The organism is Herbaspirillum sp. SJZ106, assembly GCF_006715495.1.
In the GTDB taxonomy this organism is placed as follows: domain Bacteria; phylum Pseudomonadota; class Gammaproteobacteria; order Burkholderiales; family Burkholderiaceae_D; genus Herbaspirillum.
Genome location: NZ_VFNI01000001.1, coordinates 517,407 through 978,779, shown reverse-complemented (window position 1 = coordinate 978,779; position 461,373 = coordinate 517,407). Strand labels below are relative to the sequence as shown.

The following is a 461,373-nucleotide window of genomic DNA, read 5'->3' as shown; positions in this document are numbered from 1 at the left end:
ATGACCACGCCCTCCCCCGCCCTGCCCGCCGACCTGCTGGGCCTGATCCAGACCGCCGATCCCTCCTGGCACTCCACGCTGCGCGAAGGGCTGGAGGCGATCGCCCAGGCCGACCCGGCCTACCTCGGCGTACTGGCGCAAGACCGCTACCTGCCCACCGAAGGCCGCATCTTCGCCGCCTTCAGGCAGCCCATGGATAAAGTGAACTATGTGCTGGTAGGCGAAGGCCCCTATCCGCGCGCGGCCAGCGCCACCGGGGTGTGCTTCATGGATGGCGCGGTGGGTTCGCTCTGGTCGGACAAGGGCTTGTCCAAGCAGGTCAACCGCGCCACGTCATTGCGCAATTTCATGAAGATGCTGCTGGTGGCCGACGGCGCGCTGCAGGCCGGCAATACCAGCGGCGACGCGCTGGCCGGCATTGCCGCCCGGGCCCAGGCCGACCCGCAAGGCACGATCCAGACCCTGGCCGACCTGCAATCCAACCTGGAGGCGCAGGGCTTCCTGCTGCTCAACGCCAGCCTGGTGTTTCGCGAACACGTGGCGCCCGCCAAGGATGCCCGCGCCTGGAAACCCTTCTTCGAGACCGTGCTGCGCAGCCTCGCCCAACACGCCGCGGCGCGCGGCACGGCGCTGCCGACGCTGGTGTTGTGGGGCAAGATCGCCGAACAATTGCACAGCCTGCCGCTGGTCCAAGCCTTCCCGCGCGCGGTGGCCGAACATCCCTACAACCTGAGCTTCATCGAACACAGCGGCATGCAACGATTGTTTGGCGACATGCGCCTGCTGGCCCGGCGCGCCTGAGCGCGCTGGCGACCAGCCCGACTCGTTCAGCCCTGCAGCGATGGCGCCGCTGCGCCCGGCTCCGCCCCCGGCGCGGCCCGGAAGAACTGCACCAGTTCCAGCAAGCCATAGGCCTGCTCCCGCATCTGCTGCGCGCTGGCAGACAAGCGGTTCGATGTGTCGGCGTTGTATTGCAGCGAACCGGAAAACTGCTCGACGGCGATATTGATCTGCGCCAGGTCGCGCGCCTGCTGCTGCGATGTGCTGCTGATGCGCGCCACCAGTTCGGCCGTATGGCGGATCGACGGCACCAGCTGGTTCAATAATTCGCCGGCCTGTTCCGCCGTCTGCAGGCTGTTCCCTGTGAGGGCCGACACATCCTGCGCGGCCCCCTGCGAATGTTCGGCCAGCTTGCGCACCTCCGCGGCGATCACCGCGAATCCCTTTCCTTCTACCCCGGCACGCCCGGCCTCGATACCCGCATTCAAGGCCAGCAGATTGGTGCGATAGGCGATATCGTCGATATAGCGCACCGATGCCGCGACGTCGCGCATGGCCGCCACCGTGGACGATACCGCATGGCATCCTTGCTGCGCCTCGGCGCTGGATTTCTCGGCGATCCTGGCGGTTTGCGCCGAATGCTCATTGTTCTGGTAGATCGCCTCGCTGACGGTGCGCATGGCGGTGGAGGTTTCCTCGATGCTGGCCGCCTGTTCCTGGGTGGCATTGGCGATCGCCAGGGAAGCGTCGTGCAATTGCCCGGCAACCGTGCTCAAGGCGCCGGCCCGTGCCTGCAATTGGCCAACGACATGCGACAGCGTGCCGGACATGTGATGCATGGCCGCCAGGATGCTGCTGCAGTCGCCCTTGCGCACGCTGCCGGCCGGCGCCAGTTCCCCGCGCGCCACCCGCTTGGCGATCTCGGCCACCTGGTCGAGGTCGCCGCCGACCCGGCGCAGGATGCGCAGGCTGATAGCCAGCAGCAGCCCCGCCGTCAGCAGCATGGCTCCAAGCGCGCCCGCCGCCAGCATCCACATCGTGCGTTCGGCCTGCCGCAGCAGCGCCCCGGCCTGCGCGCCGATCGCCTCGAGCTGGGCCGCCTGCAGCTGTTGCAGGGCATCGATGTGGCGGCTGGCCACATCGAACCACGCTTGCGCATCGAGGCCATCGAACTGGCCGCGCAATGCGGCCTCCCGCAATTGCTGCAAGCGGCGCGCCGGCGGCGCATCCTGCACCGCCTGGTAGCGGTCGCGCATCTCGGGCGCGGCGAACATCAACAGTTGCCGCGCATCCCTGGCCTGGTTGCTGCCGGCGGCGAGGACCCGGTCGCGCTGGTCATCGGCATAGGCGCCGGCACTGATGGCGCCATTGAGCAGCCCGCGCTCGCGCGCCGCTTCCTCGGTCAGGCTGGTCAAGGCTTGCGATGCCAGCACCATGTCGGTCAGCTCGGGTACCCGCATGCCGCGCATCAGGTTGCCGGCACGCCCCATGACATCCTGGATCAGGCCGCTGTAGCGCTCGAACAGCGCTCCCGCCGCCAACGCGCGCCCATCGATATCGCTTCGCAGTTGCTGCAGCTTTTGCCGCAGCTGCGAGGTTTCGTCCACCCCGGCCTGGTTCAGGACCCGCCCGGTCTGCTGGCGGGCAACAGCCACCGCGCGCTGCGCCTCGTCGGCCGCAGCGCCGCCGTCCTGGGCCGCGCCCAACCAGCCATTGCTGCGGCCGCGTTCGACTTGCAAGACCCCGATCAGGGCATCATACGAACCGATCTGCCGCACCTCGGCCTCGACCACCTGCATATGCCCGACGGTCTTGGCGGCCTCATGCACGGCATGCGCGCACAGCAACAGGAATCCCAGCATCGGCACTGCGGCCAGCGCCAGCAACTGTGTCTGCAGCCTGAGCTTGAACACCATGACTTTCCCCCTCTTATAAAAATCGCCGCCCTCCGGCAATGCCGGCATCAAGCCTGCAAAAGCCGTTCCACCGCCTTCGCCGGGGCGCCAGCTTCAATCATATTGCCCACGAAGAATCCCCGCCAATAAAATGAAACCCGGCGCCAGGCCGGGTTATGTGCTTGCGCCGCCCGGGCGTCAGAATTCTTCCCAGTTGTCGCCTTCGTCCGACTTCGGCTTGGCCGGCGCCGCTGCGGCCCGGGGCGCGGCGGCCTTGGCCGCAGGCAACGCCGCCGCCGTCGCCGGCTTGGCGATGGCCGGCTTCTGCGGCCCCGCCACCGCCACCGCAGCCGGGGTCGGAACCGGACGCGCCGGCGCCGCCGGCCGCGACAACGGGACGGCGGCCTGCAGGTGGCTTTCGTCCAGCTTGAATCCGGCCACCACACCGGCCAGATGCGCCGCCTGCTCCTGCAGCGACTGGGCGGCGGCCGCAGCCTGCTCCACCAGCGCCGCATTCTGCTGGGTGGCCTCGTCCATCTGCGTGACGGCGCGGCCTATCTCGGCGATCCCCGAACTCTGTTCCTGGCTGGCGGCGCTGATCTCGCCGACGATATCGGTCACCCGGCGCACGCTGGCCACCACTTCGGTCATGGTGTTGCCGGCCTGGTGCACCAGGGCGCTGCCGACTTCGACCTTGTGCACGGAATCGTCGATCAGCCCCTTGATTTCCTTGGCGGCGGTGGCGCTGCGCTGGGCCAGCGAACGCACCTCCGACGCCACCACCGCGAAGCCCCTGCCCTGTTCGCCGGCGCGCGCCGCTTCCACCGCGGCATTCAACGCCAGGATATTGGTCTGGAATGCGATGCCGTCGATCACGCTGATAATGTCGACGATCTTGCGCGAAGAATCGTTGATCGAGCTCATGGTGTCGACCACCTTCCCCACCACTTCCCCGCCCTGCACCGCCACTTCCGAGGCCGACACCGCCAGCTGGTTGGCCTGGCGGGCGTTATCGGCGTTCTGCTTGACGGTGGAGGTCAGTTGCTCCATGGCCGAGGCGGTCTCCTCCAGCGAACCGGCCTGCTGTTCGGTGCGCCCGGAGAGATCGAGGTTGCCGGAGGCGATCTCGCCGGACGATGTTTTCACCGATTCGCTGGCGCGGCGGATTTCCAGCAGGGTCGTCGAAATCTTGTCGGCAAAGCGATTGAAGGCGCCCGAGATCTGCGACAGCTCGTCGCGCCCCTGGGTATCCAGGCGGCGCGTCAGGTCGCCCTCGCCGGAGGCGATATCTTCCATCACATCGCGCACCACGCCCAGCCGGCGCAACATGCCGGTGATGGTCAGCGTCAGCAGCGCCGCCGCCGCCGCAATGGCCAGTACCGCCAGCACGAGCGACATGGTCATCAGCGCGCGGATCGACTGGGTGGCCTCGACGTAGTCGAGCGCCACGGCCAGCGACCAGTCGGTCCCCTCGATGGGCCGCACGAACAGCAGGTAGCGGGCGCCGCCGATGCTGGCCTCGCCGCCTTGGCCGGTGGACGCCAGCGATTGCGCGCTCAGGTTCTGGTCGAGCGCGGATACCGGCTTCAGCGCCAGCTCCTTGTTGGGATGGGTGACGATCGTGCCGTCCTTGCCGACGATGAAGGCGAAGCTGCCCGGCGTAGGCTTGATGCCGGCGACGTTGCGCACCACGTTGTCGAGCTGCACATCGGAGCCGACCACTGCCTGCAGGTTGTCCTTGCCGCCCACGGCTTCGGCAAAGGTCACCACCAGCTTGCCGGTGGTCGCATCCACATACGGCGCGGTCAGCACCGGCTTGCCGGCGTTCACCGCCTGCTGGTACCAGGGCCGTGAGGTCGGGTCGTAGCCGGGCGGCATGGGATGCAGCGCCAGCATGCGCTTGTCGGGATAGCCGATGTAGGCGTCGTCGAAGGCGCCCGCTTCCATCGCCGCGGCGACGATGGGCAGCACGTCCTCCTGCTTGAGCGCCTGTTTCATGGAAGCGGTGATGGTGCGCTTGCTGCGCACCCATTCGGCGATGTTGGCGGCGTGACTGTCGGTCAGTTGGGCGGTCTGGGCCTGCAATGCCGCCAGGGTATCGCGCCGCACGGTAAAGATGTTGGCGGCGGAAAGGACGATCATGGCGACCGCCACGATCAGGACACAGATCACGATCAAACGTGCGCGTAACGACGACAGCATGGCTTTCCCCTTGGATGACGATGCAAGACAATGGAACATCTGATGTGTAGTCGACGCCTGCACGCGGTTGCCGCCGCCATGACCGGCGCTCCGCGCGGCAATGTTGCGCGATTCCCCTCGGCAACATCGGCTCGCACGGCGATCCTTCCTGCGAACCAATATAGCAGCGGCTTATTTCAATGTCATTGCGAACCGAGGCTGCATCGCAACAATGGCGATGCAGCAATACGGTCATACGACACGATACGGGAGGGAGAAAACAACAAACCCCGCGTCAGCGGGGTTATGGCGGGATACCGATAGGGGATGCGGCGTCAAGGGCTGCTTGCGCCTGCTGGCATCTGCGGGTTCGGACGGGATATCGATCCGGTTCGTCCGCGGCTCCATCCATCGGAAGATATGGAGCCGGTCTCTTTTCTATAGCGTCGCGGCTGGCGGGTCCGACAGCTTGCAGCATGTGATTTCATGCCTGGCTTGCGGCTTCATGCCTGGCTTGCCGGCCTCGATGGCGCGGCGGCACTCCGGTACATCCGGTCCTGCGGGCTTGCCTCAGATCTGCGATTGCAGCTTCCATACGGCTTGCAGGTGGCCGTTTTCCAGTTGGCGCAGGCGGTTTTCCAGCTCGACATGGTCTTCCACGCCGTCGAAATAGGCTGCGTCGTGCAGTTCGGAGGCATCGTTGCGCACCGGTTGCAGTGCGTGGGCGGCGATGACGCGCTGGACGGCGAACTTGGCCAGTTCGACCAGGGCGCGCAAATTGTTAGAAAAACCGGCATCTTTTACAAATATACTAACGGTAGACATGGCCTTCACTCACTGTTAAACGTTTCGATAGTTGAAGAGTAGGGTCGCTCCCGTCTTTTGCAAAGCAACATTTTCCGACACCAATATAAGTTTTTCTAACATCATGCCTTCCTCCCTGCCCCCGCTGAAAACCCTCAAAGTATTCGAAGCGGCAGTCCGGACGCGGAGCCTGACGCTGGCGGCCCAGGAGCTTTTCATCACCCACAGCGCGGTCAGCCAGCAGATCAAGACCCTGGAGGAATACTTCGGCCAACCGTTGTTTTTGCGCCAGTCGCGTGGCGTGGAGCCAACAGAGGCGGCGCTGGCCTTCTATGGCGAGGTCAAGGCCAGCCTGGATCGCATCGCGCTGGCGGCCGAACAGCTGACGCTGGCCGGCAAGAGCCGCGTGGTACGCCTCATCGCTGCGCCCTCAGTGGCGATGCGCTGGCTGATCCCGCGCCTGTCGCAGTTCCAGATCGACAACCCGCGCATCGAAGTACGCGTGACCACCACCATGTCGGAGCACTTCGAGGATGTGAAGGACCCGTTCGACGTGATCCTGTGGCGCAGCCCGCTGGAGCGCAGCGGCTATGAATGCGTGCGTTTCCTGGACGACGTCTCGGCGCCGCTGGCCTCGCCGCATTTCCTGGAACTGCACCCGGTCAAGACGCCGCGCGACCTGGTGGAAGTGTCGCTGATCCACCTCTCCAGCCGCTCGCTGGCCTGGTCGCAATGGCTGAGCAAGGCCGGCGTGGCGGTCCGCAGGAAAATGCCGGGCACCGTCTACGAACACTTCTTCCTCAGCCTGCAGGCCGCCGCCACCGACCTTGGCGTGGCCATGGGCACGCTGGCCCTGGTCGACGACGACCTGGCGCACGGGCGCCTGGTGCAACTGTTTCCGGAAGTGGTGCTGCATGGGGAGGGGTTCCACATGATGTACCGCAGCGCCGCCGATGCCAACCCGGCGCTCAAGACGTTCATCACATGGCTGATGCAGATGGGACAGGCTAGCGCGTTCGACCCGCTACGCACGCATCCGGCGGATTTCCCCGGCGAGCATTGAGACAAGCCGAGGCCCCGGCCCCGACTTGCGCCAGGGCCGCGGGTGCGGCATCGATCAGTCGGCCGATTTCAGCACATGCACTGCGCGCTCGGCGATCAGGTCCTTGGCCTTGTCACGGTAGTCGAGCATGTGCGGCAACGTAAAGTGCAGGCGCAGCGCGTCTTCGCTGGCCCACTTCTCGATGAAGGCAAAGGTGTCAGGGCCCATCGGCGCCTGGTTGGGGCCGAAGCCATCCACGTCGACCGTCAGGCCGTATTCGATGCAACCGGCTTCGGCGCGCACGGCGGCGAGGTTGGCGCGGGCGATCTTCAGCAGCTCTTCGCGCTTGCCGGGCTTGGCGGTGATGATGGCCACGACGGTGATGATGCTCATGCTTGTCTTCTCCTGATTGGATTCAAATTGGGACGACAAGCATACGCGATTTAGCGCCTGTTAACATTCAGCCGGCGAGACGCCTTGCCCCCGGAAGGGGTGGCGGCAAGGCGCCCGCGCTCAGTTCAGCCGGATCTTGTCCAGCAATTGACCGATGTTGTAACGCATCAGCGCCAGATAATCCGGTGCCGGCCCACCAGGCCTGGACAAGGCATCGGCATACAGCTTGCCGCCGGGCGTGACGCCCGCTTCGCGCGCGATCTGCTGCAGCAGTTTCGGATTGCTCATGTTTTCGAAGAACAAGGCCTTGATCTTCTGGGTGCGGATCTGGCGGATCAGCGCCGCCACTTCCTTCGCGCTGGGCTCGCTGTCGGTGGACACGCCCTGCGCGGCCAGGAAACGCACCTTGTAATGCGCGCCGAAATATTCGAAGGCATCGTGCGAGGTGATCACGCGGCGCTTGGCGTCGGGAATCTGCGCAAACTGCTGGATGGCCCAGCGGTCCAGCTCCTGCAGCTTGCCGACATAGGCCTCGCCGTTCTTGCGGTAAATGTCGGCGCCGGCCGGGTCCAGCCTGGCCAGCGCGGCGGCGATGTTGCGCGTGTAGACGATCACGTTCTGCGGGTCCTGCCAGGCGTGCGGGTCGTCCTTGCCATGGTGGCTATGTGCGTCGTGGTCATGGTGGCCATGCTCATCGTGGTCATCGTCGCCCGCCCGCTCGCGCGCGCTGATGCCGGCCGAGGCGGTAACAATGGCGCCGCGATAATTGGCCGACTGCGCCAGGCGCTCGATCCAGCCCTCGAAGCCCAGGCCATTGACCACCACCAGCCTGGCGCGCGACACCGCCTTGATGTCGTCCGGGGCCGGCTGGAACACGTGGGCGTCCTCATCCGGGCCGACCAGGGTGGTGACGGCGATACGGTCGCCGCCGACATTGGCGACGATATCGCCCAGGATGCTGAAACTGGCCACCACGGGAATACGCTCGGCGGCGCTTGCCGGCAGGCTCGCCGTCAACGCCAGCGCGGCCAGCAACACAGAAAAAGGACGAAGAAAGTTCATGCGGACTCCGGGAACAAGCGAAGGAAAGATTCAGCCCCGCAGGTGCGGGCGCTTCAACAGGCGCGGCAACCAACCGCGCGGCGCAAACAACAGCGAGAGCGCGTACAGGACGCCGGCGCAGACGATGATCACCGGGCCGGACGGCACCGAGGCGTAATACGAAATCAGCAGCCCCGCATAGCCGGCCACGGCGGCCTGCAGCACGCTGTTGCACAGCTGGGCCGGCAAGGTGTCGTGCCACAGCCGCGCCGACACCGCCGGCAGCATCATCAGGCCGACCGCCATCAGCGTGCCCAGGGTCTGGAACGAGGCCACCAGGTTCAACACCACCAGCATCAGGAACGCCTGCTGGTACACCTCGCCGCCGCGGCCGTTGCCGCGCCCGACCGACATGAAGCCGGGGTCGAAACTCTCCAGCAGCAGGCCGCGGTAGAGCGCTGCGATCAGCAGCACGCTGGCGCTGGCGACGCCGGCGATCAGCAGCAGGCCTTCGCTATCCACGCCCAGCACGTTGCCGAACAGGATATGCAGCAGGTCGAGCTGGGTGCCGTGGCGCGAGATCAGGATCACGCCCAGCGCCAGCGCCACCACGTAGATGGCGGCCAGGCTGGCGTCTTCCTTGATCTCGGTATGGCGGCTGATCCAGCCGGCCACCGCCACCACCAGCACGCCGGCGGCGAAACCGCCGATCGACAACGCCGGCAGCGACAGGCCGAAGAAGATGAAACCCACCGCCACGCCCGGCAACACCGCGTGGCTCAGCGCCTCGCCGAACAGGCTCATGCGGCGCAGCGTCAGCAGCACGCCCAGCGGCGCGCTGCCCAGCGCCAGCGCGAATGCCGCCACCAGCGCGCGGCGCATGAAGGAGAATTCCTGGAAAGGCTCGATGGCGAATTGATGGAAAGCCGACCACAACGTCATTGCAGGCCGCCCTTCCCGGCCGCGCCATGCTCATGCTGATGGCCCGGATGGCTGCCGGGCCCATGCACATGCGCGCGCGAAGAGGACAAGGACAGGGCCAGCAGGTCGTCCTCCCTGACTTCGCACACCGGCGCGTGCTCATCCACCGCCTCGGCCATGGCGCGGGCGCGCATCAGGTTGTCGTCGCACAGCACCTCGGCGGTGTCGCCCCAGGCCACCACGTTGCGCGCCAGCAGCAGCGTCTGCGGGAAGGAGCGCCGCACCTGGTCGTAGTCGTGCAGCACCGCGATCACCGTGCGCTGCTCCGCATGCCAGGCGGCAATGATGCGCAGCAAATCGCTGGTGGTGCGGGTGTCGATGGCGTTGAACGGTTCATCCAGCAGGATCACCTCGGCATCCTGCAGCAGGATGCGGGCGAACAGCACACGCTGGAATTGCCCGACCGACAGGCTGGAGACGGCGCGGGAGGCAAAACCGTCCAGCCCCACCGCCGACAGCGCCTGGGTCGCGCGCGCCGCCATGCCGGCGTCGATGCCGCGCCAGTTGCCCCGGCCCGGCCAATAGCCCAGCAACACGCAATCCAGCACCGAAATCGGAAAACTGCGATCGATCTCGGCCTGCTGCGGCAGGTAGGCGATGCGGCGCGTGTCCACATGCGTGACCACCCGGCCGCCGTTGCAACGGACCAGGCCCAGCATGCTTTTGAGCAAGGTGCTCTTGCCGGCGCCGTTGGGGCCCACCACCGCGGTCAGCGAACCGCGCGCGAAAGCGCCGCTGACGTGGTGCAAGGCCGGATGCCGCCGGTAGCTGACGGTCAGGTTTTCAAGGGAAATGACGGCAGACATGTCAACCCTCCCCCAGCGCCCACAGCACGCCCAGCCACAGCAGCAGGCAGATGGGCAGCACCGCCAGCACGCGCTGCCACCAAGGGCTGGCGAGCACGCCTTGCTTCATCAACAAACGAGAAAGAACCGACACGGCAGATAACCTGACTAAGAAGGATGCAAACGGCGGCATCGCCGGAAGACGTGGGAAGCGCGGAAAACGCGACGTCCCGAGCCGAGTTGCAAAGAATGGGAAAGCACGAATTATAATGCAACCCTGTTGCAGAATGTAACAAGACTGAATTTTTCCGCCAGGCGGGCCCAAAATGCTGGGCGCAAGCAACGCCCTGGCGTCCACACCAACGAAAGCCGATCCATGTCCCGACTGCCCCTCACCTTTTCCGCTATCGCAACCGCGCTGATCGCGGCTTCACTGCTGAGCTTGCCGTCCTTCGCGGCCAACAGCGCCAACAGCACCGACAGCGCCGGCCATCATGGCAACCATCCTGCCCACGAGCATGGCGTGGGCAAGCTGGATGTGGCGCTGGAAGGCAATACCTTGACGCTGCACCTGGATACGCCGCTGGTCAACCTGGTCGGCTTCGAACACGCCGCCACCTCCGCCCGCGACAAGGAAACCGTGCAGGCGATGGCCAAGGCGCTGCGCGATGCCGGCCGCATGTTCGCCACCGACGCCGCCGCGCAATGCAAACCGGCCGAGATCCAGCTTCAATCCGCCGTGCTGCCGCCGGCCCTGCTGGGCGAAAAAACGGCATCGGGCGCCGCCCAGGCCGCTGCGCCCAATGACGGCCATGCCGACCTCGATGGCGACTTCACGCTGGTCTGCGCCAGCCCCGGCGCGCTCAACACGGTGGATGCCAGCGGCCTGTTGCGCGCCTTCCCCGGCTTCCAGCGCATCGACGTCCAGCTGGCCACGCCCAAGAAACAGGCCGCTTTCCAGCTGACGCCGGGCAATGCCGCCATTCCCCTCAATTGATCCCGATAATTGATCCCGATACAGGGAGCCAGTCAGGCCGTTGACAGCAGGCGGGGGTATCATCGCCCCAGCCGCCGCGGCCTCCTGCCCCTCATTGCGTCCCGTTTCCCCGATACACCGCTGACATGAACCCGCCGCAACCCGCCCCGCCCGCCATCCATTTGCGCGACCTCAGCTTCACCTGGCCCGGCCAGCCGCATCCCGCGCTGGCTCTGGATGAATTGCGGGTGGAGGCGCGCGAGCACATCTTCGTCAGCGGCCCCAGCGGCAGCGGCAAAAGCACATTGCTGGCCACCATTGGCGGCATCATCGCGCCGCAGGCGGGCAGCGTGGAAGTGCTGGGCCAGGCCTTGCAAGGCCTGGCCGCCGCACGGCGCGACCGTTTCCGGGTGGACCATATCGGCTTCATCTTCCAGCAATTCAACCTGCTGCCTTATCTGTCCGTCACCGACAACGTGCTGCTGCCCTGCCGGTTCTCGATCTACCGCAAGGGCCGCGCCTTGCTGCAAGGCGGCAGCTTGCGGGAAGCGGCGCACTCGCTGCTGGCATCGCTGGACCTGGCGCCCGCCTTGTGGGCGCGCCCGGTCACCCAGTTGTCGATCGGCCAGCAGCAGCGCGTGGCGGCGGCGCGCGCGCTGATCGGCCGGCCCGAGATCATCGTCGCCGACGAACCGACCTCGGCGCTGGACAGCGACCGCCAGCAAGCCTTCCTCGACCTGCTGCAGGGCGAATGCGCCCACGGCGGCGCGGCGCTGGTGTTCGTCAGCCACGACCAGCGCCTGGCCGAACGCTTCCACCGGCGCATCGCGCTGGAGCAGATCAACCGCGCCGCCAGCATCGAGGAGTCGGCATGAAGACGCTGCTGCGCCTGGCCGCGAAGAGCGCGTGGAACCGCCGTTTCACGCTGGGCCTGATGCTGCTGGCCATCGCCCTTTCCACCACCATGCTGCTGGGCATCGAACGCGTGCGCCATGACGTGCGCGCCGGATTCTCGCAATCGGTGTCCGGCACCGATCTGGTGGTCGGCGCGCGCACCAGCCCCATCCAGCTGATGCTGTATGCGATCTTCCGCATCGGCGGCGCCACCAACAACATGGGCTGGGACAGCGCCCAGGCGCTGGCGCGCAACCCGGCCGTGGCCTGGACCATCCCGATTTCGCTGGGCGACTCGCATCGCGGTTTCCCGGTGCTGGCCACCAATGGCGACTACTTCCGGCACTTCCATTACGGCGACGGAAAAGCGCTGCAACTGGCGCAGGGCCGGCCTTTCGCCGACGTGTTCGAGACCGTGCTCGGCGCCGAAGTCGCCGACCGGCTGCATTACAAACCTGGCGACCGCATCGTGCTGGCGCACGGCATCGGCAGCGCCCACCTGGCCCAGCACGCCGACAAACCCTTCGTGGTCACCGGCATCCTGGCGCGCACCGGCACGCCGGTGGACCGTACGGTGCACATCGGCCTGGACGCGATGGAAGCCATCCATCTCGACTGGGAAGGCGGCGCCCCGCTGCCCGGCCTGCACATCGCGCCGGCGCTGGTCAAGAAATTCGACCTCACCCCCAAGAGCATCACCGCCGTGCTGGTCGGCCTGAAAAGCCGTGCGCGCGTGTTCGCCGTGCAGCGCGACATCGCCGACGGCGAAGGCTTCAGGGAACCGCTGATGGCCGTGCTGCCCGGCGTCGCGCTGGACCAGTTGTGGGACGTGGTCGGCATCGGCGAAAACGCGCTGCTGGTGGTGTCGGGTATGGTGGTGGTGGTCGGGCTGGCCGGGCTGGTGGCCGCCATCCTGGCCAGCCTGGGCGAGCGCCGCCGCGAGCTGGCCATCCTGCGTTCGGTCGGCGCGCGTCCCTGGGACGTCTTTATCCTGCTGTCCATCGAAGGCCTGGGCGTGATGCTGGCCGGGGTAGTGGCGGGCGTATTGCTGCTCACCATCCTGCTGCTGGCGCTGGGGCCGACGCTGGCGGCGCAGTTCGGCATCGCGCTGCAGCCTGCATGGCCGTCCGCAGGCGAATTACAATTGCTGCTCTGGACGGTTATCGCCGGTTTCGCGGCCAGCCTGCTGCCGGGCCTGCGCGCCTACAGGCTGAGCCTGTCCGACGGCCTGACGCCCAGAATCTGAACCTGCCATCGACATGAAAACTCTCTATTGGATAGGTGGTATCGCCGCCGCCGGCTTGCTGATCGGCACCGGGGTACGCCTGGCCGCGCATTCCGGCAACGCCTCCCCGGCCCCGCTGGCCGCCGCCACGACAATACCGCCAACCGCAGGCGCGCCGTTGGCCGGCGCGGTACCCGCCGTCACCGCACGCGCCGACGCCGGCAGTACGGTCGCCGGCGTCGGCGCCGCATCCGGTGGCCAGTACCAGGTCGGCGACCACCTCAAGCAAAGCGCCAGCGTCACCGACCAGCCCTACCAGGCTTCCGGCAAGGTGGTCGGAGGCTACCGCGAGATCGCCTGGGAAAGCCTGATCCCCAAGGACTGGGATGCCATGGCGCCGTTCAAGGGCCTCAAGCTGGACCAGCTGGACGACAACGACCCGCGCGCCGCCGCCGCGCTGTGGAAAGCCAAGAAGTACTGGAAGGACGCGCCGGTCGATCCGTCGATGGAAGGCGCGGCGGTGCGCCTGCCGGGCTTCGTCGTCTCGCTCGACCGCGAAGGGGAGGCGCTCAAGGAATTCCTGCTGGTGCCCTACTTCGGCGCCTGCATCCACGTGCCGCCGCCGCCGGCCAACCAGATCATCCACGTCAAGAGCAGCAAGGCCGTCAAGAACGTGCGCACCATGGATGCGGTGTGGATCAGCGGCGTGGTCAAGGTCGAGCGCTCCGACTCGTCCATGGGCGCCGCCGGCTACAGCATGACGGCCGTCAAGGTCGAGCCTTATACCGCGCCCGATAACGGCTGAGCCGGCACTTCCCCGCTCCGCCCTAATGCCGTTCAGTTAAACGCTGAACGGCATTTGTGTTTGTGGAGGTTTGTGGAGTCCAGACGCCGTTCGCCCTGAGTAGCTGCGCAGCAGCGTATCGAAGGGCAGGCGAGGCCGCTGATGCTGGCGCGCTGGCTTCGATACGGCCCTGGCGGGCCTACTCAGCCCGAACGGACTCTGTGAATTGGCCTTAACTGAACGGCATTACCCGCTCCGCCTACCTTTCATTGCCACTTAGCGCCGCTAACAAAACGCCGCTGGCAAGGCGCAACGCAGCCAGCGGTATTTTGTGAGCGGCGCTTATTCACAGATTTTGGGTACAAGCCTGTGGATATGCTTTTGAAAAGCCGCCCAAGTCATTGAAATAAAAGGAAATCCCGGCATCGTCGCATTGTGGAGCATTCATGCACCGCAGCGCTGCCGGACCGATGCGCCGCAGATTGCCTGCATTGGCCGCAATCGCATACCGGGCAAGGGCTGGGACTGGCCGATGGCGGCTGGCGACAATTGCCATCGCCCGCCAAACATCATCGTTGCCACATGACTTATCCCCACTGCCTGAGCGATGCGGGGTGCTTGTGCACAAGCCCCTGCTTATCCACACATTTTGGTGGCAAGCCTGTGGAAAACCCTTGAGCAAGCAGATTAAGCCATTGATTGAAAAGGGATTTCAATTTCCGTAGCAAAGTGCGGCAAAACGGCGGCCATCGCATCCATCCGTGCAAGACCCGGGCAAAATGGTATCCCCCATCCGCTGCAAGGCAAAGATATCCACACTTTTTGGGAGTAAGCCTGTGGAAAAGATTTTGACAAGTAGCCCAAGCCATTGAAAAGAAAAGAGATTCCATTTTCCGCGCAATGTTGGGCAGGAACCGGCAATACGGAACAGGGGAGAAAAAGGGCGGGAGAAATACTGCGGAGCGTCACCCGTTCACGACCCACGACAAGATCGTGAACAGGTGGGGACGCACCCCGCGCCGCGTGACCGGATCAGGCTTTCACCTGCCGGGAAGGGAGGATCGCAGCTTCCAACACGTGTGCGTACTGCCGGGTTACGACGCCACTTCCGGCGTTGGCGTGAAGCTCTGCAGCAAAAATCGGATTCGATGACGGGCGCAAGACCCGTGGAAAAAAATAGCCTGCGATGCGCTCGCATCGCAGGCGAAACATCTGCAACAGGTACAGAGGAGACAGGGAGGATAATAACGACGGCGTATGACACCAGAATGACATCGCGCCACGAAGCAGCGGATCGGATTATTTTTTATCGCCGTGCCGGCATGTCATCCTGCCGTCACACAGCGCGGCTATCCTGCTGGTTCTAGTGCGGTACATGCAACCGATATGCATGATCGCACGGTGTGTTGGACACTCGTCCAGCACACCCTCCCTCCGGAGGCCCTGCCTTCCGTCTTCTGTCTTCAGCACTTCCCTCTCTCCTCCTGCAAGCGCCCCGGGCAATGCCTACCAGACGCCCTCGACCGCCACGGGATTGAGCCGGATGCGCGCAACCTCGCCATCGCCGCCTTGCAGCGCGAGATCGTCCGGCATCGCCTTGGGCGGCTTGCGGTACCAGTCCACGCATACTTGCGACAGGTTGGTCAGCGCTTTCTTGGCCATGAACTGCTGCAGCAACTCGCGCGTCAGCGCCAGATCGGGATGCAGGAAAAAGTCGCCCGGCGCCGCCAACGCCGTGGCCGACGCGCTCATGCGCCCGAGATCCTTCTGGAACATGCGGCGCGGCACCGGTAGCGCATGACCCGCCGCAGCGAGCAGCTCCTGAAATACCGGCGCCATGAAATCGATCGCGTAACCGTCGCATTGGACCCAGGCATGGAATGCGTCATGGTTGCTGGAGACAGACTGCGCATCCTCGCCCAGCACGCCGAAGGAGAGCGCGCCGCCGCTCTCCTGGTTGATCAGGTAGAACGCTGCGCCCGCCACGGGAAACGCATTGCGCTTGTAAAACTTCTTCAGCATCTGCGCCGCGGTGACGCTGAAGAAAAAACTTGCGGCGGGAATGTCCGCCTCGACGCTTTGAAGTACGGAATGCACGACACGGAAAATACGCTGGTAATCGGCCAACGGGATCAATGGGCGCAGGTTCTGCGCAGATGGAGATGAATTTTGCATGCCGCCATTTTCTCATGGAAAAGAACGGGCAAGCCCCGGCGGCTTCCACGGGCCCCGCGGCACAGCGGGAAAACCTGGAAACCGGACGCGCCAAAAGAAAACCCGCCAGGCTTGCGCGTGGCGGGTTCAAACTCAATGTCCAAGTCCAAGAGGTTATTGAGGAGACGGATTCACTATATCGAAACCGCTTCCAATCCGAAACAAAGCATTCGTCATGCGCTTATGCGCCGGCGGCATAAGCGGCGCCGGCGCGGCTTCCCTGCCGTTCAGCCCGGCTGGCCCGCCAGCCAGCGCTCCACCAGCCGGGTCCAATAGGCGGCGCCGACCGGGATGTTCTCGTCGTTGAAGTCATAGTGGGCGTTATGCAGCATCGGCCGGCCCTGGCCGTTCCCTACCCGCAGGAAGCAACCGGGGCGCTGCTGCAGGAAATAGGCGAAATCCTCGCTGCCGGCGATCGGGCCGAACGGCGCGATCACGTTCTCTTCGCCCACCAGTTCCAACGCCACGTTGCGCGCGAACTCGGTCTCGGCATCGCTGTTGACCAGCACCGGATAGCCGCGCAGGTAATCGATCTCGGCGTGCGCGCCGTAGCTGGCGGCATGCGTCTCGACCAGCGCCCGGATGCGCGTTTCCAGCAGCTCGCGCACTTCAGGCTTGAAGGAGCGCACGCTGAGCTCCAGGGTCGCGTACTCCGGGATCACGTTGGACGCATTCCCGGCATGCAGCGAGCCGACGGTGACCACCGCCGTTTCCATCGGGTCGACATTGCGCGAGACCACCGTCTGCAACGCCATCACCAGGCTGGCCGCCGTCACCACCGGATCGACCGACAAGTGCGGGCGCGCGGCGTGGCTCCCTTTCCCGACGAGCTTGATCTTGACCGTATCGCACGCCGCCATGAACGGCCCGCTGCGGAACATGAAGGTGCCGGCCGCCACGCCCGGATGATTGTGGATGCCGAACACGGCGTCGCAGGGGAAACGTTCGAACAGGCGGTCTTCCAGCATCTTCTGGGCGCCGCTGTCGAAACCCGCCTCCTCGGCCGGCTGGAAGATCAGGTGCAGCGTGCCGTCGAAATTGCGCGTGCGCGCCAGCTGGCGCGCCGCCCCCAGCAGCATGGCGGTATGTCCGTCATGGCCGCAGGCATGCATGGCGCCATGGGTGCGGCTGGCATACGCCAGCCCCGTCTGCTCGGTAATGGGCAAGGCATCCATGTCGGCCCGCAAGCCGATGCTGCGCGGGCTGCCGCCGACGCGCAACGTGCCCACCAGGCCGTTGCCGCCGATGTTGCGCGTGACCGCGTACCCCCACTCTTCCAGCCGTGCGGCCACCAGCGCCGCGGTATCCGCCTCCTGGAAGGAAAGCTCGGGATGCTGGTGGATATGGCGGCGGATGCCGACGATGTCTTCCCGGATGTCGTCCAGGTCGTCGATCCGGCAATAGGCCTTGGCGGCCTGGGTGGCATTGGCGTCAGTCAATCTCGTTCTCCGATGGATGCTGGAACTCTGTCATGCAACCGCGCGGCGCGCCATGACTTGCCTGCCTTGCTCTGCCAGGTCCCAGAACAGGCCTGCCATCACCTGCAGCGACTCGCGCGAAACGCTGGCCAGTATATGCTCGTTGGGTGCGTGCTGCGAGCAGGCCGGATACGAGTGCGGCACCCACAGCGTCGGCAGCCCCAGCGTTTCGGAAAACACATCGTTGGGCAGCGAACCGCCCAGGTTGGGCAGCAGCGTGGGCTTCTTGCCGCTGGTCTCCTGCATCGAAGCCAGCCCCCAGCGCACCCATTCGTCGTCCGGATCGAGGCGTGTGGCGGCGAACTGCACGCCCGACAATGTCACCGCCACGTCGTCGTAGCCATGCGCGTCGAGATGGGCGCGAATGTTGGCGATGAAGTTGCGGTCGTCGCTGCCGACCACGAAACGGATCTGGCAATGCGCGCTGGCGCGGCCGGGAATGGCGTTGACCGGCGCTTCCGGATTGCCGGTCTTGAAGGCCAGCACCTCCAGCGTGTTCCAGCCGAATACGCGCTCGGCCGGCGTCATGCCGGGCTCGCCCCATTCGGCATCGACCTCGGGATCGCTAGGGCCGCCGCCGACCTTGACCTCGGCCAGCGCGTTGCGCACGCTCTGCGGCAACGATTCCGGCAGCAGGCTGGGCACGCGGATGCGGCCGCGGCCATCGACCAGGCAAGCGATGGCATTGGCCAGGCGCACGCCCGGATTGCGCAGCAAGCCGCCCCAATTGCCGGAATGGTGGCCGCCGTCGCGCAGGTTGACCGTGAGGTCGAAGTTGCAGCCGCCGCGCGAGCCGAGGAACATGGTCGGCGTAGGCGCGTTCACGCGCGGCCCGTCGGAGGCGATGAAGACATCCGCCTTGAGGCGCCCGGCATATGCCTGGCACACGGCGTTCAGGCCGGGCGAGCCGGTTTCCTCGCCCATCTCCAGGATCACCTTGACGTTGTAGCCCAGCTTGCCGCCGCGCGCCTTGATGACCTCTTCCAGCGCGGCCAGGTTGATCGTGTGCTGCGCCTTGTTGTCGGCGGTGCCGCGACCATACCAGCGGTCGCCGTCGACCACGATTTCCCAGGGCGACAGGCCGGCGCGCCATTGCTGGTCGTAGCCGCGCACGACATCGCCATGGCCGTAGGTCAGCAGCGTGAACGCCGCCGCTTCCTCCAGGCGTTCGGCGATGAGGAACGGGCTGCCGCCAGGCAGCGGGTTCTCCACCACCTCGCAGGTAAAGCCCAGGCCCTGCAGGTAAGGCGCCATCTCCTGGTTGAGATAGTCGTACAGGATGGGACGGCTGGCCGGCTCCTGGCTCTCGGTGCGGATGGCCACGCGCTTTTGCATCGTTTCCATGAAACGGCCGTCATCGAAATACGCCTCCACGCCGGCGATGGCTTGTGCTCTGCTCATGCTGCTTCTCCTCTAAGCTAAGTCTGGTTCTGGGTCTGATTCAATTCATTCATCCGCGGCGGCGGCAGGCGGCCTGCCCGCTTCGGCGTCGTGCATTCCGTTCGGTTGCGATGGCGTCGTTCAGGCCGCCGCGGCCAGCTCGGGGATGCCGCGGCCCGGCTCGGGGGTAAACGCCGACGCCAGCAGCATGCGCGTATAGGGATGCTGGGCATCGCTGAAAATCTTCTCGCGCGTCTGCAGTTCGACGATGCAGCCCTGGTTCATCACCGCCACCCGGTCCACCAGGTGCTCCACCACACCCAGGTCATGGCTGATGAACAGATAGGTGAGCCCGAACTCGGCCTTCAGGTCCAGCAGCAGGTTCAGGATCTGCGCCTGTACCGACACATCCAGCGCCGAGGTCGGCTCGTCGCAGATCAGGATGTCGGGCCGCAGGATCAGCGCGCGCGCGATCGCCACGCGCTGGCGCTGGCCGCCGGACAGCTGGTTCGGATACTGTCCGTAGGTGCGCTCGGGCATGCCCACCAGGTCGAGGATCCGGCGCACCGCCTTCTCCTGCCCGGCGGCGTCGCCGATGCCATGCAGCTTCAGCGGCAGGCCGACGATCTGCGCCACGGTCTTGCGCGGGTTGAGCGACGAATACGGGTCCTGGAAGATCGGCTGGATATGGCGCGCATTGTCGCGGCGCCTGGTCGGGTCTACCTCCTGGCCGTTGACCAGCACATTGCCCGAGGTCGGCTCCAGCAGGCCCAGCAGCATCTTGGCCAGGGTGCTCTTGCCGCAGCCGGACTCGCCCACCAGCCCCAGCGTCTCGCCGCGGTACAGGCGCAGCGACACGTCGTTGACCGCCTTCAACGCCACCGGCGCCTTGAACATGCCGCGCTTCAATTGGTACACCTTCGACAGTGCGCACAATTCCAGCGCGATGTCGCCGCCGGGGGCCGGCGCTTGGTCCGGCAACAGTTTTCCCAGATCGCCCATGTTCATGCCAGCACCTCCATCGGTTCGGTTTGCATCAGCGCATCCGGCTTGTGGCAGCGCGCGGAATGCGGATGGCCGTCGCTGCCGCGCGCCGCCATCGGCGGCTCGGCCTCGCAGCCGGCGTCGGCCAGCGTACAGCGGTTGCGGAAGGCGCAGCCGGTGACGTTGCCGACCAGGCTGGGCACCACGCCGGGAATGGCCTGCAGGCGGCTGCCCGGCAGCGTCTTGCCGCGCACCGGAATGCAATTGAGCAGGCCGCGCGTGTACGGGTGGCGCGGGTTCTCGAACAATTGGCCGACATCGGCAGTCTCCACCACCTGCCCCGCATACATCACCGCCACGCGGTCGGCGATGCGCGAAACCACGCCGAGGTCGTGCGTAATGAAGACCACCGCCGTGCCGAACTCTTGCTGCAGCTCACGGATCATGCGCAGGATCTGCGCCTGGATGGTCACGTCCAGCGCGGTGGTCGGTTCGTCGGCGATGATCAGGTCGGGGCCGCACATGAGCGACATGGCGATCATCACGCGCTGGCGCAGGCCGCCGGACAATTGGTGCGGATACTGGCGCAACCGGTCTTCGGCATTGGCGATGCCGGTGCGATGCAACAGGTAGATCGCCCGCTCGCGCGCCTCGGCGCGGGTGACGCGCGGCTGTTGCAGCATCGCTTCGCACAGCTGGTTGCCCAGCGTATAGGCTGGATTGAGCGAGGTCATCGGCTCCTGGAAGATCATCGCCATGCGCTTGCCGCGCAGCTGCATTCGTTGCTGCTCGGGCATGCCGTTCAAGTCGGCGCCGTCGAACAGGATATGGTCGGCGCTGCACTGCGCGCGGCGCGGCAACAAGCCCATCAGCGCCAGCGAAGTCATCGACTTGCCGCAGCCCGATTCGCCGACCAGGCACAGCATCTCGCCGCGCCGCACCTGGAAGTCGATGCCGCGCACCGCATGCAGCGTGCCGTTTTCGGTGGGCAGGTCGACCTTCAGGTTTTTCACATCCAGCAATATGCTCATGGCTTTCTCCTTGACTGCGATCGGTACGGCTCAGTTGCGGCCATCGGGCGCATTGATGTCGCGGATGCCGTCGCCCACCAGGTTGATGGCCAGCACCAGCACCGCCAGCGCCAGGCCGGGAATGACGATCACCCAGGGCTTGAAGAACATGTAGGACTTGCCTTCCGCGACCATCAGGCCCCACGACGGGGTAGGCGGTTGCACGCCCAGGCCGAGGAAGGAAAGGGTCGCTTCCAGCAGGATCGCGTGGGCCATCTCCAGCGTCGCCACCACGATCAACACGCCCATGATGTTGGGCAGGATTTCGCGCGCCAGGATATAGGGCGTGGAAGCGCCGATGGACTTGGCCGCGGCGATGAATTCGGCGTCGCGGATCTGCTGCGTGGCCGAGCGCGTGACCACCGCGAAACGGTCCCACAGCAACAGGCCCAGCAGGATGATCACCACCTTGAGCGAACCGCCCACCAGCGACGCCATCGCCAGCGCCACCAGCACCACCGGCATGGCCAGGCGGGTGGTGATCAGGTAGCTGATGACGGCGTCGGTGCGGCCGCCGAAGTAACCGGCCAGCACCCCCAGCGTGGTGCCGATCAGGCCCGAGATGAGCGCGGCGGCGATGCCGATCGTCAGCGACACGCGGGCGCCGTAGATCAGCCGCGACAGGTAATCGCGACCCAGCTTGTCGGTGCCGAGGATGTGCTCCCAACTGCCCTGTGCGTTCCACACCGGCGGGATCAGCCGCGCCGAGACATCCTGGTTGAACGGGTCATGCGGCGCCAGGAGCGGTGCGCAGATCGCCGCCAGCACGATCAGGAGCAGCACCACCGCGCCCAGCGTCAGGCCGCGATGGCCGAGGAAGCGGTTGAGCTTGCGGCGCCAGGCCGGCGCCGGTTTCAATGCGCCCTGCAGCAACGCGCCCGGCGCCAGGGTGGAGGATGTGGTCGTCATGTCGGCTCCTTGAGCGGAATCAGCAAGTTCAGCGGGTGCGGATGCGCGGATCGAGCAGCGCATTGATGATGTCGGCCAGGAAGGTCAGGCCGATGTAGAACATGGCGATGATCAGCACCACCGCCTGCACCACCGGATAGTCGTTGCGCGAGATGGCGTCCCAGGCCAGCTGGCCCAGGCCCTGCATCGAGTAGACCGATTCGATCACCACCGAGCCGCCCAGCATGAAGCCCAGTTCCACCGCCGCCAGCGCCACCACCGGGATGACCGCGTTGCGCAGCGCATGCTTGAATACCACCCGGGATTTGGACAGGCCCTTGGCGCGGGCGGTGCGGATGTAGTCCGAGCCCAGCACTTCCAGCATGCCGGAGCGGGTCAGGCGCATCATCGCCGGCATGGCGTAGTAGCCCAATGCCACCGCCGGCAGGATGAAGTGCTGCCAGCTTTCATTGCCCGCCACCGGCAGCCAGTGCAGCGTGACGGCAAACACCAGGATCAGCGTCAGGCCGAACCAGAAACTGGGCATGGCCTGCCCCACCACCGCCACCAGCAGCGCCGCGCGATCCAGCCAGGTGTCGCGGTAGATGGCCGCCAGCACGCCCAGCGGAATGGCCACCAGGATCGCCAGCAGCAAGGCACTGCCGCCCAGCTTGAAGGTGATCGGCAGGCGTTCGGCGATCATCTCCATCACCGGGCCGTTGAAATAGAAGGAGTTGCCGAAGTCCAGCCGCACCGCCTTGGCCAGCCAGTCCACGTACTGCGTGGCCATCGGCCGGTCCAGCCCGAACTGCACGCGGATCTGCTCGACCTGGGCGGCGCTGGATTCGGGCCCGGCAATGGCGGTGGCCAGGTCGCCCGACATGTGCAGCAGCGAGAAACTGACGATGGATACCGTCAGCGCCACGCACAGGGCGATGGCCAGACGGCGCAGGATGAATATCAACATGGCGGCGTTCCCTTCATCAGGAAGATCGTGGCTGCGCGGCAGGCGTCGCGCGCCGGACAGTGCTTGCAAGTTGCGCGCCTGCCCGGCGCTTGCGGCTTGCCCTATGCTTATTTCCAGCTGGCCTCGTAGAACCGTGGCAGTTCATCCGGATAGCCCTGGAACTTCAGTTGCGCGTTGTACGCATAGAACGTCGAATACGAGAACATCGGCGCCACATAGGCTTGCCTGGAAATCAACTCCTGCGCCTTGGTGTAGTTGGCCTTGCGCACCGCCGGGTCGATCGAGGAGTCGGCGACCTGCAGGTATTGCTGCAGTTGCGGGTCCTTGGTGATGTCGTCGGCGCTGCCCTTGAAGTACACGCCGGCGAAGGCCGAGGTGTCGTTCATCGAGAACGAGCCCCAGGAATAGAAGCTCATCGGGGTCTTGCCGCTGCGGTATTCGTTTTGCAGGGCCGCGAACTTCATGTAGTGCAGGCGCGCACGGATGCCGACCTTGTGCAGGTCGCCGATGATGGCTTCGGCCACCTCGCGTTCGCGGTAGGCGTAGATGTCGGTGTCGAAGCCGTTGGGATAGCCGGCTTCGGCCAGCAACTGCTTGGCCTTGGCCGGGTTGTAGTCGAACTTGATGGCGGCGTTGCTATCGCAGCCGAACTGGGTACGGAAACAGGCGGTATAGACCGGCTGGCTGCCGCCGCGCATCAGGTTGTCGGCGTAGCCCTTGCGGTTGACCGCATGGTTGACCGCCTGGCGTACGCGCAAGTCCTTGAACGGCGAATTGGGCGAAGACGAACCGGTGGTATCGAGCGTGATGAAACCGATGCGCATGGTTTCGCCGCTTTGCACCGTCAGCTTGGGATTGGTCTTGAGCGAATCGGCCTGGTCGGGCGGCACGCGCCAGATCCAGTCGATGGCGCCGGTCATCAGTTGCGCCGCGCGGGTTTCCGGATCGGGGATCACCACGAACTTGATGTTGCCGATGCTGGGCTGGCCCTGCGGGCTGTCCTTGAAGTAGTTGGCGTTCTTCACCAGGGTCACGCCCTGCCCCGGCGTCACGCTGGTGACCTTGTAGGGCCCGGTGCCGATCGGCGCCTTGGCGAAACCGTCCAGGCCGACCTTCTTGAAGTAAGCCGCCGGATAGACCGGCAGCGGGCCGGCCAGGTATTCCAGCGCCGCCGGGAACGGCGCCTTCAGGTTGATGCGCACCTTGTAGTCGCCCAGCTTGTCGGCGCTCTTGATCCAGTCGGTGTTCTGGCGCGTGACCGCCTTGGACTCGGGCGACACCACATAGTTGAAGGTAAACACCACGTCGTCGGCGCTGAACTTGTCGCCGTTCTGGAATTGCACGCCCTGGCGCAGGTCCAGCACCAGCGCGGTGGGCGACTCCCATTTCCAGGCGGTGGCCAGCTGCGGCTTGTACTCGTTGGTCTTGGGATCGCGGTAGATCAGGGTGTCCCAGATCAGGTGGGCCAGGATCACGCCTTCGCGCAGGTTGTTGTGGTACTGGCTGATGTTTTCGACTTCGCTGTCGGACGCATACACCAGTGTGTCATTGGCCTTGTTGGCCATCGCGGAAAACGATGCGGCGGCGCCTGCCGCCAGCAATGCACATCGCGACCAGGCCAATAAAGATGTCTTCATTGCGTTCATTTCAACCCCTTCGTGAAAGAGAAATGTTTGAAAAAACAGCGACGTCGAGGGCATACTAGGCCGGTCTTTATCGATGCCGCAATAAGCAAATTTCTATGCCTCCGTTGCCGAAAAGAGATGGATAGGTTTGTGCACCACAATGTATTGGCGCCTCGAAAACCCGTATCGCAGCAGGATCATGGCTTGCCGCGCAGATGCAGCATTTTCGGCGCCGGCGTTCTGTCCGGCGGCGCACCAAAGCCGTGAAGAACGCACCAAATAAACCATGAAAATCTTTTGCGCCTGCCTGGGCGCGCTTCGCCAACCGGCGTGAAAAGAGGTCAACGATGAAATCACAGCACCTGCAAGACACCGCCCTGCGTTATTTCCTGGAAGTCGTGCGTTGCGGCTCGATCAGCGAGGCGTCGCAACGGCTCAATGTGGCCAGCTCGGCCATCAGCCGCCAGATCAGCAGCCTGGAAGATGCCCTCGATACCGTGCTGTTCGAACGCCGGCCGCGCGGCATGGTGCTCTCGGCCGGCGGGGAAATGCTGGCCGCGCACGCGCGCAAGGTGGCGCTGGAGGCCGATCGCGTGGTGGCCGACCTGCAGGCCTTGAAGGGATTGCGCAGCGGCCGCGTGAGGCTGTCGTCGTCGGAGGGTTTCGCCATCGATTTCCTGCCGCGCCTGATCAACGCTTTCCAGAAGAAATATCCCGGCTTCGTGTTCCAGCTCTTCGTCGGCGCCCCGGCCGTGGTCTCGCGCCAGGTGCGCGAGGGCAACGCCGACATCGGCCTGACGTTCGCGCGCCTGCCGGAGCCGGAAATCAAGGTGGTGCACCGCCAGCCGGGGCCGATCTCGCTGGTGATGCGGCACGACCATCCGCTGGCGCGTTTCCGCCAGATTTCGGTGTCGCAGATCCGCGCCTATCCGATGGCCCTGCCCGATCCCACCACCACGCTGCGCCAGTTGTTCGACATCGCCTGCAGCCGCCAGCATGTGGCGATCGAACCGGTGATGACCAGTAACTACATCCAGTCGCTGCACAATTACCTGCTCGACAACGATGCGCTGTCCATCACCGGCGAAGTGACGGTGCGCTACCGCATCGCCAGCGGCGAACTGACCATCCGCCCGATCCGCGACTGCCCCAACGACGGCCGTTTCATCGAAGTACAGACGCTGGCCGGGCGCACCCTGCCGCGTAGCGTGGAAATCTTTCTTGATTATCTGGTGGCGGATCTTGCCAAGGATCTGTAAGGGCTGATGATGCGCTCACCTATGTGAGTGTGCTGATATGTGGGCGTGCTGAGTTGCTTTGTGTTGGTGGGAGGGGGTATTGGTTTGATGTTTTTTTTTGAGGAGGGAGTAGTCTGCTCTTGCTGCGTGCAGATGTACTGGCTTAATGCTTATCTTTCTCCGGTCTAAGCGGAGCGCCGGGGGCGGCCCGGCAGCCGCTCACTTTCTTTGCTTCGCCAAAGAAAGTAAGCAAAGAAAGGCGACCCCTAAGTGCCAGCCCCTTCGGGGTGCCCGTTGGAGCGCCATGAAAAATGGGCAATGCAGAGTCGCTTCGCTCCGACTGCCTCGCTGATCCATTTTGCATGGCACTCCAACAGCTGGCCCACAAGGGGAGGAAACCTGAACGCCTCGCCTACTGCATCGGGCTTGGGAGGGGAGTTGCGCGTTGGCGCCATTCCTTGAACCAAGCCAGTCGCAAGCACCGCGATGCCGAAGGCGAGCCGGACAAGACGTCGCATCTAACCAGCCGGCGGATCGGGCAAAAAAATGGATCAGGAAAGCAGTCGGAGCGAAGCGACTCTGCTTTTCCCATTTTTTTGTCCGATCCGTCGGGGACCCCGAAGGAGCTGGGTAGTTGCCTTGTTGGAGCAGTGCTCCAACCCTTCTTTTGCTTACTTTTCTTGGCGAGACAAGAAAAGTGAGCGGCTGCCGGGCCGCCCCCGGCGCTCGCTTCAACCGAAGAAAGAAAAGACTAAAGCCAGTACATCGACCAGCAGCAAGACCAGACTACCCAAAAAACATCAAGCCAGTACATCTGCACGCAGCAAGACCAAACTACTAAATTACTAACCCCCAACCACCATCACATCCAAAACAAAATCCCCACAATCTCACCGATCCGCAAACGCATCGGTAGCCCGGATCAGCTTATCCAGTATCCCCGGTTCGCTGTAGGCATGGCCTGCGCTGTCAATCATGTGCAGTTGCGCATCCGGCCAGGCCTTGGCCAGGTCCCATGCCGAACGGGCCGGCGTCGCCAGGTCATAGCGTCCCTGCACGATCACGCCCGGAATCCCCTTCAGGCGCGATGCATTGGCCAGCAACTGCCCTTCTTCCATGAAGCCGCGGTTGACGAAGTAATGGTTCTCGATGCGCGCAAAGGCCAGCGCGAACAAGGCGTCGTTGAAGGAATCGATCATCTGCTCGTCGGGCACCAGCGTGATGGTGCTGGCCTCCCAACGGCTCCAGGCGCGCGCCGCCTCCAGCTTGGCGGCCTCGTCGGCGCCGGTCAGGCGCTTGCGGTAGGCGCTCATCAGGTCGCCGCGCTCGGCCTCGGGAATGGGTGCGAGGAACTCATCCCAGCGGTCCGGCGCCATCCATGACGCGCCTTCCTGGTAATACCAGTCCAGCTCCGCCTTGCGCAGCAGGAAAATGCCGCGCAACACCAGCTCCGTGACGCGTTCGGGATGGGTCTGGGAATAGGCCAGCGCCAGCGTGCTGCCCCAGGAGCCGCCGAACACCTGCCACTTCTCGATCTTGAGCATCTCGCGCAGGCGCTCGATATCGGCCACCAGATCCCAGGTGGTATTGGCTTCCAGGTTGGCATGCGGCAGCGAGCGGCCGCAACCGCGCTGGTCGAACAGCACGATGCGGTATTTCTCCGGGTTGAACAGGCGCCGGTGCGACGGGCTGATGCCGCCGCCGGGGCCGCCATGCAGCAACACCACCGGCTTGCCGCGCGGATTGCCGCACACCTCCCAATACACGCGATGGCCGTCGCCCACATCCAGCAAGCCCTGGTCGTAAGGTTCGATGGGCGGGTAGAACGTGCGCAGTTGCGATTCGGATGATGGTGCAGAGGCAGCGGCAGATGTCATTAGTAAAATCCTCGTGAATGGGACACAAAGAAATAGTATAGAGCCTGTCCGCGAATCGTTCACTCGACCACGAGTTCGTAGCTGTTCTTGACTTCGTTGAGCACGAAGAAGGAACGCAACTGGCGCACGCCCGGCAGGCGCAGCAGCGTGTTGGCATGCAGCCGGTTGAAGGCCTGCAGGTCTTTCACGCGCAGCTTGATCCAGTAATCGAATTCGCCGGCCAGCAACAGGCACTCCTGCACGGCCGCGATATCGCGCACCGCCTTCTCGAACTCGGCGAAGCTTTCCGGCGTCGAGCGGTCCAGCACCACGCCCACCGTCACCAATACCGGCAAGCCCAGCTTTTCCGGATCGAGGATGGCGCGCACATCCTTCACGTAACCCTCGTCCATCAGGCGCTTGGTGTGGTTCCAGCAGGCGGTGGCGCTCATGCCGACCTTCTTGGCCAGTTCGGCGTTGGCGATGCGGCCGTCCTTCTGCAGCGCCTTGAGGATGCGCTTGTCCATGCGGTCGAGTGACATGATGAAAATTCCCTGAAAGACGTTTTTTATGGATGTTTATTTCGACATATAAAAATCTGTCGCTTCAACAATCCGAATAATGGCATAAATTCGGAAACACCATTTAAAACCGCAGGCGTAAAGTTGATCCCGTCGATTCAACGTGAATCGCACCGATTTCCCACCGACCTGAACCTGACGGAGCACCCTATGCTGGCACTCGACAAACTGTTCCCGCGCAAGACGCTGGGCTTCTTTCCTTCCCCCATCCACAAACTGGAGCGCCTGTCCGCGATGCTCGGCACCGAGATCTGGGCCAAGCGCGACGATGTCTCCTCCGGCCTGGCCTTCGGCGGCAACAAGATCCGCAAGCTGGAATGGCTGGTGGCCGATGCGCTGGCCAAGGGCTGCGACACGCTGGTCTCGATCGGCAACATCCAGTCCAACCACACGCGCCAGGTGTGCGCAGCCGCGGCCGCGGTCGGCATGAAGTCCTACACCGTGCAGGAAACCTGGCTGGAATGGGACGACCCGGTCTACGACAAGGTCGGCAACATCCTCCTGACCCGCATCATGGGCGGTAACCCGATCATGGGCGGCTACGGTTACTCGACCACCGAAAAAGACACCTGGACCCGCGCACTGGAAGAAGTGCGCGCCAAGGGCGGCAAGCCCTACCCGATCCCGGCCGGCGCTTCGGACCACCCGCTGGGCGGCCTGGGCTACGCCAACTTCGCCGATGAAGTGGCGATGCAGGAACAGCAACTGGGCATCTTCTTCGACAACATCGTGGTGGCGACCTGTACCGGCTCCACCCAAGCCGGCATGGTGGTCGGCTTCGCCGCGCAGGACAAGCGCCGCCGCGTGATCGGCATCGACACCGCCGACGACGAGGCGATGACCCGCCGCGCGGTCACCAAGATCGCCAACGACACCTGCGAACTGATCGCCTCCAAGGGCGGCAAGAAGGTGGTGTTGAAAGACGCCGACATCGAAATCATTCCCGACTACAGCGGCCCGGCCTACGGCCTGCCGAGCGAACAGACCATCGCCGCCATCCGCACCGCCGCCGAAATGGAAGCGATGCTGACCGACCCGGTATATGAAGGCAAATCCATCGACGGCCTGATCGACATGGCCAAGAAGGGCCACTTCAAGGGCCAGCGCGTGCTGTACGCCCACCTGGGCGGCGCCCCGGCGCTCAACGCCTATTACAAGGCCTTCGAAGATCCGGAGAACCTGACCAAGCTGGCGCGCGAAGCGCGTTACAAAGAATAAGCGGCGAACAGTAGTACCGACGAAACAGAAGCGGCCCGCAATCTTGCGGGCCGTTTTTTTTACATTCGCCTGCATACCATCCTGCAGAAAAACACCACATCCATACCGATTCCCCTCACATTTCCAGCAAGTTCGAATTCCTGCCGCTTGATCAGTATCAAAGCCGCTGCCTCGCTTCACGCGTACCTTTCGGGCATCGTCAACCGTCAGGTAAAAGCCCGTGAAAAAACTCGTGACCATCGCCGCCGCAGCCGCGGCCTTCGCTGCCTCCTTCGTCGCTCCCGCCGCCTTTGCGCAGGAAGCGCAAAGCCCCTGGCTGGTGCGCCTGCGCGCCGTCAATATCAGCCCCGACAATAAATCCGATCCGGTCGCCGGCGTGACCACCCAGGCGGACCAGTTGAGCGTGAGCTCCAGGACCATCCCCGAAATCGACATCAGCTACTTCTTCACCCCGCACATCGCGGCCGAGCTGATCCTGACCTATCCGCAGAAGCACGACGTGCGCCTTTCCGGCCAGAACATCGGCAGCTTCAAGCAATTGCCGCCGACCCTGCTGCTGCAATACCACTTCACGCCGGAGTCGCGCTTTTCGCCTTATGTCGGCGCCGGCCTCAACTACACCCGCATTTCCAATGTCAACGTGCTGGGCGGCGCGGCCGAGCTGGACAACCACAGCATCGGCGGCGCCCTGCAGGCCGGCCTGGACATCAAGATCGACCGGCACTGGCTGATCAACTTCGATCTCAAGAAAGTCCAGATCCGCAGCGACGTGAAGGTCGGCGGCGCCAAGGTCAGCACCGTCAGGATCGATCCTTGGCTGTTCGGCGTCGGCGTCGGCTATCGCTTCTGACCCGCTCCGCCGTCCGTCCCTTAAGCAAGAAGAGGTTCCATCACGATGCCGACAACTTCGCATACCACGCCGGTAGCGCCCGGCGCACCGATGCCGCACCGCAAGATCATCCGTTCCTGGGTGATCCCGATCAGCCAGCGCAGCACCGCCATTGCGCTCTGGCTGTCGGCCATCGATTACTGCCTGTTCGGCCTGGGGCTGGCAGCCATCGTCTGGATGCCGTGGCTGATCGGCAAGATCCTGCTGGGCATGGCAACCGGTTTCGTCATCGGCCGCCTGTTCATCCTCGGCCACGATGCCTGCCACCAGAGCTTCACCCCCAACCGCAAACTCAATACCTGGCTGGGCCGCATCCTGTTCATGCCCTCGCTGACGCCTTACAGCCTGTGGGCGATCGGCCACAACGTGGTGCATCACGGCTATACCAACCTGAAGGGTTTCGACTTCGTCTGGCAACCGCGCACCATCGAGGAATTCCGCGCCCTGCCGCGCTGGCGCCGGCAACTGGAGCGCCTCTACCGCAGCGGCTGGGCGCCCGGCCTGTACTACCTGGTGGATATGTGGTGGAAGCGCATGTACTTCCCCTCGAAGAAGCAGATGCCCACCCGCCGCGCCGAGTTCATGTGGGACGGCGTGCTGGTCAGCCTGGCGGCGGCGGCGTGGATCGCCGGACTGGCCTGGGCGGCGCAGGCGACCGGCCAGTCGTTCTGGAGCCTGTTCATTGCCGGCTTCGCCATCCCCATCCTGTTCTGGAAGGCGATGATCGGCTTCGTGGTCTATGTGCACCACACGCATACCTCGGTGGCGTGGTACCAGGACAAGACCACCTGGGCCGCGGCCCAGCCCTTCGTCTCCACCACCGTGCACCTGACCTTCGGCCGCCACTGGGGCGCGCTGCTGCACCACATCATGGAACACACCGCGCATCATGTGGACATGAGCGTGCCGCTGTACCGCCTGAAGCAGGCGCAGAAGAAACTGGAAACCATGCTACCCGGCCGCATCGTGATCCAGAAGTTTTCGTGGCGCTGGTATTTCGACACCGCGCGCCGCTGCAAGCTGTACGACTTCAACCGCCTGTGCTGGACCGATTTCCGCGGCCGTCCCACCAGCAAGCCGCTGCCGCTGCCTGAAATGCCCGTGGCAGTCACTGCGGCAAGCCCGGCCTGAGCAATACCTGCAGCACCTGCAGTTTGACGTTCAACAACAAGACGGTCACATGGAAGGGCAGTCGCGGATCCCCGGTAACTCCGCGATACCGCCCAATCCCCCCATCAAGACCGCCCCTCTCCCTTGCCCTTCTCCCTTGCCCCTAGCCCTTTTATCGCGCGCCGCCTTGCCTACCTGCCGGCAACTTTTCCCGATTACTTGCCGCTTGTTTGATCTGGCGCAAGAAATGCCGCCTGATTCCGCCATGGCGCCGCTTCGCGCCTGTCGCGCAGACTTAAAATGGAGGCCATCGAATATCGCAACATGTCCGCCGGGAACATCGTATGAACCAGTCTTGCCACTCTCCCCTGACCGCCGCGCGCGAAGCCGCCAGCAGCTCGGCCCTGCGCAGCTGCACCGCCTGCGGCATGCACCAGTTGTGCCTGCCGATGGGCCTGGACGAGTCCGACATGAAGCGCCTGGACAAGATCATCGGCCGCCGCAAAGTGGCGCGCGACGACTTCCTGTACCGCATCGGCGACCGCTTCACGTCGCTGTACGCGGTGCGCGTGGGCCATTTCAAGACCTACCAGGAAAACCTCGACGGCGACCGCCAGATCACCGGCTTCCAGATGCCCGGCGAACTGCTGGGCATGGATGCCATCAGCACCGAACGCCACCAGTGCGACGCCGTGGCCCTGCAAGACAGCGAAGTATGCGAGATCCCGTTTGCGCGCCTGGAACAGTTGTTCGGCCAGATCCCGCACCTGCTGCGCCATTTCCACCGCATCATGAGCCATGAAATCACCAGCGAGCAGAACGTCATCATGCTGCTGGGGAACATGCGCGCCGAACAGCGCTTCGCGGCCTTCCTGGTCAACCTGTCTTCACGTTACGCCGCACGCGGCTATTCGCCGACCCGCTTCCAGTTGCGCATGACGCGCCAGGACGTGGGCAACTACCTTGGCCTGACCATCGAAAGCATCAGCCGCCTGATCTCCAGGTTCCGCAAGCAGGGCTTGCTGGCGGTGGAGCAACGCGATGTGGAAGTGGTGGACCTGGCGGCGCTGAAGAAGCTGGCCGCCGGCGTGGACGCCTGCCTGCCGCCCGGCGCGCGCGCGCTGGCCTGAATCTCCCCCGCCTTGCCGCCGATCGTTACGCCGGATGGCGCGGCGGCTCAGAGCGTCTGCGAATAACGCTGCGGCGCGGCTTGCTCGCGGTCCTGCGCCAGGTAGCGGTCGAACACCATGCAGATGTTGCGGATCAGCAGGCGGCCCTTGGGCTCGACCGTGATCCATTCCGGCTCGATCCGGAGCAGGCCGTCCGCCTCCAGCGCCTGCAGCTTTTCCATCTCGGCCGCGAAGTATTCGCGGAAGACGATCGGATAGGCGATCTCCAGCGAGCTGATCGACAGCTCGAAGTTGCACATCAGGCGCTGGATGATCAGGCGCCGCAGCACGTCGTCCATGCCGAGCCGGATGCCGCGGGCAATCGGCAGCGTGGCGCTTTCCAGGCGCGCGTAGTAATCGTCCAGGGTCTTCTCGTTCTGGCTGTAGCTGCCGCCCACGGCGCTGATGGCCGACACGCCGCAAGCCACCAGGTCGCTTTCCGAATGGGTTGAATATCCCTGGAAATTGCGGTGCAGGCGGCCCTGGCGCTGGGCCACCGCAAGATCGTCGGCTGGCTTGGCGAAATGGTCCATGCCGATGTAGACGTAACCGGCCGCGCTCAGCTGGCGGATGCACAACGACAGCATGTCGAGCTTGCTGTCGGCGCCGGGCAGGTCGCCTTCATTGATCTGCCGTTGCGTCTTGAACAACTGCGGCATGTGGGCGTAGTTGTAGACGGCAATGCGGTCGGGGCTGGCCGCGACCACCTTGGCCAGCGTGCGCGACATCGACATCACATTCTGCTTCGGCAAACCGTAGATCAGGTCGATGCTGACCGAGCGGAAGCCGGCCGCGCGCGCGGCGCGGATGATTTCCGGCGTCTGCTCCTCGGACTGCACCCGGTTGACGGCGCGCTGCACCTCGGGATCGAAATCCTGCACGCCCAGGCTGATGCGGTTGAAGCCCTGCGCGCGCAGCGACTGCACGTGTTCGACCGATACGGTGCGCGGGTCGATCTCGATGGAGTATTCGCCCACATTGTCCGGCGCCAGCGTGAAGCTCTTGCGGATGTGCGCCATCAGGTCGCCCATCTGCCCGTCCGACAGGTAGGTCGGCGTGCCGCCGCCGAAATGCAGTTGTTCGACCTGGTTCATGCCGGAGAACAGCGAGCCCTGCATGCTGATCTCTCGCTTGAGGTAACTCAGGTAGAGCGCGGCCTTGGCGCGGTTGCGGGTGACGATCTTGTTGCAGGCGCAGTAGTAGCAGATGGTGTCGCAGAACGGGATGTGCAGATACAGCGACAGCGCGCGCCAGGCCCCCATGCTGCGGCGGTCGGCGACGGCGTGCAGGTAGTCGGCAACGGCGAAGTCGCCGGAGAAGCGGTCGGCGGTCGGATAGGACGTGTAACGCGGGCCGCGCTGGTCCATCTTGCGCAGCACGCTCTTGCTCATGCCTGCCAGGCTGGCGGAATCGGGCGTCAATGACGGATGGGCGACTTGCATGGGATGCTCCTGGCCAGCCGCCCGGGCGCATGGCCGGCAGGATGCGCGACAGGCGCAATGCACCACGAGCCGCTGCGTCGGGCGAACAGGGATTGATTGGAGACTGCAGGATAGGCGCGGCGGCAAATGGGCGCCTTGATATGCATCAACCTGACCGCTGGCCGCACGCTCATTGCGTGAGCGGCAAGAATTTCCGCGCGGCCGGCCGTCCGGCGACACGCAGGTTATCATCACGGCAAAAACCAGGAGACTCCATGACCGTTCCCGTCGCACCCGCCATTGCCGCCCCCGCCGTTTCGCCCTACCTGCATATCGATGCCCGCTTTCGCCGCCTGGTGATCGGCACGGCCCGGCTCGATTGCCTGCATACCGGCAGCCGCTGGACCGAAGGCCCGGTGTGGCTGTCGGCCACGCAGGAGCTGGTGTGGAGCGACATCCCCAACAACCGCCTGCTGCGCTGGTCCGAAGGCGCGGGGGCCGGCGTGTTCCGCCAGCCGTCCGATTTCAACAACGGCAATACGCTGGACCGGGAAGGCCGCATCGTCGGCTGCCTGCATGGCGCGCGCGCAGTGGTGCGCACCGAGCACGACGGCAGCATCACTACGCTGGCTTCGCACTGGCAGGGCAAGCGCCTGAATTCGCCCAATGACGTGGTGGTGAAGTCGGATGGCTCGATCTGGTTCACCGATCCCGACTACGGCATCAACAGCGACTACGAAGGCTACCGGGCGGACACCGAAATCGGCGCCTGCAACGTCTACCGCATTGACGGCGCCAACGGCGAACTCGCCCTCGTCGCCGGCGACATGGAGCGCCCCAACGGGCTGGCCTTCTCGCCGGACGAATCGAAGCTGTACATCGCCGACACCGGCCAGACCCACCGCGAGGATGGCCCGCACCATATCCGCGTGTTCGATGTGACGGATGGCCAACGGCTTACCGGCGGCCGGGTGTTCGCCACCATCGATCCCGGCCTGGCCGATGGCTTCCGCCTGGACGAACGCGGCAATATCTGGACTTCGGCCGGCGATGGCGTGCATTGCTATGCGCCCGACGGCGCCTTGCTGGGCAAGATCCTGGTGCCGGAAGTGGTATCCAACGTGACGTTCGGCGGGCCGCGCGGCAATCGCCTGTTCATCACCGCGACGACCTCGCTGTATGCGGTCTACCTGGCGGTCAATGGCGCCCGCCGCCCGGCATCGCCCGGGTGAGCGCGCCTGCAACGCGTGAGCCTGGGCGCGGTATGGTAAAGTAGCGCCCTTCACATCCCGCGCTGCGCGCGGGATTTTCGTCCATGGGTTCCCTAACCCCATTCATCAAAAAGGTCCATATGACAACTATCGATCTGCGCCGGCACACGGCCGTGCTGGCCTGGCTTTCGCTATTCCACCTGCTAGTGATCATCTCCAGCAATTATCTGGTGCAGTTGCCGGTGTCAATCTTCGGCTTCCATACCACCTGGGGTGCGTTCAGCTTTCCGTTCATCTTCCTGGCGACCGACCTGACGGTGCGCTTCTTCGGCGCGCAACTGGCCCGGCGCATCATCCTGGCGGTGATGTTGCCGGCGTTGTTCGTTTCCTATGTGGTGTCGGCGCTGTTCTACATGGGCCAGTGGCAAGGCTTCGGGGCACTGGCGCATTTCAACCTGTTCGTGGCGCGCATCGCGCTGGCCAGTTTCATGGCTTACGCGCTGGGCCAGATCCTTGACGTGCAGGTGTTCAATCGCCTGCGCGCCAGCCGGCGCTGGTGGCTGGCGCCTTCGGTGTCCATGCTGTTCGGCAACGCCAGCGACACGCTGGCCTTCTTCTCGATCGCCTTCTGGCGCAGCAGCGACGCCTTCATGGCCGCGCATTGGGTGGAAATCGCGGTGGTCGACTACTGCTTCAAGATCGCCATCAGCCTGCTCTTCTTCCTGCCGGCGTATGGCGCGCTGCTGTCCATGCTCAGGAACTGGATGGCGCGGCCGCTGGCGGCCGGTCCGGCCTGACCCCGTTCCTGTTGCCAAATGACGGCAGGCTTGCTTCCCGGCCTGCAATATTTCCTGCCAGACGGTAAACTTGCGGCTTCGCGCGGCGATTCCCGCTGCGCTTTCCTTCCTCCCTGGAATCCGCATGAACTGGCCCTTGTTCGCCCTCGCCATCGCCGCCTTCGGCATCGGCACCACTGAATTCGTCATCATGGGCCTGCTGCCCGACGTCGCGCGCGACCTTGGCGTCTCGGCGCCGGCGGCCGGCATGCTGGTTTCCGGCTATGCGCTGGGGGTGGCCGCCGGCGCCCCGATCCTGGCCATCGTGACGGCCAAGTGGCCGCGCAAGCAGGCGCTGGTCGGACTGATGAGCTTGTTCATCCTTGGCAATATCCTGTGCGCGATCGCGCCCAGCTACGCTTTCCTGATGGTGGCGCGGGTCGTCACGGCGTTCTGCCACGCTGCGTTCTTCGGCATCGGCTCGGTGGTGGCGGCCGAACTGGTCGCGCCCGACAAGCGCGCCCAGGCGGTGGCGCTGATGTTCACCGGGCTGACGGTGGCCAATATCCTCGGCGTTCCCCTGGGCACGGCGTTCGGCCACGCGGCCGGCTGGCGCTCCACCTTCGGCGCGGTGACCGGCATCGGCGTGCTGGCGGCGATCCTGCTATGGACGCTGCTGCCGAAAAAGATCGCCATGCAAGGCGGCAACATCTTCCAGGAATTCCGTTCCATCATGGCCACGCAGGTGCAGCTCTCGCTGCTGACCTCGACGCTGGCCTCGATCAGCATGTTCAGCGTGATCACCTATATCGCCTACATCCTGCTGGACGTGACCGGTTTTACCGCGCAACAGGAAAGCTGGGTGCTGCTGCTGTTCGGCGCCGGCATCACGGTCGGCGGCCTGGTCGGCGGCAAGCTGGCGGACTGGAAACTGATGCCGGTGATGTGCGCGGTCTTCCTGTGCATCGCCATCGTGCTGGGCTTGTTCTCCTGGACCAGCCACTACAAATGGCCGACCCTGGTGACCATGTTCGCCTGGGGCGCATTCGCTTTCGCGGTGGTGCCGGCGGCGCAGGTGCGGGTGCTCGATACCGCGCGCGGCGCCCCCAATCTGGCCTCGACCCTGAACCAGGGCGCGTTCAACCTCGGCAATGCCACCGGCGCCTGGCTGGGCGGCGTGGCGATTTCCATCGGCCTGCCGCTGACCGACTTGCCGCTGATCGGCTCGGCCGTGGCCTTGCTGGGCCTGGCCACCGTGGCGTTGTCGGCCTCGCTGGATAAACGGAAACGTCCCAGGCTGGCCGCCTGACACTGGCCAAGCGGAATGAAAAAGGCGCTTGCCCTTGAGGGGCAAGCGCCTTTGCTTTTGGGGCCTTGATAAAACTCAGGCCGCGTCCAGGTTGGCCGAGGCCAGGTAGTTGTCGAAGAAGCTTTCGCAACGCGCCAACTGCTCCAGCGTGACGAATTCATTGGGCTTGTGGGCCTGGACGATGTCGCCCGGGCCGCAGATCACGGCCGGCATGCCGGCTTCGCCGAACAGGCCGCCTTCGGTGCCGAAGCCGACCTTGCGCGCGCGTTCGCTGCCAAGGATGCGCAGCGCGGCGGCGACGATCGGATCGTCGGCCGCGGTGCTCATGCCGGGATATGCGGTCAGGGTCTCGAACTCGATGCGGCCCTGGGCGCCGTCGATGGCCATCTGCGGCACGATTTCCTTTTGCGCATACGACTTCACTTCCTCGAACACCTGCTGCGGGTCGACACCCGGCAAGAAGCGATGTTCGAACACGAACTCGGCCTTGTCGGGAATGATGTTGGGCGCGTTGCCGCCATTGGACATGGTGGTGACGATGGAGGAATACGGCACATCGAAGTCGTAATCCCGGGCTTCCGAATCGCGCACGCGCATGGCGATCTCGCGGATTTTCAGCTGCATCATCGCGGCGAAATCGATGCTGTTGATGCCCAGGTGCGGGCATGAGGAATGCGCCGCATGGCCATGCACCGAGCAGCGGTAGGAGCGCTTGCCCTTGTGCGCGATCACGGCCTGCATCGAGGTCGGCTCGCCGATGATGACGCCGGTGGGCCGGATGTCGTTGCGCTGCAAGTCGGCCAGCAATTCGCGTACGCCCAGGCAGCCGACTTCCTCATCGTACGAGAACGAGAAATGCAGCGGCGTGTGCAAGCGCCCCTGGTCGAGCGCCGGCAAGCGCGCCAGGCAGACGGCGATGAAGCCCTTCATGTCGCAGGCGCCGCGGCCGAACAGCTTGCCGTCGGCGACGTGGGCGACGAAGGGATCGGTGTCCCAGTTCTGCCCCTTGACCGGCACCACGTCGGTATGGCCGGAAAACACGGTGCCGAATGCGGACTTGCCTTCCGCCGCACCCGTAATGGTTGCAAACAGGTTGGCTTTGCGCCTTTCGGCATCGTAGGTCAGACGCGTCCTGGCGCCGTGGCGTTCGAGGTAATCGCGAACCCATTCGATCAATCCAAGGTTGGATTCGCGGCTGATGGTGTTGAAACCGATGAGGGTCTTGAGGATATCCAGCGTTTGCTTCGTCGGTTCCGACGTTGCCGTTTTGAGATGTGCGTTCATGATGATGTTTGCCTGTTCAATTCCGGAATCTTCGCCGCCTGTGGCGACGACAGATCCCGCCAGCTCAGCAGCAAGCGCCGTGCCACCACACGGCCGGCGCGGCGCCTGGGCTGGCCGGATAGGATTTCCCCGGTGGCCGCTGATCGACGGCCGGGACCTGCGTCGGCCGTTTACGCTATAGGAAGCGCGATCAGCACGCGCGGTATGCACGCTTGACGCAACACAAGCGACATTACACCTCATTTCCCGCGGCCACGCTCCCCCCTTCCGAAAAAAGCCGGGCAGGCAAGCTCGACAATGGCGCCTCCGATCAACCAAAACACACGCCAATTGACGCACTGCGAAATTATGTAAGGATTTCCAGAACGAATCCGGTTGGCTTCCGGTCAATGATCATGGCACGCGCCATCCACCATGCGAGCAGAGAGGAACCGACCGTGAGAAACGCATCCATCGACGTGCTGAAAATATCGCTGGCGCTGATGGTGGTGGCGCTGCACTGCTACATCTTCCGCGAGATCAGCCAGGCCGGCTCCTACTATCTCTACAATGGCTTCCTGCGCGTGGCGGTGCCGATGTTCTTCATCCTCAACGGCTATTTCATGCCCAAGACCGGGGCGTTGAAGGACAACGCGCAGTGGTTCAGGCGCGTGCTCCTGCTCTACCTGTTCTGGATGGCGCTCTATTCGCCGCTCTATGTGCCGCAGGCGGGCGGCTATGCCTTCCCGCTCAACCTGGCCTATCTCGCCGGCGAGATCGTGTTCGGCCACTGGCACCTGTGGTACCTGTCGGCGTTGATCATGGCGGGCGCGATCGTCATCGGCATCCGCGAGCGCGGCAGCCGGTTCGCCCTGGGACTGGCGCTGGCGCTATATGCGACGGGCTGCGCGATCCAGTATGTCGCCCACTATGCATACAACGGCGCCCTATCCTACGCGCTGTACCGCAATGTGCTGTTCTTCGGGCTGCCTTTCGTCATCATCGGCTACCACTACGATGCCATCGCCGGCTACCTGGAGCGCCACGCCAACGCCATCCTGGCGCTGGGCCTGGGCCTGATGTTCATTGAAATTTCGTTGGCCTGGTTCCACGCCGAGAACCGCCGCGGTTTCGACATGTACGCCGGCCTGCTGCTGGTGTGCCCGGCCTTCTTCGCCAAGGTCAGGCAAGCCCGGCCATTCCAGAGCGCGTGGCCGCTCGGCAAGATCTCCTCGGCGCTGTACCTGCTGCATCCGGGTTGCATGGTGATCGGCAGCAAACTGGGCATCCCGGACGGCACGCGCATGTTCATCTTCGCCGTAACGCTGAGCCTGGCGCTGACCTTGCCGTTCCTTTACCTGTCGCGCAGCAAGCGTTTTGGATTTGTCCTGTAGCGGCCATTGCCCGGGCCAAAAACAAAGCCGGGGTTCCGTTGCAAACCGGAACCCCGCCTTCCTGATCCATACCGCCGCGCCGCTGCCTTGGCGCCGGCGGGCACGGACATTCACTTCTCGCGCGAATTGATGTGCAAATCGAATTCCCGCTGCGCCGCTTCCAGATTCTTCAGCGCAGTCTGCCAGGGCTCGTAATCGGCCATGGTCAGCCAAGGCCCGGCTGGATTCTGCTTCCATTGCTCCAGCTTGGCGACCATCTGTTCATACTCGTTGAGCTGGGTTTCCAGCAAAACCTCGATGTGCGCCTTGAGTTCATCGGCGCGTTCAATCCACGGATCCGGTGTTTCCATTGAGCCTCCATAAAGATGCGAGCCATGTTAACACGGCATCGGCATTTCCAAGCCCTGCCGGGCCCCGCCCGCTCTTCGCGATGCAAAGATGCTTGCGCGAAAGATTGTCGATCACATGAAAACGGGAGCCGAAAACGCAAAAGCCGTTGAATGCTTGAACATTCAACGGCTTTTTCGATCTGGTTGCGGGGGCAGGATTTGAACCTACGACCTTCGGGTTATGAGCCCGACGAGCTGCCAGACTGCTCCACCCCGCGTCTGAAGAAAAAGATTATATGACACTTCCAAATGGAATGCAAACATTCTCTGCCATCTTTTTACAGTGATACACTGCTACCCGCACATGCCACTGCCTGCGCGCAACGATGTCAGTGCCGCGGCGCCGGCCGATGGAGTGAGACGCGCATGCATGCCGATAACAACCAAATCAAGCCACGACGATCCTCTTCTATGAAATTCTGCTCCGAATGCGGTCAGCCCGTGTCGCTGCAAATTCCCCAGGACGACACGCGCCAGCGTTTCGTCTGCGGCAGCTGCGGCACGATCCATTACCAGAATCCCAAGATGGTGGTGGGTTCGCTGCCCGTATGGGAACAAGACGGCCAGCTCAAGGTATTGCTCTGCAAGCGCGCCATCGAGCCGCGCCTGGGTTACTGGACGCTGCCAGCGGGCTTCATGGAGAACGACGAGACCACCGAGGATGCGGCCGTGCGCGAAACCGAGGAGGAAGCCGGTGCGCGCATCAGGCTGCATGAGCTGTTCTCGCTGGTCAATGTGCCGCATGTGCACCAGGTGCACCTGTTCTACCGCGCCACCCTGCTCGACCTGGATTACCAGGCCGGCATCGAGAGCCTGGAAGTTGCACTGTATACAGAGGAGCAGATTCCCTGGAAGGATATCGCCTTCCCGACGGTGGAATTCACGCTGCGCGCTTTCTTCGCGGATCTGAAGAAGCTGCGCACCGGTGACGGCGGCTTCACGCTGCACACCGATGACATCCGGCGCCGCATGATCTGATCCGCAGAGAGTTCGCGGATGATCGCCTGGCTCAACATCGACACTCCCTTCCCCGACGTCTCGCGCGCGCTCAAAGATCCCGCCGGACTGCTCGCGGCGGGCGCCGACCTGTCGCCGCCGCGCCTGCTGGAGGCCTACCGCCAGGGCATCTTCCCCTGGTTCTCGGACGGCCAGCCGATTCTCTGGTGGAGCACCGACCCGCGCATGGTCCTGCGCACCTCGCAATTCGTGATTTCGGACAGCCTCAGGAAGACCCTGCGCCGCATTGAACGCAGCCGCCATGGCGATGGCTTGTGGCAAATCACGTTCGATACGGCCTTCGAAGAAGTCATGCGCGGCTGCGCCGAGCCGCGCCGGCATGAGCAAGGCACCTGGATTTCGCCGGAAATCATCGAAGGCTATACCGGCCTGCACCGGGCCGGCTATGCCCATTCGTCGGAAGTGCGGCTCAATGGCGAACTGGTCGGCGGCGCTTATGGCGTGTCGATCGGGAAGATGTTTTACGGCGAATCGATGTTCGCCCGCGTCAACGACGCTTCCAAGGTGGCGCTGGCGCATCTGGTGCTGTTCCTGCGCAACCATGGCGTGGACATGATCGACTGCCAGCAGGAAACCTCGCACCTGGCCTCGCTCGGGGCCCGTCCCATCCCGCGCGACGATTTCCTGCGCCACTTGCGCGCGGCCATCCGCGAACCGCAAATTACCCGCTGGCAGCCGCTGAACCTGCTGGAAACCGGCATTCCGCCCGCAGAGCGTTCCTGAGGCCGCTTCCTGGATCGGCTCCGCGCCACCAAGACATCATCCAAATGGTGTAAATTAACGCCATGGCTCACTGCCCGGCGGCCGTCACTCTCCTGCCGCCGGGTTTCCGCATCACAGGACAGGACGCACATGACGCATCTCAAAGACTTGCCGTTCTCCACGCTGCAGTTCTATGCGACCGCGCCCTATCCGTGCAGCTATCTCGACCACCAGCAAGCCCGTTCGCAAGTGGCCACGCCCTCCCACCTGATCAATGCGGATGTGTATTCCGAGCTGGTCAAGACCGGCTTTCGCCGCAGCGGCATCTTCACCTACCGCCCTTATTGCGACGGCTGCAACGCCTGCACCCCGGTGCGCATCCGCGCCGCAGAGTTCGTGCGCAACCGCAGCCAGCGCCGCGCCTGGGAACGCAACCGGCACCTGGTGGCGCTGGTGACGAACCTGACCTACGCGCATGAGCACTACGAGCTGTACTTGCGTTACCAGTCGGTGCGCCACGCCGGCGGCGGCATGGACCAGGACAGCCGCGACCAGTACGCGCAGTTCCTGCTGCAAAGCAAGGTCAACACGCGCCTGGTCGAGTTCCGCGAGCCCGACGGCGTGCTGCGCATGGTCAGCATCATCGACGTGCTCAACGACGGCCTGTCGTCGGTCTACACCTTCTTCGATCCGGACATGCCGGGCGCCTCCTTCGGCACCTACAACATCCTGTGGCAGATCGAGCAGGCGCGCCAGCTGGACATGCCTTACGTCTATCTCGGCTACTGGATCAAGGAAAGCCCGAAAATGGCCTACAAGACCAACTTCCAGCCGCTGGAGGCGCTGCACAAGGGCGAATGGGCGCCGCTGGAAAGCTGACGGCAATACCACATCCAGCGCCGCCAAATGGCGGAAACCCTGTTCCGGCAAGTTAAAATAGCGGCACTTTTTTCACCGCCATCCGCCATTTCCACATCGTGCCCGACAAATTCCTCTACGCGCTCGCGCGGCCGCTGCTGTTTTCCCTCAAACCCGAGACCGCCCACCACCTGACGCTGCCGGCGCTGCGCTGCGCCGCGCATTACAGCCTGACCGACATCATCGCCAAGCCGGCCCGCGACCCGCGCACCGTGATGGGCATTGAATTCCCCAATCCGGTCGGCATGGCCGCCGGGCTGGACAAGGACGGCGCCTACATCGACGGCCTGGCCGCGCTGGGATTCGGCTTCATCGAGGTCGGCACGGTCACGCCGCGCGCCCAGCCGGGCAACCCGCTGCCGCGCATGTTCCGCCTGCCGGCGGCCGGCGCGGTGATCAACCGCATGGGCTTCAACAACGGCGGCGTCGACGCCTTCGTGGCCAACGTCCAGGCCTCGCGCTTCTACCAGGAAAAACAGGGCGTGCTCGGCCTGAACATCGGCAAGAATGCCGACACCCCGATCGAGCGCGCCGCAGAGGACTACGTGCATTGCCTGGAAAAGGTCTATCCCTACGCCAGTTATGTGACGGTCAACATCTCTTCCCCCAATACGAAGAACCTGCGCCAGTTGCAGGGCGCTTCCGAGCTGGATGCGCTGTTGTCGCAACTGAAGTCGGCCCAGCGCCGCCTGGCCGACCGCCACGGCCGTTATGTGCCGGTAGCCCTGAAGATCGCGCCGGACATGGATGCCGAACAGGTCAAGAACGTAGCCGACGCGCTGCTGCGGCACCGGATCGACGGCGTCATCGGCACCAACACCACCATCACGCGCGATGCCGTCAACGGCATGCCGCACGGCGATGAAGCCGGCGGCCTGTCGGGCAAGCCGGTGTTCGCCTTGTCCAACAATGTGATCCGCGGCCTGAAGGCCGAACTGGGCGACGCCCTGCCGATCATCGGGGTGGGCGGCATTTTCAGTGGCGCCGATGCGCGCGCCAAGATCGATGCCGGCGCCTCGCTGGTACAGTTCTATACCGGCCTGATCTACCGGGGGCCGGCGCTGGTGCGCGAATGCGCCGAGGCGTTGCGCGCGCCGGTTGCCACGGCGGCAGCGCATCACTGAGCCGCTCCCGACTTTTCCGGCACGAAAAAAAACAGCAGGCGCACGCCTGCTGTTTTGCATTCCGGGAGGCGACGATATCAGTCCTTGGACGCCTCGCGCTTGAGATTCAAAATCCGCCGCGCATTCGCGTCGGATTCGGATTTCTTCTCAAAATCGGTTTTCTCGCAACCGGCCAGCACCACACCGACCGCCAGCGTCAACAACATGGCAACGACACGCATGATATTCCCCTGAAAATTCGGATGAAGCACTCTCGAATAGCTGCCGGGAACCACGCAAACTCCGCGCATCGCGCCCCGGCAGGCGCCATTTTATGCTCAAACGGGATGCCGCGACGCCAAGTGCAAGGAAGATTTTGACGCGGCGGCGGACGCCATTGCCATCCGACCGCTCAACTCAACCCTCCAGCCTGGGGCTGGGCGACGTCATCTCGATCGTGCGCCCGTCATCGGCGCCGCGTGCGCCATATCCCAGGCTGCCCTCCAAGCGGAACACGCTCACCAGCGATGCCAGATCCGCAGCCTGGTCCTGCATCGAACGCGCAGCGGCAGCGGCCTGTTCCACCAGGGCGGCATTTTGCTGCGTGCTCTCGTCCATCAGGGTGATGGCACGATTGATCTCTTCAATGCCGCTGCTCTGTTCCTGGCTGGCGGCAGTGATCTCGGCCACCACGTCGGTCACGCGCCTGACGCTTTCGACCACCTCGGCCATGGTTTGCCCCGCCTGTTCCACCAGGCGGCTGCCGGCGCCGACCTTGTCGACCGAGTCGTCGATCAGCGCCTTGATCTCTTTGGCCGCCGCCGCGGAACGCTGCGCCAGCGAACGCACTTCCGACGCCACCACCGCGAAACCGCGGCCCTGCTCGCCGGCACGGGCCGCTTCCACCGCGGCATTCAATGCCAGGATATTGGTCTGGAACGCGATGCCGTCGATCACGCTGATGATGTCGACGATCTTGCGCGAGGAGTCGTTGATCGAGCTCATGGTCTGCACCACCTGCCCCACCACGCTGCCGCCCTGCACCGCCACGGCCGAAGCCGAATTGGCCAGTTGGTTGGCCTGGCGCGCGTTGTCGGCGTTTTGCTTGACGGTGGAGGTCAGCTCCTCCATCGCCGAGGCGGTCTCCTCCAGCGAACCGGCCTGCTGCTCGGTGCGCGCCGACAGGTCGAGGTTGCCGCTGGCGATCTCGCCGGAGGCATTGGCAATGGTGTCGGTGCCGGTGCGTACCTGGCTGACAATATTGCGCAGGCTGTCATTCATGTCTTTCAAGGCCGCCAGCAACTGTCCGGTTTCGTCCCGGCTTTCGGCCTTGAATTGCGCGCTCAGGTCGCCTTGCGCCACCCGGCGCGAGACGTCGACCGCGGTGCGCAACGGCCTGATGATACTGACCGTGAGCCACCACGAGCACAATATGCCGAAGGCCAGGACCAATATTTCCAGCCCCAGCATCAGCATCTTGCTGCGGGCGGCGATGTCATCGATATCCTGCGCCATGCGGTCGATAGCGTCGCGCTGGATCTGCTGCAGCTTCTGCATCGCATCCAGATAGCGGTTGGCGGCCGGCACGAACACCTGGTCCAGCACGCGGTTGCTCTCGGCCAGGTCGCCAGTGTCCTTGACCTTGTTGATCTCATCGCGGCCGGCGAGATACGCCTTGCGCTCCACCGCAATCTGGGCGAAAGCCGCCCGCTCCTCTTCGCTCTCGATCAAGGGTTCGATCTTGCCCTGGGTCTCGGCCGAGTTCTTGGAAGACGTCGCCGCATCCTGCGCGAAGTATTCGGTCAGCGAAGGATCGGCGCTCTTGGCGATGGCCAAGGTGCGGCGGATCCCCCCGTACAGGTTGGCATACCAGTCCGAAATCAGGCGCTCCTTGGCCAGCGGCTGGCGCATCATTTCATGGGTTGCCTCGGACAACGCCTGCAAGCGCCAGAAGCCGATGCTGGTGATGACGATCGATAGCGCAAGGATCAGGCCGAAACCCAATGCCAAGCGTTTGCCTATCGACATATTGCTGATGATTTTCATGTTCTCTTCCTGGATTTCTTGATGTTGTTCGTATGGTCTCGCTTGCGGTCCGCCAGAGGCCGGCCGCATCATTTATTTATTGCCGATCGGAAAATCCTCACGGGCGATATTAAAAGCCAAAATTGATTGGTCTGACCAGTGAAAAAATTACATACTGGAAAATCTGTGTGCGCCCAAGTCACGTCCGGCAAGGGAATGCCATCCTGAAAACGGGAGAAAAAGCTATTTCCCGGCCGGTCCCCGGGGGACTGGACGCGGGCGGCATTGACATGGCGTTGCGCCGATGAAACGCTTGCCGTACCGACAACTCCTTCTCTGGAGATCCAACGCAACGCTATCGCGGTTTTATAATGGATGGCTTGGGACGGCCGCACCGTCCGCCTGCCGCGAAACCATGTCCGCCAACACAATTTCCATCAACCAGCAGATGGCCCACTTCGAAGGTCGCGACAGCGTCTGGCTGTTCGGCTACGGATCCATCATCTTCAAGGCCGATTTCCCCTTCATCGAACGGCGTCCCGCCCACATCCTCGGCTGGGCGCGCCGCTTCTGGCAGGGTTCGCACGACCATCGCGGCACCGCCGAGGCGCCGGGCCGGGTGGTGACGCTGGTGCCGCAAGCCGATGCGGTCTGCTCCGGCATGGCCTACCTGATCACCCCGGGCGTCTTCGCCCATCTCGACCACCGCGAAAAGAACGGCTACCTGCGTCTGGTAACTGACATCCACTTCGGCGACTCGGAAAAAGCCGAAGGCCTGATCTACATCGCCTCGGAAGAAAACGCCGCCTTCGCCGGCCCCGCCAGCGAAAAGGAAATCGCGCGCCAGATCTTCCGCGCAGCCGGCCCCAGCGGGCGCAACAGCGAATACCTGCTGCTGCTGGCGCAGGCGCTGCGCGAGCTGGGCAGCGACGACACGCATGTCTTCGAGATAGAAAAACACCTGCTGCAACTGGAACGGGAAGCGGCGGCGGCGCATCAGTGCGCGGACGGCAACCGGGCCTGACGTGCTATCGTTGCCGGCTCCAGCAGAAACACCATCAAAAACACAAGGATGAGGAACATGATCAAAGTGCTCGCAGCATGTGCAACCGTGATCGCCCTGGCGGGGTGCGCGTCTCCGGTCGAACGGACCGCCAGCGGGGACATTCCGCCGTCGCGCGTCTATATCAAGAGCATGACGCAACAGGAAAGCGGGCTGAACCGGATCGAGTTCACCCGCGACAGCGGCATGCTCAACAATGAAATGATGGAATTGGCCATCAACGACGTGGTGCTGGCGCAGATCACCGGCGGCGAACGACTGGCGATCTGGCTCAAGCCGGGCAGTTACGTCTTCAGCGTCAAACCGGTCCATACCCTCAATTCGCCCGGGTATACCGACCAGCACAAGATCACGCTGGATGTGAAGAACGGCGCCGCCTACAGGATCCGCATCGCTTCCGATCTGCGCGGCCTGAAAATGAGCCTGGCCGGGCAATAATCCCCTGCTGCGCCGCCAACGTTGGCATGTCGCGCGGATGAAACACCGCGCGGCGATGCTTTTCCGCGGCACATCGCTGCACAGGCTCTTTTCCCCTGCAACGACTTGGCTGCAAGCCATTGATATCAAAGGGTTTTCAGATACCCGGGCATGATGCGCACAGGGCTTCGTCCAGTTATTCAAGAAATCGATAACTGATATTGGGATTCAAAATTGGCCGCTTTTCGATGAAACACATATATTGCAACGCAACAGATCAACTTTTTTGCGGAGCTCATTATGAACATCGTTACCGACTTTCTGCCCTACACCCTGCTGATCGGCGCAATGGTCGCCCGCTACCTGATTTCGATCAAGTAATCAGCTTCCCCGGTTGGCCGGCTCTCCTTGTCCCAAGGAGATGGGGAGTAAAAACGGCAACTCTGAAAAAGCGGTAATTGTCGCATTGCAATGCAGACAATCCGCTTTTTTCTTTTTCATCCCGCCACTCCCTTACCTCTCTATCTTGCCTTCTTATCATTGATATTGATAACAAGGTTTCTTTTCCGTCAGGCAATCCAGGCAATCTTGCTTGCCGTGCCGGCAAGACCGGCGTCGACAGGAAATGACAAGATGGCGTGCCGCCAGGCGCGCGCGCCCTCCCCCCCTGCATCTTGCAAAAGCCTGACGGGCCATTACACTCGCAGGTTTGCAAACCGGAACGAAAGAATACGCATGATGCGTCTTGCCTCCACTGTCGCTGCCATCACGCTGCTGCTGGCGCTGGGCGGCTGCGCCTGCGCGCCGGGCTTCGTCGGATTCGACAGCCGTTGCGCCTTCAGCAATGCCCCCAGCGGACAGCCCTGAGGCCGATGCAGGGGCGCGAAAGCGCCCGAAACCCTCTTTACATGGGTAATTTCCGGTTAATTTCCGAACCCGAGTCTTTAGTCGCTTCAGGCATCCGTTGGCAATTGCGCCAGCCATTGGCGCAGATCGTTTCTGGCCAGCTCCCGGATTTCCGGCGCTTCATTGAATATCTCGTGGTAGGCCGTGCCATACCAATGCATGGTCTTGCGGCCGGCCGGCAAGGCATCGAAAAAGTCGCGGCTGCCGCGCGGGGCGACAAACGCATCGTCGCCCGCTACCTGCATCAGCACCGGCTGCTGGAACCGGCCGGCCGCGCACACGGCCTGCTGCATGGCATCCAGCATGAAATTGAGCATGCGCGGCGCGATCTTGCCGTGATTGAGCGGGTCGCGCCGATAGGCCGCGATTTGTTCGGGATCGTGCGAAATGCGGCTGGCCGGCAATGCGGTGGGCAACGAATAGCCCGGCGCCACCCGGCTCGATAGCGCCAGCAACCACTTCTGCCAAGCCTGCATATCCAGCGCCAATGCCGGCGATGACAACGCCAGCGCGCGCACCGGGCTGAATCCGCCGGTGGCGAAACACGCCGCCACCAGGCCGCCCATGCTGTGGCCGAACAGGATCGGCACGCACTGCGTGCGGCGCGCGAAGTCGTCGAAGCTGAGCTTGAGGTCTTGCAACAGATCGTCGGAACGCGTCAGGCTGCCCAGGCGTCCTCCGGAATTGCCGTGGCCGCGATGGTCGCACACGCGCACCGACATGCCGGATTCATTGAACAAGCGCGCCAGTTCCGCATAACGCCCGCCATGCTCCCCCAGCCCATGCACCATTTGCACCGCCGCCGTCGCGCCGGGCAACAGCCAGTCGCGGCAAAACAGACGGGTGCCGTCGGCGGCCTGCAACCAATGTTCCTGAGGCGCCAACGGCGCCGCCTGCGGCATGCTCATGCTTCTCTCCGTTTCCCGGCCCGCCACGGCGCCGTCATGCATCGTCAAAGCTCAGGGTTCGCGCCGCTCGTCGTAACTGCGGCGCGCCCGCCATATTTCCCGAAGCCGCCGGCTCTGGCGCAAGGCCAACTGGAGCGATGTCGTCCATGACAAGGGACGCGGATGCACCACCGCCCGCAGCGCGCGCGAGTAATCCAGCACCAGTCCCGGCGTCCAGGCCATGGTCTGCGCACGCTTGTGGATCTGGCTGGCCACCCAGATCTCCGGCGTGAACATCATCCTGATCGCATTGAACCAGTGCCGGTCGCGCGCACCGATGACGCCTTCCAGCGCGGCCTCCAATGCCTGCGCCACGGTACTGGAACAATTGCGATAGGTCAGGTTGTAGATTTCCTTCTGGCGATAGCGGCGCCAGAAGCGCTCCAGGCGCTGGCGGCTGTAGTCGCGAAACACGATCTTTTCGGTCGACTCGCACCATGCCGCGGCTTCGCTCGGGTAGTCGCTCAGGTAACGTCCCTTGACGTCGTTATCGGCGGTGGCGCGCAACAGACGGGCGAACTGGTCGGGCGAGCGATCGATCTCTTCGGCCGGATACAGGCTGATGTACAGGTCGGGCGACGCTTCCAGCGCGGCATGGCCGGTGGAGATCACGCCATTGGTATCGACCGCGGCAATGTAGCGGTCGATCACCGGCTGGCGCCGCGCCGGCCCCTTGGCGCTGCCGGTGGGCGTCCACACGTGCACCGTCATGGCAGGCTGATCGCCATCTTGCTCTTGCGGCGAATTTTCCCCTGCGCCGCCCTGCCGGCCGGGGCTTGTTTCCGTGGCTGCCGCCGGCGCTTTCCATCCCTTGCCCAGCACGCCGCCATCGGCTTGCATCAGCATCGGCTTCATCGCTTCGTCGCCGCGATACAGGCCGGCATCGAACGGCCGGCTGTCGGCGCTATTGCGCCGCGCCAGCATGTCGACCGAAACGCGCTGCGGCAGCATGCGCGTGCGCAACGCCAGCCAGATCATGCTCCAGCCGCCGAAGATCAGGCCCAGTGCCAGGCAGAACGGCACCGTGCCCTTATAGTGGGTCGGATACGGCTGGACAAAGATGATGGCGAGAACGATCTGCACGCCGCCGCCGGCGACCGCCGCGCGCCAGCGCGGGAAACGCACCACCAGCGCCGACGTAATCTGCAGCCCGCCGCCGATGGCAAAGGCGGCGCCGAACAGCATGGCCAGCAGCATGTTGTTGGCATGGAATGGCGTAATGATCAACAGCGCGATCAGCAGGAAAATCCCGCCCTTGACGTAGCGCAGGGTTTTCTGCGCGCCGATGCCGCTGTTGGCCACCCAGAGCGTCGCCAGGCTTTCCAGCAACAGCAGGTAGCCGAACAGGGACAACGGGAAATTGAGCACCCCATCCAGGGCATCGATCATCAGCGAAACGCCGATGGCGCCCCAGGCCAGGCCGACGATCGCCAGCACATGCCAATTACGGCGGATGAAATCCGCCCCCAGCAACAACAAGACAAGACGTATCACTCTGTTCCCCGGGGCGTCCGCCCTTCCATTTTTAATGACGCGATTCTGCTGTGTTCAGTACGGCAAGGCAACCCGCCGCCCTTTTCTTCTCCGCGGCAATGGTAGATCAAAACAGCGGGATGGCCGACAATGAAATCATTTTCGCTGCCCGACTGCCGCCACCGATGCCTTTTTCCGTCCTGCTTTCCGCCATCGCCAGCGCCCTGCTGCTTCCGCCGGTCAACTCGCTCCTGCTTTGCGCGGCGGGCTTCTTGCTGCGCCGGCGCATGCGCAAAGCCGGCAATCTGCTGATCTTTCTGGGCGTGGCCATGTTGCTGGTGCTGAGCACGCGCCCCGGCGCCATGCTGCTGGTGCGGCCGCTGGAGAACCAGTATCCGCCGCTGGCGGCGGCAGGCGATGCGCAAGCCATCGTCATCCTGGGTGCCGGGCGCTTGGATAACGCGCCGGAATACGGGAATACCGACGAAGCCAGCCTGATCGGCATGAAACGCCTGCAATACGGCGCCTACCTGCACCGGAAGACCGGGCTGCCGATCCTGGTCACCGGCGGCAATCCCGACGGCTCGCCCGAAAGCGAAGCCGCGCTCATGGCGCGCACCCTGCGCCGCGATCTCGGCGCCGAGGCGCGCTGGCAAGAGCAGCGCTCCAACACCACCTACGACAATGCGGCCATGTCGGCCGCGCTGCTCCAGGCCGCCGGCATCGAACGCATCTTGCTGGTCACCGACGCCATCCACATGCCGCGCTCGGTGCGCGCCTTTGCCGGCGCCGGATTCAAGGTCACGCCGGCCCCCACGGTCTTCACCAGCGCGGCAAGGCCGCTGATCACCGATTATTTCCCTTCCGCATCGAACCTGCAGCTGTCCAGCTACGCCATGCGCGAATGGATCGGACAAGCCTGGTACCAGATCCGCCATTGAGCTTGCCCCGTTTTTCCGGATCCGGCCGGATGCCGCGTCTCATTGCGGCGTTGTTTCCCGCCCCCCAAATTCCTTCCTGTGAAAATAAAGTTCCCTGGATACCGTGCCGATAACAGTGTTACGCTCATCCGTGCTCACCCAGCCCGAACAAGTGAAGCGCAATGGAATTTCCACGGTGCAAAGACGCCGACACAACATCATCAAACCAGGGAGACGTCACCATGAGCCAGCTGTCATTCAATAAAAAACTTTGGCTGCCGCTTGTCCTGAGCCTGGCCGCATTGCTTGCCATCTCGATATTCAGTGCGGTGACCATGCGCAATATCCGGCTGGAGGAACGCAAAAACGACCTCACCAACATCGGCCAGAGCGCTCTCTCGCTGGTCAAAAGCTATGGCGCACAAGCCGACAGCGGCGCACTGAGCAAGGAAGAGGCCCAGAAACGCGCCATCGCCGCCGTCAAGAGCATCCGCTACGGCGCCGATGGTTACTTCTCGATCTCGACCTCCAAACAGATCGTCGTGATGCACCCGATCAAACCCGAGCTTGACGGCAAGGACCTGTCCACACTCAAGGATCCGGCCGGAACCTTCCTGTTCGTGGAAATCTCGAAAGCCGGCGCCGCCCCCGAAGGCGGTTTCGTCAACTACCTGTGGCCCAAGGTAGGCGCAGCCGATCCGGTGCCCAAGACCTCCTTCGTCATCGCCTACAAGCCCTGGGACTGGAACATGACCACCGGCGCCTACACCGATGACATCCATGCCGCCTTCATGCGTACGCTGTGGCAGATAGCCGCGCTGTTTGCCCTGGTGGCGTTGCCGCTGGTGGCGCTGGTGGTCTTCATCAACCGCGGCATCATGCGCACCATCGGCGGCGATCCGGCGCGTGCGGCCGATGTCGCCAACCGCATCGCGCAAGGCGACCTCACGCCCGACATCGAGACCAGGCCGGGTGACACCAGCAGCCTGCTGTTCTCGGTGCGCAGCATGCGCGATTCGCTGCTGTCGACCATCTCCAACATCAAGCTCTCGGCGGACACCATCGCCACCGCCTCCGGCGAAATCGCCAGCGGCAACCTCGACCTGTCCTCGCGCACCGAACAGCAGGCCGGCTCGCTGGAAGAGACCGCCTCGGCGATGGAAGAACTGACCTCCACCGTCAAGCAAAACGCCGACAACGCGCGCCAGGCCAATCAACTGGCAGAGTCGGCCTCGGAAGTGGCGATCCAGGGCGGCAGCGTGGTCGGCCAGGTGGTGCAGACCATGGAAGGCATCACCGAGAGTTCGCGCAAGATCGCCGACATCATCGGCGTGATCGACGGCATCGCCTTCCAGACCAACATCCTGGCGTTGAACGCGGCGGTGGAAGCCGCGCGCGCCGGCGAGCAGGGCCGCGGCTTCGCGGTGGTGGCGTCGGAGGTGCGCTCGCTGGCGCAGCGTTCGGCATCGGCGGCCAAGGAGATCAAGGCGCTGATCGACGACTCGGTGGCCAAGGTCGATACCGGCAGCAAACTGGTCGAGCAGGCCGGCGCGACCATGACCGAGGTGGTCGCCAGCGTCAGGCGCGTAACCGACATCGTCGGCGAGATCAGTTCAGCCAGCCAGGAACAAAGCGCCGGTATCGCCGAAGTGGGCAGCGCCATCTCGCAAATGGATGAAAGCACGCAGCAAAATGCCGCGCTGGTCGAACAGGCTGCCGCCGCGGCGCAGTCGCTGCAGGATCAGGCCTCCACGCTGGCAGGGCTGGTCAACAGCTTCCGCATCGATGCCGCGCAAGCGCACGGCGTCCAGGCCGCACCGGCGCCGGCGGCGGCGCCGCGTCCCAAAGCGCCCGCCCCTGCCGCCATCAAAAAGCCCGCGGCGGCAACCCGGCCGGCCCCGGCAAAGCCCATTGCGGCTGCGGCCGCCAAAACGAACACAGCCGCAGCAGCAAAGCCGGCCACCCAACCCGCCGCGAAATCGCCTTCGCGCCTGCCGACCGGCGACAATGAAGGCGATTGGGAAACGTTCTGACCGGCCCCTGTTGCCAGATCGATATCGCCCGATCTGGCCCCGACAACCTCAGGCCCGCCCAGTGCGGGCTTTTTCATGGAGAAAGCGCTGCCGGGGAACCTGGATTTCAGAAGGTTTTTGAGATTTTTCCCATATAAATGGGAGACCCGGATCGGGAGAATGGCTTCATCGCGCAACCCATTGCGCTTACCGACAAGCCGAACCGATGATGAAACGCCTCCTGAACATGCTGACCCTGGTTGCCGCTGCAAGCGCAGCAAGCCTGTCGCATGCGGCGCCGTCGGTGGAGCTGAAGGTCACCGGCGTGATCCGTCCGGCGGCCTGCACTCCTATCCTGGCCGCCGATGGCGTGGTCGACTATGGCAGCATCTCGGCCGGCGCCTTGCGCCACGGCCAAACCACCGCCCTGCCGGCCCGCCAGATCGCCCTGACCGTGAGCTGCAACGCCGCCGCCAAGATCGCCCTGACCGTCATCGACAACCGCGCTTCCTCGCGCGTGGCCGGCATTACCGACAGCATCCAGGCCGGCAACGCGTACAACTTCGGACTGGGCGCCATGGCCGGCAAGAAGGTCGGCGGCTACGTGCTCTCTTTCCAGGATGGCGCCACCGCGGACGGCCGCAGCGTCACCAGCATCGTCTCCACCGACAACGGCAGCAACTGGAATGCCGGCAGCGGCTACATCCAGCACCAAGGCCAGTATTTCTCCTTCACCGGCAACGGCACGCAACCGGTCGCGCAAAAGGTGCTGTCGACCCTGATCACGGTGAACCCGGTGCTCAACAAGGCCGAAGAACTGCCGCTGGACCAGGACGTGCCGCTGGACGGCTCGGCCACCATCGAAGTGAAATACCTGTAAGAACCCGTTCCCGCTACCGCCGGGCTTGCCATGGCACAACGGCAAGTCCGGCTTTCATGGATTGCCGGCTGCGCAAGGCAATGGCGCGCATGATTGCCATATGCCAAACAATTTCCCTTCTTCTTGCATTTTTTCCCGCACCTTTGAGACGCCCAACAGTCCAAGGGATATTCGTCATAGAATAATCGGGAACGTGCAACGCAATCGGTTTGTACCTACTTTGCTGGCGCCGCACTGAATCTCCGGACATGCCAACAGGGGGGATCGCACTCTGAAAAGGACGCAGCCATGGACCAACCGCCGAAGAACATCTCCGCCTTGATGTGTGAACTCAGCGTGGCCCTGGCCGAGCTGTCGGAAAAGATGAGCAACCTGGCCGTCACGCTGGAAAACCATTACCTGGAATCCAACGCCCCCGAGCCCGCCGCCATGATGGAAGCTGCGCGCGAAACCATCGAGAAAGCGCGCAGCAGCTGAACGCCGGTGCTTTATCGACGCTGCTTTATTCCCCTCTTCCCGCTACCCGCCGGCTACGCCGTATCCCTCCAGAAATCCCCGCCGCGCGCAGCCAGGCGGCTGAAAATGAAATCCGCCACCGCCTGCACCCGCACCAGGTCGCGCGCATCGGCATGCGTGAGCAGCCAGTAGGAGCGCGTGAGTCGGATCTCATCGGGCAAGACCCTGACCAGCTCCGGCTCCCGTCGCGCCAGAAAACACGGCAGCACCCCCAGGCCGACGCCCGCGGCCACCGCCTGCACCTGGCTGATCACATTGGAAATCCGGATGTGCGGCGCCAGCGAGGCCGAAATTTCCCCCAGATAATCCAGCTCGGAAGACCACATCAGGTCTTCGATATAGCCGACCCAGCGGTGCTGCGTCAGTTGGCTGCGGCCGGCGACCTCGCCGTGTTCGGCCAGATAGCTGCGCGCGGCATAGATGCCTAGTTCGTAGTCGTTCAGGCGGCGCGCGATCAGCCGGCCCTGTTCCGGCCGCGTCATGCTCACTGCGATGTCGGCCTCCCGCTTGGAAAGGCTGAACATGCGCGGATTGGCCACCAGCTCCACTTCCAGCTCGGGATGCAGGCGCGCCAGTTCCTTCAGTTCAGGCGCCAGGAAATAGGTGCCCCATGCTTCCGGCGTGCCGATGCGCACCGACCCGGTCAGCCCCTGGGCCGCATCGTCCTGGCGCGAACGGATACAGATTGCCAGGTTTTCCATCGCCTCGGCATCCGGCACCAGGCGCTCGCCTTCGGCGGTCAACGCATAACCGGCCGCGCGGCGGTCGAACAGCGTGGCCCCGATCGCCTGCTCCAGCCCGGCAATGCGCCGGCTCAGCGTGGAATGGTCCACCCCCAGCTTGCGCGCGGCCACCGTCAGGCGTCCGGTGCGCACCACCGCGAGGAAGGCTTGCAGGTCATCCCAGTCGAATTTCCTCATCGTTGAGCCCTGTTGGATATGCGATTTATTGCACGACAAATGTGCAAATTTCGACATTTACGCGTGAAAACCCCAATGCTACTCTTTTCGCTACAACGATGGCCGGATAGCGACAAACGGATAACGGCAAACGCACCGGCCCCGCGGGTTTTACACATCAACGCGAGGAGACGGCATGGCAACGATGTTCAATCAACTCAAGGCGCTGGCCGAACAAGGCAAGCCGGTGCGGGTGGGCCTGATCGGGGCCGGCAAGTTCGGATCGATGTTCCTGTCGCAGGTGCCGCGCACGCCGGGCGTGCACCTGCTGGGCATTGCCGACCTGTCGCCGCAGCGCGCGCAGCAATCGCTGCAGCGGGTCGGCTGGAAAGCCGAGCAATATGCCGCGCGTTCGTGGGACGAGGCGCTGCGGCACGGCAGCACCTTCGTACAGGACGACGCCGAGGCGCTGATTGCGCGGCCCGAGCTGGACATCGTGATCGACGCCACCGGCAGCCCGGCCGCCGGCATCCGCCACACGCTGCTGTGCTGCCAGCACAAGAAGCACATCATCATGGTCAACGTCGAGGCCGATGCGCTGGCCGGCCCGCTGCTGGCGCGGCGTGCGGCCGAAGCCGGCATCATCTACTCGATGGCCTACGGCGACCAGCCGGCGCTGATCGCCGAGATGGTGGACTGGGCGCGCACCTCCGGTTTCGAGGTGGTCTGCGCCGGCAAGGGCACCAAGTACCTGCCGGTCTATCACCAGTCCACCCCGGACACGGTATGGGGCCACTACGGCTTCAGCGAAGCACAGGTGGCCGGCGGCGACTTCAACCCGCAGATGTTCAACTCCTTCCTCGACGGCACCAAATCGGCGCTGGAGATGGCCGCCGTCTCCAACGCCTGCGGCCTGCGCCCGGCCGACGCCGGCCTGGCCTTCCCGCCCTGCGGCGTGGACGACCTGCCGACCATCCTGCGTCCGCAAGCGGCCGGCGGCATCCTGCCGCACTCGGGCACGGTGGAAGTGGTGTCCTCGCTGGAACGCGACGGCCGTCCGGTGTTCCGCGACCTGCGCTGGGGCGTCTACGTTACCTTCGAAGCGCCCACCGACTACGTGCGCGACTGTTTCGCCCAATACGGCCTGAAGACCGACGCCAGCGGCCGCTTCGCCTCGATGTACAAACCCTATCATCTGATCGGCCTGGAACTGGGCTACTCGGTCGCCAGCATCGCGGTGCGCGGCCAGCCGACCGGCGACACGCGGGGATTCGCAGGCGACACGGTGGCCGTCGCCAAGCGCGACCTCAAGCCGGGCGAAAAACTCGATGGCGAAGGCGGCTACATGGTCTACGGCAAGCTGATGCCGGCCGCCGCCTCGCTCAACCACGAGGCGCTGCCCATCGGGCTGGCGCATGGCATCGTGCTGCAGCGGCCGGTGGCCGCCGGCCAGACGGTGAGCTGGGCGGACGTGGCCATCGACGCTTCGCGCGAGGCGATCAGGGTGCGGCGCGAGATGGAAGATATCTTCCGCAAGGAAATGGGCTTGCGCGAACCGCGCAAGGAAAAGGCGGCCTGATTCCTCAGCAAACGCCCGATGCGCACAGGATCACAACAACCACAGCCCCGCCAGCACCGGCGCCGCATACGCCAGCCAGCGCGAAAACACCGGAACGCGCGCCGGCGCATACGTCAGCGACAGCACCTGCAGCACACCCGCCATGCTCAGGAAACCGATGCAACCGACCGGCCCGATGGTCCAGCCCAGCATCGCCACCGCCACCGCGCAAGTCAAGGCGATGCCCAGTGCCCCCAACCAGCGCAGGCGCCTGCGCTGCGCGACGCCGGGTTCGGCGCCGCGGCCGTGGATATCCGCGTAATGGCGATCCATCGCCATGGACAAGGCGCTCCAGGCGCAATAACCGAGCGCCATCGCCAGCGCTACACCGAAGGGATTCATGCCGCCTCCTTGAGCTTGCCCGGCTCGGTCCTGGCGCCGGCCGCAGCGGCCTTGTCCTGTTTCTTTTCGCGCTTGCCGAGCGCGCGCACCGCCAGCGCCAGCGCGCTGCCCAGCAGCAGCACAGTGATGTCGAAGCCGGCTACCGGCCACGGGCCGCGCCCCAGCAACAACGTCACGCCCAGATGGGAGTGCGTGGTGAAGACGTTGAGGATGGGGATGCCGATGAACATCGCCGCCGCCACCGACAACTGGAAGCGCCACATGCCCATCGTCGGGCGGATCTGCGCCAGCACGGCAGCGGCGGCCCAGGCCGCGAAGAAGCAGGCGATCTCCATCTGCGGCCGCTGCGGCAAGCCGACCGGCAGCAGGCGGTTGGCCCAGAAATAGGCGGCGAAGGCGATCGGCAAACCGGCGATGGCGCCGATGTTGAGGGCATCGACCAGGCGCAGCCCGAACGTGCGGCGCGCACCCTGCGCCAGGGCCTTGGCCTGCTTCTGGCGCGTCTTGACCGCCCACAGCAGCGCGCCGCTGGCGACCATCACGCAGCCGGCCAAGCCGCACAGGAAGAACAGCACGCGCAGCCACGGGTCGGCGAAATGCCCCATATGCAGTCCGTACAGCGCGCCGCGCGTGACTGCCGCGGCGCTGGGGTCGTCGCCCATGGCCGAGACCTGCGCACCGGAGACGCCGTTGAACAGCATGCCCGGCTGCAGGTAAGACAGGGTGCGCGTTTTCTGGCGGGTGACGACGATGGTGGCGTTGGCGTCGCCCGGATTGTTGACCACGATAGTGGCCGGCGGCGCACCATTCCAATGCCGGCTGGCCTGTTCGAGGATCGGCGCCATCGCTGCCAGCGGCGCCGCCACGCCAGCCGGCTTGGCGCGCCCGGCGCCGACCGGGAAGACCTCTTCGAAGAAAGCGGATTCGCCTCCCTTGTCCCGATAAGCGGCCTGGACACCCCACGGCATGATCATGAACATCAGCGTGACCAGCCCGGTATAGGTGATCATCAGGTGGAACGGCAAGGCCAGCACGGCGGTGGCATTGTGCGCGTCCAGCCAGGAACGTTGTCCCTTGCCCGGACGGAAGGTGAAGAAATCCTTGAAGATGCGCTTGTGCGTGATGACGCCGCTGATGATCGCCACCAGCATGAACATCGCGCAGACGCTGACGATCCAGCGCGCCCAGATGGCAGGCATGTAGTGCAGGTCGAAATGCAGGCGGTAGAGGAACTCGCCGCCACGGGTCTCGCGCACGGCGGCCATCTTCTGGCCGCTGGCGGGATCGAGGAGTTCGCTCCTGAAGCGGCTGCGCGGCGTGTCCTTGGCGCCATTGCCGGACGGCGGACCGATCCAGCCTGCCCGTATGGCGCTGCTGCGTTCGGACGGCAGGCTGATGAACCAGCGCTCGGCGTGCGGCGCCTGTTTCTCCAGATACGCTACCGCATGCTGCAAGGCCACCGCCGGCGCCACCGGATCACGTGCGCCGGCATGCAGTTCCGGCTTCATCCAGAACGTGATCTCGTCCTTGAAATAACTGGCGGCGCCGCCGGCGAACACCAGCAGCAATACCCAGCACACCAACAAGCCGCTCCAGGTATGCAACCATGCCATCGACTGGCGAAAACCTTCCCTCATGACGCGCCCCGGCCCAGCCAGTATGCCGCCGCCAGCGCCAGCGTCGGCCAGCCCAGGCCGATCCAGGCGCGCCAGGCGTCGCGCGCGGCGAACACCCAGATCACGGCGCAGGCATGGATGGAAAATGACAGCATGGTAGCCGTCATCACGGCATCGGCCCGCGCCATCGGCAGCCACGCGGCCAGCAATGCTGTGCACAGGCCGGCCAGCGCATAACCGCCGCCAATGGCGGCGGCTATGCGCGAAAGAACGGCCAGGCGGTACCGCATCGTCGGGCCGGATTGCGTCGTTGATTTCATGATGTTCGCTTGCTTGCTGCGATTGCTTGATTACTTGATTGCCTGATTACTTGTTGGGCTTGGCCGCGGGGCCTGCCGGCAGCGCCTTGATGCCCTTGGGCTGCACCAGCGACAGCGTGGTCACGAAGCTGGCCGTATCGAAGGCCTTGCCGTCGCGCTCGCCGCTCACCTTGTCGGTGTGGTGCACCTCGGCCACGTAGGCGCCTTGCCACGGCATGTCGAAATGCACCAGCCCCTGTTCGTTCGAATAGGCTTCCTTCATCCAGCCCGATTGCACCACCAGGCCGACCTTGGCCTTGGGCAGCGGCGCGTTCTTGTAGGTCACCTTGAATTCGCCCGGCTTGCCGGTGGGCAGCAGGTCCAGCGTCAGGCGCGGCTCCTGCGCCGCATTGGACGTTACCAGGCGCGCCGCCGGGGTCCAGGCAGTGAGGGTCGGCGTGCCGCCGCCATGCTTGTTTTCGAACACCGGGTAATGCGCTTCTTCCGCCACGATGGACTCGCCGCTGCCGGCCTTGGCCGACAAATCGAAGGCATTGGACTGCTTGCTCAACGCCAGCGTACGGTCGCCGTTGGGGCTGATCAGCACGGCGCTCGGGCTCACGAACTTGTCGAGCAGGCCGGGCGAGGCTTCACGCAGGTTTTCGCCGAACTCGCCGAAATAGAGCCGCGCGCCCTTGGCGTCCTGCTGCAGCCAGATCTGGTGCGCGGCGGCCGGCACTGCCAGCACGAGGGTGGAAAACAGGCTCGATACGATTGCCAGACGCTTCATGAACTTATTCCTTTCGAAGTTTTCGATGTTAGTTTTCTGGTCACACGCTGGATGAGGTTCAGCCAGGGAAACGGCACACGCATGCGACGGACATGAATGTCCGTACGTACGGATGCCGTTTCGTTTGGCGCGAATCGGATTGCCCCAGGAGGCGCTTCTGCTGGAAGGGATGTTCTGTGCGGGCCAGGCTGCCGATGCATTGACGGCGGCCATGACTGGCGATGCAGCGAGGGCGGATGGATGCGGCAAGCGCCTTGCATCGGCCTTGAATCGCATCCGGTTGATATGCCGGGCCCTCGCCTGCACGGTTGTCGAACTGCCGACCGTTTCCCGATGGCTGGCGTTCCTGCACCGCTGGCGGCACTCACCGATGGCCGGGCGGAACGCTCTGTTTTTCACTCTATTAATCACTCTCTCATTTTGAGAATGATTATCATTATATTACCTGAGTGCGCTTCGGACAAGGAAAACGGCAAGCACGCTCTGGACGCCCTGCAGCGAGGTTCGCAGCATGAGCTTACGTCCGGTGCCTGCCGAAGGAGAAAAGACCAGGCGTTGATCAGTTTCCGATGCAATTCGACATAGTCAGTGCTGAATTAAGAAATTGGCATATTTCTGTTTGTCAGACGCATAGCAACTACAGGCTTCTGCTTCAAGCCCCTTGCGGTCAAGCACCATCAGATGCCCGCGGCGATACTCGATGAGCCCCTCTCTTTGCATCGTGGCTGCCGCAGTGGTGATGCCGACGCGACGTACCCCCAGCATAAAAGCAAGAAATTCATGGGTGACATGCAAATGGTCCGAACGTACCCGGTCCTGGGTCATGAGCAGCCAACGCGCCAGACGCTGACTTAGCACATGAAAACGCAGGCAGGCGGCCGACACCACCAATTGCGCCATCAGCACATACAGGTAAGCGTGCATGCCGCGGCGCAATGCAGGGCTACGCTCCAGCTCATGCTGGAACAAGACTATCTCTGTACGCCATGCATTGCCGGCGCCTTGCACAAGTGAATACAGCGGGGCAGTATTGATGCCCAGCACTGCCTGCACCCCGAGCATCCCCTCCTGCCCTACCATGCCGACCTCCACGCCCGGGCTGCCATCGATCATGGCCACCAGGGAGATGAACCCATCGGTAGGGAAATAAACATGGCGCGTCGCCCCGCCCGGTTCGCTGAGGATAGCCGACGGCTCCAATGCAATGGAGTCGCTCATCGCCAGAAGATGATGGCGCTCCTTGCGCGGTAGTCTTTCGATCAGATGATTCTCGTGGGGGGACAAGCGGGTTCTCCTTTGCTGTTTTCCATCTGCGCGCCGCCAATAGGAGCCATCAACGGACCGGCCTGTCATGACGCCTGCTTTGAAGGCAATAGTCTCTCATATTCTTTCTTGACGACAGCGTAGCATTCGCACGTACGCTGCTCCAGCCCCGCCCTGTCCAATACCGTAATGTGGCCCCTTGCGTATCGGATCAGCCCGGCGCGCTGCAATTTCAATGCGCCCTCGGTGACGCCTTCACGCCGCACCCCCAGCATGTTCGCAATGAGCTCCTGCGTCATGATCAATTCATTATTATCGAGACGATCCAGGCTCAACAATAGCCAGCGGCATAGCTGCTGGTCCAATGAGTGGTGGCGGTTACATACCGCGGTCTGGGACATCTGGGTAATCAATGCCTGGGTATAGCGCAAAAGCAGGTGCAATACCGGCCCGGAGCGGTCGAACTCTTCCTTCATTACCTGCCCGCGCAGCCTGAAGCCCTTTCCCGCGCTTTGGACCACAGCCCGGCTTAAAGTCGATTCGCCGCCCATGAAAAGCGATATGCCGACAATGCCCTCATTTCCGACCACCGCAATCTCCGCGGAAGAGCCGTCTTCCAGCACATAGAGCAACGACACGATGGAAGAGATCGGGAAGTAAACATAATGCAGGTTATCTCCGGATTCGTGCAGCACCTGCCCTAATGGCATATCCACCAATTCAAGCTGCGTCAGCCATCGCCGTAGTTCTGCCTCCGGCAATGCCGCCAGCAGGCCATTTTTTGCAATGCCGGTGTCAGTGATTGAAATCATCGCGCCATTTCCCCTACAGTCATTGATCTGCCTACTGTTTCCCTATGCATGAGGTAGTTTTTCAGTATAGGACTCCGGAAGAGAAAGTTATGTTCGGTATCGAACATATCGCATCACCCGACATGGCGACTCCTCCTCTGCGTTGCTTGGGTGCTCCAGCGAACAGACCCAGGCGCAGGACTTCTTCATAGTGGAATCCTTGTCACCGGATTGAAAGCTTGAGATGAAAACAGATCTCCAATTACAGCAGGATGTCATGGCCGAACTGCAGTCGGAACCCGCCCTCACCCCTGCGCAAATCGGCGTCGACGTCAAAGATGGCGTCGTTACCCTGACCGGCCAGGTCGATAGTTTTACCGCAAAATGGGGGGCTGAAAGCGCAGCCAAACGCGTCGCCGGAATGATGGCCCTGGCGGTGGAGATGGAGGTCAGGTTGCCTGGCACGATCCAGCGTGCCGACAGGGACATCGCCCGCTCCGTCTGCAATGTCCTTTCATGGATGCCCCACTTCCCGCAGGATGCCATCGGTGTGACCTGCGAAAAGGGCTGGGTCACGCTTTCAGGCGAGGTTCAATGGAAATACCAACGCGAATCGGCCCATGCCGCCGTCAGGCAATTAATGGGAGTGCTCGGCACCAGCAACCAAATCCTGATCAAGCCGGCAAGCGCTGCAAGCTTGGCAAAGGACGAGATCGAAGCGGCGCTGAATGACCAGGCGCACGTCGATGCGAAGGATATTCTGGTCTCGATTCATGGCGCCGAGGTGACCTTGTCCGGCAATGTGCATAGCATTGCGGAACGTTACCAGGCCAAGAACTCCGTCTGGCGCAGCCCCGGCGTCAACAACGTCATTGACCATCTGACGGTTTCCTGACGCCAAATTGGAAAAGACGCTTCCCAATGCAGATCAACTGCAGATCAACAACACGCCGGCGGCATTCAGGCCTTTTGCATCCTCTGCATTGGAGAAGCCTTGCCGCAGGCTCGTGGCAGTGTAGCACGCAGAGCATTCCCTCCTTAACCACCAACATGATGGAACACGGTATGAACACAAAGAAACACTTTCCGGATAATGCCGAAGAAGTCTCCCATGCACAGCATCGCCATCCGCATGATGAGCGCGCCTCCCACGAAAATCCCGGCGATCCCCGCAATGAAGGAAAAGAGGATCGTTATCGCCAGGCGCATGCAAAAGACCATGGCGCGGGAAAGAATCATCAGTCGGAGAAGATGGCGCAGCAGATCCCGGCGAAATACCGCAACCGGGGACGCTGACAAGGAAACCAGCCGTCTCTGCCCGCGCATGGCACCGGCGGCAGAGACGGCCTATGTCTTCCGGTACAGCGTCACCTCCACCGCGTGCTCCAGTCCATCGTCCGTCAGCGTCAAGCCGGTGTCTCCCTGGACGGCTCCATCCAGCATGTATCGGCTGTCGGCATATCCATCCCCCTGCGGCCATTGCTGCCTGATCGTGATGCGATACCGGGTGCCGCGGTAGCGGTAATCCAGGCAATAACTCTCCCAGTCCTGCGGCAAGCAAGGGGTAATCTTCAGCCGGTCTCCCTCGATGCATAGTCCCAGCAGCGACTCCGTCAACAGGCGGTACATCCAGCCTGCCGATCCGGTATACCAGGTCCATCCGCCGCGCCCGGTATGCGGCGCCACGGCATACACGTCGGCCGCCATCACATAGGGTTCGACCTTGTAAATGCCGACCTCCCGCATCGTTCGCGTGTGGTTCAGCGGATTGATCATGCGAAAAAGCTCCCACGCCGATTGGGCGTCGCCCATGCGTGCAAACGCCATCACCGCCCAAATGGCCGCGTGGGTATATTGCCCGCCGTTCTCCCTGACGCCCGGAACATAGCCGCGTATGTAGCCCGGGTTCTGGCCTGCATGGTCAAAGGGCGGATCGAGCAGTTGAATCAGCCCCGCCTCCTCGCGCACCAGATGCTGCTTGACAGCGGCCATTGCCTGCTCGCAACGGCGTGGCTCGCCGGCGCCTGACAACACGGCCCAGCTTTGGGAAATGGAATCGATCCGGCATTCGGCATTGCCGGCGGAGCCGAGCGGACTTCCGTCATCGAAGTAGGCGCGCAAATACCAGTTGCCATCCCATCCGTTTTGATTGATGTTGCGGCCTAGCTGCGCGGCCTGGTCCCGGTAGTTTTCTGCAAACGCCTGGTCTCCCCGCCCGGCCGCTACCTGCGCAAATTGCATGAGCACTTCATGGAGGAAGAAGCTGAGCCAGATGCTCTCTCCCTTGCCTTGATCGCCCACCTTGTCCATACCGTCGTTCCAGTCGCAGGAACCGATCAGCGACAGGCCATGCGCACCGAATCGCAGGCCATGCCGGATGGCCTCGACGCAATGCTGGTACAGCGAAGCGGAGTGCGCCGATCGGGATGGCAGATCGTAATAGGAGTCCTCATCCGGCCCTAGCGGGCGGCCTTCGATAAAAGCCACGCTCTCGTCCAGCACGCCGGTATCGCCGGTCACGCTGACATAGCGCCATACTGCCAGCGGCAACCACAGGTAATCATCCGAACAACGCGTCCTTACGCCGCGCCCCGCAGGAGGGTGCCACCAGTGCTGGACATCGCCTTCGACGAACTGGCGCGAGGCACACAGCAGCAGATGGGATCGGGCCAGTCCCGGTTCGCTATGCACTACCGCCATGGCATCTTGCAACTGGTCGCGGAAACCGAATGCGCCGCCGGACTGGTAAAACCCGCTGCGTCCCCATAGGCGGCATGCCAATGTCTGATAGAGCAGCCAGCCATTGGCCAGTATGTCGATGGCCGGCTCGGGAGTGGCGATGCGCAGGGTGCCCAGCGTCTTTTCCCAATAGCGATGGATGGCATGCAAGGCCTCGTGCGCGGCACTGCCGGAGCGATGGCGCATGATCATCCCCGCCGGCTCGGCCTCGCGGGCATCGGTGACGCCCAGCACAAAAACCAGCTCCCGCTCCTGGCCCGGGCCGAGATCGAAGGCGACTTGCATGGCCGCGCACGGGTCGAACCCGGCGCCGCTCTTTCCGGACAGGCGCCGGCGCTCCATGGCGATCGGGTTGCCCAGCGAGCGGTTGCGGCCGATGAATTCGCGGCGGTCGCTGCTGACGGTTTTGACGGCATCGACATCGAAAAAGGCCACCCGTTGCGGAAACTCCGTGTTGTAGTGATTGCGGGCCAACCATGCTCCCGTGCGCGGTTCAATCTCGCTGGTAATGTGCATGGCGGTCTTGGCGCGCAAATCTCCCAATACCCATTCGACATACCCTGTCGCCGACATCTGGCGTTGCCTGCCCGATTCGTTACGGATACGCAGAACGGAATATTTCACGGCGGCATCCAGGGCGACATAGACCGTCAACTCCGAAACAATCCCATCTTCGCGATGTTCGAACACGCTATAGCCGAAGCCGTGCCGCGTCAGGTAAGTACCGTTGCCGCGGCGCGGCAAGGGCGTCGGCGACCAATACGTTCCGGTTTCCTCATCGCGCAGGTAAAACGCTTCGCCGCTGCCGTCGCTGACCGGGTCGTTTTCCCATGGCGTCAGCCTGAATTCATGCGCATTCTCGCCCCAGCTATAGGATTGCCCGCTCTCGGAGACGACCGTGCCGAACATCGGGTTGGCCAGGACGTTGCACCATGGCGCCGGGGTAAAGCGCTCGCCGCCGGTGATGATCCGGTATTCCCTGCCGTCCGCACTGAAGCCGCCGATGCCATTCTGGAACAACGGAGCCGGCGCATCATCCGCTTCATCATCCGCTGCATGGGCCGGCAGCGGTTCCGCGTCGCCTCGCTCCCGCTCCCGCTCCGTCGCTGGCGCATCGGGCACGAGCAAGGGCATCCTGAGTTCGGGCGGATCGCGGCGGTTGACCTGTTCGGCCAGGGTGCCCTTGCGGTCGCTCAGGATGACGCGCGCCACCGACAGGAACAGGATCCGGTCCTCATCGGAAACCTGGTCGACCAGGCGCACGAAAATGCCGCCGGGCCGGTCAATCGCATGCGCGCCCGTCACCGAGGAAATCAACCCCAGGATCTGGTCTTGCAAGACCTGCCGGTAACCGGCATGGTCTTCATTCCATATCACAAGGTCAACCGCCAGTCCTTTGGAGCGCCAGTAGGCATGTGCCTGTACCATCTGGCGCACCAATTCAAGATGGGCCATGTCGTGGATCTGCACCAATACGATAGGCAAGTCGCCGGAGATCGAGTAGCTCCACAAGGCCGACTGGCCGCGTTCGTTGCGCGCCAAAATACTGCCTTCGGCGCGTAGCAGCGGGTTGGCATAGATCACCGAATTGGCCAGCCGGCCGTACAGCTGCGCATCGGCTTCGCTGGCGTTGAGCTGGCGCAGCACCACCTGATTGTGCGTCCATGCCAGTTCAATGACGCGGCTGGCCAGATGGCGGTCCTGGTACTTGCCGATCAGCCCCAGGCAATGTTCCCGCGTCTGCGCCGCTCCAATGACCATGTCGCAAATGACGGACTGTTCCGGCTCCAGCGTGATGCGATGCCGGATGGCCATGATCGGGTCCAGCACCGAACCGGTGCTGCCGGACAACGCCCCTTGAACCCGCATGGCCTTCGGATGGGAAGGCGTATTGCCGCGCCCGATGAATTCCATGCGATCCGTCTCATACGATGTTGCGCTCGATACCGCGCCGTGCACCGACATCAGATGGAACATCCACGGCACGCTTTCATCGTTCGACCTGGGCCGGCGGGTGCACAGGATCGCGCCGCGCTGCCGGTCGATTTCGGTTTGCACGAATAAATTGCCGAAAGCCTGATGCATCGCATCTGCAACCGCCGGCGCCAGCACCACTTCGGCATAGCTGGTCAGTTCGATCGTACGGGTGCGCTGGGAGCGGTTGACGATTTTGGTGCGACGCAATTCGATATCGTCTTCCGGCGATACGACGATCTCCGTATGCATGTCGAATTCGCGGTCACGGCGACGGAACTCGGCCCGGCCTTCGGAAAAGATGACCTCGTAATGCGATGGTACGGTTTGCGCCGGCTGGTAAGCCGTCGACCAGAATGCGCTGTCCTCCATATCCTGGACATAACAGAATGTTCCCCACTGGTCGCGCGTGCCGTCTTCGCGCCAGCGCGTCAGCGCCAGATCGCCCCAGCGGCTGTAGCTCCCGCCGGCACTGGTCAGCATGACATGGTAGCGGCCGTTGGAAAGCAGCTGCACCTCCGGCACCGGCGGATCGTGCCGGTGGCTGATGCGAACGTGCAGGTTCGGATCGTCCTGGGCCGCACGTGCGTCGGCAAGGTCGGGCGTCATGGAATAGTTGATGCCGGCTTTGGGGACACGCTCATGCAGCAAGGACATGGTGGCCTGGAACAGCGGGACAGAGGCAAAGCGCTTCTGCATCGGCCGATCCAGCAGCAAGTAAGCCAATGACAGCAGGCCCATTCCCTGGTGGTGGGCCATGAACGAGCGCACCACCGCATGGCTTTGTCCGCGCAGCAGGCGGGATGGGGTGTAGTCGATGGCTTCGTAAAGGCCGTATCTTCCCTCCAGAGCGGCCGCGCTCATTTCCTGAAGATTGCGGCAGGCCATTTGCGGCGACACCATCAGCGCCATCATGGCGGCGTAAGGCGCCACCACAAGATCGTCCGACAGCCCGCGCTTGAAGCCAAGCCCCGGGATGCCGAAGGTCCGGTATTGATAGTTCAACCCCGCATCGAATGCGTTGTAGCCGGATTCCGACATGCCCCAGTACACGCCGCGTTGCGCGCCATAGGCAATCTGCCGTTCAACCACGGCGTGGTACGTCTGATTGAGCAAGGTGCCGCGGAAGGTCGGCATGACCAGCAACGGCATCAGGTATTCGAACATCGAGCCGCTCCAGGAAAGCAGTATCGGCTTGCCATCGGCCAGGGTAAGCTGCCGTCCCAGTGCAAACCAGCTTTCTTGCGGCAATTGCCCCTGGGCGATGCCGACAAACGTCGCCAGGCGCGCTTCCGACGCCAGCAAATCGTAGAACCCGGCATCACGGCGGTGTTCACTGACGTTGTAGCCGATTGCCAGAAGGTGGGTCGACGGATCGTATAAAAAACCATATTCCATGCGGGCAAACTCATTGGCCTGCATGGCCAGCGTCCCGATCTGCCGGATACGGTCGGCGGCAAGCGCGCTGGCGGCCTGGATCTGCCGCTGAAGATGGCTGATGTCCGCAGGCCGCTGGCTCGCGCCTTCGCGCAAGGCAGTATCGAAACCGGCATGCGCCAGGGCGCCTAGCTGCGCGATGTGCCCCAGCGTGAGCGGGACGTTCAGCAAGGAAAAAATAGCCGGAAATTCCGTATCCCATCCCGGCGCAGCAACCGTCTGGAGCCACGGCGCTAACGCCTCCAGTTCCGCCAGCGCGTCATGGCACTGGCTTGCCAGCGCATTCGACCATTGGCGGATCAGCGATTGCGCCGCTGCCCCTTCATTCCTTGATGTTGAAGAACCGGAAGCCGGCGCACCGGCTCCGGCGTCATTGCCCGCCAATTGCCATTGCGCATGAAAATCCTGCGCCTGCCGGCTGAGCCGCTGCAGTGCCTGCAACCTGCCGGCGCCATCCGATGGCCCCAGCCCGCATGCGGCATCCAGCGTCATGTTGAACGGCGCCGGCAACGGCAGGGCCGTATCTGCCGTCATCTCTTCCAGGATGCGGCTCGTCTCCCGGATTCCGGAGAACAGCCGTGGATGCAACAGCGGCGCATCGATGAGTTCCACGAGCGCGGGAGCCAGCGTCAGGAGGTGTCCCGACAGGTTCCCGCTGTCCACCGTAGACACATAGGCAGGCGCCAACGGCCGCAGGGATTGGGTGTCATACCAATTGTAGAAATGGCCCTGGTAGCGCTCCAGCCCCCCGAGGGTCTGGAAAGTCTGCCGGGTACGCTCAATGAGCTTTCCTCCCGGGATGTAGCCGAAATCGAAGGCGCTCAGGTTGGCCAGGAGGGACAAGCCGATATTGGTCGGCGAGGTACGCCTGGCCAGCACTTCGGCCGGGTGCTCCTGGAAATTGTCGGGCGGCAGCCAGTTGTCGGCCGGGCCGACATAGGTTTCGAAGAACAGCCATATTTTCCTTGATAAAGCCCCCAGATAGCGCGTTTGCTCATCGCTCAGGGCGGCCTGGCGCCGCGCTATCGGTTGGCTGAGACGAAAAACGATATACGGCGCGGCCCACCATAGCAAAAGGATCGGCGACGCCGCCGCCAAGACGAGCGGATGCATGACGGCCAGATAACCCGCCAGGGCCAGGGCCAGGATCGGCGGCTGCCATATGGTCTGGCAACAGGAACGCAGGTGGTTGCTTGTTTGCAGGCCGATTTCGTTCGAACTGCGCCACTCCAGCATCTTCCGATGCGACAGATGCAACCGCCATTGCGTACGCACGATGGCATCGATGCGGTACCACGCCTCATAGGGAAGCAAGCTGACATCCAGGACGCCATGCAGGAGATGGACCAATGTATCCCGCGCAGACACCGCCGCATGCTGCGATAGCGAAGCATCCTCCGGCACCCTGGCCAGGTTCAGCAACAAAGAGAGTACGGTCGGAATGAACACCATGGCCAGCAAACAAAGTGTCCACAGCCAGCCATCGGCAAGGAACAGCCATCCGATGAGCGGTATCGCGATGAGCGCCGGCAGCGCCAGGCTGCGGCGCAGATTGTCGAATAGCTTCCAGCGCGACAGCGGCGATAAAGGATTCGTCTCCCGCTGCAGGCGCCCCGTCGCGGCATCACGGCGCACCGGTACGGTGGGCATTATCCAGGCGGCGATCTGCCAGTCACCCCGTATCCAGCGATGTTGCCGGCTCGCGTCCACGCTGTAGCGCGATGGATAATGCTCGTTGAGCTGCACATCGCTGAGCAGCCCGCAACGGGCGTAGCATCCCTCCAGAAGATCGTGGCTGAGGATACGGTTCTCCGGTATCCGGTTCCGCATGACCTGTTCGAAAGCATCGACCTCATAGATCCCCTTGCCCGTAAAGGAACCCTCGCCAAACAGGTCCTGATAGATGTCCGAAACGGCGCGCGTATAGGGATCGATGCCGACATCGCCGCCATACAGCAACTCAAATTGCGAAGCATTGGGGCGGGGAGTGCCCACGGCGATGCGGGGCTGGAGAATGCCGTAGCCATCGACGACGATGTTCCTGTTCCGATCGAAAACAGGACGATTCAGCGGATGGGCCATGGTGGCCACGAGTTTGCGCGCCGCGTCGCGGGGCAGCTCGGTGTCGGTGTCGAGGGTAATCACGTAACGGATATTGCCCAGACCTTCGATATTGCCGAGGATGACGGCAAACGCATCCTGGTCGGCATCCTTCAACAAGGCATTGAGCGCGCCGAGTTTCCCCCGTTTGCGCTCATACCCCATCCATACGCCCTCAGTGGCGTTCCATTGGCGGTCGCGATGCAGCAGCAGGAAGTAGTCGCCGCCGTTGCGCGGGTATTTCCGGTTGAGCCTGTCGATATGCCGCCTGGCAGTCTCCACCAGCACCCGATCGCCGGCGGCATGCTCGGTGTGCGCATCGCCATAATCCGTGAGCAGGCAAAACCGCAAGTGCCGGTCCTGGTTGGCCAGGAAACGCACTTCCAATGCATCGATCAGTTCTTCCACGCCCGCTGCCGTATGGAGCAAGGAAGGAACCGCCACCAAGGTGCCGGACTCAGGCGCAATGCCCCCCGACAAATCCATGCGGGGAAGCAGTGACGGCGTGACCCACAATGGAACAAGCCAGTTGACGATCGCTTGCGCCACCTGGCTGGAAGGAAGCAAAACCAGGATCCCGAACAGCATGAACCAGGCCGGATGCCAACGGTGAGCGCCGGCATGCAGCGCCGCCAGCAACACCGGCGACCAAATCAGCAAGGTAGCCAACAACATGCCGCCGAGATACATCGTTAGCGGCCGTTTGGCGCAAGCCCGCCGCAGCCATGTCCCCCAGGATCCTGCGATGCCCGACGCGTCTTCCAGAGACTGGCGGCCTGCCCCGATCAGGTAGTAGCCCACATGTGAACGGCGATCGGCCGCCCCCGCCTGTTCCCATGCCCGCCGGGCCAAATCAACGGCTTTGCCGGCCACATCGTTCTCTTGCAGCCGCCCATGGCGCGCGATCTTCTCGACGGCATGGCGATAGCGGTCCCGCGTGGAAAAATCCATACGGGCGTAAACATCCATGGGATCTTTACGCAAGGTATGTTCGACCGCGCTCATGGTCTCGACAAACTCGCGCCAATCCATGCTGCCCAGAAAACGCAACGAACCGATGCTATTGCTGATGGAAACCTGGTCGGCCGCCTGGCGCTGCCCTTCCCGCTGGATCAGGTCTTCCACGCTATCGCCGGATGCCGCCAAGCGCTGCGACAGCCAGGTCAGCGGCAACGCCAATGTCGGCCCTTGCCCTTGCAGGCGCCGCACCATCTCCGCAACAAAGGAGCTTTCCAGGGCCGGTTCGGAGCGCGCCATGTCAGCCACCAGCAGAATCAGCTCCGTCGGTTTCTTTTCCGCCACCTCCAGCATGGCATCCGCCCAATAGTGGGCCAGGTTGCGATGCTGGCGGGTTATCGCCAGGCGCGCGGCGACGCGGCGCAGGTTTTCAATCAGCGCCAACCGCAACATGATGGGAATGGCCCAGAGTTCCCCCAGATCGAGCGCGGTGACCTGCTGGTATGAGGCGACAAAACGGCTCAGTATCTCGGGATCGACGCGGCCATCGCCATGCGCGATCGTCTCCAGGGCAATATCATAGACGCGCGGATTCCCTTCAGCGCGGCTGTTCTCCAGCCGGGGAAGCGCCTTGCTGTAGTTTTTGGGAAGATGGTGTTTGGCGATGCGGATTTGTTCATCGACCAGATAATAGTTATCCAGCAGCCATTCCGCGGCTGGGGTAACTTGCCGACCAGCCTTGATGGCCTCGGTCAGCAATGCGCAAGTAGAAGCGATCAATTGCTGATTATCGGCCAACCGCGGCAACAGCATGTCGGGGCCGACGGCGATGCTGAGCCGATGCGCCCTGGCAAGGATGCGGCCGTGTTGCTCCATTTGCTGCGCACTGAACAGCTCGGCACGAAGTGGCGGCTCTTCTTCCAACGAAGATATCTCTGGCTTCACGATGTACGTCTTTCATCCTATGCTGCTCGACGACGGAAGCTGAGAGCGGGGATCGCATCAGACCTTGCCAAGAGAAGACCGGGATCAACATCGAAAGTCAGCAGTTCAGCCGCATATGCATGTTCTTATGAGTCGTTCTCTGCATACGGACGATGACAGTACCTGTCGGCGGCAGTTTCTTGCGGCGCCAAAGTGGAAACTCTATCTCCTTCCAACGATTCCCTCTGTTCGCCAGCGCACATAGAGGCAGCCGGCTTATGCCGCCACGACTCCCGATTCTTTCTGCAACTGCTGTATGAATATCTCGCACCAACCTATGCCATGGGCTACTGCAAGCGCTTCTATTGGATAGATGCCGTCGATCTTTTGCATCGGCATGATCGGCTGGCTGAATTTCAGGATCTGGATACCATCCAGCGCCCAGCCTGCGGAACCTTGGGAATACCATAGCTGATAAGTAAAGTTGCTGTCGCTGCCGCTGGTTTCGTAATTTGGCATTGCGTTCTCCCTGTGTATCCATCTCGATCTTGTTTGGCGGGCCAACGCGGAAAATCCGCTTTTTCAGCCATCGTCCCCGCGATACACCTGGCAATGTTCGCCCGCGTTCATTTCAGTACCCAATGGATATCTTCCCGACGTTGCTTGGCCGCATCCCTGAAGTCCTCGACCAGGCGCCGGGCCTTGACCCTTCCGCGCGTGATCGAGGCATACACCTCCGGATGGATCGGCGCCACCGTCATTAAATCTTTTAGTGTGGCAGTATTCTCTTCGTAGGGCTGACGCATCGTTCCTCTTTCTGCTTCCTTGTTACAGGCGGCATAATTCAATTTCATTTCCGACGATCCTTCAACAGATAGTCCTTGCCACCTACTTCGTGAGAAGGCGTTTTTCCACCGGCCATTTCTTGTATCAGCTTTTTGAGTATGTGTAAGTGCAGCAGTGCACATAAGCGACTGTTTTTTTAGAACTCATTTCATAAATAGGAGTGAGTGCGAGCTTCCCCCGTTTGGAATGAAGTGCAAGGCGCGCGACGCGTCGTGTGGCGGTGCCACACGCAAGGAGCGCAACGCGGCCAGCGCCCTTTCTAAGCAGAACGCATCTCACTCCTATTTATGAAATGAGTTCTAGAAATACACGGTATGATCGCTACCCAGCTTGCCCAACTGAACGAGAGTCGCTTGGCGCAAACCACAACCTGCCCATTCTAGACCAAGGAGAGCGCTTCCCCATGCTTCGCCGCAACCCATCCGGCCACCGGCCCCAAGTCCACGAATCCGCCTACGTCGACCAGACCGCCATCCTGTGCGGCAAGGTGATCGTCCATGAGAACGTCTTCATCGGCCCCTATGCCGTGATCCGCGCCGACGAGGTCGACGCCAACGGCGAGATGGAACCCATCGTCATCGGCGCCCACTCCAATATCCAGGACGGCGTGGTGATCCACTCCAAGTCCGGCGCCGCAGTCACCATCGGCGAGCGCACCTCCATCGCCCACCGCGCCATCGTGCACGGCCCCTGCACCGTCGGCGATGAAGCCTTCATCGGTTTCAACAGCGTGCTGTTCAACTGCAGCATCGGCAAGGGCTGCGTGGTGCGCCACAACGCCGTGGTCGACGGCTGCGACCTGCCGCCGGGCTTTTACGTCCCGTCGACCGAACGCATCGGCCCCAAGACCGATCTCTCGACCATCGCCCGCGTCTCGGTGGCGGCCTCCGAATTCTCGGAAGACGTGGCCCGTACCAACAATGAGCTGGTGCAAGGGTACAAGAAACTGCAGAACGAGTTCTGATCCCTGGCGTTGCTCCAAACGAAACGGCCGCTCCCGGATTCCGGAAGCGGCCGTTTTCGTCAGCGCGGCGAAAGTCAGCTGCCGCGATACGTCGAATACGCCCAGGGCGACACCACCAGCGGCACGTGGTAGTTCTGCGCCGGATCGGCAATGCCGAAGGCGATCACCACCTCGTCGACAAACCGCGGCGACGGCACATCCACACCCTGCGCGGCGAAATAATCGCCGGCGGCGAACACCAGTTCGTACTTGCCGGCGCGCACCTCGTCGCCGGCCAGCAGCGGCTCGTCGCAACGGCCATCGCTATTGGTGACGGCATTCTTGAGCAGGCGCTTGTTGCCGCCTTCGACCGCGTACAACGCCAGCTTCACGCCGACGCCCGGCTTGCCTTTGGTGATGTCCAGCACGTGCGTGCTCAGTTTGCCCATGGTGTTTCCTTTCCCTTGTCCGTTTGATGGCGATTGCGCGATTCGCTGCCGATGGCATGCGATGACGGCAAATGATATACCGCCGTCTTTCAAGTCCATATACGAGCCGCCTTATACCACCCATCCATTGGGCGGACATAATGCCTTACCCGTGCCATCCGCCCCAAACAGGTGCACGCGCAATCGCCGCAAATACAGCATAAAACCAAGACGAGGCTGGAGACATGAAAGACCCCAACTATCCCCGCGACCTGGCCGGCTACGGTCGTCACGTGCCGCATGCGCGCTGGCCGGGCGGCGCGCGCATCGCCGTGCAGTTCGTGCTGAACTATGAAGAAGGCGCGGAAAACTGCGTGCTCGACGGTGATGCCGGCTCCGAGACCTTCCTCTCGGAGATCATCGGCGCGCAAAGCTTTGCGGCGCGCCACATGAGCATGGAATCGATCTACGAATACGGTTCGCGCGCGGGGCTATGGCGCCTGCTGCGCCTGTTCGAGGAGCGCCGCCTGCCGCTGACCGTGTTCGGCGTGGCGCGCGCCCTGCAGCGCAACCGCGAGGCCACCGCCGCCTTCCTCGAACTGGGCCATGAGATCGCCTGCCACGGCCTGCGCTGGATCAGCTACCAGCACGTCGACGAATCTACCGAGCGCCGCCATCTCGCCGAAGCGGTGCAGATCATCCGCGAGCTGACCGGCGCGCCGCCGCTGGGCTGGTACACCGGACGCGACTCTCCCAACACGCGCCGCCTGGTGGCCGAGCACGGCGGCTTCGCCTACGACGCCGACAGCTATGCCGACGACCTGCCTTACTGGGAAGACGTCCCCCTTTCCGATGGATCGGGCGCGCCGCAACTGATCGTGCCCTACACGCTGGACACCAACGACATGCGCTTCGCCGCGCCGCAGGGCTTCAACTCCGGCACCCAGTTCTTCGATTACCTGAAGGATGCCTTCGACACGCTGTACCGCGAAGGCGACCCGAACGGGCTGGATCGTCCCAAGATGCTGTCGGTCGGCCTGCATTGCCGGCTGGCCGGGCGCCCGGCGCGCGCCGCATCGCTGGCGCGCTTCCTCGACTACATTGGCGGCCACGAGAAAGTCTGGGTCACGCGTCGCATCGATATCGCCCGACACTGGCGCCAGACCCACCCATACGCCCCTGCCGCTTCCAACCGAAGCCGATGAGCGGGCATTGGCGCCGGCCTACCCCACGCCGGCCATCCACCGCATCCCGCCTGCACCGTTTTTTGTGCCGGTACGGGATACGAGCATTCCTCACATCCGTTTTTTTTTTGCCTGACCGCCGTGGCGGAACCACGGAACTGCGCATTCAAACAATAACGCGCAGCCATCACCAAACAACAATGGAGGAGACACCATGCAACAAACATCCCGGCGTATTCACGGCGCCATTGCCGCCGGCCTGCTGGCGGCATCCGGCGCGGCAGCCGCGGCCGACTGGGCGGATAACTCGATCGGTTACCGCTACGGCACGCGCTTTGCCGAGCCTTACAACACGCAGGACATCACCAAGAACATCGTCAACTTCACCCACGCCAGCGGCTACAAATACGGCACCAACTTCCTCAACGTCGACCTGTTGATGTCCGACAGCAAGGATGACAACGCGCAGGAAGCCTACATCACCTACCGCCATACGCTGGACATCGGCAAGATCGCGGGACGCGACCTGTCCTTCGGCCCGGCGCGCGGCGTCGGCTTCACGCTGGGCTTCGACTGGAACACCAAGAACGACAACAGCTACGCCTCCAAGAAACGCATGTGGGTGGTCGGCCCCACGCTGATGATGGACGTGCCGGGCTTTCTCAACATCAGCATCCTGGCGCTGTTCGAGAGCAACCAGCCCAAGGGCGTCTCCAGCCGCTACAGCTATGACACGCACCCGATGCTGAACCTGGCCTGGGGCATCCCCTTCGGTACGTCGGGCTTCGCCTTCGAAGGCTACATGAACTACATCGCGGCCAAGGGCAAGAACGAATTCGGCGGCCCCACTTCGCCCGAGCTGAACTTCGATGGCCAGATCATGTACGACATCGGCAATACCATCGGCATGGGCAAGAACACCTTCCGCATCGGCCTGGAATACCAGTACTGGCGCAACAAGTTCGGCAACCCGTCCAACGTGCCGGGCTCGCTGGCCAAGACGCCGATGGTGCGCGCCGAATACCACTTCTGAACTGCGCCGCCCCTCGCTGGCAGGCATGCCCCTGAGGGATGCCGTTCCTTCAGAAAAAAGCGCCGCTCCGGATGACTTCGGAGCGGCGCTTTTTGAGTGCTGTGACGGCGCAACAATGGCAGGTCCTGTTGGCAGGCCCGGCGGAAGAGCTGGCGCACTGGCTGCAAGCTGCTGCCGCATTGGAAGACCCGCAAGCGCAAGCCATGCTCGGACAACTGCTGCTGGATGGCCGCGGCATTGCGCTGACACTGGCTGCACCATCCAAATACAAAAATGCCCGGATTGATCCGGGCATTTTTCATCGCAGCGAAATAATCACAGCTAAACAATCACATCTGAATACAGCACCTCACACGAACTGCCCGATGGCCGCCGCCACCGCATCGCGTACCGAGCCGCTGACCACAAAGCCATGCGCGGCCTGGATGTCATTGTGGAACCAGCGATCCCCTTCCAGGCAGGCCGGGATCTGGCGGCGAATCTCGTCGTATGCCGCCTGCGTGCCCTGCCCCAGCGTGAAGCCCTTGAGCAGGTCTTCGGTCATGGTCAGCGCCTGCGCCGCCAGCAGCATTTCCACGCCGACGATGTATTGCGTGTTCTGCACCACCGTCAGCGCCTTGCGCGCGCACCAGGTCGAGTTGGAAACATGATCCTCGCTGTTGCCCTTGGACGGGATGCTGTCCACGCTGCCCGGCATCGACAGCGTGCGGTTTTCCATCACCAGCGAACTGAGCGAGCACTGCACCACCGGATAGCCGGTGTTCACGCCGCGCACGCCGCTCATCAGGTTGCGCGGCAAGCCCCACGACAGCGTCGGGTCGATCAGGCGCGCCACCCGGCGTTCGCAGATGCTGCCCAGGTCGGTAATGGCCATGGCCAGCAAGTCCATCGCCTGCGCCAGGTACTGGCCGTGGAAGTTGCCGCCGGAGATGATCTCGAAGCCTTCGCCATCTTCCTTGCTGAAGATCAGCGGGTTGTCGGTAGCGGAGTTGGTTTCCTTCTCGATGATGGTGTCGATGTAGTCCAGCGCATCGAACACCGGGCCGTACACCTGCGGCGCGCAGCGCAGCGAGTACACGTCCTGGATGCGGGCGGTGTAGGGAATGTCGGTGCGGCGCAATTCGTCCGGCAGTTGCACCGCGCGCGCTTCGTGGGTAGTGCGGGTCGAGCCCTTCAACAGCGTGCGCACCACCTGGGCGGTCTTGATCTGGCCGGCATGCGGGCGCGCCTGCTGGATGCGCGGATCGAAGGCCGCCATCTCGGCGCGCATCGCCTCCAGCGTCAGCCCCAGCGACAGGCAGGCGTCGGTCAGCAGGTGGCGGGCGTCGTGCGCGGCCAGGATCGCTACCGCCAGCGAGGCGGTGCAGCCGTTGATCAGGGCCGAGGCATCCTTGGCCTTGAGGTCGAATTGGACCGGGCCGATGTCGGCCTTGGTGATCGCTTCCGGCGCGCGCATGCGCTGGCCCCGGTACATCACTTCGGCCTCGTCGAAGCCGGCAATGGCCGCGGCCAGGTAGGACAGCGGCGCCAGGTCGCCGGAGGCGCCCACCGAGCCCTTCTGCGGCATGATCGGGTGGATGCCGGCATTGATGAAGGCCAGCAGGCGATCCACCACTTCCACCCGCGGAGCCGAGTAGTTGGAAGCGAAGGCGTTGGCGCGCAGCAGCATGGTGGCGCGGCTGACTTCCTCGGAAAACGGCTCGCCGATGCCGGCGCTGTGGGCGCGGATCAGCTGGGTCTGGAACAGTTCGATGTGCTCGACCTTGATGCGAGTGTCCTTCAGCAGGCCCACGCCGGTGTTGAAGCTGTACATCATCGGTGCCTCGTCGTGCATCCAGGTGCTTTCGATGTAGTCGCGGCTTTGCTTCAAGGCCGCGCGCGACGAGTCCGCCAGCGCTACCTTCAGGTGCGGCGCGCGCGCCACGCGGATGACTTGCTCGGCGCTCAGGGTAAAGCCGTCGATGGTGATGGTGTTCATGGGGTTTCCTTGTTTTCTTGGCTTACTTGGCGCCGGCCTGGAACCAGGCGGCGATTTCGGAGCGTTCCTCGTCGGTCATCTGCGTCATGTTGGCCAGCGGCATGTCCTTGGTCTGCACCGCGCGCTGGAACACCTTGGCAGCGTGCTGGCGGATCAGCTCGGGCGTCTGCAGCATCATGCCGGCCGGCGCAGTGGCAAAACCGGCCTGGGTCGGCTTGTCGGAATGGCAGCTCGCGCAGCGCTGGGTGATGATAGCCTGGATCTTGGCGAAATCGGGCGCTGCCGGCGCCGCTGCCGCCACTGCGGCAACCGATCCATCGGCGGCAGGCACGGCAGACGCAGCGGCTACCGGCACTATCGGCGCCACCGGACGCGGTGCGATCGCCACCGCCACGGCCAGCAGCAGGGCCACGCCGGCAATCGGGTAAGCGATCGATACCCGGCCCTTGTGGCGCAGGTTGAAGAAGTGGCGGATCAGCACGCCGGCCGCCATGATGGCCGCCAGCACCAGCCAGCTATACGCGTGCGTATAGGTCATCGCGTAGTGGTTGCTGATCATGATGAACAGGATCGGCAGCGTGAAGTAGTTGTTGTGCACGCTGCGCTGCTTGCCGCGACGGCCGTGGATCGGGTCGGGCGACTTGCCTTCCTTCATCGCTTCCACCAGCTTGCGCTGGCCGGGGATGATCACCATCAGCACGTTGCCCACCATGATGGTGCCGATCATGGCGCCGACATGGATGTAGGCGGCACGGCCCGACAGCAGGTGCGTGAGCATGTAGGCCACGGCCACGATGAAGACGAACATTACCAGCCCCAGCAAGCCTTCTTTCTTGCCCAGCGGCGACTTGCACAACAGGTCGTAGACGATCCAGCCCGCCACCAGGGTGCCGATGCCCACCCCCACGGCCTCCAGGCCGGTGAGGTTGGCGACCGACTTGTCGACCATCATCGCCGAGGCGTTGAAGTAGTAGACGATGAACAGCATGGCGATGCCGGTGATCCAGGTGGCATATGCCTCCCACTTGAACCAGTGCAGTTCTTGCGGCAGTTCGGCCGGCGCCACCAGGTATTTCTGCGGGTTGTAGAAGCCGCCGCCGTGCACCGCCCACAGTTCGCCGGACACGCCTTTCTTCTCCAGCTCGCTGCCCGGCTTGGGCGGACGGATGGAGTTGTCCAGCCAGACGAAATAAAATGAGGCGCCGATCCAGGCGATGCCGGTGATCAGGTGCAGCCAGCGCACCAGCAGGTTGGCCCATTCGATGCCGTACGATACCAATAATGCTTCCATGTCTTCCCCAACTCAGGATTCCCGTCCGCCACCGCAGGCACTCCGGACAGGCGAGGCATTGCCTCAGTAAAGGGCCGTCATGAAAACCCGTCCGCCCGGCTGCAGGATGGCTGGCGCAACGGCAACAGTGCCGCGCGGCAATGCGATTCTGAGTGGATGAGGAGCTTCCTGCGAGGCGGGAATATCTGGCGCGGCGGCTTGCGGCCCCGTACCGGTCTCCTGCCGTCGCTGCCGCTACGACCCGATGGCTTCATGTCGCGCCATCTGTTCTTGGATTACTTCCCGTCCCCCGCTTCGTACCATCGCGCCCTTGCGGGTCGAGGATTTCCGTGGCATGGGACGGTTGCACAGAAGATAAACGCCGCCAGGCTCTCCAGACATCGCTCGCAACGTATATTTGACATACGCATGTCCATATACAAAAATGACTCGTAAATGTGGGACGCTTGCGGTCGTGCGCAATTTACTTCATTAACCAAACGCTTGCCGCCCTCCCTTCGGCTGGACGGCAGGCAAAAAAGGCCGCAGAGACCGGCCGGCGCATGAAAGCGAATCCAATTGGCCATGGCACGGCGGTTGCTTCCCGTCCGGCGCGTTTCGCACCGCCGCCGCGAACCGGAAACAGCATGTGACGCAATAAACCAGCACGCCCGCGATCCCGATCGCGGGCGTCGACAGAGTGAACGAAAAACCGTCACCTACCCTTTTGCGCGATCACCACGCGCTTGAACGAAGAACCCGGAGACATCCACATGTCCAGGCTGCCAGACCATCTCGACATCCACCTCATCCGCATCCTTTACCTGCTGTTGTGCGAGAAGAACGTTTCACGCGTGGCCCTGAAACTGAACCAGCCGCAGCCGTCGATCTCGGCCTCGCTACGCAAGCTGCGCGAACTGACCGGCGACCCGCTGCTGGTGCGCGGCGCGCGCGGCATGGTGCCGACCCAGCACGGCGAAAGCCTGCTGAAGCCGGCCAAGCGCATCCTGGACGAGACCGAACGCCTGTTCGTGCCCAAGAGCGCCTTCGTGCCGCAGGACGAGGAACGCACCTTCCACATCGCCGCGCCGGACTACATGAACACGCCCTTCTTCACCGAAGTGATCGCGCGGCTGCGGCGCGAGTCGCCCAGGAGCCGCATCGTGATCCACGCGCTCGGCCCCGAGACCGATTACGTGCGCCTGCTGTCGGACGGCGAACTGGACCTGGTGATCGCCAACTGGGACGAGCCGCCGCCGCACCTGCACCTGTCGAAACTGTTCGACGATCCCATCGTCTGCCTGATGCGCGCCGACTGCGCCTACGCCAAGCGCACCGCGCGCGACGCCATGAGCATCGAGGATTACCTCTCGCTGCCGCATGCCGCGCCCTCGCAGATCTTGCCGGGTTACCACGGCACCATCGATACTTTCCTGGAAAAGCAGAATTTGCGCCGCAATGTGGTGGTGGAATCGGCGCATTTCCGTATGCTTCCGTATATGGTGGCGCAAACCGATCTGGTGCTGACCGCCGGCCAGCAGTTCGCCAGCTTCTACGAGAAGCTGCTGTCCCTCAAAAGCTATGCGGTGCCGGTGAAGTTCCCGCCGCTGCGCTTCTATCAGTTGTGGCATGAACGCGTGCACCAGGCCACCGAGCACAAATGGCTGCGCGCCCAGGTCAGCGCCGCGGCCAAGATGATGGGAGGAGCGGCCGATCGCTGAAAGGCGGTCTGCGGCAGGCCGGCTCTGCGTCCATGCCGCATAAATTTCCTGTAATTGCCTGTAATTGCCTATAGCAGCATATATCGAAGGCCTGCCAAGCAGTATGCCGCACCTTATATATCGGGCCTGTGGGATTGCATTAGTATCCGGAGCACCAGGCCTGTATCCGAACACAGAAACGGGACAAGGAACTGACCGCGGAACCGCATTTTTCAACCGACAAGGCACGCCCTGGCAGGCGCGGCCACATGTCAGGTTCCGATACAAAAATCAAACCAGGAGACAGCCATGCAAACCCCTAGCCATCCGGTGGATGAACGCCTACCCGTATTCAAGCTGTTCGCACTGGGCATGCAGCACGTGCTGGTGATGTACGCCGGCGCCATCGCCGTGCCGCTGATCATCGGCGGCGCCTTGAACCTTCCCAAATCCGAAATCGCCTTCCTGATCAGCGCCGACCTGTTCTGCTGCGGGCTGGTCACCATCATCCAGAGCGCCGGCATCTGGAAATTCGGCATCAGGATGCCGGTCATGATGGGCGTGACCTTCGCCGCCGTCGGCCCGATGGTGGCAATGGCCAACAATCCCTCGCTGACCATCCTGCACATCTACGGCGCGGTCATAGCCTCCGGCCTCTTCTGTATCCTGGCTGCGCCCTACATGAGCAAGCTGATGCGCTACTTCCCGCCGGTGGTGACCGGCACCGTGATCACCGTGATCGGCATCTCGCTCATGGGCGTGGGCATCAACTGGGCCGCCGGCGGCCAGCCGGTGATCGGCCAGCTGGTGGACGGCGTGTTCGTGAAGGTCCCCAACCCCGACTACGGCTCGCCGCTGTCGCTGTCGATCGCGGCCATCGTGCTGGTGTCGATCCTGCTGATCACCAAATACACCAAGGGCTTCATTTCCAACATCTCGGTGCTGATGGGCATGGTGATAGGCTTCGCGATCGCCTTCGCGCTGGGCAAGATCAGCTTCGCCGGACTGGACGAAACCGACTGGTTCGCCTTCATCAGGCCCTTCCACTACGGCATGCCGCAGTTCGACATCGCCTCCATCGTCAGCATGTGCCTGGTGATGATCGTGACCATGATCGAATCGACCGGCATGTTCATGGCGCTGGGCGACATCGTCGGCAAGAAGGTCGACGACAAGACGCTGGCGCGCGGCCTGCGCGTGGACGGCCTGGGCACCGTCATCGGCGGCTTGTTCAACACTTTCCCCTACACCTCGTTCTCGCAGAACGTCGGCTTGGTGGGCGTGACCGGCGTGCGCAGCCGCTTCGTCTGCGTAGCCGCCGGCGTGATCCTGATCGCCTTCGGCCTGTTCCCCAAGATGGCCCACGTGGCCGCCTCGATCCCGCAGTTCGTGCTGGGCGGCGCCGGCATCGTGATGTTCGGCATGGTGGCGGCAACCGGCATCAAGATCCTGTCCAAGGTCGATTTCCACGCCAACCGCAACAACCTGTTCATCGTCGCCATCAGCATCGGCGTGGGCATGATCCCCATCGTCGCCCCGACCTTCTTCGACAAGATGCCGCACGTCCTGGGCACCATCTTCCACAGCGGCATCCTGCTGGCCTCGGCCATGGCGGTGCTGCTGAACCTGTTCTTCAACGGCCGCGGCTCGCAGGAAGACGTGGCGCGCTATGCGGTCGCCGCGGCGCAAAGCTCGGACCATTGAGAAAACGCGGATGAAATGGCAATGCCGTTCAGTTAAGTGCTGAACGGCATTCGTGTTTGCGGGGTTCAGGCGCCGTCCGGCGGAAAATGGGAGGTTATATCCGCCGCGTGATAAGCGAAATCGCATACGGCCCAGATGAAACCGTTGATGCCATCCGAGCCAAGATGTTTTAAAGTCTAGGCTACCGCCCAAAACCGCCCGCATGGCGGCTTTGGACGACATACAGGCGCAACAATCGCGGCCGACAATCGCAAAAAACAGATACCGGCGACCGCAACACCGAACAACCGAAGAGACCGGGGCCAATCCGCCCGGCAAACACATGACGACCACACTGGAACAACTCAACAACGCCGAAGCCTCCGCCTTCATCGCCGCCCTGCACGGCATCTACGAGCATTCGCCCTGGATCCCCGAGCGCGCGGCCGCGCAGCGCCCGTTCCGCAACCTCACCGCCCTGAAGCTGGCGCTGCAGAAGGTGGTCGCCGACGCCAGCCGCGCCGAGCAACTGGGCCTGATCCGCGCCCACCCGGAACTGGCCGGCAAAGCCGCCATCGCCGGCGAACTGACCGCCGAATCGACCGGCGAACAAGCCAGGGCCGGCCTCAACATGTGTTCGCCGGAAGAATTCGCCACGCTGCAAAAGCTCAACGCCGACTACAACGCCAGGTTCGGCTTCCCCTTCATCCTGGCGGTCAAGGGCCCGACCGGCGCCGGCCTGACGCGCCAGCAGATCATCGCCACCTTCACCCGCCGCCTGCGCAACCAGCCGGAAGACGAACTGCGCGAGGCGCTGCGCCAGATCGGCCGCATCGCCGAGATGCGCCTCAACGACCTGACCGGCCACAAGCCGGCGCTGGGCGCCACCGTAATGCAATGGGCCGAGGAAATCGGCGCCATGTCGGAAGACGAAGGCGCGCTGACCTGCACCTACCTGACCGACACCCACCGCCGCACCGCCGACCAGATCGCGCACTGGATGCGCGAAGCCGGCATGCACGTACACATCGACGCGGTCGGCAACGTGGTCGGCCGCTACCTCTCCACCGACCCGCAGGCCAAGACCCTGCTGACCGGCTCGCACTACGACACCGTGCGCAACGGCGGCAAGTACGACGGCCGCGAAGGCATCCTGCTGGCCATCGCCGCCGTCAAGCACATGAACGAACGCGGCGAGACCCTGCCCTTCCACTTCGAAGTGATCGGCTTCTCGGAAGAAGAAGGCGTGCGCTTCAAGAGCACCTTCCTCGGCAGCAACGCCGTCACCGGCCAGTTCGACCTGAACCTGCTGGGCCTGCAGGACCGCGACGGCATCACCATGCGCGACGCCATCACCCAGGCCGGCCACGACGTCGCCGCCATCCCCAAGATCGCGCGCGACCCGTCCGACATCCTGGGCTACGTGGAAGTCCACATCGAACAAGGCCCGGTGCTGCTCAACCGCGACCTGCCGGTCGGCATCGTCACCTCCATCGCCGGCAGCTCGCGCTACCTGGTCGACCTCAAGGGCGTGGCCAGCCACGCCGGCACCACCCCGATGAACATGCGCAAGGACGCCGGCGCCGCCGCCGCCGAGATCATCCTCTACGTGGAACAGCGCTGCTCGCAAGACCAGCACGCCTCGCTGGTCGGCACGGTCGGCCAGTTGCAAGTGCCGCGCGGCTCGACCAACGTCATCCCCGGCGCCTGCCAGCTCTCGCTCGACATCCGCGCCGCCCGCGACGACGTGCGCCTGGCCGCGGTCGCCGACATCCTGGCCAAGATCAACGAAATCTGCGAACGCCGCAGCGTCGACGCCAAGATCGAAGAAACCGTCTCCGCCCCCGCCGCCCCCTGCGCGCCGTGGCTGATGCAACAACTCGCCGCCGCCACCGAACGCGCCGGCATCCCACCGTTCGAACTGGCCTCCGGCGCCGGGCACGACGCCATGGCAATCGCCAGGATGACCGATGTCTGCATGCTGTTTACCCGCTGCGGCAACGGCGGCATCAGCCACAACCCGCTGGAAACCATGACGGCGGACGATGCGGAAGTGTCCGGGCAGATCCTGTTGGATTTCTTGCGTAGTTTCAAGGCGAAGGCCTGAGCGGCATTAACGACGCTGGGTCCTGACTTTCGTCAGGACGACGGAGAAAGCAAAATAGCAAGCCACTGCACCGATGCCGCAGGCGAGCAGCGAGCAGCAAGCACCGCGAGGCCGAAGGCGAGCCGGCTACGCATTCCCCTTGTGGGCCAGCCGCCGGAGCGCGGAGAAAAATGGATCAGCAAGGCAGTCGGAGCGTAGCGACTCTGCCTTGCCCATTTTTCTCCGCGCTCCGGCGGGAACCCCGAAGGGGCTGGCACTTAGGGGCCGCCTTTCTTTGCTTACTTTCTTTGGCGGGCCAAAGAAAGTGAGCGGCTGCCGGGCCGCCCCCGGCACTCCCCTCCGATCGAAGAAAGAAAAGCATTAAGCCAGTACATCGACCAGCAGCAAGACCAGACTACCCAACAACAGCAACAGAAACAGAAAAAAAACCCTCCGACGCAGCGTTAATAGGGACAAAAAAGGGACTCCACTGTCACCTGCGCCGACAAAGCACCAACACCAACCCATAAGGAACAAAAAAGGAGTCCCTCCCATGCAACAAGCAAAAGACCAAACCCTGCTGATCAAGAACGCCAAAGTCGTCGTCACCATGAACGACGCCAGGGAAGAAATCAAAGACGGCGCCATCTTCATCCGCAACAACGTCATCGAACAAGTCGGCCCCAGCGCCGAGCTGCCGCAACAAGCCGACGAAATCATCGACGCAAGACACCACGTCGCCATCCCCGGCCTGGTCAACACCCACCACCACATGTACCAGAGCCTCACGCGCGTGATCCCCGCCGCGCAAAACGGCGAACTGTTCAACTGGCTGACCAACCTCTATCCGATCTGGGCCGGCCTCACGCCCGAGATGATCAAGGTCTCCACGCTGACCGCGATGGCCGAACTGATCCTCTCCGGCTGCACCACCAGCAGCGACCACCTCTACATCTACCCCAACCAGACCCGCCTGGATGACAGCCTGGAAGCCGCCGCCGAAATCGGCATGCGCTTCCACGGCGCGCGCGGCGCCATGAGCGTGGGCCAGTCCAAGGGCGGCTTGCCGCCGGACCGCGTGGTGGAAGACGAGGAAGCCATCCTGAAAGACACGCGCCGCCTGATCGAGACCTACCACGATGCAAGCCGCCACGCCATGCAGCGCATCGTGGTGGCGCCCTGTTCGCCGTTCTCGGTCTCGCGCGACCTGATGCGCGAAGCGGCCAACCTAGCGCGCCACTACCAGGTCTCGCTGCATACCCACCTGGCCGAAAACGTCAACGACATCGCCTATAGCCGCGAGAAATTCAACATGACCCCGGCCGAATACGCCGAAGACTGCGGCTGGGTCGGCCACGACGTCTGGCACGCCCACTGCGTGCAGCTGGACGACCACGGCATCGACCTGTTCGCCCGCACCGGCACCGGCGTGGCGCACTGCCCCTGCTCCAACATGCGGCTGGCCTCCGGCATCGCCCCCATCCGCAAGATGGTCGATGCCGGCGTGTCGGTCGGCCTGGGCGTGGACGGCAGCGCCTCCAACGACTGCGCCCACATGATGGGCGAAGTGCGCCAGGCCATGCTGCTGCAGCGTGTCGGCTTCGGCCCGGACGCCATGACCGCGCGCCAGGCGCTGGAAATCGCCACGCTGGGCGGCGCCAAGGTCTTGAACCGCGACGACATCGGCGCATTGAAGCCCGGCATGTCGGCCGACGTGGTGCTGTTCGACACGCGCCAGATCGGCTTCGCCGGCGGCCTGCACGATCCGGTAGCGGCACTGGTGTTCTGTACCCCGGCCAATGCCGCCTGGAGCATCATCAACGGCCGCGTGGTGGTGCGCGAAGGACAGCTCGCCACCATCGACCTCGGCACGGTGATGGAGCGCCACAACGCGCTGTCGCTGGAACTGGCCGAAGCGGCGCGCTGAGGATCGCGCCCCAATCAGTCCTTCCGCCAACCGGGCATCGTCACAGATGCCCCAGGCGTCGCATAGCGGATCGGAACAGCCTTCATCCGGGGCTGTTCCGACGGCGCCGCAACACTACAAGAGCAAGGGCAGCCGACCGGCTTGCCAGCTTGCCGCCGCAGAACAATAAAAAATTCGCCTGATTTTTTGGCACAAGACTTGCAATCAGGGTGACGGGGAATCGTTCGCTGCATCGCTCAACGCTCACAACAGCTTCACCAGTGCATCCGGCCTGACGCCGGTTGCGCGCGTGCGCATGGATGCCTGCGGGAAACGATGTTTCTTCGTTACATCACTTTTTTCCCGAACAACGCTCGCGCCAAAGGTCCACCATGAACATTGCCAACATGAAAATCGGCACCCGCCTCGCCATCGGCTTCGGCGTCGTGATTGCGCTCCTGATCGCCATTGCCGTCCTCGGCAATGCCCAGCTCGCCCGGCTGACGGACGGCATCAACCTGATCGTCAAGGACCGCTATCCCAAGACCGTGATGGCCAACACCATCCAGATCCAGGTCAACAAGATCGCGCTCGACATCCGCGACATCCTGCTGAGCGCCGACGCCGAGCGCATCAAGGCGCTGGCGGCCGATGCGGCGGCGGCGGACAAGAAGATGAACGAAGGCCTGATGAAAATGCGCGCGGTCGCCCGCACCGACGAGGACAAGCACTACATCGAAGCCGCCATCGCCGCGCGCGACGCCTACCTCCCGGCGCGCGACAAACTGATGGCGCTGGCCCAGGCCGGCCAGGTCGACGAAGCCAAGGCCTTCCTGCCCCAGCAATTCATGCCGGTGCAGGTCAAGTACTTCATCGCGCTCGACGCCATGTTCGACTACCAGGGCGGGCTGATGGACGCGGCAGGCGAAGCCGCCGGACACGATTCCTCCAGCGCCCGCACCATCATCAACAGCCTCGCCGTGGCGGCCTTGCTGCTGGCCGCGGTGGTAGCGCTGCTGGTGTCGCGCAGCATCACGCGTCCGCTGCTCAACGCGGTCAATGTTGCCCGGCGCGTGGCCGACGGCGACCTCAGCACGCGCGTCGAAGTGAAGTCAAAGGATGAAACCGGCGAACTGATGGCGGCCCTGAAACTGATGAACGAAAACCTCGGCGCCATCGTCAGCCGCGTGCGCAGCGGCACCGATACCATCAACCATGCCTCCGGTGAAATCGCCAGCGGCAACATGGACTTGTCCTCGCGCACCGAGCAGCAAGCCGGTTCGCTGGAAGAGACCGCCTCGGCCATGGAAGAACTGACCTCCACCGTCAAGCAAAATGCCGACAACGCGCGCCAGGCCAAGCAGTTGGCGAGCTCCGCCTCGGGCGTGGCGGTCGAAGGCGGCGCCGTGGTCAGCCAGGTGGTCGACACCATGGCCTCGATCAACGAATCCTCGAAGAAGATCGTGGACATCATCGGCGTCATCGACGGCATTGCCTTCCAGACCAACATCCTGGCCCTGAACGCCGCCGTCGAAGCCGCCCGCGCCGGCGAGCAAGGCCGCGGCTTTGCGGTGGTGGCCTCAGAAGTGCGCTCCCTGGCCCAGCGCAGCGCCACCGCCGCCAAGGAAATCAAGGCCCTGATCGAGGATTCGGTGACCAAGGTCGACACCGGCAGCAAGCTGGTGGCGCAAGCCGGCTCCACCATGACCGAGGTAGTCTCCAGCGTCAGGCGCGTGACCGACATCGTCGCCGAGATCAGCGCCGCCAGCCAGGAGCAAAGCACCGGCATCGAAGAGATCAACCGCGCCATCACGCTGATGGATGAATCGACACAGCAGAACGCGGCGCTGGTGGAAGAAGCTGCCGCCGCCGCGCAGGCGATGCAGGAACAGGCGGCGCAGTTGATGGAGGCGGTCAGCGTGTTCAAGCTGGAACAAGGCGCGATGCCGGCCACTGCCGCCAGGCCGGCGACGAACGTCAAACAAGCGGCGCCAGCAGTAAAGATGAAGGCACTGCCCCAGAAGCCGGCAGCCGCCGCGAACAAATCGTCCGATGCGCCTGCGGTGGCTTCCGCCAAGGTGGCGGACGGCGACTGGGAACAGTTCTGAACGGATCGGATTTCCCGCACCAAAACGACAAAGGCGCCCGAGGGCGTAATGCCGTTCAGTTAAGGCGAACCCTTAATCACACTCATCACAGACCCCGTTCGGGCTGAGTAGGCCCGCCAGGGCCGTATCGAAGCCAGCGTGTCACCGTTAGCGGTCTTGCCTGCCCCTCGATACGCTGCTGCGCAGCTACTCAGGGCGAACGGAGTCTGGACTGCACAAACGCAAATGCCGTTCAGCGTTTAACTGAACGGCATTACACCTTGAGCACCTTTGTCGTTGGAGCCAGGCTTTCTTCAATACCTCACCCCCACACCTCCGCCAACCGCAACAGATTGGTGCTCCCCGGCTGCCCGAACGGCATACCGGCGGTGATCGCGATCTGGTCGCCCTTCCTGGCGAAGCCTTCCTTCAATGCTGTCTGGCAGGCGGCACTGACCATGTCGCTTTCGTTGTGGATCTGGTCGCTGATGGTGGAATGCACGCCCCATACCAGCGCCAGGCGGCGCGCCGTCGCCAGTTGCGGGGTAATGCTGAGAATCGGCGCCATCGGCCGTTCGCGGGCCGCGCGCAGGCTGGTGTGGCCGGAGCTGGTGTAGGTCACGGTGGCAGTGGCGCCGACGATGCCGGCCACGTCGCGCAGGGCCGAGCAGATGGCGTCCGAGCGGTTGGGCTGCGGCGTCTCGTGCTGGGCGTCGAGCATGTTGCGGTACAGCGGGTCGCGCTCCACTTCGGCGATCACGCGATCCATCATCGAGACCGCCTGCAGCGGGTAAGCGCCGTTGGCCGACTCGGCCGACAGCATCACGGCGTCGGAGCCGTCATAGATGGCGCTGGCCACGTCCGAGACTTCGGCGCGGGTGGGCACCGGGGCGGTGATCATCGATTCCAGCATCTGGGTGGCGATCACGATCGGCTTGCCGTGCTGGCGGCACACGCGCAGGATGCGCTTCTGGGTGCCCGGCACGCGCTCGGGCGGCAGTTCCACGCCGAGGTCGCCGCGCGCCACCATGATGGCGTCCGAGGCGCGCACGATCTCGTCCAGGCGGTCCAGCGCGGCGGGCTTTTCCAGTTTCGACAGCACCGCGGCGCGGCCGCCGATCAGGCTGCGCGCTTCTTCCACATCTTCCGGACGCTGCACGAAGGACAGCGCGATCCAGTCGGCGCCCATGTCCAGCGCGAATGCCAGGTCGCGCCGGTCCTTCTCGGTGAGCGCCGGGATCGGCAGCACGGCATCGGGGACGTTGACGCCCTTGCGGTCGGACAGCGCACCGCCGTTGACCACGCGGGTGCGGATAGTCGCGCCGTCGCTGTATTCCACCTGCAGGCGCAGCTTGCCATCATCCAGCAGCAACGACTGGCCGGCGGCGATGGCTTCGAACAATTCGGGATGCGGCAGGCAGACGCGACTGGCATCGCCGGGTTGCGCATCGCGGTCGAGCGTGAACGCCTGCCCTTGCTGCAATGTCACCTTGCCCTCGGCAAACTGGCCGATGCGCAGCTTGGGGCCTTGCAGGTCGGCCAGCACGGCGATCGGGCGGCCGGCCTCGCGCTCTACCGCGCGCACGATCTGGTAGCGCGCCTGGTGGTCGGCATGGGTGCCGTGGCTGAAGTTGAAACGGAAAACGTCGGCGCCGGCTTCGAACAGCGCCTGGATCATTTCGCGGGAAGCGCTGGCGGGGCCGAGGGTGGCGACGATTTTAGCCTGGCGTTGGCGGCGCATGGTGGGGGGCTCCAGTGGTGGGATTATTTGAGTAGTCTGGTCTTGCTACTTATCGATGTACTGACTTAATGCCTATCTTTCTCCGGACGAAGCGGAGCGCCGGGAGCGGCCCGGCAGCCGCTCACTTTCTTTGGCCCGCCAAAGAAAGTAAGCAAAGAAAAGCGGCCCTAAGTGCCGGCCCTCCTTCGGAGGGCTGGCCCACAAGGGGGAAAGCGTTACCGGCTCGCCTTCGGCATCGCCCGGTTAGTACAAATCAATCGCTTCAGGCCTTGGCGATCTCGTGGTTGGACAGGATCTCCACCGCGCGGCACAGCGCCGAATGGTCCAGGCCGCTCATGCCGTTGGCGGCGCAGGCGTTCATCAGTTCCTGCGCGGCGGCGGTGTTGGGCAGGCTGATGCCGAGTTGCTTGGCGCCTTGCAGGGCCAGGTTCAGGTCCTTCTGGTGCAACTCGATGCGAAAGCCGGGATTGAAGGTGCGCTTGACCATGCGCTCGCCGTGCACTTCCAGGATGCGCGAGGAAGCGAAGCCGCCCATCAGCGCCTGGCGCACGCGCGCCGGATCGGCGCCGGCCTTGGAAGCGAACAGCAGCGCTTCGGCCACGGCCTGGATGTTGAGCGCCACGATGATCTGGTTGGCGACCTTGGTGGTCTGGCCGTCGCCGTTGCCGCCAACCAGGGTGATGTTCTTGCCCATCAGTTCGAACAGCGGCTTCACATCGTTGAAGGCGGACTCCGAACCTCCCACCATGATGGTCAGCGAAGCGGCCTTGGCGCCGACTTCGCCGCCCGAGACCGGGGCGTCCAGGTACTGGCAGCCCAGCGCGTTGACCTTTTGCGCGAAGCCCTTGGTGGCGATCGGCGAGATCGAGCTCATGTCGACCACGATCTTGCCGGCCGACAGGCCTTCGGCCACGCCCTTGTCGCCGAACAGCACGGCTTCCACGTGCGGGGTGTCCGGCACCATGACGATGACGATGTCGGCGCGCTTGGCGACTTCGGCGCCCGAGGTGCAGACGGTGGCGCCGCCTTCCAGCAATGCCGCCGGCGGGTTTTTCTGGTCGTGCAGGTAGAGCTTGTGGCCGCCCTTTTGCAGGTTTTCCGCCATGGGTGCACCCATGATGCCCAGGCCAATGAATCCGACTTTTGCCATGCTGTTTCTCCTTGATGATTGATGTTATGTCGATAAAGCTTAAAGGCCGTGTTCCTTGATCCAGCCCAGTCCCTCTTTCGTTCCGGCCTTGGGCTTGTACTCGCAGCCGATCCAGCCTTGGTAGCCGATCTCGTCGAGGAAGCGGAACAGGTAGCGGTAATTGATCTCGCCGGTGCCGGGTTCGAAGCGGCCGGGATTGTCGGCCAGTTGCACGTGGGCGATCAGCGAGAGGTTGGCCTTGATGGTGTTGGCCAGTTCGCCTTCCATGCGCTGCATGTGGTAGATGTCGTACTGCACGAACAGGTTGTCCGAACCGGTGGACAGGATCAGTTCCAGCGCCTGTTTGGTAGTGTTGAGGAAGAAGCCCGGGATGTCGAAGCTGTTGATCGGCTCGATCAGCAGGCGAATGCCATGCTCCTTCAGCTTGCCGGCGGCGTACTTCAGGTTGCCGACCAGGACTTCGCGCGCGGCTTCGCGCGAGACGCCAGGCGGCAGGATGCCGACCAGGCAGTTCAATTGCTGCACGCCCAACGCGCGGCCGTAGCGGATGGCGTCGTCCACGCCGGCGCGGAATTCGGCCACGCGATCCGGATGGCAGGCGATGCCGCGCTCGCCGCCGTCCCAGTTGCCGGCCGGCAGGTTGTGCAGCACCAGTTGCAGCTTGGCCGCGCGCAGGCGGTCGGCGATCTGCTCGGGATCGAAGGCGTAGGGGAACAGGAATTCGACGGCCTTGAAACCGGCGTCGGCGGCCGCCTGGAAGCGGTCGAGGAAAGGCTGTTCGGTGAACAGCATGGTGAGGTTGGCAGCAAGTTTGGTCATGGGTGCTCCTATCGTTTTTCTATTTCCCCGTTCGGGCTGAGTAGCCGCACAGCGGCGTATCGAAGCATCGCCGTCATCCGCGCCTTCGATACGCACCTTCGGCGCTACTCAGTCCGAACGGATACATATCCTTCCGGCCAAAAGGTGGCGTCGCTCTTGCCGGCGACTTTTGTCTCCTCTTCGGATCGGTGCAATGCAGCGACTCAATTCAGCCGCTCAGTCGAGCATGCTGATGGCAGTCGGCGCGTGTTCCGGCTTGGTGGCCAGTTCCTCGAATTCATTGATGGCGTCGATCTCGGTGCCCATGGCGATGTTGGTGACGCGCTCCAGGATGATTTCCACCACCACCGGCACGCGGAACTCTTCCATCAGGCGCCTGGCTTGCGCGAAGGCGTCCTGGATGCCGTTGGGATCGGTCACGCGAATCGCCTTGCAGCCCAGGCCTTCGACCACGGCCACGTGGTCCACGCCGTAGCCGTTGAGTTCCGGCGCGTTCACGTTCTCGAACGCCAGCTGCACGCAATAATCCATGTCGAAGCCGCGCTGCGCCTGGCGGATCAGGCCGAGATAGGAGTTGTTCACCAGCACGTGCAGGTAAGGCAGGTTGAACTGCGCGCCCACGGCCAGTTCTTCGATCATGAACTGGAAGTCGTAGTCGCCCGAGATCGCCACCACCTTGCGCTTGGGATCGGCGGCGACCACGCCCAGCGCGGCGGGGATGGTCCAGCCCAGCGGGCCGGCCTGCCCGCAGTTGATCCAGTGGCGGTCCTTGTAGACATGCAGGAACTGCGCGGCGGCGATCTGCGACAGGCCGATGGTGGCCACGTAGCAGGTCTCGCGGCCGAAGGCGCGGTTCATCTCTTCATACACGCGCTGCGGCTTGACCGGCGTTTCATTGAAGTTGGTCCGGCGCAGCATGCTCTTCTTGCGCTGCTGGCATTCGGCCAGCCAGGCCGAGCGGTCGGGCAGCTTGCCGGCGGCCTTCATTTCCTTCGCCACGTCGACGAAGAGCTTCAAGGCGGCGCCGGCGTCGCTGACGATGCCGTAGTCGGGGCCGAACACGCGGCCGATCTGGGTCGGTTCGATATCGACATGGACGAACTTGCGGCCCTTGGTGAAGACGTCGATGGAACCGGTGTGGCGGTTGGCCCAGCGGTTGCCGATGCCCAGCACGAAATCCGACGCCAGCATGGTGGCGTTGCCGTAGCGGTGGCTGGTCTGCAGGCCGACCATGCCGGCCATCTGCGGGTGGTCGTCGGGGATCGCGCCCCAGGCCATCAGCGTGGGGATGACCGGCACGCCGGTCAGTTCGGCGAACTCCACCGCCAGCGCGGCAGCATCGGCATTGACCACGCCGCCGCCGATGGTCAGCAGCGGGCGCTCCGATTCGTTGAGCATGGCCAGCGCCTTTTCGATCTGGGCACGGGTGGCCACGGGGCGATAGACCGGCAGCGGCTCGTAGGTATCGGGGTCGAACTCGATCTCGGCCATCTGCACGTCGAACGGCAAGTCGATCAGCACCGGGCCGGGGCGGCCCGAACGCATCAGGTGGAAGGCCTGCTGGAACACGCGCGGCACCAGCGCCGGCTCGCGCACGGTGACGGCCCACTTGGTGACCGGCTTGGCGATGGATTCGATATCGACCGCCTGGAAGTCTTCCTTGTACAAACGGGCGCGCGGCGCCTGGCCGGTAATGCACAGGATGGGGATGGAGTCGGCCTGGGCCGAGTACAGGCCGGTGATCATGTCGGTGCCGGCCGGGCCCGAGGTGCCGATGCACAGGCCGATGTTGCCGGCCTTGGCGCGGGTGTAGCCTTCCGCCATGTGCGAAGCGCCCTCGACGTGGCGCGCCAGCACGTGCTTGATGCCGCCATGGCGCTTCAGCGCCGAGTAAAACGGGTTGATCGCCGCGCCCGGCACGCCGAAGGCTTGCTGGCAGCCTTCCTTTTCCAGCACATAAACCGCCGCGTCGACTGCTCTCATCTTTGCCATGTTGTTCTCCAGGATTGCTGATTGCGATAAGGTGATGGCCGCCCTTGGCGGGCATACCGTTCTCCGATTCATTCTGGAGCCCATCCTAATCGCTACAATTGCGGTTGATAAGAACAATAAAAATCTGTTTATTACTTATCAAAAGTATGGAAACATAGAAAAAGTATTGAATTGGATCGGATAATGGACAAACTCAAACAAATTGAAGCTTTTGTCTTGGTGGTCGATAAAGGCAGCCTGGCGGCGGCCGCGCTGGAAGAAAAAGTGACGCCGGTGATGATGGGACGGCGCATCGACGCCCTGGAAAAACGCCTGGGCACCAAGCTGATGCACCGGACCACGCGCCACCTGACGCTGACCGAACAAGGCAGCGTGTTCCTCGACCATTGCCGCAAGCTGCTGGAGCAGATGGAGACGGCCGAGAAAAGCATCGCCGAAGGCCGCCACAAGGCCACCGGCCACCTGGTGGTTTCCACCCCCGCCGCCTACGGCCGCCTGCACGTGGCGCCGCATGCCCCGGCTTTCCTGGCGGCGCACCCGGAGGTGCAGATCTCGTTCAACCTGACCGACCGCGTGGTCGACCTGGTGCGTGAAGGCTACGACCTGGGCATCCGCATCGGCGGCGCGATCGAGCCCAGTTTCGTGGCCGTGCGCCTGGCCAGCAACCGCCGCGTGGTGTGCGCCTCGCCCGAATACCTGCACAGGAACGGCATGCCCAAGACGCTGGATGACCTGTCCGGCCACAATTGCCTGGCCTTCAATCTGCAGGGCGGCCAGCAGCGCGGCTGGTATTTCCAGCAAAATGGCAAGCCGGTGATCGTCAAGGTGCAGGGCAACCTCGATTGCAACGACGGCGAACTGCTGCACCGCTGGGCCGGCGAAGGCCTGGGCCTGGCCTGGCGCTCGACCTGGGAAATCCAGGCGCAACTGGCCTCGGGGGAACTGGTGACGGTGCTGGACGACTATGCCCTGCCCCACTACGACATCATGGCGGTGTATCCGCAGCAGCGGCACCTGCCGGCCAAGACGCGGTTTTTCATCGATTACCTGAAGGAGATTTATGCGCAGCCGGATTATTGGAACCGGGCGGCGGCGAAGCCATGAACGATATCGGCATCAACGGGATTCCATACCCCTGCATCCGCAATGCGCCGCGCCAGCCCTCTTGCCACCAACCTTTTTTAAGCGCCTCATATACATATAACCATATGTTTATAGTGGCTATTTCCCGCGACTTACGTCCTCACCATGAAATTCAACGACATTACGTACGCTGCAACCAATACGCATACAGCAACGCCCATTTTTTGCCAGCAAGTGAAGCAGGCAAGTTTTCCGGCGTATAAAAAAGGACCAAACGGAGACAACCAATAATGAACGCGCTAGACAACTACTTCAAACTCAGCGAGAACGGCACCACCGTCCGCACCGAACTGCTGGCAGGCCTGACCACCTTCCTGACGATGGCCTACATCATCTTCGTCAACCCTTCCATCCTGGGCGACGCCGGCATGCCCAAGGATTCGGTGTTCGTCGCCACCTGCCTGGCCGCCGCCATCGGCACCCTGATCATGGGCCTGTACGCCAACTACCCCATCGGCCTGGCGCCCGGCATGGGCCTCAACGCCTACTTCGCCTACGCGGTGGTCAAGGGCATGGGCTTCCCCTGGCAAGCTGCGCTGGGCGCGGTGCTGATCTCGGGTTGCCTGTTCCTGGTGGTCAGCCTGCTGCGCGTCCGCGAACTGATCATCAAGAGCATCCCCAAGTCGCTGAGGACGGCCATTCCGGCCGGCATCGGGCTGTTTTTGGCGATCATCTCGCTCAAGAGCGCCGGCATCATCGCTGCCAACCCGGCCACTTTCGTCACCATGGGCGACCTGCACCAGCCGGCGGCGGTGATGGCCATCATCGGCTTCCTGGTGATCGTGGCGCTGGACAAGATGAAAGTGCGCGGCGCGCTGCTGATCGGCATCCTGCTGGTGACGGTGCTGAGCTTCTTGTTCGGCGGCAACCACTTCAGCGGCGTGTTCGCGCCGCCGCCGTCGCTGGCGCCGACCTTCCTGCAGCTGGATGTGAAGGGCGCGCTGTCGATCGGCTTGCTCAACGTGGTGCTGGTGTTCTTCCTGGTCGAGCTGTTCGACGCCACCGGCACGTTGATGGGCGTGGCCCAGCGCGCCGGGCTGATGAAGGAAGGCAAGATGGATCGCCTCAACAAGGCGTTGATGGCTGACAGCACCGCCATCGTCGCCGGCTCCCTGCTTGGCACCTCCAGCACCACTGCCTATATTGAAAGTGCAGCCGGGGTACAGGCAGGCGGCCGCACCGGCCTGACCGCCGTGGCGATTGCCGTGCTGTTCCTGCTGTGCCTGTTCATCGCGCCGCTGGCGGGCGTGGTGCCGGCTTATGCGACTGCGCCGGCGCTGTTCTTCGTGGCTTGCCTGATGGTGCGCGAACTGGTGCACATCGATTGGGACGACACCACCGAATGCGTGCCGGCCGTGATCACCGCGCTGGTCATGCCCTTCACCTACTCGATCGCCAACGGCCTGGCGCTGGGCTTCATCAGCTATGCCGGCCTGAAGCTGCTGACCGGGCGCGTGAAGGACGTGTCGGTGGTAATCTGGATCATTGCCGCGATCTTCCTGTTCAAGCTGATCTACCTCGGCGAATAAGGCAGCGGCAAGCAAAGGCAGTAACCAACAACAGTAACCAACGGCAGTAACCAACGGCAGTAACGGGATGCGCCGCGCAAGGCGGTGCATCCCGGGATTGTCAAACGATGGAATTGGACAATCGTCCTCGACAAAACGGGACGGACAATCAGTTCCATCCTTTGAGAACCCCGGCACGTTTCTTGAATGCATGTCAGCGCAAGAAACGGCAGTGCAGGAAGCAGAAAAAGATCCGCCCATGCGCGGAACAAGCGCTTCCCGCTCGCTCGAACAATAAGAGTGCGCCCCACGATTCGCCCTGGAGCGCGCCGCAAAGCAGCAACTGTTTTGTAGACAATTACATAGAGCCAACACATGTCAGAACCGATTCGCCCCATCCAACGCCCTGTCCAGTTCTATTACCGTGGAGAGATCCGCCAGGCCCAGGGCCTGCCCAATACCCGCACCGTGTTGCAGCACCTGCGTGAGGACCTGCATTGCACCGGCACCAAGGAAGGCTGCGCCGAGGGCGACTGCGGCGCCTGCACGGTGGTGCTCGGCGAGCTGCACGACGGCAGGCTGGAATTGAAGACCGTCAATTCCTGCATCCAGTTTTTACCGACGCTGGACGGCCGCGCGCTGTTCACCGTGGAAGACCTCAAGCAATCCGACGGCTGCCTGCATCCGGTGCAGCAAGCCATGGTGGAATGCCACGGTTCGCAATGCGGCTTCTGCACGCCGGGCTTCGTGATGTCGCTGTGGGGCCTGTACCTCAAGCATGACCAGGACGGCATCGCGCCGAGCAAACGCGAGATCGACGATGCGCTGTCGGGCAACCTGTGCCGCTGCACCGGCTATCGCCCCATCATCGACGCCGCGCGCCGCATGGGCCAGTTGCCGTCGGTAGAGTTCGACCGCGAACAGGTGGCGCAGGCCTTGCGCGGCATCCAGCGCGAAGAACCGCTGGCGGTCACCCACAACGGCCAGACTTTCCATGCCCCGCGCACGCTGGCGCAACTGGCGCAATTGCGCAGCGACCTCCCCCAAGCGCGCATCCTGGCCGGCTCGACCGACGTCGGCCTGTGGGTCACCAAGCACATGCGCGATTTGGGCGACATCATCTACATCGGCCAGGTGGAAGAACTGCGCCGGATGCAAGAGCGGGACGGCTTCCTGGAAATCGGCGCCGGCATTTCGCTGGAGCAGGCCTACGGCGAACTCAACAAGCATTACCCGCAAGAACTCTCCGAGATGTGGCAGCGCTTCGCCTCGATGCCGGTGCGCAATGCCGGCACCCTGGGCGGCAATGTCGCCAACGGCTCGCCCATCGGCGACTCGATGCCGTGGCTGATCGCGCTCGGTGCGCAGATCGTCCTGTTCAGCGTGGACGGCCGGCGCACGATGCCGCTGGAAGACTTCTACATCGCTTACCAGAAGTCGGCGCTGCAGCCCAACGAAATCGTGCAGGCGGTGCGCGTGCCGCTGCCGCGCGCCGGGGTGCAGTTCCGCGTCTACAAGCTGTCCAAGCGTTTCGACCAGGATATCTCGGCCGTGTGCGCCGCCTTCGCCTTCACGCTGGACGGCGGGCGAGTGAAGGAAGCGCGCATGTGCTACGGCGGGATGGCCGCCACGCCCAAGCGCGCGACGCAAGCCGAAGCCGTCCTGAACGGGAAGGACTGGAGCGAAGAACAGGTGCGCGCCGCCATGGCGGCCATGGCGCAGGACTACGCGCCGCTGTCGGACATGCGCGCCACCTCGGCCTACCGCCTGCGCACCGCGCAAAACCTGCTGTACCGCTACTGGCTGGAGACCCGCGCCGAGGCGCCGCTGGCGGCCGACGCGGTACGCGCCTTCGCCGTCGCGGCGGCGTGAGCGTGACAGACAGAATGAGCTGGAGAGAACGATGAACAAGCAAACTGAAGAATTCATGTCCAGGCTGGCGCTGCCGCCCAAGGGCTGGGCCGAGGTCGGCAAGCCGCACCCGCACGAGTCGGCGCAGCTGCACGTGACCGGCGAAGCCACCTATACCGACGACATCGTCGAGCTGCAAGGCACGCTGCATGCGGCGCTGGGCCTGTCGCAAAAGGCCCACGCGAAGATCCGCGACATCGACCTGTCCAAGGTCAAGGCCTCGCCCGGCGTAGTGGCGGTGTTGACCGCGGCCGACATCCCCGGCGAAAACCAGTGCGGCGCCATCATCAAGGACGACCCGGTGCTGGCCGACGGCCTGGTGCAGTACGTGGGCCAGCCGATCTTCATCGTGGTGGCCGACAGCCATGACAACGCACGCCGCGGCGCGCGCTGCGCGGTGATCGACTATGAGGAACTGGAACCCATCCTGACCCCGCGCGCGGCGCATGCGGCGCAGTCCTACGTGCTGCCGCCGATGCACCTGACGCGCGGCGCGCCGGCCGCAGCCCTGGCCCAGGCGCCGCACAAGCTCAAGGGCCAGTTCGACGTCGGCGGCCAGGAGCAGTTTTATCTCGAAGGGCAGATTTCCTACGCTATCCCCAAGGAAGGCCGCGGCATGCATGTGTATTGCTCGACCCAGCACCCCAGCGAGATGCAACACCACATCGCGCACGTGCTGCATGTGGCCTCGCATGACGTGCTGGTGGAATGCCGGCGCATGGGCGGCGGCTTCGGCGGCAAGGAATCGCAGTCGGCGCTGTGGGCCTGCGCGGCCGCGGTGGCGGCGGTGCGCCTGCGCCGTCCGGTCAAGCTGCGCGCCGATCGCGACGACGACATGATCGTCACCGGCAAGCGCCACTGCTTCGCCTACGACTACGAGATCGGCTATGACGACAACGGCCGCATCGTCGCGGCCAGGGTCGACATGGTCTCGCGCGCCGGCTTCTCGGCCGACCTGTCCGGCCCGGTGGCGACCCGCGCGGTGTGCCACTTCGACAATGCCTACTACCTGTCGGACGTGGAGATCCACGCCATGTGCGGCAAGACCAACACCCAGTCCAACACCGCCTTCCGCGGCTTCGGCGGCCCGCAGGGCGCCATCGCGATCGAATACATCATCGACGAGATCGCCCGCAATCTCGGCAAGGATGCACTGGAAGTGCGCCGCGCCAACTTCTACGGCAAGAGCGACGCCGATGGCCCCGATGCCCGCAACACCACCCACTACGGCCAGAAGGTGGAAGACAATGTGATCCACGCGCTGGTTGACGAACTGGAGCGCACCAGCGACTACCAGGCGCGGCGCCAGGCCATCGCCGCGTTCAACGTCGGCAACGAAGTGCTGAAGAAGGGCCTGGCGCTGACGCCGGTGAAGTTCGGCATCTCCTTCAACGTGCCGCACCTGAACCAGGCCGGTTCGCTGGTGCATGTCTACACCGACGGCTCGGTGCTGGTGAACCACGGCGGCACCGAAATGGGCCAGGGCTTGAACACCAAGGTGGCGCAGGTGGTGGCCAACGCGCTGGGCCTGCCGCTGGAGCGCGTGCGCTGCACCGCCACCGATACCAGCAAGATCGCCAATACCTCGGCCACCGCCGCTTCCACCGGCAGCGACCTCAACGGCAAGGCGGCGCAGGACGCGGCGTTGCAAATCCGCGCGCGGCTGGCGCAAGTGGCGGCCAAGCGCTTCAATGTCGAGGTTGCCGACGTGCGCTTCGCCGACGGCCTGGCGATTGCCGGCGAACAGTCGCTGGCCTTCCCCGACCTGGTGATGCTGGCCTATCTGCAGCGCGTGCAACTGTGGTCGGACGGTTTCTACTCGACCCCGCGCGTGCACTGGGATTCCAAGACCATGAACGGCCACCCGTTCTTCTATTACGCCTATGGCGCGGCAGTGGCCGAAGTGGTGATCGACACCCTGACCGGCGAATGGAAACTGCTGCAGGCCGACCTGCTGTACGACGCCGGCGAAAGCCTGAACCCGGCCATCGATATCGGCCAGGTGGAAGGCGGCTTCATCCAGGGCATGGGCTGGCTGACCACCGAGGAACTGTGGTGGAACAAGGACGGCAAGCTGATGACGCACGCGCCCTCGACCTACAAGATCCCGGCGATCTCGGACTGCCCGGCGCAACTGCGCACGGCGCTGTTCAAGAACAGCAACGTGTCCGACACCATCCACCGCTCCAAGGCCACCGGCGAGCCGCCGCTGCTGCTGCCGTTCTCGGTGCTCCTGGCCATCCGCGATGCGGTCTCGGCGGTGGGCGGCCATCGCGTCAACCCGCCGCTGCGCGCGCCGGCCACGTCCGAGGCCATCCTCGACGCGGTGGATGCGGTGCGCGCGGCCGCGGCGACCCAGTAAAGGAGCATTCATGACGACCTGGCTTGCCGCGTTGAGGGAATTGCAGGATGCCGCCACCCCGGCGGTGCTGGTGACAGTGGCCGGGATCCAGGGATCGACGCCGCGCGAAGCCGGTGCGCGCATGGTCTATACCGCCGACCGGCAGTACGACACCATCGGCGGCGGCCACCTGGAATGGCGCGCGGCGCAGATCGCGCGCGCCATGCTGGAAGGCGACCCCGGCCAGTTGCCGGCCCAGCGCCGGCTGGAGCGTATCGCGCTCGGGCCGAGCCTGGGCCAGTGCTGCGGCGGGGTGGTGTTCCTCAGTTTCGAACGGGTCGAGCCGGCCACCGCGGGCGTGTGGAAGGCGTTGCAGGCGCAATGGCGCAATGGCGTCGATATCTGGCGCGCCTTGCCGCTGGACAATGCCGGCCCGCTGCGATTGCTTGAAACCGGCGGCGCGGCCTGCGGCCTCGACGAGCCGGACAACGACGGCTTGCGCGCCATGCTGACTGGCGACGTGCGCCAGACCTGCGTCACGCGCGATGCCCATGGCCGTCGCTGGCTGCTCGACCTGTGCCGCGCGCACCAGCCGCAAGTGGTGCTGTTCGGCGCCGGCCATGTTGGCACGGCCATCGTCAAGGTACTGTCCAACCTGCCCTGCCGCGTACTGTGGGTGGATGAACGCGAAGACATGTTCCCCGCCGGCCTGCCGCCGCAAGTCACGGTGGAAGCCACCGATGTGCCCAATGCCGCAGTCGACATGGCCGAGCCGGGTGCGTATTATCTCGTCATGACCCACAGCCACGCCCTCGACCAGCAACTGACCGAACGCATCCTGAAAAGGGACGACATCGGCTGGTTCGGCCTGATCGGCTCCCATACCAAGCGCAAGCAGTTCGAACACCGCCTGGCCGAGCGCGGCATCACGCAAGAGCAGTTGAACCGCATGACCTGCCCCATCGGCATTCCCGGCATCTACGGCAAGGAACCGGCCAGCATCGCCATCGCGGTGACGGCCCAGCTGATGCAATTGTGGGAGCTGCGCTTTACGCAGGCCCGCAACAAATTCCCTCCGGCATTGGCCACACACGCGCTGGACGGCAGAGGCTGAGGAACACCCTGCCGTCACCCTGAGGCTCCCTCCGGACAAGACGATCGCACCATGCCGGCCCCCTGCCGGAGCCTCGCTACGATTCCGCTTTAACCCATCAGGAAGGCGTTGCTGCGTCTGCGCCATCCAGTATGATGACCATTGAATCGATGCCGCCGGCGCGCTTTCCTTCCCCGCGCGCGGCGGCCAGTATTGAGGACACGCCATGAGCACATCCATGCAAGCCTACCGCGCCAGCCTGCTGCATTTCACCAACGATCCCGCCTTTGACGAACGCGCCACCCAGTGGCATGCCGACGGCCTGCTGCTGGTGGAAGACGGCAAGGTCAAGGCGGCCGGCGACTATGCCCGGCTGATCGCATCGGTCCCCGCCGGCACGCAGGTGCAGGACCACCGCGGCAAGATCATCTGCCCCGGCTTCATCGACACCCACATCCATTATCCGCAGACCGACATCATCGGCTCGCCGGCGCCGGGCCTGCTGCCCTGGCTGGACAATTACACCTTCCCGGCCGAGCGCCGCTTCGAGGACGGCGGGCATGCCGCCGAGGTGGCCGACTTCTTCCTGGCCGAGCTGCTGCGCAACGGCACCACCAGCGCGGCGGTGTATTGCACCGTGCATCCGCAGTCGGTGGACGCCTTCTTCGAAGCCAGCCACGCGCGCAACCTGCGCATGGTGGCCGGCAAGTGCCTGATGGACCGCAACGCGCCCGACTTCCTGCGCGACACCGCGCAAACCGGCGTGCGCGAGAGCGAAGAGCTGATCAAGCGCTGGCACAACAAGGGGCGCCAGCACTACGCCATCACGGTGCGCTTCGCGCCGACCTCGACGCACGAGCAGATGAAACTGGCCGGCGAGCTGGCGGCGCAGTATCCGGATGCCTACATCCAGACCCACGTGGCGGAAAATACCGATGAAGTGAAATGGGTAAAGGAGCTGTATCCCGACGCCCGCAGCTATCTGGACGTGTACGACCAGTACGGCCTGATGCGCCGGCGCGCGCTGTATGCGCATTGCATCTGGCTGGACGACCAGGACCGCGCGCGCATGGCGGCCACGCAATCGGCCGCCACGGTGTGCCCGACTTCCAACCTGTTCCTGGGCAGCGGCCTGTTCGACTTCGTGAATGCAGACAAGGCGCGCGTGCCGCTGTCGCTGGCCACCGATGTGGGCGGCGGCACCAGCTTTTCGATGCTGCAGACCATGAACGAGCTGTACAAGGTCGGCCGCATGGGCGGCACCTACCTGCCGGCGCAGCGCATGTTCTATCTGGCCACGCTGGGCGGCGCCCGCGCACTGCAGTTGGAAGGCACCATCGGCAACTTCGCGCCCGGTTGCGATGCCGATTTCATCCTGCTCGATCCGCGCGCCACGCCTTTGCTGGCGCGCCGCAGCGCCAACACCGACAGCCTGGAGGAACAGCTGTTCGCGCTGGCCATCCTGGGCGACGACCGTGCCATCGCCGCGACCTACTCGGCGGGCCGGCTGGCGCACCAGCGTTAAGTTTGATGCCGCAAAAAGCAAGCCCGGCATCTCGACGATGCCGGGCTTGTTCTGTGATGCCTTGAAGGCATGACCGCTCAGCGCGGCTGGTACAGATACACGAAGGCCTCCACCGCGCGCTCAGCCGAAGCCTGCAACTGGTCGGCCGGCAGCTCGGTCACGACATTGAGCATGCGCACATCCATCCATTCGGACTCCACCAGCGAGCGAAACTGCAGGGCCGCGATCCAGGCATCGCCCTGGTGCAGCTTGCCTTCGTCCATCTTCCGCTTGAGGAATTCCGCAATGCGCGTCCAGCCGCGCTTGGGGCCGCGCTCGTAGAGCATGGGACCGAGGTCGGACTTGCCGGCGTAATACATGGCCAGGCGCTTGACCGCGATCACCTCCGGCTTGAGCACGATATCGAGGTAGTGCCGCGCCAGGCGCAGCAAGCCCTGGCGCACGTCGTCCTCGTCGTTCAAGGCGCTGAAGGCTTGCTCGAACTGGCAGCCGACCTGCTTGAGCATCACCTCGACGAAGATCTCTTCCTTCGAGCTGAAGTAGTTGTACAGCGTGGCCTTGGAGCCGCCGATGCGGGCCGAGATCTCCGCCATCGAGGCGCCCTCGAAACCGATCTCGTTGAACACTTGCGCGGCGACATCGATCATCGCCTGGCGGCGTTCTTCACTTTTCTTGCGCATGCCTTTTCCTGGGTTGCGTAGTTGCCGCCGGCTTGCCCACCTTCTGGCAAGCTTTCAATTCTTTACACTTTTCGTGCCAATCCGGAATTATAGGCGCAGATGAACGACAAAGACGCCGAATTCAACGACAAAAACCGGGCGTAGCAAAAACATCATAGATGCGAGCAATTTTTCGCAATTCCTCTTGACGCATCTGAAATTCAAATACTATACTGAACTGTACAGTTTAAAAACATCGTTGTCATCCACATCCATGAACACTTCAGACACCCCCGCCCTTGGCACGGCGACGCCAGGCTTTGCTGTCGCCGCGCCGGCCGGACGCCGCCTGCACCGCACCGCGCTGGCTTCGGCCGCCGCCCTGCTGGCGCTGACGCTGGCCGGTTGCGCTTCCTTCACCGACCTTGGCCCGCGCGCCGAGCCCAAGGCCATCGACAGTTATCAAAGCGGCCAGATGCTGGCCAGCGCCACGCCGCAGGCGGCGTGGCCGGCCGACCAATGGTGGCGCGCCTATGGCGACGACCAGTTGGATGCGCTGATCGGCGAGGCGCTGCAAGGCGCTCCCTCGATGGCGGTCGCCAAGGCGCGCCTGCTCAAGGCCGAAGGCTCGGCGCAGCAACAAGGCGCGGCCCTGTATCCGGACATCAGCGCCAACGCCTCGCTGGATCACATGAAGCAGTCCTACAACAATGGCGTCCCGCCCGCCTTCGTGCCCAAGGACTACAACAACGAAACCAAAGCCACGCTAGACTTCAGCTACGAGATCGACTTCTGGGGCAAGAACCGCGCCGCGCTGGCGGCCGCCACCTCCGAGCTGGAAGCGGCCCGCGCCGACGCCGCCCAGGCCCGCATCACGCTGGGCACCTCGATCGCCTCGGCCTATGCCGAGCTGGAGCATCTCTATGCCCAGCGCGACACCAACGAAGCGGCCCTGAAGGTGCGCGTCGAATCGCTCGACCTGTTCAACCAGCGCTACGCCAACGGCCTGGAAACGCTGGGCTCGGTCAAGCAGATGGAAGCGCGCCGCGCCATGGCCGAAGCCGACCTCAAGGCCACCGACGAATCGATCGCGCTCCAGCGCAACAAGCTGGCCGCGCTGGCCGGCGCCGGCCCCGACCGCGGCCTGCTGCTGGTGCGCCCGAAGGTGGACCTGAGCAAGCCGTTCCAACTGCCGGACCAGATCCCCCTCAACCTGCTGGGCCGCCGCCCCGACATCGTGGCCGCGCGCCTGCGCGCCGAAGCCGCCGGCAAGCAGATCAAGGTGGCGCGTGCCGCCTTCTACCCCAACGTCAACCTGAAGGCCTACTTCGGCTTCCAGTCGCTGGGCATCGACATGCTGACCAGCCGCGGCTCCGACATCGGCAGCATCGGCCCGGCCATCTCGCTGCCGATCTTCAACGGCGGCCGCCTGCGCGGCCAGTTCCGCTCGGCCAGCGCCAGCTATGACGAAGCCGTGGCCAATTACGACCAGGCCGTCACGCAAGCGCTGCAAGACGTGGCCGATGCCACCGTCAGCGAAAAAGCGCTGGCCGGACGGCTCGAAAAAGTCCAGCTCGCCGCCGATGCCGCCGAACAGGCCTACCGCATCGTCAGCAACCGCTACAACGGCGGCCTGGCCAATTACCTGGATGTGCTCAACGCGCAGGACACGCTGATCACCAACCTGCGCGAACTCTCCAACCTGCGCTCGCGCATGTTCAGCCTCGACGTTGCGCTGGTGCGCGCGCTGGGCGGCGGCTACAGCGGCAGCACCAACAGCGGCGACAGCAGCACATCCCACACGACAGACACGCAAGCGAAAGGTTAATCATCATGTCCCACAGCGACTCCCAGGCAACCCAAACCATGGCGGCCGATGACGCCGCCAAGCAACGCGCCGATGCTGCCGCCACAGCCGCGGCAGCGCAAAAGCGCAAGAAGCTCTTTTCCATCTTCGGCGGCGTGATTGCCATCGCCGGCATCGGTTACGGCGCCTACTGGTACCTGATCGGCTCGCGCTACGTCGAGACCGACAACGCCTACACCGCCACCGAGATCTCGGTGCTCACGCCGGCCATCAACGGCATCGTGGCCGACGTCAAGGTGGTCGACACGCAAACCGTCAAGAAGGGCGATGTGCTGGTCGCCATCGACGACGCCGACGCCAGGCTCGCGCTGGCCCAGGCCGAAGCGGATCTGGACCGCACCGAACGCCGCGTCAAGGGCTTCTTCGCCAACGATGCCGGCCTGGCCGCGCAGGTGCTGGCGCGCGAAGCCGAACAAAAGCGCGCCGCCGCCCAACTGCTGTCGGCGCAGGCCGACATGAAGCGCGCCGAAATCGACCTGCAACGCCGCGAAGCGCTGGCCAAGTCGGGTTCGGTGTCCGGCGAGGAACTCTCCAACGCGCGCACCGCGCTGTTGAACGCCCAGGCCAGCCTGAAGGCGGCCGAAGCCAGTGAAGTGCAGTCGCGCGCCAACACCCGGGCGACCCTCGGCGCGCAACAGGCCAGCACCGTGCTGACCGCCGACACCACCGTCGACAACAACCCCGAAGTGCTGCTGGCGCGCGCCAAGCGCGACCAGGCCCGGCTGGACCTGGAGCGCACCGTATTGCGCGCCCCGGTGGACGGGGTAGTGGCGCGCCGCCAGGTGCAGGTCGGCCAGCGCGTGCAGACCGGCGCCAACCTGCTGTCGGTGGTGCCGCTGCAGCAGATGCACGTGGACGCCAACTTCAAGGAAGGCCAGTTGACCAAGGTCAAGATCGGCCAGCCGGTCACCATGAAGGCGGACATCTACGGCGGCTCGGTCGAATACCACGGCGTGGTGACCGGCCTGTCCGGCGGCACCGGTTCGGCCTTCGCGGTGATCCCGGCGCAGAACGCCACCGGCAACTGGATCAAGGTGGTGCAGCGCCTGCCGGTGCGCATCTCGATCGATCCCAAGGAGCTGGCGCAGCGTCCGCTGTCGGTAGGCCTGTCGATGGTGGTCGAGATCGACACCCGCGGACAGATCCAGGCCGGCGATACCGTCCCCAAGACCGCGCAGAACGCGAACGGCCGGGCCGCCGCGCTGTAAGCGGCGCGTGACAAGACAAGAAGAGGTTTTCCATGTCATCCACTGTTAGCGCAGATGCGGCGTCGCTGCCTGCGCCCAGGCCGACGCCAGTGCCGGGCCTGTTCGAAGCGCCGCTGACCGGCGGCAGGCTGGTCGGCGCCGGCATCCTGCTGGCGGCGGCCAATTTCATCGCGGTGCTCGACACCACCATCGCCAACGTCTCGGTCTCCACCATTTCCGGCGCGCTAGGCGCCTCCACCAGCCAGGGCACCTACGTCATCACCTCGTACGCGGTGGCCGAGGCCATCACGGTGCCCTTGACCGGCTGGCTGGCCAACCGCTTCGGCACGGTGCGCGTCTTCATCCTGTCGATGGTGATGTTCGGCCTGTTCTCGGCGCTGTGCGGCCTGGCCAATTCGCTGGGCATGCTGATCGCCTTCCGCGTGCTGCAAGGCCTGGCCGGCGGCCCGCTGATGCCGCTTTCGCAAACCCTGCTGCTGCGCATCTTCCCCAAGGAAAAGGCGCCCGCCGCCATCGGGCTGTGGGCCATGACCACGCTGGTGGCGCCGATCGCCGGCCCGATCCTGGGCGGCGTGCTGTGCGACCAGTACAGCTGGCCCTACATCTTCTGGATCAACGTGCCGGTGGCGCTGGTATGCGGCTATATCGGCTGGCGCATGCTCAAGCGCTATGAAACCACCACCGCCAAGCTGCCGATCGACCGCATCGGCCTGGTCCTGATGGTGGTGTGGGTCGCCGCGTTGCAGCTGATGCTGGACGAAGGCAAGGAAAAGGACTGGTTCGCCTCCACCGAGATCGTGCTGCTGGCGGTGGTGGCGGTGGTGTTCTTCATCGCCTTCCTGATCTGGGAATTGACCGAAAGGAACCCCATCGTCGACCTGCGGGTATTCCGCCACCGCGGCTTCACCGCCAGCGTGACCACCATCTGCCTGGCCTTCGGCGCCTTCTTCGGCTCGGTGGTGCTCACGCCCCTGTGGCTGCAGGGCTACATGGGCTACACGGCGACCTGGTCGGGCTGCGTCTCGGCGCTGACCGGCATCCTGGCGGTGATGACCGCGCCCCTGGTGGCCAAGATGTCGACCACCGTGGACGCCCGCAAGCTGGTCTGCATCGGCGTGGTATGGCTGGGGCTGATGACCTTCGTGCGGGCCTTCAACACCACCGACATGTCGATGTTCCAGATCGGCTGGCCGCTGTTCCTGCAAGGCATCGGGCTGCCGCTGTTCTTCGTGCCGCTGACCGGCCTGGCGCTGTCCTCGGTCAACCCGGAGGAAACCGCCTCGGCGGCCGGCCTGATGAGCTTCTGCCGCACCATGGCAGGCGCCATCGCCACTTCCATCGTCAATACCAGCTGGGAGAACGACGCCACTTACTTCCACGCCGAGCTGTCCGGCCTGGTGGACCGGATGGGCGATGCCGTCAATACGATGGCCGCCTCCGGCATGTCGGCCGAACAGGCGACCGCCTCGCTGGCGCAGACGGTGCAGAACCAGGCCATCATGCTGGCCACCAACCACATCTTCATGATGGCCGCGATCTCGTTCTCGCTGGCCGCCATGGCGGTCTGGCTGGCGCCCAGGCCGACCCGCGTGGCCGATACCTCGTCGGCGCACTGATTTTTACCGGTCCCCTACAGCCCGGGGTCTCTCCCCTTCTCCGGGCTGGGCAGGCGGTTGCGCAAGCGGCCGCCTGTTTTTTTTGCCTCATTGCCTCGCCGCCTTCACTTACTGGATCGATCAAACTGCGACGATGATGCCGGGAACCTTGGCACGGCGCGCAAGCTGCACCACGATCTCGACACGTTGATCCAACGACACCAGCGCCTGCATCAGCCGCTCCAGTGAAATGTTCTGGAGCTTGTAGCGACGTATCTGCGACACCTTGGGCTGAGTCATGCCAGTGAGCGCCGCCGCCTCCATCTGGCTCAGCCGGCGCTGTTCGATCAACTGATTAAATTTAAGGGCAAGCGCGGCCTTCGCCGACAGTTCTTCGGCATCCTCGAAACCAAGATCCTGCAACACGTTGTCGGTGCCTTTTGGATTGTCTTCATGTGTCATCATGCTCTCCCGCTCGCCCTGTAACGTGCGAGCACTGCCTTCAGCCGTTTTTCGATCAGTTCCACATCCGGCTGCGGCGTAGCAATTCCGGATTTGGATTTCTTCTGGAACGCATGCAACACATGCACTGCGTCTCCTACCCGCACGGTATAGACCGCGCGAAAAGTGTCGCCCCGATAGTCCTCCACCAGTTCGTACACCCCCGAACCCAGCCCCTTCCAAGGCTTGGCCGACTCCGGCGTGCCGCCCGATTGAACGATGAACAAGGCCACACCCATGTCTTTTTGTACATCAATCGGAAATGCCTTGAAATCCTTTTTCGATGCCCCTTCCCAGTATAGGAGTTTGCGTTGTTGCGACATCATAATATATCCGTTCAAGTATATTTTGCAAACTTGAGAATGAGGAAAACATCCTTGTCACCGACTGACAGCAACACTATTTCCCATAGACGACCTCCCGGATTCGAATCCGCCCATTTTTCAAGTCTTTGCAAAATACTTTCGCCTGATGTCGTATCACTACCAGGCATAGCAATGAACTCGGGAAACTCTCCGGATATTCGGAGCAGCCCTACCCATTTGATCCCTTTTCACGTCCTTTCCCCATCAGCGCTGAATTCGCCCCACGCCCGGCTTGGCTACCCCGCCCCATTACGCGTACAATCCCCTCTCATGCATGCGGACCCAGGTCCGCATTTTTGATTTATGGCATGCCCGGCACGAGCCATCCGCCAGCGCCCGGCCAGCCTTTCCTGTCGCCGGCCGTGGACTTTTCCTGCGCCACGGCGCGTGCGGCAGACGCAATCCCTGACACGCAATACCCGAGCTTCGGGTTCTGAACCAATCGCCTGATGACCAAAGACCTCGCCGCCCATACGCCGATGATGCAGCAATACCTGCGCATCAAGGCCGACCATCCGCAGACCCTGCTGTTCTACCGGATGGGCGACTTCTATGAACTGTTTTTCGACGACGCCGAGAAAGCCTCGCGCCTGATGGGCGTGACGCTGACCCAGCGCGGCTCGTCCAACGGCACGCCGATCAAGATGGCCGGCGTGCCCTTCCACTCCGTCGAGCAATACCTGGCGCGCCTGATCAAGCTGGGCGAGTCGGTGGCGATCTGCGAGCAGATCGGCGACCCGGCCACCAGCAAGGGACCGGTCGAGCGCAAGGTGGTGCGGGTAGTCACCCCCGGCACGCTGACCGACTCCGACCTGTTGCCGGAAAAGGCCGAACGCTGCCTGCTGGCGATGCAGATCGCCGCCGGCCGGCCGCGCAAGCAAGTGCAGGTCGGCCTGTCGTGGCTGTCGATGGCCAGCGGCGCATTGAAGCTGATGGAGTTCACGGTCGATGCCAATGTGCTCGAAACCCGCATCAGGCAGGAACTGGAACGCATCTCCCCGGCCGAGATCCTGATTGCCGACAGCCAGCTGGAACAATGCGAACCGCTGTTGCCCAATCGCGCCGTGACGGTGCCCGACTGGCATTTCGACCAGCCCAGCAGCGAGAAGGCCTTGCTGGAGCAATTGTCGGTGGCGACGCTGGACGGCTTCGGCGCGCAAGGCCTGAGCACGGCCATCGGCGCGGCCGGCGCGCTGCTGCGTTACGCACAGTCGACGCAAGGCCGCGGCCTGCAGCATGTGCGCGCGCTCACGGTCGAATCGGAAAACGAATTCATCGGACTGGACGCGGCCACCCGCCGCAACCTCGAACTGACCGAGACCATCCGCGCCCAGGATGCCAATGCGCTGGCGCCGACGCTGTTCTCCACGCTCGACCATTGCCGCACCGCGATGGGTTCGCGCCTGTTGCGCCATTGGCTGCACCATGCGCTGCGCGACCAAGACGTGGCGCGCGCGCGCCACGCCGCCATCAATGCGCTGATGCGCACCGATGCCTGCTCGGGCCTGTCGGCCACGCTGGCGGCGGTGCCCGATATCGAACGCATCACTACCCGCATCGCCCTGCTGTCGGCGCGCCCGCGCGACCTGGCGGGCTTGCGCGCCGGCCTGCAGCAGCTTGGCTCGCTGCGCGCCTATGTCGACATGTGCGCGCGCGACGCCGATGCGCCGCTGCTCAGGCAACTGCATGAAGCGCTGGCCACGCCGGTGGAATGCCTGGATCTGCTGGAACGCGCCATCATGCTGGAACCGGCCGCGCTGGTGCGCGACGGCGGCGTGATCGCGCGCGGCTTTGATGCCGAGCTGGACGAGTTGCGCGGCCTGTCGGAAAACGCCGGCCAGTACCTGCTGGACCTGGAAGCGCGCGAACGCGCGCGCACCGGCATCGCCAACCTGCGCGTGGAATACAACAAGGTGCACGGCTTCTACATCGAAGTCACCAACGGCCAGAGCGACAAGGTGCCGGACGATTACCGCCGCCGCCAGACGCTCAAGAACGCCGAGCGCTACATCATCCCCGAGCTCAAGGCCTTCGAGGACAAGGCGCTGTCGGCGCAGGAACGCTCGCTGTCGCGCGAGAAATTCCTGTACGAAAAATTGCTGAACGACATGGCGCCGCATATCGTCACGCTGCAGGCCATCGCCCACGCGCTGGCCCAGCTCGACACGCTGGTGGCGCTGGCCGACCACGCCGCGCGCAACAACTGGTGCGCGCCGCAACTGGTGGCCGAACCCTGCATCCAGATCGAACAGGGCCGCCATCCGGTGGTGGAAAACCAGATCGAGCGCTTCATCGCCAACGATTGCCAGTTGGCGGCCGAACGCAAGCTGCTCTTGATCACCGGCCCCAACATGGGCGGTAAATCCACCTTCATGCGCCAGGTGGCGCTGATCACGCTGCTGGCCTACGTGGGCAGCTTCGTGCCGGCAACCAGCGCCGCCATCGGCCCGATCGACCGTATCTTCACCCGCATCGGCGCGGCCGACGACCTGGCCGGCGGCCGCTCGACCTTCATGGTGGAAATGACCGAATCGGCCGCCATCCTCAACAACGCCAGCGAGCATTCGCTGGTGCTGATGGATGAAGTCGGGCGCGGCACCTCGACCTTCGACGGCCTGGCGCTGGCCTGGGCCATCGCCAGGCACCTGATCGACGTGACCCGCAGCTTCACGCTGTTCGCCACCCACTATTTCGAGCTGACGCAGTTGCCTGAAATCCACCCGAGCGCCGCCAACGTGCACTTGTCGGCAGTGGAACACAAGGACAGCATCGTGTTCCTGCATGCGGTGCAAAGCGGCCCGGCTTCGCAGAGCTACGGCTTGCAGGTGGCGCAACTGGCCGGCGTGCCGGCGCCGGTGATCCGCGCCGCGCGCAAGCACCTCTCGGCGCTGGAAAGCCAGTCGGTGCAGCCGACGCCGCAATTCGACCTGTTCAGTACCCAGCAATTCATCGAACGCGACGAAGAACCGCTGCATGCTGCCGCGCTGGAGACGGATGGCGCCAGCGCCGAACCAGCGCCGCCCGTCGCAGTCGAACCGGATCCGCAGGCGCAAGCCGTACTCCAGTCGCTGGAGCAAATCGACCCCGATACGCTGACCCCGCGCCAGGCGCTCGATGCGCTATACAAGCTGAAGGAACTGAGCCGGAACAACTGACCTCGTGGCTTGACCGCAGGCCGCAACCGATGCTGACCGATGCCGAACCGACCATGACACGCCTGCTGCTGACCGCCCTGCTCGCCGTTGCCGCCGCCATGCCGGCACGGCCGGTATCGGCGGCGCCGCAAGACTTCGCCTTCGGCATGATCAGCCATGCGTTTGCCGGCGGCGGCGGAGAAGCGGCGCTGCGCCAGGCCATCGCCGAAACCGATGCCGACAACCTGGCGTTCGTCGTGGTCAACGGCATCAAGTCCTCCGCCGAGCCCTGCGACGATGCCCTGTATGGCCAACGACGCGACATTCTTTCGCATGCGCAAAATGGCGTGATCGTGTCGCTGGCCGCCAGCGACTGGATTGCCTGCCGCGACCGTGCGCAACGCTCCGACGCCATCGAGCGCCTGGCGCGCGTGCGCGAGCAGTTCTATTCCGGGGAGTTCTCTTTCGGCGCCAGCAAGCTGCCGCTGCTGCGCCAGTCGCTCACGGCCAAGTTCCGCAGCTATGCCGAGAATTCGCGCTGGGAAGTCGGCAATGTCCTGTTCGCCACCGTCAACCTCCCGGCCGGCAACAACCATTTCCTGCTCGACGGCGGGCGCAACAACGAGTTCGAAGACCGCCTGATCGCCAACCGCAACTGGCTGCAGCACCTGTTCGCCTTCGCGGCCCTGAAAAAATCGGCCGCCATCGTGTTCTTTACCGATGGCAATCCTTTCGGCTCGCCGCCGAAGCGTTCCTTTTTCCGCACCCAGCGCGACGGTTTCGCCGAGATGCGCCGCACTTTCTCCGACCTGGCCGGCAAGTACCGGGGGCGGGTGCTGGTCGTGCATGGCGAAGCCGCCAAGGGCAAGGGGCCGCCGCATATCCTGTGGAGCGGCAACCTGGGCAGCGTAGGCGCGGGCGAGCGCTGGCTGAAGATCGTGGTGGACGACCATCTTCCGCAATTGTTTGCGGTGGCCGATGCCGATGGCGAGCGGCGCTGAATTCGCCTCTTGCCGGCAGGTTGCCGGGCCCTGAAAGCAAAACGCCCGCAGCCGATGCTGCGGGCGTTTCCATTTGAATCCGAAGCAGGCCGGCGGCCGGATCAGTTCAGCGGGTGGCTGCGGAAATGGTCGCCGTCTTCGGCCGCATCGTCGCCGTGATGGTGATGATGGCCGTGCGGTCCGTGCACGTGGCCGTGGGCGATTTCCTCGTCGGAGGCGGCGCGCACTTCGGTCACGGACAGTTCAAAGCGCAGCGCGATGCCGGCCAGCGGATGGTTGCCGTCCAGCACGGCCTTGCCGTCGGCCACTTCGGTGACGGTGAAGATGACCGATTCTTCGCTGTCGTCATCCGGCGAACCTTCGAACTGCATGCCGACTTCGGTCGGTTGCGGCAGGCGCGACAGCGGCTCGATCTTGACCAGGTTGGAGTCGTACTCGCCGAAGGCATCTTCCGGCTCGACCTGGATGGTGGTCTTGAAACCGGCTTCCTTGCCGTCCAGCGCTTCTTCGATCTTGGGCAGCGTGTTCTGGTAGCCGCCGTGCAGGTAAACCATCGGCTCGCGGCTTTCCTCGATCAGGTTGTTTTGCGCGTCCGACAATTTATAGTTCACGGAAACTACGGAGTTCTTTGCGATCTTCATCGTGTGGGGTCCTTTGCTAACGGTATTGGGTGCGGGAGCGGCCTGCCATGCTTTCAATGCCGCTTTCCGCGGCGCTTGCCGTTCATGGCCGGGCACAGTGGGGCCAAAGAGCGTTCCCCCTTGCCATTCCCGCGCGGCAAGGACTCTTCTTTAATCAAAGCGCGATTATACCCGCATCAAACTTCGTCGCCTTGGCGGCGTTTCAACGCGGCGCGCGCGCCTATAATGTCGCGATGAAAAAACTCGCCCTGCTCGGCGGCCTCACGCCCGCCCAATTCCTGCGTGACTACTGGCACAAGAAACCGTTGCTGATCCGCCAGGCCATTCCCGGCTTTGAGGCGCCGCTGCCGCGCGCCGAACTGTTCGACCTGGCCAGGCGCGACGACGTCGAATCGCGCCTGATCACGCACCGCGCCGCAGGCTGGGACATGCAGCACGGCCCCATCGACAAGCTGCCGGCGCTCAAGCAAAAGGCCTGGACGCTGCTGGTGCAAGGCGTCAACCTGCACCATGCGGCGGCCGATGCGCTGCTGCGCCAGTTCCGCTTCATCCCCGACGCGCGCCTGGACGACCTGATGATCAGCTACGCCAGCGACGGCGGCGGCGTCGGCCCGCACTTCGATTCCTACGACGTGTTCCTGTTGCAGGCTCATGGCCGGCGCCGCTGGCGCATCAGCGCGCAGGACGACCTGTCGCTGGAGGACGGGGTGCCGCTGAAAATACTGAGCAACTTCCAGCCGGAAGAAGAGTTCGTGCTGGAACCGGGCGACATGCTTTACCTGCCGCCGCATTACGCGCACGACGGCACGGCCGTCGGCGAATGCATGACATATTCCATCGGCTTTCGCGCGCCGGCCTACCAGGAACTGGGCGAGTCCTTCCTCGACTTCATGATGGACACCATCGACCTGCCCGGCCGCTATGCCGATCCGGATCTCAAGCCCAGCGCCAATCCGGCCGAACTGCCGGCCGACATGCTCGGCCGCATCCGCGACGAATTGAACAAGATCCGTTTCACCGACGACGACATCGCCATCTTCCTCGGCCAGCATTTGTCGGAGCCCAAACCCAGCGTGTTCTTCGATGCGCCGGCCGAGCAATTGTCCTTTGCTCGCTTTTACCAGGGCGCCAAAAAGCGCGGATTGGCATTGCACCGCAAATCGCAGATGCTCTATCGCGGCTCGAACGTGTTCATCAACGGCGAGTCGTTCCAGGTCGGGCGGGCCGACAAAGTCATTCTCGCCAAGCTGGCCAATCATCGCCGGCTGGAAAAATCGGAATTCGAAAACGCCTCGGAAGACCTGCTCGAAGCCTTGCATCAATGGCATGAAAGCGGGTGGCTGGAATTTTCTTGATTTGCTTCAAAATATCCCAAAAACACACGGGCCTGCCATTCGACGATCGGCGGAAAGCGGCCTGGATAAAGGCCTTCCGGCCACATGGATTCAATTGTAAGAACTTACAAATTCTTACGAAAAAGAATGATTTCGGTGTGATATCGAAAAAAAATAGCTATAATGACGGGCTGGAAAGTTTTCGTTGTCCGAGCAAGTTTCGGCAGTAAAAAGAAGCAAGAACCGAAACGAAACCGCGAGGTTTCCAAGTACGGCGAGAGCCTCCTGTAGAGCGATAATTACCGGTAATTATTCATCGCACAATTTTTAAATACTGAAGGAATATTCATGAAAAAGACTCTGTTGATCGCTTCGTTGTTGGCTGTTGCCCTGGCTGCTTGCGGCAAGAAGGAAGAAGCTCCTGCACCAGCACCTGCTGCTGAAGCTCCTGCTGCCGCTCCTGCCGCTGCTGAAGCTCCTGCTGCTGCACCTGCTGCTCCGGCCGCTGACGCTGCTGCTCCTGCTGCTGACGCCGCCAAGCCGGCTGACGCTGCTCCTGCTGCCGACGCTGCCAAGCCAGCTGAAGCCCCGGCAAAATAATCATCAGATTATTTTCAAAAAACCGGTCTCACGACCGGTTTTTTTTCGCCCGCGCCTCTCCCCCGCATCCCCTCTCCAACCTTCCTGCTGTTACGCGCACATCCCCATCGCGAACCGGGCGATATGCGAAAGCCCCCTGCGCCTCAATAGAACGGCCCTGGCGCGTTGACGGTCGGGCGGACACCCTTTTCACCACCGCTCCTGACAAAGCCCTTACAGACGCACCCAGGGCTGCCAATGCCCCTGCATTTTCTGCCGGCGCCAGTCCTTGCCCTTCCCTGGCCCATTTGATTTTTTACCTTCAGTACCTGCATGGACATTCCGGTCTTGCGCGCGGAGATGGAAAAGACATTGGATAGGCCCCGCGCGCAGGCGCAGAGGGCATCGAAATCGCAACAGAATGTTTCAGGGGCATGCCCGGCAAAGCTGACGGGAGGCTGACCTGCTCGCTTTTTCTTTACACGTCGCGCCAGCCGAAACCCTCGTCCTGGCAAGCGATGTCGATACCGCCGAAGCTGCCGCCAAGCACGCTCTCCAAGGCTGCGCGCGCCAGTGCAGGCGTGTTGTTCTGGCGGCTCAAGTGAGCGCCGACCACCTGTTTGAGGCGGCTCTTGTCGAGCAACTGCAGGATCTCGGCGCTGGTTTCATTGGCCAGGTGCCCGTACGCCCCGCCGATGCGGCGCTTGAGGAAAGCCGGGTAAGGGGAATTCTCCAGCATGGCGCGGTCGTGATTGCATTCGAGCAGAAGCGAATCGCAGGCGCCCAATGCCTGGATCATGTGGGACGTGGACTGCCCGGCGTCAGTCAATACGCCCAGGCGCCGGTCGCCGTCGCTTGCGATGTACTGGATCGGTTCGCGGGCGTCGTGCGGTACGGTGTAGGGGGTGAGTTCAAGGTCGCCGATGGCGACCTTCTGGCCATCGGCGCACAATTGGATGTCGACATCGGCGGCGTGATCCGCGATCGCCTGGTAGGTGCCGTAACTGAGCCAGACCGGAATGCGGTAGCGGCGCGCGAACTTGAAGACGCCGCTGACATGGTCGGAATGTTCGTGGGTCACCACGATGGCGGCAACATCCGAGGGATCGATGCCGATGCGCAGCATGCGCCTTTCGGTTTCGCGCAAAGCAAAGCCGCAGTCCAGCATCACGGTCGTCCCCGCATTGGGGCGATGTGAGCCGGCTGCGGCCGAAATCAGCAGCGCATTGCCTTCGCTGCCGCTACCGAGGCTCGCGAACTTCATGCGCGGCCCCGATAACCCATTGCCATTGCAGCGACTTACTTCAGCTGCTCGTTCAGCAGGCCGAGGATCTTGTCGGCAGTATCGGAGACCTCCGGCTTGCCTTCGCCGTTCTGAACCACGATGTTGCTGCTGTCGCCGCTGCCCTTGACCACGATACGGTACTTGGCGGCGGTCTTTTCCTTGTCCTTGGAGCTGGAGAAGATGCGCGAGAAGAAGCCCTGGTCCTTCTTGTCCTTGGCGTCCTGGTTCTGGTCGACATAGCGCACGAAATAGGTGCCCTGGGTGCGGTCGCGGTCTTCCACGGTGAAACCGACGCGGTCCAGCGCCAGGCCCACGCGGCGCCATGCGCGGTCGAAGCTTTCATCGACCTGGACGCTGGAACCGGCGGCGCTCTTCAACAGCCTGGAACGGGCCTGCAGCGACGGAGCATTGGCCACGGCGGCCTTGGCCTTGGTTTCTTCGGCGCCCAGGCGCACCATCAGGCGCGCCAGGAATTCAGCTTCCAGGCCCGGATCGGACGGACGCGCGGTCCATACCGAGGTTTCCTTGGCCGAGCCGGTCAGCACTTCCTCGGCGCCGCGGTGGCTGATGAAGATCTCGGTGGTGCCGTTGGGGCCGCGCTCCAGGCGGGTGCGGAACTTGTCGCGTTCGCCGGTCGAGTACAGCGAGTCGAATACCTTGCCCAGCGTGTTGCGCACGAAATCCTGCGGGATCTTGGCGCGGTTCTCGGCCCAGTCGGTTTCCATCACGCCGGTATCCGGCGATTCGATGTTGATCAGGAAGCCGCTGTCCTGCCAGAAGTCCTTGATCTGCGGCCACAGGACTTCGGGGGACTGCTTGACCACCAGCCAGCGCTGGGTGCCGTCGCGTTCGATGCGGATGTCGCTGCCGTTGGCCTGCGGCGCCACCGAGGCGACTTCAGCCGTTGGCTTGGTCTGTTGCTCCAGGGTATAGCCGGAAGCGGTAGCCACGCCCTTGTTGGCCTCGGGGATCGCATAGCGGTTGTCGCGCTGCAGCTGGGTCAGGTCGGGCGGGATTTCCAGACGCGGGCCGCGGGCCTTTTCCGCGCTCTTGTAATCGATACGATCGCCTTCGAGTATGCTGCCGACCGACGAGCATCCTGCGAGTGCCGCGAGAGCCAGTGCGACGACGATACTGCGTTGGGTAAGAGTGCTGTACGCGGTGCGGACTACAGGACGAACGTTCTTGCGATTAGTCATATCGTTACTATTGAAAGCGGGATCGTTTTTCGGAAGACGGCCAGAAAGGGCAGAAACAGCCAAGTCCGTTATTTTAATACACCCGACTCGCGCAAAGCCGCGCGCACGGTATCGTGGAAGCCGGCGCCCAGCGGCGCCAGCGGCAAGCGCATGCCGGAACCGATCAAACCCATCTCCTGCATGGCCCACTTCAGCGGCACCGGATTGGGTTCGACAAACAGCTTGTTATGCAGCGGCAGCAGCTTGTTGTTCAGTTCGACCGCGCGCGCGACGTTGCCGCCCATGGCGGCAACGCACAGTTCATGCATGTCGCGCGGCGCGATGTTGGCGGTGACCGAGATGTTGCCGGCGCCGCCGTACAGCATGAGCGCGATCGCAGTCGGGTCGTCGCCGGAATAGACGGCGAACGATTTCGGCGCCAGGCGGATCAGGTCGGTGCCGCGCCCGATATTGCCGGTGGCGTCCTTGACGCCGACGATACCCTTCACTTGCGCCAGGCGCAGGATGGTCTCGTTGCTCATATCGGCCACGGTGCGGCCGGGCACGTTGTACAGGATCACCGGCAGGTCGACCGATTCGGCGATCTTCTTGAAGTGAAGATACATGCCTTCCTGGGTCGGACGGTTGTAATAGGGAACGACCTGCAGCGAGGCATCGGCGCCGACCTTCTTGGCGAACTCGGTCAGCTCGATGGCCTCGGCCGTCGAGTTGCCGCCGGTGCCGGCGATGATGGGAATGCGTTTGGCAGTATGCTCCACCGCGACCTTGATCAGTTCGCAGTGTTCTTCCATCGAGACAGTGGGCGATTCGCCGGTAGTGCCGACGATGACGATGCTGTCGGTTCCCTCGGCGATGTGCCAGTCGATCAGTTTGCGCAGGCCGTCGAAATCGAGGCTGCCGTCCGGATGCATGGGAGTGACGATTGCAACAATGCTACCCTTGATCATGATGTGCGTACTTTTGAAGTATGGTCAGAAATAAAAGACCGATTGTAGCGGATAGAGGCCGGAATCGGTCAATTCGCGGGGCTGATAGATGAAAGCGGAAGTAAAAAAGCCTGATTCTCGGCAAGCTTTCCGGCATCCGGACAAAAGCTGCGCAGCCCCTGCCGCCGCGGCCTCAATACCCCAGCCCCATCGACTCGCGCACGTCGCGCATGGTGTCTTGCGCCAGTTTGCGCGCCTTTTCGCAGCCATCGGCCACGATCGCCCGCACCAGGGACGGGTCGTCCAGGTAAGGCTGCGCCCGTTCCAGCATCGGTTGCTGCTCTTGCAAGATGGCATCGATCACCGGCTGCTTGCATTCCAGGCAACCGATCCCGGCTGAACGGCACCCCTTGGCCGCCCATTCCTGCACCTCAGGCGCAGAATACACCATGTGGAATTGCCATACCGGGCATTTGTCCGGATCGCCGGCGTCGCTGCGGCGCACGCGTTGCGGGTCGGTCGGCATGGTGCGCACCTTTTTCGTGACCGATTCCTTGTCTTCGCGCAGGGCGATGGCATTGCCATAGCTCTTGGACATCTTGGCGCCGTCCAGCCCCGGCAGGCGCGACGCTTCCGTCAGCAGCGCCTGCGGCTCGGTCAGGATCAGCTTGCGGCTGCCTTCGAGGTAGCCGAACAGGCGCTCACGGTCGATCATCGACAGGTTCTGGGCATCGTCCAGCATCGCCTTGGCCTGCTCCAGCGCTTCCTCATCGCCCTTTTCCTGGAATTGCGTGCGCAGTTCCAGGTACAGCTTGGAGCGCTTGCCGCCCAGTTTCTTGACGGCTGCGCGAGCCTTCTCTTCGAAGCCCTTTTCCTTGCCGTACAGGTGGTTAAAGCGGCGCGCGATCTCGCGCATGATCTCGATATGCGGCACCTGGTCCTCGCCGACCGGCACCTGGCTGGCGCGGTAGATCAGCACATCGGCGGCCTGCAGCAATGGATAGCCGAGGAAGCCGTAGGTCGCCAGGTCGCGGTCGGACAGCTTTTCCTGCTGGTCCTTGTAGGTCGGCACGCGTTCCAGCCAGCCCAGCGGCGTGGCCATCGACAGCAGCAGGTGCAGCTCGGCATGCTCGGGCACGCGCGACTGGATGAACAGGGTCGACTGCGCGGGATCGACGCCGGCAGCGAGCCAGTCGATCACCATTTCCCAGGTGCTGGTTTCGATGACGGACGGATCGTCGTAGTGGGTGGTCAATGCATGCCAGTCCGCGACGAAGAACAGGCAAGGCAATTCGGATTGCAACCTCACCCAGTTCTTCAGGGCGCCGTGGTAGTGGCCCAGGTGCAGCGCGCCCGTGGGGCGCATGCCGGAGACAACGCGGTCAGGATACATGGCGGTGGCTGTGTTCTTGGCGGTGGCGGTTCAATGGAACAGGAAAGTGATCGGGTACGTGATCAGTTGCAGCAACAGGCTTGCGGCATACATGACCGGCGCCATCCACCAAGTGTAGATCACCTTGAGCAGCACCAGCGCCATCACGATGAAAAAGCCGTAGGGTTCGATCTGCGCGAACTTATACGCATATTTGTTCGGCAACAAGCTGGTCAGCACACGACCGCCGTCCAGCGGCGGGATCGGGAACAGGTTGAAGGCAAACATGACCAGGTTGGTCAGCACCCCGGCCTTGGCCATGAGCATGAAGAACTCTTCCTGCACGCCGCCCAGCGCCAGCCCGTAGATCACCAGCGTCCACAGCAGCGCCATCAGGAAATTGGCGCCCGGCCCGGCCAACGCGACCCATGCCATGTCGCGCTTGGGACGGCGCAAATGGCCGAAATTGATCGGTACCGGTTTGGCGTAGCCGAACAGGAAGGCGCCGCTGGTGGCGAAATACAGCAGTACCGGGATCAGGATGGTGCCGAAGGGGTCGATGTGCTTGAGCGGATTGAGGCTCATGCGCCCCATCGAATAAGCCGTGTTGTCGCCGAAAAACCTTGCCGCGTAGGCGTGCGCTGCCTCGTGCAGTGTAATGGCGAACAAAACGGGAAGCGCATACACCGCGACAGTCTGGATGAGATCGTTCATGGGCGGGGATTTTATCAGAGAGGCAAGAGCGGGCCGGGGAAATTCCAAAACTTCGGAACCCTGCCCTGGCGGAGCATTACAGACAGATGTTCAGGCAGCCTGCAAGCCGAAGATGCCGGCATCGCCCCGGCCCTGGCGCACCAGCACCACTTCGTTGTCGTCGGTCAGGTCGATCACCGTGGTGGGCTCCAGGCTGCAGGCGCCGCTGTCGATCACCAGTTCGATCTGCTTTTCCAGCCGGGCGCGGATGTCGTCGGCGTTGGTCAGCGGCAATTCGTCGTCCGGCAGGTTCAGGGTGGTGCCCAGCAGCGGCTGGCCCAGTTCTTCCAGCAGCATGTGGGCGATGCGGTTCTGCGGCACGCGCAGGCCGATGGTCTTGCGCGAAGGGTGGGACAGGCGGCGCGGCACTTCCTTGGTGGCTTCCAGGATGAAGGTGTAGGCGCCCGGCGTGGCCGCCTTGAGCAGGCGGTACTGGCGGTTGTCGACCTTGGCGTACTGGGAGATTTCAGACAAGTCGCGACACAGGAGCGTCAGGTGGTGCTTGTCGTCCACGCCGCGGATGCGGCGCACGCGTTCGACCGCGTCCTTGTTGTCCAGCTGGCAGACCAGCGCGTAGCAGGAATCGGTCGGCAAGGCGACCAGGCCTCCCTGATGGATGATCTGCGCCGCCTGCTTGATCAGGCGCAGTTGCGGATTGTCGGGATGGATTTCGAAAAACTGACTCATGACATCACTTCCAGTATCACTTCCAATGCATAGGCCATCGGCCATCGTCAAAAAATGCAAAACGGCGGTGTCGCCACCGCCGTTCCTGTCGTTCCGTTATGTTAACGCTGGCCGCGCAGGGCTGCGATACGCTGCTCCAGCGGCGGGTGCGTCGAAAACAGCTCCATGATACCCGGCTTGTCGCTGATGCCCATGGCCGCCATCGATTGCGGCAGGCCGTCGGGCGTGAAACCGCCCAGCCGCGCCAGTGCCTGGATCATCGGCTGCGGGCTGCCCAGGAGGCGCGCCGAGCCGGCATCGGCACGGAATTCGCGGTGGCGCGAAAACCAGGCCACGATGATCGAGGCGCCGATGCCGAACACGACCTGGCACACCATCACGGTCACCATATAGCCGATGCCGGGGCCGGAACTATCATTATTGCGGCGCAGGGCCGAGTCGACAAAATAGCCGACCACGCGCGAGAGGAAGACCACGAAGGTGTTCACCACGCCCTGGATCAGCGTCATGGTCACCATGTCGCCGTTGGCGATGTGGGCGACTTCGTGGCCCAGCACCGCCTCCACTTCATCCTTGGTCATGCCTTGCAAGAGCCCGGTGGACACCGCCACCAATGCCGAGTCGCGGAAGGCGCCGGTGGCAAAGGCATTGGGTTCGCCCTCGTATACCGCTACCTCGGGCATGCCGATGCCGGCGCGCTGGGCCAGCGTGCCAACGGTCTGCACCAGCCACACCTCGGTGCCGTTGGCCGGCGTTTCGATCACGCGCGCGCCGGTCGACCACTTGGCCATGGTCTTGCTCATCAACAGGGAAATGATCGACCCGGTAAAGCCGACCACCAGCGAAAACACCAGCAGCATCGGCAAGTTCAGGCCGGCCTGCGTGAGGAAACGGTCCACGCCCAGCAACGACAAGATGACGCTCATCACAACCAGCACGGCAATGTTGGTCGCAACAAACAGCAAGATTCGTTTCATTGGGAAAACTCCTATCTGGAAAGTGGTTATTAGATAGGATTCTAATACCGGAAATTCAAGAGCTTACAAATCCCAGTCATGCCATACCGGGGTCAACCCCTTGGGCAGCGGCGGCAACGCCCCCAAATCGACCCGCGATTCGCCCGGCCCGTGGAAATCGGAACCCATCGAGGCCAGGAAACCGTAACTGCGCGCTACCTGCGCATATTCCTCGTATTGCTCCGGGGTATGGCTGCCGGTATTGACTTCGATGGCGGCGCCGCCCAACTGCTTGAATTCGTCGAACAGCGCGCAGAATTGCGTCTGCGTGTACTGGTAGCGCCCCGGATGGGCGATCACCGCCACGCCGCCGGCGCCGCGGATCCAGTCCACCGATTCCTTCAGCGTGGCCCAGCGGTGCGGCACGTAGCCAGGCTTGCCTTCGGTGAGGTAATTGGCGAATACCTCCCGGGTATCGCCGCAGTGCCCGGCCTCGACCATGTAGCGCGCGAAGTGCGTGCGCGAGATCAGGTCGGGATTGCCGACGTGCCTGAGCGCGCCTTCGAAGGCGCCGCAAATGCCGACCTTTTCCAGCCCGCTTGCAATCTCGCGCGCACGGCGTTCACGGCCGTTGCGCGTGGCGTACAAGCCCTCGATCAGCGTCCGGTTGGTTTCATCGACCCGCAATCCCACGATATGCACCGTCTGGCCGGCCCAGGTGACCGAGATTTCCACGCCGGGGATGTAGCGCATGCCCAGCGCCTCGGCCGCCGCGCGCGCGCGCGCCACGCCGCCCAGTTCGTCATGGTCGGTCAGCGCCCAGACATCGACGCCGTTGGCTTTGGCGCGCGCCGCCACCTGTTCCGGCGACAGCAGGCCGTCGGAGACGTTGGAATGGCAATGCAGGTCGAACTTGAGTTGGGACATAAGCAATGAAGCGCGCTGAAATCCGGACGGGCCGCTTGTGGCGGCAGCCGGTCAGGCTGGCTGCAAAAACGGGATGTAAACGTTGTCCATTGTACTCCCCATCCGCCTCCCGCGCCGCCGCCGGCTCAGGCCGGCCGGGCCAGGAAGCGCTCGACCAGCGCCGCCAGCAGCTCGGGCTGGTCGTGGTGCAGCATATGGCCGGCGTCGCCGATCATCTCTACCTGCACCTTGGGAATGAAACCGATGCGGCGATCGATCTCGTCGCGCATCAGCGCATGCTGGCCGAAGAAGCGCCAGATATCGCTCTCCTTGGCCTCGACCCACAGCACCGGCGCCGTGATCTGGCTCCAGCAGGCCATCATTTCGTCGACACGGTACAGGATGGGGCTGACCTGCTTATGCGCCGGATCACCCAGGATCTGCCACAGGCCGGCCGCATCCTGCGCCGCCCAATGCGGCGCCAGAAAGGCGGCGCGCTCGTCGGACAGCCGCACATTGTTCTTTTGCAGCCGTGCGGCCACCTCTTGCAGCGAATCGTAGCCGCGCATGAGCGGCCGGTTGCGCACCTCGTCCATCCATTGCGCGAAGCGGCCCGGCGCCTGCTCTGCCCTGGCCGAAGGCAGGCCCAGGCCTTCCAGGTTGATCAGCCGGCGGATGCGTTGCGGCCGCACGCCGGCATACAGGGTGGCGACGTTGCCGCCCATGCTGTGGCCCAGCAGGTCGACGGCCTCTTCGGCCTCTGCGCCGGCATAGTGCGCCAGGATGGCATCGAGATCGGCCAGGTAATCGGGAAACCAGTAGGAGTCGGCATGGGTGCGCTCGGACAGGCCGAAGCCGCGCCAGTCGGGAGCGATCACATGCCAGTCGCCCTGCAGCGCATCGACCATGAACTGGAACGAGGCCGACACATCCATCCAGCCATGCAGCATGAAGAGCTTCGGCGCACCGGGGTCGCCCCAGTGGCGCACGTGGTAGCGCAGGCCGCGCACCTGCAGGAATTCCGATCGGGATGGCTTATCGTGGGCGCCGGGCTGGGTCATGGTCGTCTTTGTCGTGCTGCATGGATGAAGCAGCAGAGTATAGACAAATTAGAACGATCGTGCGCGAAGCATCACAACAATGCCGAAGCGGTTCATTGCAGGAAGCGCCCCAGGTCGAAGGTGGACTCCTTCCCGATACGGGCGAAGTTCTGCTCCAGCCATTCCGACGCCCGCTCGCGCCCCTGCTGGTGCAGGCTGCGGATGAAGCTGGCTTGCGTATTGAGCTTGGAGAGGTTGCTCAACTGCTCCATCAGTTCATTGGCATCGATCATGTGCATGTTGAGCTGGCGCAGGCGCCGCTCCAGCGAACCGAAGGCCACCGCGGAATTCTCGGCCTCGCGCTTGGCCAGCGCCAACCCGCCCAGCTCGGTGAAGAAGGCCGAACTGAAGCTGATCTCCGACAGCCGCTGGCCGATATCGTGGCTGGAGGTTGGCGTTCCCCCGCGCCGGCTGGGATGCAGCAGCACCACCATCACATCGCGCGCGGAACAGGCATGCAGCAGCGGGAAGATCGGCGGATTGGCGGTCAGGCCACCATCCCAGTAGGCCTCGCCGTCGATCTCGATGGGCCGGTGCAATGAAGGCAGGCAGGCCGAGGCCAGCAACACGTCCACCGACAGCTCGCGGTTGCGGAAAATCTTCAGGATGCCGGTGCTGACCTGGGTGGCGGCGATGAACAGCTTGACATCGCGCTGCTCGCGCAGGCGTTCGAAATCGACCTGCTCGGTGAGGATGTCGCGCAGGGGATTGATGTCCAGCGGGTTCAACTGCGCGGGAGAGAAAAAGCGCGTCATCGCCAGCAAGGTCCGCATGCCCGGCATGGGCGCGGGATTGGGCACGGCCGCGGCAAAGTCCGGCTGGATGAAATCGAAGGGTTCGCGCGTGGAGAGGCTGGTCCAGAAGCGTTCCAGCGCGGCGCGCGCGCCTTCGCGTCCATCCTGCACATAGCCTTGCGTCATCACCACCGCGTTCATGGCGCCGGCAGAAGCGCCGCTGATGCCCTCGAACTCAAGCCGGCCATCCTCCAGCAGGCGATCCAGCACGCCCCAGGTAAAGGCGCCGTGCGAACCGCCGCCCTGCAAGGCCAGACTGACGATCTTGTTTTGCATGATGTCCTTTCGAGACCTCCCACCGGATACACCGCCATCCTGCCGCTATGTCATCCTTCTGTCATCGGGCAAGTTTATGCTGCACCGCACTAAGAGCATGGTATAACATGTTCTGAGATTAAATGGAGTGTTTGCTTTCCGGCAAAGAAACACAACAGCCATTTGCCATTGTATTGACGGACATTGCAGAGGACACATGAAATCGATTTGCGTATATTGCGGTTCTTCCCCCGGCGCTACCCCGGCGTATGCCGACGCGGCGCGCAAGCTGGCCCAGGAAATGGTCAAGAACAACATTGCGCTGGTGTATGGCGGCGGCAACGTCGGCCTGATGGGCATCATCGCCACTGAAATCATGAAGCTGGGCGGCGAAGCCACCGGCGTCATCCCCAAGGCGCTGCTGGACAAGGAACTCGGCCACAACGGCCTGACCCGCCTGCACATCGTCAAGGACATGCACGAACGCAAGGCCATGATGGCCGAACTGTCGGACGGCTTCGTCGCCATGCCCGGCGGCATGGGCACGCTGGAAGAGCTGTTCGAGGTGCTGACCTGGGCGCAACTGGGCTTCCACTACAAGCCGATCTGCCTGTACAACGTGGAAGGCTTCTACAACAACCTGATCGCCTTCGTCGACCATCTGGTGTCGCAGCGCTTTGTCAGCGCCGACCAGTCCAAGCTGATGATGCATGAGGCCGATCCGGCGGTGCTGATCGAACGTTTCCAGACCTTCAAGCCCAGCTATATCACCAAGTGGGCCGACCGCGAAGCGGTGGCCAATCTGGTGCCGTAACCGGCAACGTTGCCAAGGCATCGACGCCTGCTCAACATGACTGTCTCCCGGCGTTGGCCGGGACGACGGCAACAAAAATGCCCGCCTCTTTCGAGCGCGGGCATTTTTTATTTCAGCCTCGGCGGCGCTCAGGCATCCAGCGCCTGGCGGAAATCCCCGACCAAGTCGTCGGTGTCTTCCAGTCCCACCGACACGCGGATCAGCGATTCGGCGATTCCCATGCCGGCGCGGCGCTCGGCGCCCATCTCGTAGAAAATGGTATGCGCCACCGGGATCACCAGCGTACGGGTGTCGCCCAGGTTGCTGGACGGCACCGCCAGTTGCAAACGGTTCAGGTAGTCGAAGCAGTCGATGCCGTCCTTCAGTTCGAACGACAGCAGGCTGCCGTAGGAGCGGAACAATTGCTTCGACAGCGCATGCTGGGGATGCGACGCCAGGCCGGGGTAGTACACCGCCGCCACGCGATCGTCGGCGTCCAGCATCTGCGCCAGCGCCAGCGCGTTCTTGCATTCGCGCTCCAGGCGCAGCGCCATGGTTTCGGCGCCGACCGCGATGTGGTGCGCCGCTTCCGGGCCCAGCGACGCGCCGAAGTCGCGCAAGGCCTTGGCGCGGATCTGCGCCATGCCCCACTGCGGCGCCGGGTTCTTCTTGTAGCTGTCGGCGATATGCGGATAACGGGTCCAGTCGTATTCGCCGGTATCGGTCAGCGCGCCGCCCAGCGCATTGCCGTGGCCGGCGATCGACTTGGTCAGCGAGTTGACCACCAGGCCCGCCCCCACCGCCTTGGGCTGGAACAGGTAAGGCGAGGTCATGGTGTTGTCCACCACGTAGAGGATGCCGCGCTGGCGGCACAGCTCGCCGATGCGCTGCAGATCCGCCACCTGGGTGCGCGGGTTGGCGATGGTCTCGACGAACACCAGGCGCGTTTGCGGGGTGATCGCGGCTTCCACGTTCTTCACATCGGTGGCATCCACCATCGACACCTTGGCGCCCTGCGCGTCCACCGTCATCCACAGGCTGTTGGTATTGCCGAACAGGAAGGCCGACGACACCACATGATCGCCCTCGCGCAGCAGGCCCTGGACGATGGCGCCGATGGCGGCCATGCCGGTGGCGAAGCAGATGGTGGACTTGCCGCCTTCCATCTTGTTGATCTTGTCTTCCAGCGCGGCGACCGTCGGGTTGCCCTGGCGGCCGTAGCGGTAGCCGGGCTGCTTGCCCTGGAACACTTCGGCCAGTTGGCGCGCATCCTTGTAGCCGAAGGCCACCGAGGTGTGGATGGGCTTGTGCAGCGAACCGTGCTCGATGTCTTTTTGCCGGTCGCTGTGCAGGATGGTGGTGGTGAAGCCGTAGGTCTTTTTATCGTTCATCGCGGAATCGGGAAATGCAGGGGTTGGGCAGGAGTTGGGCCAGCGGCACGCAACCGGTGACGGGAATCCGAAATGATAAGCCAGTTTGGCGGCATCCGCTCCAATGAAAAACGCCGGCGCCGCGTGAGCGGCAACCGGCGTCGTTTCCTGGCGGCGCGAGGGGTATCGGATCAGTCCACGCGCGCCAGGTTCAGGTTCAGCTGCGAGCGCACCACATCTTCCAGCGCCGGCTTCGGGTTCTTGCGGGCGTACTCGATGCGGTCGAGGTATTCCTGCGTGATGTCGCCGGTGATGTAATTGCCGTCGAAGCAGGAAGCCTCGAAGTTCTTGAGCGCCGGATTGCATTCCGAGATGGCGCGTTTCATCGCTTCCACGTCCTGGTACACCAGCGAGTCGGCGGTGATCTCGCGGCATACTTCTTCCTCGGTGCGGCCGTAGGCGATCAGTTCGTCGCGCGTAGGCATGTCGATGCCGTAGACGTTGGGGAACTTCACCGGCGGCGCGGCCGAAGCGAAGATCACGTTCTTGGCGCCGGACTCGCGCGCCATTTGCACGATCTCGCGGCTGGTGGTGCCGCGCACGATGGAGTCGTCCACCAGCAGCACGTTCTTGCCCTTGAATTCGCTGCCGATGGCGTTCAGTTTCTGGCGCACCGATTTGCGGCGCAGCGCCTGGCCCGGCATGATGAAGGTGCGGCCGATATAGCGATTCTTGATGAACCCTTCGCGGTATTCGATGCCCAGCTTCAGGGCCAGCTCCATAGCGGCCGGACGCGAGGAATCGGGGATCGGCATGACCACGTCGATCTCGCCGTGCTTGAACTCGCGGCGGATCTTGTCGGCCAGGAACTCGCCCATCTTCAGGCGGGTGCCATAGACCGAGGCGCCATCGATGATCGAGTCCGGACGGGCCAGGTAGACGTATTCGAAGGCACAGGGGTTCAGCGTCGGGTTCTCGGCGCATTGCTGGTTGTACAGCTTGCCGTCGTTGTCGATGAAGATCGCCTCGCCCGGCATGACGTCGCGCAGGAAGCGGAAGCCCATGCCTTCCAGCGCCACCGACTCGCTGGCCATCATGTATTCGATGCCCTTGTCGCTCTCGTTGAAGCCCAGGCACATCGGACGGATGCCGTACGGGTCGCGGAAGCCCAGCAAGCCGTGGCCGGCGATCTGCGCCACCACCGCGTAGGAGCCGCGTACGCGCTTGTGCACCATGGCCACCGCCTTGAACAGCGCCGCCGGATCCAGCGAGTAGCCGGTGGTGGCCAGTTGCAGTTCGTGCGCCAGCACGTTCAGCAGGACTTCGGTGTCGGAATCGGTGTTGAGGTGGCGGCGATCGTTCTTGAACATCTCGATCTTCAACTGGTCCGCATTGGTCAGGTTGCCGTTATGCGCCAGGATGATGCCGAACGGCGCGTTGACATAGAACGGCTGCGCCTCTTCTTCGCTGGACGAACCGGCGGTCGGGTAACGCACCTGGCCGATGCCGGTGTTGCCGGGCAGCGAGCGCATGTTGCGGGTGCGGAACACGTCGCGCACAAGGCCGTTGGCCTTGTGCATCGAGAAACCCTGGTGATGGTTGGTGGCGATGCCCGCCGCATCCTGGCCGCGGTGCTGCAGCAGCAGCAGCGCGTCGTACAGCATTTGGTTGACGGGGCTATGAGAGACGATACCGACGATGCCACACATGGTGGACTCCTAACGAAAAACGAAAACGAAAATGAACCGCTACTGCAAACCGCGACCGATGCCGTGGCATCAGACAGGGACGGAAAAACTCACATGCTCGGCAAACTTGCCCGGGAGGAACGGCATCACCGACAGCGCCGCCTCTTCCACCCACGGGCTCAATACCGCATCTTTCCAGAATGGCTGCTGCGGGATCGAGGTGGTGCCGCACAACAACGCCACCGCCACCACGATCAGCACACCGCGCGCCACACCGAAGATGCTGCCAAATCCCCTGTCGACCAGCGTCAGTCCGCTGGCCTTGATCAATTCGCTCAAGGTTCTCGATACCAGCGCCATCAACAGCCGGGTACCGATGAACAAGGCGATGAATGCCACAATCAGTCGTGTCGATTCGCCGGGCACCGCTTCCGGCAGCATGGCCGCCAGCGCTTCGCCATAGGCATTGGCCACCACCAGCGCCACGATCCAGCTCGCCAGCGACAGCACTTCGCGCACCAAGCCTCGCAAGGTGCCGATGATGACCGAACAGGCCATCACCAGCAGCACCAGGTAGTCAAAGATCGTCACGATGACAATATGGCGCTATCGGCGCTCAAATTCAAGCCGGAATGATGGTCGCATTCAGGCCCAGCTTCTTGATGCGGGCGCCCATCTTCTCGGCCTCGTCGCGGCTGGCAAACGGGCCGACGCGGATGCGCGTGCGGTCGCCCGACTGGGTCGCGATCTTCTGCGTGAAGGAATGGATGCCGGCGCCACTGAGCTTGTTGCGCAATTCATTGACCTTGTCCTGGGTCGCCAGCGCGGCGACCTGGATCACGAACTTGCCGCCGGCCGCCGCCGGTTTCTTGTCGGCGCCGGAGGCCGACTTGCCTTCCAGGATCGCCAGTGCGCGCGCATCGTCGCCCTGCTCGGCCGCCTTGGGCTTGGGTGTTTCCTTCTTCGGCGCTTCCTTCTTCGCTTCTTCCTTGCGCTCGGCCGCGGCCGGTTTCTTTTCTTCCGGCTTGGCGGCGGGTTTCTCCGCCGGCCTGGATGGGGCCGCCGGGGCTGCCTGCGCCGCCGCGGCAGGCGCCGGGTTGACGCTGGTCGGCTCGACGATTTCTTCCTTCTGGTCCAGGGCCGACGCCGCCGACGCCAGCTTCTCGCCGCCAGGTTGCGCGCCCTGGTCGGACTGCGCGCCGCCAGCGATGGCATTGGCGGCCGGCTGGTCCTTGGATGGAATCTGGATGGCGATGTCTTCGTTCAGGGACTTCGGCTCGGAATCGAGGATCATCGGCAGCACGATGACTACCGCCAGCGCCAGCGCCACGGCCCCGATCAGGCGGCGGCGGGCGCGTTTCTTTTCCGGCAGCAGCGGGTCGGCTGCGGCTTCCTTGCCGGCCTTGCCGCGTCCGCCCGGGGCACGGCCCGGCGTATTGGATGCGCGGTTGCTGCGGCTGCGCAGAACCGATGTTTCCTCCGCGGAACGCGAACGGAATTCGCCCTGGTCTGAAGCAGATTCCTGCTTGTTTTTACGGAAAAACGAGAACAAGCCCATGCGGAGTCGAATTGAATTGATCTGAATGTCTGAAAAAACTGCCCGGCACATCAGGCCCTGGCGCGGCTGGGAGGGTATTCACCCGTCTGTCTGGCATGCGCGCCTTGCTTGCGGATGCGGCGCGCGTATGCCGGCCTCTGGATCCGTTCCGGAATCAGTGCAAACCGGGACGGCGCACTTGCATCACGCCCGCCACGGTAAGGAAGGATCCGAAAACCACAATTCTATCATTCTCCCCTGCTCTGCTCAGGGCATTTGCGTACGCGGCAGCGGGCGTGTCGAAGGTCTCGATGCTGCGCGCCGCATCGGGCTTGAATTCCGGCTCCACGCCGGCTTCCAGCAGGGCATCCTTGAGTTGTTGCGCCGTAGCAGCGCGCGGCAGCGGCAAATCGGTCACGCACCAGTGATCGATCTTGTCCTTGAGGTGGCCGATGACGCCTTCGATATCCTTGTCCAGCATGGAACCGAACACCGCATAGGTGTAGGGATGAAAGCCCATGTTGTCGAGGTTTTGCGCCAGCGTGGCGGCCGCGTGCGGGTTGTGCGCCACGTCCAGGATCACCAGCGGCTGGCCCGGCAGCACCTGGAAGCGCGCCGGCAGTTCGACCGTGGCCAGGCCCGTGCGCACGTCCTGCGCGCCCACCGGCAATACCTCGCGCAGCGCTTCCAGCGCGGCCAGCGCGGCCGATGCGTTCAATATCTGGTTGGCCCCGCGCAAGCTCGGGTAAGCCAGCGAATTGCGGCGCATGCCGCGTCCGCCGTAGGCCCATTGCTGCTTGTCACCCTGGTAATTGAAGTCGCGCCCCAACAGCCACAGGTCGGCGCCGATCTTCTCGGCATGGGCAATGAGCGACTTGGGTGGCACCGGATCGCCGCAGACGGCGGCCTTGCCGGGACGGAAGATGCCGGCCTTCTCGAAGCCGATCTCCTCGCGCGTGTTGCCCAGGTATTCGGTGTGGTCGATGTCGATGCTGGTGACGATGGACACATCCGCATCCACTACGTTGACCGCATCCAGCCGGCCGCCCAGGCCGACTTCCAGGATCGCCACGTCCAGCCTGGCGTCGGCCAGCAGCTTCATGATGGCCAGCGTGGTGAATTCGAAATAGGTCAGCGAGACGTCGCCGCTTTCAATGCGTCCCGCTTCCACGGCGTTGAAGGCGGCGATCAGTTGGGCGTCGCTGGCCATGTCGCCGTCGATGCGGGCGCGCTCGTTGAAGTGCAGGAAATGCGGCTTGATGTAGAGGCCCACGCGGTAGCCGGCGCGCCTCAGGATCGATTCCAGCATGGCGCAGGTCGAGCCCTTGCCGTTGGTGCCGGCCACCATGATGACCGGGCAGTCGAACCGGATATCGAGCTTCTGCTTGACCTGCATGACGCGATCCAGCCCCATGTCGATCTGCTTGAAGTGGCGCTGCTCCAGCAGGGCCAGCCATTCGTTGAGGCTGCTAGGGGTTGGGGATGCTTGCGATGTCATGGCGCCGCTCGATGGAAAAAACAAATCTGCAAAAAACAAAGCCCGGATTTGCTGTCCAGCAAATCCGGGCCTGAAGTATACCGCGTATCAGGAAATGGTTTCGGCCGCCTGGTTTTGCAGCAGGGCCAGCAAATGGGCGATTTCCTCGCGCATCTGGCGGCGGTCGACGATCATGTCGATGGCGCCCTTGGTCACCAGGAATTCGGCGCGCTGGAAGCCTTCCGGCAGTTTCTCGCGCACCGTGTTCTCGATCACGCGCGGGCCGGCAAAGCCGATCAGCGCACGGGGCTCGGCCATCACCACGTCGCCCATGAAGGCGAACGAGGCCGACACGCCGCCCATGGTGGGGTCGGTCAGCACGCTGATGAACGGCAGTTTCTTTTCCGACAACTTGGTCAGCATGGCAGTGGTCTTGGCCATCTGCATCAGCGACAGCAGGCCTTCCTGCATGCGCGCGCCGCCGGTGGCGGTGATGCAGATGAACGGCACTTTCTGCTCCAGCGCCGCCTGGGCGCCGCGGGTGAAGCGCTCGCCGACCACCGAGCCCATGGAGCCGCCCATGAATTCGAATTCGAAGCACGCCACCACAACCGGCAGGGTCATGATCGCGCCGCCCATGACCACCATGGCATCGGTTTCGCCGGTGGATTCCATGGCGTCCTTGAGACGGTCGGGGTACTTCTTGCTGTCCTTGAACTTGAGGGTGTCGACCGGCAGCGCCTCCTGGCCGATCTCATAGCGGCCGCCTTCGTCGAGCAGGGCATCGAGACGAGCGCGGGCGCGGATGCGCATATGGTGGCTGCACTTGGGGCAGACGTGGAGATTGGACTCCAGGTCGGTACGGTAAAGCACTGCTTCGCAGGAGGGGCACTTGACCCACAGGCCTTCCGGGATAGCCTTGCGGCTGGTGGAGCCGCGTTGAATCTGGGGTGGCAATAACTTCTCGAGCCAGCTCATAGAGTCCTCTTTCAAATTTCCGGTGGCGCATTGTACCAGAGGCCGCCAACGACGCACGTAAAGCCAGGCAAGGCTGGCCGGAGGGCCTTTCCGGGGCATCCGGCCCGGCAGGGTTGCCAAAAAAGAAAGCCTCCGGAGGCAAACCGGAGGCGTTTTTCATGCCGCACGGCAATGCCGGCCGTCTCAGCTGTCCAGCGCCCGGCGGATATCGGCCACGAAGGCCTGCACCGCTTCGCATGCCTTGTTGGGCGGCGTGTTTTCCAGTTCCGAGATGATGCGGCTGCCGATCACCACCGCGTCCGCCGCCGCGCCCACCGCTTTCGCGGTAGCGCCGTCGCGGATGCCAAAGCCCACGCCGATCGGCAGCTTGACGTGCTGGCGGATGGCGGCGATGCGTTCGGCCACTTCGGCCGTGTCGATATGGCCGGCGCCGGTCACGCCCTTGAGCGACACGTAGTATGAAAAGCCGCTGCTGACCTTGGCCACCTGGCGGATGCGCTCCTCGGTCGAGGTCGGCGCCAGCAGGAAGATCGGATCCATGCCGTTGGCCTGCATCTTCTGCGCAAACTCTTCGCACTCTTCCGGCGGATAGTCGACCACGATGGTGCCGTCCACGCCCGCCTCCCTGGCGGCCGCGATGAAGGCATCGATGCCAAAGCGCTCGATCGGGTTGGCGTAGCCCATCAGCACCACCGGGGTATGGCTGTTGGTCTGGCGGAATTGGCGCACATAGCCGAGCACGTCGCGGGTGCTGACGTTGAACTTCAGGGCGCGCTCGCAGGCGCGCTGGATCACCGGGCCCTCGGCCATCGGGTCGGAGAACGGCACGCCCAGTTCGAGGATGTCGACGCCGCCGGCCACCAGCGCGTGCATCAGCGGCACGGTCAGTTCCGGCGCCGGGTCGCCGGCGGTGATGAAGGTAATCAGGGCCTTGCGCTTCTGCTCGGCCAGCTTGGAGAAAGTCGGTTGGATTCTGGACATGGTCTTTGCGTGTTCCGTGGTTGTTCAGGCTGCATGCCCGGACGGCAGGGCCGGCCGGGCCACGTGAGGCATCCGGCCGGGGCTTAGCCCTGGCGCTGCTGCACGGTATGCATATCCTTGTCCCCCCGGCCGGACAGGTTGGCCAACACGATCTTGTCCTTGGGCAGCGTGGCCGCCAGCTTGGCCGCGTAGGCCAGCGCGTGGCTGGACTCCAGCGCCGGAATGATGCCCTCGATGCGGCAGCAGGTGTTGAACGCCTCCAGCGCCTCTTCGTCGGTGATGCATTCGTAGCTGGCGCGGCCGCTGTCCTTCAACCATGCGTGTTCCGGGCCCACGCCCGGATAGTCGAGGCCGGCCGAGACCGAATGGGTCTCGATGATCTGGCCGTTCTCGTCCTGCAGCAGGTAAGTGCGGTTGCCGTGCAGCACGCCCGGCGAGCCCAGCGTTAGCGAGGCCGAATGGCGGCCGGTATCCAGGCCGTCGCCGGCGGCTTCGACGCCCACCAGCTTGACGTCCTGGTAGTCGATGTAAGGGTAGAAGATGCCCATGGCGTTGGAGCCGCCGCCCACCGCCGCCACCACGTAGTCGGGCTGGCGCGCGGCGATCTCGGGCATCTGCACGATGCACTCGTTGCCGATCACCGACTGGAAGTCGCGCACCATCATCGGGTAGGGATGCGGGCCGGCCACGGTGCCGATGATGTAGAAGGTCGACTCGACGTTGGTGACCCAGTCGCGCATGGCTTCGTTCAAGGCATCCTTGAGCGTCTTGGAGCCGGACTCCACCGGCACCACCTTGGCGCCCAGCAGGTTCATGCGGTAGACGTTCTGCAGCTGGCGCTTGACGTCCTCGCTGCCCATGTAGACGATGCACTCCATGCCGAAGCGCGCGCAGATGGTGGCGGTCGCCACGCCATGCTGGCCGGCGCCGGTCTCGGCGATGATGCGCTTCTTGCCCATGCGCTTGGCCAACAGGGCTTGGCCGATCACGTTGTTGATCTTGTGGGCGCCGGTGTGGTTCAGGTCTTCGCGCTTGAAGTAGATCTGCGCGCCGCCGGCCAGTTCGGACCAGCGCCTGGCGTGGTAGATCGGGCTCGGGCGGCCGACGAAGTGCTTCAGCTCGGTGTGGAACTCGGCCAGGAACTGCTCGTCATGCTGGTAGTGGGCGTAGGCTTCGCGCAGCTCGGTCAGGGCCAGCGTCAAGGTCTCGGCCGCGAAGCTGCCGCCGTAGGGGCCGAAGTGGCCGCGCGCGTCGGGCATGTTGTAAGGCGCCGACTGGTGCAAGGCGGCGGGTGCAATGGCTTGGCGCTCGGCGAAGTTGCCGAGCGGATTGAGTTCTTTCATGGAAATCCTCTGTACAGGTTGCGCGCTACGCTTGCGTAGCATCCGCCAGGCGAACCGCTTGTATGAAGGCGGCAATCCTGGCGGCATCCTTGATGCCCTTGGCGGCTTCGACACCGCTGCTGATGTCGACCGCATAGGGACGAACGCCAGCCACCGCCTCAGTGGCGTTGTGCACGCTCAAGCCACCACTTAAAACGGCCCGAGGCGCGAGTTCTTTTGGAATGACTGACCAATCGAAGACCTTTCCGCTGCCGCCATATTGCTCGACCAGGGTGTCGAGCAGCAAGCCGTTGAAGAACGGGCTGGCAGAGCGATATTGAAGCTCGTATTCTAGCAAATCAGCAGGCTGCGTAGCGCTTCCGATGCGCGCGGCGCGCATGAAGGGGCGCACCACGGCGGCGGCGATAGCCGCGCATTGCTGCGGCGTCTCGTCGCCGTGGAATTGCAACAGCGTCAACGGCACCTGCGCCAGCACTGCCCTCACCTCTTCGACGCTCGGGTTGACGAACAGCCCGACCGTGCTGACGAACGGCGGCACGCCGGCGGCCAGTTCGGCGGCCTGCTGCGCGGTCACATAACGCGGACTCTTGGGGTAGAACACGAAACCGACGGCATCGGCCCCGCTGGCCACGGCGGCGGCGACGTCTTCCTTGCGGGTCAGGCCGCAGATCTTGATTCGGGTACGGTGGGTCATGGCAATGGCACCTGCGATAGTTATCGGTTGTTCATGGGCTGGGGTGTCGCCGCTACAACCAGGGCCAGGCGCGCGCTTCCTGCGGCAGGGCCCAGGTGTCGGGATAGTCGACGCGCGCCAGATACAAGCCGTCCGGCATGAAGGTCGGCGCGGCGCGGCTGCGGTCGCGCTGGGCCAGCACCTGGGCGATCCATTCCGGCGGCTGATTGCCGTTGCCCACGAAGATCAGCGAACCGACGATGTTGCGCACCATGTGGTGCAGGAAGGCATTGGCCTTCAAGGTGAATACGATCATATCGCCGTGGCGGCGCACGGTGATGCTTTCCATCTGCCGCACCGGCGACTTGGCCTGGCATTCGACCGCGCGAAAACTGGTGAAGTCGTGCTCGCCGATCAGGTGCTGCGCGGCCCGGTGCATGCGTTCGGCATCCAGCGGACGGAAGGTCCAGCCGGCCTTGCCGGCCAGCAGCGGCGAGCGCACCGGATGGTTGTACAGCACATAGTGATACGTGCGCGCCACCGCGGAAAAGCGTGCGTGGAAACCGAATTGCGCCGGCATGGCGGTGCGGCCGGCGCCGTGCGCCTCTTCCGTCTGCGCGGCCAAGGCGGCAATGGCGGCATCGTCCACATAAGGCAGTTCGCAAGCCCAGCGCACGGCAATGCTCGGCGGCAAGAAGGCATTGGTGCCGCGTACCCATGAGAACAGGTCGCGCGCGATGGCCGTGTCGAAATGCACCACCTGCTCCAGCGCATGCACGCCCGAGTCGGTACGGCCGGCGCAGGTAGTGGCGATGCGCTGCAGGGTGAAACGCTCCAGGGCGGCTTCCAGCTGGTCCTGCACCGTCTGGCGGTGCGGCTGGGTCTGCCAGCCCTGCCATTGCGAGCCGTCGTATTGCACGCCCAGCGCCACGCGGCGCAGGCCTGCGCCCTGTTCTGCCGCCGCGCCCGATTGTCCTGATGTATCTGTCATTGCCTTGGTGTGTATTGCACGTATTACATGTATTGCATGTATTGCACGCATGCGGCCCCGCTATGCGGGACCACAAAAACAAACGGGCACCTCATGCGAGGCGCCCGCGAGATGGAGCTATTGTAATCGCTCGATGCGTTCAGGCCAGTTTCGACAGCATGTCCTTGGCCCGCGCCACCTGGGCGTCGTTGCCGCCGCGCGTGACTTCTTCGAGCAATTCGCGCGCGCCTTCCTTGTCGCCGATCTCCTGGTACGCAGCGGCCAGATCCAGCTTGGTGGTCATTTCCGCCTCGAAAGCCGATTCTTCATCCTCTTCCAGCAGGTTGGCCGACGGCGGCGGCGCCGGGGGCTCGGCCGGCAAATCCAGGTCGAGGTCGGCCAGGCTCATGGCCGGCTTGGCATCATCGCCGCTGTCGAGCAAGGATGAGGCGGAAGTCGATGCGGGCAGGATCGGTTCGTTGTCGTCCGGCTTGGCGCCATTCTCCAAGTCCAGATCGAAATCGATATCCTTGCCCAGGTCGACCGCCGGCATGGCCGCGGATGGCTGGATCTCGGCGCCCTTGAAGTCGCTCAGGTCGAACTCCATGCCCGGCTCTTCCGGCTCGGGCGCTGCCGGCGCTTCGGGCGTGCCGCCGTACAGGGGATTGGTCGGATCGAGCACGATGCCCAGGCTGGCGGCCTTGACCCATGCCTCATTCAGGCCGCCGCTCAGTTGATGCAGGTCGAGGGCGACCTTGTTGAAACTGTCCACGTCCTGGCGCTTGGCGTAGATTTCCAGCAGCTTGGAATGCAGCGCCTGGCGTTCGGGTTGGGTCTGCAAGGCCAGCTTGAGGATATCCTCGGCCTGTTCGTCGCGGCCGTAAGCGATGTACATGTCAGCCTCGGCGATCGGATCGACCGGGCCTTCCTCCTCGGCCGGCGCCGCTTCCGCCGCCGGTTCTTCTGCCGCGGCTGGCGGCACGGGCTCGGCATCGACAGCAGCATCGGCCTCAGCTACGGCCGCAGTTGCCGCCGCCGGGGGGGCAGACGCAGGCTCAGGCTCCGCGGCGTCTTCCGCCGCGGGCTCTTCCGCCTTTTTCTTGCGGCGGCGCAGGCCAACCACGCCCAATGCCGCGACCAGCAGCGCGGCAGCGCCGCCGACACCCGCGAGGATGTACGGGTTCTCCCGCACGCTGTCGATGAAGCCGGACTTGGACTCCGGCTTGGCAGGCGCCGGGACGGCTGGCGTTGCCGGCGCAGGGGCGGCCGGAGCCGGCGCCGCCTCGGGCTCGGCCGGTTTCTCGCCAGGCTTGGCGGCATCCGGTGCCGGCGCGGCCTGGGCGGCATCGGCCGGCTTCTGCTGCTCGCTCAGGTCGGCGATGGCCTTGTTCTTCATTTCCAGCAGCTTCTGGAGATCGCTGACGTTCTTCTCAAGCTCCTTGACGCGGTCATTGGCCTCGGACAGCGCGCGCTCGGCCGCCGCCTTCTCTTCGGCCGAACCGGCATTGCCGGTATTGCCCTTGCCGCCGTTGGCGCGCGACAGTTCCAGCCGGTCTTTGGCGGACGCTGTGCCGGAACGCTCCTCCACCCGGGTAGTGATCTTGCCGCCTGCGCTGCGGCGGTCGGCGCCAGGCTTGCCGGCGGGTGCGTTGGCGACCTGCGCGGCCAGCTTGTTGCGGTAGGCGTTGAAATCCTGCGCTTGCGCCACCACCATGCCATGCGCTTCATCCTGGTCGACTGCCGACGCCGTCGGCTGGTCGGGGAGCGCCAGGATGTGGCCGGCCCGCAGGCGGTTGATGTTATTGCCCATGAATGCGTCAGGGTTGGCGCGGTACAGCGCGATCAGCATCTGATCCAGCGAGACGTTGGCCTGCTTGTTGCGCAAGGCGATGCCGGCCAGGGTGTCGCCCTGCTTGACACGGTACTCCGCTGCCTTGCCCGCCGCAGGCCGCGCCACTTCGCCCGACGCCGCCTGCCCTGCCGCCACCGGCACGGCCCCGGGGCTGGCAGACTCAGGCGTAGCGGCCGGGGATGCTTGCTGGCGACGGATCAATTCTTCGGCCAATGCCGATGGGGCCGGACGCTGGACAATCGTGGTCGCGGGCTCTTCGCCGCTGGCCGGAATCTGCGCGCGCGCCGCTGGCGCCGGCGTTGCCTCGGCAGCCACTGTCGTCGGCGCCGGCCGGGCAGGCACTACCTGCTGCAACGCCGGGGACGGCGCCTCGGATGCAGCCGCTGGCGTCGATTCAGCCTTGGCGGCCGTCGCGCCCGGCGTCAACGGCGCGACCTGGGCATTGCGCGGCGTCTTGCTGTCGGCGGGGTCGAGCAGGAAGGTGTATTCGCGCACCAGTTTCGAATTGCCGGCCGACAGTTCCAGCAACAGGTCGACAAACGGCTCGCTGACCGGCTGCGACGAGCTGATGCGAATGAAATGGCGTCCCTGGCGCTGTTCGACAGCGAAACTCAGCGACGACAGGATGGGGTTGTAATCGACGTTGGCGCGGCTGAATGCCTCGGCCGACGCCAGCTTGGCCGAAAGCTTGTCCGCCTCGTCGGCGCCCACCGAGGTGACTTCGATCTCGGCGCGCAGCGGCTGGCCCAGGGAAGACAGCACGGTCAGCTTGCCCAGGCCGGCGGCATGCGCGCCCAGCGGGATGGCCAGCGCCAATGCCAGCGCGGCGCTGAGTTTCTTGATCTGTGACAGGGGGAGCGTCTTGTTTGTATTCAGAGGCATGTTTTATATGGCGTAGAGAAACGTTCCGCTAAGAACCCGTCACGCTCTTGTTCAATCAAATGGAAGCGGTGATTGGTGCATGTTGACGCCCGGATCCCGGATGTTGCGCCGGTTCCGGCTCTGCTCTGTACCCATCGGCAGCCCCACCGGGGAGCATGCCTCTCGCAGGGGGCGAAGAGTCAGGCTTCAGACCCATTTCATCAACTCCAGCAAATTCAGCCTGTTGGCTTGCCCGCATCAGCAATGGCGCCAGCGATCTTTACTGGGCCATCCCGCCGGCATGCCAGCCACATTTTGTTGGCTTTCATGAAATGAATTTAGATTTTCAACTTATCATCAAGAACTTACACCCGCAAGTGTAACCAAGTTCTCAAGACGAGAAAAACCCGCCAGTCACCACTTGCATGGTCACTGGCGGGCTATTGTTGCAGACTGACAACGATGTAGGCAAGCCCCAGGGCCTGTTACCAGGCCCTAAACGCATCAAACCCGCCTATCCGGCCGACTGCCGGGCAAACCTAGTTCAGGTTGCCCAGGATGATGCGCAACATGCGGCGCAGCGGTTCGGCCGCGCCCCACAGCAGTTGGTCGCCGATCACGAAGGCCGAGATGTATTCCGGCCCCTGGTTGAGCTTGCGCACGCGGCCCACGCCGATTTCCAGGCCGCCGGTGATGGCCGCCGGAGTCAGTTCCTTGACCGTGACCGGACGCTCGTTCGGCACCCATTTCACCCACTGGTTGCCGGCGCGGATGATCGATTCGATTTCCGACAGCGGCAGGTCGCGCTTCAGCTTGATGGTCAGCGCCAGGCTGTGGCAACGCATCGCGCCGATACGCACGCACAGGCCGTCGACCGGGATGATCTTCTCGTTGCCGAGGATCTTGTTGACTTCGGCCTGGCCCTTCCACTCTTCCTTGGACTGGCCGTTTTCCAGCTGCGCGTCGATCCAGGGGATCAGGCCGCCGGCCAGCGGCGCGCCGAAAAACTCGGTCGGCACGTCTTCGCGGATGGTCTTGGCGACCTTGCGGTCGATGTCCAGGATCGCCGACGACGGCGTGGCCAGTTCATCGGCCACTGCCGCGTTGATCACGCCCATGCCCTTCAACAGCTCGCGCATATGGTTGGCACCGCCGCCGGAAGCGGCCTGGTAGGTCATGGAACTGACCCACTCGACCAAACCTTCCTTGAACAGGCCGCCCACGCCCATCAGCAGGATGGAGTTGGTGCAGTTGCCGCCGATGTAATTCTTGACGCCCTTGGCCAGCGCGTCCTTGATCACATTGTTGTTGACCGGATCCAGCACGATCACCGCATCATCCTTCATGCGCAGGGTCGACGCCGCATCGATCCAATAACCGTCCCAGCCGGCCGCGCGCAGCTTGGGGAAGATCTCGGTGGTGTAGTCGCCGCCCTGCGCGGTAATAATGATGTCGCATTTTTTCAGCTCTTCAATGCTGTTGGCGTCTTTCAGCGTCGTTGCCGTTTTGGCGAACGACGGCGCTTTGCCGCCTGCATTCGAGGTCGAGAAAAATACCGGTTCGATGTGATCGAAATCACCCTCGTCCTGCATGCGTTGCATCAGGACCGAACCCACCATTCCACGCCAGCCAACCAAACCAACCAGTTTCATCATCTTTCCCTATTAGTAAATCCTAGAACTTCCATGGTTATCAACGTCGATTGAACACATTTGCCGGACCATCCGGCGAGCAACCCGCCTTGCGGCGGGATTGTCCTTTAGCCAAGCGCCTTGACCACGGCCTCGCCCATCTGCTGGGTATTGACCTTGGTGGTGCCTGCTTCATAAATATCGGCGGTGCGCAGGCCTTGCGCAAGCACTTTCTTCACCGCGTTCTCGATACGGTCGGCCTGTTGGGCCTTGTTCAGCGAGAAACGCAACATCATCGCCGCCGACAGGATGGTCGCCAGCGGATTGGCGATGCCCTTGCCCGCGATGTCCGGCGCCGAACCGTGCGACGGTTCGTACAGGCCCTTGTTGTTGGCGTCCAGCGAGGCCGAGGGCAGCATGCCGATCGAGCCGGTCAGCATGGCCGCGGCGTCGGACAGGATGTCGCCGAACATGTTGCCGGTCACGATCACGTCGAAGTTCTTCGGCGCCTTGACCAGTTGCATCGCGGCATTGTCAACGTACATGTGCGACAGCTCGACCTCCGGATACTCCTTGCCGACCTCGGTCACGATGTCCTTCCAGAACTGGAAGGTTTCCAGCACGTTGGCCTTGTCCACGCTGCACAGGCGCTTGCCGCGCTTGGCCGCAGCCTGGAAAGCGACGTGCGCGATGCGGCGGATTTCCGGTTCGGAATAGCGCATTGTATCGAATCCTTCGCGCGCGCCCTTGAACGGGCCGTCCGGCGCTTCGCGCATGCCGCGCGGCTGGCCGAAATAGATGTCGCCGTTGAGTTCGCGCACGATCAGGATATCGAGGTTCGCCACCAGCTCGGGCTTGAGCGAAGAGGCGCCGGTCAGTTCCGGATAGCAGATCGCCGGACGGAAGTTGGCGAACAGCTGCAGGTGCTTGCGCAGGCCCAGGATGGCCTGCTCCGGGCGCAGCGCGCGCTCGAGCTTGTCGTACTTCCAGTCGCCCACCGCGCCGAACAGGATGGCGTCGGCTTCCTTGGCCAGCTTGAGGGTGCCGTCCGGCAGCGGATGTCCATGCGCCTCGTAGCCGGCGCCGCCGACCGGTGCGGTTTCCATCTCGAACTTTTCGCCCAGCGAATTCAGGACGCGCACGGCCTGGTCGACGATTTCGGGACCGATGCCGTCACCCGGCAGGATTGCAATCTTCATGGCACTCTCTTTTCTCAAGATGGTTCAAAGGTTATGAATGACAAGGGCGGTCATCTGACCGCCCTGCTTTGCTGTACCGCCTACGACCCTCAGATCGTGTTGCTCAGCCAGGGCTGTTCGTGCAGGTGTTTCTCTTCGTAAGCACGAATGATGTCCGATTTGCGTAGGGTCAGGCCGATGTCGTCGAAACCGTTGATCAGGCAGTACTTGCGGAACTCGCTGATCTCGAACGGGAAAGCCTGGCTGCCGTTGGCGGTGGTGACGACCTGCTTTTCCAGGTCGATGACCAGACGATAGCCCGGGAAGGCCTTCACTTCGTTGAACAGGTGGTCGATCTGCTGCTCCGGCAACACGATCGGCAGCAGGCCGTTCTTGAAGCAGTTGTTGAAGAAGATGTCCGCGAAGCTGGGCGCGATCACGGCGCGAAAGCCGTACTGGTCCAGCGCCCACGGCGCATGTTCGCGCGAGGAGCCGCAGCCGAAGTTCTTGCGCGCCAACAGGATCGAGGCGCCCTGGTAGCGCTCCTGGTTGAGCACGAAGTCGGGATTGAGCGGGCGCCTGGAATTGTCCATGCCCGGCTCGCCGTGGTCGAGGTAACGCCATTCGTCGAACAGGTTGGGGCCGAAGCCGCTGCGCTTGATCGACTTCAGGAACTGCTTCGGGATGATCGCATCGGTATCGACGTTGGCGCGATCCAGCGGTGCAACCAGGCCGTCATGGACGATAAATTTATTCATGGCACTGAGTCGGCGCGACATGCACAAACGGCAAGCGCGCCCTTCCTATTTGCTGTTCAACTGTTGGCCGCTCCGCCATGGCGTGCGGAGCGGTCTTTCCTGTTACTTCTTGCTGGCGTCCTGCATCTTTTCGCCGACGGTCTGCACATCCTTGCCGAAACCATCGACGGTATTGCAACCGGCCAGCGAACCGAGCGCGGCAAACAACAGGAACAGGGCGGAGATTTTTCTCATGGTTTTCTCTCTATTACAGGTTACAGGGAACGGACATCCACGAAATGCCCCGCGATTCCTGCGGCAGCAGCCATCGCCGGACTCACAAGGTGGGTGCGGCCGCCGGCGCCCTGGCGGCCTTCGAAGTTGCGGTTCGAGGTCGAGGCGCAACGCTCGCCCGGTTCCAGGCGGTCGGCGTTCATGGCCAGGCACATCGAGCAGCCCGGCTCGCGCCATTCGAAACCCGCATCCTTGAAAATCTTGTCCAGGCCTTCACGCTCGGCCTGTTCCTTGACCAGGCCGGAGCCCGGCACCACCATCGCCAATTTGACGTTGGAAGCGCGGAATTTTCCGCGCACCACCGATGCCGCTTCGCGCAGGTCTTCGATGCGCGAGTTGGTGCAGGAGCCGATGAATACCTTGTCGATGCGGATGTCCTCGATCGGGGTATTGGGCTTCAAGGCCATGTAGGCCAGCGCCTTTTCCATGCCGTCGCGCTTGGTCGGGTCCTTTTCCTTGTCGGGGTCCGGCACGCGCGCATCGACCGACACCACCATCTCGGGCGAGGTGCCCCAGGTGACCTGCGGCTTGATGTCGGCGGCGTTGAGCGTGACCACCATGTCGAACTTGGCGCCCGGATCGGAATGCAGCGAACGCCAGTAGCTGACGGCGCGTTCCCAGTGCGGGCCCGAGGGCGAATACGGACGGCCTTTCAGGTAATGCATCGTGGTGTCGTCGAAGGCCACCATGCCGGCGCGCGCGCCCGCTTCGATGGCCATGTTGCACACCGTCATGCGGCCTTCCATCGACAGCGAGCGGATGGTCGAGCCGGCGAATTCGATCGCGTAGCCGGTGCCGCCGGCGGTGCCGATCTTGCCGATCACGGCCAGCACGATGTCCTTGGCGGTGACGCCGGCCGGCAGCGCGCCGTCGACCTGCACCAGCATGGACTTGGACTTGCGCGCCAAGAGCGTCTGCGTAGCCAGCACGTGCTCGACCTCGGAAGTGCCGATGCCATGCGCCAGCGCGGCGAAGGCGCCGTGGGTGGACGTGTGCGAGTCGCCGCACACCACCGTCATGCCCGGCAGCGTGGCGCCCTGCTCAGGGCCGATCACGTGCACGATGCCCTGGCGCTTGTCGTTCATGCCGAAATACGTCAGGTTGTATTCCTTGGCATTGTCGTCCAGGGTCTCGACCTGCAGGCGGGAGATGGGATCGGCGATGCCGTGCGCCCGGTCGGTGGTGGGGACGTTGTGGTCCGCCACCATCAGGTTGGCCGAATTACGCCAGGGTTGACGTCCGGCCAGCTTCAAGCCTTCGAAGGCTTGCGGGCTGGTCACCTCGTGGAGCAGATGGCGGTCGATATACAGGATGGCGGTACCGTCATCTTCCGTATGAACGACGTGCGACTCCCAGAGTTTGTCGTAAAGCGTCTTGAGCATGTTGCAGTCCTGCAAAGGGCACTGAGCGTTGAAAATAGCATTCGATTATGCCATAAAGCGACAGGTCTTACCCTTCCCGGCGCGTTTTCCGGCGCGCGGCAACAACAGCCAATAATGCTGCGAAGCAGCAATAAAAACGCAGAAGAAGCGGCGCATCGAAAAAGGACGGCATTTCCGGCAATGGATTCGGCTTGAGCGACTAAAGCCTTCGCATCGCTCAGCGCGTCTTGCGGGATTGCCGGTACAAGGGCTCGACGCGTTGCGCATACACCGTGAGGTCGGCGATGCGATCCGCGCTGGAAGGATGGGTCGACAGGAACTTCATCGGCTCCTCGCCGCCCAGCTTCGCCATCTTCTGCCACAGGGTCACCGCCGCCTTGGGATCGTAGCCGGCGCGCGCCGCCAGCTCGACGCCGATGCGGTCGGCCTCGGTTTCATTGGCGCGCGAATTGGGCAGCCCCATCAATCCCATGTAGGCATATTGGGCGCTTTGCTGGCCGACATCGCCGAGGCCCAGCAAGGCCGCGCCGAGGGAAATGGCCGAATTGGCCACCGCCTGCTGCGAAGCGCGCTCGCGCGCATGCTCGCGCAATGCGTGGGCGATCTCATGGCCCATGACCGCGGCCAGTTCGTCATCGCTGATATTGAGCTTGTCGATCAGGCCGCTGTAGACCGCGATCTTCCCGCCGGGCATGCACCAGGCGTTGGCTTCGTCCGAGGCCAGCACGTTGACTTCCCATTTCCATTGCAGCGCATCCTGGCGAAACACCCCGGTCTGCGGGATCAGGCGGTTGGCAACCGCCCTCACGCGCTGCGTCTGCGCGGCGCTGCGGTTCAACTGGCCCTTGTCCCTGGCCTGCGCCAGCACTTGCGCGTATTCCTTGCTGGAAGCCGCCTCCATCTCCTGCGACGACACCAGCATCTGCTGCTTGCGGTCGATGCCGACGGCGCCGCCCTGGGTGGTTTGCACCGTTTCGCAAGCGACCAATCCTGCCAGCGCCACGGCCAGCATGCTGTTTTTCAATATGGGGTTGATGAGCGCCACGCCCGCCTCCGTTAGATTTGATATTTGATGTCGGGAAGGAATGCCTGACAGCGATGATACCGCCTTGGCCGCCATTTCTCACTCCCCGCCTGTCGATTTCAGGCGAGCGATTCGACCATGGCTTGCGCAGACGGTTCGCCAAAAACAAAGCCGGCGATCGTTGGACGACGGCCGGCCTGGTTTCGGGAAAAATCGATCAGCGCAACTGCGGCGTATCGACCTTGACGTCGCCGCATTGCGCGCGATGGCGCAATGCGTGATCCATCAGCACCAGCGCCAGCATAGCCTCGGCGATGGGGGTGGCGCGGATGCCCACGCAGGGATCGTGGCGGCCGAAGGTTTCGACCGCGATCGGGTTGCCGGCCTTGTCGATGGACGGGCGCGGGGTGCGAATGCTGGAAGTCGGCTTGATGGCGATCGAGGCCGTGATGTCCTGCCCGGTGGAAATGCCGCCCAGCACGCCGCCGGCGTTGTTGCCGACGAAGCCTTGCGGCGTGAGCGCGTCGCCATGCTCGGAGCCCTTCTGCGCCACCGAGCGGAAACCGGCGCCGATCTCCACGCCCTTGACCGCGTTGATGCCCATCAGCGCATAGGCGATCTCGGCGTCGAGCTTGTCGTACAGCGGCTCGCCCAGGCCGACCGGCACGTTCTGCGCGACCACGTCGATGCGCGCGCCGATGGAATCGCCCTCCTTGCGCAAGGCATCCATGTACGCTTCCAGCTGCGGCACGATGCCGGCATTGGCGGCGAAGAATGCATTGTTGGACACATGCTCCCAGGATTCGAACGGGATCTCAATCTCGCCCAGCTGGCTCATGCAGCCCTTGAAGGTGGTGCCGTATTTTTCGAACAGCCACTTCTTGGCGATCGCGGCCGCGCCCACCACCGGCGCCGTCAGGCGCGCCGACGAGCGGCCGCCGCCGCGCGGATCGCGGATGCCGTACTTGTGCCAGTAGGCATAGTCGGCATGGCCGGGGCGGAAGGTGTCGAGGATGTTGCCGTAATCCTTGCTGCGCTGGTCCTGGTTGCGGATCAGCAGCGCGATCGGCGTGCCGGTGGTCTTGCCCTCGAATACGCCTGACAGGATCTCGACCGTATCCGGCTCCTGGCGCTGCGTCACATGGCGCGAGGTGCCGGGACGGCGGCGGTCCAGCTCGGGCTGGATATCGCCCTCGGACAGCGCCATTCCCGGCGGACAGCCGTCAATCACGCAGCCGATGGCCGGGCCGTGGGATTCGCCGAAAGTGGTAACCGTGAAGAGGGTGCCAAAGGTATTGCCGGACATGATTCTTGATCGCAGTGGATGCGCAGTGGACGGAGTAAGGGATCGATTCTACCAGCGTCGGGGCCGGGCGGCGAGCGGCTGGCTTGCCGGCGCTGCCCCCACGGCATGCGCCGCTTACTTCCACTGCCCGCGCAATGCCGCCACTTTCTGTTGCAGCAACTCCGGCGTCGCCTGCTCCGGCGGCACCGCCTCCCCCACCACCAGCTCCAGCCGCGAAAACAGCCCGCGCTTGAAGGAGCGTGCGAAGGGATTGCTGCTGTCGCGCGACAGCAGGCTGCCCCACAGGCCGCGCAAGGCCATCGGCAATACCGGCACCGGCGTGCGGGCGAGAATCTTCTGCACGCCGCCGCGGAAAGGATTGATCTCGCCGTCGCGGGTCAGCTTGCCTTCCGGGAAAATGCAAACCAGTTCGCCCTCATGCAATGCCTGGGCGATGTCGACGAAGGCTTTCTCGGTCAGCCACGGGTCTTCCTTGAGCGGCGCAATCGGTATCGCGCGGGCGGTGCGAAACACCCAGGACAAGAGCGGGATCTTGAAGATCTTGTGGTCCATCACGAAACGGATCGGACGCGGGCTGGCCGCCATGATGACGATGGCATCCACATAGCTGACGTGGTTGCACACGATCACACCGGCGCCCTGCTCGGTGATGGCGTGGCCGTTGGCGATGCGCACCCGGTAGAAGGTGTGGATCAGCAGCCAGGCCAGGAAACGCATCAGGAATTCCGGCACCAGCGAGAAGATATAGCTCGCCACCAGCGCATTGAGGATCGCGGTCACCAGGAAGATTTCGGGAATGGTCAGGCCGGCCTTCAACAGCACCATCGCCACCAGTGCCGCCACCACCATGAACAGCGCGTTCATGATGTTCATGCCGGCGATGGTGCGCGAGACGTGGGCCGGGTCGCAGCGCGTCTGGATCAACGCGAACAGCGGCACGATGTAGAGCCCGCCGAACACGCCGATGCCCAGGCAATCGGCCAGGATGCGCCAGCTGCCGCCCTGCGCCAGGAAACCGGCGATATCGACCGCCGCGCCCGGCGTCGCATAGCCGCGGCTGGCCAGGTAGAGTTCCACGCCGAACACCGACAAGCCGATGGAGCCGAACGGCACCAGGCCGATTTCCACCTTGTGGCCGGACAGGCGTTCGCACAGCAGCGAACCGGCGCCGATGCCGACCGAGAACACCGCCAGCAGCAGCACGAACACGCTATGGTCGCCATGCAGGTAATTCTTCGCATAAAGCGGAAACTGCGCCAGCATGATGGCGCCGTAAAACCAGAACCATGAATTGCCCAGCAGCGCCAGGAACACCGGACGGTTGCGGCGCGAAAAGCCGATGTTGCGCACGGTCTCGGTGAACGGGTTCCAGTTGACCTTCAACTCGGGCACGGGCGCCGGCGAGTGCGGGATGCCCAGGCTGGCCAGCCAGCCCAGCACGGCGATGCCCAGCGTCACGCCAGCCACCAGCTCCAGCCCCCAGGGCTTATGCACCACCAGCACCGCGCCCAGGATTTCGCCCAGCAGGATGCCGACGAACGTCCCCATCTCGATCACGCCGTTGCCGCCGATCAGTTCCTCGCGCTTCAGCTGCTGCGGCAGGTAGGCGTATTTCACCGGCCCGAAGATGGTCGAGTGGATGCCCATGCCGACCACCGCCGCCACCAGCAGCCAGAGATGATGGGTCATCCAGCCATACGCGGCCACGGCCATGATGGCGATTTCCAGCAGCTTGACGAAGCGCGCCACGCGCCCCTTCTCCAGCTTGTCGGCCAACTGGCCGGCGGTGGCGGAGAACAAGAAGAACGGCAGGATGAACAGGCCGGGAATGAGGTTGTTGAGCAGCCCGGTATCCAGGTCGGTCCACGACAGCGCGTCGTAGGTCAGGATGGTCAGCAGCGCGGTCTTGAAGACGTTGTCGTTGAGCGCGCCGAGGAACTGGGTCCAGAAGAAAGGGGCGAAACGTCGCTGGGCCAACAAGGCGAACTGGTTATTCTTTTGCATGGAGAAGTCGGTGGCTGTAATCGGGTGGGCGGCAAAACTTCAAACAATAACGAAACGCAACGGACAATAAAAAACCGCTCCCCGGGGAACGGTCTTGATATATGGCCTGACTATATGGCCTGACGAGGCCGGGCCGGCAACATATGCCGGCCGGATTCCGCCGCCTCCATCGTCCCTGCCGCCAGGCCGGCCCAGTATAACGGCGCCGCCATCCAGGCCGGGCTGTGCCGGACCTGGCTCAGGTGTTGTTCTCTTCGTGCTCGGCCGGCCAGTCGCGGATGTAGGCCTTGAGCATCTTGTTCTCGAAGCCTTGCGCATCCAGCACCGCCTTGGCCACGTCGTAGAAGGACATCACGCCCAGTACGGTGCGCGCCTCCATCACCGGCACGTAGCGCGCGTGCTTTTCCAGCATGATGCGGCGCACTTCGTTGAGGTCGGTGTCGGGGGTGACGGTAATGGGCGCATCGTTCATGTGCTTGCGCACGGTCGACGAACCCAGCGCGCCGCCGCTCTTGTGCAGCGTCATCAATACCTCGCGGAAGGTCAACATGCCGACCAGGTCGCCGTACTCCATCACCACCAGGGAACCGATGTCTTTCTCCGCCATCGCGGCGACCGCCTCCTGAATCGGGGTTTCGGGCGTGACGGTGAACAGAATGTTGCCTTTGACCTTGAGGATTTCAGAGACTTTCATGATGTCATCCTAAATTTATATTGTGCTGTTTTGACTGTAGCCGATGGTGCCTGAAAAATCCAATTCACGCAGGCAACATGCGCATGGACATGCGCCCCTTCGGCGCAAGCACCATGGTACGGGCAAGGGCGCGGTTTCGGCAACCGGCAATCACGCTGCTTTGCAACTATTTCATTGAATATCCGACACGCGCTGGCTAAGCTGAAAGCATCAGGACTCTGGGAGATCGATGTGTCCACCGCGCTGCCCGACCGGGAATATGCCAGCTTCAACGACTTCTATCCGACATACCTGAGCGAACACTCGCATCGGGTCAATCGCCAACTGCACTTCCTCGGCTCGACGCTGGCCTTGCTGAGCCTGATGCTGTTGCTGATCACCCACCAATGGTGGTGGCTGCCGGTCGCCGTCGCCTGCGGCTACGGCTTTGCCTGGATCGGCCATTTCATGGTCGAGAAAAACCAGCCGGCCACTTTTCGCCATCCGTTGTACTCGTTCCTCGGCGACTGGACCATGTACTGGCAAATGCTGACCGGACAGGTTTCCTTCTGAGAACCTCTTCTGAGCACCGCGGCGCCGGCCCGGCGCTAGCGTTCCCACATCTTGCGCCGCTCTTCCAGCGGCACCGTGGCATAAGGGGCCGGCGCGGCGCTGGCGACGGCCGTGTCCATGACCTTTTGCTGCGCCGTTTCCGGCGCACTGCAATATTCGTCCAGCGACTGCGCGAGCTCGGCTTCGATCGCCGTTTCCACGCGCGCGGCCAATGCGCCTTCCTCATCCGCCTGGATCAGCACCGAGGCGTCGAATACGAACAGGCGATAGACCTGCGCCAGCGTCAGCGTGCACGGATTGGCGACCAGGGCCCAGCGGTCCATGCCATCGACGATGCGCTTGTTCCATGATGCCTTGCGGGAGGTGTCCGGCCGGATCGAGGCGACCCAGCCGGCTTCCTCCATCTTGCGCAGCAGGTCGTGCAATTCGCCCAGGCCAAGCCTGGTGACGCGCCTGACCTCCCCCATGTCGACCACCGCGGTCTCTTCGCCTGCGCGCGCGGCGTGCAGGAACTTGAGGATCCTGACCGCATCGATGAACTCCGCCCCCGGCGACGACACATGCCACCAGCGTTCGTAGCGCACCACCGGCAACGCCGCCGTCAGCAGCGCGCCCAGCAGCGTGATCATCCACATCATGTAGATCCACAGCAGGAAAATCGGCAGCACGGCCACCGCGCCGTACACCATCGTATAGGTCGGGAACTTGAGGATATAGACCGCGAACAGCCGCTTGGCGATTTCCACCCCGACCGCCGCCAGCAAGCCGCCGGCCAGCGCATCGCGCCAGTCCACGGTCCGGTTGGGCACCGTGCTGTAGAGCAGGGTATACGCTACGGTCGAGAGCATCAGCGACACCAGCGTGTAGAAGCTTGCGCCCAGCCAGGGCAGGCTCTTGACCGCGCCGCCGGTGGCCGTGGACAGAAACGAGGTCACGCTGATCGACACCCCGATCAGCAACGGCCCCAATGTGATGATGGCCCAGTACACCAGCACGCGCTGCACCAGCGGGCGCGATTTCTTGACGCGCCAGATCTGGTTGAACACGCTCTCGATGGTCGACATGGTCATCACCGACGTCAGGATCAGCGCCACCGCGCCCAAGGCCGACAGGCGCGCCGACTTCGAGGCGAACTGGTTGAGGTAGCCCAGGATGGTGTTGGCCACGCCCTTGGGCATCAGGTTCTCGACGAAATACGCCTCCAGCGAAGCGCGGAAGGTGGAGAACAGCGGAAAGGCGGTAAACAGCGCCAATGCGATCGTCAGCATCGGCACCAGCGAGAGGATGGTGGTGAAGGTCAGGCTGCCTGCCACTTGCGGCAAGCGATCCTCGCCCAGCCGGCTCGCGGCGAAGCGGAACAGATCGCGCAACTGCTGACGGGTCAGACCACGCATATGTGACAGGGAAAAACGAAAAGAAGACATCGGATCGGTTCACTTCAAATGCAAGGAGCGCAAGGAGACCTCCGCGCATGCCCACTGGTTCCTCCCGGCCGGAGCGCCATCGATTCTCATCGGCCATGCCTGGCGCCGCATCGGGGACGCCCGAACCGGGCCCGGCGGAACTGAAAACTGGATTATCCCCAATATTTCTTCATTCCCCGCGCTTTTGGAGAAAAGTTTTCACCAAAAGGCTCATCCATCGACCGATCGCCAGCCAAACCATCGGCAATGAGGGTTGCCGCGGACAATCGACGCAAAATAGACGCTCGCGCACCGCAACATCACTCACTCTTTACGGATGGCAAGCGAAAAAAACGGAAATATAATAAGTTGCATGAACACCGCCCATTCCCCTTCCCCCTCCGCCAACGTCAACGCCACCATCCTGGTGCTGTACTACTCGCGCCATGGCGCCACCCGCAAACTGGCCGAACTGATCGCCCAGGGCGTGGAAAGCGTACCGGGCTGCGATGCCCGCCTGCGCACGGTGCCGGCGGTATCGACGGTGGCCGAAGCGGTGGAACCGGATGTGCCCGCCAGCGGCGCCCCTTATGTAGAAGTCGCCGACCTGGAACAATGCGACGGCCTGGCGCTGGGTTCGCCCACGCGCTTTGGCAACATGGCCGCGGCGATGAAATATTTCTGGGACGGCACCGCGCCGCAGTGGCTCTCCGGCGCGCTGTCGGGCAAGCCGGCCGGCGTGTTCACCTCCACCGGCAGCATGCACGGCGGCCAAGAGTCCACCCTGCTGTCGATGATGATTCCCTTGCTGCACCATGGCATGCTGATCGTCGGCCTGCCCTATACGCATCCTGAACTGATGAATACCAACAGCGGCGGCACCCCTTACGGCGCCAGCCACTGGGCGGGCGTCAACGGCAACCAGCCGCTGTCGGACGACTCGCGCGCCCTGGCAATCGCATTGGGCAAACGGCTGGCAGAAACCGCCAAACAATTACGGAGACCATCATGAGCAGCTCTCAGGCACACTACGCACGCTATTTCCATGCTGGCGCCATCGTCAGCCTGATTTCCCTGATCCTGTTGTGCGTGGCGTGGGAGCTGGTGCTGGCGCCGCTGCGTCCGGGCGGCTCCTGGATGGTGCTCAAGGTGATCCCCTTGCTGCTGCCGCTGCGCGGCGTATTGAAACGCGACGTCTACACCATGCAATGGTCGTCGATGCTGATCCTGGCCTACCTGGCCGAAGGCCTGGTGCGCGCCACCAGCGATGCCTCGCACACGTCGGTGCTGCTGGGCTGGGCCGAAGTCGCGCTGTCCTGCGTCTACTTCCTGTGCGCCCTGCTCTACCTGCATCCGTTCAAGAAAGCCGCCCGGGAAATCGCCCGCCAGGCGATCCAGAAGGCTTCGCAATAAGCGCCCTCTTAGCCGCCTCTTCACACCATGCCCGCCAGCGCCAAGCCACGGCGCTGGCGTCATCCATACAGGCGGGCATGCGCCCGCATCGCGCCATGAATGCATTCCTGCAAGCCTGCCGCGCCGCCATCGGCACGGCGCATGTCCTCACCGAACCCCACGACACCGCCGGCTACCTGACCGACCAGCGCGGCCGCTTCACCGGCCGTGCAGTGGCGGTGCTGCGCCCGGCAGACACCGCCGAGGTGGCCGCCATCGTCAAGCTGTGCGACCGGCATCGGGTACCGCTGGTGCCGCAAGGCGGCAACACCGGCCTGGTGCTGGGCAGCGTGCCCGACCGGCAAGGCAACGCCGCCGTGCTCTCGACCAGACGCCTGAACCGCGTGCGCGCCGTCGATCCGGCCAACAACACCATGACGGTCGAAGCCGGCTGCATCCTGCAGCACATCCAGCAGGAAGCGGCCGCCGCCGGACGGCTGTTCCCGCTGTCGCTGGCCGCCGAAGGCAGCTGCACCATCGGCGGCAACCTCTCCACCAATGCCGGCGGCACCGGCGTGCTGCGCTATGGCAATACCCGCGAGCTGTGCCTCGGGCTGGAAGTGGTCACGGCGCAAGGCGAGGTGATGAGCAGCCTGCGCGGCCTGCGCAAGGACAATACCGGCTACGACCTGCGCGACCTGTTCATCGGCGCCGAGGGCACCTTGGGCGTGATCACGGCCGCGGTGCTCAAGCTGTTCCCGCAGCCGCGCGCGCAAGTCACCGCGCTGGCCGCGCTGAAGACGCCGGCGCAGGCGCTGCGATTGCTGGACCTGGCGCAATCGCGTTGCGGCCCGGCGCTGACCGGCTTCGAGCTGATGTCGGACTTTTGCCTGCAGCTGGTGTGCAAGCACTTCCCCGAACAGCGCCTGCCCTTCGCACAGCGCCACGCCCAATACGTGCTGCTGGAATTGTCGGACAGCGAATCGGAAGAACATGCCCGCGCCATGTTCGAGGCAGTCATCGGCGATGCGCTGGAACAGGAATTGATCGACGACGCCGTCATTGCCTCGTCGATCACGCAATCGAAAGCGCTATGGCAACTGCGCGAGAATATTTCGATGGCCCAGGCCCATGAAGGCAAGAACATCAAGCACGACATCTCGGTGCCGATCTCGCGCATCGCCGAGTTCATCGAAGTCACCGACCAGCTGGTGCAGCAGGTCTCGCCCGCTTGCCGCATGGTGACCTTCGGCCATCTCGGCGACGGCAACCTGCACTACAACGTCTCGCCGCCGCCCGGCGTGGCCGATACCGACTTCATCGGCCAGCAGCAGGCCATCAACCTGGCGGTGCATGACAGTGTCGAGCGTTTCGGCGGCTCCATCTCGGCCGAACACGGGCTGGGCGCGCTCAAGCGCGAAGAGATCAGGCGCTACAAGTCGCCGGTCGAACTGAAACTGATGCGCGCCATCAAAACCGCGCTGGATCCGCATCACCTGATGAATCCGGGCAAGGTCATCTGACGGGTTTTATGCCGCCGCGGGCCGGGCACGATGTGCGGCAAGCGCGGAGCAGGCGTTGTTGGCAGATATGATGGAATGCGCCTGGGAGCGCCGTCAGGCCTGGCGCATGCCCGTCTGTTGCGGCTCGATTGCCTGCAGGAACTGTTCCGGCGGCACCGGACGTCCCATCAGGTAGCCCTGCAGCGCATCGCAGCCGACCGAGGCAAGAAACGCCTGCTGCACTTCGGTTTCCACCCCTTCGGCCACGATGCGCAAGTTGAGCGTGCGCCCCAATGCCACGATGGCCGAGACGATGGCCGCATCCTCGGTGCCGGCCGACAGGTCGCGGACGAAACCGCGGTCGATCTTGAGTTCATTGGCCGGCAAGCGCTTGAGGTACAACAGGCTGGAATAGCCGGTGCCGAAATCGTCGATGGAAATATCCACGCCCAGGTCGGCGATCTTCTGCAGCGTCTGCATGCTGGATGCGGTGTCATGCATGGCCGTCGATTCGGTCACTTCGAGCGTGAGGCAATGCGGCGGCAGCCGGTGCTTGTCCAGCATCGCCTGCACCACGTCGAGCAACTGCGGATCGTTGAATTGCAGCGCCGACAGGTTGACCGCGATCTTCCAGTCCCGGTAACCCAGCGTGCGCCATTCGCGCATCTGGCGACAGGCCTCGTCGAGCACCCAGGCGCCGATCGGAATGATCAGGCCGGAGCGTTCGGCCAGCGCGATGAAGTCGTCCGGGCCAACCATGCCATGCACCGGATGCTGCCAGCGCAAGAGCGCCTCGGCGCCGATCACGGGGCCGGCGGGCGACCTGAACTTGGGCTGGTACACCAGGCGGAACTGCTTGCGCTCCAGCGCCACACGCAAGTCCTGCAGCCATTGCAACTGGTTGTGCGCGTTGGCGTTCATCGACGGCTCGAAGAAGTTGTAGCCGTTGCGGCCGCTGCGCTTGGTGTGGTACATGGCGGCATCGGCATTGATCACCAGGTCATGGCGCGTGTCGCCGTCGTCCGGATAGATGGCGATGCCGATACTGGCCGAGACGCGTAGCTCGTGCTTTTCCACGGTAAAGGGCTGGTTGACGACCTCGACCAGCTTCTCCGCGACCGGCATGGCGTCGTCCGGCTGATTCAGTTCCACCAGGATCACGAACTCGTCGCCGCCCAAGCGCGCCACCGTGTCGTGCGCGCGCATGGCGTTGTTCAGGCGCTGCGCCACCTCGACCAGCAAGCGGTCGCCGATATGGTGGCCGAGCGAGTCGTTGATGGTCTTGAAGCCATCCAGGTCCATGAACATCAGCGCAAAGTGGCCCTGGCTGCGCGAAGCCTTGTTGATGGCCTGGGTCAGGCGATCTTCCAGCAGCGTGCGGTTGGGCAACTTGGTCAGGTGGTCGTGCAGCACCATCTGGGTCAGTTCCTCGTTGGCTTCGGCCAGTGAGCTGGCCAGCTTGGCGGTGCGCGACTCAAGGCGGGCATCCAGCACCGACGTCAGCAATGCGATGGTCAACACGGCCAGCGTGACCACGATGATCAGGATCGCCAGCCAGCCGGGGCTGACGCCTTCGCGGGCAGCCATGCAGATCGAACCCTCAGGAAAATTGGCGGCCGCCATGCCGGTGTAATGCATGCCGACGATGGCAATGCCCATCACGACCGAGGCGGCAGCGCGGGCGGCTTTCACATGCGGATTATTGCGGCGCAGGCGAAAGGCGATCCACAACGCTGCGGCCGACGCCGCGATTGCGATAGCCACGGATGCGGCAAACAAGAGCGGGTCGTATTCGATGCCGGGACTCATGCGCATGGCCGCCATGCCGGTGTAATGCATGCCGGCGATGCCGATGCCCATCAACAGCGCGCTGCTGAACAGCCGGCGCCACGGCAGCTGCGGCCGCGTGGCGATCCACAGCGCATAGCCGGACACGGCAATGGCGATCGCCAGCGACAGCATGGTGATCCAGAGATCGTAGCCCAGCAGGATCGGCAAGCGGAAAGCCAGCATGCCGATAAAATGCATCGACCAGATGCCGATGCCCATCGCCACGGCGCCGCCGGCCAGCCACATGCGCGCGGCCATGGCATGCTGGTTGTTGGTGGTATTGATGCGTTCGGCCATATCCAGCGCCGTATAGGAGGCGAGGATGGCAACGAACAACGAAACGGCAACCAAAAGGCTGTCGTAGGATGCGCTTAACATGGCAGTAGGCGATGCGTATCAGAACGTCTGGTTTTCGGGATAACGACGTCACCGCTGGCGGATCTTCCGCAGCAGTTGGCGTTCAGCTTTCCCATCCCGACGGGGAAAAACCGCCTGCATCAAAACAAATCCGGACAAGTACGACGGGGGAGCTTATAAGGCGCGTCATTCTGCCACAATCAGGAAATACCCCTCGTCAAATTGCTATTTTAGCAATTTCCACAATCCGGACCTTGCCAACAAGGCGTTTTTTGTGCAAATGCGACAACTTTATTGTGTATGGTCGATCAGTCGACGACCAACAGGGTCTTTACAAGGATCAAGGATCTCATCGATTCTTCAGCCTCGGCGGGACTCCCGCGAGCTTTCCTCTTTTTTTAACGGCCGGCATCGAGATAAACTTTACCAAGGACAACATGCTTCGTCCCCTTCCGTTCAGACAACCGCCCCGATTCACGCTTCCGTTTTCCTTCGCCTGGCTATTGTGCGCCTGCCCACTGCCGGCTTTTCTTCCCGGCACGGCACACGCCGGCATTGCCATGGTGCAGCCGCCCAAACAGGTGGACGCCAGCAAGCCGCTGGAGTTGACGCTGCTGGTCAGCCAGGACGATGAGGACGAACACACCTATCAGGTGCCGGGAACCATCATGGTGTCGGCCTCGGCGGACATGATTGCACCGATGCAGATCCCGTTGGCACGTGAGGCCGGCAATAACAGTAATGACAGCAGCGCCGGACAGACCAGTCTCACGCTCAAGAAAGGGGAGTTCCGCAAGATCCGTTATCGCGGCATGCTGCCGGAACGTTTGCGGGGCATGGTGCGCATCGAACCCATCGGCATCGATGCCTCGCCGGCGCTGGTCATGGTGATCCGCCCCGCGCCCGGACAGCCCCCGCTGGCGCCCGTCCCGGCGCTGGCCGATGCCGCGCCAATGCCGGGCGCCGATAACCCGGCCGGCGCGCCGGCGGCCCTGGACCTCCTGAACAGTACCCGCCTGTCGTTCAACGAACCGATCTATTTCGTGGCCGGCAACAGCGGCGACAACGCCAGCGCCAAGTTCCAATTGAGCTTCAAGTTCCGCCTGTTCATGCCGGAGGACCCGCGCTCGCGCGGCCTGCTCGACAATCTCTATTTCGGCTACACGCAATTCTCGCTGTGGGATCTGTCCGCGCCGTCGGCGCCATTTCGCGACACCAACTATCGCCCCAGCCTGTTCTACTACCTGCCCGACACCGGCCTTGGCAACGGCTTCGTCAGCCGCGTCGCCCTGGCCACAGGCCTGGAACACGAATCCAACGGCCGCGACGGCGTGGAGTCGCGCAGCGTGAACACCTACTTCATCCAGCCCACCTTCAGCTTCGGGAACCTCAACGACTACCATCTGACGGTTTCCCCCAAGGCCTACGCCAGCCTCGGCCCGACCAGCGACAATCCCGACCTCGGCGACTATCGCGGCCATGTCGACCTGAAGCTGGCCTACGGCAAGCCGGACGGCTGGAAATTCGCCACCACCCTGCGCAAGGGACAGCGCGGCAACCATGGCAGCGCCGATACCCAGATCTCCTATCCCTTGTCGCGCCTGATCCCGGGTACCGCCGGCTTCCTGGTGGCGAGCTATTTCTACGGCTACGGGGAAAGCCTGCTGACCTATAACCAGAAGGAGCATCCGCAATTCCGCATCGGTTACGCGCTATGGCGCTGACGCCCCATAGGCCCTCTGCCTGAACGCTGCAACGAACGACGGGGATGACATCGTCATCCCCGTCGTGCATGGCGCCGCGCAACCGGCTTTATCCAGCGCCTATGCGACCGGCGTACGCATGGTCACGAATTCCTCCGCAGACGTCGGATGAATGCCGATCGTCATGTCGAACTGCGCCTTGGTGGCGCCGCATTGCAAGGCCACGGCAAACCCCTGGACGATCTCGCCGGCTTCGCCGCCGACCATGTGCACGCCCAGTACGCGGTCGCTGCCGGCATCCACCACCAGTTTCATGAAGGTACGTTCGGTATTGCGCGAGAGGGTATGTTTCAGCGGCTTGAACTCGGTCTTGAAGATCTTCACTTCGCCCACTTCCTTGCGCGCCTGTTCCTCGCTCAAGCCGACGGTGCCGATATTGGGATGGCTGAACACCGCGGTCGGGATGTTCTGGTAGGACATCATCCGCTCGCCATTGCCGAACAGACGCGACACCACCGCCATCGCCTCGGCCAGCGCCACCGGCGTCAGCGCCACGCGGTCGATCACGTCGCCCACGGCGAGGATCGAGGGCACGCTGCTTTCAAAATTCCCGTTGACCTTGATGGCGCCATTCTTTTCCAGCGCCACGCCGGCCTTCTCCAGGCCCAGCCTCGATGTGGTGGGCCTGCGGCCGGTGGCGAACAAGACGCACTCGGCCTGCAGCGCCTCGCCATTGGACAGGCGCACGGTCTTGGCCGCATGCTCGCCGGCCTGCGCTGCATCGACCGCCTCCACCGCCTCGATATTGGCCTTGAACACCAGCCGGATGCCCTTCTTGGCCATCTCGTCGGCCAGGAATGCGCCGAGGTCGGCATCCATCGTTCGCAACAGGCGCTCGCCGCGGTAGACCAGCGTAACCTCGCTGCCCAGGCCGTTGAGGATGGAGGCCAACTCCACCGCGATGTAACCGCCGCCCAGCACCACTGCCCGCTTGGGCAAGGCCGTCAGATGGAAGAAATCGTCGGAGGTGATGCCAAGCTCCTTGCCCGGGATATCCGGACGTTCGGGATGGCCGCCGGTGGCCACCAGGATATGCCTGGCGGTGAAACGCCGGCCATCGACGCTGACCGTGTGCGCATCCTCGACGGTGGCGAAGCCGCGGTGCAGCGCCACGTTGGCGCCGTCCAGCAGGCGCTTGTAGATATCGTTCAGGTGCGCGATCTCGCGGTCCTTGTTGGCGATCAGCGTATTCCAGTCGAAGCCGGGCTGCGCATCCAGGCGCCAGCCATAGCCGGCCGCATCGCTGAAATCGCTGTGGTAATGCGCGCTATAGGACATCAGCTTCTTGGGGATGCAGCCGACATTGACGCAGGTGCCGCCCAGGTCGCCGCTCTCGGCCAGGCCTACCCTGGCCCCCGCTTGCCCGGCGAAGCGCGCGGCGCGCACGCCGCCGGAACCGCCGCCGATGGTAAACAGGTCGTAATCGTATTGGCTCATCGTTTCTCCATTCGCATGGCTTGCTAGTTGTATTGGCTGCCTGTGATGATGCGGGCGGCGCGCCACGGGGACTTGTTCAGCGTAGCCTTAAGTGCAAGGGATCAGTTCCGGCGCGCATCCAGCGCGCGCATCACCACCAGCACCGGCACCAGCCCGACCGCCACGATGGACAATGCCGGCAGCGCCGCTTCGCCCAGCCGCTCATCGCGCGCCAGGTTGTGGGCGATGACGGCCAGGGTATCGGTATCGAAAGGCCGCAGCAACAAGGTCGCCGGCAACTCCTTGACCACATCGACGAACACCATCAGCCCCGCCGTCGCCAGCGAGCGCCACAACAGCGGCGCGTGCAGGCGCCAGGCGATGGCGCCGCGGCCGCTGCCCAAGGTGCGCGCCGCCTCATCCACGCTGGCCGGGATGCGCGTGTAGCCGGCTTCCACCGACTGCACCGCGACCGCAGTGAAGCGTACCAGATATGCGTAGATCACACCCAGCGAGGTGGCCGTGAGCAAAACGCCCAGGCCGGCCGCCGGCCACACCACCTGCAACCAGGCCACCGGCAGCAGGATGCCCACCGCGATCACCGAGCCTGGAATCGCATAACCCATCGATGCCAGCCGCGCCACCCCGCGCAACAGCCATCCCGACACGCGCGACAGGCCGCCGGCGCGCAGCGCGAAGCACAGCGACAGCGCCAGCACGATGGCCACCAGCGCCGCCACGCCGCCGAAGCGGAAGCTGTTCCACACCCAGCCGGCATAGCGCGAAAAACTGAACAGCGATGCCGAACCGCCCTCGAAGCCGGTCTGCGCCGTGTGCCCGAGTTCGCCCCACCACAATCGCAGCAGGATCAGCACCGGCAGCACGAACCCGAGCAACACCGGCAAGCCGCACACCAGCCAAGCCAGCAGCGCCCTGCCGCCGCCCAGCACCGGCAAGCGCGCTTCGGCGCCGCCATCATGGCCGCGATGGCCGCGTACGCTCGCAAAACGCATGCGCTGCTGCTCGCGCCGCTCCAGCCACAACAAGATCGCCACGAACAGCAGCAGCGCCGACGCGTACTGGGCGGCGGCGATGCGGTCGTCCAGCACCATCCAGGCCTTGTAGATGCCGGTGGTAAACGTCGTCAGGCCGAAGTAGGCGGAGACGCCGTAATCGGCCAGCGTCTCCATCAGCGCCAGCGCGGCGCCGGCCATCAGCGCCGGGCGCGCCAGCGGCAGCGCCACGCGCACGATGCGTTCGCGCAGCGGCGTGCCCAGCATGCGCGCGGCCTCCATCAGATGCGTGCCGCGTTCGGACAAGGCATTGCGGGCCAGCAGGTAGGCATAGGGATAGAGCGTGAAAACGAACAGGAAAATGGCGCCGGGCAAACCGCGCACATCGAAGCGAAAGCCCGGGAACCAGCCGCGCAGCGTGCTTTGCACCACGCCCGCGTATTGCAGGAAATCGGTATAGGCATAGGCGCAGACATACGCCGGCATGGCCATCGGCAACAGCAGCGCCCAGGAGAAGAAACGCTTGCCGCGGAATTCGAACAGGCTGATCGCCACGGCAGCCGCCCCGCCCACCAGCGCCACGCCCAGCGTCACCGTCAGCGCCAGCCATCCCGAAGTGACCAGGTAGCCGGGCAGCACGGTCTGCAGTTGCCGGCGCAAGCTGTCGACCCCGGCCGCATCCAGGCCGAGCCAGGCGCCGAGGATACCGAGGATGGGCAAAGCGATCAGGACTGCGAGCAAACCGATGATGGGCATGGACTAAAAAGAATCAGAAGGACGACAACAACAAAATGGAAATACCGCAAACGATGCATTGCGGCATGGCGCGGGAGGATTTTGCTCCGGCGCATACGCTACACTGCAACAAATGCGAATTGTAACCATTTAAGCGAGTACCCCATGTTTCTCGAAGTCGATCAGGTCAGCATCCGTTATCCGCGCACCCCGACGCCGGCGGTCGACGCCGTCTCGCTGCAGCTGCAGCCGGGCCAGCTGGGCGTGCTGCTCGGCCCCTCCGGCAGCGGCAAGACCAGCCTGCTGCGCGCCATCGCAGGCCTGGAACAGGCGCAATCGGGCAGCATCCTGCTGGACGGTCGCCTACTCGACGGCCACGGCGCGCGCGTACCGGCCGAGGAGCGCCGCATCGGCATGGTATTCCAGGACTTCGCCCTGTTCCCGCACCTGGACATCGCCGCCAACGTCGGCTTCGGCCTGCGCGGCATGGCGCGCGCGCAGCGCGCCGAGGTCGTCGACCAGATGCTGATGCTGGTCGGCCTGCCGGACGCCCACAGCAAATTCCCGCACCAGCTCTCCGGCGGCCAGCAGCAGCGCATCGCCCTGGCCCGTGCGCTGGCGCCGCAACCGCGCCTGCTGTTGCTGGACGAACCCTTCTCCAGCCTGGATGTGGAATTGCGGGAAAGGCTGGCGCATGACGTGCGCGACATCCTCAAGCGCACGCACACCACCGCCCTGATGGTCACGCATGACCAGATGGAAGCCTTCGCCGTGGGCGACGTAGTCGGCGTCATGAACCAGGCCCGCCTGGAGCAATGGAACACGCCCTATTCGCTCTACCACCGCCCCGCGACGCGCTTCGTGGCCGACTTCATCGGCCACGGCGTGCTGATGCAAGGCCGCCTGCAGCGACCGCGGGAAGATGGCGTTTTCGAAGTGGAAACCGCAGCCGGACGGCTGCGTTCAATGACGATGAGCGGAGAGGCCCTGGATGACCACGGTGATCCGGAGTACCTGGATCACCAGCCGCGGCAATCTCGCCAGGATGAGGTAGCGCCAACCCCGCCCGGCGCGAGCCCGGCAGTGGTCGACGTACTGCTGCGCGCCGACGATGTGATGCACGACGACGCCTCGCCCTTCAAGGCAAAGGTATTGCGCAAATCGTTTCGCGGCGCGGAGTTTCTCTACACGCTGGAACTGGAGAACGGCCAGCAGCTACTGTCGCTGGTTCCCTCGCACCATGATCATGACATCGGCGAATGGATCGGCATCCGGCTGGATGTCAGGCACCTGGTCACGTTTGCGGCCGACACCAGCGCCTGAACGGCTGGCTGCCTGGCCGACAGCGGCATTGACAGTAATGGCGGCGATGGCGGCAGCAGTCACAGCATGGCCGCCGCCGTCCATCACCAGCCAGTCGAGCGCGCGACGCATCAGCCGCGCGCCTTGGACAGCACCAGCAACCAGCGGCGGAACAACAGGATTTCAACGTGGCCGGGCTCGATGCCGGCGCTGCATTCGATGACGGGGTTGACGCGGTAGCGTCGTACGTAAGTGTCGCGGCAGGCGAAGATTTCGCGGCGACCGAGACGCAGGGTAAACGACGAGGGAGTGGAAGAAGCGACGGCGAAGCGTGCGTCTGAAGCAAGATCGAAGTGTGTCATGGCAGTGATTCCCCTTCTTGTCTGTCTGTAAGAGGCTTCACTGTAGCACAAGTACTGTACAAATACACAGTATTTTTCATACAGTGGTTTTGCCGCGACGGCCCACTATACAACAAAGCCGCCAGTCGACGGCTTTTCCCCCTGCGGCGCGGCGTTCAGGCCATCCCGTGCTCCAGCCGCGCACGGACGAAACCGATATGCTCGCGCAGCACATAGAACTGGTCGGCAAAGGCCAGCGGCATCTTCATGCGGTTGACTGCCGCTTCGATCTCATCCAGGCGCTTGAGTATCTCCGCCTGCTGTTCCGGCGCCTCGCGGGAAATGCCGCGCTCCAGCGAAATCAGTTCGCCGTACCAGCGGTAGATGCGCGAACGGATGCGCCAGCCGTACAGCATCGGCACCAGGCGGATGCCGGGAATGAGCAGCAAAATCACCGGCAGCAGGATCACGACGGCGCGGTCGACCAGGCTGGCCAGCCAGAACGGCAGCGTGCGATAGAAGAAAGTCTTGCCCGACTTGTAATAACGCGCGGCGTCGTCGCTGATGGGATATTCATGCTCCAGCGGCGCCGGGAACTCCCCCGCCTTTTGCATCACGTTGGCCTTGCCGTGCACTTCATGCGCGGCCTCGATCAGCAGGTCGGACAAGGCCGGATGCAAATCGTCGCGCGCCACCAGTTCCGCCGTCGGCGCCACCAGTTGGGTATCGCGCGAAGGCAGGTTGCGCGCCAGGTCGAACACGCCCATCGGCATCTTCAGGATATTCAGGTAACGGAAGCGCCGCACATAGGCATCGGCCTGCGAGAAATCCAGCAGCCGGATGCCGGGCGTACGCAGCAGCTTGCCCATGGTCGCCACCGAAACCGAATCGCCCATCAGGAAAGCGGCATCGATCTTGCCGCTGGTGAGCGCCTGGGCCGCGTCGTCGCCGCCGATGTTCAACAGCTCGGTGCTGCCGCCCTGCTCCACGCCATTGGCCTTGAGCAGCGTCAAGGCCAGCATGCTGGAGCCGCTGCCGGCGCCGCCGATGGCGATGCGCTTGCCCGCCAGTTCCGACAGCTGGCGCAACGGCGGCGCGGGCTTGCCGTCCTCGCGCGGCGGCGGGTTGCGGTAATAAATGGAAACCGGCACATAAGAGATGCTGCCCAAGGACACCAGCGGCGCCAGCGCATCGGCCGTGACCGCGCTGGCCAGACCGCCCTGGACGAAACCCACGTCGACGTCCTGCGCCGGATCGGCCAGCCGCTTGAGGTTATCCAGCGAGCCGCCGGTCTCGACGATATTGAGCTTGATGCCGTCGCGCGCCAGGATAGTACGGTAGCGTTCGGCCACGCGCCAGAAATTGCTGTCCTTGGGACCGGCCGCGATGCTGATGCTGGACGGCGGCGCCGGCCTGATCAGCCAGATCACCAGCCAGGCGCCGATCAGGATCAGCAGGATGAAGGGCCCGAAACTGACTGCTAGGTCGCGCCAGGAGATGGCGACGAAGCGCGCCTTGATGCGGTTGGCCGAGGGCTTGTAGGCGGAAAGGTTTTTATCTTTGAGCATGCGCCCTATTTTAGAGCGTGTTGCGCCGGAATTGCGAGCCCGCTGCGGGCCGCAACTCCGGAACGTCGGCTCAATAGGTCTTGTACGGCAAAAACTTACCTGAAAGCACCACGTTAACGCGATCGCCATTCGGATCGGCCTGGCGCTGGATATCCATCTTGAAGTCGATGGCGCTCATGATGCCGTCGCCGAATTCCTCGTGGATCAGTTCCTTGATGGTGCTGCCGTAGACGCTGACGATCTCGTACCAGCGGTAGATCAGCGGGTCGGTCGGCACCGGCGTGGGCAGCGAACCCTTGTAGGGCACGATCTGCAGCCACAGGGTTTCCTCGTCGGTCAGCGCGAACAGCTCCTGGGCGACGGCGGCCTGCCTGGCCGTCAGCGTCATCTGGCCGAGCATGGCGGCGGTCGTCCATTCCTTGCTCTGGCCGATGCGCTCGGCGATCTGGGCCCAGGTCATCTTGTTGCTGACCTTGGCGGCGATGATCTTCTGGGTGACTTGGTTGCGGTCCATGCTGCTCTCCTTGAATGAGACGTGATGTGAATGAAATGTGGATGAAAAAACGTGGGCGAAAAATATTGATCAGATTCAGGCCAGCGCCTGCGAAAAACCGGCATCCGGCGCCGCTGCCGCCTCCAGCCCCGGCGTGACCACGCGGGTGACGGGAGCTGCGCCGCCGGCCGCCTGCGCCGCCTGGATCTGCCGGGAACGGTGCACCAGGAAATCGACCAGGTGGTTGCGGATGCGATAGAACTGCGGATCGTGGTGCATCGATTCGCGCGTGCGCGCCTTGGGCATGGTGTTGACCACCACCTCGGCGATGCAGGCCTGCGGGCCGTTGGACATCAGGAAGATCTTGTCGGCCAGCAGGATCGCCTCGTCGACATCGTGCGTGATCATGAACACGGTCTGGCGCGTGGCGGCGCAGATCTTCAGCAGCTCGTCCTGCACCACGCCGCGCGTCAGGGCATCGAGCGCGCCGAAGGGCTCATCCATCAGCAGCATCTTGGGTTCGATGGAAAACGCCCGGGCAATGCCCACGCGCTGCTTCATGCCGCCCGACAATTCCGACGGTTTCTTGTGCTCGGCTCCCTTCAGGCCCACCATCCCGATGAAGCGGCGCGCATGCTCCTCGGCCTTGGCGCGCGGCCAGTCGGGCCAGCGCGAACGCACCGCGAACACCACATTGCCCAGCACGCTGAACCACGGCATCAGCGCATGGCTCTGGAATACTACGCCGCGGTCCAGGCTGGGGCCCTTCACCTCGCGCTGGTCCATGATCACCACGCCGCCGCTGGCCGCTTCCAGTCCGGCCAGCACGTTCAGGATGGTAGTCTTGCCGCAACCCGAATGGCCGATGACACAGACGAACTCGCCGCGCTCGATGCCGAACGACACCTGCTCGAACACCGGCGGACCGTCGGCGGCGTAGCGCTTGCTCAAACCCTCGACGTTGAGGAATGCCTTTTCCATGTAGCTTCGCCCTTCATTCGACATAAGTGACCAGCTTCTGCAAGCGCGCGAAAAACAGGTCGAGCACCATGCCGGTCGCGCCGATGACCAGGATCGCGAAGATCACGCTGGTCAGCGACAGGTTGTTCCATTCGTTCCAGACGAAGTAGCCGATGCCGGTGCCGCCCACCAGCATTTCGGCCGCCACGATCACCAGCCAGGCGATGCCCATGGAGATGCGCATGCCGGTCAGGATGGTGGGCGCCGCCGCCGGCAGGATCACCATGAACGCGCGGCGCAGGGGCTTCACTTCCAATGTCTTGGCCACGTTGAGCCAGTCGCGCCGCACCGACGCCACGCCGAAGGCCGTGTTCATCAGCATCGGCCACACCGAGCAGATGAAGATCACGAACACGCCCGACACCGAGGAATCCTTGATCGTGTACAAGGCCAGCGGCATCCACGCCAGCGGCGAAATCGGCTTGAGGATCTGGATGAAGGGATTGAGCGCGCGCTGCATCAGCGGCGACATCCCCAGCAAGAAGCCGAGCGGGATCGCCACCACCGCCGCTATCGCAAATCCCAGCCCGACACGTCCCAGCGAATAACCCAGCTGGATCCCGATGCCCTTGTCGTTGGGGCCGTTGTCGTAGAACGGGTTGGAGAGTTCGCGGCGGATGGTCTCCCCCATCTGCGCCAGCCCCGGAAAGCCGTCGCTCTTGGCCGCCCCGCCGCTCTTTCCCATCAACCTGGCGTACTCATCCTGGGCCGAGCCGGCGGCGCTTTCCTTGGGCAAGGTGGCCACATGCCATACCAGCAGCAGGCAGCCCAGCAACAGCAGCGAGATCAGCGCCGCGCGCCAGCCGGTCTTTCCCGCGTCCATCACGCCGTCCTCTTGATGGCGAAGCTGTTGGCATAGGCTTCGGCCTTGGCCGGGTCGAATTCCTTGCCCATGATGGCGTACTTGCGGTACGCGCCGTCCGGCACCGGCTGGCCCAGTTCCTTCATGTGCTTCTTGGCCTCGGTCAGCAGCAGCACCTTTTCCGCGATCGCCTTGTAATCGACATCGCCCTTGATGTAGCCCCAGCGTTTCATCTGCGTGAGGATCCACACGCCCATCGAATCCCAGGGCACCGGATCGAAGTCGGCGCGGCCCGGCACGTTCTTCACATTGCCCAGGCCGTCGGCGAAACGGCCGGTCAGCACCTGCTCGACCACCGTCTCCGGCTGGTTCAGATAGGCCGCCGGCGAGATCACCTTGGCCACCAGCGAGCGGTTGGCCGGATCGCGCGCCATGGCGGCGGCGGTCAGCACCGAACGGAACAACGCCGCAAAGGTGTTGGGGTTCTGCCTGACGAACTCTTCCGAGGCGCCGAAGGCGCAGCATGGGTGGCCGTCCCAGATTTCCTTGGAGAGGATGTGGATGAAGCCGACTTCGTCATACACCGCGCGCTGGTTGAACGGATCGGGGCCGAGGAAGCCGTCGATATTGCCGGCGCGCAGGTTGGCCACCATTTCCGGCGGCGGCGTGACGCGGATCTGCACGTCGCGATCCGGATCGAGGCCGTGCTCGGCCAGGTAATAGCGCAGCAGGAAGTTGTGCATCGAATACTCGAACGGCACCGCGAACTTGAAGCCCTTCCATTGCCTGGGGTCGCGCTTGTCCTTGTGCTTCACATGCAGCGTGATGGCCTGGCCGTTGATGTTCTGGATGGTGGCCACGCGCATCTGCACCGCATTGCTGCCCACGCCCATGGACATGGCGATGGGCATCGGCGACAGGAAATGCGAGGCGTCGTGCTCCTTGTTGATCATCTTGTCGCGGATCAGCGCCCAGCCGGCGGTCTTGTTCAGCGACACGTTCAGGCCCTGCTTGCGGTAGAAGCCCAAGGGATCGGCCATGATCAGCGGCGCCGCGCAGGTGATGGCGATGAAGCCGATCTTGAGGTCTTTCTTTTCCAGCGCGCCGTTCTTCTCCTGCGCCATCGCCTGCAGCGCGCCCAACGGCAGCACGCTGGCGATCGCCGCGCGCGCGGTGTTCTTGCCGACCGCGCGCAGGAAGTCGCGGCGCCGGGCCATGTGCGGGAACAAGGCGCGCATGATCGACTCTTCCACCACGTCTTCCGTCAGCGTCTCCACGTCCTGCGCCCTGGTCTGGCGCAATACCTCCTGCTCGGTATCGTGCTGCCGCTGGCTGCCGTGGCGGCCGCACGAGCAGCCCTGCCCGGCGCGCTCGGCGTCGTAGGTATGGAAGATATTGTGTTCCGGTGCTTTCGGCATGATTCCCCCGTTTGGTGAGTTTGAGGCGGCTTGCTGCGATGGCCTCAAGCGCGTGCAAGGGATTTGCCAGCGGGGGAAATGGCGTCATCGTGTGACGACGCCTTGTAGTGGTTCAACTACAAATGCAGGTGAAATGCAGGCGCATGGCGTATGGCGTATGGCGGGAACTCGTCCTACACAGGCATCAACTGATGCCGCACCGCATACATCGCAATGCCGACATCGTTGGATGCCCCGGTCTTCTCCAGGATGCGGCTGCGGTAGGTGCTCACCGTATTGGGGCTCAGCTCCAGCCGGTCGGCGATCTCCTTGACGCTGCGCCCGGCCGCGATCATCTGGAACACCTGGTATTCGCGGTGCGACAAGCTCTCATGCGCGGCCCGATCATGCGAGGAAGCGCGCGCGCTCAGCCCCGAGGCCAGCGTCTCGGCCATCTGCGGGCTGACATACACGCCGCCGGCGGCCGCCTTGCGGATCGCCGCCGCCAGTTGCTCCGGATCGGTGCTCTTGTTCAGGTAACCGGCCGCGCCCAGCTTGTAGCAGCGCGCCGCATACTGCTTCTCAGGATAGGTGGACAGCATCAGCACCGGCAGCCGCGGCATCTCCTGCTTGATCTGGCGCAGCACGTCCAGCCCGTCCTGCTGCGCAATGGCGATATCCAGCAACACCAGGTCGATCGCCTCCACCCGCGCCTTGTGCATCACTTCCGGCCCGCTGGCGCATTCGGCGGCGACCTCGATATCGGGCGTGTCGGCCAGGATCTGCTTCAACCCTTCGCGCACGATGCGATGGTCGTCGCACAGCAGGATGCGGATCGAATCGGTCATTGCTGTCATGGTCTCCATTACCCTTTGGTTCTTGTATCAATCTCGGCCGGCCAACGGCAACCGCAGGCACACCAGCGTGCCGGGCATGTCATCGGCTGGTGCAAAACGCGCACCAGCAATGGTCAGTGCGCCACCGAAGTGCAAGGCGCGCTCGCGCATGCCCATCACACCGTAGGAAGTCGACGCCTCCAGCGCATCGCGCGCCGCCCCCACGCCGTTGTCCTCCACCTCCATGGCCAGCTCGGCGGGCGTGAGCCGCACCGCGATGCGCACCTGCGTGGCCCTGGCATGCCGCGCCACGTTGGACAACATTTCCTGGAAGATACGGAACGCCGCCGTGGCCTTGGCGCCGTCCGGCGCGAAAGCCTCCGGCGCGATATCGAACTCCACCTCGCACGGCAGCTCGGTGGCCTCCGAAAACTCCTGCACCTGCCACTCCAGCGCCGCGATCAGGCCCTGGTGGTCGAGGATGCTGGGCCGCAGGTCGGTGATGATGCGCCCGACGTTGTCCACCGCCGCCTCGATCAGCCGGTCCATCGTCTCGCACTTGCGCGCCACCGGCTCGCGATCGGCCACGCGCTTGGCCATCCAGTTCACATCCAGCTTCAGCGCCACCAGCAGGCTGCCCAGCTCGTCGTGGATCTCGCGCGCGATACGGGTGCGTTCGTCCTCGCGCACCGAGTGCGCATGGGCCGACAGTTGCCGCACCTGCCTGAGCGCGGCCGACAATTCGCGGGTGCGCTCGGCCACGCGCAGTTCCAGCTCCGCCTTGGCGCGCTGCAGTTGCTCCTCGGCCTGGCGCCGCTTGGAAATGTCGCTGAACGTAACCACCGCCCCGCGTACCCGGCCGTCGTCGACGATCTGGTAGGAAGAATATTCGGCGGGAAAGAAAGTGCCGTCGGCGCGCCAGAACACCTCCTGGTCCACCCGGCACGATTCGCCCTTGCGAAACGCCTTCAGGATCGGGCACTCCTCCTCCGGATAGTGGCCGCCGTCCTCATGACTGTGATGCACCAGGTCGTGCATGTTCTTGCCCAGCACCTGCTCCACCCGGTAACCCAGCATGTCGGCCCCGGCGCGGTTGATGAAGGTGCAGCGGCCATCGAGGTCGATACCGTAGATGCCTTCGCCGGTGGAGTCGAGGAGAAGGGTCAGCTTGTCGCGCAGCAAATCGCTATCGCTGCCGGTATGGACATCGGAAAGAAGCGGCATCATGGGAGCACAACGAGCAAAGGACATGCCAAGCCGAAATGGCGAAGGAAGCGCATCTTCAGATAAGAACAAAGCCGCCCAATGACAAATGCCGTTCAGTTAAGCGCTGAACGGCATTTGTGTTTGTGGAGGTTTGTGCAGTCCAGACTCCGTTCGCCCTGAGTAGCTGCGCAGCAGCGTATCGAAGGGCAGGCAAGAGCGCCAACGGTGATGCGCTGGCTTCGATACGGCCCTGGCGGGCCTACTCAGCCCGAACGGGCTCTGTGATGAGTGCCTCAGATTAGCCTTGACTGAACGGCTTACGCCCGATGGCGGCTTCTCTGCCTGCGGGCCTTCCCGGTCAAGGCATGTACTGCCCTCCGTTCACCTCGATGATCTGCCCCGTCACATACCCCGACATCTGCTCCGAGGCCAGGTAGAGGAAAGCCCCGCTGCATTCGTCCGGATCGCCGATGCGGCCCATCGGGATGGTCTTGCGGAATGCTTCGAGCTGTTCCGGCGTGGTGAAGCGTTCCTGGAACGGAGTCATGATCACGCCCGGCGCCACCGCGTTGACGCGGATCTTGTCGGCCAGCAGTTCCTTGGCCATGCCGCGCGTGATGGTGCTGACGAACCCTTTCGACGCCGCGTAGATCAGCGCGCCCGGGCCGCCGCCGTGGCGCGCCGCGACCGAGGTGACGTTGATGATGTTGCCGCCGCCCTGGCGCCGCATGACCGGGATCACGGCGCGCGTGAAGGCCACGACCGAGCGGGCGTTGATGTGGACGATGTCGTCGAACAGTTCGTCGGTGACCTTTTCCAGCGGCTCGCGCTTGACCAGGCTGCCGGCGTTGTTGATCAGCACGTCGATGCGGCCGAGCTGCTCGACCGCGCTGGCGACGGCCCGGTTGATGGCGTTGCTGTCGCGCACGTCGGCGCCGATGGCGATGGCCTTGCTGCCGGTTTCGCGCACGTCGGCGGCGACCAGTTCGGCTTCCTTGGCCGAGCTGTTGTAGTGGACCACGACGTGTGCGCCGCGAGCGCCGAAGGCGCGGGCCGCGGCGGCGCCGATGCCGGTGCTCGCGCCGCTGATGAAGACGACTTTTCCAGCCAGATCTAGCATGCTGTTCTCCTGTGAAAATATGACGGTGATTGATCGTTCATGCTCCGGCTCATGGGGTTGGACGGCCCTGCGTCCTGCCGGTATCGCTTGTTCTGTATCGGGCATCGCGGGCATGGCGCCGCGACGGTACTGCCAGCGCCGCCGTTGTGGAGAGCCGCATGGAAACGGCAACGGCGGCGCTTCATGCTTAATCGTGTACCGATTCGTCCTTGTTGCGGGCCGCGCCGCGGTAGGCGTCGCGTACGTGGATCAGATGGCGGCGCATGGCGTCGGCGGCCTTTTGCGGATCGCGCGTCTTGAGCGCATCGAGGATCTCGCGGTGGTCCTGCAGGCTGCGCTCCAGCGTGGCCGGGATGCGCGAGGTAATGGAACGGCTCTTCTTGCCCAGCATGTAGAGGCTGCCGGCGATGCTTTGCAGGAAGGGGTTGTCGCAGGCTTCGATGATGGCCTCGTGGAACTCGACGTCGGCGGCGGCAAAGGCGGCCGGGTCGGACAACAGCCGCGCTTCGTCTTCCACGTTGCGCACCAGGTGCGCCAGCTCGGCCTCGCCGATATGGGTGGCGGCCAGTGCGGCCACGCCGGTTTCGATGATCAGGCGCGCGTCGAACAGCGCTTCCAGCGTGCCGGCGTTGAGGTCGATGATCATTTCCAGCGGTTCCAGCAGCTCGCGCGTTTCCAGCGAACTGACGAAGGTGCCCTCGCCCTGGCGGATGCGCAACAGCCCCAATAGCGCCAGGCCGCGGATCGCCTCGCGCACCGCCGGGCGGCCCACGCCCAGCATGGCGGCCAGCTCGCGCTCGGGCGGCAGTTGCTGGTCGGGTTTGAGCAGGCCGCTGCGGATCATGGTCAGCAAGCGCTGGGCGACTTGCTCGGAAATGGACTTCTGGACGATGGGATCAAAAGACATACTGTCGGGGTGAGCGCCTAAGGGTCGAATGAATCATTGCCATGCAGGCAATGCCTTGCTGGCCGCCGGCGATTGCCGGGAAAGGTAAGACCAATGGCTGTGGAGGATAGGTACCTGGCGATGAAGTGTCAAGCCATGAGAATTTATGCTGCGCCGCAGAACAAACCCAAACGAAACGGGCCCGCAGGCCCGCTTCAGACGACGCATCGCCCCAGCGATCAGAAGGATCAGAACAGCAAACCGCTGTGCGCTTGCGCGACGCGCTCAAGATAGCCGCGCAAGCACTGCAGGAATTTGTCCATGCGCGCCCCCTTCAACCGCCGTGGCTGGGTTTGGCCACGCCGGCATGCAAACGCGTCTGACGGCTCAGCATCAGCGTCACGACCGCCGAGAGCGCCAGCGTGCCTGCCACCACGTACAGGCCGGCGCTGTAGCCGCCCGTGACGCTCTTCAACCAGCCGATCGCAAACGGGCCGACGAAGCCGCCCAGGTTGCCCAACGAATTGATCATCGCGATGCCTGCCGCCGCGCCGGCGCCGGAGAGGAAGGTGCTTGGCATGGCCCATAGCGGCGCCTTGGCCGAGCTGATGCCCACGTTCACCACCACCAGCGACAGCACCACGAACAGCGCGGTGGTGGCGTTGCCGGCCAGCAGGAAGCCGACGCAAGCCAGCGCGCAGGGAATCACCACATGCCAGGTACGCTCGCCACTGCGGTCGGAATGGCGCGCCCACAGCACCATCGCCACCACGGCCACCACGCTGGGCACGCCACTCAGGAGGCCGGTCTGGAACGGCGAAAAACCGAATTCGCGGATCATCAGCGGCGCCCACAGCCCCAGTGTGTAGAGCCCGGCGGAAGTGCCGAAGTAGATCAATGCCAGGGTCAGCACCCGCATGTCCTTCAAGGCGCGCCAGGCACTGGCGGTATGGCCGTGGCCGCCCTTCTTCGCATCCGCCTCGGACTTCAGGCGCGCCACCAGCCATGCGCGCTCATCGTCAGCCAGCCACCCGGCCTGCTCAGGCTTGTCGGTGAGGAATTTGAGCACCACGAAGCCGAGGATCACCGCCGGCGCCGCCTCGATGATGTAGAGCATCTGCCAGTCGGCCAGGCCGAACATGGAAGGCATCTGCATGATGGCGCCCGACAAGGGCGAGCCCAGCGCCACCGAGATCGGCGCGGCGGCCATGAACCAGGCGGCCGCTACCGCGCGCTGCCTGGCCGGAAACCATAGCGAGAGGTAAAGGATGATGCCGGGGAAGAAACCAGCTTCGGCCACGCCCAGCAAAAAGCGCAGCACATAGAAACTGTTGGGGCCGACCGCGAACGCCGAGATGGCCGAGATCAGGCCCCAGGTAATCATCACGCGGGCGATCCAGATGCGCGCGCCGACCTTGTGCAAGATCAGGTTGGACGGCACCTCGAACAAGAAGTAGCCGATGAAGAACAGCCCGCCGCCCAGGCCGAAGGCCGTCGGCGACAGGCCCAGCGCCTTGTTCATGGTGATGGCGGCGAAGCCGACGTTGACGCGGTCGAGGAAGCTGATGAAATACAGCAGCATCACGAAGGGAATGATGCGCCACATGAGTTTGCGGGATACGCGGGCTTCGATATCGGTGTGATCGGTGTTCATGGTCTCCTCCTTGGAGAGGGTGGCGAGGCTCGCGGCCCCGTCTTGGATTTTTGTTGGAATGCGCGCACAGCTTCCCCCGCGGTGCCTTGCGGCGCCGGCGTTCGGTACATCCGGAGGAAGCGGCGGCGCGGCGGCCGCCGGCTCGGGCTCAGGCCGCCTGTCGCACTTGCGCGGCCTTGGCGACGAAGCCGCACACGGCCTCGGTCACCTGCGCCGTGGTGGCCTGGCCGCCAAGGTCACCGGTATGCAGCGCCGGATCGGCGGTGACCGCCTCGACCGCGCGCATGACCTGCGCCGCGGCCTCATGCTCGCCCAGGTGTTCCAGCAGCATCACCACCGACCAGAAGGTGCCGACCGGGTTGGCCAAGCCACGGCCCATGATGTCGAAGGCCGACCCGTGGATCGGTTCGAACATCGACGGATAGCGGCGCTCGGGATCGATGTTGCCGGTGGGCGCGATGCCCAGGCTGCCGGCCAGCGCGGCCGCCAGGTCGGACAGGATGTCGGCATGCAGGTTGGTGGCGACGATGGTGTCCAGCGTGGCGGGACGGTTGACCATGCGCGCGGTGGCGGCGTCGACCAGTTCCTTGTCCCACTTCACGTCCGGGAACTCCCTGGAAATCTGCAACGCGATCTCGTCCCACATCACCATCGCATGGCGCTGGGCGTTGCTCTTGGTGACCACGGTCAGCAGCTTGCGCGGACGCGACTGCGCCAGTTTGAAGGCGAAGCGCATGATGCGCTCGACCCCGGCGCGGGTCATCATCGAGACATCGGTCGCGGCTTCGAGCGGATGGCCCTGGTGCACGCGGCCGCCGACGCCGGCGTATTCGCCTTCGGAGTTCTCGCGCACGATGACCCAGTTCAGGTCTTCCGACTTGCAGCGCTTCAACGGCGCGTCGATGCCGGGCAGGATGCGCGTCGGACGCACGTTGGCGTACTGGTCGAAGCCCTGGCAGATCTTCAGGCGCAAGCCCCACAGAGTGATGTGGTCGGGGATGTGCGGGTCGCCGGCCGAGCCGAACAGGATGGCATCCTTGTTGCGCAGCGCGTCCAGGCCGTCGGCCGGCATCATGGCGCCGGTTTTGCGGTAGTAGTCGCCGCCCCAGTCGAAGTCTTCGAACTCGAAGGCGAACTTGCTGCTGGTGGCCGCCAGCGCTTCGAGCAGCTTGCGGCCGGCGGGAACCACTTCCTTGCCGATGCCGTCGCCCGGGATGGTGGCGATGCGATATGTCTTCATGTCTCCGGCCTTTCGAAAAATGTATGGGTGAGCGGTACTGTATCGACATTGATTACTAAGAACCGAAGCTATACTTAAAGCATTCTTAACTTTAGATTAAAGATAAAACCATGCAGGACACCGTCCTCCCCGCCGACCTGCGCTTCTTCTCCGTGCTGGCCATGGCCGGCAGCCTGTCGGCGGCGGCGCGCGAGATGGGGCTGACCACGGCGGCGGTCAGCAAGCACCTGGCGCAAATGGAAAGCCGCGCCGGCGTGCCGCTGGTCAACCGCACCACGCGCCGCATGACGCTCACGCCCGAGGGCGAGCTCTATCTGGAGCATGCGCGCCGCATCCTCGACGAGATCGATGAATTGTCGGAGCTGCTGGGCAGCTCCAAGCGGCGCCCGGAGGGCCTGTTACGGGTCAACGCCACGCTGGGTTTCGGGCGCAGCCATGTGGCGCCGGTGATTTCCAGGTTCGTCAGCGAGCACCCGCAGGTGTCGGTGCAGCTGCAACTGTCGGTGATGCCGCCGCCGCTGACCGACGACAGCTTCGACGTCTGCATCCGCTTCGGCGAACCGCCCGACACCCGTGTGGTGGCGCGCCGGCTGGCGGCCAATGCGCGCCTGCTGTGCGCCGCGCCTGGCTATCTCGACAAGCGCGGCACGCCGGTCACCCCGCACGACCTGACCAAGCACAACTGCGTGGGCATCCGCCAAGGCGACGAAGCCTATGGCGTGTGGCGGCTGTCTTCCGGCTCGGGCGCGGCGCGCAAGACCGAGACGGTGAAGATACGCGGCAACCTCACCACCAACGACGGCGAGATCGCCGTCAAGTGGGCGCTCGATGGCCACGGCATCCTGATGCGCGCCGAGTGGGATATCCGCCCCTACCTGGAAGACGGCCGGCTGGTGCAGGTGCTGCCGGGCTGGCAAACGCCCAACGCCGACATCTTCGCGGTGTATTCGCAGCGGCACCAGATGTCCAACCGCATCCGCAGCTTTGTCGATTTCATTGCGCGGGAGCTGGCGGGGATTTCACCGAGACATTGATATATCCCCGCTTCCCAATATCAGCCCCTTGCATTCGGTGCTATTATCAGCATCATCAAGCATCAATTTTGATGCAGGAGCCCCCTATGCGCACCACTGTCACAATCGATGACGACCTCTACAAAGAGGCCCTTGAATTGGCCGATCCCGCGATGGACAAGTCTGAAATCTTCCGCGAGGCAATCAAGACTTTTGTACGCGTCCACGCCGCCAGGCGTTTGGCCGCATTGGGCGGTGCCATGCCCGATATGCAAGACATTCCTCGCAAGCGCGGGGAAGGCTGTTGATGGCCGGGATGGTATTGGTCGACACCTCGGTGTGGGTACATCATTTCCGTTACGGAAACGAGGCGTTAAAAGCCTTGCTCAACGCCGACGCGGTCTTGACCCATCCCATGGTGCTGCTGGAAATATCCTGCGGCACCCCGCCGGATCGGGCGGCTACGCTCAAGAGCCTGGGCTTTCTGCAGCAGGCGCACTCGGCCGGATTTAACGAAGTCGCTGCATTCGTGGAAAGAGAACAACTGTTTGGCAAAGGATGCGGCCTGGTCGACCTGGTTCTCCTGGCGTCCACGCTCATTACGCCGGGCGCGCAATTGTGGACGCGCGACAAACGGCTCAGCGAACTTTCATCCCGCTTTGGTTTGGATTACCAACCGCCGTCTCACTGACGCCGGCGCAGCATTCCGCACCGCTCATCCAATATCGCTCAACCATGGAAATCGTCTTCACCGTCCTGATCCTGCTGCTGGCCGTCGCCGCCTCCGGCGTGGCCGCGCGCCTGGTCCCCTTCAAACTGCCGCTGCCGTTGTTCCAGATCGGCCTGGGCGCGGTGCTGGCGCTGCCGCTGTTCGGACTGAAGATCAGTTTCGACCCGGAGCTGTTCCTGCTGCTGTTCATCCCGCCGCTGCTGTTTACCGACGGCTGGCGCATGCCCAAGCGCGAATTCTTCCGCCTGGCGCAACCGATCCTGGCGCTAGCCCTGGGGCTGGTGCTGTTTACCGTGGTCGGCGTGGGCTATTTCATCCACTGGATGATCCCGGTGATTTCCCTGCCCTCTGCCTTCGCGCTGGCTGCGGTGCTCTCGCCCACCGACGCGGTGGCGGTATCGTCCATCATCGGCAAGGGCCGCTTGCCGGCCTCGATGCAGCACGTGCTGGAAGGCGAGGCGCTGATGAACGACGCGTCCGGCCTGGTGGCCTTCAAGTTCGCCATCGCCGCAGTGGTGACCGGCACCTTCTCGCTGCTCGACGCCAGCCTGAGTTTCGTCCTGATCTCGGTGGGCGGCATTGCCGTCGGCCTGATCGTGGCCTGGGGGTTCGGCCTGGTGCGCCGCAAGATCATCGAATGGGCCGGCGACGAACCGGGCATCCAGGTGGTGCTGCTGATACTGATCCCCTTCACGGCCTATATCTTCGCCGAACACTTCGGCCTGTCCGGCATCCTGGCGGCGGTCGCGGCGGGCATGCTGATGCCCTACATCGAAACCGCCGGCGGCGAGTCGGCCGCGACCCGCATGCAGGGCCGCAGCATCATGACCATGATGGAGTTCGTGTTCAACGGCATGTCGTTCCTGTTGCTGGGCCTGCAGTTGCCGGGCATCGTCAGCCTCGCCCATGCCAGGACCGCCGGCAACGTGCCGGTGTGGTACCTGTTCGCCTACATCCTCGCCATCACGGTGGCGCTGATCGTGCTGCGCTTCATCTGGGTGTGGATCAACCTGCGCATGCGCCGTTTCGCCAACGCGGTGCGCGGCCAGAGCGGGCGCAACCGCAAGTTCGACCTGCGCCTGATCGGCATTACCGCGCTGTCGGGCGTGCGCGGGGCGATCACGCTGGCCGGCGTGATGTCGATCCCGCTGCTGCTCAAGGAACACACGCCCTTCCCGGCGCGCGACCTGCTGATCTTCCTGGCCACCGGGGTGATCGTCTGCTCGCTGCTGTTCGGCAGTTTCCTGCTGCCGTGGATGCTGAAGGATCTGCAACTGGATGCCGAAGCCAAACGCCGCCGCACGGAAGAGATGAACGCCCGCATGCGCCTGTCGGAAGCGGCGGTGCGCCGTATCGAAGAAGCCCAGGAACGCATCAGCCACGGCCTGGACGAGTCCGACCTGGCCTTGCTGACCGAGGTCAGCGGCAGCCTGCTGGCGACCTATCGCATGCGCATGAATGCCGAGAGCGATTCGGAAGAGACCCATCGCGCCGCCAACCGCTTCAAGCAGTTCGAACGCGAGCTGCGGCTGGAGGCGATCCGCGCCGAACGCATGGAAATCCACTACCTGCGCGCCGAGCAACGCATCAACGACGAAACCTTCCTGATGCTGATCAACCAGATCGACATGGCCGAGACCTGGCTCCTCGGTTCGCTCAACGCCTCGGATTGAGGCCCCCGCACGGGAACCGGGAGCGGAAAAGCAAAAGCCCGCAACGGCATGGCCGTGCGGGCTTTGTTCATGGCGGGTACGCCGCGGATATTGTCAGGCTACCGTGTTCACCGTGGTGCCGATGACCTCGCCATTGGAATTGCGGGAAATCTGTTCGCGGCGGTTGCGCTGTTCGAGTTCAGCCTCGGCGCGCTTCTGGTCGGCCTGGATCTGTTCCTGGCGCTGTTGCTCGGCCTTTTGCGCCATGCGCGCTTCATCGGCCCGGCGCACCGCCTCCGGATCGGTGACCGATGAGGTAGTGGATGTAGATGCGGTGGTGCTGGAACTGGGTACGATTGCGAGATCGACGGGCATGCTGGCCTCCTGTTGCTATCGCTGATGTTCGATACAGGCCACTATGGTACGCCCATTGCCGGACTCTGCAATGCGGCAACAGCATGCATCCGCAAAAAAACGGCGGCATCGACACAGCCTGTTATCCGGGAAGCAAGCAAACCGTGGAAAAAGATGCCAAAAGGCAAAAACAAATTGCCACGATGGCAAATCTGGCGGAACCGGAAACTCAGTGGACTCAGTAGCCTCAGTGGCAATCCGGCACGTTCTGGTCCAGGTAAACCTCGAAGGCCACGTTGTTGGCCCACTTCTTCCTGACGCCAGCCCAGAAGGCCTCGTTCCAGCGGCCGGCCGCCTGCCTGAACGCGGCCAGATCGGCGGCGTCGGCGCCGCGCACCTTTAGCACCAGGGCCTGGCGGCTGGCGGGCGCCAGGCGGGCGGAGAATTTCTTCCATTCGGGCAGCTTCAGCAATTCCTTCATCAGGCTGTCGTCATGCACGGCCGCGTCGCATTGCCCGGTGCGCACCGCCAGCAGCGAATCGGCCGGCGCGCGCATCACCTTCTCGATGGCGCCATAGCGCGAGGCCAGCGTGCCGACGTAGGACGAACCTTCCGAAACGCACACGCTGCGGCCCTTCAGGTCGTCCCATTTCCTGATGCTGGTGTCGGTACGCATGATGGCCATGCCGCCGGCGCGATAGCCGGTGGGGATGATGACGGTATCGGCATCGCCGGCCTCGCCCTCGGGCGCCAGCGTCAGCGCCACATCGGCGCGGATGCCGGATGCGTTTTTCAGGTAAGCGGATGTGAGCTTGAACTGCACGGCCAGATCGTCGGCCAGCACGCTATCGACGCTCTCGGGCGTGCGGAATTTCATGCCGCCCTTGTAGGCCGGCGGCACGTAATCCAGCCCCACACGCAGGATGCCGGCCTGCTTGGCGGCATCGAGCACGCCCGCCTGCACGCTGCCGCAAAGCAGCAGCAAGAGCGGGAAGAGCAGGCGTGCGGGCTGCATGGCGGGAGACTCAGACGTATTGGTAGCGCAGCAGGCGGTGCTTCAGCTTTTCCAGGATCACCTGGTCGATCAGCGCGGCGAGAATGGCGATGGTCAGGATATTGGCCATCACCCCCACCATGTCGGCGGTTTCGCCGGAATACGCCAATGTGCGGCCCAGCCCCTTGCCGAAGCCGACCAGCATCTCGGCCGAGATCAGCGCGCGCCAGGCGTTGCCGAAGGCCAGCTGGGCGCCGGTGATCAGTTCCGGCATCACTGCCGGCAGGTAGACCCGGCGCAACAAGCCCACGCGCGAGGCGCCCATCACGCGCGCGGCCGACACATGCACCTGCTGCACGCTTTCGGTCGCGTTCATCACCGACAGCGCGGCCGGGAAGAAGGCGGCGATGGCCACCACCACCACCATCGGCAGGTTGCCGAACCCCATCAGGATCAGGAACAGCGGCACCCAGGCGATCGACGGGATCGATTGCAGGATCACGATGGCCGACTTCAGCACCTCGCGGAAGAAGAACAGCACCGCGCCGACCAGCCCGAAACCGATCCCCAGCAGCAGCGCCGAGCCGTAACCCAACCCCAGCCGGTACAGGCTGCCATACAGCGCCAGGCGGAAATTATTGGACTGCACTTCCTCCCACAGCCGCACCACCACCGACGGCACGCCCGGCATCAGGAACGACGGCAGCGACCACGCGGCGATCTGCCACATCAACAGGATGAAAGCGATCGCCAGCACCATGGCGAGTTTCTTGCGGAGACCGGTAACGCGACGTTGAGAGCTCATAACGCTTGACGCTTATAAATGACGATGGCCGGAAACCTCCGGCCGGTGAAAAACTTCAACGATACGCAGCGAGCGAAGCAAAGCTGCGAACCAAAAAATAAATCAGCTCTGTGCTGTGAGTGGGAAGCGTAGCGAGCAGCCCGAGGTCGCTTCGAGAAGCGCAGCCGTACGAGATGTACGGCGAGCATCACAGGAGCGAGATCGGGTTGCGCAGTAGCTTCCCGCTCACAGTTTCCTAGCGTTTTGCCAGGACAGGTCGGTGATCGAGTTGACGTCGAACGGCTTGCCGTCGCGCGTCTTCAAGGAGCCTTGCTCTTGCAGGATGTTGGAGATTTCCTGCATGCGGTCCTGGTCCTTCTTGGAAATCTTGGGCGTGAAGGTCTGGCTCTTGATGGCGTCGCGGATCACGTCTTCGCGCAGCATCTCGCCGTGCTTGAGCGTCTTCAGGGTCGGCTCGGCGATGAAATAGCCGGCGATCAGCTTGGACGCTTCGGCCGGCTTCTTCTGCAGCAGCGTGATGGCGTCGCGCTGGGCATCCAGCGACTTCCACACGGCGTCGCGGCGCTTCTTCAACGTGTCGCCCGAGGTGATCACCACCATGCAAGGGAAGGGCCAGACTTCACCGATTTCATAGATCTGCTTGACCGGCGCGATCAGCTGCGCGATGCGCGCCTGCGGCTCGAACAGGAAGGCGGCGTCGACACGCTTGCCCACCAGCGACTGCACCGCCACCTGCGGCGACACGCCCATCACGTTGACGTCGTCCGGCTTGATGCCGGCATCCTTGAGCACCACGCCCTTCAGCACGGTGTCGGCGGTGCTGCCTTCGGCTTGCGAGGCCAGGGTCTTGCCCTTGAGGTCGGCCACCTTGTTGATGCCGGAGTCTTCCCGCGCCACCAGCGCGTGGTAACCCAGCTGCGCGCCGCCCACCACCTTCAGGTCGGCGCCCTTGGAGGCCCAGGCCACGGCATTGGAGAATCCGAACACGCCACTATCGAGCTGGCCGCCGACAATCGCCTTGACCAGGTCGGTGCCGGACTTGAATTCGATCAACTCCACATCCAGCCCGTACTTCTTGTACAGGCCGGCTTCATAGGCGGCCATGGCTTGCGCGTCGTCCATCACGCGCAGGTAGCCGATCTTGAATTTCTCCAGCGCCAGGGCGTTGTTGGTGAATGCCAATGCGGCCAGGGCGGCCAGCGCAGGTACCAGGATGCGTGCGAGTTTCATACTCCAACCCCTTCCAGTGTTTTTGAAAAATCGTCCTGTTCGGCATGGATGCCGAGCAGGCAAAGGATCTCGCGGCGGATGGCCGCGAATTCGGACAGGTCGTGCGTCTTTTCGTGATGCACGAGATTGAATTCCTTGAGCACCTTGGCCGGACGCGGGCTGAACACGAAGATGCGGTCGGCCAGGAACAGCGCCTCGTCGACATCGTGCGTGACCAGCAGCACGGTCGGGCCTTGCTGGCGGATCAGGTCGCGCAGCGCGTCCTGCAGCGTCATGCGGGTGAGCGCGTCGAGCGCGCCGAAAGGCTCGTCCAGCAGCAGCGCCTTCGGCTGCGAAATGAAAGCGCGCGCCAGGGCCGCGCGCTGGCGCATGCCGCCCGAGACCTGGTGCGGGTAATACGCTTCGAAACCCTTGAGCTTGACGTTCTCCAGCCACACGCGCGCCTGTTGCGCCGCCTTGTGCTTGTCGACCTGCTGGAATTCCAGCGCCAGCGCCACGTTCTGCTCCAGCGTGAGCCAGGGATACAGGGCGTTTTCCTGGAACATCAATGTCCGTTCCGGATGCGGCGCCTTGATTTCCTGGCCGTCGCCGGTGACCGAGCCCGAGCTGACCTTTTCCAGGCCGGCGGCAATGTGCAGCAGGGTCGACTTGCCGCAGCCGGAAGGGCCGACCAGCGCGACCAGTTCGCCCGATTCGATATCGCGGCTGAATTCGTCGATCACATGCAGGCCGCCGAAATGCTTGGCGACGTTCTTGAAAGATAGCTTCATGTCGTCCCGCGGCGCGTGGGCAGCCGCTGCAGTGGATAGGATTGGTTGGGAAGGAGGATGACTGGCGAGCGGTCCGGCGATGTCTTGCGCGGCGCCGATGCCCCGCGGCCTGTGGCCGTCTCGTCTGGCATGCGGACAAAATCCCCATTTATTTCACGTTAGCGCTGGACTTTACTGTTGCTGCCAATGCAAGACAACTACTTTAAATTCTTATGCTTATTCGAAATCCGAATAAGGAAGACTCAAAAATTGCATAAAGAGAAAAGGATTCGCCAATGCGCCATCAAGCCGGCTCGCTCCCCCGCTTCGCCAGGAGCGACTGCACGCTGGAGTAATCCAGCCGCACACCCAGCTCCTGCTTGAGACGCCGGTTATCCAGCCGGCGCGATTCCGACATGAACGACAGCATCATCGGCGATACGCTGCGTTCCAGCTCGCTGCGGGGCAAGCGGGGCGGACGCGGGAGCCCGACGGCATCGGCCACGGCGTCGAAGTAGTCGGCCATCTTCAGCTCGGTGTCGTCCACCGCATGGTAGATGCGGTTGGGCGAACCGCGGCGCATGGCCGCCAGCGCCGCGCGCGCCAGGTCGTCGGCATGGATATGGCTGGTATAGACATCGTCGGCGGCAAGCAGCGCGGGCGTGCCCTTTTGCAGGCGCTCGACGGGCAGCCGGTCGGCCGCGTAGATGCCGGGCACGCGCAGGATGGACACGCGCGCGCCGCAGCGCCTGGCCCAGGCGCGCAGCACGTTTTCGGCATCCACGCGGCGCACCGCGCGCGCATTCTGCGGCCGCACCGGATGGGTTTCATCGAAACGCTGGCCGCCGCAATCGCCGTAGACGCCGGTGGTGCTGATATAAACCAGGCGCGTGCCCTCGGGTAAAATGGCGGCCAAATTGCGGGTGCGGCGGTCATGCCGGCCGGCCGACTGCGGCGGCGCCAGGTGCACCACGGTCGGCGCCAGGCGCGCCAGCCGGCCCAGCGTATGCGGCCGGTCGAGGTCGGCCACGATGGGAACGGCGCCGGCCGCACGCAGCTCGGCGCAGCGTTGCGGGTTGCTGGTGACGGCCAGCACGCGGCAGCGCGGCAGCAACAGCGGCAGCAGGCGCAGGCCGACATCGCCGCAACCGAGTATCAGAACACGTGGCAAGCCCAGTTTTTTCACAGTTTTATTAACCTATTTTCCTTAGTCCAGAAGCGCAATTGTATGAGTTTCCAAGTCACAGTCCAGCCAAGCGGCCGCCAATTCACCTGCGATGAAGGCGAAACCATCCTCAATGCGGCCATCCGCGCAGGCGTGGGCCTGCCCTATGGCTGCAAAAACGGCGCCTGCAGCTCGTGCAAGGGCAAACTGGTTTCCGGCCAGGTCGAGCACGGCCCGCACCAGGAGCGCGCGCTGTCGGCCAACGACGAGAAGCTGGGGTTTTCGCTGTTCTGCTGCGCCAGGCCGCAGTCGGATGTGACCATCGAAGCGCGCGAAGTGGCGGGCGTGGGCGAATTCCCGATCCGCAAGCTGCCGGTGCGCGTGGCCGCGCTGGACAAGAAGGCCGACGATGTCATCGTGCTCTCGCTGCAATTGCCGGCCAACGACCGCCTGCAATACAAGGCCGGGCAATACGTCGAGTTCCTGCTGCGCGATGGCAAGCGCCGCAGCTACAGCATGGCCAACGCGCCGCACAAGGATGAGCACATGAGCCTGCATATCCGCCACCTGCCCGGCGGCCTGTTCACCGACCAGGTGTTTTCCACAATGAAGGAACGCGACATCCTGCGCATCGAAGGCCCGTTGGGCACCTTCTTCCTGCGCGAGGATTCGGACAAGCCGATCGTGCTGCTGGCCTCGGGCACCGGCTTCGCGCCGATCAAGGCGATCGTCGAGCAGCTCGAGCATGCCGGCTCGCAGCGCCCGGTCACGCTGTACTGGGGCGGCCGCCGCCCGCAAGACCTGTACATGAACGAGTTGTGCGAAACATGGGCGCGCACCCTGCCCGCCTTCGCCTATGTGCCGGTAGTGTCCAACGCGCAGCCGGAAGACAACTGGAACGGCCGCACCGGCTTCGTCCACCAGGCGGTCATGGCCGACTTCCCGGACCTGTCCGGCCATCAGGTGTATGCCTGCGGCGCCCCCATCGTGGTGGAGTCGGCGCAGCGTGACTTCGTGGCCCAGTGCAAGTTGCCCGAAGACGAGTTCTACGCCGACTCCTTCACCTCGGAAGCCGACCTGGCAAGCGACGCACCGGCTGCCAACTGAGGCGGCGCGAGCCCCGGCCAAAGCGGCGCGTGTCATGCCGCCGTCATGCGCGTTTGCGATCATGGCGCAAGTCGGTGCCGCCTCCCGGAAAAAGGCGTGGCGCGGCGGCAGGCGACGCAAATGCAACGCTTGCCGGATTCAGGCAGAATGACGGTCAATTCTTTTTGACGCTGTGCGCAAAACGTCCTAATATTGACCGCATGATCGCCAACGCCACATTTTTACGACGTCGCAGCCAACCTCTGGGAGGTTTGCTGCTGTGCGCGTGAAATGAAACGAATCGCGAAGCCACAGGCAAACCCTGTGGCTTTTTTTTATCCGCCATTTCGGGTTGCCGTGCGCTTTCCACCGATCCTTTAAGTTTCAGGCCGGTCTGCCCCGCACCATCCCCATCCACCCATTCTTGCAGGAGCCTATCGATGGAATACAAAGATTTCGACAGCAACAAACTGATGTACGTCACCAACCGCCCCGAACTGGTGTTCACCGAGGGTGACGGCATGTGGCTGACCGACCACAAGGGCAAACGCTACCTGGATTACCTGCAAGGCTGGGCGGTCAACGCCTTGGGCCATTCGCCGCAATGCATCCAGGATGCGCTGGCGGCGCAATCGAAGAAACTGCTCAACCCCTCGCCCGCGTTCTACAACGCGCCGTCGATCGAGCTGGCCAACCTGCTGACCGCCAACTCGGTGTTCGATCGCGTGTTCTTCGCCAACAGCGGCGCCGAAGCCAACGAAGGCGCCATCAAGCTGGCGCGCAAATGGGGCAAGAAGAACCCGGCCACCAACGGCGACGCCCGCTTCGAGATCATCACCTTCAAGCACAGTTTCCACGGCCGCACCATCGCCACCATGTCGGCCAGCGGCAAGGACGGCTGGGACACCATGTTCGCGCCGCAGGTGCCGGGCTTCCCCAAGGCCACGCTGAACGACCTGGCCAGCGTCGAGAAGCAGATCACCAAGCACACCGTGGCCGTGATGCTGGAGCCGGTGCAAGGCGAAGGCGGCGTGATCCCCGCCACCCGCGAATTCATGCAGGGCCTGCGCCGCCTGACCAGGCAGGCCAACCTGCTGCTGATCGTCGATGAAGTGCAAAGCGGCATGGGCCGCACCGGCGAACTGTTCGGCTACCAGCTCTCGGGCATCGAGCCGGACATCATGACGCTGGGCAAGGGCATCGGCGGCGGCGTGCCGCTGGCGGCGCTGCTGGCGCGCGAAGACATCGCCTGCTTCGAAGCTGGCGAACAGGGCGGCACCTACAACGGCAACCCGCTGATGACGGCGGTGGGCGTGGCGGTGATCAAGGAACTGCTGAAGCCCGGCTTCATGGAAACCGTGCGCGAGCGCGGCCAGTACCTGCGCGAACGCTCGCTGGCGCTGTCGGAGAAGTACGGCTTCGAAGGCGAACGCGGCGAAGGCTTGCTGCGCGCGCTGCAACTGGGCCGCGACATCGGCCCGCAGATCGTCGAGGCCGCGCGCGACATGGAACCGGTGGGCTTGCTGCTCAATTCGCCGCGCCCCAACCTGCTGCGTTTCATGCCTTCGCTCAACGTCAGCCGCGACGAGATCGACCAGATGTTCTCCATGCTGGAAGACGTGCTGGCCAAGATCGGGCAATAAGCCATGCGGGTGCGTCATACGCTCCTGGGAATATCCGGTCCGGCGGCCTTGCCGCCGTCGTCCGCTGTCCTCCCGGCTGCGGCGCGCCCGGCCGGCGCCATGGCGGCATTGTGCCTGGCCCTGGCGCTGGCCGCCTGCAGTACCGTGCCCCCGGTTGAACGCCTGCCGGGCGCGCCGCAATCGAATACGCCGGCGCTGCCGGCATCCGACGCCGGCAACGAAGTCGCCATCTACGCCCTCTCGCTGATCGACACCGGCTACCGCTTCGGCGGCAAGAACCCCTCGGCCGGCCTGGATTGCAGCGGCATGGTCAGCTACATCTTCGGACAGGCCGCCAACTACAGGATCAGCGGCAGCGCCGCCGATATCGCCCGCCAGGGCCGCCAGATCGACCCCAGCCAATTGCGCGCCGGCGACCTGGTGTTCTTCAACACCATGAACAAGCCCTTCTCGCACGTGGGCATCTACCTCGGCGATGGCCGTTTCGTGCATGCGCCATCGACCAACGGCCGCGTGCACATCACGCGCATGGACAATCCCTACTTCGCCAAACGCTTCGAGATGGCGCGCAGCTATTTCAACTGAACCGGAAAAGCGCCCCGCCGGTCACTTGCGCGCGGCGCGCGGCCTGGCGGCGACGCCCGCCTTGGCCTGCGCCCGCGTTCGCCTGGGCGCCGCGCCCGCGGCCCTGGCATCGCCGGCCGCAGCGGCCTCGCGCTTCTGGCGGCTGCCGTATTGCAGGATCAGGTTGGCGCTGTAGCGCGTGAAGGAAATGTCCATATGCCGGCGCATGGCCGCGCGCGCCTTGTCCGGATTGCGCTCGCGCAGCGCCTGCATCACCAGCGCATGCTCATCGACCGCCTCGTACCACACCACCTTGCTGTCGAAATGGCTATGCAGCCGCTTGAACAGCGGCCCCAGCCGCGCATCGAACAATTGCGTCACCAGCCCCACCAGCACGCTGTTGCCGGTGGCCTCGGCCACCCGGATGTGGAACAGGCGGTCGGCTTCCAGCGGATTGATGCCGGCATCGGTATGCGCGATCATCAGCTGGAATGCCTCATCGACCGCATCGATCTGGGCATCGGTGGCATTTCTGGCGGCGGCGTAGGCCACCTCGCCTTCGATCATCTCGCGCGCACGGATCAGTTCCAGCGGCCCCGCTTCGCTGGACAGGTCGATCAGCCCTTCGTGCGGCGCCGGCGGGCAGACATAGATGCCCGAGCCCATGCGCACTTCGATATAGCCTTCGACCTCCAGCGCGATGAGCGCCTCGCGCAACGAAGGCCGGCTCACGCCGAGCTGCACCGCCAGGTCGCGTTCCGAGGGCAACCGCGAACCGACCGGGAATTCGCCGTCGACGATCAGCTTGCGCAACTGGTCGCCGATCTGCCGGTATAACCGCTGCGGCTCAATCGCTTCTATGGGCATGGATGAATCCGATCAAGTTTTTATCTGCCTGGAAACCGCATGCGGCAGCCATGTGGATTCCCACACGGCTTCCCATGCAGCTTCCCATTCAGCTTCCTTTTATGACGCCGGATTGTATCTCAGGCCCGGCCGGTCTCCACCACACCGGGCCGTTCTTCCATCAGGCCAACGCCGCTGGGAACGCCAGGCCATAAGGCCCGGCCGCATCGCGCAACATGGGTGCGATGGTCGGGTGCAACGCCACGCCCTCTTGCAGTTGCCGCGCGCGCCGCTGCATGCCGCGGTCGCCCGGCATGCGCACCTGTTCCACGCCGGGGCGCGGCGGGTTGCTGCGGCAAGACTCGGCGACAAAATCCATCTGCCGCAGGAAAGCATCCTGGCCGCCGAACGCCGACGGGTCGTACAGCGACATGAACACGGTCGCGCCCCAGCCCGCCGGCGGATCGGCGCGGCCGAAACCGGACAGCCCGCCGGTCAGCGCCTCGATCAGCACCGCCAGGCCGAAGCCCTTGTGGCCTGCCGACAAACCGCCCAGCGGCAGGATGGTGCCCGGCGGATCTTCGGCCAGCACGGCCGGATCGCGCGAAGGATTGCCGTGGCCGTCGATCAGCCACTCTTCCTCGAACTGGCGGCCGGCCTTGTGCAGGCGGTTGCTCATGCCGTTGGTGGTGACCGAGGCCGAGATGTCGATCAGGAACGGCGTGCCCGAAGTCGGGATGCCGGCGGCGATCGGGTTGGGCGTGAACACCGCGCGCGTACCGCCGAACGGCGCCACGCTTTGCACCGCCGGGTCGGAGCTGGCCAGGATCATCATGAAGCCCTCCTGGGTGGCGCGCAGCAGGTAGGCCGCCAGGCAGGCGATATGGTGGCTGTGGTGGATGGTCAGCGAGGCGCTGCCGTAGTCGCGCGCCTTGGGGATCAGCGCATCGATGCCCTGGTGCACCAGCCACGGCCCCGGCAACCGGCGGCCGTCCCAGGCCAGCGCGGCGGCGCGTTCGGACAGCACTTCCGGCTGTCCGCTCTTGGCCATCGCCCCTTTTTCCAGCTCCTTCACATACGGCGCCAGCAGCGCCAGGCCGTGGGTATCGTGGCCCAGCAAATCGCCGTCGACCAGCGTCGCGGCGACGCTGTCGGCCTTGGGCGCTTCCAGTCCCGCCTTTTGCAACAGGGCGCTGGCGAAGCGCGTCAGTTCGGCAGCGGAAAAACGTTCGGGTGAAGCCATTGAAACAACCATCCTTTCATTGGGTGAAATAAAAAACAACCGTCAAGCCGGTAATGCTGCTCAGTTAAGCCTTCCATCTGCAACTCGTCATCCCGGCGAAGGCCGGGATCCAGTGTCTTTCGTTGCGCCTCAATGGCCGTTGAATGACGAATGACGCGACGCTGGACCCTGACCTTCGTCAGGGCGACGGAGAAATTTCGGCTTAACTGAACGGCATTACCGTCAAGCCGGCCCCATCGTCCTCTTGCGCAGCATCTTCAGCGCGAACGGCAGCAGCCACATGACGATGGTGATCACGCCCAGCGTGCCGGCGATGGGCCTGCTGAAGAATGCCAGGAACTCGCCGTCGGCCTTGATCATCGAGGTCACGAAATGCTCTTCCAGCATGCCGCCCAGCACCACGCCCAGCACCGCGGGGGCGACCGGGAAGCCGTTCTCCTCCATGAAGTAAGCCAGCATGCCGAACACCAGCATGATGCCCACATCGGTCACGCTGTTGTTGGTGGCATAGGAGCCGACGATGCAAAACAGCAGGATCAGCGGCATCAGGATGCCGCGCGGAATGGTCAAGATGCGCTTGGCCATCTTGATGCACAAGAAACCCAGCGGCAGCATCAGCAGGTTGGCCAGGATGAAGACGATGAAGATCGCGTACATCGACACCGGATTCTCGACGAAGATCATCGGCCCCGGGTTGAGGTTCTTCATGTACAGCACGCCGATCACGATGGCGGTGATGGAGTCGCCCGGGATGCCGAACACCAGCGCCGGGATCCACGCCCCGGCCAGCGCCGAGTTGTTGGCCGCGCCGGATTCGACGATGCCTTCCGGATGGCCGGTGCCGAACTTCTCCGGCTCCTTGGACAGCTTCTTGCTCATCGCGTACGACATCCAGGCCGCGATATCGGCGCCGGCGCCCGGCAAGGCTCCCACCAGCGTGCCCAGCACGCTGCCGCGCCAGACCGAGCGCGGGTACTTCAGCAGCAGCCCCCACATGCCTTTGAACACATTGCCGACGCGGCCGTCGGCGATCTTCATCGTGAAATCCTTCGACACCGCGAAACGCAGCACCTCGGACATGGCGAACATGCCCACCATCAGCGGCACCAGCGATACCCCGCCCAACAGGTCCGGCTGGTCGAAGGTGAAGCGCGGCACGCCGGCCGGGTTGCCCATGCCGACCGAGGCGATGAACATGCCCAGGAACAGCGAGACGAAGCCCTTCAGGGGATTTTCGGAAGCGATGAAAATGGCGCAGGTCAGCCCCAGCAGCACCAGCCAGAAGTACTCGAACGAAGAGAACTTCAGCGCCAGTTCGGCCAGCATGGGAGCGGCCAGGATCAGCACCACGGTGCCGAACAGGCCGCCGATGACCGAGAACACCAGGCTGGCGCCGAGCGCGATCTCGCCCTGCCCCTTCATGGTCATGGCATAGGCTTCGTCGGTATAGGCCGCCGACGACGGCGTACCGGGAATGCGCAACAGGCAGCCCGGAATATCGCCGGAAAAGATCGCCATCGCGGTGGCCGACACCATGGCGGCGATGGCCGGCACCGGCGGCATGAAAAAGGTCACCGGCACCAGCAGGGCCACCGCCATGGTGGCCGACAGGCCCGGCACCGCGCCCATGAACAGGCCGAACATCGACGCGCCAAGGATCACCGCCAGCACATAAGGGTCGAATACGATCCCGAACGCCGCATAGATATTTGCAAGCATGCTGTGCTCCTTACCAGGCGATCGGTTTCAAGACGCCCCAAGGCAAGGGCACCTTGAGCAGCTTGTAGAAAACGTAGTGGATGCCCAGCGCGCTGGCCAGCGCCACCGGAATCGCCACCGCAATGCGCGTGCGGAAGGTCAGGAACAGCACCATCAGCAGCACGAACGCGGTCGGCAGGAAACCGAGCGGCTCGGAGACCCAGATGTAGAACAGCAGCGCTGCCGGCACCAGCAGGAAGGCGAACACCGCGCGGCGGCTGCGCACCCATTCGGGCACGGTGAACCAGTGCGCGTCCTGGTCGTCGCTGCCGACGGCGGCGATGAGCGAGGCGTGGGAGGCGGCGGTCTTTTTCAAGCCGCGCAGCCCGCGGATGATCAGCAGCACGGCGCAGATCATGAAGCCGCCGGCCAGTGCCTGCGGGAAGACATTGGGGCCGATGTCCTGCCCCATGGCGGGCAGCGCCGCGGAAGAAACGTAGATGGCGACCGCAAAAAACGCGACCAGCAATCCGGAGAGAGCGTCGTTGATTTTCATGATGGAATCAATCGTAAGGAGTTTGGCGAAGTCGTTGTCATGGTGACGCCATGTATGGCGGCGCGATGCATGAGCGCCGCCCGCTCCGCGCCGCCGGATACGCGATCCGGCGGCGCAAAAACAGGCGGCAACACCCGCATCAGCGCGCCATGCCCAGCGTTTTCAGGATCGCGCCCATGTCGGCATCGCTCTTGTCCATGAATTTGCCGAACTCGGCGGAGTCGGCATACATCACGCCGAAACCGCGTCCGCTCATGAAGTCCTTGTACTCCTTGCTGTCATAGATCTTCTTCAGGCTGGCCGACAACTTGGTCGAAATATCGGCCGGCAACCCCTTGGGCGCGACGATGCCGCGCCAGGCGCCATTGGTCCAGCCGCTGCCGGTCAGGCTCTTGAGCGTGGGCACCTTGGGATACAGCGCCGCCGGCTCGTTGGCCATGATCACCAGCGGCGTCGCCTTGCCGGCATCGATCAGCGAACGCGCCTCCGGCAGCGATGCGGCCACGATATCCACACCGCCGGCAGCCAGGTCGACCATGGCCGGCGCCGCGCCGTTGGAAGGCACGAAGCGCACCGCCGTCGGCGCCAGTTTCAGGTCGTTGAGCATGCCGGCCAGGCCCAGGTGCCAGATGCCGCCCTGGCCGGTGCCGGAAGCCTTGAGCTTGCCCGGATTGGCCTTGATCGCCTTCATCAGGTCATCGAAGGTCTTGTAGGGGGAGTCGTGGCTCACGGTCAGCGCCGCCGGGTCGAAGTTCATCAGCGCCAGCGGCGTGAAATCGCGCGGCGTCAGCTTGGTCAGCCCCTGGTGGTGCATCATCGAAATTTCGACGGTGGCAATGCCGATGGTGTAGCCGTCGGGCGCGGCGCCGGCGATCGACTGGTGGCCCACCACGCCGTTGCCGCCGGTGCGGTTGACCACGTTGACCGGCTGGCCGATATCCTTCTCCAGCAAGGCGCCGATGATGCGCGCGGTGGCGTCGGTGCCGCCGCCTGCCCCCCAGGGCACCACCAGCGTGACCGGCCGCTCGGGCCAGGCGGCCAACGCCGGCTGGGCGCCCAGCAAAGCACAGGCCGCTGTCGCGGCCGCGGCTGTCTTGATCAGGGTTCTGCGGGTAATTCTGCGTGTAAAGTTCATGTCTCCTCCGGTGTCTGGGAGCAGGAACGTTTTGGCGTAGGACTTTCCGTTCCTGCATGCTTTACCTGCATGAGAATTCTGGTTGCTTCTCTTATGCGCAGGTGCCGGTGCCTTGCTGCTTTTTATATTGTCTGTCTGGTTATTTCTTGTCATCGCACTTTGCTGTACGATGATTCAGGACTGATAGGTAATGTGGTCAGACCAGTCGGATTAGAATTTCATATCCGATAGCGAGTGTCAAGGATGAATCCTACGCATCAAAACAATTCATCCATCTCGCGCCGCAACAAATTCCCGGCCCGGTCTTCGCCTCGCAAAGCCTTGCCCAGCATGGCTTCTGCGGCTACAGCGCCAAGCCTGCGATGCTGCACCGTCACAGCGCCGGATGCGAGCTCCGCCCCGACTCTAAAATTGCCGTTCCAATTTGGTATTACCACTTGACCAAACAAAGAATGCTGCAATAGACTCGCTGCCAATCGAATAAGTCACGTCGCATGCTGCGGCCATTTGCAACGTCGGGGAGACGAGCGCAAGGCAACAGGTGCAGGAACGGGCAACCCCAGGACCCAGCCGCCGCGGTATCCAATACCGCAGGCAGCATCAGGCAACGGAGACACTCTTGGCATACGCAGCAATGAGCGCGAACGGCAACTCACACGGCAGCTGGACCCATGCCACCGTGGCCGCATTGCCATCCACCACCTGCGCCCGCCGCGCGCTGCGCCGCGCCTCCTCCTTCGGTTCCCTGCTGGCCTTCCTGCTGATCGACTTTTCCCGCTATTTCTTTGACCAGGGCGACAGTTAAGCCCGCAGGACGGCGCATGCACGCTGGCGCCGGCACCACGAAACAGCACCGTAGCGCCGATGCGCGCACGGCATTTTGATGTTGTACGGACAGTGCCCGGCCTGACAGGCCGCCCTGCCCGCCATCGAGGGAATCCCACATGACTGACGATACCAAGAAACTCACCCGCCGCAGCCAAGCCTGGTTCGGCCGCCAGGACCGCGACGGTTTCATCTACCGCTCCTGGGTCAAGAACCGCGGCATCCCGCACGACCAGTTCGACGGCCGTCCGGTGATCGGCATCTGCAACACCTACTCTGAACTGACGCCCTGCAACTCGCACTTCCGCGCCCTGGCCGAACAGGTCAAGATCGGCATCTGGGAAGCCGGCGGCTTCCCGCTGGAGTTCCCGGTGATGTCGCTGGGCGAGACCCTGCTGCGCCCGACCGCCATGCTGTACCGCAACCTGGCGTCGATGGACGTGGAAGAGTCGATCCGCGCCAATCCGCTGGACGGCGTGGTGCTGCTGATGGGCTGCGACAAGACCACCCCCGCCCTGCTGATGGGCGCGGCGTCGGTCGACGTGCCGACCATCGGCGTGTCTGGCGGCCCGATGCTGTCCGGCAAATACCGCGGCCGTGAAATCGGTTCCGGCACCGGCGTGTGGCAGATGTCGGAAGATGTCCGCGGCGGCAAGATGACGCAGGAAGAATTCTTCGAAGCCGAGAGCTGCATGCACCGCTCTCACGGCCACTGCATGACCATGGGCACGGCTTCCACCATGGCCAGCATGGTCGAGGCGCTGGGCGTGGGCCTGCCGCACAACGCCGCCATCCCGGCCGTGGATGCGCGCCGCAACGTGCTGGCGCGCAATGCCGGCCGCCGCATCGTCGAGATGGTCAAGGAAGACCTGGTGCTGTCCAAGATCCTGACCCGCGCCGCCTTCGAAAACGCGATCCGCGTCAACGCCGCCATCGGCGGCTCCACCAACGCGGTGATCCACCTGCTGGCGATCGCCGGCCGGATCGGCATCAAGCTGGACCTGAAGGACTGGGACGACATCGGCCAGAAGCTGCCGTGCCTGCTGGACCTGCAGCCGTCGGGCAAATTCCTGATGGAAGACTTCTACTACGCCGGCGGCCTGCCGGCAGTGATCCGCCAGCTGGAAAGCGTGATCGACAAGTCGGCGCTGACCGCCAACGGCAGCACCCTGTGGGACAACTGCAAGGACGCGCCGAACTGGAACGAGGAAGTGATCCGTTCCTTCGACAAGCCGTTCAAGGAAGCCGCCGGCATCGCCATCCTCAAGGGCAACCTGGCCCCGGACGGCGCCGTGATCAAGCCGTCGGCCGCCACCCCGGCGCTGTTGAAGCACCGCGGCCGCGCCGTGGTGTTCGAGAACAGCGACGACCTGCACAAGCGCATCGACGACGAGAACCTGGACGTGGACGAAACCTGCGTGCTGGTGCTGAAGAACTGCGGCCCCAAGGGTTACCCGGGCATGGCCGAAGCCGGCAACATGCCGCTGCCGCCGAAGGTGCTGCGCAAGGGCATCACCGACATGGTGCGCGTGTCCGACGCCCGCATGAGCGGCACCGCCTATGGCACCGTGGTGCTGCACGTCACGCCCGAAGCCGCCGCCGGCGGCCCGCTGGCGCTGGTGCAGAACGGCGACTTCATCGAACTGGACGTGGAAGCGCGCAAGCTGCACCTGGACATCACCGACGAAGAAATGGAACGCCGCCGCGCCGCCTGGCAAAAGCCGGAGTCGCCGGCCACGCGCGGCTGGATCAAGCTCTATGTGGACCATGTGCAGCAGGCCAACCTCGGCGCCGACCTCGACTTCCTGGTCGGCAAGAGCGGCGCCTACGTGCCCAAGGATAATCACTAAGTCACTAAGCAACACCGCGGGCGCCAAGGCAGGCGACGCCAGAAGCGCCACCCGGCGCCCGCGTAGAGATACATCAAACACCTTTTGGATAAACGGTTGGATCGGAAACGCCTGAAATAGAAACAGAAATACATCCAAGCGGTTGCGGACAGAGCCACAGGCCGACGCAACCGGCGAGGAAACAGCGACAGACGTAATTGCATCAAGGTGGGACCGAGACAACCATCATGGAGACGAAGCAATGAAAGTACTGATCACCGACTATGACTTCCCCGACGTCGACCTGGAGCTGGCGCTGTACAAGGCTGCCGGCGTCGAGGTGGTGACGGCGCAATGCCGCACCGAGGAGGAAGTCATCGCCGCATCCGCAGGATGCCAGGGCCTCCTGGTGCAATACGCGCCGGTCAACGCCAAGGTGTTCGCGGCGCGCCCTGAAATCCGCATCGCCAGCCGCTACGGCGCCGGCTTCGACACCATCAACACCGAAGACGCCGCCAAATACGGCGTGTGGGTCGGCAACTCGCCCGACTACGGCGTGGGCGAAGTCGCCACGCATGCGCTGGCCATGGCGCTGGACCTGATCCGCAACATCACCGTCTACGACCGTGCCGTGAAGGCCGGCGAATGGCACTACACCACTGCCGGCATCATCCCGCGCGCCTCCGAGATGACGCTGGGCATCATCGGCCTGGGCCGCATCGGCAAGCGCATGGCGCACATCAGCCGCAACGTGTTCAAGCGCGTCATCGCTTACGACCCGCATATCATCGACGGCGACTTCCCCGCCTACGTGGAACGCGTGGGCCGCGAAGAGCTGTTCAGGCAGGCCGACGTGGTCTCGCTGCACACTCCGCTCAACGACGAGACGCGCGGCATGATCGACGCCTCGGTGCTGAACCTGCTCAAGCCCAACAGCTACCTGGTCAACTCCGCGCGCGGCGGCCTGGTCAATATCGACGACCTGCTGGCGGCGCTGGATTCGAACCGGCTCAAGGGCGCGGCGCTGGATGTGCTGCCGGTGGAACCGCCGGCGACGGCATCGGCTATCGTGCAACACAAGCGTGTGCTATTGTCGCCGCACGCGGCGTTCTACTCCGACGTCGCCGCGTGCGAACTGCGCCGCAAGGCAGCCCAGAACCTGATCGACTGGGACCGCACCGGACGCCCATCCTACGTGGTCGTCGAAGGCAAGAAAGACAACAAAAAATAGCAAGAGACAATTCCCGCGCGCCAGGGCGCACGGGAGTCGCCAGACACGCCGGCGGCCGCAAGCTGTCCGGCAGCTGCAGCACCGGGGGCAAACCAGCGCCGCCGGTGAAAGTGTAAAGGGGACGTCTCAGATCCCCGCATGCCGCCACAGGCAAGATGGCATAACGGGCGGCATCCCTGCAAATAGAAGAAAGTCGTCGCAGGCGCTCCCACAAGGACGCCCGCAGCGCCGAAAACGAGGATATACACGAGGAGCAATTGCATGGCATCAGTACAGATTCGCGCTGTCAAGAAACAGTTCGGCAGCACCCAGATCATCCGTGGCGTCGACATCGACATTGAAGACGGCCAGTTCGCCGTCCTGGTCGGCCCGTCCGGCTGCGGCAAGTCCACCCTGCTGCGCATGCTCGCGGGGCTGGAAGAAATCAGCGGCGGCGAAATCCTCATCGGCGGCACGGTGGTGAACAACGTGCAGCCCAAGGATCGCGACATCGCCATGGTGTTCCAGAACTACGCGCTCTACCCGCACATGTCGGTCAGGGACAACATGGCGTTCTCGCTGACGCTGGCCAAGAAGGACAAGTCCTTCATCGAGGAGCGCGTCAAGAAAGCCGCCGACATCCTCGGCCTGAACCAGCTGCTGGAACGCTATCCGCGCCAGCTCTCCGGCGGCCAGCGCCAGCGCGTGGCGATGGGCCGCGCCATCGTGCGCGATCCGCAAGTGTTCCTGTTCGACGAACCGCTGTCCAACCTCGACGCCAAGCTGCGCGTGCAGATGCGCACCGAGATCAAGGAACTTCACCAGCGCCTCAAGACCACTTCGGTCTACGTCACCCACGACCAGATCGAGGCGATGACCATGGCCGACCAGATCGTGGTCATGCGCGACGGCCTGGTGGAACAGCGCGGCCGTCCGCTGGAACTGTACGACCATCCGTCCAACCAGTTCGTGGCCGGCTTCATCGGTTCGCCGGCGATGAACTTCATCCCCGGCACGCTGCGCCTGTCGGCCGACCGCGCCGAAGTTGAATTCTCCGACGGCACCCGCCTGCCGGCGCCCTATGGCCGCCAGCTGCAAGGCAGCGATGGCCAGCGCGTGGTCTACGGCGTGCGGCCCGAACACCTGGCCATCGGCGCGGCCGGCGACGGCATCGCCACCAAGGTCATCGTGGTCGAACCGACCGGCGCCGACACCGAGGTCTACAGCCGCTTCTGCGACACCAGCCTGACCTCGATCTTCCGCGAACGCCACAACTTCGGATCCGGCGACACCATCCATCTGGCGCCCGACCATACGCGCACGCACCTGTTCGACGCCGAATCGGGCCAGACGCTGGCGCGTCGCTGACACCATTTCCATGCCGGCCAGATCGTGGCCGGCATGGTCTGGGCATTACCGCAGCAACCAAGCAAAGCAGCACACCCGCATCATCTTTAGCAATCAGTCATCGGCAAGGCAGCATCAGAACAACAATCCGCACCATAGCGGTCCGTTCCACTTTCAACCGAAGGAGTAGGAGACATGAGCAAGCTGACAAGACGCGATTTCCTGGTAAGCAGCGCCGCCGCCGCGGCCGCATCGAGCGTGGGCATGAACGCTTTCGCCGCACCCGCGGGAGCAGCCGCGGCCGACAGCATCAAGTACCCGATCGAGCAAGGCGCGACCCTGCGCATACTGCGCTGGAAGCGCTTCGTGCAGGGCGACGAAGACCTGTGGAACGCCAACGTCAAGAAATTCACCGAACTGACCGGCGTGGCCGTGCGTACCGACAGCGAAGGCTGGGAAGACGTCCGTCCCAAGGCCGCCGTTGCCGCCAACGTGGGCAGCGGCCCCGACATCGTGCTGGGCTGGTTCGACGACCCGCAGCAATACCCGACCAAGCTGCTCGACATGACCGACCTGGCCGATTCGCTGGGCAAGCGCTACGGCGGCTGGTACGACGTCTGCCGCAAGTACGGCACCAAGGACGGCAAGTGGATCGCCCTGCCCCTGGGCGTGATCGGCAACGCCCTGGTCTATCGCGAAAGCCAGATCAAGGCCGCCGGCTTTGACGCCATCCCCAAGGACACCGCCGGCTTCCTGAAGCTGTGCCAGGCCCTGAAGGCCAAGAACACCCCGGTCGGCTTCGCGCTGGGCAAGGCGGTGGGCGACGCCAACAACTGGGCGCACTGGCTGCTGTGGTCGCACGGCGGCAAGCTGGTCGACAAGAAGGGCGCGGTCGCCATCAACTCCCCCGAAACCAAAGCCGCGCTGGAATACGCCAAGCAGCTGTACGCGACCTTCGTCCCGGGCACGCTGTCGTGGCAGGATCCGTCCAACAACAAGGCTTACCTGGACGGCCAGGTCAGCATGACCGCCAACGGCATCTCGGTGTACTACGCGGCCAAGAATTCGACCGATCCGAAGATGCAGGAGATCGGCAAGGATACCCAGCACGCGCACTTCCCCATCGGCCCCGCCGGCAAGCCGACCGAGCTGATGCAGATCACCCAGATGATGATCTTCAAGCACACCAAGTATCCGAACGCGGCCAAGGCTTTCGTCCAGTTCATGTTCGAGCCGGACCAGTACAACCCATGGATGAAGGCATCCATCGGCTACGTCAGCCAGCCGCTCAAGGCCTACGAGAAGAACCCGATCTGGACCGAAGACCCGAAGGCCACCGTGTACCGCGACTCGGCATCGCTGATGCTGGACCACGGTCACGAAGGCCCGCTGGGCCAGGCGTCGGCGGCTTGCATGGCCGACTATGTGGTGGTGGATATGGTGGCCGAAGCGGCCAGCGGTTCCAAGACCATCCAGCAGGCCATCGACCGCGCGGCCGATCGCGCCAAGCGCTTCTACAAGGCTTGATGTTTTGCGGCCGGACCGCCGCCGCCGGCCCTGGCCGGCGCGCATCGGTCCGGCGGCATCGGCGCCGGGTCAGATTGGCGAGTTGTCAGGGCTCGCCGGCACGGCGCCGATGCCGGCTATCGCATCGAAATGAAAACAGGCATTTTCCGCCCGGAGCGATCCGGCGCGGCGACTCAACCGAGGCTTATTATGCTATCCCGTTTCCTGAATAATCGTAACGTACTGGGCATGTTGTTCATGGCCCCGGCCGTGATCCTGCTGGTGGTGTTCCTGACCTACCCGCTGGGGCTGGGCGTCTGGCTCGGCTTCACCGACACCAAGATCGGCGGCGAAGGCAGCTTCATCGGACTGGACAACTACACCTACCTGTTCGGCGACTCCCTGGCGCAACTATCGCTGTTCAACACGCTGTTCTACACCATCAGCGCCAGCATCCTGAAGTTCGGGCTGGGCTTGTGGCTGGCGGTCCTGCTCAACAAGAACGTGCCGCTCAAGACCTTCTTCCGCGCCGTGGTGCTGCTGCCCTGGATCGTGCCCACCGCCCTCTCGGCGCTGGCCTTCTGGTGGCTGTATGACGCCCAGTTCTCCGTCATCAGCTGGGCCTTGATGAAGATGGGCCTGATCGACCACTACATCGACTTCCTCGGCGACCCGTGGAACGCGCGCTGGTCGACGGTGGCCGCCAACGTCTGGCGCGGCATCCCGTTCGTGGCGATCTCGCTCTTGGCCGGCCTGCAGACCATCTCGCCTTCGCTGTACGAGGCGGCGGCCATCGACGGCGCCAAGCCGTGGCAGCAGTTCCGCTACATCACCCTGCCCCTGCTGACCCCGATCATCGCGGTGGTGATGACCTTCTCGGTGCTGTTCACCTTCACCGACTTCCAGTTGATCTACGTGCTGACCCGAGGCGGTCCGCTCAATGCAACCCACCTGATGGCCACGCTCTCGTTCCAGCGTGCGATCCCGGGCGGCGCGCTGGGCGAAGGCGCTGCGCTGGCAACCTACATGATCCCGTTCCTGCTGGCGGCCATCATGTTCTCGTATTTCGGCCTGCAACGCCGCGGCTGGCAACAAGGAGGTGACAAATAATGGCCAAGAAAAAAGACGACCAAATGGAAACCCAGGGCATGGATTTCCTCCAATCCACGCCGCGCCGCTGGGTAACCATCTACCTGCCGCTGATCATCTTCCTGTTCGTGCTGCTGTTCCCGTTCTACTGGATGGTGATCACCGCCTTCAAGCCGGATGCGGAGCTGCTGTCGCAAAGCGGCAATCCGTTCTGGGTGATCGCGCCGACGCTGGCGCACTTCAAGAAGCTGCTGTTCGATACCCAGTACCCGGCCTGGCTGCTCAACACCGTGATCGTGTCGGTGGTATCGACCTTCGCCTCGCTGGCGGCCAGCGTGTTCGCCGCCTACGCGATCGAACGCCTGCGCTTCCAGGGCTCCAAGCAGGTCGGCCTGGGCATCTTCCTGGCCTACCTGATCCCGCCGTCGATCCTGTTCATCCCGCTGGCGGCGATCGTGTTCAAGCTGGGCCTGTTCGACACCCGCTGGGCGCTGATCCTGACCTACCCGACCTTCCTGATCCCGTTCTGCACCTGGCTGCTGATGGGCTACTTCCGCTCGATCCCGTATGAGCTGGAAGAGTGCGCGCTGATCGACGGCGCCACCCGCTGGGAGATCCTGGTCAAGATCATCCTGCCGCTGGCGGTGCCGGGCCTGATCTCGGCCGGCATTTTCGCCTTCACGCTGTCGTGGAACGAGTTCATCTACGCGCTGACCTTCATCTCCTCCTCGGAAGTGAAGACGGTGCCGGTCGGCATCGTCACCGAACTGGTCGATGGCGACGTCTACCACTGGGGCGCGCTGATGGCGGGCGCGCTGCTGGGCTCGCTGCCGGTGGCGGTGGTCTACTCGTTCTTTGTCGAGTACTACGTGTCGGGCATGACGGGGGCGGTGAAGGAGTAGCATTCCCTTTCCTCTCTTCGCTCGAAGAAAACCCCCACGTCCGAAAGGGCGTGGGGTTTGTTTTTGGAACCCATTTTTTGCGACGAAAGACACTGGGTCCCGGCCTTCGCCGGGACGACGGTATGATGCGAGACGAGGCTTAGTTATCGCCCCGTCGTCCTGGCGAAAGTCAGGACCCGGCGTCGTTCAGCGCCTCTTATTCCGGCCCATGAAAAATGCGGCCTCCCCTTTCGGAAAGGCCGCATTCTCTTCGCACTCCCGCAGGCGACATAGCGCCTGCAGGAAAACACGCCTTACTGCTTGGCGACAGTCGCCGGACCCGCCTCCATCGCTTGCTTCGGCAGCTCCTTGCGCACCTTGGCGACATCGCTGGCGCTCACGGCGCCGGCGCTGTTGCCCCAGCTGTTGCGGATGAAGGTGACGATTTCCGCCACTTCCTGATCCGACAGACGGCTGCCGAAGGCCGGCATGGCGAACTGCGTGGGCGCCTTGTGGGTCCACGGCATCTCGCCGCCGGCCAGCACGATCTTGATCAGCGAAGCCGGGTTATCGGCATTCACAGTCGCGCTTTGCGCCAGGGTCGGGAAGGTTTCCGTCCAGCCCTTGCCGCTGCTGCGGTGGCAAGCGGCGCAGTTGTTGAGGAAGCCCATCGCGCCCGGACTCTGGTCGGAACCCTTGCGCAACGCCTGGTGCGTCTTGTCGTCATACGCCAGCGGCGCCACGCCTTCCTTGACCGGCTTCAACGACTTGAGGTACTTGGCGATCGCCGTCAGGTCTTCGTCGGTCATGTACTGCGTGCTGTTGGCGACCACATCGGCCATGCCGCCGAACGCTGCGGAGTGGCTGTTGCGGCCGGTCTTCAGGAAGACCGCGATGTCTTCCTCGCTCCAGTTGCCCAGGCCGTCGCGCGCGTCGCCGCGCAGGTTGTTGGCCAGATAGCCTTCAACCACGCCGCCCGACAGGAACTGCGTACTGTCGTCGGTCAGCGCCTTCTCCTGCATGCCGATGCCGCGCGGGGTGTGGCAAGCGCCGCAGTGTCCCAGGCCTTCGACCAGGTACTTGCCGCGCATGAGCGGGCTGTTGTCGTCGGCGCCGTCAACTGCGACGGCCGGCGCGAATACCTTGCGCCAGATCGACAGCGGCCAGCGCATCGACAACGGCCAGACGATATCGACCCCGCGGTTAGGCGTCGGATCGGCTTGCACGCCGTTCATGAAGTAGGCATACAGCGCCTTGACGTCGGCCGGCTTGACCTTGGCGTAGGACGGATACGGCATGGCCGGGTACAGCGACGCGCCATCCTTGCGGATGCCGTGGCGCAGGGCCTTGTCGAAGTCGTCCTCGCTGTAGTTGCCGATGCCGTGCTCCTTGTCGGGCGTGATGTTGGACGAGTACACGGTGCCGATCGGGGTTGCCATCGGCAGGCCGCCGGCGAAGGGCTTGCCGCCCTTGGCCGTGTGGCAGGCCACGCAGTCGCCGGCCTTGGCCAGGTACTCGCCGCGCTTGACCAGCTGCTGGTCCGCCGGAGCGTTTTGCGCCGAGGCGGCAGCCGCGGACAGCGTCATGACTGCCGCGCAGGCGGCGATGAAATAGTGCTTGATCATGTTCGTTATCCTTATGCCTGAACCAGCGGACCGGGGTTTTTCAGATACTGCTCGCGGATCGCCTTGGCGGAGTGATACGCCAGCGCCGTGACCAGGCCGGTCGGGTTGTAGCCCATGTTCTGCGGGAACGCCGAAGCGCCGTAGACGAACACGTTGGGCACGTCCCAGCTTTGCAGGTACTTGTTGACCACGCTGTTCTTGGGCGTAGTGCCCATGATCGCGCCGCCGGTCAGGTGGGTCGACTGGTACACGCGGGTGTCCCACGACGAGCCGGTCTTGCGCACGGCCTTGACGACCTTCTCCGGGTTCATCGCGTGGCCGACCTTTTCCATCTGGTCGGCGATGTAGGTCAGCATCTTGCCTTCGTTTTCCTTCCAGTTCAGCGTCAGGCGCAAGAGCGGCTGGCCGTTGGCGTCCTTGTAGGTCGGATCCAGCGACAGGTAGCAATCGCGGTAAGCCATCACCGAACCGGACATGCCGATGGTCAGGGTGCGCTGGTAGGCGTCCTGCACGCTGCCCTTCCATTCCGATCCCCAGCTGGGCACCTTCTCGCCCGGCATGGTGCCGGTCTGCTTGATGGGGCGGCCGCCGTAGCGCACGTGGCGGATCGAGGCGCCGCCGATGAAGCCCAGCGGACCGTGGTCGAACTGGTCGGCGTTGAGGTCGTCCATGCCGACGCCGCCGGCGCCGGTGCCGATGAACGGGTTGAACTGGGTGCCCTTGGGCATGACCACGTTGATGCCGCCGTTGTACTGGTAGGCGAAGTTCTTGCCCACCACGCCTTCGCCGGTGACCGGGTCATACGGCTTGCCGATGCCCGACAGCAGCAGCAGGCGCACGTTGTGCGTCTGGAACGCGGTCAACAGCACCAGGTCGGCCGGCTGCTCGACCTCGCGGCCTTGCGAGTCGATGTAGGTAACGCCGGTGGCGCGCTTGCCGGAAGCATCGAGGTTGACCTTGATCACCTGCGCCTTGGTGCGCAGCTCGAAGTTCTTGCGCTTCAACAGCACCGGCAGGATGGTGGTCTGCGGCGAGGCCTTGGAATACATGTAGCAGCCGTAGTTTTCGCAGAAGCCGCAGTAGTTGCAGGGGCCGATGCGCACGCCATAGGGGTTGGTGAACGGCTCGGAGGCGTTGGCTGCCGGCGCCGGATACGGATGGTAGCCGACGTCGCGCATGGCCTTTTCGACCAGCGAGGCGCTGTACTGGTATTGCAGCGGCTTGGTCGGGAATTCGTCGCTGCGCTCGCCTTCCAGCGGGTTGCCGCCTTCGACGATCTTGCCCTTGAGGTTGCCGGCCTTGCCCGATACGGCCATCACCTTCTCCGAGAAATCGTAGAACGGCTCCAGTTCCTTGTAGGTGACGCCATGGTCCTGGATGGTCATGTCTTCGGGGATGAATTTCTTGCCGTACTTCTGCTCGTGGTGGCTGCGCATTTCCAGCTCTTCCGGCAGGTTGCGGTACATCATGCCGTTCCAGTGGAAACCGGCGCCGCCGACGCCGTCGCCCAGCAGGAAGGAGCCGTGCTGGCGATACGGCACGGCCACGTCGGCCACGCCGTGGCGGATGGTCACGGTCTCGCGCGAGAGGTCCTGGAACAGCGCGCCGCGCACCGAGTATTTCAGTTCGTCGACCGCCTTCGGATAGGGGGTATCGGTATTGGTGTCGCGCATGTCGCCGCGTTCCAGCGCCAGCACGTTCAGGCCCGCTTCGGTCAGCTCCATCCCCATGATGGAACCGGTCCAGCCCAAGCCCACCATCACCACATCTACTTTGTCTTTTTTGATTGCCATGATCAGCCCTTTTCTCCCAGAATCGACACAGGGCCGTATGGATATTTCACGTTGTACTGGTCGACCCAATCCAGGTAGTCGGCGCGCGCGCCGGGGAAGCCGACCATCTTCCAGCCGCCCATTTTCTGGTTGCCGCCGTACATCGGGTCGGCGAAGTAACCTTCCTTGGTGTTGCCCAGCATGAAGCTGAAGAAAGTCTTGGCGGGCACGGTCTCGAACGTAATCTTGCCGGCTTCCATCTGCTTCAGGACCTCGACCTGCAGCTTCTTGTCCAATTCGGCGAACACCTTGCCGTGGTTCTTGGTGCACCAGTCGTTGGCGGCGGCGATGCCCTGGCGGTAGATGTCGCGCGGCACCAGCGAGAGCTGGTAGCCCAGTTCGGGCACGCTGTCCGGATGGAACGGGCCTTGCATGTACCACAGCTTGCCGGCGCCGTAGGGCGTTTCCATCTGGCGGTCGATGAACTCGGGCACGCCGGTCTCGAGCGCGCCCGCGCCGTACTGGTCGGAGGGAATCAGGTGGTCGACCGCGGCATTGATGAATGCCCATTCGGCGGCGTTGAAATAGGTCGGGGTATAAGCGCGCGGCTTGCCCGGTTCGGAGTTGTCGGCGATGGCCGGCTGGCTGACTGCGACTGCGGTGGCGCCGCCTAGCGTACTGGCTGCTGGGACGATCGCCAGTACCTGACGCAGAAAGCGCCGCCTCGGCTCTTTATCTTGTGACATGACTTTCCTTTGGACTGTGGTTTGAGGAGAGAGGTATTGCCGGGCACTCTTCCATTTGCAAACGTCGGGATGAACACGCCCCGGCGGCTGCGAATGGCAGTTGCCTCTTGTGGCGCCGCGGCTCGGGCCGGCAAAGCCGGAGCGATGGCGCTGTTTGGTTTGCGATCATGGCATCGCGCGAAAAGCTGTGCACTTGGCTTGCTGGTTTCGTCATGAAAACAACTGGCTGAAAAAGCGAGAAACCGGTCACATATGGCCAGCCGGTTTCAACATCGACACTTGCATCGATACTTTTAAGCGAACAACTCGCCGAAGAAATTCTTCAGCGCCACCGAGGCACGCTCGGCGGTCTGGCGGTGATAAAAGAAACCCGGACTGTTGGAATCCGGGTCGGTGAATGAATGGCCGGCCTGGCCGTAATTGACCAGTTGCCAGTCGATCCTGGCGGCGCTCATCTCGTCGATGAAGCCATTGACCTGTTCGCGCGGCACGGACGGATCCTGCACGCCGTGCAGCACCAGCACCGCTCCCTTGATCTTGCTGGCGTCGGGCGCCGGGCTCGACAGGGCGCCATGCAGCGACACGGTACCGCGCACGTCGGCGCCGGAGCGCGCCAGTTCCAGCGCGGCGGTGCCGCCGAAGCAGAAACCGCAGGCGCCGAACCTGTCGGCGGCGATCCTGATTTTCTGTTGATTGCGGAAGACTTCCAGCGCGGCGTTCATGCGCTTGCGCAGTTCGGCGCGGTCCTGCTTGAGCGGGCCGATGACCGCCACCGCCTCATCGGGGTTGGCCGGCCGTACATGCTTGCCGTAGACGTCCGCCACGAACACGGCATGCGCCGCGCCGATGGTGGCGGCGGCGATTTCGAGCGCCTGCTGGCGCACGCCGAAATAATTGGGCACAGCCAGTATGCCCGTGGCAGGCGGCGCGGCCTTGTTGAACAGGAGGATGCTTTCGTATTCGACGCCATCGGTCGAATGGGGGATGATTTCAATGGCGAGGTCGGCAACGGCAATGCCGAATTTCTCGGCGATCGCGGCTGCATTCCAGGACTGGGGCATGTTCTGGCTCCTTTGATGGCAGTGGCCGGCGGCATGGCCGCGGCGGCACGGAGGAAACTTATTGATTTATTGGCGCGGCAACAAGTACAAAAACAAGTGCAAAAGATGCAATATCCCTTGTACATAACTCGCTATGTTCGCACAAACAATGCAACTTTGCAGGAGGTCATACCAGTTGTCGCCAGGAAAATACGATAGCTTGCCATACATTCCTCCTACATACCCCAGCCAGCAAAGGCGCTTGCCCGTTTTTTAACTGCGAGCAACAAATGCTTTACTGCACCATTGGCTGTGACCACACTTTCAGCCATCCGACCCGCCTTTGTCAAATGGTTCAAGCGCGGAACAATCCGCGCACCGACCCGCAAGACGCCAGCGCGCGCAAACGCGCCAGCCAGTCGTCGGACGACGCCAGGCCGGCAAAACGCAGGCATCCCAGGAACTTGGCATCGAGTTCTTCGGCACTGAGCGGATAACGCGCGGCGCCACGCGCGAAATCGCGGAAGGCCTGCACCACCCTGCCGTCGCGCAATGCGATGCTGACATGCGCACCTTCCGGCGCGGCCGCCCGGCGCCCCGCATCTTTCCAGTACGCACCGCTGGTCATGCCGACCTTCGCCATCAATTCCCGCAGGCGCGGGTCTGCCAGCGTCGCGGCCGACAAATGTTCCAGCCCGACCGTGCCATGCAACAGCGAAACGGCCACCGCGAATGGCATGCTGAACTGCGCCTGTTGCGGCGTGGCCGGATCGTCATGGATCAGGTTGGCGATGACGATCGGCGGCACGTCGCAGGTGATCGCCGCGATCGCGCCGGCATCGATGGCATGCATATGCGCCAGCGCCATGACCGCGTCCACCGCCGCATGCGAAGACAGGCAGAGCGGAATGCGCTTGATGTCCACGCCCGGGTTGTGCAGCGCCCAGCGCGTGCCCAGCATCTCCACCGCCTGCGCATCCCAATGACCGCCATTGAACAGCCGCGCGAAACCGTTGCGATGCTCAACGGCATCGGTGGGGCCGCTGGCGCCGAGCTGCGCCATGAACGCGGCGGTCACGCCGGCCTCTGCCGCGCGCCCGGCGAGGAAGGCCTTGGCGTCGGTGCCGAAACAGGCCTTGATGCCGGCCGCCCCGGACAGCGCCAGGCCCAGCGCCGCCGCGGTTTGCCGTTCATCCAGCCGGAGCAGCCGCGCCGCCGCCGCGCATGCGCCCACCGGCCCCAGCACGCCGGTCGTCCACCAGCCCTGATCGTACAGCACATTGGCGCTGGCCAGGCCGAGCGCATACTCGCACTCGGCGCCGGCCACCAAGGCCACCGCCAGCTCGCGGCCGCTGGCATCGGCATGCTGGGCCGCCGCCAGCGCGGCCGGCACGATCACCGCCGAACCGTGGACGAAACCGGCATAACAGTTGTCGTCGAAATCCAGCGCGTGGGCCGCCACACCGTTGGCAAAGGCGGCCTGCCTGGCATCGGCCTGCAACGCCGTGCCGATGATGTTGCACATGCCAAGGTGGCTGCCCATGCTGCCCATGCCGGCCATGCCGGCCAGCGCGCGCGCATGGGCGGCGACCCTGGCGGCGGAACCGGCGGCGATCACGCCGACGGTATCGATCAGGCAATCTTGCGCAACGCTGCGAACGTGCGCAGGAATGTCGCCCTCCTCAAGCTGCGCGATCCACCGGCTCATTGCCGTGATCGCGCCGCGTCCTGTCCCCTGCCCCGTTATTTCCTTCACGCCTGTTCCTCCCGACAATAAAAATGGCCGGCCGCGTCGGCGGCCGGCCGGTGCACATCACGCGGGCATGCTCAGTCCGGCAACTGGCCGGCCGGCGCCCCCAGCCAGGTCTGCGAGAACTTGTCGATGGTGCCGTCGGCGCGCGCTTCGCGGATGATCATATTGATCTTCGCCAGCAACGTCGATTCGCCCTTGGGCATGGCCACATAGCATGGCGCATTGGCCAGGATCACCTTCAGTTCCATGTCCAGCGAAGGGTTCATCTTTTGCAGCGCGGCGGCAACCGTGGTTCCGGTCGCGAACATCTGGGTCTGCCCGGCCAGGAAGGAAGACAGCGTCGCGTTGTTGTCTTCGAAGCGTTTGACGACCGCGCCTGGCGCCATCTGTTCCAGCTCCTGGTCCTGCATCGAGCCGCGGGTGACCGAGATGGTCTTGCCCTTGAGTTCGGCGAAACTGCTGGCCTTCACATTCTTGCCGCCGAACACCGCGTCGAAGAATGGCGCATAGGCGATGCTGAAATCGACTACCTTGGCGCGCTCGGCGGTCTTGCCCAGCGACGAGATGGTGATGTCGGCCTTGTTGGTTTGCAGGTAGGCGATGCGGTTGGGCGCCGTCACCGGAACCAGCTCGACCTTGACGCCAAGTTTGCTGCCGATCAGGTTGGCCATGTCGATGTCATAGCCGCGCGGCCGCATGTCGGTGCCGACCGCGCCATAAGGCGGATAGTCGGTGGGAACGGCCACGCGTATCGACTTGCGCGACATGATGGTCTGGTACAGGTCATCGGCCAATGCGTTGGCCGAAGCAAGGCAGGCGGCGGCCGCGGTGAGGCCGATCAGGGCGAGTAGCGGGCGGCGTTTCATGGGTGATCCTTTCTGAAGATATGGCTCAATGCGAGGTGCGCGCTGCAAGGCGCACCGGCGTGGTTCGAGAAATCCCGGCGCCTGTTGCGGCGCCATTTTTTGTCGGCTGCATGTCTCGCGCATGCGCCGCTCCGGTAAATTCGTATTCGCCGATCCGCGGCGTCATGCGCCGCGCTTGGCGGGAGCCTTTGCGCGCGGCGCCGGCGCGGCGTCGGCCTGCATGCCCCACCACTCCCCCACGCCCCACAGTTTCTTTTCCGTGTCGGCGATCTGCGACTTGATGTTGATCCGGGAGGTGGCGGCCATCAGCGCCACCAGGATTTCCGCCACCAGGAAGGCCGGCAGCAGCGTGTCGAAAAACGAAGGCCCCTTGTTGGGCACCAGGATGCTTTCGGTGGCGATGCGCGCCAGCGGCGAACTGGCGCTGTCGGTGATCACCACCAGCTTGACGCCGGCCTTTTCCAGGTGCGTGGCGATCGACATGGCGCGGCGCGAGTGCGGCGCCATGCTGCAGATCAGCGCCACGTCGCGCGAGGAAGGCTGGTGCATGACCTTCATGATCCCGCTCTCGCCGGCCCCGTCCACCAGCGTGACGTTGCGCGCGAAGTATTCGCATACGTGGGCGAACTGGAAAGCCACCGGGAAGGAACCGCGCAAGCCGAGGCAAAAGATCTCGCGCGCCGACGACAGCAGCCTGGCCGCGCGCACGATGGACGACATGGTCTCGCCCGCGCACAGCGACTGGATCTGGGCCGTGGCGTTGTGGGCCAGATCCATCGCCAGGCCGGCTTCGCCGATGCGCTGGTTCAGCTCGACCAGGCCCTGGGCGCGCGAACCGAATTCATTGCCGCGGGCGCGCAGGCTGCTCTTGAAGACATCGCGGATGGCGTCATAGCCGTCCAGCCCCAGCGCCTTGGCAAAACGCGTCATGGTCGACGGCGGCACTTCGGCCAGCCGCGCCTGTTCGCGCATGGACAGCACCGCCACTTCGTGCGGATTGTCCAGCACGAAGGCCGCCACCTGGCGTGCCTGGCGCGGCAGGCTGTCGAAGCGTTCCTTGATGAGGGCGGTCAGCGATGGTTGGTTCACGATAGGTTGGCGGCTGGCTGGATGATGCCAACCATTGAGCAACATATGTGCCAATCGATTCTACAAACGGTTCAAACGAACCATTCTCATGCCGATGCGACATCCCCCGCGATCCGTTTGCACGGGCGTTTGTCTGGCTAAGTCGCCAAACCATTTCGGCACAAACGGTACAAAAATGGCCGGATCAATGTTCCGTCGCCAGCGGGCCTACGCCAGGACGGCACGGACTGGCGCCGGCAAAACGCCCCAGCATGGTTAGCCGTGCGATCGGGTTCGCCCCATTTTGGCGTGCGCGGGAAGCGCCGGATTACGCGGCGGCGAGGGCGCCTGCAGAACGCGCGTGGAATTCCTTGAGGATGGACAGGAACAGGTCGACCCGATGGGTGGACGGGCGAACCGGGTCGGTCACCGCGCAAATGGTGTGGTGGAAGGTAGGGCTGCCGCGGCGCGCGCGCAACGCGTAGCGCTTGCCGATCAGTTGCGCGTAGTGCGTAGGCAGCAGGCCGACATAGTCGCCGGTGGCCACCAGCAGCGCGATGGCTTCCAGTCCGCCGGCATCGGGCCCGCGCACGTAGCCGCCCCCGGCCAGCACCGCCTCCACATAAGGATGCGGGCGATGCACCAGCGGCAACTCCCTGGCGCCGCCGCGCCCGGCTTTACCCTCCCGCCCCTCTGGGCGGATGGCGCCGTAAATGCGGTGGCTTTCGGCAAACAGCGGCAAGTAGTCGAACTCATCGTCGCCGGGGTAACGCCCGCGGATGGCGATGTCGACGCGATGCTCGCGCAGCGCCTGGTTCAGTTCCGGGAAGGTCATCACCTCGATGCGCGGCTGTACCTTGGGCGCGCGCCGCTTGAGCATGGCAATGGCTTGCGGCAGCTTGCAGTCCGGATGACCCAGCGCATGCTCGACCACACCCAGCGCCAGCGGGCCGGACAGCACGCCATGCACGGCATCGATCTCGGGCCGGATGCGCTCCAGCGAGCGCAGCGCGCTGGTGGCCAGCTTGACCGCCACCTCGCCCTCCGGCGTCAGCCTGAAGCCGGCCGGGCCGCGCTCGCACAAGCGCACGCCAAGGCGTTCCTCGACCTCGCGCACATGGCGGCTGATGGAGGCCTTGGACATATGCAGCGACTTCTCGGCCGCGGAGAAACCGCCCGCCTCGGCGACGTTGCAAAACACCCGCAGCGAGCGCAGGTCGCGTTCATCGAGGTCGAGTCGGAGCATGGGATTGGTTTTTCATAAAGTCTTGAAAAATGGAACTATACCTCCAAAAGAATCATTTTCCATGCGCCATGGCAATCGCTACAGTGCATTCGAAACGGCACGCCGCAACGCCCGCCCTCCCGGACTATTACCGCCTCTTACCCCAAGGATGCCAGCCATGGAACAACTCACCGTCCCGCCGCGCAGCGGCCACAAGACCCTGCTTTACTCGGAACCGGTCGCCGACTTCACCGACCTGAAGTGCGACATCGCCGTGCTGGGCATGCCCTTCGGCGCCGCCTACAGCCCGCGCCAGTACAGCAACGACCAGACCAACGCGCCGCAGGCGCTGCGCGACCTGAGCGACCGCATGGTGCGCCATCCCACGCATTACGACTTCGACATCGATGGCCCGCTGCTGCAGGAGCGCGACGACATCCGCTTCGTCGACTGCGGCGACGTCATGCCCGACCTGGGCGATCCCGAAGCCCACAAGCGCCGCGCCGAAACCGCCATCCGCCAGATCGTGCGCGGCGGCGGCATGCCCATCGTGCTGGGCGGCGACCACGGCATCACCAACCCGGTGCTGCGCGGCTTCGATGAAGTCGGCCCGGTGACGCTGGTGCATATCGATGCCCACCTGGACTGGCGCGATGAAGTCAACGGCGTGCGTGACGGCCTCTCCAGCGTGATCCGACGCGCCTCCGAACTGCCCTTCATCAAGCACATCGTGCAGATCGGCCTGCGCGCGCAAGGCAGCGGCCGTCCCGCCGACTACCGCGCCGCCAGGGAATGGGGCGCCGACCTGGTCAGCGCCTACGAATTGCACGACATCGGCATGGACGCAGTGCTGGCGCGCATCCCCGACGGCGGCAACTATTACCTGACCATCGACGCCGACGGCCTGGACTGCGCCATCATGCCGGCCGTCGATGGCCCGGCGCCCGGCGGCGTGACCTTCCTGCAGGCGCGCAAGCTGATCCACGGCCTGGTGAAGAAAGGCCGCGTGGTCGGCATGGACATCGTCGAGATCCAGCCGGCCAAGGACAACGCCAGCAAGATCAGTTGCGTAACCGCCGGCCGCCTGATCGTCAACCTCATCGGCGCCACGATCCGCGCCGGGTATTTCGACAAGAAATAAGCAGCCTTTCAACCACTCATTCACCCACTCACCCATCGGGAAAAGACATGGCACACACACGCATCCGCAAGTTCAACACCAAGGCCACCTATCCGGAACAGAAGATCGACAACGACCTGTGCCAGGCCGTGGTGGCGCGCGGCACCATGGTGTTCTTGCGCGGCCAGATCGGCCAGGACCTGGACACCTCCGAGAGCGTCTGCATCGGCGACGTCCGCGGCCAGACCGAACAGGCGATGAAGAATATCGACATGCTGCTCAAGGAAGCCGGCAGCAAGCTGGAGCACATCTGCAAGGTCACCATCTACATCTCCGACCCGCGTTTCCGCGAAGACGTCTACCTGGTGGTCGGCAAGTGGCTGAAGGGGGTGTTCCCGGTCTCGACCGGCATCGTGGTGACCGCCTTTGCGCGGCCGGAATATCTGGTGGAAGTCGATGCCACGGCGGTGATCCCGGATTAAGGGCGAGATCAAATCATGGCATTAGCACGGCCGCGGCCAAGCTTGGCCGCCAGCGGCAGGATGCATGCAATTTCATCCGCCGGCTTCGGCTTGCCGCGCTCGTTCATCGTGCAGGCATTGCGCCGCGAGCTGATCAGGATATACGGCCTGGCCGATGATTGCTGCACTGCCATGGGCGTCGGCGAGACAGGCGAGTTCCTGGCGCTGGATGGACAGCCGGACTACAACGCCCCGGGCTTCGCCTTGCGCTTGTCGCTGGCCGATGCCAATGGCCGCCGCATGCAAAGGTTGCTGGAATTTGAGGTGGGTATCCTGATGCAGCAGTATCGCGTGCGCCTCGGCGCACGCAGTTTCAACATCGCTTTCCTGCCGGCGCTGGACCGGCCAGCCCTGGCCACCGCCGCGCGGGCGGCCATGCAGGAAGCCCTGCGCCCGCAGGCACAGGGCTGATCCTCACGTAACGTCTCTGGTAAGTCGCTGTACTTTGGGCCGCATCGCTGATGCGGCCTTTTTTTATGCACAGGCAAAAATCAGAAGGAATTGTTGAACCCCGGCGATGCCGCGCCTCGCGGGAAAAATAAGCGCGCTGCCGGTGCAATGTCACTGCTCGCGGTTGTCCCGTCCCATCGGGGACAGCCCGGAGTACAGGCTGCAGGATTGCGGCTGGCCGCGGTGCGAACCGGTAGTGAGGTCGCCCGAATCGTTGAGGTAATCGACCAGCTTGCGATAGAGCTTCGCGAAGTATTTCATGATACGTCCCCGTTCTCTGCACTTGGATTGCTACGGATACCGCCTGATCTTCACGGGAAGGGCCACGGCGATGCCGCCCTTTCTAAATTATTTATATCATTTATTCTATGCCGGACCATCGCCCCCGTCCACCAGGAAATTCTCCATCGATGCGGCGCTGTTGCCACAAGACCTCACTTTTCGGCCAGCCGGCAAGCTCTGCGTGGCGCAGCCGGCTCACGCCGGTTCGGGCAAGCCGGCCGCGCCGGAATGCGCCAGCAGCCACTGGCGAAACGCCAGCATCGCCGGCGTCTCCTGCTTCGATTTAAGCCGCGTCAACCAATAGGCGCCGGCGCCGATGGCTATGTCAAACGGACAGACCAGCCGCCCCTGCTGCAACTCCCGCTCGAACATCAGGATCGGCAACAAGGCCACGCCGGCCTGCTGCGCGGCCGCCTCGGCCATGGTCAGCGAAGAGTCGAAGACGAAGCCGCGTATGGCCGGGCATACCGCGCCCGCCGCGGCGAACCACTCGCTCCATTCGTCGCTGCGGTAGGAGCGTAGCAGGGTTTCTCCCGCCAGGTCGGCGGGACGACGCAGGCGGGCGGCGATCTCGGGAGAACACATCGGCGCCAGCGGCGCGCTGAACAAACGTTCAGCATCAGTCCCGTGCCAGGCGCCATCGCCAAAGCGGATCGCGTAATCCAGGCCTTCGCCGGCCAGGTCGACGCGGTTGTTGTTGGTCAGCAGCCGCAGGTCGACGAAGGGATAGGTCTGCTGGAATTCGCGCAGGCGCGGCATCAGCCAGCCGACCGCGAAGGTGCCGACCACGCCCAGCGTAAGCACCTCGCGCTTGCGGCCGTTCTCGAACTGCGCCAGCACGGTGCCGATGCGGCTGAACGATTCCGCCAGCACCGGCAACAGGGCCAGCCCCTCGTCCGTCAGCGCCAGGCCGCGCGGCAAGCGGCGAAACAGCGCCACGCCAAGGCGCTCCTCCAGGTTCTTGACCTGCATGCTGACGGCAGTCTGGGTCACGTTCAGTTCATCGGCGGCGCGCGTGAAACTCAGCTGGCGGGCCGAGGCTTCGAAGGCGCGCAAGGCATTCAGGGGTAAATACATGACTTCTCCATGACCAAGTTTTTCTAATGCCTGCTGCCAATTATCGTGAATTGCGGGCCTTTACACCACCTCCTATCATCTTGGCTCGCACACTAACAATAGCAAGGAGAGTTCATGCTGGACAGACGCAATTTCCTGACGCTGGCAGGCCTGGCGGCAAGCGGATGGCTCACTGACGCCTTGGCGGCGCAAGGGTCGAATACAAGTAAACCTGATGGATCGGGCAGCTTCGTCCAGCAAATGGCGAAGCTGGAAAGCGGCGTCAACGGCCGCCTCGGGGTCTTTATCCTGGACACGGCCAAAGGCCGTCAATGGGGCTACCGCGCCGACGAGCGCTTCCCAATGTGCAGCACCTTCAAGTTCCTGGCCTCGGCCGCGGTCTTGAAGCGCATCGACCAGGGCGAAGAGCGCCTGGAACGCCGTATCGTCTACACCAAAGAATCCCTGGTGCCCTACTCGCCCACCACCGGCAAGCACACCGGCGGCAACGGCCTGTCGATGTCCCAGTTATGCGAAGCGGCCATGACGCTCTCCGACAACACTGCCGCCAACCTGATGCTGGAAAGCCTGGGCGGTCCGGCCGGCCTGACCGCTTTCATCCGCTCGCTGGGCGACGACCTGACCCGGCTGGACCGCAACGAACCCACGCTCAACGAGTCTCTTCCCGGCGATCCGCGCGACACGACGACTCCGGCGGCCATGGTTGCCGACCTGCGCAAGATCGTGCTGGGCAACGCCCTCAACCCGGCCTCGCGCACGCTGATCACACAATGGCTGCTGGACAACCAGACCGGCGCAAAACGTGTACGGGCAGGATTGCCCACGGGCTGGAAGGTGGGCGACAAGACCGGCACCGGCAGCCACGGCAGCACCAATACCGTGGGCGTCGCCTGGACGCCGCAGGGCGTGCCGCTGCTGTTCGCGGTTTACCTCACCGAGACCGGCGCCGATGAGGCGCAGCGCAACGGCCTGCATGCGGCAATTGGCAAGCTGATCGCCGCGAAACTGGCCTGAGAACCTGTTCACAATCTCGCCGGCAAACAGGCATGCCATAATGCGCCGCAAGGACGAAGGCGTGCCGGCCTTCGCAGTTTGCGGCGCCGAACAAAAGCCAGGGTGCTGCCCACAGCCGCTTTGCCAAGGAGCCCCGATGACCGCCCACAGTCTCAGCCTCACCACACTGTTCCTGTTTTCGCTGGTGGCGATGGCCACCATCGCCACGCCCGGCCCTACCGTCTTGTTGGCCTTGTCCAATGGCGCGCGCCTGGGCGTGCGGCGCGCCTTGCCGGGCATGCTCGGCGCCGTCGCGTCGGACTGCGTCCTGGTGGGATCGGTAGCGGTGGGCCTGGGCGCGCTGCTGGCCGCCTCGGAATTCTGGTTCTCGGTGGTGAAATGGGTGGGCGCGGCCTACCTCGCCTGGATCGGCCTGCGCATGCTGCGCTCGGGCGGAACCGATCTCGCCGTGGAGGCGGGCGATCCGCAGGCCAGCCCGCGCAAGGTATTCATGAAATCGTTTCTGGTGGCGGTAACCAACCCCAAGGGCTACCTGTTCTGCTCGGCATTGCTGCCGCAATTCATCGACAGCGCCGCTCCCCAGGCCTGGCAATACCTGGCGCTGGGTACGGTGTTCTGCGCCCTCGATTTCGCCATCATGTTCGGCTACGCCGCCATCGGCGCGCGCGCCATCAGCTTGCTGCGCCGGCGCGCGCTGCGGTGGATGGACCGCACCTGCGGCGCCATCCTGCTGGCGCTGGCCGGATCGCTGGCGTTCTACCGCCGCAGCGGCAGCTGAAACCGGCATCAGTCCCCGAAACTGAAGGCCACCGCGCCGATCCCGTCCAGCATGGCCTCCACCTTCATGCCCGGGCGCGCATGCTGCACACCCGTACATGAGCCGGTGGTGACGATCTGCCCTTTCTTCAGCGGCATGCGGCGCCGCGCGCAATGGCGCGCCAGCCAGGCCAGCATGGCCCATACGTCGCCGGCGGGGTTGCCGCCGGTCATGCGCGCCACTTCCTTGCCATCCAGCGACAGGCTCGCACTGATGGCGCGCAAGTCGGGCGCGGCAGCGGGCATGGGCAATGGCGTGCCGAGCACCAGCGCGCCGTGGCTTTGCAGATCGGCCATCGCAGCCCAGGGGTTGCCGCAAGGCGCCGGCCCCAACCGGGTCTCCACCACTTCGATGGCCGGCAGCACGGCGTCGAACACGCCCAGCAGCTCCTCGCGGGACGGCAACGCATCGCCCGGATCGAAGTCGCGCCCGACGCGCAACGCCAGCTCGGCCTCCAGTCCGCGTATCCGCCACTGCGGGCCGGACAATTCGACGCCCGCGGCCAGCATGCCGGAGGCCGGCAACGGCGAACAGGCCGGCTCCATCCCCTCGCCCTTGCTGCCGACTTTCCAGCCGCCCACCGGCCCCAGGCGCAACAACTGCGCATCCTGCACCGCATAGGCGGTGGCGGCATCCCCGACTGCCAGCCGGCGCCAGTCCAGCAAGAGGCCGCTGGTGCGGGCATCGAGCAGAAGTTGTGTGGCGGCGTGGGCGTTCATTGATGCTTCCTCCGGAGGGCAGGGTCATGGGCGGCAGCGCGCATTGTACGCGGACATGCCGCCCCGGGCAGCATGGCAAGATGACAATAAACCACGGCCACCAGCAAGCCGGCGCCAAGTTGTCGATAATGGAAAAACCGCGCTTGACTTAGAGCGCACTCCAACAAATAGACTGCCTCCCATGACGACTTCCATGACCATTGCCCAGGCTGCCGCGGCTACCGGACTTTCGGTACATACGCTGCGCTATTACGAACGCATCGGCCTGCTCGATCCGGTCGAACGGCGCGACAACAGCCACCGGCGCTATACGCAGGAAGACCTGAACTGGGTCGCCTTCCTGCTCAAGCTCAAGGCTACTGGCCTGCCGGTGCGCGCAATGCTGCGCTACGCCGAGCTGCGGCGCCTGGGCAATACACTGGAAAGCGTCACGGAACGGAAAGCGATCCTGCAGGCCCATACGCTTTCCGTACAACAAACGCTGGCCGAATTGCAGAGCAACCTGGCCGTGCTGCACCAGAAGATCGACCTCTACGGCGACATTGAAAAAGAAGCCGCGGCCAACGCCGCGCGCTCTTCACGCAAGCAGGAACGCCGCGCCGCCGATCACAATGATGCAGCCGTCGCCGCGCGGCCCGCCAGCGTCAACCATGAAAGGACGCCAACATGACACAGCAAACTTCCGCCAACCATCTCCAACCCGGATCGGCCGTCGGCACCCGCCGCCTGGGCGCCAACGGCCCGCTGGTCTCCGCCATCGGCCTGGGCTGCATGGGCATGAGCGATTTCTATTCCAACCGCGACGACGCCGAATCGCTGTCCACCATCGACCGCGCGCTGGAACTGGGCGTGAACCTGCTCGACACGGCCGACATGTACGGCCCCTTCACCAATGAAGAGCTGGTGGGCCGCGCCATCAAGGGCCGCCGCGACAAGTTCTTCATCGCCACCAAGTTCGGCTTCGTGCGCGATCCCAACGATCCTTCGGTGCGCGGCGTCGACGGCAGCCCCGGCTATATCCGCAAGGCCATCGAAGGCAGCCTGAAGCGGCTGGGCGTGGAAACCATCGACCTCTACTACCAGCACCGCATGGATCCCAACACACCGATCGAGGAAAGCGTGGGCGTGCTGTCGGACCTGGTGAAGGCCGGCAAGATCCGCTACATCGGCTTGTCCGAAGCCTCGGCCGCCACCATCGAGCGCGCGCACCGCGTGCATCCGATCGCCGCGCTGCAAAGCGAATACTCGCTGTGGACGCGCGATCCGGAACAAGATGCGCTGGCCACCTGCCGCAAGCTGGGCATCGGCTTCGTCGCCTACAGTCCGTTGGGACGCGGTTTCCTCACCGGGGCGATCACCAGGTTCGAGGACCTGGCCGAGGATGACTTCCGCCGCACCAATCCGCGTTTCCAGGGCGAGAACTTCGCCAGGAACCTGGCGCTGGTGGAGAAGGTAAAACAACTGGCGCAAGGCTACGGTTGCACGCCCAGCCAGTTGGCGCTGGCCTGGGTCATGGCGCAGGATCCGCACATCGTGCCCATCCCCGGCACCAAGCGCCGCCGCTATCTGGAAGAAAACGCCGGCGCGGCCGGCGTGAAGCTGAGTCCGCAAGACCTGCTGCAGCTCAATGCCTTGTTCCCGATGGGCGCGGCGGTCGGTGAGCGTTATACCGAAGCCAGCCTGAAATTGGTCAATGGTTGATTCGGTTGATTGGGCTGATCAGGCTGATGGCCTGGCGCTTTGGCAACAATGAAGAAAACAGCCCGGACCGGTCCGGGCTGTTTTCGCTTCAATGCAACGCCCGGTTCCGGTGCTCCAGCCGCGACAGCCAGCGCACCAGCGGCCACAGCAGGGCCAGGTAGAGCAAGGCCGCCAGCACGATGGGGGAAGGGTTGTACACCAGCGACTGCGCATCGCGCGCCACCCGCAGCAATTCCGGCAAGGCCACCACGCTGGCGATGGTGGTCAGCTTGATCACCTCGATGCAGTTGCCCACCAGGTCGGGCAAGGCATTGCGCGTGGCCTGCGGCACCACCACATACGCCAGCGCCTGCAGGCGCGACAGGCCGGTGGAGCGCGCCGCTTCCATCTGCCCGCGCGGGATGCTCTCGATGCCGGCGCGGAACACTTCCGCGAAATAGCTGGAGTTGTTGAACATGAAGCCGATCGCCACCGCCGCCAGCTTGGGCAGCTCCAGCCCCAGGAACGGCGCGCCGAAATAGATCAGGATCAGCAGCACCAGCGGCGGGAAGGAACGGAAGAAATCCACGTACACCGCCACCGCGATACGCAGCATGCGCGAGCCGCTCTGCGTGGCCAGCAAGGCCAGCGCCAGGCCGGAGACGATGCCGATCGGAATCACCAGCAGCGACAGCCACACGGTGGTCCACAAGCCGCCCAGCAGGAAGGGCAGCACCTCGCGGTAGACCTGCAGGTTGAAGAAGTTTTGCAGCAAGGCTTCCATCGCCGTTCCTTAACGTTTCCAGCGCCAGCGCGTTTCCAGCCAGCGCGCGAACAAGACCACGGGAATGAAGATCACCAGATAGGCCGCCGCTCCCAGCATCAGCGGCGTCGGGTTGCCGGCGTTGCTGCTGGCGGCCTGCGCGGTATTGAGGATTTCAGAAAGCGCCACCACCGACCCCAGCGCGGTGTTTTTGGTGATCGAGATGACGCGGTTGGTCAGCGGCGGCACCGCCATTCGCAGCGCCTGCGGCAACACCACCCAGGCCATCGCCTGGATCCATGACAGACCAGTCGAGCGCGCGGCTTCGCTTTGGCCGCGCGGCAGCGCCAGGATGCCGGCCCAGATGCTCTCTTCCGCATAGGCCGCCAGCACCAGCGTGAGCGCCAACCAGGTGGCGGTAAACGACGACATCGCCAGGTCGATATAGGGAAAGGCGAAGAACAGCACGATGATGACGATCAGCGGCGGCAGCGAACGCATGATGTCGGCGAAGGCCACCACCGCCAGCGTCGCCGCGCGCTGCCCGGTGGCGCGCAGCACCGCCAGCAGCAGGCCGAGCAACAGGCCAGCGGCGATCACCGCCAGGCTCAGCAGCACGGTCACGCCCATGCCGCGCAGGATGTCCTGCCAGTAGCGGCCGGCGATCTCGGCGTTGAAGAAGGTGAAGACGAACTGCTCCATGCGCCCCGCCTTTCAGTGCTGCGCGGCGTAGCGCGAGACGAAGGCCCTGGTGCGGGCCTGCTGCGGGTCGCCGAAGACCTGCTCCGGCGGCCCCTCCTCGACGATCACGCCGCCGTCCATGAACACCACGCGGTCGGCCGCAGCGCGGGCGAAGGCCATCTCGTGGGTGACCACCAGCATGGTCATGCCGGACTCGCGCAGCTCGCGCATGACCTGCAGCACGCTGCCCACCAGTTCCGGGTCGAGCGCGCTGGTGGGCTCGTCGAACAGCATCACCTTGGGCTCCAGCGCGATGCCGCGGGCGATGCCCACGCGCTGCTGCTGGCCGCCGGAGAGCTGGCCCGGATAGCTGCCGGCCTTCTCCAGCAGACCGACCTGCGCCAGCGCGCGGCGGGCGCGCTGTTCCGCTTCCGCATGCGAATGGCCCTGCACTTTCTTCAGCGCCAGCATGACGTTGCCCAGCGCCGTCATGTGCGGATAGAGGTTGAACTGCTGGAACACCATGCCGATCTTCTGGCGCACCGCGTTGAGGTTGGTGCGCGCATGCATGATGTCGATGCCGTCCACCACGATCTGCCCGGCGCTGGGTTCTTCCAGCCGGTTGCAGCAGCGCAGCATGGTGCTCTTGCCCGAGCCCGAAGGGCCGATCACGCAGACCAGTTGGCCGGCGCGCACGCGCAGGTCGATGCCGCGCAGCACCGTGTTGTCTTCATAGGATTTATGCAGGCCGACGATTTCCAGAATGGGAGCAGAACTCATGGAGGCAAACGCTATAGTCAAAATCCGTGGAAAAAATCCGCATCGGGCGACGGCCGCAGCCGCCGTCCGACGCAGCCGAACCAGGCCGGTTTCAGCTGCACTTCGGCGTGACCGGGGTGGGGTCGTAACCGTCCAGGCCCGGCACGCCCTGCCCGACGCCGACCTTGACCACGGTAGCGTCCGGCGCCGGGGTATAGCCGAACCATTTCTGCGCGATCTTGCCCAGCGTGCCGTCCTGCTTCATGCACTTCAAGGCATTGCCGGCGGCGTCGCGGCCGGCCTTGTCGTCCAGGCGGAAAGCCAGGGCCCACACCAGGCCGGTCTTGACGGTATAGGTGGTCTGCACCGCCGGATTCTGCTTGGCGGCCCAGGCGGCCACCGTGCTGCCGGCCAGGTTGGCGTCGGCGCGGCCGGACTGCACCGCCTGCACGGCGTCGGCGTTGTTGCCGTAGACGTCGTACTTGAAGCCGTACTTGGGCGCATTGTCACGCGCCCACATCTCGTAGGCCGAACCCTTGTTGACCGAGATGGTCTTGCCCTTCAGCTCTTCCAGTCCCTTGATCGCGGCGCCGCCCTTCTTGATGACGAAGGTGTAGTCGGTGTCGAGGTAGCCTTCGGTGAACAGCATGGCCTTGGAACGTTCCGGCGTGGCCGTCACCGGAGCCAGCACGAAGTCGTACTTCTTGGCGTTCAGCCCCGGCACCAGGCCCGAAAACTCGGTGCCTTCGATCTCGATCTTGCGGCCCAGGCGGCGCGCCAGCTCTTCGCCCAGGTCGATGTTGAAGCCTTGCAGGCCGCCGCCCAGCTTGACCATGGCGTGCGGCGCGAAGGTGGCATCCACGCCGGTGCGCAGCGGCTCGGCCTGGGCACAGGCGCCGGTGGCGGCCAGCGACATGACGGCTGCGGCCGCCAGCAGGGAACAGTTCAGGGACAACTTGGACGGCAGCAATTGGAACGGGAACATCGCATCACTCCTCAGGATAGGGGCTCAGGTGGAAAGTTCGGATGGGGCCAGGGGTTCGCCGGCGCCGGTGCGCTCGACGATCAGGCGGTAATGCTCGGGACGGCGGTGCTTGGCGAAATTGAAGACGTGCTGCAGGAAGGTCTCGCCCAGCCCCAAGTCGCAACTGGCGAAGATCACCTCGTCCTCTTCGCCCTGGGCCTGCGCCACGATCTCGCCGGTGGGCGCGACGATGGCCGAACCGCCGATCATGTGGAAGCCGTCCTCCGCCCCGCACTTGGCGGCGGCGGCCACCCACAGGCCGTTCTGGTAGGCGTTGGCCTGCAGCGACAGCAGGTGGTGGAACATGCGCAGGTGCGGCGGCTCGCTCCAGTGGATGTTCCAGGACGGCGTGTTGTAGCCCAGCGCCACGATGCGCGCGCTCTGCAAGCTCATCACGCGGTAGGTCTCGGGCCAGCGGCGGTCATTGCACAGGCATTGGCCGATGCGGGTGCCCAGCATGTCGGTGACGCCAAAACCGCCGTTGCCGACCTCGAAGTACTTCTTCTCCAGGTGCTGGAACGGCGCGTCGGGCTTGTGGTCGCTGTGGCCCGGCAGGTGGATCTTGCGGTAGCGCGCCACGATCTTCGCGTTCTCGTCGACCAGCACCGAGGTGTTGTAGCGGTGGCCGTCCGGCGTCAGTTCGGCGTAGCCCAGATAAAAGCCGACCTTCAGCTGCGCCGCCAGCTCGAACAATGGGCGCGTCGCCGGCCCCGGCATCTCGGCCTCGAAGAAGCGCGCGTTGACCTCAGCCTCGTCTTCCATCCAATAGCGCGGGAAAAAAGTGGTCAACGCCAGTTCCGGAAACACCACCATCCTGGCGCCGCGGGAAGCGGCCTCGCGCAGCATCTCGACCAGGCGCGCCACCACGGCGGCGCGGTCGTCGGCCAGGTGGACCGGCCCCATCTGCGCCACGGCCAGGCCGAAGCGTTGGTGCTTGCTTGCGTTCATGTTCAGTTCGACTCCCATGCTTTTCCTTTCAGGCCGAGCAAGCCCGGCAAATGGCTGCGCGCCGGCTTGCGCGCGATGCTGGCCGGCTCCGGGCACTGGCGCTTGATGTAGCGGCCCGAACCGCGCGGCACCTGCAGCTGCGCATCGCGCACCACCACGCGCCCGCGCGAGAGCACGGTCTCCGGCCAGCCGGTGATGCGGCGGCCTTCATACGGCGTGTAGCCGACGTTGTCGTGCAGCAGGCCGGCGCTGATGGTGGTCTCGCGCTGCGGATCCCAGATCGCGATGTCGGCATCCAGCCCTTCGGCGATGTTGCCCTTGCAGTGCGACAGGCCGTACATGTGCGCGTGGTTGGTGGCGGTGAGCTGCACGAATTCGTGGATGCTGATGCGCCCGCCCAGCACGCCTTCCGAGAACAACAGCGGCAGGCGCAACTCGATGCCGGGCACGCCGTTGGCCATTTCCTTGAAGGTGGTGTCTTCGCCGCGCGGCAGCTTGCCGCTCTCGTCGAAACGATAAGGCGCGTGGTCGGAGGAATACATGCCCAGCGTGCCGTCCTTGAGGCCGGCCCACACCGCCTCCTGCGCATTGGCGTCGCGCGGCGGCGGGCTGCAGCAGTACTTGGCGCCTTCCACGCCGGGCAGGTCGATGTCCTCGGCGGTCAGGAACAGGTATTGCGGGCAGCTCTCGGCGTAGATCTGCGCTCCCAGCAGCTTGGCGGCGCGGATGGTCTGCACCGTCTCGGCGCCGGCCACGTGCACGATCAGCACCGGCACCCCGATCAGGCGCGACAGCGCGATGGCGCGGTGGCTGGCTTCGGCTTCGGCCAGCGGGTCATGCGCCACCGCGTGGAACCTGGGCGCGGTATGGCCCTGGTCCAGCAAGCGCGAGGCGAGCCAGCGGATCATGTCGTGGTTCTCGGCATGGATCATCACCAGCGCCCCTTCCCGGCCGGCCAGCGCCAGCACGTCCAGCAGCTGGTAGTCGTCCAGCTTGAGCGCGTTGTAGGTCATGTAGACCTTGAGCGAGGTGATGCCGTCGCGGATCGCCTGCGGCAGGTCGTGCTGCAATGCCTGCTCGTCGGGGTCGGCCAGGATCAGGTGGAAGCCGTAGTCGATCACCGCCTTCTCCTGCGCCCGCCGCGCATAGTCGGCGATCACCTCGGGAATGCGGTTGCCGCGATGCTGGGCGGCGAAGGGAATGATGGTGGTGGTGCCGCCGAAGGCGGCCGAGACCGTGCCCGAATAAAAGTCGTCGGCGCACATCATGCCCATGCCCGACAACTGCTCGATGTGGCAATGGCTGTCGATGCCGCCCGGCAGCACCCAGCGGCCGCTGGCGTCGATGTCCTCGCGGCCGGGCGGCAGGCCCGGCGCGATCCTGGCGATCACGCCGTCCTTCACGCCGATGTCGGCCATGAAGGTTTGCCGGTCGGTGGAGATGCGGCCGTTGCGGATGGTGAGGTCGAAATCCATGTGCGCTCCTAGAAAGTGCCGGGATAGGCGCCGCCGTCCATCAGCAGGTTCTGGCCAGTGACGAAGCCGGCCTGCGCGCTGCACAGCCAGGCGCAGGCATCGCCGAACTCGGCCGGCGTGCCGAAGCGCCCGGCCGGGTTGGCGGCGCGGCGCGCGGCCAGGATCTGCTCGGCGCTCTTGCCGCCGCCGTTGGCCGCAGCAGCGGCGGCGGCGGTGGCGAACAGGCGCTCGGTCTCGAACGGGCCCGGCAACAGGTTGTTGATGGTGACGTTGCGCGCCACGGTGCTGCGCGCCAGGCCGGCGACGAAGCCGGTCAGGCCGGAACGGGCGCCGTTGGACAAGCCGAGGATATCGATCGGCGCCTTCACCGCGCCGGACGTGATGTTGACGATGCGGCCGAAACCACGCGCCATCATGCCGTCCACGGTGGCCTTGATGAGTTCGATCGGGGTCAGCATGTTGGCGTCCACCGCGGCGATCCAGTCATCGCGCGACCATTCGCGGAAATCGCCCGGCTTGGGGCCGCCGGCATTGGTGACCAGGATGTCCGGGTTGGGACAGGCGGCCAGCGCCAGTGCGCGCCCTTGCGGCGTGGTGATGTCGCCGGCCACGGTGGTGACGGCGGCGCCGGTGGCGTCCCTGATCTGCCGGGCGGCGGCTTCCAGCGCGTCCTTGCCGCGCGCGGTCATGGTCACGGCCACGCCTTCGCGCGCCAGCGCAACCGCGCAAGCCAGTCCCAGGCCCTTGCTAGAAGCGCACACCAGCGCGCTGCGTCCTGCGATGCCAAGATCCATGCCGGCCTCCGCTTATTCGATGACCAGCGCGCCGCGCTGGTTCAGCGACAGGCCCACGCGGGCGATCACGGCTTCCAGTTCGCGCTCGGTCTCGGCATCGATGCGCATGCCCGGCGAGCGGATGGCGTCGCTGGCGATCACGCCGCGCTTGCGGTACACATACTTGCGCAGCGACAGGCCGATCTTGGGCTGGAACTCGTAGCGGATCAGCGGGCAATACTTGTCGAAGGTGGCAGCCGCCCCCGCGACATCGCCGGCGGCGAACTTGTCGTAGATGCGCACCAGGATCTCGGGGAAGGCGAAGCCGGTCATGGTGCCGACCGCGCCGCGCTGCAGCTCTTCCAGGAAATACACGCCGCCCAGGCCGCCGAAGATGCGCATGGCCTCGCCGGCCAGATCGCGGATGCGGCTGATCTTCTGGCCCACCGGCGGCTCTTCCATCTTGATGAAGTTGACGCCGCCCTCGCGGCCAAGGCGTGCGATCACCTCGGCCTTGATTTCGGTGCCGAAGGAATCGGGGAAGTCGTGGATCACCACCGGGATGTCGAGCGCATCGGCCAGCGACTTGTAGTAGTCGAACTGCACGGCATCGGAGGCGTTATCCAGCGGCGCGGCAAACACCGCCGCGGCGCCCGCCTCGGCCGCTTCGCGCGCCTGTTCGATGGCCCCGGCCAGGCCCAGGGCGCGCACGCCCACCCACACCGGCACGCGGCCGGCGGCACACTTGACGAAGGTCTCCACCACCGCGCGGCGCTCGGCGTTGGACAGCTTGTGCGCCTCGCCCAGGAAACCCAGGATGGCCAAGCCGGAAACGCCGGCTTCGACCTGGAAGTCGACCAGGGTGGCGATGCTGCCGAGGTCGAGCGAACCATCGGCGTGGAAAGGCGTGGGGCAGATCGTATAGATGCCGCGGGCGGTGGACAGCGATGCGTTGGACTGGGGCATGTGAATTCCGTAATCAGACGATGGGCAGACAATGACGAAGGTGGCGGGCTAAGCGTTGCGAGGCATGAGCCCGAATGTTGAAAATCATTGTCGTGGAGTGTCCTTGCCCTGTCGCTTTCCTTTTTGTGCGCAGTCCTTAACCTGCTGTTAATGCCTTTCAATGGTTTGGGGGAATTGGCTTGTTTGTGGTTGTTGGGATGTATTGGGTAGTCTGGTCTTGCTGCGGGTCGATGTACTGGCTCTATGCCTTTCTTTCTTCGGTCGGAACGGAGCGCCGGGGGCGGCCCGGCAGCCGCTCACTTTTCTTGTCTCGCCAAGAAAAGTAAGCAAAAGAAGGCGACGCAACTACCCAGCCCCTTCGGGGTCCCCGGCGGATCAGACAAAAAATGGGCAAGGCAGAGTCGCTTCGCTCCGACTGCCTCGCTGATCCATTTTTTTGCCCGATCCGCCGGCTGGTTAGATCCGGACTCGGTAACCGGCTCGCCTTCGGCATCGCCAAGCTTGCGACTGGCTTGGTTCAAAAAATGGAGCCTACGCACAACCACCCTCCCAATCCCGATGGCGAAGCCGAGGCGGTCAGGTTTGCCTCCCCTTGTGGGCCAGCCGTTGGAGTGTCATGAAAAATGGATCAGCAAGGCAGTCGGAGCGCAGCGACTCTGCCTTGCCCATTTTTCATGGCGCTCCAACGGGCACCCCGAAGGGGCTGGCACTTAGGGGCCGCCTTTCTTTGCTTACTTTCTTTGGCGGGCCAAAGAAAGTGAGCGGCTGCCGGGCCGCCCCCGGCGCTCCGCTTAGATCGGAGAAAGATAAGCATTAAGCCAGTACATCTGCACGAGGCAAGACCAGACTACCCAGACTCATCTCCAAAAAAGCACCAAGCCAGCACACCAACACGAAGCCAGACCAAACCACCAAAAAACGTTTCCCAACTAAACAAATGCAAAAACATTCTTAGCCACCAAAAACCCACAGCGCTCTAATAACGGGATCGAACAAACAAAGAAACACCCCCATGTCCCTCAACATCTTCTGGTTCCTCCCCACCTCAGGCGACACCCGCTACCTGGGCACGTCCGACTTCGGCCGCGCGCCAACCATCGACTACATGCGCCAGATCGCCGTCACCAGCGAAAACCTCGGCTATGACGGCCTGCTGATCCCCACCGGCGCCTCCTGCCTCGACCCGTGGGTGGTGGCCGCCAGCCTGGTGCCGGTGACGCACAGGATCAAGCTGCTGGTGGCCCTGCGCACGTCATTAGGCGGCCCCGGCCCTTCGGCGCGCCAGGCCGCCACGCTGGACCAGGCCCTGAACGGCCGCCTGCTGCTCAACGTGGTGCCCGGCGGCGACGCCACCGAACTGGAGGCCGACGGTGTCTTCCTGAAACACGACGAGCGCTACGAGGCCGCCGACGAATACCTCACCATCTGGCGCCGCCTGCTGCAAGGCGAAACGGTGGACTACGAAGGCAAGCACTTCCGTATCCGCCAGGGCCAGGTATTCCACCCGGCGCTGCAAAAACCCTATCCGCCGCTGTATTTCGGCGGCTCCTCCGACGCCGCCCACGACCTGGCCGCCAAGCATGTGGACGCCTACCTGACCTGGGGCGAACCGCCCGCCGCAGTCGCGCAGAAAATCGCCGACGTACGCGCGCGCGCCGCAAAACAAGGGCGTACCGTGCGCTTCGGCGTGCGCCTGCACGTGATCGTGCGCGAGACCAATGCAGAAGCCTGGGCCGATGCCGAACGCCTGATCAGCAAGCTGACCGACGAGGACATCGCCCGCGCCCAGAAAAATTACACCCGCATGGATTCGGTGGGACAGCAGCGCATGGCCGCGCTGCACGGCGGCCGGCGCGACCGGCTTGAGATCGCGCCCAACCTGTGGGCCGGTGTGGGACTGGTGCGCGGCGGCGCCGGCACCTCGTTGGTGGGGGATGCCGCCACGGTGGCCGAGCGGCTGCAGGAATACGCGGACCTGGGCGTGGACACCTTCGTGCTGTCCGGCTATCCGCACCTGGAAGAATCGATACGCTTCGCCGAGCTGGTGTTCCCGTTGCTCGGCAAGCAGGCGGTCACCTTGCGCGACCGCGCGCAGACCGGCGGCGCTTTCGACATCCGCGCCGCCCGGTCGGCCTCCTGAAACGGCGTCAGGAAATCAGCTTGAGATATCCGGCCGCGTCGAGAAAGCCTTCGTTCGAGAACGGCGCCGCCGGCCTGATCTTGAAGATCCACTGATCGTAAGGCGCGCCATTGACGGCGTCCGGCGTTTCCACCAGCGCCTGGTTGATGGCGACCACCTCGCCATCGACCGGCGCATGCAGGTCGGATGCGGTCTTGTTCGACTCCACGATGCCGCATTCGCCGGTGCGCCTGACTTGTGCGCCGACGGCCGGCATCTCCACATACACCAGCGGCCCCAGTTGCTCCTGGCCGAAATCGGTGATGCCCACGGCGAGCGTGCCGTCTTCCTCTACCTTGACCCATTCATGGGTCTCGGCATAAACGAGATGGTCGGGGATCAGCATGGGGTCTCCTTTTCTGGTTTGACAAAGATCACTTCGCTTCGGCCTTGCTGCCGTCCGGGAACACCGGCTCGCCCAGGTTCAGCATCAGGCGGTTGGCCCAGGCGAAGATGGCGATCGAGTGGATCAGGTCCAGCACTTCCAGCTCGTTCAGGCCGACATCCTTCAATGCCTGGATCTTGGCCGCGTCGATCGCGTCCGGCTGTTCGGTCAGTTCGGCCGAGAACTTGGCGATGGCTTGCTCGCGCGCGTCGATGCCCGCGCCGTAGGGATTGTCGAACACCTGCTGCACCGTGTCGTTGCGCTTGGCCAGTTGCTCGAAACGCTGCGCGTGCACCGAGGCGCAATACACGCAGCCGTTGATGCGCGACACCACCAGCGAACCCAGCTCGCGCTCGGCGCGCGACATGCCGCCCGGCGCGTACATGATGGCGTTGAAGGCGGCCGAGCGCTGGCGCAGGATGTCCGGCTGGTGCGCCAGGAACAGGTAGTAGTCCGAGGTCTTGGCCTTGGGGTTGCTCTCTTCCAGCACCTTGATCTGGTCTTCGGTCGCGTCTTCCAGCGCGATCACGTCCAGCCAGGCGTCCCAGTCCAGCGATTCGTTGGTGAAGCCGTTCGATTTGATGACGTTGCTCATGCCAGTCTCCTTCAGTTGGCTGCCGCTACGGCGGCAGCGGCCTTCATCGCCTTCAGGCCGGCGATCACGCGCAGCTGGTAGGAGATGAACGCGATCAGTTGCGACAGCGCCACCACGGCCGGCGTGCTGATGCCGGCGGCGGGCAGTTTCTCGATGGCGGCCTTGTCACCCTCTACCGGGCGCTGGGTCAGCGCGCGGGTAAACACCAGCATGGCGCGCAGGCGGCCTTCCGGCAATTGCTCCGACGCGCCGCTGTCGGCCGCGGCCAGTTGCGCCGCGTCGGCCGGCAAGGCCTGCAGGCGTGCGCGGTAGTGCGCGGCCAGGTCGGCGGCGCCGGCCAGGCGGCAGGCGTACAGCGCCACCAGCAGGCGCTCGTCCAGGCCGATGCCTGCCAATGCGGGATCGAACAAGGTGTCGTAGCTGCCCTGGGTGGCGGCGGCGACCTTGTCGCGCTGATGGCGCAATGCGTGCAGCGGGCTGCCGGGTTCGAGGCCGGCCAGTTGGTCGATGACATCTCGGTTGATGTCGTAGACGGGAGTGCTCATGGTGTTTCCTTTCGGAGCTTGTGTTGGGAGACGGCATCGCGCAGGAACTGCTGCGCATGCTGCCAGGAATCGAGGTCGGCGCGGGCATTGGCCGAGGGCTCGCCGCCGCCGGTGCTGATGCGGCCCGAGACCGGGTGCGCGTAGGTCGTCTGGGTGGTCGGCACGAACGGGAACAGGATCGAATGCCCGGCATTGGCATAGTCGCGCCACACCACCGGCCAGGCATGCTGCGCCTCGGCCAGCTTGTCGCTGACCATGCGGCAATACACGCTGGAAGGCCAGGAGCCGTCATCGGTAGCCGACAGCAGCAGCACCGCCCCCTGGATGCGCTCCACCGGGATGCGGGCGCGCGCCACGGCTTCCTCATCCTGCAGCGCGGTCAGCATCGCCAGTTCGTGGCGATGCGGCGACGGGCCTTCGTCGAAGGGTTTCCAGCTGGCGCTGCGGTTGCCTTCCCACTGGTGCGGCAGCGGCTGGCCGCGCAGGAGCCAGGTCGGCCCTTCCCGCCCCACTGCCGGATCGGCCGCGTTCTGGCCGCTGTGCACCAGCGCGCTGGGCACGTAGGCCAGCACCGCCGACACCTTCTGCGGGAAGGTCGCGCCCAGCAGCAGCACCAGTTCACCGCCGCGCGACTGGCCGCTGATGGCGACGAAATCGTCTTGCGGCCGCACCTCGGCGCGCAACCAGTCGAGGCCGTGCTCGAAATATTCCAGCGGCGTGTTGGAGATGTAGTCCGACAGCCCCGGCGCCTTGAAGTAGGCCAGCGCGAACGCCGCATAACCGCGCGAGGCATACAGCGCCGCGCGCGGCTCGTTGATGCCGCCGCCGGAACCGTTGACGATCATCACCGCCGGATGCGGGCCGGGCGTGGCCGGCAAGAACAACGTGCCGACCAGCCCCTGCTCGCGCACTTCGCGCCGCGTCACGCCTGCCGATGCCAGGCGCTGCACCAGCTCGGCGCTGGCCGTGCCCTGTACGCCGCAGGCCGTGACAACAGTCACCAGCGGCGCCATGACATCGGCATGGAAGTTGTCGCGCTTGCCGGCCTGCAGCGGCTGTTGCGACCACAGCAAACCCATCGTATCGATGCCGCGGTAATCGCCATCGAGGGCTGGGCTCATCGCAAGGTCGACCTCACCCTGCGCGTCGGCGATGAAGCGGGCGCTGCTGGCCCACCCGGCGCCGTTGCGTACCGTCGCGGTCGAGACCCGCACCGTTTCGCCCGGCGCCGCGCCGCGCACCACGATGCGGCGCGGCACGTCAATCAGGTCGTCGGCCGGGGTGACGGCGATCGAGAAGTCGGGCATGGCCTTACTTCTTTTCCTGGGTGACCATCATGGCGGTGGTGCGGTCGCTGCTGACCGGCGTCACCTTCAGGCCCTTCTTGGCGGCCCAGATGTTCTGGTAGTGGTACAGCGGGATCACGCCCACGTCGTCCGACACCACCTTGGCCGAGGCGCGCAGGATGGCTTCACGCTTGGCCGGGTCGAACTCGGCGGTGGAGTCGGCCAGCGCCTTGTCCACGGCCGGGTTGCTGTAGTGGTTCCAGTTGGAAGCGCCGATGCCCTTCTTGGGATCGACCGAACCCAGCACGTTGACCAGCGCATAGCTGGCTTCGCCGGTGCCGTTGCCCCATGCCAGTACCGATACCGCGAACTCGTTCTTGTTGGCGCGCGAGGAGTAGGACGCCCACGGCAGCACCTCGACCTGGGTCTTGATGCCGATGCGGGTCCAGAACTGGGCCACCGCCTGCATGGTTTCCGGCGCTTGCGGGTAGCGGTCGTTAGGCACGTGGATGGTCAGCTTGAAGCCGTCCGGGAAGCCGGCGTCGGCCAGCAGCTTCTTGGCCTGGGCGGCGTCGAACGGGATGTTCTTGATCTCCGGGTTGTAGCCGAAGGTATCCGACGGCATCCACTGGTTGGCCTCGGTGGCGGCGCCCTGCAGGATGCGGTCGATCAGCGCCTTGCGGTTGATCGCCAGCGACATGGCGCGGCGCACGCGCACGTCCAGCAGCGGATTCTTGTCCAGCTGCTTGCCGGCGTTGTCGGTGATGTACGGGCTCGGGCCTTCATGGAAGCTCGGCTGGATCAGCAGCACGCGCAGGCCGTTGTACGGATAGACCGTGACGTTGGGCGACTGCTTGAGCTTGGCGATGTCGGACACCGAGACCTTGTCGATCACGTCCACATCGCCCGACAGCAGCGCCGCGGTGCGCGCGGCAGCGTTGTTGATGTAGCGGTAGTTGACCTTATCCCACAATGCCTTGCCGCCCCAGTAGCCGTCGTTGCGCTGCATCACCACGCGGTCGCCCGGGGTGTAGGAGACGAACTTGTAGGGGCCGGTGCCGACCACGGCGGCGCCGCTGTTGTAGTTCTCGGTGGCGGACTTCTCACCCACGTGCTTGCTGACGATATGCACCGAGGCCAGGTTCAACGGCAGGTCGGGGTTGGGGATGTTGGTCTTGATCACCAGCGTCAGCGGGTCCTTGGCGGTGACCGACTCCACCGTGCGCAGGTAGCCGGCGAAGGTTGCCACGCTGCCCGGCACGCTGCGCGCGCGCTGGTAGGAGAAGATCACGTCGTCGGCGGTGAACGGCTTGCCGTCCTGCCACTTGACGTTGGGGCGCAGCTTGAACTCCCAGGTCTTGGGGTCGATGTTCTTCCACGACACGGCCAGGCCGGGCTGCAGCTTGTTGTAGTTGTTCTCCACCAGCAGGTCCCAGAAATGCAGGTCCACCGAGCGGTCGCCGGCATGGTTGTTCAGCTGCGGGTCCAGCGAGGACAGCGGGTCGGCGAAGGCGATATTCAGGTTCTGCGCGCGGACCGCGTCGGCGGCCGAGGCCAGTGCCACGCCGGTCAGGGCGACCGCCAGCAGGCGGGTCAGGAGTGTTTTTTTCATGTGCTGTTCCTCTCTAGGTTGAAAGCAATCAATAACTCATCGATAACATTGCAACGATGTTGTGATTCATGTTCGGCGCCGGTGCGTCTTCGATACGCGGCGTTGCCGCTACTCAGTCCGAACGGTAACCAATAAACATCCGTTCGGACTGAGTAGCCGCATAGCGGCGTATCGAAGGCACATCAGCGATACCGCACCACCAATCCTTAGTTCCCATCATTCAAATGACACGCGCTCATATGTCCCGGCGCGATTTCCTTCAGGGCCGGCGCCTCGTCGCGGCAGCGCTGCGTGGCGTACGGGCAGCGCGGGTTGAAGTGGCAGCCGGAAGGCGGGTGCAGCGGGCTGGGAATCTCGCCGGTGATCGCCGTGAACTCCTTCTTGCGCGCCGACAGGCGCGGCACCTCGGCCAGCAGCGCCTGGGTGTAGGGATGGTTGGCGTGGCCGAACAGCTCCTGCACCGGCGCGCTCTCCACCACCCGCCCCAGGTACATGATCACCACGCGGTCGGAGACATGCTCCACCACGCCCAGGTCATGGCTGATGAACAGGTAGGTCAGGCCAAGCTGCTCGCGCAGGTCGGCGAACAGGTTCAGGATCTGCGCCTGGATCGACACGTCCAGCGCCGCCACCGCCTCGTCGCACACCAGCATGCGCGGCTGCACCGCCAGCGCGCGGGCGATGCCGATGCGCTGGCGCTGGCCGCCGGAGAACTGGTGCGGATAGCGGTCGCGCAGCGCCGGGTCGAGCCCGGCGCGCAGCAGCTGGCGGCAGACGTAGTCGTCCAGGTCGCCTTCGACCTTGCCGTTGACCTGGGCCGCCTCGCCCACGATCTGGTCGATGCGCAGGCGCGGGTTAAGGCTGGCGTAGGGATTCTGGAAGATCATCTGCACATCCAGCCGGGCCGCCTCGCGCTCGGCGCCGGTCAGCGCGGCGCGGTCGCGCCCGCCCACCAGCGCCTGGCCGTCCGACGGATCGAGCAGGCCGCAGGCGATGCGGCCCAGCGTCGACTTGCCGCAACCGGATTCGCCCACCAGCCCCACCACTTCGCCGGGCATGACCTTGAGGTCGACGTTGTCCAGCGCCCGCGTGACGGCCGGCGCGCGCATCCAGCCGCGCTGCTGCAGCTGGCGCGCCAGCCAGCCGTCGCGACGTTCGCCGAAGCGCTTGCTGACGCCGCGCGTTTCGATGATGGGAACGGCCTGATGTTGCACGTCATGCATGGTGTGGCACCTTGGATTCATGTAACGCCGGGTGGAAGCAACGCACCAGGCGGCCGGCCAGCGGCTCGCTCAAGGCGGGCGCTACGAGGCATTGCTGGCTGACCCGCTCGCAGCGCGCGGCGAAGGCGCAGGTCGGCGGCAGGTGCAGCAGGTTGGGCGTCATGCCGGGAATCTGGCGCAGGCGGCGGCTGCCACCCTTGCGGTTATTGCTGGGCAGGCTGCCGATCAGGCCTTGCGTGTAGGGGTGCAGCGGCGCGTCCAGCACGGCGTCGACCGCGCCCTGCTCGACGATGCGCCCGGCATACATCACCGCCACTTCATCGGCCAGGCCGGCCACCACCGACAGGTCGTGGGTGATCCAGATCAGCGCGGTGCCGTGCTGGCGCGCCAGCTTCTGCACTTCCGACAGGATCTGCGCCTGGATGGTCACGTCCAGCGCGGTGGTCGGCTCGTCGGCGATGATCAGGTCGGGCTTGTGCAGCAGCGCGATGGCGATTGCCACGCGCTGGCGCATGCCGCCGGAGAGCTGGTGCGGATAGGCCTGCAGCCGTTCTTCCGGGCTGGCGATGCCCATCATACCCAAGGTGTCGCGCGCCAGTTCGCGCGCGGCCTGGCGACTGACCTTGCTGTGCGCCAGCACGGCATCCACCATCTGCGCCTCGACCTTCAGCACCGGATTGAGCGTCATCATCGGGTCCTGGAAGATCATGGCGATGCGGTTGCCCTGCAGTTCGCGCAATTCGGTGCGGTTCATCTTCACCAGGTCGCGCCCCTGGAACAGGATCTCGCCGCCGACGATGCGGCCCGGCGCATCGACCATGCCGAGGATGGAGAAGCCGGTGACGCTCTTGCCCGAGCCGGATTCGCCCACCAGGCCGAGGATGCGGCCGCGGCCGACCGACAGCGAAACGTCGTCCACCGCCGGCAGCACGCCATCGGGGGTAAAGAAATGGGTGCGCAGGTTGCGCACTTCCAATGTAGGAATATTGTTGGGCGCGCTCACTTCTGCCACCTCGGATTCAGGATGTCGCGCAGGCGGTCGCCCACCAGGTTGATGGCCACGATCACCACCAGCAGCGTGATGCCGGGATAGAAGCTGATCCAGTATTCGCCCGAGAGCATGTACTGGTAGCCGTTGGAAATGAGCAGGCCCAGCGACGGTTCGGTGATGGGCACGCCCAGGCCGAGGAAGGACAAGGTCGCCTCCAGCGTGATGGCGCGCGCCACCTGCAGCGTGCCGATCACGATCAGCGGCGGCAGGCAGTTGGGCAGGATGTGGCGCACCATGATGCGCCACGCCGACAGGTTCAGCCCGCGCGCCGCTTCCACATATTCCTTCTGGCGCTCGACCAGCGCCTGGCCGCGCGCGGTGCGGGCGTAGTAGGCCCACTCCAGCACCACCAGCGTGATCATCACGTTCATGATGCCCTTGCCGACATAGGCCAGGATCAGCATCGCCACCAGGATCGACGGGAACGACAGCACCAGGTCGGCCAGGCGCATGAGCAACGTATCGACCTTGCCGCCGGCATAGGCCGCCAGCAGCCCGACCAGCGTGCCGATGATGCCGGCGATCAGCGCCGAGCCGACGCCGATGCCCACGCTGATGCGCAGGCCGTAGAGGATGGCCGAGACCAGGTCGCGGCCCTGGCCGTCGGTGCCTAGCCAGTAAGTGAACGTGCTGGCGCCGTTGGGCGTGCCGGGATGCAGGCGCGCATCCATCACGTCCAGCTGCATCAGGTCGTACGGGTTCTGCGGCGTGATCCAGGGCGCGACCAGCGCGGCCACGATCAGCAGCAGCACGATGGCCAGGCCCAGCATGGCCGACTTCGAGGCGATGAAATGGCGCACCACACGGCGCCAGGGCGACTCGCGGCGCGGCGCGACGAAGGCGGACAGTTCGGCGATGCGCTCCCGCACCTGCTCCTGCGTCATTGCCTGGATACCTTGCTCTGGCGCGCTCATGCCTTGGCCTCCACCCGCACGCGCGGATCAAGAATCTTGTAGAGCACGTCCACCACCAGGTTGATGGCGACGAACATGCACACGATCACCATCAGGTAGGCCACGATCACCGGGCGGTCCAGCGCGTTGATGCTGTCCAGGATCAGCTTGCCGGCACCGGGCCAGGCGAAGATGCTCTCGGTCACCACCGCGAACGCGATGGTGGAACCGAACTCCAGCCCCAGCACCGTCACCAGCGGGATCAGCGTATTGCGCAGCACATACATCAGCACCACGCGCGCCGGGGCCAGGCCCTTGGCGCGGGCGAACTTGACGTAGTCCATCGGCAGCACCTCGCGCACGTTGGCGCGGGTCAGGCGGATCACCAGCGAGATCTTGAACAGCGACAGGTTGAGCGCCGGCAGGATCATGTGGCGCCAGCCATCGGCGGTCAGCCACGACCACTGGATGCCGAACAGTTCCGCCGTCTGGCCGCGCCCGCCGGAAGGCAGCCAGCCCAGCGAGACCGAAAAGGCCATGATCAGCATCAGGCCGATCCAGAAGGTCGGCAGCGAAAAGCCGAAGATGCTGCCGGTCATCACCAGCTTCGAGAACGGATGGTCGGGCTTCATGCCGGCGAACAGGCCCAGCGGCATGCCCACCAGCACGGCCAGGATCAGCGCCGCGAAGGCCAGCTCCAGCGTGGCCGGCAGGCGCTGGAAGATCAGCAGGATGGCCGGCGAGTTGTACACGAAGCTGTTGCCCAGGTTGCCGTGCAGCGCGCCGCCCAGGAAGGACAGGTACTGGCGCCACACCGGCTGGTCCAGGCCGAGCTCCTGGATGATACGCAGGCGGTCGACCTGGTCGACGTCCTGGCCGATCAGGATATCGACCGGGTTGCCGATCAGGTGCAGGCCGAAGAAGACGATCACCGTCATCAGCAGCACCACCATCAGCGCCTGCAGCACGCTCTTTGCGATGGCCATGGTCATCCCGGCAGCTCCCATTCGGACGGGGTCCACTCGTCGCCGACCAGTTCGGGTTCTTCGTAGGCCTCGATATTGCGGTAATGGTATTCCACATCCTCGCCGTACATCAGGGAAGCGATGCCCTGCGCCAAGCGGTAAGCGCCGTCGCTGATGGCGGGAATGTCGCCGGAAACGGTGCCGTGGCTGGCGGTGGCCGGATAACAGAAACAATGCACGCGGTCCAGTCCGGGCAGCGCGCCGGGGGTCTTTTCCTGGAATTGGAACACCGGGCCGAGGTAAGGCGAATCGGCCAGCTCGGCATCCTCGTCGCCGGCCGGCGGCGTATAGCGCTCGCGCCAGGTCAGGATGTGCGGGCCGATGGCGGCGAATTCGGGACGCGCGCTCCAGTCGACGCGAAAACCGGTGGAGAAGAACAGGAAGTCCAGTTCCAGCGGGCCGCGGTTGGTGTCCAGCCGCAGCGCGCCATCCGGCTGGACGGCCACCTCCTCGATCGAGGTGCCGAGCAGGAAGCGGGCATTGGCAAAGCGCGATACGCGGCGGGTGCTGCCCGACGGCGGCGGCACCTGCTGCGCGTTGACGTAGTGGCGGATGCGCCATTTCCATTCGTCCGGCAGATGCTGGTGGCCGTTGACCAGGCCCGGGTTGCCCGAGCCCTTGCCCTTGTTGACGCGCGGCAGTTCCTTGCGGCGGATCAGCAGGTCCACCCGCGCCGCGCCCTGTTCCAGCGCGGTAGCCGCACTGTCCATGGCCGACGAGCCGCCGCCCACCACGCCCACCCGCTTGCCCTTGAGCGCGGCGTAATCGAACACATCGGAAGAATGCGCCCAGCGCGCGCGCGGCAGCTTGTCCACCAGCGGCGGCAGGTAAGCGCCGCCCAGGCCGTCGCGGCCGGTGGCCAGCACCACGCGGCGCGCCAGCACCGACGACTCGCCCTGCGGCGTCGCCAGCTTCAGTTCCACCACGCCATCGGCGCGCGGCAGCACGGCCAGCACGCGGTGTTCGTTGCGGATATCCAGGCGCATCACGCGGCGGAACCAGCGCAGGTAATCCATCCACTGCAGGCGCGGGATCTTGTCCAGTTCTTCCCAGGCCTGCGCGCCGAACTGGGTTTCGAACCAGGCGCGGAAGGTCAGCGCCGGAAAGCCCAGCGCGGGACCGGTCAGGGTCTTGGGCGAGCGCAGCGTTTCCATGCGCGCGGTGGTGGCCCAGGGGCCTTCGAAGTCCTTGGGCGACTGGTCGTAGATGACATTGGGGATGCCCAGGTGGCTCAAGGCCACCGATGCGGCCATGCCGGCCTGGCCGCCGCCGATGATGGCCACGTCGAGCACCGCTGCGCCATCACGCTCGGTCTGCGGCGTCCAGGCCTTGCCGGGCAAGGCCAGCCATTCGAGATCCTGGCGCAGGCGCGCCTCCAGCGCCGCCAGGCCTTGCGGCGCAGTAGCGGCGGTCGATTCCATATTCGGCATGTGGCCCTCTTCAAAAGCGAAAAACGGACATGGCAGGCAAACCGTGGGGCCGCCTGCCGTCGCTTGTATCTGTCAGTTACAGCAATTCGTCATGTTCGGCCGCGTCGCGCTTGACGAAGCCGTGCAGGATGTTGCGCGCGGCGGTTTCGACCGCCCCGATCAGCGCCTGGGTGATGCCTTCGACCGGTTTGCCGAACGGCGTCACCACGCCGAAATAAAACGGAATATCCACCGCCAGCGGCCTGGCCACCAGCCCCTCGATGGGCATGCCCAGCGCCGTGATCGGCTCCACCAGCGCCACCCCCAGGCCGGCGCGCGCGGCCATGATGGCGTTGAAGGAGGTATTGGTGTCGATCGCCACGTCCAGCAGACTGTCCTCGCCCAGCGCGGTTTCGATGCGCTGGCGCAGGCGGTAGCGGTTGGACATGGTGATCACGCGTTCGCCGCGCAGGGCCGCGCGCGTGATCTTGTCTTTCCTGGCCAGCGGATGGTCGGCGCGCATCACCGCCACGCAGGGCGCCTCGCCGATCCAGTGCAGGTCGAGCCCGCGGTGCGCCACCGGCAGGCTGGTCAGGCCCAGGCTGACGGTACGGTGCAGCACGGAATGCACTACCTGCTCGGCCGAGGCGCTGCGCAAATGGATATGCTCCGGAAACGCCGAACTGCCCTGCGCCACCAGTTGCAAGGCCGCCGGCGCGATGGTCGAGGCCAGCGCCGGGGTCGCCACCAGATGCACCGGCTGCGCCTCTTCGCGGCCGATCTCGGCGGCGCGCTCGCGGATGCTGCGCAGCCCGACCAGCGAACGCTCGACCTCCTCGTACAACAGGAAGGCCTTGCCGGTCGGCGTCACGCGCGGCCCGTTGCGGTCGAACAACGCATAACCCAGCTCCGCTTCCAAGTCGCCGATGGCCTTGCTCACGGCCGGCTGCGAACGGCCCAGGCTGCGCCCGGCGCCAGTCACGCTGCCGATCGTCATTACCGCCGCGAAAGCTTCCAACTGGTTGAGATCCATCAATGTCCCGAATCAAGATCCATGCATATGATTTTCGGATTATAGGTTTGTATTTATTCTATTTCAGTATAATAATTTTGTATAAGCTAATGTAAGAAGCGCAAGGTCGGGCATAAATGGCCATACTTCCTGCCTGGCCCGCCATTTCGCCTTGTCTTTCAGGCAAGGCATGGCGCCATGCCCAAACCCAACGCTGCCCCAACGCCGCTTTTCCTGGACTTCCCGAATCCGCCGTCATGAACGCCCCCGCTCCCTGTCGCCCGCCTGCCAGCCTGACTTTCCCCATTTACCTGGACTATGGCGCCACCACGCCGGTCGATCCCCAAGTCGCCAGGATCATGTGCGACTTCCTCACCGACAAATTCGGCAACGCCGCCAGCAGCTCCCATCCTTTCGGCTGGGAAGCCAGGCGCGCGGTGGAAAAGGCGCGCGCCCAGGTGGCCGGCCTGCTGGGCGCGCAGCCCGGCGAGATCGTCTGGACTTCGGGCGCGACCGAATCGAACAACCTGGCCATCAAGGGCACGGCCCAGGCGCTGGCCGGCAAGGGCCGCCACCTGGTCACCGTGGCCACCGAGCACAAGGCGGTGCTGGACACCATGCACACGCTGGAACGCGCCGGCTTCGAAGTCACCTTCCTGCAACCGGGCGACAACGGGCTGGTCACGCCGCAACAGTTCCGCGCCGCGCTGCGCCCGGACACCATCCTGGCCTCAGTGATGTATGTGAACAACGAGATCGGCGTGATCCAGCCGATCGCCGAACTGGGCGAGATCTGCGCCGAACGCGGCATCGTGTTCCACGTCGACGCGGTGCAGGCGGCCGGCAAGATCCCGGTCGACCTGGCGCGCCTGACAGTGGACCTGATGTCGGTCTCCGCACACAAGGTCTACGGTCCCAAGGGCATCGGCGCGCTGTATGTGCGCAACCGTCCCGACTTGAAGCTGCAAGCCCAGATCGATGGCGGCGGCCATGAGAATGGCATGCGCTCCGGCACGCTGGCTACGCACCAGATCGTCGGCATGGGCGAGGCATTCGAACTGGCAGGCCAGTTGCTGGCCGAAGAAAGCGCGCGCATCCGCGCCCTGCGCGATCGCCTGTGGGCCGGCATCGGCCACCTGCCCGGCGTGCAATTGAACGGCTGCGCCGCCAACCGTGTGCCGCACAACCTCAACGTCAGCTTCCCGCCGACCCGCTACGGCACCCTGGCCAGCCAATTGCTCGGCATCGCGGTGTCGGCCGGCTCGGCCTGCAACTCGGCCGCTGCCGCGCCCTCTTTCGTGCTGCTGGCGATCGGCCGCTCGCCCGAAACGGCGCGCAACGCGATCCGCTTTTCGCTCGGCCGCGGCACCACCGAAGCCGAGATCGATTATGTGATCGCGGCAATTGGCCAGGTGATGGCGCTGGATGTGGTTGCCGATGGCGCCTGAACGCCGTCCTGCTTCCAGCGCCCTGAACGCTCGCGGAATGCGCCTGAGCCTTCGCCATCCCGATGCGCCGGCCTCATAAGGATATGCGGATCCCTTATGCAGAAATGCTGTATCTGTTTTGGATTTGAGCTCCCAGTTCGGCGACAATCCCCTCCATAGCATAAGGGGGAGCACGAATTGAACATCGCCGACGACACCCGGACGACAAGACATCGCCCGGCCGGCTGGCGCCTGGGCCTGGTGCTGGCAGCCATCGCAGCCGCCTGTCCGGCATGCGCGCAGGCGGCGGACCAGCATGGCGCCAATAACACCAATAGCGCCGATGCCAGGGTTGCGGCCGCAGCCGTACAGGCACAGGCATCGGCCCCGGACGATATCGCGCCGGACGCCTTGCAGACGATTACCGTCAACGCCCGCCGGCGCGATGAAGACCCGCAAAAAGTGCCGGTGCCGATGACCGTCCTCAACGGCGCAACGCTGGAAAACCAGCGCGTCTACCAATTGCAGGACTTGCAGCAACTGCTGCCCTCCACCAGCATATCGCTGGCGCAGCCGCGCCAGGCCAGCATCAGCGTGCGCGGCATCGGCGCCAATTCCGGCAACAGCGACGGCATCGACAGCAGCGTCGGCATCTATCTGGACAACGTCTACCTGGGCCGCGCCAGCATGGCCGTGACCGACCTGCTCGACATCGACCAGGTCGAATTGCTGCGCGGCCCGCAAGGAACGCTGTTCGGCAAGAACACCACCGCCGGCGTACTCAACATCCATACGCGGCAACCCTCGTTCGAACGCGACAACAGCGTGGAAGCCTCCACCGGCTCGAATGGCTATTACCAGACCAAGGCGATCTTGTCCGGCCCGATCAGCGATACCTGGGCCGGACGCCTGACCGTCTCGCAAACGCATCAGGGCGGCAATGTCGACAACCTCGCCAATGGCGAAAAGCTCAACGGCGGCACGCGCCGCGGCATCCGCGGCCAATTGCTGTACCAGCCGGACGACCGTTTCAGCCTGCGCCTGATCGGCGACTACAGCGAAGAAAATTCCAGCAATGGCGTCTCGGTGTTCTACAACGCCGGGCCGACCATCAACGGCGTGAACAAATACCTGGCCTCCAGCGCGCAGCTGGGTAACCGTCCGGTCACCGACCCCAGCCTGTACCAGGTGAATTTCGATGCCGACCAGCATGTCAGCGTGCGCCAGGGCGGCGCCTCGGCCGAAGCCAACTGGAAACTGGACAGCGGTTTCAAGCTGACCTCGATCACCGCCTGGCGTTTCTGGGACTTCAAGCCCGACAACGGCGCATTCACCCCGGTACTTTCCAATTACGGCGTGCAAGTCGAGGACAGCCAGTTCTCGCAAGAAATCAGGCTGGCTTCCCCCATCGGCGGCGCGTTCGATTATGTGGCGGGCGCCTATTACTTCAACCAGCGGCTCTCCAACCGGACCTTCTTCAACTACGGCCCCAAGGCCGACCTCGGCATTGTCGGCGCCAATTTTGGCGTGCTCAACAATGTGACATTGATCTCCCCCGGCCAGGTCGACACCGACAGCTACGCCTTGTTCGGCCAGGGCACCTGGCATGTCACCCAGCGTCTGGACGTGACCGCCGGCGTGCGCGGCACCTATGAGGAAAAACGCGGCTGGGTACGCCGCGACACGCCGCACAATGCCAATCCCGCCACGGCGCCGTTCTGGAACGCGTTCGGCCTGACTCCCTACGATTCGGGCAATCTGAAGATCGGCAATTTCAGCCCGTCCGCCCTGCTGAACCTGGCTTACAAGATCGATGACAACGTCCTGGGCTACGCCACGCTGTCGCATGGAGAAAAATCCGGCGGCCTGAGCATCGTCGGCGTTTCCAATGCGCCCACGCTGGGCAGCGGCTCGCTGCTGATCGGCCCCGAACGCGCCAACGCCGCCGAACTGGGCATCAAGAGCGCGCTGTTCGACCAGCGCCTGCACATCAACGCCAACCTGTTCTGGACCGGCATCAACAATTACCAGGCCACGGCCTTCCTGCCCAGCCCAAGCGGCATCAACCTGCCGACGCTGGTCAACGTCGGCAAGGTACGCAGCCGCGGCGCGGAACTGGACATCCAGGCCCAGCCGCTCAAAGGCCTCACGCTCGGATTCAATACCTCGTTCACCGATGCCACCTACCTGTCCTACGACAAAGCGCCATGCCCGGCCGAAATCGCCAACGCGGCCGGCGCGCCCTCCAGCTGCAGCCTGAGCGGGGCGCGCGTGGCCGACGTGCCGCGCTGGAGCGCCAGCCTGTCGGCGCAATACCGGCATCATGTGAGCGACAACGTCGACCATTACGTGGCCGGCAGCTACGCCTGGCGCTCGTCGGCGCGCGGCGCGGCGGACAATTCGGTCTATTCCGAAATCCCCGCCTACGGCCTGCTCAACCTGGCCACCGGATTGCGCCTCTACCAGGGCGACAGCAAGTCCTGGGAACTGTCCCTGTGGGCCCGCAACGTGTTGGACAAGCGCTATTACCTGTCGGTGTATTCGGCCGGCGCCGGGACGCAAGCCAGCGGCCTGTACTACAACGCCGCGGCGGGCCAGTCGCGCACCGTCGGCGCCACCTTGCGCTACAACTTCTGAGACGGCGGACATGGGCATTTTCCGGTTCTTGCCGGTCCGCCCGGCCCGCTGAATCCCGATTAATCGATCGACAAGAGGTTTCGCGCCCGCCAGAGCGCGCTTAATTCCTTTTTTTCATAAGCAAAAAACTAATAAGAACTTCCAGCCTAAATAACCAAAAGTTAGACTCGATCAGTCCCATCCATCCTGATCATCGTGATTCGCATCGAGCATCTTCATAAAAACTACCGGGCCGGCAAGCGCGACATCGTCGCCCTGCAAGACATCAACCTGGAAATCGCCCAAGGGGAGATCTTCGGCATCATCGGCCGCTCCGGCGCCGGCAAAAGCACGCTGATCCGCACGCTGAACCTGCTGGAACGTCCCGACAGCGGCCGCATCCTGATCGACGGCGAAGACATCACCGGACTCGGCCACGATGGCCTGCTGGCGCTGCGCCAGCGCATCGGCATGGTGTTCCAGCACTTCAACCTGTTGAACGCCAAGACCGTGGCCCAGAACATCGACTGGCCGCTGAAGATCACCGGCCGCTACAGCCGCGAGCAGCGCGACCGCCGTGTCGCCGAACTGCTGCAGCTGGTCGGCCTGGAAGCGCACCGCGACCAGTATCCGTCGCAACTGTCGGGCGGGCAAAAGCAGCGTGTCGGCATTGCCCGCGCGCTGGCCAATTCGCCGCGCCTGCTGCTGTGCGACGAGGCGACTTCCTCGCTCGATCCCGAAACCACCCAGTCCATCCTGCGCCTGCTGCTGGAAATCAACCGCAAGCTGGGCCTGACCATCGTACTCATCACGCACGAGATGCAAGTGATACGCAACATCTGCGACCGGGTGGCGGTGCTCGACGCCGGCATCGTGGTCGAACGCGGCGCCGTGGTCGATACCTTCCTGCATCCGAAACATGCGGTCACGCGCGCGCTGCTGGCCGAAAGCCTCGCCTGGGACGAAACGCTGGCGCCCTATGCGCGCCGCGCCGACGGCAAGCTGGTGCGCCTGACCTATGCCGGCGAACTGGCGGCCCAGCCGATCCTGTCGCAACTGACCGCGGCCACCGCGGCGCTGGCCACCATCGTGCAAGGTACTGTCTCGCGCATCAAGGACACGCCCTATGGGCAATTGCTGGTGGAGTTTTCCGGCGGCGAGCAGGCCGTGGCCCAGGTGCTGGAACGCCTGGCGGCCTCCGGCATCGAGCATGAGGTGCTGGCATGAGCGCGCTGGCAGATTTGCTGCAAACCTCGCTGTCGCAGGTCGACTGGAGCGAGGTGTGGGACGCCACCCTGGAAACCCTGGCCATGACCGGCGGCTCGCTGTTCTTCACGATACTGCTGGGCCTGCCGCTGGGGATCCTGCTGTTCCTCACCAACCGCAAGCAATTGCTGGCGCAACGCGGCGTATACCTGGCGTTGTCGCTGCTGGTCAACGTGCTGCGCTCGGTGCCCTTCCTGATCCTGCTGATCGTATTGATCCCGTTCACGCTGTGGCTGGTGGGCACCTCGCTGGGCGTGACCGGCGCCATTCCGCCCCTGGTGATCGGCACCGCGCCTTTCTTCGCGCGGCTCACCGAAAGCGTGCTGCGCGAGATCGACCGCGGCGTGATCGAGACCTGTACCGCCATGGGCGCGCGGCGCCGCCAGATCATCTTCGGCGCGCTGCTGCCCGAGGCCCTGCCAGGCTTGCTGGCGGCGGTCACGATCACCGCCATCACGCTCATGTCGTATGCCGCGATGTCGGGCGTGATCGGCGGCGGCGGCCTGGGCGACCTGGCGATCCGCTACGGCTACCAACGCTTCCAGACCGAAGTGATGGTGGTGACCGTGGCCATCCTGGTGGTGCTGGTGCAGTTGCTGCAATTCTTCGGCGACCGCCTGGTGCTGCGCTTTACCCGTAAATGACCTTTTGAACACCTTTTGAACTCTCACAACAAGACTGGAGCGAATACATGTCCCGCAAACTGATCCCCCACCTGTTCGCCGGCGCCGCACTGGCGTTTTCCATCGGCGCCCATGCCGCCGACAAGCTGGTGATCGCCGCCACCCCGGTGCCGCATGCCGAGATCCTGGAACACATCAAGCCGGTGCTGGCCAAGGAAGGCGTCGACCTGCAGGTGAAGGTCTTCACCGACTACGTGCAGCCGGCCGCGCAGACCAACGAAAAGCAGGTCGACGGCAACTTCTTCGCGCACCAGCCGTATATCGACCAATTCAAGAAAGCGCACAAGAACGACATCGAAGTATCGGTCGCCAAGGTGCACGTCGAGCCCTTCGCCGCCTATTCGCAAAAGTACAAGAAGATTGCCGACATCCCCAACGGCGCCACCATCGCCATTCCCAACGACCCGTCCAACTCGGGCCGCGCCCTGTTGCTGCTGGCCCGCAACGGCCTGATTAAACTGAAGGACAGCGCCAACATCTCGGCCACCCAGAAAGACATCGTCGAAAACCCGAAGAAGCTGAAATTCCGCGCGCTGGAAGCGGCCACGCTGCCGCGCGTGCTCAACCAGGTGGACGTGGCGCTGATCAACACCAACTACGCGCTGGAAGCCAAGCTGAACCCGGTCAAGGATTCGCTGTTCATCGAAGACGCCAACTCGCCCTACGCCAACCTGCTGGTGGCGCGCGAAGACAACAAGGACAGCCCCGCCATCAAGAAACTGGCCGCCGCGCTGAACTCGCCTGAGGTCAAGAAGTTCATCGAAGAGAAATACCAGGGCGCCATCGTGCCGGCGTTCTGAACCATCTCCCTCCTGCACGGGCCGGCCGCCATGACGGCGGCTGCAGAAGCGCGCGAAGCGCCCTGCCGGTGCGTTCCACTGCGGGCCGCGGAGAAATCCGCGGCTTTTTTCTTTCCTCAACGGATCGATGTTGCGCATGCGCGGCGTCTCCCGGTTCCCGGTTCCGGGCTCTGGCGGCCGGGGCCAGTATAAGTTCGGCAGAACTCGCGCGCAGCGGCGGCGAAGGTTTACAATCGCGCTCCAATGCAAGCAGCCCGTGCTTTGGAACAGGTCTTGCTCTTTCCGCACCGATCCACACCGCGCGCGAAGCTTGTGCGCTCAAGGCAAAGGAACCGCAAGTGCATCTCGTCTGGCTGGAAGATTTCATCGAACTGGCGCGCACGCGCAGCTTTTCGCGCGCTGCAGAAAACCGCTTCGTCACCCACCCCGCATTCGGTCGCCGCATCAAGGCGCTGGAGCAATGGGTGGGCGCCGAACTGGTCACGCGCACCCAGCCGGTGACGCTCACGCGCGCCGGCAAGCTGTTCCTCGATGCGGCGCACAATTCGGTGGATGTGCTGTATGCCGCACGCGCCCAGTTGCAGGAATCCTCGGCCGAGCCCGAGAAGGTGCTGCGCCTGGCCACAGGACGCACGCTGTCGCAGACCTTCTTCCCGGACTGGTACGAAGGCATCAAGCAGCATTGCGGCATGTTCCCGGTCTCGATCAGCACCGGCGGCGCGCAGGACGTGATCATGAAGCTGGCCGCCGGCGAGGCCGACATCCTGCTGATCTACTCCAGCCCCGCCACGCGCATGCTCATCGACCATCAGCGCTATGAGTCGCAGACCATCGCACATGAACTGCTGCTGCCGGTGTCCGCGCCCGACAAGCGCGGCAAGCCGCTGTACATGCTCGAAGCCAAGGCTGGCGCAATACCGTGGCTGGCCTTCTCGCAGACGCTGACGCTGCGCGGCGTACTGGCCAAGCACCTGGCTGAGCTGGAGCAGAAGCCGGCGCTGAAGATGGTCTACCAGGCCGACTCCTATGAATCGATCCAGGAGATGGCCGTGCGCGGCACCGGCGTGGCCTGGCTGCCGCAACGGCTGGTGCAGAAGGACATCGCCGAAGGGCGCTTGCTGGCGGTAGGCGAGCAAAGCCTGCGCATCCGCTTCGATGTATCGCTGTACCGCGTACGCGGCAGTACGAATGAACTGGTCAACGCCATCTGGAATTATGCCGCGGCTGGCGACAGCCAGCACTGAATCGTCTCGACGGCGGCGCATTCCCGCCGCGCGGGACGCCGGGCAAGCACGCTATTGGTGAGCAAGCGCCCCAAGTTCGCGCGCCCGATGTCTTTCGCGCCCCGCCTTCAAACATCTCCTGCAGCGCCAATCCAAACGGCACAAGCCTGTGCCGAATCGGCACGGGGTCGCATGCGCGCCTGCCTATACTCACCTGAAAACACAACGACCCAAGCATCCATGAAGACTCTGGAACAGATCCGCGCAACATTGCCGCAATACCCCGTAGAAGTTCAATTCCCCGACATCGGCCGCTGGCGCCACGGCAATACCGGCGTCGACTACGTTCACACTTTCGACAGCCATATGGAAGGCCCGCACGTGATGATCCTGGCGCTCATGCATGGCAACGAGGTCAGCGGCGCAATTGCCGTCGATCGCCTGCTCAAGCAGGGCCTGCATCCGGTCAGGGGCCGCGTCACGCTGGGCTTCGGCAACGTCGCCGCGTATGCGCGCTTCAATCCGCAGGACGCCGATGCCTCGCGCTACATCGACGAAGACATGAACCGCGTGTGGAGCGCGCAGCGGCTGGACGGCGACGACGACTCGTCCGAACTGCGCCGCGCGCGCGAACTGCGCCCCGTGATCGACACGGTGGACTTCATGCTGGATCTGCACTCCATGCACGAGGCCGCGCCGCCGCTGATCGTCAGCGGCCCGCTGGACAAGGGCATGGACTTCGCCGCGCAACTGGGCACACCGCAGCACGTGATCGTCGACCATGGCCATCCCAATGGCGTGCGCATGCGCGACTACGCCGGCTTCGGCGATCCGGCCAGCATGAAGAACGCACTGCTGGTGGAATGCGGCCAGCACTTTTCCGCCGCCAGCGAGCGCGTGGCACAGGACGTGGCCGCCCGCTTCCTGCTGGCGACAGGCGCGGTGGAACGCGCCGACGTGGCGCATCTGATGCAGCAAGGCGAACTGCCGGCGCAACGCTTCATCGGCGTCACCGAGCCGGTGGTGGCGCAAGGCATGGAACTGGAATTCGCGGCCGACTATCGCGGCATGGAGGTCATCCCCAAGGCTGGCACGGTCATTGCAAAAGAGAATGAGCGCGAGATCACCACGCCCTATGACGACTGTACGCTGGTCATGCCCTCCTTGCGGCATATCGGATCGGGCGTCACCGTCGTCAGGCTGGGCCGGGATATCGCGCGATAGCAGAAGAGACGAATCTCTCGCACGGCGCATCAGACGCCGCACGACCCGCGGCGGCATGCAGATATCACCGCGGTGCAGATGGACGGGCCGCATCCCTGTCCCCATCTGCACGAAGGGGCGGCATCCGGAACCTGGGGCCGGCGCCGCAAACCAAGGAACTTACTTTCAAAGGGTAATTATGAAATTTGCAAAACCGGTGCTGGCCGCTTCCTTTGGCCTGCTGTCCGTCTTCACCGTCAACGCCCACGCCGATGCGCTGGCCGACATCCAGAAAGCCGGCGTGGTGAAAATCGCCGTGCCACAGGATTTCGCCCCGTTCGGCTCGGTCAACGCCGACCTGCAATTGCAGGGCCTGGACATCGACGTCGCCAAGCTGATCGCGCAAAAGATGGGGGTCAAGGTGCAACTGGTGCCGGTGGCCAGCGCCAACCGCATCGCCTACCTGCAAACGCATAAGGCCGACCTGGTGATCTCCACCCTGGGCAAGAATGCCGAGCGCGAAAAGGTGATCGACTTCTCGCAAGCCTATGCGCCCTACAACAACAGCGTGTTCGGCGTGGCCGCCATCAAGGTCGCCAATGCCGCCGACCTGGCCGGCAAGACCGTGGGCGTGGCCCGCGGCACCTTCCAGGACATCCAGCTGACCGATACCGCACCCAAGAGCACCACCATCAAGCGCTATGAAGACAACAACGCCATGATCTCGGCCTACGTCTCGGGCCAGGTGCAACTGGTCGGCACCGGTGACTTCGTCGCCTATGCGCTGGGCGAGAAGGCGCCGGACAACAAGCCGGTGCTGAAGTACATCATCAACGAATCGAGCTGCAGCGTCGGCCTGAACAAGGGCGAACCGGCACTGCTGGCCAAGGTCAACGAAGTGATCACCGCGGCCAAGAAGAACGGAGAGATCAACGCCATCGTCAAGAAGTGGCTCAACGTGCCGCTGCCGCAGAAGATGGCCACTACCTTCCAATGATGTCCAGCTGATGCTGATGCATCCATGAAAAACGGCGGACATTGTCCGCCGTTTTTTTTCGTCTCATCCACACCAGCAATCAAGCCTGCAGCAACGCCCTCTTGCGCCCCAGCAACGGCAACCGCCTGCCGGAAACAGCAGCCGCCTCAACCTCCGGCAACCCCGACTCCCCACTGCCGTCCACCTGGAACACACTGACCAGTTGGGTAAGATTCCCGGCCTGGCCCCGCATGGAAGCCGCCGCCGCCGCTGCCTGCTCAACCAGCGCGGCATTCTGCTGAGTCACATCATCCAGTTGCGCGATCGCATCGTTGACCTGCTGGATCCCTTCGCTCTGCTCGGCACTCGCAACGCTGATCTCATTGACGATGGCGTTGACGTGCTGCACGCTCTCGACGACGCGCGTCATGGTCGCCCCGGCTTGCTCCACCAACGCGCTGCCGGCGCCGACCTTGTTCACGGAATCGTCGATCAGCGTCTTGATCTCCTTGGCGGCGGCCGCCGAACGTTGCGCCAGCGAACGCACTTCAGACGCCACCACCGCGAAACCGCGCCCCTGCTCGCCGGCGCGCGCCGCTTCCACCGCGGCGTTGAGCGCCAGGATATTGGTCTGGAAAGCGATGCCGTCGATCACGCTGATGATGTCCACTATCTTCTTCGACGAATCGTTGATCTCATCCATCGTCTCCACCACGCGCCCCACCACCGCGCCGCCTTCGCCGGCAATGCCGGAGGCGGCAGCCGCCAGGCGGCTGGCCTCGCGCGCGTTGTCGGCATTGGTGCGCACGGTGGAAATCAGTTCTTCCATGGCGGAGGCCGTTTCCTCCAGCGCGCCGGCCTGCTGTTCGGTGCGCGCCGACAAGTCCTGGTTGCCTTCGGCGATCTCGCCCGAGGCGGTGGCAATGGCATCGGTACCCTGCCGCACGCGGGTGACGATGCCGCGCAGGCGGCCGTTCATCTCCATCAGCGAACCGAGCAACTGGCCAACCTCGTCACGCGAGCGGATCTCGATGTGCGCCGTCAGGTCGCCCTCGGCCACGCGCCTGGACAAGGCCACCGCCTGCTTCAGCGGATGCACGATGCCGCGCGTGAGCACCCAGGCGCACAGCACGCCGAACAACAGCGCGGCGGCTTCCAGCGCCATCAGCAGGATGCGGCTTTGCTTCGCGACCTGCTCGATGTTCGACGATGCCAGGTCGATCTCGCTTTGTTCCGCCTTCAACAGCTTCTGCATCGTCGCCTGGTATTTCTTGGCCATCGGCATGAACTCCTGGATCAGCACGTTGTTGGCGCCGTCCTGGTCGCCGGTGGACTTCATGTCCATCATGTTCAGGTAAATCGACTTGTAATTTTTCTGCAAGCCTTCGATCTCGGCGTACAGCGACTTCTCTTCATCGGAGGCAAACAGCTGCGCCAACTCCTTCTGCAGCTCGGCGCTTTCCTTGCCGGAAGCCAGTTCCTCGTTGAGGAAGTAGTTGTTCAGCGTCGGATCGGTACTGCGCGACATGGCGATGGTGCGCAGGATGGCCGCGCGCAGGTTGCCGTACCAGGCGGAAATCAGGCGCTCCTTGCGCACCGATTGCGTCACCATCTGGTGTGTCACGTCGGTGACCACCTGCAGGCGCCACACGCCGATCGCCATGATCAGGATCGACAGCGCCAGCACCACCGCGAAACCGATCGCGAGGCGGCCGCCAATTCTCATGTTCGAAAAAACCTTCATTTGTACATCCCCTTCATTGACTGTTGTCCGACGGCCCCCGATACCGCCGCCCCAAATATTTTCAGCAAGAAATGTACCCGCCATGCGAGCGGCAAGCCCGTGAGGATGCCGCCATCCCGCAGGATGGAAAAGTCCACCGCGGGCGCATGGGCTACTGGCAGGTCGTGGTGATCGTTCCGCAGACAGGCCCCCTGTTCTCAATACTTGGCATGAAGCTTGCAAATAGCTGACAACCTATATTCGCGGCCGTGCCGCGCGGCGGCTTGCGCCGTTGAAAAAAAACCATCATCTGTATTGCCCTCACGGCAGTACAGCCATTCTCGCCGCCCGATTCTGCACAGGCGCATTCGACAACACCTCAACGCAAAAGGAATTCAATGGCGCTGGTCAGGATTTCCGGAAGTTCGGAGCTCTCGCTGGTAGAACAGATCGTCGGACAAATGAAGCAACTGATCGACAACGGCGTGGTGCGCAACGGCAGTCGCGCGGTGTCGATCCGCTGCTTTGCGCGCGACCACAAGATCAGCGCCCACACCGTGGCCGAAGCCTACGCGCGGCTGGTCGCACATGGTTATTACCAGTCCCGGCCGCGCAGCGGGTTCTTCGTCTCCCGCCCGCAGGTCTACGCGCACAGCAGCGATGCGGCTGAAGACGGCGCGATGGAACCCGACCACCTGTGGCAGTTGCGCTCTCACTTCACCATGCGCCACGACCGGCTGGGCGCATCCAGCGGCCGCATGCCATCGGACTGGCTGGATATCGACCTGATCCGCAGCGGCATGAAATCACTGGCGGCCAAGGCCGACACCAGCCTGGCGCAATATGGCGATCCCTACGGCTATGCGCCGCTGCGCGGCCTGCTGCAGACGCGGCTACTGGGTCTGGGCATTCACACCCAGCCGGAGCAGATCCTGCTGACCAGCGGCGCCACACAGGCAGCCGACCTGGTGATGCGCTGCTTCCTCAAGCGCGGCGATCGGGTACTGGTGGAGGATCCCGGCTACTTCAACCTGTTCAGCAACTTGCACCTGCACGGCATCCGGCCTGTTCCCGTGCCGCGCAAGGCCGATGGCCCCGACCTCGACATGCTCGACGCGCTGGCGCGCGAACACCGGCCGGCGATGATGTTCGTGCAGTCCATGCTGCATGCGCCGACCGGCTCCAGCCTCTCGCCGGCCAACGCACACCGCCTGCTGAAGCTGGCCGAACAGCACGACTTCCGCATCGTCGAAAATGATGTCTACTGCGACATGCTGGGCCTGACGCTGCCGCGCCTGGCCACGCTGGACCAGTTGGCGCGCGTGTTCTATGTCGGCAGCTTTTCCAAGACCCTGTCATCGGCCACGCGCGTGGGCTTCATCGCTGGTGCGGCGCAGTTCGTGGACGAGCTGTGCAGCCACAAGATGGTGGCCAGCATCACCGGCAGCCAGGTCGACGAACGCCTGGTCTACCATGCGCTGAGCGAAGGCCAGTACCGGCGCAGCGTCGAGCGCATGCGCTATCGCCTGGCCAATGCCCTGCAGATGGCCGGTGACATGCTGGAAGAACAGGGATTCGAAATCTTCTGCCGCCCGCTGGGGGGCAAGTTCGTGTGGGCGCGCCACCTTCAGATCGACGACTCGGAAGATATCTGGCGCCGCGCCGCCCAGGCCGGCATCCTGATCGCGCCGGGCAAGGTGTTCCGCAACCATCTCCAGGCCACCCCCTGGTTCCGCCTCAATGTCGCCTATTGCACGGAACCTGCGCTGCTCAATTTCCTCCGTGGCCTGCGGGCCTGAAGCATGGGCGATTCCCGCGCCGTGGCAAGCGCTTGATGTAATCGGCACCTGCCTGTGCCGAAAACGCAATTCCACCTGCCTCCCCACTTCTATACTGCACACGCATCGCAGTAAAGCCGACGCGAACACGCTATGCCTGGAAGGCATGGACTCTATGCAAAGAGAGTCATTTTCAAGCATGGCCCGCGCGCCTACACTTACCTCAATTTCAATCGTTCCGTCGCAGCCGCAAAGCTGTGCGGCGGCCACCTTATCTGTGGAGGACGGCGTGCCACCTTCGTCAATGCATCAACATGCCCTCGCGCCGCAAGCACGCCTGGCATCGAACCGCATGCGCGCGCCGCTGCGCCTGCGATTCGGTTTTCCGCGCGTGTATCTGGTGAAAATGCTTCAGCGGAAAATCGCCGAGCAGCTCTACATCGGCAGCGAAGCCTGTGCCATCGGCATGCGCGACGAAGATGGGAGATTCCTCACACTGGCAGACGGCGATGAATTCGACGGCCCTGACTTCACATTGCGGCTCATCTACGCGATCGGATCGCAACGGGTATTCGACCATGGCATCGATGTCAGCATCGGCATCCTGTTGGGTTGCTACGTGCTGACCGTACGCGACCAGCGCTTCAACATCGGCTTCATCCCGACGCTGGATGAAGCGATGCTGACCACCGCGGTGCGCTGGATCATCCGCAATCTCGATACGGCAGCGCTGGCGCGCTGACCATCACCGGTTCCCTGGCGACTTTTACGAGTCACCCTCTGTTACCGCGCCTTAGGGCGCGGTTTTTTTTGCGATCGATGCCAACACGATGGTGCATGGCGTGCGCGTTTCCAGTGCGCCTTCGCATGCTTTTCATGCACGCCTGGAGATGCCTCCAAGAGCGACTCTCTTCTTGTTCCGTTTCACCACGCCTCGCCTCGACCGGGCCCGAATAATTTTTTATAACATTGTTGTTTCACCGCCACTGGCGCGCAAGAAAATTCATCACGCGCGGCATCCCTTCCTCCTGCCATTGCACCTTCTGTATTGCCCGCCGCCGGCAATCTGTATGCGACCGCCCGCCCCTCCGGCCACCACGCTCTTCTCCTTGCGAGTCCGCCCGGCGCGCTGCGGCTCATTGCCGCAGATGCGCGAGCAAAACCGGATAACTGCCATACAAGTCACGGCGCGCCTGCGCATCGCCTCGTCCACCCGGCTGTACTGATTCGCCGCCAATACAGCAATGGCAAATCGCTGGCGATCTGTCTATCGCTGCATTCCGGCTCGCTCCCTACCATTGCTTCAACAAAAAATCATTCGGGGGAATGCAGTGATTCCGGGCCATCGCCGATGCGACGGCCGCACCAGGCAGTTTCCGCGGCTGCGAGGCCGCGGATGACCGCGCATGTCGCATGTGTCGCCATATCCGGGTCGCCGGACGGGACGCTTGCAGCACTCACACGACGTTCAACTCACAGGGGTAAAAATGAAAAAATCACTGTTGGCATTCGCCGCACTCGCATCCATCACCGGCGTCGCATCGGCACAAAGCAGCGTCACCATCTATGGCGTGGTCGACATGGGCCTGAAAGTGGAAAACGCCGGCTCCGGCACCCGCTTGTCCCTGGATAGCGGCAACCAAAGCGGCAGCCGCATCGGCTTCAAGGGCAGCGAGGATCTGGGCGGCGGCCTGAAGGCCAACTTCGTGCTGGAGTCCGGCTTCAACGCCGACACCGGCGCCATGGGCGCAGCTGGCGTGCTGTTCAACCGCCAGTCCTACGTCAGCCTGTCGGGCGGCTTCGGTGAAGTCAAACTCGGCCGCACCCAGACCATGGTCTACTCCAACGCATCGGTGTTCGATCCGTTCGGCGACACGCTGGCCGGCGACTCCGCGCGCATCTTCAACTATGGCGGCAGCCGCACCGACAATACCGTCAACTACAGCTACTCCGCCGCCAACGGCGTGAACGGCCAGGTTGCCTACAGCTTCGGTGAAGTGGCCGGCGACAACAGCGCCAACCGCACCATGGCCGGCGCAATCGGCTACGCTGCCGGCCCGCTCGCAGTAGTGCTGACCCACCAGAACACCAAGAACGCCACCGGCTCCGATGCCGCCAAGACCACTCTGCTGGGCGGCAACTACAACTTCGGCCTGCTGCAACCCTTTGTCGCCTACGCGATCAACAAGGGCGTCGGCACACTGGACACCCGCGATGCCCTGCTCGGCCTGAACATCAACGTCACGCCCAACGACGTCATCATGACCTCGCTGATGCACAAGTACGACAAGTCCGCCGACCACCGCGACGCCACCCAGATCGCGCTGGGCTACAGCCACAACCTGTCCAAGCGCACCAACCTGTACACCAGCTGGTCGCGCCTGTCGAACAACTACGCCGTCAACTACAAGGCTGACCGCAACGGCTCCGCCGACAACCTGTTCAATGTCGGCATCCGCCACAAGTTTTGATGCCTGAGCGCCGCCGCACAAACGGCGGCCCTTGCATCCTTCGCAGTTCTTGAGGGGCCGCGCCGCCCGAACACCGGTGGCGCGGCCTGCAGTGCCGGCAGTGATTGATGCGAACAAGTCACTGCTTTTCATGTCCGGCTGGGCCTCTGGCGCAACCGGACTTTTTTCGCCGCCGGGCTCGCAGCAGACTACTGGCCCGCACCTCGCGAGAAAGTCCCGGCATGTGCGCCAACAAATTGTCAACAAATGGCAACGGCCTCCAGCGAGGCGCCGATGTTCCTGGCGGAATAAAAAAAGACGATGGAAAATTCCACCGTCTTTTTTATTGCCATGGCATGCGCACATGCCGTCACGCCTGCGTCCGCTTCATGCCGGCATCCTGCGCCATCGCCTCCTGGCAATCGACAGATGCGCGCTCAGACGGCGACATCCATCGGGTCGCTCCAGCGCGCCTTGATCTCAAGAATCTCCGGCAGGCATTCGATGAATAGCGGCACCAGTTCGGGATCGAAGTGCCTGCCGCTTTCGCGCCGGATCAGATCCAGCGCATCGTCGACCGACCAGGCGGATTTGTACGGCCTTGCGCTGGTCAGGGCATCGAACACATCGGCGATAGCGATGATGCGCGCCGCCTGCGGGATGTCGTTGCCGGACAAGCCGTTCGGATAGCCGCTGCCGTCCCATTTCTCATGATGGTACAGGGCGATGAGCCTGGCCGTCTTCAGCAAGCCGGAAGCATGCTCGCCGATGATGTCCGCACCGATGCGCGCATGCTGCTGCATGATGAACCACTCTTCCGGCTCAAGCTTGCCGGGCTTCTGCAGGATCGCGTCGGGAATGCCGATCTTGCCCACATCGTGCATCGGCGCCGCATGCAGCAGCTCCTCTGCTTCGGCCTCGCCATAGCCGGCGCGCAGCGCCAGGGTTTTCGCATAGTGACTCATGCGGATGACATGCATGCCGGTTTCGTTATCCTTGTATTCGGCGGCCATGCCCAGGCATTGCACCACCTGCAGCCGGGTCTCCCGCAGCACGTCCAGCTGCACCAGCGACAGTTGGCTCTTGACGCGCGCCTTGACGATGATCGGGCTGAACGGCTTGGTGATGTAGTCCACCGCGCCCAGGTCGAAGCCCATCTGCTCATCGGATACCTGGTTCAATGCCGTAATGAAAATGACCGGGATCGACTGGGTCGCCGGCGCGCTCTTGAGCACCTTGCAAACGTCGTAGCCGGTCATGCCCGGCATCATCACATCCAGCAGGATCAGGTCGACCTTTTCGGTCTGCGCCAATTGCAGCGCCTTTTCCCCGTCCCGGGAAAACAGGAGCCGATATTCGTCCTGCAGCGTATGCTTGAGGACTTGCAGGTTGGTAGGCTCGTCGTCTACCAGCAAGATGCATTTTCGTTCTTCGTTTTTCATAGCCTTGTGCTCTTCAACATGGTCGTCCGCCCCGGCTTCTTATACGGCGGGCGGCTGCTCCGCCTTGAGTGATTCGATCAGTTTTCCAAGCTGTTCATCGGCGCTCTCGAAATCGAACGATTCGATGGCGTCATGGATCGAATTGCGAACTCCGACCTCGCCATTCTCGATCAGCCAGTTGCTGATCTTGTCGAAATTGTCTTCATCGAGTTCACCATGCCGCAAGCTCTTGCTCAGCTGTTCCAGCGCGGCGGCGATATCGGCAGGATCGGCCGGGCTGCCGCCAGCGGCCGCGATCTGCGAGGAGGACCATTGCTGCTCCTGCAACACGCTCTTGACCAGGTCCAGCTGCTCCCGCAACGCTTGCAACTGCCCGAACCAGTCTTCGGCGGGGCCGTCGGTTCCCCGTTCCAGAATGCCGCTCAGGTTCGCCACGGCACTCAAGCCCAGGTTGGCGGCCGCGCCGCGAATGCCATGCAGGCTCTTGGCCGTCAACGCCCAGTCCACCGTATCCGCGGACGCATCCCGGGGCGGCAGCGGATGGCGTTTCTCGACCTCGGCCAGGAAGCGGAAAATGGCTTCGGCCATGCGTTCCCTGGTACGCCACAACTGTTCTCCCCTGGCCCAATCGATCACCTTGTCCTGGCCGTCCTGGAGGTCGATCATGACCCGCTCGCCGGGCGCCACTTTCAGCACGCGCGCAATTTCGGCACGCAGCTTGGGAATATCGAAAGGCTTGCTGGCGAAGCCGTTCATGCCCGCCGCCTGCGCCGCTTTGCGGTCGGCCTCCATGACACTGGCGGTCAAGGCGATGATCGGCGTCTTGTCGCGCCCCTGCCGGGCTTCCTCGACGCGAATGCGGCGGGTGGCCTCCAGGCCATCCACGTTCGGCATATGCACATCCATCAGCACCAGGTCGTAGCGGCCCGCGAAGAACAGTTCTATCACCTGGGTGCCGTCGCTGGCGGCCGTCACCGTATGGCCGGCTTCTTCCAGCAAGAGCGTGAGCAGCTCCACATTCTGGGGAACGTCATCGGCAATCAGCACATTCAATGCCGGCAGCTTGCTGATGCCCAGTGCATTTGCCTGGAACGCCGGCTTATCGCCGGGCTTGAGCGGAAGCGACAGCCTGAAGACGCTGCCTTTGCCCAATTCGCTTTGCGCCGAAATCGTTCCTTCCATCAATTCGATCAACTGGCTGGCAATCGTGGTGCCCAAACCCGTCCCGCCGAAGCGGCGGCTGATGGAGGCGTCGGCCTGCGAGAACGGGTCGAAGATGCGGCTCAACTGTTCCGGCGTCATGCCGATGCCGGTATCCCACACTTCGATGCCGACGCCATCGCCGTCCCGGAAAAGATGCAGGCGTACCGTGCCTTGCTGGGTAAATTTGATGGCGTTGCCGAGCAAGTTGGTCAATACCTGCTGGATCCGCAGCGGATCGCCCTTGAAATACTCCGGCATGCCCTCGGCGTAATCGAGGATCAGGTTCAGTTTCTTCTTTTCGGCATTGAGCCGCAGGGAAGTCACGATTTGCTGCGCCACTTCCAGCAGGGAAAAGTCGATGCTCTCCAGCGTCACGCCGCCCTTTTCCAGCTTGGTGGTATCGAGGATGTCGTTGATCAGGCCCAGCAGCGAGCGCGCCGACTGGTGCACCGTGGTCATGTGGGCGCGTTGCGTGGCGCTCAACTCCCCCTTGAGCAGCAGCTCCGAGAATCCGATCACGGCATTCATCGGAGTGCGGATCTCATGGCTCATGTTGGCCAGGAAGGTGGTCTTGGCCGCCGCGGCCTGTTCGGCCTTTTCCGCGGCTTCGCGCAACGATGCCTCCAGCGCCCGGCGCTCGCTGATGTCGGTCACGAAGCCGACGAACAGGGGCGTTCCCGGCAGGTCGACCTGCCCCACGGCCAGGCGCACGGGAATCAGCTTGCCGCTCTTGTGCAGCGCGGTCACCTCGCGCCCCTGGCCGATGATCTTGGCGAATCCGGTAGCCAGGAAATTCTTCAGGTAACCGTCGTGGCGCGACTGGTCCGGTTCCGGCATCAGTATCTTGATGTTCTTGCCCAGCACCTCATCGGCCGACCATCCGAACAGGCGTTCGGCCGAGCGGTTCATCGCTTGCACCGTGCCCTTGCTGTCGATGGTGATGATCCCGTCGACCGCCGTCTCGACGATGGCGCGGATGCGCGACTCGCTCTCCTTCATCATCTGGAATGTCTGCTTGTAACGCATCATCCCATTGGCCGCCGTCACCAGTATCGTCACGGTAATGGTGAACATGGAAAGCGCCAGCGAGGCAAATGTCGTGCTGATGAGGATCCCGCCATGCTGGGTGTCGGGCGAGCCGATGAAACGGGCCGCGCTCATGCCGGTGTAATGCATGCCGCAAATCGCCAGGCCCATGATGCAACCGCTGATGACCAGGCGCGTGAGGCGCTGCATCCGGATGCCTTGCAGCTTGAAGCGCACGCCCAGGGAGATCGTCGCCAGGACCACGGCCACCAGGATGGACAGGGAGAAATACAGGGGGTCGTAACGCAAGACGGCCGACATCCGCATGGCCGCCATGCCGGTGTAATGCATGGTGCCGATACCGGCGCCCATCAGCACGCCGCCGGCCAACAGTTGCAGCATGGATACATTGTCCCGCGACAACATGCTCAATGCCACCCATGAGGCGGCCAGCGCCGGGACGATCGACAACGCCGTGATCCCCAGGCTGTAATCCACCGACACGCACAGATCGAATGCCAGCATGCCGATGAAATGCATCGTCCAGATGCCGCCCCCCAATGCGATGGCGCCCGTGGCGATGGCGACCTGCCGGTGCAGCCGCTGGGTGCTATGCCTTGCCACATAAGCGGTTTGCAAGGCCATGGTGGCCGAAAACATCGACACGAACAACGACAGCAGTACCAGCCCCGGACTGTAAGTGCCTTGTAGAACATCCCCGCCATTCAAGGCACTAAAAAAGAAATTGCCCATCCGCCTTCTTCCCCCGACACATCAAAAGTTCACATATTTTGTGACATTCTATCCATTAATTGCCAACCCATTGTTCCAATAACGCTATCGGCATGGCAGGCCCGGCGCACGACATGGCCTGGGAGACATGTTCGTGCGAACCTTCATTCCCGGCGCCCATTGGGCATGACTTTCGGATACTTCTCAGGCATGATTCGGAAAACAAAAAAATCAGCCGATGCGCAGCACCACGCGCCTTGGCGATAACGAGCGCCATGTCCCCGTCTTGTTTTCCATGTTTCTCCGGAACCCAATGCGGGCATTCCTGATGGACTGCCCGCCCGCGACAACACATCCTTTGTCGCGCCGGGAGACCCAAGCAGGAGACATGCGATTGAGACAAACAACAAAGGGAAAAACCCGGCGCATCTGAGTTAACAAAGGCCAAACCGCAAAGGGAAATGCCTGCACATCCGAGTTGTGTGCGGCGGCATCCGATGCGGCGCCCAATATGATCCATTGCCACCGCAGCAATGTTCCGTTCATGTGTTACCGGTTCGACGGCAAGAGCGCAATCAGTGTGGAAAACAACCATGTCCGTGCCTATCAGCGATACTCACGATCTTCCTGTCACCTCCCAGGCATATTTTCCGCCACGACACGCAAGAAACCGCACCTTGCCCGAACGCAGCTCGCGCCATTTCCATGAACAGGCGCTGGTTGGCGTTTACATGGTCGATGCGGTGGGCAACGTGCTGTACGCCAACCCCAAAATGGCGGATATCCTGGGCTACGGCCATGCGGAGGCGATGATCGGATTGCCGTTTCCAGAGCTGGTCGCGCCGGAAGACCTGGCGCAGGTCCAGGCGCACCACCGGCAATTGCTGGAAGGCGCGCGCAGCCACGTCCGCCATACGCGCCGCATGGTCGGCCAGGATGGCGTCCGGCGCTGGGTGGATGTACATGGCAGCGTGGATGAGCTTGACGGCCGCACGGTCCTGATTGAAATGGCGCTGGATGTCCACGAGCAGGTGCAGGCGGCGTGGCATTCGCGCCTGGCCGACCGGGTGTTCGAATCGGCCAGCGAGGGCATCCTCATCACCGATGAACAGTTCCGCATCCTGACGGTCAACCCGGCCTTCACCCGGATTACCGGTTACGGCATCGATGAGGCGCTCGGCAAGCATTCGCGCATGATGACCGGCCCCAGCTCCCGCACCGGCGTCAACCGCAGCATGCTGGAACAACTGGCCTCCATCGGGAACTGGCAAGGCGAAATGATGGACCGACGCAAGGACGGCACCTGGTACCCGGCCTGGCTGTCGATCTCGACCATCCGCGGCAATCACGATGCCATTTCACATTATGTGGGCGTCTTCACCGACAACACCATCCGCAAGGAAGCGGAAAACAAGCTGGCCTACCTGGCCGAGCATGACAGCCTGACGGGACTGCTCAACCGCAACAGCCTCATGCGCATCCTTTCCGAAAAGATCGGCAGCGCAGAACAATGCGATCGGCAGCTGGTGCTTTTTTTCATCGATTTCGACCGGTTCAAATCCGTCAACGATACGCTGGGCCACCATTCCGGCGACCAATTGCTGGTTGCCGCGACCGAACGACTGCGCCGGCAATTGCGGCAACAGGATGTGCTGGCGCGCTTCGGCGGGGATGAGTTCATCGTGGTGCTCGATGATGCCGCCTCGGAAGGCATGGCGGCCGAGTTGGCGCAACGCCTCATGTCCGACATGGCCGAACCGTTTTTCATCAACGGCCACAAGATATTCATGAGCGCCAGCATCGGTTGCGCGATTTATCCGCAACATGGCAAGGATGCCATGACCATGCTCAAAAACGCCGATATCGCCATGTACCGTGCGAAAGAACGCGGGAAGAACGCCTTCCAGCTGTTCAACAAGGAAATGAGCGACCATGCGCTGGAGCAGATGCTGCTGGAAAACAGCTTGCGGCACGCCCTGGAACGGCAGGAGTTCGAGCTGTTTTACCAGCCGCAGTTCGGCGCCGCCGACAACCGGCTGTGCGGCATGGAAGCGCTGGTGCGCTGGCGCCATCCGTCCCGCGGACTGGTGGCGCCGGGGCTGTTCATCAGCCTGGCAGAACAAACCGGGCTGATCGTTCCGCTGGGGGGCTGGATTTTGCGGGAAGCCTGCCGGCAGGGCAAAGCCTGGCTGGATCGCGGGTATCGTTTCGGGCGCATTGCCGTGAACCTGTCGCCGTGCCAATTCCTGTCCGACGATCTTCCCGCCGCCATCGACGCCGCGCTGGCGCAAAGCGGCCTGCCGCCCTCCCTGCTGGAACTGGAGATCACCGAGAGCGCAATCATGCAAAACCAGCAGGCGGCCACGGCGCTGCTCAAGCGCATGCGCGAACTGGGCGTGGCCATTTCGGTCGATGATTTTGGCACGGGCTATTCATCCCTGGCGAGCCTGAAGCAATATCCGCTCGACACGCTCAAGATCGACCGCAGCTTCGTCAAGGACATTCCCCATGACGCCGACAACGTCGCCATTACCGAAGCCATCATCGCCATCGCGCATAAGCTGCGCCTGCGAGTGGTGGCCGAAGGCGTCGAGTCCGAGGAGCAGAATGCCTTTTTGCGCTCGGCCGGCTGCGATATCATCCAGGGCTACCTGCACGCGCATCCATTGGCGCCAGCTGAAATCGAAAACCGCTGGCTCGCAGACAAGCGCAGCGTGGCATGTTGACGGTCGGCGCCAGCCCCGCCCCATCGCTCCCCCGGATGCGACAGCGGCCGGGGCGCTGATCCAAGCGGCCGGCCCTCGCATGCGCCAGGACAGGCAAGCCGGCCGGAGTCGCGCTCCCGCCACTGCAGTTGCGCCCGATCCCGATCGGGCGCCATGCCGCCGCCATGGCGGCATGGATCAAGGCGCAAGGCTTCCCCGATAGCCGGCGGCAAGCAGCATGGGTACACCGCCTTATGCGTTTTACTTCTTTCAAGCCTCCCTTTTATTCGTTCGCTTTCTTCTCCCGTGGTTTTAGAGTGGCCCCATGAATTGCCGTCTATAACCACCAATTCCGGGACTGCTTTCGCAACGGCAGCACCCCTTGCATCAGGAGAATTCGCGATGTCACCAGGCTCCCCCCTCAGCGCCGTCCCGGCGAAACTTGCCGCCCCGCTCGAACTGCCGCAGGAACTGGCCGCCATCCGCGACCAGGCGGCCGCCGCCGGCCTGCCTTACGCCGGCGGCGTGACGCCGCAGGCCGCATGGGCGCTGTTCTCGGCCGGCAAGGCATTGCTGGTGGACGTGCGCACCGCCGAAGAACGCAAGTTCGTCGGCCATGTCCCCGGCAGCGCCCATGTCGCCTGGGCCACCGGCACCTCGCTGTCGCGCAATCCCCGTTTCGTGCGCGAACTGGAAAGCAAGATCGGCGGCAAGGAGGTGCCCACCCTGCTGCTGTGCCGCAGCGGCAAGCGTTCGGCGGCAGCGGCACAAGCCGCCGCCAAGGCCGGGCTGACCTGTATTTTCAATGTGCTGGAAGGCTTCGAAGGCGAGATCGACGAACAACTCCAGCGCGGAAAAGCCGATGGCTGGCGCTTCCATGGCTTGCCCTGGCTACAGGACTAGGATCGGGACTAGGACCGGGACTAGGGTAAGCACGCATCCGGCTGCACAACATATCTCACGAGGACCACGTGGCCAATTTCGATATCCACCAGATCGTCCAGTCGCTGCATGAAGCGCGTTTGGACTGGCGTCTCTCGCAACGGCGCAACAACGACGCCAATGGCCGTGAATTCCCCTCGCGCGACGCGCTGTCGACGATCGTCGACAGCCTCAAGGGCGTGCTGTTCCCGATGCGGCTGGGGCCGCCGGACTTGCGGCAGGAAAGCGAGAACTTCCACGTCGCCCACGCGCTCGACGCCGCCCTGCACAACCTGCTTGAGCAAGCCCGGCTGGAACTGAAATACAGCGCCAGCCTGCAAAACAAGGCCGTGCCGGAGCTCGATGCCGACGCCTTGCATGTGACGCGCGCCTTCGGCGCCTCGCTCCCGGATATCCGCAGCCTGCTCGACAGCGACGTGCTGGCCGCCTTCCATGGCGACCCGGCTGCGCGCAGCGTCGACGAGGTGCTGCTGTGCTACCCCGGCACGCTGGCGATGATCCACTACCGGCTGGCGCATCGCCTCTACCAGCTGGGCCTGCCGCTGCTGGCCCGCATCATCTCGGAACTGGCGCACAGCGCCACCGGTATCGATATCCACCCCGGCGCCCGCATCGGTTCGGGCTTCTTCATCGACCACGGCACCGGCGTGGTGATCGGCGAAACCGCCATCATCGGCAATAACGTGCGCATCTACCAGGCCGTCACGCTGGGCGCCAAGCGCTTTCCCACCGATGCCCAGGGTAAGCTGGAAAAGGGCAATGCGCGCCATCCGGTGGTCGAGGACGATGTCGTCATTTACGCCGGCGCCACTATCCTCGGCCGCATCACCCTGGGCCGCGGCGCAGTGATCGGCGGCAATGTCTGGCTGACCCACGATGTTCCGGCCGGGGCGCATATCTCGCAGGCGGCGTCGCGCGAAGAAGGCGCCGTGTTCACGGCCGCCGCCGCGGCATGACGGAGATCGACATGAACCCGGTTGCCGACAGGCCAGCGCTGCGCACCGAGGACGAGACGCTGTCCAGCGCGCTGGTCCAGAGCTTCGGCATCGGCGTGCGCCAGCTGCGGCGCGCGCGCGGCTGGTCGCAGGAGCGCCTGGCCGAAAACTCGAACCTGAACCGCTCCTACATCGGGGAGATCGAGCGCGGCACCGCGATCGCTTCTTTGGTGACTGTGGAAAAACTGGCCAATGCGCTCACCTTGTCGCCGTCCGAACTGGTGACGCGCGGTGAAAACATCAGTCAGCAGAATCTCGTGCGTGGTTTGAAATTGATGGCTATAGCATGTTGAGCCATCCCCTGCCAGCCACGACACTTTGAGCCGTCGCTTCACACACTTTCCCCTTAACCCACCCATATTGGAGTCCAGATGTCGGCAACAGTCGGCGGTACCACCGCACTCGGCGATAACGCAGCAAGGCAACTAGCCAACGCCACCAAAACCGCGCCCCAACTCGAAACCATCAGCCCGCGCTGGTTGACGCATCTGTTGCAATGGGTTCCGGTGGAGGCCGGCATCTATCGCCTGAACAAGGTCAGGAATCCGGAATCGATCAAGGTCACCTGCACCGCGCGCGAAGAGGAAAACCAGTTGCCGCGCACCTTCGTCGACTACGAGGAGCAACCGCGCGAGTATTTCCTGAATGCGGTGTCCACCATCCTCGACGTGCATACCCGCGTCTCGGACCTGTACAGCAGCCCGCACGACCAGATCAAGGAACAGTTGCGCCTGACCATCGAGACCATCAAGGAAAACCAGGAAAGCGAACTGATCAACAACCCCGACTACGGCCTGCTGGCCCAGGTGACGGAGGAGCAGCGCATCTTCCCGCTGACCGGCGCGCCGACCCCGGACGACCTCGACGAGCTGCTGACCAAGGTCTGGAAAGAGCCGGCCTTCTTCCTGGCGCATCCGCTGGCGATTGCCGCCTTCGGCCGCGAAGCCACCCGCCGCGGCACGCCGCCGCCGACCATCAGCCTGTTCGGTTCGCAGTTCATCACCTGGCGCGGCGTCCCGCTGATCCCGTCGGACAAGGTGCCGGTGGCCGACGGCAAGAGCAAGATCCTGCTCTTGCGCGTGGGCGACAAGCGCCAGGGCGTGGTCGGCCTGTTCCAGCCGGGCCTGCCGGGCGAACAGAGCCCGGGCCTGTCGGTACGCTTCATGGGCATCAACAACCATGCGATCTCGTCGTACCTGATCTCGCTGTATTGCTCGCTGGCGGTGCTGACCAGCGATGCGCTGGCGGTGCTGGACGACGTCGAGATCAACAAGTACCACGACTATCCCGACACCTACAAATAAGAGGACGCAATCGTGAGCATCCCCTCTTCCGCTCCCGCCGGGCCGGGCCTGCCGCCGGCCGCGGCAGTGCCGGATGCGTCGGCGGCGCCGTTCGACCCGGCGCTGCTGGCGCGCCTGGCCACGGAACTGTTCGCCGCGCCTCCGCTTTCAGTTCCATTTGCGCCGCATGGCGTGCAGGCGCCGGCCAATATCGCGCCGCCGGCCTCGCCGCTGTCCGGCCCGGCCGGCTTCGGCCAGGGCGTTCCCGGCACCGCCATTCCCCAGGGACTGGCGCCGGGCGTCAACCTGATCCCGTCGTCGCCGCACCAGGTGCTGTCGCTGGGCAACCGCGCGCCATCGCTGGCGCCGGCCGCGCAAGCCGGCAACGGCGTGCCCGACAAGGCGCTGTCGGCCTTGCCGGCTTATGAGCCGCGCCTGGGCGGCGCCGTCACCGGCGTGCCGCAGACGGCCTCGCCGGCGGCGGCCTTGCCAGCGGCCGATACCGGCTATTACTTCCTCGACGGCGGCCACGGCCATCCCTCGGCAGGCACGCCGCCCAAGCAGGACCCGCACAACCGCGCGCCGCTGGCCGGCAGCGGCCGGCATCCTGCGTTCGACGTGCATGCGGTGCGGCGCGACTTTCCGATCCTGCAAGAGCGCGTCAACGGCCGCCAGCTGATCTGGTTCGACAACGCCGCCACCACGCACAAGCCGCAGTCGGTGATCGACCGCATCAGCGAGTTCTACCGCCGCGAAAACTCCAACATCCACCGCGCCGCGCATGAACTGGCCGCGCGCGCCACCGATGCCTACGAAGGCGCGCGCGAACGGGTGCGCGGCTTCATCAACGCGCCGGACGTGAACGAAGTCATCTTCGTGCGCGGCACCACCGAGGCCATCAACCTGGTGGCCAAGAGCTGGAGCGCCAAACACGTCGGCGCCGGCGACGAGATCATCGTCTCGCACCTGGAACACCACGCCAACATCGTCCCCTGGCAGCAACTGGCGGCCGAGAAAGGCGCCAGGCTGCGGGTGATCCCGGTGGACGATTCGGGGCAGGTCTTGCTGGACGAATATGCCAAGCTGCTCAACGACCGCACCAAAATCGTGGCCGTCACGCAAGTCTCGAACGCGCTGGGCACGGTCACGCCGGTCAAGGAAATCGTCGAACTGGCGCATCGCGCCGGCGCCAAAGCGTTGGTCGACGGCGCGCAATCGGTGTCGCACATGCGCACCGACGTGCAGGCGCTGAGAGCGGACTTCTTCGTGTTCTCCGGCCACAAGGTGTTCGGGCCGACCGGCATCGGCGTGCTCTGGGGCAAGCGCGCAGTGCTGGAAGACATGCCGCCCTGGCAAGGCGGCGGCAACATGATCGCCGACGTCACCTTCGAGAAGACCGTGTTCCAGCCGCTGCCCAATACCTTTGAAGCCGGTACCGGCAACATCGCCGACGCCGTCGGCCTGGGGGCGGCGATCGACTATGTCAACCGCATCGGCATCGAGAACATCGCCGGCTATGAGCATGCGCTGCTTGAGTACGGCATGCAAAAGCTGGGCGAGATCAAGGGCCTGCGGCTGATCGGCACGGCCGCGCACAAGGCCAGCGTGATGTCCTTCGTGCTGGACGGCTATTCGACCGAGGAAGTCGGCAAGGCGCTCAACCAGGAAGGCATCGCGGTGCGCACCGGCCACCACTGCGCCCAACCGATCCTGCGCCGCTTCGGCGTGGAGACCACCGTGCGTCCGTCGCTGGCGTTCTATAACACCTTCGACGAGATCGACTGCCTGCTGGCTGTCGTCAGGCGCCTGGCCGCCCAGCGCGGCAAGCACTGAAGGCGCAGGAGTACGGCAGATGGCCCGGATGCAGCAAGGGCCATCTGCCGCCCCCTGATGCTCAGGGCCAGCAGCCCATCGCGCTCCTGGTCGCCGATACTTCCCCACCTCCCCGACGCCCTCCCGGCGCAACGGCCCGTTCCGTCTCCTGAACCGATATCCCGCTAACGACGCCTTCTCCCGCCTCCGGACTGCGACAGCTATTGCATTGCTGGAAAGAAATACGCACAATCAGCACCAAATGTGTGCGCCGCTGCGGCTTGCCATCCATGGCGCCGGCATTCACCTTCCACACACTCGCCTGACAGCCGGTTTCAACAGTTTTTTCACGACGTCAAAAAGGGGAAGAAAATGCGCATAACAAACTTGAAAATTGGTACACGCCTGGGCATCGGCTTTGGATTTCTGGTGGTGTTGTTGATGGCAATGGCAACACTGGGCACCTCACGGCTGTTTCTGCTCAATTCGCAGATGGACGATGTCATCAACGACAAATATCCTAAAACCGTACTGGCCAACGAGATCATCGACAAGGTCAACCTGATCGCGCGCGCTTCGCGCAACATATTGCTGATGACCGATACCGGACAGACCGGCAAGGAAATACAGGTGATCCATGAGGCCAGCCAGAAGACCCAGGCTGCAATCGAGAAACTCGACGGCATGATCAAGGGAGACAAGGGGCGCGCCCTGATGAAGGACATCCTGGAAGCGCGTACGCAATACAATGCCAAGCGCGACGAGGTGTTGCGGCTGGTCCAGGAAGGCGCCAGGAACGAGGCCACCATTCTCTTGCTGGAAACCGTCCGCCCCTTGCAATTGGGCTACATGAACACGGTTGAAAAATTGATCGCGCACCAGAACCAGTTGATGCACGAGTCCGGTGAAGATGCCAAGACCGAGTACCGGGAAGCGCGCAACCTGATGATCGCCCTGGGCACGATGGCCATCGCGTTCGCCGTGCTGACGGCCTGGCTGGTCACGCGCAGCATCACCTGGCCGCTCAACCGCGCCGTCAAGGTGGCGCAAACCGTCGCCGCCGGGGACCTGACATCGCAAATCGACGCCACCGGCAAGGATGAAACCGGGCAGCTGCTGCGCGCGTTGCGGACCATGAATGACAATCTCCTTAATATCGTCACGCAGGTACGCCTGGGCACCGACACCATTTCCACCGCCTCGACCCAGATCGCCGCCGGCAACCTGGACCTCTCCAGCCGTACCGAGGAACAGGCCAGCTCGCTCGAAGAAACGGCCTCCTCCATGGAACAGCTGACTAGCGCGGTCAAGCAGAATGCCGAACATGCGCGCGAAGCGAACCAACTTGCCATCTCGGCTTCGGCCGTGGCAGTCGAAGGCGGCAACGTCGTCGGCCAGGTGGTCGACACGATGACGGCCATCAATGAATCGTCGCGCAAGATTGTCGATATCATCGGCGTGATCGACGGCATTGCCTTCCAGACCAACATCCTGGCCTTGAATGCCGCCGTGGAAGCGGCGCGCGCGGGCGAGCAGGGCCGCGGCTTCGCGGTCGTGGCCAGCGAAGTGCGCACGCTGGCGCAGCGCAGCGCCGCCGCAGCCAAGGAGATCAAGTCGCTCATCGACGACTCGGTCGACAAGGTCGACTCCGGCAGCAAACTGGTCGGACAGGCAGGCCAGACCATGAACGAAGTGGTGGCCAGCGTCAAACGCGTGACCGACATCGTCGGTGAAATCACCGACGCCAGCCGAGAACAAGGCGAAGGGATCGAACAGGTCAACCAGGCGGTTTCGCAAATGGACCAGGTCACGCAGCAGAATGCGGCACTGGTCGAAGAAGCAGCGGCCGCCGCACAGTCCTTGCAGCATCAGGCGTCCAACCTGTCCCAGATCGTTGGCGTGTTCAAGATCGACAGCAACCGCCTGGCGCACGATACCACTGCCGCGCCCGAACAATACGCCCGCAATATCACACCCAAGCCGCCCACCCTGACGCGTGACGACGGGAAAAAACGCCTGGCGCCAGCCGCTACGGCGGCCAAGGACGACTGGGAACAATTCTAACGATCGCCCCCGGACACACCCGCTGATGCGGGTGTGTTCATCACGTGCTTACCTTCGCCCATGAGGGCGCGGCTCACGGCAACCATTGATCTCACGCTCAGGAACAGCGGTCTGCCATTTCGATGTCTCTTATCGGCCAAGAACAAACCTTCCATGCCTCGCCATTCTTGTTCAACGGCTGCGGGCGCCCGGTGCAAATCCGGCACGTGAAGCCTGCCAAGCCACCGTCGCAGCGGTCGCCAGCATCACGACAACCGCAACAGGCAACATCCCGGCGCCCCCGCTCTGCAACAACACGCCCCCCACCCCGCTGCTGGCGGCAAACGCCAGATTGAACACCGTGACGAGTATCGACTGCGCACTGTCTGCATGCTCTCCGGCATGATCGGCAAGTGCTGTTTGCAGCAGCGTGGGAGCCCCTCCGAAACTTAAGCCCCAGGTGGCAATGGCAACATAGATGAGCACGGAGTTGGCGGGTTCGAGGCTAAGCACTGCCGCTGTCGCTGTAAAGACCGCCAGACATCCGAGCACGAGGTAACGCAGCCAACGGTCGATCATCATGCCGACCAGCCAATTTCCGGCCACCGCACTTAGCCCGAACAGCAGCAATGCCGGCTCCAGCAGGCGTGCGAAACCTAGCCATGCAAGCAGCGAAGCTATGTAGGTATATAGCAGGTAGTGAGCGAATATCCAGAGCGCCAACACCAGCAGGATCGGACGCATACCGGGCTGCATGACTAGCTGCGCCAATCGCATGCGCCGATGCTCCGGCTCGCCGTCGAATTGCGGAACGGCGGCATATACCCATGCAATCAGGCTGACGCCCATCGCGGCCAGGAGGAAGAACACGCTGCGCCAGCCCGCCAATGCGCCCAGCCAACTGCCCAGCGGCATCCCCAGGGCCAGCGCCAGTGGAATACCGGCCATCGCCAGCGCCATGGCACCACCTTGTCGCTCGGACGTCACCAGGCGGCGCGCATACCCGGCCAGGAGACTCCAGGTCACGCCAGTTGCCAGGCCGATCACCAATCGGGAGAGCAAAGCTAGCGGGTAACAATCCGTCGCAGCAGTCACCACATTACCCACCACGAAAACCAGCAGCGCTGCCACCAGCAACCGGCGTCTCTGCCATCCTGCCGTCAGGGACGTCAGTGGGATGGCAGCCAGTCCGGCGCCGAAGGCACAGCAAGTGACTAACTGGCCGGCGCCCGCCTGCGAGATGCCAAAATCTGCGGCAATCCTTGGCAGCAATCCAGCCGGCATGCTCTCATTTGCGGTGGCAATGAAACTGGCCATCGTCAACGCCAGGAGACTGGGTAAGGGGAATCCCCGGCTTCCTGGCTCGCCGGCGCTCATATGAGTTAAGTTCGATTGTTTCGTCACCGTAGGCCCTTTCACCATCTTCCAAGTCAGGGATACAGTGTGATTTAATAATTTAAAATTGATAATTAGCTCAATATTTGAATTACCTTCAAAACCAAATGAATAATGGCCACTGATCGACTTGGCGACATGCGCCTTTTTGCCGATACCGCCGTACTGGGAAGTTTGTCCGCCGCCGGCCGCAAGCTTGGCCTCTCGCCAGCGGCGGCCAGCGCCAGGCTCCTCAAGCTGGAGACGGCACTGCATGCGAAGCTCTTTCATCGGTCTACACGCAAGCTTCGCCTGACCGAGGAGGGGCGGGTTTATCTCCGCTATTGCAAGATCGCGCTGGAGGCCATCGACGATGCCGAGGCAGAACTCCTGGCAAACACGCGCGAAATCAGCGGCAAGATTCGTATTTCTGCCTCCGCTGATTTTGGGCGTCGCACCCTCAAGCCATGGCTGGACGAATTCTGCCGCCAGCATCCCCATCTGAAAATCGCACTCAGCCTGTCGGATGGATTGGCAGATTTGCTGCGAGACGACATCGACCTGGCCATTCGTTTTGGCATGCCCGCCGAAGGCACATTGGCCACGCGTCGTCTGGCGCCGAACTGGCGAGTGCTTTGCGCCACCCCAGCGTATTTGGCACGACATGGAACGCCGCAGACCGTGGAAGATCTCGCGCACCACGATTTTGTTTTACTGTCGACTAGCGCCGGACCGTTGAGCGAACTACGCTTCCAGAAAAATGGGCATCGGCAGTGTTTCGACATTCCTTTAGCGCGCGCTTGGGAAACCAATGATGGCGCCCTAGCTCGGGAATGGATGCTGGACGGTAAAGGGCTGGCCAGGAAAACCATCTGGGATGCCATCGACGACATCCGCTGTGGAAAAATCACATCCGTGCTTGACCAACATGGCATCGAAGAAGCAGGCGTCCATGCGGTTTTTCACGCCGGCACGTTGATGCCTGCACGCGTACGTGCGCTGCTCGACTTCCTGGTGATCCGGTTCGATCGGGCAACCTCGGAACTGTTGAGCGTGGTGCATGCTCCCGGAAAAGCGGGTGTCGCCACCAAGGCAACCACGCCAAAAAGGCTTGCATCGAAAAAGTAAGAGGCAGTGCAATGCTGAGGTAAAGGAAAAACAGGAAAAACGACATCCATGGAACGTCCAGAGCAATCTGCCAATCAGCCGGTGGTTAACTGTCTTGCGATCGACTCATGTCATTGAATCGAGGCCATCTTCGAACTTCTGGCGCACCGGAATGTTGAACCATCGGGAATGAAGAATTTACGAACCTAGTCGCTATCTTCCGGCGCGATCCCCGCGCTCGCCAAGGCATCCAAACTTGGCACGAAATAGATCGCGGAAGAAAGAGGCGTGGAAAAATCCAGCAACCGATCAGTCTGTTCAATCCCGTCGGGGCCGACCCCATACATCTGCTCAAGCATTCCCAGCGTCACGGAAATATCGCTGCAAAAGCCTACGAACATGATGCCCGACTCCCGCGCATTGCCATAATTGGCATTGCGCCGGACGATATCCATTTCCTCGCCATTCCTCCGGAACTGGTTTCTGCCGACATGGGAATTGCCAGGCAACGGATCCAGTTCGTGGCTTCCGGCCTTGGTTCGCCCCCAGACGCCTTCGGCCTCGCGCACGGGAAGGGCCTTCAGTTTGTCCACGTCCATGGACCATTTCTGCACCAGTACCGTCGAGCCGCCCGCGCCCTTCTCGCCGTCGGCAATGATCGCAACGCTATTGGCGCGGAACGGATTGGGATTGGCCACGCCATCGGCGAACCCATCGAAGGTCACATTGTTATGGTAGGGAAAGCAGACCTGTTCGCTCACCAGGGTGGCAAAAGGACGCAGCAGCGCCACCGTCTTGCTCATGCTGTCATAGAGCGTGGCCGCATTCGATTGCGTGATCCAGATCCAAAAATCCTGCTGGGTCGCGGGTGCGACCATGCCATTGATGCCGACCAGATCCTGGTCGAAGGAATGCAGGTTATCCGGAATATCCTCAGGAAACATCCCCCGCCACAGCTCCGGCCTGACGCCCAGGACAACATTCGCCGTCCCGCCGGCCAGCTGGTGGTGCCGGTCCAGCGTCGGATCCGCGATGCCTGTTATCTCCGCTTCCCACAGTTTGCCCAGCACCTTGAACAGGTCGCGGACATCGGTATTCTGCTTTAACGCAAACTGCAAATGAATCTCATCACGGGCCACGACCGACAGCATTGTTTGTGGAATTGCCATTTTCCTGATCTCGCCTTATCGCCCACTTGGTTATCAACGCACTACCCCCGCAAAAACCTCTTCGTGCAGGATGACAAGATAACTTATCTCGCCATGGCTGCCTATCTGCCTCCCCAATGCGCAAATATAAGCCTTACGGCGCCATCCGGATCAAATCGATTTTCCGGCAGAAGGATAACGGCATGCCGGCCCACGAATATTGCCATGAAAAAATCTTATCGAGATTTTCTGTGAATATATCCCTGACGAAAAGAATGTATAACGTAACTATTAGTTAATAGCTCATCCGGTGAGAGCGCCAGTAACAGCGTATTTCGGTTTGGGGGATGTGAATCGACGTGGCCGTCTTAATCGTAGAGCACTCGAACGAGGGATCAGCGAGCATACGAAAAGCTCTTCATTCCATGGGACTTCCCATGAGATCTGTCTCCTCTGTTTTTCAATTGGATGTTGAGATTCAAAAAAAAAGCCCTCAATCATCGTCATTGAGGCTTCCCGAGCCATGGGCGATTTCCTGCCGCTGATTGCCAATTTGCGCCAGAAATTTCCCATGCTGGGGATCGTGGTGATCGCTGAGAATGTTGACGAAGCGGCGCATGCCAGGGCATTGCATGACGGCGCCGACTATTTTCTCTACAAGCCGCTCAAGGATTCGGTTTTTCTGGCGACGATCCGTTCGTTCCTGCGGCGACTGCATATCCTGCCCGACTCCGCCCTCGACACGGCCGAGTCGTGGCGTTTGCATCGGCGCAACGGCACCCTGATCAGCCCTGGAAATGAACGCATCAAACTGAGCGACAGGGAATGCGCCGTATTGACTACCTTGTTTCTGAGTCCGCATTTTCCGGTCAGCTCCGAGCGCCTGCTGCATGCGCTCAATATGGCCGCGGATATTTTTGATCCGCATCGAATCGACACCATCATCTATCGGATCAGGAAAAAACTAAACCAGCTCAATCATTCGACATTCGAAATCAGGAACATTTACGGCAAAGGCTTCATCTGCGTTGGAACGAAAGAAAGTGCGATCTTTTATGTCTGGGATGGATAACAATCTGATTGGATACGTGAGCAGTCTCGTGCTTGTGACCGTAGGCCTGGGCCTCGCCTGCGCCAGGCTGGCCCGTATCGCAAGAGAACGGGATGACCTGGCAGCCAGGCTGGAGAAGTCGGCGGCGGCCAATGAAGAACTGAAAAAACTCGCGCTCTATGACTGGTTGACCGGGCTTCCCAATCGGCTGCTGCTGGAAGACCGCATCAACCAGGCAATCGCCAAGGCGCAAAGGGAACAGGGGCGCTTTGTCGTCCTCTTTCTCGACCTCGATTGCTTCAAGATGGTCAATGACAAGTTCGGCCACGCGACCGGCGATCTCCTGTTGAACCAGATCGCCTTGCGGCTTTCCGAGAATCTGCGCCATCACGACACCGTCGCGCGGATGGGTGGCGATGAATTTGTCGTCGTCGCCGAAGTCACCACATCGCAGGATATTTCCGCTATCTGCGACAAGGTCGCCAAGTCGTTTGCCAACCCGTTCCTCATTGCCGAAAAAACGCTGGCCATCCATGCCAGCATTGGCCGCGCGCAATATCCGGAAGACGGCCAATCCATCGAAGACTTGCTGTCGAAAGCGGATGACGGCATGTACAACCTGAAAAATGGCAAACGTCTCGATGCGAATTACATCATGGGGTGACTCGCCGCCAATGGCTGTGAGCGGGAACCCGCCCGAAACCGGCAATGCCGTTCAGCGACTGCCTGAACGGCATTTTCATTTGCAGCGGGAAGATGGCGCCGGTCCAGGCCGGACAGCGGCAAAGTCGCCTACCACGCCCTTACGGGAAACAGGGGAATGACTTAATATAGGCCCGAACTTGCCCGCAATCATCTGCATTGCCCCAACACACCGTTTTTAGCATGGCGACCTATCCCGCGTTAGCTTCGATGCCCCTTAACGTGCCCGACAACCGGCCACGACGACAAAAGCGCGCGTTCTACCGTGGGTGACACATTGGACACCGCCGCCACCCTGCATCTGGACACCACATCGAATCCGCCGCATCTGCATGCGGGTGGCGACTGGACCCTGCCTCACTACGGCAAGCTGAAAAACCAGATTGCCGCAATACGCCTGCCGGCGGCGCCCTTGAACATCAGCGTTGCACAACTCACCGCGCTCGATACTTCCGGCGCCGTCCTGCTGGCCGAACTGCTGGGCGCCCCGCGCGCGCGTGAACTGGCGCAAGACGGGAGCGGCCTGCCCGCCGCATGGCGTTCCTTGCTGGCCACGGTCGCCCAAGCGCTGGAGCAAACGTCGGCCGCGCCGCCGCCGGCCAAACATGGCTGGATCTCCGACCTGCTGGCGCGCATCGGCGCTGCCATGGTCGGCCTGCGCGCCAACACGGTGGCCTTGCTGGGCTTTACCGGCCTCACGCTCCAAACCCTGGCCGGCAGCCTGTTGCGCCCTTCCCGCTGGCGGCTGACGGCAACCGTCGCCCAGATTGAACAGACCGGCCTGGACGCCGTGCCGATCGTGGCCCTGCTCACCTTCATGGTGGGCGCGGTGATTGCCTTCCTTGGCGCCACGGTGCTGGCCAATTTCGGCGCCAGCATCTACACGGTCGACCTGGTGGCCTTCTCGTTCCTGCGCGAATTCGCCGTGCTGCTGACCGCCATTTTGATGGCCGGGCGCACGGCCAGCGCCTTTACCGCGCAGATCGGCTCGATGAAGGCCAATGAAGAAATCGACGCGATCCGCGCCCTGGGCCTGGACCCGTTGCAGATGCTGGTGCTGCCCCGCGTGCTGACCTTGCTGGTTGCCATGCCGGCATTGACCTTCGTCGCCATGATGTCGGGCATGCTCGGCGGCGCCATGGTGTGCGCGCTGACGCTCGATATCAGCCCGACCATGTTCATGACCTTGCTGCAGCAGGATGTCGGCATCCGGCATTTCTGGCTTGGCATGTGCAAGGCGCCGCTGTTCGCTTTCGTCATCGCGCTCATCGGTTGCCTGGAAGGCTTCAAGGTCAGCGGCAGCGCGCAATCGGTCGGCCAGCATACGACTTCAAGCGTGGTGCAGTCGATCTTCCTGGTCATCCTGCTCGACGCCGTGGCGGCATTGTTCTTTATGGAGATGGGATGGTGACCCCGGACAACGACCGCTATCCCGCCGCGTCCGGCAGCCGGACGGCGCCGGACGTGGTGATCGATGTAAACGGGCTGACCAACCGCTTCGGCCAGCAGACGGTACACGACAAGCTTGACCTGCAAGTGATGAAGGGAGAAATCCTGGGCGTCGTCGGCGGCTCCGGCACCGGCAAGTCGGTTCTCCTGCGCAGCATCGTCGGCCTGCAGAAGCCGGCCGCCGGCAACGTCCATGTCTTCGGCCAGAACCTGTCCGCGCTGGCGCCCGGGGAACGTTCCCGCTACGAACGCCGCTTCGGCGTCCTGTTTCAGCGCGGCGCCCTGTTCTCTTCACTCACGGTACTGGAAAACGTCGCCTTGCCGCTCATCGAATACGGCGGCCTGGCGGCCCGGGAAGCGCAGCACCTGGCTGCAGTCAAACTGGCGCTGGCCGGGCTCCCTCCGGGCGCCGGCGACAAGTATCCGGCCTCGCTGTCGGGCGGCATGGTCAAGCGGGCTGCGCTGGCCCGCGCCCTCGCGCTCGATCCCGATATCCTGTTTCTCGACGAACCTACTGCCGGCCTGGACCCGATCGGCGCCGCCGCCTTCGACAACCTGATCGTCACCCTGCGCGACGCGCTGGGGCTGACGGTCTTCCTGGTGACCCACGATCTGGATACACTGTACGCAATCTGCGACCGGGTAGCGGTGCTGTCGGCCAAACGGGTACTGGTCGTGGCCGATATCGACACGGTGGCGGCAACCCCGGATCCCTGGGTACACGATTATTTTCAAGGGCCGCGCGGCCGCGCAGCCAGTAAAGCCGCACTTGGCAATGCCGCACTTTCGCAGCAGGAACCACACTGACCATGGAAACACGCGCCCATCACGTCCTTATCGGACTCTTCACCATCCTGGTCGCCGCGGCGGCCTTGCTGTTCTGCCTGTGGCTCAACAAGTCCAGCGGCGACAAGAACATCAGCCATTACACGATCGTCTTCAATGAGGCCGTCAGCGGCCTGTCCAAAGGCAGCCCGGTGCAGTACAGCGGCATCAAGGTCGGCGACGTCTCCTCGCTGACCCTCGATCCGCAAGACCCGCGCAAAGTGCTGGCGCGCATCCGCATCGTCGGCAACGTCCCCATCAAGCAGGACACCGGCGCCAAGCTCGCCCTTGCCGGCATCACCGGGACATCCCTGATCCAGCTCACCAACGGCTCTCCGCAAAGCCCCAGACTGGAGGCCAAGGGCGACAGCGATCCGGTCATCATCGCCACGCCCTCGCCGCTGAGCGCGCTGCTGGCCAACGGCGAAGATGTCATGACCAACGTCAACGACGTGCTGCTCAACGCCAAGCAGTTCCTGGCCCCGGACAACGCCCGCCGTTTCGGCGAAACGCTGCAGCACCTGGAGAAAGTGACCGGCAGCCTGGCGGCCCAGAGCGATGGCCTGGGCCAACTGGTCCAGCAAATCGGCGACGCGTCGCAGCAAGCCAATGCCGCCATGCTGCAGGCCAACCGCCTGCTATCGCATCAAGGCACCGACGCCATGAACAACATGCAGCAAGCCATGGCATCGCTGGCGGCCAGCAGCAAACAGATCGAACAGTTGCTCAGCCAGAACCAGGGCGCACTCAACAGCGGCGCGCAAGGCCTTGCCGAGATCGGCCCGGCCGTCGCCGAACTGCGCAACACGCTGGCATCGGTCCGGGCCATCAGCCGCAAACTCGACAGCAATCCCGGCGGCTATCTGCTGGGGCAAGAAAAAATCCAGGAATTCCAGCCATGAGCCTCCTCTCCTTTCGTACCCTGTCGGCGGCATGGCTGCTCAGCCTGAGCGCCGCCTGCTCGATCCTGCCCAAGTCCGAACCGGTCGCCATCTACCGCTTGCCGGCGCTGGCCGCCGGCCAAGCCGTAGCCGCAGCCAGTACCCCGGCTGCGCCGGCCAGCCAGCGTTCGCTGAAGATCATCACGCCATACGGCGGCCGCGCCATCGACAGCGAACGCATACTGGTCCTGCCTGAGGGCAACCTGATCCAGTCTTATCAAGGCGCGCGCTGGAGCGACCCGGCGCCGGTCCTGTTGCGCAACCGGCTGTTGCAGGCGTTTTCCGCCGATGGCCGCACCCGCAACCTGTCGACCGACGACAACAACGTCGCGGCCGACCTGGAACTCGGCGGCGACCTGGTTGCCTTCCAGACGGAATACCGCAACGGGGCGCCGGTCGTCGTCATCCAGTTCAATGCGCGCATGGTCGATACCGCCAGCCGCCGGATCATTGCCGTGCGCAGTTTCAACGTCAGCCAGCCGGTTGCGGGAACCAAGGTGCCGGAAGTCGTCAATGCCTTCGGCGCCGCCAGCGGTGCGTTGGCAGCGGAAATTCTCGATTGGGTGACGGGTGCGCCGGGCATGCATGCCAAGTCCTGATATGCACTTAGTGGCAGCCCTCTGAGTCGACCAAGTCTCGCAAGCAAATAAACGCGCCGTCGTGAATGCTATTCCCCAGCATATCCGCGCAGAGTCAACGGCTGGCAACCGATAAATCAAGTCCAGAACGGTTAACTGTTCCAGCCAAGCGCACTTGTATCAATTCCAGCAGCGCCCGGACACGCGCAGTCACGGAATGGCGATGGCTGTATGCCCCCAGCAATTGCAGTGGCGCGGGACACAGGTCCAGTGGCACCTCCTGCAATCGTCCCGTAGCAAGGTCTTCCTGGCAGGGATAGGTCGCCACAATTGCGAAGCCGATGCCTTGCCGTGCGCCTGCCACGGCCAGTTCTCCGCTGTTGACGCGGTAGCGGCTGCGAACCGGCACCTTGACGATTTCGCCCGTAGCATCCTGAAACTGCCAGGGCTGGCCCTTCAGCGCACTGAGGGTGGTGATGCAGGGCAGAGACTTCAGTTCGCGCACATGGCGTGGCATGCCGGTCCTTGCCAGCAAGGAGGGAGCGGCAACCACGATGCTGGGCAGTGTGGCGAGTTCGCGGGTGATGAAGGCACTGTCCTCCTGATGGCCCCGGTGGAAGACGATGGAAAGGTCGACGTCCTCTCGAAGTACCTCCAGCCCGGTCATCCGCGTATCGCATTCGAGCTCGATACCTGGATGGAGGCTACAGAATTCGGCGATGATGGGAGCCAGCAGCCTTGGCGCTTCCCCAGGCATGCACATCTTCAGCGGACCACGCAGTTCGCGCTGTACCACACTAAGCTCTTCCTGCGTGGAGAGCAGGGTGTCGAGCAAGGGCTTTGCTCGTTCGTAGAGCAGCCGACCGGCTTCGGTCATCCGCAGGTGACGGGTGCTTCGCTCCAGCAAGCGTGTGCCAAGTCTGCGCTCCAGTGCGGCAATGTGGCGGCTGACGTTGGAGGAAGGCATGGCCAATAGACGCGACGCGCCAGCAAAGCTCTGCTCATCAACGACTGCCACATAGACGCGGACAGTATTCAGATCGAGGGCATCGCCCATTGATTATCCCGTTTGAGGTATGAAAACGTCCCATTTTTACATGCTAGTTCTCTGTAGCGGTGGAATTTAAGATGCCCTTTTGCTCGATGTGACACGGTGTGCCGTGCACCGGGAACAATATGGACAAGGAGAACTTCAGCGTGGAAATCGGAATACTTGGCGGCGGCATTGCGGGCCTAAGCGTGGCACTGGCATTGCGCAAGCAGGGTTACACCCCTCGGGTCTATGAGCGCCGCGCGGGGCCGGCAACCATGGGCGCCGGCGTGACGCTCTGGCCCAATGCCAGCTTTGTGCTGAAAGAACTGGGACTGCAGCAAGACATTGAGGCCATTGGCGGTCGACCACTGACAATGCGCCGCCAGGATGCTGCGGGAAATGCACTGGGGGGCCTCGATATTGGTTTGCTGGACCGGACGATGGGATACCCAACCTACACGGTGCTGCGCAGGCACTTGCAGGAGGTATTGCTGGGCCATGCGGCACGGGCGGGGATTCCGGTGGAGTTCGGGCGCCAGGCGGTGGCCATTGAGCTGGATGCTCATGGCAGAGCCGTGGCCCATTTCGAAAATGGTACGAGCATCCGCCCGGATCTGCTCATTGGCGCCGACGGCCGCATGAAGTCAGTGGCTCGCAAGTTTGTCGCGGGTGACAACACACCAATCTATCAAGGCTTTGTGAACTGGATCGGCGTAGCGCAGGCGCCGCATGCGCTGGTGGAGGATATGTCGATTCAGGACTTCTGGGGGGCCGGCGAGCGCTTTGGTTGCGTGGCGATTCGCCCCGAACTGGTGTATTGGGCCGCGGCCCAGGCACGGCCCCTACATGAGGCCATCCCCACTGCAGATATGCACAAGGAGGTCGAGAATCTGTTCGCGGCATGGCCTGAGCCGATCTCGAGCATCATCCGTGCCACGCCCGAGAATGCCATCCGGCTGATTGCGGTGCATGATCTGGAGCCGTTGCATACATGGAGTCGGGCGAATGTACTGCTGGTCGGAGATGCTGCGCACGCGCCGTTGCCGACGTCGGGGCAAGGAGCCTGCCAGGCGCTGGAGGATGCATGGCATTTGGCGCGCTGCTTGGATGGTGCAAGTGGCGGCTTGGAAGAGGTCTTTCAGGCGTTTGCGGAAATCCGTACCTCCAAAACGGCAAGACTGGCGGAACAGGGCCGGGCCTTCGCGCGCGGGTTGTTCGCCAAAGACCCCGAAACCTGTCGCATCCGCAACGAGAGAGCCAAGGCCTCCGACCCTGTGCGTGACGTGCAGGTCCTGGCAGCCGGATGGGGGCAGGGTCTGCCGATGCCTGGTGGCGCTGACGGCACGTCAGTAAAGGGTGGTGGCTTTGACAGTCTGTACCGCATTGAATGATGCTTGCCGGATTCCGCGCGGATATCCATATCGACCAAAACACCGTCAAATCGAGCAGCGTATTTGCTTTGAGACACAGAAGCAGCGACTTCCATTAAGACGGTCTTTCCACTTCCGTTTCTTCCCCAAAGCAATGTGCATCTCGATAGCACTGCCTCTGGGAACTTTGTGCTTTCTGAAAATTTAGTAAATCCGATAGATTCTACCCATCCGAGTGGGGATGGCCTATCGTTCATTTGCTTTAAGGTGCGTGCCTCAATTAAGCGCTTCCAAGCAAAAAGGGTGTTGGCGGGATAATCTCGCCCCTTATTCTTATCAATTAAAGACGCATGGTAACTGCAACACCAAATACCATTTTTTTCACTACTGATGAAAGCAGCATCTTTCCCACCTCTTCCCCTCGGGCCATCTTCTGCTGCACTGTAGATATGGCATGCAACGCCTAAATTGATTGCACCTTCGCCGTGGTAGCTTGGCCCCATCGTAGGATTTTTACACCTAGGTACAGAACAGCGGGCACCGGCTTGACGGTATAAGGTGTCCACAACCCCGCTCTTGAAATTTATCCGATTTGAGGAAGTATCGCGAAGATTTTTCTTATTCATAGCTGTCTATTTACAGTCATCACATATAAGCTCGATTATCTACAGGCAATCCATGTTTTTAGCAATCGATAATCAGAAAATAGTATTTATAAAATAAAGGGTAGATGAATTAAAACTTCAAACGTGGGATATGAGACTGCTCCGTACCACCCGCTTTACCATCTCCAGACCTATCAACGATGTAGCTCGAAATCACCTTGCTGTCATTCGCGATCTTCAATGCAGGCTTGTAATCATGGATAACTTCAAGATTGGCTTTGCTTGGCTTGTAACCCGTAATCTGCTCTGGACGAAATGCACCTGACAACACGGCTTCAAGAAATGCTTGTCGCAGATTCTCTCGCCTGCACGATATGCGGCGGCGGCGGTGGCACTTCGCCCTGAAGATCGGGCAATCACTTTTGCACTGAGGTGGTATATCGCCATAGTTCATTTCTCCTTGAACGTCTTTTTTTGTTTTGGCATTCAGCTTTCAGCACACGTCACGCAGTGACGTATAAGTGCGCATTTCGCTGCTTTGCTCTTGACGTTTCTTTTTTGTTTGCTATTTCTAGTACTACAGCGTGAATTTGAAATGTCAACGCTCGCACAATAAAAATAGGAGATGAAAATGAGCAAACCGAATTTGGAAAAATTACTTCAGCAGAAAGCAGAACTGGATGCCCGTATTCAGCAGACCAGAAATCGTGAAGCAGCAGAGGAAAGGAAACGTGACACCAGACGAAAGATTTTGGCGGGTGCTTATGTCAGTCAGCTTGCTGAGAATGACTTGAAGAAGATCGGCAAGGAATTGGTTGCAGCAGGAATGCTGGAGCCAAGAGACTATGCTTTATTCGGAGTAGAAAATGATTCTGACAATGCTGATACTGATCGTCTGGCTTTGGTCTGATTGATTTTCGCAGAAGGATTGAAATGTGCCTGGACAGCATGGACACTTGGACGTGTGGACGGCATCAGAGTTAAAAATCATCTTTCAATCCAATTACAAATCAACCTGGTAAAGCCGCATGAGCGGGCGCCTCAAAATCAACGAAGGCATCGCCCATCATCATTTTGTAATGGGAAATGTGCCCAGATTTCTCGAATACGCCTCGGAAGACATCGAGGTAGGTATTGACCATTCCGTTTTCAATCGACACATATAAATCGTCGTTCGCGAAATGCGAACCATCATTTATCCATGAAAAAAGCGATTTACATATGAGTCGCTCTTTACCGTCAAACATGGCAAAGATCTTATCCTGATCAATTCCGCCGAGAATTTTGAAATAATTTTCAATTATTCTCCGTAGAGTATTTTGTATAGTTAAAACAGAGCGATCTTTGCGACGTACTTCGCTCCACAGCAATTCATACGACGTCTTAATTGGATTCGATTTATGGCGCTCTATAACAGAACCTGTGTCTGATTTTCTGACTATCCAGAATGACTCCTCTGCCATAGCGACATCCACACGTTTCGGATTAAATGTAATTTCCTTATGAAAATAGACATTGTGTGTGAGCATAAAAATTTGCTTGATATGGCTTTCACCTTTCCTTAGCTCTTCGAATAAACCTCTAATCAAACTGCTGACGATGAATAAGACATCGCTATCCAGGCTGGAAACGGGGTCATCAAATACAACAACTCGGTCAACTGTCATTCCACTTTCTGACTCGCTTCCTTTCAACAGGTGATAGAAGTATAAAAAAGTGACGAAGGTTTTTTCTCCTTCGCTCAATGTTTTCTTTGCGCTAGTTCCGTCTTCCCTTATAAGTTGATATGAAGATCCGTTTTCGGTTGTTGCCAAAGAAAATCCTTGGAAACCAAATGAATTCAAAAGCTGGTTGATGCCATTTACGGTTGGTTGAGTGCTAGTTATCTGCTTCTCCAACTCTTTAATTTCCTTTTCCTTTGCAACTTTAGTTAGGGTCGCATTTTGGATTTTTTCTTTGAAAGAAGTGATTGCAGCTAACAAGTTTTTTTGAGCTTCATGAAATGTAACTAAATCGCTGGATAGTTCATCGAGAACAAATTTCCATACTTGGGAAGTCAGATTTTTCTGTTCCAAGGCCAAGTTGGAAACCATCAAATTGTGTTCAGTTACTTTTGCATTTGCAGCGGAAATTAATTGGACAATTTGAACGGCGGCATTTTCTGTCGATTCGAGAGATATGACTTGACTCGCTTCCTTTTTCTTATCGTCAATTTTTTTCTTATTCAACTCAATCTTTGAGTCAATAATTTCTTTCTCAAGCTTTAGCTTCTGAATATCTAGAAATCTGGAATTGCCAGATATTAGAGCTTCGATTTTTAGTTGAAGCCTTTCGGAATCTGTCGTGTAATCAATCGATAGTTTTTGTATAGCTGTGGTGTCCGACGTGAAAGTTTCGTCAAAATACTCATGCAGACTTTCTGAAAATTTCTGCGGAGTCTTTTGTTGACAGAATGGGCACGTCTCATGATTCACATCATAAAAAGATCGACCTTGTTGCACCCAGTCACTGTTGCCAAGACTTCTTATCATGGCGGCTATGTCAACGTCATCTTTACCAATGACGCGTTTAACCAGAATTGGATTGGACTCATGCGCCAGCAGCGTATCAAATTCGATTTCTGGTATTTTTTCTTCTGTTACCGGCGTGGGCCCAAAAATTACAGCAGATTTTCTTTCTAGTTCTTCCAAAGAAAGTATCTCTGCCTTGTTAGAGATGGCCTCAGATAAGACTTTCGTTTTAAATTTTTCGGCGCTCCCGCGATACCCCTCAAAACCTCCACTTAACTTTGCATCGTACTTTTGCTTTTGCGTCCAGCACTTCGTCTTAAAATCTGATTCAAGCTTTTCAAGCTCACCGATCTTTCCACCCGTCCCATCGACACCTTGCAGAGCTAAGGTTAATGCTTGTATCTTCCCGATCGCTGTATCAATTTCTTGTTTTGCTTCTAAGATTTTTTCTTTAGTCTCAACGAGGCTTTCACCAAGAGTAAAGACCCCTTTTAACGACTCAGATTGATTGAAATTTTTCTCCACAAAGTCGCAGTTATAGACCATTGTTTGAAGTGGCGTTCCACCTTTCCAACCAATTTTGCAATGTGGAAACTGAGATCCATCAGCTATGACTCTACTGATTGTGGTCTTGCCAGAACCATTTGTACCAAAAAGAAAATTGAATTTTGCCAATTTGTCCAAGATCGCTGGAGATTTTTGATAAGTGGCAACGCGATTAACTTCAATCGATTCAATCATTTCCCGTCCTTTTTTTATATTAGATTCGGCAATAACTAGCGATCAGTTTGAATACTATATGTTGAGGAGTATGCCTCATTTGCGAAAGAAAGTTGCATGGTGCCATAACCTAGAACCCAGATAGACTTAGGCAGAAAGATACGAGTTCAATATCTTTCTGCCCATTTTTTGCACTCTAGCTCTTATCCGTAAAATGCCTTCTCAATCTCGCTCTTTTCAAGTGCGACCTGCTCAACCAAATCTTCTTTACTGAACACCCCAGTCGTGAGATTGATGCAGCGAATACGCTTCTTGTCTGCACCACTTCCCATCATTGTTCGTTTCTCTTGAATGTTCGGAAATTCGCTATGCAAACGGGTGAAGAACTGAGGAACCGCACAAGGCTGGCACCCGTTCTCTTTACAGAACTCCCTGTAGTTCTCATACAAGATAGATTTATCGTTGAATGGCTGATCAGGATCGCAATAGCTCACCCCGTTTGATTCCACCCAGTTCACCACATTGTTAGATTCAACCTTAGCGGAATGAACGGCTTTGCTATTCGCCCCGTCGTTTTGCGAAGACATGAGGGATTCGGCAATGTCCGATTTCCAGAAATCTTTGCTCGCTTGCAGCATCGCGGCTAAATCGGCGGGGTTGTTCGGATCGGCTTTCATGGTCACGCTTCCGCCGTTTAGCGTGGCGACCACAATTTCCAGTTGTTTTAATTGTTCTTCCATCTCCTTCGCACTCATGGAAAGAATGCGATTGAGCATATCGTTTTCGTTCTGATTCATTTCCCCGCCTGCCTTGTTTTTGACAATCATAGCGGAAATGAGCAAGGACTTTTCCTTGGCCTGACCCGGGCTTTTCGTGCGAAGTGAAATTCGCTGTTCTTTCCGCCTGCCAAGATAAGAAAATTGATAGCGGTAGTAATACACGCCATGTCGGGACTGGTGAATTCTGCAAGGGATTCGCATGCTCTTTCCAAGTGAAAGAGTGACCCCAAGGAGTGACACCAGCGTCGAATTGAAAATAAAAAAGCCCTTGAAAAATCAAGGGCTTAGTTATTTTGGCGGAGAGAGGGGGATTCGAACCCCCGATAGGCTATTAACCTATACACGCTTTCCAGGCGTGCGACTTCAACCACTCATCCATCTCTCCTGGATTTGGGTCGCGTTTAGCGAAGCCGCAGATTATAGCAAGATTTTCTCCAAATTGAAGCTTTTTTGCGCCCGCGGATCGTGAAAAAGCCGGCGAAACCGGGCGACTATTACTGGCGCCCTGCTCCGCCGGCCTTTTTACACGCCGATTCTGCGGCCCAACGGCCTTATTGCGCTTCCTTCAACTGGTCCAGGATGGCCGGGTTTTCCAGGGTGGAGATGTCCTGGGTAATCTCTTCGCCCTTGGCCAGCACGCGCAGCAAGCGACGCATGATCTTGCCGGAGCGGGTCTTGGGCAGATTATCGCCGAAACGGATTTCCTTGGGCTTGGCGATCGGGCCGATTTCCTTGGCGACCCAGTCGCGCAATTCCTTGGCGATGACCTTGGCTTCGTCGCCGGTGGGGCGCGGGCGTTTCAAGACGACGAAGGCGCAGATCGATTCGCCGGTGGTTTCGTCCGGCTTGCCCACGACTGCGGCCTCGGCCACCAGGCTGTTGGCGACCAACGCCGATTCGATTTCCATCGTGCCCATGCGGTGGCCGGAGACGTTGAGCACATCGTCGATGCGGCCGGTGATGGTGAAGTAACCGGTCTCCTTGTTGCGCACCGCGCCGTCGCCGGCGAGGTAGGTCTTGCCGCCCAGTTCCTCGGGGAAGTAGCTCTTCTTGAAGCGCTCGGGGTCGTTCCAGATGGTGCGGATCATCGACGGCCAGGGGCGCTTGACGACCAGGATGCCGCCATTGCCGTTGGGCAGGTCGTTGCCGGTCTCGTCGACGATGGCGGTAGTGATGCCCGGCAGCGGCAAAGTGCAGGAGCCCGGCACTTGCGGCGTGGCGCCCGGCAGCGGCGAGATCATGTGGCCGCCGGTTTCGGTCTGCCAGAAGGTGTCGACGATCGGGCATTTTTCGCGGCCGATGTTCTTGTAGTACCACATCCAGGCTTCCGGATTGATCGGCTCGCCCACCGAACCGAGGATGCGCAGCGTGGACAGGTCGTATTGCCTGGGGTGCACCTTCTCGTCGGCGTCGGCGGCCTTGATCAGCGAGCGGATGGCGGTCGGCGCGGTATAGAAGATGGTGGCCTTGTGGCGCGCGACCATGTCCCAGAAGCGACCGGCGTTGGGATAGGTCGGTACGCCCTCGAACACGATCTGGGTGGCGCCTACCGCCAGCGGGCCGTAGGCGATGTAGGTGTGGCCGGTGATCCAGCCGATGTCGGCGGTACACCAGTAGATGTCGTCGGGCTTGATGTCGAAGGTCCACTTCATCGTCAGCGCGGCCCACAGCAGGTAGCCGCCGGAGGAATGCTGCACGCCCTTGGGCTTGCCGGTGGAGCCGGAGGTGTAGAGGATGAACAGCGGATGCTCGGCATCCACCCATTCCGGTTCGCAGGCGTCGGACTGGTTGGCCACGACGTCGTGCAGCCAGAGGTCGCGCCCTTGCACCCAGTTGATCTCGGCACCGGCGCGCTTGTAGACGACCACGTTTTTGATGGTGTCGCAGCCGCCCATGGCGAGCGCTTCGTCGACGATGGATTTGAGCGGCAGTTGCTTGCCGCCGCGCACCTGGTAGTCGGCAGTCAGCACGGCCACGGCGCCGGCGTCGATCACGCGCTCTTGCAGCGACTTGGCGGAGAAGCCGCCGAACACCACCGAGTGGGTGGCGCCGATGCGCGCGCAGGCCTGCATGGCGGCCACGCCTTCGACCGACATCGGCATGTAGATGACCACGCGGTCGCCCTTCTTCACGCCCAGCGATTTGAGGCCATTGGCGAATTGGCAGACCTTGCTGTGCAGTTCGCGGTAAGTGACGCGGGTGACCTTGGCGTCGTCGGACTCGAAGATGATGGCGACCTTGTCGGCGTTGCCGTTCTCAAGATTGACGTCCAGGCAGTTGTAGGAAACGTTGAGCTGGCCGTCTTCAAACCATTTGTAGAACGGCGCGTCGGCTTCGTTCAAGGTCTTGCTGAAGGGTTTGCGCCATGTCAGGTTGTCCTTGGCCAGCCTGGCCCAGGTGCCTTCATAGTCGCGTTCGAATTCGGCGTTCAGCGCATGATAGGCATCCATGCCCGAAATGGCGGCATGCTTGGCCAGTTCGGCCGGCGGTGCAAATACGCGGTTCTCTTGCTTGAAAGTTTCGATGTCAGCCACGGTAGTCTCCACTAGGTAGTTTTTGCTTTCCGCAAAACATAGGCCGTTTCACTTACTCAGTCCTTACACAAACGGCAATGTTCCCGGGCGGGAACGCCTGTGCGCAAGGCTTTGCGGGCGATCGCCGGCGTTTTTGCGAAATGCTGAAAAGAATGTTCAAAGGCACGGACTCGGCAAACGCTTCCATCCAGTGAGACTGGAATCATGTCGATATGTCCACGACCCGTCCATTGTGGCATAGCCGGATGTTTCCCGCAGGTACTGCGCGGCTCGCGTTTGGCGGCATTTTCTCTTGCGCGGCCGCAGGAACCGATGCCCAAGGGAGTGTAGAATACGGCCCCAATTCGAACCCGATAATCGATGCCAGCCATACCTCGCCAGATTTCAAGCGCCAATCGACCTCCATGAAAGATCCGCAACAAAAATCCTCCCGCAAGATCGGCATCCTGCCCAACCTGATTTTCATGAGCCGCTGGCTGCAGTTGCCGCTCTACCTGGGCCTGATCCTGGCGCAGTGCGTCTACGTCTATCACTTCTGGGTCGAACTGTCGGACCTGATCGGCGCGGCCCTGGGCAACGCCTCCTCGCTGGAACACATCCTCGATGCCGTGGCCATCGCCGGCTCGCCGCGCCCGGACAAGCTCAATGAACAAACCATCATGCTGGTGGTGCTGGCGCTGATCGATGTGGTGATGATTTCCAACCTGCTGATCATGGTGATCGTGGGCGGCTATGAGACATTCGTCTCGCGCATGAACCTGGAAAGCCATCCCGACCAGCCGGAATGGCTGTCGCACGTCAATGCGTCGGTGCTGAAGGTGAAGCTGGCCACGGCCATCATCGGCATCTCCTCGATCCACTTGCTGAAGACCTTCATCAACGCCAACCTGTACGACGCCAAGACCTTGCTGGCGCAGACCGGCATCCACCTGACCTTCCTGGTTTCCGCCATGGCCATCGCGTATTGCGACAAGCTGATGGCGCACCCCGTGCCGCAACCGCCCGATTCGCCCGACGCACCGCACTGACCGCCCCTATTCCAAACCCCGAGAGAACCAGCCATGACCATCATCAAGCAAGACGATCTCATCGAATCCGTAGCCGCCGCGCTGCAGTACATCAGCTACTACCACCCGGTGGACTATATCCAGCACCTGGCGCGCGCCTACGAGGCCGAGCAGAACCCGGCTGCCAAGGATGCGATCGCCCAGATCCTGACCAACTCGCGCATGTGCGCCGAGGGCAAGCGCCCGATCTGCCAGGATACCGGCATCGTCAACGTGTTCCTGAAGGTGGGCATGGGCGTGCGCTTCGAAGGCTTCACCGGTTCCATCGCCGACGCCGTCAACGAAGGCGTGCGCCAGGGCTACATGCATCCGGACAACGTGCTGCGCGCCTCGATCGTGGCCGACCCGCAGTTCGAGCGCAAGAACACCAAGGACAACACCCCGGCCGTGATCCACATGGAGCTGGTGCCGGGCAATACCGTCGACGTGCGCATCGCTGCCAAGGGCGGCGGCTCCGAGAACAAGACCAAGTTCGTCATGCTCAACCCGTCCGACAACCTGGTGGACTGGGTGCTCAAGACGGTGCCGACCATGGGCGCCGGCTGGTGCCCGCCGGGCATGCTGGGCATCGGCATCGGCGGCACCGCCGAGAAGGCCATGCTGATGGCCAAGGAAGTGCTGATGGACGACATCGACATGTACGAGCTCAAGAAGCGCGGCCCGAACAACAAGACCGAGGAACTGCGCATCGAGCTGTGCGACAAGGTCAACGCGCTGGGCATCGGCGCGCAAGGCCTGGGCGGCCTGACCACCGTGCTGGACGTGAAGATCATGATGCACCCGACGCACGCCGCGTCCAAGCCGGTCGCCATGATCCCCAACTGTGCCGCCACCCGCCACGGCCACTTCGTGCTGGACGGCTCGGGCCCGGCCTACATGGAACCGCCGTCGCTGTCGGAATGGCCGGAAGTGCACTGGGTGCCGGATACCGAGAAGTCCAAGCGCGTCGACCTCAATACGCTGACCAGGGAAGAAGTCGCCTCCTGGAAGCCGGGCCAGACCCTGCTCCTGAACGGCAAGATGCTGACCGGCCGCGACGCCGCGCACAAGCGCATCCAGGACATGCTGGCCAAGGGCGAGAAGCTGCCGGTGGACTTCACCAACCGCGTGATCTACTACGTCGGCCCGGTCGATCCGGTGCGCGATGAAGTGGTCGGCCCGGCCGGCCCGACCACCGCCACCCGCATGGACAAGTTCACCGACATGATGCTGGAGCAGACCGGCCTGATTTCCATGATCGGCAAGTCCGAGCGCGGCCCGACCGCGATCGAAGCGATCAAGAAACACAAGTCGGCCTACCTGATGGCGGTGGGCGGCTCGGCCTACCTGGTGTCCAAGGCGATCAAGTCAGCCAAGGTGCTGGGCTTCGCCGACCTGGGCATGGAAGCGATCTATGAGTTCGACGTCAAGGACATGCCGGTGACGGTGGCGGTCGATGCCAATGGCATTTCGGTGCACAACACCGGCCCCGCCGAGTGGAAGGAAAAGATCGCGCAGAGCGTTTCGCTCTCCAAGATCCCCGTCACCACTGCTTGACCGAACCAAGCGCCAACAGCACTACCGTGAATTGCCCGTCATCGCAGGAGAAACCGAAGCGACATGCCGCAACCTAGTTCTGAAGCTTCCTCCGAGATGACGCCCGCAGTTCCATCGATGCCGATGACAGCCGACGCTGCCATCGGCATTTTCGATTCCGGCATCGGCGGCCTGTCGGTGCTGCGCCACATCCACGCTGCCCTGCCCCACGAGACGCTGCTGTACTTCGCCGACTCCGGTTATGCGCCCTACGGCGACAAGACCGAGGGCGAGATCGTCGAGCGTTCGCTGGCGATCGCCTCCTTCCTCATCACGCAAGGCATCAAGGCCCTGGTGGTTGCCTGCAATACCGCCACTGCCGCAGCCATCCAGGCGATACGCCAACGTTGGCCGGAATTGCTGGTGGTCGGCATCGAACCGGGGCTCAAACCCGCGGCCCAGCAAACCGAAAGCGGCGCCGTGGGCGTGCTGGCCACGCGCAGCACGCTGGCCAGCCAGCGCTTCGCCACGCTGCGGGAGCAGATGGAAACGCAATACCGGGTGCGCTTCTTGCCGCAGGCCTGCGTCGGCCTGGTGGACCTGATCGAGAAAGGCGAACTGTATTCGCCCACGACGGTGTCGCTGCTGGAACGCTATCTGGCGCCGCTGCTGGAACAAGGCGCCGATACCCTGGTGCTGGGCTGCACGCATTATCCTTTCGTCAGGGAAGCCATCGAAGGCGCATGCCGCCGGCTGGCCGGCCGGCCATGCGCGGTCATCGATACCGGCGAGGCCGTCACCCGGCAACTGCTGCGCCTGCTGCAGGCGCAAGGCTTGCGCCGGGATATCGGCCCCGGCGCATTGACCGGCTACACCAGCGCCAGCCGTTCGACGCTGGAACATGCCTTCGCCACGCTGCTGGAGCTGCGTCCGGAGGTGCATGCATTGGGCCGGCAAGCCTGAATCCGGGCGAAAGCCGCCATATCGGCGCGCGCCGGCCGGGCCATGCCCGCCCGATGGCGTTTTCGTCAAGAAATGGGGAATATAGTTGCCATCCGTCCCGAGGCTTTGTATAATCGTGAGCTTCGCTGATTGATCGCAGCAGTTTTGCTTTCATATCAACGCATCAGTGGTGGCTGTAGCTCAGTTGGTAGAGTCCAGGATTGTGATTCCTGTTGTCGCGGGTTCGAGTCCCGTCAGCCACCCCAATTTTCAAAAGTCGTTATAACTCAACGACTTAGATCAGGGAAAATCTGATCGGTGTAGCACTTGCTGTAGCAGCAGGTGTAGCACATCCAAGGTTGCATGTAGGTTCCACCCAACGGAACTTCATGCGAAACACCTACCAAAGAAACGGAACCTTCTACCTCCGTCTTCTGGTGCCAAAGGCACTACTCCCCTATGTTTCCAAAGCCAAGATAGTTCAGTCTTTGCACACCAAAGACCGGCGACAGGCATACTTACGATCAATGGAAGCCAGTTTGGCATTTGAGCGATGGGTATGGGAAATGAAAAATAAATTCAATATTGGGACTGACAACCGTGAGCTTATTGTCACTCTCCCCAACGGTGCCAAAGCTGAATTTGATTTGGAAAAGGTGGTAGAAAAAGATGCCTATGAGTCTCTTATAGGAACTCTTTCAGGAGTGCCACAAACCTCACCTACAATCGTTCAAGAGGTTAAACAGACCACTCCCCTACCTTCTGTGCCAAGTTGGGCAACAAGGGCTCGTTTAATAGATATTTTTGAGTCTTACAAGGTAGCCAAAAGCAAAACTTTTTCACAAGCCACACAAGATGGCTACTTCCCTCGTGTTCAGAAATTTATTGATTTCTGTCGCAGTAAAGGAATGGTGTTTGCTGATGAAATCAGGAAAACACATGCCAGTGACTATCGTGAAGAAGTCATTAAATTACAAGACAGTCCTTTGACTGTTGATAATTACACCAAGACTTTAAAAGGTTTTTTTGATTTCGCTATCAGTGTTGGAAAGTATGGATTTGAAAATCCATTTTCCAATATGCACCTCGTTAAAAAATCAGAACGAGACAAACACACTGATTCATATCTTCCCTACACAAAGGGAGAAATCAAACGACTCTTCGTTGATAATTTTGAAGCCTATTGCGATAGGTTCAAAAAACCAGATTTGTTTTTTGCTCCGTTGATTTCACTAACAACAGGTATGCGGGTAGATGAAATTGCCCAGCTTTATATTAGTGATGTCTACCAAGAAGATGGCATTTGGGTTTTTGATATTAATGACAATGGCGAAGATAAAGAAGTAAAAACTTCTTCTTCCATTCGTCAAATGCCACTTCCTTCTACACTGCTTCAAACAAATTTTTTAGAATATTACGAGCTTGTACAAAAGCTTTTTGGCGAAAATTCTCTGCTGTTTCCATATCTAACCAAGACAGCTTCAAATGGATATGCCAAAAATATTTCCTATAACTGGACTCAATACAAACAACAATTAATTACCGTAGATGAGTCCCAAAAAGTCTTCCATAGTCTTCGAAAAAATGTAGGGGCTGCTATGGTGGATCTCTTGATTGACATTGCACTGCGAAAGAGAGTTCTTGGTCATAGTATGGATGGTGACATTACTCATACTGTCTATGGTGCAGAATTTTCGTTGCCCAATATTCGCATTCTGCTAGAAAAAATGGATTGGGGAATTGATTTTTCCAAGTTCCAATTCAAGTTCAAGAATGAAGGTGTGCTTTTGGGATGGGTCAATTCCAAAGTAATTAAAGCTCGCAAAAAAGCCATTAAAGCTGATGCAGTAGTGAAGAAAAAAATTGCAAAAAAGAAGGATTAAACTGTCTTCTTTAATCAGTTAGAGGAACGGACGAGCCGTTCTTTTGCTTCGCAATAAATATCATGGATGGAGATTCATGGAACAATCATTTTACGAATCACTTTTTGCTAATGATAAGTTCTCTATGGCTGTTGGTCGAGTGGTTCTTTCTTCTGCAAAAATTGAATCAGCAATCAAATCCTATATTGCCGCCAACGGCAGTAGCACCTCAGAAAAAGATACCTTGGGTCGCCTTATTGAAAAACTGGAGAAGACGAAAAAAATTGATCAGACTTCATTAGAGCATCTGAAACTTATTCTTAATCAGAGAAATTACTTCGTTCATAAGCTACACATCAATCTCTCTGAGTATCCAAAAAATCAATTTGAAATTGACGGCTTCATTAATCGTGCTACTTCTCTCAGCGAAGAAATGGAGTTCTTTAGCAAAATCTTAGCCAATTAAAATTCAAACCAAGCGACCATCACATTGGAGAAATGTAAAAAATGACAGATATGAGTATTGATTTTTTTGGCGGTAACTTGGATGGACAAAATCGCTCTCCGATTAATGAAGAAGAGTTGGCAAGTCTTGGCTATCGGTTATACAAAACAACGCAGACCAAAGGTGAAGAATTGGTTTATAGCATAGCTGTTCCTACCGATTGGACTCCCGAAGAAAGTAATAAATTTGTGATGGGAAAATTGTCTCCACAAAATCGCCGTCGCTGATTGTAGGTGTCCACATCAACCTGCTTAAAAAGAATGGAAGTCAACGACTTCCATTTTTTTTGAGTAGGAGAGAACAGTAATTTAATCATCATAGGGAGTAGGTTTCATCTTCATATCAAATGGACTAGAAGCTTTCTTCTGTTGTTCTTCCTGAATTGATTTCAAGGAAGGCATATTGGCTTGTGTTCTTAATCTATCAATCTCATCTCTTAAAGCGATTGCTTGTGCTTTAAGTTTTAAATATTTATTTGATAGTCCATTTTTAGATAATTCTTCTTGTGCTTTTGCCTCAATATCTGCAATACCAAGTTCCTTAACAGCTATGGTTTGAATAATATCTTGACCAGTTCCAGTAGATTGATCGGTCACTGGTGAACTACCTTGGGAACTGTTGGAACTAGAATTACTATTAGAATTTTTTGAAGAAGATTGGGGTTTGGAATCTGTTGGCTGATTCTGAACCTGTTTTTTATTATCTTCCTTTACCTTCAACTCATCTAATTTCAAGCTATTTTTTTCTTCCTGAATTCTCTTTTCCGTATTTATTCTTACATAGTCAGGTTGTTCACCTTCTTCATTTTTTTGCTGTTGTGGCTGTGGTGGTTTAGGAGCATTTTTCATCAATGCCTTTGGATTTCCACCAATTTGATCTTCCATACCATTTCTACTATTCCTGAGTTTTTCAGCTAGACCAGAAATAATTTTCTTCTTACCATCTGGACCTTTTTCATACAGATGCTTCCTACCTAATTTTTTCTTACCAAATTTATTTTTATTAAAATCATCCTTCTGCTGTTTTCCCTTCTCCATTTTTTGAAGCTTCTTTTCATAATCTTCTTTTGATAGCTTGTGTTCACCACGAAGCTTTTCAGAATCGATTCTCTTGGCAGTTTTTTCTAACTGCTCAAAATTGGCTTTTTCTTCAAATGCCTGACCATATAACCTAACTGGTTCATCAATAGGACAATGTTTGCCGCTGTCCAATGGTTTCACCAGCAAATACTCTTTACCTTCTTTGTCATACTTCTTTTCTGCTTGAAGGTTGTATTCATCTCTCAAGTGATTAAGCAAATGCTTTCTGTTTGAGATCATTCCTGTGAGAACTTGATCCTTAATATCAGAACTCAACTTGTGTTTAAATTTATGGATGTGGGCATTTTCATCCAAATAATCGCTTTTTGATTTGTGAACAGAAAAAGGGTTTTGCTCTACTCGGTCAAAACCTAATTCATAGTTGAGAACTTCTTGAAGTGCCAACTTATGTTCTTTGGAAGGATCATATTTTGATTTCCTTCCATTCTTCATCATAGGTGGTGGGTCAACATTGAATGCCATTGTTTTACCGCTATCCAATTCCCAAGCACGAGCTACAACAAAATGAATTTCATCTTGGTGCTGAATGAAGGCATAAGGAACTCGTTCTTGTGCTTCACCTGGCAACATATTTTCGATAAATCTATCCATGACAAATTCTTTTCTCTCATCAGTCATGGTGTCCCATTCTTTGGAAGTGAAAGATAAAACTCCTGATGTATAAGTGAACTCACGATGGTTATTCAGGACATTTTTATTAAAACCTTCAAGTCCACCTCTACCAGTTTTTAGAACTTCTGGTTTCTGTTCTCGATCATTTCCCTTCCAATCTTTTTCTCTCAAAAGATATTCAACAGCAGAACAAATTTTCTTTTTTCCTACTTGTGGACCCGAAGATTTTTTTACATTAAAAGTTTTTACCAGCATGATCAATCCTTGATTTTATTTTTAATTTCATCAAGGACTTTTGCCAAAGTCAGATCCATTTTTGATTTCATCTGAACCAAAATTTCCAACTGTGGTGCCTGCTTTTCTTGATTGCACTTCTTGGCAATCTGGTTGATGTTGTTGCCAATTTTTTTGAATTCAGCAATCAATCTATAGATTTCTAATCTGGATTGCTCCAAGCTCTTTTTGATCCAATGGTTTTGAATTTAAAGATGTATTTCTGATGTATTGGCTTCTTGTTCTGTAATCAGTGGCAGAAATATTTTTGTCTAAAATTTCTAGTTCGTCTGGTGAAAACACAACTTCTATTCTTTGATTTCTGATGTGTGCTGTGTCATCAAGTAAGCCTGATCTACCTGGATGAAGTTTAGGTATTCGCTCAAAATCAGTTTTTAGGTTCTCCATATTTTCTCCTTATTCTTATATGTATGGAGCCGTAGGCAAATGGTGTTGTCTGCTTAAAGCAGACACAAGCCGAAGGCAAATTGCGAAGCAATTTTTTCCAACTTACCCGTTTATACGGGAAGTGGAGGTATCTTGCTTAATATAAAAATTACCCGTTTTTTAGGGAAAATCAATAGTCAAAGTAACGGTGTTTGTGATCGACTTTTGAATTAAAGATATATGTAGCTACGAAATAAAATGGTCGAAATAAGCGGAGGGAGATATATATTCTCTAAATAATTTAAATAAAAATAATTTAGGGAGATATGTAGTTGTTTGGTTTTTCATTTTGTAGATATATATCCCCCCGATTGATTTACAGACTTATACAAGGCATTAAAAGAGTCGAAGATAGTGGGTTGCCTTTATGGAGATATATATCTATGAATAGATTTTATTTTTGGCTATATATATCCCCGATTGATTTTTAGACTTCATACAAGGCATTAAGAGAGTCGAAGACCTGTGTTTTTCATTTCGTAGATATATGTAGCTGTCAATTCGATAGCCTTCCTTTGTTGACTTCTTCCTCCAGTTTTTTATCGTAGATATATATATCTATGAAATAGGAGAAACTGATATGAGTGAAAAAGGAAGGAAGAAAAAATATAATAATTTAACCAAAACAAATCTCTATCTTGAGCAAGAGACTTTGGATATTTTCAAAGAAGCTGTTCGAATCACAAATGAGTTGAGAGGTGATGAATCCATGACCTTATCAATCATTATTAGAAATTTGTTAAAGCAAAGGGCTCCAATTCTTCTTCAACAGTTGAAGGATAAAAAAGAAAATCTAACTTCAAAGTCTGTTGAAGTTGCCCAGGTTGAAGCAGTAGTTCAGTCTGAAAATAATCAAAGTGAATGGGCAAACTTTTTTGGAGAAACCAAATGAGTTGGTTTCCCGAAGCAAAATATCAGAAGGAGCATTTCGAAATTTGTTGGGAATACGATCAGCTTCACCAAAAAAATCCTGATATGAGTGAAGAAGAAAAATTTCGTGTTCTGAATGAGTTCACTGATAAATTAACTATGCTCATGCTGAAGTATAGATATGAAAAACTGCAAGCAGAACGATCACGAAAGTGAAAAATGGACCAACTCGTTTGGGTCCCTCTAGAACAAAAAGCCACTCGATGAGTGGCTTTTGTATTTGGACGATGGAAAATTTTCGTCGCTGGGAAATTATTTTTATTCTAGGTTGATGATGTTTATCTTTGGTATGGATAGATGATTGATATACGGTGCGAGAAGTCAAACATTCTTTATCAAACATACCAAAAGGGGTTGGAAGAGCTATCGTGAAGCCTTGTTAATCAATGGCTCTGGGGGTTGGTTGAAAATTTAAGGGGTTGGGTGAAGGGGTTGGAAGACCTATCGTTAAGCCTTTTAAATCAATACCTGGGAGGGTTGGTTGAAGGGGTTCCATGAGTTTTTTGGTTATTGACTTGTGAGTGTTTCACTTCTATGTGGTCGTAAAAAATCCCCTTACGGGGATTATTTTTTGAAGCCAAAAATATCTTCTATTTCTTCGGTCGTTGGATTACTTGGATGATCTTCTGGAACCTCTGCTTTTTTCATTCTCTCCACCAGAATTTCGGATTTGTAATCTTTGAATGTCTCGAAGAATGCTGTTTTTCTCTTCAAATTTCTATGGAAATTGAATTGCTGTGGGTTGGTAAGGACATACAGCAACAGCCCTTTAATGTCATTGATTTGAGGTGCTTGTGGGACTTCTAGCACTTGTAGAACTAATGGACTCGTGTTGAATATTTTAATGAAGCCCAATTTTTCAAGCTGGTTCAAATAGGCAGTTATGTCGCCTTTGTTTATTCCAATATCTTTTGCCAATCCTGTTTTTGAGATTTCACTGTGAACACCAACAAGACCATTTTTATAAGTCACCATACATGCAAGGTGAACCATGATTTGGAATAGAACTGTTTTTGGTCGGCTTGTTAGTATTAGTTCTTGGTAGACTTTTTTATTGAGAGTGAAATAATCAAATTCTTTTTCTTGATTATTGACATTTGGATTTTTATTTACTAAATTTAAAATGTTAGACATTGGATTCTCCTTATTATTTGTGTCGTAACTTTTAATTAAGCAGAAAATCCAAAAAAATCAAGCCCCAGTGATGGGGCTTATTTTTTTCTTTGAGTCTATTCAATCACCAGTAACTTCGTCTCTATATCTTCACGATACTCAACAAGTGAAATAAGCATTTTTGCTTCCTGCTCCCGATTATGTTCGCGCAAGTATTTCTTTATTTTTTCACGAGCTAAACCACTATTGTCAGCAATAACATGGCATTCAAAAACAGCCTTGTTATTTTCATCGTGAACTTGAGCATGGAATCGCATAAATTACCCCCTGATTTTTCCTTCAGAATATTTTTTGACCACTATAAGGTTTGCAAAGAAGGTTCATAGTTACTTCGTAATTTTTCACAACAAGCACACCATTCTTTATATTACTTTCATATCTGGTGTAGCTTTTGAAATTTCCTTTTCCAGAAACTCTGTCTAGTTTGAAATTGATTTTGGCATTCATCCAATCAATTTTCCCATTCTGCATTTGGTTACTTCCACTATTGAGTTCATTCGAACATTCAAGTTGAAGCTCACCTAATTTGCATCCTTCAGCAAAAGACTCCCATCCGTCATTTGTTTTCCTCTTGACGGTATCACCGTCAATTTTCAAGATTGCTTCATCCTTGATTTCTCGATCACATTCAAGGTGAGAGGGATTATCAATACGATTGCAATACTGATATGTTTGTTGACATTGCAGCAGTGGCTCGCTAGCGATTACCACCGAAGACAAAACCATAAGTCCCGATGCAATGATTATTCTGTTTGCTAAATTCATTCAAGCTTCCCCCTTTTTACGAAAATGACCATCACGGTGCATGACCACAATCATGCCATGTCCCAGTTTGCAGGAGTACGGTAGACTATCTGTAGCACTTCATGCTGTAGCACGTGTAGCACTTTTTTCGTTGTTTTCGGCTAAAAATCAGGACAAAATTCTTTTATTAACAACAACTTAGATGCAACCTGGATTTACTCCCATCAGCCACCCCAGATTTACTCCCGCGCACGAATCGAATCGACCGGGCAAAAAATGAGCCATCCGGCTCTTTTTTTTCGCCTGCAGTTTTCCTCCCCCCCCCCCCGGTTTCTTATTTTTATGCGAGGCCCGCTGCCACTGGCCTCGCTTTCCGGTTTCGTCCCATCAGAAATGGCGGCGGCATGCGCTTCATTGCAGCCGAGGGTCGCGCAACGTTCCCGCCACCTTCTGTTTATCCCCATTGCCGTCGGCTTGTTCCGGCGATTCCGGGGAGGCTTTCCGGCGGGCGACGTCAGCCGGCGTTTCACAAGTCGCGCGCAGCTGGTCGAAGCTGGTTTCCTGCTGCTTCGCATCGCGCGGGCTCAGCGCGTACTGGATCTGGCATTGCGCATTGCGCTCGCTGCTCCAGCGTACGGTCAGGCGGCCATTGTCGTTTTGGGTGCGGACGAACACCATGCCGCCCTGCCCCACCACGCCCAATACATTCCCCTGCTCGTCGAGCACGTCGGCGCCGAACGGCAGGGCTTCGCCATTGCTGCGGTAGGCATGGATCAGCACGGAACGGCCATGCACCGTTTCATATTTCATCAGCACCACGGCGCCGGCCATCGGCGCCACGCGCAAGCTGGTGGTCGTCATCTCCACATCGGTCGAGGTTCCCTTGGGGTCGAGCACCACTTCGTTATTGCGGAAAGGCGTCATGTACGGCACCACGGCCTGCCCCGCGCCATTGAGGCGCACGCCGGCGGAATTGACGGTGGCGCCGCCGGCGCCATCGGCCTGCACGATGGCGATGGTGTCGCCCAGGTTCTGGGACAGCAGGATGCCATCCGAATGGGCCACGATGCCTCCCGATAGCGTTGCCGACAGTTGACGGCTGCCGCCGCCGGCGTGGCTGTAACTGCCGCCGACGTCAGCGAACGGCGCGCGATACTGGCCGTTGGCCGACACGGAGGAATTGCCCGGGCTCCTGCCCGCCGATAACCCGTAAGTGAAGTTGCGGCTCTCGCCGGCGCTGCCGTACAGGGAGCTCTGGAGCGTGCTGCCATTGCGCTGGTCGCGCGTCGCGTTCATGCTCATCGAGGGCGAATTGATTTCCCTGCCCAATGGCATCGACATGGTCAACAGATATTGCGTCCCGGTGCTGCCGTTGGACAGGTCGCGCTGGCGCTGCGCCGAAACGCTGTAGGAAACGATGCCCCAGCGGTTGCCGTAGCCCAGGCTGAAGGTCGTACCCATGCCGCGGCGCCCCCAGTAATTCTGCGAAGAACCGCTCGCATAGAATGATCCTCGCTGTTCGCCCAGGGATTGCGACACGGAAAGCTGCAATTGGGTACGCGTACGCTCCACCTGGCTGGGATCGCCGCCGCGTTCGGCCAGCGTCCTGATTGCCTGCAGCTCCTGCAGGCGCAGGTAGCCGCTGCTGGAGTAGCGCAAGGCGGCCAGCGCGATGTTGGTGCCGGTCTGTTCCAGGTTCTTGTTGTAATCCAGCTTCAGGCTTTCGCCCGTACGCGTCTCGCCCTCGCTGACGCGCGCATGCGAACGGCTCAGGTTCAGCGCCACTGCGCCCAGCGGCGTACTCACGGCGCCGCCGCCGACGACGGCCATGTAGTTCTGGGCCACGGTCAGGCCACCGGCCAGGGTCAGCCAATTGTCCACGCCGTGCTCATACGTGCCTTGCATGAAATTGGCGGCGGCGATACCAAACCCCTGGCTGCGGGTACGACCCGCCGTGAAACTGTAGCGATAGGAGCCCGGGCGCAGCAGTTGCGCCACGGAAGCGTAAGGGACATCGAAGCTGGAGGAGCTGCCGTCGGCCTCGGTCACGATCACGCGCAGGTTGCCGCCAAAACCGGTGGGATAGAGGTCATCGATTTCGAAGCGCCCCGGGGCCACAGTGGTCTCATAGATGATGTTGCCGTTCTGGCGGATCTGCACCTTGGCATTGCTGCGGGCGATGCCCCGCACCACCGGGGCATAGCCGTTCTGCGAATCGGGCAGCATGCGCGGATCGGAAGCCAGTTGCACGCCGCGATACGAAAAACTGTCGAACAGCCGCCCCGATGTCGCGGAGTCGCCCGCCGTCAGCAAGCCATTGAGGGGAACGATGCTGCGCTGGGCGTAGCTGGCGATGGTCTGGACCCGGGTCCGGCCATGGGTCTGGCGCGTGATGGTGGAATTATTGCGGAAACGCCATTCCCCCAGGTTGAGGCCGCTGTTGAGGTTGAGGAAGTGGGAAGTGCTGCTCCGGCCATCGCCGGCGGTGCTAAAGGCGTTGTAGTGATAACTCAGCATGGCGGCATTGACGCCCTTGTCCCATAACTCCGGGCTGACATAGCCGCGCGCAAAACGGCGCAATGCAATCTGCGGAATGGAGGTGTTGATGCGCAGGTCGCCGCTATCGAATTCCGCGACCGCATCCTGCACCACCTCCTCCAGACGCAGGCAGCTTTGCTTGCCGGCCGCCAGCACTGCCGCGCGCGCCTGCTCGGAGAGCTTGTCGAGATCGATCCCCATCGCCTCCAACAGGCTGCGCGTGAAACATGGTTTGGCCGAGCCGTCGTCGTCCGCGGCGGTAAAGAGCACATCCTGGCGGCCTATCCAGCCATCGTTGACGTACAGGTCGACACGGTAGGAGCCGGCCGGCAACGGATTGGCCTTGCTGAACCGGCTGACGTCGATAGGCGCATCGCCGCTGCCACGAAAGAAATCCGAGCCGAATTCCACCTGGGCCAGCCGCGTCTTTTTCTCCGCCTGCGCGGAAACGGCAGGCAACATGGCGGCCACTCCCATCATGGCGATGCTCAATGTCTTCATCCGGCAGCTAACAAGTCGCTCCTTCATTGCTATGGTTCTGTGCAAGTAGTGGTTCAAGTGATGGGTCGGCAATCCGGATGCACAGGTGCGCCTGCTGCCGCCGGACCGACATGGGTCAGCGCTGCAATTCGGCACTCTTTTCCACTGGGCCGCCGTAATCGTTCAGGTAGGTGTAGCGCACCGTGAGCTTGCCGGCAGGCGCTGCCTGCATGGACTTGATCTTGAAATCGGCGCTCTTGCCCGGCTCGGCCATGCCGCCCTCCTCGCTTTCAAACAGGGACTTGTCGCCATCGCCCGCCAGTACCAGGCCGATCAGGTTGATGTGATAGGGCGTAGGATTGTCCAGGCTCACCGCATATCCGCCGCCGGCGTCGCGCTTGAGGCTCCAGCGCAATTCGGAAAATGCGTCTTCGATCCGTTGCGCCGAGTTCAACGCCTTGGGACGGAAGAACACCTTGATGCGGGTACGGAAAGCCATCTGCATGTAGTTCACGTCGGCATCGGCGCTGGGCTTGGGAGCGACTTCCAGCAGGTTGAACCAGAACAGCGTCTCACGGTCTTGCGGCAAGGGGGCGCCGTTATAGAGCATGCGCACGGTCTGCCCCTTGGACGGATCGATGCGAAACATCGGCGGCGTAAGGACGAACGGCGTACGGATCTTGTCGGGCGATGCATTGGGATCGCCATCGTCTACCCATACCTGGACCAGCCCCGGCTCTTTTCCATCGTTGCTCAGGCGCACCGTCACTTCCCGCTCGTTGGACGGAAACACGATGCGGGTTCCGCTGATGACCACCGAGGCTTGGGCGCCGGCAGCGGCGCCCAGCAGCAACAGGCAAGCGAACTTATTGACTATTTTTTTCATTCCCCCTCCCGATAAAAAGAAAAAACCTCCACCAACCGCCCCTGGCGGGGCGGCACATGCAAGCGATACCTGGTGGAGAGCGGCGCGCCCGTCAAGGGCCGGCACCGGGAAAAGACTTACGGATAAGCGATCGTAAACTGGATCGAGGAAGCAACGGCTCCGGCGGTCGCGGCACCGCCGGTGGCTACGTACTGCGCCGCCAGCGGAATGGAGGCGCCACCAGAAGCAGTCGTTACAGCGGAGGTCTGCGCTGCAGGCGTCCCCAGGCGCATCGGCGTAGTGGCAGTGTGGCCGTCGAGCAGGGCGATCTGGACGTTACTGTTGGTGCGCGCGGTATTGATCAGACGGCCGGTCGTCGGGTCGACGGTGCTGCCCGCGTCACCGAAATCCAGGCGCACCAATCTGGCCGTGCTGCCGCAGTTGCCCAGCGTCACATTGAAGGTCGTCAGGCCGGCGACCTCGTTGGCCCGTCCCAGGCTGGCTACATTCACGGCCGGCATCGCTACGGTCTGGGTGCCATTCGTGCCGCTGGTCAGTGTGCAGGTGGTAGATGTGACATTGCCGGTAAAGGACAGCGTGCCATCGGCGGCCTGGGCCAGCGTCGGCGAAATGGCGATGGCGAAGAGGGAAGCGATAATCGTCTTTTTCATTGTTACTCCGGATAGATCAATAGTTGTTCCGACTGGCCACATGAAAAGAGTGGCGCAACCACGTCGGCATGCCCGTTGCAACTCCCCGCATTTCCATGCACGAACACGCCAAGCAAGCGGAGAGCACTCATTCGCGGATTCCAGCACCCGTACGCAAAAGCGCATTCAAGCCCTTGCGAACAAGCTCCCACAAACAGGATGCATGGTATTGATGCGAGGTTTTCGTTGATATAAGAAAATTCTTAAATGGAAATTCAAGCGAAATTGTGGTGTCGGCGCAAAAAAAAACAGCGGAGCAATCCGCTGTTTTTTTTTGATGCCGCTATCGCCACGCGTCAGATCATGCCGGTCGAATAGGCATACTTGATCAGGTCGGCATCGGTCGACAGTCCCAGTTTGCGCATGGCATTGTTCTTGTGCGTGCTGACTGTGCTGGGCGTACGCGAGAGCCGGTCGCAAATGTCGCCCAGCGAATTGCCTTCGACGAACAAGCGCACCACCTCCAGCTCCGACAGCGTCAGCTCCTTGGTCTGCGAGAAGACATCGCCCTGGGCCCAGCTCACTTCCAGCTCGCCGCGCAGCGAAACCGGGAAATACACCTGCTTGCTGCTTTGCGTGGCCAGGCACGCGTTGATCAACTCTTCCGGCTTCTCGCGCTTGTTGATGACGGAGAACACGCCCATGCGGTACAGGCGCTTGACCACGGCGCTGTTGCCCATGGCGGTGTAGACGATGACCTTGCTCGACGGATGGTCTGCCTTGATGCGCTTGATCAGCGAAAAGCCGTCGGCATCTTCCCTCTCTTCGTTGGGCATGGTGAAGTCGGTGATGACGATCTCGCAGGGAGAGCGCTTCAATGCGGTGAGCAGCGCTTCGCCGGTTTCCACCTCAAGGTCGATGCGCACTTCGGGCAAGCGCCTCAGCTCGCTCTTGAGCGCCCCCAATACGACCGGGTGGTCGTCGGCAATGGCTACGTGCAGGACTTTGTTCAAATTCATACTACCCCCATTTCGAATGATTAATCGAGCTTGAATGCTTACTGACCGCGGCGGCGTCACCCCTTGACCCATCGCGCAACAAACACGTGTCCTCGACCGGACGAAATGAAGCTTGGTTCCCGACATTTTTTCTGGCGACATCTGCAATTACTGGAATCGCCCTATGAAAAACGTCGCCAAAAAAATCGTTTAAAAAAATCGATATGTCCTCACGATGATGACAAAAAGCAACAATAAAAACGAATACATTCGCATATAATTTCGGAATTATTTGAGAATTCAAGACAGCATCAGGGGTGATGCCAGTCTTCTCATGTGGGGGTATCGCACCGCAGAGTGTATGCACCTTGAGCCCAGGGAGGGCTATCCACAGGGAGTAATTCCATGCGCAACCAATCCATTTCTCGTATCGTCGGGCTCGCTTTCTGCCTGGCCCTTTCCATTTCCGCCGCCAGCCATGCTGCCGATGGCACGCTCCAGTTCCACGGCGCCCTTGTCGAAGCGGGCTGCTCGGTCAGCGTCGCCCAGGCGGGCTTCAACCAGGATGCTGTCGAACGCGTGACGCGAAACGGCAGCCATGGCGCCACCCGGGTCGAAGGCGGTTCGGTACAACTGAAGATGAATTGCAACAGCAGCCAGTCGTTGCAATTGTCGTTTGAAGGCCGGCCCTCGGAAAACCGGAGCGGTTTCGACGCAGGCATAGCGGGAGTGGAAATGCTGCTAAGCAGCGCCGGCCAGGCATTGGATCCCGGCAAAGCCATCCCGATCGCGTTGACCGGCAAGAAGGAAAGGCACATCGACATCGCCACTGCCCTGCGCCGTGTTGCAGGCGCTCCCGGCGCCACGAATGGCGGCAAGATCGATGGCGCCATCCTGATTTCGATGAACTACCGCTGATCCCGCTCCAGGACGACGCCCCGAGCCAGTCAGCCAGGCAAGCCGCCACAAGCCTCTGCCCGCAAGATGTGCCGCACGATAGGTAGCAGTGCGATATCCCGGCGCCGCCGGATCACCAATAATCTTCCGTCACGAACTGCCCGCCGCCGGTGCGCCGCAATGGCGTCATGCCGCGCTCGCGCAGGATCTCGCGCACCTCGGTGACCATTTCCGGATTGCCGCACGCCATGAAGCGCGAATGCGCCGCGTCGATCGCCAGGCCGGTGGCCCGCTCCAGGCCGCCGTCGCGCAGCAGCGCGGTAATGCGCCCGGCCAGCACCGCGCCGTCGCTGGGTTCGCGCGTCACCGATTGCAGATAATGCAGCCTGGCCGGCAAACCGTCGGCCTGCGCCTGCGCGCGCAGGGCTGCGAACTTGTCGGCATAGGCCAGCTCCTCGCGGTTGCGCACGCAATGCACCACCACCAGGTCCTGGAATTTCTCCCACACGTCCTGCTTCTGGAGGATGGAGAGATAAGGCCCGAGGCCGGTGCCGGTAGCCAGCATCCACAGCTGGCTGCCATCGGTGAAGCGGTCGGCGGTCATGAAGCCGTAGCTGAGTTTTTCCACCCACACCGGGTCGCCGGGCTGCATGGCATCGAGGCGGGTGGTGAATTTACCGCCGGGCACGACGATGGCGTAATACTCCAGTTCATCCTCGGACTCGGCCGAAGTGATCGAATAGGCGCGCGAGACGATCTCGCCATCGATCTCCAGCCCCAGCCGCGCGAACTGGCCGGCGGTAAAACGGTAGCCGGCCGGGCGCGTGGTGCGGAAAGTCAGCAGCTTGTCGGTCCAGCGATGCACCGACAGCAGGCGTTCGCAGCTGGCTTTTTCCGAATAGACGTCCACACTCACCGGCTTCTCCTCTGGCAACCAAGAAAATTCTCAAAATAGGCCGGCGCACCGCGAAATCGGCGCGGACGGCGCTAATTCATCAGGCAGCCGCATTACAATGCGTGCTGATACAAAACGATGCGGCCCGTGCCGGCGGCAGGAACTATCGGCGCTGCCGCCCGGTCTGGCCTGGATGCAAGATACGCCAGGCGCCGGCACAAGCTGTCATCGTACCCGACTTTGCACCTGCCCTGCAGCAGGCGCGCGCCCTGCCCGCCTTAACAGAATATGAAGTGACCCGATGAACTGGACCTGCCGCCTGGCCATCGCATGCCTATGCTGCGCCGCCGAGACTGCCCACGCCGCCTACAAGGTGGAGATCGATGCACCCAAGCCGGTGCAATCGCTGCTCAAGGACTTCCTCGACCTGTCGCGCTACCAGAATCGCGACGACATCAGCGACGACCAGTTGAAGTTCATGATCGACACCGTCGGCGACCAGGTGCGCGACCTGGCATCCACCGAAGGCTATTTCTCGCCGCAGACCAAGGTCGAAGTCAACAGCGAGCGCAGCGCCGACGGCCAGAAAGAGGTCAAACGCGTGATCGTGCATGTCGAGCCGGGCCAACGCACAGAAATCGGCCAGGCCGACATCCAGGCCACCGGCGCGGTGGCGCAGCAGGACTCGCCGCGGGTCGAGGCGATCCGGCGCGACTGGCTGCTGCCGCCCGGCAAGCCGTTTCGCCAGGAAGATTGGGACAAGGCCAAGGACGCCGGGCTGCAAGCGCTGCAACAAAAGAAATACGCGGCCGCGCGCATCGCCGACTCGCGCGCCGAAATCGATCCCGATAACCATCGCGCCGATCTCTCGGTGCAATACGACAGCGGCCCCGCCTTCACCCTGGGCCCGTTGCAGATCACCGGCGCCAAACGCTATCCGGAAAGCATCATCCACAACGTCAACCCGCTCAATGTCGGCGAACCCTACGACGCCGACCGCCTGCTGTCGCTGCAGCGCCAGATCCAGAACACGCCCTACTTCTCCAACGCCATCGTCGGCATCGACGACGATCCGGAACATCCGGACATGGCCCCGGTGAAGGTGCAAGTCACCGAATTCCCGACCCAGCGCGTACGTACCGGCGTGGGCTACGGCACCGATACCGGCGCCCAGGTCGAAGGCCGGTATTCGCACTACAACGTGTTTAACCGCGCCTACGCCTTCGACAGCCAGCTGCGGCTGGAGCAAAAGCGCCAGTACGGCCTGCTCAGCCTGGCCATGCCGCCGGATGAAAAAGCCTTCGTCAACAGCGTCAACAGCTCCTACGAGCGCACCACGCTGGAAGGCATCGACCTGCGCAGCCTGCAGACCGGCATCAAGCGTGCGCGCACCGGCGAACTGTACGACACCACCTATTCGCTCACCTATTACCGCGACCAGCTGACCCAGGAAAACGGCGCCACCCCGCCGGCCAATACCGTGGTCACCCCCGGCAAGCACCAGGCGCTGGTGCCGGGCTTCGCCTGGGCGCGGCGCGACGTCGACAACCCCATCTTCCCGCGCCACGGCAACCTGCTGACGCTGGAAGCCGGCTTCGCCATCAAGGGCGCGCTGACCGACCAGACCTTCACCCGGTTGTACGGCCGCTTCAAGCAATTCGTGCCGGTCGGCCGCCGCGACCTGGTGGTATTGCGCGCCGAGCTGGGCGGCGTCTTCACCGCCGGGCGCGCCTCCGAGGTGCCGGCCTCGCTGCTGTTTCGCACCGGCGGCAACGATTCGGTGCGAGGCTACAGCTACCAGAGCATCGGCAACGAACAGAACGGTACCGTCTACCCGACCAAGTACCTGGCGGTGGGCAGCACCGAATACCAGCACTGGCTGACCGAGAACTGGGGCACGGCGGTGTTCTACGACATCGGCGCGGCCGCCGACAACTGGAACAACAAGACGTTCTATAACGGCGTGGGCGCCGGCGCGCGCTGGCGCAGCCCGGTCGGCACCCTCAACCTGGATCTGGCCTATGGCGTGCAGAAACGCCAGATCCGCCCGCACGTCTCGCTGGGCATCGCCTTCTGAGGCTGCCCGCACGTGAACACGACAGACAAGATTTGAACGGCAAGAACGCATGAGCGACCAGCAAGCATCTCCTTCCGCCCCGGACCCGCACGCCACACCGCCCAGGCAAAAGCCTCGACGCGTCCGCAAGATCGCCCTGTGGAGCGGCGCCACGCTGGCCGCAGCGCTGCTGGTAGTAGCCGGCGCCGGCCTGTATGCCGTCAAGACCGAAAGCGGCGCGCGCCTGGTATGGAACGGCGCGGTACAGGCATTGGGCGGCAAGCTGTCGGGCCAACTGCTGGGCGGCACCATCGCCAATGGCCTGCGCCTGCGCGACCTGCATTACCAGGATGCGCAGCGCATCCTCGATATCGACCGCATCGACGCCGACTGGCAACTCTCGCCGCTGCAGCGCAAATTCAGCGTGCGTTACCTGCGCGTGGGCACGGTCACTCTCAAGCAGCAACCATCCCCCTCCGAACCCAGCGTCATGCCGGCTTCGCTGGAAATTCCTCTGGCATTGGACATCCATGAGATTTCGCTGGAGCGGCTCAGCTTCACCGAGGGCTCCTCCACCACCGAGCTATCCAAGTTGCGCCTGCACGGCGACTCCGACGGCACCCAGCACACCCTGGTGCTCGACAGCCTGAGCACGCCGTTCGGCGATGCCGCCGCGCTGCTGCACCTGAACGGCCGCGCGCCGTTCGCCATCAGCGGCGGGCTGGAGCTGTCCGGCCAGTACCAGAACGCCAGCTTGCAGGAGAAATACCAGCTGGCGGCGCAACTGTCGGGCTCGCTACAGGATCTGGGCATCGCGCTCAAAGCCAGCGGCGACAGGCTCAACGGCACCGCCGATGTGCAAGCCACGCCGTTCGCCCCGGTGCCGCTCAAAAGCGCCAAGGTCGACCTGCAGCACATCAACCCGCAAACCTTCAGCGCCGGTGCCCCGCAGGCCGACCTGCGCGTGCGCGCCGACCTGGCGCCGGTGGCCGGCACCAACGGCGATGCCTTGCGCGTGGCCGGCAAGATCGCCATCGACAACGCCAGGCCCGGCAGCCTCGACCAGCAATTGCTGCCGCTGCTCTCGGCCAGCGCCGATGTCGACCTCGACCTGCAGCGCCAGAAAATTGCCTCGCTCGAACTGCGCCTGCCCAGGAACGCGCGCATCGCCGGCGGCGGCGAATTCCGCCCCGGCAGCGATGCCGCCGGCCAGCAGCAAGAGATGGGCGGCAGCTTCAACTTCCGCATCAGCGCACTGGACCTGAACCAGATCCACCGCCAGCTCAAACCCACGCAACTGGCCGGTCCGCTGGATGTAACGCTGGCGCCGGGCTCCCAGCAGATCAAGCTGGCGCTGGACGACCGCGAGCTCAAACTGCGCGTGGACAGCACCATCCGCCCGGAAGAAGTGGAGCTGCACCAGGCCCAGCTGGCCGCCGGCAAGTCGCGCGTAGAAGCGGCCGGCACGCTCAAGACGGCAGGCGCGATGGATTACGCCATCAAAGGCAGGCTGGTGGATTTCGACCCGACCGCCTGGTTGCATGCGGTCGCCCCCGCACCGGCCGCCGGCGGCAAGAAAAAGCCCGGCGCCAGCGCCGCCTCCAAACCGGTGCAGGCCCGGATCAACATGGACTTCAACGCCAGCGGCGCCATCTCGCCGGAATTGAAGCTCAAGCTGGCCTTCGGCATCCGCGACAGCAGCTACGGCGACTTGCCCATGAGCGGCCAGGGCGACATCAGCGTGGCCGGCATGCGGCTGCTGCCGAGCAAGGCCAACCTGCTGGTGGCCGGCAATACGCTGGACCTCAACGGCAGCTTCGGCGCCGGCAAGGATGCCCTGACGCTCAAGGTCGACGCCCCGCACCTGGAGCGCCTGGGTTATGGCCTGTCCGGCCTGCTGCGCCTGGACGGCCAGCTCACCGGCACCCCGCAACGCCCCAACCTGCACGCTACCTATCAGGCCGAAAAACTGGCGTTCGGGCCGCACCACCTGGCACGGCTGGCCGGCGAAACCGACCTGCGCACCGATCTCGCCGCCGGCATCGCCTCGCCCAACAACAAACTGGCCTTGCGGGTGGAAGGCGAAGGCTATCGCGGCCCGCAGGCGGAATTGTCCAGGCTGGACCTGAACCTGGACGGCACCTGGGGCAACCATACGCTGACCCTGCATGGCGCCGGCAAGGTGCTGGACCAGCCCCTGGACCTGGACTTTGCCGCACACGGCAAGGTGACGGAAAAGACCCGCGGCAAATACGGCTGGGCCGGCAACATCGACAAGCTGCAGAACAAGGGTTTCCCGCAAGTCACCCTGGCCAGTCCGCTGGCGCTGGAAGCCTCGGCCGATGCGCTCGAGGCCGGTGCTACCCGGCTGGAAATCGACCGCATGGCGCTCGACCTCAAGCGGCTCTCATGGCGCCAGGGCCGCATCGCCTCGGCCGGCCAGGTACGCGCGCTGGATCTCGGCCGCCTGCTGCAGATCGTGCAGGAATTCACCGGCACGCCGCCGCCGGTCAAGACCGACCTGGTGCTCGACAGCGACTGGGACTTTGCGCTGGCCGAGAGCGCCAGCGGCTACTTCCAGCTGACGCGCAAATCGGGCGACATGCGCGTGACCGCCAGCAACGGCGAAGCCGCGCTCGGCCTGTCGGAGCTGCGCCTGCGCGCCGACCTGCAAGGACAACAGGTGCGCGTGGACGGCCGGGTGGCCGCCGCGCGGGTGGGCACCATCGACCTGGGCGGCACGCTGGGCCTGCAGCGCATCGACGGCCTGCTGGCGCTGGCCGATGCCTCGCCGCTGAACCTCAAGGCGAAGTTGGAAGTGCCGGAACTCAAGCGCACGGGCGACCTGATCGGCCCGCAGGTAAGCCTCAACGGCAAGCTCGGCGCCGAGTTCAACGCCGGCGGCACACTCGGCCAGCCGAAACTGTCGGGCGCCATCAATGGCGACAACCTGGCGGTGACGCACTTCGACCAGGGCATACAGCTCAAGGACGGCATCGTGCGCATCGTCATGGACAACAACGTGATCGACCTGCGCCAGATCGAATTCCACGGCGGCAAGGGAACGCTGCGCGCCCAGGGCAAGGTGCAACTGGGTGCGGAGAATCCCGACCTGAACGCCACCATCACCGCCGACCGGCTGGAACTGTTCGCCAGCCCGGACCGCCAGCTCATGCTGTCGGGCCAGGGCAAGATCGCCAACATCAACGAGCAGTTGCACATCGACGGCAAGTTCATCGTCGACCGCGCCTTGTTCGACCTGCCCAAGAGCAGCGCGCCCACGCTGGGCGACGACGTGGTGATCGTGCGCCGCGACGGCAAGACCAAGGCCGGCGCCAACGCCAGCTCACAGCAGAAGCTGGAAGCCGCCACCGAGAAGCCGGCCGGCAAGTTCGCGCCGGTGATGAATATCGCGGTCGACCTCGGCCATGACTTCCGCTTCCGCGGCACCGGCGCCGACCTGCTGCTGCGCGGCGACATGAACGTGCGCAGCGAACCGCTCTCGCCGCTGCGCGCCACCGGCACCATCAACGTGGCCGAAGGCACCTATGAAGCCTTCGGCACCAAGCTCAACATCGAGCGCGGCATCATCAACTTCCAGGGGCCGATCAGCAATCCCAACATCAACATCCTCGCCATGCGCCGCAACCAGGATGTCGAAGCCGGCGTATCGGTGACCGGCACCGCCAACCGGCCGCGCGTGCAACTGGTGTCCGAACCCAATGTGCCCGACGATGAAAAGCTGTCGTGGATGATGTTCGGCCACGGCACCGACAGTTCAAGCATCGGCCAGCGCAGCGCCAGCAGCCAGGCGCTGGCGCTGGTGGGCAACCTCGGCGGCAAGCGCATCGCCAAGGACTTCGGCCTGGACCAGTTCTCCATCGGCGCCAGCGAATCCGGCCTCACCGACGACCAGGTGGTCAACCTGGGCAAGGCCATCACCGAGAAGATCACGCTGGGCTACGAGCAGAGCCTGCAAGGCGCGGCCAGCATCGCCAAAGCCACCTGGCAACTGTCGCGCCGCTGGTCGGTGGTGGTGCGGGCGGGGACGATCACTGGTTTGAACGTGCTGTTCAACCTGCGTTACGACTGAAGTAGCCATTTATTTGTAACTACAAATAATGATTGCATCGCATATTTTATGTAGCTACAATTAATATGGAAATTGCATTCGATTCGGCCAAAAATGCTATTAACCTCGAAAAGCACGGCATCTCGCTCGCTGATGCCGCCCAAATCGAATGGGACTCGGCATTCGTCACACTGGACAATCGGCGCGATTACGGCGAACAGCGTGAAGTCGCTATCGCCTACCTCCGGATGCGGCTCTATGTCGTTGTTTATATAGACCGTGAAAACACCCGGCGCATCATCAGCTTACGCAAGGCGAACAAAAGGGAGATTCAACACTATGCCAAAACTTAAACCCGGAACGATTCTGCCGGATCAAAAAGAAGATGCCGCCATTACGGCTGCTGCGCTGTCCGATCCCGATGCCCAGCCGTTGACCGACGAGCAGCTTGCCAACCTGAAGCCGGCGCGCGGTCGCGGCCGTCCCGCCGGAAGCGGCACCAAAGTACAAGTGACGATGCGCTTCGACGAAGATATCGTGGAAGCCTTCAAACGGGATGGCGATGGATGGCAAAGCCGTATGAATGGCGCATTACGCCAGTGGCTGGTCGAACATCCACAACGTTGAGGCGCCAAGCCGGCACTTAAAGCGCTCTTTTTTCATCCTTCAACTGCCGTTCTTCATATCAACGGTGTCAGCTACAGCTACAACCACCCCGCCCTGCGCAACCTGCGCCACAGCAACGAACAGCAGGTAACGATACCGGCCAGCACCAGTGGAAAGCTCCACTGCCAGCTCAGGCCCGGCATGTTGGCGAAGTTCATGCCGTACAGGCTGAACACCATGGTCGGAATGGCCAGGATCGCGCCCCAGCCGGCCAGGGTCTGCACGATTTCGTTCTGGTGGATGGTGATCTGGGCCAAGTTGATCTGGACCGCGGACTCCACCATTTCGCGCAAGCGGTCGCCGGTGTCGATGAAGCGCACCACGTGGTCGTAGATGTCGCGGAAATAGGCCTTGCCGTCCTTGGTGATCAGGCCTTCATGGAACCGCAGCAACTGGGTGCACACGTCCAGCAGCGGCGAGGCCGCCGAGCGCAGGCGGATCAGTTGCCGCTTGAGCTGGTACAGCTCCTGCAGGTAAGCCTTGCCGGTCTTGGCCGAAGGGTCGAACAACTGGGCCTCGTACTGGCTGAACCTGGCTTCCAGGTTATCCATGATGGGGCGATAGTTATCGACCACGAAGTCCATGATCGAATACAGCACGAAACTGGGGCCGCGCATCAGGCGCTCGGGCAGCATCTCGCAATGCTCGCGCACCTTGGCATAGCTGCGCGATGCCCCGTGGCGCACCGTGATCACGAAGCGCGGGCCGGTCATGATGTGGGTCTCGCCGAACTGCACCTCGTCGCCGGAGAGCTGGGCGGTATGCAGCACCACGAACAGCGTGTCGCCGTATTCCTCGATCTTGGGGCGCTGGTGCGCGGCGTAGGCGTCTTCCACCGCCAGCTCGTGCAGGCAGAACTCCTCCTTGATCTTGTTCATCAGCTCGACATTGGGTTCGAGCAATCCGAGCCAGACAAAGGTGCCCTCCTCTTCCAGCACATCGCTGATGTCGTCGAGAGCGATCTCGCGCAGTTTCTTGCCTTTCTTGTAGACCGTGCAGTTGACGATCATGTCGGCGTCGATCATGTCCTGGCTCCTGTTTTCATCGTTATCGCCCCGCAGGGTGCCACGTATTCATCCTGATGCGCAATGCCTGCGGTAACCCCGGCATCAGCCGGCCTTGGCGCGGCCCGGCAGGCGTTGCCGCAACATCTGCGCCATCAGCACGCCCGCCAGCGTGATGCCGCCGCCGATGGCATGGTAGCCGTGCAACTCCTCGCCCAATGCCAGCATCGCGATGGCGACGGTGAAAACGGGCATCAGGTTGACAAACACGGAGCAATGGCTGGCGCCCAGATGGTTCACGCCCTTCATCCACAGGAACTGCGAAACGATGGAAGCGGCAATGCCGGCATACAGCAGAAGCGGCAGGTTATCGGCAGTCACCGGCGAGTGGTGGCCGAAGACGAAACCGGGAAACAGCAGCAGCACTGCCATCAGCACCTGCATGTAAAGCAGTTGCCAGGTGCGCAGCGGCAAGGCCCAGCGGCGCAGCATCACGCCGTACAAACCGTAAGAGATGGTGGCCAGCAGCATCAGCAGGTCGCCCATGACCACGCCCTGGTCGAACAGCGCCAGCGGATGGCCGCGACCGATCAGCACCGCCAGGCCGAACAGCGACAAGACGCCGCCGCCCACCGTGCCCACGGTAGGCGGCTCCGACAGCAGCTGGATGCTCAGCAACAAGGTCAGCAGCGGCATCAGCGAAGCGATGATGCCCATGCTGGTGGCCGAGGAAGTGGCGGCGGCGAAATACGCCAGGCTCTGGAACAGCACCATCCCCAGCAGCGCCAGCACCAGGATCTTGCCCAGGTGCGGCTTGATCTGCGCGCGCGCATGCCAGGTCGACCTGGCCAGGAACGGCGACATCAGCGCGGCGGCCAGCACCCAGCGGTAAAAGGAAATGTCTTCCGGTGCGATCACGCCGGCCGACATCTTGCTGATGACGGTATTGCCCGCCCAGATCAAGACGGCTCCCAACGGGAACCAGACATATTTAAGTTGCATGGACACTTTCTAAAACGAACGGCTCAAGCCGACTTGGTGTTTGCCCGGCCCGACATTTCCGATCCGGCATTGGGCGACAGACGGCGCAACATCAGGATCGACAGCGACGCCACCGCGCCCACCACCAGGAAGGCCGGCCAGAAATCGGCGGCCACCAGCGTAGCGTGGCCCTGTACATCATTGGAAACCTGCAGCGCGAAACCGGCCAGCACCACGCCCATGCCGATTGACAGCTGTTGCGCCACGCTGGCCATGCTGGTGGCCTGGCTCAGGCGCGGGCTATCGACATCGGCATAAGAGATCGCATTCAGGCTGGTGAATTGCAGCGAGCGGAAGCAACCGCCGATGAGCAGCACCAGCATCATCACGACATAAGGCGTTTGCGGCGTGAACAAGGCAATCGCCCACAGGCTGAGGATGCCCAGCGAACCGTTCACCACCAGCACGGTGCGAAAGCCATAGCGCTGCAAGAAACGCGACGCGACGGTCTTCATGAACATGGCGCCGGCCGCCGCCGCGCAAGTCAGCAGCCCCGAATGGAAAGGCGTATAGCCGAAGCCGAGCTGCAACATCAGCGGCAGCAAGAAGGGAATCGCGCCGATGCCGATGCGGTAGAGCGAGCCACCGAACACCCCCGCCTGCAGGGTCGGGATCTTCAGCAACGTCAGGTCGATCAGCGGCGCGGCGGCGCGGCGCGCGTGCCACACATAAGCGATCAGGAACAAGATGCCCAATACCACGCAGGCCAGCGAGACTTCACCCGAGACCAGATGGCGGCCGGCAGTAGACAGCCCCAGCATCAGCAACGAGCAGCCCAGTGCCGACAGCACGAAACCGGGCCAGTCCAGCGGCGGCACCTGCTCGGCCTTGAGGTCGGGGATAAAGCGCGCGGCCAGGTACAGGCCGAGGATGCTGATGGGGATGTTGATGAAGAAAATCCAGCGCCAGTGGAAGTATGTCGTGATGAAGCCGCCCAGCGGCGGCCCCAGCACCGGCCCGAACAGCGCCGGAATGGTCAGGTAGGACAAGGCCTTGACCAGGTTGGCCTTTTCCACGCTGCGCAGGATCACCAGGCGCCCCACCGGCACCATCATGGCGCCGCCGATACCCTGGAAAAAGCGCGCCGCGACGAACTGCGGCAATGTGGACGACACGCCGCACAGGATGGAACCCAGCATGAAGACGCAAATCGCCGAGCGAAAAATGGTGCGCGAACCGAAACGGTCGGCCATCCAGCCGGAGATCGGGATGAACACCGCCAGGCTCACCAGGTAGGAAGTCAGGGCCAGCTTCAGCGAGATCGGATCGACCGCCATGTCCAGCGCCAGCGCGGGCAGCGATGTGGAGATCACGGTGGAATCCATCTGCTCCATGAACAGCGCGCAGGCGACGATCAGGGGCACAACGAAGGTACGAGGGATGGCCATCGGCGATATTGGCAATTTGACATGAAGAGGCCCGGCAGCGGCTCGCCGGGCAAGTTGGCAAGTATACCTTTTACGCTATGATGCTGCCGGACGCCGCCTCCATGCGCGGCGTGCCTGCCTGCTCCATCCGATTGCGCCTATGACCGCCTGCCCCGCCTGTTTCGCCCTGCTCGACGACCACCTGGCCACCCCGGCCGAGCCGCGCTCGCGCCTGTACACCGGCCACCTGCGTACGCTGGCCTGCGCCGACGCCGCCGGCTTCCCGGCGCTGCTGGCGCAGATGGAACAAGCGCTGGCCGCCGGGCAACATGCGCTGGCCCTGTGGGATTACGAACTGGGCGCCGCCATGCAGGGGCTGCCGCACAAGCATGCCGGCGGCCCCCTCGCGAAAGTAATGCTGTTCCAACGCTGCGATCGCCTCAGCGCCGCCGAAACCGACCAATGGCTGGCGCAACAAGAGCAAGTTGCACCGGCCGGCATCGCCAACGTGGCCGCCAGCGTCAGCGAAACCGAATTCAGCGCCGCCATCGCCCGCATCCACGACTACATCGCCGCCGGCCACACCTACCAGGTCAACTACACCTATCGCCTGCGCTTCGATGCCTACGGCGACCCGCTGGCGCTCTACCGCAAGCTGCGCGCACGCCAGCCGGTGCCGTATGGCGCGCTGGTATGTTGTGAAGACGGCAGCGCCGTGCTGTCATTCTCGCCCGAACTGTTCGTCGCCCATGCCGGCGGCATGCTCAAGGCCAAACCGATGAAAGGCACGGCGCCGGCCGCGCCCGCCGCCGATGCGGATGCCGACGCCACCAATGCGCGCCGCGCGCTGGCGCTGGCCGGCGACGAAAAGAACCGAGCCGAAAACCTGATGATCGTCGACCTCCTGCGCAATGACCTGGGCCGCATCGCCGCGCCCGGCTCGGTGCAGGTGCCGCACCTGTTCGACGTGCGGCGCTACGGCCAGGTGCTGCAGATGACCTCGACCATCCGCGCCCGCCTGCGCACGGACATCACGCTGGCCGGCGCCATCGCCGCGCTCTACCCCTGCGGCTCGATCACCGGCGCGCCCAAGCGCCGCACCATGGAAATCATCGACGAACTGGAAAGCACGCCGCGCGGGCTCTATACCGGCGCCATCGGCTGGTTCGACGCCCCGCGCGCCGGCGGGCATGCGCTCGGCGACTTTTGCCTGTCGGTGCCGATCCGCACGCTGCAACTGCAAGCGCCGGAAGGCGGACTGCGCCGCGGCGTGCTGGGCGTGGGCGCGGGCATCGTCCATGACAGCGATGCCGCCTCCGAATACGCCGAATGCCAGTTGAAAGCCCGCTTTTTGACCGGCCTCGGCCATGCATTCAACCTGTTCGAAACCATGTACGCCACGCGCGAGGGATGCCGGCATCTCGACCTGCACCTGCAACGCCTGCGCACCTCCGCCGCAGCCTTCGGCTTCAACTTCGACGAAGCGGCAATCCATGCCGCGCTGGCAAAAGCCTGCGCCGGGTTCGACAGCGCGGCGGCATACCGCCTGCGGCTGGCGCTGGATGCGCAAGGCGGCATCACCATCCAGCACGCGGCGCTGGCGCCGCTGGGCGAATGCGTAAAAATATTCCTTGCCCCACATGCCACCGATAGCAGCGATTTCTTCCTGCGCCACAAGAGCACCCACCGCGCCGCCTACGACGCGGCATGGAAAGACGCCGAACAACGCGGCGGCTTCGACCTGCTGTTCTTCAATGAAAAGGACGAGCTGACCGAGGGCGGACGCAGCAATGTGTTCATCAAGCTGGATGGGCGCTGGGTGACGCCACCGCTGGAAGCGGGCTTGCTGCCGGGGGTGATGCGTTCGGTGCTGCTGGCCGATCCGGCGTGGGATGCCGTCGAACGCCCGGTCAGCCGCGGGGAGTTGATGCGGGCCGAGGCAATCGTGGTGTGCAATGCGCTGCGCGGGGCGGTCAAGGCAACGCTTGAGCTTTAGCCTCAACGCAGCGCCGCGTTCTCCTTCAATCCCTTCGCCTTGGCCTCGCTCTGCTCCGCCAGCGGCGCCAGATCGGCCAGGCTGTTTTCATCCCAGCCTCCGCCCAGGGCGGTGGCGAGCAATACGCTGGCCGCCATGCGGCGGTTCAGGATATCCAGCGCGGAGCGCTCGGCCGACAATGCCGTGGCCTGTGCGGTGATCACGTTCACATAGCTGACGGTGCCGGCCTTGTACTGGTTGAGGACCAGCGTCACCGCCTGGCGCGCCGATTGCACGGCTTCGTCCTGCACCGCCGCTTCCTGCTCCAGGATGCGCAGCGCGGCCAGGTTGTCTTCGACAGCCTGGAAGGCGGTCAGCACGGTCTGCTTGTATTGCGCCACCGTGCCGTCATACGCAGCGATGGCCTGGTCGGTGGCGGCGCGGCGCGCGCCGCCGTCGAAGATGCTCTGCGCCAGTTGCGGGCCGAGCGACCATACGCGCCCGGGCAGCGAGAACCAGTCGGCGAAGCTGGAGCTTTGGTAACCGCCCGAAGCCGACAGCGTCAGGCTGGGGAAATACGCCGCCTTGGCCACGCCGATATTGGCATTGGCCGCGGCCACGCGCCGCTCGGCGGCCGCCACGTCGGGGCGGCGCTCCAGCAGCATCGACGGCACGCCCTGCGGGATCGGCGGCGCCACCGCCGTCAGCGGCGCCTTGGGCAACGAGAAGGTCGATGGCGTCTTGCCGACCAGCAGTGCAATGGCGTGCTCCAGCTGGGCGCGCGACACGCCGTTGTCCAGCGCCTGCGCCTGGGCCGACTTCAACTGGCTCTGCGCCTGGATCACGTCCGACTTGGCGGCCACGCCGGCGGCATACTGGTTGAGCGTGAGCTGGTAGGAGCGCTGGTAAGCCTCGACGGTATCGTCCAACAGTTTTTGCTGGGCATCCAGCACGCGCAGTTGCAGGTAATTCTGCGCCAATGCCGCCTGGGCCGACAGGCGCGCCGCGGCCAGATCGGCCGCGCTGGCCTGGGCGCTGGCCTGGCTGGCTTCGACATCGCGCCGCAGCTTGCCCCAGATATCGGCCTCCCACGAGGCATTGAGCGCGAAGGCATACGAATTGCGCACACCGGCGCTGCCGGACGAAGAGGAGGACGAGGACGAACTGCCGGAACGCGAACGCGTGGCCGAGGCCGACGCATCCAGCGTGGGCGAATAGGCGGCGCGCGAACTCTGCACCAATGCCAGGGCGCTACGGAAATTGGCCTCGGCCAGCGCCAGGTTCTGGTTGGAGATATCGACCTGCGCCACCAGCGCGTTGAGTTGCGCATCGCCGAACATTTCCCACCACTTGCCGTCGGCCGTCAGCTCGCGCGGCTGGGCCGGCTTCCAGTTCTGGCCTTCCTTGAAGACGGCCGGCGCCTCGTCCATTTGCGGACGCACATAGTCGGGCCCGACCGAGCAGGCGGCCAGCGAGAAGGAAGCGGCCAGCGCCAGCAGCAGCGGCTTGATGGCCGGAGGCAGTTGGCGGGCGGCGTTGCGTTGTTGCGGTTTCATGCGTTTCTCCATGGCGGCAGCGTTCATGCCGCCGAGGTTTCGGTCTGGTTCTTGTTGCGGCCGAAGCGGCGCTGGCCCCAGGCGCGCAGGCGTTCCATGTACAGGTAGACCACCGGCGTGGTGTAGAGCGTGAGCAACTGGCTCACCACCAGGCCGCCGACGATGGATATGCCCAGCGGCTGGCGCAGCTCGGCGCCGTCGCCATGGCCGATGGCCAATGGGATCGCGCCCAGGAGCGCGGCCATGGTGGTCATCATGATCGGCCGGAAGCGCAGCTTGCAGGCCTCGAAGATGGCGTCGCGCGGGGACATGCCGCGGTTGCGTTCGGCATCCAGCGCGAAGTCGATCATCATGATGGCGTTCTTCTTGACGATGCCGATCAACAGGATCACGCCGATCAGCGCGATCAGGCTGAAATCTGTGCCGGTAAACATCAACGCCAGCAAGGCGCCCACGCCGGCCGACGGCAAGGTGGAGAGAATGGTGATCGGGTGGATCAGGCTTTCATACAGGATGCCCAGCACGATATACACCGCCAGCAAGGCCGTCAGGATCAGGATGGGCTGGCTCGACATCGAGGACTGGAAGGCATTGGCGGTGCCGGAGAAAGCCCCGTGCACATCGGTCGGCACGCCCAGCGTGGCCATGGCGCGCTCGATGGCCTCGGTGGCCTGCGACAGCGAGACGCCCTCGGCCAGGTTGAACGACAGCGTGGAAGCGACGAACTGCCCTTCATGGTTGACCGCCAGCGCCGTGTTGGTCGGCGCGAAACTGGCGAAGGCCGCCAGCGGGATCTGGGTGGACGCCGCGGTCGAAATGGTCTGCGCCAGGCCGGTATTGGCGTTGAGCTTGCCGGAAGCCGACAGCGCCGGCGGCGTCGACAGGGTCGAGGTGGTCGGCGACAGGTTGCTCGATCCGGCCAGGCTGACGTAGGTGTTCTTCAGGATTTCCGGGCTTTGCCAGTACTGCGGCGCCGCCTCCATCACCACGTGGTACTGGTTCATGCCGCTGTAGATGGTCGAGATCTGGCGCTGGCCGAACAGGTCCGACAGCGTCGAGTCGATCAGTTGCGGCGTCACGCCGGCGCGCATGGCGGTTTCGCGGTCGATGGTCAGCGTGGTCTGCAATCCCTTGTCCTGCTGGTCGGTGCTGACGTCCTCCAGCTCCTTCAGGTTGGAAAAGGCCAGACGGATCTTGGGCTCCCAGATGCGCAACAGGTTGAGGTCGTCGGACTTCAGGGTGTATTCGTACTGCGAATCGCTCTGGCGCGCGCCGACGCGGATATCCTGCACCGGCACCAGGAACAGGCTGGCGCCGGCCACGTGGGCCAGCTTCATGCGCAGCCGCCCGATCACGCGGTCGGCCGAGATCTTGCGCTCGGACAGCGGTTTCAGGGTCACGAACATATTGCCGCCGTTGCGCCGCTGGCCGCCGGTGAAGGCCACCACGTCGGCCACGGCCGGGTCTTCCTTGACGATCTCGATGAACTCGTTCAGCTTGACCTTCATCGCCTGGAAGGAAATCGCCTGGTCGCCGCGGATGCCGCCCACCAGGCGGCCGGTATCTTGCTGCGGGAAAAAGCCTTTGGGAATGGCCTTGTAGAGATAGACGTTCAGGGCGATGGTGGCCAGCAAAATCAGCATCATCAGGGGCGCCGCGCGCAGCGCCCAGGCCAGCGAGCGCTCATAGCCCAGCAGCATGTCGTTGAAGATATGCTCGGTCTGGCTGGCGATCTTCTGCAGCAGCGGATGGCGCCGCCGGCGCCGTTCTTCGTCCTGCCGCGGGTCATGACGCAACAGCGCCGCGCACATCATCGGCGTGGTGGTCAGCGACACCACCAGCGACACCAGGATGGCCACCGACAGCGTGATGGCGAACTCGCGGAACAGGCGGCCGACGATGCCTTCCATCAGCAGGATGGGAATGAACACGGCGATCAGCGAGATGCTCATCGACAGCACCGTGAAGCCGACTTCCCTCGCCCCCAGCATGGCGGCCCTGACCGGCTTCATGCCGGCCTCGATGTGGCGCGAAATGTTTTCCAGCACCACGATGGCGTCGTCCACCACGAAACCGGTGGCAATCGTCAGCGCCATCAGCGACAAGTTGTCCAGGCTGAAACCGGCCAGATACATGATGCCGAAGGTGCCGATCAGCGACACCGGAACGGCGACGGCCGGGATCAGCGTGGCGCGCACATTGCGCAGGAACAGGAACACCACCATGATCACCAGCGCCACCGACAGCATCAGGGTGAACTCGGTCTCCTTGAGCGAGGCGCGGATGGTGGGCGTGCGGTCCATCACCACCTTCATGTCGATGGCGGCGGGAATCGATGCCTGCAATTGCGGCAGCAGTTCCTTGACGCTGTCGACGGTGTCGATGATGTTGGCGCCGGGCTGGCGGTTGACGATCACCAGCACCGACGGCTTGCCGTTGGCTGAGCCGGCGTTGCGCACGTCGGCCACCGAGTCGCGCACCTCGGCCACGTCGCGCACGCGCACCGGCGTGCCGTTGCGGTAGGACACGATCAGCGGCGCATATTCGGCGGCGGTCTTGGCCTGGTCGTTGGCGTAGATCTGCCAGTTGCGTTCGCCATCTTCCAGGATGCCCTTGGGCCGGTTGGCATTGGTGGCGGCCACCGCGGTGCGCACGTCGGCGCTGCCGATGCCGTACTTGTTCAACGCCGTCGGGTTCAGCTCGATACGCACCGCCGGCTGCGAGCTGCCGCCCACGCTGACCTGCCCCACTCCGCGCACCTGCGACAATTTCTGCGCCACGATGCTGTCGGCGGCGTCGTACATCTGGCCCTGGGTCAGGGTGTCCGAGGTCAGCGCCAGGATCATGATCGGGGCGTCGGCCGGGTTCACCTTGCGGTAGGTCGGATTGCTCGGCATGCCGGTGGGCAGCAGGTTGCGCGCCGCGTTGAGCGCCGCCTGCACGTCGCGCGCGGCGCCGTCGATGTCGCGGCTGAGGTCGAACTGCAGCGTGATGCGGGTCGAGTTCTGCGAACTGGTCGAGGTCATCTCGGTCACGCCCGCGATCGAGCCCATGGCCCGCTCCAACGGCGTAGCCACGGTCGCGGCCATGGTTTCCGGGCTGGCGCCGGGCATCGATGCCGAGATCGAGATGGTCGGGTAATCCACCTGCGGCAGCGGCGACACCGGCAGCAGGCGGAACGCCACCATGCCCGACAGCGCGACGCCGATCGTCAGCAAGGTAGTGGCGATGGGCCGCCGGATGAAAGGGAGCGAGATGTTCATGGCGCTCCGGATCTACACGGCCGGCGGCAGCGATGGCGCCTTGCCGTCATGGTCGTCGTCATGGCCCGGCTCCTGCTGGCCGAAGCGCTTGCGCAGGCGGCGCGCCAGGCGGTCGAACGCGAGGTAGATCACCGGCGTGGTGAACAGCGTGAGCACCTGCGACACCAGCAAGCCGCCGACCATGGTGATGCCCAGCGGCTGGCGCAGCTCGGAGCCGACGCCGGTGCCCAGCATCAGCGGCAGCGCGCCCAGCAAGGCCGCCATGGTGGTCATCAGGATCGGACGGAAACGCAGCAGGCAGGCCTGGTAGATCGCCTCGCGCGGGCTCTTGCCTTCATGCCGCTCGGCCTCCAGCGCGAAGTCGATCATCATGATGGCGTTTTTCTTGACGATGCCAATCAGCAGGATGATGCCGATGATGCCGATGATGCCCAGGTCGGTGCGGGAAATCATCAGCGACAGCAGCGCCCCCACCCCGGCCGACGGCAGCGTCGAGAGGATGGTGATCGGGTGGATGTAGCTTTCATACAGCACGCCCAGCACGATGTACATGGTCACCACCGCCGCCAGGATCAGCCACAGCGTATTGGACAATGAGGCCTGGAACGCCAGCGCCGCGCCCTGGAAATTGGTCACGGTGGAATCCGGCATGCCGATCTCGGCCTCGGCCGCCTTGATGGCCTTGACCGCCTCGCCCAGCGAGGCGCCCGGCGCCAGGTTGAACGAAATGGTCGCGGCCGGGAACTGGCCGATATGGTTGACCACCAGCGGCGCGGTGCGCTCCGTGACGGTGGCGATCGACGACAGCGGCACCTGGTTGCCGCTGGATGTCACCAGGTAGATGCTGCCCAGCGCCGACGGGCCGAGCTGGAACTCCGGCTTGACCTCCATCACCACGCGGTACTGGTTCGATTGCGTGTAGATGGTGGAAATGAGACGCTGGCCGAACGCGTTGTACAGGGCATTGTCGATGGCGGCGGTAGTGATGCCCAGGCGCGACGCCGCGTCGCGGTCGATCTCGACATAGGCTTGCAAACCCTTGTCCTGCAAGTTGGTGGCGACGTCGGCCAGTTCGGGCGCCTGTTGCAGGCGTCCGATCAGCTTGGGCACCCAGGCGCTGAGCGTGTCCGGGTCGGCGTCTTCCAGCGTGAACTGGTATTGCGTGCGCGAGACGCTGTCTTCAATGGTCAGGTCCTGCACCGGCTGCATGTAGAGCGTCACGCCCGGCACCTGCCTGGCCAGCGTGGGCTGCAGGCGGCGGATCACGTCGGCGGCGGAAACGTCGCGCTCCCCGTGCGGCTTCAGGTTGATCAGCATGCGGCCGCTGTTCAGGGTGGCATTGGTGCCATCCACGCCGATGAAGGACGACAGGCTTTCCACCGCCGGGTCTTCCAGCACCACCTTGGCCAGGGCTTGCTGCTTTTCGCCCATGGCGCCGAACGACACCGATTGCGAGGCTTCGGAAATGCCCTGGATCACCCCGGTGTCCTGCTGCGGGAAAAAGCCCTTGGGGATGAACACATACAGCAGCACCGTCAGCGCCAGCGTGCCGAGGGCGACCAGCAGCGTCAGGCGCTGGCGGTTCAGCACCCACTCCAGCATCACGCCGTAGCGCGCGATCACGCGGTCGAAGAACAGCTGGCTCTTGTGGTAGAACCAGCCCTGCTCTTCTTCCGGCTGGTGGCGCAACAGGCGCGCGCACATCATGGGCGTGAGCGTGAGCGACACCACCGCCGAGATCAGGATGGACACCGCCAGCGTGACGGCGAATTCATGGAACAGCCGCCCTACCACGTCGCCCATGAACAGCAGCGGGATCAGCACCGCGATCAGCGAGAAGGTCAGGGAGATGATGGTGAAGCCGATCTGCTCGGCGCCCTTCAGGGCCGCCTGCATGGGCTTCATGCCCTCTTCGATGTAGCGCGAGATGTTCTCGATCATCACGATGGCGTCGTCGACCACGAAGCCGGTGGCAATCGTCAGCGCCATCAGCGTCAGGTTGTTGATCGAGAAGCCGGCGATATACATCACCGCAAAGGTGCCCACCAGCGACAGCGGCACCGCCACGCTGGGAATGATGGTGGCCGGGACATTGCGCAGGAACACGAAGATCACCATCACCACCAGCATCACCGACAGCATCAGCTCGAACTTCACGTCCGCCACCGAGGCGCGGATGGTGGTGGTGCGGTCGGTCAGGATGTGCACGTCGATCGCGCCGGGCAGGCTGGCCTGCAGCTGCGGCAGGATCTTCTTGATGCTGTCGACCACCGAGATCACGTTGGCGCCGGGCTGGCGCTGGATATTGACGATCACCGCCGGCTGGGCGTTGGCCCAGGCGCCCAGGCGCACGTTCTCGGCGCCGTCGACCACGTCGGCCACGTCGGAGACGCGGATCGGCGCGCCGTTCTTGTAGGCGATGATCAGGTTGCGGTACTCGTCGGCCGAACGCAACTGGTCGTTGGCGTCGATGGTGGAGGCGCGCGCGGGGCCGTCGAAGCTGCCCTTGGCCTGGTTGACGTTGGCGTTGCCGATGGCGGTGCGCATGTCGTCCAGGTTCAGGCCCAGCGCGGCGATGGCGCGCGGGTTCAGCTGCAGGCGCACCGCCGGGCGCTGGCCGCCCGACAGGCTGACCAGGCCGACCCCGGAGAGCTGCGAGATCTTTTGCGCCAGGCGGGTATCGATCAGGTCCTGCACCTTGGGCAGCGGCATGGTCTTGGAGGTGACCGCCAGCGTGATGATGGGCGTGTCGGCCGGATTGACCTTGCTGTAGACCGGCGGCATCGGCAGGTCGGACGGCAGCAGGTTGCCGCCGGCATTGATCGCCGCCTGCACTTCCTGCTCGGCGATGTCGAGGCTGAGATCGAGGTTGAACTGCAGCGTGATGACCGACGCCCCGCCCGAGCTGGTGGACGACATCTGCTTCAAGCCGGGCATCTGGCCGAACTGGCGTTCCAGCGGCGCGGTGACCGAAGACGTCATCACGTCCGGGCTGGCGCCGGGATAGAGCGTGGTGACCTGGATGGTCGGGTAATCGACTTCCGGCAAGGCCGACACCGGCAATTGCCGGTAGGCGACGATGCCCACCAGCAGGATCGCCAGCATCAACAGCGATGTGGCGACCGGCCGCAGGATGAACTGGCGGGATGGATTCATGCGGGCGCCTTATTTGCTGCCGTTATTGCCGTTGCCGCCGGCGGCTTCGCGCTGGCGGCGCAACTCCATCATCTTCTGGCGGCGCTGGTCTTCGGGCAGCTTCTTGATCTCTTCGCCGAACTCGCCGGCGTCGATGCGCTTGTTGAGTTCTGCCCAGCGCTTCTGGCGCTCTTCTACCGACATGTCGCCTGGCCCGCCCGGCTGACCGCCCTGGCCCTGGTTACTCTTGCCGTGGCGGCGCGCATTCGGGTTTTCCGCGGTCAGCTTGTTGGTCGGATCGTCGGCGCTGCCGCGCATCACGGCTTCCACCTTGGCGCCTTCGCGCAGGCGGTCGATGCCGTCGATCACCACGGTCTCGCCGGCGGCCACGCCATCGGTGACCGCGGTCACGTCGCCCTGCACCGCGCCGGTCTTGATGTTGCGCACGGTGACGGTATTGTCGTCCTTGACCACATACACGAACAGGCCCTTGGAACCGCGCTGGATCGCCGCGCTGGGGATCACGGTGGCGCCCTCTTCGGTGCTGAGCAGCAAGCGGATATTGACGAACTGGTTGGGGAACAGCGCGTAGTCGGTGTTGGGGAACTGCGCCTTCAACTTGACCGTGCCGGTGGTGGCGTCGACCTGGTTATCGATGGTCAGCAGCATGCCGTCGGCGAGCTTTTTCTTTTGCTCGCGGTCCCAGGCCTCGGTGGGCAGCTTGCGCCCGCTTTGCAGCTGGCGCAGCACGCTGGGAATATTGTCTTCCGGGATGCTGAAGATGGCGGTGATCGGCTGCAACTGGGTGATGATCACCAGGCCGTTGGTATCGCCGGTGGTGATGTTGTTGCCGACGTCGGCCTGCCTCAGGCCGAGGCGGCCGCTGATGGGCGCCGTCACGCGCGCGAACGACAATTGCAGCCGGGCGCTGGCCAGCGCGCCCTCATCGGTCTTGACCGCGCCTTCGTATTGCTTGACCAGCGAGGCTTGCGTGTCGACCTGCTGGCTGGCGATGGAATCCTGCGCCAGCAGGGTCTGGTAGCGCTTCAGGTCGAGCCGGGCCGAATTGAGCAAGGCGCGGTCGCGCGCCAGTTGGCCTTCGGCCTGGGTCACCGCCACCTGGAACGTGCGCGGGTCGATCTCGGCCAGCAGGTCGCCGGCCTTGACCAGTTGGCCTTCCTTGTAATGCAGCTTCAGCAGTTGGCCATCCACGCGGGCGCGCACGGTCGCGGTGGCCATCGGCGTCACAGAACCCAGGCCATTGAGGTAGATGTCGACGTTCTGCACCCTGGCCTTGGCCCCCCCTACCGGCATGGTCTGGGCCCCGGGGCCGCCGCCGCGCGGCCCGCCCGGGCCCGGACGGGCGCCGGGGCTCATCCCCATAGCGGCCATCTGCGCCGTATCGGTCTTTTTCTTGGTCCAGTACTTGTAACCGGCGCCGGCGACGATCGCCAGCACGATGACCCAGAACCACCAACGCCGCAGGATGCTGCCCCCGGATGGCGGCCGGCTGCCTTGTGGCGGGGTGGGATTGGAAGGGGATGGCTGCCCGGAATTTGCTGTGTTTGTCATGTGATGAAAACCAACCTACTGATCGCGGAGGAAAGTCCCGGCCAGAGCGCCCGTGCGGACGCCCTGGCTTGAAAGTCGCAAAGGACACGGGATGAGGGCCTGGCCATGGCCGGCCTGGCCCTCATCCGGTGTACTCCGCCACGGCGCATGCGGCGCCATGAACCGGGCAAGAATATTGCATTGCAGGCAATGCGCCGGCATACCGCCCGCCTGCCGTGCACAGCCGTTGCGGGTGGCTCGCAGTGTACCCAGCAAACGGCCGGCGCGCCACGAATAACAGACGCCCAAATACCCGCCAAATGCGCGGCTGGGGGCCGACATGCAAAAGCCTTGCGGTTGGCGCCGCAAGGCTTTTGCCGGGGTCACCGGCCCGGAAAACCTTCCGGGCGCGGCGACCAGGCTTCACGCGGCCCTGCCGCACGGCACGGCGCACCTCACTTCACACCTCACTTCACACCTCACTTGGCTGCCGGTGCGGTTGCGTCGGGCGCCGGCTTGCCGCCGTGGTCGCCGCGATGCAAGGAGCCCTTGCGCTCATGCTGCATGCGCTCGAAGTGATGACGTTCCATCTTGGCGAACTCCGTATCGAAGGTCTTTTGCTGTTCCGGCGACAAGGCGGCGTAGAACTCCTTGGTGGCCGCGATGCGCTGCTCAGCGAAGGCTTCGCGCTTGCGCATGAACTCCAGCTTCTTGTCCAGGCGTTCAGGCGTGGTCAGCTTGGCGAACTCTTCCTTGCTCGGACGCGCGGCCGGGTCGAACGGGGCCGGCTGGGTCTTGTCCAGGAACAGCTTCCAGGCGGCTTCCTGGGAAGCGGTGATCTTCAGCTTGTCGTGCAGCTCGGCCTGGCGCTTGGCGCGCATCTGCTCGAACCTGGCGATTTGCTCGGCGCTGGGAGCGCGGCCGTGCTGGCCTTCCGGCGGCGGGACCTGGGCGAATGCCGCCACGGTCACTGCGCTGATGCTCGCTGCGGCGATGCCGGCCAGGATGCGGGTCTTGAAATTCGACATGATTTACTCCTTTGTGATGTCGTGCTGTCTTTGCACGGTTCCCATTAAACCGGCCGCGTGTATCGCCAATTTTTCCCCTGTGGCGTCATTTGTATCGTTTTGTATATCGGCAAGCCGCCGAAGTATCGTTTTATGTCGGCGCCTACCCTTGTTAAGAGGCGATACAAATCGCCGCTCCACGGCCTGGCAAGTTCGGCATAATCCCATTCATGGATACAAATACTCACATTCTCATCGTCGACGACGACCGCGACATTCGCACCTTGCTGGCCGAATACCTGGACAGCAACGGCCTGCGCACGCTGACCGCCACCAATGGCGCCGAGATGCGCAAGACGCTGGAAGAGTCCCGGATCGACCTGATCGTGCTCGACCTGACCCTGCCGGGCGAGGACGGGCTGACCCTGTGCCGCAACCTGCGCGCCACGTCGAACGTGCCGGTGATCATGCTGACCGCGCGCGGCGAGCCGCTGGACCGCATCCTGGGACTGGAGATGGGCGCCGACGATTACCTGGCCAAGCCCTTCGAGCCGCGCGAACTGTTCGCCCGCATCCGCAGCGTGCTGCGCCGCACGCAGGCGCTGCCGCCCAACATGGCGCAGCCGGACGCGGCGGCCATGCGCTTTGCCCACTGGACGCTGGACCTGACCGCGCGCCACCTGGTGAACCGGGATGGCGTGGTGGTGGCGCTGTCGGGCGCCGAGTTCCGCCTGCTCAAGGTATTCCTCGACCATCCCAACCGCGTGCTCAACCGCGACCAGTTGCTGGAGCTGACCCAGGGCCGCGAGTCCGACCCGTTCGATCGCTCGGTGGATATCCAGATCAGCCGCCTGCGCCAGAAACTGGGCGACGACGCCCGCACGCCGGCGATCATCAAGACCGTGCGCAACGAAGGCTACGTGCTGGCCACAGCCGTGACGGCGGAAGGCGCGGGCCGCGCGCCATGAAGGGATTGAAGGATTTCGCCGGCTCCATCGGCAACCGCATCTTCGTGCTGCTGCTGGCCGGGATCGTGGTGGCCATCGCCGCCACCACCTGGCTGGCGTCCAACGAGCGCAAGAGTTCGCTGCGCGAACTGCGCTTCCAGCATCTGGCCGAGCGCATCGAGCAGCTGGTACAGGCGGTCGACGATATTCCGGCCGAGCAGCGCCCCATCGTGTTGCAAGCCGCCGCCAACTTCGGCTTCGAAGCGAATATCGTGGGCGACATGAACGACGCGGCTGGCGCCAATGCCAGCACCGGCCCGGTGATCGACATCCTGCAGGCGCGGCTGGGCAGCGAGCGCAAGATCGCGGTGCAGCGCGAGACCGAATGCGCTTCGCCCTACCGGGCCGAAGCCCCGCATCGTGAAATCTGCCGCGTAGTCTACGTGAGCCTGCACGACCACAGCCTGCTGCGGCTGCGCCTGCACCAGCCGGGCGAACCGCCGGTCATGCGTGGCCGCAGCGGCCCGTATGGGCTGCAATACATCGCGCTGTTCCTGATCCTCATCGCCATCCTGGCCTACCTGGTGGCGCGCATGGCGACCCGCCCGATCCGCAAGCTGGCGCAGGCGGCGGCCGAACTGGGGCGCGACATCGACCATCCGCCGCTGCCGGAAACCGGCCCCAGCGAGATCCGCCAGGCAGCGCATGCCTTCAATGCGATGCAGGCGCGCATCCGGCGCCAGATCCAGCACCGCACCCACATGCTGGCCGCCATCACGCACGACCTGCAAACGCCGCTGACGCGCCTGCGCCTGCGGCTGGAAAAGGTCGCCGATCCCGAACTGCAGCAACGGCTGATCGACGATCTTGCGGTCATGCACGGCATGGTGCGCGAGGGCCTGGACCTGGCGCGCAGCATGGACTCGTCGGAAAAGATACAGGCGCTGGATATCGACTCGCTGCTCGACAGCGTCTGCGCCGACGCCGCCGATGCCGGGCAGGACGTGACGCTGCAAGGCAGCACCCGCGCCTTCGTCATGGCGCAACCGGGCGCCCTGCGCCGCTGCCTGACCAACCTGCTCGACAATGCCTGCAAATACGGCCAGTTGGCGCGGGTATCGGTCTCGCTGGAACAGCAGAAGATCGCCATCCGCATCCGCGACCAGGGTCCCGGCATTCCGGAAGCGGAACTGGAATCGGTGTTCGAACCCTTCTACCGCCTGGAGGCGTCGCGCTCGCGCGACACCGGCGGTACCGGACTGGGGCTGACGATTGCGCTCAACATCGTCGAGAACCATCATGGTTCGCTGAAGCTGCGCAATCTGGCCGAAAGCGGGCTGGAGGCGCTGCTGGAACTGCCGGTGATGCCGGCCGGGAAACCCCGCATCAACTGACGCCGCCGGCAGAAAAAGGGAAAAGGAAAAACGCAAAAGGCGCATCCCTTGCAAGGGGATGCGCCTTTTTCAATGGCAGCGGACAATCCGGCCGATATCAGCCGAAGTAGTTCAAGCCCAGCGCCGCATTGACTTCCGACATGGTCTGCGCCGCCACCGCGCTGGCGCGCTCGGTGCCGCGCTTCAACATCGCCAGCACTTCGCCTCGATCCCTGGCGAAATGTTCGCGGCGGGTGCGGATCGGCTCCAGCATTTCTTGCAGGATGCCTTCCAGGCGGCGCTTGACCACGCTGTCGCCGAGGCCGCCGCGGGTGTAGTGCGCCTTCAGTTCTTCCACCGCGGCGCGGTCGGGATCGAAGGCATCGAGGAACATGAACACCACGTTGCCCTCGACCTGGCCCGGATCGTCCACCCGCAGATGGTTGGGGTCGGTGTACATGCGATGCACGGCCTGCTTGATCTCGGCCGGGGTGGCGCCCAGCGCGATCGAGTTGCCCAGCGACTTGCTCATCTTGGCCTTGCCGTCGATGCCCGGCAGGCGCGCCGTTTCCGACAGCACTTCCTTGCACTCCACCAGCACTTCACGGCCGACGGTGGCGTTGAATTTGCGCACCAGCTCGTTGGTCTGCTCGATCATGGGCAACTGGTCGCCGCCCACCGGCACCAGTTGGCCCTTGAAGGCGGTGATGTCGGCGGCCTGGCTGACCGGATAGGTCAGGAAGCCGGCCGGGATGTCGCGCTCGAAGCCGCGCAGGCGAATCTCTTCCTTGATGGTGGGGTTGCGCTCCAGGCGCGACACCGTCACCAGGTTCAGCAGCACCATCGACAGTTCGTACAGTTCGCGCACCTGCGACTGGATGAAGATGGTCGACTTTTCCGGGTCGATGCCGACGGCGAGGTAATCCAGCGCCACTTCCAGCACGTTGTCGGTGACCTTCTGGTGGCGGCCGACGTTGTCGGTCATGGCCTGGGTGTCGGCCAGCAGCAGGAACTGGTTGGCGGTTTCCTGCAGCGCCACGCGCGACTTGAGCGAGCCGATGTAATGGCCGAGGTGCAGCGGGCCGGTGGGACGGTCGCCGGTGAGGACGGTGGGACGTGCGGCTGGAGCGTTGGATGCGGGGGCGTTCGAAGACATGGACATTCCTGGTCAAATCGATTATCTGGAATGCCGCCGGTCCGAAGCGTAAAAACAATGCCGCCGGAACCGGCGGCATCACATTGTCAAACTGTGTGAAAACGGGCCGCCTGGGTCAGGCGCGCCACCAATGCTGGATTTTCGCAAGCTGGATTCGGGAAAACATGGCAGCGAGTATAGCATTGCCGGCGCCCCATGTTGCGCCGCACCGGCTGCCCGTACCGAAAAAAACGGCCGCCCAGGATGCCGCCGCCGGATATTCCGGCAATAAAAAACCGCATCCGGGGATGCGGTTTTCAGAATGGCCGGGATGGTTCAGTATGCGCCCGGCGGCGGCCCGTAGTACACCGGCGCGGGCCCGTAATACCCCGGAGGGGGCGGCGGCGCGTAATAGTAATAGCGGCGCGGATGATAGACATAGGCGGTAGCCTGGCGCTGGCTCTCGACCTGGTTGCCCTTGCTGTACATGCATTGGGTATAGGTCATGTCGTAGCGCTGCTGCATCGAATAGTTGCCGCCGGCGGCCGCATTGCTGCCCGCGGCGCTGCCCACCAGCAAGCCGCCGCCGGCGCCGATGGCCGCACCGGCGCCGGCATTGCCCGACGCCGCGCCTACCAATGCGCCGGCCACGGCGCCGACGGCAGTGCCCACGGCGGCGCTGTTGACCGTATTGTTCTGGGTCTGCTGCGCCTGGCCGCCAATGGCTTCCTGCGCGTATTGCTGGCACTGCATCTGGTCGGCGCGGAACTGTTCATAGCTCTTGTCCTTGCCCGGCATGGCCATGACCGACGGGCCGGTCGGCACGCTGACGCAACCGCCCAGCGCCAGCAAGGCACCGATGGCGGTGGCCGTTGTGGCTGTCTTGTAGATGGGTTTCACGATATGTCCTCGATGTTTCCTGGATGTTTCCTGTTTCGCCGGCGGCGGCGTGGCACGGCAAGCTCCGCTCCGGATCCGCGCCGCGGTTATTGTGGCGGCGCGCCCGGAGTGCCTGGCGTGTTGGGCACCACTTTCATCCAGTTGCTGGGGCAGCTCTGGACGTAGGGGTAGTAAGCCTTCGATTCCGGGCAGTAATACCAGTAATCCTGGCGCGGCTGCTCGATGTAGACCGGCGGAGGCGCGCGTTCGATATAGACCGGCGGGGGATAGTAGACCGGCGGCGGCACCCATATCGGCCCGCCGATCACCACGCCGCCATAAAAACGGGGATGCGCATAAGTCGCCGCGCTGGCCATCAGGCCGGCCACGGCAAGCGCGCCACACATTCCGATTGCCGCTAACTTTTTCATTGTTCGCCTCTGCGAATTACCACCCTCCGGCCGCGCCTGCGGCCGGTCTCCTGTCGCGCCTTGCCTGCATTTCCTACCTGCAGCTTTTTCCTCAATCCCGGCAATCCCACGCCAGGCCTGCCTGCAAGCGCATCGGGCGCATGAAAGCAATATACGCCGCGCTCCGCCGGAAAACCTGAGTTGTTTCAATTCGTAACCCAAATAAATATTGCTATACATAAGGCTGCAAGGTCTTTGCAATCGGGGCCCTGGATGGTCGCTGCGAGGATGACAACGGGATGGCTGGAATTGGGGCACACGGGCTCCGGAAAAGGAAGCGGGGCATGGACGCCATCGCCCATGCCCCGCTCATGCCATGCTTGCCGGCCGGGAAGATCAGCCCGGCCGGGTCATCTCTTCCGGCTTGATCCACTCGGCGAATTGCTGCTCGGTCACATAGCCCAGCGCCAGGGCGGCTTGCTTGAGGGTGGTGCCGTCGTGGTGAGCCTGCTTGGCGATCTTGGCGGCCTTGTCGTAGCCGATGTGCGGCGCCAGCGCGGTCACCAGCATCAGCGAACGCTCCATCAGGTCGGCGATGCGTTCGCGGTTGGCTTCGATGCCGCGCGCGCAGTGCTCCTCGAAGCTGGCCATGCCGTCGGCCAGCAGGCGCACGCTTTGCAGGAAGTTATGGATGATCACCGGCTTGAAGACGTTGAGCTCGAAGTTGCCGGATGCGCCGCCGATATTGAGCGCGACGTCGTTGCCGAACACCTGGGCGCACAGCATGGTCAGCGCTTCGCATTGGGTCGGGTTGACCTTGCCGGGCATGATGGAGCTGCCCGGCTCGTTTTCCGGAATGGTGATTTCGCCCAGGCCCGAGCGCGGGCCGGAAGCCAGCCAGCGAACATCGTTGGCGATCTTCATCAACGCCGCCGCCAATGTTTTGAGGCCGCCGTGGGCCGCCACCAGCGCATCATGCCCGGCCAGCGCGGCGAACTTGTTGGGCGCGGTCTTGAACGGGAAGCCGAAATGCCTGGCCAGCTCCGCTGCGACGCGCTCGCCGAATTCGGGATGGGCGTTCAGGCCGGTGCCCACCGCGGTGCCGCCGGCGGCCAGCTCGGACACGCCGTTGAGCGTGGCGATGATGGCCGCTTCGGCATGCGCCAGTTGGGCCACATAGCCGGAGAATTCCTGTCCCAGCGTCAACGGTGTGGCGTCCTGCAAGTGGGTGCGGCCGATCTTGACCACGTCGGCGAATTTGGCGGATTTTTCTTCCAGGGTGGCGCGCAGCTTGTGCAGCGAGGGGATCAGGTGCGCCGCCACCGCCATGCAGGCCGCCACATGCATGGCCGTCGGGAAGATGTCGTTGGACGACTGGGCGCGGTTGACGTCGTCGTTGGGGTGGATCAGGCGTTCTTCGCCGCGCACGCCGCCCAGGATTTCCGAGGCGCGGTTGGCCAGCACTTCGTTCATGTTCATGTTGCTCTGGGTGCCGGAACCGGTCTGCCAGACCGACAGCGGGAACTCCAACGGATGCTTGCCGGCGATGACTTCGTCGGCGGCGGCGATGATGGCGTCCGCCTTCTTGCCATCGAGCTTGCCCAGGTCGCGGTTGACGCTGGCGCAGGCGCGCTTGACCGCCGCCAGCGCCACGATCAGCTCGGCCGGCATGCGTTCGGTGGAAATGCGGAAGTGATGCAGCGAGCGTTCGGTCTGTGCGCCCCATAGCCTGTCGTCCGGGACTTCGATCAGGCCAAAGGTATCGCGCTCCATGCGGTGTTTCATGATGCTTCTTCTCCGTAAGTATGGGAAGCCACCCGGACAGGCGGCGCAAGCGGGTGCGCGCCTCCTCCCGAAACAGCTTCCGAAGGCCGGGAACGGCCCGATAACCCCGTACGGCTCTGGCTAAGCACTGGCTGAGCAATATGAGATGCTGAAACCGACACCGCGCGGCATGGCCGGGCGGGATATTCAAACGTTCTTAGTTTAGCTGCTGGCGGGGCCGTCTGCAGGAAGCAGCGGCGGGAAGTGCTGGCGGTTCTGGTGCTGGGATTCTGATACTGTGGCGGCGCGCCCCGGCGCCGTTGCCATGCAAGCGGGCTTATGCGCCCGGCTTGCCGCCTGCGGGAGGATCGGGCAGGACACAGGCGTCGAGCACCTGCAGGTCATTGTCCTTGGCGAAGTTGACGACGAAGTGGTAGGCCAGCGGATCGAGATCGCGCAGCGCCTGGTTGACCGCCACGGAGCGGATGCCGTTGATCATCGTCGGCAACACGTAGGGAGAGTACTTCAGGTGGGCATTGCGCCCGCCCGAACCTTCAGGGCGGAAGCACGACATCACGCCGCACAGCCGTTCCGCCCAGTCGCTGGGACGAAACTGCCTGCCATCCGAGGTTTGCCCGAGAATGATGAATTCTTGCGCCGGCGCGTTGGAGGGTTTGATGGGATCAGCCATACGTGCAGTTCTTCTAAAGCGCTTGCAACCGAATGCCCTTGTCCTGTTGGGACCGGAGCCCTGAGTTCCGAGGTGCCTTCGCAATCGATGCGTGGGTGCCTGCGGCTGTATGTATTATATCTTATAGAAGACCTGGCTTCTACCGGTCTTCCGTCCCGCCCGGCCTCCCTGCCGCTGATTGCCGCCTGCCGCCGCTTGCGGCCCTTCCTGTTGCCGGGCCACAGCCTTTGTCCAGCCTGCATGCAATGCCAGGCGGCAAGTTTCCCCTCTCGTGCGAAAACGGAAGTATACCGGCATGCGCAGCCATGCGCCAAAAAACAAGCGGGCCTGAGCCCGCTTGCTTGTCCATCCCGAGGGGCGTCAGCCCATCCACACCGCCACCGACAGCAGCAGCAGCAGGAACATCCACAGCAGCAAAGCGCGCCAGACCAGGCCCACCGTACTTTGCAGCGTGCGCGGGGACGGCGTATCGCCGGGCAGGCCATCGGTTTCTTCCGGCAAGGTGTCGACCGTGGTGGCGTCGACCGGCAGGACGATGCCGGCCGCAGCTTCCTTGGCGGTGCCGAAGCGCACGCCCATCGCGCCGCCGCCTGCGGCCAGGATGATGCCGGCCGCCTCATCGTCCCAGCGGCTGGCGAAGTTGCGCCAGGCGTAGATCGCGTCCTCGAAGTTGCCCACCACGGCGAATGCGGCCGCGGTCAGGCGCGCCGGGATCCAGTCGATCCAATAGAAGGCGCGCGCGGCGAAACGGCCAAAGGCCTCGTATTTCATATGATCGGGCTCGTTCCAGGCGCGCGACAGGTATTCGGAGACGCGGTACATCACTGCCAGTGCGGGGCCGGCCGGCATCAGGAACCAGAAGAACACGCCGAACACATGGCGATGCGTGGTGATCAGCGCGCGCTCGGCGGCGATGCGGGAGATTTCGCTCACATCCATGCCGGCGGTGTCCTGCTTGGTCCATTCGGCCAGCAGCGCGCGCGCCGTCATTTCATCGCCGCCGTTCAATGCCAGCTGGATCGAGGTGAAGTAATGGCTGTAGTGGCGAAAACCCAGCGTCAGGTAGACGATCAGCACGTTCCATGCGAACGCCGCAATCGGGCTGATGTGCAGGCACAGCCAGTAGATGAGCGCGGCGGGAACGGTCAATGCGCCGACCATTACCGCCCAGCCGAGCCGGCCGTGGTGCGCGTGGCCGGCATTGAACCACCCCTCTATGCTGCCGGCGAAGGACTTGATCGATGCATAAATCGGATTATCCGCACGCAGTGGTTTGAGTTGTTCGATTAACAGCGCAAAGAGAATGGAGAGGAATGTCATCAAGCGGCCTTAGGTGTCTCTATAGCCAGTACGATAGCGCAGTGCATGATGGGAATCAAACAATTGATTCGCCCGTAGGGTTTAATGCACGGCAAGCGCTGCCCGGCCTGTGCCTCAGCTACGCAGAAAATGGAAAAGATTGCGCAGCATGCCGGCCGTGGCGCCCCAGATGAAATAGCGCTGGTAAGGCATGGTATAGAAACTGCGGCGGCCTACCGGCTGCGGCAGGTCGATCGAGCGGCGCTGGTGGTTGAGGCCGTCCATCAGGAACGCCAGCGGCACCTCGAAGATCTCGGCCACCTCGCGCGGGTCGGCGACGGTGTCGAACGGCGGCTGGATCAGGCCGGCAACGGGGGTGACGCGATAGCCGGTGCCAGTCAGGTAATCCGGCAAGGAACCGATGACTTCGACATGGCTGCGCGGCAGCCCGATTTCCTCTTCGGTCTCGCGCAGCGCGGTATCGATGGCCGAACTGTCGTAGTCTTCACGCCGCCCGCCCGGGAAACTGATCTGGCCAGCGTGGTCTTTCAGGTCGGCGGTGCGCTGGGTAAACAACACGGTCAGGCCTTCGGGGCGCAGCACGATGGGAATCAACACCGAGGCCAGCCGGAACCGCCCCTTGGCATCGGCCAGGCGGGCCAACTGGTCGCCGCTGTGCTCCGGCTCCCAGCGCGGCGGATCGGCGAAGCGCCGGCGCAGCCAATCGGCATTCAGGCGCGCAGCCTCCAGCGCGCCCTCGCCGGCGACGGCATCCACTGGAAGAATGACAGGGTCGAAACTGGCCACGGTGATCGGCTTAGTGTTTGCAGCCCGGAACCGGGCGGAAATGAAAAAGGGGCGTCGCGAGACACCCCTTTTCCTGAAGCATAAGCATGCCGGGAATTACTCAGCAGCCTTTGCAGCGCGGCTGGGCAGCTTTTCTTTGATGCGAGCCGACTTGCCCGAACGCTCGCGCAGGTAGTACAGCTTGGCGCGACGGACATCGCCACGGCGCTTGACTTCGATCGAAGCGATCAGCGGCGAGTACAGCTGGAAAGTACGCTCCACGCCTTCACCGGAGGAAATCTTGCGGACGATGAAGTTGGAATTCAGGCCGCGGTTGCGACGTGCGATCACGACGCCTTCGTAGGCCTGGGCGCGCTTGCGGGTGCCTTCAACCACGTTGACGCTCACGATGACGGTGTCGCCGGGTGCGAAGTCGGGGATGTTCTTGGCGAGACGCGCGATCTCTTCTTGCTCGAGTTGCTGGATCAGATCCATTTTTTGCTCCTGTAACCATCTTGCTGGCGCCCGGCGCCTTGCGGCCTGCCTTGTTGCCCAGTAGAGGATGGGGTTTCAATCACAACGGCGAAAGGCCGTTGCACGTTGCTGCATGTGGCAACCCTTGGCAGCCAAAGCTGCCGGCGCCGCCACATCTACTACTTCACATCTACTACTTCTTTACGCGATGCATCGCATTTCTTTTGCGGCATCGACGCGGCCTGCATTGTCAGCAGAGCTTACTGCAAACCGCTCAAAAACTTTTCATCGGCACTGCTCAGCAGGCCGTTTTCGCGCGCCCTGGCGATCAGGTCGGGGCGCTTGGCCTGGGTCGCCTCCAGCGCCCGCTGGCGACGCCATTTCTGGATCTCGGCATGGTGGCCGCCAAGCAGAATGGCCGGCACCGCCTCGCCTTCGTACTCTTCCGGCCGCGTATAGTGCGGACAATCGAGCAGGCCGTTGACGAAACTGTCTTCCACCGCCGACGCGCCATCGTTGAGGGCGCCCGGCAACAGGCGGATCACTGCATCCATCAGCGCCATCGCCGGCAACTCGCCGCCGGAGAGGACAAAATCGCCGATGCTGATCTCTTCATCCACGTGCTTGTCGAGCAGGCGCTGGTCGATCGCTTCATAGCGCCCGCACAGCAGCACCACACCCGCATCCTGCGACAGCCTGACCACACGCTCATGGGTGAGCGGCGCGCCTTGCGGCGACAGGTACACCACGCGCGGCGCGGCCAGGCCCAAATCCTGCTGGCGCTGTTTGGCAGCGCCAATGGCTGCCTGCAACGGCTTGGCCAGCATCACCATCCCGGGGCCGCCGCCGTATGGGCGGTCATCCACGGTGCGGTGGTTGTCGGTGGTGAAATCGCGCGGATTCCACAGCGACAACTCCCAGCGTTTCTGCTCCAGCGCCCGGCGGGTAATGCCCGACTGCGTCAGCGCCGCGAACATCTCGGGAAACAGAGTGACGACATCGAACTGCATCACGCCTCCATTTCCATGAAACCTTGTTTGATATCGGCGCTATGGCAACGACCGGAAATGAAAAAACTGACCGTAGTCAGTAGTCCAGTCCCCAGTCGACGATGATCTTCTTTTCTGCTTGCTGCACCGTCTTGACGAACTGGCCGACAAACGGGATCAGCAACTCGGGTTGGCTGGCCGGCTTCCCTTCGGCGCCCTGCCCGGCTTCCTGCGCCGGCATGGCCACGCGCAGGATGGGATGGGCGCCGTTGTCCATCATGTCGGCCACCACGCCCAGCTGTTCGCCCTGCAGGTTTTCCACGGAGGCGCCGATCAGGTCGACCCAGTAGAACTCGTCGTCGTCCAGCGCCGGGAAGTGCTTGCGGGAGATATAGACCACATTGCCCTTGAGCGCTTCGGCGGCATTGCGATCGGCCACGCCGGTCAGGCGGGCGACGACATCGCCGCTATGCCCCTTGGACTGCATGACTTCGGCATCCTGCTTGGGCAGGCCGGATTTCTCCAGCCACCAGGTTTTCGCATTCAGCAAGGCATCGGCTTGCGCCGAATACGGACGCACGCGAATCCAGCCCTGAATGCCGTAGGCTCCCGTCACATGGCCGACGATCACGAGATCGCCGGGTGCTTCGATGCCTGCCTGGACTGGATTATTCACTGATACGCCATATCTGGCCCGCTTCCATGCGCCACAATGGGCAGGAAAACAGACCGGACAAACTTAATTAAGCAGCAGCCTTCTTGCCAGCGTCGGCAACCAGACGGGCAACGGTCGGCGACAATTGCGCGCCAACGCCTTGCCAGTGGGCCAGACGGTCGGCAGCGATGCGCACGACTTCTTCCTTGCCCGATGCAACCGGGTTGTAGAAGCCGATACGCTCGATGAAACGGCCGTCGCGGCGATTGCGCGAGTCGGTTGCAACGATGTTGTAGAAGGGGCGCTTCTTGGCGCCGCCACGAGCTAAACGAATAACGACCATAATGGTTCCAGTAAGAATACGGACACGGAAAAGCCGCAAATTATAACGGACTTCCACACCCTACGGCAACCTGATTACCGCTTTTGTGTGCCTAACCAACGCAGAAAGGTCGCAAAAACCGCCGATTCCGATGCCAAATTACATCAGGGCAAGGGCTGCACAAGCCTCTCGCGCGCGTATCGATGACAAAATAACAAAGACACCCTGCCCTTTCTCGCAAGTAAGATGTCTGCGGCGATCAGCTATACTTGGCCGATATCCATACGACAACATCGCCGCCGGCCGCAACGCCGCGCGCACACAATGAGACCAGGCATGAGCAATCCAAGCACGCACAAGAACAAAACCCTGGCCACCCTGATCGCCGCCGTGCTGGGCGGCATCGGCCTCCACCGTTTTTACCTCCACGGCATGCGCGACCGCTTCGGCTGGCTGCACGTCTTCTCGGTTCCGCTCTCGCTGGCGCTGATGGCCGCCTACCCGCAGGCGCCGCAATTGTTTACCGCCCTGCCCTTTGTGCTGTCCATCCTGTGCGGTTGCCTGGAAGCGCTGGTGCTCGGCCTCACGCCCGATAACAAATGGGACCTCAAACATAACCCCGCCAGCGGCCGGCAATCGGAATCGCACTGGATCCTGGCCGTGATCATCATCTTGACGGTCGGCGTAGGCGCAATGGGCCTGATCGCCCTGCTGGCGCGCAGCTTCGACCTGCTGTTTACCGGCGGCGCATTCGGCTGAGACCGACCGCCGCCAAGACAAAGCCCGGAAGGCCTGCTACGGCCTTCCGGGCTTTTTCATCGCTTCCCGATCAGGAATCGGATCCCGCTCAGAACTGCTCTTCGCTCAACGCCAGCACCGATTGCGCGCCATCGACGATGGCAGTACGGTAAGCCAGCGCCTGCGGCAGGATCTGGTCGGCAAAGAAGCGCGCGGTGGCCAGCTTGGCCTCATGGAACCCGGCATCGCCTTCGCCCGCCTTCAGCCTGGCCGCAGAGATAGCCGCGGCGCGCGCCATCTGCCAGCCGCCCAGCACCACGCCGGCCATCTTCAGATAGGTCACGCTGCCGGCGAACACCGACTTGATGTCGCCCTTGATGTTGGCCACCACGTAGTCGACCACCTCTTCCAGCGCGCCGGCCGCCTCGTTCAGGCGCAGGCCGATAGGCTTCAAGCCGGCATCGCCCTCCAGCCCGGCAGCGGTCTTGCGCACCTGGGCGATGATGCCCTTGGCAACGGCGCCGCCATCGCGCGCGGTCTTGCGGCCGACCAGGTCGTTGGCCTGGATCGCGGTAGTGCCTTCGTAGATCGACAGGATGCGCGCGTCGCGGTAGTACTGCGCGGCGCCGGTCTCTTCGATGAAGCCCATGCCACCATGCACCTGCACGCCGGTTGAGGTGACATCGATGGCCAGTTCGGTCGACCAGCCCTTGACGATGGGCACCAGGTATTCATAGAAGGCCTGGTTGGCCTTGCGCGTGGCCTCGTCCGGATGGAAGTGCGCGACGTCCGAAGTGGCGGCGGCAACATAGGCCAGCGCGCGCGCGCCCTCGATCTGGGCGCGCATCGACATCAGCATGCGGCGCACGTCCGGCTGATGGATGATGGTGACGGCGCCGGCGGAACCGGCCAGGTCGCGCGACTGCACGCGTTCCCTGGCGTAAGCGACGGCCTTCTGGTAAGCGCGCTCGGACACCGCCAGGCCTTGGATGCCGACCGCGAAACGCGCCGCGTTCATCATGATGAACATATATTCCAGGCCACGGTTTTCCTCGCCCACCAGCGTGCCGATGGCGCCGCCGTGGTCGCCGAACTGCAGCACCGCGGTCGGGCTGGCCTTGATGCCCAGCTTGTGTTCGATCGAGACGCAATGCACGTCGTTGCGCTCGCCCAGCGAGCCGTCGGCGTTGACCAGGAACTTGGGCACGACGAACAGCGAGATGCCCTTGACGCCCTCCGGCGCATTCGGCGTGCGCGCCAGCACTAGGTGCACGATGTTCTCGGCCATGTCGTGCTCGCCGTAGGTGATGAAGATCTTGGTGCCGGACAGCTTGTAGGTGCCGTCGCCCTGCGGCACCGCGCGCGTGCGCACCAGCGCCAGGTCGGAGCCGGCCTGCGGCTCGGTCAGGTTCATCGTGCCGGTCCATTTGCCGGAGATGAAGTTGGCGATGTAGGTTTCCTGCTGCTCCTTGGTGCCGGCCGTCATCAGCGCCTCGATGGTGCCGTCGGTCAGCAGCGGGCACAGCGCGAAGGACAGGTTGGCCGAGTTCAGCATCTCGATGCAGGGCGTGGCCAGCAGCTTGGGCAAACCCTGGCCGCCGAATTCGACCGGATGCTGCACGCCTTGCCAGCCGGCTTCGCCGAACTGCTTGAAGGCTTCCTTGAAGCCGGCGCTGGTGGTGACTTTACCGTCAGTCCAGTAGCTGGGCTGCTGGTCGCCGGAATGGTTCAGCGGCGCCACCACTTCGCTGCAGAACTTGGCATTCTCTTCCAGGATGGCCTCGGCCGTCTCCGGCGTGGCATCCTCGCAGCCCGGCATGACGTTGACCTCGGCCAACCCTGCCAGCTCGTTCATGACGAACAACATATCCTTCAATGGCGCGGTGTAACTCATCTCCAACCTCCTGAGTGAAACGCTCTGCGTCGTTTCCTGCTTGCGAAAAAATGCCTCCGGCGACAAAAAACAAAGCGGCGCCGGATGAAAATACCCCGGCGTAAGCCGGGGCAAAAACTACCGTGAAACCTGCCTGGGTCAGCCCAGTTGCTTGACCAGTTCGGGCACGACCTCGAACAGGTCGCCGACGATGCCGTAGTCTGCCACCGAGAAGATCGGCGCTTCCTCATCCTTGTTGATCGCCACGATCACCTTGGAATCCTTCATGCCCGCCAAATGCTGGATCGCGCCCGAGATGCCGACCGCGATGTAGAGCTGCGGCGCCACGATCTTGCCGGTCTGGCCAACTTGCCAGTCGTTGGGCACGTAACCGGCGTCCACTGCCGCGCGCGATGCGCCCATGGCGGCATTCAGCTTGTCGGCCAGCGGCTCCAGGATCTTGAAGCTTTCCGACGAACCCATGCCGCGCCCGCCCGAGACGATGATCTTGGCCGCGGTCAGTTCCGGACGGTCCGACTTGGCCACCTCGCGGCCGACGAAGCTGGACTTGCCCGAATCGGCCACGGCCGGAATGCTTTCCACCGCCGCCGAGCCGCCTTGCGCGGCCTGGTCGAAACCGGTGGTGCGCACGGTGATGACCTTGATCGGGTCAAGCGATTGCACGGTGGCAATCGCATTGCCGGCATAGATCGGGCGCTCGAAGGTATCGGGCGAATCGACCTTGGTGATGTCGGAAATCTGCGCCACATCCAGCCTGGCGGCCACGCGCGGCAGGATGTTCTTGCCGTAGGCGGTGGCCGGCGCCAGGATGTGGCTGTAGTCGCGGGCGATGGCCAGGACTTGTTCCGCCACGTTCTCGGCCAGGCCGTCGGCGAATTGCGCGCCGTCGGCCAGCAGCACCTTGGCCACGCCCGCCACTTGTGCGGCGGCGTCGGCTGCAGCCTTGGCGTTGGCGCCGGCGACCAGGACGTGGATATCGCCGCCGGCCTGCATGGCGGCGGTGATGGTGTTGAGGGTGCTGCCTTTCAGGCTGGCGTTGTCGTGTTCGGCAATAACGAGTGCGGTCATGATCAGATCACCTTTGCTTCATTTTTCAGTTTGGCCACCAGCGTCGCGACGTCCGGCACCTTCACGCCGGCGCTGCGCTTGGGCGGCTCGGCGACCTTCAGCGTCTTCACGCGCGGCGCCACATCCACGCCCAGTTCGTCGGGCTTGACGATATCCAGCTGTTTCTTCTTGGCCTTCATGATGTTGGGCAGCGTCACGTAACGCGGCTCGTTCAGGCGCAGGTCGGTGGTGATGATGGCCGGCAGGCTCAGGGCCAGGGTTTCCAGGCCGCCGTCCACTTCGCGGGTCACGGTGACCTTGCCGTCTTCCAGCACCACCTTGGAGGCGAAGGTGGCTTGCGGCCAGCCCAGCAAGGCGGCCAGCATCTGGCCGGTCTGGTTGCAGTCGTCGTCGATGGCCTGCTTGCCCAGGATGATCAGCTGCGGCTGTTCCTTCTCGGCCAGCGCCTTGAGGATCTTGGCCACGGCCAGCGGCTGCAGTTCCACGTCCGCGCCGACTTCGGCCAGGATGCCGCGGTCGGCGCCGATGGCCATCGCGGTGCGCAGGGTTTCCTGGCATTGCGTCACGCCGGCGGAAACGGCGATGACCTCGGTCACCTTGCCGCCTTCCTTCAGACGCACGGCTTCTTCCACCGCGATTTCGTCAAACGGGTTCATCGACATCTTGACGTTCGCAATATCCACGCCCGTGCCGTCGCTCTTGACCCGCACCTTCACGTTGTAATCCACTACGCGCTTGACTGGTACTAATACTTTCATCGCATGGCCCTTGAAAAATCGAATTGACGTAAACGTAAACTTTTGCGGAATTATAAAAGCAAAACGAAGCGCTCACCAAAATTTAGCACGATCGTTCTTTTTGATATCCGAAGCATACACATTAATTTCCTGGAGCGGAAGAGCAATTGCCGCCGCGAACAAAAAACTTCAAGAGGATGCGGCTACCGGGCTTCAACGGCGGGGATATATCGATACTGCAATGCAATATGGAAATTCCGCCAAATGGAACGCCTGTGCGACCGGCCAATGACATTAGCCGGGAATTTCCGCCCGTCGCAGGATAAACCACGAAAGCCCGCCAGACGTTCCGCGGCGCGGATCGGAATCAGGCCGCCAGATGCGGCACCTTCTCGCCACGCAAACCGGCAACCAGGTTGGCCACGGCCAACTCGGCCATCGCCATGCGCGTTTCGTGCGTGGCCGAACCGATATGCGGCAAGGCCACCACGTTGGAAAGCGTCAACAACGGCGAATCGGCCGGCAACGGCTCGACTTCGAACACGTCGAGGCCGGCGGCATGGATGGTCCTGTCCTGCAAGGCCTGGATCAGCGCGGCCTCATCGACGATGCGCCCGCGCGAGGCGTTGATGAAAATGGCGCTGCGCTTCATCAGCCCGAACTCGCGCGCGCCGAACATCTTTTCTGTCTCCGGCGTCAGCGGCAGCATCAGGCAGACGAAGTCGGATTGCGCCAGCAAGGCCTCCTTGCTGACGAAAGTAGCGTCCAGCTCGCGCTCGGCCTCGGGATTGGGGCGCGTGTTGTTGTACAGGATCTTCATGCCGAAACCGTGATGGGCGCGCCGCGCCACCGCGCTGCCGATGCGGCCCATGCCGATCAGGCCCAATGTCTTGCCGTGCACGTTGACGCCGTATTGCGCTTCGCCGATGCTGCCCCTCCAGTTGCCGGCCTTGACGAACTCGGCCAGCTCCACCACGCGGCGCGCGCTGGCCAGGATCAGGGAAAAGATGGTGTCGGCGGTAGCTTCGGTGAGTACGCCGGGGGTGTGCGCCAGCATCAGGCCGCGCTGCTTGAAATAGTCCAGGTCGAAATTGTCGACGCCGACCGAGACAGTCGAGGCGATCTTCAATGCCGGCGCGCCTTCCAGCATCTCGTTGGTGATCGGCAGGCTGGCGCCGATCATGCCGTGGGCGGTCTTGAGCGCTTCCAGGAACGCGGCGCGGTTGCCGTCGTTGATGCGGTCGAACAGGGTCACATCGAATTCAGCTTGCAGTTGCTCCGTCAGATGCTCCGGCAATTTCTTGTACACCACCACACGCTGTTTCATCGGTCTTCCTGTCCTGTTGTCCTGTTGAATTGCATTGCTTGGGCCGGATTAGCCCGCGGCCTCCAGCTCCGCACGGGTCGGCAGGCCTTCCATGTCGCCCACCACCTGGATGGCGAAGGCGCCGATGCGGTTGCCGCGCATCACCGCCTGCTCGACCGGCAATCCTTCCAGCATGCCGCTGATGACGCCGACCGCGAAACCGTCGCCGGCGCCTACCGTATCGACCACTTCCTTGACCTTGACGCCGGCAACCGTGCCTTCACCGTCGGCATTGCGCCAGTACGCGCCCTCGGCGCCGAGCTTGATGACCACCATCGATACGCCGCGCTCCAGGTAGAAGGCGGCAATATCGCGGGCCTGGGTGTAGCCCGTCAGGATTTTTCCTTCGGACAGCCCCGGCAAGACCCAGTCGGCCTTGAAGGCCAGCTCGTTGAGCTTCTGCGCCATTGCCTCCTGCGATGGCCACAGCATGGGACGCAGGTTGGGATCGAAGGAAATCGTCTTGCCGCGCGCGCGCATGAAGTCCAGCGCATGATGGGCGAATTGCATGGTGGTCGCCGACAGCGCCGGCGCAATGCCGGTCGCATGCAGGTGGCGCGCATTGCCGAAATACCGCTCGTCGAAGTCGGCCACCGACAAATGGCTGGCGGCCGAACCCTTGCGGTAATACTCGATCGCCGGATCGGCCCCATCCACCGCCTTGGCCTTCAACTGGATCGCCGTGCGAAATTCCATGTCGGTGATCACGCGGCTGACATCGACGTTTTCCTGCGCCACGCGCTTCCTGATGAAGCGCCCGAACGAGTCGTTGCCCACGCGGCTGGCCCAGCCCACCTTCAATCCCAGCCGCGCCAGCCCGATGGCCACGTTGGTCTCGGCGCCGGCCAGGCGCCGCGTGTATTTCTCCACATCCTCGAAGGCCCCGACCTCATCGGCCACCAGCAAGGCCAGCGCCTCGCCATAGGTCACCACATCCAGCTGCACTGCATCCGTAGTCATCGTTCTCTTTCCGTCAAACCGAAGCCAGTAGCGCCACGTAGCGCCGCGTGACTTCCTCCAGGTCGCTGCCCACCAGCGGGAACTCGATGGCCCGCTGTATTCCCTTGGGGAAGTGCGACAGCAATTGCGGCCAATGCGCATCCTGCGCTTCCAGCGGCACCGCCTTGAGCTTGCCCTGGTCTTCGCGCACGCCCTTGCAATGCACGTAGCGCACATACGGCGCCAGCGTGCGCGCCGCCAGGTCGGGGTCGATGCCGTGCCAGCGCCAGTTGCCCATATCGAAAGTCATGCCGAAGGCATGACCGTTGCCGGTGCACAGGGAAAGGAAGCTGACGATAGGCTCCAGCCTGCCGCCCTGCGCGGTCTGGTCGTTTTCCAGCAATACCTCGACCGGCGCCTTTGACAGGTAACGCAACAATGCCTGCAAGTCGCTGGCCGCCGAGAAATGGCCGAGCGAAACCTTCAGGTAACGCGCGCCCACCTCTTCCGCCTCGGCCATGGCGAGCTCGATCGTCGCCCGGTCGAACTTGCCGTCCGCGCCGAACAGCTCGAACGGCGCCGAGTAGACCGAAAACAGCTTGCGCTGCGCAATGAGCGCGCGCAAGGCCGGCAGGTCCTGCGGGCCGTCGAACAGCTCGCGCCGGATCTCCAGCCCGGCCGCGCCGGCGCCGGCCACTATATGCACCAGGTCGGCATGGCCCACGCGGCGCACCAGATCGGCCCCGTAAGCGGAGGCCGCCACCAGGACGGGAGTCATTTGACCGAACCCGCGCCGATGAACTGCCTGGCTTCCGGCGTCTGCGGATCGGCGAAGAACTCCTTCGACGGCCGCGCCTCCCACACCCGGCCCTGATGCATGAAAACGGTCAGGTCGGCCACGCGGCGGGCGAATTCCATTTCGTGCGTGACCAGCAGCATGGTCATGCCGCCGCGCGCCAGCTCTTCCATCACCTTCAGCACTTCGACCGTCAACTCAGGATCCAGCGCCGAGGTCACCTCGTCGAACAGCATCACCTGCGGCTCCATCGCCAGCGAACGCGCGATCGCCACGCGCTGCTGCTGGCCGCCGGAAAGCTGCTCGGGATAGGCGTCGCGCTTGTGCTCCAGCCCGACCTGCTTGAGCACCTTGATGGCGGTCTCGCGGCTGGCCTCGGTGGCGACCTTCTTGACGATGCGCGGCGAGAGCATGATGTTTTCCTCCACCGTCAGGTGCGGAAACAGGTTGTAGTGCTGGAACACCATGCCCACGTCCTTGCGCAACTCGATCAGGTGCTCATGCTTGTTGGTCAGCTTGTGCCCGGCCACGGTGATGCTGCCGCCGTCGATGGTTTCCAGGCCGTTGATGCAGCGGAGCATGGTGCTCTTGCCGGAACCCGAGCGACCGATGATCGCCACCACCTGGCCGCGTTCGACCGACAGCGAGATGCCGTTGAGGACCTGGTTGCTGCCGAAGCTCTTGGTGATGTTGTCAATCTCAACGATGGGCATGTAATTTCCTCTCTAAGGCGAAGCTGAAGCGCGACAGCGGATAGCAGAATACGAAATAAATGGCGGCCACGACCGGGAACACCAGGAACGGCTGGAAGGTCGCGTTGCTGACCAGCTTGCCGGCCTGGGCCAGTTCCACCAGGCCGATGATGGATGCGATCGAGGTGTTCTTGACGATCTGCACCAGGAAGCCCACGGTGGGCGGCAGCGAGATGCGCATGGCCTGCGGCAAGATCACGTAGCGCAGTTGTTGCCAGCGCGTCATGGCCAGCGCGGTCGAGGCTTCCCACTGCGGCACCGGCACGGCCTCGATGCAACCGCGCCAGATCTCGCCCAGGTAGGCGCTGGCATAGATCGTCATGGCGATGGTCGCCGCCACCATCGGCGGCAGCTTGTAGCCGAAGATCGCCAGCCCGTAGAACGACAGGAACAGGATGATCAGCACCGGCGTGCCCTGGATGATCTGGATGTAGACCGCCGAAATGAAACGCAGCGCCTGGATGTGCGAGGTGCGCATCAGGGCCACGATGAAGCCGGCGATGCCGCCGCCGACGAAGGCCAGCGCGGACAGCAGCAGGGTCCACTGCGCCGCTTCCAGCAGGAACAGGAACTGGTCGAAGGAAAATTCTGAAAGCATTACATCCTCCTCGGACGGGGAACGCCCAGACGGCGGCGACGTTTGAACACAACCAGGCCGATCAGCCAGAAGGCCAGTCGGAACAGCAGCGCCAGTGCGATGTAGAGGAACATCACCACCAGGTAGATCTCGAAGCTGCGGAAGGTCTCTGCATCAAGCAGGTTGGCAGTGGCGGTCAGCTCCTCGGCCGAGATCGCCGACACGATGCTGGAGGCCAGCATCATCAGCGTGAACTGGCTGGCCAGCGCCGGATAGACCTTCTCCAGCGCCGGCGTCAACACCACATGCCGGATCACCTGGGCGCGCGTCATGGCCAGCGCCTGCGCCGCCTCGATCTGCGAAGGATGGATCGCCATCATGCCGGCGCGCACGATCTCGGTGGAATAGGCGCCGAGGTTGACCGTCATCGCCACCAGCGCGGCGAGGTTGGCATCGACCTGCACCCCGATCGAAGGCAAGCCGAAGAAAATGATGAACAGCTGGACCAGGAACGGCGTGCTGCGGATCAGCTCCACATAGGACGTCACCGCGAAGCGGGCCGGGGCCGAACCGTGAATGCTCACGATCGCTCCGAAGATCCCCACCGCCAAACCGCAAATCATCGACAGCGCGCTCAGCCGGATGGTGAGCAGCGCGCCCATCAGCAACTGGTCCAGATGCTGAAAGATGAACGCGAACTGAAAGTCGTAATGCATTGTGTACTCCTTGCGCTTTCCGCCATCGGGGATAGCGCGACTTCAACTGCACTCTTTGCCTGTTTCCTCCCGCTCGAACCGAACAGGCCCTTCAGGGCCGCATCGCAGGCGCGCCGTCTGTGCGCCTGCGATACGCGGCTACGCCGCTATCCAGTCCGAACGATGATCCAGCCAATCCGAAATAACCGCTCAGAACACCGGCAGGTTCGGCAACGGGCCCGACCACTTGCGCGAGATCGCATCCAGTTCGCCGTTCAGCTTGACGTAGTAGATGAAGTTGTTGAGCCACTGCTGCAGTTCATAGGAGCCCTTGCGCACGGTCATCGAGTTCGGCTGCACCGAGTACGGGAACTTGACTTCGATCTTGCCCTGGCCGCGGGTCTTCACGATTTCGGTCGCCATGGTATTGGGGATCGAGATCGCATCGACCTGATTGGACAGCAACGCCTGGGTCACGGTGGAGTCGTCCTCGAAGCGAACCAGCACGGTGCCCGGAGGCGCCAGGCGGGTCAGCGCGGTGTCGTTGGTGCTGCCGCGCGAGACGCCGACCTTCTTCTTCACCAGGTCATCCAGCTTCTTGTAGTTGGAACCGACCGGACCGACGATGGACAGCTCGAAGCCGCTGTAGGGAATGGTGAACAAGACCGCCTTGGCGCGCTCCGGCGTCGGCGCCAGGGTCGCGGCCAGCATGTCGACCTTGCCCGACTCCAGCGCCGGGATGCGGGCCGGCGGCACCAGCGGGACGATTTCCACCGGCAGGCCGAGGTACTTGCCGATCAGGTTCGCCACATCGACGTCGTAGCCGATCGGCGTGCCCTTGGCATCGACGCTGCCGAACGGCGGGGTGCCGCTGACCACGCCGATGGTGATCTTGCCCTTCTTGGTCAGCTCGGCGATGCTCTGCGCGCTGGCGCTGGCTGCGCCAGCGACCGCGCAGGTCGCGGCCAAGGTCAGCGCGATGAATTTGGTGCTGAAAAGCTTCTTGATGCTCATCCTAGTCTCCTGAAAATGCGCCGTGGGTCACGGCAGTCCGTAAGGCTTGCGCCCCTCTTTATTGCCTGCCTGATATCTCTCAGGTCTGTTGCCCGGCCATCAAGGCCGGTGGTCCTGCAATCCAGTTTTTCGCGCCGATGACGTCATGCCATCTGTCATGCTTTAAGGTCTTACCAGCCGAGTTCAATCTGCCGGCGTCAACTATCCGATCTATCCAGTACATCCGGTCACAATCCTTGGTACCGGTTCCAGAATGAATCGCATGGGGCGCCTCATGCGGCAACCGCTCCCTGTCCCTGCGTCATCGCGCCGGCATGCGCGATCTTTTGCGCCGCCCTGCTGCTCAAGGCCATCTCGTCATTGCCGGCCACGCTGCGACTGGAACCGCGACTGATCAGCCGGCCGTCCAGCAGAATCTCCATGCGCACCGAGCGCTCGCCATTGATGCGCACCAGCAGGCGTTCAATGGCCGTAAAGCCGATCTCGTAGGTAGGCTGCTCGATGGTGCTGATGCCGGCGCCCACCAGCGGCGACCATGCGAGTTCATCGAAACTCAGCAGGCCGACATCGTCCGGAAAACGCAGCTTCATGCTCTGCAGCGCCAGCGCGATCTGCAGCGCCACCATGCCGTTGCCGGCCAGGATGGCGATGCGGCCGCCGCTGTCGCTCCGGCGCAGGAAGAATTCGCGCAGCACCGTGGCCGTATGGCCGGGCTGGTCGATGTGCACCTCCAGCGTTTCGCCATGGCAATGCGCATACTGCTCCATCGCCTGCAGAAATCCCGCCTGGCGCCCCTGGCGCGAACTCACGCCGTGCAATGGCTGCACTACCAGGGCGATATCGGTATAGCCCTGCTCCAGCAAATGGCGCGTGGCCAGTTGCGCCGCGCCGACGTTATCCAGGCCGACCAGGTCGAAATCGCAACCTTCGACACGACGGTCCAGCAGCACCACCGGAAACGCGGCCTGCCCCAGTTCCTTGAGCGGCGTCACATTGCGTCCCTGCGTATTGAACAGCAGGCCCTCCACGCTGTAGGAATGCAGCGCCGCCAGCGACTGCTTCTCGCGCTGCTCGTCGTTGCCGGTATTGCACAGCATGAGCGTGTAGCCATATTTCTGGCACGCGGCTTCGGCGCCGTGCAGCACCGCCACCGAATACGGATTGAGGATGTCGGCCACCAGCATGCCGATCAGCCGGGTACGCCCGCCCTTGAGGCCGCGCGCCATCTGGCTGGGCTGGTAGCCGAGACGGGCGATGGTCTTGCCGATCTGGTCGCGCAGGCGCGCCGACAGCGCGTCGAACTCGCCGCCGAGAAATCTGGATACGCTGGTTTTCGACACGCCGGCCTCACGCGCAACCTGCGCGATGGTGACCCGGTCGGTGCCGGTCTTCATGCTTTGTCTCACTATTGCCCGCCAAATCAGAGGATCGTTATCGGTCGATTTGTACTTCCCGGGTTCCGGGCTGCTCATTTATTTGAATCTTTTGGAACCGGTTCCAAAAGTAACAGCGAAAAAATCGTTTGGCAAACTAATTTGAGATGAAAAATTTGATGCGGAATGATGAAGCGCCATCACTTCGGATACGGATGGGACAGGCGCTCCCGGGACATTCACCCGAAAGGCGACGGCTTCCGGGCAAGGATGCTGCGACGCATCTCCGGCCGACTGGCTGCATCAGGTTCGGCCGATGCCAGAAATTTGTAAATATTTGTTGCGTCGCACATTAATGAGATAACATAAATAATAACAATTCCTATTCACTAAAATATGCTCTCCTCGCTTTCCCGCGGCTCCGTGGCCATTTTGCTCGCATTCCCGCCTTTGCTCGCCGCCGCCCAAACAACCGATACGCAATTGCCCACCGTCAACGTGAGCGCCGACGGCGACAACCCCAGCGGCTTCAAGGCCAAGCGCGCCCAGGTCAACAAGTCCGACACGCCGCTGGCGCAAACGCCGCAATCGATCACGGTCGTCACCCGCGCGCTGCTGGACAGCCAGCAGGCGGTGACCATCGCCGACGCCCTCAAGAACGTGCCCGGCGTGGTATCGGGCCAATACGGCCGGCGCGGCTGGGACGACTTCATCATCCGCGGCCAGGTCGCATCCGATTCGCTCTATCTCGACGGTTTGCGCACCACCACATCCAGCCGCGTCGCCGAGCAACTGTCCGGCCTGGAGCAACTGGAAGTGCTCAAGGGGCCGGGATCGCTGCTGTATGGGCAAGTCCTGCCGGGCGGGTTGGTCAACATGGTCAGCAAACGGCCCCAGGGCGAAGATTTCGCCAATGCCGACGTGACCGTGGGCAGCCATGATTTCCGCCAGGCCACGGTGGACCTGAACAAATCGCTGTCCGAGAACGGCAAGCAGGCCTTCCGCATCAACGGCCTCATCGCCAACAGCAACGATGCGACCGACCATGTCTGGTCCAAAAGCCGTTACATCGCGCCATCGCTGTCGCTGGACCTGGGCCCGCGTACCGACTTCACCATCCTGACCAGCTTCCAGGAGCGCAGCTACGTGCGCCAGCAAGGCTTGCCGCTGTACGGTTCGATCTACAGCAACAGGAACGGCAGCCTGCCGCGTTCGCTGTTTACCGGCGAACCCTCGGCCCGCCCCTACAACGCCACCGAAACCCGCCTCGGCTATACCCTGACCCACCGCTTCGACGATGGCTGGAGCCTGCACCACAACCTGCGCTGGCAGCAGTTCAGCATGAGCGGCCAGTTCGTCGTCAACAACGTCTCCACCGCCACCGGCGCCACCGAAACCCGCACCGCCACCGACCAGACCTTCGAAGGCCAGACCTTCGTCATGGACACCAACCTGCAGAAAAGCGTCAGCACCGGCTTCGGCAAGCATGCGCTGACCTTCGGCACCGACTACATGAACTCGCGCGAAGACGCCACCTCCTACAACTGCTCGGTGCCCGCGCTGAACCTGTACAACCCGCTGTACACCCGCGTCACCTGCCCCGCCACGCCCAACACCAAGACCTCGACCTCGGTGCGCGACACCGGCCTCTACCTGCGCGACACGATCACCTTCGGCCAGCGCTGGCAATTGCTGGCCGGCCTGCGCCACGACATCATCTCGACCTATTCCGACAACCGGCTCACCCGCGTCCACACCGACACCCCGGCGTCGGCCACCACCGGCTCGGCGGCGCTGATGGTCGAAGTGCTGCCCGGCGTGCGGCCGTACCTGAGCTATACCACCTCGTTCAACCCCAACACCGGCACCTCGTCGGCCGGCGCCACCTTCCAGCCTGAAAGCGGCAAGCAATGGGAAGCCGGCGTCAAGTTCGACCTCGACCAGGGACGCACCAGCCTCAACGTCGCCGTCTTCGACCTGCGCCGCAACAACGTGCTCAGCAACGATCCCGCCAATACCAATTTCAAGATCGCCAGCAACCAGCGCTCGCAAGGCGGCGAAATCAGCCTCGCCAGCGATTTGAGCAACGGATTGAGCGTCATGGCCGGCTACTCCTACACCGCCGCGATCACCGCCGACAATCTGGGCAACGCCTCCATCGCCACCGGGCAATGGCTCGACAACGTGCCGCGCCACACCGTCAACGCCAGTGGCCGCTACCGCTTCAGGGGCGCGCTCAACGGCTGGGAGCTCAACGGCGGGGTGCGCGGCCAGAGCATGGTGCGTACCAACGGCTACACCCTGCCCGGCTACGTGCTGGCCGACATCGGCGCGGCCTACAACGCCGAACGCTGGCGCGCGGCGCTGAACGTGAAGAACCTGTTCAATACCGCGTACTACACCGGCGGCCTGGCGCGCGCGGTAGCGCTGGGAGATGACCGTACCGTCATGCTGACGCTGGGATATCGTTATTGAGACTGCGGCCCGTCCGCCAGGCCCAGCTGGCCGAGCAGCCCCCCCCTGAACGTCTCGAAGCCCTCGTGGTGATGCTGGCGGCGCGGATAGGCCAGATAGTGGCCGATGTATTTCACTTCGCGCGTGCCCGACAGCGGCCTGACCAGCTTGCCGGCGGCAAGTTCGCGTTCGGCCATCAAGGTCGACTCCAGCACCACGCCAAGCCCGTCCACCGCGGCGGCGATGGCCATCGAACTGCGATCGAATCGCAAGCCGTAGTGGGCCGGCGCCGCCAGCTCATTGGCCTCGAACCACCCTTTCCATTGAAACCGCTGCACCGCGCACTGGATCAGCGGAAGGCGGTACAAGTCTTGCGGCGACCGGATCTGCCGCGCCAGCTCCGGCGAACACAGCGGCGCCAGGCCTTCGACCGCCAGGGGGATCGATTCGTGCGGCGACGAGCGCGGATCGCCGTAGACGATATCCAGGTCGAAGTCGTCATCGAAACGCGCATATTCGGTGCTGGCCGACACCTGCAGGTCAATATCGGGATATTCGCGGACAAAGCTGGCCAGCCGGGGCAATAGCCATTGCGTGGCAAAACTGGGAGCCGAATGCAGGTGCAAGGGACTGCGCGCCTCATTGGTCACGATGGCGAAGCCGCGCTGCATTTCATCGATGCCGCGCTGCACATGCTCCAGCAACTGCATGCCCTCCCGCGTCAGCCTGACTTCCCTCGTGCTGCGCTGGAACAGCTTGACCGCGATCATCTCCTCCAGCTTGCGAATGGAATGGCTGACGGCGCTGGGCGTGAGGTTCAGTTCCTGGGCCGCCGCCGCGAACGAGAGCGAACGCCCGGCTGCCTCGAAGATCCGCACAAACGGCAAAGGTACTTTACGGAAAGTATTCATTAGTGAACTTGATTCATTAAATACTGAGTTTTTTTCTTTTGTCTCAGCAAAAATCCCTCGCTAGAGTAGCACCGATTCCCACGGGCTCAACGATTGGTGAATTGAGAACATAAGAACGTAATAACGTTGGCCCGGCAACAACCTGATTCCCTTCCTACAGGAGACAGTCATGATGACTTCGGCAACCGCCGGGCCGGCGCACGCCCCGGCGCTGGCAACACTCGCGCACCGCGCTTATCGCATCCGCCGCTTCGCCCTGCGCATGGGCGAAGTCCAGGGCCAGGGCTACATCGGCCAGGCGCTGGGCTGGTCCGACGTGCTCGCCACCGCTTTTTGCCATGCGATGACCTACCGTCCGGACGAACCGGAATGGGAAGGCCGCGACCGTTTTCTCCTTTCCCACGGCCACTATGCGATCGCCTGCTACGCCGCGCTGATCGAAGCCGGCATCATCCCTGAAGAAGAACTGGAAACCTACGGTTCCGATGACAGCCGGCTGCCCATGTCCGGCATGGCGACCTACACCCCCGGCATGGAAATTTCCGGCGGCTCGCTGGGCCAGGGGCTGACCATCGCGGTCGGCATGGCGCTGGGCCTGCAGTTGAAGAACAACCCCGCCTTCGTCTACAACTCGATGTCCGACGGCGAGCTGGATGAAGGCGCGGTATGGGAAGCCGCGCTGTCGGCCTCGCACCACGGCCTGTCCAACCTGATCAACCTGGTGGACATCAACCGCCAGCAGGCCGACGGCAACTCCAACGAAATCCTCGGCTTCGAGCCATTGGCCGACAAGTGGCAGTCGTTTGGCTGGCACGTGGAGCGCGTCAACGGCAATGACCTGCAGGCCGTGGTCGCCGCCTTCGACCGCTGCCGCGCTCTGGCCGAAGCCAAGCCGCGCGTGATCCTGTGCGACACGCTGATGGGCAAAGGCGTGCCTTTCCTTGAGACGCGCGAGAAAAACCACTTTATCCGGGTGGATCCGCAGGAATGGCAACAGGCCATTGCGGTGCTCGATGAAAACCATGCGAAGGGAGAACGTTGATGAACGCCGTTACTGAAAAGAAGCCGCGCCTGACGACCTCGGCGATGATCGCCTCGATCGCCGGCGACGACCAGCCGACCCGTCCGGCCCCGTTTGGCCATGCCCTCGTGGCGGAAGCCGAACGCCGCCAGAATATCGTGGGCATGACCGCCGACCTGTCCAAGTACACCGACCTGCACATCTTCGCGCAGGCCTTCCCCAAGCGCTATTTCCAAATGGGCATGGCCGAGCAACTGCTCATGGGCGCCGCCGGCGGCATGGCCAAGGAAGGCTTCATCCCGTTCGCGACCACCTATGCGGTGTTCGCCACGCGCCGCGCTTACGACTTCATCCACCAGGTGATCGCTGAAGAAAACCTGAACGTGAAGATTTGCGCCGCGCTGCCCGGCCTGACCACCGGCTACGGCCCCAGCCACCAGGCCACCGAAGACCTGGCGATGATGCGCGCCATTCCCAACATGACCGTGATCGATCCCTGCGACGCGCTGGACATCGAGCAGGCAGTGCCCGCCATCGCCGCCCACAACGGCCCGGTCTACATGCGCCTGCTGCGCGGCAAGGTGCCGGCCGTGCTGGACGAATACGACTACAAGTTCGAGCTGGGCAAGGCCAAGATGCTGCGCGACGGCAAGGATGTGCTGATCATTTCCTCCGGCCTGATGACCATGCGCGCGCTGGAAGCGGCCAAGGCGCTGGACGACGGCTCGGCCAGCGTGGGCGTGCTGCACGTGCCGACCATCAAGCCGCTGGACGAAGCCGCCATCATTGAACAATGCCGCCGTCCGGGCCGCCTGGTGATCGTCGCCGAGAACCATAGCGTCATCGGCGGCCTGGGCGAGGCCGTCACGCGCGCGCTGGTGATGGCGCGCGTGATGCCGGAGTTCCGCCATGTCGCCTTGCCCGACCAGTTCCTGGATGCGGGCGCGCTGCCCACGCTGCACGACCGCTACGGCATCTCGACCTCGGTACTGGTCGGGAACATCAAGACCTGGCTGAAATAAGGACAAGGAAAACACATCATGGACGTTACCTTCATCGGCGTAGGCGCCATCGGCCTGCCCATGGCGTTGCAGATCAAACAGGCCGGGCACGACGTGACCGGCGTCGAGGTAGTTGAATCCAACCGCGCGCGCGCCGCCGAAAACGGCATCAACGCGGTCGCCGCCTTCGCTGACGCCCCCAGGGCGCAGGCGGTGGTGGTGATGGTCGCCACCCCGCAGCAGTTGGCCGCGGTCGTCGACAACGCCAAGGACGTGGCCGGGCAAATCTGGATCGTCATGTCCACCGTCGGCCCGGCTAGCGTGCGCGAACAAGGCGAACGCCTGCGCGCGGCCGGGGCAAAGGTGGTGGATGCGCCGGTGACCGGCGGCGTCGCCCGCGCCAAGACCGGCAAGCTGGTGATCTTCGCTTCCGGCGCGCAACCGGATATCGATGCCGTGCGCCCGGTGCTCGACGCCATGGGCAGCGTACGCGTGACCGGCCCCAACCTGGGCGACGGCCAGGCCATCAAGGTGGTCAACCAGCACCTGTGTTCGGTGCATATCGTCGCCGCCGCCGAAGCCCTGAACCTGGCGCGTTCGCTGGGCCTGGACCCGGCGGCCGTGCTGGAACTGGTCGAGAACGGCGCCGGCGGTTCCTGGATGCTGTCGGACCGCGGCCCGCGCATGCTGGCCGGCACCGACGTCGAAGTCACCAGCTCGATCAACATCTTCGTCAAGGACAGCGACCTGGTCGCCGCCGCGGCGCAGGAATGCGGCGCGCAGGTGCCGCTGCTGTCGATCGCCAATGCCAAATACCGCCAGGCGGCCGAGAACGGCCTGGGCCAGCTCGACGACAGCCGGGTCATCGAGACCTGGAAGTAGGCAGCAATTCCGGGGCCATCATGCGCCCCCTTCCCTTGCAACAGAACAATCAACCAGAGAGACAAGACAATGAGCAATCCCCAGGCACGCGGGGGCAAGGCGAACAAGGTCGCCTTTGCCTCCATGATCGGCTCGGCCGTAGAGAGCTACGACTTCTTCATCTACGGCACGGCCGCCGCCGCTTATTTCGGCAAGGTGTTCTTCCACACCAAGGAACCGCTGATCGGCATCCTGGCCTCCTTCGCCACGCTGGCCATCGGCTTCCTGATGCGTCCGCTGGGCGGCTATCTGGCCGGGCACTATGGCGATCGCGTCGGCCGCAAGGCGGTGCTGCTGTGGTCGCTGGTGGCGATGGGCATGGCCACAGTCCTGATCGGGGCGCTGCCGACGTATGAACAGGCCGGCGTGATTGCGCCGATCCTGCTGATTATCCTGCGCATGGTGCAAGGCATCGGCTTCGGCGCGGAATGGGGCGGCGCGGTACTGATGGCGTGCGAGCATGCGCCGCCGGAACGGCGCGGCTACTTCGGCGCGGTGCCGCAGATCGGCATCCCGATGGGGCTGCTGCTGGCCAATGGCGCGTTCCTGCTGTCGGGCGAGTTGTTCGAGGGCGACTGGGTGTGGCGCGCGCCGTTCCTGGTGTCCTTCGTGATGGTGGCGGTCGGCATGTTCATCCGCATGAACGTGGAAGAGTCGCCCGAGTTCGAAGCGGCCAAGGCCGAGCAGAAACTGGTCAGGCAACCGGCGCTGGAGGTGATCCGCAACGACTGGCGTTCTATTCTGAAGATCATCGGCGCGCGCCTGGCCGAAACCGGCGGCTACTACATCACCACCAGCTTCATGCTGTCGTACGTGGTGCTGGCGCAAGTGGCCACCACCAAACAGGTGCTCTGGGGCACGCTGATCGGCTCGGCCCTGGGCCTGGTGAGCCACCTGATCTATGGCGCCCTGAGCGACCGGATCGGCCGCCGCCCGGTGTTCATGCTGGGCGCGCTGTTCACCATCGCCTTTGGCATCCCGATGTTCATGCTGATCAACACCGGCTCGGTCATCATGGTCATCACCGCGATCGCGCTGTCGCTGCTGTTGAGCCACGACCCGATCTTCGCGGTGGAATCGAGCTGGTTCTCCGAGCAGTTCCCCGCCAATGTGCGCTCTTCCGGCATTTCGCTGGGCTACAACGGCGCCTCGCTGGTCGCCGGCCTGCTGCCCTTGATTGCCACGGCACTGTATGGCGTGACCGGCTGGATCGGCCCCGCCTTGATGTTTTCGGCACTTGGCGTCATTTCCGTCTGTTGCGCCCTTTCCATGCGCGAAACCGCGCCTGCGGTGACCGGCCTGGCGAGGTCGGCCAGACGCTCTGAAGTTCGGGTGTAACGTCTGTGGACGTAAAAAATCCTCGCCAAGGCGAGGATTTTTTTTGAGCCCGGCGCCAGGCAACGCCGATCTTGACTGCTGACGTTGCCTGCTGACGTTGCCTGCTGATGCCGCCCGCTGATGTTGCCCGCTTATGCCGCCAATTGCTGCATATGCTTGTTCACCGCCTCCAGCACGATCGGATCGAGCCCCTGCCCCTGCGTCTGCTCGATGTGCTCAAGAAACGCCTTGCGCATGCGCGGCTCCCAGAACCGCTTCAGGTGCGCGGCCAGATCCGCCACCGCCTGCTCATGATCGGGCATGGTCGAAAAAAAGGCGCCGATCTGGTTGGCCATCCTGGTCAGGTGCTCGGTATTCATGTCGTCCTCCTGCGGTCTTTGTCTTTTATCCGGAAAAGCATCGAATCATCCACTCAGCGCAGCCGGTGCGGCCTTGCGTACACCACATGCCCCTGTTTGCGCACGAAACCGAGCAAGGTGACATCGGTCTCTTCCGCCAGCCGAATCGCCAGCGCGGTCGGGGCCGAAATGGCGGCGATGAAGCCAATGCCGACCGTCGCCGCCTTCTGCACCATTTCGTAACTGGCGCGGCTGGTGATGATGGCCGCGCCCGTGGAGAAGTCGGCCCCATCTTCGGCCAGCGCACCGATCAGTTTGTCCAGCGCATTGTGGCGGCCCACGTCTTCGCGCACCAGGGCGATCTTGCCCTCCGCGTCCAGCCAGGCGGCGGCGTGGGTGGCGCCGGTGATTTGCTGCAATTGCTGGCCGCCCTGCATCTGTTCCAGCGCGGCATGGATCTGGTCTATCGTGAAGCGCGCCCCTTCATGCGCCACCGCCTTCGGATGGCGCACCGCTTGCTCCAGCGTCTCGGCGCCGCACAGGCCGCAGCCGGTGCGGCCGGTCAGGTTGCGGCGCTTTTCCTTCAACGCGACGAAACGCTCGGTGGCGATGCGCATCTGCACCTGTACCCCTTCGCAGCCGGGCACGATCTCGCATTCATACAATTCGCCCGGATCGGCCAGGATGCCTTCGGTCAGCGAAAAGCCGAGCGCGAAGTCTTCCAGGTCGGCTGGCGTGGCCATCATCACGGCATGCGAGATGCCGTTGTATTCCAGCGCGATCGGCACTTCCTCGGCGACGACATCCTCCATCGTCTCGCGCCGGCCGTCGCGCCAGCGCTCGACCGTCACGCGAGCGGAGGTTGCGTATTCGCCGGTGGCTGCGTCGATGTTGGGGGATGGAGGAATGCGTACGTTCATGCTTTCTTGCAATTCAGTTCAGTAAACCGTCATCCCGGCGAAGGCCGGGATCTAGTGACGTTCGTTATGCATCGACCACCGTTGAACGACACTGGGTCCTGACTTTCGTCAGGACGACGGGGTTGGTTCATTTGGTCACCAATGGTTCGACGCCGGCCGTCTCGCCCTTCAGCAAACCAAGCTGCTCACGATTAAAGCGCTGGTAATGCTGCTGCCATTCGGACGGCTGCGACACCGGCAGCACCTGCACCGCCGTCACCTTGTACTCCGGGCAATTGGTGGCCCAGTCGGAGTTGTCGGTGGTGATCACGTTCGCGCCCGATTCCGGGAAGTGAAAGGTGGTGTACACCACGCCCGGCTGCACCTTCCCGGTCACGGTCGCGCGCAGCACGGTCTGGCCGGCGCGCGACTCGATGCCGACCCAGTCGCCTTCGCGGATGCCGCGGTCCTCGGCATCGTGCGGATGGATCTCCAGGCGGTCTTCGCTGTGCCACTGCGAGTTCTCGGTGCGGCGCGTCTGGGCGCCGACGTTGTACTGCGACAGGATGCGGCCGGTAGTCAGGATCAGCGGATAACGCTGCGTCACCTTCTCGTCGGTAGCGAAATACTGCGTGTTGAGGAACTTGCCCTTGCCGCGGATGAAGCTGCCGATGTGCATGATCGGCGTGCCTTCCGGCGCGGCCTCGTTGCACGGCCACTGGATGCTGCCCAGCTGGTCCAGCCTGGCGTAGCTGACGCCATGGAAACTCGGCGTCAGCGCGGCGATTTCATCCATGATTTCCGATGGATGATTGTACGGCATCGGGTAGCCCAGCGCTTCGGCCAGCGCCACCGTGACTTCCCAGTCGGATTTGCCGGCCTTGGGCGGCATCACCTTGCGCACGCGCGAGATGCGGCGCTCGGCATTGGTGAAGGTGCCGTCCTTCTCCAGGAACGAGGAGCCCGGCAGGAACACATGCGCGTACTTGGCGGTTTCGTTCAGGAACAGGTCCTGCACCACGATGCACTCCATCGACTGCAGCGCGGCGGCCACGTGCTGGGTGTTGGGGTCGGACTGCACAATATCCTCGCCTTCGCAGTACAGTCCCTTGAAGCTGCCGTCCAGCGCGGCGTCGAACATGTTGGGGATGCGCAAACCCGGCTCGGGATTGAGCGTGACGCCCCATGCCTGCTCGAACTGGCCGCGCACGGTGGAGTCCGAAATGTGGCGATAGCCCGGCAACTCGTGCGGGAAGGAACCCATGTCGCACGAGCCCTGCACGTTGTTCTGGCCGCGCAGCGGATTGACGCCCACGCCTTCGCGGCCGACGTTGCCGGTGCACATGGCCAGGTTGGCGATGCCGATCACGGTGGTCGAACCCTGCGCATGCTCGGTCACGCCCAAACCGTAGTAGATCGCCGCGTTGCCGCCGGTGGCGAACAGCCGCGCGGCGCCGCGGATGGTTTCGGCCGGCACGCCGGTGACCTCGGCCATGGCTTCGGGCGAATTATCCGGGCGCAGCACGAAGGCTTTCCAGTCTTCGTACGATTTCACGTCGCAGCGCTCCTGGATGTAATCCTCCTTCTGCATCCCTTCGGACAGGATCACATGCGCCAGCGCAGTGATGATGGCGACGTTGGTGCCGGGCTTCAATTTAAGGTGGTAATCGGCCTGCACGTGCGGCGACTTGACCATCTCGGTGGTGCGCGGATCGATCACGATCAGCTTGGCGCCCTGGCGCAAGCGGCGCTTGATCTGCGAGGCGAACACCGGGTGGCCGGAGGCCGGATTGGCGCCCATGATCATGATCACGTCCGACTTCATCACCGAATCGAAGGTCTGGGTTCCGGCCGACTCGCCCAGCGTCTGCTTCAAACCGTAGCCGGTCGGCGAATGGCACACGCGCGCGCAGGTGTCGACGTTGTTGTTGCCGAAGGCGGCGCGCACCAGCTTCTGCACCAGGTAGGTTTCTTCGTTGGTGCAGCGCGAGGAGGTGATGCCGCCGATGGAATCCTTGCCATGCCGGGCCTGGATGCGGCGGAACTCGCTGGCCGCGTACGAAAGCGCCTCCTCCCACGACACTTCGCGCCACGGGTCGCTGATGCTCTTGCGGATCATCGGATTGAGGATGCGGTCCTTGTGCGTCGCATAGCCCCAGGCGAAGCGCCCCTTCACGCACGAGTGGCCGTGGTTGGCCTGGCCGTCCTTATACGGCACCATGCGCACCACCTCGTTGCCCTTCATCTCGGCCTTGAACGAGCAGCCCACGCCGCAATAGGCGCAGGTGGTGACCGTGCTGTGCTCGGCCTGGCCCAGCATGATCACGCTCTTCTCGGTCAGGGTCGCGGTCGGGCAGGCTTGCACGCAGGCGCCGCAGGAGACGCATTCGGATTCCATGAAGCTGTCCAACTGCCCGGCCGACACGCGCGAGGCGAAGCCGCGGCCGTCGATGGTCAGCGCGAAGGTGCCTTGCGTCTCTTCGCAGGCGCGCACGCAGCGGTTGCAGACGATGCACTTGGACGGGTCGTAGGTGAAATAGGGATTGGACTCGTCCTTCTTCATCTGCAGGTGGTTCTCGCCTTCGTAACCGTAGCGCACCTCGCGCAGGCCGACCGCGCCGGCCATGTCCTGCAGTTCGCAATTGCCGTTGGTGGGGCAGGTCAGGCAATCCAGCGGGTGGTCGGAGATGTAGAGCTCCATCACGCCGCGCCGGATCTCGGCCAGCTTGGGCGTCTGCGTCTGCACCTTCATGCCGGGCTCGCAGGGCGTGGTGCAGGAAGCCGGATAGCCCTTCATCTTGCGGCCATCCTTTTCGATCTCCACCAGGCACAGGCGGCAGGAGCCGAACGGCTCCAGGCTGTCGGTGGCGCACAGCTTGGGCACGTTGACGCCGGCCTCGACCGCCGCGCGCATGACCGAGGTGCCGGCCGGCACGGTGATGGCGACGCCGTCGATCTCCAGCGTGACTTCCTGTTCCGAGGCACGCGCCGGCGTGCCGTAATCCGTTTCATTGAGCTGGTTCATGGTGCAACTCCTTACGTATTCTTACGTCTTCGATACAGAGGTCAGGCCGCCTTCTCACTGGGCGTGCCGAAGTCTTCCGGGAAATGGTTCAGCGCAGAGAGCACCGGGAACGGCGTCATGCCGCCCATGGCGCACAGCGAGCCGTTGAGCATGGTGTCGCACAGGCTGCGCAGCAGATGCACCTGCTGCGGCCGGTCCGCATTGTTCTGGCCTGCGACAATCTTGTCGATCACTTCCACGCCGCGGGTGGAGCCGATACGGCACGGGGTGCACTTGCCGCAGGACTCGATGGCGCAGAACTCCATCGCATAGCGCGCCTGCCTAGCCATGTCGACCGTATCGTCGAAGACCACCAGGCCGCCGTGGCCGATCATGGCGCCGATGGCGGCGAAGGCTTCGTAGTCCAGCGGCGTATCGAACTGGCTGGGCGGCATATAGGCGCCCAGCGGGCCGCCCACCTGCACCGCGCGGATCGGCCGGCCGCTTTCGCTGCCGCCGCCGAAGTCTTCCAGCAACTGGCGCAGGGTCAGGCCGAAAGCCTTCTCCACCAGTCCGCCATGCCTGATGTTGCCGGCCAGTTGGAACGGCAGCGTGCCCATCGAACGGCCGACGCCGTAGTTCTTGTAGAAGTCGGCGCCGCGCGCCAGGATGACCGGCACCGAGGCCAGCGAGATCAGGTTGTTGATCACCGTCGGCTTGCCGAACAAACCCTCCAGCGCCGGCAGCGGTGGCTTGGCGCGCACCACGCCGCGCTTGCCTTCGATGCTCTCCAGCATGGCGGTCTCTTCGCCGCAGATGTAGGCGCCGGCGCCCTTGCGCACTTCCAGCCGGAAGGCTTTTCCGGAGCCCAGGATGTTGTCGCCCAGGTAGCCCTTCTCCGTGGCAATGGCGATGGCCTGGTTCAATGTGGCGATGGCATGCGGGTATTCCGAGCGTACATAGATGTAGCCCTCGGTCGCGCCGACCGCGATAGCGGCGATGGTCATGCCTTCGATCAGCATGAACGGGTCACCCTCCATCACCATCCGGTCGGAGAAGGTGCCGGAGTCGCCTTCGTCGGCATTGCACACCACATACTTCTGCGCCGCCCGGGCGCCGGCCACGGTCTGCCACTTGATGCCGGTCGGGAACGCCGCGCCGCCGCGTCCGCGCAAGCCGGAATCGAGCACCTGCCGCACCACCGACTCGGGCGCCATGGCCAGCGCATTCTTCAGGCCGACATAACCTTCATGGGCGAGATAGTCGTCCAGCGACAGCGGATCGGTGATGCCCACGCGCGCGAAGGTCAGGCGTTCCTGGTTCTTCAGGTAAGGGATTTCCTCGGTCGCCCCCTGCCGCAACGGATGCGCGCCGCCGGCCAGGAAGCCGGCGTCGAACATCCCGGCCACGTCCTCCATGCCAACCGGGCCGTACGCCACGCGGCCGGCAGCGGTCGCCACTTCCACCAGCGGCTCCAGCCAGAACATACCGCGCGAACCGTTGCGCACCAGCCTGATCTTGACGCCGCGCTTGCCGGCTTCAGCGGCGATGGCGGCAGCCACGTCGTTGGCGCCCAGGGCGAGCGCGGTGGAGTCGCGCGGCACATAGACAGTGATGGTGTCCAGAGTCTGGGTCTGCATCATGCCTCCCGCTTGGCCTGCACCAGGCGCTGGAATTTGTCGGCGCCCACGCGCGCGTGCAGGTCGTCGTCGATCATGATGTTGGGGCCGCAGGCGCATTGCCCCAGGCAATACACCGGCTCCAGCGTGAACTGGCCATCGGCCGTGGTTTCATGGAAAGCGCAACCGAGCATCTCCTGCGCATGCCCGGCCAGCGCGTCGGCGCCGCGCGCCTGGCAAGCCTCGGCGCGGCACACCTGCACCACGTGCCTGCCCGGCGGCTGCTGGCGGAAAAAATGATAGAACGAAACCACGCCGTGCACTTCGGCGCGCGAAACGTTGAGCCCGTCGGCGACCATCGGCACCACGTCCGATGGGATGTAGCCGAGCTTCTCCTGGATACCGTGCAGGATGGGCAGCATGGCGCCCGCCATCCCCTTGCGTTCGGCGATGATGGCGCGCACCGCCGCCACATCGAAGTCTTGTTGCCTGTTCATTGAAGTCTCCTGCCTCGCTATGAAACGCCGCCGTTCGTTGCGAATCTTGTCATCGGCGCTTCGGGAACAAATGAAACCGGGTACGGCGCGCCTCAGGGAGGCGCGGCCTGCTTGAAACGCATCGTTGCTGAAAGCCCGGAAAGGACGGGAAGAACGGGAAGAAAAGGCATGCCTGCCGCAAATGCCGGCAAAAGCCGCGCCATCGAGCCACTGCCGATGGCCGCGCGGATGGATATAGCCGGTCTCCGTTTATGCATGTTCTCCCTGCCTTTGCGGGTTGGTACAGAACACTGGGGATGTGGCGTTCGCATGCGCCTGGTAGGCACACGCCACTCCTGATTTTTCGATAGTCTCGCTGACACAACCCGCCTGCGGATCGCTGCCCCTTGCGGGTTGTGTCAGCGGCTTTCGCCGCTGCCGGCGCCGTTGCTGGCGCCGGGTATTGCCTGTTGCGTCAAGTCCCGGTCAACGGAACAGCACGGCCGACTTCTGCAGCGTCAACGTCACGCCCCAGATCAGCGGGATGCCTACTGCCAGCCATGCCAGCGCGATCACCGCCGGATTGCCGCCGGTGCCGATCTTGGACATGTCGCCCGACGCAGCGGTCGCGACCGCTTCGGCTGCCGACTTTTCGTGCGCCAGCTGCTTCTCGCGCGCCAGCTCTTCCGGCGTCATGAAGTGCTTGGCGGCGACCGGGCGGATCAGCAGGTTGCAGATCAGGCCCAGCACCAGCATGCCGGCCAGGATGTACATCGTGGTGTTGTAGACCGACTCGCGCGGCATGCCCAGCGACAGCTGGTATTCGCGCATGTAGTTCACCACCACCGGGCCCAGGATGCCGGCAGTCGCCCACGCGGTCAGCAGGCGGCCGTGGATCGCACCCACCATCTGGGTGCCGAACAGGTCGGCCAGGTAGGCCGGCACGGTCGAGAAGCCGCCGCCATACATCGACAGGATGATGCAGACCGCAGCCACGAACAGGGCGATGCTGCCCGCCCTGGCCGACCATGGCAGGCTCACGTACAGCACGAAGCCCAGCACGAAGAAGATCGCATAGGTCATCTTGCGGCCGAAGAAGTCGGAGCACGAGGCCCAGGCGAAACGGCCGCCGATGTTGAACAGGCTGATCAGGCCGGTAAAGCCCGCTGCCAGCGCGGCGATGGCGGTCTTCTGTTCGGGCGAGAGGTCGTTGAAGCCGACATTGACGCCCAGCAGGTGGCCGCCGAAGACTTCCTGCAGCATCGGCGATGCGATGCCGATCACGCCGATGCCGGCCGACACGTTCAGGCACAGCACCAGCCACACCAGCCAGAACTGCGGGATACCCCAGACCTTGGAAACGTGCACGTGGTTCTGGGTGATCATGGTGTTGTTGTTGGCAACCGGCGGCGTCCAGCCGGCCGGCTTCCAGCCCGAAGGCGGAACGCGGTAGCCGAAGGCGCCTGCCATCATGAACACGAAATAGATCGCGGCCATGGCGACGAAGGTTTCCCATACGCCGACCGAGGTCGGGGTGGCGAATTTCTTCATCAGCATGTCGGCCAGCGGGCTGCCGACCAGCGCGCCGCCGCCGAAGCCCATGATGGCCATGCCGGTGGCCATGCCGCGGCGATCCGGGAACCACTTGATCAGGGTCGACACCGGCGAGATGTAGCCCAGGCCAAGCCCGATGCCGCCAATCACGCCGGAGCCCAGCCACATCAGCCACAGCTGGTGGGTCTTGACGCCGACGGCCGAGATCAGCAGGCCGCCGCACCAGCACAGCGCTGCCACGACGCCGGCCTTGCGCGGGCCGGCGTGTTCCAGCCAGCCGCCCCAGATCGCCGCGGAAATGCCGAGCAGGACGAAGAACATGGTGTACATCCAGCCCAGCATGGAGATTTTCCAGTCGCAGGAGGATGAGAAGATTTGCGCGAAGAAGCCGACATCGGCGCCGCAAGCGATCGGCGCGGTCACGCCCAAGGCCTTGGACAGCGGCAGCCAGAACACGGAAAAGCCGTAGGCCATGCCGATACAAAGGTGGATTGCAAGTGCAGCCGGGGGCACCAACCAGCGGTTGAAGCCAGGCTTGGCAACCGTATGTTCCTTGTTCAGGAAATCGAAAGCCATTATTCCTCCGAATAATTATTGATGATGTGGATCGAGAGGGAGGCCATTGCAAAGCCGGTAGGAACGGCAAGCCGATCCATCTTTGCAATCAGGTTCCTCCCTGTTTATATATGTACAACGCTACATATATTTTTTATGATTTATGTAGGCTGCAGCGAAATTATCACCTAAAAACAAGCGACTCAATATGCTATATTTTTCATAAATGTACAAAGTCCACATCAAGCCGCACTGGGAAATCGCCTACGACAACGAGGCCCCGCTCGATACGGCCAACCTGCTCACGCTGCTGACTGCCATCCAGCAAAGCGGCTCGATCGCGCAAGCCGCCCAGCAGATCCGCTATTCGTACCGGCATGCATGGGGCCTGCTGCGCGACGCCGAACGCATCTTCGGCAACCGCCTGATCGCCAGCGGCCGCGGCCGCGGCACCACCCTCACTCCCTTCGCTAACAAGTTGCTGTGGGCCGACCGCCTGGTGGCGGCGCGCCTGTCGCCCACGCTCGACAGCCTGGCGTCGGAACTGGAGATCGAACTGGGCAAGACGGTGGAAGGCAAGTCGGAAACGGTGCGCCTGAACGCCAGCCACGGTTTCGCGGTGGCCGCGTTGCTGGGCAAGATCAATGAGGCGCGGCTGCCGGTGGAAGTGCGCTACCGCCACAGCACCGATGCCGTGGCCGCGCTGTCGCGCCAGGAATGCGACCTGGCCGGCTTTCATGTGCCGCTGGGGGAATTCGAGCGGCCGGCGATCGCCACCTACGCCAAATGGCTCAACAAGCGCAGCGACTGCCTGATCCACCTGGCGGTGCGCAACCAGGGCCTGTTCGTGGCGCAGGGCAATCCCAAGAACGTGCAATCGCTGGCCGACCTCACGCGCGGCGACCTGCGCTTCGTCAATCGCGAAGCCGGCTCGGGCACGCGCATGCTGCTGGAACTGATGCTGTCCGGCGCCGGCATCGCCCGCAAGAAGATCAACGGCTTCGAGAACACCGAATTCACGCATTCGGCGGTGGCGGCCTTCATCGCCAGCGGCATGGCCGACGTCGGCTTCGGCGTGCAGACCGCGTCCCAGCGCTTCGGGCTGGAGTTCATCCCGCTGGTGCGCGAGCGCTATTTCTTCGCGCTGCCGGCGGCGTCGCTGCACGACCCGCTGATCCGCGCGGTGATCGACATCCTGCAATCGGACGCCTTCCGCGCCGCGGTCAACAACCTGGCCGGTTACGACGCCACCGACACCGGCAAGATCCAGACGCTGAAAGAAGCCTTCGGCTGAACCGCCGACCCGGCTACACGGTGATGGCCGGCGCGTTCACATCCAGCTTTTTCTGCAGGAAGCGCACGCATTCGCGCACCTTGGCCGAATTCTTCAACTGCAGCGGATAGACCGCGCACAGGTCGGCCTCCTGGTAGTACTGCGGCAAGATGCGCACCAGCCGGCCGCGCTTCAAGCTCTCGGCCACGTCCCAGATCGAACGCAGGATGATGCCGTGGCCGTCCACCGCCCACTGGTGGATGATCTCGCCGTGGTTGGAGGCCAGGCCGCCCGACACCTTGACCGTCTCCGCCCCCTTGGGGCCCATCATGCGCCAGATGCCGAAGGACTGGTTGCGCTCGCGGATCACCAGGCACTGGTGCTGGCGCAATGCGGCCAGGTCGGCCGGCAAGCCGTGGCGCTTGAGGTAAGCCGGGCTGGCGCACAGCACGCGCTGGCTGGGCATGATGCGCTTGGAAAACAGATGCGGCTCATGCCCCGGCCCGACGCGGATGTCGAGGTCGAAGCCTTCGTTGACCAGGTCGATCTGGCGATCCACCAGCTCCAGTTGGATCTTCAGTTCCGGATGCAGCGCCGCGAATTCGGACAGCAGCGGCGAGACGTACTTGCGGCCCAGGCCGAAGCTGGTGCTGATCTTCAGCAGTCCGCGCGGCACGCGCTTGGCGCTGCTGACCGTCTCCATCATCTGCTCGACATCGTCGAGGATCTTGCGCGCCCAGTCGTGGACGTTGCCGCCCTCCTCCGTCATCACTACGCTGCGCGTGGTGCGATGGAACAGGCGTACGCCCAACGCCTGTTCCAGCAGCGCGATGCGCTTGCTGATGTAGGCCGGCGAAGCGCCGACCTCCTTGGCCGATTCGGCAAAGCTGCTGCGGCGGGCCACCACGCAAAACAGGCGCAGGTCTTCAAGCAAGGGAGAATTGTTCACGGTTCGTAGCGGATCGGGTCAACGATGCGTGGATTATAGCCACCCATGGCCAGCCCGACGCAACGGCTCACCCGCCGTCTTGCAAGCGGCGCCGTATCACCTCGAACTCGGGCGTGGCACGGCGCTTGACCGGATCGGGCAAGCCCTTTTCCTGGGCATCCCAATAACTCCAGTGGACTTTGCCCTTGCCCAGTTCATAGTCCATGGCATCCCAATTGTCTTCGCGGAACGCATAAAAGGCCCAATGCACGCCGGAACGCTGCAGTACGCTCAACACGTCGTCGAGATAACGTTCGCAACTGTCGAGCGTGCGGATGCAGCCGAACTCGCCGGCCACCATGCGCGACATCGGAATGCCGTGCGCGCGCGCCCAGGCCAGCGGCTGCTCAAGATAAGCGGCGACGCGCCTGGCATCCCAGTATTGCGCCACGCCGCCGAAACGGGTATCGCCGGGATAGCGCAACGGCGGCTGCCGGCGCAGGTTCGGCCCGCTGGTCGTCTCATAGGGTTCGTACATATGAAAGCTGTACAGCGTGCGCGTATCGGCCAGCGGCCCGGGCCAATAGGCAAAAGCGTCGGCCGCCGCGTACCAGCCGGCATCGACCATGATCGGCGTGTCCGGATCGACTTCGCGGATGGCGCGGATCAGTTCGGCATAAAAAGCCGGCAGGTCGCGCCCGCTCCCCTTCTGCTCGGCATACCATTGCCGCATGCGTTCGGGCGCCGCATGTTCCGGCAAGCCGCCCATCTTCTCCGGCGCCGGCTCATTGATCAGGTTATACGCGGCGATGCCCGGCTGCCCGCGCAATGCCTGCGCCAGGTCGCGCCAGAAGCGCACGGCATCGCGCCAGCGCTGCCGATCCTGCCAAAGGCGGTCATCGAACTTGCCGCCATTGTTTTGCGACCAGCGCGCATAGGGCAGCGACAGCGGCGCGATCACCGCCTTCAACCCGGCCTTGTCTATTCTTGCCAGCGTTTCCCTGAGCGTGGCCAGGTCGCGCTCGGCCAGGCCTTGATAACGGTCGGCATCCCCCAGCAGGAAATCCCTGCCTTGCGCACGCCACTTGTCATAGGAAAGGCGCACCCAATCGGCGCCATGCGCGCGCAACGCATCGAAATAGGCCTGGTCGGGCGGCAACCGGTTGAAACTGTTGCCCCCGTGCCGGGGGCTGTCCCAGAACTGCATGGAGTCGGCGGCAAGCGCAGGCGCCGCCGTCGTCACACCCGTGGCGACCAGGAGCCCCATGATGGCAATCAGTTTTCGCATCGGCTTGCATAGGTTCGTCATATCGGCAATTCCTGTTGAGCGGGCGCCATTGGACAATTCCTCACCGGCATTGGTGCGCGGCCGGAGGCGTATGACTTGAGAAATCGATCTTTAACGATGCGCCGCATGGCATGCCAGAACATGCACAAATGACAAGCCTACAGCCACAAGAAAATGCCCCGGCCATTCCTCGCCGGGGCGAAATGTGGCAGGCTTGCACTATCGCAATTTTTTCGGAGTTTCCAGCATGATCACCACAGATGACGGGACTGTTCCGCAGGAAGTCCCGCATATCCAGCGCATCGAAGTCAACCAGCTCCAATGCCTGCGCATCCAGACCGCCCGGGCCGAGCTGCTGGTGGCCGAGCAAGGCGCGCAAGTGCTGCGCTACCAGGCGCATGGCCAGGAGCCGCTGGTCTGGATGAGCGAAGAGGCCGCCTTCGAAGCCGGCAATTCGGTGCGCGGCGGCATCCCCGTTTGCTGGCCGTGGTTTGGCGACCTGATGCGCAACCCGCCGCAGGTGCAGGCGCTGCATTCCGGCGGGCGGCTGCCGGCGCACGGCCTGGTACGCGGCATCGACTGGCTGCTGCAGGAAAGCGCCATCGAGGGCGACAGCGTGCGATTGACGCTGGCCATCCCGCCCACCACCGATTCGCCCAGCCTGCGCCACCTGCCGGCCGGCCTGGAGCTGCGCCTGGACATCCTGCTGGACGACCGCCTGCACCTGAACCTGACCACCCGCAACAACAGCGAACAACACATCGCCCTGACCCAGGCGCTGCACACCTACTTCGCCGTGAGCAGCATCCATGACGTGGCAGTGGAAGGCCTGGAGGGACGGCGCTACATCGAAACGCTGGAAGGCTGGGCCGAACGCGAACAGAAGCGCGAACTGGCGGTCAGCGGCGAAACCGACCGCATCTACCTCGACCTGCCGCCTCAGTTGGCGATCCGCGATGAAGGCTGGAAGCGCCGCATCCGCATCGAAGCCAGCGGCTCGACCTCGGCCGTGGTGTGGAACCCGTGGGCCAGCAAGGCGCGCCGCCTGTCCCAATTCGCCGACGACGCCTGGCAGCGCATGCTGTGCATCGAAACCGCCAACGTGATGGAAGACCTTGTCGAGCTGGCGCCCGGCGAAGCGCACAGCATGGGGGTAACGATGTGGGCCGAGCAGCTCGGCGGCTGAATGAACAACATTAGGCCGTACGCCGGGCTTTTGCTTGGGTGGACAGGATCCAGCAATTATTCACGGATCGTGTTTCATGGAATCACCGATTCGTGCATGATCGCCGCGCGAATGCCGCTCGAATACGTTTATGATTTCCTCCCTGAGAGCTTGCCCACGGGCGCCACATCATCGAGGAGAACAGCATGGCAAGGAAACATAAGATAGCGGTCATCGCCGGCGACGGCATCGGGCAGGAAGTCATCCCGGAAGGCCTGCGCGCGGTCGAGGCCGCCAGCAAGAAGTTCGGCATCGAGATCGAATACACCCATTTCGACTGGGCCCACTGCGGCTACTATGAAAAGCACGGCAAGATGATGCCGGACGACTGGTTCGACCAGTTGAAGGGCTTCGAAGCCATCTTCTTCGGCGCGGTCGGCTGGCCGGCCACGGTGCCCGATCACGTCTCGCTGTGGGGTTCGTTGCTGAAATTCCGCCGCGAGTTCGACCTGTACGTCAACCTGCGCCCGGTGCGCCTGATGCCAGGCGTGCCCTGCCCGCTGGCCAACCGCAAGCCCGGCGACATCGACTTTTACGTGGTGCGCGAAAACACCGAGGGCGAATACTCCTCCATCGGCGGCCGCATGTATGAAGGCACCGAACGCGAGACCGTGATCCAGGAATCGGTCTTCACCCGCAAGGGCACCGACCGCATCCTCAAGTACGCCTTCGACCTGGCACAAAGCCGTCCGAAAAAGCACCTGACCTCGGCCACCAAATCCAACGGCATCGCCATCACCATGCCCTACTGGGACGAGCGCGTGGAAGCCATGGGCAAGCAATACCCCGATGTGAGGCGCGACAAATACCACATCGACATCCTGACCGCCCACTTCGTGCTCAATCCGGACCGCTTCGACGTGGTGGTGGCCTCCAACCTGTTCGGCGACATCCTCTCCGACCTCGGCCCGGCCTGCGCCGGCACTATCGGCATCGCGCCCTCGGCCAACATCAACCCGTCGCGCGAACTGCCTTCGCTGTTCGAACCGGTGCACGGTTCGGCGCCGGACATCTTCGGCAAGAACATCGCCAATCCCATCGCCACCATCTGGTCGGGCGCGATGATGCTGGACTTCCTCGGCAACGGCGAGGCCAAGTACCGGCAGGCGCACGACGCCATCCTGGCCGCGGTCGAACATGTGCTCAAGGATGGCCCGAAGACTCCCGACCTGGGCGGCCAGGGCGACACCACCTCAGTCGGCAAAGCCATCGCGGCAGCGATCTAAATTCGATAATGCAGCATCCCGGCGGCTTCCCGGCCGCCGACCGAGCGGCAGGCATCAGCCTGCCGGCCCCTCCCCCATGACCGCCCGCGCACGACATGTTAGGATGAGCGCAATTCAAATCATCCCGATCACCGGACCGGACATGTCATTGCGGCTGCAGCACAATTGGAACCGGCTCCTGGCCGAAACGCTCTTCTGGAGCGTGACCCTGGCGCTGCTGCTGGAAGATGATGTGGCAATGCTGGCAGTCATGTTCAGTTGATCGCGACGCACTCCGCCCTATGGACGTACCGTTTTTTTCATCCTCCGTCTTGCGCGCGCCGGCAAGCCTGGCTATCGCAATGGCACTGGCCGGAACAGCACTGCCGGCCCATGCCGAATGGTCGCCGCTGGGCGACAACAACATCGGCAGCTTCTTCGTCGACAAGAACAGCATCGTCGCCACCCGCAGCATCCGCCAGGCGCAAATCCTGTTGAACTGGAACCGTCCCCAGCTGCTGATGGGCCAAGGCAGCAAGACTTACTACACGTCCGAAATCTCGACCGCCTACTTCGACTGCAACAACCGCCAGCTCGGCTTCGGCAGCCGCAAGATGTATGCGCAACCGGACGGCCAGGGGACCTTGCTGCTGGCGCCGCAACTGTCCTATGCGGACGTCAGGCTGCAAGACCCGATTCCGGGCTCCACCGGCGAACGCGCCATCGACGCGGTCTGCGGCAAATAAGTCCTCCCAGATAAGCCCGTTTCTTCCCGGCCCAGATCCCGGGGTACTCACACCTTCATGGGCAGGATCACCATCTGCAAGCCATCGAAATGCAGTCGCCGCTGCACCGCCAGCGCCGCCTGGTTGTGCAGCAGGCGGATGAACCAGTTGTCCTGCTCGAAGATCAGCTTGCTGGTGAAAAAGATGGCGTTGGGATACTCCTTGCTGATCTCATAGCAAAGCCGGGTCACTTCCTGCACGGCATCTGTGCCGAAACCGAGGCGGGATGTCGAAGCCAGGCCGTGGCTACGGCAGAAATCGACGAAGAACTGCAGCGTCGCATCGGCCTCGGCGCGCATTTGCTCGACCGCGCCTTCCCCGCCATAGGCATGCGAATCCACCGTGCGGGCGTTGACGAAGATGAAGTTCTTGAAATGCTCCGGGAACATGCGCTGCACCCACAACAGCGCATGCAAGCCGCCGCCGCGCGAGGTGCCGACGATGAATACCGCGGTCTGCCGGGACGGATCCGGCAGGATCTCCCCCTGGTGCGGGCCGAAGGGCTGGTTGGCGAAGATCTGGTCGACGGTGCGGATGGCCTGCTTGGTGGCGCGGTAATGGTTGCGGATATAGATGCATAGCGCCGACATGGCGGCGATGATCACCGCCGTGGCCCAACCGCCGTCGAACAATTTTTCCACCACCAGCACGCACAGGATGGCGGCGCAGATCACGAAACCGGCCAGGGACAGCAGGAAGCGCCGCTTCCAGTGGTCGAGTTGCCGGCGGCGGCGCCACCAGTAGCGGCACAGGCCGAACAGCGAAATGGCGAAGGTCAGGAACACCGAGATCGAATACAGCACGATCAGGAGCGTCACGCTGCCCTGCGTCCAGAACAGGATCACCAGCGCCGCCACGCCCATCACCAGGATGCCGTTCTGCGTCACCAGCCGCGTGGAGAGATAGCGGAATTTGTGCGGCACCCAGGAATCGGCCGCCATATTGGACAGCACTGCCGGCCCGCCCAGGAAACCGGTATTGGCCGCCACGAACAGCAGCCCGGCCTCAAACGCCAGCACCACCATCAGCATCAGGTCGTTGACCCATTTGGCCTCGATGCCGAGGCTGCCGATGATGATGCGGAAGGTCGAGGCATTGAGGGTCTGGCCGTCCACATGGCGGGCGTCCCACAGCAGGTAGAGCAGGAAGATGCCGCCGGCGGTGAAGGCCAGCGACAAGGCCATGTAGATCATGGTCACCTTGCCGGTGCGCACGCGCGGCTCGGCCAGCATGTTGACGTTGTTGGAGACCGCCTCCAGCCCGGTATAGGTGCCGCCGCCCTGCGAATAGGCCAGCAGCAGCATGGCCGCCACGCCCGACCAGCCGATGTGCTGGGCCAGCTCGCCGGTATCGGCCAGCGTGTCGGGAACCAGCGAAGGGAAATGCCCGGCATGCGCGAAGATGCCGTACAGGATCAGCAGCAGGTGCGTCGCCACGAAACCGAGGAAGATCGGCAGCAGCACCCGGATCGCCTCCTTCAGGCCGCGCAGGTTGAGCACGATCAGGATACCGATGCAGACGGCCTCCACCCACAGCTTGTACGGCTGGAAACCCAGCGGCAGCATGGATGCCAGCGCATCGACGCCGGAAGCGATCGAAATGGCGATGGTCAACACATAATCGAGGATCAGCGCCACCCCCGACACCAGGCCGAGATAAGGCCCCACCAGCTTGGTGGCGACGCGATAGCCGCCGCCCCCGGTCGGGAACAGTTCGATCACCTGGTTATAGGCCAGCGCGATAATGAACACGGTCAGCGCGGTAGCGAGCGCCAGATAGAGGCCGAGATGGGTATGCTCGCCCAATGCCCGGAAACTCTCCTCGGGCCCGTAGGCGGAAGACGACAACCCGTCCGCCCCCAGCCCGACCCACGCCAGGAAAGCCACCAGCGCCAGCGAATGGCGGGTTTCGCTCTTGAGAGGGTCGAGCGCTTTCCCGATCACTATTTCACGAATCTTCAACGGCTTCATTACTTGAGGCTGGCGATGCGAAACCGCACCGCCTTGTATTTCTCCAACCCGCCATGATACCCGCTTCCGGTTTTGGGGACTTGCCGGCCAATTCAAAATCCGTCATAATCTCGCGCTTGCGTTGCCGGGATGGCGGAATAGGTAGACGCACGGGACTCAAAATCCCGCGCCGCAAGGCGTGCCGGTTCGATTCCGGCTCCCGGCACCACTTATAGAATAAGGCTCTCAGGATTGAGGGCCTTTTTTATTGTTTTCCGTAAACCGTGATGTACGCCACAAAAACCGGAAACAAGTCGTTGCCAATAAAAGAAAAAAACACGCATCAGTCAAAGATGCAAATGACGACAGGCCATGACTTCGCGGGTCAAGGATGACCTTTCGAAAGTGTTGCTCGAAAAGTAGCCGCCCCTCTTGGCTGATATTCCCTTTCTCCTGCCTCAAATATAAGTTCCATTTCCCAGGACATATCTAGACAGCCCATTTCCCGTTGCTATATATTCTCACCATCACAACCGGACGGCATGCGCATCCACAATGCAAGCCCAGCAAACCGGAAAACAATATCGGGGGAAGTACACAATGCCAAACAATCAGGCACTTTATCGGGTGTTTTCTACTGATTCACCGCTTCTTCTCTGCTTTACTTACCCTCCTTGCTCATTGAGCGCCGCGCGCCTGTGATCACAGCGCTTCCAACACTGAGAATTACCTAAACAATTCATTTTCGACATGACTGGAGTCGTGCCGCCCGGCATCGCTCTGTCTTGTCGGTTTTCAAGGTTGCCACGCAGCTTCCCCCCACTCCAACAAAAAAGGAAAAAACCAATGTTCAAGAGGCCGATCATCGCCGTTACAGCACTTATCGCAGCATCGATACTGGCTGGATGTGCAACAGAAAGTTCGCGCAGTTTGCCGGTAGCGCAGGTCAACAGTGCTGCGCAACCCTACCAAGGCGCGCGCAGCCCGATCTCTGTGGGCAAGTTCGACAACCGCTCGAGCTATATGCGCGGCCTGTTTACCGACAACGTCGATCGTCTCGGTGGCCAAGCCAAGACCATCCTGATCACGCATCTGCAACAAAGCAATCGATTTAGCGTCATGGATCGCGACAACATGGCTGAACTGGCGCAGGAAGCCAAACTGAACAAGCAGGCACAGGACATCAAAGGCGCCAATTTCGTCGTCACCGGCGATGTCACTGAATTCGGCCGCAAGGAGGTGGGAGACCGCCAGCTGTTCGGCATCCTCGGCCGCGGCAAGTCGCAAATCGCCTATGCCAAGGTCAATCTCAATATCGTCAACGTGAACACCTCGCAAGTGGTTTATTCGGTGCAGGGCGCGGGCGAATACAGTCTGGATAACCGGGAAATCATCGGCTTTGGCGGCACCGCGAGCTACGACTCTACCCTCAACGGCAAAGTGCTCGACCTGGCCATCCGCGAAGCGGTCAACAACCTGGTCACCGGCATCGATTCCGGCGCCTGGAAACCACAATAAAAACCAACAGCAGCAACCGCACTCGTCAACCAACAAGAAAACAGTATGAAAAAATATCTTGCAACAAGCCTGGCGGCCGGTTTGGCCATCATGCTGACCGGTTGTGCCAACCAGCACAAGTCGCTGTATGGATGGGGCAACTATCAACAGCAGGTCTATGCCCACTTCAAGTCCGAAGGCGACGGCAACGAGCAGCAGATCGCAGCACTGGAAGAAAGCCTGCAAAAAATTCGCGCCAAGGGCGAAGCCGTCCCACCGGGATACCACGCCCATCTGGGCATGCTCTATGCCGCCATCGGCAAGGAAGATCAACTGGTGCAGGAACTCGAAACCGAAAAGACGCTGTTTCCTGAATCAACCCCATACATGGATTTCCTGATGCGCAATTACAAAAAAGGAGTAGCGAAATGATGCCCGGAAAATTCAAGGCAGCAGCCGCTGCCCTGCTGCTCGCAGTGCTGGCGAGCGGTTGCGCCACCCAGCAAAAGCCTTACGATTATGCCGAATTCAAGCAGGCGCGCCCGGCCTCCATCCTGGTGCTGCCGCCGCTGAACAGCTCGCCTGAGGTGGCTGCCAGCTACGGCATGATGTCCCAGGTCACCTACCCCTTGGCTGAGTCCGGCTACTATGTGATCCCGGTGTCGCTGGCGGCAGAAACATTCAAGCAAAACGGCTTGAGCAATCCCGCCGACATACATGACCTGCCCCCGCCCAAGCTGCGCCAGATCTTTGGCGCGGACTCAGCCCTGTACATCAATGTCAAGGACTATGGCACCTCTTACAAAGTAGTCAGCAGCGCAACCGTGGTGTCGGCCGATGCCAAGTTGCTCGACCTGCGTTCCGGCAAGGTGCTGTGGGAAGGGTCGGCCTCCGCATCCTCTGCCGAAAGCCAGCAAAATCAAAATGGCCTGATCGGCATACTGGTCTCGGCGGTGGTCAACCAGATCATCGGAACAATGAGCGATGCCAGCTTCAACATGGCAGGCATCGCCAGCCAGCGCCTGCTGATGGCCGGCCATAAAAACGGCATGCTTTACGGCCCTCGTTCACCTCAATATGAAAAAGACTGAGGAAAACGATTTGCGGGCATGCAGTGCCATATGACGCAATTTCTCCCCAAAAAAAACGCCGCGAAATCATCCGCGGCGTTTTTTTCGTCAACCTACTCCTGTTTTCGACGGCACGATTACTGCACTCACGCCTCTCCCAGGTTGTACTTCTTGATCTTGTCGTAAAGCGTCTTCTTGGGAATGCCCAGGTGCTGCGCCGCCAGCGCCACGCTGCCGCCGGTTTCCCTGAGCGCGAAGGCGATCATCCCGGCTTCGAAATTCTCGACCTGCTGCGGCAATGAAATGCCTTCCGGCGGCGCTTCCCGCTCCGGTCCCGCTTCGCTCACCCCCAGCACCCAGCGATCGGCGAAATTGCGCAGCTCGCGCACATTGCCCGGCCACTCGCGCTGCTGCCATTGCTGCATCTGCGCCGCGCTCCAGGGCGGCACGTCGCGCCGGTAGCGCACGGCTGCGGCCTGGCAGAAGTGCGCCAGCAGCAAGGGGATGTCGCTGCCGCGCTGGTTCAGCGTGGGCAGGTCGATGGCGACCACGCCGATGCGGTAGTACAGGTCTTCGCGGAACTCGCCGCGCGCGCTCATTTGCAGCAGGTCGGCCTTGCTGGCGGCCACCACGCGGCAGTCGATCGTCACCGACTCGTTGCCGCCCAGGCGTTCCAGCCGGCGCTCCTGCAGCACGCGCAGCAGCTTGACCTGCATGGCCAGCGGCATGCTTTCGATTTCGTCCAGGAACAGCGTGCCGCCGTTGGCGTATTCGAGCTTGCCGATGCGGCGTTTCTGCGCGCCGGTGAAGGCGCCGGCCTCGTGGCCGAAGATCTCGCTTTCGAAGACGCTCTCCGGCAGCGCGCCGCAGTTGAGCGCCACAAACGGCCCCTTGCGGCCGCTGGCCGCGTGCAGTTGGCGCGCCACCACTTCCTTGCCGGTGCCGGTCTGGCCGTTGATCAGCACATCGACATCGGCCGGCCCGAGGCTGCCAATCAGCGTGCGCACGCGTTCGATGGCCGGCGATTGCCCCACCAGCGGCGGCAGTTCGGGATGGCGGGCCCAGGCTTCGCGCAGCTTGCGGTTTTCCAGCACCAGGCGGCGCTTTTCCTGCGCGCGCGCCGCCACTTCCAGCAGGCGGTCGGAGGCGAACGGTTTTTCGATGAAGTCGTAGGCGCCGGCGCGCATCGCATCCACCGCCGTGCCGATGTCTCCATGGCCGGTGACGACGATCACCGGAATGTCGGCATCGACGCCCACCGCATGCTCCAGCAGCGCCAGCCCGGACATCCCCGGCAAGCGCACATCGGTCACCAGGATGCCGTTGAAGTCGCGCGTGAGCAGCGGCAGGGCTTCTTCCGCACTGGCCCAGGCGCTGACCGAAAAGCCGCCCAATTCCAGCGTCTGCGCGGTGGCGCGGCGCACCGCCTGTTCATCCTCGACCAGGATGGCGGCGCCGTTGTTGGTGTTGTCGGCGTTATTGGTGTCGTCGGTGTTTGGATGCATGGTGTCAGCCGTTGTTTTGCAGCGGCAGGCGCACGATGAATTCGGCTCCGCCCTGCTCATGATTATGCGCGGCGAGCTGGCCGTTCATCGCCTGCACGATGGACGAGGAAATCGCCAGTCCCAGGCCCAGCCCCTTGCTGGACGATTTGGTGGTAAAGAAAGGCTCGAACAGGTGCGGCGCTACCTCATCGGGAATGCCCGCGCCCGAGTCGCGGATGCGCACCACGGCCTGCCCGTCCTCAACATCCAGGCTCACGCAAACCTGCTTGCGCGGCGCGTCTTCGATCGCATCCAGCGCATTGCGCAACAGGTTGATCAGGACCTGCTCGGTGCGTACCCCGTCGCCGGTGATGCTGGCCGGCTGGCGGATGTCGATGGCGATGTCCGCGCCGTGGTGCTGGAACTCGCTGCCCAGCAACAGCACCGCCGCCTCGATCGCGCGGCGCAAGTCCACCGTTGCCACCAGGTCGCCGCTCTTGCGGGCGAAGCCCTTCAGTTGGGCGATGATCTTGCCCATGTGGGCGCTGGCGCTGCTGATGTGTTCCAGGTTTTCCGCCGCCTGCGCGGTCTGGCCGCGCGCCAGGAACTTCACCGAATTGTCGGCGAAGGCGCGGATGGCCGCCAGCGGCTGGTTCAGCTCGTGCGTCACGCCGGCGGCCATCTGGCCCAGCATGGCCAGCTTGCCGGCCTGCACCAGCTCGTTCTGGGTGGTGCGCAAAAGCGTTTCGGTCTGTTGCAGTTTGTCGTACTTGGCGGCGATGGCCTGGTTGGCGGCGGTCAATTCACGGGTGCGCTGGGCGATGCGTAAATCCAGTTCCGCTGCCGCGCGCCGCAGGGCATCGCGCGACTCCAGCCGCTCCTGCACGCGGCGCCGGTGCTGGTACCAGGCCAGCAGCGAAATCGCCAGCGCCGCCATGAACAAGGCCGCGGCCAGCGTCGCCAGCGTGGCCGAGCGCACCACGCGCGCCCGCGACGGGTACAGCATCAGTTCCCATCCGAGCTTGGAAACGGGCCGCGCCACATGTTCGCCGAAACCGCGCTGCAAGGCCTTGGGCAAGGTGGTCACCGGCGCGATGGGCAGGTCGGCGTACTGGTGCGTGCCTTCCAGCTCACGCTGCATGGGCGCGCTCAGCGGTCTGAGGCTGTGGTATTTCCACTCCGCACGGTTGCTGAGGAAGACTACGCCGCTAGCGTCGGTCAGGGCGATCGGGTCGTCGCTGCTACTCCAGGTGTGTTCGAATTCGGCCAGGTCGACCTTGACCACCATCACGCCGATCGGCGCATCGCCCGAGACCTGGTCCTGGCTGCGGTAGATCGGTTGCGCAATGAAGTAGCCCGGTTCGCTGGAGATGTTGCCGATGCCGTAGAAACGCCCCGCCCTGCCTTGCACGGCCTCGCGGAAATAGGGACGGAAACCGAAATCGCGGCCGACGAAACTGAATTCCTCGTCCCAGTTGCTGGAGGCCAGCGTCATGCCGGCGGCATTGAGCATGAAGATATGCACGGCGCGAGACTGGCGCTGGATGATCTTGAAGGCGCGGTTGAGCCGGTCGACTGCGGCGGCGTCCTCGGGGTGCTGCAGCACCCGGCGCACGTCGGCCTGGAAACCGAGCGCGAATGGCAGGGTTTCGTATTTCTGCAGGATGGATTCCAGGTCCATGGCCACGATCTGCAACTGCGCCGAGCCCAGGCTGTTTTGATCGGCAGTGGCCTTGCGCAGGCTGAGCTGGTAGGTGACGCCGCATACGGCCAGTGTTGCCGCGATGAAAGCGAGGAACAGCAGCAGGTTTCTTCTGGCTCTCATGCGCTCGTGTGGTGGGAAGATGATACGGCCGGATGTCCGCCGGTGTATGGGCTCCGGATACGACGCGGCGCCTGAAAAGGCGCCGCGTCCAGCCATGGTTTTCCGTAATGATAACGCGGATGAAGCCGGCCTTGCCGCATCCGCGCTGCCCCGGGGATCAGGCCGGCTTATGCGCCTTGGCGCCGCCAGCAACCGCGCCGGTATCGCCGGCGCCGTCATCGACGTGTACGTCATCATGCAAATGGCCGTCGCGTTGCGGATCAGGCATGCGCAGGGACACGATCAGCGCCACCAGGCACATGGCGGACACGTACCAGTAGAACGCCGACTCCATGCCGGCAGACTTCAGCGACAGCGCCACGAATTCAGCCGAGCCGCCGAAGATGGCATTGCCCACCGCATACGACAGGCCCACGCCCAGCGCGCGCACCTCGGCCGGGAACATCTCGGCCTTGATCAGGCCGCCGATCGATGTGTAAAAGCTGACGATGGTCAGGGCCAGGATGGCCAAGCCGAACGCTGCGTACGGACTGGATACGTCTTTCAGGAAATGCAGGATGGGGAAGGTGCACACCATGCCCAGGAAGGCGAAACACAGCATCGAATTGCGGCGGCCGATCTTGTCCGAGATGGCGCCGAAAATCGGCTGCAGGATCATGTACACGAACAATGCGCCGGTCATCACGCCATTGACCACCTTGGGGTCCATGCCGGCGGTGTTGACCAGGTATTTCTGCATGTAGGTGGTGAAGGTATAGAACATCAGCGAGCCGCCGGCGGTGAAGCCGACCACGTTGATAAAGGCGCGCTTGTGCTGCAGCAAGCCCTTGAGGGTGCCGGCATCCTTTTTCTTGCGCACATCTGCCGAGGCAGTCTCGGCCAGCGAGCTGCGCAGGTACATCGCCACCAGCGCCCCCAGGGCGCCCAGCACGAACGGCACGCGCCAGCCCCAGGCCATCAGCTCTTCCTTGCTCAGCCACTGCTGCATGCCGAACAACACCAGCACCGCCAGCAGTTGTCCGCCGATCAGCGTCACATACTGGAAAGAAGCGAAGAAACCGCGGCGGCCGTTGGGCGCCACTTCACTCATGTAGGTGGCCGAGGTACCGTACTCGCCGCCGACCGAAAGCCCCTGGAACAGGCGCGCCACCAACAGCAGCGCCGGCGCCCAGGCGCCGATGGCGGCGTAGGTCGGCATCACCGCCACGGCCAGCGAGCCGCCGCACATCATCAGCACCGAAATCAGCATGGACGTCTTGCGGCCATGCTTGTCGGCGATGCGGCCGAACAGCCAGCCGCCGATCGGGCGCATCAGGAAGCCGGCGGCGAACACGCCGGCAGTATTCAACAATTGCGAAGTCGGATCGCCCTTGGGGAAGAAGGCCGGCGCGAAATAGATCGCGCAGAAGGAATAGACGTAGAAGTCGAACCATTCGACCAGGTTGCCTGATGACGCGCCGAGGATGGCGAAGATGCGCTTGCGGTATTCCGCCGGGCTCAATTGCTGTTTGCCGCTCATGGAGATCTCCTGTTGTCGCCGCCCCTTCCTGTCTGGTGCGACGCGTTGTGTATGCCCTCGCCCCATCCGGCGCCGGATGGCCGGAGCGGATGCGTTGTCGAGGGCGGTGAAATGGGAGATAGACGCGACGCCAATGCGCGTGCGAAAGAATGGCCTGCATCGTGTCTGCCTCCGCCTGCTTTGTCGATGTATTGCAGGCTTCGTGCCAGAGGGAGGCCGGCTTGGGCGGCTTGTTAAGCCTCTGTTTTCAAAGGATTTTCCCGAAAAGAAATCTCACCGCGGCGCAACAATCGTGCGGATGTCCGGAATGCCGCAATGCGGCATTTGCGGGATTCCATCCAGCTGCATTGCAGAGACTGCGGACTCGGAACGAGGACAGCAGCCATCGGAGCAAAAAAAGAAAAACGGCGCATGTCTTTCGACATGCGCCGTTTTTCCGGTACCGCTGTTTGCCTGTGCGGCTACCGGTCAACGCTCCGACAACGCGTCCATCACGCACAGCGCCGTCATGTTGATGATGCGGCGAACCGTTGCCGACGGCGTCAGGATATGGACCGGCTTGGCGCAACCCAGCAGGATGGGGCCGATCGCCACGCCGTTGCCCGATGCGGTCTTCAACAAGTTGTAGGCGATGTTGGCCGCGTCGATATTGGGCATGACCAGCAGGTTGGCGTCGCCCTTCAACGGCGAGTCGGGGATCACGGCGTTGAGCAGCTTGCTGTCGAGCGCGGTGTCGCCATGCATTTCGCCGTCCACTTCCAGGTCCGGCGCCATTTCACGGAGGATCGCCAGCGCCTCGCGCATCTTGCGGGCCGATTCGCTGTTGCTGGAACCGAAGTTCGAATGCGACAGCAGCGCAGCGCGCGGATGCAGGCCGAAGCGGCGCATTTCCTCGGCGGCCAGGATGGTGATCTCGGCCAGCTCGTGCGCGTTCGGGTTCTCGTTGACGTGGGTGTCGACCAGCACCAGCTGGCGGTTCGGCAGGATCACGGCGTTCATCGCCGCGTACACGTTCACGCCTTCGCGCTTGCCCAGCACCTGGTCGATGTAGTGCAGGTGCAGCTGGGTGGTGCCGTAGGTGCCGCAGATCATGCCGTCGGCGTCGCCCTTGTGGATCGCCATGGAACCGATCAGGGTGTGGCGGCGGCGCATTTCCAGCTTGGCGTACTGCTCGGTGACGCCCTTGCGGCGCGACATTTCCAGGAAAGTCTGCCAGTAGTCGCGATAGCGGTTGTCAAAGTTAGGGTTGATGACTTCGAAGTCAGCGCCCGGACGCAGGCGCAGGCCGAATTTCTTGATGCGCTGTTCCAGCACTTCCGGGCGGCCCACCAGGATCGGCTTGGCCAGGTTTTCGTCGACGATCACCTGCACCGCGCGCAGCACGCGCTCTTCTTCGCCTTCGGCGTAGACAATGCGCTTCTTGGCTTCGGCGGCCTTCTTGGCGACCTGGAAGATCGGGCGCATGAAAGTGCCGCTGTGGTAGACGAACTGCTCCAGCTTCTCGACGTAGGCATTCATGTCCTGGATCGGACGGGCGGCCACGCCGGAAGTCTCGGCCGCGCGCGCGACGGCCGGCGCGATCTTGATCATCAGGCGCGGGTCGAACGGCTTGGGAATGATGTATTCCGGGCCGAAGGACAGGTTGGTCACGCCGTAGGTGGCGGCCACGATGTCGGACTGCTCGGCCTGCGCCAGCTCGGCGATGGCGTGCACGGTGGCGATTTCCATCTCGCGGGTGATGGTGGTCGCGCCCGAATCCAGCGCGCCGCGGAAGATGTACGGGAAGCACAGCACGTTGTTGACCTGGTTCGGATAGTCCGAACGGCCGGTGGCGATGATGGCGTCGTCGCGCACGGCCTTGACGTCTTCCGGCAGGATTTCCGGGGTCGGGTTGGCCAGCGCCAGCACCAGCGGACGCGGCGCCATCTGCTTGACCATGTCCTGCTTCAACACGCCGGCGGCGGACAGGCCCAGGAAAATGTCGGCATTGGGGATGACTTCGGCCAGGGTGCGGGCGTCGGTTTCGCGGGCGAAACGCTCCTTGTCCGGATCCATCAGTTCGGTGCGGCCCTTGTAGACCACGCCGGCCAGGTCGGTGACGTAGATGTTCTCGATCGGGAAGCCGAGGTCGACGATCAGGTCCAGGCAGGCCAGCGCGGCCGCGCCGGCGCCGGAGACCACCAGCTTGACTTCCTTGATGTTCTTGCCGACCACCTTCAGGCCGTTGAGGATGGCCGCGCCGACGATGATGGCGGTGCCGTGCTGGTCATCGTGGAAGACCGGGATCTTCATCCGCTCGCGCAGCTTGCGCTCGATGTAGAAGCACTCCGGCGCCTTGATGTCTTCCAGGTTGATGCCGCCGAAGGTAGGCTCCAGGGCGGCGATCACGTCGATCAGCTTGTCCGGGTCATTTTCATTGACTTCGATGTCGAACACATCGATGCCGGCGAACTTCTTGAACAGCACGCCCTTGCCTTCCATCACCGGCTTGGAAGCCAGCGGGCCGATGTTGCCCAGGCCCAGCACGGCGGTGCCGTTGCTGATGACGGCCACCAGGTTGCCGCGGGCGGTGTATTTGAATGCGTTGGCCGGGTCGGCCACGATTTCTTCGCAAGCCGCGGCCACGCCGGGAGAATACGCCAGGGAGAGATCACGCTGGTTGGTCAGCAGCTTGGTGGGAGTGACGCTGATCTTGCCCGGTGTCGGAAACTCGTGGTACTCCAGCGCTGCCTGACGAAGTTGCTGACGCACTTCTTCTTTCTTACTGATCATCGAATCCATAACTCTGTATTCTCTATGTTGACTTGCGAAGACCGTCGATTCTAGCAGAGGTCGGCCTTCAATCATAGGCCGCCGATTTCATGCTGCCCCGCGCAAAGCCAGTCCGGAACAGGCTTTGCGGCGTTTCATCGGCGGCGCGTGATGTCCGCGAACATGCCCCTTCGCGGTGCAGTTGACGTCTGTTAGTGACGCGATAGGCACACGTTGGGCGCAGCTTGGCAATGGCGAATCAATGGCGAATCTTTACTCGCCTGCGCCGGCCGGGAACGTCCTTGTGGAAAGTCCTTAGCGGCTGGCGGCGCTGGCCGGCAAGGCTTTTGGCCCCACCGCAGCGGTGCGTAGGAATGGAGGCGATGCGCTGGCGCCCTGCCTCCTGCCCTGCCCGCCCTCTTCCCGGCGTCGCTTTGCGTCGCCGCCGCCAAATGCCGGGGCGCATGGACAACGCGCCCTTTCAGTGCATTCGCTGCAGCGCAACATCCGATTCCCCGTTCTATCGGGCGTATTAATGGTCATAGCGGCGAACGCCGATATTGTCCTCCAGAAGCGATGACAGATTAGTTACAATCGCCTCATGCTCTCCGAATTCGAACTTATTGCGCGCTATTTCAGCCGCCCGCTTGCTCCCGACAGTCGCACGGCGCTCGGGGTCGGCGACGATTGCGCGCTGATGACGCCGGCGCCGGGCATGCAACTGGCCATCTCCAGCGACATGCTGGTATCCGGCCGCCATTTCTTCCCCGATGCCGATCCGCTGGCGCTGGGCCACAAATGCCTGGCGGTGAACCTGTCCGACCTGGCCGCGATGGGCGCCAAGCCGATCGCCTTCACCCTGGCGCTGGCCCTGCCCGCAGCCGATCCCGAATGGCTGGAGCCGTTCGCCAACGGCATGCTGGCGCTGGCCGACCGCCACGGCTGCGAACTGATCGGCGGCGACACCACCAAGGGGCCGCTGACCATCAGCATCACAGTGTTCGGCGAAGTGCCGCCGCAACAGGCGCTGCGGCGCGATGCTGCCCGCGCCGGCGACGACATCTGGGTTTCCGGCTCGCTGGGCGACGCGCGCCTGGCGCTGGCCGGCTACCGCAACGAACTTGCGCTGTCCGACCAAGAACTGCTGCAGGCGGCGCCGCGCATGCATGAGCCCATGCCGCGCGTGGAACTGGGCATCGCGCTGCGCGGCATCGCGCACGCCGCCATCGACGTCTCCGATGGCCTGGCCGGCGACCTCGGCCACATCCTGCAACGCTCCAACCTCGGCGCCACGCTGGACGTAGACGCCCTGCCGCCCGGCAATGTGCTGCAGCAGCGCGAGCTTGAACTGCGGCGCCGCTTCACGCTCAGCGGCGGCGACGACTACGAACTCTGCTTCACCGCCCCGGTGCGCCTGCGCCAGGCCGTGCAAAAGGCCGCACATGCGGCCGGCGTCGAAATCGCCCGCGTGGGCACGATGGAGCATGCCCCCGGCCTGCGCCTCGTCGATGCCGGCGGCGAACCGCTACAGCTGGAGCTCGGCTCCTTCGATCATTTCCGCTCATGAACCCAGACCTTTCCTCCCCGTCCGCCCCGCCCGCCGCTGCGCCGGCCAACAAGAAACGCCGCGCCAACGCCCAATTCATGCTGGCCCATCCGGCGCACTGGATCGCGCAGGGCTTCGGCAGCGGCCTCTCGCCCATCATGCCGGGCACCGCCGGCACGCTGCTGGCCTGGCTCTCCTATAACGTGCTTTCCGCACGCTGGCCGCATGTGTTTACCGCCGCCAACTGGCTGGCCATCATCGTGGCCGGCTTCGTGATCGGCATCTGGGCCTGCCATCGCACCGGACGCGCGCTCAACTCGCCCGATGACGGCAGCATGGTGTGGGACGAGATCATCGCCTTCTGGCTGGTGCTGGTGCTGGTGACGCCGGCCGGCTTCAAGGTGCAGCTGGCGGCGTTTGTCGTGTTCCGCTTCTTCGACATGGTCAAGCCGCCGCCGATCGCCTGGTTCGACCGCCGCTTCAAGGGCGGCTTCGGCGTGATGTGGGACGACATCGTGGCGGCCTTCTATACGCTGCTGGTATTCGCCTTCTGGCGCGTCTACGCCTGATCTGCCCAACGCCGTCGAGATTCCGGTTCAAGAATCGCGAAGACGGGAGTATCCTGTTGCTGCATGCACATGATCAACCGACCGCGGCCGTTGGAAGCGGCCGACGGTACAGCCAAGGATGACACTCATGGACACCACGATTGACTTAGCCGCCCGCGTAGGCCAGGCCTTGAAGGCCAAGAACCTGCTGTTAGCCACCGCCGAATCGTGTACCGGAGGCGGCATCGCGCACGCCATCACGGAAATCGCCGGCTCCTCCGAATGGTTCGACTGCGGCTTCGTGACCTATTCCAACGCTTCCAAGAACGAGCTGCTGGACATTCCCGAAGCCATGATCGCGCTGCATGGCGCGGTCAGCGAAGAGATCGCCGGCGCCATGGCTGAAAGCGCGGTCGCCAACAGCAACTCCGATGTGGCCGTCTCCACCACCGGCATCGCCGGCCCTGGCGGCGCGGTGCCGGGCAAGCCGGTGGGCACCGTCTGCTTCGGCTGGCGGGTGGGCGACAAGACCTATACAGAGCGCCTGGTGTTTGCGGGCGACCGGCAAGCCGTGCGCGAACAGACCGTCATCCATTCGCTCAAGGGCTTGCTCAAGCTGCTGGCCGACTGAACCGCTTCTCCCAAAACAAACAGGCCGCGCTTGCATTGGCAGCGCGGCCTGTTTGTTTTTGTTGGTTTTTGTTGCTTCCTGTCTTAGCGGTACTTGTTGATCGCGTCGCGCGTCTCCAGCGCCACGCGGCGCGCCGCCGCGGTGAAGTCCTCTCCCGCTTCCTGCTTGGCGTACAGGATCGCGCGCGAGGAATTGATCATCATGCCGGCGCCGGCCGCCGTCCTGCCGGCCTTGACCGTGGCCTCGACGTCGCCGCCCTGGGCGCCCACGCCCGGCACCAACAGCGGCATGTCGCCGATGATGGCGCGCACCTGCGCCAGCTCCTGCGGGAAGGTGGCGCCCACCACAAGGCCGCACTGGCCGTTGGTGTTCCATTTCTCGGCCACCAGGCGGGCCACGTGCTGGTACAGCGGCTTGCCGTCCACTTCCAGGAACTGCAGGTCGGAGCCGCCCGCGTTGGACGTGCGGCACAGCACGATCACGCCGCGATCCTTCCACTCCAGGTAAGGCGCCACCGAATCCCAGCCCATGTAGGGGCTGACGGTGACCACGTCGGCGTTGTAGCGCTCGAAGGCTTCGCGCGCGTACTGTTCGGCGGTGGCGCCGATGTCGCCGCGCTTGGCGTCCAGCACCAGCGGGATGTCGGGGTAATGGCGGCGGATGTAGGAGCAGATCCGCTCCAGCTGGTCTTCCGCGCCCAGCGCGGCAAAATAGGCGATCTGCGGCTTGAAGGCGCAGGCGGCGTCGGCGGTGGCGTCGACAATGGCGCGGCAGAATTCGAAAATCGCATCCGACTTGCCGCGCAATTCTTCGGGAATCTTCTTGACGTCGGGGTCCAGCCCGACGCACAGCAGGGAATTACGCGATTTCCACGCGCCGTTTAACTTGTCGATGAATGTCACGGTGGTGCCTTAATATGCAAAGATGCGCTATTGTACCGCTGGCACCGGAAAAACCTCGCTTTCTCCCGCTTTTTCAAGGCTTTTCGGGCCGGAAAAAGAGGAAAAAAGAAGGTTCCGCATGTGGCATTTCGGTTGCGCGTTTTATTTTTCTTACGAGGAACACAACATGAAAAAATGGTTTGCATGGCTGGCCACCGCTTTCCTGGCCCTGGCGCTGTCGGGTTGCGGCTATAACGACTTCCAGGCCAAGGACGAAGCCACCAAGGCCGCCTGGGGCGAAGTGGTCAACCAGTACCAGCGCCGCGCCGACCTGATTCCCAACCTCGTCAACACCGTCAAGGGCTATGCCGCGCACGAGAAAGACACGCTGGAAGCCGTGACCCAGGCGCGCGCCGCCGCCACCAGCTTCCAGATCACGCCCGAAGTGCTGAACAATCCGGAAGCCTTCGCCAAGTTCCAGCAGGTGCAGGGCCAGCTGTCGTCGGCACTGTCGCGCCTGATGGCGGTGTCGGAGAACTATCCGCAACTGAAGGCCGACACCAGCTTCCGCGACCTGCAGTCGCAACTGGAAGGCACCGAGAACCGCATCACCGTAGCCCGCCAGCGCTACATCGCCGCGGTCCAGGAATACAACATCCTGGCGCGCAGCTTCCCCAGCAACATCACCGCCAAGATCTTCGGCTATCCGGTCAAGCCGTCCTTCACGGTGGAAAACGAGAAGGCCATCTCGACCGCACCCACCGTCAACTTCGGCAAATAAACCTGAATCCGGGCATCGCCGATGCGTCAATTCCTCCTGCGACTCCAACTGCTGCTGGTCCTGCTGCCCGTCCTGGGCGGTGCGGCCGCGGCCGAGGATTTCGTCCCCGTTCCACAGCTATCCGGCCACGTAGTCGACCAGGTGCACATGCTGGACGACCAGCAGCGCGCCGCGCTGGACAGCGTGCTGGCCGAGTACGAAACTCGCACCGGCAGCCAGATCGCGGTGCTGCTGATGGCCTCCACCGCGCCGGAAGCCATCGAGCAATACAGCATCCGCGTGGCCGAAGCCTGGAAGCTCGGTCGCAAGGGCGTCGACGACGGCGTGATCCTGGTGGTGGCCAAGGACAATCCCAAGGCGCTGCGCCGCCTGCGCATCGAGGCCGGGCGCGGCGTACAAGGCAGCCTGACCGATGCGCAATCCAAACGCATCCTGGAAGACGTGATTGCCCCGCACTTCCGCCAGGACGATTTCTACGGCGGGCTGGCGGCGGGCGTGTCGGCCATCTCCAGCCTGCTCGACCAGGAAAAGCTGCCGGCCGCGCAGCGCCATGCCCCACCGGCGCAAACCGATGATGGCGGCGGCTGGGTGACGCTGATGGCGGTGCTGTTTTTCCTGTTCATTTTCTTCACCATGCTGCTCAGGTCGCGCCGCAATGCGCGCAACAACCTCAACAGCAACGACTGGGGCAACGGCGCCAGCACCGGGGCTGGCGTGATCATCGGCAGCATCCTCGATCAGGTCGCGCGCAACGCGGCTTCAGGCCGCTCTAGCCGTTCCGGCGGTTTTTCGGGAGGCTCCTCGGGCGGCTTCTCTTCCGGCGGCGGTTCGTTCTCGGGCGGCGGCGGCACATTTGACGGCGGCGGCGCTTCGGGGGACTGGTGAGATGAGCAAGGATAAAAAACAGGCGTCCGTGGCCAGCCGCATGCTGCGCCACCTGGCCTTCACCCACGCGGCGGCGCGCCGCGCCTTTCCCTCCGCCACGCTCAAGGCTATCCAGGCCAGCATCGCTGCAGGCGAACGACAACACCGCGCCCAGGTGCGGGTGATCGTCGAGGCATCGCTGTCATTGGGCGCGGTATGGCGGTACGAAACTTCGCGCCAGCGCGCGCACGAATTGTTCGCGCGTTACCGCATCTGGGATACCGAAGAAAACTGTGGCGTGCTGGCCTATATCAACCTGGCCGACCACAAGGTGGAGATCGTCGCCGACCGCGGCGTCAGCCGCCTGGTGACGCGCCAGCAATGGCAGCAGGTATGCGCCGCGATGACCGCCGGCTATGCCCGCGGCGATTACCATGACAGCACCCTGCAGGCGCTGGCGATGCTGCACGATGTGCTGGCGCACGCCATGCCGCACAGCGATGGCGAGGCCAAGGGCGGCAACGAATTATCCGACAAGCCGCTGCTGCTCTGAACCCTGCGCAAGCCATGAAAAACGCCGCCGACGGCCATGCCGCGGCGGCGTTTTCACATCGGCACAACGGATGCCGGATCAGCCGTTTTCGTACACCCACTGCAACAGCGCATCCTGCGCCTTCTGTCCGGCCGGCGCATTCTGGTGGTTGATCAGGAACACCACCACGTAGCTCTTGCCCGACGCGGCCTGCACATAGCCGGCGATGGAACGCACGTCGTTGAGCGTGCCGGTCTTGATATGCGCCTGCCCGGCCACGCTTTGCGTCTTCAGGCGGCGGCGCATGGTGCCGTCGTAACCGACCAGCGGCAGCGAGGAAACGAATTCCGGCATCAGCGGCGAACGGTAGGCCTGCGCCAGCATGTTGCCCAGCAACGCTGGCGTCACCCGCTCGAGGCGCGACAGGCCGGCGCCGTTTTCGATCGCCAGCCCGCTGGTGTCGATGCCCTTGTCGTTGAGCCAGGCGCGCACCACCCGTGCGCCATTGACGATGTCGCCCGGCGGCCCGGCCATTTCGGCGGCCAGCGTCAGCAGCACCTGGCGCGCCATCACGTTGTTGCTGTATTTGTTGATATCGCGGATCACCTCGGGCAAGGCCGGCGATTGCGCCTCGGCCATCAGGCGCGCCGACGGCGTGAGCGCCCCGTCCGCCACGCGTCCGGCGAAACTGCCGCCCAGGTCCGCCCACATCTTCTGGAACATCGCGCCCACATACTGCACATTGCCCATGCGGTAAGGATGCACATACCAGACCTTGGCGCCGCAATCGGCCGCGTAGCTGCCCATGAAGGCCACCGGGCCGGCATCGGCCGACAGCATCAGCTTGCCCTGCCAGTCGCCGCAAGGTTCCTGCGACAGGCGCGGCGGCGTGATGGCCAGGCCTGCCATGGGCGGATCCACGGTGACGTTGACCGTGCCGCCGGCCGAATCCGGTTCGAAACGCAAAGCCAGGGTCTTGTAGTTCACCAGCAGCGCGTCGGGCCCGACGTTATAAGGCTTTTGCGGATCGCCGTCGAACTGCGACGGATCGTAGGTGCTCTCGGCGAAGAAGCTGCGGTCCAGCACCAGGTTGCCGCGGATGTCGCGTATGCCGCGCGCGCGCAGCTGGCGCAGGAACAGCCAGAAATTCTCCATCACCAGCTTGGGATCGCCGCCGCCCTTGATGATCAGGTCGCCATTGAGCACACCCTGCTCCAGCGCGCCATCGATGTAGGCCTGGGTCTTCCAGGAGTAAGTCGGGCCCAGCAACTCCAGCGCCGCGTCGGTCGTCACCAGCTTCATCACCGAGGCGGGATTGAACGGCTGGCTGGGGTTGACCGAGACCAGCGCGCGCTTGCCGCTGTCGGCGTCCTGCACCAGCACGCCAACGTTCTGCTGGGGGATATGCGCCACGCGCAAGGCCCCCACCACGGCCGGCGGCAAGCCTTGGGCGGCCGCCGGGATGGCGGCTCCGGATAACAAGGAAACGGCGATCAGCAATGCATGAAATGGCAACCGGCGGGTGTGGCGCTGCGGAAAACGGGACATGGTTCAATTGAAAAAGGGGATGGCGCATTATAGGGGAAGTCGCAACGCGCGCTCCCCGCGCCTGCGCCGCAGCCTGCCAAGCAAGGCGGATTCGCATCGGAGAGGAGAGAAACCGGATCGCCCCGCGATCCGGAGCGCAAGCCGGCGGCCCGTGCGGCCAAGGCCAACGCGCAGGAGGAAGAGGTGTCGATGATGCGGCCGCAGGCGCTCAGGCGCTCAGGCGCCAGGGAAGCGCCCCGGATCCCAGATAATGGGCGCAAAAAAGGCCGATGCTTTCGGGGCCGCCACGAGACCACTGTGAAAACATCGACCTAGGGAAATCAAGGGAGGAGCAATCGGCGTACAGTGAAAGACCTGAACTCTCCAAGAAAAGCGGTCTCCGCCGATGCTCCTGCCACTGCCGCAACGAGCGGCAAAGCGGGCGCAATGCCCGCTAAATTAGCACTGGCAGAGCCTCCAGCACTAAAAGCGCCAGCAACGCGCCGAACACCGCGCCGATTGCCCTGCAACCGTTGCGGATCACCCTGGAGGCGACCGGCACCTCGCCGCATAGCAATAGCCCGGCCAAGGTCATCGGAATGAAAAACACCAGATTGTTCATGATGATGTTCGGCATGATGCGTCTCCTCATTCAGCCTTCACATTCAGATCCGCTTTCGGATTATTCGTATCGGGCGGCATGGCATCGCTGCCAGCCTTGCCCGGCGGGACTTTGTGATTTGAGTATAGGCCGCATGTCACATAAAACAAGCAGGGCCGCCGACAATTCGTTGCTGCACAGCAGCGACAAGGGGCGGCCGCGGCATTGTTGCGAACGCACAAATTTTCGGCAGGCGGCCGGATTTGCCTTGACCCTCGTTTAAGCGCGAGCGTAGAATTCGCCCGTTCTCATTTTTTTGGAGTCCCTCTCATGGGCACTTGTTCGGGTGACAGTTGTTGCCGGTTAATCCCCGGTTAAGCCTCGGCAAGATCGAACAGGACATCCTCCTGCCGTCATCTTGCAATCAGGCAGATGGCGGTATCTCAATGCATACGGAATGACACTTGGCGGCCACAGGCTGCCAGTGGCCGGAAGAAGTCCAGGCGCGGTCCCCGCGTTTTCTTCCCAATATTTCGCCGCATCGTTTTTCCCTCACGACAACATATCGACGACCGACCGCCGCAGGCATGGCTGCCGATGCGGCGAGCCACAGTCTGGCCGCATGACGCTGGTTGCACCGCAACCGGCAGCGCAGGCTTTTTGCCGCCGCTTCGTTGCGGCCGGCATCTGGCCTGCCTGCGCGCACAGGCGCCTGTGAAAGGGGCTCCGCTCAACCGAAGCGGAGGCTGCAATGCGACAGAAAAAAACATGAAGACCCGATATTTGTCATCGATCCGTCAAGCGCGCCCGTTAGAGTCCTGACTCGGGCCGCCTGACGACGCCACCTGAATGCGCATCCAGCCCGCCCGGCCTTGCGCATCGGACCGCAAGCCACTTCGCCCCCACCCCGCCCTGGCGGCGAAAACAACATGAAAAGAAGTACGCCATGAACCTGAACCTGCTGAAAGAGACCTTCGCCGGCTTCATCCGCGCCCGCGGAATGGACCGCCACTTCCGCCGCCTTGGAATGGACATGTTCCGCAGCGCGCCGGTGACCAAGGAGATCCCGCAAACCCTGGCCCAGCAACTCAACGAAGCGGCCCGCTGCGATGCAAGCGAACTGCTGCAGCGCCTGAAATCGCGCCATGACGGCCTGACCGAAGCCGAAGCCGACGCCATCCGCGCCGAAGTCGGCCCCAATGAAGTCGAACATGAAAAGCCGCTGAGCTGGCCGGTGCACCTGTGGCACTGCTACAAGAACCCGTTCAACCTGCTGCTCACGCTCCTGGCCGCAGTCTCGTTCTATACCGAAGACATGAAGGCCGCCATCGTGATCGGCACCATGGTGGTGATATCGACGCTGCTGCGCTTCGTGCAGGAGGCGCGCTCCAATACCGCCGCCGACAAGCTCAAGGCGATGGTCAGCAACACCGCCACCGTGATGCGCCACGACCTGGCCGAAGAACTGGCCGCCGAGGCGCAGCGCTACTTCGACATCAAGCTGCATCCCAAGGGCGCCAAGCGCATCGAGCTACCGATCAAGAAGCTGGTACCCGGCGACATCGTGCTGCTCTCCGCCGGCGACATGATCCCGGCCGACCTGCGCCTGCTCTCGGCCAAGGACCTGTTCGTCAGCCAGGCCGCGATGACCGGCGAATCGCTGCCGGTGGAAAAGTTCGTCACGCCCACCCAGACCGACGCCGGCAGCCCGCTGGAGCTGGAAAACCTGTGCTTCATGGGTACCAACGTGGTCAGCGGCTCGGCCACCGGCGTGGTCCTGACCACCGGCAAGCGCACCTATTTCGGCGCCCTGGCCGAACGCGTGACGGCCACCGACCGCACGCCCACCGCCTTCCAGGCCGGCGTCAACAAGGTCAGCTGGCTGCTGATCCGCTTCATGCTGGTGATGACGCCGGTGGTGTTCTTCCTCAACGGCTTCACCAAGGGCGACTGGGTCGAGGCGTTCCTGTTCGGCCTGTCGGTGGCCGTCGGCCTGACGCCGGAAATGCTGCCGATGATCGTCACCTCGACGCTGGCCAAGGGCGCCGTCGCCCTGTCGCGCAAGAAGGTGATCGTCAAGCGGCTGGACGCGATCCAGAACTTCGGCGCGATGGACGTGCTGTGCACCGACAAGACCGGCACCCTGACCCAGGACAAGATTTTCCTGGAGCGCCATACCGACATCCGCGGCGAGCCCGACGACGAGGTGCTGCAGTACGCCTACCTGAACAGCTATTACCAGACCGGCCTGAAGAACCTGCTGGACGTGGCCGTGCTGGAGCACGCCGAACTGCAGCGCGAAATGTCGATCGCCTCGGCCTACCGCAAGGTCGACGAGATCCCCTTCGATTTCCAGCGCCGCCGCATGTCGGTGGTGGTGTCCGAACGTGAAGACCACCACGAACTGATCTGCAAGGGCGCGGTGGAAGAGATCGTCTCGGTCTGCACCCGTGCGCGCCACGACGGCCGGATCGTTCCGCTCACGCCCGAACTGCTGGCGGAAATCCGCGAGACCACCGCCGGCCTGAACGCCGAAGGCCTGCGCGTGGTGGGGGTGGCCGCCAAGGACCTGCCGCCGACCAAGGAAACCTACAGCCAGGCCGATGAGTCGGATCTGGTGCTGGTCGGCTACATCGCCTTCCTCGACCCGCCCAAGGAATCGACCGCGCCGGCCCTGGCCGCGCTGCGCGAGCATGGCGTGGCGGTGAAGATCCTGACCGGCGACAACGAACTGGTGACCGCCAAGATCTGCCGCGAAGTCGGCCTGGAAGTGGACGGCATGCTGCTCGGTTCGTCCGTGGAAAAGATGAGCGACGAGGAATTGTCCGTCGCCGTCGAGAAAGTGACGGTATTCGCCAAGCTCTCCCCGACCCACAAGGAACGCATCGTGCGCGTGCTGCACGACAAGGGCCACGTGGTCGGTTTCATGGGCGACGGCATCAACGACGCCCCGGCCTTGCGCGCGGCCGATATCGGCATCTCGGTCGATACCGCAGTGGACATTGCCAAGGAAGCGGCCGACCTGATCCTGCTGGAAAAGAGCCTGATGGTGCTGGAAGAAGGCGTGCTCGAAGGCCGCAAGACCTTCGCCAACATGCTCAAGTACATCAAGATGACGGCCAGCTCGAACTTCGGCAACGTGTTCTCGGTACTGATCGCCAGCGCCTTCCTGCCGTTCCTGCCGATGCTGCCGTTGCATCTGCTGGTGCAGAACCTGCTGTACGACGTGTCGCAGATCTCCATCCCGTTCGATAACGTCGACAAGGAATTCCTGGAAAAGCCGCAGCGCTGGGACGCCGCCGACATCGGCCGCTTCATGGTGTTCTTCGGCCCCATCAGCTCGATCTTCGACGTCACCACCTTCGCGCTGATGTGGTACATCTTCGGCGCCAATTCGCCGGACCACCAGACGCTGTTCCAGTCCGGCTGGTTCATCGAAGGCCTGCTGTCGCAGACGCTGATCGTGCACATGATCCGCACCAGGCGCATCCCCTTCCTGCAGAGCCGCGCCTCGTGGCCGCTGCTGGGCATGACGCTGGTCATCATGGCCATCGGCATCTTCATCCCGATGTCGATGCTGGCGCACTACTTCAAGCTGGAAGCGCTGCCGCTGTCCTACTTCCCGTGGCTGGCGGCGATCCTGCTGGCGTACGCGGTGCTGATCCAGCTCATGAAGAACTGGTATGCCAAGCGCTACGGCTGGCAATAAGCCGATCCGCGCGGTTGGCTGAAATGAAAAAGGGTTGCCTGCGAAGGCAACCCTTTTTCTTTGGCCCCTCGCCTGGATTCAGTTCCCGGCCAGGCCGGCGGCGATATTGATGCACAGGCCGATGATGGCGGCATTGAAGACGAAACAGATCAGCGAATGCGCCAGCACCGCCTGGCGCATGGAGCGCGTGGCCACGCCCACATCGGAAGTCTGGACGGCGACGCTGATGGTGAAGGAGAAATACAGGAAATCCCAATAATCGGGGGCCGCCTCGCCATCGACAAAGCGCAGCGGCAAGGCTTGCGGATCGTCGTCCTGGGCGTAGAACAGGCGCGCGTAGTGCAATGTGAAGATCGTGCCGATCAGGAACCAGGAGCCGAACACGGTGGCCGCGGTGAACGCGTAGCGCAGCAAACGCCCTTCATGCCCATGGTTGCTGCCGGCCAGTTCCAGCAGGATCGCCACCAGGCTGGCAATGGCGGCGATGCAGACGATGCACAGCACCAGTTGCGCGCTTTCGTCCTCGACCTCGGCCAGACGCTTGGCGTCCTGGGCATCGGCGAAATACATCATCAGCCAGATCGTGACGAGGTAGGTCCAGACGCCGGCGTTCCAGCCGATCAGGCAGTGCGTGACCAGCGAACCGGCTGGAATCAGCAAGCCGCAGACAATGCCGACCAGGATGGCGATCAGCAGGCGCGGATGAACCTGGACAATAGTGCGGGCAACGGACATGGCATCGATGGGCTAGAGGAATGGGTGAAGATCGGCAGACGCAACAAGTGCAAAAACGCCGTCCAAAAAAACATGGCTGAAACATAGCATGCTTCAGCCATTTTCCCTTCTGGTCCGACTCGTTGCCGCTACATTGCGCTTACCTGGAAGAAGAAATCAGATGCGCCACGCGGGCGGCCTCGTCAAAGCTCCCGAAGCCGGTCAGCGCACGGTCAGCGGCCCCTGCACCGCGGTCACGTTGGTCACGCGCCCCTCGACCACCGCCGCCAGTTGCCGGCCCACCAGCTGGCGCGAACCGGCGGTCAGGCGCGCCGTCCCGCTGGGCGAAAACTGCAGCAGCAAAATGGCGCGCCCGGCCGCATCCTTTTGCGCGGTGGCGCGCTGGACGTCGGTCGCATCCAGCAATGCCGTGGGTGCAAGATAGACCACGCTGCCAGGCACATCGCTGTTCCCGGCCTTGCTCCATCCTGGCGTCGGCACGCTGGTGGCGCCGCGCAACTCGAATGGGGTCGCTGGCGAGATGGCGCCGGTGCTGCCGCAGCCGGCCAGCGCAACCAGCGCCGCGCCCGCGGCGACCAGGCCCGGCAAGCGACGGCGCCAGGAAGCGGCCGATGAAAACCGGATGAGCTGCCTCAAAATTCATGCTCCTTCAGCGCCCGCCTGGCGCGTTCGCGGGCGCCGGCCAAGGCTTCTTCCTCGGTGGGATAAAAACCGGCCGGAATATAGGTTTCGGCGATCTCGGGTTCGCGCGCCAGGCGCACGAACACTTGCGCCTCGTAGGCGTGGTCGGGTTTTTCGATCGCATCGTAGCGGGCGATGTGGGTGCCGTTCCGTATCACTTTGTCTGTCATGCCGCCTCCATTCTCGGTCGCGTTGGAGGCCGTTAGACACAGGGGCGTGTGCCAGGTTCTGAATGTGATTGCGGGGAAATTTCCGGGCGGGAACAATCGCAGCCTCATCCGTACATGGGCGCCCGGCAGGAAAAGATCAGGCCACCGACGGAAAGCGCACCGTGAAGACCGTGCCTTGCCTGGTCTCGCCGCAATCGAGGGTGATCACAGCGCCGTGTTCGCGGGCGATCTCGCGCACGATCGCCAGCCCCAGGCCGCTGCCGGCCACCTTGTCGTTGGCGCGGTAGAAGCGGTCGAAGATCAGCTCGCGATGTTCGGGAGCGATGCCGGGGCCGGAATCTTCCACCGTCAGCAAGGTCTCCCCGTCCTGCTCCTGGCAACGCACGGTGACGCTGCTGTGCGGCGGCGAATAACGCACCGCGTTGTCGATCAGGTTGTCGATCAGGTCGGACAACAGGAAACGGTCGCCGCGCATGCGGCCGGGCCGCAGGTCGAAACCGAGGTCGATCTGTTTCTTGTCGGCCTCTTCGATGAAATGCTGGATGGACGCCTCCACCAGCTTGTCCAGCGACAGGTTTTCCAGGTTGCGCTGCTCGAACTGGCCGTGCTCGGAACGCGCCAGCGCCAGCAATTGGCGGCTTTGGCGGATCATGCGCTCGACCGAGGAATTCATCATCTCCAGCGAACGGGTCGTGTCGGGATCATCGCGGTGCTTGGCATGCAGCAGCTCCAGTTGCAGCTTGAGGCCGGTCAAGGGCGTGCGCAACTGATGGGCGACGTCGGCCAGGAAATTCTGCTGCGCCTGCTCGCCCTTGCTGATGCGCTCCATCAGCTGGTTCATGGCGCCGATCAGCGGCAGCAGCTCGACCGGGGAACCGGCGCTGTCGATGGCGCCCAGCTTGCCGTGGCCGCGCTGCTCCAGGTTGCCCTGCAGCGCCTGCAGCGGCTTGAGCCCGCGCCGCACCGCCACCAGCACGGCGGTGAGCGAGATGAAGGTGAGCACGCCGTCCAGCGCCAGGAAAGACAGCAGGATCGTGTAATGAGCGCGGTTGCGCTTGCGCACCGTCTCGGCCACCGCCACCGAAATCACGCCATTCTTGACCCGTACCTGCAGCGCGGCGATGCGGACCGGCTCGCCGCGCATCTCGGCGTCGTAATTGATGGGCCGCTCGAACACGTCGCTGTCGGGCAGAGGGGGAAAGCCCTTGTCGCCCAGGATGATCTCGCCCTTGATATTGCGTACGGCGAAAAAGGTGGTGTCGGAATGGTTGCTGCGCAGGATCTGTTCGGCCTGCTTGGTGAGTTCGGCGGAGGTCTTTTCCTGGCGGTGCCGCACCTGGGCATACAAGCCCCAGGTCGAATCCATCAGGTTCTGGTCGAAGGCATGCTGGGCCGGCAGCCAGGCCAGCCAGTAGGTGAACCCGGCGCCCACCAGGTTGATGAGCAGCAGCGGCGCAATCAGCCACTTGAGCAGGTCGCGCCGGATGCTGGGCTGCAGGACCGGCATGCGTTCAAGCCAGCGCAACGATCAGCTCTCGCTCTTTTCGAGCATGTAGCCGAAGCCGCGGATGGTACGGATGGCCACGCCCGAGTCGGCGATCTTGAGGCGGATGCGCGAGACATAGACTTCCACCGCGTTGATGGTGAAGTCTTCGCCCCAGGGCAGCACGGCGTCGATGATCTGCTGCTTGGAGACCACGCGCGACGCATGCTGCATCAGGTATTCCAGCACCGTCCATTCGCGCAGCGACAGTTCGATCTTGCGGCCATCGATGTCGGCGCGCTTGGTGGCGTTGTCCAGCGACAGCCCGCCCACCGACAGTTGCGCCGGCTGCGGCGCGCTGCGGCGAACCAGGGCCTTGATGCGCGCCACCAGTTCGGGCGTGGCGAAAGGCTTGACCAGGTAGTCGTCGGCGCCCAGCTCCAGGCCATGCACACGGTCGGGAATGGTGTCGCGCGCGGTCAGGAGCAGCACCGGCGTGTTGTTGCCGGAAGCGCGCATGCGCCGCAGCACTTCAAAGCCGTCGATGCCGGGCAGGCCGATGTCGAGCACCAGCACCGACGCATTGAAACGCTGCGACAGCGCATCGGTACCGTTATTGACGGTATGGACGGTGAATCCATGGGAGTTGAGCACACGCGACAGGCCGTCGGTGAGCACCGGGTCGTCTTCGACCAGCAAAACGTTCATAGGGACTTCACGAGAAGAAAAACGGCGCAAAACATCTGCGAATCGAAGCATCGTATTGCAGCCTCGCCAATGCTGCAAACACGCGATCGTAAAGCGCCTGCCGCGCCGCTTGTATTTTGTTTCATTTCCGTCACAGTCAGTCCGCTGTCAGCCATTCGACAGCATCCAGTCAGGCCCGGAAGTTGGCGCACGCCAATGGGATTTACCCGGGGTCTACCTGAAGTAGCGCGGATCCATCTTGCGAAACACCCAGGCCGAGGCCAGGGTGATCACGCCGACGATCACGAAGGTGATCTGGAAACTGAAGCTGGTGGCCGCGCCCGAACCGTCCTTGAACAGGTTCACCAGCGTGCCGCCGATGGTCACCCCCAGGCCGATGGCCAGCATCTGCACCATCGAGAACAGGCTGTTGCCACTGCCGGCATCGTTCTTGTCCAGGCCCTTCAGGGTCACGCTGTTCATGGCCGCGAACTGCATCGAGTTGGAAGCGCCGAACACGGCCAACTGGACGATGCCTGCGGCCAGCGGCCAATCCGGCGTAATCAGCGCGAACGACACGATGGCGCCGCCCACCAGCAAGGTGTTGACCAGCAGGAAATTGTCATAGCCGTAACGCCTGACCAGCGGCGCGATCCACGGTTTGGCGATGGTGCCGGCGATGGCCGCCGGCAGCAGCACCAGGCCGGACTGCAGCGGCGAATAGCCCAGCCGCACCTGCAGCAGCAGCGGCAGCAGGAACGGCACCGCCGAGGAACCGATGCGGCACACCAGGTTGCCGGCCAGGCCGATGCTGAAGTTGGGTTCCCTGAACAATCCCAGGCGAAACAGCGGCCGCTCATGACGGCGCGCATGCAGCCAATAAAACCAGACCGTGAGCGCCGCCAGCACGAACAGGGTCGCGCTCCAGATGCCGCGGTGGGTCTCGAAAGGCACGTCCAGCGCCAGCGAAAAGGCCACCATGCAGCCCGACAGCAGGCCGCAGCCCAGTACGTCGAACCTTGGCGCGGCCGGCAGCACGTCGTTGGGCAGGTAGCGCAGCACGGCCAGCATGCCGATGGTGCCGATGGGCACGTTGATCAGGAAGATCCAGTGCCACGACAGGCTCTGCACCAGCCAGCCGCCCAGCACCGGTCCCACCACCGGCCCCAATTGGCCGGCGATCGAGATCGACGCCAGCGCCGCGATATATTGCGCGCCCGGCACGCTGCGCAGCACCGCCAGCCGTCCCACCGGCAGCAGCATCGAGCCGCCGATGCCCTGCACCACGCGCGCGGCCAGCAGTTGCGGCAGCGTATGCGCGGTGGCGCACAGGATGGAACCGATCACGAACACCAGGATCGCCGCGAAATACATCTTGCGCGTGCCGAACCGGTCCGCCAGCCAGCCCGAGGCGGGGGTCAGCGACGCCATCGTCAGCGTGTAGGCCACCACCACCGGATGCATCGCCAGCACCGGTTCGCCCAGGCTGCGCGCCATGGCCGGCAAGGCGGTGTTGACGATGGTGGTATCCAGCGTCTGCATGAAAAAGCCGGAGGCGACGATCCACAGCAGCGCGCGCTGTGAAATATCGGAAGACCTGGCGGAAGGATCGGACAACTGGTCTGGACGTTGGGCGGACATGGATTGAGAAAGATTGGGCGCGGAAAAAGCGACGAGGACACAAAAGCCTGTCGCTTCGGTGTCCCCGCTGGTGGGATGTTGCTTTCTTCGAAGCAGTGCCGCTATTTTAAAACGTTTGGCGCATCCCGATCAGAAGGCCTGCGGACGCCACTTCAGCAGGCGGCGCTCCAGCGCATGCAACAGCCAGTCCGCCGCCAGCGCCACCACCGCCAGCACGATCATCGCCGCGAACACGCCGCTGGCGTTGAAGGCGCCCTGGGCGGTCGAGATCAGCAGGCCGATGCCCTGCTTGGAACCCAGGAACTCGCCCACCACCGCGCCCACCAGCGCGAAACCGAAGCTCACGTGCAGGCTGGCCAGGATCCACGACAGCGCCGACGGGATCACCACCGCAGTCGTCACCTGGCGGCGCGACGCGCCCAGGATCTGGGCGTTGGCGATCATGTAGCGGTCGGCTTCGCGCACGCCCTGGAAGGCATTGGCGAACACCACGAAGAACACCATCACCACCGCCAGCGCCACCTTGGAGGCCATGCCCAGGCCAAAGGCGATCACGAAGATCGAGCCCAGCACCACGCGCGGGATCGAGTTGGCGATCTGGATATAGAGGCTGAAGACGTCCGACAGCAGCTTGTTGCGGCCCAGCACGATGCCGGCGATCACGCCGGCCACCGAGCCGATCAGAAAGCCCAGCACGGTTTCTTCCAGCGTCACCAGCACCTGGGTCCACAGCGGGCCTTGCGACGTGCCTTCGACCATCCATTCGTAGATCTGGGCCACGATCAGCGTCGGCTGCGAGAAGAAGAAAGGATCGATCCAGCCGATGCGGGCGAACAGCTCCCAGCCGCCCAGCACCACCACCAGGATGGCGATGCGCAGGCCGACGACCAGGTTGCGGCGCGCGCGGATCTTGCGCTGCGCCTCGGCTTCGACCGCGGCGATATCCTGCAGCGCCGCGTTGTGTGTGGTTTGTGCTTGTGTCATGTTGCTCACCTGTGATGTTCAGAATTCAGAGTTGCCTGCTATGCGTTCCCTTCGATACGCGGCCTTGCCGCTACTCAGGGCGCTCAGGGCGAACGGGTGCCGGGAATGGGAGGCGCCGGAGAAAGCCGTTCTGGCTGAGTAGCCGCACAGCGGCGTATCGAAGCCCATCTCCGGCGACAGCGCATCAGGCGATATGCACTTCTTCGCGCAGGTCGCTCCAGATCTTGCGCGAGATGTCGATGAAGCGCTGCTCGTAGCGCACCTCTTCCATGACGCGCGGGCGCGGCAGGTCGATCGGGTAGACGCTCTTCAGGGTCGCCGGGCGCGCGGTCAGCACGTAGACCTTGTCGGCCAGCGCGATCGCCTCTTCCAGGTCGTGGGTGACGAACACCACCGAGCCGGAATGGGCTGTCCACAGTTGCAGCAGCTCGTCTTGCATCAGTGTGCGGGTCTGCATGTCGAGCGCGGAGAACGGCTCGTCCATCAGCAGGATCTCGGGGCTGTTGATGAAAGTCTGCGCCAGCGCCACGCGCTTGCGCATGCCGCCAGACAACTGGTGCGGGTAGTGGTCGCCGAACTTGTCCAGGCCGACGCGGCGGATCCATTCGTCGGCCAGCTGGTGCGCCTGCTCCCTGGACTTGCCGCGGAACATCGGGCCGGCAGCGACGTTGTCGCGCACGCTGCGCCACGGGAATACGGCGTCGTTCTGGAACACGAAGCCGATGCGCGGGTCGATGCCGTTGACCGGCTGGCCCATCACGCGCACTTCGCCCATGGTCGGCTGCAACAGGCCGGTGATCAGCGACAGCGTGGTGGACTTGCCGCAGCCGGTGGGGCCGACCACGGCGACGAACTCGCCGCGCGCCACGCTCATGGAGAAGTCGCGCAGCGCCACGGTGGCCTTGCCATCCGCGGTAATGAAACGGCAAGTCACATTGCGCAGCTCGATGGCCGGCGTTTCCTGGCTGCCGGCGGCTGGCTTGGCGAAAGCGTTTGGGTTGATCGCATTCATCTTGATGCTCTTTCCTGGGCTGAGTGATCCCCTGACGCGTACAAACGCATCATGGTCGTTGGCAAAAAAATCGGAGAAAACAGGGACCGGTGCTGCTGCCGCAAGAGAAGCGGTCCCGCTCCTCTCTTCCGGCCCCGTCAGGTTCGCAGGCTTACTTCACCTGGCTCACGAACTCGTCGGTGTAGGTCCTGGACAGGTCCACGTGCTTGCCCTTGACGTTCGGATTGAAGCCCGCCAGCACGGCCAGCACGGTTTCCGGGCCGCCCTTGGGCATCCTGCCGTCCGGCGAATACATCGGCAGCGAATTGTTCAGGGCCTGCACATAGAGCGCCTTGTTGTTGCCGTAATAATCCTTGGGCATCTTGTCGGCGATCTGTTCGGCGCTGTGGGTATGGATGAACCTGAGCGTCTTGACGAAGGCGCGCGCCAGCTTTTGCGCCTCATCCTTGTGGCCGTTGAGCCAGCTGCGCTGGACATACAGGCTGGAAGCCGGATACAGGCCGCCCAGCGCCTTGACGGTGCCTTCCACGGTGCGCATGTCGACCAGCACCTGGGCATCGCCGGTCTTGAGCATCAGCGAAGCGGTCGGTTCAGTGGTCATGCCGGCATCGATGCGGCCCTGCTTCATGGCAGCGATGAAAGTATTGTCGGCGCCCACCGGCAGCACCGAGAACTCCTTGGAGCTGATGCCGTGGCGCGAAGCCAGGTACTGGGTCAGGAAGTTGGTCGACGAGCCCAGGCCGGTCACGCCCAGCGTCTTGCCGCGGGCGTCGGCCATGCTCTTGAAGTTGGGCACGGCCTTGGTGGAAACCAGCTCCACTTCGCCCGGCACCTGGCCGAAGATGGTGATGGCGGTGATTTCCTTGCCCTTGGTCTGCAGGTCGATCGAATGGTCATAGAAACCCACCACCGCCTGCACCGCGCCGGCCAGCAGTTCGTTCTCGGCGTCCACCCCGGCCGGCTGCGATTGCAGCTCGACGTCCAGCCCTTCTTCCTTGAAATAGCCCAGTTGCTCGGCCAGCTTGGCCGGCAGGTAAACCATCTTGGTGATGCCGCCCACCATGATAGTGATCTTGCCGGCGGCCAAGGCCTGGCCCGGCAGCGCGGCCAGGGCGGCGCTCGCCACGGCCAGCGACAAAAGGGTGCGGCGGATATTCTTGTTCATGTCAGTCTCCTGTTGGATGATGCCGGGCGCAGGCCAGACCTGCGCAAACCTGCGAATTCTAAGCCTTGTGCGTTTTTACCTGACCTGATCGACGAACTCGTTGGTATAAGTCTTCGACAGGTCGATGTTCTTGCCCTTGATGTTGGGGTTGAAGCCGGCCATTACCTTGAGCACCTGCTCCGGGCCGCCGGCCGGCATCTTGCCGTCGGGCGAATACATCGGCATGGAGGCCTTGAGCGCCTGTACGTAAATCTTCTTGTCGCCGCCGTAGTAGTCCTTGGGCATCTTGTCGGCGATCTCTTCCGGCGTATGGGTCTGGATGTACTTCAGAGTCTTGACGAAGGCGCGCGCCAGCTTTTGCGACTCGGCCTTGTGGCTGTTCATCCAGGCGCGGTTGACGTACACGCTGGAAGCCGGATACAGGCCGCCCAATGCATTGCGCGTGCCTTCCACGCTGCTCATGTCGACCAGTACCCTGGCGTCGCCCGAGGCCAGCAGGATGGAGGTGGTCGGTTCGGTGGTCCAGGCCACGTCAATGCGCTTTTGCTTCATGGCGGCGATCAGGGTATTGCCCGCGCCCACCGGCAGCATCGAATAGTCGGAAGTCTTCAGCCCGGCGCGGCTGGCCAGGTATTGCGCGATGAAACTGGAAGAAGAGCCCAGGCCGGTCACGCCCAGCGTCTTGCCCTTCAGGTCGCCCATGCTCTTGACGCTGCCGGCCAGGTCGGCGCGCACCATCTCCATGCCGCCCGGCACCAGCAGCAACTGGGTGATCGAGGTGACTTCCTTGCCCTTGCTCTGCAAGTCGATGGAGTGGTCGTAGTAGCCCACCACCGCCTGCACGGCGCCGGCCAGCAACTCGTTCTCGGCGTCCACGCCGGCCGGCTGCGACTGCAGTTCGACGTCCAGGCCCTCTTCCTTGAAGTAGCCCAGGTTCTCGGCCAGCTTGGGCGGCAGGTAAATCAGCTTGTTGATGCCGCCGACCATGATGGTGATCTTGTCGGCCGCATGGGCCTGCGGGGCCGACAGCGCCAGCGCGGCCGCCGCCACGGCGGTGGCGCCCAGCGCCAGCAGGGAACGGCGAATGACGGAAGCCTGGAACACACGGGCGTCTTGACGCATTATGATTGTCTCCTGATGTTGGTGGTGGATGGTCTGGCGCCATCTTTACTGATTTGTCCGCGTATTCTAAGAAGCCGAAACCTTCATCCAGCTTTCCAAAAAACCGCTTTTTTATTTGCACCGCAACAAAACCAACGAGACATTTGCATGAAATTGCTCCTGATCGAAGACAACCCGCAGCTCGCCCATTGGCTTGAACAAATCCTGAAAGAACACAAGTTCAGCGTGGATATCGCGGCTGACGGCGAGATCGCCGACCAGGTTCTGCGGGATGAAAACTACGACGTGGTGCTGCTCGACCTGATGCTGCCCAAGCTGGGCGGAAAGCACGTCCTGCGGCGCCTGCGCGAGCGCCACAACGGCGTTCCGGTGATGATCCTGACCGCCAGCGGCTCGATCGACGAAAAGGTGGAATGCCTGGGCGCCGGCGCCGACGACTACCTGGTCAAGCCCTTCGAGATACGCGAGCTGGTGGCGCGCATCAAGGTGCTGATCCGCCGCCAGACACCCGACAAGGCGGCCGAAATCCATTGCGGCGACCTGGTCTACGACAGCAACACGCGCCAGTTCGCGGTGTCCGGCAACACGCTGGCGCTGCCGGCGCGCGAGCACGACGTGCTGGAAATCCTGATGCTCAAGCAGGGCAAGACGGTATCCAAGACCGCCCTGATGAAAGGCATCTTCAGCCTGTCGGAGGAACCCAGCGCGGACGCCATCGAAATCTACATCTCGCGCCTGCGCAAGAAGCTGGATGCCTCCAGCGCCGCCATCATGACCCTGCGCGGACTGGGCTACCTGCTCAAGCAAAAAGATGATTGACAGCCTGCGCCTGCGGCTGTTGCTGTGGCTGCTGATCCCGATGACGGTATACGTCGGCCTGTCGGCCAGCGACGCCTATGACAACGCCGTCTCCAGCGCCACGCTGATCCAGGATCGCGCCCTGCTGGCCTCGGCCCGCATGATCGCCGGCCAGGTCACCTGGCAGGATGGCGCGCCGGTGGTGTCGGTGCCGCCCGCGGCCCTGGAAATGTTCGCCTCGCCGGCGCAGGATGCGGTGTACTACCAAGTGCTGATGGACGACACCACGCTGCTGGCCGGCCGCCCCGACTTCCCCGTCGACCCGGACTTCGCCGCCATCCATCCGGTCTATACCACCACCGTGTTCGAGGGCCGCGCACTGCGCGTGGCCAGCTACATCCGCGCGCTGTATGACGAAGGCACGCTGCGCATGGTGGCGGTGTCGGTGGGCCAGACCATGCAAGGCCGACAGCAAATGCTGGAAGACCTGTGGCAACCGTCGCTGCGGCGCCAGATCGTGCTGTTGCTGCTGGCGGTGGCGCTGGTGGTACTGGGCCTGACGATAGAGTTGCGCCCCATCCTGGCGGTGAAAGACCAGTTGGCCGCACGCGACCCCAATTCGCTCACGCCGCTGCGTACCGGACAATTGCAGTTGGAGTTGCGCCCCATCGTGGAAGCGATCAACCAGTACATCCAGCGGCTCAACGCCCAGGTGATCGTGCAAAAACGCTTCGTTGCCGACGCCGCGCACCAGTTGCGCACGCCGCTGACCGTGATCGACTCGCAAATCCAGTTCGCGCGCCAGCTGGACGATCCGGCGCGCCTGCCGCAGGTGCTGGCCGCGCTGCACGACAGCAGCCGCAACATGACCGACCTGACCAACAAGCTGCTGCAACTGTCGCAGGCCGAAGCTTCCAACAGCAGCGCCTTCCCGCGCGGGCCGGTGGACCTCATGGCGGTTGCCGCCACGGTGCTGGAAGAGCTGGCCGGGCTGGCGCTGAAAAAGCATATCGACCTCGGCCTGGAAACCGAACTGGAGCGCGCCCCGGTCAACGGCAATGAAGCGCAACTGGCCGGCATGCTGATGAACCTGATCGACAACGCCCTGCGCTACACGCCCGACGGCGGCAAGGTGACGGTGGGCATCGCGCGCGAAGGCGGCGATGGCCATGCGGGCGGCAACGGGCAATTTGTCGTCACCGTCAGCGACAACGGCCCCGGCATCCCGGCCGAAGTACGCGAGCGCGTGTTCGAGCGCTTCTATCGCAACGCCGCGCCAGACCAGCCCGGCTCCGGCCTGGGCCTGGCCATCGTGCGCGAGATCGTGCAGGCCTCGCAAGGCAGCGTGGTACTGGATGCCCCCGCAGAAGGCAGCGGCCTGGTCGCGACGGTCAAGCTGCCTGCGCTGCCGGGTTAAACGTACCCGCGCCGCAATGGCGACCTGACTATCGGTCTTGCAAATTGATCAAAGAAGCATTGCAGGCGACACCGTGAAGATGAGGCTGGATGATGGGCGGCCACGATCAAGGAAGGCCCTTCGATGGAATCTTCCGGAGCAGGGTTTCGGCAGCAGCGAGGCCAACGCCCGGAAACGAAAAAAGCCAGCGCGAAGCTGGCTTTTTTCATGGATCCTGGTGGAAAGTGCAAGTTTCGAACTTGCGACCCCTGCAGTGTGAATGCAGTGCTCTACCCCTGAGCTAACCTTCCATTTGAACAACGCCGCATTGCTGCCGTGCTGTTCGAGAGGCGAGATTATGACATAAGTTTTCCGGCTTGGGCAAGGGGCTTGTAAATAATTCGCCCACTTTCGTTGCCTGATGCGACAACCTTGCCGCATCAGGCCGGCGGCGCGTCGGCCGCTTCCGGCGGGGGCGGTTCGAAACGCCACACGCAGGCGCCCCGGACTTCCTTGTCGAGCTGGTTGAGCACGTCTTCATGCAGGCGCTGGTCTTCTTCGCCAGCAGCGACCACGATCACCTCGGCCAGCGGCGTCAGCTCCAGTGCGGCGCCATCGGCGCCCTGCTCGTCGCCGCTGCCCAGGTCCATGGTCAGCGAATTCTGGCCGCGCGTCATGGCCAGGTAGACCTCGGCCAGCAACGCCGCATCCAGCAAGCCGCCGTGCAGGGTACGGTGGGCGTTGGCGATGCCGTAGCGGTCGCACAGCGCGTCCAGCGAATTGCGTCGGCCGGGGTGCAGTTCCTTGGCCATCTGCAGCGTGTCGATCACTTCGGCCACATGCTCGGAAAACGGCGGCAAGTCCAGCAGCGCCAGTTCGGCGTCGAGGAAGCCGACGTCGAAGGGCGCGTTGTGGATGATGATCTGCGCGCCGCGCACGTAGTCCAGAAATTCAGCCGCGATCTGCCTGAAGGTCGGTTTGTCGCGCAGGAATTCGGTAGTCAGCCCGTGCACCGCCAGCGCGCCCTCTTCGGAGTCGCGCTCGGGGTTGATGTAGTGGTGCAGGTTGTTGCCCGAGAGCTGGCGGTTCAGCACTTCGACGCAGCCGATTTCAAGGATGCGGTTGCCGGCGCGCGGCGACAGGCCGGTGGTTTCGGTATCGAGGATGATCTGACGCATGGTGGCTCCTGCTCTTTGTTTCTGTATCTCTATATCGACTTACTTGATGCTGTCGACGCCGCGGTTGGCCAATTGGTCGGCGCGCTCATTGCCGGCGTGGCCGTTGTGGCCGCGCACCCAGCGCCATTCGACCTTGTGCTGCGCCTGGGCGGCGTCCAGCGCCTGCCACAGGTCGGCATTCTTGACCGGTTCCTTGCTGGCGGTCTTCCAGCCGCGCGCCTTCCAGCCGTGGATCCATTCGCTGATGCCCTTCTGCACGTACTGGCTGTCGGTGTGGACCACCACGTCGCAGGGGCGCTTGAGCGCGTTCAGGGCCTGGATCACGGCCATCAGCTCCATGCGGTTGTTGGTGGTGTTGCGTTCGCCGCCGAAGATTTCCTTTTCCTGGCCGCCAGCCACCAGCAATGCGCCCCAGCCGCCCAGCCCGGGGTTGCCCTTGCAGGCGCCATCCGAATAAATCTCTACTTTGTCCATGCTTGTCTGTTCTGGCGCTGCGCGCCCATTGGTTGCCGCCGGGGCCGCGATCATACCCGATCCGGCCGGCGGCGGTTCATTCCGATTTGTGGATACGGTTGGTGGCCGGCATGCCCCTGGGCGCCTTGACCTTCTGCCGGCTCAGGGCCGGGCCGACCAGGCGCATCCCCAGCACGCGCTTGATCGCCTGCACGATATAGACTGCGCCGAAATACGGCCACCAGCGGTCGCCGGCCTTTTCCATGAAGCCGAAGCGGTTGAGCCACTTGTCGGTTTCGCAGGGCGGGGCGTAGCAGCCGAAATGGCCGCGGTTGACTTCCATGTTGAGCAGCTTCAACCAGTCCTTGAGACGCGGCAGGCGGATGAATTCGCCGTCGCGCGGCAGGAAGTGGGCGCCGGTCAGGCGGCCCGCCGCCTGGCGCATGCCCCACAGGCTGCTGGGATTGAAGCCGCAGATGATCACCTGCCCTTCCGGGATCAGCACCCGCTCGACCTCGCGCAATACCTGGTGCGGTTCGGCAGCGAACTCCAGCACGTGCGGCAGCACCACCAGGTCCAGGCTCTGGGTGGCGAACGGCAGTTCGCAGAAATCGTGCGCCAGCACTTGCGGGATTTCCAGCGCGGACTGGTTCTCGCCCGGCATGGCATTGTCGGTCAGCCAGCGGTAAGGCATGCGGTTAGCGGCCAGCGCGTGGATCTGCGGCGAACCGATCTGCACGGCGTTGAAACCGAAGATGTCGGCCGTGAGCGTATTGAGGTGGCGTTGCTCCCAGGCGCGCAGATAAGCGCCGGTCGGCGTCTGCAACCAGGCTGCGAGGTCTATAATTTCCGGATTGTCACTCATTTATTCGATCGCGCCTTATGACCGAGCAGCCAGCCACGCCAGCCAAACCGGATCGGGAAACTTCATTGGATGTCCTGGCCGTGCCGGCCTTCAGCGACAACTACCTGTGGTTGATTCATAACGGGCGCTATGCCGCCGCGGTAGACCCGGGCGACGCCGGGCCGGTCCTGGCCGCGCTCAAGGAAAACGGCCTGACGCTGGCCGCTATTCTACTGACTCATCACCATGCTGACCACGTCGGCGGTGTGGTCGAATTGGCCGAACGCGCCAGGAGCGCCGAATTCCCTGCCATTGCGGTGTACGGCCCGGCGCGCGAACGCGCGAAAATCGCCGGCATGACGCAGCCGCTGGCCGAAGGCGACCGGGTCAGCCTGCCGCACCTGCCGCTGGAGCTGGCCGTCATCGAGGTGCCGGGGCATACGCTGGGCCATATCGCCTACCACGCGGCTGGCGCGGGCCTGCTGTTTTGCGGCGACACGCTGTTCGCCGGCGGCTGCGGCCGCGTGTTCGAGGGCACGCCGGCGCAGATGGTGGATTCGCTTGCCAGGCTGGCCAACTTGCCGGGAGACACGCGCGTCTATTGCGCCCATGAGTACACCATGTCGAACCTGAAATTCGCAGCCGCGGTGGAGCCCGACAATGGCCGGCTCGCGGACCGGATCAAAGAAGAGCAGGCCAAGCGCGACCGCGGCCAGCCTACCGTGCCTTCGACCATCTGGCTGGAGCGCAAAACCAACCCGTTCCTGAGGGCGACCCAGCCCACCATCGTAAAATCACTGCAGGATGCCGGACGTTTGCAGACGTTTGGCGAAGTTGAGAGCTTCGCCGCGCTACGCGAATGGAAAAATACCTACAAATAAACCGACGATCCCAGCGACTTGGCGCCAAAACCCAAGCAAATCAAGGATTTGGCTTTGTAACAGCGGCCAATTTTTACTTGACTGCGGAAAAGGGTCTTCCGTACACTCCCACCATTCCCCATTTTGGCGCGCTGGTTTTTACACATTTTTACTGAGAAAAACCGCGCCAGGTGCGAATCGTGCTTGGGGGAAATCCGAAGCTTCCTGCCTTGCATTGCCGCCATGACTGCCGAACGATCATGAAATCGTTTTCCGGCAGAAGGCGTTGAGCTTACCGACTGCGGAGCTCTGCAAGGGAAGCGCCGAATGCAAACTTTAGCCCTCTGGCACAGGATAACGCCCCCATGCAGCGAACACTGAAGAAACTCGCTTTAGCCGCTCTGTTTTGCGCAAGCACCCCGCTGCTCTCCCACGCCAACGACATCTCGATCTACCCCGCCCCCTTCAATGCGATCAATCCCGAGCTCGGCGCCAATGCGCTGCCGGGAATGAACGACATCGATATCTGGACGCGCATCCGCAAGGGTTTCGGCATCCCCGACCTGGACAACAGCCTGGTCGAGAGCCAGACGCAGTGGTACAGCTCGCGCCCCGACTACATCCAGCGCACCACCGTACGCGCCTCGCGCTACCTGTTCCACGTGGTGCAGGAACTGGAAAAGCGCGGCATGCCGACCGAACTGGCGCTGTTGCCCTTCATCGAATCGGCGTTCAACCCGGAAGCGCTGTCGACCGCCAAGGCGGCCGGCATGTGGCAGTTCATCCCGTCCACCGGGCGTGACTACAACCTCAAGCAGAACATGTTCACCGACGAGCGGCGCGACGTACTGGCCTCGACCGACGCCGCGCTGACCTACCTGCAAAAGCTGTACGGCATGTTCGGCGACTGGCAACTGGCGCTGGCGGCCTACAACTGGGGCGAAGGCTCGGTGCAGCGCGCCGTCAACCGCAACCTGGCGGCCGGCCTGCCGATCGACTTCAACACGCTGTCGGCGCAGATGCCCAATGAGACGCGCAACTACGTGCCCAAGCTGCAGGCGGTGAAGAACATCATCGCCAACCCCGGCGCTTTCGACATCGCCCTGCCCAAGGTCGACAACCAGCCCTACTTCGTCACCATCGGCAAGACCCGCAACATCGACGTCAAGGTCGCGGCGCAACTGGCCGAGCTGTCGCTGGACGAATTCAAGGCGCTCAACCCGCAGTTCAACCGCCCGGTGATCATCGGCAGCGAAGACACCAAGATCCTGCTGCCGGAAAACAATGCCGAGAAATTCAAGGCCAACATGTCCAAGTGGACCCAGGCCTTCACCAGCTGGACGGCGCACACCGTCTCCAGCGCCCGCGAGCGCATCGAAACCATCGCCAGCAGGTTCGGCACGACGCCCGAAGTGATCCGCAGCGTCAACCAGATCCCGCCGCGCATGGTGCTCAAGGCCGGCTCCACCATCCTGGTGCCCAAGACCGAGCAAACCACCTCGCTCGATACCGAGCTGACCCCGGAAATCGCCGACAACGCCCGCCTGGCCATCGCCCCGGACGTACCGGAAACCCGCCGCATCTATGTCAAGGCTGGCAAGCGCGACACCCTGGCCGGCATCGCCGGCCGCTATCGCGTGAGCGTGGCGCAGATCAAGGAATGGAATGGCTTGAAGCGCGACGTGCTGGCCGCCGGCCAAAGCCTGCAATTGCACGTGCCCAACACCGCGCATGCCGCACCGACCCGCACGGCAGCCGCGCGCCGCACAGCGCCGGCACGCCGGCAAGTCGCCGCCGCCCGGGCGCCGGTGCGCAAGGCAGCGCCGGCCCCGGCGCGCAAGGTGGCGGCGGGCAAGCCGCTCACGCTGGCATCGGGCAACAGCGCGCGCAAGCAATAAGCCGCCATCGAAGGCATGCCCACCGATGCAAAAAATCCGGAGGATGCCGGAGGAGACGAGCGCAGTTCGACTGCCATCACAACAAGAAACCAGAAAGCCCCGCGCAAGCGGTAATGCCGTTCAGTTAAGCGCTGAACGGTATTTTTTCTTGGGAAGTTCCAGCTCCGTTCGCCCTGAGTAGATGCGCAACAGCGTATCGAAGGGCAGGCAAGACCGGGAAAGGCCGACACGCTGGCTTCGATACGGCCCCGGTGGGCCTACTCAGCCCGAACGGATGGCCGATGATTGAGCGAGAGTCAGCCCAACTGAACGGCACTGCCGCAAGCGGGACTTACTGTTTGCACCGCAACGGCTACACCGCATCACGCCGCGTAAGACGCCGCCAGCAAACGCTGCGTATAGGCATGCTGCGGGCGCTGCATGATGTCTTGCGTGTCGCCCCGCTCCACCACCTTGCCGTCCTTCATCACCAATACCTGGTGCGCCATGGCGCGCACCACCGCCAGGTCATGCGTGATGAACAGATACGCCAGGCCGTGGCGGCGCTGCAGTTCCGCCAGCAGTTGCAGCACCTGCTGCTGGACGGTGACATCCAGCGCCGAGGTCGGCTCGTCCAGCAGCAGCAATTCGGGCTGCAGCACCAGCGCGCGGGCGATGGCGATGCGCTGGCGCTGGCCGCCGGAGAATTCGTGCGGATAACGCTCCAGCACCGAATCCGGCAAGCCGACTTCGGCCAGGGCGTCGGCAATCTTGCGGCGCTGCTGTTCAAGGCTCAATCCGGGATGATGCAGCGCCAGGCCTTCGCCGACGATCTGCTCCACCGTGCGGCGCGGCGATAGCGAGGCATACGGATCCTGGAACACCACCTGCATGCGCGAGCGCATGGGGCGCAGCACGCGGCTGGGCGCATCGGCGATGGACTGCCCGTCGAAGCGGATCGCCCCCGCCACCTGGGCGCCGGACAAGCGCAGCAGCGCCATGCCCAGGGTCGACTTGCCGGAGCCGGACTCGCCGACGATGCCCAGCGTTTCGCCGCGGCGCAGTTGCAGGTCCACGCCATCGACCGCCTGGAACAGGCGCTTGGAGAACCAGCCCTGCTTGATCTTGTAGGTGCAGCGCAGTTGTTCGGCCTGCAGCACCACGCCGGCATCCGGCGCGACATCGGCAACGCTGCGCTGCGGACGGCTTTGCAGCAGCTTCCTGGTATAAGGCTGCTGCGGGTTGGCGAAGAGTTCCTCGGTGGAGGCGGTTTCAACCAGCTTGCCCTTTTCCATCACGCCCACGCGGTCGGCGAAATGGCGCACCAGGTTGAGGTCGTGGGAGATGATCAGCACCGCCATGTTTTCATCGCGCTGCAACTGGTTGAGCAGTTCCAGGATCTGCACCTGGATGGTCACGTCCAGCGCCGTGGTCGGCTCGTCGGCGATCAACAGCTTCGGCTTGCAGGCCAGCGCCATGGCGATCATGGCGCGCTGGCGCTGGCCGCCGGAGAGCTCATGCGGATACGCCAGCGCGCGCCGCGCCGGTTCCGGGATGCCGGTTTTCTCCAGCAGTTCCACCGTACGCTGCGCGGCCTGTTTGGCGTTGATGCCTTCGTGCCGCATCAGCACCTCGGCAATCTGGTTGCCGATGGTAAACAGCGGATTGAGCGCGGTCATCGGCTCCTGGAAAATCATCGCCACATCCTTGCCGCGCACCTGCTGCATCTGGCGTTCGCTTTTTTGCAGGATGTCTGCGCCATCGAAGAGGATTTCGCCGCCGTATTGCGCATCCTGGTTGAGCCTGAGCACGGCCAGCGAACTGACCGACTTGCCGGAGCCGGACTCGCCCACCAGCGCGAACTTCTGCCCCGGCGCGATCGAAAAGCTGACATCGTCCACCACGGTGGAGCCGCCGAAGCGGATCACCAGGTTGCGGACTTCCAGCAAAGGGGCGCCCACGTTCGCGCTCATGCTTTCCTCCGGACATCGAGGGCGTTGCGCAAGGCATCGCCGATATTGGTCAACAGCAGCAGCATCACGGTCAGCACGAGGAAAGTCGACAGCGCGATCCACCAGGCGTCGAGATTGTTCTTGCCTTGCGCCAGCAGCTCGCCCAGGCTGGGCGTGGACGGCGGCACGCCGAGCCCGAGGAAATCCAGGCTGGTCAGCGCCAGGATCGCCGCGCTCATGCGAAACGGCAGGAAGGTCACCACCGTGGTCAGGCTATTGGGCAGGATGTGGCGCCAGATGATCTGGCGGTTCGACAAGCCCATGGCGCGCGCGGCCTGCACATATTCCAGATTGCGGTTGCGCAGGAAATCGGCGCGCACGTAGTCCGACAGTCCCATCCAGCCGAACAGCGACAGCAGGATCAGCAACAAACCCAGGCTGGGCTGGAAGATCGAGGAAAAGATGATCAGCAGGTAAAGCTCGGGCATCGAGCCCCAGATCTCCAGGATGCGCTGCATGAACAGATCGGTGCGCCCGGCGAAGTAGCCCTGCAAGGCGCCGGCGGCGATGCCCAGCACCACGCCGATGGCAGTCAGCGCGATGCCGAACAGGACCGAGATGCGGAAACCGTAGAGCAGCCGCGCGAACACATCGCGCCCGCGGTCGTCGGTGCCCAGCCAGTTGTCGGCAGAAGGCGCGGCCGGGTTAGGCGCTTTGGAGAAGTAGTTCAGCGTGTCGTAGCTGTAGCGGTTGAGCGGATAGACGGCCCAGTTGCCGTCTTTCCTGAACTGCTCCTGGATGAACGGATCGAGGTAGTCGGCCGGCGAATCGAAGTCGCCGCCGAAGCTTTTGTCGGAATAGTCGCGCAGCATGGGAAACATCAGTTGCCCGTTGTAGTGCGCCACCAGCGGTTTGTCGTTGGAAAACAGTTCGGCGCCGAGACTGACGACGAACAGCGCGGTGAAGATCACCAGACTCCAATAGCCGCGGCGGCTGGCGCGAAAGCGCAGCCAGATGCGGCGGCTGGGCGAGACCGGGGGCGCGGCGGCGACAGCGGTTGCGGGTGTTTGCATTGCGCTCATTTGGCCAGGCTTTCGAATTGCAGGCGCGGATCGGCCCAGACGTAGCAGAGGTCGCCCAGCAGCTTGACCACCAGGCCGATCAGCGTGAACAGATACAGCGTGCCCATCACCACCGGATAGTCGCGCCTAATCACCGACTCGTAGGACAGCAGCCCCAGTCCGTCGAGCGAGAACAGCGTCTCGATCAGCAGGCTGCCGGCGAAGAAGGCGCCGATGAAGGCGGCCGGGAAGCCGGTCACCAGTGGGATCAGTGCATTGCGGAAAACGTGCTTGTAGAGCACCTTGTTTTCAGAGAGCCCCTTGGCGCGCGCGGTGAGCACGTATTGCTTGCGGATCTCTTCGAGGAAGGTGTTCTTGGTCAGGATCGTGGTGACGGCGAAAGAGCCGGCCACCGAAGCCGTCACCGGCAGCGTGATGTGCCACAGGTAATCGGCCACCTTGCCTGCCAGTGACAGGTTTTGCCAGTTGTCCGAGGTCAGTCCGCGCAACGGGAACCATTGCAGGAAACTACCGCCGCCGAACACCACCAACAGGAACACGCCCAGCACGAAGCCGGGAATCGAGTACCCCACCAGTACCAGCGCACTGGTGGCGGAATCGAAGGCGCTGCCTTCGCGCACAGCCTTGGCAATGCCCAGCGGAACAGAAATCAGATAGGTCAGGAAGAAGGTCCACAGGCCAATAGTGACCGACACCGGCAGCTTGGACTTGACCAGCGTCCAGACATCGCCGTGATGGTAAAAGCTCTTGCCCAGGTCGAAACTCAGGAAACCCTTGAGCATCTGGCCAAAGCGCTCGATGGGCGGCTTGTCGAAGCCATAGAGCCGCTTGATCTCGGCGATGCGCTGCTCGTCAATGCCCTGCCGGCCCCGGTAGCCCGCGGCACCAGTGGCGGCGCCGCCGCCCGAAGCCTCGCCGCCGCCGCTGCGTCCTTTCATCTCCAGCATGGCCTGCTCTACCGGGCCGCCGGGAACGAACTGGATCACTGCGAAGGTGATGGCGATCACGCCGAACAGCGTGGGCACCATCAACAGCACCCGCTTCAATATGTAGGACCAGATATTCATGCGTGCAACCATCCTTGTTCAAGTGCATGGCGGGCCATTGCGATGCTCATCGCGCCTTCTCCTCCCACCAGCTGCCGATCACGTAAGGGTCGGCCTGGTAATACAACGGCGCCGTCCGGGGAATGCCGAACCGGTTCCGGTAAGCGATGCGGTGGGTCGACGAATACCAATGCGGCACCACCAGGTACTTGTGCAGCAACACCCGGTCCAGCGCGCGCGCAGCCGCAGTCAGTTGCGCGCGCGTTTGCGCGGCCACCAGCGCCTGAACCAGCTGGTCGACCACCGGGTCCTTCAGGCCCCATACATTGTTGGAGCCTTTCTGGTCGGCAGCCTTGGAGCCGAACATGTCGAACATCTCGTTGCCCGGACTGCTGATGTCGGAAAAGCGGATGCTGGTCATGTCGAAATCAAAATCTTCCATGCGCTTGGCCACCAGTGCATAGTCGGCGCTGCGCTGGGTGACGTCGATGCCGAGCGTACGCAGGTTGCGCGCGAACACGCTGATGACGCGCGACATCGAACTCTGGTCGTCCAGAATCTCGAAGGACAACGGCACGCCCTGCGCATTGCGCACCGCGCCGTCGCGGTAGACCCAGCCGGCTTCGGCCAGCAAGGCGCGCGCCCGGCGCAGGTTTTCGCGCAACGAACCAGGGGGATTGGTGCTGGGCGGCACCGGCGCCGGGCCGAACACGGCCGGATCGAGCTTGCCGCCCCTGGCTTGTATCGACTTCAGCAAAGCCAGTTCATCGCCCTCGGGGATGCCGGTGGCCGCCAACGGACTGTTGTTGAAGAAGGAATAGATCCGCGTGTACTGGCCATAGAACAACTGGCGGTTCATCCATTCATAGTCCAGCGCCAATCCTATCGCCTGCCGTACGCGCCGATCCTTGAACTGGTCGCGCCGCAGGTTCATGACAAAACCCTGCATGCCGGCGCCATTGGAATGCCTGAACTCCTTCTTGATGATGCTGCCGTCGCGAAACTGTGGGCCGGTGTAGCTGCGCGCCCAATTCTTGGCGCTGTATTCGACCACCACGTCGAACTCCCCGGCCTTGAAGGCCTGCAGCCGCGCCACATCGTCCGAATAGAAGCGGTAGACGACGCGCTCGAAATTGTAAAAGCCCCGCCGGCTCGGGATCTCGTTGCCCCAATAGCCCGGATTGCGCCGGTAGGTAATGCTGCGGCCGACGTCATAGCTGTCGATCAGATAAGGCCCCGTCGTGATCGGCGGCGTCAACTGGATCTGGTCGAACGGCGTGCCTTGGGCCCATTTCTTTGAAAACACCGGCACGCTGCCCACGACCAGGGGCAGCTCGTGGTTCTTGCTGGCGAAATCGAAACGCACCGTGGCCGCATCGACGACCACGCAGTCCTTCACGTCCGCAAACACCGACTTGAATTGCGGCGCCCCCTTGGCCATCAGCGTATCGAAGGAATACTTGACGTCCCCGGCCGTCACCTTGTCGCCGTTGTTGAACCGTGCTGCCGGGTTCAGGTGGAAAGTCACGGACATGCGGTCTTCCGCCAACCGGATATCGTCGGCCAGCAGACCATAAACGGTCGCCACCTCATCCGCGGAAGCGGTCACCAGCGTTTCGAACATCAGTTCGGACACGCCCGCCGCCGCCACGCCCTTGAGCGAAAACGGGTTGAACTTGTCGAAACTGGTGCGGCGGTCCGGATTGGCGAGATACAGCGTGCCGCGCTTGGGCGCGTCCGGGTTGACGTAGTCGAAATGGGTGAAACCGGCGGGATACTTGGGAGTGTCGTAGAGCGAGAAGGCGTGTGCGGCGGCGGCGGGATTGCTGTGGATCAGGACAGCGGCCAGCAGGCAGGAGAAAAGGGTTTTGACCATGCGGTGTTTGTCTGTGCTCTCGGTGGCATTGAGTCGTTTCGCAAGCCGGCGGCAAGCCGCCAACAACAGGCAAGTCCCATGCCCACCCCGCCGGAAACGATTACGTTCGGGGAATTGTAAATAGATGGGCGATTACAGGGAAGCAATTAAAACAATTAAGCAATTGCGCCCCGGACCGAGGGAGACAGCCATGGCCGCAAGACCGCCGCGGCGCCGCAAAGGTTGCCCCGGTTGCCGCAAGCCCCTACAATCTTGGCCTGTCCCAGCCCGGCGCCCGCGCCGCTACCACCACCGGCCGCAACCGGCGCCCGCCCCGACAAGGCGAAAGGCGCCTGCGGCGGACCATACGGAGTCATCATGGCATTTCTGCAAGGCAAAAAAATTCTGATCACCGGCTTGCTGTCCAACCGTTCCATCGCCTACGGCATCGCCGAAGCGTGCAAGCGCGAAGGCGCCGAACTGGCGTTTACCTATGTGGGCGAGCGCTTCAAGGACCGCATCACCAAGTTCGCCGAAGAATTCGACAGCAAGCTGATCTTCGACTGCGACGTCTCCAGCGATGAGCAGATCAATGCCCTGTTCGCCGACCTCGGCAAGTCCTGGAGCCAGTTGGACGGCCTGGTGCACGCCATCGGCTTCGCCCCCAGCGAGGCGATCGCCGGCGACTTCCTGGAAGGCTTCTCGCGCGAAGGCTTCAAGATCGCCCACGACATCTCGGCCTACAGCTTCCCGGCCATGGCCAAGGCCGCCATGCCGCTGCTGTCCCCGAACGCCGCCCTGCTGACCCTGACCTACCTGGGTTCCGAGCGCGTGGTGCCCAACTACAACACCATGGGCCTGGCCAAGGCCTCGCTGGAAGCCTCGGTGCGTTACCTGGCCGAAGCGCTGGGCCCCAAGGGCGTGCGCGTGAACGGCGTGTCGGCCGGCCCGATCAAGACCCTGGCCGCCAGCGGCATCAAGGGCTTCGGCAAGATCCTGGGCGCCGTCGCCGCGACCGCTCCGCTGCGCCGCAATGTGACCATTGAAGACGTCGGCAATGCCTCGGCCTTCCTGCTGTCGGACCTGGCCTCCGGCATCACCGGCGAAATCACCTACGTCGACGGCGGCTTCTCGCGCGTGGTGGGCGGCATCGCCGAATAACCACAGGATATCGAGGCTGGCCAAGAACACCTGATGCCAAACTCGATGTTTTACTGTATGATTCTGCTTGTGCATCGCAATATGCGGTGCGCAAGCGAGTCAGGCAGTGAGAACCTATTCAGTTCAGCGTACTCAAACCGACCGCTTAAGTTAGCTTCGCAAGCCTTACCTGTCAGTAAGACAAGTTTTCAGTAAAAGCCCTCCCGCCTCTGGCATCGTTCAATGATGCCGTCCCGGCGCAAAGCTTTTGTGCCGAAATTTCTTTGTATTTTTTCATAGTCATTTCGTCGGTTGGCGTTGCTTTTTTTCGTTCAGGCCATTGATGCCCGGCGCGCTTGTGCGCGCCTGCCGAATTGTGTCTGACGTTCACATTCACGAAAGAGATTATGACTTTTGAAACACTTGGCCTGAACCCTTCGATCATCAAAGCATTGACCGAGGCAGGCTATACCGTCCCGACCCCCGTCCAGGAAAAAGCCATCCCCGCCGCCATCGAAGGCCAGGATCTGCTGGTGTCCTCGCAGACCGGTTCGGGCAAGACCGCAGCCTTCATGCTGCCGTCGCTGCACAAGCTGGCAGACCTGCCGCAGGCAGCGCCCGCAGCCCGTACCCCCAACCAGGAACGCCAGGCCAACCGTGCCCGCGGCGAGCGTCCGCGCTTCACCCCGGCGCAACCCAAGATGCTGGTGCTGACCCCGACCCGCGAACTGGCCCTGCAAGTGACCACCGCCACCGACAAGTACGGCTCCTACATGCGCCGCGTGCGCGTGGTGTCGATCCTGGGCGGCATGCCTTACCCGAAGCAGATGCAATTGCTGTCGAAGAACCCGGAAATCCTGGTGGCCACGCCGGGCCGCCTGATCGACCACATGGAGTCCGGCAAGATCGACTTCTCGCAACTGCAGATCCTGGTGCTGGACGAAGCCGACCGCATGCTGGACATGGGCTTCATCGACGACATCGAAAAGATCGTCGCCGCCACTCCCGACACGCGCCAGACCATGCTGTTCTCCGCCACGCTGGACGGCGTGGTCGGCAACATGGCCAAGCGCATCACCAACAACCCGTTGACGATCCAGATCGCCGGTTCGGCCACCCGCCATGAAAACATCATGCAGCGCGTGCACTTCGTCGACGACCTGTCGCACAAGAACCGTCTGCTGGACCACCTGCTGCGCGACACCACGATGGACCAGGCCGTGGTGTTCACCGCCACCAAGCGTGACGCCGACACCATCGCCGACCGCCTCAACATCGCCGGCTTCGCAGCCGCCGCGCTGCATGGCGACATGCACCAGGGCGCGCGCAACCGCACCCTCAACGGCATGCGCCGCGGCCAGGTGCGCGTGCTGGTGGCCACCGACGTCGCCGCGCGCGGCATCGACGTACCGGGCATCACTCACGTGTTCAACTACGACCTGCCCAAGTTCGCCGAAGACTATGTGCACCGTATCGGCCGTACCGGCCGCGCCGGCCGCAAGGGTGTGGCGATCTCGCTGGTCAACCACGCCGAAGGCATGCATGTGAAGCGTATCGAACGCTTTACCAAGCAGACCATCCCGGTTGACGTCATCGAAGGCTACGAACCGAAGAAATCGGCAGCCCCGCGCAGCAACACGCGCAAGCCGGGCGGCTGGCGCCCTGGCGATGGCGGCCGCAGCAACGCCGGCGGCGGCAATCGCTTCGGCAACGGCAGCCGCGAAGGCGGCGCGCCCCAGCGTGAAGGCGGTTTCGGCAACCGCGAAGGCCGCAGCTTCGGCGGCGCCAAGCCGCAAGGCAGCGGCCCGCGTCGCGAAGGCAGCGGCGGCGGCTACAAGGGCAACAACGGCGGCGGTTTCCGCTCCGACAGCAACGGCCCGCGCCGTTCCTATGGCGACCGCTGATCGGCCGCTTTAGCCAGCAGCAAACAAAAAAACCGCTTCAATTGACATTGAAGCGTTTTTTTTTCGTCCTGCCAGGCTTCACGCCTGCCTGATCATCACTCCAGGCACTTGGCTGCCTGCCCCGCTTGCAAGGCGCGTACATTGCCGGCGATCGCATCGGCGGCAGCAGCGACTACCTTCTGCGTCGCCACCACCACATCGCTGATCGCATTCCCGGCCACGGGCTCCGTCACGGCCAGGCGGCACACCGCCGTCTTGCGGTCGTCCGAACGCGTGACGCTCCAACCGAAGCTGGCCCTGACCTGGCCGTTGCGCACCGCATCGAGGTCGCGCAGTTCGACCGCGATGCGGTAACTGACCTGGCCCGGCGGGCGAGCGCTGCGCGAAATGTCGATGGCGTCCAGGCGGCTGGCAATGCCTGCGGCCAGGGCGTCGCGCAATTCATTGTTGAACGGCGAGGACCAGCGGTCCTGCTCCAGCACATCGAGCTTGGCGGCATCGCTGCGCACCACCACTTGCGGGCGCGCCAGGCGTTCCGGCACCGCCACCGGCAGCATCTCGATGAAGGTTTGGGCGCCCGGCGCCGGCCGGGCGTCGACGGCCGACGCAGCCGACGCAGCCGATGCCGGCGTTGCCGCCAGCGTGTAGAACTGCGCCGGCGGCGTAGTGCCGCAGGCGGCCAGCAGCATCGCCGCCACCGAGGCGGCGGCCAGGCATTTGATGGGACTGTTTTTGTTCGGGGACATCATGGCTCCTGTTTGCCGCGGATCAGCGATTCCGGGTGCTGTTGCAGGTAATCGGTCAGAACGCGGATCGAAGCCGCGGCGCGCGAAAGCTCCTGCATGGTCTGGCGGATATCCTGCTGCAGCGGGGCATCGTCGGACAAGGTGCGCTCGGCCGCGTTCAAGGTCTTGCGCGCATCCTTCATGGCCGCCGTCATCTCCGGCGCGATATCGTTGTTGATATGGGCCGCGGTCTGCTCGGCCGTCGCGAGCGTCTTGTTGAGCGTCTTGACGGTGGTCTGCAGATCGCGTCCGATCTCATCGAACGGCACCTTGGACAGCTTGGCGGCGATATCGGCGATCTGGCTTTGGATTTCATCCAGGCTGCCCGGGATCGTGGGCAACTCCACCGGCACCTTGCTGGCATCGATCTGCACCGGCTTGGCCTTGGGGAAGAAATCGATGGCGACATACAGTTGGCCGGTCAGCAGGTTACCGTTGCGCAGTTGCGCGCGCAGGCCGCGCTTGACCAGGAACTTCAGGCGTTCGATATGGGAATACTGGGTATCCGAGATGCCCTGGTTGAACCTGCGGCCCAGGCGATCCGGATAGATCTGCACCATGACAGGCATGCGGAACTCGCCCTTGGCGCGGTCATACTCGATGCCCACGCTCTTGACTTCGCCCAGCACCACGCCGCGGAAGTCCACCGAGGCGCCCGGCTGCAGGCCGCGCAGCGACTGGTCGAAGTACAGCAGCACGGTCTGCGGCACGCCATCCGGTTCCTTCATGGCGGTGGCTTCGTCGTCGGCCAGCTGGAACTGCGCCCCTTCCTTGGCCGGCTCGCTCTTCTCCTCCTCATTGCGGTCGCGGAAAGCGATACCGCCCAGCACCACGGTCGACAGCGCCTGCGTGTGCAGCTTGAAGCCGCTGGCGTTGAGCTCCATGTCGAAACCGCTGGCGTGCCAGAAACGCGAATTGGGCGTGATGAACTTGTCGTAGGGCGAGTCGATGAAAATGCGCAGCGTCACGCCGCGCCCGTCGGCATCGAGGTCGTATGCCATGACCTGCCCGACCTTGATGCGGCGGTAAAACACCGGGGAGCCGATGTCGAGCGAACCGAGGTCATCGGCATGCAGCACGAACTGGCGGCCGGAAGCGTCGCGCGTGACGATGGGCGGCTGCTCCAGGCCGACGAACTCCTTCTTGGTGTCGCCCGAAGCGCCGGCGTCGGCGCCGATATAGGCGCCCGACAGCAAGGTGCCCAGTCCCGAAATGCCGGAAGCGGCAATGCGCGGGCGCACCACCCAATAGCGGGTGTCCGCGGCATCGAAGCCCGAGGCTTCCTTGGTCAACTGGATCGAAACCAGCACGTGCGAGCGATCCTCGGCGAGCTTGATCGACTGCACCTGGCCGATGTCCACATCCTTGTACTTGACCTTGGTCTTGCCGGCTTCCAGCCCTTCGGCGGAACGGAAGCTGACGGTGACCACCGGCCCGCGATCGATCAGGATCTTGGCCGCCAGCGTCAGGCCGACGATGGCCGCGACGATGGGCACCAGCCATACCAGCGAAGGGAGCCAGTTGCGCCGACGCACGCGCCTGGGCTGCTGCAGGGCGGGGGGTTCTTGGTGCGGATCAGTCATTGCGTTTCCTGTTTCTTGTTCAATTCATCATCGATGTCCGCTTGCGCCGTCAGCGCCGGATGCTCGTCCTCATCCCAGATCAGGCGCGGGTCGAAGGTCAGCGACGCCAGCATGGTCAGCACCACCACCGCGCCGAAGGCGGCAATGCCGATGCCGGCATGGACATCGGCGAAGCCGTGGATCTTCACCAGGCCTGTGAGCACCGAGACCACGAACACATCCAGCATGGACCAGCGTCCGATGGTCTCGATCACGCGATACAGCTTGGCGCGCTGCGGCCGCTGCCAACTGCTGCGATGGCGCGCGGAAATCACCAGGATGATCAATGCCGCCAGCTTGAACAACGGCACCAGGAAGCTGGCCACGAACACCACCAGCGCCAGCCCCCATTCGCCCGACGTCCAGAAATAGATGACGCCGCTCATGATGGTGTCGCGCTGCTCGTCGAACAGCGTGCGGGTGACCATCACCGGCATCAGGTTGGCGGGGACGTACATGATGCAGGCCGCGATGAGCAGCGCCCAGGTGCGGTTCAGGCTGTCGCGCTTGCGTACGTGCAGCGGCGCGTCGCAGACGCCGCAGCGATCGTCCTGGCGGGCGCCCTCCCACACCGTGCCGCAATGATGGCAGCCGATCACGCCCAGGGCGGCGGCATCCGGCACCCTGGCCGCTGCCTGCGCCGGGAGGTCGCCCGGCAAGGGCAAGGCATCGGAATGCGCGTAGCGGCTCACGAAGAATGCCCTTCCCCGGCCTCGCGCAGCGCCTGCTTGCGCTCGCAGATATGCCAGATGTAGCGCGGATTGAATGACACCACCGCCGTCAGCAGCACGGTCAGCGCGCCGAACGACCATAGCGCCGGGCCCGGGATCACCTCGGCCATGTTGGACAGTTTGATCAGCGCCACCAGCACACCCAGCATGAACACCTCGATCATGCCCCAGGGGCGCGCGGCCTGCATCATGCGCAACAGGAAGACGAATCCGGGCGGACGTTCCAGCCGCGAGGACGGCAGCAGCAGGTAGAACAGCACCAGCATCTGGATCAGCGGGAACAGCAAGGTGGTGGCCATCACCAGCAACGCGACCTCGCTCATGCCATCGCGCGCCAGCGCCGCCACCGCGCCGATCAGCGTGGTATCGCTGGAGAGGCCTTGCAACTCGATGGTAACGATGGGAAAGGAATTGGCGACCACGAACAGGATCAGGGCGCCCACGGTCAGCGGCAACAGCCGCTCCAGGCGGCGGCCGGTATCGCGGTCGAGCTCGGCCTCGCAGCGCAGGCAATACGCCACCTCGCCATGGCCCAGGACGGGCCGGGGATAGACGGCATCGCATTCTTCGCAAACGATCAGGTCCGGACGTTTCTGCATGGAGGAATAGTTCTGCTTTCTCGGTTTTATGCTTTTGTCTTGTGCCGCCGGGCGATGCCGCTTGGCGCTGGGCGCATGCGCCGGCAGGCATGTTGCAGCGCCAAAATAGCCCCCATTTTGAGCGAAATCGGCCCATGGCGTTCACTTCCGGCATCATTTACTTCTTGCAAACACGCACCTTAATGACCGGCCGGTAATTAATTAGCGATTCTAGCAACAAATAGTTTGCAGGACGGAACGCATTTACGCTTGCAAAGAAGATAGCGCTTGACAAGCCCGAGGGCAATCTTCTACATTCTTCGAATGACTTCCGCAGCAAAATTCCTCCTGCTACTGAACAGCGCCAGCGCCCTGCTAGCGTTGCTACCAGTGTCGCTACTACTAGCCTCGCGCTAATCCGTTTTTCCGCCGAAGTTCGCTGAGTCCAGGCATCCCGTACCCGACCACCCGCGAAACGGCACACAAAAATCACTCCGGCAGTACCGAGCAGTACCAACCAGCAGCAACGCGTTTTTCAACGGTTGCCGCAATCATCAAGCGAAGCGATCATGCACTCCAAGCCGATCACCACCTGCACCGCATACGCACCTGCCGCAGCCGGCGCCTGCCTGCGCCCGGAGATCCCGCTTCTGGCTCTATGACGGGTTGCCTGGCCATGCGCGAGTGGCAGCCAGGCAACCCGATCGCCACATCAGACAGCGTTTTAAAGAATTAAAGCATTCCACGAATCACCGAGACCAAAGAGGTTCATCATGATGTTAAACAACCCAGCCGCCAAGTACCGCCCGTTCCCCGCCATCGACCTGCCCGACCGCACCTGGCCCGGCAAGGTCATCGACACCCCGCCGATCTGGATGAGCACCGATCTGCGCGACGGCAACCAGGCCCTGATCGAGCCGATGAACGCCGAACGCAAGCTGCGCTTCTTCGAATTGCTGCTGAAAACCGGCCTGAAGGAAATCGAAGTCGGTTTCCCCTCCGCCTCGCAGACCGACTTCGATTTCGTGCGCAAGCTGATCACCGAGAACCGCATCCCCGACGACGTCACCATCATCGTGCTGACCCAGTCGCGCGAAGAGCTGATCCGCCGCACCGTCGAATCGCTGGAAGGCGCCAAGAAGGCCATCGTCCACCTGTACAACTCGGTGGCCCCGGCGTTCCGCAAGATCGTCTTCAACATGTCGCGCGACGAGATCAAGAACATCGCCGTCACCGGCACCCGCCTGGTCAAGGAACTGACCGATGCCCGCCCGGGCACCGAATGGCGCTTCGAATACTCACCCGAGTCCTTCAGCACCACCGAACTGGATTTCTCCAAGGACATCTGCGACGCCGTCTGCGAGACCTGGGGCGCCACGCCGAACCGCAAGATCATCCTGAACCTGCCCTCCACCGTCGAGTGCAGCACTCCCAACGTCTACGCCGACCAGATCGAATGGATGTGCCGCAACCTGAAGCACCGCGACAGCGCCATCATTTCGGTGCACCCGCACAATGACCGCGGCACCGCGGTCGCCTCGGCCGAGCTGGCCGTCATGGCCGGCGCCGACCGCGTCGAAGGCTGCCTGTTCGGCAACGGCGAACGCACCGGCAACGTCGACCTGGTGACCCTGGCGCTGAACCTGTACACCCAGGGCGTCAACCCCGGCCTGGACTTTTCCGACATCGACGTGGTGCGCCAGGTGGTCGAAGAATGCAACCAGATTCCGGTGCACCCGCGCCACCCGTACGTCGGTGACCTGGTCTTCACCGCCTTCTCCGGCTCGCACCAGGACGCGATCAAGAAGGGCTTCGCCAAGCAGCAGCCCGACGCCATCTGGGAAGTGCCGTACCTGCCGATCGACCCGGCCGACCTGGGCCGCAGCTACGACGCCGTGATCCGCGTCAACAGCCAGTCCGGCAAGGGCGGCATGGCCTACCTGCTGGAACAGGAATACGGCCTGGCCCTGCCGCGCCGCCTGCAGATCGAATTCTCGCGCGCCATCCAGCGCGAGGCCGACGCTACCGGCAAGGAAATCAACGCCGCCGACATCTACAGCATCTTCACGCGTGAATACCTGGAGCGCACCGAGCCCTATGTCTACCGCGCCCACCGCATGACGGAAGACTCGTCCAAGGCGGAGTCGATCAACATCGAAGTCGATATCGTGCGCAACGGCCAGAACACCACCGTGCGCGGCAGCGGCAACGGCCCGATCGACGCCTTCGTGCATGCGCTGGGCCTGGACATCAAGCTGATGGACTTCCATGAGCACGCCATCGGCGCCGGCGCCGATGCGAAAGCGGCCAGCTACATCGAACTGCGCCTGAACGAAGCGCCGACCGGCTTCGGTGTGGGCATCGACGCCAACATCGTGACCGCTTCCTTCAAGGCGGTGATCAGCGCCATCAACCGCCAGATCGCCATCGGCGAAAGCGCCAACCAGGGCGCTTCCTCGCAAGCCAAGGCAGCCTGACCAAGGAAAACCGCCGGCGATCCCGGCGCTGCTCCCCAATAAGAACGCCGGCCTATCCGCCGGCGTTTTTGCATTTCTGGCCCGCCCGTTTTTTCCGCCGCTTTTTTCAGCCTGCGCGCGCCAGGCGGATACCGCTGGCCTGCCAGCGCGCACAGGCCGGGAAGAAGTTGCGGTAAGTCAGGCGCGCATGATTCAACGGCGTGGCGCTGGAAGACCCCCGCAAGACGTACTGGTTCACCATGAACTTGCCGTTGTACTCGCCCACCGCGCCTGCCGGCGGCACATAGCCGGCATACGGCGCGTAGCTGCTGCTGGTCCATTGCCAGGCCACGCCGAAGAATTCGCGGCCGCAACCCTGCAGGAGGTCGGCGGCGTGCTCCCATTCGGCTTCCGTCAACAGCCGCGCGCCGGCCCAGCGCGCGTAGGCATCGGCCTCGTAATAAGACAGGTGCACGGCGGCGCGATGCGGTTCCAGCGGCTGCAGGCCATACTCGGTGAATTCGCGCCAGCCGCCGGCTGCGTCGCGCTGCCAATAGATCGGATATTCCAGCTTGAGCTGCCGCTTCCACTCCCAGCCTTCGGACAGCCACAGCGACGCATCCCGGTAACCGCCCGCTTCGACGAAGGCACAGTACTCGGCATTGTTCACCAGCCGCGAGGCGCACTGGTAGGCCTCGACGAATTGCCGATGGCGCGGCTTTTCATTGTCGAAACAGAAGCCCGGCCCGTCATGACCGATCTCCACCACTCCGGCCTCGATGTGATGCCAGTCCAGCGGCAACCGGGCCGGTTCGGCAATGCGCAAGGACTCCGGCATTTCCTGATACGCCGGCTGCAAGGGATTGAGGGAGAGCAGATGCTTGATGTCGGTCAGCATCAGCTCCTGATGCTGCTGCTCATGCTGCAAACCGAGTTCCAGCAGTTCCATGAACCCCTCCGGAGGCGCGTGCTCGCCCGCCTCCAGCGCATCGATCAGCAGCAGCATGCGATGGTCGACATCGGCCCGATAGGCCAGCACCTCATCTAGCGCGGGGCGCGTCAACAGGCCGCGTTGCGCACGCGGGAACCTGTCGCCGACGCCTTCGTAATAGGAGTTGTACAGCACGCGGAACTGCGGATGGAAAGCGCGGAAACCCGGCTCGAACCGCTCCAGGATGAAGGTTTCGAAAAACCAGGTGGCATGCGCCAGGTGCCACTTGACCGGGCTGGCATCCGGCATCGACTGCACGCAACAGTCCTCGGCCGACAACGGTTCGGCGATCGCCCGCGATTGCCGGCGCACGCGGCGGAAACGGTCGCTCATGCGGCCGTGCGCGCGGTGGTTCACTTCCTGGATAGCGGCGTCGATTACTGCATCGATGGCGGCCTCCATGGCCGCATCGGCAACTCCGGTTTCATGGCGCATGATGATCCCCCTCAAACATTGGCGCGCACCTGCGCATGGCATACCGCGAACCAGCGCCGCGGGTCGCACCACATCCGGACTTCGCCGAAGCCGGCCTGCTCCAGCAGGTCGCAAATATCCTGCTGCCTGAACTTGTAGCTGTTTTCGGTATGGATGCGCTCCCCCTGGCCGAAGGCGCGGCTCCCGCCATCCCAGCACACGATCAGGTCGCGGCGCGCCTCAAGGTGCATTTCGACCCGCTGCCGCGCGGCGTTGTAGAAGCCCACGTGCTGCCAGTCGCGCGCGTTGAAGTCGGTGCCCAAGAGCCGGTTCACATGGTTGAGCAGATTGAGGTTGAACGCGGCCGTCACTCCCAGCTCATCGTCGTAGGCGGCGTCGAGCACATCGGCCTCCTTGACCAGATCCAGCCCCAGCAACACGCCGCCGGCCTCGCCGGTCTGCAGCGCATGGCGCATGCGGCGCAGAAACGCCAGCGCCTGTTGCGCATCGAAGTTGCCCAGCGATGAGCCCGGATAGAAAAACAGCCGGCGGTCGCGGCCCACGCTCGCCGGCAGCTCCAGGCCGGCGGAGAAATCCAGCGCCACCTCATGCATGGGAATGTCGGGGAATTGCTGCCGCAGCCCGGCCACCGCTGCGCGCAGGAATTCGGCGGAAATGTCGACCGGCACATACTGGCGCGGCTTCAAGACGGGAAACAGCCGGGCCGCCTTGGCGCAATTGCCCGCCCCCAGGTCGATCAGCGTGACGCCGGTACCGATGGCGGCGGCGATGTCATCCGCATGCTGCGCGAAGATGGCCGCCTCGGTGCGGGTGGGATAGTATTCCGGCAGCTCGCAGATGGCTTCGAACAGCTTGCTGCCCAGCGGATCGTAAAGATACTTCGGGGAAATGGCGGCATCTTGCGCCATCAGGCCGGCTTCCAGTTCGGCGCGGATCGCCCGGTCTTCCGGGGCCTGCTGCCGGGGTTGCCGGATCAATCGAGCGAGTTGGGCCAAACTGGTCTCCCTGCCGTGGATGCTGCGTGGATAAGAGGCTGTGCGACGATCCGGATCCGAAGCCATGCAGGCACTGTAGCAGACCCTGCGCTACACTGGCGAGCCGCATTCGAACATGCCAAGCAGGCAATGCGGCTTAAATAGCTGACAAATCATGGCTGGCATATCGGCCGAATATACTTATGAAGCTATCGACTTGGCCGCACCGCAGTGGTTCAACCCGCATCGACGTTTTTCACCCCGGCAAGCTAAAGTGAGCGAACCGGCAAGTTTTCGTTGACTGCCATGCGCGGCCTTGCCGCACCAACAACATACATCCAGAACATGCCAACAACGCCAAGCTCATCCGCCGCCAGCGACACCGCCGACCTTTCCCCCACCGCAAGAAAAAGTACCCTGGCAGCGCTGCGCGGCCTGGCGCCTTTCCTCGCGCCCTACAAGAAGCAGTTCCTGCTGGCCGGCCTGGCGCTGCTGGTGGCCGCCGGCGCCACGCTGGCGGTGCCGTATGCGTTCAAGCAGATGATCGACCTCGGCTTTGGCGCCGCCGGCGACAAGAGCGCTTCCCACATCAACCTGTATTTCCTGGCATTGTTCGGCGTGGCCTGTGTGCTGGGCGTGGCCACGGCGCTGCGCTTTTACATGGTGTCGTGGCTGGGCGAGCGCGTGACGGCCGACCTGCGCCGCGAAGTCTATGCCCATGTGGTGCTGCAAAGCCCGGAGTTCTTCGAAACCACCAAGACCGGCGAAGTGCTCTCGCGCCTGACTACCGACACCACGCTGATCCAGACGCTGGTCGGCACCAGCATCTCGATGGCGCTGCGCAACGCGCTGCTGTTCCTGGGCGGGATGGCGATGCTGTTCATCACCAGCGCCAGGCTGACTTCCATCATCATCGTCATGCTGGGCGCGGTGGTGCTGCCCATCGTGTTCTACGGCCGCCGCGTGCGCAAGCTCTCGCGTGCCTCGCAGGACCGCGTGGCCGACGCCTCGGCCATGGCCGGCGAGATCCTCAACGCCATGCCGACGGTACAGGCCTTCACCCACGAAGAGATCGAAGCCAAGCGCTTCGGCCACTCGGTCGAACGCGCTTTCGACACCGCCATGGAACGCATCCGCGCCCGCTCGCTGCTGACCGTGGTGGCCATCCTGCTGGTGTTCGGCGCCATCGTGTTCGTGCTGTGGCTGGGCGCGCACTCGGTCATGCAAGGCAGCATGAGCGGCGGCGAACTCGGCCAGTTCATCCTGTATGCCTCGCTGGTGGCCGGCTCGCTGGGGGCGCTGTCGGAAGTCATGGGCGACACCCAGCGCGCCGCCGGCGCCACCGAGCGCCTGCTCGACCTGCTGGCGGCGCAGTCGCCGGTGCAATCGGTGCTGCTGCCGGAACGGTTGCCGTCGCGCACCGCCAACGGCGCTGCGCTGGAAATCTCGCACCTCGATTTCCATTACCCGTCCCGTCCGGGCAGCCGTTCGCTCTCGCAACTGTCGCTGCAGGTCGCCCCGGGCGAAACGGTCGCGGTGGTCGGCCCCTCCGGCGCCGGCAAGACCACGCTGTTCCAGCTGCTGCTGCGCTTCTACGATCCGCAACAAGGCACGATCAGGCTGGATGGCGTCGACATCCGCCAGCTGACGCTGCAGGACCTGCGCGGCGCCATCGGCATCGTGCCGCAAGACACCGTGATCTTCTCCGCCAACGCCATGGAAAACATCCGCTTCGGCCGCCCCGGCGCCAGCGATGCCGAAGTGATCGCCGCGGCCCAGATGGCGACTGCGCATGAATTCATCGAACGCCTGCCGGACGGTTACCAAAGCTTCCTCGGCGAACGCGGCGTGCGCCTGTCCGGCGGCCAGCGCCAGCGCATCGCGATCGCCCGCGCACTGCTGAAGAACCCGCCGCTGCTGTTGCTCGATGAAGCCACCAGCGCGCTCGACGCCGAATCCGAACGGCTGGTGCAGGTGGCGCTGGAAGCAGCCATGGTCGGCCGCACCACGCTGGTCATCGCGCACCGCCTGGCGACGGTGCAAAGCGCCGACCGCATCATCGTGCTGGAGCATGGGCATATCGTGGAGACCGGCACCCACGCCGAACTGATCGCGCGCGAGGGACTGTATGCCAGCCTGGCGGCATTGCAGTTCAATGTGCAATGACATCGGACTCCGGATGTGCCGGGGACGGCTGAAAAGCATCCATCGGCGCGTTTCCTGAAAATCCAATAGACTGCCAGCTCCAACCCGACATCCCATAAAAAACCAGCCAACAACAGGAGCAATCCGATGAGCAGCAAACTGTTTTCGCCGCTGACCCTGCGCGGCGTCACCCTGCCCAACCGCATCGCGGTCTCGCCGATGTGCCAGTATTCGGCACAGGACGGCTTCGCCAACGACTGGCACCTGGTACACCTGGGCAGCCGCGCCGTCGGCGGCGCCGGCACCGTGATCATGGAAGCCACCGCGGTGGTGGCCGAAGGCCGCATCACCGCCGCCGACCTGGGCATCTGGAAGGATGAACATATCGCCCCCCTGCAACGCATCACCCGCTTCATCGAGCTGCAAGGTTCGGTACCGGGCGTGCAACTGGCGCACGCCGGCCGCAAAGCCAGCGCCCTGCGCCCCTGGGACGGCGCGCCCGGCAGCGTGCCGGTCGCCGAAGGCGGCTGGCTGCCGGTGGGGCCATCGGCGGTCGCTTTCGACACCGCCTACACCGAACCGCATGCGCTGACCGTCGACGAGATCAAGGGCCTGGTGCAGGCCTTTGCCGATGCCGCCACACGGGCGCACAAGGCCGGCTTCAAGGTGGTCGAGCTGCATGGCGCGCACGGCTACCTCGGCCATGAATTCCTCTCCCCTTTCAGCAATCAACGCACCGACCAGTACGGCGGCTCGTTCGAGAACCGCATCCGCTTCCTGCTGGAAGTGACCGCCGCGGTGCGCGCGGCATGGCCTGAAGAGCTGCCGCTGTTGGTCCGCCTGTCGGCCACCGACTGGACCGAAGGCGGCTGGACGCCGGACGAGACGGTGGCGCTGTCGGCCCGCTTGCGCGAACTGGGCGTGGACCTGATCGACGTCTCCAGCGGCGGCAACCTGCCCAGCGCCGCCATCCCGGTCGGCCCCGGCTACCAGACCGAATTTGCCGCGCGCGTGAAGGCCGAAGCCAGGATTGCCACCGGCACCGTGGGCATGATCACCGACGCCACCCAGGCCGAGCATGTGCTGCGCACCGGCCAGGCCGACCTGGTGCTGCTGGCGCGCGAACTGCTGCGCGACCCGTATTGGCCGCTGCATGCGGCCGACCAGTTGCGCGAGAACGTGGCATGGCCGCCGCAATACGTACGGGCGGCATCGAGCAAGACGCCGCTGCGCCCGGATGTGGACTACGGCATCGAACTGGATTGAATTGAATTGGACTGATCAGCACCTGCCCAAAAAAACCACCGCATCGCGCGGTAATGCCGTTCAGTTAAAGCTGACTCTCGCTCAATCATCAGAGTCCGTTCGAGCTGAGTAGGCCCGCCAGGGCCGTATCGAAGCCAGCGCATCAGCGTTAGCGGTCTTGCCTGCCCTTCGATACGCTGCTGCGCAGCTACTCAGGGCGAACGGAGCCTGGACTCACAACAAAAATGCCGTTCAGTGAAGCACTGAACGGCATTACCGCATCATGCGGTGTTTTTTTATCGCTGCGGCTACCTCATCCGGGACGGCGGCGCTGGCGGAAATATTCGATGATGCCCGGCAGGATCGACAACACCACAATCCCCACGATCAGCAGGCTCAGGTTCTGCTTGACGATGGGCAGGTTGCCGAAGAAATAGCCGGCGTATGAAAAGCTGGTCACCCAGACGATGCCGCCCACCACGTTGTACATGAAGAACTTGGGATAGGTCATCGCCCCCACTCCGGCCACAAAGGGAGCGAAGGTACGCACGATGGGCGCGAAGCGGGCGATGATGATGGCCTTGCCGCCGTGCTTCTCGAAGAAGGCATGCGTCTTGTCCAGGTATTCCTTCTTGAAAATCCGCGAGTCCGGATTATCGAACACCTTCACGCCCACCATCTTGCCGATCTGGTAGTTGGTGCTGTCGCCGAGGATGGCGGCCACGATCAGGGTCAGCACCATCAGGTGGATGTCATAGGCGCCGGTCGCGGCCAGCGCGCCGGTCACGAACAGCAGCGAGTCGCCGGGGAGGATGGGTGTGACCACCAGGCCGGTTTCGCAAAAGATGATCAAGAACAGGATCAGGAACAGCCAGGGGCCGTAGGACACTGCCAGTTCCGACAGGTGACGGTCGATGTGAATGATGAAGTCGACAAGAAACAGAAGGATATCCATGACGCCCGGTTGAAGAGAAAAATGGCATTGTACCAACAGCCCGCCGGCGCCCCGCCATTCCTTGTGCCGCGCAGCATCTTCTCCCGCCAACGCCGCGTGCGACGCGGCATCCAGCGCTCCTTCAGGCTTGCAAAGCAGCGCCCACGCAATCTTACGTTTCTTTACCGGCCTGCTCCCGCAAGTTGTCCGCCGACCTTCCGATATCTAAGAACCTGCTCATGATCTCCCGGGGAAATCATGAACAGGTTCTGATGCAAGCGGCCACGATGCAACGCTGTAACGCGTAGCGCGGCCGTGATGGCGAACCTTCTTTCTTTTCGGACCCACTGGAGCTGACCATGAAAAGCAAACTTCTGAGCATGCTGGACAAGACCCTCGATACCCTGCCGATGACCGGCGCTGCGATTGGGGTGACGATGCTGGCTTGCGTATTTTCGGGCACCTTGCGCGACATCCTGCAGCGCGCCAACCTGGATCTGCTGGCGGGGGCCGTGGCGCTGTTGCCGCTGTCGGCGGTGCTGCTGGCCTTCGGCTACGGCATGCGCGCCGATCCGGCCAGGCTCAAGGAACGCGCCCGGCGCGAGCGGCAACTGGAACGTCGCAAGGCGATGCTGCGCGCCACCTACGACCTCGACAACCGGCCCTGAGGCCAGGGCTTGCATCACTCACAGGAAGCACCGGAAGCATCGGCGGCGTTGCGCTCCCCGCCCGCTTCAATCGGGCAAGCCGTCCCCCGCCAGGATCATTTGCGCGGCGCTCAACAGATCGCCGGAAAGGCCTTCGCGCGCCTTTTCCGGCGAGCCTTCCTGCAAGCCTTTGAGCAGCACCCCGTGATGGAACAACGCCGGCGCCTCGGACAAGCGGCGCGAGCCGGCGCGCAAGTCGAGGTTGATCACCGGCCCCACCTGCAACCACAAACCCTCGATCAGCGCTACCAGCGTCGGCATGCCGGAGCCCTGGTAGGCGGCGAAATGCAGCTCCTTGTTCTGGCGGATGATCACGTCCACGTTGGGATTCTTGCGGTGCATCTCCACGCACAGGCTGTCGTGCAGTGCCGCCACTTCCTTCAAGCCATCCTTGCCGATGTTGGCGGCGGCATGCTCCACCGCCAGGCCTTCCAGCGCCAGGCGGATCTTCAGCAGCTCGCGGAACTTGTCCTTGGTCATCAGCGGCACGCGCATGGCGCGGTTGGGCAAGATCTCCAGCGCCCCTTCGGCCGCCAGCTGGCGCACCGCCTCGCGCACCGGCATCGGGCTGGTGCCCAGCGCATCGGACAGGCCTTTCAACGTTAGCTTCTGCCCCGGCCGCACCTGGCCGGCCTGGATCAGTTCGCACAAATCCTGGTACACGCGCTCGGAGAGCGTGGCGTGCTGGATCTTGCGCATGTTGGAAAGGTCGGCAAGTAAGGTCGGGTCCATGGCGATACGTGAAAAATTTTCGCGGATTATACAGAGCGCACAGGGGCGACCTGGAAAAGCCTTGCTTGCAGGCCCTCCGGCCGGCGAAGCGGCGCCGTCCCGGATCGCATGCGGCTGCGCTCCCGGTTGACGCCTTCAATTCTATCGAATACATTTGATCACATGTCAAATAAATGACATCAGCAACATAAAAAACGGATCGGCGCGGCAGGATGAGGTTTTCACCCCACATCCCGATACCCATGTCGCAGCGGTGAAGGCCCGAAGGAGATACCCCGCCCGGATAGCCCCCTGCCACGCATGCATGGCAGCGTTACCCATCTCCTCCAGCCCAACCCGCGACGTGCCTCCCTGCATCGTTGAATCCTGTTGCTGCAACAAGCCGGCGCCAGTCCGGCCGTAACGCTCAAAACAGCAGTTCCCACGAGACACCGGCCCCGGCCGGACCATTAGGAGGATCGCACCATGGAGCAAGACAAGAGCAAAGACAGCAGTATCGCCTCACCCCAACGCCGTACCGTCCTCAAGGCCGGCGCCGCGGCAGTCGGCGCTTCGGCATTGGGTTTTCCGGCGATCGTGAAGGCCCAGTCGGACAAGATCATCATCGGCCACCTGACGCCGCGCACCGGCTTCCTCGGCCCGATGGGCGAGTACGCCGTAATGAGCATCAACCTCGCGGTGGAAGAAGTGAACAAGTCCGGCGGCCTGCTGGGGCGGCAACTGACCTTGATCTCGGAAGACTCGGTCAACCCGCCGACCGCTTCTTCCAAGGCGCAGCGCCTGCTCGAGCGCGACGGCGCGGCGGTGCTGATCGGCGAGATTTCGTCGGCCTCGGCATTGGGCATCGCCCAGGTCGCCCAGCGCAACAAGAAGCTGTTCATGAATACCGGCTGCAACTCCGACGAGCTGCGCGGCAAGAGCTGCAACAAGTTCATGTTCCACATCGAGGCGGCCAACTCCACGTATGTCAAAGCCTGCGGCCGCACGCTGCTGCAAAACGGCCTGATCAAGGGCAAGAAGCTGTACGCGCTGACCGCCGACTACGCCTTCGGCCACGACCTGCTGCGCACCGCCAAGATCTTCGTCTCGGCCAACGGCGGCACCATCGCCAACGATGAGCTGGTGCCCACCGACGCCACCGATTTCAGCCCCTATCTGCTCAAGATCCGCCAGGCCAAGCCGGACCTGGTGATCTCCAACCTGGCCGGCAACCAGATCACCAACTTCATCAAGCAATACTCCGAATTCGGCCTGCCCTTCCCCATGTCGGGATTCGGCTTCGACACCGTGGCCGCATGGGGCGCCGGCGCCGACAATTTCGCCGGCACCTGGCCCACCACCTGGCACCACGATGTGGACGCGCCCTCGGCCAAGGCCTTCGTCGCCGCCTTCATCAAGAAATACGGCAAGCCGCCCGAGAACCAGGCCTGGGGCGAATACGTGGCCTTCCGCTCAGTGGTGCAGGCGATCACCGAGACCAAGTCGCTCGACACCATGAAGCTCATCGAATACTTCGAAAAGGGCGCGCAGGTCGACGTGCTCAAGGCGCGCAAGGGCACCTACCGCGCCTGGGACCACCAGTTGCTGCAGGAAATGTACACGCTCTCGCCCAAACCCAAGGGCAAGGCAAAAGACCAATGGGACTTCCTGCAATTGGGCGCATCGGTGCCGGGGCCGAACGAATCGCTGGAGGCGATCGCGCCGACGATGCAGGAAAACGCCTGCAAGTTCACCTAAGACAGGCAAAGGCTACTGCGCGCGCCAATCTCGGCGCTGCGATGCTCACCGTACACCGCCACACCAGTACGGCTGTGCCGCTCGCACCGACCTTGGCGCGCCCGCTACGCTTTTCCTGCCTGACGTACGGTCATATGTTGCACGCCTCATCGGAGCATCAATGCAAATCGTTTTCCTGCTGGAACAAATACTCAACGGCCTGCTGGTCGGCGGCTACTACCTGCTGATCGCGCTGGGCCTGTCGCTGATCTTCAGCCTGGGCGGCATCGTCAACCTGGCGCATGGCGCCTTCTACGCCATCGGCGCCTACCTGGCCGTGGAGATCACCAAACACCTCGGCTTCTCCGGCGCGCTGCTGATCTCGCCGGTGCTGGTGGCGCTCCTGGGCATCCTGTTCGAACGCTTCCTGCTGCGCCGTTTCTATTCGGCCGATCCGATCCTGGGCCTGCTGCTGACCTTCGGCCTGTCGATGGTGGCCGAACAGCTGATCCGCATCATCTGGGGCGCTTCGCCGCTGCCGGCCTCGATCCCGTCCGCCCTCAAGGGACAGATCATGATCGGCGACTTCATGTACTCCAAGTACCGCCTGCTGATGCTGGCCACGGTGCTGGCCGCGCTGGTGCTGATCTGGCTGCTGTTGAACAAGACCTCCTTCGGCCGCGTGGTGCGCGCCGGCGTGCAAAAGCCCGACATGGTGGCGGTGCTGGGCATCAAGCTGCAGCCCTACATGACCGCCATCGTGATGCTGGGCGTGGGCCTGGCGGCCCTGGCCGGCGTGCTGTTCGCGCCGATCTCGGGCGTGCATCCGGCCATGGGCGCCGAGATCATGACCGCCGCCTTCGTGGTGGTGGTGATCGGCGGCCTGGGCAGCTTCTGGGGCGTGGTGCTGGCCGCCGTGCTGGTGGGCGTGGTGCGCGGCATCACCATCCAGTTCTACGCGCCGGCCGGCGAAGCCTCGATGTACCTGCTGATGCTGCTGGTGCTGATCTTCCGTCCGCGCGGCCTGTTGGGCGAGCGCATCGAACGTTTTGAATGACAGGCGGATCATGAACAAAAAATACCAACCCTTGCTGATCGGCGCGCTGGCGCTGGTCGTCGTTCCCTTCTTCCTGCAGCTGCTGGGGCTGACCACCACCTCGGCCACCGACGTGGTGATCTACGCCATCGCCGCCATGGGCCTGAACCTGCTGGTGGGCTACACCGGCCTGACCTCGTTCGGCCACGGCGCCTGGTTCGGCGTGGGCGCCTACGCCGCGGCGCTGTCGCAGAAATACTGGTTCCCCGGCCAGATCGTGCTGCCGCTGCTGTTCACCATCGCCTTCATCGCGGTGTGCGCGGCGGTGGTCGGCTTCCTGATCCTGCGCCGGCGCGGCGTCTACTTCTCGCTGCTGACGCTGGCGCTGTCGGCGCTGACCTTCGCCATCGCCTTCCGCTGGACCGAGTTCACCGGCGGCGAATCCGGCCTGGGCGGCGTGGTGCGTCCCGTGGTGGCGGGCATCGACCTCGACCAGTCGGTGTCTTACCTGGTCTTCGTCAGCGCGATTGCCTGGCTGGTGCTGTACTGCCTGCACCGCCTGATCCGCTCGCCCTTCGGCCACACCATCGTGGCCATCCGCGAGAACGAGCAGCGCGCGCGCTTCCAGGGTTACGCCACCATCGTCTACAAGCTGCAGATGTTCATCATCTCGGCCAGCGTGACCGGCCTGGCCGGCGGCCTGCTGGCCTTCCACCACCGCTTCGCCTCGGCCGAGCCGACCTCGGTGGCGTTCTCCGGCGAGTTGCTGGCGATGGTGGTGATCGGCGGCATGCGCAGCTTCCTGGGGCCGGCGCTGGGCGCGCTGTTCTACATCCTGTTCCGCGAATGCCTGTCGATCTGGACCGAGAACTGGCTGCTGTGGTTCGGCCTGGCCTTCGTCGCTTTCATCCTGTTTTCGCCCACCGGCCTGGTCGGCATCTGGCAGCAGGTACGCCGCCGCTTCCATCCGCCGCCGGAAGTGGGCGCGGCCATGAGCGCGCGCCAGATCGTCGACGGCCTGCCGCTGCCGGCCTTCCTGCAGCCACCGGCACAGCAGGGCCTGGTGCTGGAAGCCAAGGACATCGAGATCCGTTTCGGCGGCATCCAGGCGGTCAAGAACGGGCAGATCGCCCTGCACGCCGGCGAGATCCATGCGCTGATCGGCCCCAACGGCGCCGGCAAGACCACCACCTTCAACCTGATCTCCGGCATGTTCGCCCCCAACGGCGGCACCGTGAAACTGAACGGCGAAGAAATCCAGGGCCTGCCGCCCAGCGTGATCTGCCAGCGCGGCCTGGCGCGCTCGTTCCAGATCACCAACCTGTTCAAGGGCCTGTCGATCTACGAAAACCTGCGGCTGTCGCTGCAGGCGCGCCACGCCTCGCGCTACAACATGTGGACCGATATCGACAGCTACCCCGAGATCCACGCCGAGACCGAGGAGCTGATGCGTTTCCTCGGCCTGAAGGGCATCGACGACATCGAAGGCGGCGCGCTCTCCTATGGCGGCCAGCGCCTGGTGGACCTGGGCATTGCGCTCGGCTCCAAGCCGCACGTGCTGCTGATGGACGAACCGCTGGCCGGCCTGGCCGCGGCCGAACGCGAACGCGTGTCGCGCCTGGTGAAGATCATCGCCAGCAATATCCCGGTGCTGATCGTCGAGCACGACATCGACCGCGTGCTCGGCTTCTCGCACAAGGTCACCGTGATGAACCAGGGCAGCGTGCTGATGGCCGGCACGCCCGACGAGGCGCGCGCCGACACCCGCGTGCAAGAAATCTACACCGGCCACGGCACGCCGCCGGTCACCGGCCGCATCGCCGGCGATGCGCAGGAGCGGCCGCAGCTGCTGGCCTTCGAACAGGTCAACGCCTTCTACGGCAAGAGCCACATCCTGAATGACGCCACGCTGGAAGTACGGCAAGGCGAGATCGTGGCGCTGCTGGGCCGCAACGGCGCCGGCAAGTCGACCTTGCTGAAAGCGCTGACCGGCCTGCTCAAGCCCGCCTCCGGCGCTATCCGCTACAACGGCCGCGACATCGCCGGCATGAGCGCGCCCGACATCGCGCGCCTGGGCATCGGCTACGTGCCGCAAGGCCGCGGCCTGTTCGCCGGCATGACGGTGGCCGAGAACCTGGCGCTGGGGCGGCTGGCGCGTAAAACCGACAGCAGCGATGGCGTGGCCTGGAGCGAGGAAAAGATCCTGCATTACTTCCCGCGCCTGAAGGAACGCCTGCACACCCACGCCGACTTCCTCTCCGGCGGCGAACAGCAGATGGTGGCGGTAGCGCGCGCGCTGTCGGGCAACGTCAAGCTGCTGCTGCTGGATGAACCGTTCGAAGGCCTGGCGCCGGCCGTGGTGCAGGAACTGTTCACGGTGTTCGACCAGTTGCGGAAAGAGGTTTCCATCGTCATCGTCGAGCACAACCTCGACCTGGTGCTGGCGCTGGCCGACCGCGTGTTCGCGCTGGAGCGCGGCGCGGTGTTCCACACCGGCCCGGCCGAACCGCTGCTGACCGACCTGGCCTATCGCAAGAAAATTCTCTGGCTGTAATTTCCCTTACCGTACAAGGACTCACGCATCATGGATCTGAATCTCAAGGACAAGAAAGTCATCGTCACCGCCGGCGCCCAGGGCATCGGCCTGGCCATCACCGCCGCCTTCGTGGAAGCCGGCGCGCAGGTGCATATCTGCGACGTCAGCGATGCATTCCTCGACGGCGCGCGCCAGCAGTTCAAGAACGCCCCGGTCAGCTACAGCCGTACAGACGTCACCGACGAAAAGCAGGTCGACGCCATGTTCGCCGAGCTCTCCGGCAAGTGGAACGGCCGGCTCGACGTGCTGGTCAACAACGCCGGCATCGCCGGCCCGACGCTGCCGGTGGAAGACGTCGACCTGCCGGCCTGGGACCAGACCATCGCCGTCAACCTGACCGGCCCCTTCCTGTGCGCGCGCCGCGCGGTGCCAATGCTCAAGAACAACGGCGGCGGCTCCATCGTCAACATCTCCTCGGTCGCCGGCCGCCTGGGATTTGCGCTGCGCACGCCCTACTCCGCCTCCAAGTACGGCGTGATCGGCCTGACCGAAAGCTGGGCCATCGAACTGGGCCCGGACAACATCCGCGTCAACGCGGTGCTGCCGGGCGTGGTGGCCGGCGCCCGCCAGGAGCGCGTGATCGCCGCCAAGGCCGAGGCATTCGGCATCGACCATGAAGAGATGCGCGCACGCGTGCTGTCGAAGGTATCGATGCGCAAGATGGTCACGGCCGAAGACATCGCCAACCAGATCATCTTCATCTGCTCGCCGGCCGGCGCCTCCATCAGCGGGCGCAGCCTGTCGGTATGCGGCAACGTCGAAACCCTCGGCTGAAAGGAAAACCCATGAGCGAGAAAATCGCAGTCATCGGCGCCGGCCTGATCGGCCGCGCCTGGGCCATCGTATTCGCCCGCGCCGGGTTCAACGTCGCCATCTGGGACGCCATTCCGCAAGCGCTGCAATCCTGCCAGCAACTGCTGCGCGAAAACGTCGCCGACCTGGCCGGGCATGGCCTGATCGATGAAAGCGTCGATACCGTGCTGGGGCGCATCAGCCCGGCCGCGAACCTGGCCGACGCCTTGCAGGGCGCGGTGCTGGTGCAGGAGAACGTGAAGGAGACGGTAGAGGTCAAGCGCGAGATCTTCGCCGAGATGGACCGGCTGGCCTCCCCCGACACCATCCTCACCAGCTCCACCTCATGGATCCCGACCTCGGAATTCTCGGAACACCTGCCCGGCCGCGAACGCGTGCTGGTAGCGCACCCGGTCAATCCGCCCTACTTGGTGCCGCTGGTGGAACTGGCCCCGGCGCCATGGACTTCGGCCAAATCAGTCGAACGCGCGCGCGACATCTACACCCGCGCCGGCCAGTCGCCGGTACTGCTGAAGAAAGAAATCACCGGCTTCCTGCTCAACCGCATCCAGGGCGCGGTGCTGAACGAAGCCTTGAACCTCTACGAAAACGACTATGCTTCCTCCGAAGACCTGGACAAGGTACTGAAAGACGGCCTCGGCCTGCGCTGGTCCTTCATGGGCCCGTTCGAAACCATCGACCTCAACGCCCCCGAAGGCGTGCTGGACTACGCCAAGCGTTACGGCCATACCTACCGCGACGTTGCCAAAACGCAGCCGCCTAACGAATGGCAAGCGGATACGCTGGCAAAGATCGAAAAGGAAAGGCGCACGGCACTGCCCGCGGAGAAACTCGGCGAGCGTGCGCGCTGGCGCGACAACCGGTTGATGGGATTGGTGGCGCACAAGCGCAAGCAGCCGGGCTGAATGAAAAGATGAATCGTCGTCCAGACGAAAGTCAGGACCCAGCGTCGTTTAACGGCCGCTGCAGTGCGACGAACGCCACTGGGTCCCTGCCTGCGCCGGGACGACGGAAATGGAAGATAGTGATCCTGCCAATCGAAGCCGCAGGCGAGCAGCAAGCACCGCGAAGCCGAAGGCGAGCCGGACAAGAAGTCCGCTTCTGAGCGGACAAAGACAAGCATCAAGCCAGTACACAAACACGCAGCAAGACCAGACTCACAAACGCCACAACAAACATTCAACAGGAGCACACCACCATGGCCAAACCCCGCAAAGTCATCATCACCTGCGCCGTCACCGGCGCCATCCACACCCCCTCGATGTCGCCGTACCTGCCAGTCACCCCCGACGAAATCCGCGACGCCGCCCTGGGCGCAGCCGAAGCCGGCGCCGCCATCGTCCACCTGCACGCACGCGACCCGCAAAACGGCAAACCGACCCAAGACCCCGACGAATTCCGCAAATTCCTCCCCGCCATCAAGGCCAAGTCCAACGTCGTCATCAACCTGACCACCGGCGGCGCTCCGACGATGGGCGTACAGGAACGCCTGCAACCGGCGCTGCAACTGAAACCGGAAGTGGCCTCCCTGAACATGGGCTCGATGAACTTCGGCCTGTATGAAATGCTGGGCCGCTTCAAGGACTTCAAGTACGACTGGGAAAAACCCTACCTGGCCGAGTCCGACGACCGCATCTTCCGCAATACCTTCAAGGACATCGCCTACATCCTCGAATCCTGCAGCGCCAACCAGACCCGCTTCGAGATCGAGTGCTACGACATCGGCCACCTCTACACCGCGGCCCACTTCATCGACCGCGGCCTGATCAAGCCGCCGTTCCTGATCCAGTCGGTGTTCGGCCTGCGCGGCGGCATCGGCAACGACATGGAAGACGTGATGCACATGAAGCGCACCGCCGACCGCCTGTTCGGCGACGACTATTTCTGGTCGGTGCTGGGCGCCGGCCGCGGCCAGATCCCGATCGCCACCATGTCTGCGGCCATGGGCGGCCACACCCGCGTCGGCCTGGAAGATTCGCTGTGGGACGGCCCGGGTCAACTGGCCAAGAGCAACGCCGACCAGGTCAAGCGCATCCGCACCGTAATCGAGGCGCTGTCGCTGGAAGTAGCCACGCCTGATGATGCGCGTGAAATGCTCAAGCTCAAGGGCGGCAATAACGTGGCGTTCTGAGCGACAGTACCCGCCACAGGAAAAGCCGGCGGCTGCGATAGCCGCCGGCTTTTTCATTACCGTCCGGAAACGGCAGTCTTGATCAACCGGCAACACCGCGCACCGAACCGGAAGCCGACGGCGGCATAGGCTACAATCTCTCCCATCCGATTCAGCCCCGCCGCGTCATTTCCCTGTGCCAATGGCGGGCCTTGCACCGTACCCCCGATGAAACAATACCAAGACCTGATCCAAGACGTCCTCGACAACGGTAGCTGGCAGGAGAACCGCACCGGCATCCGCACCTTGAGCGTGCCGGGCGCCATGATGCGCTTCGACCTGCAAAAGGGTTTCCCGGCCGTCACCACCAAGCGCCTGGCGTTCAAGTCGGTTGTCGGCGAACTGGTGGGCTTCTTGCGCGCCACCCGCAGCGCCGCCACCTTCCGCGAACTGGGCTGCAAGGTGTGGGATCAGAATGCCAACGAAAACGCCGAATGGCTGGCCAACCCTTTCCGCGCAGGCACGGATGACCTCGGCCCCGTATATGGCGTGCAATGGCGCCAATGGCCAGCCTACAAGGTGATCGACGCCGCCAGGAACGACCAGATCGAAGCGGCGCAACGCAAGGGTTTCAGCGTCGTATCCAGGCTCACCGACAATGGCCAGGACAAGGTCCTGCTATACAAGGCCGTCGACCAGTTGCGCGAATGCCTCGACACCATCGTCAACAACCCGGCCAGCCGCCGCATCCTGTTCCACGGCTGGAATTGCGCGGTGCTGGACGAAGTCGCCCTGCCGGCATGCCACCTGCTTTACCAATTCCTGCCCAACCAGGCGACCAGGGAAATTTCCCTTTGCCTGTACGTACGCAGCAACGATATCGGCCTTGGCACGCCATTCAACCTGGCCGAAGGCGCCGCCCTGCTGCACCTGGTCGGCCGCCTCACCGGCTACAAGCCGCGCTGGTTCACCTATTTCGTCGGCGATGCCCATATCTACGAGAACCACATCGACATGGTCACCGAGCAGTTGAAGCGCGATCCCTTCCCCGCGCCCAGGCTGGTGATTTCCGACCGTGTCCCCGACTTTGCCGCCACCGGCCAGTACCAGCCCGAATGGCTGGAAAAAGTAGAGCCAGGCGACTTCAGCCTGGAAAACTACCAGCACCATGCGCCATTGACCGCGCCGATGGCGGTCTGAAAACCACCGCTGCACAGCAAAACGCCCGGCGTTCCCGAGGAAACGCCGGGCGGCATCATTTCACCCTGCAATACTGCGCGGCACTACATTATCGGATCGCTTCCTTCAATGCGGCGACCGGCGCGCGCGGCTTGCGGCTCAACACCAGCAAGATGGTGACGCTGACCAGCGACATCAGCACCAGCGGCAAAAGCGCGAGCGAATAACTCCCGGTAGCATCCTTGACCCAACCGTAGACGTTGACCATCAGCCCGCCGCCGATCAGGTTGGACACCGCATTGATGCCCGCCAGGCCGGCGGCCGCCGAACCGGTGGCCAGCCAACCGGTCGCCATCGCCCAGAACGGCCCCTTGAAAGAGTATGCGCCGATCAGCACCAGCGACAGCAATATCACTACCGGCGCCAGCGAATGCACTATCGAAGCCAGCCCCATCCCTGCGCCGATGAGCAGCAGCGGAATGGCGGTGTGCCAGCGGCGCTCGCGGGTACGGTCGGAATGACGCCCCCACCAGACCATCAGCACGCACGCGACGGCATACGGAATGGAATTGATGAGACCGATCTGCATCACGTTCAACCCAAAGGACTTGAGCAGCTGCGGTTGCCACACGTTGAGCACCGACCCGGCTGCCGACGCGCAGGAACATACCAAGGCCATGCCCCAGACATGGGGATTGCTGAACAGCTTCCAGAGCGGCACGTGCGCCTTGGCAGTACGCTCCGCAGCCTCTGCCACCATCGTCCGGGCCAGCCATTCGCGCTGCCGGGCGGTAAGCCAGGCTGCCTGTTCCGGCCGGTCGGTCAGGAAGAACAGGCAGACGATGCCCAACAATACGGTCGGCAAGCCTTCGATGATGAACAGCCAGTGCCAGCCGCGCATTCCGCCGATACCATCCATCTGCAGCAATAGCGCCGACAGCGGCGAAGCGATGAAACTGGCGGCAGGAATCGCCACCATGAACAGCGCCACGATACGAGCGCGGTAGGCCGACGGGATCCAGTAAGTCAGATACAGCACGACGCCCGGAAAGAAGCCGGCTTCCGCTGCCCCCAGGATGAAGCGGACGAAATACAGGGAGTACGGCCCTTGCACCAGCGCGGTACAGGCTGAAATCAGGCCCCAGGTAATCATGATGCGCGCCAGCCATTTCCTGGCGCCAAAGCGCTGCAGCGCCAGGTTGCTGGGGACTTCGAAGATGAAGTACGCGATAAAGAACAGGCTGCCCGCAAACCCGAACATCCTGGATGAAAGGCCGATGTCCTGGTTCATCTGCAGCGCCGCCATACCGATATTGCCGCGGTCGATGAACGCGAACAAATAGCAGAGCATCAGGAAAGGCAGCAGGCGCCAGGTGACTTTTTTCACCGTCTCCCGTTCCAGCTGCTTTTCATCCGTCACTGTTGTCTCCATGTGTTTTCTCTTCAGGAAAATGGCCGCCGCCTAATCATGACGGCTGGCCTTTGATCATTATGAATCAGGCGAGCGCCTGCTCGGCCTCCACCACCGCCAGCACGTTACTGGCCGCGCTCGTTCCCATGGCGATGTAGGCACGGTCGGATACGCCGCCGATATGGGGGCTGAGAACCACGTTGCCGATGTCTTGCAGCGGATGCGGAGCGGTGAACGGCTCCTGCGCGAAACTGTCCAGCCCGGCGGCACGCAGCTTGCCGCTGTTCAATGCCTCCACCAGCGCCGCTTCGTCAATGAGGCCGCCGCGCGCGGTGTTGACCAGGATGGCGCCGTCCTTCATGCGCGCCAGCGATTGCGCGTTGACCATGCGCTTGTTCTCATCGGTCAGCGGGCAATGCAGGGACAGGACATCCGATTGGGCGAAAACCGTTTCCAGATCGGCCAGCTCGACGCCGGCCGGCGCCTGGCTGGCGAACGGGTCATGGGCGATGACACGCATGCCCAGCGACAAGGCCGTCAGCGCCACCCGACGGCCGATGGCGCCAAGGCCCACCAGGCCGAGGGTGCGCCCCTGGAGCTCGACGCTCTTGTGGGTCGACTTGTCCCAGTGCCCCTGGCGCATGCGGCGATCCAGGCCCGTCACGTTCTTGGCGCAGGCGAAAATCAGCGCCCAGGTATGCTCCGCCACCGCCGGCGCGTTGGCGCCCACCGCCGCCTTCACGGCAATGCCGCGTTCCTGCGCCGCCTTGCTGTCGATGGTGTCGATCCCGGTGCCGTGCTTGGAAATCACACGCAGCGCCTTGCTGGCGTCCATGATGCGGCCGGTAACGCCGCCGTAGCGCACGATGATGGCCACCGGCTGGTGTTGCGCCGACAGCGTCAGCAAGTCGTCCTCGGTCGGCTTGGCGCCGGCGAAGACCAGTTCATAGTCGCGCAGGATGTCGATGGCTTGCGGCGCCAGGTCGGCACCGGTCACCAGCACCACGCCTTTCTTGCCGGCCGCACTCACAGGGTTTCCCCTTCCTGCAGCGCGCCGGCCTTGCGCAGCGCGCTGTCCAGCCAGCCGGGACGCAACGGGCCGCCGGTACGGATTTCGCTCAGGCGCTTGGTCTCGTCCTGTACCTTCTTGGCCGCCGCCGCCAGCAGGGTCGGCGCCTTCTCGCGCTCGACCACGACCACGCCGTCGGCGTCGCCCACGATCAGGTCGCCCGGCTGCACGCTGGCGCCGCCCACCGAGACCGGCCAGTTGACGCGGCCGGCGATGTTCTTGGTGGGGCCGTTAGGATTGGCGCCGACCGCATACACCGGAAAGCCGATTTCACGGATAGCCTCGGTATCGCGCACGGAGCCGAAGATGACGATGCCGGCCATGCCGATGGCCTTGCACTGCGACACCATGATCTCGCCCAGCAGAGCGCAGGTTTCATCGCCCTTGCCGTCGATCACCAGCACGTCGCCCGGTTTGGCGATGGCCATGGCGGCGTGGATCATCAGGTTGTCGCCGGGGCGCACTTCGACGGTCAGCGCCGGGCCGGCCACCCGCATGCTCGGCGACAGCGGGCTGATGCGGCTGCACAGCGTGCCGCGGCGACCGGCGACGTCGGCCAGGATGGAAGCAGGGAATTCGGATGCCTGGGCGACGATGGCGGCATCGACGCGCTCGATGTCGCGGATGAGGTCTGGTTTAGTGGTGCTCATGATGATCCTTTGCTAGGCAATTGCGGGATAGGTTGATGATTGATGATTGATGCTTGATAGTTGGCGTCAGGCGTGCGAATACATCGGCAGGCCGGCTGCCGGCACATCGGCGCACAAGATGGAACCGGTCTGGGATTCGGTAATGAACAGGCGCTTGCCGTCCGGGCCGCCGAAGGCCAGGTTGGTGGTCGAGATACCGGCATTGGAGCGGATCCGCAGCAACGGCTCGGCAAACCTGGATAGCCGCCAGATGGAACCGAAACCGGTGTGGGCGATATACAGGCAGCTCTCGGAATCCAGCGCCAGGCCGTCCGGCCCGGCCATGCCGCCATGCAGGTTGGCGAACACGCCGACCTTGCCCACCACGCCGCTGTTGTGCAACGGGATGCGCCAGATCTGCTGCGCGCGGGTCACCGCCACCAGCAGGTGGTTCAGCGCGGGGTCGTAGACGATGCCGTTCGGGCTGGGGATGGTGTTGATCAGGCAGGTCAACTGGCCTTCGGGAGAAAGGCGATAGACGCGGCCGGTCGGATCCTGCAGGCCGGTCTGCCCCTGATCGGTGAAGTAGATCTCGCCGGACGGCCCGAACATCAGGTCGTTGACGCCCTTGAAGCCTTCCGAGCCTACCGTTTCCAGCAGCGGCGAGACTGCGCCGGTATCCGGGTTCAACTGCACCAGCCCGCGCTTGTAGTCGGTGATGACGATGCGGCCGTTCTTGTCGATCTTCAGGCCATTGGGCCAGCCGTCGTACTCGGTGACCAGCTCCCACTCCCCTTCCTGCGAGATGCGGAAGATGCGGCCGTACGGAATGTCGGTGACATACAGGCGGCCCTGGCGATCGAACGACGGTCCCTCCAGGAAGGAATCGATCGGCAGGCCGCCGCGGTTGGCGTCGCTCCAGGAATTCTTCCTCGGCTTGCGGAAACTGTCCGGCAGCCGCGTGAAGATCGTCGTTTCAACAGTGGGAGGTGGTGCGAAGAAGCTCATGATCGGTTTGTCCTGACATTTATTTCTCGGTCTTGGCGGGATCGCCCAGCACGAGGGTGATCGCCGCCCCCAGCAGCAGCGCCCCGGCCACGAAGATCAACGGATAAGTAAAACCCTGGGTCGCTTCCCGGATGAAACCGATCATCGACGGGCCGACGAAACCGCCCAGGTTGCCGATGGAGACGATCAGCGCCAGCCCGCCTGCCGCTGCGCGGCCGGTGAGAAAGCCGGAGGGAATGGCCCAGAAGGTGGCCTGGAACGAGAGGATGGAAGCCACCGCCACGGTGATGGCCAGCATCTTCAGCAACGGGTCATGCATGAAGGCCGAGATCGCGATCGACGCTGCCGCGATGGCGATCGCACCGGCCACGAAGAACAGGCGCTTGTCGCTGTTGTTGGCCAGCCTGGCCCACAGGGTCATGGCGATGGCGCCGACGATGTAAGGAATGGCGGCGACCAGACCGACCTGATGCGACGGCAAGCCGAACTCCTTGATGATCTGCGGCAGCCACAAGCCGATGCTGAGCGAACCGATGATGCCGCAGAAGTTGGCGCCGGCCAGCGCGAACACGCGCCAGTTGGAGAAGGCGTCGCGCAGCTTGTTGCCGTGGCGCGCAGCCAGGATGCCTTGTTCGGTCGCCAGTTCGGCTTCCAGCCATTGCTGTTCGCGCGGGGTGAGCCAGCGCGCCTTGGACGGACGATCCGGCAGCAAGAACAGGCAGGCCACGCCCAATAAGACCGCCGGCAGCGCCTCCAGCAACAGCAGAACCTGCCAGCCCTTGTAACCCCACAGGCCGTGCAGTTCCATCAACGCACCGGACAGCGGCGAGCCGATGATGTTGGCCACCGGAATCCCGATCAGGAAGAAAGCCGTGGCCTTGCCGCGCCACTGTCCGGGGAACCACTTGGTGAAATAGAGGTAGATGCCGGGCGTGAAACCGGCTTCGGCCATGCCCAGGAAAAAGCGCGCCAGCGCGAAACTCTTGGGGCCGACCACGAAGGCCGTCGCCATGGAGATCAGCCCCCAGGAAATCATGATGCGCGAGATCCACATGCGTGCGCCGAAACGATGCAGCGCCAGGTTGCTGGGAATCTCGAAGAAGAAATAGCCGATGAAGAACAAGCCGGCGCCCAGGCCGAACTGCGACGGCGTCAGGCCCAGATCCTGGTTCATGGTCAGCGCGGCAAAGCCGACATTGATGCGGTCCAGGTAGCTGACCACATAGCACAGCAGGATGAAGGGAATCAGGCGACGCATCACCTTTTTCATCGTGGACTGTTCGTCGACGGATTGTGTTTCTGCCGCAGATGCGCTGTGCGTCATCAGGACTTCCTGTGCCTGGCTCATTGTGTTTTCCTCAGAAGCGGTAAAGACGCGCAGGGTTATCCGCCAGCAATGCCTTGAGTTGCTCGGCGGAACCGGCCCATTCGGCCATCAGATTCAAGAGGAGCGCATCGTCCGGTTTATGCTTCTCGGTCGGGTGCGGCCAGTCGCTGCCCCACAGTACCTGCGTCGGGGCCGCGCTGATGAGCGCGCGGGCCAGCGGCGCGACGTCGCCATATGCGGGGGCGCCGGCCTTGCTTGCCAGGTAGGCGCCGGACAGCTTGATGTAGGCGCGCTTGTCCTGCATCAGGCCGACGACGAATGCATAGACAGGATGGGAAGCGCTGTCCTGCAATGGAATGCGGGCGAAGTGATCGAACACCACGGGAACCGGCAGGCGCGACAGCATGTCGCGGTTGGCAAGCAGCTCGTCGTTGGACATGTTGACCTGCATGTGCCAGCCCAGGTGCGCCACGCGGCGCGCCAGCGGTTCGATCATGGCCGCGCTGGTCACGGAACCGATGGCCAGGTTGAAGCGCAAGCCCCTGATGCCGGCCTTGTCGAGCCGCGCCAGCTCCGCATCGCTCACGCCGGTATCCAGCACGGCGACACCGCGCGCCGAGGCCCCCAGTTGTTCCAGCGCATCCAGGGTGCAGCGGTTGTCGGTGCCGTAAGCCGAAGGCGTCACTACGACATTGCGCGAGGTTCCCAGCCGCTGCTGCAACCTGCGGTACATCGCCACGGTGGCCGGCGGGTGCAGCAGCTTGGCGCCGGGCGCCCAGGGGAAGCGGTCGTCATAGATATGCATGTGGCAATCGCATGCATCGGCCGGCAACTTGATGGAGATGCGCTCGCTGCCGGCGGAATGGGGAAACGCTTCATCGCTTGCCATTGCGGATGCGCCGGATGCGCCGTATGCGGCTGTGCCCAACCCTGCCGCCAGCGCCGTTGCCCGGCGCAGGAATGCACGACGTGTCTGTACTGTCTCCAACATCTTCGTCTCCATGTTTTTTCCGCGCCGGCGATGAGCCGGTGCATCGTTTGGAGGGCAGTCTACGCGCCGGTTTTTTTAATGTATATTTGCTTTTATTTTGCATTCCATAACTTTCAGGAATGAATCATGGACTATCGCGATCTCAAGTATTTCGAGGTGATTGCCGAGGAAGGACATGTCGGGCGCGCGGCGGAGCGGCTCTACAAGACGCAGCCGGCCCTGACCAAGTGCATCGACCGCCTGGAAGAGCAACTGGGTGCGCCGCTGTTCGAGCGCGCAGGACGGGGAATTCGCCTGACGGCGGTGGGGGCGACGCTGCTGGCGCGATCGCGCCAGATCACGTTGATGATGGACGACACCGCCCGCGAGATCGGCGACTATGCCAATGGACGGGCGGGCAACATCCGGCTGGGATGCATTCCCACCCTTGCCGAGCACATCCTCCCATCGTTCTGCGAAGAACTGCTGCTGGAGGCGAACAAAGTCACCATCGACCTCAAGGTCTCGATGAACGATGCGTTATTGGAAGGCCTCAAGGCCGGTGAACTGGATATCGTGCTGGGACCGGTGATCCAGAGCGATGATGTGTTCCAGACCGAGGAGATCATGCATGACCAGATGGTCGTGATGGCCAGCGCGCACCATCCCGTCTTCAAGCGCAAGTGCACGCTGCGCACTCTCCTCGACTATCACTGGGTGCTGCCGGCGCAATCGGTGCTTAGCCGGCAATGGCTGGACAACGTCTTCGACCGCCATCACCTGGCGCGGCCGACCGTGCAAATCACGCCCACCGTACTCAACATGATCATGCCGCTGATCGAGCGCACCAATCTGCTGGGCTTCGCCTCGAAGTTGAACCTGGATGCCGGCCGCGGGAACCTGCGGGAAGTCGTATTGAAAGAAACCACGATGCTCAGGCGCATGGGGGTAACCTATCGCCGCGACATGTACCTGTCTCCGGCGGCCCAGCGCCTTATCGCCATCATCAAGCGTCGCTACGGCGCTGAATGACCAGCAGGTTTCCAGGGTCTGTTTGCGATGCCAATTGCGATGCCAATGCCGGCCCTGCGGCAAAGACAACTTGCTGCTCGGGTGCGCCAGCCAGCTTGAATTGGCTGACGACTTCGGACAAGCGGACGGCCTGCTCCTGCATCGCTTCGGCTGCGGCCGCCGCCTGTTCCACCAGGGCGGC

The 461,373-nt window shown here is 63.1% G+C and carries 398 protein-coding genes and 5 tRNA genes (1 of these 403 cut by a window edge); 165 read left to right on the top strand and 238 right to left on the bottom strand.

What is annotated here, in order from left to right; all coding sequences use genetic code 11:
- On the top strand, positions 1-801 hold the full coding sequence (locus FB598_RS04265; RefSeq protein WP_141913131.1) for a uracil-DNA glycosylase: 801 nt from the start codon (positions 1-3) through the stop codon (positions 799-801).
- Positions 802-827: 26 nt separating this feature from the next.
- Here FB598_RS04265 and FB598_RS04260 read toward each other — a convergent pair whose 3' ends face one another.
- The 3 genes from FB598_RS04260 to FB598_RS04250 form a co-directional block, all read right to left on the bottom strand.
- The gene (locus FB598_RS04260) at positions 828-2,696 is read right to left on the bottom strand and encodes a methyl-accepting chemotaxis protein (RefSeq protein WP_183405813.1); all 1,869 of its coding nucleotides are present in this window, start codon (positions 2,694-2,696) and stop codon (positions 828-830) included.
- Positions 2,697-2,873: 177 nt separating this feature from the next.
- Positions 2,874-4,877, bottom strand: a complete 2,004-nt coding sequence (locus FB598_RS04255) for a methyl-accepting chemotaxis protein (protein ID WP_141913129.1) — start codon at positions 4,875-4,877, stop codon at positions 2,874-2,876.
- A gap of 549 nt (positions 4,878-5,426) precedes the next feature.
- Complete coding sequence (locus FB598_RS04250) at positions 5,427-5,681, bottom strand: hypothetical protein (protein ID WP_141913128.1); 255 nt, start codon at positions 5,679-5,681, stop codon at positions 5,427-5,429.
- Between the two features lie 103 nt (positions 5,682-5,784).
- Between FB598_RS04250 and FB598_RS04245 the strand changes: the two genes are divergently transcribed.
- Positions 5,785-6,723, top strand: a complete 939-nt coding sequence (locus tag FB598_RS04245; RefSeq protein WP_141913127.1) for a LysR substrate-binding domain-containing protein — start codon at positions 5,785-5,787, stop codon at positions 6,721-6,723.
- Between the two features lie 54 nt (positions 6,724-6,777).
- Here the strand turns inward: FB598_RS04245 and FB598_RS04240 are convergent, their stop codons facing one another.
- The 5 genes from FB598_RS04240 to FB598_RS20870 all read right to left on the bottom strand — a co-directional run bounded on the left by FB598_RS04240 (position 6,778) and on the right by FB598_RS20870 (position 10,056).
- Positions 6,778-7,095 (bottom strand): putative quinol monooxygenase, encoded by a 318-nt coding sequence (locus FB598_RS04240; RefSeq protein ID WP_141913126.1) that lies wholly within the window; start codon positions 7,093-7,095, stop codon positions 6,778-6,780.
- Positions 7,096-7,215: 120 nt separating this feature from the next.
- Entirely contained in the window at positions 7,216-8,157 is a 942-nt protein-coding gene (locus tag FB598_RS04235) for a metal ABC transporter solute-binding protein, Zn/Mn family (RefSeq protein WP_141913125.1), read from the bottom strand.
- Between the two features lie 30 nt (positions 8,158-8,187).
- Positions 8,188-9,078: a metal ABC transporter permease gene (locus FB598_RS04230; RefSeq protein WP_141913124.1), complete on the bottom strand. Its 891-nt coding sequence runs from the start codon at positions 9,076-9,078 to the stop codon at positions 8,188-8,190.
- On the bottom strand, positions 9,075-9,923 hold the full coding sequence (locus FB598_RS04225; protein ID WP_141913123.1) for a metal ABC transporter ATP-binding protein: 849 nt from the start codon (positions 9,921-9,923) through the stop codon (positions 9,075-9,077). Before FB598_RS04225 ends, FB598_RS04230 begins: the two co-directional genes overlap by 4 nt.
- Position 9,924: 1 nt before the next feature.
- A complete protein-coding gene (locus FB598_RS20870; RefSeq protein WP_255463971.1) occupies positions 9,925-10,056 on the bottom strand; it encodes a hypothetical protein in 132 nt (43 codons plus the stop codon).
- A 222-nt stretch (positions 10,057-10,278) separates the two neighbouring features.
- Between FB598_RS20870 and FB598_RS04220 the strand changes: the two genes are divergently transcribed.
- From FB598_RS04220 to FB598_RS04205, 4 genes are all read left to right on the top strand, one after another.
- The gene (locus tag FB598_RS04220; RefSeq protein WP_141913122.1) at positions 10,279-10,899 is read left to right on the top strand and encodes a DUF2796 domain-containing protein; all 621 of its coding nucleotides are present in this window, start codon (positions 10,279-10,281) and stop codon (positions 10,897-10,899) included.
- A 125-nt stretch (positions 10,900-11,024) separates the two neighbouring features.
- Complete coding sequence (locus FB598_RS04215; protein ID WP_141913121.1) at positions 11,025-11,753, top strand: ABC transporter ATP-binding protein; 729 nt, start codon at positions 11,025-11,027, stop codon at positions 11,751-11,753.
- On the top strand, positions 11,750-13,018 hold the full coding sequence (locus FB598_RS04210) for an FtsX-like permease family protein (RefSeq protein WP_141913120.1): 1,269 nt from the start codon (positions 11,750-11,752) through the stop codon (positions 13,016-13,018). The genes FB598_RS04215 and FB598_RS04210 overlap by 4 nt, the downstream gene beginning before the upstream one ends.
- Positions 13,019-13,031: 13 nt before the next feature.
- Positions 13,032-13,802 (top strand): DUF3299 domain-containing protein, encoded by a 771-nt coding sequence (locus FB598_RS04205; protein ID WP_141913119.1) that lies wholly within the window; start codon positions 13,032-13,034, stop codon positions 13,800-13,802.
- Positions 13,803-14,127: 325 nt separating this feature from the next.
- On the opposite strand, the gene FB598_RS04200 is transcribed toward FB598_RS04205, so the two are convergent.
- The 9 genes from FB598_RS04200 to FB598_RS04160 form a co-directional block, all read right to left on the bottom strand.
- Positions 14,128-14,337 (bottom strand): hypothetical protein, encoded by a 210-nt coding sequence (locus tag FB598_RS04200; RefSeq protein ID WP_141913118.1) that lies wholly within the window; start codon positions 14,335-14,337, stop codon positions 14,128-14,130.
- A 950-nt stretch (positions 14,338-15,287) separates the two neighbouring features.
- On the bottom strand, positions 15,288-15,956 hold the full coding sequence (locus tag FB598_RS04195) for a DUF2026 family protein (protein ID WP_141913117.1): 669 nt from the start codon (positions 15,954-15,956) through the stop codon (positions 15,288-15,290).
- A gap of 266 nt (positions 15,957-16,222) precedes the next feature.
- Positions 16,223-17,434: a M20 aminoacylase family protein gene (locus FB598_RS04190; protein ID WP_183405812.1), complete on the bottom strand. Its 1,212-nt coding sequence runs from the start codon at positions 17,432-17,434 to the stop codon at positions 16,223-16,225.
- A 30-nt stretch (positions 17,435-17,464) separates the two neighbouring features.
- Positions 17,465-18,874: a M20 family metallopeptidase gene (locus FB598_RS04185; protein ID WP_141913116.1), complete on the bottom strand. Its 1,410-nt coding sequence runs from the start codon at positions 18,872-18,874 to the stop codon at positions 17,465-17,467.
- Between the two features lie 120 nt (positions 18,875-18,994).
- Positions 18,995-19,861 (bottom strand): ATP-binding cassette domain-containing protein, encoded by an 867-nt coding sequence (locus FB598_RS04180; protein WP_141913115.1) that lies wholly within the window; start codon positions 19,859-19,861, stop codon positions 18,995-18,997.
- A complete protein-coding gene (locus tag FB598_RS04175) occupies positions 19,858-20,868 on the bottom strand; it encodes an ABC transporter ATP-binding protein (RefSeq protein WP_141913114.1) in 1,011 nt (336 codons plus the stop codon). Before FB598_RS04175 ends, FB598_RS04180 begins: the two co-directional genes overlap by 4 nt.
- Before the next feature lie 30 nt (positions 20,869-20,898).
- Positions 20,899-21,816, bottom strand: a complete 918-nt coding sequence (locus FB598_RS04170) for an ABC transporter permease (protein WP_141913113.1) — start codon at positions 21,814-21,816, stop codon at positions 20,899-20,901.
- Positions 21,817-21,844: 28 nt separating this feature from the next.
- Positions 21,845-22,762: an ABC transporter permease gene (locus FB598_RS04165; protein ID WP_141913112.1), complete on the bottom strand. Its 918-nt coding sequence runs from the start codon at positions 22,760-22,762 to the stop codon at positions 21,845-21,847.
- A gap of 107 nt (positions 22,763-22,869) precedes the next feature.
- Entirely contained in the window at positions 22,870-24,408 is a 1,539-nt protein-coding gene (locus FB598_RS04160) for an ABC transporter substrate-binding protein (protein WP_141913111.1), read from the bottom strand.
- Between the two features lie 326 nt (positions 24,409-24,734).
- Here FB598_RS04160 and FB598_RS04155 point away from each other — a divergent pair, with 326 nt between their 5' ends.
- Complete coding sequence (locus FB598_RS04155) at positions 24,735-25,646, top strand: LysR family transcriptional regulator (protein ID WP_141913110.1); 912 nt, start codon at positions 24,735-24,737, stop codon at positions 25,644-25,646.
- 869 nt (positions 25,647-26,515) lie between these two features.
- Here FB598_RS04155 and pip read toward each other — a convergent pair.
- Positions 26,516-27,502, bottom strand: a complete 987-nt coding sequence (pip, locus tag FB598_RS04150) for a prolyl aminopeptidase (protein WP_141913109.1) — start codon at positions 27,500-27,502, stop codon at positions 26,516-26,518.
- 59 nt (positions 27,503-27,561) lie between these two features.
- Complete coding sequence (locus FB598_RS04145; RefSeq protein WP_141913108.1) at positions 27,562-28,023, bottom strand: Lrp/AsnC family transcriptional regulator; 462 nt, start codon at positions 28,021-28,023, stop codon at positions 27,562-27,564.
- Between the two features lie 189 nt (positions 28,024-28,212).
- On the opposite strand from FB598_RS04145, the gene FB598_RS04140 reads away from it, so the two are divergent.
- From FB598_RS04140 to fnr, 4 genes are all read left to right on the top strand, one after another.
- Positions 28,213-29,280, top strand: a complete 1,068-nt coding sequence (locus FB598_RS04140; RefSeq protein ID WP_141913107.1) for a 1-aminocyclopropane-1-carboxylate deaminase — start codon at positions 28,213-28,215, stop codon at positions 29,278-29,280.
- Positions 29,281-29,500: 220 nt separating this feature from the next.
- Entirely contained in the window at positions 29,501-30,130 is a 630-nt protein-coding gene (locus FB598_RS04135; RefSeq protein ID WP_141913106.1) for an OmpW family protein, read from the top strand.
- A 90-nt stretch (positions 30,131-30,220) separates the two neighbouring features.
- A complete protein-coding gene (locus FB598_RS04130) occupies positions 30,221-31,300 on the top strand; it encodes a fatty acid desaturase (RefSeq protein ID WP_141913354.1) in 1,080 nt (359 codons plus the stop codon).
- A gap of 323 nt (positions 31,301-31,623) precedes the next feature.
- Positions 31,624-32,409: a fumarate/nitrate reduction transcriptional regulator Fnr gene (gene fnr / locus FB598_RS04125; RefSeq protein ID WP_141913105.1), complete on the top strand. Its 786-nt coding sequence runs from the start codon at positions 31,624-31,626 to the stop codon at positions 32,407-32,409.
- Positions 32,410-32,456: 47 nt separating this feature from the next.
- Here the strand turns inward: fnr and hemN are convergent, their stop codons facing one another.
- Positions 32,457-33,890, bottom strand: a complete 1,434-nt coding sequence (gene hemN / locus FB598_RS04120; protein ID WP_141913104.1) for an oxygen-independent coproporphyrinogen III oxidase — start codon at positions 33,888-33,890, stop codon at positions 32,457-32,459.
- Positions 33,891-34,144: 254 nt separating this feature from the next.
- On the opposite strand from hemN, the gene FB598_RS04115 reads away from it, so the two are divergent.
- From FB598_RS04115 to FB598_RS04105, 3 genes are all read left to right on the top strand, one after another.
- Positions 34,145-35,101 (top strand): SMP-30/gluconolactonase/LRE family protein, encoded by a 957-nt coding sequence (locus tag FB598_RS04115; protein WP_141913103.1) that lies wholly within the window; start codon positions 34,145-34,147, stop codon positions 35,099-35,101.
- 119 nt (positions 35,102-35,220) lie between these two features.
- Positions 35,221-35,877, top strand: coding sequence for a 7-cyano-7-deazaguanine/7-aminomethyl-7-deazaguanine transporter (locus tag FB598_RS04110; RefSeq protein ID WP_141913102.1), 657 nt, complete (start codon positions 35,221-35,223; stop codon positions 35,875-35,877).
- 124 nt (positions 35,878-36,001) lie between these two features.
- Positions 36,002-37,165 carry an MFS transporter gene (locus FB598_RS04105; RefSeq protein ID WP_141913101.1) on the top strand — a complete coding sequence of 388 codons (1,164 nt, stop codon included), beginning with the start codon at positions 36,002-36,004 and terminating at the stop codon, positions 37,163-37,165.
- A gap of 75 nt (positions 37,166-37,240) precedes the next feature.
- Here the strand turns inward: FB598_RS04105 and argE are convergent, their stop codons facing one another.
- Positions 37,241-38,449, bottom strand: coding sequence for an acetylornithine deacetylase (argE, locus tag FB598_RS04100; RefSeq protein ID WP_141913100.1), 1,209 nt, complete (start codon positions 38,447-38,449; stop codon positions 37,241-37,243).
- Between the two features lie 437 nt (positions 38,450-38,886).
- On the opposite strand from argE, the gene FB598_RS04095 reads away from it, so the two are divergent.
- Positions 38,887-39,822 (top strand): acyltransferase family protein, encoded by a 936-nt coding sequence (locus FB598_RS04095; RefSeq protein ID WP_183405811.1) that lies wholly within the window; start codon positions 38,887-38,889, stop codon positions 39,820-39,822.
- 110 nt (positions 39,823-39,932) lie between these two features.
- On the opposite strand, the gene FB598_RS04090 is transcribed toward FB598_RS04095, so the two are convergent.
- Complete coding sequence (locus FB598_RS04090; protein WP_141913098.1) at positions 39,933-40,172, bottom strand: hypothetical protein; 240 nt, start codon at positions 40,170-40,172, stop codon at positions 39,933-39,935.
- 180 nt (positions 40,173-40,352) lie between these two features.
- Positions 40,353-40,429 (bottom strand) — tRNA-Met (locus FB598_RS04085).
- A gap of 193 nt (positions 40,430-40,622) precedes the next feature.
- Between FB598_RS04085 and FB598_RS04080 the strand changes: the two genes are divergently transcribed.
- The 4 genes from FB598_RS04080 to FB598_RS04065 all read left to right on the top strand — a co-directional run bounded on the left by FB598_RS04080 (position 40,623) and on the right by FB598_RS04065 (position 43,972).
- Entirely contained in the window at positions 40,623-41,189 is a 567-nt protein-coding gene (locus FB598_RS04080; protein ID WP_141913097.1) for an NUDIX hydrolase, read from the top strand.
- A gap of 18 nt (positions 41,190-41,207) precedes the next feature.
- Entirely contained in the window at positions 41,208-41,951 is a 744-nt protein-coding gene (gene aat / locus FB598_RS04075) for a leucyl/phenylalanyl-tRNA--protein transferase (RefSeq protein WP_141913096.1), read from the top strand.
- Positions 41,952-42,080: 129 nt separating this feature from the next.
- Entirely contained in the window at positions 42,081-42,809 is a 729-nt protein-coding gene (locus FB598_RS04070; RefSeq protein WP_141913095.1) for an arginyltransferase, read from the top strand.
- 98 nt (positions 42,810-42,907) lie between these two features.
- Positions 42,908-43,972: a quinone-dependent dihydroorotate dehydrogenase gene (locus FB598_RS04065; protein ID WP_141913094.1), complete on the top strand. Its 1,065-nt coding sequence runs from the start codon at positions 42,908-42,910 to the stop codon at positions 43,970-43,972.
- A gap of 77 nt (positions 43,973-44,049) precedes the next feature.
- On the opposite strand, the gene FB598_RS20660 is transcribed toward FB598_RS04065, so the two are convergent.
- Complete coding sequence (locus FB598_RS20660; RefSeq protein ID WP_183405810.1) at positions 44,050-44,193, bottom strand: hypothetical protein; 144 nt, start codon at positions 44,191-44,193, stop codon at positions 44,050-44,052.
- A gap of 175 nt (positions 44,194-44,368) precedes the next feature.
- The gene (locus FB598_RS04060) at positions 44,369-45,997 is read right to left on the bottom strand and encodes a methyl-accepting chemotaxis protein (RefSeq protein ID WP_141913093.1); all 1,629 of its coding nucleotides are present in this window, start codon (positions 45,995-45,997) and stop codon (positions 44,369-44,371) included.
- A 394-nt stretch (positions 45,998-46,391) separates the two neighbouring features.
- Here FB598_RS04060 and FB598_RS04055 point away from each other — a divergent pair, with 394 nt between their 5' ends.
- The 3 genes from FB598_RS04055 (at position 46,392) to FB598_RS20865 (ending at position 48,323) form a co-directional block, all read left to right on the top strand.
- Positions 46,392-47,000 carry a gamma-glutamylcyclotransferase gene (locus tag FB598_RS04055; RefSeq protein WP_141913092.1) on the top strand — a complete coding sequence of 203 codons (609 nt, stop codon included), beginning with the start codon at positions 46,392-46,394 and terminating at the stop codon, positions 46,998-47,000.
- Between the two features lie 57 nt (positions 47,001-47,057).
- On the top strand, positions 47,058-47,477 hold the full coding sequence (locus FB598_RS04050; protein ID WP_183405809.1) for an NAD-GH domain containing protein: 420 nt from the start codon (positions 47,058-47,060) through the stop codon (positions 47,475-47,477).
- A 714-nt stretch (positions 47,478-48,191) separates the two neighbouring features.
- Positions 48,192-48,323 (top strand): hypothetical protein, encoded by a 132-nt coding sequence (locus FB598_RS20865; protein WP_255463968.1) that lies wholly within the window; start codon positions 48,192-48,194, stop codon positions 48,321-48,323.
- A gap of 86 nt (positions 48,324-48,409) precedes the next feature.
- On the opposite strand, the gene FB598_RS04045 is transcribed toward FB598_RS20865, so the two are convergent.
- A complete protein-coding gene (locus FB598_RS04045) occupies positions 48,410-49,264 on the bottom strand; it encodes an alpha/beta hydrolase (RefSeq protein WP_141913353.1) in 855 nt (284 codons plus the stop codon).
- Positions 49,265-49,321: 57 nt separating this feature from the next.
- Positions 49,322-50,803: an HdeD family acid-resistance protein gene (locus tag FB598_RS04040; protein ID WP_221628546.1), complete on the bottom strand. Its 1,482-nt coding sequence runs from the start codon at positions 50,801-50,803 to the stop codon at positions 49,322-49,324.
- A gap of 164 nt (positions 50,804-50,967) precedes the next feature.
- On the opposite strand from FB598_RS04040, the gene FB598_RS04035 reads away from it, so the two are divergent.
- The 4 genes from FB598_RS04035 to FB598_RS04020 all read left to right on the top strand — a co-directional run bounded on the left by FB598_RS04035 (position 50,968) and on the right by FB598_RS04020 (position 55,071).
- A complete protein-coding gene (locus tag FB598_RS04035) occupies positions 50,968-51,723 on the top strand; it encodes a YdcF family protein (protein ID WP_141913089.1) in 756 nt (251 codons plus the stop codon).
- 221 nt (positions 51,724-51,944) lie between these two features.
- Positions 51,945-53,735, top strand: a complete 1,791-nt coding sequence (locus tag FB598_RS04030; protein ID WP_141913088.1) for a methyl-accepting chemotaxis protein — start codon at positions 51,945-51,947, stop codon at positions 53,733-53,735.
- A gap of 205 nt (positions 53,736-53,940) precedes the next feature.
- Entirely contained in the window at positions 53,941-54,594 is a 654-nt protein-coding gene (locus tag FB598_RS04025; RefSeq protein WP_141913087.1) for a DUF1120 domain-containing protein, read from the top strand.
- 288 nt (positions 54,595-54,882) lie between these two features.
- Positions 54,883-55,071 (top strand): hypothetical protein, encoded by a 189-nt coding sequence (locus FB598_RS04020; RefSeq protein WP_141913086.1) that lies wholly within the window; start codon positions 54,883-54,885, stop codon positions 55,069-55,071.
- Between the two features lie 53 nt (positions 55,072-55,124).
- On the opposite strand, the gene FB598_RS04015 is transcribed toward FB598_RS04020, so the two are convergent.
- The gene (locus FB598_RS04015) at positions 55,125-56,030 is read right to left on the bottom strand and encodes a LysR family transcriptional regulator (RefSeq protein WP_141913085.1); all 906 of its coding nucleotides are present in this window, start codon (positions 56,028-56,030) and stop codon (positions 55,125-55,127) included.
- A gap of 175 nt (positions 56,031-56,205) precedes the next feature.
- On the opposite strand from FB598_RS04015, the gene FB598_RS04010 reads away from it, so the two are divergent.
- Positions 56,206-57,588: an NAD(P)H-dependent oxidoreductase gene (locus FB598_RS04010; protein ID WP_183405807.1), complete on the top strand. Its 1,383-nt coding sequence runs from the start codon at positions 56,206-56,208 to the stop codon at positions 57,586-57,588.
- Between the two features lie 30 nt (positions 57,589-57,618).
- On the opposite strand, the gene FB598_RS04005 is transcribed toward FB598_RS04010, so the two are convergent.
- From FB598_RS04005 to FB598_RS03980, 6 genes are all read right to left on the bottom strand, one after another.
- Positions 57,619-57,969 carry a DUF3325 domain-containing protein gene (locus FB598_RS04005; RefSeq protein WP_141913084.1) on the bottom strand — a complete coding sequence of 117 codons (351 nt, stop codon included), beginning with the start codon at positions 57,967-57,969 and terminating at the stop codon, positions 57,619-57,621.
- A complete protein-coding gene (locus FB598_RS04000) occupies positions 57,966-59,606 on the bottom strand; it encodes a PepSY domain-containing protein (RefSeq protein ID WP_141913083.1) in 1,641 nt (546 codons plus the stop codon). Before FB598_RS04000 ends, FB598_RS04005 begins: the two co-directional genes overlap by 4 nt.
- Entirely contained in the window at positions 59,603-59,905 is a 303-nt protein-coding gene (locus FB598_RS03995; protein WP_141913082.1) for a DUF3649 domain-containing protein, read from the bottom strand. Before FB598_RS03995 ends, FB598_RS04000 begins: the two co-directional genes overlap by 4 nt.
- Positions 59,906-59,951: 46 nt before the next feature.
- Positions 59,952-60,674 carry a DUF4198 domain-containing protein gene (locus tag FB598_RS03990; protein ID WP_141913081.1) on the bottom strand — a complete coding sequence of 241 codons (723 nt, stop codon included), beginning with the start codon at positions 60,672-60,674 and terminating at the stop codon, positions 59,952-59,954.
- A 585-nt stretch (positions 60,675-61,259) separates the two neighbouring features.
- A complete protein-coding gene (locus FB598_RS03985) occupies positions 61,260-61,958 on the bottom strand; it encodes a Crp/Fnr family transcriptional regulator (RefSeq protein WP_221292361.1) in 699 nt (232 codons plus the stop codon).
- Positions 61,959-62,023: 65 nt separating this feature from the next.
- Positions 62,024-62,749, bottom strand: a complete 726-nt coding sequence (locus FB598_RS03980) for a Crp/Fnr family transcriptional regulator (protein WP_183405806.1) — start codon at positions 62,747-62,749, stop codon at positions 62,024-62,026.
- A 223-nt stretch (positions 62,750-62,972) separates the two neighbouring features.
- Between FB598_RS03980 and FB598_RS03975 the strand changes: the two genes are divergently transcribed.
- Together FB598_RS03975 and FB598_RS03970 are read left to right on the top strand one after the other, a co-directional pair.
- Positions 62,973-63,623: a BON domain-containing protein gene (locus FB598_RS03975; protein ID WP_141913080.1), complete on the top strand. Its 651-nt coding sequence runs from the start codon at positions 62,973-62,975 to the stop codon at positions 63,621-63,623.
- A 170-nt stretch (positions 63,624-63,793) separates the two neighbouring features.
- Positions 63,794-64,024 carry a hypothetical protein gene (locus tag FB598_RS03970; protein ID WP_141913079.1) on the top strand — a complete coding sequence of 77 codons (231 nt, stop codon included), beginning with the start codon at positions 63,794-63,796 and terminating at the stop codon, positions 64,022-64,024.
- 51 nt (positions 64,025-64,075) lie between these two features.
- On the opposite strand, the gene FB598_RS03965 is transcribed toward FB598_RS03970, so the two are convergent.
- The 3 genes from FB598_RS03965 to FB598_RS03955 all read right to left on the bottom strand — a co-directional run bounded on the left by FB598_RS03965 (position 64,076) and on the right by FB598_RS03955 (position 73,713).
- Positions 64,076-72,880, bottom strand: coding sequence for a GH36-type glycosyl hydrolase domain-containing protein (locus tag FB598_RS03965; protein WP_255515722.1), 8,805 nt, complete (start codon positions 72,878-72,880; stop codon positions 64,076-64,078).
- Positions 72,881-73,135: 255 nt separating this feature from the next.
- Positions 73,136-73,378, bottom strand: a complete 243-nt coding sequence (locus FB598_RS03960) for a hypothetical protein (protein ID WP_141913078.1) — start codon at positions 73,376-73,378, stop codon at positions 73,136-73,138.
- 107 nt (positions 73,379-73,485) lie between these two features.
- Entirely contained in the window at positions 73,486-73,713 is a 228-nt protein-coding gene (locus FB598_RS03955; RefSeq protein WP_255463966.1) for a hypothetical protein, read from the bottom strand.
- A gap of 395 nt (positions 73,714-74,108) precedes the next feature.
- Between FB598_RS03955 and FB598_RS03950 the strand changes: the two genes are divergently transcribed.
- On the top strand, positions 74,109-74,669 hold the full coding sequence (locus FB598_RS03950) for a carbonate dehydratase (RefSeq protein WP_141913077.1): 561 nt from the start codon (positions 74,109-74,111) through the stop codon (positions 74,667-74,669).
- A gap of 74 nt (positions 74,670-74,743) precedes the next feature.
- Here the strand turns inward: FB598_RS03950 and uraH are convergent, their stop codons facing one another.
- A complete protein-coding gene (gene uraH, locus FB598_RS03945; protein ID WP_141913076.1) occupies positions 74,744-75,097 on the bottom strand; it encodes a hydroxyisourate hydrolase in 354 nt (117 codons plus the stop codon).
- A gap of 224 nt (positions 75,098-75,321) precedes the next feature.
- Between uraH and puuE the strand changes: the two genes are divergently transcribed.
- Both puuE and FB598_RS03935 read left to right on the top strand, forming a co-directional pair.
- Entirely contained in the window at positions 75,322-76,281 is a 960-nt protein-coding gene (puuE, locus tag FB598_RS03940) for an allantoinase PuuE (protein ID WP_141913075.1), read from the top strand.
- Between the two features lie 193 nt (positions 76,282-76,474).
- Positions 76,475-77,293, top strand: a complete 819-nt coding sequence (locus tag FB598_RS03935; RefSeq protein ID WP_141913074.1) for an outer envelope protein — start codon at positions 76,475-76,477, stop codon at positions 77,291-77,293.
- A 349-nt stretch (positions 77,294-77,642) separates the two neighbouring features.
- On the opposite strand, the gene hutH is transcribed toward FB598_RS03935, so the two are convergent.
- On the bottom strand, positions 77,643-79,271 hold the full coding sequence (hutH, locus tag FB598_RS03930) for a histidine ammonia-lyase (RefSeq protein ID WP_141913072.1): 1,629 nt from the start codon (positions 79,269-79,271) through the stop codon (positions 77,643-77,645).
- A 22-nt stretch (positions 79,272-79,293) separates the two neighbouring features.
- Complete coding sequence (locus tag FB598_RS03925) at positions 79,294-80,562, bottom strand: urate hydroxylase PuuD (RefSeq protein ID WP_141913069.1); 1,269 nt, start codon at positions 80,560-80,562, stop codon at positions 79,294-79,296.
- A gap of 752 nt (positions 80,563-81,314) precedes the next feature.
- Here FB598_RS03925 and FB598_RS03920 point away from each other — a divergent pair.
- The 5 genes from FB598_RS03920 (at position 81,315) to FB598_RS03900 (ending at position 90,024) form a co-directional block, all read left to right on the top strand.
- Positions 81,315-82,262, top strand: a complete 948-nt coding sequence (locus tag FB598_RS03920; RefSeq protein WP_141913067.1) for a LysR substrate-binding domain-containing protein — start codon at positions 81,315-81,317, stop codon at positions 82,260-82,262.
- 288 nt (positions 82,263-82,550) lie between these two features.
- A complete protein-coding gene (locus FB598_RS03915; RefSeq protein ID WP_141913064.1) occupies positions 82,551-83,945 on the top strand; it encodes a nucleobase:cation symporter-2 family protein in 1,395 nt (464 codons plus the stop codon).
- 322 nt (positions 83,946-84,267) lie between these two features.
- Complete coding sequence (locus tag FB598_RS03910; protein WP_141913061.1) at positions 84,268-86,031, top strand: allantoate amidohydrolase; 1,764 nt, start codon at positions 84,268-84,270, stop codon at positions 86,029-86,031.
- Between the two features lie 532 nt (positions 86,032-86,563).
- Positions 86,564-87,937, top strand: coding sequence for an 8-oxoguanine deaminase (locus FB598_RS03905; protein ID WP_141913059.1), 1,374 nt, complete (start codon positions 86,564-86,566; stop codon positions 87,935-87,937).
- A gap of 371 nt (positions 87,938-88,308) precedes the next feature.
- The gene (locus FB598_RS03900; protein ID WP_141913057.1) at positions 88,309-90,024 is read left to right on the top strand and encodes a methyl-accepting chemotaxis protein; all 1,716 of its coding nucleotides are present in this window, start codon (positions 88,309-88,311) and stop codon (positions 90,022-90,024) included.
- 301 nt (positions 90,025-90,325) lie between these two features.
- Here the strand turns inward: FB598_RS03900 and pyk are convergent, their stop codons facing one another.
- The 4 genes from pyk to gcl all read right to left on the bottom strand — a co-directional run bounded on the left by pyk (position 90,326) and on the right by gcl (position 95,705).
- Complete coding sequence (gene pyk / locus FB598_RS03895; RefSeq protein ID WP_141913054.1) at positions 90,326-91,744, bottom strand: pyruvate kinase; 1,419 nt, start codon at positions 91,742-91,744, stop codon at positions 90,326-90,328.
- 262 nt (positions 91,745-92,006) lie between these two features.
- On the bottom strand, positions 92,007-92,894 hold the full coding sequence (gene glxR, locus FB598_RS03890) for a 2-hydroxy-3-oxopropionate reductase (protein WP_141913052.1): 888 nt from the start codon (positions 92,892-92,894) through the stop codon (positions 92,007-92,009).
- A 39-nt stretch (positions 92,895-92,933) separates the two neighbouring features.
- Complete coding sequence (gene hyi, locus FB598_RS03885) at positions 92,934-93,713, bottom strand: hydroxypyruvate isomerase (protein WP_141913049.1); 780 nt, start codon at positions 93,711-93,713, stop codon at positions 92,934-92,936.
- Between the two features lie 216 nt (positions 93,714-93,929).
- Positions 93,930-95,705 (bottom strand): glyoxylate carboligase, encoded by a 1,776-nt coding sequence (gcl, locus tag FB598_RS03880; protein ID WP_141913046.1) that lies wholly within the window; start codon positions 95,703-95,705, stop codon positions 93,930-93,932.
- Positions 95,706-95,888: 183 nt separating this feature from the next.
- On the opposite strand from gcl, the gene FB598_RS03875 reads away from it, so the two are divergent.
- The 7 genes from FB598_RS03875 (at position 95,889) to guaD (ending at position 105,226) form a co-directional block, all read left to right on the top strand.
- On the top strand, positions 95,889-96,809 hold the full coding sequence (locus FB598_RS03875) for a LysR family transcriptional regulator (protein WP_141913044.1): 921 nt from the start codon (positions 95,889-95,891) through the stop codon (positions 96,807-96,809).
- Positions 96,806-97,051: a hypothetical protein gene (locus FB598_RS03870; RefSeq protein ID WP_141920717.1), complete on the top strand. Its 246-nt coding sequence runs from the start codon at positions 96,806-96,808 to the stop codon at positions 97,049-97,051. The genes FB598_RS03875 and FB598_RS03870 overlap by 4 nt, the downstream gene beginning before the upstream one ends.
- 27 nt (positions 97,052-97,078) lie before the next feature.
- Positions 97,079-98,377, top strand: a complete 1,299-nt coding sequence (locus FB598_RS03865; RefSeq protein WP_141913042.1) for an NCS2 family permease — start codon at positions 97,079-97,081, stop codon at positions 98,375-98,377.
- Between the two features lie 354 nt (positions 98,378-98,731).
- Positions 98,732-100,228, top strand: a complete 1,497-nt coding sequence (xdhA, locus tag FB598_RS03860; protein ID WP_183405805.1) for a xanthine dehydrogenase small subunit — start codon at positions 98,732-98,734, stop codon at positions 100,226-100,228.
- Positions 100,229-100,259: 31 nt separating this feature from the next.
- Positions 100,260-102,629, top strand: a complete 2,370-nt coding sequence (xdhB, locus tag FB598_RS03855) for a xanthine dehydrogenase molybdopterin binding subunit (RefSeq protein ID WP_141913040.1) — start codon at positions 100,260-100,262, stop codon at positions 102,627-102,629.
- A 10-nt stretch (positions 102,630-102,639) separates the two neighbouring features.
- A complete protein-coding gene (gene xdhC, locus FB598_RS03850; protein WP_141913037.1) occupies positions 102,640-103,722 on the top strand; it encodes a xanthine dehydrogenase accessory protein XdhC in 1,083 nt (360 codons plus the stop codon).
- A gap of 205 nt (positions 103,723-103,927) precedes the next feature.
- Positions 103,928-105,226 carry a guanine deaminase gene (guaD, locus tag FB598_RS03845; protein WP_141913034.1) on the top strand — a complete coding sequence of 433 codons (1,299 nt, stop codon included), beginning with the start codon at positions 103,928-103,930 and terminating at the stop codon, positions 105,224-105,226.
- Positions 105,227-105,303: 77 nt separating this feature from the next.
- On the opposite strand, the gene FB598_RS03840 is transcribed toward guaD, so the two are convergent.
- On the bottom strand, positions 105,304-105,906 hold the full coding sequence (locus tag FB598_RS03840) for a TetR/AcrR family transcriptional regulator (RefSeq protein ID WP_141913031.1): 603 nt from the start codon (positions 105,904-105,906) through the stop codon (positions 105,304-105,306).
- A 253-nt stretch (positions 105,907-106,159) separates the two neighbouring features.
- Between FB598_RS03840 and FB598_RS03835 the strand changes: the two genes are divergently transcribed.
- Genes FB598_RS03835 through FB598_RS03825 form a run of 3 tightly spaced genes read left to right on the top strand, consistent with a single transcriptional unit; the run spans position 106,160 to position 110,576 of the window.
- Positions 106,160-107,713 carry an efflux transporter outer membrane subunit gene (locus FB598_RS03835; RefSeq protein ID WP_141913028.1) on the top strand — a complete coding sequence of 518 codons (1,554 nt, stop codon included), beginning with the start codon at positions 106,160-106,162 and terminating at the stop codon, positions 107,711-107,713.
- A 5-nt stretch (positions 107,714-107,718) separates the two neighbouring features.
- Positions 107,719-108,960, top strand: coding sequence for an HlyD family secretion protein (locus tag FB598_RS03830; RefSeq protein ID WP_141913026.1), 1,242 nt, complete (start codon positions 107,719-107,721; stop codon positions 108,958-108,960).
- 32 nt (positions 108,961-108,992) lie between these two features.
- On the top strand, positions 108,993-110,576 hold the full coding sequence (locus FB598_RS03825) for a DHA2 family efflux MFS transporter permease subunit (RefSeq protein WP_183405804.1): 1,584 nt from the start codon (positions 108,993-108,995) through the stop codon (positions 110,574-110,576).
- A 120-nt stretch (positions 110,577-110,696) separates the two neighbouring features.
- Here FB598_RS03825 and FB598_RS03820 read toward each other — a convergent pair whose 3' ends face one another.
- Positions 110,697-111,017: a helix-turn-helix domain-containing protein gene (locus FB598_RS03820; protein ID WP_141913345.1), complete on the bottom strand. Its 321-nt coding sequence runs from the start codon at positions 111,015-111,017 to the stop codon at positions 110,697-110,699.
- Complete coding sequence (locus FB598_RS03815) at positions 111,017-111,379, bottom strand: type II toxin-antitoxin system RelE/ParE family toxin (protein WP_141913344.1); 363 nt, start codon at positions 111,377-111,379, stop codon at positions 111,017-111,019. The genes FB598_RS03820 and FB598_RS03815 overlap by 1 nt, the downstream gene beginning before the upstream one ends.
- A 491-nt stretch (positions 111,380-111,870) precedes the next feature.
- On the opposite strand from FB598_RS03815, the gene mutS reads away from it, so the two are divergent.
- Together mutS and FB598_RS03805 are read left to right on the top strand one after the other, a co-directional pair.
- Positions 111,871-114,576, top strand: coding sequence for a DNA mismatch repair protein MutS (mutS, locus tag FB598_RS03810; RefSeq protein WP_141913024.1), 2,706 nt, complete (start codon positions 111,871-111,873; stop codon positions 114,574-114,576).
- Between the two features lie 29 nt (positions 114,577-114,605).
- Entirely contained in the window at positions 114,606-115,556 is a 951-nt protein-coding gene (locus tag FB598_RS03805; protein ID WP_370454984.1) for a hypothetical protein, read from the top strand.
- 101 nt (positions 115,557-115,657) lie between these two features.
- On the opposite strand, the gene FB598_RS03800 is transcribed toward FB598_RS03805, so the two are convergent.
- Positions 115,658-116,197 (bottom strand): peptidylprolyl isomerase, encoded by a 540-nt coding sequence (locus FB598_RS03800; RefSeq protein WP_141913021.1) that lies wholly within the window; start codon positions 116,195-116,197, stop codon positions 115,658-115,660.
- 233 nt (positions 116,198-116,430) lie between these two features.
- Here FB598_RS03800 and FB598_RS03795 point away from each other — a divergent pair, with 233 nt between their 5' ends.
- On the top strand, positions 116,431-117,552 hold the full coding sequence (locus FB598_RS03795) for a cupin domain-containing protein (protein WP_141913019.1): 1,122 nt from the start codon (positions 116,431-116,433) through the stop codon (positions 117,550-117,552).
- 327 nt (positions 117,553-117,879) lie between these two features.
- On the top strand, positions 117,880-118,131 hold the full coding sequence (locus FB598_RS20860; RefSeq protein WP_141913017.1) for a hypothetical protein: 252 nt from the start codon (positions 117,880-117,882) through the stop codon (positions 118,129-118,131).
- A gap of 457 nt (positions 118,132-118,588) precedes the next feature.
- Here FB598_RS20860 and FB598_RS03785 read toward each other — a convergent pair whose 3' ends face one another.
- The 10 genes from FB598_RS03785 to FB598_RS03740 all read right to left on the bottom strand — a co-directional run bounded on the left by FB598_RS03785 (position 118,589) and on the right by FB598_RS03740 (position 128,364).
- The gene (locus FB598_RS03785) at positions 118,589-119,374 is read right to left on the bottom strand and encodes an MBL fold metallo-hydrolase (protein WP_141913015.1); all 786 of its coding nucleotides are present in this window, start codon (positions 119,372-119,374) and stop codon (positions 118,589-118,591) included.
- A gap of 35 nt (positions 119,375-119,409) precedes the next feature.
- Positions 119,410-120,594, bottom strand: coding sequence for an outer membrane protein assembly factor BamC (gene bamC, locus FB598_RS03780; RefSeq protein ID WP_141913012.1), 1,185 nt, complete (start codon positions 120,592-120,594; stop codon positions 119,410-119,412).
- A gap of 68 nt (positions 120,595-120,662) precedes the next feature.
- The gene (dapA, locus tag FB598_RS03775; RefSeq protein WP_141913009.1) at positions 120,663-121,541 is read right to left on the bottom strand and encodes a 4-hydroxy-tetrahydrodipicolinate synthase; all 879 of its coding nucleotides are present in this window, start codon (positions 121,539-121,541) and stop codon (positions 120,663-120,665) included.
- A 172-nt stretch (positions 121,542-121,713) separates the two neighbouring features.
- The gene (locus tag FB598_RS03770; RefSeq protein WP_141913006.1) at positions 121,714-122,913 is read right to left on the bottom strand and encodes a tryptophan--tRNA ligase; all 1,200 of its coding nucleotides are present in this window, start codon (positions 122,911-122,913) and stop codon (positions 121,714-121,716) included.
- A gap of 30 nt (positions 122,914-122,943) precedes the next feature.
- Positions 122,944-123,606 (bottom strand): site-2 protease family protein, encoded by a 663-nt coding sequence (locus FB598_RS03765; protein WP_141913003.1) that lies wholly within the window; start codon positions 123,604-123,606, stop codon positions 122,944-122,946.
- Positions 123,607-123,696: 90 nt separating this feature from the next.
- On the bottom strand, positions 123,697-124,332 hold the full coding sequence (locus tag FB598_RS03760) for an L-threonylcarbamoyladenylate synthase (RefSeq protein WP_141913000.1): 636 nt from the start codon (positions 124,330-124,332) through the stop codon (positions 123,697-123,699).
- A 101-nt stretch (positions 124,333-124,433) separates the two neighbouring features.
- Positions 124,434-125,309 (bottom strand): protease HtpX, encoded by an 876-nt coding sequence (htpX, locus tag FB598_RS03755; RefSeq protein WP_141912998.1) that lies wholly within the window; start codon positions 125,307-125,309, stop codon positions 124,434-124,436.
- A 63-nt stretch (positions 125,310-125,372) separates the two neighbouring features.
- A complete protein-coding gene (locus tag FB598_RS03750; protein ID WP_141912996.1) occupies positions 125,373-126,215 on the bottom strand; it encodes a 3',5'-nucleoside bisphosphate phosphatase in 843 nt (280 codons plus the stop codon).
- Between the two features lie 125 nt (positions 126,216-126,340).
- Positions 126,341-127,255 (bottom strand): alpha/beta fold hydrolase, encoded by a 915-nt coding sequence (locus FB598_RS03745; protein ID WP_141912994.1) that lies wholly within the window; start codon positions 127,253-127,255, stop codon positions 126,341-126,343.
- A 92-nt stretch (positions 127,256-127,347) separates the two neighbouring features.
- Positions 127,348-128,364: a patatin-like phospholipase family protein gene (locus tag FB598_RS03740; protein WP_141912991.1), complete on the bottom strand. Its 1,017-nt coding sequence runs from the start codon at positions 128,362-128,364 to the stop codon at positions 127,348-127,350.
- A gap of 196 nt (positions 128,365-128,560) precedes the next feature.
- Here FB598_RS03740 and FB598_RS03735 point away from each other — a divergent pair, with 196 nt between their 5' ends.
- Positions 128,561-129,157, top strand: a complete 597-nt coding sequence (locus FB598_RS03735) for a TIGR00730 family Rossman fold protein (RefSeq protein WP_141912989.1) — start codon at positions 128,561-128,563, stop codon at positions 129,155-129,157.
- Positions 129,158-129,285: 128 nt separating this feature from the next.
- On the opposite strand, the gene FB598_RS03730 is transcribed toward FB598_RS03735, so the two are convergent.
- The 20 genes from FB598_RS03730 to FB598_RS03635 form a co-directional block, all read right to left on the bottom strand.
- Positions 129,286-130,527, bottom strand: coding sequence for a cystathionine gamma-synthase family protein (locus tag FB598_RS03730; RefSeq protein WP_141912986.1), 1,242 nt, complete (start codon positions 130,525-130,527; stop codon positions 129,286-129,288).
- Positions 130,528-130,697: 170 nt separating this feature from the next.
- Complete coding sequence (gene purF / locus FB598_RS03725; RefSeq protein WP_141912983.1) at positions 130,698-132,215, bottom strand: amidophosphoribosyltransferase; 1,518 nt, start codon at positions 132,213-132,215, stop codon at positions 130,698-130,700.
- 69 nt (positions 132,216-132,284) lie between these two features.
- Positions 132,285-132,785 carry a CvpA family protein gene (locus FB598_RS03720; protein WP_141912981.1) on the bottom strand — a complete coding sequence of 167 codons (501 nt, stop codon included), beginning with the start codon at positions 132,783-132,785 and terminating at the stop codon, positions 132,285-132,287.
- Between the two features lie 31 nt (positions 132,786-132,816).
- On the bottom strand, positions 132,817-133,752 hold the full coding sequence (locus FB598_RS03715) for an SPOR domain-containing protein (protein ID WP_141912979.1): 936 nt from the start codon (positions 133,750-133,752) through the stop codon (positions 132,817-132,819).
- Between the two features lie 154 nt (positions 133,753-133,906).
- Entirely contained in the window at positions 133,907-135,229 is a 1,323-nt protein-coding gene (gene folC / locus FB598_RS03710; protein WP_141912977.1) for a bifunctional tetrahydrofolate synthase/dihydrofolate synthase, read from the bottom strand.
- An 87-nt stretch (positions 135,230-135,316) separates the two neighbouring features.
- Complete coding sequence (gene accD, locus FB598_RS03705; protein WP_141912975.1) at positions 135,317-136,186, bottom strand: acetyl-CoA carboxylase, carboxyltransferase subunit beta; 870 nt, start codon at positions 136,184-136,186, stop codon at positions 135,317-135,319.
- Between the two features lie 183 nt (positions 136,187-136,369).
- Positions 136,370-137,167 carry a tryptophan synthase subunit alpha gene (gene trpA, locus FB598_RS03700; protein WP_141912972.1) on the bottom strand — a complete coding sequence of 266 codons (798 nt, stop codon included), beginning with the start codon at positions 137,165-137,167 and terminating at the stop codon, positions 136,370-136,372.
- 83 nt (positions 137,168-137,250) lie between these two features.
- On the bottom strand, positions 137,251-138,510 hold the full coding sequence (gene trpB, locus FB598_RS03695; RefSeq protein ID WP_141912970.1) for a tryptophan synthase subunit beta: 1,260 nt from the start codon (positions 138,508-138,510) through the stop codon (positions 137,251-137,253).
- A 25-nt stretch (positions 138,511-138,535) separates the two neighbouring features.
- Positions 138,536-139,204 (bottom strand): phosphoribosylanthranilate isomerase, encoded by a 669-nt coding sequence (locus FB598_RS03690; RefSeq protein WP_141912968.1) that lies wholly within the window; start codon positions 139,202-139,204, stop codon positions 138,536-138,538.
- Between the two features lie 52 nt (positions 139,205-139,256).
- Positions 139,257-140,174 (bottom strand): tRNA pseudouridine(38-40) synthase TruA, encoded by a 918-nt coding sequence (locus FB598_RS03685; protein WP_141912965.1) that lies wholly within the window; start codon positions 140,172-140,174, stop codon positions 139,257-139,259.
- Positions 140,175-140,313: 139 nt separating this feature from the next.
- Positions 140,314-142,887: a FimV/HubP family polar landmark protein gene (locus tag FB598_RS03680; RefSeq protein WP_141912963.1), complete on the bottom strand. Its 2,574-nt coding sequence runs from the start codon at positions 142,885-142,887 to the stop codon at positions 140,314-140,316.
- Positions 142,888-143,405: 518 nt separating this feature from the next.
- A complete protein-coding gene (gene asd / locus FB598_RS03675) occupies positions 143,406-144,518 on the bottom strand; it encodes an aspartate-semialdehyde dehydrogenase (RefSeq protein WP_141913342.1) in 1,113 nt (370 codons plus the stop codon).
- A gap of 107 nt (positions 144,519-144,625) precedes the next feature.
- Complete coding sequence (leuB, locus tag FB598_RS03670) at positions 144,626-145,696, bottom strand: 3-isopropylmalate dehydrogenase (protein ID WP_141912960.1); 1,071 nt, start codon at positions 145,694-145,696, stop codon at positions 144,626-144,628.
- 89 nt (positions 145,697-145,785) lie between these two features.
- Positions 145,786-146,433 (bottom strand): 3-isopropylmalate dehydratase small subunit, encoded by a 648-nt coding sequence (gene leuD / locus FB598_RS03665; RefSeq protein ID WP_141912958.1) that lies wholly within the window; start codon positions 146,431-146,433, stop codon positions 145,786-145,788.
- A gap of 102 nt (positions 146,434-146,535) precedes the next feature.
- Positions 146,536-146,667 carry an entericidin A/B family lipoprotein gene (locus tag FB598_RS03660; protein ID WP_141912956.1) on the bottom strand — a complete coding sequence of 44 codons (132 nt, stop codon included), beginning with the start codon at positions 146,665-146,667 and terminating at the stop codon, positions 146,536-146,538.
- 20 nt (positions 146,668-146,687) lie between these two features.
- Positions 146,688-148,088: a 3-isopropylmalate dehydratase large subunit gene (gene leuC, locus FB598_RS03655; RefSeq protein WP_141912954.1), complete on the bottom strand. Its 1,401-nt coding sequence runs from the start codon at positions 148,086-148,088 to the stop codon at positions 146,688-146,690.
- A gap of 217 nt (positions 148,089-148,305) precedes the next feature.
- A complete protein-coding gene (locus FB598_RS03650; RefSeq protein ID WP_183405820.1) occupies positions 148,306-149,100 on the bottom strand; it encodes a M48 family metallopeptidase in 795 nt (264 codons plus the stop codon).
- A gap of 229 nt (positions 149,101-149,329) precedes the next feature.
- Positions 149,330-150,418, bottom strand: a complete 1,089-nt coding sequence (gene aroC, locus FB598_RS03645; protein ID WP_141912949.1) for a chorismate synthase — start codon at positions 150,416-150,418, stop codon at positions 149,330-149,332.
- Between the two features lie 114 nt (positions 150,419-150,532).
- Positions 150,533-152,422, bottom strand: coding sequence for an MFS transporter (locus FB598_RS03640; RefSeq protein WP_141912946.1), 1,890 nt, complete (start codon positions 152,420-152,422; stop codon positions 150,533-150,535).
- 238 nt (positions 152,423-152,660) lie between these two features.
- The gene (locus FB598_RS03635) at positions 152,661-153,116 is read right to left on the bottom strand and encodes a CBS domain-containing protein (RefSeq protein WP_141912943.1); all 456 of its coding nucleotides are present in this window, start codon (positions 153,114-153,116) and stop codon (positions 152,661-152,663) included.
- Positions 153,117-153,347: 231 nt separating this feature from the next.
- Between FB598_RS03635 and FB598_RS03630 the strand changes: the two genes are divergently transcribed.
- Complete coding sequence (locus FB598_RS03630) at positions 153,348-153,668, top strand: DUF962 domain-containing protein (protein ID WP_141912940.1); 321 nt, start codon at positions 153,348-153,350, stop codon at positions 153,666-153,668.
- Positions 153,669-153,703: 35 nt separating this feature from the next.
- Here the strand turns inward: FB598_RS03630 and FB598_RS03625 are convergent, their stop codons facing one another.
- Positions 153,704-155,062, bottom strand: a complete 1,359-nt coding sequence (locus tag FB598_RS03625) for a YihY family inner membrane protein (RefSeq protein WP_255463965.1) — start codon at positions 155,060-155,062, stop codon at positions 153,704-153,706.
- A 382-nt stretch (positions 155,063-155,444) separates the two neighbouring features.
- Here FB598_RS03625 and wrbA point away from each other — a divergent pair, with 382 nt between their 5' ends.
- The 3 genes from wrbA to FB598_RS03610 all read left to right on the top strand — a co-directional run bounded on the left by wrbA (position 155,445) and on the right by FB598_RS03610 (position 157,986).
- Complete coding sequence (gene wrbA, locus FB598_RS03620) at positions 155,445-156,083, top strand: NAD(P)H:quinone oxidoreductase (protein ID WP_141912935.1); 639 nt, start codon at positions 155,445-155,447, stop codon at positions 156,081-156,083.
- Positions 156,080-156,484: a DUF2069 domain-containing protein gene (locus FB598_RS03615; protein WP_141912932.1), complete on the top strand. Its 405-nt coding sequence runs from the start codon at positions 156,080-156,082 to the stop codon at positions 156,482-156,484. The genes wrbA and FB598_RS03615 overlap by 4 nt, the downstream gene beginning before the upstream one ends.
- A gap of 95 nt (positions 156,485-156,579) precedes the next feature.
- Entirely contained in the window at positions 156,580-157,986 is a 1,407-nt protein-coding gene (locus FB598_RS03610) for an FAD-binding oxidoreductase (RefSeq protein ID WP_141912930.1), read from the top strand.
- A gap of 93 nt (positions 157,987-158,079) precedes the next feature.
- Here the strand turns inward: FB598_RS03610 and FB598_RS03605 are convergent, their stop codons facing one another.
- Positions 158,080-160,173, bottom strand: a complete 2,094-nt coding sequence (locus tag FB598_RS03605; RefSeq protein WP_141912927.1) for a bifunctional diguanylate cyclase/phosphodiesterase — start codon at positions 160,171-160,173, stop codon at positions 158,080-158,082.
- Between the two features lie 539 nt (positions 160,174-160,712).
- On the opposite strand from FB598_RS03605, the gene FB598_RS03600 reads away from it, so the two are divergent.
- Complete coding sequence (locus FB598_RS03600; RefSeq protein ID WP_370454983.1) at positions 160,713-161,876, top strand: phospholipase A; 1,164 nt, start codon at positions 160,713-160,715, stop codon at positions 161,874-161,876.
- A gap of 99 nt (positions 161,877-161,975) precedes the next feature.
- Here FB598_RS03600 and gorA read toward each other — a convergent pair whose 3' ends face one another.
- On the bottom strand, positions 161,976-163,352 hold the full coding sequence (gorA, locus tag FB598_RS03595; protein WP_141912923.1) for a glutathione-disulfide reductase: 1,377 nt from the start codon (positions 163,350-163,352) through the stop codon (positions 161,976-161,978).
- Between the two features lie 101 nt (positions 163,353-163,453).
- Positions 163,454-165,100, bottom strand: coding sequence for an iron ABC transporter permease (locus tag FB598_RS03590; protein WP_141912920.1), 1,647 nt, complete (start codon positions 165,098-165,100; stop codon positions 163,454-163,456).
- 144 nt (positions 165,101-165,244) lie between these two features.
- Here FB598_RS03590 and FB598_RS03585 point away from each other — a divergent pair, with 144 nt between their 5' ends.
- Entirely contained in the window at positions 165,245-166,402 is a 1,158-nt protein-coding gene (locus FB598_RS03585) for an ABC transporter ATP-binding protein (RefSeq protein WP_141912917.1), read from the top strand.
- A 110-nt stretch (positions 166,403-166,512) separates the two neighbouring features.
- Here FB598_RS03585 and FB598_RS03580 read toward each other — a convergent pair whose 3' ends face one another.
- The 12 genes from FB598_RS03580 to FB598_RS03525 form a co-directional block, all read right to left on the bottom strand.
- Positions 166,513-166,743 (bottom strand): hypothetical protein, encoded by a 231-nt coding sequence (locus tag FB598_RS03580; RefSeq protein ID WP_141912915.1) that lies wholly within the window; start codon positions 166,741-166,743, stop codon positions 166,513-166,515.
- 155 nt (positions 166,744-166,898) lie between these two features.
- Positions 166,899-168,290 carry a TAXI family TRAP transporter solute-binding subunit gene (locus FB598_RS03575; protein ID WP_141912913.1) on the bottom strand — a complete coding sequence of 464 codons (1,392 nt, stop codon included), beginning with the start codon at positions 168,288-168,290 and terminating at the stop codon, positions 166,899-166,901.
- Positions 168,291-168,360: 70 nt separating this feature from the next.
- Positions 168,361-168,804 carry a cyanase gene (gene cynS, locus FB598_RS03570; protein ID WP_141912911.1) on the bottom strand — a complete coding sequence of 148 codons (444 nt, stop codon included), beginning with the start codon at positions 168,802-168,804 and terminating at the stop codon, positions 168,361-168,363.
- Positions 168,805-168,879: 75 nt separating this feature from the next.
- A complete protein-coding gene (locus FB598_RS03565) occupies positions 168,880-169,764 on the bottom strand; it encodes an ABC transporter ATP-binding protein (protein ID WP_141912909.1) in 885 nt (294 codons plus the stop codon).
- A gap of 13 nt (positions 169,765-169,777) precedes the next feature.
- Positions 169,778-170,626: a nitrate ABC transporter permease gene (ntrB, locus tag FB598_RS03560; RefSeq protein ID WP_141912906.1), complete on the bottom strand. Its 849-nt coding sequence runs from the start codon at positions 170,624-170,626 to the stop codon at positions 169,778-169,780.
- Entirely contained in the window at positions 170,626-172,023 is a 1,398-nt protein-coding gene (locus FB598_RS03555; protein WP_141912903.1) for a CmpA/NrtA family ABC transporter substrate-binding protein, read from the bottom strand. The genes ntrB and FB598_RS03555 overlap by 1 nt, the downstream gene beginning before the upstream one ends.
- Positions 172,024-172,196: 173 nt before the next feature.
- Entirely contained in the window at positions 172,197-172,850 is a 654-nt protein-coding gene (locus FB598_RS03550) for a response regulator transcription factor (RefSeq protein WP_370454637.1), read from the bottom strand.
- Between the two features lie 36 nt (positions 172,851-172,886).
- Positions 172,887-174,065 (bottom strand): PAS domain S-box protein, encoded by a 1,179-nt coding sequence (locus tag FB598_RS03545; protein WP_141912898.1) that lies wholly within the window; start codon positions 174,063-174,065, stop codon positions 172,887-172,889.
- Positions 174,066-174,402: 337 nt separating this feature from the next.
- Positions 174,403-175,164, bottom strand: coding sequence for an SDR family NAD(P)-dependent oxidoreductase (locus FB598_RS03540; RefSeq protein WP_141912895.1), 762 nt, complete (start codon positions 175,162-175,164; stop codon positions 174,403-174,405).
- Positions 175,165-175,351: 187 nt separating this feature from the next.
- The gene (locus FB598_RS03535; protein WP_141912893.1) at positions 175,352-176,071 is read right to left on the bottom strand and encodes a FadR/GntR family transcriptional regulator; all 720 of its coding nucleotides are present in this window, start codon (positions 176,069-176,071) and stop codon (positions 175,352-175,354) included.
- A gap of 313 nt (positions 176,072-176,384) precedes the next feature.
- Positions 176,385-177,704: an MFS transporter gene (locus FB598_RS03530; RefSeq protein ID WP_141912890.1), complete on the bottom strand. Its 1,320-nt coding sequence runs from the start codon at positions 177,702-177,704 to the stop codon at positions 176,385-176,387.
- 148 nt (positions 177,705-177,852) lie between these two features.
- Positions 177,853-178,944: a tartrate dehydrogenase gene (locus FB598_RS03525; RefSeq protein ID WP_141912888.1), complete on the bottom strand. Its 1,092-nt coding sequence runs from the start codon at positions 178,942-178,944 to the stop codon at positions 177,853-177,855.
- 110 nt (positions 178,945-179,054) lie between these two features.
- On the opposite strand from FB598_RS03525, the gene FB598_RS03520 reads away from it, so the two are divergent.
- From FB598_RS03520 to FB598_RS03505, 4 genes are all read left to right on the top strand, one after another.
- Positions 179,055-179,978, top strand: a complete 924-nt coding sequence (locus tag FB598_RS03520; RefSeq protein WP_141912885.1) for a LysR family transcriptional regulator — start codon at positions 179,055-179,057, stop codon at positions 179,976-179,978.
- Between the two features lie 86 nt (positions 179,979-180,064).
- Positions 180,065-180,265: a type II toxin-antitoxin system VapB family antitoxin gene (locus FB598_RS03515; RefSeq protein WP_141912883.1), complete on the top strand. Its 201-nt coding sequence runs from the start codon at positions 180,065-180,067 to the stop codon at positions 180,263-180,265.
- 8 nt (positions 180,266-180,273) lie between these two features.
- Positions 180,274-180,648: a type II toxin-antitoxin system VapC family toxin gene (locus tag FB598_RS03510; protein ID WP_370454982.1), complete on the top strand. Its 375-nt coding sequence runs from the start codon at positions 180,274-180,276 to the stop codon at positions 180,646-180,648.
- A 44-nt stretch (positions 180,649-180,692) separates the two neighbouring features.
- Complete coding sequence (locus tag FB598_RS03505) at positions 180,693-182,360, top strand: Na+/H+ antiporter (protein WP_141912878.1); 1,668 nt, start codon at positions 180,693-180,695, stop codon at positions 182,358-182,360.
- A gap of 93 nt (positions 182,361-182,453) precedes the next feature.
- On the opposite strand, the gene FB598_RS03500 is transcribed toward FB598_RS03505, so the two are convergent.
- Positions 182,454-182,714: a hypothetical protein gene (locus FB598_RS03500; RefSeq protein ID WP_141912875.1), complete on the bottom strand. Its 261-nt coding sequence runs from the start codon at positions 182,712-182,714 to the stop codon at positions 182,454-182,456.
- A gap of 83 nt (positions 182,715-182,797) precedes the next feature.
- On the opposite strand from FB598_RS03500, the gene FB598_RS20650 reads away from it, so the two are divergent.
- Positions 182,798-182,938 (top strand): hypothetical protein, encoded by a 141-nt coding sequence (locus FB598_RS20650; protein WP_183405802.1) that lies wholly within the window; start codon positions 182,798-182,800, stop codon positions 182,936-182,938.
- A 2-nt stretch (positions 182,939-182,940) separates the two neighbouring features.
- Here the strand turns inward: FB598_RS20650 and FB598_RS03495 are convergent, their stop codons facing one another.
- The 5 genes from FB598_RS03495 to FB598_RS03475 form a co-directional block, all read right to left on the bottom strand.
- Positions 182,941-183,708, bottom strand: a complete 768-nt coding sequence (locus FB598_RS03495) for a transporter substrate-binding domain-containing protein (protein WP_141912872.1) — start codon at positions 183,706-183,708, stop codon at positions 182,941-182,943.
- Between the two features lie 10 nt (positions 183,709-183,718).
- Positions 183,719-184,492, bottom strand: coding sequence for an ABC transporter permease (locus tag FB598_RS03490; RefSeq protein WP_141912870.1), 774 nt, complete (start codon positions 184,490-184,492; stop codon positions 183,719-183,721).
- A 225-nt stretch (positions 184,493-184,717) separates the two neighbouring features.
- A complete protein-coding gene (locus FB598_RS03485; RefSeq protein ID WP_141912867.1) occupies positions 184,718-185,722 on the bottom strand; it encodes an ABC transporter substrate-binding protein in 1,005 nt (334 codons plus the stop codon).
- A complete protein-coding gene (locus FB598_RS03480; RefSeq protein ID WP_141912865.1) occupies positions 185,719-186,492 on the bottom strand; it encodes an ABC transporter ATP-binding protein in 774 nt (257 codons plus the stop codon). Before FB598_RS03480 ends, FB598_RS03485 begins: the two co-directional genes overlap by 4 nt.
- A gap of 283 nt (positions 186,493-186,775) precedes the next feature.
- Positions 186,776-187,657, bottom strand: a complete 882-nt coding sequence (locus FB598_RS03475; RefSeq protein WP_141912862.1) for an NAD-dependent epimerase/dehydratase family protein — start codon at positions 187,655-187,657, stop codon at positions 186,776-186,778.
- Between the two features lie 42 nt (positions 187,658-187,699).
- Here FB598_RS03475 and FB598_RS03470 point away from each other — a divergent pair, with 42 nt between their 5' ends.
- The 3 genes from FB598_RS03470 (at position 187,700) to FB598_RS03460 (ending at position 190,950) form a co-directional block, all read left to right on the top strand.
- Complete coding sequence (locus FB598_RS03470; protein ID WP_141912860.1) at positions 187,700-188,743, top strand: CDP-6-deoxy-delta-3,4-glucoseen reductase; 1,044 nt, start codon at positions 187,700-187,702, stop codon at positions 188,741-188,743.
- Between the two features lie 419 nt (positions 188,744-189,162).
- A complete protein-coding gene (locus FB598_RS03465; protein WP_141912857.1) occupies positions 189,163-190,365 on the top strand; it encodes an acetylornithine transaminase in 1,203 nt (400 codons plus the stop codon).
- A 99-nt stretch (positions 190,366-190,464) separates the two neighbouring features.
- Positions 190,465-190,950, top strand: coding sequence for a C40 family peptidase (locus FB598_RS03460; RefSeq protein WP_183405801.1), 486 nt, complete (start codon positions 190,465-190,467; stop codon positions 190,948-190,950).
- A gap of 21 nt (positions 190,951-190,971) precedes the next feature.
- On the opposite strand, the gene FB598_RS03455 is transcribed toward FB598_RS03460, so the two are convergent.
- From FB598_RS03455 to FB598_RS03435, 5 genes are all read right to left on the bottom strand, one after another.
- On the bottom strand, positions 190,972-191,796 hold the full coding sequence (locus FB598_RS03455) for a FadR/GntR family transcriptional regulator (RefSeq protein WP_141912852.1): 825 nt from the start codon (positions 191,794-191,796) through the stop codon (positions 190,972-190,974).
- Between the two features lie 160 nt (positions 191,797-191,956).
- A complete protein-coding gene (locus FB598_RS03450; protein WP_183405800.1) occupies positions 191,957-193,018 on the bottom strand; it encodes an Ldh family oxidoreductase in 1,062 nt (353 codons plus the stop codon).
- Positions 193,019-193,240: 222 nt separating this feature from the next.
- A complete protein-coding gene (locus FB598_RS03445) occupies positions 193,241-194,737 on the bottom strand; it encodes a tripartite tricarboxylate transporter permease (protein WP_141912846.1) in 1,497 nt (498 codons plus the stop codon).
- Between the two features lie 10 nt (positions 194,738-194,747).
- Positions 194,748-195,272, bottom strand: a complete 525-nt coding sequence (locus FB598_RS03440; protein ID WP_141912844.1) for a tripartite tricarboxylate transporter TctB family protein — start codon at positions 195,270-195,272, stop codon at positions 194,748-194,750.
- A 139-nt stretch (positions 195,273-195,411) separates the two neighbouring features.
- Positions 195,412-196,407, bottom strand: coding sequence for a tripartite tricarboxylate transporter substrate binding protein (locus FB598_RS03435; protein ID WP_141912841.1), 996 nt, complete (start codon positions 196,405-196,407; stop codon positions 195,412-195,414).
- A 619-nt stretch (positions 196,408-197,026) separates the two neighbouring features.
- Between FB598_RS03435 and FB598_RS03430 the strand changes: the two genes are divergently transcribed.
- From FB598_RS03430 to FB598_RS03400, 7 genes are all read left to right on the top strand, one after another.
- On the top strand, positions 197,027-197,212 hold the full coding sequence (locus FB598_RS03430) for a hypothetical protein (protein WP_141912840.1): 186 nt from the start codon (positions 197,027-197,029) through the stop codon (positions 197,210-197,212).
- Between the two features lie 139 nt (positions 197,213-197,351).
- Positions 197,352-199,082 carry an IlvD/Edd family dehydratase gene (locus tag FB598_RS03425; protein WP_141912838.1) on the top strand — a complete coding sequence of 577 codons (1,731 nt, stop codon included), beginning with the start codon at positions 197,352-197,354 and terminating at the stop codon, positions 199,080-199,082.
- 241 nt (positions 199,083-199,323) lie between these two features.
- On the top strand, positions 199,324-200,292 hold the full coding sequence (locus tag FB598_RS03420) for a C-terminal binding protein (RefSeq protein WP_141912836.1): 969 nt from the start codon (positions 199,324-199,326) through the stop codon (positions 200,290-200,292).
- 261 nt (positions 200,293-200,553) lie between these two features.
- Positions 200,554-201,639, top strand: a complete 1,086-nt coding sequence (locus tag FB598_RS03415) for an ABC transporter ATP-binding protein (RefSeq protein WP_141912834.1) — start codon at positions 200,554-200,556, stop codon at positions 201,637-201,639.
- A gap of 174 nt (positions 201,640-201,813) precedes the next feature.
- Positions 201,814-203,145: an ABC transporter substrate-binding protein gene (locus FB598_RS03410; RefSeq protein WP_141912832.1), complete on the top strand. Its 1,332-nt coding sequence runs from the start codon at positions 201,814-201,816 to the stop codon at positions 203,143-203,145.
- Between the two features lie 189 nt (positions 203,146-203,334).
- Positions 203,335-204,234 (top strand): carbohydrate ABC transporter permease, encoded by a 900-nt coding sequence (locus FB598_RS03405; RefSeq protein ID WP_141912830.1) that lies wholly within the window; start codon positions 203,335-203,337, stop codon positions 204,232-204,234.
- Positions 204,234-205,115 carry a carbohydrate ABC transporter permease gene (locus tag FB598_RS03400; RefSeq protein ID WP_050468896.1) on the top strand — a complete coding sequence of 294 codons (882 nt, stop codon included), beginning with the start codon at positions 204,234-204,236 and terminating at the stop codon, positions 205,113-205,115. The genes FB598_RS03405 and FB598_RS03400 overlap by 1 nt, the downstream gene beginning before the upstream one ends.
- 293 nt (positions 205,116-205,408) lie before the next feature.
- Here FB598_RS03400 and FB598_RS03395 read toward each other — a convergent pair whose 3' ends face one another.
- The 8 genes from FB598_RS03395 to FB598_RS03360 all read right to left on the bottom strand — a co-directional run bounded on the left by FB598_RS03395 (position 205,409) and on the right by FB598_RS03360 (position 215,210).
- Positions 205,409-206,719 carry a cytochrome c gene (locus tag FB598_RS03395; RefSeq protein ID WP_183405799.1) on the bottom strand — a complete coding sequence of 437 codons (1,311 nt, stop codon included), beginning with the start codon at positions 206,717-206,719 and terminating at the stop codon, positions 205,409-205,411.
- Between the two features lie 11 nt (positions 206,720-206,730).
- Positions 206,731-208,512 carry a GMC family oxidoreductase gene (locus FB598_RS03390; protein WP_141912828.1) on the bottom strand — a complete coding sequence of 594 codons (1,782 nt, stop codon included), beginning with the start codon at positions 208,510-208,512 and terminating at the stop codon, positions 206,731-206,733.
- 2 nt (positions 208,513-208,514) lie between these two features.
- Positions 208,515-209,237, bottom strand: coding sequence for a gluconate 2-dehydrogenase subunit 3 family protein (locus FB598_RS03385; protein ID WP_141912825.1), 723 nt, complete (start codon positions 209,235-209,237; stop codon positions 208,515-208,517).
- Between the two features lie 293 nt (positions 209,238-209,530).
- On the bottom strand, positions 209,531-210,298 hold the full coding sequence (locus tag FB598_RS03380; protein WP_141912822.1) for a dienelactone hydrolase family protein: 768 nt from the start codon (positions 210,296-210,298) through the stop codon (positions 209,531-209,533).
- A 334-nt stretch (positions 210,299-210,632) separates the two neighbouring features.
- Positions 210,633-211,985: an MmgE/PrpD family protein gene (locus FB598_RS03375; protein ID WP_141912819.1), complete on the bottom strand. Its 1,353-nt coding sequence runs from the start codon at positions 211,983-211,985 to the stop codon at positions 210,633-210,635.
- A 119-nt stretch (positions 211,986-212,104) separates the two neighbouring features.
- A complete protein-coding gene (locus FB598_RS03370) occupies positions 212,105-212,896 on the bottom strand; it encodes a transporter substrate-binding domain-containing protein (protein WP_141912817.1) in 792 nt (263 codons plus the stop codon).
- Positions 212,897-213,058: 162 nt separating this feature from the next.
- On the bottom strand, positions 213,059-213,985 hold the full coding sequence (locus FB598_RS03365) for a MurR/RpiR family transcriptional regulator (RefSeq protein ID WP_255515718.1): 927 nt from the start codon (positions 213,983-213,985) through the stop codon (positions 213,059-213,061).
- A gap of 307 nt (positions 213,986-214,292) precedes the next feature.
- Positions 214,293-215,210, bottom strand: a complete 918-nt coding sequence (locus FB598_RS03360; RefSeq protein ID WP_141912812.1) for a LysR family transcriptional regulator — start codon at positions 215,208-215,210, stop codon at positions 214,293-214,295.
- A gap of 157 nt (positions 215,211-215,367) precedes the next feature.
- Here FB598_RS03360 and FB598_RS03355 point away from each other — a divergent pair, with 157 nt between their 5' ends.
- Genes FB598_RS03355 through FB598_RS03345 form a run of 3 tightly spaced genes read left to right on the top strand, consistent with a single transcriptional unit; the run spans position 215,368 to position 217,241 of the window.
- A complete protein-coding gene (locus FB598_RS03355) occupies positions 215,368-216,330 on the top strand; it encodes an agmatinase (RefSeq protein ID WP_141912810.1) in 963 nt (320 codons plus the stop codon).
- A gap of 47 nt (positions 216,331-216,377) precedes the next feature.
- A complete protein-coding gene (locus FB598_RS03350; protein WP_079215784.1) occupies positions 216,378-216,791 on the top strand; it encodes a RidA family protein in 414 nt (137 codons plus the stop codon).
- A gap of 60 nt (positions 216,792-216,851) precedes the next feature.
- Positions 216,852-217,241 (top strand): hypothetical protein, encoded by a 390-nt coding sequence (locus FB598_RS03345; RefSeq protein WP_141912808.1) that lies wholly within the window; start codon positions 216,852-216,854, stop codon positions 217,239-217,241.
- Positions 217,242-217,391: 150 nt separating this feature from the next.
- Here FB598_RS03345 and FB598_RS20645 read toward each other — a convergent pair whose 3' ends face one another.
- Positions 217,392-217,541, bottom strand: a complete 150-nt coding sequence (locus tag FB598_RS20645) for a hypothetical protein (protein ID WP_183405798.1) — start codon at positions 217,539-217,541, stop codon at positions 217,392-217,394.
- 216 nt (positions 217,542-217,757) lie between these two features.
- Positions 217,758-218,639 carry a LysR family transcriptional regulator gene (locus tag FB598_RS03340; RefSeq protein ID WP_141912806.1) on the bottom strand — a complete coding sequence of 294 codons (882 nt, stop codon included), beginning with the start codon at positions 218,637-218,639 and terminating at the stop codon, positions 217,758-217,760.
- 114 nt (positions 218,640-218,753) lie between these two features.
- On the opposite strand from FB598_RS03340, the gene bla reads away from it, so the two are divergent.
- Positions 218,754-219,653: a class A beta-lactamase gene (gene bla, locus FB598_RS03335; protein WP_141912804.1), complete on the top strand. Its 900-nt coding sequence runs from the start codon at positions 218,754-218,756 to the stop codon at positions 219,651-219,653.
- A gap of 136 nt (positions 219,654-219,789) precedes the next feature.
- Entirely contained in the window at positions 219,790-220,431 is a 642-nt protein-coding gene (locus FB598_RS03330; RefSeq protein ID WP_141912802.1) for a LysE family translocator, read from the top strand.
- 8 nt (positions 220,432-220,439) lie between these two features.
- On the opposite strand, the gene FB598_RS03325 is transcribed toward FB598_RS03330, so the two are convergent.
- Positions 220,440-221,189 (bottom strand): 2-keto-4-pentenoate hydratase, encoded by a 750-nt coding sequence (locus tag FB598_RS03325; protein ID WP_141912799.1) that lies wholly within the window; start codon positions 221,187-221,189, stop codon positions 220,440-220,442.
- Between the two features lie 181 nt (positions 221,190-221,370).
- Here FB598_RS03325 and FB598_RS03320 point away from each other — a divergent pair, with 181 nt between their 5' ends.
- Both FB598_RS03320 and FB598_RS03315 read left to right on the top strand, forming a co-directional pair.
- Positions 221,371-221,859 (top strand): MerR family transcriptional regulator, encoded by a 489-nt coding sequence (locus tag FB598_RS03320; protein ID WP_141912796.1) that lies wholly within the window; start codon positions 221,371-221,373, stop codon positions 221,857-221,859.
- Positions 221,856-222,890, top strand: a complete 1,035-nt coding sequence (locus FB598_RS03315; RefSeq protein ID WP_141912794.1) for an aldo/keto reductase — start codon at positions 221,856-221,858, stop codon at positions 222,888-222,890. Before FB598_RS03320 ends, FB598_RS03315 begins: the two co-directional genes overlap by 4 nt.
- Before the next feature lie 88 nt (positions 222,891-222,978).
- On the opposite strand, the gene FB598_RS03310 is transcribed toward FB598_RS03315, so the two are convergent.
- The 8 genes from FB598_RS03310 to FB598_RS03275 all read right to left on the bottom strand — a co-directional run bounded on the left by FB598_RS03310 (position 222,979) and on the right by FB598_RS03275 (position 230,258).
- Positions 222,979-223,653 carry an amino acid ABC transporter permease gene (locus tag FB598_RS03310; protein WP_141912791.1) on the bottom strand — a complete coding sequence of 225 codons (675 nt, stop codon included), beginning with the start codon at positions 223,651-223,653 and terminating at the stop codon, positions 222,979-222,981.
- Between the two features lie 9 nt (positions 223,654-223,662).
- Positions 223,663-224,334 carry an amino acid ABC transporter permease gene (locus FB598_RS03305; protein WP_050468046.1) on the bottom strand — a complete coding sequence of 224 codons (672 nt, stop codon included), beginning with the start codon at positions 224,332-224,334 and terminating at the stop codon, positions 223,663-223,665.
- 12 nt (positions 224,335-224,346) lie between these two features.
- The gene (locus tag FB598_RS03300) at positions 224,347-225,093 is read right to left on the bottom strand and encodes an amino acid ABC transporter ATP-binding protein (RefSeq protein ID WP_141912789.1); all 747 of its coding nucleotides are present in this window, start codon (positions 225,091-225,093) and stop codon (positions 224,347-224,349) included.
- A gap of 91 nt (positions 225,094-225,184) precedes the next feature.
- Positions 225,185-226,057 carry a transporter substrate-binding domain-containing protein gene (locus FB598_RS03295; protein WP_141912786.1) on the bottom strand — a complete coding sequence of 291 codons (873 nt, stop codon included), beginning with the start codon at positions 226,055-226,057 and terminating at the stop codon, positions 225,185-225,187.
- A gap of 24 nt (positions 226,058-226,081) precedes the next feature.
- Positions 226,082-227,062 carry an N-carbamoyl-D-amino-acid hydrolase gene (locus tag FB598_RS03290; protein ID WP_141912784.1) on the bottom strand — a complete coding sequence of 327 codons (981 nt, stop codon included), beginning with the start codon at positions 227,060-227,062 and terminating at the stop codon, positions 226,082-226,084.
- Positions 227,047-228,519, bottom strand: a complete 1,473-nt coding sequence (gene hydA / locus FB598_RS03285; protein ID WP_141912781.1) for a dihydropyrimidinase — start codon at positions 228,517-228,519, stop codon at positions 227,047-227,049. The genes FB598_RS03290 and hydA overlap by 16 nt, the downstream gene beginning before the upstream one ends.
- A gap of 8 nt (positions 228,520-228,527) precedes the next feature.
- Positions 228,528-229,313, bottom strand: a complete 786-nt coding sequence (locus FB598_RS03280) for an SDR family oxidoreductase (protein WP_141912779.1) — start codon at positions 229,311-229,313, stop codon at positions 228,528-228,530.
- 12 nt (positions 229,314-229,325) lie between these two features.
- Positions 229,326-230,258 (bottom strand): dihydrodipicolinate synthase family protein, encoded by a 933-nt coding sequence (locus FB598_RS03275; protein WP_141912777.1) that lies wholly within the window; start codon positions 230,256-230,258, stop codon positions 229,326-229,328.
- A 1,012-nt stretch (positions 230,259-231,270) separates the two neighbouring features.
- On the opposite strand from FB598_RS03275, the gene ssuD reads away from it, so the two are divergent.
- Positions 231,271-232,398, top strand: a complete 1,128-nt coding sequence (gene ssuD, locus FB598_RS03270) for an FMNH2-dependent alkanesulfonate monooxygenase (protein WP_141912775.1) — start codon at positions 231,271-231,273, stop codon at positions 232,396-232,398.
- Positions 232,399-232,405: 7 nt separating this feature from the next.
- Here ssuD and gcvH read toward each other — a convergent pair whose 3' ends face one another.
- The 11 genes from gcvH to FB598_RS03215 form a co-directional block, all read right to left on the bottom strand.
- A complete protein-coding gene (gene gcvH, locus FB598_RS03265) occupies positions 232,406-232,783 on the bottom strand; it encodes a glycine cleavage system protein GcvH (protein WP_141912773.1) in 378 nt (125 codons plus the stop codon).
- 28 nt (positions 232,784-232,811) lie between these two features.
- Positions 232,812-233,417, bottom strand: coding sequence for a peroxidase-related enzyme (locus tag FB598_RS03260; protein ID WP_141912771.1), 606 nt, complete (start codon positions 233,415-233,417; stop codon positions 232,812-232,814).
- An 11-nt stretch (positions 233,418-233,428) separates the two neighbouring features.
- Positions 233,429-233,962: a CMD domain protein gene (locus FB598_RS03255; protein WP_141912768.1), complete on the bottom strand. Its 534-nt coding sequence runs from the start codon at positions 233,960-233,962 to the stop codon at positions 233,429-233,431.
- A complete protein-coding gene (locus tag FB598_RS03250) occupies positions 233,959-235,269 on the bottom strand; it encodes an acyl-CoA thioester hydrolase/BAAT C-terminal domain-containing protein (protein WP_141912766.1) in 1,311 nt (436 codons plus the stop codon). The genes FB598_RS03255 and FB598_RS03250 overlap by 4 nt, the downstream gene beginning before the upstream one ends.
- 4 nt (positions 235,270-235,273) lie before the next feature.
- Entirely contained in the window at positions 235,274-236,860 is a 1,587-nt protein-coding gene (locus FB598_RS03245; RefSeq protein ID WP_141912763.1) for an ABC transporter substrate-binding protein, read from the bottom strand.
- Positions 236,861-237,066: 206 nt separating this feature from the next.
- Positions 237,067-238,083 (bottom strand): ABC transporter ATP-binding protein, encoded by a 1,017-nt coding sequence (locus tag FB598_RS03240; protein WP_141912761.1) that lies wholly within the window; start codon positions 238,081-238,083, stop codon positions 237,067-237,069.
- A complete protein-coding gene (locus FB598_RS03235; RefSeq protein ID WP_141912759.1) occupies positions 238,076-239,086 on the bottom strand; it encodes an ABC transporter ATP-binding protein in 1,011 nt (336 codons plus the stop codon). The genes FB598_RS03240 and FB598_RS03235 overlap by 8 nt, the downstream gene beginning before the upstream one ends.
- Complete coding sequence (locus FB598_RS03230; protein WP_183405786.1) at positions 239,083-240,018, bottom strand: ABC transporter permease; 936 nt, start codon at positions 240,016-240,018, stop codon at positions 239,083-239,085. The genes FB598_RS03235 and FB598_RS03230 overlap by 4 nt, the downstream gene beginning before the upstream one ends.
- A 26-nt stretch (positions 240,019-240,044) precedes the next feature.
- Positions 240,045-241,019, bottom strand: coding sequence for an ABC transporter permease (locus tag FB598_RS03225; protein ID WP_141912754.1), 975 nt, complete (start codon positions 241,017-241,019; stop codon positions 240,045-240,047).
- A complete protein-coding gene (locus tag FB598_RS03220; protein WP_141912751.1) occupies positions 241,016-242,482 on the bottom strand; it encodes an NAD(P)-binding domain-containing protein in 1,467 nt (488 codons plus the stop codon). Before FB598_RS03220 ends, FB598_RS03225 begins: the two co-directional genes overlap by 4 nt.
- Before the next feature lie 76 nt (positions 242,483-242,558).
- The gene (locus FB598_RS03215) at positions 242,559-243,494 is read right to left on the bottom strand and encodes a LysR family transcriptional regulator (RefSeq protein WP_141912749.1); all 936 of its coding nucleotides are present in this window, start codon (positions 243,492-243,494) and stop codon (positions 242,559-242,561) included.
- Between the two features lie 236 nt (positions 243,495-243,730).
- Between FB598_RS03215 and FB598_RS03210 the strand changes: the two genes are divergently transcribed.
- From FB598_RS03210 to FB598_RS03175, 8 genes are all read left to right on the top strand, one after another.
- Entirely contained in the window at positions 243,731-244,921 is a 1,191-nt protein-coding gene (locus FB598_RS03210) for an aminotransferase class V-fold PLP-dependent enzyme (protein WP_141912746.1), read from the top strand.
- 177 nt (positions 244,922-245,098) lie between these two features.
- Positions 245,099-247,537: a TonB-dependent receptor gene (locus FB598_RS03205; protein WP_141912743.1), complete on the top strand. Its 2,439-nt coding sequence runs from the start codon at positions 245,099-245,101 to the stop codon at positions 247,535-247,537.
- A 195-nt stretch (positions 247,538-247,732) separates the two neighbouring features.
- Positions 247,733-248,743, top strand: a complete 1,011-nt coding sequence (locus FB598_RS03200; protein ID WP_141912740.1) for a methionine ABC transporter ATP-binding protein — start codon at positions 247,733-247,735, stop codon at positions 248,741-248,743.
- On the top strand, positions 248,740-249,426 hold the full coding sequence (locus FB598_RS03195) for a methionine ABC transporter permease (RefSeq protein ID WP_141912737.1): 687 nt from the start codon (positions 248,740-248,742) through the stop codon (positions 249,424-249,426). The genes FB598_RS03200 and FB598_RS03195 overlap by 4 nt, the downstream gene beginning before the upstream one ends.
- A gap of 47 nt (positions 249,427-249,473) precedes the next feature.
- Positions 249,474-250,265, top strand: coding sequence for a MetQ/NlpA family ABC transporter substrate-binding protein (locus FB598_RS03190; protein WP_141912735.1), 792 nt, complete (start codon positions 249,474-249,476; stop codon positions 250,263-250,265).
- A 338-nt stretch (positions 250,266-250,603) separates the two neighbouring features.
- The gene (locus FB598_RS03185; protein ID WP_141912732.1) at positions 250,604-251,509 is read left to right on the top strand and encodes a LysR family transcriptional regulator; all 906 of its coding nucleotides are present in this window, start codon (positions 250,604-250,606) and stop codon (positions 251,507-251,509) included.
- 219 nt (positions 251,510-251,728) lie between these two features.
- On the top strand, positions 251,729-252,712 hold the full coding sequence (locus tag FB598_RS03180; protein ID WP_141912730.1) for a M14 family metallopeptidase: 984 nt from the start codon (positions 251,729-251,731) through the stop codon (positions 252,710-252,712).
- Between the two features lie 178 nt (positions 252,713-252,890).
- A complete protein-coding gene (locus tag FB598_RS03175; protein ID WP_141912727.1) occupies positions 252,891-253,688 on the top strand; it encodes a transporter substrate-binding domain-containing protein in 798 nt (265 codons plus the stop codon).
- A gap of 79 nt (positions 253,689-253,767) precedes the next feature.
- Here the strand turns inward: FB598_RS03175 and FB598_RS03170 are convergent, their stop codons facing one another.
- Positions 253,768-255,411: a methyl-accepting chemotaxis protein gene (locus FB598_RS03170; RefSeq protein WP_141912725.1), complete on the bottom strand. Its 1,644-nt coding sequence runs from the start codon at positions 255,409-255,411 to the stop codon at positions 253,768-253,770.
- A 377-nt stretch (positions 255,412-255,788) separates the two neighbouring features.
- Between FB598_RS03170 and FB598_RS03165 the strand changes: the two genes are divergently transcribed.
- The 3 genes from FB598_RS03165 (at position 255,789) to FB598_RS03155 (ending at position 259,639) form a co-directional block, all read left to right on the top strand.
- Positions 255,789-257,189 carry a PLP-dependent aminotransferase family protein gene (locus FB598_RS03165; RefSeq protein WP_141912723.1) on the top strand — a complete coding sequence of 467 codons (1,401 nt, stop codon included), beginning with the start codon at positions 255,789-255,791 and terminating at the stop codon, positions 257,187-257,189.
- Positions 257,190-257,334: 145 nt separating this feature from the next.
- Positions 257,335-257,910, top strand: a complete 576-nt coding sequence (locus FB598_RS03160) for a hypothetical protein (RefSeq protein WP_141912720.1) — start codon at positions 257,335-257,337, stop codon at positions 257,908-257,910.
- Positions 257,911-258,655: 745 nt separating this feature from the next.
- Complete coding sequence (locus FB598_RS03155; RefSeq protein WP_141912718.1) at positions 258,656-259,639, top strand: porin; 984 nt, start codon at positions 258,656-258,658, stop codon at positions 259,637-259,639.
- A 416-nt stretch (positions 259,640-260,055) separates the two neighbouring features.
- Here the strand turns inward: FB598_RS03155 and FB598_RS03150 are convergent, their stop codons facing one another.
- The 3 genes from FB598_RS03150 to FB598_RS03140 all read right to left on the bottom strand — a co-directional run bounded on the left by FB598_RS03150 (position 260,056) and on the right by FB598_RS03140 (position 264,567).
- On the bottom strand, positions 260,056-261,060 hold the full coding sequence (locus tag FB598_RS03150; RefSeq protein ID WP_141912715.1) for a two-component system response regulator: 1,005 nt from the start codon (positions 261,058-261,060) through the stop codon (positions 260,056-260,058).
- 39 nt (positions 261,061-261,099) lie between these two features.
- Complete coding sequence (locus FB598_RS03145; RefSeq protein WP_183405754.1) at positions 261,100-264,042, bottom strand: MHYT domain-containing protein; 2,943 nt, start codon at positions 264,040-264,042, stop codon at positions 261,100-261,102.
- Between the two features lie 210 nt (positions 264,043-264,252).
- Complete coding sequence (locus FB598_RS03140) at positions 264,253-264,567, bottom strand: hypothetical protein (RefSeq protein WP_141912713.1); 315 nt, start codon at positions 264,565-264,567, stop codon at positions 264,253-264,255.
- A 131-nt stretch (positions 264,568-264,698) separates the two neighbouring features.
- Between FB598_RS03140 and FB598_RS03135 the strand changes: the two genes are divergently transcribed.
- From FB598_RS03135 to FB598_RS03105, 7 genes are all read left to right on the top strand, one after another.
- A complete protein-coding gene (locus FB598_RS03135; protein WP_255463905.1) occupies positions 264,699-266,747 on the top strand; it encodes a bifunctional diguanylate cyclase/phosphodiesterase in 2,049 nt (682 codons plus the stop codon).
- A gap of 381 nt (positions 266,748-267,128) precedes the next feature.
- Positions 267,129-267,629 carry a rhodanese-like domain-containing protein gene (locus FB598_RS03130; RefSeq protein ID WP_141912709.1) on the top strand — a complete coding sequence of 167 codons (501 nt, stop codon included), beginning with the start codon at positions 267,129-267,131 and terminating at the stop codon, positions 267,627-267,629.
- A 68-nt stretch (positions 267,630-267,697) separates the two neighbouring features.
- On the top strand, positions 267,698-268,624 hold the full coding sequence (gene epsC / locus FB598_RS03125) for a serine O-acetyltransferase EpsC (protein ID WP_141912706.1): 927 nt from the start codon (positions 267,698-267,700) through the stop codon (positions 268,622-268,624).
- Positions 268,625-268,635: 11 nt separating this feature from the next.
- On the top strand, positions 268,636-268,956 hold the full coding sequence (locus FB598_RS03120) for a helix-turn-helix domain-containing protein (protein WP_255463906.1): 321 nt from the start codon (positions 268,636-268,638) through the stop codon (positions 268,954-268,956).
- Positions 268,957-269,034: 78 nt separating this feature from the next.
- Positions 269,035-269,967: a family 2A encapsulin nanocompartment shell protein gene (locus tag FB598_RS03115; protein WP_141912700.1), complete on the top strand. Its 933-nt coding sequence runs from the start codon at positions 269,035-269,037 to the stop codon at positions 269,965-269,967.
- 48 nt (positions 269,968-270,015) lie between these two features.
- Positions 270,016-271,779: a family 2A encapsulin nanocompartment cargo protein cysteine desulfurase gene (locus tag FB598_RS03110; protein ID WP_221292319.1), complete on the top strand. Its 1,764-nt coding sequence runs from the start codon at positions 270,016-270,018 to the stop codon at positions 271,777-271,779.
- Positions 271,780-272,130: 351 nt separating this feature from the next.
- Positions 272,131-273,822 (top strand): methyl-accepting chemotaxis protein, encoded by a 1,692-nt coding sequence (locus tag FB598_RS03105; protein ID WP_141912695.1) that lies wholly within the window; start codon positions 272,131-272,133, stop codon positions 273,820-273,822.
- Between the two features lie 171 nt (positions 273,823-273,993).
- Here the strand turns inward: FB598_RS03105 and FB598_RS03100 are convergent, their stop codons facing one another.
- Positions 273,994-275,118, bottom strand: a complete 1,125-nt coding sequence (locus FB598_RS03100; protein ID WP_255463909.1) for an MFS transporter — start codon at positions 275,116-275,118, stop codon at positions 273,994-273,996.
- Between the two features lie 192 nt (positions 275,119-275,310).
- Here FB598_RS03100 and FB598_RS03095 point away from each other — a divergent pair, with 192 nt between their 5' ends.
- On the top strand, positions 275,311-276,303 hold the full coding sequence (locus FB598_RS03095) for a LysR family transcriptional regulator (protein ID WP_141912690.1): 993 nt from the start codon (positions 275,311-275,313) through the stop codon (positions 276,301-276,303).
- Between the two features lie 185 nt (positions 276,304-276,488).
- Here the strand turns inward: FB598_RS03095 and FB598_RS03090 are convergent, their stop codons facing one another.
- A complete protein-coding gene (locus FB598_RS03090) occupies positions 276,489-277,451 on the bottom strand; it encodes a Dyp-type peroxidase (RefSeq protein WP_141912688.1) in 963 nt (320 codons plus the stop codon).
- 502 nt (positions 277,452-277,953) lie between these two features.
- On the opposite strand from FB598_RS03090, the gene FB598_RS03085 reads away from it, so the two are divergent.
- The 6 genes from FB598_RS03085 (at position 277,954) to FB598_RS03060 (ending at position 282,997) form a co-directional block, all read left to right on the top strand.
- Positions 277,954-278,502, top strand: coding sequence for a response regulator transcription factor (locus FB598_RS03085; RefSeq protein WP_255463910.1), 549 nt, complete (start codon positions 277,954-277,956; stop codon positions 278,500-278,502).
- The gene (locus FB598_RS03080) at positions 278,495-279,145 is read left to right on the top strand and encodes a GGDEF domain-containing protein (RefSeq protein ID WP_183405755.1); all 651 of its coding nucleotides are present in this window, start codon (positions 278,495-278,497) and stop codon (positions 279,143-279,145) included. Before FB598_RS03085 ends, FB598_RS03080 begins: the two co-directional genes overlap by 8 nt.
- 315 nt (positions 279,146-279,460) lie before the next feature.
- Entirely contained in the window at positions 279,461-280,594 is a 1,134-nt protein-coding gene (locus tag FB598_RS03075; RefSeq protein ID WP_141913338.1) for an ABC transporter permease, read from the top strand.
- Positions 280,588-281,439 carry an ABC transporter ATP-binding protein gene (locus tag FB598_RS03070; protein ID WP_141912684.1) on the top strand — a complete coding sequence of 284 codons (852 nt, stop codon included), beginning with the start codon at positions 280,588-280,590 and terminating at the stop codon, positions 281,437-281,439. The genes FB598_RS03075 and FB598_RS03070 overlap by 7 nt, the downstream gene beginning before the upstream one ends.
- A gap of 2 nt (positions 281,440-281,441) precedes the next feature.
- Entirely contained in the window at positions 281,442-282,359 is a 918-nt protein-coding gene (locus FB598_RS03065; RefSeq protein WP_141912682.1) for an MlaD family protein, read from the top strand.
- A complete protein-coding gene (locus tag FB598_RS03060; RefSeq protein ID WP_141912680.1) occupies positions 282,356-282,997 on the top strand; it encodes an ABC-type transport auxiliary lipoprotein family protein in 642 nt (213 codons plus the stop codon). Before FB598_RS03065 ends, FB598_RS03060 begins: the two co-directional genes overlap by 4 nt.
- 94 nt (positions 282,998-283,091) lie before the next feature.
- Here FB598_RS03060 and FB598_RS03055 read toward each other — a convergent pair whose 3' ends face one another.
- Positions 283,092-284,033: a LysR family transcriptional regulator gene (locus FB598_RS03055; RefSeq protein ID WP_141912678.1), complete on the bottom strand. Its 942-nt coding sequence runs from the start codon at positions 284,031-284,033 to the stop codon at positions 283,092-283,094.
- A gap of 140 nt (positions 284,034-284,173) precedes the next feature.
- On the opposite strand from FB598_RS03055, the gene FB598_RS03050 reads away from it, so the two are divergent.
- Complete coding sequence (locus FB598_RS03050) at positions 284,174-285,400, top strand: FAD-dependent monooxygenase (protein ID WP_141913337.1); 1,227 nt, start codon at positions 284,174-284,176, stop codon at positions 285,398-285,400.
- 714 nt (positions 285,401-286,114) lie between these two features.
- Here the strand turns inward: FB598_RS03050 and FB598_RS20640 are convergent.
- Positions 286,115-286,438, bottom strand: a complete 324-nt coding sequence (locus FB598_RS20640; RefSeq protein WP_183405794.1) for a hypothetical protein — start codon at positions 286,436-286,438, stop codon at positions 286,115-286,117.
- Between the two features lie 177 nt (positions 286,439-286,615).
- Between FB598_RS20640 and FB598_RS03040 the strand changes: the two genes are divergently transcribed.
- The gene (locus FB598_RS03040) at positions 286,616-286,894 is read left to right on the top strand and encodes a mobilization protein (RefSeq protein ID WP_141912674.1); all 279 of its coding nucleotides are present in this window, start codon (positions 286,616-286,618) and stop codon (positions 286,892-286,894) included.
- A 100-nt stretch (positions 286,895-286,994) separates the two neighbouring features.
- On the opposite strand, the gene FB598_RS03035 is transcribed toward FB598_RS03040, so the two are convergent.
- From FB598_RS03035 to acs, 4 genes are all read right to left on the bottom strand, one after another.
- Entirely contained in the window at positions 286,995-289,235 is a 2,241-nt protein-coding gene (locus tag FB598_RS03035) for an AAA family ATPase (RefSeq protein WP_141912672.1), read from the bottom strand.
- Positions 289,236-289,417: 182 nt separating this feature from the next.
- Positions 289,418-290,155 (bottom strand): RFX family transcription factor, encoded by a 738-nt coding sequence (locus FB598_RS03030; protein WP_141912670.1) that lies wholly within the window; start codon positions 290,153-290,155, stop codon positions 289,418-289,420.
- A 132-nt stretch (positions 290,156-290,287) separates the two neighbouring features.
- Positions 290,288-290,378 (bottom strand) — tRNA-Ser (locus FB598_RS03025).
- A gap of 166 nt (positions 290,379-290,544) precedes the next feature.
- Positions 290,545-292,527 (bottom strand): acetate--CoA ligase, encoded by a 1,983-nt coding sequence (gene acs, locus FB598_RS03020; protein ID WP_141912668.1) that lies wholly within the window; start codon positions 292,525-292,527, stop codon positions 290,545-290,547.
- Between the two features lie 404 nt (positions 292,528-292,931).
- On the opposite strand from acs, the gene FB598_RS03015 reads away from it, so the two are divergent.
- From FB598_RS03015 to FB598_RS02985, 7 genes are all read left to right on the top strand, one after another.
- Positions 292,932-293,555 (top strand): YqhA family protein, encoded by a 624-nt coding sequence (locus FB598_RS03015; protein WP_141912666.1) that lies wholly within the window; start codon positions 292,932-292,934, stop codon positions 293,553-293,555.
- Positions 293,556-293,588: 33 nt separating this feature from the next.
- A complete protein-coding gene (locus FB598_RS03010) occupies positions 293,589-295,130 on the top strand; it encodes a fumarate hydratase (RefSeq protein ID WP_141912664.1) in 1,542 nt (513 codons plus the stop codon).
- 117 nt (positions 295,131-295,247) lie between these two features.
- The gene (murI, locus tag FB598_RS03005; protein WP_141912662.1) at positions 295,248-296,072 is read left to right on the top strand and encodes a glutamate racemase; all 825 of its coding nucleotides are present in this window, start codon (positions 295,248-295,250) and stop codon (positions 296,070-296,072) included.
- 169 nt (positions 296,073-296,241) lie between these two features.
- Positions 296,242-296,317 (top strand) — tRNA-His (locus FB598_RS03000).
- A 123-nt stretch (positions 296,318-296,440) separates the two neighbouring features.
- A complete protein-coding gene (locus FB598_RS02995; protein WP_141912660.1) occupies positions 296,441-297,934 on the top strand; it encodes a DUF6538 domain-containing protein in 1,494 nt (497 codons plus the stop codon).
- A gap of 76 nt (positions 297,935-298,010) precedes the next feature.
- Positions 298,011-298,379, top strand: coding sequence for a hypothetical protein (locus FB598_RS02990; protein ID WP_141912658.1), 369 nt, complete (start codon positions 298,011-298,013; stop codon positions 298,377-298,379).
- A 41-nt stretch (positions 298,380-298,420) separates the two neighbouring features.
- Positions 298,421-298,645: a hypothetical protein gene (locus FB598_RS02985; RefSeq protein ID WP_141912657.1), complete on the top strand. Its 225-nt coding sequence runs from the start codon at positions 298,421-298,423 to the stop codon at positions 298,643-298,645.
- A gap of 81 nt (positions 298,646-298,726) precedes the next feature.
- Here the strand turns inward: FB598_RS02985 and FB598_RS02980 are convergent, their stop codons facing one another.
- Genes FB598_RS02980 through FB598_RS02970 form a run of 3 tightly spaced genes read right to left on the bottom strand, consistent with a single transcriptional unit; the run spans position 298,727 to position 300,811 of the window.
- The gene (locus FB598_RS02980) at positions 298,727-300,385 is read right to left on the bottom strand and encodes a hypothetical protein (RefSeq protein ID WP_141912655.1); all 1,659 of its coding nucleotides are present in this window, start codon (positions 300,383-300,385) and stop codon (positions 298,727-298,729) included.
- A gap of 2 nt (positions 300,386-300,387) precedes the next feature.
- Positions 300,388-300,555 carry a plasmid mobilization relaxosome protein MobC gene (mobC, locus tag FB598_RS02975; RefSeq protein ID WP_183405756.1) on the bottom strand — a complete coding sequence of 56 codons (168 nt, stop codon included), beginning with the start codon at positions 300,553-300,555 and terminating at the stop codon, positions 300,388-300,390.
- 1 nt (position 300,556) lies between these two features.
- Entirely contained in the window at positions 300,557-300,811 is a 255-nt protein-coding gene (locus FB598_RS02970; protein WP_141912650.1) for a hypothetical protein, read from the bottom strand.
- A gap of 619 nt (positions 300,812-301,430) precedes the next feature.
- Between FB598_RS02970 and FB598_RS02965 the strand changes: the two genes are divergently transcribed.
- Positions 301,431-301,742 (top strand): hypothetical protein, encoded by a 312-nt coding sequence (locus tag FB598_RS02965; protein WP_141912648.1) that lies wholly within the window; start codon positions 301,431-301,433, stop codon positions 301,740-301,742.
- On the top strand, positions 301,739-301,936 hold the full coding sequence (locus FB598_RS02960; protein WP_141912646.1) for a hypothetical protein: 198 nt from the start codon (positions 301,739-301,741) through the stop codon (positions 301,934-301,936). The genes FB598_RS02965 and FB598_RS02960 overlap by 4 nt, the downstream gene beginning before the upstream one ends.
- Positions 301,937-302,344: 408 nt before the next feature.
- Here FB598_RS02960 and FB598_RS02955 read toward each other — a convergent pair whose 3' ends face one another.
- From FB598_RS02955 to FB598_RS02925, 7 genes are all read right to left on the bottom strand, one after another.
- A complete protein-coding gene (locus FB598_RS02955) occupies positions 302,345-302,914 on the bottom strand; it encodes a hypothetical protein (protein ID WP_141912644.1) in 570 nt (189 codons plus the stop codon).
- Positions 302,915-303,009: 95 nt separating this feature from the next.
- The gene (locus tag FB598_RS02950; RefSeq protein ID WP_141912642.1) at positions 303,010-303,210 is read right to left on the bottom strand and encodes a hypothetical protein; all 201 of its coding nucleotides are present in this window, start codon (positions 303,208-303,210) and stop codon (positions 303,010-303,012) included.
- A gap of 22 nt (positions 303,211-303,232) precedes the next feature.
- Positions 303,233-303,718 (bottom strand): hypothetical protein, encoded by a 486-nt coding sequence (locus FB598_RS02945; protein ID WP_141912640.1) that lies wholly within the window; start codon positions 303,716-303,718, stop codon positions 303,233-303,235.
- A 390-nt stretch (positions 303,719-304,108) separates the two neighbouring features.
- Complete coding sequence (locus FB598_RS02940; RefSeq protein ID WP_255463911.1) at positions 304,109-306,736, bottom strand: fimbria/pilus outer membrane usher protein; 2,628 nt, start codon at positions 306,734-306,736, stop codon at positions 304,109-304,111.
- 115 nt (positions 306,737-306,851) lie between these two features.
- On the bottom strand, positions 306,852-307,601 hold the full coding sequence (locus tag FB598_RS02935; protein ID WP_141912637.1) for a molecular chaperone: 750 nt from the start codon (positions 307,599-307,601) through the stop codon (positions 306,852-306,854).
- A 116-nt stretch (positions 307,602-307,717) separates the two neighbouring features.
- Positions 307,718-308,251 (bottom strand): fimbrial protein, encoded by a 534-nt coding sequence (locus tag FB598_RS02930; RefSeq protein WP_183405757.1) that lies wholly within the window; start codon positions 308,249-308,251, stop codon positions 307,718-307,720.
- A 335-nt stretch (positions 308,252-308,586) separates the two neighbouring features.
- Complete coding sequence (locus FB598_RS02925) at positions 308,587-309,249, bottom strand: response regulator transcription factor (protein WP_141912633.1); 663 nt, start codon at positions 309,247-309,249, stop codon at positions 308,587-308,589.
- A gap of 384 nt (positions 309,250-309,633) precedes the next feature.
- On the opposite strand from FB598_RS02925, the gene FB598_RS02920 reads away from it, so the two are divergent.
- Entirely contained in the window at positions 309,634-310,146 is a 513-nt protein-coding gene (locus FB598_RS02920; protein ID WP_141912631.1) for a fimbrial protein, read from the top strand.
- Between the two features lie 112 nt (positions 310,147-310,258).
- Here FB598_RS02920 and FB598_RS02915 read toward each other — a convergent pair whose 3' ends face one another.
- Complete coding sequence (locus tag FB598_RS02915) at positions 310,259-311,041, bottom strand: ferredoxin--NADP reductase (RefSeq protein WP_141912629.1); 783 nt, start codon at positions 311,039-311,041, stop codon at positions 310,259-310,261.
- Positions 311,042-311,321: 280 nt separating this feature from the next.
- Between FB598_RS02915 and FB598_RS02910 the strand changes: the two genes are divergently transcribed.
- The 4 genes from FB598_RS02910 to FB598_RS02895 all read left to right on the top strand — a co-directional run bounded on the left by FB598_RS02910 (position 311,322) and on the right by FB598_RS02895 (position 317,775).
- On the top strand, positions 311,322-313,097 hold the full coding sequence (locus FB598_RS02910; RefSeq protein WP_141912626.1) for an autotransporter assembly complex family protein: 1,776 nt from the start codon (positions 311,322-311,324) through the stop codon (positions 313,095-313,097).
- A 49-nt stretch (positions 313,098-313,146) separates the two neighbouring features.
- Positions 313,147-317,169: a translocation/assembly module TamB domain-containing protein gene (locus FB598_RS02905; RefSeq protein ID WP_141912624.1), complete on the top strand. Its 4,023-nt coding sequence runs from the start codon at positions 313,147-313,149 to the stop codon at positions 317,167-317,169.
- A 65-nt stretch (positions 317,170-317,234) separates the two neighbouring features.
- On the top strand, positions 317,235-317,501 hold the full coding sequence (locus FB598_RS02900; RefSeq protein ID WP_141912622.1) for a BrnT family toxin: 267 nt from the start codon (positions 317,235-317,237) through the stop codon (positions 317,499-317,501).
- On the top strand, positions 317,488-317,775 hold the full coding sequence (locus FB598_RS02895; RefSeq protein WP_141912621.1) for a BrnA antitoxin family protein: 288 nt from the start codon (positions 317,488-317,490) through the stop codon (positions 317,773-317,775). Before FB598_RS02900 ends, FB598_RS02895 begins: the two co-directional genes overlap by 14 nt.
- Positions 317,776-317,852: 77 nt before the next feature.
- On the opposite strand, the gene FB598_RS02890 is transcribed toward FB598_RS02895, so the two are convergent.
- From FB598_RS02890 to FB598_RS02880, 3 genes are all read right to left on the bottom strand, one after another.
- Positions 317,853-318,839, bottom strand: a complete 987-nt coding sequence (locus FB598_RS02890) for a magnesium and cobalt transport protein CorA (RefSeq protein ID WP_141912619.1) — start codon at positions 318,837-318,839, stop codon at positions 317,853-317,855.
- An 84-nt stretch (positions 318,840-318,923) separates the two neighbouring features.
- Entirely contained in the window at positions 318,924-319,820 is an 897-nt protein-coding gene (locus FB598_RS02885) for a DMT family transporter (protein ID WP_141912617.1), read from the bottom strand.
- Positions 319,821-319,843: 23 nt separating this feature from the next.
- Entirely contained in the window at positions 319,844-321,247 is a 1,404-nt protein-coding gene (locus FB598_RS02880; protein WP_141912615.1) for a DHA2 family efflux MFS transporter permease subunit, read from the bottom strand.
- 139 nt (positions 321,248-321,386) lie between these two features.
- On the opposite strand from FB598_RS02880, the gene pabB reads away from it, so the two are divergent.
- The gene (gene pabB, locus FB598_RS02875) at positions 321,387-323,222 is read left to right on the top strand and encodes an aminodeoxychorismate synthase component I (RefSeq protein ID WP_141912613.1); all 1,836 of its coding nucleotides are present in this window, start codon (positions 321,387-321,389) and stop codon (positions 323,220-323,222) included.
- A gap of 2 nt (positions 323,223-323,224) precedes the next feature.
- Here pabB and FB598_RS02870 read toward each other — a convergent pair whose 3' ends face one another.
- The 5 genes from FB598_RS02870 to FB598_RS02850 all read right to left on the bottom strand — a co-directional run bounded on the left by FB598_RS02870 (position 323,225) and on the right by FB598_RS02850 (position 333,734).
- The gene (locus FB598_RS02870; protein WP_141912611.1) at positions 323,225-324,757 is read right to left on the bottom strand and encodes an efflux transporter outer membrane subunit; all 1,533 of its coding nucleotides are present in this window, start codon (positions 324,755-324,757) and stop codon (positions 323,225-323,227) included.
- A 23-nt stretch (positions 324,758-324,780) separates the two neighbouring features.
- On the bottom strand, positions 324,781-328,020 hold the full coding sequence (locus FB598_RS02865; protein ID WP_141912609.1) for an efflux RND transporter permease subunit: 3,240 nt from the start codon (positions 328,018-328,020) through the stop codon (positions 324,781-324,783).
- 12 nt (positions 328,021-328,032) lie between these two features.
- On the bottom strand, positions 328,033-331,176 hold the full coding sequence (locus FB598_RS02860; protein WP_141912607.1) for an MdtB/MuxB family multidrug efflux RND transporter permease subunit: 3,144 nt from the start codon (positions 331,174-331,176) through the stop codon (positions 328,033-328,035).
- A 9-nt stretch (positions 331,177-331,185) separates the two neighbouring features.
- Positions 331,186-332,727, bottom strand: a complete 1,542-nt coding sequence (locus tag FB598_RS02855; protein ID WP_141912605.1) for an MdtA/MuxA family multidrug efflux RND transporter periplasmic adaptor subunit — start codon at positions 332,725-332,727, stop codon at positions 331,186-331,188.
- Between the two features lie 458 nt (positions 332,728-333,185).
- Entirely contained in the window at positions 333,186-333,734 is a 549-nt protein-coding gene (locus FB598_RS02850; protein ID WP_141912604.1) for a Spy/CpxP family protein refolding chaperone, read from the bottom strand.
- Positions 333,735-333,943: 209 nt separating this feature from the next.
- Between FB598_RS02850 and FB598_RS02845 the strand changes: the two genes are divergently transcribed.
- A complete protein-coding gene (locus FB598_RS02845) occupies positions 333,944-334,681 on the top strand; it encodes a response regulator (RefSeq protein WP_183405758.1) in 738 nt (245 codons plus the stop codon).
- A gap of 5 nt (positions 334,682-334,686) precedes the next feature.
- Positions 334,687-336,054, top strand: a complete 1,368-nt coding sequence (locus FB598_RS02840) for an ATP-binding protein (RefSeq protein WP_183405787.1) — start codon at positions 334,687-334,689, stop codon at positions 336,052-336,054.
- Between the two features lie 97 nt (positions 336,055-336,151).
- Here the strand turns inward: FB598_RS02840 and trpS are convergent, their stop codons facing one another.
- From trpS to rpsP, 11 genes are all read right to left on the bottom strand, one after another.
- Positions 336,152-337,189: a tryptophan--tRNA ligase gene (gene trpS / locus FB598_RS02835; protein WP_141912598.1), complete on the bottom strand. Its 1,038-nt coding sequence runs from the start codon at positions 337,187-337,189 to the stop codon at positions 336,152-336,154.
- 315 nt (positions 337,190-337,504) lie between these two features.
- Positions 337,505-338,068, bottom strand: a complete 564-nt coding sequence (locus FB598_RS02830; RefSeq protein WP_141912596.1) for a glycine zipper family protein — start codon at positions 338,066-338,068, stop codon at positions 337,505-337,507.
- 86 nt (positions 338,069-338,154) lie between these two features.
- Positions 338,155-338,478 carry a hypothetical protein gene (locus FB598_RS02825; RefSeq protein ID WP_141912594.1) on the bottom strand — a complete coding sequence of 108 codons (324 nt, stop codon included), beginning with the start codon at positions 338,476-338,478 and terminating at the stop codon, positions 338,155-338,157.
- A 375-nt stretch (positions 338,479-338,853) separates the two neighbouring features.
- Positions 338,854-340,242, bottom strand: a complete 1,389-nt coding sequence (fumC, locus tag FB598_RS02820) for a class II fumarate hydratase (protein ID WP_141912593.1) — start codon at positions 340,240-340,242, stop codon at positions 338,854-338,856.
- A 316-nt stretch (positions 340,243-340,558) separates the two neighbouring features.
- On the bottom strand, positions 340,559-340,912 hold the full coding sequence (locus FB598_RS02815; protein ID WP_141912591.1) for a DUF3579 domain-containing protein: 354 nt from the start codon (positions 340,910-340,912) through the stop codon (positions 340,559-340,561).
- A gap of 360 nt (positions 340,913-341,272) precedes the next feature.
- Positions 341,273-342,232 (bottom strand): CobD/CbiB family protein, encoded by a 960-nt coding sequence (locus tag FB598_RS02810; protein WP_141912589.1) that lies wholly within the window; start codon positions 342,230-342,232, stop codon positions 341,273-341,275.
- A gap of 114 nt (positions 342,233-342,346) precedes the next feature.
- Positions 342,347-343,018 (bottom strand): CoA pyrophosphatase, encoded by a 672-nt coding sequence (locus FB598_RS02805; protein WP_141912586.1) that lies wholly within the window; start codon positions 343,016-343,018, stop codon positions 342,347-342,349.
- A 96-nt stretch (positions 343,019-343,114) separates the two neighbouring features.
- Positions 343,115-343,492, bottom strand: coding sequence for a 50S ribosomal protein L19 (rplS, locus tag FB598_RS02800; RefSeq protein WP_141912584.1), 378 nt, complete (start codon positions 343,490-343,492; stop codon positions 343,115-343,117).
- 239 nt (positions 343,493-343,731) lie between these two features.
- A complete protein-coding gene (gene trmD, locus FB598_RS02795; RefSeq protein WP_141912582.1) occupies positions 343,732-344,481 on the bottom strand; it encodes a tRNA (guanosine(37)-N1)-methyltransferase TrmD in 750 nt (249 codons plus the stop codon).
- A gap of 76 nt (positions 344,482-344,557) precedes the next feature.
- A complete protein-coding gene (gene rimM / locus FB598_RS02790; RefSeq protein ID WP_141912580.1) occupies positions 344,558-345,136 on the bottom strand; it encodes a ribosome maturation factor RimM in 579 nt (192 codons plus the stop codon).
- A 67-nt stretch (positions 345,137-345,203) separates the two neighbouring features.
- A complete protein-coding gene (gene rpsP, locus FB598_RS02785; protein ID WP_141913335.1) occupies positions 345,204-345,458 on the bottom strand; it encodes a 30S ribosomal protein S16 in 255 nt (84 codons plus the stop codon).
- A 315-nt stretch (positions 345,459-345,773) separates the two neighbouring features.
- Here rpsP and FB598_RS02780 point away from each other — a divergent pair, with 315 nt between their 5' ends.
- On the top strand, positions 345,774-346,196 hold the full coding sequence (locus FB598_RS02780) for an NINE protein (protein WP_141912577.1): 423 nt from the start codon (positions 345,774-345,776) through the stop codon (positions 346,194-346,196).
- An 88-nt stretch (positions 346,197-346,284) separates the two neighbouring features.
- Here the strand turns inward: FB598_RS02780 and FB598_RS02775 are convergent, their stop codons facing one another.
- From FB598_RS02775 to FB598_RS02725, 11 genes are all read right to left on the bottom strand, one after another.
- Positions 346,285-348,069, bottom strand: coding sequence for an acyl-CoA dehydrogenase (locus FB598_RS02775; RefSeq protein WP_141912575.1), 1,785 nt, complete (start codon positions 348,067-348,069; stop codon positions 346,285-346,287).
- A gap of 138 nt (positions 348,070-348,207) precedes the next feature.
- A complete protein-coding gene (locus FB598_RS02770; RefSeq protein ID WP_141912572.1) occupies positions 348,208-349,137 on the bottom strand; it encodes an electron transfer flavoprotein subunit alpha/FixB family protein in 930 nt (309 codons plus the stop codon).
- Between the two features lie 2 nt (positions 349,138-349,139).
- Positions 349,140-349,895, bottom strand: a complete 756-nt coding sequence (locus tag FB598_RS02765; RefSeq protein ID WP_141912569.1) for an electron transfer flavoprotein subunit beta/FixA family protein — start codon at positions 349,893-349,895, stop codon at positions 349,140-349,142.
- A 346-nt stretch (positions 349,896-350,241) separates the two neighbouring features.
- Positions 350,242-351,201 carry a D-glycerate dehydrogenase gene (locus FB598_RS02760; protein ID WP_141912567.1) on the bottom strand — a complete coding sequence of 320 codons (960 nt, stop codon included), beginning with the start codon at positions 351,199-351,201 and terminating at the stop codon, positions 350,242-350,244.
- A gap of 48 nt (positions 351,202-351,249) precedes the next feature.
- Positions 351,250-352,200: a sugar kinase gene (locus tag FB598_RS02755; RefSeq protein ID WP_141912564.1), complete on the bottom strand. Its 951-nt coding sequence runs from the start codon at positions 352,198-352,200 to the stop codon at positions 351,250-351,252.
- Positions 352,201-352,213: 13 nt separating this feature from the next.
- The gene (locus FB598_RS02750; RefSeq protein WP_141912561.1) at positions 352,214-352,957 is read right to left on the bottom strand and encodes a sugar phosphate isomerase/epimerase; all 744 of its coding nucleotides are present in this window, start codon (positions 352,955-352,957) and stop codon (positions 352,214-352,216) included.
- Positions 352,954-353,688 carry an amino acid ABC transporter ATP-binding protein gene (locus tag FB598_RS02745; protein ID WP_141912558.1) on the bottom strand — a complete coding sequence of 245 codons (735 nt, stop codon included), beginning with the start codon at positions 353,686-353,688 and terminating at the stop codon, positions 352,954-352,956. Before FB598_RS02745 ends, FB598_RS02750 begins: the two co-directional genes overlap by 4 nt.
- Positions 353,675-354,325 (bottom strand): amino acid ABC transporter permease, encoded by a 651-nt coding sequence (locus FB598_RS02740; RefSeq protein WP_141912555.1) that lies wholly within the window; start codon positions 354,323-354,325, stop codon positions 353,675-353,677. The genes FB598_RS02745 and FB598_RS02740 overlap by 14 nt, the downstream gene beginning before the upstream one ends.
- Positions 354,325-355,020, bottom strand: coding sequence for an amino acid ABC transporter permease (locus FB598_RS02735; protein ID WP_141912552.1), 696 nt, complete (start codon positions 355,018-355,020; stop codon positions 354,325-354,327). Before FB598_RS02735 ends, FB598_RS02740 begins: the two co-directional genes overlap by 1 nt.
- 189 nt (positions 355,021-355,209) lie before the next feature.
- The gene (locus tag FB598_RS02730) at positions 355,210-356,013 is read right to left on the bottom strand and encodes a transporter substrate-binding domain-containing protein (protein ID WP_141912550.1); all 804 of its coding nucleotides are present in this window, start codon (positions 356,011-356,013) and stop codon (positions 355,210-355,212) included.
- A 272-nt stretch (positions 356,014-356,285) separates the two neighbouring features.
- Positions 356,286-357,407 (bottom strand): LacI family DNA-binding transcriptional regulator, encoded by a 1,122-nt coding sequence (locus FB598_RS02725; RefSeq protein ID WP_221292291.1) that lies wholly within the window; start codon positions 357,405-357,407, stop codon positions 356,286-356,288.
- 375 nt (positions 357,408-357,782) lie between these two features.
- Between FB598_RS02725 and FB598_RS02720 the strand changes: the two genes are divergently transcribed.
- Positions 357,783-359,861, top strand: coding sequence for a TonB-dependent siderophore receptor (locus FB598_RS02720; protein WP_141912545.1), 2,079 nt, complete (start codon positions 357,783-357,785; stop codon positions 359,859-359,861).
- On the opposite strand, the gene FB598_RS02715 is transcribed toward FB598_RS02720, so the two are convergent.
- Positions 359,855-360,751 (bottom strand): LysR substrate-binding domain-containing protein, encoded by an 897-nt coding sequence (locus FB598_RS02715; RefSeq protein WP_141912543.1) that lies wholly within the window; start codon positions 360,749-360,751, stop codon positions 359,855-359,857. The two genes, FB598_RS02720 and FB598_RS02715, sit on opposite strands and share 7 nt — an antisense overlap.
- 172 nt (positions 360,752-360,923) lie before the next feature.
- On the opposite strand from FB598_RS02715, the gene FB598_RS02710 reads away from it, so the two are divergent.
- From FB598_RS02710 to FB598_RS02695, 4 genes are all read left to right on the top strand, one after another.
- Positions 360,924-361,793, top strand: coding sequence for a transketolase (locus FB598_RS02710; RefSeq protein ID WP_141913334.1), 870 nt, complete (start codon positions 360,924-360,926; stop codon positions 361,791-361,793).
- On the top strand, positions 361,793-362,794 hold the full coding sequence (locus FB598_RS02705; RefSeq protein WP_141912540.1) for a transketolase family protein: 1,002 nt from the start codon (positions 361,793-361,795) through the stop codon (positions 362,792-362,794). The genes FB598_RS02710 and FB598_RS02705 overlap by 1 nt, the downstream gene beginning before the upstream one ends.
- A gap of 18 nt (positions 362,795-362,812) precedes the next feature.
- Positions 362,813-363,655, top strand: a complete 843-nt coding sequence (locus FB598_RS02700) for an NAD(P)-dependent oxidoreductase (protein WP_141912538.1) — start codon at positions 362,813-362,815, stop codon at positions 363,653-363,655.
- Between the two features lie 69 nt (positions 363,656-363,724).
- Positions 363,725-365,032: an MFS transporter gene (locus FB598_RS02695; RefSeq protein WP_141912535.1), complete on the top strand. Its 1,308-nt coding sequence runs from the start codon at positions 363,725-363,727 to the stop codon at positions 365,030-365,032.
- A gap of 131 nt (positions 365,033-365,163) precedes the next feature.
- Here FB598_RS02695 and FB598_RS02690 read toward each other — a convergent pair whose 3' ends face one another.
- From FB598_RS02690 to FB598_RS02665, 6 genes are all read right to left on the bottom strand, one after another.
- On the bottom strand, positions 365,164-365,391 hold the full coding sequence (locus FB598_RS02690; RefSeq protein WP_141912532.1) for a formate dehydrogenase subunit delta: 228 nt from the start codon (positions 365,389-365,391) through the stop codon (positions 365,164-365,166).
- A gap of 53 nt (positions 365,392-365,444) precedes the next feature.
- Positions 365,445-366,290, bottom strand: coding sequence for a formate dehydrogenase accessory sulfurtransferase FdhD (fdhD, locus tag FB598_RS02685; RefSeq protein WP_141912530.1), 846 nt, complete (start codon positions 366,288-366,290; stop codon positions 365,445-365,447).
- 127 nt (positions 366,291-366,417) lie between these two features.
- Positions 366,418-369,294 (bottom strand): formate dehydrogenase subunit alpha, encoded by a 2,877-nt coding sequence (gene fdhF, locus FB598_RS02680; RefSeq protein ID WP_141912528.1) that lies wholly within the window; start codon positions 369,292-369,294, stop codon positions 366,418-366,420.
- A gap of 41 nt (positions 369,295-369,335) precedes the next feature.
- Positions 369,336-370,913 (bottom strand): NADH-quinone oxidoreductase subunit NuoF, encoded by a 1,578-nt coding sequence (locus FB598_RS02675; RefSeq protein WP_141912526.1) that lies wholly within the window; start codon positions 370,911-370,913, stop codon positions 369,336-369,338.
- Positions 370,913-371,389 carry a formate dehydrogenase subunit gamma gene (locus tag FB598_RS02670; protein ID WP_141912524.1) on the bottom strand — a complete coding sequence of 159 codons (477 nt, stop codon included), beginning with the start codon at positions 371,387-371,389 and terminating at the stop codon, positions 370,913-370,915. Before FB598_RS02670 ends, FB598_RS02675 begins: the two co-directional genes overlap by 1 nt.
- 465 nt (positions 371,390-371,854) lie before the next feature.
- The gene (locus FB598_RS02665) at positions 371,855-373,498 is read right to left on the bottom strand and encodes an OFA family MFS transporter (RefSeq protein WP_141912523.1); all 1,644 of its coding nucleotides are present in this window, start codon (positions 373,496-373,498) and stop codon (positions 371,855-371,857) included.
- Between the two features lie 205 nt (positions 373,499-373,703).
- On the opposite strand from FB598_RS02665, the gene FB598_RS02660 reads away from it, so the two are divergent.
- Positions 373,704-374,771 carry a substrate-binding domain-containing protein gene (locus tag FB598_RS02660; RefSeq protein ID WP_141912521.1) on the top strand — a complete coding sequence of 356 codons (1,068 nt, stop codon included), beginning with the start codon at positions 373,704-373,706 and terminating at the stop codon, positions 374,769-374,771.
- Positions 374,772-374,784: 13 nt separating this feature from the next.
- Here the strand turns inward: FB598_RS02660 and FB598_RS02655 are convergent, their stop codons facing one another.
- Together FB598_RS02655 and FB598_RS02650 are read right to left on the bottom strand one after the other, a co-directional pair.
- Entirely contained in the window at positions 374,785-375,699 is a 915-nt protein-coding gene (locus tag FB598_RS02655) for a LysR family transcriptional regulator (RefSeq protein WP_141912518.1), read from the bottom strand.
- A gap of 67 nt (positions 375,700-375,766) precedes the next feature.
- Positions 375,767-376,966 (bottom strand): glycoside hydrolase family 5 protein, encoded by a 1,200-nt coding sequence (locus FB598_RS02650; protein ID WP_221292292.1) that lies wholly within the window; start codon positions 376,964-376,966, stop codon positions 375,767-375,769.
- 247 nt (positions 376,967-377,213) lie between these two features.
- Here FB598_RS02650 and FB598_RS02645 point away from each other — a divergent pair, with 247 nt between their 5' ends.
- The 4 genes from FB598_RS02645 to FB598_RS02635 all read left to right on the top strand — a co-directional run bounded on the left by FB598_RS02645 (position 377,214) and on the right by FB598_RS02635 (position 380,142).
- The gene (locus tag FB598_RS02645) at positions 377,214-378,152 is read left to right on the top strand and encodes a D-hexose-6-phosphate mutarotase (RefSeq protein ID WP_141912516.1); all 939 of its coding nucleotides are present in this window, start codon (positions 377,214-377,216) and stop codon (positions 378,150-378,152) included.
- A 185-nt stretch (positions 378,153-378,337) separates the two neighbouring features.
- Entirely contained in the window at positions 378,338-379,417 is a 1,080-nt protein-coding gene (locus tag FB598_RS02640) for a tartrate dehydrogenase (protein ID WP_141912513.1), read from the top strand.
- A 103-nt stretch (positions 379,418-379,520) separates the two neighbouring features.
- Positions 379,521-379,679: a hypothetical protein gene (locus FB598_RS20635; protein WP_183405795.1), complete on the top strand. Its 159-nt coding sequence runs from the start codon at positions 379,521-379,523 to the stop codon at positions 379,677-379,679.
- 79 nt (positions 379,680-379,758) lie between these two features.
- The gene (locus tag FB598_RS02635; RefSeq protein ID WP_255463912.1) at positions 379,759-380,142 is read left to right on the top strand and encodes a surface-adhesin E family protein; all 384 of its coding nucleotides are present in this window, start codon (positions 379,759-379,761) and stop codon (positions 380,140-380,142) included.
- A 47-nt stretch (positions 380,143-380,189) separates the two neighbouring features.
- On the opposite strand, the gene FB598_RS02630 is transcribed toward FB598_RS02635, so the two are convergent.
- The gene (locus FB598_RS02630) at positions 380,190-382,151 is read right to left on the bottom strand and encodes an APC family permease (RefSeq protein WP_141912509.1); all 1,962 of its coding nucleotides are present in this window, start codon (positions 382,149-382,151) and stop codon (positions 380,190-380,192) included.
- Positions 382,152-382,274: 123 nt separating this feature from the next.
- On the opposite strand from FB598_RS02630, the gene FB598_RS02625 reads away from it, so the two are divergent.
- From FB598_RS02625 to FB598_RS02610, 4 genes are all read left to right on the top strand, one after another.
- Positions 382,275-382,359, top strand: a tRNA-Leu gene (locus FB598_RS02625).
- A 617-nt stretch (positions 382,360-382,976) separates the two neighbouring features.
- Entirely contained in the window at positions 382,977-383,648 is a 672-nt protein-coding gene (locus FB598_RS02620; RefSeq protein ID WP_141913332.1) for a CsgG/HfaB family protein, read from the top strand.
- 45 nt (positions 383,649-383,693) lie between these two features.
- A complete protein-coding gene (locus FB598_RS02615) occupies positions 383,694-384,059 on the top strand; it encodes a DUF4810 domain-containing protein (protein WP_141912507.1) in 366 nt (121 codons plus the stop codon).
- Positions 384,056-384,718 carry a DUF799 domain-containing protein gene (locus FB598_RS02610; protein WP_141912504.1) on the top strand — a complete coding sequence of 221 codons (663 nt, stop codon included), beginning with the start codon at positions 384,056-384,058 and terminating at the stop codon, positions 384,716-384,718. Before FB598_RS02615 ends, FB598_RS02610 begins: the two co-directional genes overlap by 4 nt.
- A gap of 125 nt (positions 384,719-384,843) precedes the next feature.
- On the opposite strand, the gene FB598_RS02605 is transcribed toward FB598_RS02610, so the two are convergent.
- From FB598_RS02605 to FB598_RS02590, 4 genes are all read right to left on the bottom strand, one after another.
- Positions 384,844-386,202: a sigma-54 dependent transcriptional regulator gene (locus tag FB598_RS02605; protein WP_141912501.1), complete on the bottom strand. Its 1,359-nt coding sequence runs from the start codon at positions 386,200-386,202 to the stop codon at positions 384,844-384,846.
- 4 nt (positions 386,203-386,206) lie between these two features.
- A complete protein-coding gene (locus FB598_RS02600; RefSeq protein WP_141912499.1) occupies positions 386,207-388,006 on the bottom strand; it encodes an ATP-binding protein in 1,800 nt (599 codons plus the stop codon).
- Between the two features lie 157 nt (positions 388,007-388,163).
- Positions 388,164-389,525 carry an MFS family transporter gene (locus tag FB598_RS02595; protein ID WP_141912497.1) on the bottom strand — a complete coding sequence of 454 codons (1,362 nt, stop codon included), beginning with the start codon at positions 389,523-389,525 and terminating at the stop codon, positions 388,164-388,166.
- Between the two features lie 468 nt (positions 389,526-389,993).
- Positions 389,994-392,306: an NADP-dependent malic enzyme gene (locus FB598_RS02590; RefSeq protein WP_141912494.1), complete on the bottom strand. Its 2,313-nt coding sequence runs from the start codon at positions 392,304-392,306 to the stop codon at positions 389,994-389,996.
- A 571-nt stretch (positions 392,307-392,877) separates the two neighbouring features.
- Here FB598_RS02590 and thiL point away from each other — a divergent pair.
- From thiL to FB598_RS02575, 3 genes are all read left to right on the top strand, one after another.
- Complete coding sequence (gene thiL / locus FB598_RS02585; protein ID WP_141912492.1) at positions 392,878-393,843, top strand: thiamine-phosphate kinase; 966 nt, start codon at positions 392,878-392,880, stop codon at positions 393,841-393,843.
- Positions 393,840-394,391 (top strand): phosphatidylglycerophosphatase A, encoded by a 552-nt coding sequence (locus tag FB598_RS02580; protein ID WP_141912490.1) that lies wholly within the window; start codon positions 393,840-393,842, stop codon positions 394,389-394,391. Before thiL ends, FB598_RS02580 begins: the two co-directional genes overlap by 4 nt.
- 127 nt (positions 394,392-394,518) lie before the next feature.
- On the top strand, positions 394,519-395,001 hold the full coding sequence (locus FB598_RS02575) for a CinA family protein (RefSeq protein WP_141912488.1): 483 nt from the start codon (positions 394,519-394,521) through the stop codon (positions 394,999-395,001).
- An 83-nt stretch (positions 395,002-395,084) separates the two neighbouring features.
- On the opposite strand, the gene pyrF is transcribed toward FB598_RS02575, so the two are convergent.
- On the bottom strand, positions 395,085-395,903 hold the full coding sequence (gene pyrF / locus FB598_RS02570) for an orotidine-5'-phosphate decarboxylase (RefSeq protein ID WP_141912485.1): 819 nt from the start codon (positions 395,901-395,903) through the stop codon (positions 395,085-395,087).
- 166 nt (positions 395,904-396,069) lie between these two features.
- Between pyrF and FB598_RS02565 the strand changes: the two genes are divergently transcribed.
- Genes FB598_RS02565 through FB598_RS02555 form a run of 3 tightly spaced genes read left to right on the top strand, consistent with a single transcriptional unit; the run spans position 396,070 to position 398,080 of the window.
- A complete protein-coding gene (locus FB598_RS02565) occupies positions 396,070-396,663 on the top strand; it encodes a LemA family protein (protein WP_141912483.1) in 594 nt (197 codons plus the stop codon).
- Between the two features lie 21 nt (positions 396,664-396,684).
- Positions 396,685-397,548, top strand: a complete 864-nt coding sequence (locus FB598_RS02560) for a YgcG family protein (protein WP_141912481.1) — start codon at positions 396,685-396,687, stop codon at positions 397,546-397,548.
- Between the two features lies 1 nt (position 397,549).
- Complete coding sequence (locus tag FB598_RS02555) at positions 397,550-398,080, top strand: TPM domain-containing protein (protein ID WP_141912479.1); 531 nt, start codon at positions 397,550-397,552, stop codon at positions 398,078-398,080.
- 78 nt (positions 398,081-398,158) lie between these two features.
- On the opposite strand, the gene dacB is transcribed toward FB598_RS02555, so the two are convergent.
- Positions 398,159-399,607 carry a D-alanyl-D-alanine carboxypeptidase/D-alanyl-D-alanine-endopeptidase gene (gene dacB, locus FB598_RS02550; protein WP_141912476.1) on the bottom strand — a complete coding sequence of 483 codons (1,449 nt, stop codon included), beginning with the start codon at positions 399,605-399,607 and terminating at the stop codon, positions 398,159-398,161.
- Positions 399,608-400,040: 433 nt separating this feature from the next.
- Positions 400,041-400,223 carry a hypothetical protein gene (locus FB598_RS02545; protein WP_141912474.1) on the bottom strand — a complete coding sequence of 61 codons (183 nt, stop codon included), beginning with the start codon at positions 400,221-400,223 and terminating at the stop codon, positions 400,041-400,043.
- Positions 400,224-401,133: 910 nt separating this feature from the next.
- On the opposite strand from FB598_RS02545, the gene mgtA reads away from it, so the two are divergent.
- Positions 401,134-403,896 carry a magnesium-translocating P-type ATPase gene (gene mgtA, locus FB598_RS02540; RefSeq protein ID WP_141912472.1) on the top strand — a complete coding sequence of 921 codons (2,763 nt, stop codon included), beginning with the start codon at positions 401,134-401,136 and terminating at the stop codon, positions 403,894-403,896.
- A gap of 78 nt (positions 403,897-403,974) precedes the next feature.
- On the opposite strand, the gene FB598_RS02535 is transcribed toward mgtA, so the two are convergent.
- The 10 genes from FB598_RS02535 to FB598_RS02490 all read right to left on the bottom strand — a co-directional run bounded on the left by FB598_RS02535 (position 403,975) and on the right by FB598_RS02490 (position 413,576).
- Entirely contained in the window at positions 403,975-404,631 is a 657-nt protein-coding gene (locus FB598_RS02535) for a DUF1345 domain-containing protein (RefSeq protein ID WP_141912470.1), read from the bottom strand.
- A gap of 201 nt (positions 404,632-404,832) precedes the next feature.
- Positions 404,833-405,267, bottom strand: a complete 435-nt coding sequence (locus FB598_RS02530; RefSeq protein ID WP_255463913.1) for a preprotein translocase subunit SecD — start codon at positions 405,265-405,267, stop codon at positions 404,833-404,835.
- Complete coding sequence (locus FB598_RS02525; RefSeq protein WP_141912468.1) at positions 405,264-405,482, bottom strand: hypothetical protein; 219 nt, start codon at positions 405,480-405,482, stop codon at positions 405,264-405,266. The genes FB598_RS02530 and FB598_RS02525 overlap by 4 nt, the downstream gene beginning before the upstream one ends.
- Before the next feature lie 136 nt (positions 405,483-405,618).
- Complete coding sequence (locus tag FB598_RS02520; RefSeq protein WP_141912466.1) at positions 405,619-406,989, bottom strand: sensor histidine kinase; 1,371 nt, start codon at positions 406,987-406,989, stop codon at positions 405,619-405,621.
- 21 nt (positions 406,990-407,010) lie between these two features.
- Positions 407,011-407,673 carry a response regulator transcription factor gene (locus FB598_RS02515; protein WP_141912464.1) on the bottom strand — a complete coding sequence of 221 codons (663 nt, stop codon included), beginning with the start codon at positions 407,671-407,673 and terminating at the stop codon, positions 407,011-407,013.
- 213 nt (positions 407,674-407,886) lie between these two features.
- The gene (locus tag FB598_RS02510) at positions 407,887-409,293 is read right to left on the bottom strand and encodes a DHA2 family efflux MFS transporter permease subunit (RefSeq protein ID WP_141912461.1); all 1,407 of its coding nucleotides are present in this window, start codon (positions 409,291-409,293) and stop codon (positions 407,887-407,889) included.
- A 129-nt stretch (positions 409,294-409,422) separates the two neighbouring features.
- On the bottom strand, positions 409,423-410,277 hold the full coding sequence (locus FB598_RS02505; RefSeq protein ID WP_141912459.1) for an ABC transporter permease: 855 nt from the start codon (positions 410,275-410,277) through the stop codon (positions 409,423-409,425).
- A 184-nt stretch (positions 410,278-410,461) separates the two neighbouring features.
- Positions 410,462-411,289: an ABC transporter ATP-binding protein gene (locus FB598_RS02500; protein ID WP_141912457.1), complete on the bottom strand. Its 828-nt coding sequence runs from the start codon at positions 411,287-411,289 to the stop codon at positions 410,462-410,464.
- Positions 411,290-411,440: 151 nt separating this feature from the next.
- Positions 411,441-412,454, bottom strand: coding sequence for an ABC transporter substrate-binding protein (locus FB598_RS02495; RefSeq protein ID WP_141912455.1), 1,014 nt, complete (start codon positions 412,452-412,454; stop codon positions 411,441-411,443).
- 75 nt (positions 412,455-412,529) lie between these two features.
- Positions 412,530-413,576: an ABC transporter substrate-binding protein gene (locus FB598_RS02490; RefSeq protein WP_141912453.1), complete on the bottom strand. Its 1,047-nt coding sequence runs from the start codon at positions 413,574-413,576 to the stop codon at positions 412,530-412,532.
- Positions 413,577-413,723: 147 nt separating this feature from the next.
- On the opposite strand from FB598_RS02490, the gene FB598_RS02485 reads away from it, so the two are divergent.
- Both FB598_RS02485 and FB598_RS02480 read left to right on the top strand, forming a co-directional pair.
- Entirely contained in the window at positions 413,724-414,395 is a 672-nt protein-coding gene (locus FB598_RS02485) for a response regulator (RefSeq protein WP_141912450.1), read from the top strand.
- Entirely contained in the window at positions 414,388-415,791 is a 1,404-nt protein-coding gene (locus FB598_RS02480; protein ID WP_141912448.1) for a sensor histidine kinase, read from the top strand. The genes FB598_RS02485 and FB598_RS02480 overlap by 8 nt, the downstream gene beginning before the upstream one ends.
- A 215-nt stretch (positions 415,792-416,006) precedes the next feature.
- On the opposite strand, the gene FB598_RS02475 is transcribed toward FB598_RS02480, so the two are convergent.
- The 4 genes from FB598_RS02475 to FB598_RS02460 all read right to left on the bottom strand — a co-directional run bounded on the left by FB598_RS02475 (position 416,007) and on the right by FB598_RS02460 (position 418,266).
- Positions 416,007-416,081, bottom strand: a tRNA-Val gene (locus FB598_RS02475).
- A gap of 129 nt (positions 416,082-416,210) precedes the next feature.
- A complete protein-coding gene (dnaQ, locus tag FB598_RS02470; RefSeq protein WP_141912446.1) occupies positions 416,211-416,948 on the bottom strand; it encodes a DNA polymerase III subunit epsilon in 738 nt (245 codons plus the stop codon).
- 39 nt (positions 416,949-416,987) lie between these two features.
- Positions 416,988-417,422 (bottom strand): ribonuclease HI, encoded by a 435-nt coding sequence (gene rnhA / locus FB598_RS02465; RefSeq protein WP_141912443.1) that lies wholly within the window; start codon positions 417,420-417,422, stop codon positions 416,988-416,990.
- A gap of 76 nt (positions 417,423-417,498) precedes the next feature.
- The gene (locus FB598_RS02460) at positions 417,499-418,266 is read right to left on the bottom strand and encodes a class I SAM-dependent methyltransferase (protein ID WP_141912441.1); all 768 of its coding nucleotides are present in this window, start codon (positions 418,264-418,266) and stop codon (positions 417,499-417,501) included.
- Positions 418,267-418,283: 17 nt separating this feature from the next.
- Here FB598_RS02460 and gloB point away from each other — a divergent pair, with 17 nt between their 5' ends.
- Positions 418,284-419,126, top strand: coding sequence for a hydroxyacylglutathione hydrolase (gene gloB / locus FB598_RS02455; protein ID WP_183405759.1), 843 nt, complete (start codon positions 418,284-418,286; stop codon positions 419,124-419,126).
- Positions 419,127-419,470: 344 nt separating this feature from the next.
- The gene (locus tag FB598_RS02450) at positions 419,471-421,003 is read left to right on the top strand and encodes a transglycosylase SLT domain-containing protein (protein ID WP_141912439.1); all 1,533 of its coding nucleotides are present in this window, start codon (positions 419,471-419,473) and stop codon (positions 421,001-421,003) included.
- A 362-nt stretch (positions 421,004-421,365) separates the two neighbouring features.
- Here FB598_RS02450 and FB598_RS02445 read toward each other — a convergent pair whose 3' ends face one another.
- Genes FB598_RS02445 through FB598_RS02430 form a run of 4 tightly spaced genes read right to left on the bottom strand, consistent with a single transcriptional unit; the run spans position 421,366 to position 426,938 of the window.
- A complete protein-coding gene (locus FB598_RS02445; protein ID WP_221292294.1) occupies positions 421,366-422,955 on the bottom strand; it encodes an ABC transporter ATP-binding protein in 1,590 nt (529 codons plus the stop codon).
- On the bottom strand, positions 422,952-424,016 hold the full coding sequence (locus FB598_RS02440; protein ID WP_141912437.1) for an ABC transporter permease: 1,065 nt from the start codon (positions 424,014-424,016) through the stop codon (positions 422,952-422,954). The genes FB598_RS02445 and FB598_RS02440 overlap by 4 nt, the downstream gene beginning before the upstream one ends.
- Positions 424,013-425,083 (bottom strand): microcin C ABC transporter permease YejB, encoded by a 1,071-nt coding sequence (locus tag FB598_RS02435; RefSeq protein ID WP_141912434.1) that lies wholly within the window; start codon positions 425,081-425,083, stop codon positions 424,013-424,015. The genes FB598_RS02440 and FB598_RS02435 overlap by 4 nt, the downstream gene beginning before the upstream one ends.
- A gap of 46 nt (positions 425,084-425,129) precedes the next feature.
- Positions 425,130-426,938 carry an extracellular solute-binding protein gene (locus FB598_RS02430; RefSeq protein WP_141912430.1) on the bottom strand — a complete coding sequence of 603 codons (1,809 nt, stop codon included), beginning with the start codon at positions 426,936-426,938 and terminating at the stop codon, positions 425,130-425,132.
- A gap of 357 nt (positions 426,939-427,295) precedes the next feature.
- Here FB598_RS02430 and fabI point away from each other — a divergent pair, with 357 nt between their 5' ends.
- Together fabI and FB598_RS02420 are read left to right on the top strand one after the other, a co-directional pair.
- The gene (fabI, locus tag FB598_RS02425; RefSeq protein WP_050467021.1) at positions 427,296-428,078 is read left to right on the top strand and encodes an enoyl-ACP reductase FabI; all 783 of its coding nucleotides are present in this window, start codon (positions 427,296-427,298) and stop codon (positions 428,076-428,078) included.
- 386 nt (positions 428,079-428,464) lie between these two features.
- Positions 428,465-429,961 carry a DEAD/DEAH box helicase gene (locus FB598_RS02420; RefSeq protein WP_141912428.1) on the top strand — a complete coding sequence of 499 codons (1,497 nt, stop codon included), beginning with the start codon at positions 428,465-428,467 and terminating at the stop codon, positions 429,959-429,961.
- A 95-nt stretch (positions 429,962-430,056) separates the two neighbouring features.
- On the opposite strand, the gene FB598_RS02415 is transcribed toward FB598_RS02420, so the two are convergent.
- The 4 genes from FB598_RS02415 to FB598_RS02400 are packed head-to-tail and all read right to left on the bottom strand — an operon-like array spanning position 430,057 to position 433,698.
- Positions 430,057-430,710: a membrane integrity-associated transporter subunit PqiC gene (locus FB598_RS02415; protein ID WP_141912424.1), complete on the bottom strand. Its 654-nt coding sequence runs from the start codon at positions 430,708-430,710 to the stop codon at positions 430,057-430,059.
- Complete coding sequence (locus FB598_RS02410; protein WP_141912421.1) at positions 430,707-432,329, bottom strand: intermembrane transport protein PqiB; 1,623 nt, start codon at positions 432,327-432,329, stop codon at positions 430,707-430,709. Before FB598_RS02410 ends, FB598_RS02415 begins: the two co-directional genes overlap by 4 nt.
- The gene (locus FB598_RS02405; protein WP_141912419.1) at positions 432,326-433,060 is read right to left on the bottom strand and encodes a paraquat-inducible protein A; all 735 of its coding nucleotides are present in this window, start codon (positions 433,058-433,060) and stop codon (positions 432,326-432,328) included. Before FB598_RS02405 ends, FB598_RS02410 begins: the two co-directional genes overlap by 4 nt.
- Positions 433,057-433,698: a paraquat-inducible protein A gene (locus tag FB598_RS02400; protein ID WP_141912415.1), complete on the bottom strand. Its 642-nt coding sequence runs from the start codon at positions 433,696-433,698 to the stop codon at positions 433,057-433,059. The genes FB598_RS02405 and FB598_RS02400 overlap by 4 nt, the downstream gene beginning before the upstream one ends.
- 752 nt (positions 433,699-434,450) lie before the next feature.
- Between FB598_RS02400 and leuA the strand changes: the two genes are divergently transcribed.
- Positions 434,451-436,154, top strand: a complete 1,704-nt coding sequence (leuA, locus tag FB598_RS02395) for a 2-isopropylmalate synthase (RefSeq protein ID WP_141912413.1) — start codon at positions 434,451-434,453, stop codon at positions 436,152-436,154.
- A gap of 106 nt (positions 436,155-436,260) precedes the next feature.
- Here leuA and egtB read toward each other — a convergent pair whose 3' ends face one another.
- Positions 436,261-437,559: an ergothioneine biosynthesis protein EgtB gene (gene egtB / locus FB598_RS02390; protein ID WP_141912411.1), complete on the bottom strand. Its 1,299-nt coding sequence runs from the start codon at positions 437,557-437,559 to the stop codon at positions 436,261-436,263.
- An 11-nt stretch (positions 437,560-437,570) separates the two neighbouring features.
- Positions 437,571-438,554: an L-histidine N(alpha)-methyltransferase gene (gene egtD / locus FB598_RS02385; RefSeq protein ID WP_255463914.1), complete on the bottom strand. Its 984-nt coding sequence runs from the start codon at positions 438,552-438,554 to the stop codon at positions 437,571-437,573.
- Positions 438,555-438,878: 324 nt separating this feature from the next.
- On the opposite strand from egtD, the gene FB598_RS02380 reads away from it, so the two are divergent.
- Positions 438,879-440,699: an ABC transporter transmembrane domain-containing protein gene (locus tag FB598_RS02380; RefSeq protein ID WP_141912407.1), complete on the top strand. Its 1,821-nt coding sequence runs from the start codon at positions 438,879-438,881 to the stop codon at positions 440,697-440,699.
- A 126-nt stretch (positions 440,700-440,825) separates the two neighbouring features.
- Positions 440,826-441,944: an NADH:flavin oxidoreductase/NADH oxidase gene (locus tag FB598_RS02375; RefSeq protein WP_141912405.1), complete on the top strand. Its 1,119-nt coding sequence runs from the start codon at positions 440,826-440,828 to the stop codon at positions 441,942-441,944.
- Positions 441,945-442,236: 292 nt separating this feature from the next.
- On the opposite strand, the gene FB598_RS02370 is transcribed toward FB598_RS02375, so the two are convergent.
- On the bottom strand, positions 442,237-442,878 hold the full coding sequence (locus FB598_RS02370; RefSeq protein WP_141912402.1) for a DedA family protein: 642 nt from the start codon (positions 442,876-442,878) through the stop codon (positions 442,237-442,239).
- A 338-nt stretch (positions 442,879-443,216) separates the two neighbouring features.
- Between FB598_RS02370 and FB598_RS02365 the strand changes: the two genes are divergently transcribed.
- Positions 443,217-443,525, top strand: coding sequence for a hypothetical protein (locus tag FB598_RS02365; protein WP_141912399.1), 309 nt, complete (start codon positions 443,217-443,219; stop codon positions 443,523-443,525).
- Between the two features lie 66 nt (positions 443,526-443,591).
- Here FB598_RS02365 and FB598_RS02360 read toward each other — a convergent pair whose 3' ends face one another.
- Complete coding sequence (locus FB598_RS02360; RefSeq protein WP_141912396.1) at positions 443,592-444,296, bottom strand: GntR family transcriptional regulator; 705 nt, start codon at positions 444,294-444,296, stop codon at positions 443,592-443,594.
- A gap of 465 nt (positions 444,297-444,761) precedes the next feature.
- Between FB598_RS02360 and FB598_RS02355 the strand changes: the two genes are divergently transcribed.
- The 7 genes from FB598_RS02355 to FB598_RS02325 all read left to right on the top strand — a co-directional run bounded on the left by FB598_RS02355 (position 444,762) and on the right by FB598_RS02325 (position 453,767).
- Positions 444,762-446,033: an ABC transporter substrate-binding protein gene (locus tag FB598_RS02355; protein WP_141912394.1), complete on the top strand. Its 1,272-nt coding sequence runs from the start codon at positions 444,762-444,764 to the stop codon at positions 446,031-446,033.
- Positions 446,034-446,193: 160 nt separating this feature from the next.
- Positions 446,194-447,069 (top strand): branched-chain amino acid ABC transporter permease, encoded by an 876-nt coding sequence (locus FB598_RS02350; RefSeq protein WP_141912391.1) that lies wholly within the window; start codon positions 446,194-446,196, stop codon positions 447,067-447,069.
- A 10-nt stretch (positions 447,070-447,079) separates the two neighbouring features.
- Positions 447,080-449,602 carry a branched-chain amino acid ABC transporter ATP-binding protein/permease gene (locus tag FB598_RS02345; protein WP_141912389.1) on the top strand — a complete coding sequence of 841 codons (2,523 nt, stop codon included), beginning with the start codon at positions 447,080-447,082 and terminating at the stop codon, positions 449,600-449,602.
- A 30-nt stretch (positions 449,603-449,632) separates the two neighbouring features.
- Positions 449,633-450,418: an SDR family oxidoreductase gene (locus FB598_RS02340; protein ID WP_141912387.1), complete on the top strand. Its 786-nt coding sequence runs from the start codon at positions 449,633-449,635 to the stop codon at positions 450,416-450,418.
- A gap of 11 nt (positions 450,419-450,429) precedes the next feature.
- Positions 450,430-451,362, top strand: a complete 933-nt coding sequence (locus tag FB598_RS02335) for a 3-hydroxyacyl-CoA dehydrogenase (protein WP_141912385.1) — start codon at positions 450,430-450,432, stop codon at positions 451,360-451,362.
- Positions 451,363-451,655: 293 nt separating this feature from the next.
- Positions 451,656-452,588 carry a 3-keto-5-aminohexanoate cleavage protein gene (locus FB598_RS02330; protein ID WP_141912382.1) on the top strand — a complete coding sequence of 311 codons (933 nt, stop codon included), beginning with the start codon at positions 451,656-451,658 and terminating at the stop codon, positions 452,586-452,588.
- Between the two features lie 207 nt (positions 452,589-452,795).
- A complete protein-coding gene (locus FB598_RS02325) occupies positions 452,796-453,767 on the top strand; it encodes a thymidylate synthase (RefSeq protein ID WP_141912380.1) in 972 nt (323 codons plus the stop codon).
- An 88-nt stretch (positions 453,768-453,855) separates the two neighbouring features.
- Here the strand turns inward: FB598_RS02325 and FB598_RS02320 are convergent, their stop codons facing one another.
- The 6 genes from FB598_RS02320 to FB598_RS02295 all read right to left on the bottom strand — a co-directional run bounded on the left by FB598_RS02320 (position 453,856) and on the right by FB598_RS02295 (position 460,181).
- Positions 453,856-455,178 (bottom strand): MFS transporter, encoded by a 1,323-nt coding sequence (locus tag FB598_RS02320; RefSeq protein WP_141912378.1) that lies wholly within the window; start codon positions 455,176-455,178, stop codon positions 453,856-453,858.
- A 64-nt stretch (positions 455,179-455,242) separates the two neighbouring features.
- Positions 455,243-456,187 carry a hydroxyacid dehydrogenase gene (locus FB598_RS02315; protein ID WP_141912375.1) on the bottom strand — a complete coding sequence of 315 codons (945 nt, stop codon included), beginning with the start codon at positions 456,185-456,187 and terminating at the stop codon, positions 455,243-455,245.
- Entirely contained in the window at positions 456,184-456,876 is a 693-nt protein-coding gene (locus tag FB598_RS02310) for an RraA family protein (protein ID WP_141912372.1), read from the bottom strand. Before FB598_RS02310 ends, FB598_RS02315 begins: the two co-directional genes overlap by 4 nt.
- Before the next feature lie 66 nt (positions 456,877-456,942).
- Positions 456,943-457,863 carry an SMP-30/gluconolactonase/LRE family protein gene (locus tag FB598_RS02305; RefSeq protein WP_141912370.1) on the bottom strand — a complete coding sequence of 307 codons (921 nt, stop codon included), beginning with the start codon at positions 457,861-457,863 and terminating at the stop codon, positions 456,943-456,945.
- Positions 457,864-457,882: 19 nt separating this feature from the next.
- A complete protein-coding gene (locus FB598_RS02300; protein WP_141912367.1) occupies positions 457,883-459,211 on the bottom strand; it encodes an MFS transporter in 1,329 nt (442 codons plus the stop codon).
- Between the two features lie 10 nt (positions 459,212-459,221).
- On the bottom strand, positions 459,222-460,181 hold the full coding sequence (locus FB598_RS02295) for an amidohydrolase family protein (protein WP_183405760.1): 960 nt from the start codon (positions 460,179-460,181) through the stop codon (positions 459,222-459,224).
- Positions 460,182-460,307: 126 nt separating this feature from the next.
- Between FB598_RS02295 and FB598_RS02290 the strand changes: the two genes are divergently transcribed.
- Positions 460,308-461,192 (top strand): LysR family transcriptional regulator, encoded by an 885-nt coding sequence (locus FB598_RS02290; RefSeq protein WP_141912364.1) that lies wholly within the window; start codon positions 460,308-460,310, stop codon positions 461,190-461,192.
- Here the strand turns inward: FB598_RS02290 and FB598_RS02285 are convergent.
- Positions 461,167-461,373, bottom strand: the 3' end of a protein-coding gene (locus FB598_RS02285) for a methyl-accepting chemotaxis protein (protein ID WP_141912362.1). The gene runs 1,461 nt beyond the window's last position; the window shows 207 of its 1,668 coding nt (coding positions 1,462-1,668); its start codon lies off the right edge, out of view; its stop codon occupies positions 461,167-461,169. The genes FB598_RS02290 and FB598_RS02285 overlap by 26 nt on opposite strands.

Excerpts from the sequence above, each read along its gene's own strand:
- mutS (WP_141913024.1), top strand. The coding sequence starts at position 111,871 with ATGACCAAAGACCTCGCCGCCCATACGCCGATGATGCAGCAATACCTG.
- FB598_RS03500 (WP_141912875.1), bottom strand. The coding sequence starts at position 182,714 with ATGCCCGTCGATCTCGCAATCGTACCCAGTTCCAGCACCACCGCATCT.
- FB598_RS02675 (WP_141912526.1), bottom strand. The coding sequence starts at position 370,913 with ATGCAGACCCAGACTCTGGACACCATCACTGTCTATGTGCCGCGCGAC.
- FB598_RS04240 (WP_141913126.1), bottom strand. The coding sequence starts at position 7,095 with ATGAGCATCATCACCGTCGTGGCCATCATCACCGCCAAGCCCGGCAAG.
- FB598_RS03660 (WP_141912956.1), bottom strand. The coding sequence starts at position 146,667 with ATGAGAAAAATCTCCGCCCTGTTCCTGTTGTTTGCCGCGCTCGGTTCG.
- FB598_RS04030 (WP_141913088.1), top strand. The coding sequence starts at position 51,945 with ATGAGCCAGCTGTCATTCAATAAAAAACTTTGGCTGCCGCTTGTCCTG.
- FB598_RS02940 (WP_255463911.1), bottom strand. The coding sequence starts at position 306,736 with ATGAAGACATTGAGCATCGCCATGATGGGAGTGGCCGCCATGTTGCCT.
- FB598_RS04145 (WP_141913108.1), bottom strand. The coding sequence starts at position 28,023 with ATGTCACTCGACCGCATGGACAAGCGCATCCTCAAGGCGCTGCAGAAG.
- FB598_RS02890 (WP_141912619.1), bottom strand. The coding sequence starts at position 318,839 with ATGATCGACGCCGACATGATCGTCAACTGCACGGTCTACAAGAAAGGC.
- FB598_RS03585 (WP_141912917.1), top strand. The coding sequence starts at position 165,245 with ATGTTTCTCGAAGTCGATCAGGTCAGCATCCGTTATCCGCGCACCCCG.
- FB598_RS03085 (WP_255463910.1), top strand. The coding sequence starts at position 277,954 with ATGGGCGATTTCCTGCCGCTGATTGCCAATTTGCGCCAGAAATTTCCC.
- FB598_RS02775 (WP_141912575.1), bottom strand. The coding sequence starts at position 348,069 with ATGAGTTACACCGCGCCATTGAAGGATATGTTGTTCGTCATGAACGAG.
- FB598_RS02730 (WP_141912550.1), bottom strand. The coding sequence starts at position 356,013 with ATGAGCATCAAGAAGCTTTTCAGCACCAAATTCATCGCGCTGACCTTG.
- FB598_RS02485 (WP_141912450.1), top strand. The coding sequence starts at position 413,724 with ATGAAATTGCTCCTGATCGAAGACAACCCGCAGCTCGCCCATTGGCTT.
- FB598_RS03615 (WP_141912932.1), top strand. The coding sequence starts at position 156,080 with ATGAGCAGCTCTCAGGCACACTACGCACGCTATTTCCATGCTGGCGCC.
- FB598_RS03545 (WP_141912898.1), bottom strand. The coding sequence starts at position 174,065 with ATGATGCCGCTTCTTTCCGATGTCCATACCGGCAGCGATAGCGATTTG.
- FB598_RS04175 (WP_141913114.1), bottom strand. The coding sequence starts at position 20,868 with ATGAGCATATTGCTGGATGTGAAAAACCTGAAGGTCGACCTGCCCACC.
- FB598_RS03680 (WP_141912963.1), bottom strand. The coding sequence starts at position 142,887 with ATGCCTCTGAATACAAACAAGACGCTCCCCCTGTCACAGATCAAGAAA.
- FB598_RS02415 (WP_141912424.1), bottom strand. The coding sequence starts at position 430,710 with ATGATGTCCCCGAACAAAAACAGTCCCATCAAATGCCTGGCCGCCGCC.
- pyk (WP_141913054.1), bottom strand. The coding sequence starts at position 91,744 with ATGCGCCGCCAACGCCAGGCTAAAATCGTCGCCACCCTCGGCCCCGCC.
- pip (WP_141913109.1), bottom strand. The coding sequence starts at position 27,502 with ATGACATCTGCCGCTGCCTCTGCACCATCATCCGAATCGCAACTGCGC.
- FB598_RS03300 (WP_141912789.1), bottom strand. The coding sequence starts at position 225,093 with ATGAGTTCTGCTCCCATTCTGGAAATCGTCGGCCTGCATAAATCCTAT.
- FB598_RS03190 (WP_141912735.1), top strand. The coding sequence starts at position 249,474 with ATGTCCCGCAAACTGATCCCCCACCTGTTCGCCGGCGCCGCACTGGCG.
- FB598_RS02640 (WP_141912513.1), top strand. The coding sequence starts at position 378,338 with ATGGCAAGGAAACATAAGATAGCGGTCATCGCCGGCGACGGCATCGGG.
- FB598_RS03450 (WP_183405800.1), bottom strand. The coding sequence starts at position 193,018 with ATGGCTTCACCCGAACGTTTTTCCGCTGCCGAACTGACGCGCTTCGCC.
- FB598_RS03250 (WP_141912766.1), bottom strand. The coding sequence starts at position 235,269 with ATGCCCGACTTCTCGATCGCCGTCACCCCGGCCGACGACCTGATTGAC.
- accD (WP_141912975.1), bottom strand. The coding sequence starts at position 136,186 with ATGAGCTGGCTCGAGAAGTTATTGCCACCCCAGATTCAACGCGGCTCC.
- FB598_RS04220 (WP_141913122.1), top strand. The coding sequence starts at position 10,279 with ATGTCCCGACTGCCCCTCACCTTTTCCGCTATCGCAACCGCGCTGATC.
- dnaQ (WP_141912446.1), bottom strand. The coding sequence starts at position 416,948 with ATGCGTCAGATCATCCTCGATACCGAAACCACCGGCCTGTCGCCGCGC.
- FB598_RS02985 (WP_141912657.1), top strand. The coding sequence starts at position 298,421 with ATGACAGATATGAGTATTGATTTTTTTGGCGGTAACTTGGATGGACAA.
- asd (WP_141913342.1), bottom strand. The coding sequence starts at position 144,518 with ATGAAACTGGTTGGTTTGGTTGGCTGGCGTGGAATGGTGGGTTCGGTC.
- FB598_RS04210 (WP_141913120.1), top strand. The coding sequence starts at position 11,750 with ATGAAGACGCTGCTGCGCCTGGCCGCGAAGAGCGCGTGGAACCGCCGT.
- FB598_RS04195 (WP_141913117.1), bottom strand. The coding sequence starts at position 15,956 with ATGCAAAATTCATCTCCATCTGCGCAGAACCTGCGCCCATTGATCCCG.
- FB598_RS03215 (WP_141912749.1), bottom strand. The coding sequence starts at position 243,494 with ATGGATCTCAACCAGTTGGAAGCTTTCGCGGCGGTAATGACGATCGGC.
- FB598_RS03445 (WP_141912846.1), bottom strand. The coding sequence starts at position 194,737 with ATGCTTGCAAATATCTATGCGGCGTTCGGGATCGTATTCGACCCTTAT.
- FB598_RS04090 (WP_141913098.1), bottom strand. The coding sequence starts at position 40,172 with ATGGAAACACCGGATCCGTGGATTGAACGCGCCGATGAACTCAAGGCG.
- FB598_RS03960 (WP_141913078.1), bottom strand. The coding sequence starts at position 73,378 with ATGCCAAATTACGAAACCAGCGGCAGCGACAGCAACTTTACTTATCAG.
- aroC (WP_141912949.1), bottom strand. The coding sequence starts at position 150,418 with ATGTCCGGCAATACCTTTGGCACCCTCTTCACGGTTACCACTTTCGGC.
- FB598_RS03815 (WP_141913344.1), bottom strand. The coding sequence starts at position 111,379 with ATGTCGCAACAACGCAAACTCCTATACTGGGAAGGGGCATCGAAAAAG.
- FB598_RS03155 (WP_141912718.1), top strand. The coding sequence starts at position 258,656 with ATGAAAAAATCACTGTTGGCATTCGCCGCACTCGCATCCATCACCGGC.
- wrbA (WP_141912935.1), top strand. The coding sequence starts at position 155,445 with ATGAACACCGCCCATTCCCCTTCCCCCTCCGCCAACGTCAACGCCACC.
- egtB (WP_141912411.1), bottom strand. The coding sequence starts at position 437,559 with ATGCGCCATGAAACCGGAGTTGCCGATGCGGCCATGGAGGCCGCCATC.
- argE (WP_141913100.1), bottom strand. The coding sequence starts at position 38,449 with ATGAACGCACATCTCAAAACGGCAACGTCGGAACCGACGAAGCAAACG.
- FB598_RS03600 (WP_370454983.1), top strand. The coding sequence starts at position 160,713 with ATGGTGCAGCCGCCCAAACAGGTGGACGCCAGCAAGCCGCTGGAGTTG.
- leuD (WP_141912958.1), bottom strand. The coding sequence starts at position 146,433 with ATGAATAAATTTATCGTCCATGACGGCCTGGTTGCACCGCTGGATCGC.
- FB598_RS02920 (WP_141912631.1), top strand. The coding sequence starts at position 309,634 with ATGCGCAACCAATCCATTTCTCGTATCGTCGGGCTCGCTTTCTGCCTG.
- FB598_RS02810 (WP_141912589.1), bottom strand. The coding sequence starts at position 342,232 with ATGACATTCCTCTCCATTCTCTTTGCGCTGTTAATCGAACAACTCAAA.
- FB598_RS04060 (WP_141913093.1), bottom strand. The coding sequence starts at position 45,997 with ATGAAAATCATCAGCAATATGTCGATAGGCAAACGCTTGGCATTGGGT.
- FB598_RS03980 (WP_183405806.1), bottom strand. The coding sequence starts at position 62,749 with ATGATTTCAATCACTGACACCGGCATTGCAAAAAATGGCCTGCTGGCG.
- FB598_RS02580 (WP_141912490.1), top strand. The coding sequence starts at position 393,840 with ATGAACCCAGACCTTTCCTCCCCGTCCGCCCCGCCCGCCGCTGCGCCG.
- FB598_RS03105 (WP_141912695.1), top strand. The coding sequence starts at position 272,131 with ATGCGCATAACAAACTTGAAAATTGGTACACGCCTGGGCATCGGCTTT.
- FB598_RS03345 (WP_141912808.1), top strand. The coding sequence starts at position 216,852 with ATGCATGCAATTTCATCCGCCGGCTTCGGCTTGCCGCGCTCGTTCATC.
- FB598_RS03865 (WP_141913042.1), top strand. The coding sequence starts at position 97,079 with ATGAACGCGCTAGACAACTACTTCAAACTCAGCGAGAACGGCACCACC.
- FB598_RS03625 (WP_255463965.1), bottom strand. The coding sequence starts at position 155,062 with ATGCGTGGTCTGACCCGTCAGCAGTTGCGCGATCTGTTCCGCTTCGCC.
- FB598_RS03640 (WP_141912946.1), bottom strand. The coding sequence starts at position 152,422 with ATGCAAAAGAATAACCAGTTCGCCTTGTTGGCCCAGCGACGTTTCGCC.
- FB598_RS03325 (WP_141912799.1), bottom strand. The coding sequence starts at position 221,189 with ATGAACGCCCACGCCGCCACACAACTTCTGCTCGATGCCCGCACCAGC.
- FB598_RS03875 (WP_141913044.1), top strand. The coding sequence starts at position 95,889 with ATGGACAAACTCAAACAAATTGAAGCTTTTGTCTTGGTGGTCGATAAA.
- FB598_RS02370 (WP_141912402.1), bottom strand. The coding sequence starts at position 442,878 with ATGGATATCCTTCTGTTTCTTGTCGACTTCATCATTCACATCGACCGT.
- FB598_RS03490 (WP_141912870.1), bottom strand. The coding sequence starts at position 184,492 with ATGAGCTCTCAACGTCGCGTTACCGGTCTCCGCAAGAAACTCGCCATG.
- FB598_RS02320 (WP_141912378.1), bottom strand. The coding sequence starts at position 455,178 with ATGGAGACAACAGTGACGGATGAAAAGCAGCTGGAACGGGAGACGGTG.
- FB598_RS03405 (WP_141912830.1), top strand. The coding sequence starts at position 203,335 with ATGCTATCCCGTTTCCTGAATAATCGTAACGTACTGGGCATGTTGTTC.
- FB598_RS03465 (WP_141912857.1), top strand. The coding sequence starts at position 189,163 with ATGGAATACAAAGATTTCGACAGCAACAAACTGATGTACGTCACCAAC.
- FB598_RS03395 (WP_183405799.1), bottom strand. The coding sequence starts at position 206,719 with ATGATCAAGCACTATTTCATCGCCGCCTGCGCGGCAGTCATGACGCTG.
- FB598_RS02900 (WP_141912622.1), top strand. The coding sequence starts at position 317,235 with ATGGAAATTGCATTCGATTCGGCCAAAAATGCTATTAACCTCGAAAAG.
- FB598_RS03870 (WP_141920717.1), top strand. The coding sequence starts at position 96,806 with ATGAACGATATCGGCATCAACGGGATTCCATACCCCTGCATCCGCAAT.
- FB598_RS02870 (WP_141912611.1), bottom strand. The coding sequence starts at position 324,757 with ATGAAACCGCAACAACGCAACGCCGCCCGCCAACTGCCTCCGGCCATC.
- FB598_RS03040 (WP_141912674.1), top strand. The coding sequence starts at position 286,616 with ATGAGCAAACCGAATTTGGAAAAATTACTTCAGCAGAAAGCAGAACTG.
- pabB (WP_141912613.1), top strand. The coding sequence starts at position 321,387 with ATGACCGCCTGCCCCGCCTGTTTCGCCCTGCTCGACGACCACCTGGCC.
- FB598_RS04025 (WP_141913087.1), top strand. The coding sequence starts at position 53,941 with ATGATGAAACGCCTCCTGAACATGCTGACCCTGGTTGCCGCTGCAAGC.
- FB598_RS02545 (WP_141912474.1), bottom strand. The coding sequence starts at position 400,223 with ATGCCGAACATCATCATGAACAATCTGGTGTTTTTCATTCCGATGACC.
- FB598_RS03195 (WP_141912737.1), top strand. The coding sequence starts at position 248,740 with ATGAGCGCGCTGGCAGATTTGCTGCAAACCTCGCTGTCGCAGGTCGAC.
- FB598_RS02770 (WP_141912572.1), bottom strand. The coding sequence starts at position 349,137 with ATGACCGCACTCGTTATTGCCGAACACGACAACGCCAGCCTGAAAGGC.
- FB598_RS03840 (WP_141913031.1), bottom strand. The coding sequence starts at position 105,906 with ATGCGCAAGAAAAGTGAAGAACGCCGCCAGGCGATGATCGATGTCGCC.
- FB598_RS03565 (WP_141912909.1), bottom strand. The coding sequence starts at position 169,764 with ATGGAAAAGGCATTCCTCAACGTCGAGGGTTTGAGCAAGCGCTACGCC.
- FB598_RS03910 (WP_141913061.1), top strand. The coding sequence starts at position 84,268 with ATGACGACCACACTGGAACAACTCAACAACGCCGAAGCCTCCGCCTTC.
- FB598_RS20645 (WP_183405798.1), bottom strand. The coding sequence starts at position 217,541 with ATGAAATACTTCGCGAAGCTCTATCGCAAGCTGGTCGATTACCTCAAC.
- rplS (WP_141912584.1), bottom strand. The coding sequence starts at position 343,492 with ATGGATCTGATCCAGCAACTCGAGCAAGAAGAGATCGCGCGTCTCGCC.
- FB598_RS03015 (WP_141912666.1), top strand. The coding sequence starts at position 292,932 with ATGAAAGATCCGCAACAAAAATCCTCCCGCAAGATCGGCATCCTGCCC.
- FB598_RS02535 (WP_141912470.1), bottom strand. The coding sequence starts at position 404,631 with ATGTCCGTTGCCCGCACTATTGTCCAGGTTCATCCGCGCCTGCTGATC.
- FB598_RS03900 (WP_141913057.1), top strand. The coding sequence starts at position 88,309 with ATGAACATTGCCAACATGAAAATCGGCACCCGCCTCGCCATCGGCTTC.
- FB598_RS03380 (WP_141912822.1), bottom strand. The coding sequence starts at position 210,298 with ATGCCCCAGTCCTGGAATGCAGCCGCGATCGCCGAGAAATTCGGCATT.
- FB598_RS02435 (WP_141912434.1), bottom strand. The coding sequence starts at position 425,083 with ATGAATATCTGGTCCTACATATTGAAGCGGGTGCTGTTGATGGTGCCC.
- FB598_RS03715 (WP_141912979.1), bottom strand. The coding sequence starts at position 133,752 with ATGGGCTTGTTCTCGTTTTTCCGTAAAAACAAGCAGGAATCTGCTTCA.
- FB598_RS02780 (WP_141912577.1), top strand. The coding sequence starts at position 345,774 with ATGAGCAATCCAAGCACGCACAAGAACAAAACCCTGGCCACCCTGATC.
- ntrB (WP_141912906.1), bottom strand. The coding sequence starts at position 170,626 with ATGGACGCGGGAAAGACCGGCTGGCGCGCGGCGCTGATCTCGCTGCTG.
- FB598_RS02665 (WP_141912523.1), bottom strand. The coding sequence starts at position 373,498 with ATGGCTTTCGATTTCCTGAACAAGGAACATACGGTTGCCAAGCCTGGC.
- FB598_RS02950 (WP_141912642.1), bottom strand. The coding sequence starts at position 303,210 with ATGCGATTCCATGCTCAAGTTCACGATGAAAATAACAAGGCTGTTTTT.
- FB598_RS03795 (WP_141913019.1), top strand. The coding sequence starts at position 116,431 with ATGAAAAAACTCGCCCTGCTCGGCGGCCTCACGCCCGCCCAATTCCTG.
- FB598_RS03515 (WP_141912883.1), top strand. The coding sequence starts at position 180,065 with ATGCGCACCACTGTCACAATCGATGACGACCTCTACAAAGAGGCCCTT.
- FB598_RS04045 (WP_141913353.1), bottom strand. The coding sequence starts at position 49,264 with ATGCCGCAGGCGGCGCCGTTGGCGCCTCAGGAACATTGGTTGCAGGCC.
- gcvH (WP_141912773.1), bottom strand. The coding sequence starts at position 232,783 with ATGCTGATCCCCGACCATCTCGTTTATGCCGAGACCCATGAATGGGTC.
- FB598_RS20860 (WP_141913017.1), top strand. The coding sequence starts at position 117,880 with ATGAAAAAGACTCTGTTGATCGCTTCGTTGTTGGCTGTTGCCCTGGCT.
- FB598_RS04165 (WP_141913112.1), bottom strand. The coding sequence starts at position 22,762 with ATGTTGATATTCATCCTGCGCCGTCTGGCCATCGCCCTGTGCGTGGCG.
- FB598_RS03735 (WP_141912989.1), top strand. The coding sequence starts at position 128,561 with ATGAAATCGATTTGCGTATATTGCGGTTCTTCCCCCGGCGCTACCCCG.
- FB598_RS02340 (WP_141912387.1), top strand. The coding sequence starts at position 449,633 with ATGGATCTGAATCTCAAGGACAAGAAAGTCATCGTCACCGCCGGCGCC.
- FB598_RS03635 (WP_141912943.1), bottom strand. The coding sequence starts at position 153,116 with ATGAAAGTCTCTGAAATCCTCAAGGTCAAAGGCAACATTCTGTTCACC.
- FB598_RS03355 (WP_141912810.1), top strand. The coding sequence starts at position 215,368 with ATGGAACAACTCACCGTCCCGCCGCGCAGCGGCCACAAGACCCTGCTT.
- FB598_RS02565 (WP_141912483.1), top strand. The coding sequence starts at position 396,070 with ATGAAAAAATGGTTTGCATGGCTGGCCACCGCTTTCCTGGCCCTGGCG.
- FB598_RS04110 (WP_141913102.1), top strand. The coding sequence starts at position 35,221 with ATGACAACTATCGATCTGCGCCGGCACACGGCCGTGCTGGCCTGGCTT.
- FB598_RS04260 (WP_183405813.1), bottom strand. The coding sequence starts at position 2,696 with ATGGTGTTCAAGCTCAGGCTGCAGACACAGTTGCTGGCGCTGGCCGCA.
- FB598_RS03295 (WP_141912786.1), bottom strand. The coding sequence starts at position 226,057 with ATGTTCCCGTTCCAATTGCTGCCGTCCAAGTTGTCCCTGAACTGTTCC.
- FB598_RS02645 (WP_141912516.1), top strand. The coding sequence starts at position 377,214 with ATGATCACCACAGATGACGGGACTGTTCCGCAGGAAGTCCCGCATATC.
- FB598_RS02990 (WP_141912658.1), top strand. The coding sequence starts at position 298,011 with ATGGAACAATCATTTTACGAATCACTTTTTGCTAATGATAAGTTCTCT.
- FB598_RS02350 (WP_141912391.1), top strand. The coding sequence starts at position 446,194 with ATGCAAATCGTTTTCCTGCTGGAACAAATACTCAACGGCCTGCTGGTC.
- FB598_RS02705 (WP_141912540.1), top strand. The coding sequence starts at position 361,793 with ATGAACGCCGTTACTGAAAAGAAGCCGCGCCTGACGACCTCGGCGATG.
- FB598_RS03955 (WP_255463966.1), bottom strand. The coding sequence starts at position 73,713 with ATGAAATTGAATTATGCCGCCTGTAACAAGGAAGCAGAAAGAGGAACG.
- FB598_RS02380 (WP_141912407.1), top strand. The coding sequence starts at position 438,879 with ATGCCAACAACGCCAAGCTCATCCGCCGCCAGCGACACCGCCGACCTT.
- glxR (WP_141913052.1), bottom strand. The coding sequence starts at position 92,894 with ATGGCAAAAGTCGGATTCATTGGCCTGGGCATCATGGGTGCACCCATG.
- xdhB (WP_141913040.1), top strand. The coding sequence starts at position 100,260 with ATGAACAAGCAAACTGAAGAATTCATGTCCAGGCTGGCGCTGCCGCCC.
- trmD (WP_141912582.1), bottom strand. The coding sequence starts at position 344,481 with ATGCAGTTCGATGTCGTCACTCTGTTTCCCGAGATGTTCGCGGCGCTG.
- leuA (WP_141912413.1), top strand. The coding sequence starts at position 434,451 with ATGATGTTAAACAACCCAGCCGCCAAGTACCGCCCGTTCCCCGCCATC.
- FB598_RS03400 (WP_050468896.1), top strand. The coding sequence starts at position 204,234 with ATGGCCAAGAAAAAAGACGACCAAATGGAAACCCAGGGCATGGATTTC.
- FB598_RS02965 (WP_141912648.1), top strand. The coding sequence starts at position 301,431 with ATGAGTGAAAAAGGAAGGAAGAAAAAATATAATAATTTAACCAAAACA.
- FB598_RS03440 (WP_141912844.1), bottom strand. The coding sequence starts at position 195,272 with ATGAAAATCAACGACGCTCTCTCCGGATTGCTGGTCGCGTTTTTTGCG.
- FB598_RS02560 (WP_141912481.1), top strand. The coding sequence starts at position 396,685 with ATGCGTCAATTCCTCCTGCGACTCCAACTGCTGCTGGTCCTGCTGCCC.
- FB598_RS02420 (WP_141912428.1), top strand. The coding sequence starts at position 428,465 with ATGACTTTTGAAACACTTGGCCTGAACCCTTCGATCATCAAAGCATTG.
- FB598_RS03745 (WP_141912994.1), bottom strand. The coding sequence starts at position 127,255 with ATGACCCAGCCCGGCGCCCACGATAAGCCATCCCGATCGGAATTCCTG.
- folC (WP_141912977.1), bottom strand. The coding sequence starts at position 135,229 with ATGACATCGCAAGCATCCCCAACCCCTAGCAGCCTCAACGAATGGCTG.
- FB598_RS03690 (WP_141912968.1), bottom strand. The coding sequence starts at position 139,204 with ATGACCCACCGTACCCGAATCAAGATCTGCGGCCTGACCCGCAAGGAA.
- FB598_RS03120 (WP_255463906.1), top strand. The coding sequence starts at position 268,636 with ATGAACCCGGTTGCCGACAGGCCAGCGCTGCGCACCGAGGACGAGACG.
- trpB (WP_141912970.1), bottom strand. The coding sequence starts at position 138,510 with ATGAAAGAACTCAATCCGCTCGGCAACTTCGCCGAGCGCCAAGCCATT.
- FB598_RS04225 (WP_141913123.1), bottom strand. The coding sequence starts at position 9,923 with ATGTCTGCCGTCATTTCCCTTGAAAACCTGACCGTCAGCTACCGGCGG.
- ssuD (WP_141912775.1), top strand. The coding sequence starts at position 231,271 with ATGTCCCTCAACATCTTCTGGTTCCTCCCCACCTCAGGCGACACCCGC.
- FB598_RS03770 (WP_141913006.1), bottom strand. The coding sequence starts at position 122,913 with ATGTATCCTGACCGCGTTGTCTCCGGCATGCGCCCCACGGGCGCGCTG.
- FB598_RS02955 (WP_141912644.1), bottom strand. The coding sequence starts at position 302,914 with ATGTCTAACATTTTAAATTTAGTAAATAAAAATCCAAATGTCAATAAT.
- FB598_RS03255 (WP_141912768.1), bottom strand. The coding sequence starts at position 233,962 with ATGAGCACTCCCGTCTACGACATCAACCGAGATGTCATCGACCAACTG.
- FB598_RS02335 (WP_141912385.1), top strand. The coding sequence starts at position 450,430 with ATGAGCGAGAAAATCGCAGTCATCGGCGCCGGCCTGATCGGCCGCGCC.
- FB598_RS04055 (WP_141913092.1), top strand. The coding sequence starts at position 46,392 with ATGTCCGCCAACACAATTTCCATCAACCAGCAGATGGCCCACTTCGAA.
- FB598_RS03160 (WP_141912720.1), top strand. The coding sequence starts at position 257,335 with ATGGACTCTATGCAAAGAGAGTCATTTTCAAGCATGGCCCGCGCGCCT.
- FB598_RS02460 (WP_141912441.1), bottom strand. The coding sequence starts at position 418,266 with ATGAGTGACAATCCGGAAATTATAGACCTCGCAGCCTGGTTGCAGACG.
- FB598_RS02715 (WP_141912543.1), bottom strand. The coding sequence starts at position 360,751 with ATGAATACTTTCCGTAAAGTACCTTTGCCGTTTGTGCGGATCTTCGAG.
- FB598_RS03480 (WP_141912865.1), bottom strand. The coding sequence starts at position 186,492 with ATGAAGCTATCTTTCAAGAACGTCGCCAAGCATTTCGGCGGCCTGCAT.
- hydA (WP_141912781.1), bottom strand. The coding sequence starts at position 228,519 with ATGGATTTCGACCTCACCATCCGCAACGGCCGCATCTCCACCGACCGG.
- FB598_RS02700 (WP_141912538.1), top strand. The coding sequence starts at position 362,813 with ATGGACGTTACCTTCATCGGCGTAGGCGCCATCGGCCTGCCCATGGCG.
- FB598_RS03820 (WP_141913345.1), bottom strand. The coding sequence starts at position 111,017 with ATGACACATGAAGACAATCCAAAAGGCACCGACAACGTGTTGCAGGAT.
- FB598_RS04000 (WP_141913083.1), bottom strand. The coding sequence starts at position 59,606 with ATGAGGGAAGGTTTTCGCCAGTCGATGGCATGGTTGCATACCTGGAGC.
- FB598_RS04185 (WP_141913116.1), bottom strand. The coding sequence starts at position 18,874 with ATGAGCAGAGCACAAGCCATCGCCGGCGTGGAGGCGTATTTCGATGAC.
- FB598_RS03145 (WP_183405754.1), bottom strand. The coding sequence starts at position 264,042 with ATGGGCAATTTCTTTTTTAGTGCCTTGAATGGCGGGGATGTTCTACAA.
- FB598_RS03410 (WP_141912832.1), top strand. The coding sequence starts at position 201,814 with ATGAGCAAGCTGACAAGACGCGATTTCCTGGTAAGCAGCGCCGCCGCC.
- FB598_RS03785 (WP_141913015.1), bottom strand. The coding sequence starts at position 119,374 with ATGAAGTTCGCGAGCCTCGGTAGCGGCAGCGAAGGCAATGCGCTGCTG.
- FB598_RS03070 (WP_141912684.1), top strand. The coding sequence starts at position 280,588 with ATGGTGACCCCGGACAACGACCGCTATCCCGCCGCGTCCGGCAGCCGG.
- FB598_RS03540 (WP_141912895.1), bottom strand. The coding sequence starts at position 175,164 with ATGCTAGATCTGGCTGGAAAAGTCGTCTTCATCAGCGGCGCGAGCACC.
- FB598_RS03575 (WP_141912913.1), bottom strand. The coding sequence starts at position 168,290 with ATGCTCAAAGATAAAAACCTTTCCGCCTACAAGCCCTCGGCCAACCGC.
- gcl (WP_141913046.1), bottom strand. The coding sequence starts at position 95,705 with ATGGCAAAGATGAGAGCAGTCGACGCGGCGGTTTATGTGCTGGAAAAG.
- FB598_RS03240 (WP_141912761.1), bottom strand. The coding sequence starts at position 238,083 with ATGCATGACGTGCAACATCAGGCCGTTCCCATCATCGAAACGCGCGGC.
- FB598_RS03290 (WP_141912784.1), bottom strand. The coding sequence starts at position 227,062 with ATGGGAGTCGAACTGAACATGAACGCAAGCAAGCACCAACGCTTCGGC.
- FB598_RS02440 (WP_141912437.1), bottom strand. The coding sequence starts at position 424,016 with ATGAGCGCAATGCAAACACCCGCAACCGCTGTCGCCGCCGCGCCCCCG.
- FB598_RS02935 (WP_141912637.1), bottom strand. The coding sequence starts at position 307,601 with ATGAAAAAAATAGTCAATAAGTTCGCTTGCCTGTTGCTGCTGGGCGCC.
- FB598_RS03385 (WP_141912825.1), bottom strand. The coding sequence starts at position 209,237 with ATGTCACAAGATAAAGAGCCGAGGCGGCGCTTTCTGCGTCAGGTACTG.
- FB598_RS03245 (WP_141912763.1), bottom strand. The coding sequence starts at position 236,860 with ATGAAAAAAACACTCCTGACCCGCCTGCTGGCGGTCGCCCTGACCGGC.
- FB598_RS02515 (WP_141912464.1), bottom strand. The coding sequence starts at position 407,673 with ATGAACGTTTTGCTGGTCGAAGACGACCCGGTGCTCACCGACGGCCTG.
- FB598_RS02620 (WP_141913332.1), top strand. The coding sequence starts at position 382,977 with ATGTTCAAGAGGCCGATCATCGCCGTTACAGCACTTATCGCAGCATCG.
- FB598_RS03970 (WP_141913079.1), top strand. The coding sequence starts at position 63,794 with ATGAACACAAAGAAACACTTTCCGGATAATGCCGAAGAAGTCTCCCAT.
- FB598_RS02905 (WP_141912624.1), top strand. The coding sequence starts at position 313,147 with ATGAGCGACCAGCAAGCATCTCCTTCCGCCCCGGACCCGCACGCCACA.
- FB598_RS02495 (WP_141912455.1), bottom strand. The coding sequence starts at position 412,454 with ATGAACAAGAATATCCGCCGCACCCTTTTGTCGCTGGCCGTGGCGAGC.
- FB598_RS03990 (WP_141913081.1), bottom strand. The coding sequence starts at position 60,674 with ATGAAGCGTCTGGCAATCGTATCGAGCCTGTTTTCCACCCTCGTGCTG.
- FB598_RS03150 (WP_141912715.1), bottom strand. The coding sequence starts at position 261,060 with ATGAAAAACGAAGAACGAAAATGCATCTTGCTGGTAGACGACGAGCCT.
- aat (WP_141913096.1), top strand. The coding sequence starts at position 41,208 with ATGATCGCCTGGCTCAACATCGACACTCCCTTCCCCGACGTCTCGCGC.
- FB598_RS04130 (WP_141913354.1), top strand. The coding sequence starts at position 30,221 with ATGCCGCACCGCAAGATCATCCGTTCCTGGGTGATCCCGATCAGCCAG.
- FB598_RS20640 (WP_183405794.1), bottom strand. The coding sequence starts at position 286,438 with ATGAACTATGGCGATATACCACCTCAGTGCAAAAGTGATTGCCCGATC.
- FB598_RS02595 (WP_141912497.1), bottom strand. The coding sequence starts at position 389,525 with ATGAGCGGCAAACAGCAATTGAGCCCGGCGGAATACCGCAAGCGCATC.
- FB598_RS02445 (WP_221292294.1), bottom strand. The coding sequence starts at position 422,955 with ATGAGCGCGAACGTGGGCGCCCCTTTGCTGGAAGTCCGCAACCTGGTG.
- FB598_RS03435 (WP_141912841.1), bottom strand. The coding sequence starts at position 196,407 with ATGAACTTTACACGCAGAATTACCCGCAGAACCCTGATCAAGACAGCC.
- gorA (WP_141912923.1), bottom strand. The coding sequence starts at position 163,352 with ATGAGCCAATACGATTACGACCTGTTTACCATCGGCGGCGGTTCCGGC.
- FB598_RS04140 (WP_141913107.1), top strand. The coding sequence starts at position 28,213 with ATGCTGGCACTCGACAAACTGTTCCCGCGCAAGACGCTGGGCTTCTTT.
- FB598_RS03550 (WP_370454637.1), bottom strand. The coding sequence starts at position 172,850 with ATGACCGATTCGATCCGCATCCTGCTGTGCGACGACCATCGCATCGTG.
- FB598_RS03390 (WP_141912828.1), bottom strand. The coding sequence starts at position 208,512 with ATGGCAATCAAAAAAGACAAAGTAGATGTGGTGATGGTGGGCTTGGGC.
- FB598_RS03425 (WP_141912838.1), top strand. The coding sequence starts at position 197,352 with ATGACTGACGATACCAAGAAACTCACCCGCCGCAGCCAAGCCTGGTTC.
- FB598_RS02635 (WP_255463912.1), top strand. The coding sequence starts at position 379,759 with ATGGCACTGGCCGGAACAGCACTGCCGGCCCATGCCGAATGGTCGCCG.
- fabI (WP_050467021.1), top strand. The coding sequence starts at position 427,296 with ATGGCATTTCTGCAAGGCAAAAAAATTCTGATCACCGGCTTGCTGTCC.
- FB598_RS02330 (WP_141912382.1), top strand. The coding sequence starts at position 451,656 with ATGGCCAAACCCCGCAAAGTCATCATCACCTGCGCCGTCACCGGCGCC.
- FB598_RS02995 (WP_141912660.1), top strand. The coding sequence starts at position 296,441 with ATGCGAAACACCTACCAAAGAAACGGAACCTTCTACCTCCGTCTTCTG.
- FB598_RS03090 (WP_141912688.1), bottom strand. The coding sequence starts at position 277,451 with ATGGCAATTCCACAAACAATGCTGTCGGTCGTGGCCCGTGATGAGATT.
- FB598_RS03470 (WP_141912860.1), top strand. The coding sequence starts at position 187,700 with ATGAGTTTCCAAGTCACAGTCCAGCCAAGCGGCCGCCAATTCACCTGC.
- FB598_RS03485 (WP_141912867.1), bottom strand. The coding sequence starts at position 185,722 with ATGAAACTCGCACGCATCCTGGTACCTGCGCTGGCCGCCCTGGCCGCA.
- FB598_RS03180 (WP_141912730.1), top strand. The coding sequence starts at position 251,729 with ATGAAGACTCTGGAACAGATCCGCGCAACATTGCCGCAATACCCCGTA.
- FB598_RS02575 (WP_141912488.1), top strand. The coding sequence starts at position 394,519 with ATGGACACCACGATTGACTTAGCCGCCCGCGTAGGCCAGGCCTTGAAG.
- FB598_RS02760 (WP_141912567.1), bottom strand. The coding sequence starts at position 351,201 with ATGAAACAGCGTGTGGTGGTGTACAAGAAATTGCCGGAGCATCTGACG.
- FB598_RS03420 (WP_141912836.1), top strand. The coding sequence starts at position 199,324 with ATGAAAGTACTGATCACCGACTATGACTTCCCCGACGTCGACCTGGAG.
- cynS (WP_141912911.1), bottom strand. The coding sequence starts at position 168,804 with ATGGACCGCAACCAAGTCACCCAGAAGATCATCGCCGCCAAGGTCAGC.
- bamC (WP_141913012.1), bottom strand. The coding sequence starts at position 120,594 with ATGACTAATCGCAAGAACGTTCGTCCTGTAGTCCGCACCGCGTACAGC.
- purF (WP_141912983.1), bottom strand. The coding sequence starts at position 132,215 with ATGTGTGGCATCGTCGGTATCGTCTCTCATAGCCCCGTCAACCAAATG.
- FB598_RS02720 (WP_141912545.1), top strand. The coding sequence starts at position 357,783 with ATGCTCTCCTCGCTTTCCCGCGGCTCCGTGGCCATTTTGCTCGCATTC.
- FB598_RS02850 (WP_141912604.1), bottom strand. The coding sequence starts at position 333,734 with ATGTCGAATTTCAAGACCCGCATCCTGGCCGGCATCGCCGCAGCGAGC.
- FB598_RS02980 (WP_141912655.1), bottom strand. The coding sequence starts at position 300,385 with ATGCTGGTAAAAACTTTTAATGTAAAAAAATCTTCGGGTCCACAAGTA.
- FB598_RS03525 (WP_141912888.1), bottom strand. The coding sequence starts at position 178,944 with ATGAAGACATATCGCATCGCCACCATCCCGGGCGACGGCATCGGCAAG.
- FB598_RS04230 (WP_141913124.1), bottom strand. The coding sequence starts at position 9,078 with ATGACGTTGTGGTCGGCTTTCCATCAATTCGCCATCGAGCCTTTCCAG.
- rpsP (WP_141913335.1), bottom strand. The coding sequence starts at position 345,458 with ATGGTCGTTATTCGTTTAGCTCGTGGCGGCGCCAAGAAGCGCCCCTTC.
- FB598_RS03975 (WP_141913080.1), top strand. The coding sequence starts at position 62,973 with ATGAAAACAGATCTCCAATTACAGCAGGATGTCATGGCCGAACTGCAG.
- FB598_RS02925 (WP_141912633.1), bottom strand. The coding sequence starts at position 309,249 with ATGAATTTGAACAAAGTCCTGCACGTAGCCATTGCCGACGACCACCCG.
- FB598_RS03650 (WP_183405820.1), bottom strand. The coding sequence starts at position 149,100 with ATGCTGGCCGTGGCGCTGGCAGGATTGGTCGCTTGCGAAACGGTGCAA.
- FB598_RS04215 (WP_141913121.1), top strand. The coding sequence starts at position 11,025 with ATGAACCCGCCGCAACCCGCCCCGCCCGCCATCCATTTGCGCGACCTC.
- FB598_RS03330 (WP_141912802.1), top strand. The coding sequence starts at position 219,790 with ATGACCGCCCACAGTCTCAGCCTCACCACACTGTTCCTGTTTTCGCTG.
- FB598_RS02410 (WP_141912421.1), bottom strand. The coding sequence starts at position 432,329 with ATGACTGATCCGCACCAAGAACCCCCCGCCCTGCAGCAGCCCAGGCGC.
- FB598_RS04180 (WP_141913115.1), bottom strand. The coding sequence starts at position 19,861 with ATGAACATGGGCGATCTGGGAAAACTGTTGCCGGACCAAGCGCCGGCC.
- FB598_RS03310 (WP_141912791.1), bottom strand. The coding sequence starts at position 223,653 with ATGGAAGCCTTGCTGCAAAACTTCTTCAACCTGCAGGTCTACCGCGAG.
- trpS (WP_141912598.1), bottom strand. The coding sequence starts at position 337,189 with ATGTCTTCGAACGCCCCCGCATCCAACGCTCCAGCCGCACGTCCCACC.
- FB598_RS03995 (WP_141913082.1), bottom strand. The coding sequence starts at position 59,905 with ATGAAATCAACGACGCAATCCGGCCCGACGATGCGGTACCGCCTGGCC.
- FB598_RS03370 (WP_141912817.1), bottom strand. The coding sequence starts at position 212,896 with ATGAAACGCCGCCCGCTACTCGCCCTGATCGGCCTCACCGCGGCCGCC.
- FB598_RS03260 (WP_141912771.1), bottom strand. The coding sequence starts at position 233,417 with ATGAGCAACGTCATCAAATCGAACGGCTTCACCAACGAATCGCTGGAC.
- FB598_RS04080 (WP_141913097.1), top strand. The coding sequence starts at position 40,623 with ATGAAATTCTGCTCCGAATGCGGTCAGCCCGTGTCGCTGCAAATTCCC.
- FB598_RS02750 (WP_141912561.1), bottom strand. The coding sequence starts at position 352,957 with ATGACTCCCGTCCTGGTGGCGGCCTCCGCTTACGGGGCCGATCTGGTG.
- FB598_RS03095 (WP_141912690.1), top strand. The coding sequence starts at position 275,311 with ATGGCCACTGATCGACTTGGCGACATGCGCCTTTTTGCCGATACCGCC.
- FB598_RS03505 (WP_141912878.1), top strand. The coding sequence starts at position 180,693 with ATGGAAATCGTCTTCACCGTCCTGATCCTGCTGCTGGCCGTCGCCGCC.
- FB598_RS04035 (WP_141913089.1), top strand. The coding sequence starts at position 50,968 with ATGCCTTTTTCCGTCCTGCTTTCCGCCATCGCCAGCGCCCTGCTGCTT.
- FB598_RS02325 (WP_141912380.1), top strand. The coding sequence starts at position 452,796 with ATGAAACAATACCAAGACCTGATCCAAGACGTCCTCGACAACGGTAGC.
- FB598_RS02880 (WP_141912615.1), bottom strand. The coding sequence starts at position 321,247 with ATGGCCATCCCTCGTACCTTCGTTGTGCCCCTGATCGTCGCCTGCGCG.
- FB598_RS02500 (WP_141912457.1), bottom strand. The coding sequence starts at position 411,289 with ATGAATGCGATCAACCCAAACGCTTTCGCCAAGCCAGCCGCCGGCAGC.
- FB598_RS03055 (WP_141912678.1), bottom strand. The coding sequence starts at position 284,033 with ATGGGCGATGCCCTCGATCTGAATACTGTCCGCGTCTATGTGGCAGTC.
- FB598_RS02895 (WP_141912621.1), top strand. The coding sequence starts at position 317,488 with ATGCCAAAACTTAAACCCGGAACGATTCTGCCGGATCAAAAAGAAGAT.
- FB598_RS02860 (WP_141912607.1), bottom strand. The coding sequence starts at position 331,176 with ATGAATCCATCCCGCCAGTTCATCCTGCGGCCGGTCGCCACATCGCTG.
- FB598_RS02600 (WP_141912499.1), bottom strand. The coding sequence starts at position 388,006 with ATGAGAGCCAGAAGAAACCTGCTGCTGTTCCTCGCTTTCATCGCGGCA.
- FB598_RS03305 (WP_050468046.1), bottom strand. The coding sequence starts at position 224,334 with ATGGAGCAGTTCGTCTTCACCTTCTTCAACGCCGAGATCGCCGGCCGC.
- htpX (WP_141912998.1), bottom strand. The coding sequence starts at position 125,309 with ATGAAACGAATCTTGCTGTTTGTTGCGACCAACATTGCCGTGCTGGTT.
- FB598_RS03605 (WP_141912927.1), bottom strand. The coding sequence starts at position 160,173 with ATGTTAAGCGCATCCTACGACAGCCTTTTGGTTGCCGTTTCGTTGTTC.
- FB598_RS02505 (WP_141912459.1), bottom strand. The coding sequence starts at position 410,277 with ATGACACAAGCACAAACCACACACAACGCGGCGCTGCAGGATATCGCC.
- leuB (WP_141912960.1), bottom strand. The coding sequence starts at position 145,696 with ATGAAGATTGCAATCCTGCCGGGTGACGGCATCGGTCCCGAAATCGTC.
- FB598_RS03275 (WP_141912777.1), bottom strand. The coding sequence starts at position 230,258 with ATGCCCCAGTCCAACGCATCGCTGTCCACCGCCCGCGGCATCTATACG.
- FB598_RS03170 (WP_141912725.1), bottom strand. The coding sequence starts at position 255,411 with ATGAAGGTTTTTTCGAACATGAGAATTGGCGGCCGCCTCGCGATCGGT.
- hemN (WP_141913104.1), bottom strand. The coding sequence starts at position 33,890 with ATGCAAGTCGCCCATCCGTCATTGACGCCCGATTCCGCCAGCCTGGCA.
- FB598_RS03130 (WP_141912709.1), top strand. The coding sequence starts at position 267,129 with ATGTCACCAGGCTCCCCCCTCAGCGCCGTCCCGGCGAAACTTGCCGCC.
- FB598_RS03065 (WP_141912682.1), top strand. The coding sequence starts at position 281,442 with ATGGAAACACGCGCCCATCACGTCCTTATCGGACTCTTCACCATCCTG.
- FB598_RS03750 (WP_141912996.1), bottom strand. The coding sequence starts at position 126,215 with ATGTCCCAACTCAAGTTCGACCTGCATTGCCATTCCAACGTCTCCGAC.
- FB598_RS03915 (WP_141913064.1), top strand. The coding sequence starts at position 82,551 with ATGCAAACCCCTAGCCATCCGGTGGATGAACGCCTACCCGTATTCAAG.
- FB598_RS02305 (WP_141912370.1), bottom strand. The coding sequence starts at position 457,863 with ATGAGCTTCTTCGCACCACCTCCCACTGTTGAAACGACGATCTTCACG.
- FB598_RS03350 (WP_079215784.1), top strand. The coding sequence starts at position 216,378 with ATGGCACACACACGCATCCGCAAGTTCAACACCAAGGCCACCTATCCG.
- FB598_RS03320 (WP_141912796.1), top strand. The coding sequence starts at position 221,371 with ATGACGACTTCCATGACCATTGCCCAGGCTGCCGCGGCTACCGGACTT.
- fdhF (WP_141912528.1), bottom strand. The coding sequence starts at position 369,294 with ATGAACCAGCTCAATGAAACGGATTACGGCACGCCGGCGCGTGCCTCG.
- FB598_RS03920 (WP_141913067.1), top strand. The coding sequence starts at position 81,315 with ATGTCCAGGCTGCCAGACCATCTCGACATCCACCTCATCCGCATCCTT.
- FB598_RS02960 (WP_141912646.1), top strand. The coding sequence starts at position 301,739 with ATGAGTTGGTTTCCCGAAGCAAAATATCAGAAGGAGCATTTCGAAATT.
- FB598_RS02310 (WP_141912372.1), bottom strand. The coding sequence starts at position 456,876 with ATGAGCACCACTAAACCAGACCTCATCCGCGACATCGAGCGCGTCGAT.
- FB598_RS02480 (WP_141912448.1), top strand. The coding sequence starts at position 414,388 with ATGATTGACAGCCTGCGCCTGCGGCTGTTGCTGTGGCTGCTGATCCCG.
- FB598_RS03210 (WP_141912746.1), top strand. The coding sequence starts at position 243,731 with ATGAACGCCCCCGCTCCCTGTCGCCCGCCTGCCAGCCTGACTTTCCCC.
- FB598_RS03340 (WP_141912806.1), bottom strand. The coding sequence starts at position 218,639 with ATGTATTTACCCCTGAATGCCTTGCGCGCCTTCGAAGCCTCGGCCCGC.
- FB598_RS20660 (WP_183405810.1), bottom strand. The coding sequence starts at position 44,193 with ATGCGTGTCGTTGCCATGTTGTTGACGCTGGCGGTCGGTGTGGTGCTG.
- FB598_RS20650 (WP_183405802.1), top strand. The coding sequence starts at position 182,798 with ATGCATCCGCAAAAAAACGGCGGCATCGACACAGCCTGTTATCCGGGA.
- FB598_RS03800 (WP_141913021.1), bottom strand. The coding sequence starts at position 116,197 with ATGAAGATCGCAAAGAACTCCGTAGTTTCCGTGAACTATAAATTGTCG.
- FB598_RS03530 (WP_141912890.1), bottom strand. The coding sequence starts at position 177,704 with ATGAACACCGATCACACCGATATCGAAGCCCGCGTATCCCGCAAACTC.
- gloB (WP_183405759.1), top strand. The coding sequence starts at position 418,284 with ATGACCGAGCAGCCAGCCACGCCAGCCAAACCGGATCGGGAAACTTCA.
- FB598_RS02930 (WP_183405757.1), bottom strand. The coding sequence starts at position 308,251 with ATGAAAAAGACGATTATCGCTTCCCTCTTCGCCATCGCCATTTCGCCG.
- bla (WP_141912804.1), top strand. The coding sequence starts at position 218,754 with ATGCTGGACAGACGCAATTTCCTGACGCTGGCAGGCCTGGCGGCAAGC.
- FB598_RS02855 (WP_141912605.1), bottom strand. The coding sequence starts at position 332,727 with ATGACAAACACAGCAAATTCCGGGCAGCCATCCCCTTCCAATCCCACC.
- FB598_RS02650 (WP_221292292.1), bottom strand. The coding sequence starts at position 376,966 with ATGCGAAAACTGATTGCCATCATGGGGCTCCTGGTCGCCACGGGTGTG.
- FB598_RS02490 (WP_141912453.1), bottom strand. The coding sequence starts at position 413,576 with ATGCGTCAAGACGCCCGTGTGTTCCAGGCTTCCGTCATTCGCCGTTCC.
- FB598_RS02345 (WP_141912389.1), top strand. The coding sequence starts at position 447,080 with ATGAACAAAAAATACCAACCCTTGCTGATCGGCGCGCTGGCGCTGGTC.
- FB598_RS03220 (WP_141912751.1), bottom strand. The coding sequence starts at position 242,482 with ATGCCGAATATGGAATCGACCGCCGCTACTGCGCCGCAAGGCCTGGCG.
- FB598_RS04265 (WP_141913131.1), top strand. The coding sequence starts at position 1 with ATGACCACGCCCTCCCCCGCCCTGCCCGCCGACCTGCTGGGCCTGATC.
- FB598_RS02970 (WP_141912650.1), bottom strand. The coding sequence starts at position 300,811 with ATGGAGAACCTAAAAACTGATTTTGAGCGAATACCTAAACTTCATCCA.
- FB598_RS04015 (WP_141913085.1), bottom strand. The coding sequence starts at position 56,030 with ATGAGGAAATTCGACTGGGATGACCTGCAAGCCTTCCTCGCGGTGGTG.
- FB598_RS04050 (WP_183405809.1), top strand. The coding sequence starts at position 47,058 with ATGATCAAAGTGCTCGCAGCATGTGCAACCGTGATCGCCCTGGCGGGG.
- FB598_RS03555 (WP_141912903.1), bottom strand. The coding sequence starts at position 172,023 with ATGCCGAAAGCACCGGAACACAATATCTTCCATACCTACGACGCCGAG.
- FB598_RS04010 (WP_183405807.1), top strand. The coding sequence starts at position 56,206 with ATGGCAACGATGTTCAATCAACTCAAGGCGCTGGCCGAACAAGGCAAG.
- FB598_RS03685 (WP_141912965.1), bottom strand. The coding sequence starts at position 140,174 with ATGACAGATACATCAGGACAATCGGGCGCGGCGGCAGAACAGGGCGCA.
- FB598_RS04200 (WP_141913118.1), bottom strand. The coding sequence starts at position 14,337 with ATGGCAATTGTCGCCAGCCGCCATCGGCCAGTCCCAGCCCTTGCCCGG.
- FB598_RS02400 (WP_141912415.1), bottom strand. The coding sequence starts at position 433,698 with ATGCAGAAACGTCCGGACCTGATCGTTTGCGAAGAATGCGATGCCGTC.
- FB598_RS02430 (WP_141912430.1), bottom strand. The coding sequence starts at position 426,938 with ATGGTCAAAACCCTTTTCTCCTGCCTGCTGGCCGCTGTCCTGATCCAC.
- FB598_RS04105 (WP_141913101.1), top strand. The coding sequence starts at position 36,002 with ATGAACTGGCCCTTGTTCGCCCTCGCCATCGCCGCCTTCGGCATCGGC.
- FB598_RS03140 (WP_141912713.1), bottom strand. The coding sequence starts at position 264,567 with ATGAACGGAACATTGCTGCGGTGGCAATGGATCATATTGGGCGCCGCA.
- FB598_RS02755 (WP_141912564.1), bottom strand. The coding sequence starts at position 352,200 with ATGACTACGGATGCAGTGCAGCTGGATGTGGTGACCTATGGCGAGGCG.
- puuE (WP_141913075.1), top strand. The coding sequence starts at position 75,322 with ATGAAAGACCCCAACTATCCCCGCGACCTGGCCGGCTACGGTCGTCAC.
- FB598_RS02670 (WP_141912524.1), bottom strand. The coding sequence starts at position 371,389 with ATGAACAGGCAACAAGACTTCGATGTGGCGGCGGTGCGCGCCATCATC.
- FB598_RS04115 (WP_141913103.1), top strand. The coding sequence starts at position 34,145 with ATGACCGTTCCCGTCGCACCCGCCATTGCCGCCCCCGCCGTTTCGCCC.
- FB598_RS03060 (WP_141912680.1), top strand. The coding sequence starts at position 282,356 with ATGAGCCTCCTCTCCTTTCGTACCCTGTCGGCGGCATGGCTGCTCAGC.
- FB598_RS03360 (WP_141912812.1), bottom strand. The coding sequence starts at position 215,210 with ATGCTCCGACTCGACCTCGATGAACGCGACCTGCGCTCGCTGCGGGTG.
- FB598_RS02555 (WP_141912479.1), top strand. The coding sequence starts at position 397,550 with ATGAGCAAGGATAAAAAACAGGCGTCCGTGGCCAGCCGCATGCTGCGC.
- FB598_RS02885 (WP_141912617.1), bottom strand. The coding sequence starts at position 319,820 with ATGCAACTTAAATATGTCTGGTTCCCGTTGGGAGCCGTCTTGATCTGG.
- FB598_RS02615 (WP_141912507.1), top strand. The coding sequence starts at position 383,694 with ATGAAAAAATATCTTGCAACAAGCCTGGCGGCCGGTTTGGCCATCATG.
- FB598_RS03905 (WP_141913059.1), top strand. The coding sequence starts at position 86,564 with ATGCAACAAGCAAAAGACCAAACCCTGCTGATCAAGAACGCCAAAGTC.
- fumC (WP_141912593.1), bottom strand. The coding sequence starts at position 340,242 with ATGAAACACCGCATGGAGCGCGATACCTTTGGCCTGATCGAAGTCCCG.
- FB598_RS02660 (WP_141912521.1), top strand. The coding sequence starts at position 373,704 with ATGTACAAAGTCCACATCAAGCCGCACTGGGAAATCGCCTACGACAAC.
- FB598_RS04255 (WP_141913129.1), bottom strand. The coding sequence starts at position 4,877 with ATGCTGTCGTCGTTACGCGCACGTTTGATCGTGATCTGTGTCCTGATC.
- FB598_RS03580 (WP_141912915.1), bottom strand. The coding sequence starts at position 166,743 with ATGACACACTTCGATCTTGCTTCAGACGCACGCTTCGCCGTCGCTTCT.
- FB598_RS02300 (WP_141912367.1), bottom strand. The coding sequence starts at position 459,211 with ATGAGCCAGGCACAGGAAGTCCTGATGACGCACAGCGCATCTGCGGCA.
- FB598_RS02740 (WP_141912555.1), bottom strand. The coding sequence starts at position 354,325 with ATGCTTTCAGAATTTTCCTTCGACCAGTTCCTGTTCCTGCTGGAAGCG.
- FB598_RS03035 (WP_141912672.1), bottom strand. The coding sequence starts at position 289,235 with ATGATTGAATCGATTGAAGTTAATCGCGTTGCCACTTATCAAAAATCT.
- FB598_RS02290 (WP_141912364.1), top strand. The coding sequence starts at position 460,308 with ATGGACTATCGCGATCTCAAGTATTTCGAGGTGATTGCCGAGGAAGGA.
- FB598_RS03760 (WP_141913000.1), bottom strand. The coding sequence starts at position 124,332 with ATGAGTCAGTTTTTCGAAATCCATCCCGACAATCCGCAACTGCGCCTG.
- FB598_RS03925 (WP_141913069.1), bottom strand. The coding sequence starts at position 80,562 with ATGGAAGCATTATTGGTATCGTACGGCATCGAATGGGCCAACCTGCTG.
- FB598_RS03165 (WP_141912723.1), top strand. The coding sequence starts at position 255,789 with ATGGCGCTGGTCAGGATTTCCGGAAGTTCGGAGCTCTCGCTGGTAGAA.
- FB598_RS04020 (WP_141913086.1), top strand. The coding sequence starts at position 54,883 with ATGGACCAACCGCCGAAGAACATCTCCGCCTTGATGTGTGAACTCAGC.
- FB598_RS02745 (WP_141912558.1), bottom strand. The coding sequence starts at position 353,688 with ATGCCCATCGTTGAGATTGACAACATCACCAAGAGCTTCGGCAGCAAC.
- leuC (WP_141912954.1), bottom strand. The coding sequence starts at position 148,088 with ATGCTCAAGACGCTTTACGACAAACTCTGGGAGTCGCACGTCGTTCAT.
- FB598_RS02520 (WP_141912466.1), bottom strand. The coding sequence starts at position 406,989 with ATGCCGGTCCTGCAGCCCAGCATCCGGCGCGACCTGCTCAAGTGGCTG.
- FB598_RS04005 (WP_141913084.1), bottom strand. The coding sequence starts at position 57,969 with ATGAATCCCTTCGGTGTAGCGCTGGCGATGGCGCTCGGTTATTGCGCC.
- FB598_RS03100 (WP_255463909.1), bottom strand. The coding sequence starts at position 275,118 with ATGGCCAGTTTCATTGCCACCGCAAATGAGAGCATGCCGGCTGGATTG.
- FB598_RS02725 (WP_221292291.1), bottom strand. The coding sequence starts at position 357,407 with ATGAAGACCGGCACCGACCGGGTCACCATCGCGCAGGTTGCGCGTGAG.
- dacB (WP_141912476.1), bottom strand. The coding sequence starts at position 399,607 with ATGTCCCGTTTTCCGCAGCGCCACACCCGCCGGTTGCCATTTCATGCA.
- FB598_RS03830 (WP_141913026.1), top strand. The coding sequence starts at position 107,719 with ATGTCCCACAGCGACTCCCAGGCAACCCAAACCATGGCGGCCGATGAC.
- FB598_RS03080 (WP_183405755.1), top strand. The coding sequence starts at position 278,495 with ATGGATAACAATCTGATTGGATACGTGAGCAGTCTCGTGCTTGTGACC.
- FB598_RS03115 (WP_141912700.1), top strand. The coding sequence starts at position 269,035 with ATGTCGGCAACAGTCGGCGGTACCACCGCACTCGGCGATAACGCAGCA.
- FB598_RS20635 (WP_183405795.1), top strand. The coding sequence starts at position 379,521 with ATGAGCGCAATTCAAATCATCCCGATCACCGGACCGGACATGTCATTG.
- trpA (WP_141912972.1), bottom strand. The coding sequence starts at position 137,167 with ATGTCCAGAATCCAACCGACTTTCTCCAAGCTGGCCGAGCAGAAGCGC.
- FB598_RS02355 (WP_141912394.1), top strand. The coding sequence starts at position 444,762 with ATGGAGCAAGACAAGAGCAAAGACAGCAGTATCGCCTCACCCCAACGC.
- FB598_RS03825 (WP_183405804.1), top strand. The coding sequence starts at position 108,993 with ATGTCATCCACTGTTAGCGCAGATGCGGCGTCGCTGCCTGCGCCCAGG.
- hutH (WP_141913072.1), bottom strand. The coding sequence starts at position 79,271 with ATGAACACCATCACCATCGACGGCTTTACCCTGAGCGCCGAGCAAGTC.
- FB598_RS03225 (WP_141912754.1), bottom strand. The coding sequence starts at position 241,019 with ATGACCATGGCCATCGCAAAGAGCGTGCTGCAGGCGCTGATGGTGGTG.
- FB598_RS02590 (WP_141912494.1), bottom strand. The coding sequence starts at position 392,306 with ATGGATTCGATGATCAGTAAGAAAGAAGAAGTGCGTCAGCAACTTCGT.
- FB598_RS02605 (WP_141912501.1), bottom strand. The coding sequence starts at position 386,202 with ATGCATCCAAACACCGACGACACCAATAACGCCGACAACACCAACAAC.
- dapA (WP_141913009.1), bottom strand. The coding sequence starts at position 121,541 with ATGATCAAGGGTAGCATTGTTGCAATCGTCACTCCCATGCATCCGGAC.
- thiL (WP_141912492.1), top strand. The coding sequence starts at position 392,878 with ATGCTCTCCGAATTCGAACTTATTGCGCGCTATTTCAGCCGCCCGCTT.
- rnhA (WP_141912443.1), bottom strand. The coding sequence starts at position 417,422 with ATGGACAAAGTAGAGATTTATTCGGATGGCGCCTGCAAGGGCAACCCC.
- FB598_RS02690 (WP_141912532.1), bottom strand. The coding sequence starts at position 365,391 with ATGAATACCGAGCACCTGACCAGGATGGCCAACCAGATCGGCGCCTTT.
- FB598_RS03415 (WP_141912834.1), top strand. The coding sequence starts at position 200,554 with ATGGCATCAGTACAGATTCGCGCTGTCAAGAAACAGTTCGGCAGCACC.
- FB598_RS03520 (WP_141912885.1), top strand. The coding sequence starts at position 179,055 with ATGCAGGACACCGTCCTCCCCGCCGACCTGCGCTTCTTCTCCGTGCTG.
- FB598_RS04205 (WP_141913119.1), top strand. The coding sequence starts at position 13,032 with ATGAAAACTCTCTATTGGATAGGTGGTATCGCCGCCGCCGGCTTGCTG.
- FB598_RS03455 (WP_141912852.1), bottom strand. The coding sequence starts at position 191,796 with ATGCCCATAGAAGCGATTGAGCCGCAGCGGTTATACCGGCAGATCGGC.
- FB598_RS03230 (WP_183405786.1), bottom strand. The coding sequence starts at position 240,018 with ATGACGCAGGAGCAGGTGCGGGAGCGCATCGCCGAACTGTCCGCCTTC.
- FB598_RS03740 (WP_141912991.1), bottom strand. The coding sequence starts at position 128,364 with ATGCAAAACAAGATCGTCAGTCTGGCCTTGCAGGGCGGCGGTTCGCAC.
- FB598_RS02510 (WP_141912461.1), bottom strand. The coding sequence starts at position 409,293 with ATGTCCGCCCAACGTCCAGACCAGTTGTCCGATCCTTCCGCCAGGTCT.
- FB598_RS02735 (WP_141912552.1), bottom strand. The coding sequence starts at position 355,020 with ATGCATTACGACTTTCAGTTCGCGTTCATCTTTCAGCATCTGGACCAG.
- FB598_RS03835 (WP_141913028.1), top strand. The coding sequence starts at position 106,160 with ATGAACACTTCAGACACCCCCGCCCTTGGCACGGCGACGCCAGGCTTT.
- FB598_RS03590 (WP_141912920.1), bottom strand. The coding sequence starts at position 165,100 with ATGCCCATCATCGGTTTGCTCGCAGTCCTGATCGCTTTGCCCATCCTC.
- FB598_RS02375 (WP_141912405.1), top strand. The coding sequence starts at position 440,826 with ATGAGCAGCAAACTGTTTTCGCCGCTGACCCTGCGCGGCGTCACCCTG.
- FB598_RS04250 (WP_141913128.1), bottom strand. The coding sequence starts at position 5,681 with ATGTCTACCGTTAGTATATTTGTAAAAGATGCCGGTTTTTCTAACAAT.
- FB598_RS03175 (WP_141912727.1), top strand. The coding sequence starts at position 252,891 with ATGAAATTTGCAAAACCGGTGCTGGCCGCTTCCTTTGGCCTGCTGTCC.
- FB598_RS03280 (WP_141912779.1), bottom strand. The coding sequence starts at position 229,313 with ATGGATCTTGGCATCGCAGGACGCAGCGCGCTGGTGTGCGCTTCTAGC.
- FB598_RS04160 (WP_141913111.1), bottom strand. The coding sequence starts at position 24,408 with ATGAACGCAATGAAGACATCTTTATTGGCCTGGTCGCGATGTGCATTG.
- FB598_RS20865 (WP_255463968.1), top strand. The coding sequence starts at position 48,192 with ATGATGCGTCTTGCCTCCACTGTCGCTGCCATCACGCTGCTGCTGGCG.
- FB598_RS04245 (WP_141913127.1), top strand. The coding sequence starts at position 5,785 with ATGCCTTCCTCCCTGCCCCCGCTGAAAACCCTCAAAGTATTCGAAGCG.
- FB598_RS02910 (WP_141912626.1), top strand. The coding sequence starts at position 311,322 with ATGAACTGGACCTGCCGCCTGGCCATCGCATGCCTATGCTGCGCCGCC.
- FB598_RS02765 (WP_141912569.1), bottom strand. The coding sequence starts at position 349,895 with ATGAAAGTATTAGTACCAGTCAAGCGCGTAGTGGATTACAACGTGAAG.
- FB598_RS04170 (WP_141913113.1), bottom strand. The coding sequence starts at position 21,816 with ATGACGACCACATCCTCCACCCTGGCGCCGGGCGCGTTGCTGCAGGGC.
- FB598_RS03375 (WP_141912819.1), bottom strand. The coding sequence starts at position 211,985 with ATGAGCCGGTGGATCGCGCAGCTTGAGGAGGGCGACATTCCTGCGCAC.
- FB598_RS03460 (WP_183405801.1), top strand. The coding sequence starts at position 190,465 with ATGGCGGCATTGTGCCTGGCCCTGGCGCTGGCCGCCTGCAGTACCGTG.
- FB598_RS02450 (WP_141912439.1), top strand. The coding sequence starts at position 419,471 with ATGCAGCGAACACTGAAGAAACTCGCTTTAGCCGCTCTGTTTTGCGCA.
- uraH (WP_141913076.1), bottom strand. The coding sequence starts at position 75,097 with ATGGGCAAACTGAGCACGCACGTGCTGGACATCACCAAAGGCAAGCCG.
- FB598_RS02525 (WP_141912468.1), bottom strand. The coding sequence starts at position 405,482 with ATGACAGACAAAGTGATACGGAACGGCACCCACATCGCCCGCTACGAT.
- fnr (WP_141913105.1), top strand. The coding sequence starts at position 31,624 with ATGAACCAGTCTTGCCACTCTCCCCTGACCGCCGCGCGCGAAGCCGCC.
- FB598_RS02295 (WP_183405760.1), bottom strand. The coding sequence starts at position 460,181 with ATGTTGGAGACAGTACAGACACGTCGTGCATTCCTGCGCCGGGCAACG.
- xdhC (WP_141913037.1), top strand. The coding sequence starts at position 102,640 with ATGACGACCTGGCTTGCCGCGTTGAGGGAATTGCAGGATGCCGCCACC.
- FB598_RS02815 (WP_141912591.1), bottom strand. The coding sequence starts at position 340,912 with ATGGCTGATCCCATCAAACCCTCCAACGCGCCGGCGCAAGAATTCATC.
- FB598_RS03535 (WP_141912893.1), bottom strand. The coding sequence starts at position 176,071 with ATGTCTTTTGATCCCATCGTCCAGAAGTCCATTTCCGAGCAAGTCGCC.
- FB598_RS03950 (WP_141913077.1), top strand. The coding sequence starts at position 74,109 with ATGCTTCGCCGCAACCCATCCGGCCACCGGCCCCAAGTCCACGAATCC.
- FB598_RS02845 (WP_183405758.1), top strand. The coding sequence starts at position 333,944 with ATGGATACAAATACTCACATTCTCATCGTCGACGACGACCGCGACATT.
- FB598_RS02825 (WP_141912594.1), bottom strand. The coding sequence starts at position 338,478 with ATGAAAAAGTTAGCGGCAATCGGAATGTGTGGCGCGCTTGCCGTGGCC.
- FB598_RS03510 (WP_370454982.1), top strand. The coding sequence starts at position 180,274 with ATGGTATTGGTCGACACCTCGGTGTGGGTACATCATTTCCGTTACGGA.
- mgtA (WP_141912472.1), top strand. The coding sequence starts at position 401,134 with ATGAACCTGAACCTGCTGAAAGAGACCTTCGCCGGCTTCATCCGCGCC.
- FB598_RS04235 (WP_141913125.1), bottom strand. The coding sequence starts at position 8,157 with ATGAACTTTCTTCGTCCTTTTTCTGTGTTGCTGGCCGCGCTGGCGTTG.
- FB598_RS02360 (WP_141912396.1), bottom strand. The coding sequence starts at position 444,296 with ATGGACCCGACCTTACTTGCCGACCTTTCCAACATGCGCAAGATCCAG.
- fdhD (WP_141912530.1), bottom strand. The coding sequence starts at position 366,290 with ATGAACGTACGCATTCCTCCATCCCCCAACATCGACGCAGCCACCGGC.
- FB598_RS03495 (WP_141912872.1), bottom strand. The coding sequence starts at position 183,708 with ATGCAGCCCGCACGCCTGCTCTTCCCGCTCTTGCTGCTGCTTTGCGGC.
- hyi (WP_141913049.1), bottom strand. The coding sequence starts at position 93,713 with ATGACCAAACTTGCTGCCAACCTCACCATGCTGTTCACCGAACAGCCT.
- FB598_RS02865 (WP_141912609.1), bottom strand. The coding sequence starts at position 328,020 with ATGAACATCTCGCTCCCTTTCATCCGGCGGCCCATCGCCACTACCTTG.
- murI (WP_141912662.1), top strand. The coding sequence starts at position 295,248 with ATGCCGATGACAGCCGACGCTGCCATCGGCATTTTCGATTCCGGCATC.
- FB598_RS03765 (WP_141913003.1), bottom strand. The coding sequence starts at position 123,606 with ATGAACGATCTCATCCAGACTGTCGCGGTGTATGCGCTTCCCGTTTTG.
- FB598_RS03730 (WP_141912986.1), bottom strand. The coding sequence starts at position 130,527 with ATGAACGATAAAAAGACCTACGGCTTCACCACCACCATCCTGCACAGC.
- xdhA (WP_183405805.1), top strand. The coding sequence starts at position 98,732 with ATGTCAGAACCGATTCGCCCCATCCAACGCCCTGTCCAGTTCTATTAC.
- FB598_RS03935 (WP_141913074.1), top strand. The coding sequence starts at position 76,475 with ATGCAACAAACATCCCGGCGTATTCACGGCGCCATTGCCGCCGGCCTG.
- FB598_RS02610 (WP_141912504.1), top strand. The coding sequence starts at position 384,056 with ATGATGCCCGGAAAATTCAAGGCAGCAGCCGCTGCCCTGCTGCTCGCA.
- FB598_RS02695 (WP_141912535.1), top strand. The coding sequence starts at position 363,725 with ATGAGCAATCCCCAGGCACGCGGGGGCAAGGCGAACAAGGTCGCCTTT.
- FB598_RS03315 (WP_141912794.1), top strand. The coding sequence starts at position 221,856 with ATGACACAGCAAACTTCCGCCAACCATCTCCAACCCGGATCGGCCGTC.
- FB598_RS02710 (WP_141913334.1), top strand. The coding sequence starts at position 360,924 with ATGACTTCGGCAACCGCCGGGCCGGCGCACGCCCCGGCGCTGGCAACA.
- FB598_RS02365 (WP_141912399.1), top strand. The coding sequence starts at position 443,217 with ATGAAAAGCAAACTTCTGAGCATGCTGGACAAGACCCTCGATACCCTG.
- guaD (WP_141913034.1), top strand. The coding sequence starts at position 103,928 with ATGAGCACATCCATGCAAGCCTACCGCGCCAGCCTGCTGCATTTCACC.
- FB598_RS04070 (WP_141913095.1), top strand. The coding sequence starts at position 42,081 with ATGACGCATCTCAAAGACTTGCCGTTCTCCACGCTGCAGTTCTATGCG.
- FB598_RS02630 (WP_141912509.1), bottom strand. The coding sequence starts at position 382,151 with ATGAAGCCGTTGAAGATTCGTGAAATAGTGATCGGGAAAGCGCTCGAC.
- FB598_RS03010 (WP_141912664.1), top strand. The coding sequence starts at position 293,589 with ATGACCATCATCAAGCAAGACGATCTCATCGAATCCGTAGCCGCCGCG.
- FB598_RS03805 (WP_370454984.1), top strand. The coding sequence starts at position 114,606 with ATGCTGACCGATGCCGAACCGACCATGACACGCCTGCTGCTGACCGCC.
- FB598_RS04155 (WP_141913110.1), top strand. The coding sequence starts at position 24,735 with ATGAAATCACAGCACCTGCAAGACACCGCCCTGCGTTATTTCCTGGAA.
- FB598_RS02945 (WP_141912640.1), bottom strand. The coding sequence starts at position 303,718 with ATGAATTTAGCAAACAGAATAATCATTGCATCGGGACTTATGGTTTTG.
- FB598_RS03610 (WP_141912930.1), top strand. The coding sequence starts at position 156,580 with ATGAATGCATTCCTGCAAGCCTGCCGCGCCGCCATCGGCACGGCGCAT.